Annotated in this window: 381 protein-coding genes, 4 tRNA genes, 1 pseudogene and 1 riboswitch (1 of these 387 only partly in view); of the genes and pseudogenes, 223 read left to right on the plus strand and 163 right to left on the minus strand. The window is 44.1% G+C overall.

Going from position 1 to position 422,114, the window contains the following annotated elements; translation table 11 throughout:
* The 5 genes from MJ612_RS15110 to MJ612_RS15130 all read right to left on the minus strand — a co-directional run.
* Positions 1 to 312, minus strand: the start of a protein-coding gene (locus tag MJ612_RS15110) for a PorP/SprF family type IX secretion system membrane protein (RefSeq protein WP_187033825.1). The gene continues 654 nt to the left of window position 1, outside the view; only the first 312 of its 966 coding nucleotides appear in the window; the start codon lies at positions 310 to 312; the stop codon falls past the left edge of the window.
* Between the two features lie 2 nt (positions 313 to 314).
* Positions 315 to 3,998, minus strand: a complete 3,684-nt coding sequence (locus tag MJ612_RS15115) for an Ig-like domain-containing protein (RefSeq protein ID WP_250419206.1) — start codon at positions 3,996 to 3,998, stop codon at positions 315 to 317.
* 319 nt (positions 3,999 to 4,317) lie between these two features.
* The gene (locus tag MJ612_RS15120) at positions 4,318 to 7,644 is read right to left on the minus strand and encodes an endonuclease (RefSeq protein WP_187033824.1); all 3,327 of its coding nucleotides are present in this window, start codon (positions 7,642 to 7,644) and stop codon (positions 4,318 to 4,320) included.
* Between the two features lie 272 nt (positions 7,645 to 7,916).
* Positions 7,917 to 8,102: a hypothetical protein gene (locus MJ612_RS15125; protein WP_187033823.1), complete on the minus strand. Its 186-nt coding sequence runs from the start codon at positions 8,100 to 8,102 to the stop codon at positions 7,917 to 7,919.
* 10 nt (positions 8,103 to 8,112) lie between these two features.
* Positions 8,113 to 8,484, minus strand: a complete 372-nt coding sequence (locus MJ612_RS15130) for a hypothetical protein (protein ID WP_187033822.1) — start codon at positions 8,482 to 8,484, stop codon at positions 8,113 to 8,115.
* A gap of 970 nt (positions 8,485 to 9,454) precedes the next feature.
* Between MJ612_RS15130 and MJ612_RS15135 the strand changes: the two genes are divergently transcribed.
* From MJ612_RS15135 to MJ612_RS15145, 3 genes are all read left to right on the plus strand, one after another.
* Positions 9,455 to 10,720 carry a site-specific integrase gene (locus MJ612_RS15135; protein ID WP_187033821.1) on the plus strand — a complete coding sequence of 422 codons (1,266 nt, stop codon included), beginning with the start codon at positions 9,455 to 9,457 and terminating at the stop codon, positions 10,718 to 10,720.
* A 282-nt stretch (positions 10,721 to 11,002) separates the two neighbouring features.
* The gene (locus tag MJ612_RS15140) at positions 11,003 to 11,287 is read left to right on the plus strand and encodes a helix-turn-helix domain-containing protein (protein WP_187033820.1); all 285 of its coding nucleotides are present in this window, start codon (positions 11,003 to 11,005) and stop codon (positions 11,285 to 11,287) included.
* Positions 11,288 to 11,311: 24 nt separating this feature from the next.
* Positions 11,312 to 12,814, plus strand: a complete 1,503-nt coding sequence (locus tag MJ612_RS15145; RefSeq protein ID WP_187033819.1) for a hypothetical protein — start codon at positions 11,312 to 11,314, stop codon at positions 12,812 to 12,814.
* Between the two features lie 145 nt (positions 12,815 to 12,959).
* On the opposite strand, the gene MJ612_RS15150 is transcribed toward MJ612_RS15145, so the two are convergent.
* Positions 12,960 to 13,694, minus strand: a complete 735-nt coding sequence (locus tag MJ612_RS15150; RefSeq protein WP_187033818.1) for a hypothetical protein — start codon at positions 13,692 to 13,694, stop codon at positions 12,960 to 12,962.
* A gap of 1 nt (position 13,695) precedes the next feature.
* Complete coding sequence (locus MJ612_RS15155) at positions 13,696 to 14,166, minus strand: Panacea domain-containing protein (protein ID WP_187033817.1); 471 nt, start codon at positions 14,164 to 14,166, stop codon at positions 13,696 to 13,698.
* Between the two features lie 100 nt (positions 14,167 to 14,266).
* Between MJ612_RS15155 and MJ612_RS15160 the strand changes: the two genes are divergently transcribed.
* Positions 14,267 to 14,929, plus strand: coding sequence for an SOS response-associated peptidase (locus tag MJ612_RS15160; RefSeq protein WP_187033816.1), 663 nt, complete (start codon positions 14,267 to 14,269; stop codon positions 14,927 to 14,929).
* Positions 14,930 to 15,047: 118 nt separating this feature from the next.
* On the opposite strand, the gene MJ612_RS15165 is transcribed toward MJ612_RS15160, so the two are convergent.
* The 3 genes from MJ612_RS15165 to MJ612_RS15175 form a co-directional block, all read right to left on the minus strand.
* Positions 15,048 to 15,245, minus strand: coding sequence for a hypothetical protein (locus tag MJ612_RS15165; protein WP_187033815.1), 198 nt, complete (start codon positions 15,243 to 15,245; stop codon positions 15,048 to 15,050).
* Positions 15,246 to 15,534: 289 nt separating this feature from the next.
* On the minus strand, positions 15,535 to 15,855 hold the full coding sequence (locus MJ612_RS15170; protein ID WP_187033814.1) for a hypothetical protein: 321 nt from the start codon (positions 15,853 to 15,855) through the stop codon (positions 15,535 to 15,537).
* A 14-nt stretch (positions 15,856 to 15,869) separates the two neighbouring features.
* The gene (locus tag MJ612_RS15175) at positions 15,870 to 17,003 is read right to left on the minus strand and encodes a recombinase family protein (RefSeq protein WP_187033813.1); all 1,134 of its coding nucleotides are present in this window, start codon (positions 17,001 to 17,003) and stop codon (positions 15,870 to 15,872) included.
* Positions 17,004 to 17,114: 111 nt separating this feature from the next.
* On the opposite strand from MJ612_RS15175, the gene MJ612_RS15180 reads away from it, so the two are divergent.
* Positions 17,115 to 17,255, plus strand: a complete 141-nt coding sequence (locus tag MJ612_RS15180) for a hypothetical protein (RefSeq protein WP_187033812.1) — start codon at positions 17,115 to 17,117, stop codon at positions 17,253 to 17,255.
* A 66-nt stretch (positions 17,256 to 17,321) separates the two neighbouring features.
* Here MJ612_RS15180 and MJ612_RS15185 read toward each other — a convergent pair whose 3' ends face one another.
* The 3 genes from MJ612_RS15185 to MJ612_RS15195 form a co-directional block, all read right to left on the minus strand.
* Positions 17,322 to 17,666, minus strand: coding sequence for a hypothetical protein (locus MJ612_RS15185; RefSeq protein ID WP_250419207.1), 345 nt, complete (start codon positions 17,664 to 17,666; stop codon positions 17,322 to 17,324).
* A gap of 608 nt (positions 17,667 to 18,274) precedes the next feature.
* Positions 18,275 to 18,347, minus strand: a tRNA-Met gene (locus tag MJ612_RS15190).
* A gap of 73 nt (positions 18,348 to 18,420) precedes the next feature.
* On the minus strand, positions 18,421 to 20,181 hold the full coding sequence (locus tag MJ612_RS15195) for a POTRA domain-containing protein (protein ID WP_187033810.1): 1,761 nt from the start codon (positions 20,179 to 20,181) through the stop codon (positions 18,421 to 18,423).
* A 157-nt stretch (positions 20,182 to 20,338) separates the two neighbouring features.
* Between MJ612_RS15195 and hemW the strand changes: the two genes are divergently transcribed.
* The 4 genes from hemW (at position 20,339) to ctlX (ending at position 23,770) form a co-directional block, all read left to right on the plus strand.
* Positions 20,339 to 21,466: a radical SAM family heme chaperone HemW gene (gene hemW / locus MJ612_RS15200; protein ID WP_187033809.1), complete on the plus strand. Its 1,128-nt coding sequence runs from the start codon at positions 20,339 to 20,341 to the stop codon at positions 21,464 to 21,466.
* A gap of 91 nt (positions 21,467 to 21,557) precedes the next feature.
* Entirely contained in the window at positions 21,558 to 21,977 is a 420-nt protein-coding gene (locus tag MJ612_RS15205) for a hypothetical protein (protein ID WP_187033808.1), read from the plus strand.
* Positions 21,978 to 22,051: 74 nt separating this feature from the next.
* Entirely contained in the window at positions 22,052 to 22,822 is a 771-nt protein-coding gene (locus MJ612_RS15210) for a cyclase family protein (RefSeq protein ID WP_187033807.1), read from the plus strand.
* 12 nt (positions 22,823 to 22,834) lie between these two features.
* Positions 22,835 to 23,770: a citrulline utilization hydrolase CtlX gene (gene ctlX, locus MJ612_RS15215; RefSeq protein ID WP_187033806.1), complete on the plus strand. Its 936-nt coding sequence runs from the start codon at positions 22,835 to 22,837 to the stop codon at positions 23,768 to 23,770.
* 63 nt (positions 23,771 to 23,833) lie between these two features.
* On the opposite strand, the gene metF is transcribed toward ctlX, so the two are convergent.
* From metF to rplU, 4 genes are all read right to left on the minus strand, one after another.
* Positions 23,834 to 24,790 carry a methylenetetrahydrofolate reductase [NAD(P)H] gene (gene metF, locus MJ612_RS15220; RefSeq protein ID WP_187033805.1) on the minus strand — a complete coding sequence of 319 codons (957 nt, stop codon included), beginning with the start codon at positions 24,788 to 24,790 and terminating at the stop codon, positions 23,834 to 23,836.
* 41 nt (positions 24,791 to 24,831) lie between these two features.
* Positions 24,832 to 28,545 (minus strand): methionine synthase, encoded by a 3,714-nt coding sequence (gene metH / locus MJ612_RS15225; RefSeq protein ID WP_187033804.1) that lies wholly within the window; start codon positions 28,543 to 28,545, stop codon positions 24,832 to 24,834.
* A 72-nt stretch (positions 28,546 to 28,617) separates the two neighbouring features.
* Positions 28,618 to 28,727: riboswitch (SAM riboswitch) on the minus strand.
* Between the two features lie 267 nt (positions 28,728 to 28,994).
* Entirely contained in the window at positions 28,995 to 29,264 is a 270-nt protein-coding gene (gene rpmA, locus MJ612_RS15230) for a 50S ribosomal protein L27 (protein ID WP_187033803.1), read from the minus strand.
* Positions 29,265 to 29,328: 64 nt separating this feature from the next.
* Entirely contained in the window at positions 29,329 to 29,637 is a 309-nt protein-coding gene (gene rplU / locus MJ612_RS15235) for a 50S ribosomal protein L21 (RefSeq protein ID WP_187033802.1), read from the minus strand.
* Positions 29,638 to 30,278: 641 nt separating this feature from the next.
* Here rplU and MJ612_RS15240 point away from each other — a divergent pair.
* Positions 30,279 to 31,238 carry a ribonucleoside-diphosphate reductase small subunit gene (locus tag MJ612_RS15240; RefSeq protein ID WP_187033801.1) on the plus strand — a complete coding sequence of 320 codons (960 nt, stop codon included), beginning with the start codon at positions 30,279 to 30,281 and terminating at the stop codon, positions 31,236 to 31,238.
* A 350-nt stretch (positions 31,239 to 31,588) separates the two neighbouring features.
* Entirely contained in the window at positions 31,589 to 33,967 is a 2,379-nt protein-coding gene (locus tag MJ612_RS15245; RefSeq protein ID WP_187033800.1) for a ribonucleoside-diphosphate reductase subunit alpha, read from the plus strand.
* Between the two features lie 98 nt (positions 33,968 to 34,065).
* Here the strand turns inward: MJ612_RS15245 and MJ612_RS15250 are convergent, their stop codons facing one another.
* From MJ612_RS15250 to MJ612_RS15270, 5 genes are all read right to left on the minus strand, one after another.
* Positions 34,066 to 34,680 carry a transposase gene (locus MJ612_RS15250; RefSeq protein WP_187033799.1) on the minus strand — a complete coding sequence of 205 codons (615 nt, stop codon included), beginning with the start codon at positions 34,678 to 34,680 and terminating at the stop codon, positions 34,066 to 34,068.
* Between the two features lie 122 nt (positions 34,681 to 34,802).
* Entirely contained in the window at positions 34,803 to 35,450 is a 648-nt protein-coding gene (locus MJ612_RS15255; RefSeq protein ID WP_187033798.1) for an OmpA family protein, read from the minus strand.
* Between the two features lie 156 nt (positions 35,451 to 35,606).
* Positions 35,607 to 35,975, minus strand: a complete 369-nt coding sequence (locus MJ612_RS15260; RefSeq protein ID WP_187033797.1) for a hypothetical protein — start codon at positions 35,973 to 35,975, stop codon at positions 35,607 to 35,609.
* Between the two features lie 223 nt (positions 35,976 to 36,198).
* Positions 36,199 to 36,636 (minus strand): hypothetical protein, encoded by a 438-nt coding sequence (locus MJ612_RS15265; protein WP_187033796.1) that lies wholly within the window; start codon positions 36,634 to 36,636, stop codon positions 36,199 to 36,201.
* A 260-nt stretch (positions 36,637 to 36,896) separates the two neighbouring features.
* Positions 36,897 to 38,615 (minus strand): T9SS type A sorting domain-containing protein, encoded by a 1,719-nt coding sequence (locus MJ612_RS15270; protein ID WP_187033795.1) that lies wholly within the window; start codon positions 38,613 to 38,615, stop codon positions 36,897 to 36,899.
* A gap of 535 nt (positions 38,616 to 39,150) precedes the next feature.
* Between MJ612_RS15270 and MJ612_RS15275 the strand changes: the two genes are divergently transcribed.
* Positions 39,151 to 39,537 carry an Hsp20/alpha crystallin family protein gene (locus tag MJ612_RS15275; protein WP_187033794.1) on the plus strand — a complete coding sequence of 129 codons (387 nt, stop codon included), beginning with the start codon at positions 39,151 to 39,153 and terminating at the stop codon, positions 39,535 to 39,537.
* Positions 39,538 to 39,592: 55 nt separating this feature from the next.
* Here the strand turns inward: MJ612_RS15275 and MJ612_RS15280 are convergent, their stop codons facing one another.
* From MJ612_RS15280 to MJ612_RS15290, 3 genes are all read right to left on the minus strand, one after another.
* Positions 39,593 to 39,850, minus strand: a complete 258-nt coding sequence (locus MJ612_RS15280; protein WP_187033793.1) for a hypothetical protein — start codon at positions 39,848 to 39,850, stop codon at positions 39,593 to 39,595.
* 249 nt (positions 39,851 to 40,099) lie between these two features.
* A complete protein-coding gene (locus MJ612_RS15285; protein WP_187033792.1) occupies positions 40,100 to 41,476 on the minus strand; it encodes a serine hydrolase in 1,377 nt (458 codons plus the stop codon).
* Between the two features lie 173 nt (positions 41,477 to 41,649).
* Entirely contained in the window at positions 41,650 to 41,871 is a 222-nt protein-coding gene (locus MJ612_RS15290; RefSeq protein ID WP_187033791.1) for a hypothetical protein, read from the minus strand.
* 214 nt (positions 41,872 to 42,085) lie between these two features.
* On the opposite strand from MJ612_RS15290, the gene MJ612_RS15295 reads away from it, so the two are divergent.
* The 6 genes from MJ612_RS15295 to MJ612_RS15320 all read left to right on the plus strand — a co-directional run bounded on the left by MJ612_RS15295 (position 42,086) and on the right by MJ612_RS15320 (position 45,277).
* The gene (locus MJ612_RS15295) at positions 42,086 to 42,514 is read left to right on the plus strand and encodes a GNAT family N-acetyltransferase (protein ID WP_187033790.1); all 429 of its coding nucleotides are present in this window, start codon (positions 42,086 to 42,088) and stop codon (positions 42,512 to 42,514) included.
* On the plus strand, positions 42,514 to 42,822 hold the full coding sequence (locus tag MJ612_RS15300) for a hypothetical protein (RefSeq protein WP_187033789.1): 309 nt from the start codon (positions 42,514 to 42,516) through the stop codon (positions 42,820 to 42,822). The genes MJ612_RS15295 and MJ612_RS15300 overlap by 1 nt, the downstream gene beginning before the upstream one ends.
* Positions 42,823 to 42,883: 61 nt before the next feature.
* Positions 42,884 to 43,609, plus strand: coding sequence for a hypothetical protein (locus MJ612_RS15305; protein ID WP_187033788.1), 726 nt, complete (start codon positions 42,884 to 42,886; stop codon positions 43,607 to 43,609).
* 45 nt (positions 43,610 to 43,654) lie between these two features.
* On the plus strand, positions 43,655 to 44,365 hold the full coding sequence (locus MJ612_RS15310) for an alpha/beta fold hydrolase (RefSeq protein ID WP_187033787.1): 711 nt from the start codon (positions 43,655 to 43,657) through the stop codon (positions 44,363 to 44,365).
* Positions 44,366 to 44,370: 5 nt separating this feature from the next.
* On the plus strand, positions 44,371 to 44,790 hold the full coding sequence (locus MJ612_RS15315) for a septal ring lytic transglycosylase RlpA family protein (protein ID WP_187033786.1): 420 nt from the start codon (positions 44,371 to 44,373) through the stop codon (positions 44,788 to 44,790).
* 130 nt (positions 44,791 to 44,920) lie between these two features.
* Positions 44,921 to 45,277, plus strand: a complete 357-nt coding sequence (locus MJ612_RS15320) for a hypothetical protein (RefSeq protein WP_187033785.1) — start codon at positions 44,921 to 44,923, stop codon at positions 45,275 to 45,277.
* Between the two features lie 14 nt (positions 45,278 to 45,291).
* Here MJ612_RS15320 and MJ612_RS15325 read toward each other — a convergent pair whose 3' ends face one another.
* From MJ612_RS15325 to MJ612_RS15355, 7 genes are all read right to left on the minus strand, one after another.
* Entirely contained in the window at positions 45,292 to 45,624 is a 333-nt protein-coding gene (locus MJ612_RS15325) for a DUF962 domain-containing protein (protein WP_187033784.1), read from the minus strand.
* Between the two features lie 68 nt (positions 45,625 to 45,692).
* Positions 45,693 to 46,445: a ZIP family metal transporter gene (locus MJ612_RS15330; protein ID WP_187033783.1), complete on the minus strand. Its 753-nt coding sequence runs from the start codon at positions 46,443 to 46,445 to the stop codon at positions 45,693 to 45,695.
* 9 nt (positions 46,446 to 46,454) lie between these two features.
* Complete coding sequence (locus MJ612_RS15335; RefSeq protein ID WP_187033782.1) at positions 46,455 to 47,192, minus strand: SAM-dependent methyltransferase; 738 nt, start codon at positions 47,190 to 47,192, stop codon at positions 46,455 to 46,457.
* Positions 47,193 to 47,365: 173 nt separating this feature from the next.
* Positions 47,366 to 47,692 (minus strand): hypothetical protein, encoded by a 327-nt coding sequence (locus MJ612_RS15340; protein WP_187033781.1) that lies wholly within the window; start codon positions 47,690 to 47,692, stop codon positions 47,366 to 47,368.
* Positions 47,693 to 47,802: 110 nt separating this feature from the next.
* Positions 47,803 to 48,390, minus strand: a complete 588-nt coding sequence (locus MJ612_RS15345) for a hypothetical protein (RefSeq protein ID WP_187033780.1) — start codon at positions 48,388 to 48,390, stop codon at positions 47,803 to 47,805.
* A gap of 72 nt (positions 48,391 to 48,462) precedes the next feature.
* A complete protein-coding gene (gene nadC / locus MJ612_RS15350) occupies positions 48,463 to 49,326 on the minus strand; it encodes a carboxylating nicotinate-nucleotide diphosphorylase (RefSeq protein WP_187033779.1) in 864 nt (287 codons plus the stop codon).
* A 64-nt stretch (positions 49,327 to 49,390) separates the two neighbouring features.
* Positions 49,391 to 49,792, minus strand: a complete 402-nt coding sequence (locus MJ612_RS15355; protein ID WP_187033778.1) for a DUF4783 domain-containing protein — start codon at positions 49,790 to 49,792, stop codon at positions 49,391 to 49,393.
* Between the two features lie 220 nt (positions 49,793 to 50,012).
* Here MJ612_RS15355 and gpmI point away from each other — a divergent pair, with 220 nt between their 5' ends.
* The 3 genes from gpmI (at position 50,013) to MJ612_RS15370 (ending at position 53,738) form a co-directional block, all read left to right on the plus strand.
* A complete protein-coding gene (gene gpmI / locus MJ612_RS15360) occupies positions 50,013 to 51,539 on the plus strand; it encodes a 2,3-bisphosphoglycerate-independent phosphoglycerate mutase (RefSeq protein WP_187033777.1) in 1,527 nt (508 codons plus the stop codon).
* Positions 51,540 to 51,543: 4 nt separating this feature from the next.
* Positions 51,544 to 52,119 carry a DENN domain-containing protein gene (locus MJ612_RS15365; RefSeq protein WP_187033776.1) on the plus strand — a complete coding sequence of 192 codons (576 nt, stop codon included), beginning with the start codon at positions 51,544 to 51,546 and terminating at the stop codon, positions 52,117 to 52,119.
* A gap of 104 nt (positions 52,120 to 52,223) precedes the next feature.
* Complete coding sequence (locus MJ612_RS15370) at positions 52,224 to 53,738, plus strand: M43 family zinc metalloprotease (protein WP_187033775.1); 1,515 nt, start codon at positions 52,224 to 52,226, stop codon at positions 53,736 to 53,738.
* 1 nt (position 53,739) lies between these two features.
* On the opposite strand, the gene MJ612_RS15375 is transcribed toward MJ612_RS15370, so the two are convergent.
* From MJ612_RS15375 to prfA, 3 genes are all read right to left on the minus strand, one after another.
* Positions 53,740 to 54,165: a secondary thiamine-phosphate synthase enzyme YjbQ gene (locus MJ612_RS15375; RefSeq protein WP_187033774.1), complete on the minus strand. Its 426-nt coding sequence runs from the start codon at positions 54,163 to 54,165 to the stop codon at positions 53,740 to 53,742.
* Between the two features lie 157 nt (positions 54,166 to 54,322).
* Positions 54,323 to 55,699 carry a right-handed parallel beta-helix repeat-containing protein gene (locus tag MJ612_RS15380; RefSeq protein WP_187033773.1) on the minus strand — a complete coding sequence of 459 codons (1,377 nt, stop codon included), beginning with the start codon at positions 55,697 to 55,699 and terminating at the stop codon, positions 54,323 to 54,325.
* Positions 55,700 to 55,895: 196 nt separating this feature from the next.
* On the minus strand, positions 55,896 to 56,972 hold the full coding sequence (gene prfA, locus MJ612_RS15385) for a peptide chain release factor 1 (protein ID WP_187033772.1): 1,077 nt from the start codon (positions 56,970 to 56,972) through the stop codon (positions 55,896 to 55,898).
* Positions 56,973 to 57,274: 302 nt separating this feature from the next.
* Between prfA and MJ612_RS15390 the strand changes: the two genes are divergently transcribed.
* Positions 57,275 to 57,595, plus strand: a complete 321-nt coding sequence (locus MJ612_RS15390; RefSeq protein WP_187033771.1) for a thioredoxin domain-containing protein — start codon at positions 57,275 to 57,277, stop codon at positions 57,593 to 57,595.
* Positions 57,596 to 57,600: 5 nt separating this feature from the next.
* On the plus strand, positions 57,601 to 57,843 hold the full coding sequence (locus MJ612_RS15395) for a DUF6952 family protein (RefSeq protein WP_187033770.1): 243 nt from the start codon (positions 57,601 to 57,603) through the stop codon (positions 57,841 to 57,843).
* Between the two features lie 54 nt (positions 57,844 to 57,897).
* Here the strand turns inward: MJ612_RS15395 and MJ612_RS15400 are convergent, their stop codons facing one another.
* From MJ612_RS15400 to rbfA, 8 genes are all read right to left on the minus strand, one after another.
* Positions 57,898 to 58,506, minus strand: a complete 609-nt coding sequence (locus MJ612_RS15400) for a TetR/AcrR family transcriptional regulator (RefSeq protein WP_187033769.1) — start codon at positions 58,504 to 58,506, stop codon at positions 57,898 to 57,900.
* 141 nt (positions 58,507 to 58,647) lie between these two features.
* The gene (locus MJ612_RS15405; protein WP_187033768.1) at positions 58,648 to 59,328 is read right to left on the minus strand and encodes a carotenoid biosynthesis protein; all 681 of its coding nucleotides are present in this window, start codon (positions 59,326 to 59,328) and stop codon (positions 58,648 to 58,650) included.
* Between the two features lie 5 nt (positions 59,329 to 59,333).
* Positions 59,334 to 60,809 carry a 1-hydroxycarotenoid 3,4-desaturase CrtD gene (crtD, locus tag MJ612_RS15410; RefSeq protein WP_187033767.1) on the minus strand — a complete coding sequence of 492 codons (1,476 nt, stop codon included), beginning with the start codon at positions 60,807 to 60,809 and terminating at the stop codon, positions 59,334 to 59,336.
* Between the two features lie 67 nt (positions 60,810 to 60,876).
* On the minus strand, positions 60,877 to 61,317 hold the full coding sequence (locus MJ612_RS15415) for an SRPBCC family protein (RefSeq protein WP_187033766.1): 441 nt from the start codon (positions 61,315 to 61,317) through the stop codon (positions 60,877 to 60,879).
* Between the two features lie 227 nt (positions 61,318 to 61,544).
* Complete coding sequence (locus MJ612_RS15420; protein ID WP_187033765.1) at positions 61,545 to 64,472, minus strand: DEAD/DEAH box helicase; 2,928 nt, start codon at positions 64,470 to 64,472, stop codon at positions 61,545 to 61,547.
* Between the two features lie 199 nt (positions 64,473 to 64,671).
* Positions 64,672 to 65,895 (minus strand): ABC transporter permease, encoded by a 1,224-nt coding sequence (locus MJ612_RS15425; protein WP_187033764.1) that lies wholly within the window; start codon positions 65,893 to 65,895, stop codon positions 64,672 to 64,674.
* Between the two features lie 108 nt (positions 65,896 to 66,003).
* Positions 66,004 to 66,813: a class I SAM-dependent methyltransferase gene (locus MJ612_RS15430; RefSeq protein WP_187033763.1), complete on the minus strand. Its 810-nt coding sequence runs from the start codon at positions 66,811 to 66,813 to the stop codon at positions 66,004 to 66,006.
* A gap of 20 nt (positions 66,814 to 66,833) precedes the next feature.
* Positions 66,834 to 67,238, minus strand: coding sequence for a 30S ribosome-binding factor RbfA (gene rbfA / locus MJ612_RS15435; RefSeq protein WP_187033762.1), 405 nt, complete (start codon positions 67,236 to 67,238; stop codon positions 66,834 to 66,836).
* A gap of 101 nt (positions 67,239 to 67,339) precedes the next feature.
* On the opposite strand from rbfA, the gene MJ612_RS15440 reads away from it, so the two are divergent.
* The gene (locus MJ612_RS15440) at positions 67,340 to 68,743 is read left to right on the plus strand and encodes a hypothetical protein (protein ID WP_187033761.1); all 1,404 of its coding nucleotides are present in this window, start codon (positions 67,340 to 67,342) and stop codon (positions 68,741 to 68,743) included.
* A 7-nt stretch (positions 68,744 to 68,750) separates the two neighbouring features.
* Here MJ612_RS15440 and rpiB read toward each other — a convergent pair whose 3' ends face one another.
* The 8 genes from rpiB to MJ612_RS15480 form a co-directional block, all read right to left on the minus strand.
* A complete protein-coding gene (gene rpiB, locus MJ612_RS15445) occupies positions 68,751 to 69,188 on the minus strand; it encodes a ribose 5-phosphate isomerase B (protein WP_187033760.1) in 438 nt (145 codons plus the stop codon).
* Positions 69,188 to 70,027 (minus strand): twin-arginine translocase subunit TatC, encoded by an 840-nt coding sequence (gene tatC / locus MJ612_RS15450; RefSeq protein ID WP_187033759.1) that lies wholly within the window; start codon positions 70,025 to 70,027, stop codon positions 69,188 to 69,190. The genes rpiB and tatC overlap by 1 nt, the downstream gene beginning before the upstream one ends.
* 17 nt (positions 70,028 to 70,044) lie before the next feature.
* On the minus strand, positions 70,045 to 71,343 hold the full coding sequence (gene glyA, locus MJ612_RS15455; protein ID WP_250419208.1) for a serine hydroxymethyltransferase: 1,299 nt from the start codon (positions 71,341 to 71,343) through the stop codon (positions 70,045 to 70,047).
* A 170-nt stretch (positions 71,344 to 71,513) separates the two neighbouring features.
* On the minus strand, positions 71,514 to 73,736 hold the full coding sequence (locus MJ612_RS15460) for an IPT/TIG domain-containing protein (RefSeq protein WP_250419209.1): 2,223 nt from the start codon (positions 73,734 to 73,736) through the stop codon (positions 71,514 to 71,516).
* A 497-nt stretch (positions 73,737 to 74,233) separates the two neighbouring features.
* Positions 74,234 to 74,929 (minus strand): metallophosphoesterase family protein, encoded by a 696-nt coding sequence (locus MJ612_RS15465; protein WP_187032477.1) that lies wholly within the window; start codon positions 74,927 to 74,929, stop codon positions 74,234 to 74,236.
* 91 nt (positions 74,930 to 75,020) lie between these two features.
* The gene (locus MJ612_RS15470; RefSeq protein WP_187032475.1) at positions 75,021 to 75,245 is read right to left on the minus strand and encodes a hypothetical protein; all 225 of its coding nucleotides are present in this window, start codon (positions 75,243 to 75,245) and stop codon (positions 75,021 to 75,023) included.
* A gap of 68 nt (positions 75,246 to 75,313) precedes the next feature.
* The gene (locus MJ612_RS15475; protein WP_187032473.1) at positions 75,314 to 75,625 is read right to left on the minus strand and encodes a hypothetical protein; all 312 of its coding nucleotides are present in this window, start codon (positions 75,623 to 75,625) and stop codon (positions 75,314 to 75,316) included.
* A gap of 80 nt (positions 75,626 to 75,705) precedes the next feature.
* Entirely contained in the window at positions 75,706 to 76,566 is an 861-nt protein-coding gene (locus MJ612_RS15480) for an SDR family oxidoreductase (protein WP_187032471.1), read from the minus strand.
* Between the two features lie 132 nt (positions 76,567 to 76,698).
* On the opposite strand from MJ612_RS15480, the gene MJ612_RS15485 reads away from it, so the two are divergent.
* From MJ612_RS15485 to MJ612_RS15510, 6 genes are all read left to right on the plus strand, one after another.
* Positions 76,699 to 76,953: a 4a-hydroxytetrahydrobiopterin dehydratase gene (locus MJ612_RS15485; RefSeq protein WP_187032469.1), complete on the plus strand. Its 255-nt coding sequence runs from the start codon at positions 76,699 to 76,701 to the stop codon at positions 76,951 to 76,953.
* 140 nt (positions 76,954 to 77,093) lie between these two features.
* Entirely contained in the window at positions 77,094 to 77,780 is a 687-nt protein-coding gene (rsmI, locus tag MJ612_RS15490) for a 16S rRNA (cytidine(1402)-2'-O)-methyltransferase (protein ID WP_187032467.1), read from the plus strand.
* Entirely contained in the window at positions 77,746 to 79,428 is a 1,683-nt protein-coding gene (gene lnt, locus MJ612_RS15495) for an apolipoprotein N-acyltransferase (RefSeq protein ID WP_250419210.1), read from the plus strand. Before rsmI ends, lnt begins: the two co-directional genes overlap by 35 nt.
* 39 nt (positions 79,429 to 79,467) lie before the next feature.
* Positions 79,468 to 80,271, plus strand: coding sequence for an inositol monophosphatase family protein (locus MJ612_RS15500; RefSeq protein ID WP_187032465.1), 804 nt, complete (start codon positions 79,468 to 79,470; stop codon positions 80,269 to 80,271).
* 33 nt (positions 80,272 to 80,304) lie between these two features.
* A complete protein-coding gene (locus MJ612_RS15505) occupies positions 80,305 to 80,496 on the plus strand; it encodes a FeoB-associated Cys-rich membrane protein (protein ID WP_187032463.1) in 192 nt (63 codons plus the stop codon).
* Between the two features lie 211 nt (positions 80,497 to 80,707).
* A complete protein-coding gene (locus MJ612_RS15510; RefSeq protein WP_187032461.1) occupies positions 80,708 to 81,046 on the plus strand; it encodes a hypothetical protein in 339 nt (112 codons plus the stop codon).
* A gap of 37 nt (positions 81,047 to 81,083) precedes the next feature.
* On the opposite strand, the gene MJ612_RS15515 is transcribed toward MJ612_RS15510, so the two are convergent.
* The 6 genes from MJ612_RS15515 to MJ612_RS15540 form a co-directional block, all read right to left on the minus strand.
* A complete protein-coding gene (locus tag MJ612_RS15515; RefSeq protein ID WP_187032459.1) occupies positions 81,084 to 82,034 on the minus strand; it encodes a mechanosensitive ion channel family protein in 951 nt (316 codons plus the stop codon).
* 37 nt (positions 82,035 to 82,071) lie between these two features.
* A complete protein-coding gene (locus tag MJ612_RS15520) occupies positions 82,072 to 83,094 on the minus strand; it encodes an SPASM domain-containing protein (RefSeq protein ID WP_187032457.1) in 1,023 nt (340 codons plus the stop codon).
* Positions 83,095 to 83,210: 116 nt separating this feature from the next.
* Positions 83,211 to 84,398 carry a baeRF7 domain-containing protein gene (locus MJ612_RS15525; RefSeq protein ID WP_187032455.1) on the minus strand — a complete coding sequence of 396 codons (1,188 nt, stop codon included), beginning with the start codon at positions 84,396 to 84,398 and terminating at the stop codon, positions 83,211 to 83,213.
* 208 nt (positions 84,399 to 84,606) lie between these two features.
* Positions 84,607 to 86,025 carry a TlpA disulfide reductase family protein gene (locus MJ612_RS15530; protein ID WP_187032453.1) on the minus strand — a complete coding sequence of 473 codons (1,419 nt, stop codon included), beginning with the start codon at positions 86,023 to 86,025 and terminating at the stop codon, positions 84,607 to 84,609.
* Positions 86,026 to 86,179: 154 nt separating this feature from the next.
* Positions 86,180 to 87,559, minus strand: coding sequence for a DNA repair protein RadA (gene radA, locus MJ612_RS15535; RefSeq protein WP_187032451.1), 1,380 nt, complete (start codon positions 87,557 to 87,559; stop codon positions 86,180 to 86,182).
* Between the two features lie 127 nt (positions 87,560 to 87,686).
* Positions 87,687 to 90,605 carry a CHASE domain-containing protein gene (locus MJ612_RS15540; RefSeq protein WP_187032448.1) on the minus strand — a complete coding sequence of 973 codons (2,919 nt, stop codon included), beginning with the start codon at positions 90,603 to 90,605 and terminating at the stop codon, positions 87,687 to 87,689.
* Positions 90,606 to 90,843: 238 nt separating this feature from the next.
* On the opposite strand from MJ612_RS15540, the gene MJ612_RS15545 reads away from it, so the two are divergent.
* The 6 genes from MJ612_RS15545 to MJ612_RS15570 all read left to right on the plus strand — a co-directional run bounded on the left by MJ612_RS15545 (position 90,844) and on the right by MJ612_RS15570 (position 97,207).
* Positions 90,844 to 91,326, plus strand: a complete 483-nt coding sequence (locus tag MJ612_RS15545) for an Mpo1 family 2-hydroxy fatty acid dioxygenase (RefSeq protein WP_187032446.1) — start codon at positions 90,844 to 90,846, stop codon at positions 91,324 to 91,326.
* 21 nt (positions 91,327 to 91,347) lie between these two features.
* Positions 91,348 to 92,067, plus strand: coding sequence for a hypothetical protein (locus MJ612_RS15550; protein ID WP_187032444.1), 720 nt, complete (start codon positions 91,348 to 91,350; stop codon positions 92,065 to 92,067).
* A gap of 648 nt (positions 92,068 to 92,715) precedes the next feature.
* The gene (locus MJ612_RS15555; RefSeq protein WP_187032442.1) at positions 92,716 to 93,765 is read left to right on the plus strand and encodes a hypothetical protein; all 1,050 of its coding nucleotides are present in this window, start codon (positions 92,716 to 92,718) and stop codon (positions 93,763 to 93,765) included.
* Between the two features lie 421 nt (positions 93,766 to 94,186).
* On the plus strand, positions 94,187 to 95,584 hold the full coding sequence (gene fumC, locus MJ612_RS15560) for a class II fumarate hydratase (protein WP_187032440.1): 1,398 nt from the start codon (positions 94,187 to 94,189) through the stop codon (positions 95,582 to 95,584).
* 117 nt (positions 95,585 to 95,701) lie between these two features.
* Complete coding sequence (locus MJ612_RS15565; protein ID WP_187032438.1) at positions 95,702 to 96,523, plus strand: TIR domain-containing protein; 822 nt, start codon at positions 95,702 to 95,704, stop codon at positions 96,521 to 96,523.
* A gap of 180 nt (positions 96,524 to 96,703) precedes the next feature.
* Entirely contained in the window at positions 96,704 to 97,207 is a 504-nt protein-coding gene (locus MJ612_RS15570) for a YkgJ family cysteine cluster protein (protein ID WP_187032436.1), read from the plus strand.
* 237 nt (positions 97,208 to 97,444) lie between these two features.
* Here MJ612_RS15570 and MJ612_RS15575 read toward each other — a convergent pair whose 3' ends face one another.
* Positions 97,445 to 98,308 carry an SDR family oxidoreductase gene (locus MJ612_RS15575; RefSeq protein ID WP_187032433.1) on the minus strand — a complete coding sequence of 288 codons (864 nt, stop codon included), beginning with the start codon at positions 98,306 to 98,308 and terminating at the stop codon, positions 97,445 to 97,447.
* 144 nt (positions 98,309 to 98,452) lie between these two features.
* Here MJ612_RS15575 and MJ612_RS15580 point away from each other — a divergent pair, with 144 nt between their 5' ends.
* From MJ612_RS15580 to MJ612_RS15615, 8 genes are all read left to right on the plus strand, one after another.
* Positions 98,453 to 98,938: a YdeI/OmpD-associated family protein gene (locus tag MJ612_RS15580; RefSeq protein ID WP_187032431.1), complete on the plus strand. Its 486-nt coding sequence runs from the start codon at positions 98,453 to 98,455 to the stop codon at positions 98,936 to 98,938.
* 99 nt (positions 98,939 to 99,037) lie between these two features.
* A complete protein-coding gene (locus MJ612_RS15585) occupies positions 99,038 to 99,814 on the plus strand; it encodes an SDR family NAD(P)-dependent oxidoreductase (protein WP_187032429.1) in 777 nt (258 codons plus the stop codon).
* A 108-nt stretch (positions 99,815 to 99,922) separates the two neighbouring features.
* Positions 99,923 to 100,324, plus strand: coding sequence for a methionine-R-sulfoxide reductase (locus MJ612_RS15590; protein WP_187032427.1), 402 nt, complete (start codon positions 99,923 to 99,925; stop codon positions 100,322 to 100,324).
* 7 nt (positions 100,325 to 100,331) lie between these two features.
* Entirely contained in the window at positions 100,332 to 100,637 is a 306-nt protein-coding gene (locus tag MJ612_RS15595) for a peptide-methionine (R)-S-oxide reductase (RefSeq protein ID WP_187032425.1), read from the plus strand.
* A 24-nt stretch (positions 100,638 to 100,661) separates the two neighbouring features.
* Positions 100,662 to 101,201 (plus strand): peptide-methionine (S)-S-oxide reductase MsrA, encoded by a 540-nt coding sequence (gene msrA / locus MJ612_RS15600; RefSeq protein ID WP_187032423.1) that lies wholly within the window; start codon positions 100,662 to 100,664, stop codon positions 101,199 to 101,201.
* A 42-nt stretch (positions 101,202 to 101,243) separates the two neighbouring features.
* The gene (locus MJ612_RS15605; protein WP_222619661.1) at positions 101,244 to 101,630 is read left to right on the plus strand and encodes a diacylglycerol kinase family protein; all 387 of its coding nucleotides are present in this window, start codon (positions 101,244 to 101,246) and stop codon (positions 101,628 to 101,630) included.
* A gap of 80 nt (positions 101,631 to 101,710) precedes the next feature.
* Positions 101,711 to 102,073: a DUF6970 domain-containing protein gene (locus MJ612_RS15610; protein ID WP_250419211.1), complete on the plus strand. Its 363-nt coding sequence runs from the start codon at positions 101,711 to 101,713 to the stop codon at positions 102,071 to 102,073.
* Positions 102,074 to 102,080: 7 nt separating this feature from the next.
* Complete coding sequence (locus MJ612_RS15615; protein WP_187032421.1) at positions 102,081 to 102,557, plus strand: DinB family protein; 477 nt, start codon at positions 102,081 to 102,083, stop codon at positions 102,555 to 102,557.
* A 116-nt stretch (positions 102,558 to 102,673) separates the two neighbouring features.
* Here MJ612_RS15615 and MJ612_RS15620 read toward each other — a convergent pair whose 3' ends face one another.
* On the minus strand, positions 102,674 to 103,471 hold the full coding sequence (locus MJ612_RS15620) for a DUF4382 domain-containing protein (protein ID WP_187032419.1): 798 nt from the start codon (positions 103,469 to 103,471) through the stop codon (positions 102,674 to 102,676).
* A gap of 253 nt (positions 103,472 to 103,724) precedes the next feature.
* Positions 103,725 to 106,754: an AsmA family protein gene (locus MJ612_RS15625; RefSeq protein ID WP_187032417.1), complete on the minus strand. Its 3,030-nt coding sequence runs from the start codon at positions 106,752 to 106,754 to the stop codon at positions 103,725 to 103,727.
* 134 nt (positions 106,755 to 106,888) lie between these two features.
* Here MJ612_RS15625 and MJ612_RS15630 point away from each other — a divergent pair, with 134 nt between their 5' ends.
* From MJ612_RS15630 to MJ612_RS15640, 3 genes are all read left to right on the plus strand, one after another.
* Positions 106,889 to 107,902 carry a PorP/SprF family type IX secretion system membrane protein gene (locus MJ612_RS15630; protein WP_187032415.1) on the plus strand — a complete coding sequence of 338 codons (1,014 nt, stop codon included), beginning with the start codon at positions 106,889 to 106,891 and terminating at the stop codon, positions 107,900 to 107,902.
* Between the two features lie 63 nt (positions 107,903 to 107,965).
* The gene (gldJ, locus tag MJ612_RS15635; protein WP_187032413.1) at positions 107,966 to 109,210 is read left to right on the plus strand and encodes a gliding motility lipoprotein GldJ; all 1,245 of its coding nucleotides are present in this window, start codon (positions 107,966 to 107,968) and stop codon (positions 109,208 to 109,210) included.
* A gap of 72 nt (positions 109,211 to 109,282) precedes the next feature.
* Complete coding sequence (locus MJ612_RS15640) at positions 109,283 to 109,762, plus strand: DUF4265 domain-containing protein (protein WP_187032411.1); 480 nt, start codon at positions 109,283 to 109,285, stop codon at positions 109,760 to 109,762.
* 259 nt (positions 109,763 to 110,021) lie between these two features.
* Here MJ612_RS15640 and MJ612_RS15645 read toward each other — a convergent pair whose 3' ends face one another.
* On the minus strand, positions 110,022 to 110,708 hold the full coding sequence (locus tag MJ612_RS15645) for a ComF family protein (RefSeq protein ID WP_250419212.1): 687 nt from the start codon (positions 110,706 to 110,708) through the stop codon (positions 110,022 to 110,024).
* Between the two features lie 89 nt (positions 110,709 to 110,797).
* On the opposite strand from MJ612_RS15645, the gene MJ612_RS15650 reads away from it, so the two are divergent.
* The 12 genes from MJ612_RS15650 (at position 110,798) to MJ612_RS15705 (ending at position 125,073) form a co-directional block, all read left to right on the plus strand.
* Positions 110,798 to 111,145, plus strand: coding sequence for a carboxymuconolactone decarboxylase family protein (locus MJ612_RS15650; RefSeq protein WP_187032409.1), 348 nt, complete (start codon positions 110,798 to 110,800; stop codon positions 111,143 to 111,145).
* Positions 111,146 to 111,223: 78 nt separating this feature from the next.
* The gene (locus MJ612_RS15655) at positions 111,224 to 111,574 is read left to right on the plus strand and encodes a hypothetical protein (protein WP_187032407.1); all 351 of its coding nucleotides are present in this window, start codon (positions 111,224 to 111,226) and stop codon (positions 111,572 to 111,574) included.
* A 101-nt stretch (positions 111,575 to 111,675) separates the two neighbouring features.
* On the plus strand, positions 111,676 to 112,437 hold the full coding sequence (locus MJ612_RS15660) for an exodeoxyribonuclease III (protein WP_187032405.1): 762 nt from the start codon (positions 111,676 to 111,678) through the stop codon (positions 112,435 to 112,437).
* Positions 112,438 to 112,587: 150 nt separating this feature from the next.
* The gene (locus MJ612_RS15665) at positions 112,588 to 115,899 is read left to right on the plus strand and encodes a DUF4175 family protein (RefSeq protein WP_187032403.1); all 3,312 of its coding nucleotides are present in this window, start codon (positions 112,588 to 112,590) and stop codon (positions 115,897 to 115,899) included.
* Between the two features lie 33 nt (positions 115,900 to 115,932).
* A complete protein-coding gene (locus MJ612_RS15670) occupies positions 115,933 to 116,358 on the plus strand; it encodes an ATP-binding protein (RefSeq protein WP_187032401.1) in 426 nt (141 codons plus the stop codon).
* On the plus strand, positions 116,342 to 116,770 hold the full coding sequence (gene ybeY / locus MJ612_RS15675) for an rRNA maturation RNase YbeY (RefSeq protein WP_187032399.1): 429 nt from the start codon (positions 116,342 to 116,344) through the stop codon (positions 116,768 to 116,770). Before MJ612_RS15670 ends, ybeY begins: the two co-directional genes overlap by 17 nt.
* A gap of 64 nt (positions 116,771 to 116,834) precedes the next feature.
* Complete coding sequence (gene mnmG / locus MJ612_RS15680) at positions 116,835 to 118,697, plus strand: tRNA uridine-5-carboxymethylaminomethyl(34) synthesis enzyme MnmG (RefSeq protein ID WP_187032397.1); 1,863 nt, start codon at positions 116,835 to 116,837, stop codon at positions 118,695 to 118,697.
* Positions 118,698 to 119,585, plus strand: coding sequence for a class I SAM-dependent methyltransferase (locus tag MJ612_RS15685; RefSeq protein WP_187032395.1), 888 nt, complete (start codon positions 118,698 to 118,700; stop codon positions 119,583 to 119,585).
* A 76-nt stretch (positions 119,586 to 119,661) separates the two neighbouring features.
* Entirely contained in the window at positions 119,662 to 121,275 is a 1,614-nt protein-coding gene (locus MJ612_RS15690; RefSeq protein WP_187032393.1) for an Ig-like domain-containing protein, read from the plus strand.
* Positions 121,276 to 121,979: 704 nt separating this feature from the next.
* Positions 121,980 to 124,046: a cation:proton antiporter gene (locus MJ612_RS15695; protein ID WP_187032391.1), complete on the plus strand. Its 2,067-nt coding sequence runs from the start codon at positions 121,980 to 121,982 to the stop codon at positions 124,044 to 124,046.
* Positions 124,024 to 124,542, plus strand: coding sequence for a DUF4385 domain-containing protein (locus tag MJ612_RS15700; RefSeq protein ID WP_187032389.1), 519 nt, complete (start codon positions 124,024 to 124,026; stop codon positions 124,540 to 124,542). Before MJ612_RS15695 ends, MJ612_RS15700 begins: the two co-directional genes overlap by 23 nt.
* A 72-nt stretch (positions 124,543 to 124,614) precedes the next feature.
* Positions 124,615 to 125,073 carry a hypothetical protein gene (locus MJ612_RS15705; protein ID WP_187032387.1) on the plus strand — a complete coding sequence of 153 codons (459 nt, stop codon included), beginning with the start codon at positions 124,615 to 124,617 and terminating at the stop codon, positions 125,071 to 125,073.
* A 78-nt stretch (positions 125,074 to 125,151) separates the two neighbouring features.
* Here the strand turns inward: MJ612_RS15705 and MJ612_RS15710 are convergent, their stop codons facing one another.
* On the minus strand, positions 125,152 to 126,288 hold the full coding sequence (locus MJ612_RS15710) for a hypothetical protein (protein WP_187032385.1): 1,137 nt from the start codon (positions 126,286 to 126,288) through the stop codon (positions 125,152 to 125,154).
* Positions 126,289 to 126,489: 201 nt separating this feature from the next.
* Between MJ612_RS15710 and MJ612_RS15715 the strand changes: the two genes are divergently transcribed.
* The 5 genes from MJ612_RS15715 to MJ612_RS15735 all read left to right on the plus strand — a co-directional run bounded on the left by MJ612_RS15715 (position 126,490) and on the right by MJ612_RS15735 (position 134,042).
* Positions 126,490 to 127,992, plus strand: coding sequence for a glycine--tRNA ligase (locus MJ612_RS15715; RefSeq protein WP_187032383.1), 1,503 nt, complete (start codon positions 126,490 to 126,492; stop codon positions 127,990 to 127,992).
* A gap of 257 nt (positions 127,993 to 128,249) precedes the next feature.
* Complete coding sequence (locus tag MJ612_RS15720; protein WP_187032381.1) at positions 128,250 to 129,362, plus strand: PQQ-dependent sugar dehydrogenase; 1,113 nt, start codon at positions 128,250 to 128,252, stop codon at positions 129,360 to 129,362.
* A 157-nt stretch (positions 129,363 to 129,519) separates the two neighbouring features.
* Positions 129,520 to 129,672 carry a hypothetical protein gene (locus MJ612_RS15725; RefSeq protein ID WP_187032379.1) on the plus strand — a complete coding sequence of 51 codons (153 nt, stop codon included), beginning with the start codon at positions 129,520 to 129,522 and terminating at the stop codon, positions 129,670 to 129,672.
* Between the two features lie 240 nt (positions 129,673 to 129,912).
* On the plus strand, positions 129,913 to 133,263 hold the full coding sequence (gene ileS, locus MJ612_RS15730; protein WP_187032377.1) for an isoleucine--tRNA ligase: 3,351 nt from the start codon (positions 129,913 to 129,915) through the stop codon (positions 133,261 to 133,263).
* A gap of 161 nt (positions 133,264 to 133,424) precedes the next feature.
* The gene (locus MJ612_RS15735; protein WP_187032375.1) at positions 133,425 to 134,042 is read left to right on the plus strand and encodes a lipoprotein signal peptidase; all 618 of its coding nucleotides are present in this window, start codon (positions 133,425 to 133,427) and stop codon (positions 134,040 to 134,042) included.
* Positions 134,043 to 134,095: 53 nt separating this feature from the next.
* Here the strand turns inward: MJ612_RS15735 and MJ612_RS15740 are convergent, their stop codons facing one another.
* Positions 134,096 to 134,815 (minus strand): hypothetical protein, encoded by a 720-nt coding sequence (locus tag MJ612_RS15740; RefSeq protein ID WP_187032373.1) that lies wholly within the window; start codon positions 134,813 to 134,815, stop codon positions 134,096 to 134,098.
* Between the two features lie 139 nt (positions 134,816 to 134,954).
* Between MJ612_RS15740 and MJ612_RS15745 the strand changes: the two genes are divergently transcribed.
* The 4 genes from MJ612_RS15745 (at position 134,955) to MJ612_RS15760 (ending at position 141,158) form a co-directional block, all read left to right on the plus strand.
* Complete coding sequence (locus tag MJ612_RS15745; RefSeq protein WP_187032371.1) at positions 134,955 to 135,719, plus strand: hypothetical protein; 765 nt, start codon at positions 134,955 to 134,957, stop codon at positions 135,717 to 135,719.
* A 51-nt stretch (positions 135,720 to 135,770) separates the two neighbouring features.
* Positions 135,771 to 137,600: an ABC transporter ATP-binding protein gene (locus MJ612_RS15750; RefSeq protein ID WP_187032369.1), complete on the plus strand. Its 1,830-nt coding sequence runs from the start codon at positions 135,771 to 135,773 to the stop codon at positions 137,598 to 137,600.
* A gap of 269 nt (positions 137,601 to 137,869) precedes the next feature.
* Entirely contained in the window at positions 137,870 to 140,176 is a 2,307-nt protein-coding gene (gene rnr / locus MJ612_RS15755; RefSeq protein WP_187032366.1) for a ribonuclease R, read from the plus strand.
* Between the two features lie 7 nt (positions 140,177 to 140,183).
* On the plus strand, positions 140,184 to 141,158 hold the full coding sequence (locus tag MJ612_RS15760; protein WP_187032364.1) for a polyprenyl synthetase family protein: 975 nt from the start codon (positions 140,184 to 140,186) through the stop codon (positions 141,156 to 141,158).
* 55 nt (positions 141,159 to 141,213) lie between these two features.
* Here MJ612_RS15760 and MJ612_RS15765 read toward each other — a convergent pair whose 3' ends face one another.
* The gene (locus tag MJ612_RS15765) at positions 141,214 to 141,888 is read right to left on the minus strand and encodes an HAD family hydrolase (RefSeq protein ID WP_187032362.1); all 675 of its coding nucleotides are present in this window, start codon (positions 141,886 to 141,888) and stop codon (positions 141,214 to 141,216) included.
* Between the two features lie 141 nt (positions 141,889 to 142,029).
* On the opposite strand from MJ612_RS15765, the gene MJ612_RS15770 reads away from it, so the two are divergent.
* The 4 genes from MJ612_RS15770 to MJ612_RS15785 all read left to right on the plus strand — a co-directional run bounded on the left by MJ612_RS15770 (position 142,030) and on the right by MJ612_RS15785 (position 144,566).
* The gene (locus MJ612_RS15770; protein WP_187032360.1) at positions 142,030 to 142,656 is read left to right on the plus strand and encodes a rhomboid family intramembrane serine protease; all 627 of its coding nucleotides are present in this window, start codon (positions 142,030 to 142,032) and stop codon (positions 142,654 to 142,656) included.
* Between the two features lie 85 nt (positions 142,657 to 142,741).
* Positions 142,742 to 143,212: a fasciclin domain-containing protein gene (locus tag MJ612_RS15775; protein WP_187032358.1), complete on the plus strand. Its 471-nt coding sequence runs from the start codon at positions 142,742 to 142,744 to the stop codon at positions 143,210 to 143,212.
* 3 nt (positions 143,213 to 143,215) lie between these two features.
* Entirely contained in the window at positions 143,216 to 144,079 is an 864-nt protein-coding gene (locus MJ612_RS15780; protein WP_187032356.1) for a glycerophosphodiester phosphodiesterase family protein, read from the plus strand.
* A 40-nt stretch (positions 144,080 to 144,119) separates the two neighbouring features.
* Positions 144,120 to 144,566, plus strand: coding sequence for a hypothetical protein (locus tag MJ612_RS15785; RefSeq protein WP_187032355.1), 447 nt, complete (start codon positions 144,120 to 144,122; stop codon positions 144,564 to 144,566).
* An 81-nt stretch (positions 144,567 to 144,647) separates the two neighbouring features.
* Here MJ612_RS15785 and MJ612_RS15790 read toward each other — a convergent pair whose 3' ends face one another.
* A complete protein-coding gene (locus tag MJ612_RS15790; protein WP_187032353.1) occupies positions 144,648 to 146,501 on the minus strand; it encodes an ABC transporter ATP-binding protein in 1,854 nt (617 codons plus the stop codon).
* A 122-nt stretch (positions 146,502 to 146,623) separates the two neighbouring features.
* Between MJ612_RS15790 and MJ612_RS15795 the strand changes: the two genes are divergently transcribed.
* Together MJ612_RS15795 and MJ612_RS15800 are read left to right on the plus strand one after the other, a co-directional pair.
* Positions 146,624 to 147,460 (plus strand): energy transducer TonB, encoded by an 837-nt coding sequence (locus tag MJ612_RS15795; protein WP_187032351.1) that lies wholly within the window; start codon positions 146,624 to 146,626, stop codon positions 147,458 to 147,460.
* Between the two features lie 12 nt (positions 147,461 to 147,472).
* Complete coding sequence (locus tag MJ612_RS15800; protein ID WP_187032349.1) at positions 147,473 to 147,985, plus strand: hypothetical protein; 513 nt, start codon at positions 147,473 to 147,475, stop codon at positions 147,983 to 147,985.
* A gap of 195 nt (positions 147,986 to 148,180) precedes the next feature.
* On the opposite strand, the gene MJ612_RS15805 is transcribed toward MJ612_RS15800, so the two are convergent.
* Positions 148,181 to 148,339 (minus strand): hypothetical protein, encoded by a 159-nt coding sequence (locus tag MJ612_RS15805; protein ID WP_187032347.1) that lies wholly within the window; start codon positions 148,337 to 148,339, stop codon positions 148,181 to 148,183.
* A 221-nt stretch (positions 148,340 to 148,560) separates the two neighbouring features.
* Here MJ612_RS15805 and MJ612_RS15810 point away from each other — a divergent pair, with 221 nt between their 5' ends.
* The 4 genes from MJ612_RS15810 (at position 148,561) to MJ612_RS15825 (ending at position 151,806) form a co-directional block, all read left to right on the plus strand.
* A complete protein-coding gene (locus tag MJ612_RS15810; protein ID WP_187032345.1) occupies positions 148,561 to 150,156 on the plus strand; it encodes a rhomboid family intramembrane serine protease in 1,596 nt (531 codons plus the stop codon).
* A gap of 28 nt (positions 150,157 to 150,184) precedes the next feature.
* Positions 150,185 to 150,382, plus strand: a complete 198-nt coding sequence (locus MJ612_RS15815) for a zinc ribbon domain-containing protein (RefSeq protein WP_187032343.1) — start codon at positions 150,185 to 150,187, stop codon at positions 150,380 to 150,382.
* 7 nt (positions 150,383 to 150,389) lie between these two features.
* Positions 150,390 to 150,761: a magnesium citrate secondary transporter gene (locus MJ612_RS15820; RefSeq protein ID WP_187032341.1), complete on the plus strand. Its 372-nt coding sequence runs from the start codon at positions 150,390 to 150,392 to the stop codon at positions 150,759 to 150,761.
* 322 nt (positions 150,762 to 151,083) lie between these two features.
* A complete protein-coding gene (locus tag MJ612_RS15825; protein ID WP_187032339.1) occupies positions 151,084 to 151,806 on the plus strand; it encodes a head GIN domain-containing protein in 723 nt (240 codons plus the stop codon).
* 123 nt (positions 151,807 to 151,929) lie between these two features.
* Here MJ612_RS15825 and MJ612_RS15830 read toward each other — a convergent pair whose 3' ends face one another.
* The 6 genes from MJ612_RS15830 to recF form a co-directional block, all read right to left on the minus strand.
* Entirely contained in the window at positions 151,930 to 153,309 is a 1,380-nt protein-coding gene (locus tag MJ612_RS15830) for a M28 family metallopeptidase (protein ID WP_187032337.1), read from the minus strand.
* Between the two features lie 64 nt (positions 153,310 to 153,373).
* Positions 153,374 to 153,928, minus strand: a complete 555-nt coding sequence (locus MJ612_RS15835) for an acyl-CoA thioesterase (RefSeq protein ID WP_187032334.1) — start codon at positions 153,926 to 153,928, stop codon at positions 153,374 to 153,376.
* A 51-nt stretch (positions 153,929 to 153,979) separates the two neighbouring features.
* Positions 153,980 to 154,303: a DUF721 domain-containing protein gene (locus MJ612_RS15840; protein WP_187032332.1), complete on the minus strand. Its 324-nt coding sequence runs from the start codon at positions 154,301 to 154,303 to the stop codon at positions 153,980 to 153,982.
* Positions 154,304 to 154,361: 58 nt separating this feature from the next.
* Positions 154,362 to 154,796 (minus strand): hypothetical protein, encoded by a 435-nt coding sequence (locus MJ612_RS15845; protein WP_187032330.1) that lies wholly within the window; start codon positions 154,794 to 154,796, stop codon positions 154,362 to 154,364.
* 59 nt (positions 154,797 to 154,855) lie between these two features.
* On the minus strand, positions 154,856 to 155,203 hold the full coding sequence (locus MJ612_RS15850) for a hypothetical protein (protein WP_187032327.1): 348 nt from the start codon (positions 155,201 to 155,203) through the stop codon (positions 154,856 to 154,858).
* Positions 155,204 to 155,205: 2 nt separating this feature from the next.
* Complete coding sequence (gene recF / locus MJ612_RS15855) at positions 155,206 to 156,318, minus strand: DNA replication/repair protein RecF (protein WP_187032325.1); 1,113 nt, start codon at positions 156,316 to 156,318, stop codon at positions 155,206 to 155,208.
* A gap of 129 nt (positions 156,319 to 156,447) precedes the next feature.
* Between recF and pdhA the strand changes: the two genes are divergently transcribed.
* The 14 genes from pdhA to recJ all read left to right on the plus strand — a co-directional run bounded on the left by pdhA (position 156,448) and on the right by recJ (position 172,677).
* Positions 156,448 to 157,491 carry a pyruvate dehydrogenase (acetyl-transferring) E1 component subunit alpha gene (gene pdhA / locus MJ612_RS15860; RefSeq protein WP_187032323.1) on the plus strand — a complete coding sequence of 348 codons (1,044 nt, stop codon included), beginning with the start codon at positions 156,448 to 156,450 and terminating at the stop codon, positions 157,489 to 157,491.
* Between the two features lie 115 nt (positions 157,492 to 157,606).
* On the plus strand, positions 157,607 to 158,320 hold the full coding sequence (locus MJ612_RS15865; RefSeq protein ID WP_187032321.1) for a tetratricopeptide repeat protein: 714 nt from the start codon (positions 157,607 to 157,609) through the stop codon (positions 158,318 to 158,320).
* A gap of 168 nt (positions 158,321 to 158,488) precedes the next feature.
* On the plus strand, positions 158,489 to 158,965 hold the full coding sequence (gene ribH / locus MJ612_RS15870; protein WP_187032319.1) for a 6,7-dimethyl-8-ribityllumazine synthase: 477 nt from the start codon (positions 158,489 to 158,491) through the stop codon (positions 158,963 to 158,965).
* A gap of 329 nt (positions 158,966 to 159,294) precedes the next feature.
* The gene (locus tag MJ612_RS15875; protein ID WP_187032317.1) at positions 159,295 to 159,684 is read left to right on the plus strand and encodes a TraR/DksA family transcriptional regulator; all 390 of its coding nucleotides are present in this window, start codon (positions 159,295 to 159,297) and stop codon (positions 159,682 to 159,684) included.
* A 12-nt stretch (positions 159,685 to 159,696) separates the two neighbouring features.
* The gene (scpB, locus tag MJ612_RS15880) at positions 159,697 to 160,257 is read left to right on the plus strand and encodes an SMC-Scp complex subunit ScpB (protein WP_187032316.1); all 561 of its coding nucleotides are present in this window, start codon (positions 159,697 to 159,699) and stop codon (positions 160,255 to 160,257) included.
* Positions 160,258 to 160,339: 82 nt separating this feature from the next.
* Positions 160,340 to 162,016 carry a pseudouridine synthase gene (locus MJ612_RS15885; RefSeq protein WP_187032314.1) on the plus strand — a complete coding sequence of 559 codons (1,677 nt, stop codon included), beginning with the start codon at positions 160,340 to 160,342 and terminating at the stop codon, positions 162,014 to 162,016.
* 6 nt (positions 162,017 to 162,022) lie between these two features.
* The gene (locus tag MJ612_RS15890) at positions 162,023 to 162,742 is read left to right on the plus strand and encodes a type III pantothenate kinase (RefSeq protein WP_187032312.1); all 720 of its coding nucleotides are present in this window, start codon (positions 162,023 to 162,025) and stop codon (positions 162,740 to 162,742) included.
* Positions 162,735 to 164,021 (plus strand): OmpP1/FadL family transporter, encoded by a 1,287-nt coding sequence (locus tag MJ612_RS15895; protein ID WP_187032310.1) that lies wholly within the window; start codon positions 162,735 to 162,737, stop codon positions 164,019 to 164,021. Before MJ612_RS15890 ends, MJ612_RS15895 begins: the two co-directional genes overlap by 8 nt.
* A gap of 136 nt (positions 164,022 to 164,157) precedes the next feature.
* Positions 164,158 to 164,697 carry an LPS export ABC transporter periplasmic protein LptC gene (gene lptC / locus MJ612_RS15900; RefSeq protein ID WP_222619660.1) on the plus strand — a complete coding sequence of 180 codons (540 nt, stop codon included), beginning with the start codon at positions 164,158 to 164,160 and terminating at the stop codon, positions 164,695 to 164,697.
* Entirely contained in the window at positions 164,697 to 164,870 is a 174-nt protein-coding gene (locus MJ612_RS15905; protein ID WP_187032308.1) for a hypothetical protein, read from the plus strand. Before lptC ends, MJ612_RS15905 begins: the two co-directional genes overlap by 1 nt.
* An 18-nt stretch (positions 164,871 to 164,888) precedes the next feature.
* Complete coding sequence (locus tag MJ612_RS15910; RefSeq protein ID WP_187032305.1) at positions 164,889 to 166,187, plus strand: hemolysin family protein; 1,299 nt, start codon at positions 164,889 to 164,891, stop codon at positions 166,185 to 166,187.
* A 77-nt stretch (positions 166,188 to 166,264) separates the two neighbouring features.
* Positions 166,265 to 168,373 carry a peptidylprolyl isomerase gene (locus tag MJ612_RS15915; RefSeq protein WP_187032303.1) on the plus strand — a complete coding sequence of 703 codons (2,109 nt, stop codon included), beginning with the start codon at positions 166,265 to 166,267 and terminating at the stop codon, positions 168,371 to 168,373.
* Positions 168,374 to 168,523: 150 nt separating this feature from the next.
* Positions 168,524 to 170,341, plus strand: a complete 1,818-nt coding sequence (locus MJ612_RS15920; RefSeq protein WP_187032301.1) for a tetratricopeptide repeat protein — start codon at positions 168,524 to 168,526, stop codon at positions 170,339 to 170,341.
* Positions 170,342 to 170,970: 629 nt separating this feature from the next.
* Positions 170,971 to 172,677, plus strand: coding sequence for a single-stranded-DNA-specific exonuclease RecJ (gene recJ, locus MJ612_RS15925; RefSeq protein ID WP_187032299.1), 1,707 nt, complete (start codon positions 170,971 to 170,973; stop codon positions 172,675 to 172,677).
* 57 nt (positions 172,678 to 172,734) lie between these two features.
* On the opposite strand, the gene MJ612_RS15930 is transcribed toward recJ, so the two are convergent.
* A complete protein-coding gene (locus tag MJ612_RS15930) occupies positions 172,735 to 173,556 on the minus strand; it encodes a glycoside hydrolase family 25 protein (protein WP_187032297.1) in 822 nt (273 codons plus the stop codon).
* Positions 173,557 to 173,749: 193 nt separating this feature from the next.
* Between MJ612_RS15930 and lptB the strand changes: the two genes are divergently transcribed.
* The 4 genes and pseudogenes from lptB to MJ612_RS15950 all read left to right on the plus strand — a co-directional run bounded on the left by lptB (position 173,750) and on the right by MJ612_RS15950 (position 177,016).
* Complete coding sequence (gene lptB / locus MJ612_RS15935; protein ID WP_187032295.1) at positions 173,750 to 174,481, plus strand: LPS export ABC transporter ATP-binding protein; 732 nt, start codon at positions 173,750 to 173,752, stop codon at positions 174,479 to 174,481.
* 165 nt (positions 174,482 to 174,646) lie between these two features.
* Positions 174,647 to 174,937: pseudogene (locus tag MJ612_RS15940) on the plus strand (four helix bundle protein); the annotation flags it as partial.
* Between the two features lie 72 nt (positions 174,938 to 175,009).
* Complete coding sequence (locus tag MJ612_RS15945) at positions 175,010 to 176,506, plus strand: GH3 auxin-responsive promoter family protein (protein WP_187032576.1); 1,497 nt, start codon at positions 175,010 to 175,012, stop codon at positions 176,504 to 176,506.
* A 30-nt stretch (positions 176,507 to 176,536) separates the two neighbouring features.
* Positions 176,537 to 177,016 carry a hypothetical protein gene (locus MJ612_RS15950; RefSeq protein ID WP_187032293.1) on the plus strand — a complete coding sequence of 160 codons (480 nt, stop codon included), beginning with the start codon at positions 176,537 to 176,539 and terminating at the stop codon, positions 177,014 to 177,016.
* A 143-nt stretch (positions 177,017 to 177,159) separates the two neighbouring features.
* On the opposite strand, the gene MJ612_RS15955 is transcribed toward MJ612_RS15950, so the two are convergent.
* The 3 genes from MJ612_RS15955 to gltX all read right to left on the minus strand — a co-directional run bounded on the left by MJ612_RS15955 (position 177,160) and on the right by gltX (position 180,072).
* Positions 177,160 to 177,927, minus strand: a complete 768-nt coding sequence (locus tag MJ612_RS15955; RefSeq protein WP_187032291.1) for a TIGR00266 family protein — start codon at positions 177,925 to 177,927, stop codon at positions 177,160 to 177,162.
* Positions 177,928 to 178,041: 114 nt separating this feature from the next.
* Positions 178,042 to 178,389, minus strand: coding sequence for a hypothetical protein (locus MJ612_RS15960; RefSeq protein WP_187032289.1), 348 nt, complete (start codon positions 178,387 to 178,389; stop codon positions 178,042 to 178,044).
* A 138-nt stretch (positions 178,390 to 178,527) separates the two neighbouring features.
* Positions 178,528 to 180,072: a glutamate--tRNA ligase gene (gltX, locus tag MJ612_RS15965; RefSeq protein WP_187032288.1), complete on the minus strand. Its 1,545-nt coding sequence runs from the start codon at positions 180,070 to 180,072 to the stop codon at positions 178,528 to 178,530.
* 176 nt (positions 180,073 to 180,248) lie between these two features.
* On the opposite strand from gltX, the gene MJ612_RS15970 reads away from it, so the two are divergent.
* Positions 180,249 to 181,268 carry a YihY/virulence factor BrkB family protein gene (locus MJ612_RS15970; protein WP_187032286.1) on the plus strand — a complete coding sequence of 340 codons (1,020 nt, stop codon included), beginning with the start codon at positions 180,249 to 180,251 and terminating at the stop codon, positions 181,266 to 181,268.
* A 99-nt stretch (positions 181,269 to 181,367) separates the two neighbouring features.
* On the opposite strand, the gene MJ612_RS15975 is transcribed toward MJ612_RS15970, so the two are convergent.
* Positions 181,368 to 181,748, minus strand: coding sequence for a RidA family protein (locus MJ612_RS15975; protein WP_187032284.1), 381 nt, complete (start codon positions 181,746 to 181,748; stop codon positions 181,368 to 181,370).
* A gap of 47 nt (positions 181,749 to 181,795) precedes the next feature.
* On the opposite strand from MJ612_RS15975, the gene MJ612_RS15980 reads away from it, so the two are divergent.
* On the plus strand, positions 181,796 to 182,479 hold the full coding sequence (locus MJ612_RS15980) for a 3-hydroxyacyl-CoA dehydrogenase family protein (RefSeq protein ID WP_187032282.1): 684 nt from the start codon (positions 181,796 to 181,798) through the stop codon (positions 182,477 to 182,479).
* An 82-nt stretch (positions 182,480 to 182,561) separates the two neighbouring features.
* On the opposite strand, the gene glmS is transcribed toward MJ612_RS15980, so the two are convergent.
* The 3 genes from glmS to MJ612_RS15995 all read right to left on the minus strand — a co-directional run bounded on the left by glmS (position 182,562) and on the right by MJ612_RS15995 (position 186,667).
* Entirely contained in the window at positions 182,562 to 184,397 is a 1,836-nt protein-coding gene (gene glmS, locus MJ612_RS15985; RefSeq protein ID WP_187032280.1) for a glutamine--fructose-6-phosphate transaminase (isomerizing), read from the minus strand.
* Positions 184,398 to 184,467: 70 nt separating this feature from the next.
* Positions 184,468 to 185,874, minus strand: a complete 1,407-nt coding sequence (locus tag MJ612_RS15990) for a DUF4270 family protein (RefSeq protein WP_187032278.1) — start codon at positions 185,872 to 185,874, stop codon at positions 184,468 to 184,470.
* Positions 185,858 to 186,667 carry a glycogen/starch synthase gene (locus MJ612_RS15995; RefSeq protein WP_187032276.1) on the minus strand — a complete coding sequence of 270 codons (810 nt, stop codon included), beginning with the start codon at positions 186,665 to 186,667 and terminating at the stop codon, positions 185,858 to 185,860. The genes MJ612_RS15990 and MJ612_RS15995 overlap by 17 nt, the downstream gene beginning before the upstream one ends.
* Before the next feature lie 133 nt (positions 186,668 to 186,800).
* Between MJ612_RS15995 and panC the strand changes: the two genes are divergently transcribed.
* From panC to MJ612_RS16030, 7 genes are all read left to right on the plus strand, one after another.
* Positions 186,801 to 187,655, plus strand: coding sequence for a pantoate--beta-alanine ligase (gene panC, locus MJ612_RS16000; protein WP_187032274.1), 855 nt, complete (start codon positions 186,801 to 186,803; stop codon positions 187,653 to 187,655).
* A 94-nt stretch (positions 187,656 to 187,749) separates the two neighbouring features.
* Positions 187,750 to 188,097, plus strand: a complete 348-nt coding sequence (gene panD / locus MJ612_RS16005; protein ID WP_187032272.1) for an aspartate 1-decarboxylase — start codon at positions 187,750 to 187,752, stop codon at positions 188,095 to 188,097.
* A gap of 9 nt (positions 188,098 to 188,106) precedes the next feature.
* Positions 188,107 to 189,153, plus strand: coding sequence for a lysylphosphatidylglycerol synthase transmembrane domain-containing protein (locus MJ612_RS16010; RefSeq protein WP_187032269.1), 1,047 nt, complete (start codon positions 188,107 to 188,109; stop codon positions 189,151 to 189,153).
* Positions 189,137 to 189,631 carry a D-glycero-beta-D-manno-heptose 1-phosphate adenylyltransferase gene (gene rfaE2 / locus MJ612_RS16015; RefSeq protein WP_187032267.1) on the plus strand — a complete coding sequence of 165 codons (495 nt, stop codon included), beginning with the start codon at positions 189,137 to 189,139 and terminating at the stop codon, positions 189,629 to 189,631. The genes MJ612_RS16010 and rfaE2 overlap by 17 nt, the downstream gene beginning before the upstream one ends.
* A gap of 17 nt (positions 189,632 to 189,648) precedes the next feature.
* Complete coding sequence (locus tag MJ612_RS16020) at positions 189,649 to 190,308, plus strand: zinc metallopeptidase (RefSeq protein WP_187032574.1); 660 nt, start codon at positions 189,649 to 189,651, stop codon at positions 190,306 to 190,308.
* Between the two features lie 201 nt (positions 190,309 to 190,509).
* The gene (locus tag MJ612_RS16025; RefSeq protein ID WP_187032265.1) at positions 190,510 to 191,649 is read left to right on the plus strand and encodes an acyl-CoA dehydrogenase; all 1,140 of its coding nucleotides are present in this window, start codon (positions 190,510 to 190,512) and stop codon (positions 191,647 to 191,649) included.
* A 160-nt stretch (positions 191,650 to 191,809) separates the two neighbouring features.
* The gene (locus MJ612_RS16030) at positions 191,810 to 192,733 is read left to right on the plus strand and encodes an AraC family transcriptional regulator (protein ID WP_187032263.1); all 924 of its coding nucleotides are present in this window, start codon (positions 191,810 to 191,812) and stop codon (positions 192,731 to 192,733) included.
* On the opposite strand, the gene MJ612_RS16035 is transcribed toward MJ612_RS16030, so the two are convergent.
* The 3 genes from MJ612_RS16035 to MJ612_RS16045 are packed head-to-tail and all read right to left on the minus strand — an operon-like array spanning position 192,716 to position 194,449.
* On the minus strand, positions 192,716 to 193,483 hold the full coding sequence (locus MJ612_RS16035) for a geranylgeranylglyceryl/heptaprenylglyceryl phosphate synthase (protein WP_187032261.1): 768 nt from the start codon (positions 193,481 to 193,483) through the stop codon (positions 192,716 to 192,718). The two genes, MJ612_RS16030 and MJ612_RS16035, sit on opposite strands and share 18 nt — an antisense overlap.
* Positions 193,473 to 194,072 (minus strand): hypothetical protein, encoded by a 600-nt coding sequence (locus MJ612_RS16040; protein WP_187032259.1) that lies wholly within the window; start codon positions 194,070 to 194,072, stop codon positions 193,473 to 193,475. Before MJ612_RS16040 ends, MJ612_RS16035 begins: the two co-directional genes overlap by 11 nt.
* Positions 194,069 to 194,449, minus strand: coding sequence for a phage holin family protein (locus tag MJ612_RS16045; RefSeq protein WP_187032257.1), 381 nt, complete (start codon positions 194,447 to 194,449; stop codon positions 194,069 to 194,071). The genes MJ612_RS16040 and MJ612_RS16045 overlap by 4 nt, the downstream gene beginning before the upstream one ends.
* A 152-nt stretch (positions 194,450 to 194,601) precedes the next feature.
* On the opposite strand from MJ612_RS16045, the gene MJ612_RS16050 reads away from it, so the two are divergent.
* Entirely contained in the window at positions 194,602 to 195,696 is a 1,095-nt protein-coding gene (locus tag MJ612_RS16050) for a DnaJ domain-containing protein (protein ID WP_187032255.1), read from the plus strand.
* A gap of 10 nt (positions 195,697 to 195,706) precedes the next feature.
* Here MJ612_RS16050 and MJ612_RS16055 read toward each other — a convergent pair whose 3' ends face one another.
* The 3 genes from MJ612_RS16055 to MJ612_RS16065 all read right to left on the minus strand — a co-directional run bounded on the left by MJ612_RS16055 (position 195,707) and on the right by MJ612_RS16065 (position 196,668).
* Complete coding sequence (locus MJ612_RS16055; RefSeq protein ID WP_187032253.1) at positions 195,707 to 196,219, minus strand: hypothetical protein; 513 nt, start codon at positions 196,217 to 196,219, stop codon at positions 195,707 to 195,709.
* Between the two features lie 12 nt (positions 196,220 to 196,231).
* A complete protein-coding gene (locus MJ612_RS16060) occupies positions 196,232 to 196,420 on the minus strand; it encodes a hypothetical protein (protein WP_187032251.1) in 189 nt (62 codons plus the stop codon).
* A gap of 175 nt (positions 196,421 to 196,595) precedes the next feature.
* Positions 196,596 to 196,668 (minus strand) — tRNA-Phe (locus MJ612_RS16065).
* Positions 196,669 to 196,836: 168 nt separating this feature from the next.
* On the opposite strand from MJ612_RS16065, the gene MJ612_RS16070 reads away from it, so the two are divergent.
* From MJ612_RS16070 to MJ612_RS16095, 6 genes are all read left to right on the plus strand, one after another.
* Positions 196,837 to 198,210, plus strand: coding sequence for a 4Fe-4S dicluster domain-containing protein (locus MJ612_RS16070; RefSeq protein ID WP_187032249.1), 1,374 nt, complete (start codon positions 196,837 to 196,839; stop codon positions 198,208 to 198,210).
* A 105-nt stretch (positions 198,211 to 198,315) separates the two neighbouring features.
* A complete protein-coding gene (locus MJ612_RS16075; RefSeq protein WP_250419214.1) occupies positions 198,316 to 199,134 on the plus strand; it encodes a (Fe-S)-binding protein in 819 nt (272 codons plus the stop codon).
* A gap of 98 nt (positions 199,135 to 199,232) precedes the next feature.
* The gene (locus MJ612_RS16080; protein ID WP_187032247.1) at positions 199,233 to 199,715 is read left to right on the plus strand and encodes a hypothetical protein; all 483 of its coding nucleotides are present in this window, start codon (positions 199,233 to 199,235) and stop codon (positions 199,713 to 199,715) included.
* A gap of 30 nt (positions 199,716 to 199,745) precedes the next feature.
* Positions 199,746 to 201,695: an OmpA family protein gene (locus MJ612_RS16085; RefSeq protein WP_187032245.1), complete on the plus strand. Its 1,950-nt coding sequence runs from the start codon at positions 199,746 to 199,748 to the stop codon at positions 201,693 to 201,695.
* Between the two features lie 121 nt (positions 201,696 to 201,816).
* The gene (locus tag MJ612_RS16090; RefSeq protein ID WP_187032243.1) at positions 201,817 to 202,986 is read left to right on the plus strand and encodes an AIR synthase related protein; all 1,170 of its coding nucleotides are present in this window, start codon (positions 201,817 to 201,819) and stop codon (positions 202,984 to 202,986) included.
* A gap of 198 nt (positions 202,987 to 203,184) precedes the next feature.
* Positions 203,185 to 203,922, plus strand: a complete 738-nt coding sequence (locus MJ612_RS16095; RefSeq protein ID WP_187032241.1) for a DUF4476 domain-containing protein — start codon at positions 203,185 to 203,187, stop codon at positions 203,920 to 203,922.
* 384 nt (positions 203,923 to 204,306) lie between these two features.
* Here MJ612_RS16095 and MJ612_RS16100 read toward each other — a convergent pair whose 3' ends face one another.
* Positions 204,307 to 204,807: a DUF4293 domain-containing protein gene (locus MJ612_RS16100; protein ID WP_187032239.1), complete on the minus strand. Its 501-nt coding sequence runs from the start codon at positions 204,805 to 204,807 to the stop codon at positions 204,307 to 204,309.
* Between the two features lie 62 nt (positions 204,808 to 204,869).
* On the opposite strand from MJ612_RS16100, the gene MJ612_RS16105 reads away from it, so the two are divergent.
* From MJ612_RS16105 to MJ612_RS16135, 7 genes are all read left to right on the plus strand, one after another.
* Positions 204,870 to 206,069 carry a thiolase family protein gene (locus tag MJ612_RS16105; protein WP_187032237.1) on the plus strand — a complete coding sequence of 400 codons (1,200 nt, stop codon included), beginning with the start codon at positions 204,870 to 204,872 and terminating at the stop codon, positions 206,067 to 206,069.
* A gap of 141 nt (positions 206,070 to 206,210) precedes the next feature.
* A complete protein-coding gene (locus tag MJ612_RS16110) occupies positions 206,211 to 206,633 on the plus strand; it encodes a hypothetical protein (RefSeq protein WP_187032235.1) in 423 nt (140 codons plus the stop codon).
* A 152-nt stretch (positions 206,634 to 206,785) separates the two neighbouring features.
* Positions 206,786 to 207,544 carry a tRNA pseudouridine(38-40) synthase TruA gene (gene truA / locus MJ612_RS16115; RefSeq protein ID WP_187032233.1) on the plus strand — a complete coding sequence of 253 codons (759 nt, stop codon included), beginning with the start codon at positions 206,786 to 206,788 and terminating at the stop codon, positions 207,542 to 207,544.
* Between the two features lie 378 nt (positions 207,545 to 207,922).
* Positions 207,923 to 210,031: a T9SS type A sorting domain-containing protein gene (locus tag MJ612_RS16120; protein ID WP_187032231.1), complete on the plus strand. Its 2,109-nt coding sequence runs from the start codon at positions 207,923 to 207,925 to the stop codon at positions 210,029 to 210,031.
* 140 nt (positions 210,032 to 210,171) lie between these two features.
* Complete coding sequence (locus tag MJ612_RS16125) at positions 210,172 to 211,941, plus strand: ABC transporter ATP-binding protein (RefSeq protein WP_187032229.1); 1,770 nt, start codon at positions 210,172 to 210,174, stop codon at positions 211,939 to 211,941.
* Complete coding sequence (locus MJ612_RS16130; RefSeq protein ID WP_187032227.1) at positions 211,938 to 212,459, plus strand: GyrI-like domain-containing protein; 522 nt, start codon at positions 211,938 to 211,940, stop codon at positions 212,457 to 212,459. The genes MJ612_RS16125 and MJ612_RS16130 overlap by 4 nt, the downstream gene beginning before the upstream one ends.
* A gap of 71 nt (positions 212,460 to 212,530) precedes the next feature.
* On the plus strand, positions 212,531 to 213,157 hold the full coding sequence (locus MJ612_RS16135; RefSeq protein ID WP_187032225.1) for a TetR/AcrR family transcriptional regulator: 627 nt from the start codon (positions 212,531 to 212,533) through the stop codon (positions 213,155 to 213,157).
* Between the two features lie 4 nt (positions 213,158 to 213,161).
* Here MJ612_RS16135 and MJ612_RS16140 read toward each other — a convergent pair whose 3' ends face one another.
* Together MJ612_RS16140 and MJ612_RS16145 are read right to left on the minus strand one after the other, a co-directional pair.
* On the minus strand, positions 213,162 to 213,578 hold the full coding sequence (locus MJ612_RS16140) for a hypothetical protein (protein ID WP_187032223.1): 417 nt from the start codon (positions 213,576 to 213,578) through the stop codon (positions 213,162 to 213,164).
* A 220-nt stretch (positions 213,579 to 213,798) separates the two neighbouring features.
* A complete protein-coding gene (locus MJ612_RS16145) occupies positions 213,799 to 215,583 on the minus strand; it encodes an ABC transporter ATP-binding protein (RefSeq protein ID WP_187032221.1) in 1,785 nt (594 codons plus the stop codon).
* 150 nt (positions 215,584 to 215,733) lie between these two features.
* On the opposite strand from MJ612_RS16145, the gene MJ612_RS16150 reads away from it, so the two are divergent.
* The 8 genes from MJ612_RS16150 to coaE all read left to right on the plus strand — a co-directional run bounded on the left by MJ612_RS16150 (position 215,734) and on the right by coaE (position 222,089).
* On the plus strand, positions 215,734 to 216,837 hold the full coding sequence (locus MJ612_RS16150) for a Glu/Leu/Phe/Val family dehydrogenase (RefSeq protein ID WP_187032219.1): 1,104 nt from the start codon (positions 215,734 to 215,736) through the stop codon (positions 216,835 to 216,837).
* A 188-nt stretch (positions 216,838 to 217,025) separates the two neighbouring features.
* Positions 217,026 to 218,207, plus strand: coding sequence for a transcription antitermination factor NusB (gene nusB / locus MJ612_RS16155; RefSeq protein WP_187032217.1), 1,182 nt, complete (start codon positions 217,026 to 217,028; stop codon positions 218,205 to 218,207).
* Positions 218,208 to 218,290: 83 nt separating this feature from the next.
* The gene (locus MJ612_RS16160) at positions 218,291 to 218,596 is read left to right on the plus strand and encodes a YtxH domain-containing protein (RefSeq protein ID WP_187032215.1); all 306 of its coding nucleotides are present in this window, start codon (positions 218,291 to 218,293) and stop codon (positions 218,594 to 218,596) included.
* Between the two features lie 2 nt (positions 218,597 to 218,598).
* Positions 218,599 to 219,597 (plus strand): isocitrate/isopropylmalate dehydrogenase family protein, encoded by a 999-nt coding sequence (locus tag MJ612_RS16165; protein ID WP_187032213.1) that lies wholly within the window; start codon positions 218,599 to 218,601, stop codon positions 219,595 to 219,597.
* 25 nt (positions 219,598 to 219,622) lie between these two features.
* Positions 219,623 to 220,168, plus strand: a complete 546-nt coding sequence (locus MJ612_RS16170) for a DUF1573 domain-containing protein (RefSeq protein ID WP_187032211.1) — start codon at positions 219,623 to 219,625, stop codon at positions 220,166 to 220,168.
* A gap of 24 nt (positions 220,169 to 220,192) precedes the next feature.
* Positions 220,193 to 220,510 carry a preprotein translocase subunit YajC gene (gene yajC, locus MJ612_RS16175; RefSeq protein WP_187032209.1) on the plus strand — a complete coding sequence of 106 codons (318 nt, stop codon included), beginning with the start codon at positions 220,193 to 220,195 and terminating at the stop codon, positions 220,508 to 220,510.
* Positions 220,511 to 220,555: 45 nt separating this feature from the next.
* Entirely contained in the window at positions 220,556 to 221,494 is a 939-nt protein-coding gene (locus tag MJ612_RS16180) for a YbbR-like domain-containing protein (protein ID WP_250419215.1), read from the plus strand.
* Position 221,495: 1 nt separating this feature from the next.
* Positions 221,496 to 222,089 carry a dephospho-CoA kinase gene (coaE, locus tag MJ612_RS16185; protein ID WP_187032204.1) on the plus strand — a complete coding sequence of 198 codons (594 nt, stop codon included), beginning with the start codon at positions 221,496 to 221,498 and terminating at the stop codon, positions 222,087 to 222,089.
* Positions 222,090 to 222,241: 152 nt separating this feature from the next.
* Here coaE and MJ612_RS16190 read toward each other — a convergent pair.
* Positions 222,242 to 222,316, minus strand: a tRNA-Val gene (locus MJ612_RS16190).
* Between the two features lie 226 nt (positions 222,317 to 222,542).
* Here MJ612_RS16190 and MJ612_RS16195 point away from each other — a divergent pair.
* Positions 222,543 to 225,017 (plus strand): AsmA-like C-terminal region-containing protein, encoded by a 2,475-nt coding sequence (locus tag MJ612_RS16195; RefSeq protein ID WP_250419216.1) that lies wholly within the window; start codon positions 222,543 to 222,545, stop codon positions 225,015 to 225,017.
* 453 nt (positions 225,018 to 225,470) lie between these two features.
* Here the strand turns inward: MJ612_RS16195 and MJ612_RS16200 are convergent, their stop codons facing one another.
* The 3 genes from MJ612_RS16200 to MJ612_RS16210 are packed head-to-tail and all read right to left on the minus strand — an operon-like array spanning position 225,471 to position 229,000.
* A complete protein-coding gene (locus tag MJ612_RS16200) occupies positions 225,471 to 226,643 on the minus strand; it encodes a mechanosensitive ion channel family protein (RefSeq protein WP_187032200.1) in 1,173 nt (390 codons plus the stop codon).
* 2 nt (positions 226,644 to 226,645) lie between these two features.
* Positions 226,646 to 227,872: a Glu/Leu/Phe/Val dehydrogenase dimerization domain-containing protein gene (locus MJ612_RS16205; protein ID WP_187032199.1), complete on the minus strand. Its 1,227-nt coding sequence runs from the start codon at positions 227,870 to 227,872 to the stop codon at positions 226,646 to 226,648.
* Between the two features lie 60 nt (positions 227,873 to 227,932).
* The gene (locus tag MJ612_RS16210; protein ID WP_187032197.1) at positions 227,933 to 229,000 is read right to left on the minus strand and encodes an anhydro-N-acetylmuramic acid kinase; all 1,068 of its coding nucleotides are present in this window, start codon (positions 228,998 to 229,000) and stop codon (positions 227,933 to 227,935) included.
* 119 nt (positions 229,001 to 229,119) lie between these two features.
* Between MJ612_RS16210 and MJ612_RS16215 the strand changes: the two genes are divergently transcribed.
* Complete coding sequence (locus tag MJ612_RS16215) at positions 229,120 to 229,428, plus strand: ArsR/SmtB family transcription factor (protein ID WP_162347343.1); 309 nt, start codon at positions 229,120 to 229,122, stop codon at positions 229,426 to 229,428.
* A 134-nt stretch (positions 229,429 to 229,562) separates the two neighbouring features.
* Here the strand turns inward: MJ612_RS16215 and hemA are convergent, their stop codons facing one another.
* A complete protein-coding gene (hemA, locus tag MJ612_RS16220) occupies positions 229,563 to 230,837 on the minus strand; it encodes a glutamyl-tRNA reductase (RefSeq protein ID WP_187032195.1) in 1,275 nt (424 codons plus the stop codon).
* A 114-nt stretch (positions 230,838 to 230,951) separates the two neighbouring features.
* On the opposite strand from hemA, the gene MJ612_RS16225 reads away from it, so the two are divergent.
* From MJ612_RS16225 to MJ612_RS16240, 4 genes are all read left to right on the plus strand, one after another.
* Entirely contained in the window at positions 230,952 to 232,133 is a 1,182-nt protein-coding gene (locus MJ612_RS16225) for a sensor histidine kinase (RefSeq protein WP_187032193.1), read from the plus strand.
* A gap of 105 nt (positions 232,134 to 232,238) precedes the next feature.
* Positions 232,239 to 233,165, plus strand: a complete 927-nt coding sequence (locus MJ612_RS16230) for a GNAT family N-acetyltransferase (protein WP_187032191.1) — start codon at positions 232,239 to 232,241, stop codon at positions 233,163 to 233,165.
* Between the two features lie 657 nt (positions 233,166 to 233,822).
* Positions 233,823 to 241,262: a T9SS type A sorting domain-containing protein gene (locus MJ612_RS16235; RefSeq protein WP_187032189.1), complete on the plus strand. Its 7,440-nt coding sequence runs from the start codon at positions 233,823 to 233,825 to the stop codon at positions 241,260 to 241,262.
* Between the two features lie 570 nt (positions 241,263 to 241,832).
* On the plus strand, positions 241,833 to 248,066 hold the full coding sequence (locus tag MJ612_RS16240) for a T9SS type A sorting domain-containing protein (protein ID WP_187032188.1): 6,234 nt from the start codon (positions 241,833 to 241,835) through the stop codon (positions 248,064 to 248,066).
* A gap of 66 nt (positions 248,067 to 248,132) precedes the next feature.
* Here MJ612_RS16240 and MJ612_RS16245 read toward each other — a convergent pair whose 3' ends face one another.
* Positions 248,133 to 249,143, minus strand: a complete 1,011-nt coding sequence (locus MJ612_RS16245; RefSeq protein ID WP_317233061.1) for a DMT family transporter — start codon at positions 249,141 to 249,143, stop codon at positions 248,133 to 248,135.
* Between the two features lie 416 nt (positions 249,144 to 249,559).
* A complete protein-coding gene (gene dusB / locus MJ612_RS16250; RefSeq protein WP_187032186.1) occupies positions 249,560 to 250,555 on the minus strand; it encodes a tRNA dihydrouridine synthase DusB in 996 nt (331 codons plus the stop codon).
* A 53-nt stretch (positions 250,556 to 250,608) separates the two neighbouring features.
* On the opposite strand from dusB, the gene MJ612_RS16255 reads away from it, so the two are divergent.
* The 4 genes from MJ612_RS16255 (at position 250,609) to MJ612_RS16270 (ending at position 254,638) form a co-directional block, all read left to right on the plus strand.
* On the plus strand, positions 250,609 to 251,571 hold the full coding sequence (locus tag MJ612_RS16255; protein WP_187032183.1) for a CPBP family intramembrane glutamic endopeptidase: 963 nt from the start codon (positions 250,609 to 250,611) through the stop codon (positions 251,569 to 251,571).
* Positions 251,572 to 251,629: 58 nt separating this feature from the next.
* Complete coding sequence (locus MJ612_RS16260; protein ID WP_187032181.1) at positions 251,630 to 252,457, plus strand: phosphatidate cytidylyltransferase; 828 nt, start codon at positions 251,630 to 251,632, stop codon at positions 252,455 to 252,457.
* Positions 252,458 to 252,556: 99 nt separating this feature from the next.
* Positions 252,557 to 253,831, plus strand: a complete 1,275-nt coding sequence (locus tag MJ612_RS16265; protein ID WP_187032179.1) for a Glu/Leu/Phe/Val family dehydrogenase — start codon at positions 252,557 to 252,559, stop codon at positions 253,829 to 253,831.
* A 123-nt stretch (positions 253,832 to 253,954) separates the two neighbouring features.
* Positions 253,955 to 254,638, plus strand: coding sequence for a phosphatidylserine decarboxylase family protein (locus tag MJ612_RS16270; protein WP_187032177.1), 684 nt, complete (start codon positions 253,955 to 253,957; stop codon positions 254,636 to 254,638).
* A gap of 136 nt (positions 254,639 to 254,774) precedes the next feature.
* On the opposite strand, the gene MJ612_RS16275 is transcribed toward MJ612_RS16270, so the two are convergent.
* The gene (locus MJ612_RS16275) at positions 254,775 to 255,257 is read right to left on the minus strand and encodes a GAF domain-containing protein (protein WP_187032175.1); all 483 of its coding nucleotides are present in this window, start codon (positions 255,255 to 255,257) and stop codon (positions 254,775 to 254,777) included.
* Between the two features lie 72 nt (positions 255,258 to 255,329).
* Positions 255,330 to 256,364, minus strand: a complete 1,035-nt coding sequence (gene ribD / locus MJ612_RS16280; protein WP_394802026.1) for a bifunctional diaminohydroxyphosphoribosylaminopyrimidine deaminase/5-amino-6-(5-phosphoribosylamino)uracil reductase RibD — start codon at positions 256,362 to 256,364, stop codon at positions 255,330 to 255,332.
* A 195-nt stretch (positions 256,365 to 256,559) separates the two neighbouring features.
* On the opposite strand from ribD, the gene prmC reads away from it, so the two are divergent.
* From prmC to MJ612_RS16310, 7 genes are all read left to right on the plus strand, one after another.
* Positions 256,560 to 257,414, plus strand: coding sequence for a peptide chain release factor N(5)-glutamine methyltransferase (prmC, locus tag MJ612_RS16285; RefSeq protein WP_187032171.1), 855 nt, complete (start codon positions 256,560 to 256,562; stop codon positions 257,412 to 257,414).
* An 80-nt stretch (positions 257,415 to 257,494) separates the two neighbouring features.
* Positions 257,495 to 258,529, plus strand: a complete 1,035-nt coding sequence (gene galE, locus MJ612_RS16290) for a UDP-glucose 4-epimerase GalE (RefSeq protein WP_187032169.1) — start codon at positions 257,495 to 257,497, stop codon at positions 258,527 to 258,529.
* 2 nt (positions 258,530 to 258,531) lie between these two features.
* Positions 258,532 to 259,581 carry a dTDP-glucose 4,6-dehydratase gene (gene rfbB / locus MJ612_RS16295; protein ID WP_187032167.1) on the plus strand — a complete coding sequence of 350 codons (1,050 nt, stop codon included), beginning with the start codon at positions 258,532 to 258,534 and terminating at the stop codon, positions 259,579 to 259,581.
* Between the two features lie 84 nt (positions 259,582 to 259,665).
* A complete protein-coding gene (gene rfbA, locus MJ612_RS16300) occupies positions 259,666 to 260,535 on the plus strand; it encodes a glucose-1-phosphate thymidylyltransferase RfbA (RefSeq protein ID WP_187032165.1) in 870 nt (289 codons plus the stop codon).
* Between the two features lie 147 nt (positions 260,536 to 260,682).
* A complete protein-coding gene (locus tag MJ612_RS16305) occupies positions 260,683 to 261,213 on the plus strand; it encodes a hypothetical protein (RefSeq protein WP_187032164.1) in 531 nt (176 codons plus the stop codon).
* Positions 261,214 to 261,291: 78 nt separating this feature from the next.
* Positions 261,292 to 261,567 (plus strand): DUF2071 domain-containing protein, encoded by a 276-nt coding sequence (locus MJ612_RS18425; RefSeq protein ID WP_317233059.1) that lies wholly within the window; start codon positions 261,292 to 261,294, stop codon positions 261,565 to 261,567.
* On the plus strand, positions 261,546 to 262,031 hold the full coding sequence (locus MJ612_RS16310; protein ID WP_317233060.1) for a DUF2071 domain-containing protein: 486 nt from the start codon (positions 261,546 to 261,548) through the stop codon (positions 262,029 to 262,031). Before MJ612_RS18425 ends, MJ612_RS16310 begins: the two co-directional genes overlap by 22 nt.
* A 58-nt stretch (positions 262,032 to 262,089) precedes the next feature.
* Here MJ612_RS16310 and chrA read toward each other — a convergent pair whose 3' ends face one another.
* Positions 262,090 to 263,259 carry a chromate efflux transporter gene (gene chrA, locus MJ612_RS16315; RefSeq protein WP_187032162.1) on the minus strand — a complete coding sequence of 390 codons (1,170 nt, stop codon included), beginning with the start codon at positions 263,257 to 263,259 and terminating at the stop codon, positions 262,090 to 262,092.
* 71 nt (positions 263,260 to 263,330) lie between these two features.
* Complete coding sequence (locus MJ612_RS16320) at positions 263,331 to 264,314, minus strand: isopenicillin N synthase family dioxygenase (RefSeq protein WP_187032160.1); 984 nt, start codon at positions 264,312 to 264,314, stop codon at positions 263,331 to 263,333.
* Between the two features lie 104 nt (positions 264,315 to 264,418).
* Between MJ612_RS16320 and MJ612_RS16325 the strand changes: the two genes are divergently transcribed.
* The gene (locus tag MJ612_RS16325; protein ID WP_187032158.1) at positions 264,419 to 265,258 is read left to right on the plus strand and encodes a hypothetical protein; all 840 of its coding nucleotides are present in this window, start codon (positions 264,419 to 264,421) and stop codon (positions 265,256 to 265,258) included.
* Positions 265,259 to 265,520: 262 nt separating this feature from the next.
* On the opposite strand, the gene floA is transcribed toward MJ612_RS16325, so the two are convergent.
* The 3 genes from floA to proS all read right to left on the minus strand — a co-directional run bounded on the left by floA (position 265,521) and on the right by proS (position 269,268).
* Positions 265,521 to 266,507 carry a flotillin-like protein FloA gene (gene floA / locus MJ612_RS16330; protein ID WP_187032156.1) on the minus strand — a complete coding sequence of 329 codons (987 nt, stop codon included), beginning with the start codon at positions 266,505 to 266,507 and terminating at the stop codon, positions 265,521 to 265,523.
* Positions 266,508 to 266,512: 5 nt separating this feature from the next.
* Positions 266,513 to 266,986 (minus strand): NfeD family protein, encoded by a 474-nt coding sequence (locus MJ612_RS16335; protein ID WP_187032154.1) that lies wholly within the window; start codon positions 266,984 to 266,986, stop codon positions 266,513 to 266,515.
* 803 nt (positions 266,987 to 267,789) lie between these two features.
* Entirely contained in the window at positions 267,790 to 269,268 is a 1,479-nt protein-coding gene (proS, locus tag MJ612_RS16340) for a proline--tRNA ligase (protein ID WP_187032152.1), read from the minus strand.
* 184 nt (positions 269,269 to 269,452) lie between these two features.
* Between proS and MJ612_RS16345 the strand changes: the two genes are divergently transcribed.
* Together MJ612_RS16345 and MJ612_RS16350 are read left to right on the plus strand one after the other, a co-directional pair.
* Positions 269,453 to 270,616, plus strand: coding sequence for a hypothetical protein (locus tag MJ612_RS16345; RefSeq protein ID WP_187032150.1), 1,164 nt, complete (start codon positions 269,453 to 269,455; stop codon positions 270,614 to 270,616).
* 28 nt (positions 270,617 to 270,644) lie between these two features.
* Positions 270,645 to 272,204, plus strand: coding sequence for an OmpP1/FadL family transporter (locus tag MJ612_RS16350; RefSeq protein WP_187032148.1), 1,560 nt, complete (start codon positions 270,645 to 270,647; stop codon positions 272,202 to 272,204).
* On the opposite strand, the gene MJ612_RS18365 is transcribed toward MJ612_RS16350, so the two are convergent.
* A complete protein-coding gene (locus MJ612_RS18365; RefSeq protein ID WP_255487982.1) occupies positions 272,201 to 272,329 on the minus strand; it encodes a hypothetical protein in 129 nt (42 codons plus the stop codon). The two genes, MJ612_RS16350 and MJ612_RS18365, sit on opposite strands and share 4 nt — an antisense overlap.
* Before the next feature lie 47 nt (positions 272,330 to 272,376).
* On the opposite strand from MJ612_RS18365, the gene MJ612_RS16355 reads away from it, so the two are divergent.
* From MJ612_RS16355 to MJ612_RS16365, 3 genes are all read left to right on the plus strand, one after another.
* Positions 272,377 to 274,611, plus strand: coding sequence for a S9 family peptidase (locus MJ612_RS16355; protein WP_187032146.1), 2,235 nt, complete (start codon positions 272,377 to 272,379; stop codon positions 274,609 to 274,611).
* Between the two features lie 63 nt (positions 274,612 to 274,674).
* Positions 274,675 to 275,415, plus strand: coding sequence for a class I SAM-dependent methyltransferase (locus MJ612_RS16360; protein WP_187032144.1), 741 nt, complete (start codon positions 274,675 to 274,677; stop codon positions 275,413 to 275,415).
* A gap of 95 nt (positions 275,416 to 275,510) precedes the next feature.
* The gene (locus MJ612_RS16365) at positions 275,511 to 276,302 is read left to right on the plus strand and encodes a YybH family protein (RefSeq protein WP_187032142.1); all 792 of its coding nucleotides are present in this window, start codon (positions 275,511 to 275,513) and stop codon (positions 276,300 to 276,302) included.
* Between the two features lie 5 nt (positions 276,303 to 276,307).
* Here the strand turns inward: MJ612_RS16365 and MJ612_RS16370 are convergent, their stop codons facing one another.
* The 3 genes from MJ612_RS16370 to MJ612_RS16380 all read right to left on the minus strand — a co-directional run bounded on the left by MJ612_RS16370 (position 276,308) and on the right by MJ612_RS16380 (position 279,941).
* Entirely contained in the window at positions 276,308 to 277,168 is an 861-nt protein-coding gene (locus MJ612_RS16370) for a RelA/SpoT domain-containing protein (protein WP_187032140.1), read from the minus strand.
* 198 nt (positions 277,169 to 277,366) lie between these two features.
* The gene (locus MJ612_RS16375) at positions 277,367 to 278,812 is read right to left on the minus strand and encodes an aldehyde dehydrogenase (RefSeq protein ID WP_187032138.1); all 1,446 of its coding nucleotides are present in this window, start codon (positions 278,810 to 278,812) and stop codon (positions 277,367 to 277,369) included.
* Between the two features lie 340 nt (positions 278,813 to 279,152).
* The gene (locus MJ612_RS16380; protein WP_187032136.1) at positions 279,153 to 279,941 is read right to left on the minus strand and encodes an SDR family oxidoreductase; all 789 of its coding nucleotides are present in this window, start codon (positions 279,939 to 279,941) and stop codon (positions 279,153 to 279,155) included.
* 119 nt (positions 279,942 to 280,060) lie between these two features.
* Between MJ612_RS16380 and MJ612_RS16385 the strand changes: the two genes are divergently transcribed.
* The gene (locus MJ612_RS16385) at positions 280,061 to 280,603 is read left to right on the plus strand and encodes a 3-hydroxyanthranilate 3,4-dioxygenase (protein ID WP_187032134.1); all 543 of its coding nucleotides are present in this window, start codon (positions 280,061 to 280,063) and stop codon (positions 280,601 to 280,603) included.
* 59 nt (positions 280,604 to 280,662) lie between these two features.
* Positions 280,663 to 281,196, plus strand: coding sequence for a GNAT family N-acetyltransferase (locus MJ612_RS16390; protein ID WP_187032132.1), 534 nt, complete (start codon positions 280,663 to 280,665; stop codon positions 281,194 to 281,196).
* 263 nt (positions 281,197 to 281,459) lie between these two features.
* Here the strand turns inward: MJ612_RS16390 and MJ612_RS16395 are convergent, their stop codons facing one another.
* The 4 genes from MJ612_RS16395 to kynU all read right to left on the minus strand — a co-directional run bounded on the left by MJ612_RS16395 (position 281,460) and on the right by kynU (position 286,316).
* Entirely contained in the window at positions 281,460 to 282,845 is a 1,386-nt protein-coding gene (locus MJ612_RS16395; RefSeq protein WP_187032130.1) for an FAD-dependent oxidoreductase, read from the minus strand.
* 86 nt (positions 282,846 to 282,931) lie between these two features.
* Positions 282,932 to 283,531 (minus strand): alpha-ketoglutarate-dependent dioxygenase AlkB family protein, encoded by a 600-nt coding sequence (locus MJ612_RS16400; protein WP_187032128.1) that lies wholly within the window; start codon positions 283,529 to 283,531, stop codon positions 282,932 to 282,934.
* A 2-nt stretch (positions 283,532 to 283,533) separates the two neighbouring features.
* Complete coding sequence (locus MJ612_RS16405) at positions 283,534 to 284,796, minus strand: cation:proton antiporter (RefSeq protein WP_187032125.1); 1,263 nt, start codon at positions 284,794 to 284,796, stop codon at positions 283,534 to 283,536.
* Between the two features lie 242 nt (positions 284,797 to 285,038).
* Positions 285,039 to 286,316, minus strand: a complete 1,278-nt coding sequence (kynU, locus tag MJ612_RS16410; RefSeq protein ID WP_187032123.1) for a kynureninase — start codon at positions 286,314 to 286,316, stop codon at positions 285,039 to 285,041.
* Positions 286,317 to 286,585: 269 nt separating this feature from the next.
* On the opposite strand from kynU, the gene MJ612_RS16415 reads away from it, so the two are divergent.
* Together MJ612_RS16415 and MJ612_RS16420 are read left to right on the plus strand one after the other, a co-directional pair.
* Positions 286,586 to 287,689 (plus strand): amidohydrolase family protein, encoded by a 1,104-nt coding sequence (locus MJ612_RS16415; protein WP_222619659.1) that lies wholly within the window; start codon positions 286,586 to 286,588, stop codon positions 287,687 to 287,689.
* Positions 287,690 to 287,866: 177 nt separating this feature from the next.
* Complete coding sequence (locus MJ612_RS16420; RefSeq protein ID WP_187032121.1) at positions 287,867 to 288,388, plus strand: DUF4168 domain-containing protein; 522 nt, start codon at positions 287,867 to 287,869, stop codon at positions 288,386 to 288,388.
* Positions 288,389 to 288,455: 67 nt separating this feature from the next.
* Here the strand turns inward: MJ612_RS16420 and MJ612_RS16425 are convergent, their stop codons facing one another.
* The 3 genes from MJ612_RS16425 to asnS all read right to left on the minus strand — a co-directional run bounded on the left by MJ612_RS16425 (position 288,456) and on the right by asnS (position 293,129).
* A complete protein-coding gene (locus MJ612_RS16425; protein WP_187032119.1) occupies positions 288,456 to 289,991 on the minus strand; it encodes a hypothetical protein in 1,536 nt (511 codons plus the stop codon).
* Positions 289,992 to 290,101: 110 nt separating this feature from the next.
* Positions 290,102 to 291,574: a hypothetical protein gene (locus tag MJ612_RS16430; protein ID WP_187032118.1), complete on the minus strand. Its 1,473-nt coding sequence runs from the start codon at positions 291,572 to 291,574 to the stop codon at positions 290,102 to 290,104.
* Positions 291,575 to 291,689: 115 nt separating this feature from the next.
* Entirely contained in the window at positions 291,690 to 293,129 is a 1,440-nt protein-coding gene (asnS, locus tag MJ612_RS16435; protein WP_187032116.1) for an asparagine--tRNA ligase, read from the minus strand.
* Positions 293,130 to 293,436: 307 nt separating this feature from the next.
* On the opposite strand from asnS, the gene rpoN reads away from it, so the two are divergent.
* The 4 genes from rpoN to MJ612_RS16455 all read left to right on the plus strand — a co-directional run bounded on the left by rpoN (position 293,437) and on the right by MJ612_RS16455 (position 297,394).
* On the plus strand, positions 293,437 to 294,891 hold the full coding sequence (rpoN, locus tag MJ612_RS16440; RefSeq protein ID WP_187032114.1) for an RNA polymerase factor sigma-54: 1,455 nt from the start codon (positions 293,437 to 293,439) through the stop codon (positions 294,889 to 294,891).
* Between the two features lie 121 nt (positions 294,892 to 295,012).
* Positions 295,013 to 295,633 carry a hypothetical protein gene (locus MJ612_RS16445; RefSeq protein WP_250419217.1) on the plus strand — a complete coding sequence of 207 codons (621 nt, stop codon included), beginning with the start codon at positions 295,013 to 295,015 and terminating at the stop codon, positions 295,631 to 295,633.
* Between the two features lie 74 nt (positions 295,634 to 295,707).
* Positions 295,708 to 296,490 (plus strand): enoyl-CoA hydratase-related protein, encoded by a 783-nt coding sequence (locus MJ612_RS16450; protein WP_187032112.1) that lies wholly within the window; start codon positions 295,708 to 295,710, stop codon positions 296,488 to 296,490.
* 181 nt (positions 296,491 to 296,671) lie between these two features.
* Positions 296,672 to 297,394, plus strand: coding sequence for a TapB family protein (locus MJ612_RS16455; RefSeq protein WP_187032110.1), 723 nt, complete (start codon positions 296,672 to 296,674; stop codon positions 297,392 to 297,394).
* A gap of 71 nt (positions 297,395 to 297,465) precedes the next feature.
* Here MJ612_RS16455 and MJ612_RS16460 read toward each other — a convergent pair whose 3' ends face one another.
* Both MJ612_RS16460 and MJ612_RS16465 read right to left on the minus strand, forming a co-directional pair.
* Positions 297,466 to 298,296, minus strand: coding sequence for a hypothetical protein (locus MJ612_RS16460; protein ID WP_187032108.1), 831 nt, complete (start codon positions 298,294 to 298,296; stop codon positions 297,466 to 297,468).
* Between the two features lie 87 nt (positions 298,297 to 298,383).
* The gene (locus tag MJ612_RS16465; protein ID WP_187032106.1) at positions 298,384 to 299,097 is read right to left on the minus strand and encodes an ABC transporter ATP-binding protein; all 714 of its coding nucleotides are present in this window, start codon (positions 299,095 to 299,097) and stop codon (positions 298,384 to 298,386) included.
* A 219-nt stretch (positions 299,098 to 299,316) separates the two neighbouring features.
* Here MJ612_RS16465 and MJ612_RS16470 point away from each other — a divergent pair, with 219 nt between their 5' ends.
* Together MJ612_RS16470 and MJ612_RS16475 are read left to right on the plus strand one after the other, a co-directional pair.
* Positions 299,317 to 299,904 carry a DUF4142 domain-containing protein gene (locus tag MJ612_RS16470; protein WP_187032104.1) on the plus strand — a complete coding sequence of 196 codons (588 nt, stop codon included), beginning with the start codon at positions 299,317 to 299,319 and terminating at the stop codon, positions 299,902 to 299,904.
* Between the two features lie 89 nt (positions 299,905 to 299,993).
* The gene (locus tag MJ612_RS16475) at positions 299,994 to 300,560 is read left to right on the plus strand and encodes a DUF4142 domain-containing protein (protein ID WP_187032102.1); all 567 of its coding nucleotides are present in this window, start codon (positions 299,994 to 299,996) and stop codon (positions 300,558 to 300,560) included.
* A 60-nt stretch (positions 300,561 to 300,620) separates the two neighbouring features.
* Here the strand turns inward: MJ612_RS16475 and uvrA are convergent, their stop codons facing one another.
* The 5 genes from uvrA to MJ612_RS16500 all read right to left on the minus strand — a co-directional run bounded on the left by uvrA (position 300,621) and on the right by MJ612_RS16500 (position 306,855).
* Complete coding sequence (uvrA, locus tag MJ612_RS16480; protein ID WP_187032100.1) at positions 300,621 to 303,518, minus strand: excinuclease ABC subunit UvrA; 2,898 nt, start codon at positions 303,516 to 303,518, stop codon at positions 300,621 to 300,623.
* A 130-nt stretch (positions 303,519 to 303,648) separates the two neighbouring features.
* Positions 303,649 to 304,038 carry a YidH family protein gene (locus MJ612_RS16485; RefSeq protein ID WP_250419218.1) on the minus strand — a complete coding sequence of 130 codons (390 nt, stop codon included), beginning with the start codon at positions 304,036 to 304,038 and terminating at the stop codon, positions 303,649 to 303,651.
* Positions 304,039 to 304,069: 31 nt separating this feature from the next.
* The gene (locus MJ612_RS16490) at positions 304,070 to 304,477 is read right to left on the minus strand and encodes a DUF202 domain-containing protein (protein ID WP_187032098.1); all 408 of its coding nucleotides are present in this window, start codon (positions 304,475 to 304,477) and stop codon (positions 304,070 to 304,072) included.
* A gap of 124 nt (positions 304,478 to 304,601) precedes the next feature.
* Positions 304,602 to 305,465 carry an LOG family protein gene (locus MJ612_RS16495; RefSeq protein WP_250419219.1) on the minus strand — a complete coding sequence of 288 codons (864 nt, stop codon included), beginning with the start codon at positions 305,463 to 305,465 and terminating at the stop codon, positions 304,602 to 304,604.
* A gap of 142 nt (positions 305,466 to 305,607) precedes the next feature.
* The gene (locus MJ612_RS16500) at positions 305,608 to 306,855 is read right to left on the minus strand and encodes an ABC transporter permease (RefSeq protein WP_187032096.1); all 1,248 of its coding nucleotides are present in this window, start codon (positions 306,853 to 306,855) and stop codon (positions 305,608 to 305,610) included.
* Between the two features lie 186 nt (positions 306,856 to 307,041).
* Here MJ612_RS16500 and queA point away from each other — a divergent pair, with 186 nt between their 5' ends.
* The 3 genes from queA to MJ612_RS16515 all read left to right on the plus strand — a co-directional run bounded on the left by queA (position 307,042) and on the right by MJ612_RS16515 (position 309,721).
* Positions 307,042 to 308,088, plus strand: a complete 1,047-nt coding sequence (queA, locus tag MJ612_RS16505) for a tRNA preQ1(34) S-adenosylmethionine ribosyltransferase-isomerase QueA (protein WP_187032094.1) — start codon at positions 307,042 to 307,044, stop codon at positions 308,086 to 308,088.
* A 209-nt stretch (positions 308,089 to 308,297) separates the two neighbouring features.
* Positions 308,298 to 308,939, plus strand: coding sequence for a CatB-related O-acetyltransferase (locus MJ612_RS16510; protein ID WP_187032092.1), 642 nt, complete (start codon positions 308,298 to 308,300; stop codon positions 308,937 to 308,939).
* Positions 308,940 to 309,037: 98 nt separating this feature from the next.
* Entirely contained in the window at positions 309,038 to 309,721 is a 684-nt protein-coding gene (locus tag MJ612_RS16515) for a 2-C-methyl-D-erythritol 4-phosphate cytidylyltransferase (protein WP_187032090.1), read from the plus strand.
* Here the strand turns inward: MJ612_RS16515 and MJ612_RS16520 are convergent.
* The 3 genes from MJ612_RS16520 to MJ612_RS16530 all read right to left on the minus strand — a co-directional run bounded on the left by MJ612_RS16520 (position 309,716) and on the right by MJ612_RS16530 (position 312,356).
* Entirely contained in the window at positions 309,716 to 310,441 is a 726-nt protein-coding gene (locus MJ612_RS16520) for an ABC transporter ATP-binding protein (RefSeq protein ID WP_187032088.1), read from the minus strand. The two genes, MJ612_RS16515 and MJ612_RS16520, sit on opposite strands and share 6 nt — an antisense overlap.
* 95 nt (positions 310,442 to 310,536) lie before the next feature.
* A complete protein-coding gene (locus tag MJ612_RS16525; protein WP_007652164.1) occupies positions 310,537 to 310,758 on the minus strand; it encodes a DUF2795 domain-containing protein in 222 nt (73 codons plus the stop codon).
* A gap of 278 nt (positions 310,759 to 311,036) precedes the next feature.
* Positions 311,037 to 312,356: a DUF349 domain-containing protein gene (locus MJ612_RS16530; protein WP_187032086.1), complete on the minus strand. Its 1,320-nt coding sequence runs from the start codon at positions 312,354 to 312,356 to the stop codon at positions 311,037 to 311,039.
* Positions 312,357 to 312,681: 325 nt separating this feature from the next.
* Between MJ612_RS16530 and ettA the strand changes: the two genes are divergently transcribed.
* Positions 312,682 to 314,352 (plus strand): energy-dependent translational throttle protein EttA, encoded by a 1,671-nt coding sequence (gene ettA / locus MJ612_RS16535; protein WP_187032084.1) that lies wholly within the window; start codon positions 312,682 to 312,684, stop codon positions 314,350 to 314,352.
* Positions 314,353 to 314,806: 454 nt separating this feature from the next.
* Here the strand turns inward: ettA and MJ612_RS16540 are convergent, their stop codons facing one another.
* Both MJ612_RS16540 and MJ612_RS16545 read right to left on the minus strand, forming a co-directional pair.
* Positions 314,807 to 316,378 (minus strand): serine hydrolase, encoded by a 1,572-nt coding sequence (locus MJ612_RS16540; protein ID WP_187032082.1) that lies wholly within the window; start codon positions 316,376 to 316,378, stop codon positions 314,807 to 314,809.
* A 730-nt stretch (positions 316,379 to 317,108) separates the two neighbouring features.
* Entirely contained in the window at positions 317,109 to 318,080 is a 972-nt protein-coding gene (locus MJ612_RS16545) for a zinc dependent phospholipase C family protein (RefSeq protein ID WP_187032080.1), read from the minus strand.
* Between the two features lie 108 nt (positions 318,081 to 318,188).
* Between MJ612_RS16545 and MJ612_RS16550 the strand changes: the two genes are divergently transcribed.
* The gene (locus MJ612_RS16550; RefSeq protein ID WP_187032078.1) at positions 318,189 to 319,064 is read left to right on the plus strand and encodes a tetratricopeptide repeat protein; all 876 of its coding nucleotides are present in this window, start codon (positions 318,189 to 318,191) and stop codon (positions 319,062 to 319,064) included.
* Positions 319,065 to 319,152: 88 nt separating this feature from the next.
* Here MJ612_RS16550 and def read toward each other — a convergent pair whose 3' ends face one another.
* The 8 genes from def to MJ612_RS16590 all read right to left on the minus strand — a co-directional run bounded on the left by def (position 319,153) and on the right by MJ612_RS16590 (position 327,223).
* The gene (gene def, locus MJ612_RS16555; protein ID WP_187032076.1) at positions 319,153 to 319,725 is read right to left on the minus strand and encodes a peptide deformylase; all 573 of its coding nucleotides are present in this window, start codon (positions 319,723 to 319,725) and stop codon (positions 319,153 to 319,155) included.
* Positions 319,722 to 320,141: a Holliday junction resolvase RuvX gene (gene ruvX, locus MJ612_RS16560; RefSeq protein ID WP_187032074.1), complete on the minus strand. Its 420-nt coding sequence runs from the start codon at positions 320,139 to 320,141 to the stop codon at positions 319,722 to 319,724. Before ruvX ends, def begins: the two co-directional genes overlap by 4 nt.
* Before the next feature lie 87 nt (positions 320,142 to 320,228).
* Positions 320,229 to 320,720 carry a DUF2231 domain-containing protein gene (locus MJ612_RS16565; protein ID WP_187032072.1) on the minus strand — a complete coding sequence of 164 codons (492 nt, stop codon included), beginning with the start codon at positions 320,718 to 320,720 and terminating at the stop codon, positions 320,229 to 320,231.
* A gap of 1 nt (position 320,721) precedes the next feature.
* Positions 320,722 to 321,039, minus strand: coding sequence for a hypothetical protein (locus MJ612_RS16570; RefSeq protein WP_187032071.1), 318 nt, complete (start codon positions 321,037 to 321,039; stop codon positions 320,722 to 320,724).
* A gap of 65 nt (positions 321,040 to 321,104) precedes the next feature.
* Positions 321,105 to 323,531: a TonB-dependent receptor gene (locus MJ612_RS16575; protein WP_250419220.1), complete on the minus strand. Its 2,427-nt coding sequence runs from the start codon at positions 323,529 to 323,531 to the stop codon at positions 321,105 to 321,107.
* Position 323,532: 1 nt separating this feature from the next.
* Complete coding sequence (locus MJ612_RS16580; RefSeq protein ID WP_187032069.1) at positions 323,533 to 324,906, minus strand: HTTM domain-containing protein; 1,374 nt, start codon at positions 324,904 to 324,906, stop codon at positions 323,533 to 323,535.
* A gap of 12 nt (positions 324,907 to 324,918) precedes the next feature.
* Positions 324,919 to 326,034 (minus strand): imelysin family protein, encoded by a 1,116-nt coding sequence (locus MJ612_RS16585; RefSeq protein WP_187032067.1) that lies wholly within the window; start codon positions 326,032 to 326,034, stop codon positions 324,919 to 324,921.
* A 91-nt stretch (positions 326,035 to 326,125) separates the two neighbouring features.
* On the minus strand, positions 326,126 to 327,223 hold the full coding sequence (locus MJ612_RS16590; RefSeq protein ID WP_187032065.1) for a DUF4856 domain-containing protein: 1,098 nt from the start codon (positions 327,221 to 327,223) through the stop codon (positions 326,126 to 326,128).
* Between the two features lie 260 nt (positions 327,224 to 327,483).
* Here MJ612_RS16590 and MJ612_RS16595 point away from each other — a divergent pair, with 260 nt between their 5' ends.
* From MJ612_RS16595 to MJ612_RS16615, 5 genes are all read left to right on the plus strand, one after another.
* Positions 327,484 to 329,145: a S41 family peptidase gene (locus tag MJ612_RS16595; RefSeq protein ID WP_187032063.1), complete on the plus strand. Its 1,662-nt coding sequence runs from the start codon at positions 327,484 to 327,486 to the stop codon at positions 329,143 to 329,145.
* A 71-nt stretch (positions 329,146 to 329,216) separates the two neighbouring features.
* Positions 329,217 to 330,419, plus strand: coding sequence for a homogentisate 1,2-dioxygenase (locus tag MJ612_RS16600; protein ID WP_187032061.1), 1,203 nt, complete (start codon positions 329,217 to 329,219; stop codon positions 330,417 to 330,419).
* 73 nt (positions 330,420 to 330,492) lie between these two features.
* Positions 330,493 to 331,023, plus strand: a complete 531-nt coding sequence (locus MJ612_RS16605; protein WP_187032059.1) for a hypothetical protein — start codon at positions 330,493 to 330,495, stop codon at positions 331,021 to 331,023.
* Between the two features lie 14 nt (positions 331,024 to 331,037).
* The gene (locus MJ612_RS16610; protein ID WP_187032057.1) at positions 331,038 to 331,415 is read left to right on the plus strand and encodes a co-chaperone GroES; all 378 of its coding nucleotides are present in this window, start codon (positions 331,038 to 331,040) and stop codon (positions 331,413 to 331,415) included.
* Positions 331,416 to 331,599: 184 nt separating this feature from the next.
* Complete coding sequence (locus tag MJ612_RS16615) at positions 331,600 to 334,152, plus strand: DUF5916 domain-containing protein (RefSeq protein ID WP_187032055.1); 2,553 nt, start codon at positions 331,600 to 331,602, stop codon at positions 334,150 to 334,152.
* A 135-nt stretch (positions 334,153 to 334,287) separates the two neighbouring features.
* On the opposite strand, the gene MJ612_RS16620 is transcribed toward MJ612_RS16615, so the two are convergent.
* The 4 genes from MJ612_RS16620 to MJ612_RS16635 form a co-directional block, all read right to left on the minus strand.
* Positions 334,288 to 338,061 (minus strand): S8 family serine peptidase, encoded by a 3,774-nt coding sequence (locus MJ612_RS16620; RefSeq protein WP_187032054.1) that lies wholly within the window; start codon positions 338,059 to 338,061, stop codon positions 334,288 to 334,290.
* 182 nt (positions 338,062 to 338,243) lie between these two features.
* The gene (gene hemB, locus MJ612_RS16625) at positions 338,244 to 339,218 is read right to left on the minus strand and encodes a porphobilinogen synthase (RefSeq protein ID WP_187032052.1); all 975 of its coding nucleotides are present in this window, start codon (positions 339,216 to 339,218) and stop codon (positions 338,244 to 338,246) included.
* A gap of 181 nt (positions 339,219 to 339,399) precedes the next feature.
* Complete coding sequence (rocD, locus tag MJ612_RS16630; protein WP_187032049.1) at positions 339,400 to 340,641, minus strand: ornithine--oxo-acid transaminase; 1,242 nt, start codon at positions 340,639 to 340,641, stop codon at positions 339,400 to 339,402.
* A gap of 119 nt (positions 340,642 to 340,760) precedes the next feature.
* Positions 340,761 to 341,069, minus strand: coding sequence for a hypothetical protein (locus MJ612_RS16635; RefSeq protein ID WP_187032047.1), 309 nt, complete (start codon positions 341,067 to 341,069; stop codon positions 340,761 to 340,763).
* Positions 341,070 to 341,233: 164 nt separating this feature from the next.
* Here MJ612_RS16635 and MJ612_RS16640 point away from each other — a divergent pair, with 164 nt between their 5' ends.
* The 10 genes from MJ612_RS16640 to rimO all read left to right on the plus strand — a co-directional run bounded on the left by MJ612_RS16640 (position 341,234) and on the right by rimO (position 348,087).
* The gene (locus MJ612_RS16640; protein WP_187032045.1) at positions 341,234 to 341,401 is read left to right on the plus strand and encodes a DUF5522 domain-containing protein; all 168 of its coding nucleotides are present in this window, start codon (positions 341,234 to 341,236) and stop codon (positions 341,399 to 341,401) included.
* Positions 341,402 to 341,411: 10 nt separating this feature from the next.
* The gene (locus MJ612_RS16645) at positions 341,412 to 342,302 is read left to right on the plus strand and encodes an arginase family protein (RefSeq protein WP_187032043.1); all 891 of its coding nucleotides are present in this window, start codon (positions 341,412 to 341,414) and stop codon (positions 342,300 to 342,302) included.
* 143 nt (positions 342,303 to 342,445) lie between these two features.
* Positions 342,446 to 342,685 carry a 50S ribosomal protein L28 gene (gene rpmB, locus MJ612_RS16650; protein WP_187032041.1) on the plus strand — a complete coding sequence of 80 codons (240 nt, stop codon included), beginning with the start codon at positions 342,446 to 342,448 and terminating at the stop codon, positions 342,683 to 342,685.
* Positions 342,685 to 344,094, plus strand: a complete 1,410-nt coding sequence (locus MJ612_RS16655) for an aminopeptidase P N-terminal domain-containing protein (RefSeq protein ID WP_187032039.1) — start codon at positions 342,685 to 342,687, stop codon at positions 344,092 to 344,094. The genes rpmB and MJ612_RS16655 overlap by 1 nt, the downstream gene beginning before the upstream one ends.
* A 20-nt stretch (positions 344,095 to 344,114) precedes the next feature.
* Positions 344,115 to 344,675, plus strand: coding sequence for a hypothetical protein (locus tag MJ612_RS16660; RefSeq protein WP_187032037.1), 561 nt, complete (start codon positions 344,115 to 344,117; stop codon positions 344,673 to 344,675).
* 158 nt (positions 344,676 to 344,833) lie between these two features.
* Positions 344,834 to 345,022, plus strand: coding sequence for a 50S ribosomal protein L33 (gene rpmG / locus MJ612_RS16665; protein WP_162346558.1), 189 nt, complete (start codon positions 344,834 to 344,836; stop codon positions 345,020 to 345,022).
* Between the two features lie 2 nt (positions 345,023 to 345,024).
* Complete coding sequence (locus tag MJ612_RS16670) at positions 345,025 to 345,177, plus strand: DUF4295 domain-containing protein (protein ID WP_162346559.1); 153 nt, start codon at positions 345,025 to 345,027, stop codon at positions 345,175 to 345,177.
* Between the two features lie 110 nt (positions 345,178 to 345,287).
* Positions 345,288 to 346,250 carry a signal recognition particle-docking protein FtsY gene (gene ftsY / locus MJ612_RS16675; RefSeq protein ID WP_187032035.1) on the plus strand — a complete coding sequence of 321 codons (963 nt, stop codon included), beginning with the start codon at positions 345,288 to 345,290 and terminating at the stop codon, positions 346,248 to 346,250.
* Positions 346,251 to 346,257: 7 nt separating this feature from the next.
* Positions 346,258 to 346,770, plus strand: coding sequence for a carboxypeptidase regulatory-like domain-containing protein (locus MJ612_RS16680; protein ID WP_250419221.1), 513 nt, complete (start codon positions 346,258 to 346,260; stop codon positions 346,768 to 346,770).
* A gap of 3 nt (positions 346,771 to 346,773) precedes the next feature.
* Entirely contained in the window at positions 346,774 to 348,087 is a 1,314-nt protein-coding gene (rimO, locus tag MJ612_RS16685; RefSeq protein ID WP_187032032.1) for a 30S ribosomal protein S12 methylthiotransferase RimO, read from the plus strand.
* A 118-nt stretch (positions 348,088 to 348,205) separates the two neighbouring features.
* Here rimO and MJ612_RS16690 read toward each other — a convergent pair whose 3' ends face one another.
* Entirely contained in the window at positions 348,206 to 348,586 is a 381-nt protein-coding gene (locus MJ612_RS16690) for a PH domain-containing protein (RefSeq protein WP_187032030.1), read from the minus strand.
* 241 nt (positions 348,587 to 348,827) lie between these two features.
* Here MJ612_RS16690 and bshC point away from each other — a divergent pair, with 241 nt between their 5' ends.
* Together bshC and MJ612_RS16700 are read left to right on the plus strand one after the other, a co-directional pair.
* Positions 348,828 to 350,390, plus strand: a complete 1,563-nt coding sequence (bshC, locus tag MJ612_RS16695) for a bacillithiol biosynthesis cysteine-adding enzyme BshC (protein WP_250419222.1) — start codon at positions 348,828 to 348,830, stop codon at positions 350,388 to 350,390.
* Entirely contained in the window at positions 350,390 to 350,962 is a 573-nt protein-coding gene (locus tag MJ612_RS16700) for a 5-formyltetrahydrofolate cyclo-ligase (protein ID WP_187032027.1), read from the plus strand. Before bshC ends, MJ612_RS16700 begins: the two co-directional genes overlap by 1 nt.
* A gap of 5 nt (positions 350,963 to 350,967) precedes the next feature.
* Here MJ612_RS16700 and MJ612_RS16705 read toward each other — a convergent pair whose 3' ends face one another.
* From MJ612_RS16705 to mnmD, 3 genes are all read right to left on the minus strand, one after another.
* The gene (locus MJ612_RS16705; RefSeq protein WP_187032024.1) at positions 350,968 to 352,002 is read right to left on the minus strand and encodes an endonuclease/exonuclease/phosphatase family protein; all 1,035 of its coding nucleotides are present in this window, start codon (positions 352,000 to 352,002) and stop codon (positions 350,968 to 350,970) included.
* 232 nt (positions 352,003 to 352,234) lie between these two features.
* Positions 352,235 to 352,576, minus strand: coding sequence for a hypothetical protein (locus tag MJ612_RS16710; RefSeq protein ID WP_222619658.1), 342 nt, complete (start codon positions 352,574 to 352,576; stop codon positions 352,235 to 352,237).
* A 151-nt stretch (positions 352,577 to 352,727) separates the two neighbouring features.
* A complete protein-coding gene (gene mnmD, locus MJ612_RS16715; RefSeq protein ID WP_187032022.1) occupies positions 352,728 to 353,405 on the minus strand; it encodes a tRNA (5-methylaminomethyl-2-thiouridine)(34)-methyltransferase MnmD in 678 nt (225 codons plus the stop codon).
* 219 nt (positions 353,406 to 353,624) lie between these two features.
* On the opposite strand from mnmD, the gene MJ612_RS16720 reads away from it, so the two are divergent.
* Together MJ612_RS16720 and rlmN are read left to right on the plus strand one after the other, a co-directional pair.
* Positions 353,625 to 354,053 (plus strand): acyl-CoA thioesterase, encoded by a 429-nt coding sequence (locus MJ612_RS16720; protein WP_187032020.1) that lies wholly within the window; start codon positions 353,625 to 353,627, stop codon positions 354,051 to 354,053.
* A 21-nt stretch (positions 354,054 to 354,074) separates the two neighbouring features.
* Positions 354,075 to 355,148 carry a 23S rRNA (adenine(2503)-C(2))-methyltransferase RlmN gene (rlmN, locus tag MJ612_RS16725; RefSeq protein ID WP_187032018.1) on the plus strand — a complete coding sequence of 358 codons (1,074 nt, stop codon included), beginning with the start codon at positions 354,075 to 354,077 and terminating at the stop codon, positions 355,146 to 355,148.
* A 62-nt stretch (positions 355,149 to 355,210) separates the two neighbouring features.
* Here the strand turns inward: rlmN and MJ612_RS16730 are convergent, their stop codons facing one another.
* The 3 genes from MJ612_RS16730 to MJ612_RS16740 form a co-directional block, all read right to left on the minus strand.
* The gene (locus MJ612_RS16730; RefSeq protein ID WP_187032017.1) at positions 355,211 to 356,173 is read right to left on the minus strand and encodes a YihY/virulence factor BrkB family protein; all 963 of its coding nucleotides are present in this window, start codon (positions 356,171 to 356,173) and stop codon (positions 355,211 to 355,213) included.
* Positions 356,174 to 356,348: 175 nt separating this feature from the next.
* Positions 356,349 to 357,791: a DUF4403 family protein gene (locus MJ612_RS16735; protein WP_187032015.1), complete on the minus strand. Its 1,443-nt coding sequence runs from the start codon at positions 357,789 to 357,791 to the stop codon at positions 356,349 to 356,351.
* A 703-nt stretch (positions 357,792 to 358,494) separates the two neighbouring features.
* Positions 358,495 to 359,469, minus strand: a complete 975-nt coding sequence (locus MJ612_RS16740; protein WP_187032013.1) for an NAD-dependent epimerase/dehydratase family protein — start codon at positions 359,467 to 359,469, stop codon at positions 358,495 to 358,497.
* Between the two features lie 345 nt (positions 359,470 to 359,814).
* On the opposite strand from MJ612_RS16740, the gene MJ612_RS16745 reads away from it, so the two are divergent.
* The 3 genes from MJ612_RS16745 to MJ612_RS16755 all read left to right on the plus strand — a co-directional run bounded on the left by MJ612_RS16745 (position 359,815) and on the right by MJ612_RS16755 (position 362,548).
* A complete protein-coding gene (locus tag MJ612_RS16745) occupies positions 359,815 to 360,975 on the plus strand; it encodes a hypothetical protein (RefSeq protein WP_187032011.1) in 1,161 nt (386 codons plus the stop codon).
* A gap of 58 nt (positions 360,976 to 361,033) precedes the next feature.
* Positions 361,034 to 362,230, plus strand: coding sequence for a glycine C-acetyltransferase (gene kbl, locus MJ612_RS16750; RefSeq protein WP_187032009.1), 1,197 nt, complete (start codon positions 361,034 to 361,036; stop codon positions 362,228 to 362,230).
* A 99-nt stretch (positions 362,231 to 362,329) separates the two neighbouring features.
* Positions 362,330 to 362,548 carry a PLDc N-terminal domain-containing protein gene (locus MJ612_RS16755; RefSeq protein WP_187032007.1) on the plus strand — a complete coding sequence of 73 codons (219 nt, stop codon included), beginning with the start codon at positions 362,330 to 362,332 and terminating at the stop codon, positions 362,546 to 362,548.
* A 69-nt stretch (positions 362,549 to 362,617) separates the two neighbouring features.
* On the opposite strand, the gene cdaA is transcribed toward MJ612_RS16755, so the two are convergent.
* Entirely contained in the window at positions 362,618 to 363,457 is an 840-nt protein-coding gene (cdaA, locus tag MJ612_RS16760) for a diadenylate cyclase CdaA (protein WP_187032005.1), read from the minus strand.
* Positions 363,454 to 364,311, minus strand: coding sequence for a dihydropteroate synthase (folP, locus tag MJ612_RS16765; protein WP_187032003.1), 858 nt, complete (start codon positions 364,309 to 364,311; stop codon positions 363,454 to 363,456). Before folP ends, cdaA begins: the two co-directional genes overlap by 4 nt.
* A gap of 44 nt (positions 364,312 to 364,355) precedes the next feature.
* Here folP and MJ612_RS16770 point away from each other — a divergent pair, with 44 nt between their 5' ends.
* The 8 genes from MJ612_RS16770 to MJ612_RS16805 all read left to right on the plus strand — a co-directional run bounded on the left by MJ612_RS16770 (position 364,356) and on the right by MJ612_RS16805 (position 372,528).
* Positions 364,356 to 364,910: a DUF1599 domain-containing protein gene (locus MJ612_RS16770; protein ID WP_187032001.1), complete on the plus strand. Its 555-nt coding sequence runs from the start codon at positions 364,356 to 364,358 to the stop codon at positions 364,908 to 364,910.
* 144 nt (positions 364,911 to 365,054) lie between these two features.
* Positions 365,055 to 365,627, plus strand: coding sequence for a hypothetical protein (locus MJ612_RS16775; protein WP_187031999.1), 573 nt, complete (start codon positions 365,055 to 365,057; stop codon positions 365,625 to 365,627).
* Between the two features lie 61 nt (positions 365,628 to 365,688).
* On the plus strand, positions 365,689 to 366,783 hold the full coding sequence (locus MJ612_RS16780; RefSeq protein WP_187031997.1) for a BT_3928 family protein: 1,095 nt from the start codon (positions 365,689 to 365,691) through the stop codon (positions 366,781 to 366,783).
* Between the two features lie 5 nt (positions 366,784 to 366,788).
* Entirely contained in the window at positions 366,789 to 367,496 is a 708-nt protein-coding gene (locus MJ612_RS16785) for an HNH endonuclease (protein WP_222619657.1), read from the plus strand.
* 11 nt (positions 367,497 to 367,507) lie between these two features.
* The gene (locus MJ612_RS16790; RefSeq protein WP_187031995.1) at positions 367,508 to 368,569 is read left to right on the plus strand and encodes an ABC transporter permease; all 1,062 of its coding nucleotides are present in this window, start codon (positions 367,508 to 367,510) and stop codon (positions 368,567 to 368,569) included.
* 88 nt (positions 368,570 to 368,657) lie between these two features.
* Entirely contained in the window at positions 368,658 to 369,164 is a 507-nt protein-coding gene (locus tag MJ612_RS16795) for a shikimate kinase (protein WP_187031993.1), read from the plus strand.
* 102 nt (positions 369,165 to 369,266) lie between these two features.
* Entirely contained in the window at positions 369,267 to 369,875 is a 609-nt protein-coding gene (locus MJ612_RS16800) for a sterol desaturase family protein (RefSeq protein ID WP_187031991.1), read from the plus strand.
* A gap of 316 nt (positions 369,876 to 370,191) precedes the next feature.
* On the plus strand, positions 370,192 to 372,528 hold the full coding sequence (locus MJ612_RS16805) for a T9SS type A sorting domain-containing protein (protein WP_187031989.1): 2,337 nt from the start codon (positions 370,192 to 370,194) through the stop codon (positions 372,526 to 372,528).
* A 32-nt stretch (positions 372,529 to 372,560) separates the two neighbouring features.
* Here MJ612_RS16805 and MJ612_RS16810 read toward each other — a convergent pair whose 3' ends face one another.
* Entirely contained in the window at positions 372,561 to 372,731 is a 171-nt protein-coding gene (locus tag MJ612_RS16810; RefSeq protein WP_187031987.1) for a hypothetical protein, read from the minus strand.
* Positions 372,732 to 373,251: 520 nt separating this feature from the next.
* On the opposite strand from MJ612_RS16810, the gene MJ612_RS16815 reads away from it, so the two are divergent.
* The 4 genes from MJ612_RS16815 to MJ612_RS16830 all read left to right on the plus strand — a co-directional run bounded on the left by MJ612_RS16815 (position 373,252) and on the right by MJ612_RS16830 (position 381,024).
* Positions 373,252 to 377,136, plus strand: coding sequence for an Ig-like domain-containing protein (locus tag MJ612_RS16815; RefSeq protein WP_187031986.1), 3,885 nt, complete (start codon positions 373,252 to 373,254; stop codon positions 377,134 to 377,136).
* Between the two features lie 367 nt (positions 377,137 to 377,503).
* Positions 377,504 to 378,802, plus strand: coding sequence for a site-specific integrase (locus MJ612_RS16820; RefSeq protein ID WP_187031984.1), 1,299 nt, complete (start codon positions 377,504 to 377,506; stop codon positions 378,800 to 378,802).
* A 296-nt stretch (positions 378,803 to 379,098) separates the two neighbouring features.
* Positions 379,099 to 379,356: a helix-turn-helix domain-containing protein gene (locus MJ612_RS16825; RefSeq protein WP_187031982.1), complete on the plus strand. Its 258-nt coding sequence runs from the start codon at positions 379,099 to 379,101 to the stop codon at positions 379,354 to 379,356.
* Positions 379,357 to 379,737: 381 nt separating this feature from the next.
* The gene (locus tag MJ612_RS16830; protein WP_187031980.1) at positions 379,738 to 381,024 is read left to right on the plus strand and encodes a DUF3987 domain-containing protein; all 1,287 of its coding nucleotides are present in this window, start codon (positions 379,738 to 379,740) and stop codon (positions 381,022 to 381,024) included.
* Between the two features lie 265 nt (positions 381,025 to 381,289).
* Here the strand turns inward: MJ612_RS16830 and MJ612_RS16835 are convergent, their stop codons facing one another.
* Positions 381,290 to 381,643, minus strand: coding sequence for a hypothetical protein (locus MJ612_RS16835; RefSeq protein WP_187031978.1), 354 nt, complete (start codon positions 381,641 to 381,643; stop codon positions 381,290 to 381,292).
* 180 nt (positions 381,644 to 381,823) lie between these two features.
* Complete coding sequence (locus MJ612_RS16840) at positions 381,824 to 382,240, minus strand: hypothetical protein (RefSeq protein ID WP_187031976.1); 417 nt, start codon at positions 382,238 to 382,240, stop codon at positions 381,824 to 381,826.
* A 219-nt stretch (positions 382,241 to 382,459) separates the two neighbouring features.
* On the opposite strand from MJ612_RS16840, the gene MJ612_RS16845 reads away from it, so the two are divergent.
* On the plus strand, positions 382,460 to 382,684 hold the full coding sequence (locus tag MJ612_RS16845) for a helix-turn-helix domain-containing protein (protein ID WP_187031974.1): 225 nt from the start codon (positions 382,460 to 382,462) through the stop codon (positions 382,682 to 382,684).
* Between the two features lie 81 nt (positions 382,685 to 382,765).
* On the opposite strand, the gene MJ612_RS16850 is transcribed toward MJ612_RS16845, so the two are convergent.
* The 4 genes from MJ612_RS16850 to MJ612_RS16865 form a co-directional block, all read right to left on the minus strand.
* Positions 382,766 to 383,074 (minus strand): hypothetical protein, encoded by a 309-nt coding sequence (locus MJ612_RS16850; protein ID WP_187031972.1) that lies wholly within the window; start codon positions 383,072 to 383,074, stop codon positions 382,766 to 382,768.
* Between the two features lie 73 nt (positions 383,075 to 383,147).
* The gene (locus tag MJ612_RS16855) at positions 383,148 to 383,546 is read right to left on the minus strand and encodes an NUDIX hydrolase (protein WP_187031970.1); all 399 of its coding nucleotides are present in this window, start codon (positions 383,544 to 383,546) and stop codon (positions 383,148 to 383,150) included.
* 62 nt (positions 383,547 to 383,608) lie between these two features.
* On the minus strand, positions 383,609 to 383,815 hold the full coding sequence (locus tag MJ612_RS16860; RefSeq protein ID WP_187031968.1) for a hypothetical protein: 207 nt from the start codon (positions 383,813 to 383,815) through the stop codon (positions 383,609 to 383,611).
* Between the two features lie 87 nt (positions 383,816 to 383,902).
* Positions 383,903 to 384,118 carry a hypothetical protein gene (locus MJ612_RS16865; protein ID WP_187031966.1) on the minus strand — a complete coding sequence of 72 codons (216 nt, stop codon included), beginning with the start codon at positions 384,116 to 384,118 and terminating at the stop codon, positions 383,903 to 383,905.
* Positions 384,119 to 384,204: 86 nt separating this feature from the next.
* Between MJ612_RS16865 and MJ612_RS16870 the strand changes: the two genes are divergently transcribed.
* The 7 genes from MJ612_RS16870 to MJ612_RS16900 all read left to right on the plus strand — a co-directional run bounded on the left by MJ612_RS16870 (position 384,205) and on the right by MJ612_RS16900 (position 395,350).
* Positions 384,205 to 384,597: a very short patch repair endonuclease gene (locus tag MJ612_RS16870; protein WP_250419228.1), complete on the plus strand. Its 393-nt coding sequence runs from the start codon at positions 384,205 to 384,207 to the stop codon at positions 384,595 to 384,597.
* Positions 384,578 to 386,209 carry a DNA cytosine methyltransferase gene (locus tag MJ612_RS16875; RefSeq protein WP_187031962.1) on the plus strand — a complete coding sequence of 544 codons (1,632 nt, stop codon included), beginning with the start codon at positions 384,578 to 384,580 and terminating at the stop codon, positions 386,207 to 386,209. The genes MJ612_RS16870 and MJ612_RS16875 overlap by 20 nt, the downstream gene beginning before the upstream one ends.
* A 207-nt stretch (positions 386,210 to 386,416) precedes the next feature.
* Complete coding sequence (locus tag MJ612_RS16880) at positions 386,417 to 387,886, plus strand: ATP-binding protein (RefSeq protein ID WP_187031960.1); 1,470 nt, start codon at positions 386,417 to 386,419, stop codon at positions 387,884 to 387,886.
* Positions 387,883 to 390,687: a Z1 domain-containing protein gene (locus MJ612_RS16885; protein ID WP_187031959.1), complete on the plus strand. Its 2,805-nt coding sequence runs from the start codon at positions 387,883 to 387,885 to the stop codon at positions 390,685 to 390,687. Before MJ612_RS16880 ends, MJ612_RS16885 begins: the two co-directional genes overlap by 4 nt.
* Positions 390,677 to 391,669: a PD-(D/E)XK motif protein gene (locus tag MJ612_RS16890; protein ID WP_187031957.1), complete on the plus strand. Its 993-nt coding sequence runs from the start codon at positions 390,677 to 390,679 to the stop codon at positions 391,667 to 391,669. Before MJ612_RS16885 ends, MJ612_RS16890 begins: the two co-directional genes overlap by 11 nt.
* 2 nt (positions 391,670 to 391,671) lie before the next feature.
* Positions 391,672 to 394,017 (plus strand): AIPR family protein, encoded by a 2,346-nt coding sequence (locus MJ612_RS16895; protein ID WP_187031955.1) that lies wholly within the window; start codon positions 391,672 to 391,674, stop codon positions 394,015 to 394,017.
* Positions 394,018 to 394,105: 88 nt separating this feature from the next.
* Positions 394,106 to 395,350, plus strand: coding sequence for a PD-(D/E)XK nuclease family protein (locus MJ612_RS16900; RefSeq protein ID WP_187031953.1), 1,245 nt, complete (start codon positions 394,106 to 394,108; stop codon positions 395,348 to 395,350).
* A gap of 190 nt (positions 395,351 to 395,540) precedes the next feature.
* Here MJ612_RS16900 and MJ612_RS16905 read toward each other — a convergent pair whose 3' ends face one another.
* Positions 395,541 to 396,818 (minus strand): Y-family DNA polymerase, encoded by a 1,278-nt coding sequence (locus MJ612_RS16905; RefSeq protein ID WP_187031951.1) that lies wholly within the window; start codon positions 396,816 to 396,818, stop codon positions 395,541 to 395,543.
* On the minus strand, positions 396,815 to 397,279 hold the full coding sequence (locus MJ612_RS16910) for a LexA family protein (RefSeq protein WP_187031949.1): 465 nt from the start codon (positions 397,277 to 397,279) through the stop codon (positions 396,815 to 396,817). Before MJ612_RS16910 ends, MJ612_RS16905 begins: the two co-directional genes overlap by 4 nt.
* Before the next feature lie 468 nt (positions 397,280 to 397,747).
* Here MJ612_RS16910 and MJ612_RS16915 point away from each other — a divergent pair, with 468 nt between their 5' ends.
* Positions 397,748 to 398,857 (plus strand): hypothetical protein, encoded by a 1,110-nt coding sequence (locus MJ612_RS16915; RefSeq protein WP_187031948.1) that lies wholly within the window; start codon positions 397,748 to 397,750, stop codon positions 398,855 to 398,857.
* Positions 398,858 to 398,911: 54 nt separating this feature from the next.
* Here MJ612_RS16915 and MJ612_RS16920 read toward each other — a convergent pair whose 3' ends face one another.
* Entirely contained in the window at positions 398,912 to 399,571 is a 660-nt protein-coding gene (locus tag MJ612_RS16920; protein WP_187031946.1) for an SOS response-associated peptidase, read from the minus strand.
* A gap of 124 nt (positions 399,572 to 399,695) precedes the next feature.
* Here MJ612_RS16920 and MJ612_RS16925 point away from each other — a divergent pair, with 124 nt between their 5' ends.
* Positions 399,696 to 400,547, plus strand: coding sequence for a DNA/RNA non-specific endonuclease (locus MJ612_RS16925; RefSeq protein WP_187031944.1), 852 nt, complete (start codon positions 399,696 to 399,698; stop codon positions 400,545 to 400,547).
* A gap of 116 nt (positions 400,548 to 400,663) precedes the next feature.
* Here MJ612_RS16925 and MJ612_RS16930 read toward each other — a convergent pair whose 3' ends face one another.
* The gene (locus tag MJ612_RS16930; RefSeq protein ID WP_187031942.1) at positions 400,664 to 401,668 is read right to left on the minus strand and encodes a DUF3871 family protein; all 1,005 of its coding nucleotides are present in this window, start codon (positions 401,666 to 401,668) and stop codon (positions 400,664 to 400,666) included.
* A gap of 221 nt (positions 401,669 to 401,889) precedes the next feature.
* On the opposite strand from MJ612_RS16930, the gene MJ612_RS16935 reads away from it, so the two are divergent.
* Positions 401,890 to 402,102, plus strand: a complete 213-nt coding sequence (locus MJ612_RS16935; protein ID WP_187031940.1) for a hypothetical protein — start codon at positions 401,890 to 401,892, stop codon at positions 402,100 to 402,102.
* A gap of 96 nt (positions 402,103 to 402,198) precedes the next feature.
* Here the strand turns inward: MJ612_RS16935 and MJ612_RS16940 are convergent, their stop codons facing one another.
* Complete coding sequence (locus tag MJ612_RS16940) at positions 402,199 to 402,540, minus strand: hypothetical protein (RefSeq protein WP_187031938.1); 342 nt, start codon at positions 402,538 to 402,540, stop codon at positions 402,199 to 402,201.
* 337 nt (positions 402,541 to 402,877) lie between these two features.
* On the opposite strand from MJ612_RS16940, the gene MJ612_RS16945 reads away from it, so the two are divergent.
* From MJ612_RS16945 to MJ612_RS16965, 5 genes are all read left to right on the plus strand, one after another.
* Entirely contained in the window at positions 402,878 to 403,162 is a 285-nt protein-coding gene (locus MJ612_RS16945) for a hypothetical protein (RefSeq protein WP_187031936.1), read from the plus strand.
* A gap of 344 nt (positions 403,163 to 403,506) precedes the next feature.
* The gene (locus tag MJ612_RS16950) at positions 403,507 to 404,157 is read left to right on the plus strand and encodes an SIMPL domain-containing protein (RefSeq protein WP_187031934.1); all 651 of its coding nucleotides are present in this window, start codon (positions 403,507 to 403,509) and stop codon (positions 404,155 to 404,157) included.
* 367 nt (positions 404,158 to 404,524) lie between these two features.
* On the plus strand, positions 404,525 to 406,135 hold the full coding sequence (locus MJ612_RS16955; protein WP_187031932.1) for a hypothetical protein: 1,611 nt from the start codon (positions 404,525 to 404,527) through the stop codon (positions 406,133 to 406,135).
* Between the two features lie 120 nt (positions 406,136 to 406,255).
* Positions 406,256 to 407,788 carry an AAA family ATPase gene (locus MJ612_RS16960; protein WP_187031930.1) on the plus strand — a complete coding sequence of 511 codons (1,533 nt, stop codon included), beginning with the start codon at positions 406,256 to 406,258 and terminating at the stop codon, positions 407,786 to 407,788.
* Positions 407,788 to 408,630 carry a hypothetical protein gene (locus MJ612_RS16965; protein WP_187031928.1) on the plus strand — a complete coding sequence of 281 codons (843 nt, stop codon included), beginning with the start codon at positions 407,788 to 407,790 and terminating at the stop codon, positions 408,628 to 408,630. Before MJ612_RS16960 ends, MJ612_RS16965 begins: the two co-directional genes overlap by 1 nt.
* 332 nt (positions 408,631 to 408,962) lie before the next feature.
* Here MJ612_RS16965 and MJ612_RS16970 read toward each other — a convergent pair.
* The 4 genes from MJ612_RS16970 to pheS all read right to left on the minus strand — a co-directional run bounded on the left by MJ612_RS16970 (position 408,963) and on the right by pheS (position 411,550).
* Positions 408,963 to 409,036, minus strand: a tRNA-Asn gene (locus tag MJ612_RS16970).
* A gap of 130 nt (positions 409,037 to 409,166) precedes the next feature.
* Positions 409,167 to 409,613 carry a Rieske (2Fe-2S) protein gene (locus MJ612_RS16975; RefSeq protein ID WP_250419224.1) on the minus strand — a complete coding sequence of 149 codons (447 nt, stop codon included), beginning with the start codon at positions 409,611 to 409,613 and terminating at the stop codon, positions 409,167 to 409,169.
* Positions 409,573 to 410,430, minus strand: a complete 858-nt coding sequence (locus tag MJ612_RS16980; protein WP_187031926.1) for a 3-hydroxyacyl-CoA dehydrogenase NAD-binding domain-containing protein — start codon at positions 410,428 to 410,430, stop codon at positions 409,573 to 409,575. The genes MJ612_RS16975 and MJ612_RS16980 overlap by 41 nt, the downstream gene beginning before the upstream one ends.
* 94 nt (positions 410,431 to 410,524) lie before the next feature.
* Positions 410,525 to 411,550: a phenylalanine--tRNA ligase subunit alpha gene (gene pheS, locus MJ612_RS16985; RefSeq protein WP_187031924.1), complete on the minus strand. Its 1,026-nt coding sequence runs from the start codon at positions 411,548 to 411,550 to the stop codon at positions 410,525 to 410,527.
* Between the two features lie 262 nt (positions 411,551 to 411,812).
* Between pheS and MJ612_RS16990 the strand changes: the two genes are divergently transcribed.
* The 8 genes from MJ612_RS16990 to MJ612_RS17025 all read left to right on the plus strand — a co-directional run bounded on the left by MJ612_RS16990 (position 411,813) and on the right by MJ612_RS17025 (position 421,680).
* Positions 411,813 to 412,622 carry a LiaF transmembrane domain-containing protein gene (locus tag MJ612_RS16990; protein ID WP_187031922.1) on the plus strand — a complete coding sequence of 270 codons (810 nt, stop codon included), beginning with the start codon at positions 411,813 to 411,815 and terminating at the stop codon, positions 412,620 to 412,622.
* 17 nt (positions 412,623 to 412,639) lie between these two features.
* The gene (locus tag MJ612_RS16995) at positions 412,640 to 413,680 is read left to right on the plus strand and encodes a sensor histidine kinase (protein ID WP_187031921.1); all 1,041 of its coding nucleotides are present in this window, start codon (positions 412,640 to 412,642) and stop codon (positions 413,678 to 413,680) included.
* On the plus strand, positions 413,658 to 414,401 hold the full coding sequence (locus tag MJ612_RS17000) for a LytR/AlgR family response regulator transcription factor (RefSeq protein WP_187031920.1): 744 nt from the start codon (positions 413,658 to 413,660) through the stop codon (positions 414,399 to 414,401). The genes MJ612_RS16995 and MJ612_RS17000 overlap by 23 nt, the downstream gene beginning before the upstream one ends.
* A gap of 247 nt (positions 414,402 to 414,648) precedes the next feature.
* Positions 414,649 to 415,290 carry a TetR/AcrR family transcriptional regulator gene (locus MJ612_RS17005; RefSeq protein WP_187031919.1) on the plus strand — a complete coding sequence of 214 codons (642 nt, stop codon included), beginning with the start codon at positions 414,649 to 414,651 and terminating at the stop codon, positions 415,288 to 415,290.
* 29 nt (positions 415,291 to 415,319) lie between these two features.
* Positions 415,320 to 416,789: a TolC family protein gene (locus MJ612_RS17010; protein WP_187031918.1), complete on the plus strand. Its 1,470-nt coding sequence runs from the start codon at positions 415,320 to 415,322 to the stop codon at positions 416,787 to 416,789.
* Positions 416,790 to 416,826: 37 nt separating this feature from the next.
* Complete coding sequence (locus MJ612_RS17015; RefSeq protein WP_187031917.1) at positions 416,827 to 417,981, plus strand: efflux RND transporter periplasmic adaptor subunit; 1,155 nt, start codon at positions 416,827 to 416,829, stop codon at positions 417,979 to 417,981.
* A gap of 19 nt (positions 417,982 to 418,000) precedes the next feature.
* A complete protein-coding gene (locus MJ612_RS17020; RefSeq protein ID WP_187031916.1) occupies positions 418,001 to 421,417 on the plus strand; it encodes an efflux RND transporter permease subunit in 3,417 nt (1,138 codons plus the stop codon).
* A gap of 8 nt (positions 421,418 to 421,425) precedes the next feature.
* Positions 421,426 to 421,680, plus strand: coding sequence for an acyl carrier protein (locus tag MJ612_RS17025; protein ID WP_187031915.1), 255 nt, complete (start codon positions 421,426 to 421,428; stop codon positions 421,678 to 421,680).
* The last annotated feature ends 434 nt before the right edge of the window (positions 421,681 to 422,114 follow it).

The following is a 422,114-nucleotide window of genomic DNA, read 5'->3' on the forward strand; positions in this document are numbered from 1 at the left end:
GGTTTTATCTGTATGAAAAACTGCACCTATACCATGATGCGCGAGTGCTCTGTGGTATTTTGTGCTTCCAAAACCTTTATTTAATGGCGTATGTGCCGTGAGGTAATAGGTAACCGGAGCACCATCCAATCCAACCCACTGCCGCCGGTTGCTTACCCGTATATCAGCATAATCTTCTATACCTGTAATAGCAGGGTTAAGTATAAAGTTGTTGAGCATGTACTGGCTATACTGTGGCCGCTGCTGCGAAAAAGCTGTTTGCGCACAAACCAACATTAAGAACATCAGCAGGTATATGGTTAGCTTTCTCATAATTAACGGATAATGGTAACGTTGCCCGAAATTGGTTTCTCAGCCCTGTTCAGGTAAATCATGTAATAGTAAGTTGCTACCGGCAGGTCTTCACCGTTCAGCGTTCCGTCCCAGGGCGTGCCGTAGCCATTAGACGTATAAACGATATTGCCCCAGCGGTTAAAGATCTCCACACGCACTTCCGGGTAATTCTCAATATTCTCGATCTCCCATACTTCGTTCACGTTATCACGGTTAGGCGTGAAGGCATTCGGTATTTTAATAGCAGGTATAACAGTTATAGTTACTTCATCGGTGGCGGAGCAACCCTCTTCTGTACTTACAGTTACCCTGTAGGTAGTTGTCTCATTTGGTTTTGCTACCGGGTTAGCTACATTCGGGTTGCTTAGGCTCTCGGCAGGCTCCCATACATAAATATCACCACCTGTAGCCCGAAGTTCCACTGTTCTGCCTTGTATAATAGTTACATCAGGACCTGCATCTGCAACAGGATCAACTATACTTACATTTACAGATGTCCGGGTTGCGCTGGAGCAACCATTTGTGTTAACTGCCTCTACATAGTAGGTTGTTGGCTGGGTTAAATTTGGTGTCTTGAAAACAGCCCCCTCAAATACCGGCTCGCCGCCTGTTGCATCTGTAAACCATTGGTAAATACTGCCAGTAGCACTTTGCACAGTTAGTGTCGCTGATCCGCCCGGGCAGGTGGTAGCATCACGCACAGTCAGTATTGGCGGAGATGGCCTTGGGTTTACAGTTACAAGTATAGGCTCTGAAGTTGTTTCACAACCCTGAGAGTCTACTATTCTCCTGAACCATGTATTTTGTGTAAGTGCCTGCGGCGTATAGTTGGGAGATGTATTTGTTCCGGCAGCCGACCCAAAACCACTGTCCGGGCCGGTAATGCTGCTCTGCCACAAATAAGTATAAGTACCATTGCCACCCGTAGGAACTGATCCGGTCAGGGTTTCAGGAACATCGCCAGCACAGATTGTTTGTGGCGCACTGATACTGTTATTGGCGACTCCCTGGTTAACCGTGATAAGTATAGCCTCACTTACATTAGCCTCACAACCTTCGGAAGTTACTGTCCGCCTGAACCAGGTGTTTACCTTCAGGTTGCCCGGTGTATAGCTTTGTCCGTTGTTGGTACCAGCAGCAGGAGAGAAGCCACCGGTAGCACTCGTAATACTGCTTTCCCATAAGTAGGTATAAGGTCCTGATCCACCTGTTGGGGCTGACCCTGTTAGTGGCTCCGGAGTGGTTCCGACGCAAATTGTCTGGGCGGCCGCAATTGTGTTATTATCCAGTTGAGGTACAAGATCGATCATTACCGGCTCCGAAATAACTACGCAGCCCGCCGATGTTACTACCCTTCTGAACCATGATGCCTGCGTAAGTACACCCGGGCTGTAATTCTCGCTGGTATTGTCGCCAGGCGCATCTACAAAGCCTGTACCCGGACCTTCGGTACTCACCTGCCACTTAAATTCGTAAATAGCCCCATCACCACCTGTAACACGCGACCCTACTAATGTTTCGGGTTGTTGCCCTTCGCAAATATCCTGAGACGCTGAAATAGTATTGTTCTGAATTTTAGGAACTGCATTTACCAGCACAGCATTACTTGTATCTGGGGAGCAACTGGCAACTGTTATTAACCTCCGGAACCAAGTGCGCTGGTTTAGTGGCTGTGGTGTATAGTTTATATCATTGTTTACACCTGCAGCCGGGGCAAAACCTGCATCTGGCCCAGATGTACTGCTCAGCCAGGTATAAATATAACCACCACCCGTACCACCTGTAGGAGTATTACCAGTTAGCGGAGCAGGTGCATCACCTTGGCAAAGGCTTTGATCGCCCTGAATGATATTGTTTGCCAACGGTGGCACTACAGTTACTTTTACAGGCACCCGCGCGCTCGGGCAATCATTATCGCCTATAGTTTCTACACTAAAGTCAGTAGTTTGGGTGATGCCTGTTGTCGTATAACTTGGGCCCGTGAGCAGCAGCGTACCTTGTGCATCATAAAAATTATAGTTACCGCCCGGGCCTGTAGGTGTTAAGGTTACAGAATCGCCGCTACATACTGTTACGTCCTGTATAGTAGGGGCTTCAGGTATAGGCAGTACTGTTACTTTTTGCACTGTGGTAAATAACCCGGAGAGCTCTGCCGATGAACCGCACTCGTTCTCGACGACGAGCGTGACCTCATGCTCCCCTTCTTCTGTAAATCGTATGGTCTGGTTTTGTCCGCTTAATGTACGTGTAGCTCCTGTAGGGCTGGTAACTGTCCAGACGGCACTCCTGATCTTGCCTAAGTTAGGATCTACAAATACGTTACCCGTACCCGGTATTACACCCGTAGTATACTTAAAATCGATTGGCCCACAGGAAACAGTATCCGGCGGGAGTTGCACCTGCGGGAAACCAACTATAACTGACTGGGAAGTGGTATCGTCGTCGCAGCCGTTGGCTACAATTAATTCTATCTGGTAAATACCACTCTCCGTGAAGAGCAACGATAACGTATCCTGGTCAAGGCCGCCATATTCTATCGTAAATCCTGTCTGGGGTTCTATCGACCATTTGTAGCTTAGGCCGCCACCCGTGGAGCTATCGCCAAGCGCAACTATAACCGGCAAACACGACGATGGTGTAGATGCTGGCTGCTTGTTATAGGTAAAATTGGCCTTGGGCTCTTTACTTACACTATAAGTAGTATCAAACACAAACTCGCAGCCATTACTAGCCACAGCCCTGATCGAGACTGGAAAATCACCTAACTTGGTATAAGGGTTTGGGTTTTTGATCGGGAATTCGTTTCGGGTATACTGTACGTCCGGTCCGCCATCGCCCCAGTTTACTATATAGGTTCTGATATCAGACAAGTATGGCTCTATAGTTTTGTTCTCAATGTGAGCAAATACCTTTATCTCATTATCCTCTACTGTGTCAGGCAAACAGGTCTGGAAACCAGAGGTATCCGCAAAAGCAGCTTCCGGCATTCTTCTTACTCTTACCTGCTGCGTAACCGTATCGGACTGGCACCCCTGCGCGCTGGTAGCAATTACTTTTACATTATAGTTGGCAATGTTTATACCTTTATCGGTATAGGTATGGCCTACGGAATCTCCTTTGGCAGTGCTTCCATCCCCGAATAACCATGTGTAAAAAATATCGGGTTGAGGTGCGTTTACCTGAAAGGCAAGTGGGGTACCGGCACATTGCGCAGTAGTAGGGGTTACTAAAAAGCTGGGATTGGCCGGCCTTGGAGACACAGTTATCTGGAAGGGAGCAGAAGTGGTAGTTTGACAGGTGGCCCCAGAGACCTGAACTGTATAATCTCCGTCTATACTTGCTGATATGGTAGCTCCGGTTGCCCCGGTTATAGGTGCCCCGTTTAAAAACCATTGCCACGCCGAAATCTGGTTTGATGATTCAGCCCGCAACGTAACAGACTCTCCCTGGCAAAGCGACGAGGATCCCTCTGCATCTATCGTTACCTGGCAAGAAGGTGTTGTTTGAGCAGCTGCAACGTGTGTAAGCAACATGCACAGTATCAGGAAAGGCCAGTAAATGTGCTTTAATAAAAGTAAGCGCATCAAGTCAGTTTTAAAGGGTGAACTACCAGCTACACCATTACTCTTGCTATAGTTAGCCACCGCCAGAGTATATTTCTCCAAGCAATAATTCGGCACATAGCAACAGGCTGGGCTACAGGATCTTCTGTTTGGTAGGGAAATCAGAAATTATAGCGTCAGTTAAGCTTAGTGCTGTACACTTGGCACCAGTTTTAGCTGCTGGCTACAGGTGTACAACCGCACCTACCTTTATTGGAAAAAACAATAAAAGGTTGCGCAACAGCTTTGATATTTACAAAACGTACTTAAAATCCGCCAAGTATGGATAAGCAGGTATAAAAAAACCAGGCGTACAGCATATAAACGCAAAAAGGCCCTGCAGGTTAGCTGCAGGGCCTTCGTTAAGTATAAATTATTGTGGTTATTTTGTCAGGAGCACTTTACGTACTACACGCACCTTTTTAGCCTGAAGCTGCACCAGGTAAAAGCCAGCCGGTAATCTGCTCAGATTTACTTCCATACTTTCCTGCATTACTGGCACTGAAGCACGATAAACCACGCTGCCTATCATGTTCGTAATAACTACTTCTGTGTGCTGTAATGGCTCTGCCGTGTAGATACTGAACTTGCCCGGAGCCGGGTTTGGCACCACTACTATGCCTGACGCAAGTTCGTCTTCGATAGCAGTAGGCTGCAAAACAGCCTGGAACACATCAGAAGAAACAGAATAACACGCTGAGCCATTATGTGCGCGTACCTTATAATTGCCACTCTCGGTTATAGTTATAGTTTTTTCAGTGGCATTAGCTACAACTTCACCGTCTTTAGTCCACTCGTAAACTGCACCAGCTATACTTGCTGTTAACTGATTCCCCTTTTGGGTAACAACCGGTTTATCCGGAACTGCATTAACTGTAACTGCCAGGGTAGCAGGCGCGCTTTGTCCACAGTTGTTTGCTACCGCTAAGCTTACTTCACCGGATGCATCCGTAACTCTTACACTGATCTGAGCAGTGCCTACCCCAGACAAGATGCTCCAGGTTGGCGGTACATTCCAACTGTAATCTGTAGCGTTAACCTGCCCGGTAGCAACGAAAGTAACTGTTTCGCCGGCGCAAATAGTAGCAGGGCCAGTTATAGTTGCTGCAGCCGGAGTGCCTACCGTTACTGTTACTTTGGTGCGGGCACTTGTAGCACCAGCTGCGTTAACAGCTTCTACATAATATAGGGTTGAAGCAGTAAGTGGTGATGTTGTAAAGGTCGCTCCGGTTGCCAGGGATGTAGTTCCGGTTTCAGCATCATACCATTTGTAAGTCATTTCAGCATCTGGGTTGGCTACTTGCAGCGTAGCTGACTCGCCAGCGCATATAGCTATACTTGCTGCTGTTGGTGGCGTAATGGCTTGCACAGTAACCGTTACATCATCTGTAGAAGTACAGCCATCTTTAGTTGCTGTAACCGTGTATACATAAGTACCCGGCGTTGTAAGCGTCAGCGTAGGGTTAGCTGCTGTAGCATCAGATAAGCCAGCAGCCGGAAACCAGCTGTAAGTATAACCTGTTTCCGCTACAGCGCCTATAGTTACCGATTGCCCTGAATAAATGGTTTTGTTTTCGCCGGCATGGCCTTCCAATACATTCTCATCACAATCTGTTGAAGTTGTAGCAGAATAAAGTGCCACATCTTCTATGTTCCATACTTCATTTGATGAATTGTTTTTGATACCAATCTTTGCTTTTACAGAAGTGGTACCGTTTGGTATAGTTACCCGAAGTATAGAAGGTGCCTTATCTACAGCCAATACGTTAGGCGAAGTTAGTTTCTCTGTAAAAACTTTCTCAGCGAGAGTGCCTGCTGCTGTAGTTATAGTTGCCGTACCATCCATGCCATAACGGATGTTATTATCGCTGGCATTTCCGGTAATTTTAATTTCTGGTGTAGCTGAAAAATCAGCGCCATTTAGCGCCACATATACTTCCAGGTAATCTCCGGTATCAAAACCATTGCCTGTTGTAACTGAAACAGAAGAGTTATAAAGCTCTAAGTATACATCCTGCTTGCCCGCCACATTTACATCAGCAAACATCACTTCTTTTGTGGCATTAGATACCTGCAAACTTGCTCCTGTTCTGACACGCTGACCATCCGGTAAACCAGTATTTGTTGTTGAATTACTAAAGCCTGATGTAACTACCCAGCCATCGTTGGCAGTTCCATTAAAATCCTGCATTACCAATACATTACCGTTACCTGTTGGTGGCGTATTAGCTGCTGTTGTAGTTACAGCTAAAGCTGGAGCTGTAGTCGCGTACTGGTTGCCATTGGAGCACATTTCGTATACCTGCACAAAGTATAAACTGCCTGTCTGTAAGCCTATAACTGTTACTTCGCTGCCGGTGCCGCTGTAAAGCAGTTTGCTTCCGTCGGTTAGTGTAGCTGCCGAAGTATAGCTTGCTGCTGCACCATTATAAACTGTACCAGCCTGCGGAACAAACGTTGGGGCTTCATCTTTACGGATCACTACAATTCTGCCATCGCCGGTGCCATTTGTCCAGGTCAGGTTAAAACCGGTTTGGGTAATGTTTGCTGAAGTTAAGCCTACTACAGCAGTTGGCACTCCTGCACAGGCATAATCCGGGGTAGTAGCTGATATAGCCGGTGCAGCTGTTGTATTGTAAGTATTACCTGTTGAGCAAGACTCAAATGCCTGCATGTAATATACTGTGTTAGCTTTAAGGCCAGTTATAGTTACGCTGCTACCACTGTTATAGTAAACGATACGCTGCCCGTTTCCCTGGTCAGTTGCTGCGCTGAAATCAGCATTGATACCACTGTAGGCACCGGATGGAGTAAAAGCTACAGGACTGGCTTCTTTTACAACTATAAGCCTTCTGTCTCCGGAGCCGTTTGTCCAGTTAAGCGTCAGGGATGTTGTAGTTCTCTGAGAAATAGAAAGGTTTGCTACCTGAGTAGCAGGAGAGCAGTTTACTGGTGTCAGGTTCCAGGCTTTTGCTACCAGTTCCGGGTAATCAATGTAGGGGTTAAGGTTACCCTGGGCAACTTCAACACGGCGGTTACGCTCACGTTCACGGTCGTCAACTGGGTCTTTAATATGCCATTGGTAAAGTGTATTAATATCTCCGATGCGGCTTATACTTCCGGCTTGCGAAGGATACATAGTGTAGAAGTAGAATACAGAGCGGGCCAAATTTCCTTTATGGTCTTCCCGGGGTTCGAACTGGGTGTTGGTGTCTTCACTGTATTCGTCGATGTTTGTTGTTGGAATTGTAGTTTGTGAGCTATTGCCACGTATCCATTTTGTGGTCTGGTTATCTGATATTTCAGCAAAAGGATCACTGCCACGGTCGCTGTTCCACTGGATTACTGTTGGGTACAGGTGATGAATATCTGATACCATAGGTTCGTTACTACTAAACCATGACTGCGGAATAGTGTGCTCGCAGTTTATATTAGCCATGGTCGTAGACGTATTCGTTTCGCTGTAGGGCTTACTTTCCTGATAGCCAGAATACACACAGCTAACGAGGCTGCTATAGTTATCAATGTAATTATACATCTTTCCGCGTGCGGTACTATAGCTTAATGTTCTGTGTTTGCTATCGTACCAGTTGGTGCGTAACCAGGTTTTTAATTCTTCGCCGGAGAGATTGGTAGGCGGGGCTGTTTGTGCCGCAAGTTGCAGCGTAGCAGACAGTAAAATACTGAAAGCGAGTAAAATTCTCTTCATGAAAAGTAACTGAGGTTGATGCCGCAAAGGTACTTTATTAAAGAAAATTTATTGCTGCGCAGACATGGTAAGATACAGCTAACTTTCTGTACCCTGCTAAGTTTTATCGTGATAATCAGCATTTTATACTTTGCCAGCACAAACTATAGCAACCCAAAAAACCCAACCCACTTCTGGATCAGGCTTCTCTTCAGGTAAACCCAAAGCTAGATTGACAGGACTCTCCCCTCAATGGGATCTAAGGCTTTAAAAGTGGATTCCTTGAAAACACTTCAGCTTTGCCCTGTTTCTGTTTTATGTTGCATCAGCTCGCGCTCATAGTATACCTGGTCTTTGCCCAGGGGCTGAGCAGGATCTGTACAATAGTAAATGCGTTTTGCATAACGCCTTACAGTCAAACTACGGGCAGGAGCCTCTTTGGCAAATACAGTTGCCCCTTCCGGATATTTATTTTCCATTAATATTGATTTAGTTAGCGTTTGACTTATTGGTTGCTTTGGCCGCTTTTTTTGCCTGGCTGTCTGCTTCAGTACGATTGCGTTGCGCTTTCGCTTCCATTCGGGCAGCACGTTTGGCCTGCTTGGCTGCATAAGATGCTTCCTTATCTATTCGCTTAGCTTCTTTGGCATTTGCAGCTGCAATTTTAGCGTCCGCTTTAGTATCTTTTTTTAAGTCTTTAGCATCACTCAGGCGGAGTTCGTCAGCTAATGCTTTTTCTTTAGCTACTTCCTGTGCCTGCTTTTGCTCTTCTTTGGTAGGTGCGTTCTGGGCGAAGGTATTTGTTATAGTTAATAAAAGGAAACTGGTCAACAGGGAGATGATAATGGTTTTATAGGTCATGATTAGCAGGAAAAGGTATATTCTATTATCCTACTTAAGTATACGGCATAATTAGTTAATAAAAGCATAAGTTATTGGTTATAAATAACTTATTTTAACAAACAAGCTAACCAGCACTGCAGAGGCATTTAATCAATAGATGTATTTTTAAAAATAGTAATATTTACCAGGCTTATCAGACTCTACAATATAGTATTTGTCATTTTGAACCTGAGTTAGAAATATATCTCAGCTTTTAGTTTACAAGACCTAGCAGCGTGCGCAGCTTCTGCTAGTGTCTGGGTTCTATAGTTGCTATTCTCTTCAACTTGAACCAAGCTATACTTTCGTAGTTACTCTTCATCCTGGGAGCTTTAATTACCTTTAGTTCTATAGCTAGCTTTGGTGCCCTCACGGCCGGGAGGCTTCGTCTTCGGGCATCGAGCGGTGCAAATCTCTTTTGCTCGTTCCTCGCAATGCCTTTTCGGCACCAGATATTTACAAGGCGCTCAACCCGAAGACTGTGATCTTTCTCATAGCTAACACTATCCTATACTATGAACCGATAAGCTTCGGGTTTGATCGTGGTTGTAGTTTCGTAGGGACAGGTCGCGACCTGCCCGCTCTTGGACTGTAACTATAGCTGCCTAATTTTTAGTACCGAACTGGGATACAGTGTACTACAGTTGGAAGTAAAACTGGCCACCGATTTGGTCACTTGTAAAGCAAAAAGGCTTGTAGAAGTTATCTACAAGCCTTTTTGTTCATTTTAGGTAGCGGGAACAGGACTTTTTTAATAAAACTTACTTTCCACTCATTACCCTTAATTACCTTTTCTTCAGCATTTTGCAGTCATCACAAAGAAAGCAAAAACAAAGAAGGAAAAGGTATGAAAGGATTTTTGGGCACCTTTTGGTCACCTATTTCTAGCTTCCAATCACAACTGTAGGTTTATCGTAAAAATATAATTTTAACTTTAAACCACATTAAAATGAAAACTCCAAAAGTAATTTTCTGGCTTAAGAAAAGTAAGAACGATGAAGGTTCTGCGCTAATCATGGTCAATTTCTCCTACAATGGGAACAGGCTTAAAATGTCTACAGGCCTAACCCTTAAAGCCTCATGCTGGAATGACGAAATGAAACTACCTAAAGTAAGTTTTGCGGACTACTCTCATTTCAAAGGCAAACTATATGAAATAGAAGAGAAAATTTTAAGCGTTTACAAAGAGTTTATTGACAAAGGCATTATACCAGAGCCTGACTCCATTAAAGGCCATGTTCAGGATAAGGGCAGCCTTATACATGAAACCGACATTAAAAGCATACATGCACTCTTCTCAGATTTTACAAATGAAAAGCGGCTTGAGGTCAAGGAGTTAACTGTAAAAAAGTATGTCACGCTACAAAAAGTGCTTTTAAAAGAATACGAAGACACCTATAAGTGTTCTCTTTGCTTTGACAACATGGACTCTTTATTTGAAAAACGGTTTAAGTATTTTTTAACCAGTGTGAAAGAGCAAACCAATAATACTGTAAGTAAATACATGGACTGCCTTAAGGTATTCCTAAAGTGGGCATACAAAAAAGGACTACATAAGAACCAGCATTTTACAGAATTTACTTCAAAGCGCTTTAAAACAAAAGTTATCTCGCTAACACCTGAAGAGTTTAAGAAAATCCTACACCTTAACCTTGCAGATAATCCGAAACTTCAACGTGTACGAGATTGGTTTTGCTTTCAGTGCTTGACAGGCCAACGGTTTTCAGACATTGCTAACCTTAAGTGGCAAAACATAGTGACTAACAGCGAAGGTAGGCCTGAATGGCACCTGTACCAAATCAAAGGCAATAAGCCTGAAGTTGTAGAGATTACATTAGTTGCACCTGCTGTTAACATACTTCAAAAAATGAAAACAAAAGAGAAGTCTGAACATGTTTTCCCAACTATTACCAACCAAAAATTTAACACATACATAAAAGACGTATGCAAACTGGCGGGCATTTGTGGGTTCATAAACTATGTTACTTATAGCGGCAAGAAAGCTGTGGATTTATCAGGGCCAAAGTATTCTTTCATATCAAGCCATACAGCCAGAAAAACTTTTGTAACTATCTCGCATATCCATGGCAACATGTCTAAAGAGTCAATAAGGGCTATTACAGGACATGCTAATGACAAAATGCTGAACTTCTACATTGGCGAAGACAACAAACATGTTGCTAAGGAAATGGATAGAGTTTGGGCTAACGTCTAAAAACTTCGACCAACGCTGTACGTATATTTTCCACTGTAAGGCAAACTGACACTTAAACTCAAAGTCAGATAGTAGGGCAACAGACTCTACGTGTCAAACTCCTTATGGCTGTTTATGCAGCCAGTTACTAATTCTTGGTAAGACAAACTATTGCTTAAACTCAAAGTTAGATAGCGGGAAACACCTGCGTGATAAGTGTCTTTAAGGTCAGCATATGACCAAGTAGTAAATTTTAGCTATTTAAAAATTAAAGACATGTTTGACAAAACTAACTTTGGGTCTATGACTCTCGCAGACTTTATACGTGCTGTACATTCCCACATTTTTCCAGTTATTGACAAGTACCTGAACGGCAAGTTAGCCGAAATCGCAAAGCACGATTGCGTACAAGCAGAAAAACCTCTTACAACGAAACAAGCTTGTAAACACTTAGACATTAGCAAACCTGCTCTTATGCAACTTGTAAGAGCAAAGACAATTCGCAGGTACAAAATAAAAGGCTTAAGGGGATACCGTTACTTCGCTTCCGAACTTAATATGGCGTTTGAAGAAGGCCAAAACTTTTAAATTTAAAAAGTAAGGAGGTAGAGAATGAAAGTGTTCATTCCAGCGGAGTTGGATGTGAATAAGTTAATACAACGGAAGCCACCTGTAGAGGTCAAGAACTTCAGTAAAGACAAGCTACTGTACATCGTTGGTTCGATAGCATACATGCAGACCTACAGGCATGACCTGAAAATAGGTGGGGAATACGTGCCTGTCAGTTCTGCCTACCTACAGAACGATGCGGGAATAAGAAACTACAACGCGTACCTGAAGTACCTTGTGGACGCGGGTGTGCTTAAAGCCATAAACTTTGTGCAGGGCCAGCACTCCACGCTGTACACGCTGCTTGCGCCGTACAACAGGAAGACAAAGGCGGTGACGCTCACAGACAAAAAGTTTATCAAGTCACTTGAAAGGGACACGCGCAAGGACGAGGCCATTAAACAATTTAAGAACCTGTGGAAATGGTTTGCACACGGCAACCTTAAAATTGACAGAGAAAAGGCCCTGGAGCATTTGCACAAAACATACCCGCTCAACATGACAGAAGAGCAAAAGTCTATTTTCCTGGGCGACGAATATTGGCCTGAAGAAGACCTGTCTGCGAAACATCACCGCATGGCGCGCATCATTGAAACCGTGCATGAGGGTGACCCTGAAAAACTCCCTTTCGTCGTTGACCAGACCGCAGGCAGGCTGCACACAGTCCTGACCAGCATGAACAGGGAGTTCAGGCGGTTTCTAACCTACGGCGGCAAACAATTAGCCAGCGTGGATGTGAAGTGCTGCCAACCATATCTGACGTTGCTTCTGTTTAATTCTAACTTCTACAAAGTCAAAACAAGGGGCTTGCCTGCGGAAGAGCAAAAAATTTTAAAGGACTTGTTTAATGACGTAGGCGCAGGACAAATTTCTATGTCTTCATTGTCTTGTTCTTCTCTCTTGGGTGAACTTGTACTGTCCCTTATGTCTCTCCAGAGCAATGAACACGTCTCTGTCTCTGTCTTTCCTAATATCTCTACTCTTTCTTCTTCTATTACTTTAGTAAAAGAGATACAGGAAGGTATAGAAAAGGGCCTTTATGAGGACGTAGGGCGGTATTTTCAAGATATTTTAGTGAAGGACTTTTACACAGAACTAAGCAACGCGTTCAACAGGGAATACGACGATAACACGACCCGTGAAGACATAAAGGAAATGTGGAGCATGGTTGCATTTGGCAAAATACGGGCGGCCAAGCACGCCTCTACACCTGACTTCTATAGGTTGTTTGCACAACGCTACCCAACTGTGCTGAAGTTATATGACACGATTAAAGCGGAGAAGCACCAGAACCTTGCATACCTCTTGCAACAGATAGAAGCGCACATCGTCCTGAAGGTTGCTAGTAAGCGCATCACAAAACTTAAGCCACGTGTGCCGCTTTTTTCCATTCACGACAGCCTTGTAACGACGGTAAGGCATGCGGAGTTTGTGCGGTCTGTTATGGAAGAAGCACTGCACAAGCTGGTAGGGTACAGGCCAAAATTAAAGGTGGAGTGGTGGTGAATTTTGGCTTTACATCAAAGGACTAAGCAGTCTACTTTAAGGCTATTAGAGACGTTATAGGACACGTTTGAGCATAAGACACAGGCGCATACATTAAGCGCTAAAAAGCGCATAAAATGACTTAAAATGACTTAAAATGGCCTTATTACTTGTCTTCCAACATAAGAAGGCCAGCTTCAATTATTTCACTTAATGTGTACTTCTTTTCAACTTTCTCCAAAATTTCAATAGTACTGTCTTCAAGAACAACGAAAACAGCATTAGACTCATTGGATTTAGAAGGAATGTTTTTAAGTCTTGCAGTAACAGAACATTTTTCATCCTTACATCGCGCTCTTCGAGCCCATTCAATATCCATTATCACAGAACTATATTCGCAACTTAAAGGAAAGCAGTCGTCAACTTTGTAGCCATACTTATTCCCCGCTGGCTGAATGTTATGTAGGGGGTCGAGTAGTACTATGTAAAATAGTGTGTCATCTTCATTCCAAAACCCAACTACTCTGCCAAACCCCTTTGATACCTGAAATTGAAACAAGGGGTATTCTACGTCATTTTCTAAGTATTCCTTCTTTAGCCATGTTAAATCAGAGCGCTGAATAGGAACATTACGATGTTCCCAATCAATGGGGTGGTATCTATAGTCTGATTTTAATTTTTTATCCTTAAAAAGTGCTTCCTTCTCCTTATTACACAAATCCTTCAATCGCTCAAGAAGAGATACAAACCAGTTATTTCTAACTCTGTCAACCCCAAAATACGGAATTTGATTGAAGTACTTAAAAGAAAAAGCCCAATTATCGGGCTTTTGAAGTTGTTGTGGTATTACAGGACGTTTCTCTTGTTGAGGAGTTAACCCAACTACAGGAGTTTTTGCCATTTTATTGTAGTCTTGCTCTATAATAGTCGCCCATTAACTCATTATTGATTACTATTTCACACCTTTGTGAAGGAGAATAGCCTTTTCTTGCATCTATCCAAGGCTCTTCTTGATGTGTCATATATTCTAATTGGGTACCTGAAAACTTCCCATAATTCTCTAAAATGACATCAACGTGTTTTCTTGACTCCTCGTCAATGTTCTGAAAACAGTTTTCATCTAGTAAATCAGCTAAATGAATTTCCGAATATAAGCCTTTTGAATCTTTGAATCTATCATAGATTTCACGGTTAACTGGACCATGAATCCATGCTTGAAAATCTCCTTCAAATAATTTTTCTTTATTAAAAGCTAAATGCCAAGCTTGTACATAATACAGCAACTTCTGTAACCTAAGATTGGTCAAAAAGTCTTCTCCTTCCGATTTTAATCGTAAGATAACATAATCACAAATCGTATTTATGTTGTACATATCTTGCTATTGCCTTAAAATATTGGATTTATCCGTTATTATTACAAATATAAGTACTATTTACGCGAATTTGTTCAAATTAGATGAAATAGTTTAAATAATGTGCGGCAGATACACAGTACAGCCAAGAGCAACTAAAGGCAAATCCAAGGCAGCAAAACTGATTGAAAAGCACCTGAAGGAAGCGCATTACAACGCGGCTCCAAGCCAAACCTTGCCCGTAATAACAGAACAGCAACAAGATAAGCTTCAGTTCTTCTCGTGGGGCTTACAGCCCTTCTGGGCGAAGGACGCAAAGGCTGTTAAACGCTCTATAAACGCCCGGGCAGAGACTCTGACAGAGAAACCTTCCTTTCGTAAGTTATTGCAGTCAAAGCGCTGTTTGGTGCCTGCTGACGGGTTCTTTGAATGGCAGGTAACAGGACATGATAAGCTGCCTTATCGAATCATGTTGAAGAACGAAGAACTGTTTACGTTCGCGGGGCTGTGGGACGAGTGGGCAGACAAGAGTACTGGTGAAGTACTGCACACGTTCACCATTATTACGACAGAGGCAAATGACGTGGTTAAGCCGATACATGACCGCATGCCTGTCATTTTATCGCCAGAAGCAGAAGAACTATGGCTGGACGAGAATGAGACGCAGGAAGAACTGTTGTCCTTACTGGTTCCGTTTAGGGCGCAAGACATGAAAGCTTATCCTGTATCTCCGCTTGTGAACTCGCCAATGAATAATGTTCCTGAAGTTTTAAACTCGCTTTAAACACCCTACAAAACCGTTTAAGCCGCCCTAAGACACTTTTGTACACATAATCCATTTCAATTAATGGACTGTAGTAAAGAGTGCTTAAAACGGCTTAAAATACTTTTTATAATTACTATTAACTACATGCTTTAATCAAAGCAGCAATCAATATAAAAGGGAGAATGATTTGCAAGATGGTAATAAAGATACTGAACCCTGCAGCGGCTCCCATTGCAGCGCCTTCCGCAGCATTATCTTTGCCACCCTTCCCCATACCATAGGCCATGCCAATAACCCCTCCTAAAATAATAAGCACTATAAGCCAAAAGAACATAATTATAAAAGTTTAGTTTTCATTATAAATATAATGAAATACTAATATTAAAATAAATTCATATCCTTTTTTTATGAAAAATAACCTATTGAATATTCAACCTGTATTTCTCTAAACATAATATTTTAATTCTTACAAGCTATTGTACCTCTCTTTTCCAATTCCACTTCAGCGTCCTTCTCCTGGGCAATTTCAATAATCTTATTCACGCTCCAGTAAAGCACCAGCAAAAAGCCGCCGTAGATGATGACGCGGACAAGGTTTTGTCGGAAGAACTTTTGGCGGGGTGTTAGTAGCCTGTTTTTTTGGAGAACCTACGTATTCCTTCTTCCATTTTGCCACCGTTGGCATAGTAGAAAGCGGCACAGGCTATGTTTACTTCCAGTAAAAACTCGTCGTAACTTTCGGCTTCGTCTAAATCGCTGTTCAGAAAATAGTTTGTCAGGCTTTGCCCATCTAGCTTATCCAAGTCATCTTTTGCCCAACGCTCCTTTGCCCACTCCAGCCACTTTGATTCTGGCAAGTGTTTTATTTGCGCGTCACACCACGCATTTGCCAACCGCTCCACTTCTCCTGTGGTTGGCTGGTTAAAATCATTAAATAGCTTCATGTAGGCAGGGCAAGTTAAAGTACTTTGGAAAGTATAAAAGGTGGCTGTTTCTTTTCAGGATTTCCTTTTGAAATATAGTTTAAGGTTGGGTCTAAGCTGGCTTCATGGTCTTTTTGCAGGTTGTACCTGTATTGTCTGTCAGCAAGATAAAAAAGCAGTCCAATGAAGTTTTGTGCGTCTGCCAGCACTTCGTTCTTGTTTCTGTCTTTGTAAAGCACAAAAGAATCTTTTACCTGCTCCAGTATAGCACCATCTTGGACTACTTGCTGGAAAAGAGCGGAAGTATAAGGCATTGGTTCGCCGTGGCTTGTGTTCTCTTCAAAGTATAGAAAGCCGTTGTCAACTCTGACTTTCATATTAATGGCCTTTATCTGAAGGTGATGCTCGTCGTCTGGATGATTTTTAAATTTAAAATTCATTTCCTGCGCCTTATCCTGCATTGCCCGCTTGTAGAGCATGTGCACGCTGCTAACGGTAAAGGGCTGGTCACGGGTGGTTTTGTATTCGGCTCTGTTAAGCAGGTCAACTATTTCCCTGAAAGTTTTACCGTCTTTGCGGTACATAAGGATAAGGTTAGCAGCCTGCCTGTTCTCCTTGCTGGCTGAAGCTTCATTACGGCGCGCCTTCACTGCTTTCTCCAGTGCGTGTGGCTGTGGGCGTGCTGGACTTCCAAGTCTGTGTCCTGCGGCTTTCTTTGCCGCCAGCGCTGCCTTAGTACGTTCGCTTATTTTCAGCAGTTCTTCTTCATGCAATGCAGTCTTCAGCTTAATAATAAGCGGTGAATCGTTGGGTGAATCTGCACACACGAAATCCAATTTGGAAGCCAGCAGGAAGTCCATAAGCAAACTATAGCGGGTTAGGCGAGAAGCTTCTTTTACTACCAGCGTGGCGTTATGCTTTAGGCAGAAATCAATAGCAGCCTGTAGTATGGGGCGCTTCCGTAACAGCTTAGCGGTAGTCAAGTTATTGCTGGTCGAAATGCGGTCTTTGCCTGCGCCACCAGAAACAACTTCCGTAAAGGTCTCTATTATTTCACCACCTAATAACAACACATAACTTTCTACAGCGAACTTCTGCGCGTCCAGTCCAAGTCCGCTCTGGTTCTGCTTCTCTGTACTTACCCTGTATAGTGCTACAAACTTTTTCATGTCACCTTCTTCGTATATTCAAAGGTAACTATGTTTGTTCAATTTCCAATACGTTCGTTGTAGAAACTGAACGAAACTAAACACTTCACTTAACAGCCGTATATTTCGGGCATGGAAAAGCCAGAGACATGGTACGAATGGGTAATGTACATCGTCATTGCTGTGCCGCTGGGCATTGCTCCTCTGGTGATTGCTGCATATCGTCAATTAAAAGAGCAGTATTTACGGGATAGGCGCAGGAGGCGCTGGTAAGAAGTGTAAATCTGGGGCTGGCCGTATTTATCCCTGTTTTCTTGAGCGGCAAGTTGCCAGTATGCTTTACCTTGGAAATATAAAGTATTCATCGTGCTCATCCATAAAATGAAAAGTTTTGTTTTTGACTAATTCCACATCCTTGCACAAGTTATGGTGCAGGTGGCGGATGATGTATGATTTTGTGCTTAGCTTATTCAGAAAGGAGCAAATTTCATCCAACCTGTTCACAAAATCTTCATCCCTGTCTGCTTCTGGAAATTCTATGTCCAAAAATTTTTCAATTTCTGAAAGTTGCGGAAAATCGGCTTTGTGTTTAGCGACGGTGCTCTGAAGCTTAGCTAATATTATATGGTACTGTTGTTGTATTTTGCTGTCGTTATACGAAGCGCTCGCGGTTTGGGAATTCATACCAACGGGGGATGTATCAACCCAAAGCAACGAATACAAGCTACGATACGAGCCGTTCTGGAATCAATCTGTGGAAATATACTTGCCGATTGTAAGAGTAGGATAGCTATTGGCAAGTTTGTTTTATGCAATATACGCATTTTAATCCGCTATCGCTGAAAATATTTGATAATCAGTATATTAATTATGGGGTCTTCAGTTTTAACCTTGTTTTTCTGGAGCGGTAGGCAGGCAGACGCACCTCAAGACTTTGGCTAAAAATTTAAATTTATAATCCGAAGGTGGCGAAAGAAAAGGGGTTCAGCCATGAACAATAGGCAAATAGCTTTAAAAACAGCTGTTTTGTAAAGCTGACACATGAAAATATCTTCATGTTTATCTGACACCACAACGTCTAAATCCGCGGATTTTCAGTTCTAAATCTGAACAATGGCAAGTTTAAACTTACGCGAATGGGTGGTGCAGAAATTTTTAGATTACGCCCTGATTGCATAACTTGAGCGCACCATACTACAGTTGGGAAAGGGAATTGGTCACCTATTTGGTCACCTGTAAAACAATAAAGGCTTGCAAGTTATTCACCTACAAGCCTTTATCTTAATCTGAGGTAGCGGGAACAGGACTCGAACCTGTGACCTTTGGGTTATGAGCCCAACGAGCTACCAACTGCTCCATCCCGCACTGTTATTGTGTTACAAAAGTAGTACATCAAAGTATACTTTGCAAGTTATTATACCTTAAAGGTCAAAAAAAGTTAAAATTTACTGGTTAAGCCGAAGTGTATTTTAGAGTATTTCAACGAAAGTGGCTGTTGCTCAGATCGTCCCACAGAATATACTAACTGAAAAATTCCGGCACCTGTACTAAAACTAATTCCGCTGCCCAGTCCTAATGGCCAGTCACTTGTTTCAGATTTTTCCAGGTTGCTTTGGTAATAGCCCTGATCATAGAAAAGCAACACGTATGAATCTGAGCCAGTGAACAAGCGGTACTCCAGTGTCCCGATAGCATACGTTGATGCATAAAAGGCATAATCATCGAAACCACGGATAGAAGTTAAGCCTCCGAGCCGGTACATGTCGTTCAGGAATATCTGGTCGTTTAAAAGCGTATTTCCTTCGAGCCTGGTCAGCAATGCACTGTTCTTACTTATCCGGAGGAAGTTTTCCAGCCGAAGCCCCACACTTAGCTGCGTGGTTTTCATATCCAGGGTGTCATAAAAGCTTTTCTCAAGCTCGGGGTTCCGCAAAAGGGTCTTTTTACCACCTGCCAGTTCAAATTCTATAAGACGGCCACGTCTCGGGAAGTAAAAGTCATCCAGGTTATTCCATAGGTAATTAAAACCATAGGTGGCGGTTTGGGCATCGCCTAGCTCCAGGTTCTGCAGGCTTTGGGTACTGGCATCGCCAAGTATACGCGAGTTCAGCCATTCACCATACACACTAAACTTGCCATATTTTAAGGTATAATACCCCAGTTGCAGTCGAGGCCGTATATTGATAAATGATGAATCCTGCTTAAGAAGATTAAAACGTGTACCTAACTCGAATGGTGTGCCAAATACGTTGGGGTGCAGGTACTCGCCGTTAAGTATAACTGAACCTTTGTTAACACGCCGCCATTGCAGTGCCACACTTTTACCGGTGCCTTTTATGTTCCGGATGTTCAGGTTGGCCTCACCGGTTATCAGAAGCTTATTACCTGTGCGCGTCGGGTCAGGCAGAAAACCAACTACTCCATCTATCTGGTTAGCTTGCCGGTCTTCCAAGAAATAATAAACACGCGCCTTATCACGGGCAAAGCGTACTTGCGGTGGCCTTGTTACCCGAATGTAAGGCAGTTGGGTAAGCATGCGCTGCGTAGCTTCTATCTGCTCCTGGTTATAAGGTTGCCCCGGGTGTAGTTGCAGGTAGCGCATCAGAAATTTAGGTTTAGTTTTGCTGCCGCCCATTACCTGCACTGAGTCGTAGGTAACTACAAAGGCTTTCTCCACCATCAGGGCAGCCTCTATTTTGTTATCCTTTATACTTATCGTATCCAGCCATACACTGGCAAAGGGGTAGCCGTTACGTTCGGCATAATCCAGAATTCGCTGCTGTAGCTTTACATACTCGGCAGGTTTAAATGGTGTGTTGCGGTAAAATTTCTCCCTAAAACCGGATTCTATCAGGATACCTTCGCTCAAGTTACCATTCCGCAGACTGGCATATTCAAAGCGCTGACCGATGTGTAGTTTCACGTGAAGCGTATCGTTGCGCAGGTATAAACTATCAGCAGAGGTAAGCAGGTAAGCATCCTGTTGCATCTGGTAGATCAGTGCTCTTACTTCTTTGCTTGCTTCTGCTGAGTCAGCATGGCTCGGCTGGAAAGTATAGTTACGTAACCTTGGAGCATCTTCCGGGGAGGTGTGTAGCTGAAGTATAACATTAGCCTGCGGCGCAGCCGTTTGTGTTTGAGCCTGCACAAGCGGCAGCCACAAAAGCAAACACAATACTACGGCAGCTATTTTATACATTTGTATTAGTAATTGTTGAATTGTTTGATGGCTAAATTGTTAATCAGTTAACGGTTGATAACTGGCTGATGCACATCCCTGCAAAGGTAACGGGTTCTGTTTTACAGATTTATAGTTCATCAACAATTTAACAACCCAGCAATTTAACAATTAAACTTTGGCCGGAATATACCTTCATATCCCTTTCTGCAAACAGGCTTGCCATTACTGCGATTTCCACTTCAGCACTTCTATGGGGCATAAAGCGGCAACTATAGATGCTATTGCCCGTGAGCTGAACCTGCGCCAGGATTACCTGCAGGGCCAACTTATAGAAACTATTTACTTTGGTGGCGGTACTCCATCGTTGCTTACGCAGCAGGAACTGGAGCTACTATTACAAACTATAAGATCGCTGTTTATAGTTTCGGATGATGCTGAAATTACGCTGGAAGCCAACCCTGACGACCTGAAACCGGCCAAGCTACAGGAATTAAAAGCTGCAGGTATAAACCGGTTAAGTATAGGTTTGCAGTCGTTTCATGAGCCGCACCTGCGCCTGATGAACCGTGCCCACAACGCCACTGAAAGTTTGCAATGCGTGAAAGATGCACAGGCAGCCGGCTTTAACAACATCACTGTAGACCTGATCTATGGCATTCCGGCACCGGACCACAGTATCTGGCTACAGGACCTGGAAACACTGTTCTCGCTAAATGTACAACACGTTTCCTGCTACGCCTTAACGATAGAACCAGATACCGCGCTGGGCCGCTGGAGCAAGAAAGGAAAGTTTACACCTTCTGAGGATGATTTTACCGCGCAGCAGTTCGAAATACTACTGGAGCAGATGGCGAAGCATGGCTTTGTGCAGTACGAGATATCCAACTTCTGTAAACCGGGCTACGAGTCGAAACACAACAGCAATTACTGGCGCGGTGTGCATTATTTAGGGGTAGGACCAAGTGCACACTCTTTTAACGGCAGCAGCAGGCAGTATAATGTAGCCAATAACCGAAAGTATACCGAGGCCATCAGCCAGGATATCATCCCAGCCGAAATAGAAGACCTAACCTTAGCCGACCAGGCCAACGACTACCTGCTTACAACACTGCGTACTATCTGGGGTTGCGACCTGGCTCAGATGCGCGACAAGTATAACTATGATGTACAGGCGGCCCATAAACTATACTTACAGGATCTGCAGCAGAAGGAGCTGGCAAGTATAAAAAACGATGTACTGTACCTGACTGATAAAGGAAAGCTGCTCGCCGACCAGATAACGTTGGATCTGTTTATTGAATAATTTCTTTTAATATTCGAGCATTTCTGTTTTAAGATACACTTTAGTTTTCAGCTTTCGTAAAGGTAAATTATTCTTATAATGCTTGTCCTAAATGCAAACCCTCCCCTTAGTAACAGTTTATGAATCAGATGGCTTAAGGATAGAAGCTGCCGATAGTCTTGCGTTGGTCAGGACGGAGTGGCTGCGCCCTTTAACAGGTGACCAATTTATGGCTGAAGCAATGGAGGCATATAAGCTTATTGTCAGCAGGAAAGCAGAGAAGGTACTTGTTAACTCGCAACAGGCCTCTATACTTGATCCCGAAACAAAAGACTGGCTCTCCAACACCTATTATAAATTATTCTCGCATTCATCTCTCAGGAAAATGGCCCGTGTAATGCCTGACAACCTGTTCAAGAAACTGGCGCTGGCATCAGTTGTAGCACGAGCAGACGCAGCAGGAGATATTTCTTACGATATTCAGGATTTTGCTTCAGAAGACGAAGCTGTTAGCTGGTTACTGGAGGAGTAAGCAGCTTATACTTTTGCTGCTACGAAGTATAGGTTTCCGAATTTTAGCTTATACTTGTTAAAAAGCCGCTAACTATGGAAGCCACCATCACCTACCACGACCAGGTTTATACTTTCAACCCACTGCAACCGCTGGATATTTCGATGCCACTGCACGACAGGCAGCCACAGCCGGAATGTTTCTGGGCAGAGCCGGTTCAGTTTGATGTAATTCGTGTTGGTGATTTTGTAGGGAGTGTGGCAGAAGGAGGCAGCACCAACTATAAGCGCGTACATGTAACGCCACACGGCAACGGTACCCACACCGAATGCTACGGCCATATTTCTGCAGATGAGAATGCCACCATCCACAACTGCCTGAAACGCTTTTTGTTTGTAGCCCAGCTGATAACTATAACGCCACAAAAGCAGGAAAACGGCGATGAAGTAGTGCTGCTGGAAGATGTACGGAAGCAACTGGAAGGTATAAAACAAGAAGCAGTTATACTTCGCACCCTGCCTAACACCAACGACAAACTTACCCGCCACTACTCCGGCACCAATCCGCCATACTTAGAGCACACCATAGGGCAATATTTAGCAGAGAAAGGCGTGCAACATTTATTGCTGGACCTACCATCTGTGGACCGTGAACTGGATGAAGGAAAACTGCTTTGCCACCACGCGTTCTGGCAATACCCGAAGAACACCCGCTGCGGCGCCACCATCACCGAACTTATTTATGTGCCTGACCATATTGCTGATGGTTTATACTTGCTGAACCTGCAGATTGCCAGCCTGCAACTCGATGCCAGCCCGAGCAAGCCTGTACTTTATAGTTTATCGCCGGTTTTCCCTGAGTTATAGTATACTTTAAGTATGAAGCAGACCACGGACACCATTTTGATGATCGAGCCGACAAACTTCTGCTATAACCCGGATGCTGCTGAAACTAACAAATTCCAGAAGCAGGCAGAAGGCTTAGCTCCAACAGAAGTACAGGAGAGGGCACTTCAGGAATTCAGGCAGATGGTGCAGCAGCTACAGCAGGCGGGCATTGAAGTAAATGTGATTCGCGATGTAGAAAGCTCCTGCACACCTGATTCTATTTTTCCGAATAACTGGTTCTCCACACACCAAACCGGCCAATTGGTAACCTACCCAATGGCTCCTGCTAACCGCCGTGGCGAGCGCAGACAAGACATTATTGACTTACTGATGCAAAAGTATGGCTACCGTGAGCATGTAAAACTAGAATATTTTGAAGAGTTACCTGAGCCAAAATTTCTGGAGGGCACCGGAAGTATGATCTTGGACAGGGTGAACAAAATTGCATACGCTGCTTTATCTCCCAGAACAGAACTTGAGCCACTACAGGAATTTTGCAACAGGCTGAAGTATAAACCGGTAACCTTCCGTGCTTATGGCCCGACGGGTGAACTCATTTACCACACTAATGTGATGATGTGCTTAGGCGATACGTTTGCTGTTATTGGGATGGATGTAGTAGATGCACAGGACCGGGAGAAGCTGCGTCAGCAACTTGAAAGTACCGGAAAAGAAATCATCGCACTTACCGCAAGCCAAACCCACCACCATTTTGCTGGGAACATGCTGCAACTGCGCAATAAACAAAATGAAACTATACTTGTGATGTCCGAAGCAGCTTATAATTCCCTTACAGATGAACAGCTAAGCAAACTTAGAAGACACAAAGACCACCTGCTATTCTTCCCGATACATTTAATTGAGCAGTGTGGCGGGGGTAGTGTGCGCTGCATGATTGCGGAAATCTATAAACCTGAACAAGTATAAACTCGAAAGCCGGAGCTTTAGCCCCGGCCTCAAGCAGTTTAGTTGTTTGTAAGGGTGTTGTTTTTAAAATAAAGCTTCGGCCACTTTGCGCACCGATTCTGACTTGCCCATAGAGTAGTAGTGCAGGCACGGCACACCAAATTCCATCAGTTCTTTCGATTGCTTGATAGCCCACTCTACGCCCACCTGAGCAGCCGCTTTGTTATCCGGGCAGGCCTCAATGGCATCGGCTAAATCGCAAGGTATTTCGATATGGAACAGGCTTGGCAGTAAGGTTAGCTGAGACTTCGTGGTCATCGGCTTTAAACCCGGAATAATCGGCACATTTATACCTTCTTCGCGGCAGCGGTTCACAAAGTCAAAATACTTCTGGTTGTCGAAAAACATCTGCGTTACGATGTATTCCGCGCCCAGTTCAATTTTCTTTTTCAACCAGCGCAAGTCCGACTTCAGGTTAGGTGCCTCGAAGTGCTTTTCAGGATATCCGGCCACGCCAATGCAGAAGTCTGTAGGGTTATGAAATGTCTGCTCATCATCCAAATAGCAACCGTTGTTCATATCTACCACCTGCCCGATAAGCTCTGACGCATAATTGTGCCCGCCAGGCTCCGGAAGAAAACGTTGCTCACTCTTTACACAATCACCGCGTAGCACCAATACATTGTCTATACCAAGAAAGTGCAGGTCTATCAGCGCATTCTCTGTTTCTTCTTTATTGAAGCCTCCGCAAATAAGGTGGGGCACTGTGTCTACTTTGTAATGATTTTGAATAGCCGCACATATGCCTACCGTACCAGGGCGCTTGCGTGTGGTGCGCTTCTCCAGTAATCCATTCTCGCGCTGTTTATATACATACTCTTCGCGATGGTAGGTCACGTCGATAAACGGCGGCTTAAACTCCATCAGCGGGTCTATGTGGCTGAACAGGGTTTTCATGTTCTCGCCCTTCAGCGGAGGCAGTATCTCAAAAGTGAACAGCGTTTTGCCGTTGGCATTTTTGAAGTGATCCGTTACTTTCATGTAAGGGTGTTTCTTATTTAGATATTATATCTCAGATTTAACTACACCGCCTGCTGCGCTACCGGCTTTGGCTCGTAGTTCAGGTTCGGGGATAGCCAGCGCTCCAGTTCCTCTTTGGCCATACCTTTGCGCTGTGCGATATCTGCTACCTGGTCTTCACCAATTTTACCCAACCCAAAGTACTTCGATTCCGGATGCGAGAAGTATAAACCGCTCACCGAGGCCGCCGGGTACATCGCTAGGTTTTCGGTAAGTATAACCCCAGAGGTTCTTTCAGCATCCAACAGGTTAAACAGTGTGATTTTTTCGGTATGGTCTGGGCAACCAGGATAGCCTGGTGCTGGACGTATGCCTTTATAGTTCTCTTTGATCAGGTCTTCGTTACTCAGATTTTCTTCCGGTGCATAACCCCAAAGTTCTTTCCTAACTTTAGCATGCATCAGTTCCGCAAAAGCTTCCGCTAAACGGTCGGCCAAAGCTTTTACCATGATGGATTTATAGTCATCATGCTCAGCTTCATATTTCTCTATCAACTTCTCGATACCAAAACCAGCCGACACCACAAATCCGCCGATGTAATCGGGCACGCCAGTTTCTTTCGGAGCCACAAAATCTGAGAAAGCCAGGTTTGGTACGTTAGCTCCTTTCTTGCCCTGCTGCCTCAACGTATGGAACTCCGTCAGCACGTTTCCACGTGAATCATCGGCATATACTTCAATCGTATCATCTGCTTCCACGTTGGCAGGGTAGAAACCAACTACAGCACGGGCTTCCAGTAATTGCTTATCCACAATCTCCTGCAGCATTGCCTGCGCATCGTTAAACAGTTTGGTTGCTTCTGTGCCCAAATCCGGATCTGTCAGGATTTTCGGGTATTGCCGCTTCAGCTCCCAGGTATGGAAGAAAGGTGTCCAGTCGATGTATGGCACGATCTCCGAAAGCGGGTAATTGGTGTATGTTTTGTTGCCGATAAAGCTTGGTTTAACAGGTTTCGTTGTATTCCAGTCTACTTTATACTTGTTGGCGCGGGCTTCTTCTATACTTGCAAAAGCACGGTCTTTGGTTCGGCCTAGGTGGTCTTCACGCAATTTCTCATACTCTGCTTTAATCTCGGCTATGTAAGCTTCACGCTCACTGCCCAACAGGCTGCTCACTACGGTTACACTTCTGGAGGCATCATGCACGTGTACTACGGGGCCACTATACTGCGGTGCAATTTTCACGGCAGTGTGTACTCTTGAAGTTGTAGCTCCACCAATTAACAAAGGAATCTTCATGCCGCGGCGTTCCATTTCCTGCGCTACGTATACCATTTCATCCAATGAAGGTGTGATAAGTCCACTCAAACCAAGGATATCTACCTTGTGCGCTTCAGCTTCGGACAAAATCTTATCCAGCTGCACCATCACGCCCAGGTCTATTACTTCGTAGTTGTTACAGGCCAGCACTACGCCCACAATGTTCTTGCCGATGTCGTGCACGTCGCCCTTCACAGTAGCCATAAGTATAGTACCTGCGGTTGATTTAGACGTATCGGAAGCCAGCTTCTCCTGCTCCATAAACGGCAACAGGTACGCCACCGACTTTTTCATTACACGTGCACTCTTTACTACCTGCGGCAGGAACATTTTACCAGCACCAAATAAATCACCAACAACGGTCATACCTGCCATCAGCGGCCCTTCAATCACATCCAGCGTTTTGGTTGCCTGCTGACGAGCGACTTCGGTGTCTTCTTCTATGTAGTCAACTATACCTTTTACCAAGGCATGCTTCAGGCGCTCTTCCACAGGGGCATCGCGCCAGGCATTATCGGCTCCGGCGGCTGTCTTGCCTTTGCCTTTTATAGTTTCCGCGTAAGTAACCAGCTTTTCAGTGGCATCCGGGTGGCGGTTAAAGATCACATCTTCGATCAGGTCGCGCAGCTCGGTTGGTATTTCACTGTACACACCCAGCATACCCGCATTCACAATACCCATGTCCATACCTGCCTGCACGGCATAGTATAGAAATACGGTGTGCATCGCTTCACGCACAATATCATTGCCCCGGAACGAGAACGACAAATTACTTACACCACCGCTTACCAGGGCATGCGGCAGGTTCGCTTTTATCCATTTTACAACCTCGATATAATCTACCGCATAGTTGTTATGCTCTTCTATACCTGTGGCAATCGCCAGGATGTTCGGGTCAAAAATAATGTCCTGTGGCGGGAAGCCAACTTCGTCTACCAGTATGCGGTAAGAGCGTTCGCAGATCTCTTTTCTGCGCTCCAACGTATCGGCCTGTCCCTGTTCGTCAAATGCCATCACCACTACAGCGGCACCATACTGGCGTACTTTACGAGCTAATTTCTTAAAGGCTTCTTCTCCTTCTTTTAAGCTGATAGAGTTAACGATAGATTTGCCCTGCACACATTTCAACCCGGCTTCTATCACGCTCCATTTCGAAGAGTCGATCATGATAGGCAGTTTGGCAATGTCAGGTTCGGAAGCGATCAGGTTCAGGAAGTTGGTCATGGCCTGCTCCGAATCGAGCATACCTTCGTCCATGTTCACGTCTATGATTTGTGCGCCACCTTCTACCTGCTGACGGGCAACTGCCAAAGCTTCTTCAAACTGTCCGTTAACTATAAGGCGTGCAAACATCTTGGAGCCAGTAACATTGGTACGTTCACCGACATTCACAAAAAGGCTTTCGGGGGTAATGGTAAGGGGCTCGAGGCCGCTGTAGCGTGGGAGTGGAGCTACCGGAGTGGGAGTGTGCGGTTTATACTTTCGCACCAAGTCTGCAATTACTTTGGTATGTACTGGCGTAGTGCCACAACAACCACCTAGTATATTTACTAATCCCTCTTTCAGGTATTCTTCTACAATTGCCCCCATTTGCTGGGCTGTTTCGTCGTAGCCGCCAAATGCATTTGGCAAACCGGCATTCGGGTAAGCGCTGATGTAACAGTCTGATATTCTTGATAACTCCTGGATGTGTGTTTTCAGCTGACGAGCACCTAATGCACAGTTAAAGCCCACGCTAAGTATAGGTGCATGTGAGATGGAGTTATAGAAGGCTTCTACAGTCTGTCCAGACAAGGTACGGCCGCTGGCATCGGTTATAGTTCCGGAAACCATGATCGGCAGTTCTTTGCCGCCATCATTTACAAATTGCTGTATCGCAAAAAGGGCAGCCTTACAGTTTAACGTATCAAAAACGGTTTCTACCAGCAGCAGATCAGAACCACCATCTACCAAACCACGCACCTGCTCATAGTATGCCTCAACCAATTGATCAAAGGTAATGGCACGGTAACCAGGGTTGTTTACATCCGGAGAAAGCGAAGCCGTACGGTTAGTCGGGCCAATGGCACCAGCTACAAAGCGTTTGTGCGAAGGATTCTTGGCTTGTATCTCATCTGCAGCTTCACGGGCTATCTTCGCAGATTCATAGTTAAGCTCATACACCAGGTGCTCCAGGTGATAGTCGGCCATGGCTATACTTGTTCCGCTGAACGTATTGGTCTCGATAATATCGGCACCAGCCTCTAGGTACTCTGTATGGATGGTCTTGATGATATCGGGCCTAGTAATAGAAAGCAGGTCGTTGTTTCCTTTCAGGTCGGAGGGGTGATCTTTAAAGCGCTCGCCGCGGAAATCAGCTTCCTGTAGCTGGTAACGCTGGATCATGGTGCCCATGGCGCCATCAAGCACAAGTACGCGCTCTTTAAGCTGCTGGTAGATCGGATGTGTTTTGGTCATGGCTGGTGTCTTTCTTCTCGTAAGTCTTCTGCATTGTCTTATCAAGAAGGACACCCTAAGGCAGGATATACTATCTTATCTTTTCCCGGCTAAAGTATAGCTGGGAAGGGAATTAGCACCAGGCTTGTACAAGGTTGCTAAGACGTCATAGGGCCCTATCCCTCAGTCTTTCTTGATAAGAAGTTGCAAGTTAATACACTTATCCGCAAAACGCGAATTTTTGTTGCATTAGAATATAACTATAATCACTAATACAACTGATGTGCTTCAAAACAGAAAAGGACACATTAAGTGTCCTTTTCCTAAAAGAGTTTGGTCGTTTCCGATTAATTACTCTTCTTAGTTTAGTATACGATCAGTAAAACGCTAAGTTTCTACATTTTACATTTAAACAAAATAAAAAAAGGGATGCCTTTCGACATCCCTTTTTAAATCTGCAAAGGTTCGTATTAAGCTTCTGCTACTACGTTAGGAATTACAGAAACGTAAGAACGGTTCTTAACGCTTTTCTTAAATTCTACTTTGCCATCAATAAGTGCGAACAAAGTGTGGTCTTTACCCATACCCACGTTCTTACCTGGGTGGTGTGCAGTACCTCTTTGTCTTACAATGATGTTACCAGCGATAATGTCCTGGCCACCATAAATCTTAACACCAAGTCGTTTTGAGTGCGACTCACGACCGTTGTTAGAACTACCAGCTCCTTTTTTGTGTGCCATTTTGTTTTACTATTTAATCAGGCCTTAGCCCGAAATGGTTCTACGATAAATTTCCTCTTACTGCTTATCCAATGCTCTCGATCAGAACTTTAGTATAGTCAGAACGATAACCTCTCGACTTTCTATACCCTTTTCTTCTCTTCTTCTTGAAAACACGGATTTTCTCGCCTCTAACGTTGCCAAGGATTTTACCAACCACTTTAACACCGCTTACGAATGGAGCACCTAAGGTAATGGTTCCGTTATCATCTGTAAGAAGAACATTGGCGAACTCAACGGCGTCACCTTCATTGCCGGAAAGCTTGTTAGCGTAGATGAACTTACCGCTCTCTACTTTGGTCTGTTGACCTGCGATTTCTACAATTGCGTACATCAGCTTCAATGTATGTTTAAAATTTAGTCTGCAAAAGTACGGTGCTTAATTTTAATTTGCAAACACTTATAACTTAAAATGTTCGCAGATTTCAACAGCACTTTCAGGCATTGTGGATAACCATGTTGATATACACGTGACATTTTTTTTGCACCTGTTAAAAACTGCCATAACAACAAACAAACTAGGTAGTTACAAGCAAAACAGGTTTTTCACCTTTTCCACAAAACAAATTTACAGGTGCGCAAAGCACATAGATTAAAACCAGAAACCTACACTTCTTTTTGTACTCTCGCTCTTCATATATGGCAAAACAGCATGTTTAAACACTATAAGCCGGCATTTCATTGCACTTAACAATTATTTAATATATAATTTACAATATATTAACTATCTAATATGACATATACATCATGTGTATAACGGTGTTAATTTCAGCATAACAATCACACCTACAACCACTTAATTATTTGTGCATAAATTGAACAACTTTACCCCCTACTTTCAAGTTCAATTCTCTATATTTGAAGTCACGATACTACCAGGTACCTGCCGGGAACCCGTCAAAAACAAAAGTAAACATGGGGTGTTTTCTAAGCTGATTAGCTTACCCCTTCAACCAATAAAACATTTAGTAGCTTATGGAGCCAATATTACAAGAAAACCCAAACCGCTTTGTACTGTTTCCGATTCAGCATGATGAGGTATGGCAGATGTATAAAAAGGCTGAAGCCAGCTTTTGGACTGCAGAAGAGATCGACCTTAGCCAGGACCTGAAAGACTGGGAAAACCTGAACGATGGCGAGCGTCACTTTATCAGCCACGTGCTTGCATTCTTTGCCGCATCAGATGGCATCGTGAATGAGAACCTGGCGATAAACTTTATGCAGGAAGTACAGCTACCGGAAGCGCGTTGTTTCTATGGTTTCCAGATCATGATGGAGAATATTCACTCCGAAACATACTCGCTCCTGATCGACACTTATATAAAGAAGCAGTCTGAAAAGGATTATCTCTTCAATGCGCTGGAGACCGTGCCATGTGTAAAGAAAAAAGGCGAGTGGGCACTCAAGTGGATCAACAGCGAGAACTTTGTTGAAAGACTGGTTGCCTTTGCAGCTGTAGAGGGTATTTTCTTCTCCGGTTCTTTCTGCTCTATTTTCTGGTTGAAAAAGCGTGGCTTAATGCCAGGCCTGACCTTCTCTAATGAGCTTATCTCCAGAGACGAAGGTTTGCATTGCGATTTTGCCTGCCTGCTTTACTCTATGCTGCAGAACAAGCTTTCTGAAGAGCGAATCCATACTATTATCAGGGATGCAGTAAGTATAGAGCAGGAATTTGTGACAGATGCGCTGCCGGTTGACCTGATCGGTATGAATGCAAAACTGATGAGCCAGTACATTGAGTTTGTGGCTGACAGACTACTAGTAGCACTTGGCTACAGCAAGATCTACAATGCTGCTAACCCATTCGACTTTATGGAAATGATCTCGCTGCAGGGCAAGACCAACTTCTTCGAGAAACGTGTAGGCGAATACCAGAAAGCAGGTGTACTAGGCGACAAAGACAAAAATGTTTTTTCGCTGGACGAAGACTTTTAATAATATCAGAAACTAACTATATTTAAGTGGCAAAGGAAATCAAAACTCCGGAAGCCGCTTAAATACTCTTACATACCTTACCGGACAGTGGCTGAAGTATAAACTAAACTGCAAACCTGTACCGGTACCTAAGCTGGCCCTGGGCCATCAAAGGGGAATCTCATCCCCACTATATAGTAAAAGCATTTGGCTTTACCTATAATCTATTGTACTACAACGGCTTATACCACACCGCGTATTAGCTGGCAGTATCTTATACTTTAAAAATTCGGCTTACTGCTTTGGCAGAAGCTTCCTGAAATATATCTGTTAAGAACCCGGGCTTTTTAATCCCGCTAATTGTATACACTATGTTAGTTGTTAAAAGAGACGGTCGCCGCGAATCCGTTAAATTCGACAAGATCACTGCACGCATCGAGAAGCTGTGCTATGGCTTACATGCTGATTATGTATCGCCGATTGAAGTTGCCAAGAAAGTAATTGATGGTATTTATGATGGCGTAACCACTGTTGAGCTGGACAACTTGGCTGCTGAAACAGCGGCATCGCTTACTACCAAGCACCCGGATTACGCGGTACTGGCAGCACGTATTGCTATCTCTAACCTGCACAAGGTTACCAGCAAGTCGTTCTCCAACACCATGAAGCGCCTGTATACTTACACCGACCCTAAAACCGGAGAGAATGCATCGCTGCTGGCGAAAGATGTGTATGAGATCATCCGTAAGCACGCCGCTACACTTGACTCTACAATCATTTACGACCGCGACTATAACTACGACTACTTCGGCTATAAAACACTGGAACGCTCTTACCTACTGCGTTTAGATGGTAAGATTGTAGAGCGCCCGCAGCACATGCTGATGCGTGTGGCCGTTGGTATACACAAAGATGACATTGAAGCTGCTATCGAGACATACAACCTGATGTCGGAGAAGTGGTTTACACATGCTACGCCTACCTTATTTAACGCCGGTACACCTAAGCCTCAGCTTTCTTCGTGCTTCCTGCTGGCCATGAAGGACGACAGCATACCAGGTATTTACGATACCCTGAAGCAGTGTGCGCAGATCTCACAAAGTGCCGGCGGTATTGGTCTGAGCATTCATAACATCCGTGCAACAGGTTCTTACATAAAAGGTACAAACGGTACATCCAACGGTATCATCCCGATGCTGAAGGTGTTTAATGATACGGCCCGCTACGTAGACCAGGGCGGTGGTAAGCGCAAAGGTGCTTTCGCTATTTACCTGGAGCCTTGGCATGCCGATATCTTTGATTTCCTGGAACTGAAGAAGAACCACGGTAAAGAAGAGAACCGTGCCAGAGATTTATTCTATGCCCTTTGGACACCAGACCTGTTTATGAAGCGTGTGGAAGAAAACGGTGACTGGAGCCTGTTCTGCCCGAACGAAGCACCTGGCCTTGCCGAGTGTTGGGGTAAAGACTTTGAGCGCCTGTACGAGAAGTATGAGCGTGAAGGCCGTGCCCGCAAAACGGTAAAAGCACAGGACCTATGGTTCCATATACTGGAGTCGCAGATAGAAACCGGTACCCCATACATGCTGTATAAAGATGCCGCTAACAGCAAGAGTAACCAGCAGAACCTGGGAACTATAAAAAGCTCGAACCTGTGCACCGAAATTATGGAGTACACCGACGAGAACGAAGTAGCTGTTTGTAACCTTGCATCGCTGGCCCTGCCGCGTTACGTGAAAGATAACGGCAACCATAAAGTATTCGACCACCAGAAGCTGTTTGATGTAACTTACCACGTTACGCTTAACCTGAACAAGGTAATTGACATTAACTATTACCCGGTAGAGGAAGCACGCAACTCTAACATGCGCCACAGACCTATTGGTTTGGGTGTGCAGGGTTTAGCAGATACATTCATCGCGCTGCGTATGCCATTCGAGAGCGAAGAAGCGAAGCGCCTGAACGAAGATATCTTCGAGACGATCTACTTTGCATCCATGACGGCTTCTAAAGACCTGGCTAAGAAACAAGGTGCTTACGAAACATTTAAAGGCTCTCCGTTATCGAAAGGCCAGTTCCAGTTCGATATGTGGGGTGTAACGCCTAAGTCGGGTCGCTGGGACTGGGAAGAACTGCGCAAGGAAGTTATGGAGCACGGCGTACGTAACTCGCTGTTGTTAGCACCTATGCCTACAGCTTCTACAGCACAGATTTTAGGTAACAACGAATCGTTTGAGCCTTATACTTCTAACATTTACCTGCGCCGCGTACTGAGTGGCGAGTTTATGGTGGTTAACAAGCACCTGCTGAAAGATCTGATTGCGCTTGGCCTGTGGAATGACAAAATGAAGCAGGATATTATTGCAGCTAACGGCTCGGTACAGGATATCCCGAACATCCCGCAGAACATTAAGGACTTGTATAAAACAGTGTGGGAGATCAGCCAGCGTACAGTAATTGATATGAGTGCCGACCGTGGTGCTTACATTTGCCAGAGCCAGTCGCTGAACCTGCACGTAATGAACGTGAACTTCGGTAAGCTGACTTCGATGCACTTCCATGCCTGGAAGCGTGGCCTGAAAACAGGTATGTATTACCTGCGCACCAAAGCCGCTGTTGATGCCATTAAGTTTACTGTAGAGAAACAAGCCGCCGAAACCCTATCGCCAGTTTACAACCAGGACCAGAACCGCAGCGACATGGCCTGCTCACTTGATAACCCGGACGCTTGCGAAGCTTGCGGGTCGTAAAGTATAAAGTATTGATAATAGGAAAGGGAGGCTGAATAGCTTCCCTTTTTGTTTTATAGTTCAGACGCTAGCAGGAGCTGCGCACGCTGCTAGGTCTTTTAGATCTCGTCTTCTTCAATAAGTGGAGTTATACTTGCAAAGTCGGCTGCATTTTCTTTATGAAACTTCGTGTACCAATCTCTATCACCAAACCACTCCAAAACTTCTTCACGCTGCAGGGCTGTTTTACTTTTAGAAAGAATACTATGATAAGATGAGTAGGGCCAATCATTAAAATCATCTATGAGGTTGTGATGCTGCGGATTAAAGTGGATATAATAGATTAGCCGAGTGAAATAAGATTCAGAAGTTACTTCTTTCCTACCAAACCGGTGCTGGAATAACTTCCCAATTCGCTCAAACCGGTTATTTATAGTTTTAGTATATGCATTAAGAAGATGTGCCAGTTGACGCTCAACACTTATATGCTTTGTTGAATCTTCAGTTAAACATTGTGGTTTCAAATGATCTTCACTTTTAATTCTTATTAAAAAGTGCACATGGTTAGGCAACAAGCAATAGGCAAAGGTATCAGCGTACGGGGCTGTATACTTCCGATAGAGTTGAAGAAATAGATGGTAATTATCGGAATGCCTGAATAACGTTTCTTTATTATTGCCACGGGTATAAATATGGTAGTACTTGCCAGATTCTAACGCTGCTAACTTTTGCATAAAACCTTATACGGTAAAGACCTAGCAGCGTGCGCAGCTCCTGCTAGCGTCTGAACTATAAAACAAAAAGCACCTGAGATCTCTCCCAAGTGCCTTTTTCAAATCTATACTTTATTAATTGCTTAGCTGTTACGCACGGCAATTTCTACGCGGCGGTTTTGCTGGCGGCCTGCAGCTGTTTCGTTAGATTTTACTGGTTTTGCTTCTCCAACCGGGTGAACCGAAATACGAGAGGCATCTATTTTGCCATTCTTCTGCAGCCAGTTCTTTACGGCTTCAGCACGGCGCTTCGCCAAGTCTTCGTTGTAACCGGCACTGCCTTTAGCATCGGTATAACCGTAAATACGGATATCGCCATCTTTGCTGCGCTGTGCTATAGATGAACTGATCTTCTGCAGGTTAGCCTCAGCGCCTTTCTTTATCTCAGCTTTATCAGTATCAAATAAGACATTCTCGCCCAGTGAGTAAACGCTATACTTGTCGTTGCCACGAACTTCTACGTCGCCATCTTTAAACTCAGGCCAGTTTACAGCTGGCATGTCTACGTCCATATCCAGGTCATTCCAGTCTGCGTCTCCGCTGGCATCCACATCTACTATGGTACCATCGGCTGCTGAGTCAGGTTCGTTTTCATTTTCGAAGGCAACCGCAGTATCAGCAGTTGCTTCTGTAGCTTCATCATGTGTAGCTTCGGTTTTCTTGTTCATGTCATCGCAGGCGCTCATAACGCTCACCAATAAGCATGTCATGTAAAGTACTGTTTTTCTCATAGTTGTTTAGTTTATTTAATTGCCATTTTAGTATGGTGCTTAACTCATACGACAAAAAGAAGCTTCAGGTAAAGGACGAGCAATAGATTGCCTTTACATACCATTTGAAGGATGCATGCTTGTGAAGAAGTATAGAGGAGGTTACTGATAGTATAATTAATCGCCTTCTGTGGCATCAATGGGTTTACTTACCCAGGCAAGAGCATCTGCCTCATTGTCGAAATCTTTAACAATCATGTTACCTAAATCTTCAGCCCGCTCTAGCAATTGCTCTACCGCCATTTTGTTAAATACATCAAAAGAAACAATTGTAGCATTGCGCCTTATCGTACTGGCAGCCAGCCTGGGGAAGACATAAGAGGCAAACCAGTCCTGATCCGCTTTCCGGATAGCTCGCAAGTTACGGTTATCACCAATCCATCGTAAAGGTTTATACTCTTCAATTACAAGCAGGCAAGCTTCTACTACCTCTCGGAACTCGTTACCACTGATAAAGCCTTTAGCGGCAGCTATACCTAATTGCAACTTGTCATCATAGGTTATAACTACAGCGTTATTTTGAAACAGGTCTGTATCATTGTACCATAGTATGTAAGCTTACAGTGTAGCTAAAGCAGGATGCAATCTGAGATTATACAAGGCTTTACGGGTAAACAAAAAGTGCAGTTAATTATTTAGGCGCAATAAATGCAAAGGCCACCCAAGTATAAAACCAGGTGGCCTAACTATAGCATGATTTGTATATTCTTTAAACTAAATTACTATCAGCAGGTTTTGAATCTTCAAAAGGTTGTTTCAGCCATTCCATCGCATCTTCCAGCCTATCGAAATCGCGGAATGCAATACTACCAAGCCCACCGCTTCGCTGGTACATGCTTTCTATTGCCATTTTATTGAACAGGTCTTCAGACACCAGATTGGCTATGCGGCGGACCGGGCTCTGCATTAGTTTAGGCACAAACTCATCTATTGTCCATTGCTGGTCCTGCTGCCGTATGGCTTTCATTTTTCTGCGGTCGGCAAGCCAGCGGGTTATATTGTGTTTATTTACAAAGTCAAGGCTATCCAGGCCCGCTTTGCGCAACTCTTCGCTTCTAAGGAAGCCTTTCCATTCTCCTACGCCAAGCTGAAGCTCTTCGTCGTAACTTACCCGCATGGCATCAGTTTCATAGTATAATTTAAGCATAGAACATCTTTTAATTATGCTGAGCCAAAACAGCACCGGGAAGAACACAAACTCCCAATACAATTTTTCTATTTTAAACGAAAAACAGCCCGCGTAAAAACAGCAAAGTATAAAATTCAACCTACGTAAGCTGCCTTTTTATACTTCAAAAAAATGCTGAAATCTGTATTGCTCCTGAAAAATGTAAAACAAAAAACCCGGACTAATATAATCCGGGCTTTCCATATAAGAATAGATTAGTTTCTAATGTATAACTACAACTACTGCTTCAGGAAGCGATATGTCTCACGCGCCTCACCATTACTTACGTTTACAAAGTACATTCCGGATTTCAGGTTTTGTACCGGCACCACCAGCTCATTACCTGTTACCTGCGTAAAATGGGTTATAGTTTTACCCGCTGCATCCAGAATCTGAACAGCAGTTTTGGCATCTACCTGAGCCAGTGCAATTGTTACTTTCTCTACAGCCATAGTTGGGAATACCTGGGCTAATGGTACATCTGTTTTTGCGGCCGTAAAGCTAACTTCTACCATTTTAGAGAATGAAACTTTGCCATCAAAATCAACCTGACGAAGGCGGTAGTAGTTAATGCCTGTTGCCGGTCTGTTATCAGAGAATGAGTAGGATAACTTTCTGCTGCTCGTGCCATTGCCGGCTACTTCCCCAATTTTGCTGAAGCGCTTTCCGTCCAGACTGCGCTCTATTTCAAATTTCTCGTTATCTTTTTCGGAAGCAGTGCTCCAGCTAAGTATAGCTGCGTTGTTTTGCTTGGCAGCTTTAAAATAAGCCAGTTCAACCGGAAGCGGCGCAATCTGTTGTTCTTTTTTCCAGGTCAGGTTATGTATAGCAATGCCCTGACGACCATTACCATTACGGATTGCTGAGCTGTTATGGTATTGTATAACTACTCTGGTAACAGCCTGTGCAAAAGTAATTGTTACATCTCCCTCGTTAGATGCATTATCGCTGGCAATAACCCCAGAAAGTGCAGCCGAGGCAAATTTGTTGTAAGAAGTAGTTTTTACTTTATTCTTTACAAGCGGCACCTGTGTACCATTGTTGTAGCCTGTAACGGTTATCTTATCTATAAACTGATCTGCTGCAATATCTATATCAAAAATAGTGAATGTCAGGTCTTCTACAGGTTTGTTTAAGTCTAGCTGCACTACTGACCCTGCCGTAGCAGATGCTCCTGTTTGCACCAGTGTAAGCGATTTTGTATTCGCTTTATAGGTTTTATCGTCAACTTTGGCAACCTCGTATGTAACGCCAGTGCTTAAAGCTGAAGACCAGCGCATTGTTACGCCATCTACAGTATAAGGAGTGGTAGAATTAGTACCTGATACAGCAAAAGGATTCTCATCTGCAGGGCGGTTTGTCCAGTCGAAAGTAGAGATTCCTGTTTCTGGCGTAGCTGTTATAGTTACATCATCGATAGCGTAGTAAGCAGCCTCGCTATTCGTATTGGAGTTGGAGATAGTTATTTTCCAGTAGATCCTAACTTCCGGCAAACCCATAGCAGCTGCAGGCAGTGCTATAGGAGCACCACTGTTAACTTTGTTCCAGCTGCCATTTATATTGTTTGTAGAAGTATAAAATGTAGTACGGGTAGCACCACCATTCACACTATACTGTAATTCTACAGGAGCATTTAACGGGAAGTTATTTTTGAAAGGATTCCTGAACTGGTTCCAGGTAATAGTTGCATTGCTATAGCTTAAAGTAGAAACTCTGATAGATAAGCTTTTAGCACCTGATGCCGAATTTACAGTTTTGACATAATTACCTTTCGAAGATTGGGCTACTGTACTCTGAACAGCACTGGCAATTTCCCAGGTACTAGCTGGTTCTACATAAATTCCGGCTACTGTTCCCGTACTTGTTTCATTAAAGTTCTCGTGATGAAGTAATACCTGGGCAGAAGCTCCGAAACTAAACACTAAAAAAGTAATAAGGGCAATGTAAATGTGTTTCATATAAACTATCGTCTGCCGGCCTATATGAAATAACTATGCCATCTGTACTTATTTGGCTGCCAAACCTGATGCCCACAAAAAAATAGTATGCATTGCATACAATACTTTAACACATAGCTCTGACAGACAGCATCTTACTGCCAAATATCTTTTAAAGAAATAATATACTGAATAGCTATACTTATAAGCCAATTCCTGATTCAGCAACTTCCATATTTCCATTTATGGGAAACATGACTAACTCTTGGGAAAAATTATGTTTTAAGAGCAACTCTAACTCAGCCGATATAGTTCAGGCATTTTACCTGAAATATTGGGTGTTATGACTAATAAATTAGAGTAAACCAATCCTGCTTCTGTTTGTTAAAAAAATTGAACTATATTGCTCCGCTTAACTGACATATTGGCTCTATCAAAAGCTGAAATAATATATAAATAAGCCATAATGACAAGCAGTTAGCAACCGGATAAGTACAGGATGTGTGGCACGTAGTTTGTATCAGTATTATAAGAAATAAGATTTGAGGAGAAGGATATGGATTTTATAAATAATAAAGAATTTCTGAAGAACATCGCACAACACCTGAACTTATTCAATACAATTTCGGGAGGTATAAGCGAGACACAGGTAACAGTTGATAAGTATAAAAAGGGAGCTGTTATTAAGGTTTGGGCTGCAGGTGTAACTCCGGAGTCTTTTAAAGTGCTGGTACATAATAATGAGTTAACTGTTTACTCTTTACTACACAGTACTGATAATCCTGATTTACATGTGCCTATGTTTAACCAGGTGTTTATGCTACCGCCACAGGTAAATATAAATGAGATTGAAGCTGTTTACCATAATGGTAAATTACAGATCAGGTTGCCTTACCATAGTGCAGCCATCAGACCAAAAGAGATTGAAATTAAGCAACTATAAAAAAGAAGGGCTACTGTTAAGTAGCCCTTCTTTTTTATAGTTGGCAGCTATTATCTTAAATAAACTTTGCTTTTATAATAGAGGTCATATAATCGTGCACTTCCACTGTCTCCTGATCATAAGGAAATGTATTATACTTATCGGCTGAGGTTTGTGCTACCCGGCAACCGTTATTGATCATCATGTAAATTAATTCACGCAGGCGGAATGGGTGGCCTGCTACATTTAGTATGCAAACTGCATCGCTTGTTTCCACGTGCAGGAACATGTGCTGCACATGGTTTACATCCGTCATTATCTCCTGATCAGACATAGGTACTCCTTTTAACTTTGGCTTCGGTTTTAAACTATAATCCTGTAAAAGCTAAAATAGTGCCATCTGGCTACGGCGTTTATCTTAAACAGCTAATTGCCATTAGTTTATATTTGCTAAAAATGTTTTAGGTAATAGCCTCCAAGTATAATTTGTGCTAAAGCTAAAGTATAATATTTCTGATACATGTATACACAAAAACCGCAGGAAGTATATTTCCTGCGGTTTTCTTAAGTTTTATGCTACATGTTAATTTATTCTTGCTGCCGGCATGGTTCTCCCACCATGGTGCATCAGCATTTTAGCTACTTTGCCTTCTGCATCTTTCTCAAAAGTGATCATGGCCGGAGCTACTTTTAGAAAGAACTTGTCTTCTGCTTCAGGAAAGATATGGAATATATCCTGGTTGGGCCCCTCGGTATAAAGCTGGCCCTCCTGCAATGTTATTTTAAATTTTACATTAGGAGCTACCTGATACTCCCCAACGTAAGCCGATAACTGAGCATCTGAAAGCTGTGCCAGGGTGTGCACAACAGGCACCTGGTATTTTCCGCCTTGCACAATAGCTACTACATCTTTAGAAATAGGGCCATTTACCTGCTGCGATTCATAATTGCTAAGTATAGTGATAGCTATTTCCTGTTCCGGGAATCTTATGAAGTTGGCTTTAAAACCATTTATTGCGCCGCTGTGGCTTATTCGCTGCTTTCCATCCACAGAATCTATCACCCAACCATAGCCATAATCTTTCATTACAGGTGTAAACATTTGCTTTTTAGAAGCATCGCTCAACAGCTTATTACTGTTTAAAGCAGCATCAAATTTTGCAAGATCGGCAGGGGTGCTGTACATGGCCCCTGCTGCATGGCACCAACTCATATTTATAGATTTAGCTAATTTACGGTCAACTCCATCATGGTTATACCCCAATGCCATACCTGCTACCGGCTTGCTAAACTCCATACCTGTTTCATGCATCTTCAGTGGCTTCAATATCTGCTGCGCCAGTACTTTCTCGTAAGGTTTGCCGGTTACTTTCTCTATCACTTGGCCTAGCACAACAAAGCCGGTGCTGCTATACTTCCATTTAGTACCAGGTTCAAACTCCAGCGGCTTGTCTTTTACTAGTGCAACTATATCGTGAGTAGTAGCTGGTTTAGTGTTCACATCTTTCCAGTAATTCACAAAATCAGGAAGGCCAGATGTGTTTGAGAGCAAGTGGTGCAAAGTTATTTTATCTCCATTCGGGAAATCAGGGATGTATTTACTTACCTTATCCTGTACATTCAGCTTACCCTGCTCCTGTAGCTGCATTACCAGCACCGCAGTAAAAGATTTTGTAATAGAACCCAGACGATACTTTACATCTGCTCCGTTAGGAATGTGTTTTTCGTAGTTGGCCATACCAAAGCCCTGGCTGTATACAGGTTTGCCTCTTTCCGTTACGACCACTACACCATTAAATGTGCCCTGTGCCAGGTGCGCACCCAGATACTCGTGCAACTTACCGGTTACATCTTTCTGCACCTGCCCATAGGCACTGCTTACACCAAATACTACTGCCAGTGCAATAGCAGTGGCCACCTGCTTTGCAATAGCCACTCTGTTTAAAATACTTTTTTTCATAGTTTTATTTTGCATGTGTCATCTTCTTATCTGATGAAGACGCTGCAAATATATAACACACTACTATGCGATGCAAGGTACTATAAAATTAAAGTGGCGGATGGATCAGATTTAGTTGTAGAAGCAAATATTTAAAAAGTAAACTGACTTATCAGAAATAAAAAACACCCGGTTTATGGCCGGGTGTTCATTAATCTAAAAGCTTCCGCTCTCGAAATTTTTTTCTCGAGTATAAGTGGCGGATCATCCTTTTTTGCTACTACTAGCGTAAATTTACTTTTACCGTCATGGTAATAGATAAGCGTAGTCAGATCTTCATAGCCGATGCTATAGATCTTCCTTTTATTTCCAATAAAATTATATTTATCTAATTCAATATTTCTCAATAATCTCATAACCCTACTATCGTCTGGTATTATTAACGGTTACCACACGCCTCATGGTTTCAAATTCTTAAGGAGATACAACGCTTTCCTCTGAATAATTATAGAACCAAGGCCTAAACACAGGTGATAAACATTATATTAGTAGGTTCAAATACAATTATATGAAAGAGGCAATAGTAACAACTGCCTTGATTTTAAGAACAATACAGTTACAAAATATCCGATGTCGGCCATAGCTATAAGAGAAATTACCACCCTTGATGAAATGCTGAAGCAGCACCCGCTCATTCAGCAACTTAACCCTACTATGGCCGCTGATAAGTATGCACAGCTGCTCCGGCAGATGCTGCCAAATGGCTATCGAATGGTAGGTGTGTTTGATGCTGCTGTTTGTGTCGGATTATCCGGCTTTTGGATTAATACTAAGCTGTATAGTGGCAAATATCTTGAAATTGATAATTTTATAGTTGATGCGGCTTACAGATCGCAACAATTGGGCAAGCGCTTAGCCGACTGGTTATATAATGAAGCTGAGAAGGAGGGATGCCAGACTATAATGCTTGATGCTTATACATCTAACCACGGAGCACATAAATTCTACTTCCGGGAAGGCTTTCATATCAAAAGCTATCACTTTTATAAATCATTATAATGGAGCGAGGCAGGTATAGTTTCTGGGTCTGGTTGTTATACTTTGTTTTGTTCGAAGTAATTGTATACCTGGGGTTAAGCTACCTGCTATCAGGCCTTGGCGAAAGCAACCAGTACCAGGAAGAGAATACGGTGGTGCCTAACTGGGTAAAAGCGGTGGTATTTATACTTTTATACTTGCTATGCATGCTAATAGCCGTAATGCTGGTAAGCAACTTTGTACCTAACAAACACCGGAACCAGCTAATGAAGTGGGTATACATGGCTTTGCTGGGCCTTCCTGTTATGCTGATCATTCTTTTTAATTGATATCAATACTATAGCCGTATATATTCGTTATTAGCTATAATTTTAACTTATGTTTTTAGTTATGGGAAAACAACTTTACTCACTACTTGTACTTTGCTTTATTTCTTGTATAGGTGCCACAGCTCAACCTACACCGCGATATTTTATAAAGCTTCAATCCGGAGAGGTAGTTACTGCCAATAAGATTCAACTCAAGTCGCCACTGTTCAAGTCTAACCATTTTCTGCTGGATGATTCGCTAAAGTATAGCCCGGCGGCAGTTAGTATTTACCAGAACGAAGACGGCTATTTTGCCCGTATAGAGGCAGGCAACAACTCCGAAGCATTTGCCAAGCGCATTATAGAAGGTCCACGTATCGATAAATACTACTCATCCCGTACCACCTATGACCATTATGGTTACTCACCCTATGGGTATGGCTATGGTTACGGGATGCCACGCACCAGCCGCAAGCGTATTTATTATTTCTCCAAAGATGACGGCCCTTTATACTTGTTCACCCACGAGAACCTGCAGGAAGCATTAAGTGATAATGCAGCCAGTGCTACGCTCTTACATAATTACAAACGCGATAAATACATAAACACAGGTATAACCGTGATAGGCACAGGTCTGATGGCTTTAGGTATTTTAAATTCGCAGCAAACTGAGGATGGTACGCTTAAGCTTTCGCCGGTACTTTATGCCGGTGCCGGGGTATTAGGAGCACAGTTTGTTTTTAACCTTTTCCGAAAGGACAAGTTAACCCAGGCTATTCAGGTATATAATTACCAGATCAAACAATAAAAACTACTATTTCACATTCTACCAGAAGCCATAACTATAAAACCAGTGGAAAACCTTTTACTGTTACATGGGGCCCTTGGAGCAGCATCTACGCTTGCGCCATTAAAGAAAGCTTTAGCCGGGGAGTACAATGTTTATACATTAGATTTCTCAGGGCATGGCGGACTTGAGCTACCAGAGCAAGGATATAGTATCGCGCTTTTTGCCCAAAATGTGCTGGAGTATATGCAGGAACACCAGTTAGAGCATGTTCATATTTTTGGGTATAGCATGGGTGGCTATGTAGCTTTATACCTGGCGCAGCAGCACCCGGACCGTGTTAAAAGTATATTTACCTTAGCTACCAAATTTGCCTGGTCAGAGGAAACCGCTGCAAAAGAAGTAAAGCTTCTGAACCCGGAAAAGATAAAGGAGAAGGTACCTAAATTTGCAACTATACTTGCTGAACGCCATACACCACAGAACTGGGAACAGGTGATGTATAAAACTGCAGATATGATGCAGCAACTGGGCAAGCAGCCCTCGCTTACACCTGAGGTGCTTTCCTATATACAGCAGCCCGTACAAGTTGCCGTAGGCGACCGGGATAACATGGTAACACTGGAAGAAACAATACAGGCTTACCGCAACCTGCCAAATGCCAGCTTACTTATACTTCCTGCAACTCATCATCCACTCGAAACTATACCTGTCAGCAGACTGCAACACGAAATAAATTTATTTACCACAAGTATAGCTACTTCTTTACCAGCTTAACTCTTATGCCATTCAGAATTACACGAGCCCAGCATTTTCTCTTCAGCATCTTAACTTTATTTATCAGCCTTAGCTTATTTTCCTGCGCAGGCAGCAAAGCTGATTTTGGTGAACGAGGATATACCGAGCAGGGTAAAGCATCTTATTACAGCCGTAAGCTGCAGGGTCGTAAAATGGCAAACGGCGAGCCTTACCGCCGGCACAAGCTTACTGCAGCTCATAAAACCTTACCTATGGGTACCAAGGTAAAAATCACCAACACAGCTACAAATAAGTCGGTAAAAGTAAAGATCACAGACCGCGGCCCTTTTGTGAGAGGCAGAATTGTTGACTTGTCAGAGTCGGCAGCTAAACGGGTTGGATTAATACAGGCTGGCGTTGCCCCCGTAACCATGAAGGTAATACGACCAGCAGCCAGAAACTAATTAATAGTATATTACATATACTTACCCTTATATTCTGATCGTTAGCAGTATAAAAATAATATTTCCCTAAAATATACAATCATAAGGTTGTAAAACAGATAATTAAATTTTACATTTGAGTGTGAAAAATGTGTGTCAGAAGGTTCGGTTATTTATACCAGTAGCAGCTGCAGCAGTGCTACTGTCTTTACCGTGCACACATGTTTCTGCAAACAATAATCATGGCGCTACCACAGCGCAGACTGTTGCTCCTTCAGAAGAAAATGGCACCACTGCCAAAACCACCACTGCCAAGCCCAAAACAAAGCCTGTAGCTGCTAAAACACGCGATAAATCGGTGTTGGATGCTGATGCTCTGGATAGCCCTTTATCTTATTTTAAAGAGGCTTTCACTCCTGAAGAGGATAATAACGGCCATGATGGCTCCCCAACTTTAACAAATACAGTAAAAGCACTGGTAGCTACGCTTCTCTCTACTATTATGTAGCCTTGGCTTTCGGCTCACTTCCGGCTTTTAAAGCCCTGTTTCCCACGGAGTATATCAAAAAATAGCTTAAAGTCTGATGCCAGGCTGTAGAACGGGTATTTAAATGTAGCAGGTTTGTTACGCTCGAAAAAGAAATGCCCTACCCACGCAAACCCGTACCCGATTACCGGCACAGCCAGCAACCATTTATACTTACCTGTAACCAACGCAACTATAACTACAACAAGCAGTAAGGCGGTACCTATAAAGTGTAATGCTCTTGAAGTGGTATGCTGATGCTCTGACAGATAATAAGGATAAAACTCGCGTAACGAAGTATAGCGTTTTGGTTCGGTTGTGCCTGCCATAGTATAATCAATTAGTAACTATACCAACTTACACAAATCGGTCTATACTTTCAACTATACTTATACTGTTAAATAAGGTCTGTGAGCAGGGCCAGTACTAAGCCAAGTAGTGTTGCTACAAGCTTGTTGCGATTAAAGCTATGTTCCGGGCTGGTCTCGAAAAGTATAGTTGTGGAAATATGCAGGAAGTTACCAGCTACAAGCCCTGTAAGTGCAGTATAAACCATGCCACCAGCTTGCTCATGCGAGAGCAGCGAATTGCTAACTAATATACCCAGCGGTGAGCCTACAGCAAATATCAGCAGCCAGCTTAATGCCTTCCTGAAATCCTTAACCCGGGACAACAATACAGACATGAGTGCAAAGGCCGCCGGCACATGATGCAAGGCTACGCCGAGTAATACGGAGTAAAAGCTGCCCTGGTGGTGCATATGCCCTACATCTCTGTAATCCTGGTCTACCAGTATACTTCCTTCTAAAAAGGAGTGCACAAACAGGGAGCCTAATAAAAGGAAAGGGATTGTATCGGCGTCATGATCGTGTGCATGTGTATGCATGTGCCCATGCTCCACTCCATGCGAGAAAAGCTCCAGTATCAGTTGCAGAAAAAAGCCTGCCAGTACCCAGTACCCTACCAAATGCGGCTCTTTATTGCTCAGCAGCACATCCGGCAACAGGTGCGTAATTGTAATTGTAAATAAGTAAGCTCCACTAAATGCAAGGGCCATTTTAAGCCACCGCACATTATTTGGCGGAAACAGCTTTACAAGAAACCCGGACAGCATTACCGTAAAGAACAAAACCAGAATGGCTATAAACATGCCCAGAGCTTATTTTTTGAGAACAAAAATCATACGTTCACTGCTTTCCAGTTTAAAAGGCTGCAGATCATAATCGCCGAATACTTCGGCCAGCCGTAGTTGCGCCATCCTGAAGTACTCCATAAAATCTTCTTGCCGCAAGGCGCGCACCCTTTCTTCAAAACAGTAATCTTCGCCTTTGTCTGAGAACCGGATGGTCTTTACAATAAACCCATTCTCTACACCTCTATGAATATGGAATTCAATACCCTGTACCTCTTTCTTTTCTTCAGCTACCAGGTTGGCAATGGTCAAGTCAGTATTCATAAAGTCGATCACCAGCTTACCGCCATACTTTAAGGATTTGGCTACAGCACACAAAGCAACTACATTCTCGGTTTCGTTTTCGAAATATCCGAAGCTGGTAAACAGGTTAAGTATAAAGTCAAATTCTTCCGGCAGGTATACTTCGCGCATGTCGTGCACGGCAAAGTGTAGCTGCTTGTTCTCGAACTGCTTTGCATAATCTATGCTTTGCGCCGACAGGTCTATACCCGTAACATCAAAACCTTTCTGGTTCAGGTATACCGAATGGCGGCCTTTACCACAGGCAAGGTCCAGTATCTTCTCGTGCGGCTTTGGGTGCAGATAGGTTAGCAACTTATCAATAAACTGCTGCGCTTCCTGCTCATCGCGGTTGTTATACAATATATGGTAGTAAGGAGAGTCGAACCAAGTACTGAACCACTCTTGTTCCTGTTGTTCCATCGCAGTTTATTCTGTTGGCAAATGAGTTGCAAATATAGGGCTAAATTATCAGACCATGGGTATACGCACAACTATAGGCAAAGTACACCGGGTCAGGCTATAGTTTAACAGGTATAAAAAAAGCCTGCCGTTCCTGAAAGCAGGAACGGCAGGCTTTTATCTGAATTGATAACTTATGGTTTTTTCGGACTTGGCTTTACAGCACCAGCTGCAGTGTTTGTCTCCCCGGCTTCACGCACGCTGTCACCTGGCTGTATCGTATTATCACCCTGGTCGTGGTTAGGCATTACTTCACCGTGTGTAGAAGCCCCATGAGCTGCATCACCACCTTCTGCAATATCTTTAACACCTGCATCAGATACATTAGATGTGCTGCGCGTGCCTGGTTCTACATAGTCTGTAGATACCTTTTCACCTGGTCTGTAATCCTTTGGAGTATCGCAGGAAGCCATAAACAAACCGCAAACTGCGGCAAAAACTGCTATTACGTTTTTATTCATTTTTGTATGTTTTTATACTTGATCTATAGATACGGCACCTGCAATTTTACAGGCAACATCTTATACTATAATTACTTACGGCAAATGGTTAAATCTGGCTTATTGTACTGTTAAGCCAGCAGGTTCTTGCGGCGCAGCAAACTTTCCATCAGCTTTACATCGTTAGCGCCTACAAATATACGGTAAGGTAAGTGCAAAAATACCGGTGCCTGAAATGTACGTGCCAACCATCCTTTCCAGCCGCCTGGTAACTGGCTGGCAGTAGGAGGCTGCAGCCATAACAGGAATGCATCATCACTACGTTCTGCCTTCTCAATCATATCCCACGTCATGGTCATTCCTTCGCGTTCGTTGCGCTTCATAATAATCTGGCGTGAATCAATGTCGTATGTCAGTTTCTCGAACAGCACATTCCCCTGTTCTACACGTGTTACACCCACAATCTGAGCTGAACGAAGTGCGATGAAAAGTAACGTAACTATAACCGCAGCCACTACCCACCACCACGAAAAGCTGAATACAGCAGGCAACATTAGCAGCACAAACGGAATTAAGGCATACCACCACTCGCGGCGCCATACTTTGCCAAGGGCTACCTTGGTAAACATATCTTTATCTAACTGGTACTTTTTTGTGCGTATTGTGCCTGGGGTAGGTCCCTGCGGGGCACGAAAGCCGCCTCTGTTTGGTTGTTGCATTCTTGTAATTTCAGATTTTGTTGCCCTGCTGTTTCTTCTGCTTCTGTCTCTGGCTGCAGGGCTGTGCCAAAATTATAGTTTATAAGCCTTCAGGCTCAGGTCCATACTTTTAATAGAGTGCGTTAAAGCTCCCACCGAGATGTAGTCAACTCCACATTCTGCTACTGAGCGTATGGTTGTTTCAGTTATACCTCCGGATGCTTCTGTCTCATATTTCCCACCGATCATAGCCACAGCCTCACGCATCATTTCCGGGGTCATGTTATCCAGCATTATTCTGTGGATGCTACCTGTCTCAAGTGCCTGTCTTACTTCATCCAGGTTGCGGGTCTCTACTTCTATGCGCAAGTCTTTGCCTTTTTCCTGCAGGTAACGCTGTGTGGCAAGTATAGCTTCTTTAATGCCGCCTGCATAATCCACATGGTTATCTTTCAGGATGATCATATCAAATAACCCGAACCTGTGGTTATGGCCGCCTCCAATCAAAACAGCCCATTTCTCCATAATCCGGAAGTTTGGTGTTGTTTTGCGGGTATCCAGGAGTTTGGCGTTGGTGCCTTTTATAAGGTCTGTTAAGTGGTGCGTGTAGGTAGCAATACCGCTCATGCGCTGCATGCAGTTAAGCACCAATCGCTCGGCAGTAAGTATACTTTGCGCTTTACCTTTCACGGTCAGGGCTACATCGCCATACGTTACAGCTGCGCCATCCTGCAACAGCACTTCTACCTGCAGGCTAGGGTCTACGGCGTTAAAGATATAACCGGCCAGCTCTACGCCCGCCAGTATGCCGTCTCCTTTTACCAGCAGGCGCGCCTGGTTCTGTGCATCCGCCGGAATAGAGGCCAACGATGAATGGTCGCCATCGCCGATATCTTCGGCAAGTGCCATCGCGATAAAATCGCTTATACTTTTTTCGGTCAGGTATATAGGTCTCACAGTGCAAAAATAAAAAAAGGCTCGGGATTAACCCCGAGCCTTGCTAAAAATATACGCTTTAAGCTTAATCTTTTATAAAATTCATGGATTGTATCTTCGAATCTTTCATACGTACCAGCACGGTATAGCTTCCAGCTTTAGAAGTATAGGTACCAATAGCATATTGCTGGCCTTTGTCAGACGAGCCCTGGTGGCTGTACGTAAAGTCTACAGGAGCATTTTTGCTGAAAAAGTTCTTCATCACAAACTCAGCCTGCGTGTTACTATAACTGGTAGCTTCTTTACCGTTTAAGGTAAGTTCCACCACACCGCTAAAGTTGCGCGACAAGTCCTTAGAAGACCCTGCTTTCATCGCTGACTTTACACCATCCATCACGCCGCCTTGTGCCACAGCCTGCCCCGCAGACATGAACACGACCATCATCAGCAAAGAGAATACTGCAGCAAACTGTTTTAAATTTTTCATAATGTTGTTTGTAACCTTGCACACTTAATAGCTAAAACTATGCCAACAAATGCACAATATTTCAGGCAATAAAGATAGCAGTTATTAAGCTATATATAAAATCAGCATACTCTGATACAATAAAACCGAAACTATAATCTACTTCTCTGGTATTGCATACACAGTGTAGTTATGCACTTATACTAAACAGCCATTGTAAGATTATGCCTATATTTGCAATATGAACAAGCAGGTACTTTTAGTGATCCTGGATGGGTGGGGAATAGCCACGAACCCAGCGGTTTCAGCCATACACAAAGCACACACTCCTTTTTACGATTCTATCATCAGAAAGTATCCTCATGCCTATTTACAGGCATCTGGTGAGGCCGTAGGATTGCCGGAAGGGCAGATGGGTAACTCCGAAGTTGGCCATATGAATCTTGGTGCCGGCCGCGTCGTGTACCAGGACCTGGTGCTAATCAATAAAACAATAGCCGAGCACAAGCTAAGCAAAATGCCTGCCTTGGCTAATGCCTATAAGTATGCTAAAGAAAACAAGAAGCCTGTTCACCTGATCGGTTTAGTTTCTGATGGCGGTGTGCATTCGCATATCGAGCATCTAAAAGCACTTTGCACCGCAGCTTTTGATGAAGGATTGCAGCAAGTATATATCCATGCATTTACTGATGGCCGCGACACTGATCCGAAAGGCGGTGTAAAGTATATGAATGAGCTGAGCGAGCACATATACCGCACTACCGGAACTATAGCTTCTGTAATTGGCCGTTATTATGCAATGGACCGCGACAACCGTTGGGAGCGTGTAAAGCTGGCTTATGACCTGATGGTGAAAGGTGAAGGTACCTCTTCTTCTAATGTGATCGCTTCTATACTTGAGTCTTATAATGCCGGTGTTACCGATGAGTTTATAAAGCCTATAGTTCGTGTAGACAGCAACGGGGAGCCTGTGGCAACTATAAAAGATGGTGATGTCGTGATCTGCTTCAACTTCAGAACAGACCGTGGCCGTGAAATTACCCAGGCGCTTACACAGCGCGATTTCCCGGAGCAGAACCTGCACAAGCTGAACCTGCACTACGTAACCATGACCAACTACGACGATACATTTGAGAATGTAACGCCGATATTTGATAAAGATAACCTGAACAACACGCTGGGCGAAGTGCTGGAGAAAGCCGGCAGAACACAGATTCGCATTGCTGAGACTGAGAAATACCCGCACGTTACGTTCTTTTTTTCAGGGGGCCGCGAAACCGAGTTTAAAGGTGAGCGCCGATTGCTTTGTCCATCTCCTAAAGTAGCCACTTACGACCTGAAGCCGGAAATGAGTGCTTATGACCTGCGCGATGCCTTAGTGCCGGAACTGCAACAGAAGAGCGCCGATTTTGTGTGCCTCAACTTCGCCAACCCGGACATGGTGGGCCATACCGGTGTTTTCGAAGCTGCCGTAAAAGCCTGCGAAGTGGTAGATGAGTGTGCTGCTGCCGTGGTAACTACAGCCCTCGAAAACGGGTATGATACCATTGTGATTGCAGACCATGGCAACGCCGATTGCATGATTAACGAAGATGGCTCGCCAAATACCGCGCATACAACTAACCTGGTGCCATGCATTTTAGTAAGTAATACTTTTGCCGGTGAACTGAACGATGGTAAGCTGGGTGATATTGCACCAACTATACTTGAGCTGATGGGTATATCACAACCAGCTGAAATGACTGGTAAATCACTGATAAAACATTAAAACTGTGAGAAACTATAGTTTAGCCTTAGTAAGTAGTATGTTACTGGCGCTGGCAGCCTGCGAACAGCCTGTACCCCGTAGCAGCTCTACCGACGATGGCTACTATAACCTGACAGCTTATGTACAGCAGGAAAAGCAGCGCCTGCAGACCGAACAGCCTGCTGTACTTAAATCAGTGCAAACAGAAAATGAGCCCGCTGAAACGATACAGACAGATAGGCTTGATTGGGAAGAAGAGCTTACTGTGTTTGAAGAAGCTGATATAAGTAAACCCACCCTGCGGGAGTACTATACCAGGGAAGAACAAGCCTTACCCGATGGTGGCAAAATCATTAAGTTTGTAAAGAAGGAAGATGCTGAAGCTCCTGTAATGTATCTATACCTGCAGTTAAGCCCTGAGCAAAAGATACAACGCCTGGAAGCTACCCTGCTGGACCAGAACCTGCTCTTTTTTTCTAAACGAAAAGCTATACTTGATGCCAACGCGGAAACTGGCAAGTTAGAGAGCTATAGTGTAAATGGTGTTCAGAAATTGATCTTCGGAGACTCTTTACATTACACTATACAGGCCAACCTGTAGCACATAAACTTCCATTAAAAACGCATACACTAATTTAAAATTTGCACTTTACCCTCTTTTATTTGTAATACGTAAGCTATTTTATACTTCTACTCACAGCTTTTATGCGTTTTACTACTCCTTTGTGGCTCTTGCTGCTGCTGTGTTTGGCTATGCCAGGCTATAGCCAGGTTGCGCCTGCCAGTAAACCTAAAGGCAGAACCTGCGCAACAGACCAGTATCAGGAACTACTGGAACAAGAACAACCGGGAATAAAACTGCAACAGCAAAAGGCAAAGGAAGCTGCACTGCAATACATTAATCGTCAGTCAGAAGGAAAAGCGCTGCGCAAGGCAACAACTATCACTATACCTGTTGTTTTTCATGTGCTGTACAATACTCCGGAGCAGAACATTTCAGATGAACAGATCTACTCGCAGTTGGCCGTATTGAACGCAGATTTCAGGAGGACCAATGAAGACAAAATAAATACCCCCAGCCATTTCGCCGCTTTGGCAGGAGACGCAAATATAGAGTTCTGCCTGGCCTCTACAGACCCAAATGGCGAACTGTCGAACGGTATTACGCGCACCCAAACAGCTACAACCAGTTTTAGTGTGAGCAACAGCCGGATAAAACGCAGTGCCAATGGTGGCGCGGATGCCTGGGACCGAGACCAGTACCTTAATATTTGGGTAGGTAATATCGGAGATAACATTTTAGGCTGGGCTACTTTCCCAGGAGTTATGACATCTCCTCAGAACGATGGAGTTGTACTACACTACCAGACAGTAGGCGCTGCTCCCTATAACACTACCAACTGGCAATATAACAGAGGCCGCACAGCAACCCACGAAATAGGTCATTGGCTCGGGTTACAACATATTTGGGGAGAAGCGAGTGCATCCTGCAACGACTCTGATGATATAGAAGACACCCCGAATCAGTATAAACCCAATTATGAGTGTCCGAGTGGAATAATGCTTTCCTGTGGCAATGGCCCGTATGGCGATATGTGGCAAAACTACATGGATTATAGCGATGATGCCTGCATGAACCTGTTTACGAACGGCCAGATTGCTTACATGACTGCTGTCCTTAACTCCTCCAGAAGTAAACTATTGATATCCGTAGCATGTACCGGCGGCTTACGGGCTGATTTTGAAACAGCTACAGACACTTTAATACAGGCAGGAGAAACAGTCGCGTTTAAAGACAAGTCGGTGGGGGTAAAGCCTACATCATGGCTATGGGAATTTGAAGGCGGTACACCGGCACTATCTACAGAGCGTAACCCTATTGTTACTTACAAAGCCCCGGGCAAGTATAAGGTAAAGCTTACAATTGCTAACAGCGAGATGAGCAGCACCGAAACAAAAAGCCAGTTTGTTGAGGTTACTTCAAATGAGCTAGTAGTTTATCCGATACCGGCCTCTGATTATATCCTGCTGGAGCAGCCTGCTCATGTAGAGCTAAAACATGTAGAATTAATAGACAGAGTAGGCAAGGTTATGTTAAGCCAGGAAGTAAGCACCCGTAAAGCAGAATTAAACACACAGGGCCTGCCCGCTGGTATATACTTCCTGCGAATCAGTGGCTCTACAGGAGTGGAAACTAAAAAGATAACGATACTCCGGTAAACTAGCTGTTACTTCCCGTTAAGGTCACTACTATCCAGCGTTTAGATGTATGGTTGCGGTGCTCGCACAGGTAAATTCCCTGCCAGGTACCTAAATTAAACTTACCGTTTGTGATAGGCACTGTTACAGAACTGCCAAGTATAGCTGCTTTTAAGTGTGCAGGCATATCATCGGGTCCTTCTGTAGTATGCCGGTAATAGGGAGCATTCTCTGGTACCATCTTATTAAAGTGGCTTTCAAAATCCTGTCGCACAGTGGGGTCTGCATCTTCGTTTATAGTTAAACTGGCTGAAGTATGCTTTATAAAAATGTGCGCTATTCCTACTTTAATATCTTCCAGTTCCGGCAACTGCGACTCGATCAGGTCTGTGATCAAATGAAAACCCCGTTGTACAGCCGGCAATCGTATTTCTTTCTGATACCACATATTTAATTTCGAATTTTGATTGAGTGAATAACTGAATAAGGACCTAAATTAAAATGTACTATAATTGCTCATTCCTGAGATACAGTTTTGAGGATGCTAAATAAAAAGTATACTTCACATCTTTTCATTCACTCATTCAAAATCCAGTTATTCAAAATTAATCTATCACACGTTCGTAGGCGCCTATGTCCGGGGTGGTGGAGTGGCGGTTGGTTCCGGTAAGGTCTTTGGTTATAGTTTGTAATACCTTGGCCGCATTACTCGCCGGAGATAGTGTATCTAACCTGAAGTTATACTTGGCTGCTTCCTTAAACTTTGGTTCTAGGTTAAATATGTTGCCGTTACCGCCAAGCTGATCTTTATACTTTGCGGTGCGCAGCAGGTTGTTAGCTACTTCTATTCTTGCGCCATCTTTTACATCTAACAACAGTTCATCTTCAGCACTAAAATCATCTGAGTAAACTATAGAATTGATCAGGAGCAGGCTCGTGGGTTTGTCTTTAATTTCCGTATCCGGAATGTAATCTGTAACTACAAAGGCCGGTGTTTCGCGGGAAAGTGTGCTGTTATAGTTTACAATAGTAGAGTATAGCACTTCATAATTACCTCCACCAAGCCCCCCGAAGCCAAATTGCCCGCAGTTGTAGATCAGCGAATTAACAACCTGCACATCCGAAGTAAACGCAATAATCCCATCCAGGAAAGCATGTGCTATTACACAACCTTCTACCAGGGTACCTGCCTTGCCGGGGTTACCTATGCGTAGCCCATAGGTTGTATTAAATACATCTGCATACTTTATACTATTGTTGCTGCTCTTGGTCAGTATCCGGATACCTTCCCACTGCCCCGGTGCACGCACGTATTCCGGCTCTCGACGGTACCCACTGAATACCACCCGCTCCTCAGGAGTACCATTTACCTGCAGCGACCCATTTACCAACAACACACCCTTACTACCTGCTACTATGCGTGCGCCCTTTTCTATTGTTAGTGTAGCGCCTTCCTGTACTAAAATAGTGTCCATTAGCACGTGGGGCAGGTCGTTTGTCCAGGTGGTGGTGCCAATCGTTTCTTTGCGATGAAAAACAGCATTCTGGCCATAAGCTACCAGTTTTACACTTTGCCGCTGCCCGTTTGTATCAAAAAGTATGGAGTCAGCCACCAGGAAAGGCAGGCTCGCATCATTCGGGTTGATGTTCACCTTTACTAAAATATACAGGCTGTCTTTGCCGCGCAGTTCCAGGTTGTTGCGAACTATACTTTCCTGGCCGTTAATGATGAGGTTGTAAGGAGAGGCCTCGGCGCCAGCCAGAGTGATGTTACTGATACGAACTGCCTTTTTATTGGGATTATATACTTTCAGGCGTTTGGTTACACTGCCTTGTGTCACAAATACGGTATCAAACAACACCGTGTCCTGCGAGAAAGAAAGTATGGCGCCCCTGTCAGTAGTTACTATTTCATCCTTCGGCTCACAACTAAGTAGCGAGAGCAGGCAGAGCAGGGGCAGTATGGCGAGCAGGTATCTCAAAGTATAATGTTGGTTATTCGTTGTTCGCTTCTGAAAGTATAGGTTGTAGAGCACCCTTATACTTATCTGGTCTTCAACGGTTCAGCAACTTAACCATTAAAACACCCAACAATTTAGCAATAAAAAAGAAAAAGGATGCAGTAGCGGCTATACTTGCTTCTGCATCCTTTTTAATAACTCTTATCTGTTACAGATATTATTCTGCTGTAGCGCCTTCTTTCAGTCGTTCAGCGTTTTCTGCAATTCGCAGTTCTTCTACAAAGTCATCGATGCCGCCATCCATTACGTTTGGCAAGTTATAAACTGTATAACCAATACGGTGATCGGTAACACGGCCTTGTGGGTAGTTGTAGGTACGGATCTTATCTGAACGATCGCCGCCGCCTACCATGCTTTTACGCTGAGCACCTTCGGCTTCGTTTTTCTTAGCTAGTTCTACTTCATAAATACGTGAGCGAAGTACTGCCAACGCTTTGTCAAAGTTCTTAAGCTGCGATTTCTGGTCCTGGCACTGGGCTACAATACCGGTTGGAAGGTGTGTTAAACGAACCGCCGAGTATGTTGTGTTTACCGACTGACCACCCGGACCTGAAGAACAGAAAAGATCTTTACGGATATCGTTCATGTCGATCTCCACATCAAATTCTTCTGCCTCTGGCAACACCACCACCGATGCCACCGAAGTATGGATACGGCCTTGCGTTTCGGTAGCCGGTACACGCTGCACACGGTGCACACCAGATTCGAACTTCAGTTTGCCATATACATCGTCGCCGGTGATACCAACTATAATTTCTTTATAACCACCCGAAGTACCTTCTGTAGCATCCATCAACTCCATTTTCCAGCCCTGCTTTTCAGCAAAACGGCTGTACATGCGGTAAAGGTCACCGGCAAAGATAGAAGCTTCGTCGCCACCCGCACCCGCACGGATTTCCATGATAATATCCTTACTATCGTTAGGGTCTTTTGGTATCAGAAGTTCTTTCAGAGTATCTTCCATCTGATCGCGCTGCGGCAACAGGGTATCTAGCTCTTCTTTAGCCATCTCCCGGAAGTCCTCATCCTTTTCAGTAGCAATTACCTGCTTTGCATTATCAATATTGCTCAGAATGTTCAGATACTTCTTATATTCAACTACAATCTTGTCAAGGTCTTTATACTCTTTGTTCAGCGCCTTGAACCTCTTCATGTCGCTGGCCACATCCGGCTGAATAAGCAACTGGCTTACCTCTTCAAAACGCTGGTTTATGGCTTCTAATTTATCTAACATTGTGCTTCTCTGGTTTTAGGCTGCAAAGATACAAAATTGGCATATAGATTTTATTATCCATTTTGCCACCTAAGTATAAATCTGCTGCCATAATTTGTTCTAAGCTATAACTTTAAACCTGCACGTATAGTTTCAGAAGCTCTTAAACCAAATAATGAATGCTACATTATAGACAAAAACTATTAAGGGATAAATTAAATCTATTGAAACTATTATAAGAGTATCACCTGAAACATTTACTTTTGGCAGGAGTTAATAACTAGTGACATTCCTCTGATCAATTAAAATTCAAAAGAAGAAATATGGCTGTAATAGTAGCAACTGACAACGATTTTACTCAAGTACTGAACTCAAACCAGAAAGTGGTAGTGAAATACTTCGCTGATTGGTGTGGCAGCTGCCGCCTGTTTTCGCCTAAGTTTAAGCGTATGTCTGATGACGAAGCTTTTGCAAGTATAGCTTTTGTGGATGTGAACGCTGAAACAAGCCCGGAAGCACGTAAGCTAGCCAGCGTAACCAACCTGCCATTTTTCGCCATCTTTAAAAACGGACAATTGGTTGACACTGTAGCTGCCAGCAAAGAAGAAGCTGTTCGCGAACTGATTCACAAACTAGATGCTTAATAACCATGAAAATACCTGCGATTAAAAAACTGGTAGAAACCTATAAACTAGACGAACTGGTTGCTGCTGAGGCTGCCATTGTAGATGAACAGCCTTTAGCAATTGAAGTGGAAGGCGACGACGAAGGCGAGCAGCTAACGCACGTATTAGCCGCCGTCTGGATACTGAATGAAATGAATGATAATGGCGCTGACTTTAAAACTGCTTTGCGCGCTTATACCCAAAAAGTGCGGGTTTCTATCAGTTAGCTATACTTTATACCTCTAACACAAAGGCCCGGACAGTTAGCCCGGGCCTTTGTGTTATAAGTTATTTTTAGAAAAGTATTCTTCAGCCATTTTGCCTCCCATATCGGTACAGATGCCGCGCACATAGTATAAATAAATACTCCGGAATACTTCTGCCAGGTCATACTTGTCCGGAGGGAAAACCATAGGGTTGATCATCATAAAGAATTGCTCCAGTAAAATCTTGGTAACCAGTTGCAGGTTTATATCCCTGCGGAAGTAACCTTCCAATATACCTCTGTTCAGAATTTCGGCATTTACCTGCTGGTTGTTTCTGCTTAGGTTATCCATACTTGCCTGCCACGCTTCCGGGTAAAGCTGCATATCAGAAATAAAAACAGGATTGATATCCTTCATTTTTGTTATACCATCCACCAGCAACATCATAATCTCTTCAACTGGGTTTTTAGCTTTGGATAACATTTCCTGCTGTTCCAGCTTCTGCTTTTCAATATCAAACCGGACAACCTGCAATACCATATCCTGCTTGTTTGCAAAAAGCTCCTGATAGGTTGCTTGCCTGATATCCAGCCTCCGGATAATATCGGCTTCGGAATTGGCCTCTATTCCTTCACGTTTAAAAAGTTGCAGGATTTCTTCCAGTATAGTTTCTAAAAAAGTCATTGTTTATTACTGTAGCAGGTATAAGCTTTATCAATGAAGCTATACTTACGTAAATCGAGAGTTTATTGATTAATTGGTCGGTCAGGTAAAAGTATAGATACTTTACAGTAACTACAAATGACTTTAAGGTGAGGAAGGAGTTTAAATAAGAAAGTATAACCCTAGAAAAAAAAGCAACTGTACCAGGTATACTACTGGTGCCAGCCTGTTATGCTTATAAATAGCAGTAAAATGGAAATATAGCTGCATCAGGAAAGCCAGCAACAGCCAACCTATATAATTAGAGAACGGAATTACATTGCCCTGCCAGTTCCAGAAATCAAAGTGCATGGCTACCGGCTCCAGAAAAAAATCGAGCAGCACCATTAGGGCAGAGCTAATTAAAGCCTTAGCCCACGGGTTTACGTTGAATTTAGCGGCTATAGTTCCGGTGCTGTACGTTAGCATCAACCAGTTTAACCCTATTAACAAAGGCACCTCCCACAGTTTTATACCTAAAGCCGCGCCATACCTGTACTGCCCAAACAGCAAGCCTGTGTGCACACCTATTACTTCTGCCAAAAACCCGGTTACAGCTATAACTGTTGCAAACAGTATAAAATGCGCATTCCAGTTCCGGTGCAGACTAAAAAGCAGCATATTGGTAAGCAGCAGGTTTAATGGTGTAAGCTCCTGAAAGTACATAGGCCGCCCACTGAATAACAAACCCCAGAAACCTACTGCATGAAAGATAATAAGCACGGCCAGGGCAACCCAGAAACCTAACCTTTTAGCAGGTCTGGCTGGTGTAAGTGTAGCGCTATCAGTTATACTTTTAATCATCAGGTTTATTTATACTTTGGTGCCGGAGCCAGATCTGCCACAATTTTAGCCGAAAGCAGACAAAGCGGAATGCCACCGCCCGGGTGTACACTTCCTCCGCAAAAGTATAGACTGTTAAGCTTGTTACTAAAGTTCGGGTGACGAAGGAAGGCTGCTAACCTGTTATTGGAGCTACTGCCATACAGTGCCCCTGCAAACGACGATGTACGACTTTCTATAGTTAATGGGTCCAGCACCTGTTCCTGTTCAATTAGTGGCTCCAGGTCTATGTGCAACATCTGGCTGAGCTTGCGCAAAACTGTTTCACGTGTAACGGCTGTCAGTTCCTCCCATTTCTGCCCCTGGTGGTGCGGCACGTTCACCATCACAAACCAGTTCTCGCTGCCGGCAGGTGCATCTTCAGGTTCCAGCTTAGAAGTAATATTAACATAAACAGTTGGGTCCTGACTTATAGTTTTGTGTTTAAAGATATGCTCGAACTCGGTTTTATAGTTGCCGCTGAAGAATATGTTATGCAGGTGCAGCTGCGGAAATTCTTTATTAATGCCCCAGTAATAGATCAGGGCTGAGCTGGAACGTGGTTGCTGTAATGTTCTTTCCGGTGCCGGTTGGTCAGGTAACAACCTGCGATATGTAGGTACAACATCCATATTACTGACTACCACATCTGCAGTATACTTCCCGGTAGTAGTTCGCACGCCGGTTACTTTATTATTGGTAACAAAAATCTGCTCTACCTTCTCGTTATACCTGAACTGCACACCCAGCTCTTCGGCCAGTTTTACCAGGCTTGCTGCTATACTATAAATGCCTCCTTTCGGGTAAAAAGCGCCAATGCCGTGTTCTAAATGTGGTATGATATTAAGCGTGGCCGGTGCCTGATAAGGATCAGATCCATTGTAGGTAGCAAACCTGTCGAGCAGCTGCACAAACCGATGATCAGAAAAAAGGCTTTTGTTAGCATCGTGCATAGTGGTTGTTAGTCCTAAATCAGGCAAACACTGCAGCGATTTCAGCACATCGGTGCTCAGGTAAGTATTTAGTTTGTGAAGCGACTTGTGCAGAAATGTATCGGCGGTGCCTTTATAAAGACGCGCACTTTTGTTAAGCGCTTCTATTACCGCTTGCTGTGATACTCCTAGTTGTGTCTCGGCTTCCCTGGCAAACTGTTCCGGATCAGCATAAGCTTTTAATTGAGCACCATCCGGCCAGAAGTAATGTGTAATCAGATCTAAACGGGTATAGGTAAAATAATCTTCAGGGTTTCGATCAGCAAGTATAAACAGCTCATCTACCAGGTGCGGCAGTGTAAACAGCGATGGCCCAGCATCAAACCTATAGTTACCCAGCCAGAACTCATGCATTTTACCACCAAAGCTTTCATTGGCCTCAAACACAGTAACCTCATAGCCTTTTACGGCCAGCCTTATACTTGCTGCAATGCCGCCAATACCGGCTCCTATAATTGCTGCGCTTGCCATACTGTAAGTTACTTATTTCTGTGTTTCTGTGCACTAACTGACAGTGCCCTGCAAAGGTTTTAGGAGTTTATACTTTACCAAATATTTTATGGTAAATGGGCTTGCGCATGCTAAACTGTGCTACCATAAGCGGGTAAAGCAGCAGGTCGAGCAACCTGTTTCCGGTGCTGTATGTAATGATGTCGTGGATAGTTGCCCCGGTGCTGTTACTTGTTACTAAATGTTGGTGACGCCATACTTTAAGCGGGGGAGGGAGGACCTGGCCTTCATCTGTAAAATAAGCATCTTTATCAGTTATACTTCTGTCGGTGATCAGGCTTTTCCAACGGAAAGATTTTATACCTGTTTGTAATTCTACTTCAACTATATCGCCTGGTTCAGATCCATCAAACCTGATCAGGTTAAGTTTAGGATAGGGCGGAGCCAGCTTCCGGAACAACTGCTCATCAAAAGCATCAAACACCTGCTTAAAGTTTTGCCTGACGTTGGTTTTAAGATGAAGTCGCACTTTTAATTGTTACCTGTTAGTTGCTGATTGTTTTTCCTAGTGTCATTTCGAGTGTAGCGAGAAATCCAATACAGCTTAAAATAGGTTTCTCACAAGGTTCGGGATGACAAGAAGGCTTTATGTAAAGAATAACTAACAGCAACTTCAAAAGTTATACTTGCTTACAAAAACAAACGCCGCTACAATTATACTTGCAACGGCGTTTTATACTTTGTCTCGCTTGTACTCTAGCTCAACAGGTTATCTATATCTTCCTTGGTCAAGCTCTTGATCACATTTTCGTCGGTACTGATAAGGTCGTTTACCAGTTGCAGTTTCCGGCTTTGCAGCGCCAGTATCTTTTCTTCAACAGAGTCTTTGGTAATAAACTTATAGGTAAAGACCGTATTCTGCTGCCCGATGCGATGTGCTCTGTCTACGGCCTGTGCTTCTACGGCCGGGTTCCACCAAGGGTCAAGTATAAACACATAATCGGCAGCCGTTAAGTTTAACCCTACGCCACCAGCCTTAAGCGAGATCAGGAAAACTTTTATACTTTCATCTTTCTGGAAAAGCTCTACCTGCTCCTGTCGGTTTTTAGTATTGCCATCCAGATATGCATACGTAATGTCACGCTCGTTTAAAGCAGTTCGCACAATTTCCAGGTGCCTCACAAACTGGCTAAATATTAACACCTTATGCCCTTTGCCTACTACGTTCTTGGTCATGCGCAGCACCTCTTTAATCTTGCCTGATTCCCCTTCATAGTTCGGGTCAGCCATAAGTGGGTGGTTAGCGATCTGGCGCAGCTTCATCAAACCCTGCAACAGCATAAACTGGGTATTAGCCGGCCCGTTCTCTTCCAAGTTCTTAAGAATCTTGTTTCGGTAGTACGACTTTGTTTCCTCGTAGGCATGTTCCTGCTCTTCCGTCATTTTACAGAAGGTGGTATGCTCTATTTTCTCAGGAAGTTCTTTAGCGACCTGCGATTTGTGCCTGCGAAGTATAAATGGTTTAATGAGCGCGTGCAGCTTACGCGTTTTCTGTTCATCCTTCTCCTTTTCGATCGGCTTCAGGAATTCCTTCTTAAAGAAGTGTTGGTTACCAAGCAATCCAGGGTTAATGAACGACATCTGTGACCACAGATCCATTGTGCTGTTCTCTACAGGAGTACCGGTAAGTATAAGCCTGTGCTTCGACTTAAGTGCCCTTACTGCTTTAGAAGTTGTAGAATCCGGGTTTTTGATCGCCTGCGACTCGTCCAGAATAATGTAATCGAAGTAATACTGTTTCAGCAATTCCGCATCCAGGCGCACAATACCATACGATGTCAGCACCACATCATACTCCTGGAAAAGAGAAATATCTTTGTTGCGATATGTGCCGGTATAGCTTAATATGCGCAGGTTTGGTGTAAATTTCTGTGCTTCGGCAAGCCAGTTATAAATAAGCGAAGTAGGCATTACCAGCAACGAAGCCGAATCAGCTGCATGTTCTTTACGGTGCTGCAGCATTGCCAGTGTTTGCACGGTTTTACCCAGACCCATATCATCTGCCAGACATCCGCCAAATTTATAGTTCTGCACAAAATGCAGCCAGTTGTATCCCGCCTTCTGATAAGGCCGCAGCTCACCTTTAAAACCTGATGGTAACGGATGGTCTTCTATTGTTTCGAACTCCCGAAGCTTCTCCAGCTTGCGGCTCATGGTTACGGTTGCCAGGTTGCCGTTATACAAGTCATTTACCAGTGCCATGTGGTGCTTGCGCAGCGTCAGGCGCTCGTCACCTTCCGAGAAAGCAAATAACTCTATGTACTGTGTAAACCATTCATCCGGTATTACTGCAATCTGCCCGTTGGGCAGCATAAACTCGTTGTTCCTTGTAAGAATGTGATGCTTTAACTTGATAAACGGAATGCTGAACTCGCCAAACCTGACTGTACCATGTATATCAAACCAGTCGTTGCCTTCCGTTATACCTACTTCCACGGCTACATCACCAATAAAGTAGTTCTTCCCGCTCTTATCTGATTGTTTTATAGTATAGCCTTTCTCTTCGAGCGCTGTAATGTTTGCTCCCAACCAGGCAAAGGCAGCGCTTTTCTCCAACACAGCCTTACCATTCTTCATTTCCAGGCCGCGGTTGTTAAGCTCTTTACAAAGCTCTTTTTCCCGTGCCGTATCGCGCAGCAGCCTATGAAAAATATAGTTCTCTGAAGCCTTCTCCAGGCTTACACTTATTTTCTTGTTTTCACCGGCCTGCACTTCCTGCTCACCATATTTGTAGCCAAGCTCAAATAATATTTTATCCGGCTCGCGGTCAGCTTTCCCATCAGGCTGCGAAACAGAAAGAAGCTCAGACACCTGGGCCGCTTTTATAGTTGAAAAGGTCAGTTGTGGTTCCGGGCTATACTTCTCTTTCCTGATTTCGAAGGCAGTAGCATATACATCGAAAGACTCTATTAAAGGCACCACAAATTTGCTGAAGTAGTTTTCTTCAATAGTGCGTGGTATGGCAATAAAGCGCTTGTTCAGGAAGGGCTGTAGTTTTTTACCATCTATCGGCTTCTCAAAACTATAGATCACGTTATTCAGCAGTAGCCAGGCCGGCTCATAGCAGATAAGCGCAGCATTTTTAAACATGAACTCCAGCTTCTGGCCGGCATATTTTATAGTTGGGAAGTAGTGTGTGCTGCCGTCTTCGTGACGGTGGAAATGAAACAGAACAGAAGCTTTTTCAGGTGCAATGGAGATTTTGCGCCAGGTTGGCTCTCCATCTTTGCCCATAATAAAAGTCTGTTTACCGCGCAGCAGTTCCAGTATCTTGCCCATGCGCCCCTGTATGTAATGAATTATACTTTCCTGTAAGGCTTTGTCTCCCTTTTCAGGGTCGTATACTTTCAGGAAGAAATCGACAGGGGTCATCTTTTTCGGCGAGAAACGCTTTAGCACCGCATCCTGCTGAATCTGATCGATCAGCGGCATCAGCTTAAAGTCATCTGCATCAAGGCGGGAGCCAAACTCGTCTGCGTTTTTAGCAGAAATATTCTGGTGCTGCAGTGTAAGCTGCCCACGCGAGTTTACCTGCACTACAAAAGATTCGAACAGGTAACCGAGGTACTCATGTTCTAAAAGGGAATAAACTACCTGAAAAGGCTGGGTGGTAAAAACTTTCATTCCAGATTCAGTTTCGGACTACGAATGTACCCATCTTTCAGGTCAGAACCTATTAAAATCGGGCTTTTCGCAAGTATGCATGCATAATTTCAGCCAATAACCTGCAGGTAGCGGTTAATGTTTTATAACATCACGTGTATTATAAAAAGAGCAGCTGTGGCTGGAAGAAAGAAAAGAACGAGTGAGTATAAAAAGAAGATTAGATATTCTCGGTCACGGACATGGCTGCTGCTTTACGAGCCGGCCTGATAGAAACCAGAAGTGTAATCAGCACGATGGCTGCACCCGTAAATATAAAGTCCTGTATCTCCATTTTAATAGGGTAAGCCTCTACCAGCGAAGTCGCCATTCCCATCGAGATAACACCGAATGTCTGCTGCAGATTGCAGATCAGCATCCCCATCGATAAGCCATAAGCTGCCCCGATAAATGCCACCAACGCACCTTCAAAAAGGAAAATATTACGAATAGTAGTAGCTGTCGCTCCCATTGAGGCAAGTATGGCAATGTCCTTCTTCTTATCGATCACGAGCATCGAAAGGGAGAAGAAGATGTTGAGCGATGCAATGAAAAGTATAAACGCAAACGTCACAAATACAAACAGTTTCTCTACCTTAACAGCTCTCAGCAAACTGGTATGCTGTTCGTCGCTGTTCTGTATTCTGAACTTCTCACCTAATAGTTCCTGCAGAGATTGTTTTACTTGTTCTATGCGATAGCCTTCATCTACTTTAATTTCCAGGGCAGTGCGTTTACGACCGTACTCCAGCAACTCTGCAGCATAATTTAACGGCACAAACACATAGGCATCATCGTACTGCCGCTCTATGGCAAATACCCCGCCCGGAAGTATAGGCATGCTGTTGAAAGCACCTTCGGGATTCATGGGATTAAACTTTGTATTGCGCGGATACAGAAACTGCATCGGAACAAACTGGTTGCCCGGCTTTATAGATAACTGGTATTGCACCCCACGGCCCACCAGCGCATAATAAGTATCGTTTTGTATCAGGTGATGATGGCCTTCTACTACCGAGGTATCGATCTCGTTCTGCTGGAAGAAGTTTTCACTTACACCTTTTACTTTAACTACCATCTGGCGGTCGTTGTAACGGAGCAGGGCATTATCTTCTATCACTTCTGACACTACAGCCACGCCCGGCATACGCCTGATGCGGTTCATGAACTCGGTGTCTGTCTCAAAAGCCTTACCTTCTACAACCGTAATTTTAAGATCGGGGTCAAAACTGGAGTATATTTTCCGGATAAGGTCTTCCAGGCCATTAAAAACTGATAACACTATAATGAGCGCCATAGAGCCCACAGCTACGCCTATCATCGCAATATTGGAAATAATGCTGATGATGTTCCGCTTCTTTTTAGAGAAAAAGTAGCGTTTCGCTATGAGAAAAGGGACGTTCAAATTTTCGTTGTTCGTGTATTGTTTTTAGTGTTTCGGATCTCCAGCCAAACTATAGTTGCTTAAGAAAATGAATTCGTAATTCGTAATTCGTAATTCGTAATTCTATACTTACTTCCAGGCTTTCACGATCAGACCAGTACCGGATGCATGTCTGTTATTTACATCCAGCCAGTTAAGTATAAGGCTGAACGGGAACGTAACAAGATAATAAAACGGCAGCAGGATAAAGAACACTTTTGACGTGTTCAGCATCAGCATCGGGTACTTCATCGATAACCTCCAGGAGATTTGCCCTGGCTTGCCATACGAGTACCGAGCTTCCATTTTACTGAATCCGGCTGAGCGTAGCTTATCCTGAATTTCATTTATATTGTAGCCATCGCGTACGTGTTCCTCAATAAAAGAGGTTTCATCATCGCCGTGCACATCAGAGCCGCCCTGGTCAGAAGGAGTTGAAATCACCAGCATACCACCCGGACGAAGCGATGCATAAAAATTCTTGAACACATCTACATCTTCCAGAATATGCTCCATCACATCCACTGAAAGTATAAGGTCGTAGCTTTCGGGCTGACGGAAATGAACCAGGTCTGCAATTTTAAACAGCACGTTATGGCGACCAAGTGCACGCATAAACTGGTTATTGTCTGATACCTGTTCTTCCTTTACATCTACGGCAAGTATATTCCACTTCGGGCTCATACTGGATAAATGGTAGGTATACTGGCCAAAACCGGCACCGGCATCTAATATATTCTGCTCTTGGTTGCGACGGTTACCAGCCCACTGACGCAGTTCTTTGTGCACATGCCATGTACGCAGCAGCAGTAAATCTAACAGGTTAAAAAATACACGACGCAGGAAAGGAGTTTTGTTGAAAACATCTCCTAAAACCCGCTTTATAGGGTCGTATTGCATAAGGGTGAAGCGAAAAATTGCTATTTGTTGTCGATATCTTCGATATAATCGTCGGTGTCGTAGTCCTTGTCTTCTGGCGGGATTTCAATACCATCAAATAATTTGTCGATGTGTGCAGCATATTCAGCACTGTCATCGAGGTAAAACACTAACTCAGGAATAATTCTTACCTGACTTTTAATGCGTTGTGCTAGATGGTGGCGAATTGTTTTAGTGTTCACGCGCAGTTCCTGCAGCAGCTCTTCCTTATTTGGTGCCAGCATTACGCTCAGGTAAATGCGGGCCATGCCAAGGTCCGGCGAAACACGAACTGTGCTTACAGAGATATAAGCGCCACCAAAAAGGTGTGTAGTTTCTCTCTGAAAAACTTCCGCCAGTTCTTTCTGTATCAGGCGTGAGAATTTCTGTTGTCTTTTACTTTCCATACGAAGATGCAAATATCATATTAATTTCGCATTTTTACCCCAAAAGCGCCTTATTCATTTCAGGTGCATTGGTTTATAGTTCTCTCTAACTCTCTCTTTCCTTGGTTAGTTACTTTAAAAGCGTACGGCTCTCCCGTTTACTTTCGCTGATTTTTCTTTTCCTGGCTATACAGTTACCATTGTACCTGTTCCTTACATCTGGTACAGTACAGGAACTTTTATACATGCTGATAGGGGAGCGAATGGCAGATGGCTATGTAATGTATGCAGAGATTTATGATAACACTGCTCCGCTGAGCGCACTGATATACTGGCTTATTGATCTGATAGCAGGCCGTTCCGTGTTTACTTATCGTATTGTAGCCCTCACTTTGGTGTTGGTGCAGGCACTTACTTTTAACTTTATACTTAACCGGCACCAGGTCTTTGCCACCCGAAGTTACATACCTGCTCTTTTATATCTTATAATTGGCAGCATCACTTATGAGTTTGGTATGCTTACCCCATTACTCATTGGTCATACCTTCGTTATACTTTCGCTGCCTTACTTTCTGACTATATCCAGAGAAGGAATAGAGAATAACAGGTTGTTTGTGGGTGGTTTTATACTTGGACTTGCTGCGCTATGCTATTTGCCACTCAGTTTATACTTGCTGGTTGGCATATTTGCCGTGCTGCTGTTTGCATCCAACACCTTCAGAAGTGTACTGCTCATGCTCTGCGGATTTGTTTTCCCGTACGCAATGCTGCTTACTTTCTATTTCTACACCGGCACTTTAAATGAGTTTACAGAGCTACACCTGTTCCGCCCGTGGCAGTTTAAGGTAACTTTTGCCTTACCACCTGCTGACTTGGCTAAGCTTATGCTGCTGCCATTGGTCGTACTTTCCTTCGCGGTTATGTCAAGTTTATCTTTACCGCAGCGCTTGGTGTTTCAGGTTAAGTTTCAGCAGGTGATGTGGGTCTGGCTATTAGTAAGTGTTTTACTTATTATTTCCCGTGATGAGATATCGGCCAATACATTTATACTTCTGTTACCCGCTATTGCTTATTTTGGGGAATACCTGTTTACCATACAGGTTAAGAAATGGATATTAAGTGTGAGCTTCGTGTTGTTGCTTATTGGCACATTACTGATCCGTTACCGCGACCTATTGGGCATCAGCACATTGCTTCAATTATCAGATTCTCAACTTATTTCTGGTGCAGATTTACCTAATAGCCCCAGAAATGAAACAGTGTTAGTATTAGGAGATGATACCCGATATTACCTACAGAATAAACCTGCCACACCTTACCTGAACTGGGAACTGGCTCAAGGCCATTTTGGTAGGCTAAATGAATATGAAGCTGTTTTTAAGATATACCAGAACTTTAAAACAGAGAAACCGGCTTATATCATAGATAAAGCTGGCCTCATGAAGGAATTAAAGTACAAGCTTCCTGAAGCTTTCGGTAACTATAAGCCTACCGGAGAGCAGTATACTTACCAGTTAAAACAATAATTGCCGACTAGCAGTCGGCAATCTTGTTAACTCTTTTTTGGTGGCGGCCACCTTCAAACTCTGTAGTTAAAAATACTTTTACCATTTCCTCGGCATCCTTCTCTGATACAAATCGGGCTGGTATACAAAGCACATTCGCATCATTATGCTCTCTGGAGAGTTTTGCAAGCTCGGGTAACCAGCAAAGGGCCGCTCTTATCTGAGGGTATTTATTAGCAGTCATGGCTACTCCGTTTCCGCTTCCACAGATAAGCACACCAAAGTCTGCTTCTTTTTTTACTACTGCTTTTGCCAAGGGGTGCACATGGTCCGGGTAATCAACCGACTCCTCTGAACCTGGACCGAAATCCTGCACTTCATGCCCCAGATCAATCAGTAGCTTTATCAAGGCTTTTTTGTATGTATAACCGGCATGGTCGCCGCCAATTGCTATGTTGTAACTCATCAGATCGTATTATTTTGATTAAGTTTCTTTAGGTCACTTTTCCGGATGTACCGGGATACCATTATACTAGCTTCGTATAGCAACATCAATGGAGCTGATATAAGCAGTTGACTTATCACATCCGGAGGTGTAATGATTGCACCAACAACTAATATTACGATAACTGCGTGTCTGCGGTATAGCTTCATCACTTCCGGAGAAAGTAAGCCTGCCTTTGTAAAGAAGTATACTATCACAGGCATCTGAAACATGAAGGCACAGGAAAGGCACAGTGTGGTTAGCGTTGATATGTAAGAGTTCAGGTCGAACTCGTTAACTATAGAAGGATCTACCTGATAACCTGCCAAAAAGTTAATTGACATTGGAGATACCACATAGTACCCAAACAACAAACCAAGTATAAACAGCAACGACACGAAAAACACTGCTCCTCTGGAGCTCTTCCGTTCCTGATCATACAAGCCCGGACTCACGAAGCGCCATATTTCCCAGAATGCATAAGGAAACGCACATGCTAGCCCCAGCACCACCGATACCAGCATGTGCATTGAGAATTGCCCGCTCATTTGCCGGCTTTGTATCGTAAACCCAAGTTTATCAATACAAAAAGCTTCTAAACCTAATGCATTGCCCAAGTCGCACATTACCCTGTAGCTAAGGAAATCTGTGCGGGCAGGGGCTAGTATTATGTCATGAAAAACAAAGCTCTTAGCTAAAAAAGCAATAACTGAAAATATAAAGATAGAGGCGACCGCTCGTATAAGATGCCATCTCAACTCTTCGAGATGGTCCACAAAGGACATCTCTTTCGGTTCCTCATCCAGGTATTTTTGATCCATTAATTAGAATCCCGTAATTAATAAGCAAACAGTGGGTACTGCTGCATCCAAGTGTTAATTTCAGTGCGTACAGTTGTGATCTTAGAATCATTATCATGGTTCATTAACACATCATCAATCAACTCTACAATACGCGCCATATCATTCTCTTTTAGGCCACGTGTAGTGATAGCTGCTGTACCAACACGCATACCTGATGTTACGAACGGAGACTTGTCATCGAACGGCACCATGTTCTTGTTGATCGTAATATCAGCTTTAACCAATGTGTTCTCTGCTAACTTTCCTGTTAAGCCCTTAGAACGCAGGTCGATCAGCATCATATGGTTATCTGTACCACCAGAAATGATATTATAGCCACGCTCCACAAAAGCCTTCGCCATAGCCTGTGCATTTTGCTGCACCTGCTTCACATAACCGAAGTAGTCATCAGATAGTGCCTCGAAATAGGCAACAGCTTTAGCCGCAATTACATGCTCCAAAGGTCCGCCTTGCGTTCCCGGGAAAACCGCGCCATCCAGTACCGATGACATCATTCGGGTTTCGCCTTTTGGTGTTTTCAGACCAAACGGGTTTTCGAAGTCTTTCCCCATCATGATCATACCACCACGCGGACCACGTAAGGTTTTATGTGTAGTAGTAGTAACAATATGGCAATGCTCAAATGGGTTGTTCAACAATCCTTTCGCGATCAGACCAGAAGGGTGCGAAATATCTGCCATCAATAAAGCGCCTACTTCATCGGCTGCCGCACGAAGCTTTTTATAATCCCAGTCACGGCTGTAAGCAGAAGCACCGCAGATAATTAATTTAGGACGCTCACGTCTTGCAGTCTCTACTACTTTGTCAAAGTCAATTAAACCGGTTTCCTGCTCCACCCCATAAAAAGATGGCTTATATAATTTACCTGAGAAGTTAACTGGTGAACCATGGGTAAGGTGCCCACCGTGAGAAAGGTCAAAACCTAAAATCTTATCGCCTGGCTGAAGCACTGCCAGCATAACTGCCGCATTTGCCTGTGCACCAGAATGTGGTTGTACGTTTACCCACTCCGCGCCAAATAATTCTTTTGCTCTGTCAATGGCTAATTGCTCTGCCTGATCTACTATTTCGCAACCACCATAATAGCGTTTGCCCGGTAAGCCTTCGGCATATTTATTAGTCATTTCACTGCCCATAGCGCGCATTACCTGCTCCGAAACAAAATTTTCAGAGGCAATTAGTTCTATGCCATGCATTTGGCGGGCTTTTTCTTTGGCAATAAGGTCAAATATAGCTGTGTCTTTCTGCATCGTGTTAGGTGGAATTATAATCATCCAAAATTAAAGCATGCCCCGCAATAAACCAATGTTTACGAAGTTTATATACGCCAATCAGGGATTGATCAGATTTCGCTACTCATATATTAATTCTGTTGATCTTGCTAAAAGCAAAAATGCCAGGAGCTATTGATAGCCCCTGGCATTTCAATTCATATAAATTTTACTTACTTCTTCTCTATTCTTACCGATTCGCGTTTACCATCATGTTCAACTGTAACTATGTAAACACCAGCCATCAGGTTGCTATACTTTGATAATTGTAAAGCATTCTCTCCAACATGAACATCTACTTGTTCAAAATATACTTGCTTACCTGTTATAGATGTGACACGCAAAGTAGCTTTTCCGTTTGCACTAGCTGAGAAATATGCTTTAGAATCCACCTCTAATGGGTTTGGTGCTACAACCAATGGTTTCATTGCCAAGGATGGCTTCACCTCTATAATTCTGCTATAAGATGATGCTCCATTTAAGTCCACCTGCTTTAGTCTGTAATACTCTGTTTGCCCATTACCACTATAATAGTGAGAGTAGGTATAATCGGTTGTTGTTGAGCTATTTTCTACTTTACTCTTAACCATAGAAATCTTTCTAAAATTACTCAAAGAACCGGCAGACATTTCTACTTCAAAGTGAGAGTTATCCTTTTCAGATGCAGTGCTCCACTTTAAAACAACCAGATCATCTTTTACATTTGCTGTAAATGATTTTAACTCTACAGGCATTGGTGTGACTACTCTCAAATTCAAAGACTTCGATATCGAACCTTGAGCATGTGTTATCACATCAGGAGTATCTCCAGAAGTTACTGGAGTATATTTAACAAATATAGTAGTAGCATTTAGCCTGTTACTGCTAACATTGTTCAACGCTAATGACTTTGCAAAGCCCGAACCAGCAGTGGTAGAAATTGTAAAAGGACTTGCAGCATCTAGAATGATGTTAACGGCTTGTCCATTAGTAAGACCTAACCCACTAACCTGGTATTCTTTAACTTGACTACTACCTACAGAACCGGTATTGAATACGAGTTCGGTAGATGTGATATTGATAGCTCCCCCTTCAACAGTAAATATACCAGAACTATAGGCTTGGCCATGATTTGACAATACCCGCACTGAACCAGAAGAAGCTGTTGAAGGTATAAGCATCTTAATTTGAGTATCACTGGCAGAAATAAAACTTGATGCTGGTACCCAGCCATTTCCAACATATATATGGGTAGCAACACTCAAATTTGTACCAGTGATGGTAACTTCTGTGCCTACAGGACCTGAAGAAGGGGAAAAAGAAGTAATAGTAGGGGAACCAACTACAGTAAATGTACTGGAGTAAAACTGTCCATAAGGTGAAGTAACTCTAAGCGAAGCTGTTGAAGCCGTAGAAGGCACAATCACTTTTATTTGAGTATCACTGGCAGAAATAAAACTAGAGGCAGCAATCCAGCCACTGCCGATGTTAACATGAGCAACGGAATTTAAATTTGTACCGATAATTGTGACTTCTGTGCCTACAGGACCTGAAGAAGGGGAAAAAGAAGTAATAGTAGGGGAACCAACTACAGTAAATGTACTGGAGTAAAACTGTCCATAAGGTGAAGTAACTCTAAGCGAAGCTGTTGAAGCCGTAGAAGGCACAATCACTTTTATTTGAGTATCACTGGCAGAAATAAAACTAGAGGCAGCAATCCAGCCACTGCCGATGTTAACATGAGCAACGGAATTTAAATTTGTACCGATAATTGTGACTTCTGTGCCTACAGGACCTGAAGAAGGGGAAAAAGAAGTAATAGCAGGAGCATTGACTACTGTATAGCCAGTAGAGCTACTGGCAGCACCTTGGTTAGAACTGACACGGATGGCACCATTTGATGCTAACGATGGTACTGTAACTTTTATCTCTGTATCGCTTACTTTTGTAAAGCTTGTTGTAGAACCGCTGCCTATACTAATAGCTGTTACTGTTGAAAAGTTTGTACCGATAATTGTGACTTCTGTGCCTACAGGACCTGAAGAAGGGGAAAAAGAAGTAATAGCAGGAGCATTGACTACTGTATAGCCAGTAGAGCTACTGGCAGCACCTTGGTTAGAACTGACACGGATGGCACCATTTGATGCTAACGATGGTACTTTGATCCTAATTTCTGAGTCAGAAACAATAGTAAACTCATAAGTTGCCCCATTCCCTATACTAACAGTATGAGCTTCAGTAAAACCAGAACCATTAATAGTTACTTCTGTGCCTACCGGACCTGTGGTGGGGGAGAAAGAATTAATAACAGGTACGCCTTGTGCCTGAGCACTTATTCCTATTAAAAATATTAATACAAACTTTGTAAGCAGCGTTCTTATAAGCCAGTTATAAGGGTGAGCGTAGAAACGTGCCATAGTTAAAAATAAGTAGCAAGATTAAATACCTGTAAGTTAGCGCCTTGAGCACAAGGAATCAGTTGCAAAATAAGATAATTAATTTCTTTCCACCGCAATTCTTTATAACTATTTTTTTATACAATCTAAAGCAAACCCACCAAAGTATAATTGTAAATATATATTATCCATAATATAGCCAAGGAATTATAAAGACCAGTTTACTAATTCATAACCTATTGTATTTAAGCACTTTAAATACATAAAAAATATGCTTCAAAACTATCAGTTGATTTCAAAAGGAGAGCAATAAAAAATATTTAACCCAACATGAAACATAAAAAGTACAAAAAAATAAGCCGCTTATGTTTTTGAATATATAATTGTAGATTTAAAAGTTTATGCAATCTCAGAAATACCCACTTTTAAGTATGGCATGTTAGGTTTACCATAAAATTTCTTAAAATAACGCTATTCTGAAGGTTTAACCGATAACATAACAATGTTAGCTATCACAACTAACTTTTTCGGGCGACAGGATAAGGCCGATCTTCATTTGGTTGGATAAATAGCTCCTGAGAATCCAGATCTAATGTGACGAGGTTTCCATAACTGGCGTTCTTATAATATACGCAACCTGCGTCTAAATTCAGCTCATAATCGTTATGAGCTACAGATTTTTTAATACTATGTAGAGCTAGTGGGGTATGCCCATGTACTAATCGCTTATTATTTAATTTGGCAGGATCTGCTTTGTAGCCCCGAATATTAAGCATGGCTTCTTTATCTTTAAAAATATTTGCTTGTTTAAAATCGAAGCCAGCATGAACGAGAAAGATGTCGGGTAACTCCAGGTAATAAGGAAGGTTATTGAGGAAGGAAATATATTTAGAGGGTAAATGCTCAAAATCGCGTATCCCAAAACTTTCTAATACTAATTCTTTTTCTGTAGCAGTGAGATTTAATGCTGCTTCGCCCTTCGTAGCAGCTTTCAAAAGCATTTGGTCATGGTTGCCGCGCAGGCACTGTACGTTATAATGCTGTTTCTGCAGATGAACTATAAAATCAATTACACCTTTGCTGTCCGGGCCTTTATTAACCACATCGCCCAAAATGTATAGTTCATCATGCTTCTGCAGTTTCAACTGACCCCACACCATTGCCTTTAGCGTTTGTGCACAACCATGAATATCAGTAAGAACGTAGCGGGCCATTTAATAAAGGGATGAAAAGTATAGCAAAGGTATTTATAAAAATAGCACCTGTTTTGGCAGGTGCTATTTTTATCTTTAAAGTTATACTTCGTTAGTACTTTCCTTTATCCAGATCAGGTTTATTGGTACCTCGGTTATCGTTATTTTTAAGAACGTTACCTGTCGATGCTGGATTTTCTTCTGCACCTTCTGTGTACTTGTTCTTTAACTTATCATTTATCTGGCCAATTGGTTTTGCTCCGGCTTTACTCTGGCCGGTACCTGTTGGGTTACCTTTGCTTTCACCGCCTGGTTGGGTGTGCTTATATGATGGCATCTTTCCTCCTTCTTTAAATTTAAAAACTCCTGCCGCTACTGCAGCAAGTATAAACTATAACCTGCGTATCAGGTTCCTCTTCCTTCATCTTCAGTGCGCATGTTATCCGGTGGTGGTGTTCCATCGTCGGCAAAATCGTTAACGCCGGTAGCAGATGGGCCTTCGGAGGCTGTATCGCTACCAAAACCTTCTTTGCCGTCGCGGTTACCAAAACCTCCGCGCTGATGTTCGTTCTTCGGTGGATCTGCACCAGGTATAATATGTCCTGCACGCATTTCCAGTTCGCTGGTATCATCTTCTATCACCCGCACAGGTCGGTTGTGCCCGATGTCTCCTTTTTGCGAGTTCTTGTTATCGTTATTTTCCTTATTATCAGCCATATTTGTTAAAATTATGAGTCTTTGCCGTCAGGCAACAATACCCTTTTTACTCCTTTTTTATACTTATGGTTGAGTAAAAGCTACGAACCAACCTGCTCGCCGCCATTTACATGTATTACCTGTCCTGTTATGTAAGAGCCATCTTCAGAAGCAAGCAAGACGTAGGCAGGAGCAACTTCAGAAGGTTGGCCAGGACGTTTCAGTGGCACATTTTGCCCGAATTCTTTTACCTCTTTTGCATCGAAAGAGGCAGGTATAAGAGGTGTCCAGATCGGGCCTGGTGCCACTCCGTTTACACGAATTTTTTTCTCAGCAAGGTTAGCTGACAAAGATCTTGTGAAGGCTGTAATAGCACCTTTAGTGGATGCATAGTCCATGAGGTGGTGGCTACCACGGTAAGAGGTTACAGAAGTAGAGTTTATGATAGCACTGCCTTCCTTCATATGTTCCAGAGCAGCTTTGGTGATATAGAACATCGAGAAGATGTTAGTCTGAAAGGTACGCTGCAGCTGGTCTTTTGAAATATCTTTCAAATCGCTTTGCTCATGTTGCTCTGCAGCATTATTTACCAGAATATCCAGTTTACCCAGTTTTTTTACTGTTTGCTCCACAGCCTTCTGGCAAAATTTCTCATTACCGATGTCCCCGGAAATTAACACACACCTTCTTCCTTCTTTCTCAATAAGCTCTTTTGTTTCATCTGCATCTCTGTCCTCATTCAGATAAACTATAGCTACATCGGCTCCTTCGCGGGCAAAGTGAACGGCAACAGCCCGGCCAATTCCGCTGTCGCCGCCGGTAATAAGTGCTACTTTGTCTTTTAATTTGTCGCTGCCTTTATAGTTATCCCGGATAAACTCGGGTTGAGGGGTCATTTTATGTTCTTTGCCAGGCTGAGATTTCTGCTTCTGTGCCGGCAGTTTCTTCGGTTTGTTTTCCATAGTTTTAGTAGCTTTAAGTAAGTATAGCTGCAACCAATTTAATTTTAAGCTATACGCCAGCTATTTTTATCACGTTGCCACATTACCATTAACCAGCTTTATAAAGTATAAGCAGATACAACTCTAGAAACTATGTGGAAAGAAGAAGACAATAAATTACGCCGCAGTCTTACTTTTAAAGATTTCAGGCAGGCCATGGATTTTATGCAAAAGGTTGCCACTGTAGCCGAGGAAATGGATCATCACCCGTGGTGGAGCAATGTGTACAATAAAATAGAAATTGAGCTGACCACGCATGATGCAGGAAACACTGTAACCAAACGTGACCTGAAACTGGCCCAGCGTATTGATGAAATTTACGACCAGATGACTGCATCTGAAGAATAGTTATTGCTGTGTTTTATTTTTATGAACACATTAACTATGGCTTTGTGTTGTGGAAAAGCGCTACAGGTATAGAGCATATGCCATCTATAGCGGCATTATCTGTTAGCAATCAACACGCAATTTTATAGTATCTTTACAGCATGCAGGAACCTGAAAAAACAAACCTATACCTGGTGCCTACGCCCATTGGTAACCTGGAAGATATAACGTTGCGTGCCATTAGAATACTGAAGGAAGTGGATGTGATCTTGGCAGAAGATACCCGTACCAGCGGTAAACTCTTACAGCATCTGGGCATCGAAAAGCGTATGCACAGCCACCACCTGCACAACGAGCACAAGGCTACTGCGCATATTATAGATCGCCTGAAAGCCGGAGAAGTGATGGCCCTGATATCGGATGCAGGAACGCCGGGCATTTCTGATCCTGGGTTTTTCCTGGTACGTGAATGTTTGAAAAACGACCTGAAGGTGGAATGTCTGCCTGGTGCTACTGCGTTTGTACCGGCACTGGTTAAATCAGGCTTCAGTACCGACAGGTTTACGTTTGAAGGATTTTTGCCTATAAAAAAAGGACGCCAGACACGCCTGCAAAGCCTGGTCGAAGAAGAACGTACCATGATCTTTTATGAGTCGCCGCACCGCCTGCTTAAAACGCTGACACAGTTTAAAGAATATTTTGGCGGCGAGCGCATGGCATCCGTTTCACGTGAAATATCTAAAATGTTCGAAGAGACGATTAATGGTACGCTCGACGAACTGATACAAATCTTTACAACCAAAGCAATTAAAGGTGAATTCGTCATTGTTGTACAGGGTAGTAAATAGCCCTTTTATACTTCCGTTTCTGGCCCTGCTGACCGGGCTTATACTTTGGCTGGGATGGCCCACAAAGCCACTGGCCTTTTTCCTGTTCTTCGGGTTTGTGCCGCTGCTGTATATGGAGCAGTACATCGTGCAAAGCCAGAAGTATAAATCGCCAGGCTATACTTTCTTTAAGTGGTCTTACCTGGCCATGCTGCTCTGGAATTTGTTTACTACCTGGTGGGTAATGCATTCTACATTGCCGGGCGGTATTGTAGCCGTGCTGCTTAACTCCCTGCTGATGTGTATTCCACTAACGGCATATTACTTTACCCGCAAATACCTGGGAAATGCAATCGGCTATACTTCTTTTATAGTTTACTGGGTAGCTTTTGAGCAGTTCCACCTGAACTGGGATCTGTCGTGGCCTTGGCTTACGCTGGGTAACGGTTTTGCAACGCTTAACCAGTGGGTGCAGTGGTATGAATATACCGGCTTTTTAGGGGGTTCGGTGTGGATATTGTTTGTAAACCTGCTTATTTTCCTGGTTATCCGGACTTATCCGCAGCAGCACGTCGAGCTTAAAAAACTATGGTTGCCGTTAGTGCTGATTATTGTTCCTATACTTATCTCTTATGGGATACTGGCTACTTACGAAGAAAAAGGTACGCCAACTGAAGTAGTGGTGGTACAGCCAAACATAGACCCTTATAGAGAGAAGTTCTCAGGGCACGACAACTTTATACCTTACGAAGAGCAACAGCAGCGCCTGATAAGCTTATCAGAGCAGAAGATAACACCAAATACACGTTTTGTTGTATGGCCTGAAACTGCCTTGCGCCAGGACAATGGCTATTGGGAAGAGCAGCTGCATAACTACCAGTCTATACTTGATCTGAAAGAATTTACGCAGCGCCACCCGCACCTTGAGTTGGTAACAGGCCTAGACAGCTATACTTTTTATGGCGATAATAAAGATGCCAGCCCTACTATCCGCCACTTGGAAGGCTTTGGCTATTACGATTCGTTTAACACGGCCATGCACATTAACCGCAGCAGCGAGATTGACCTATACCATAAATCGAAGCTGGTACCTGGTGTAGAGAAACTTCCTTACCCGCATCTGTTTAAGTTTTTAGGGCCATTGGCAATAGACCTGGGAGGAACAGTAGGTAGCCAGGGAAGCCAGGAAACACGCGATGTATTTAAACATTCTCAAAATGCAACTCTTGGTGCTGCACCGGTTATCTGTTACGAATCTATTTATGGAGAATATGTATCAGAATATGTGCGTAATGGGGCCAGCCTAATCTTTGTGATCACGAACGACGGCTGGTGGAGCGACTCGCCGGGCTATAAGCAACATTTACAATATGCCACGCTACGCGCTATCGAAACCCGTAGAAGCATAGCCAGAGCGGCCAACACTGGTATATCAGCCTTCATTAACCAGAAAGGCGAGATAACAGCAAAGTCAGGTTGGTGGGTGCAGGCATCACTTTCGCAAACTATACTTGCCAATACAGCTCTAACATTTTATACCAGCACCGGCGAATATATCGGCAACTCGGCTTTGTGGCTCTCCCTGTTGCTTTTTGTGGTAGCTATAGCCGCAGCAGTGCTTAACAGAAAAAAACAAAAGCCTGAAGTTAAAGTAGCGACTCGCGCTTAACCTGCGTAAGTATAAGCTTTGCCAACAAACACAAAAACTATGAACCTGCAGCAGCTTTGCAACAACGTAACTATAATTGCCCGTAGCGCCGGCGCCTTTATCAAACAGGAAGTTTCAGATTTCGACCGCTCCAAAGTTGAGATGAAGGGCTTTAACAACCTAGTATCCTATGTAGATAAACAGGCTGAAGAGAAACTGGTAAACGACCTGCGTAAACTATTGCCTGAAGCGGGCTTTATAACCGAAGAAGAAACAGCAACCGAACGCGGCGACAGGTATAACTGGATCATAGACCCACTGGACGGCACCACCAACTTTACACACGGCCTGCACCACTTTGCAGTAAGTATAGGCCTGATGGAAAACGATGAAATGGTGCTGGGTGTGATTTATGCCCCGATGATGGATGAATGCTTTTATGCTACCAAAGGCAATGGTGCTTACCTGAACGACAAACAAATTAAGGTGTCTGATGCAGAAGGTCTGAAAGATTCGCTGATTGCAACCGGATTTCCTTACTATGACTTTGGGCTTACGCAGCAATACCTGCAGGTTTTAGGGGGCTTTATGGCTGTATCGCATGGCGTGCGTAGGATAGGGTCTGCTGCTCTGGATCTTGCGTATGTAGCTGCCGGTAGGTTTGAAGGCTTTTTTGAGTACAACCTGAATGCCTGGGATGTAGCCGCCGGTGTAGTTATAGTGCAGGAAGCAGGCGGTAAATTATCTAAATTTACGGCTGGTGGCGATTATGTTTTCGGAAGAGAAATAGTAGCCAGCAACGGGAACATACACAACGAAATGCTACAGACCATTGCCCAGCACTGGAAACAACCAGTTTCGTAAACTTTTTATACTTGCTTATAGTTGTAACAGCACATGATACAGCAAATCATCATCCTCATTCTGTTTATAATTGCCGCAGCGTACCTTGTGCGTTTGTTGTACCGCACATTCAGTAGCAAAGCCGATGGCTGCGCAAAGGGCTGCGGCGCCTGCGGTGGCATCGATTTCAAGAAAATAGAGCAGGAGATGGAAAAGCGAAAGCAGGCTACATTACCCAACATATAAATACCTAACGCAACTATAAAATTACAAAAGGCGCTACCCGACAGGTGGCGCCTTTCTTTTTTTACAATTCATCTGTCTTTATACCTGGCTCCGGCATCTTCAGCAAGCAAAAATTCCCTCCCCTCACAAAACATAAGCTACTTTTTGCGTATAGTTCTATAACCAATCAGCAATACATAGAAAGGATCAGATCATTTAAACTAAAGATATCATGCAAGATAAAGTAGAAGAAAGATCTCTGGTAAATGTACTTAACCGCCTGCGCAGGGATGGGTATAAGTATGATTTTAAAGTATCCGGAGAAGGAAGACTATGCACCATGGAAAACAAGGATGAGTTTACTCCAGATCAGGTGCGCATTGTAGACTTTTATCGTTTTGAAGGGGAAAGCGACCCTGATGATATGTCGATACTTTATGCAATAGAAACCAACAGCGGGCTGAAAGGCACCATCTCTAACTCGTATGGTCCTTATGCCGATACGGGTGTAGACAGCTTCCTGAAGCAGGTAGAAGACTTAGGAAAGAACCTTGATAAAAGAGACAAATAACAAAGAAAGCCGGTTACTACTAACCGGCTTTTTATATTCACTCATTTTCGGCAACTCCATTTCCGGAATCTCTAGTTTGGTTATCTTTTCTGATTGCAACTTTAATAGCCCCTAAATGATCCGATAATCTTTCGCCACGCTTAATGTTGAAATCAAGTGTGCGAACCGGGAACGGAATGATAACTCCTTGTGCATCAAATGCCTTTTTAATTCGAATTATGGCATCGCTTTTGGCACTCACGTAATCAAACTGCCGGGAATAAGTTACCCAGAAACGAGCTTTAAAGTTAATTGAGCTTTCATCAAACTCATCATACACCACTTCTATGTCACGGGTTTTTACCCGGTTCTTTACATCCTGAAGGGCTTCGATAACAATTTGCTGTACCTGCTCCAAGTCTTCGCCATACGATATGCCCACATCCAGATCAACGCGTCGGATGCCGTGATAAGAATAATTGGTAACCGGGTTCTCGAACACCATTTTGTTTGGCAACATTACCAACTCTCCGGTCACTTTGCGGATATTTATAGTTCTGAGCGAGATGCGTTCAATTACGCCGAAGTAATCATTTGTTTCGATCATATCGCCTACTCCAAAAGGCTTTTGTACCGCTATAATAGTACCTGATATAAAGTTCGCAGCGATATCCTGAAAGGCAAAACCAAGTGCCAGACCTACTATACCCACACCGGCAAGCAACGACACTACCACATTATCCAGCTTAAGCACACTAAGCACCAGCAGGAAACCCACCATCAGGATGGCCAGGTACAGCAAAGTAGAGATTAAGTTATTAAGCGCTGGACTATGCGAGAAGCGAGCAATTACTCTATCTAACCCATTGCGGATTAAACGGGCTACAAAAAAGGTGATGATCAGGATTATAAGGGCGAGGAACAGGTTAGGCAACATCAGCACCAGGTGCCTTCCCCATTGTTCCAGCTTATTGAGCAGTAGCTCTAAAGCTTTATCAATGTCGTTCATAAAGTAGAGGTATTTGACCAGAAAACTAACCTGGTATTTAAGCCCATACTCTAGTTCCTTCAGTACAGTTGCGGCACATGTCAACTTCTGCCCTGGAGCGCAACACAGCCTGCCTGAACCTGCTATACTTTTCGCTGCGCCAAACCTGTGTAAATTGTCCTTCTTTCAGGTCTCCTAATTGGTATTCGGCATCTTTATCGAAGCAGCAGGGCACTACCAGTCCATCCCAGGTAATTACACAGGAGTGCCACATTTTCCAGCAGTGATTAAGCAGTTTGTTTTTGATGCTGTAGCTGCCGTTGCCGTTGTTTTTATACCTCGAGTAATAGTCTATAGTTGGTATAAGAGGAGAGCCTTGTTGGTAATCGTAAATTTGCGCGGTTTTGAACACTACTTCATCTACACCCAGATCTTTCGCAAGGACTTTTACATCTTCCAGCTGATGTTCGTTTGGACGCACCACCAGGTACTGGAACATAATATGCGGCGTTTTAGACTTCAGTTCCTTTTTCCATTTCACCACATTACGCGTGCCCTCCAGCACTTTATCCAGTTTACCACCTACGCGGTAAGCGGCGTAGGTTTCCTGGGTAGTGCCGTCAATCGAAACTATAAGCCTGTCCAGCCCCGATTCTACCGTCTTACGGGCGGTATCGTCGTCTAAATAATGTGCATTGGTAGAGGTGGCAGTATAAATCCCTTTTTTGCTGGCATAGCTCACCATCTCCAGAAACTGTTTGTGCAAGTATGGCTCCCCTTGAAAGTAAAAGATCAGGTATAAAAGTTTGCTGTGCAGTTGATCTATAATGTGGCGGTAAAGCGTTTCGTTAAGCATACCGGTGGGGCGTGTAAAGGACCGCAGGCCGCTGGGGCACTCAGGGCATCGCAGATTACAGGAGGTAGTTGGCTCAAGAGATATACTTACCGGCATACCCCAATGCACCGCTTTACCTGTAATTTTCGAATATAAATAGCTGCTTACCACCTGCACCGCATTAAACGTACGCTTCCATGTCATCTTCGACAAAAAGTTAAAACCGTCTGTGAGATGTACTTTCATATAGCGTAGTAGTGCGTAAGGTATAACGGCTGCAATTACCGGAAAAAGTTAAGGGGCAACCATGTTGGCTGCCCCTAAGTTATAGTTTAAGACTTTAAAAGTCTAATTTATACTTGTTAGTACCTGAACAAGGCCTTCACATTGGCACTGCCTTCTGTTCCTTCGCTTAAGCCATTGTAGCTGCTTACAAACACTCTACCACCCTGAGCCAGGGTTTTAGTTGCTGCCAGGTTAATCAGGTCATCATCCCCGCGATGGTATTCATCGTGTATTACAGCCACTGCATTTTTAGAATCATACTTACCCCACACAGGTTGACCCGGCGCAATAAATAAGGTTTCTACACGGCCATGTACTGCCTCTGCGGCAACGGTAGCAATGTCTTCAGAAGTAACCCCTGTTCCTGCTACGTTCTCATAGCGGGTAAGTGAATCGGTATGGCTTTGCTGCATCAGTGGTTTTACAACTGCCAGAGCTTTCTCGAGTAGGCCATTGCCATTTGTAGCATCAGCATTCTCATTGATATGCACATTCTCCGGTACTATATTTTTATACTTGCTGTGTGCTTTATAGATGCTGCAATAGTGATCTACACCTGCCAATACCAGCGGAACATGCTCATCGTGCAGTATTTGCTGCAGGCCATTATCTACTTCAATCATAAATTCGCGCACGCGCTCATGTTCTTCATCGCCTTTGCTGGACCCCGGCCCGTGTACAATGTTAGAGCCATTAACTGTAGTTGTTGCGTGTCTGAAATCCTGGTCGTGGCCTTTTACATCAAATTTAAGGGCTTTGGTCATAGTTTCCGGCACAAAAGAAGTGATATCAACTGGTCTCATCTTCTCCATAGTTGCTTCATAAAAACCGATCTTCTCACGGTTCAGGCAAAGTATAAAGAAGCGTCCATTCTGGCTAAGCAATGGAATAATTGGTGTAAAGTAGAATTGATCCAGTACATATACTACATCCGGCATGGTAACCGGTAATACATAATGCGCAGAGAAACCTTTGGTAATGAATACAGCTAAACCTTCGGCTTGGTGGCGCCAGAAGTTACCATCTGCCAACAGGTCCTCTGCAGGTTTCAGGTAGCTTTCAATTTCTGCTTCAGGCACATCATGTCGGGCTAATAAAGCTTTGGCTTCTCTTATTTTGTTTTTAAAAAGTATCTGGTCGTTTCCGTTCAGGGTTTCGTGACCGGAGCGATGTGTAGGTATAAAAATAGAGATGCACAGCGCATTCTTTGTGTTATTCTGCACATTAAGTAATTTCTCAATGTCTTTTTTGTGGATTAATGCCATATGCTTTGCCTTTTAAGTATTGTTTTCTGTAATAATTCGATTCAATAAAAACACCTCTAACTCTATTGAGGTGTGGAATTTAATTACGCAGTAGCAACGGCAACGGTTATTTTGAACAATAATATTGGTTTTTGAATAGTGCAAAAACAAAACCGCCCGGCACCAAAAGTACCGGGCGGTAAATTATCATAAAAGGTTAGAGATCGGATTACTTAGTACTGGCCTGCCCCTGGTTCAGGTGGCGCAGTATATCATTGGCTGCTTCACGGTCGTTTGGACGACGGGCTTTTACAGTTAAAAAACGGCCTTCTTCATCAATAAGAAAATAAGCAGGCACTTCTTTCAGATCATATCTCTTTACCAGTTCGGCATCCATACCTTTCAGGTATAGGTGAGTACCCAGCAATTGCTTTGTAGTTACTGTTTTACGCCATTTTTCTTCATCGTCATCCAGCCCCACATTTAAGAACACTATATTTTCGTTCTGTAGCTGTTTGGTAAGTGCCTGCAAATGCGGCAGCTCGATCATACATAAGCCACAGCCTGCCTGCCAGAAGTTAAGGTATACCAATTTGCCTTTAAAATCGCTTAGAGCAACTTCAGAGCCATCTATACTTTTCAGCTTAAAGTCAGGGGCAAGGCTGCCAAGTGCATTTTTGCTATTTTCTTTCAGGTATTTCTCCAGGTAAGCTACAACTTCAGGCTGCTTGCTGCTTACCTTATAGTCTTTCAGCATCTCTTCGCTATACCCAATATGGCCTTTCTGAATAGATTGTTTCAGGATATTTGCCTGGGCCAGCAGACGAGCATTGCCTTGCAGTTTTTCGGCAGCTATAGTATAGTTCTTTTTATAGTATAGCTTATCCGTTTCGGCTAGTCCGGCAGCTTTGGTATAGTGTGCAGTATAGTTTTGCAGGAATGAAATATAAGCCGGACTAATAGCTAACCCTTTTTGCACATCCAGCTGGTCCAGGAAAGTATAAAATGCGGCAGAAGGTGCTACATAGTTTCTGGTTTCTCCTACACGCTGGCGCAGCGCCGGGTAAGTTACTTTATCATTGGCATAGCCATACTCTATTTCTGACAGGGCAAATACTTTGAATTTTTCTGATACGGGACTCTTACTACTATACTTCTCCAGGTTCTTGAGCTGGTCTTTTTTGCGGTAATCCAGAAACTCGGTAAACCCCTTTTCATTCAACTTAATGTTGTCAGGCAACACCTGGTAATCTTCCACCTCATCAAATCGGCGGGTATACTGCGCCAGGTAGTTGTTCTCATTAGCGCCCTTGCCTTCAAACTTTATTGTCTTCAGGAATTTATCTCCGTTAAAGCTCAGGTTTAAAGTATAGCCAGGCTCCAAGTACACCGGCACCACTTCGTTGTCATGCACCAGCTCAGCAAGCGTAGTTTCCGTAACCGGTATTTCCAATTTAAATGTGTTGCCGGTTAGTTCTACTGTTATTTCTTTCTCTTCAGGGATGAGCGGGTTAGGGTAGGTGATAACGGTGATTTCGTCAGAGAGTGGATTTGTGATTTTACCTGTAATAATGGCTTTGCCTTGCCCAAACGTATAGTTTACCAGCAGCATAGCAGCAAGCAACAGCAGTAATTGGATTCGCTTCATTTTAAAGTTGTAAAAGTAAATGTTCAGCTACTTAAGCCCGTTTTATGGATTTATGTAGCTGAACACCAATTTACTAGCTATAAATTCCGAAGCAAATAAAATTATTACGGATGAACCTGTAAGCTATACTTGCTCCTTTACTTTTACCATTAGTTTATCCAAATAACTCCCCAAAAACATCTTCCAGCTTACTGAACGCATGTACCCTGATGTTAAACTTGCTGAAGTCGAGACCTTTCTTGTTATACTTGGAGATGAAGATATCAGTAAAGCCCAGCTTTTCGGCTTCACTTATACGGTTCTCTACGCGGTTTACGGCACGAATCTCACCCCCTAAGCCAACTTCTGCAGCAAAACAGGTAGTGCTGGGTATAGGCATATCCTCAAAAGACGAAAGTATAGAAGCACAAACCGCTAAGTCCAGGGCAGGGTCTTCTACTTTAAGGCCGCCGGCAATGTTCAGGAACACGTCCTGTGCACCTAGCCGGTAACCACCTCGTTTCTCGAGCACGGCCAGCAGCATGTTCAGGCGCTTAGCATCAAAACCGGTGCTGGTGCGTTGCGGCGTGCCATAGGTAGCCGGGCTTACCAGACTCTGCACCTCAATTAAAAGAGGTCGGTTACCTTCCAGTGTAGCGCCAATGCCAATGCCACTAAAAGCATCCTCGCGCTGCGATATCAGGATCTCCGAAGGGTTGCTTACTTCGCGCAGGCCGGCGCCCATCATCTCGTAAATACCTAGTTCGGAAGTTGACCCAAAGCGGTTTTTAGTAGTGCGAAGTATACGGTAGGTCATGTGGCGGTCGCCTTCAAACTGCAGTACGGTATCTACCATGTGCTCCAGAATTTTCGGACCTGCCAGGCTACCTTCTTTGGTTATATGCCCGATCAGGAACACCGGTGTCCCACTCTCTTTGGCAAACTTTAAGAGCTCTGCGGTACACTCGCGTACCTGGCTTACACTGCCCGCACCAGCTTCAATAAACGACGAATGTAAGGTCTGAATCGAATCGACGATAAGTACCTGTGGCTGCAGCTGTTCTATTTGCTTAAAGATATTCTGGGTACCTGTTTCGGTAAGTATAAAGCAGTCGGAAGTTGGTGCGCCAATACGCTCTGCACGCATTTTTATCTGCTGCTCGCTTTCTTCGCCGCTCACATACAACACCCGCAGGTTACGCAAGCTCAATGCTATCTGCAGCATCAAAGTTGATTTGCCTATACCTGGTTCGCCACCGATCAATACCATAGAGCCCGGTACAATACCGCCGCCCAGCACCCGGTTCAGTTCCTGGTCGGTGGTGTTAATGCGTTGCTGCTCCTGGAAGGTAATATCGGCAATAGGCTTGGGTTTGCTGGCCACCTGGCCTGAGCTGCTACCCACTTTCCAGATGCTGGTAGGAGTAAGCTCTTCGCGCTGTACTACTTCTTCCACATAGGTGTTCCACTCGCCGCAGGCCGGGCATTTACCAATCCATTTTGCTGATTGGGCGCCACAGTTCTGGCAGAAGTAAGATGTTTTTATTTTAGCCATGTAAGGGTGATTCTCGTTGTTTTTATAGTTGACAGATGAGACAAATTTCCCATCAGATCATAACAACTTCCAGGTATAAAACGGTCAATAAAACAAGCTTAAAAATAAGGTTTTTCAGGTGAGGAAACTATACTTCGGCCTCTACGGGAACCTCTTTAAAGTATACCCGGAAGGTAGTTCCTTTGCCTTGTTCGCTTTCCACGTTTATTCTGCCGCCGTTGTTCTCTATAATGCGCTTTACAATGTATAAACCTATACCGGTACCCTCCACGTGCGTGTGCAGGCGCTTAAACATGTTAAACAATTTATGCTGCTGCTCCTTCTTTATACCTAGCCCGTTATCAGCAACTTCCAGCACTATATACTTGTCTTCATGATAGGTCTGCACTTTTATTTTCGGGCTGCGGTCCGGTGACCTATACTTTACTGCATTGGATACCAGGTTATACATAATGCTGCGCAAATTCTTACGGGCATAAAGTATGGCGTCAACCTCAAAGTTGGTTTCTATACTTGTTCCTGTTTCAGCTACCAGTCCGTTAATATCAGTAAGCACGTCGGTAAGTATCTGTTCAAACCTGAGAGGCTCTACCTTTGACTGCAGTTCTTTCTGTACTTTGGTTATCTCTGCCAGATCGGCTATGGTTTCCTTCAGTTTGTTGATGGAGTTACCCACCATATCCAGCACCTTTTCATCCTCAGCATCCAGTTTACCCTGTAATATATCACGCAGCAACGTTACCAGCCCTTCTATGTTCGCTATCGGCGATTTAAGGTCGTGGGAAGCAGTATATACAAAATTATCCAGGTCGTTATTAATGCGGAGCAGTTCTATATTTTTCTCGCTCAGCTCATCGTTTGCCGATAAAAGTTTGGTTCGTGCAGTTACCAGTTCTGTTACTTCTATAGCAAATAGCAGCACCGCTTCAATACCGCCGTTTATATCTTTCAGAGGCTGATATACCAGGTTAAAATATGCTTGTATAGGTCCGCCATTGGTAGTTGGCGTTATGGTTACTGCTACCTCATTGCCTACATAGGTTTTGCCGGTAGCAAATACCTCTGCAATTTTTTCAAAGAATCCGTCGCCTTCTCTGTCGGAGTGTGCTTCGTAAATAGTTTTGCCAACTAATGGCCGGTTACCATACAGGCTGCGGTAAAGTGGGTTTGCCAGCACATACTGCATATCTGGTGCACGTACCAACCCTACAAGCGCCGGCACTTCCAGAAACAGTTTCTGAAGCAGTTCTGCATTCTGCTTTACCCTGCGCTCGGCTTCTTTTATTTCTGTTATATCCAGTATGGAGCTGATGTGGCCCATAAACTCGCCGTTTCCACCAAAGCGAGGCGTGCTGGTTGTTATTACCCAGCGATAATTGCCGTCATGGCGCAGCATCCGCAGCTCCATCCTGAAGCTTCGTTTTTCTTCAAGGGCTTCGTTATACTTCTGGTATGCATATTCTTTATCATCAGGGTGCAGGTAGTTTATCCATTGCTGGCTCAGCGTATCTTTAAAAGATCTGCCTGTAAATTCAAGCCACTGCCTGTTCACATACATAAACTGCCCTGTTTCGTCGGTAATAGCGATAATTACAGGGGCATTGTCTGCCATAGCCCGGAAGCGTGCTTCACTTTCGATAATTGCTTGCTGGGTCCGCTTTTCATCGGTTATATCGCGTACCTCGATAATAGTATAGCTAACTACATTATCGTCCAGAATAGGCTGCACCGCGCACGACACATTAAAGAAGGTACCGTCTTTCCGCACAAATACCTCTTCCAGGGCGCGTATAGACTGTTTCTGCTTCAGGGCAACACCTATCGGACAATCCTGCATCAGGAAGGGTGTTCCGTCCGGATGCTTGTGGTGGATCATGTAGTGCAGGGGTTTCTGCTGCATCTCCTCAAAAGTATATCCGGTCATCTCTTCGGCTGCCGGGTTCATAAAAGTACAGTAGCCCTGCGGGTCAAGTATAAACAGGGCAGCGGTAGCGTTATCTGTTATGGTTTGCTTCAATCGGTTTGAGCGCCGCGTACTGGACAGCGACCAGATAATGAAGAACATCAGGAAACTGATAATGCTGCCGCCCAGAAGTATAAAATAGGGAAGGCCGGCATCTGAGGTTTGCAGAAAGGCAGGCTTAGCCGTGCTGTGCACGCGCCAGGTATGGTTGGCTACGGTTATTGTATTAGTTTTGCTTAGCCTTCTGCCATTATCATTATAATGTAATACAGAATCGGTGCTGTATAACAACGACTCCTTATCCATGGTAGTGCCATCGTATACTTCTATATCAATATCGTTGTAGTTATCGCCCAGCGCAAACGACATAAAATCTTTGGCACGGAAAGGACTATAAATGAATCCTTTTATCAGATACTGCCGGTCCTGGATAGATTCCGGGTCTAGATTATTTCGGTAAATGGGGAGGTAGATCAGGAAACCAGCCTGTTCATCTTTACCTGTTTCCTGCACAAGCCGCACTTTACCAGACATGGCAGGCTGCTTGGTATCGCGGGCAATACGCATTGCCGACTGGCGGACAGGTTCGCTGAACATGTCAAACCCAAAGGCACGCAAATTACGCCCTGTAAATGGCTCCAGGTAAATAATCGAACTATAAATCGGGCGCTCGCCTTCGGGCTTGATCTTATAGTCTTTAAACCCTTCTTTTCTGATCTGCCTTATGTGGTTCTCTACCTCGTCTGGCCTTAGAAAGTGCGTATAGCCAAGTCCCTGTATACCCGGGTAATTCTCTGATAGGTTCAGGCTCTCGTAATACGTGCGCCACGCTTTGCGCTCTACTGTATCGGAGGCAATGAAAAGAGCTTTCCCGCCTATTAGTATCTGGATATAATCGTTAAGTCGCCGGTTTAAATCCTGAGTAGCAAAATTTGCGCGCAGTTCAAATAACTTTTCACTTCGCTCTGTGGCTTTCTTCTTTGTTTCGGAGTACAAAAACAAGGTTACCAGAAAAATAAGCAGAAAGGAGGAGACTGCTATAATGTGATCCTGAATAAAAGAAGCAACCTTAGCTAGCCTCATAAGCTGGGGATTTATCCTATAATCGGTGCAATAGTACTATAAATATACTTTTACCTAATGTCTAACTTAATATCGAAGGTGCACTTTAGTCAAATATACAAAAAAACGCTTATTCCCCAAGTTAACCCTTCCTTACCTGTTTATGACTTTTTTGAGTATTACGTTTTATTTCAATAGCTTGTGATTTAGGTGCAAAAACTTTAATTTAATTATCAGTTGTAACCTATAAGCTACCTCTATGAAACCTATTCAGCATTGGTTTGACGAATACGGCCAGAGCCATCAGAACCATACAAACAAGCTTATCCACTGGGTGTGTGTGCCGCTTATCTTCTTCAGCATCATCGGCTTGTTTGCAAGCATACCCAGTGAGCCACTTAAAGTACTTTTTCCGGAGGCATTGCGTCCGTTTATCCATTTCGGAACAGTAGTTATACTTCTGGGGTTGCTCTTTTACCTGCGCTTGTCTGCTACTATGTTTTTGGGCATGGCTATAGTTTGCGCTATTGTGCTTTGGCTGGTATACTTGGTAGACACCCGTTTAGAGACTCCGTTATGGCTGGTGTGCCTGGTTATTTTTGTATTAGCCTGGATCGGGCAATTCTATGGGCACAAAGTAGAAGGCAAGAAACCATCTTTTCTGAAAGACCTGCAATTTTTATTGATTGGCCCTGCCTGGTTACTTGGTTTTATTTACCGGAAATTAGGCATACCCTATTAACTTTGCAGAAAATACCCAATTATGCTTGAGATAGTACGAAGCCTGTTGATCAGCTTCTTTGCGGTAGCCATACTACTACCAATAATACGTTTTGCCATGCGTCGGATGCTGGCCGCCTCAAAAGAGAATGCCCTTACTCCAGACGAAGTAAAGTTTATGCAAAAGCAGGAATGGAAACTAACCTGGGCTTACTTTTTCTTTGCCTGTGTGCTGGCTGTATTCAGTGCCGGTGTGTTAGCCATGGTTTCAAGTATAATTCACGCTTCCTCTAATGGCTGGTTGCACCTGCTTACCCCCAATTTTCGTGCGCTGTTTGCTCCCGGTTTATTACTTGGCTTAACCCTGGCTGTGCTGCCACTAAAACTGGCGCAGCCAACACTTATCAGCCACGATTATGCTTTATATAAAAGTTACCTGAGGCAAACAGAAGGCTTACACTCTATTAAAATTTATCGTATTCTGTTTCTAGTAATGCTGCTCCTATCAGGTATACTTGTCTGGTTTGCCTTGCAATGGCATGTTACCATCAGCGCCGAACAGGTGAAGGTAACCAACTTGCTGTCAGAAGAGCGAACCTATGCCATGTCTGAGATAGATAAGATTGAGTATCTGGGCAGTGAAGGAGAGTACCTGATCACGTTCAACGATAACACGAACATCAATACCACTTATCTGAAGCCAGTGCAACTGGAGATGATCGCTTTGCTTGCCGAGAAGTCCGGGAAAAGGGTGATAAGATAGGACTGTTTTTTTCATATAGTTATCCCAAGCGCAGCCGAGAGATCTTAACTGGTCCTATAGTTGAAGCCTTACCTGACCTGAACCAAGTTTTACTTTTATAGCTACCTCCAATCCTGGGAGCTCTATTTATCTATCGTTTCATCTCAAGCTTTGGTGCCCTCAAGGCCGGGAGGCCTTGAGGGCATCGCGCTGCTGATTTGAAGCTGCTCTCGTACCTCGAGCTGCCTGACGGCACCGCAACAAATCAAAGGCGCTCAACCCAAAGACTGAAATCTTTCGATAGTATCTGCCTCAGTAAATTGAGAAGTATAGTTTCTTAGCTTTTCTCGTGGTTATAGTTACGTAGGAACAGGTCGAGACCTGTCCACTCGACAGGCTGTACCTATAAAAATATAGCTTCTACTAAAACAGTAAAGGTATTGTCCCCTTGAGGGGACTACAGGGGTGTAAAAGCAGCAACTATAGAACTATAACTTTAAAAGAAGTAGCAGAAAAACTCCCCGCCTTAGACAAGGAGGGGCTGGGGCTGGTTGGATCAACGGCAACTATAAAATCTATAAACCAACCCAACTACTAACCTACCTCAAAATCTTTCCTTCTTAAAAATCTTAGTCCTTATCTTTGCACCCGGATTTCAGGAAGTATAAAATGAAGTATAATTTACTGATAGTGATGCTGCTATGGAGTATGGTAACCATAGCACAGAAGAAAGCGATAACCGTAACTGAGCAAAGTATAAGCATACCTGCGACAGGGCAGCAGCATGTGCTGTATTATGGTTTCCAGAAAGGCGATGTAGCCGTTATTGCTATTGACCCCGAGAAAGCCGGCGAAACTATAAAGCTTGAAGTGCAGGAGTTTACTTCGGGAGCCACTGTTTACAATGCACAAAGTATAAAAATGGTTAAAGACCTGAAACTGACCGTGCCTCAAAAACTGGTATACAAATTTATACTTACATCCGCATCCGATAAAGCTATACCTGCCCGGTTAAGTATAAAACGCCTGCCCGAGAAAGAAGAAACCCGCCATTTTAACTCCAACATTACCTGGCAAACTATCGCTGATACTACTTGGGCTATTACCAATGAGAAGGTGTTGGTAAAAGGCGAACTAACCCCTGTTACTCTGGTTGATAAAACTTTTAGAGTGGCATCTATGGCTAACCTGAACCCAAGCCGCGTGTCGGTGCCGTTTAAATTGCCTGCAAACACGGTGCATTGGGTTTACTGGGTAGGCGTGGGGCAGCAGTCGGTGGAGGAACTGAAGAATATGACCAAGCTTGTTACCAAAGGTGCTTCTGTAATTGCCTCCTCAACTGTAAGTCCGGTGGTTGGTTTTGGATTAGGTTTATTACCGAGTTTGCCACAGGTAAACGCCAGCGGCAACATCGACTATTACTTTATGAACAAGGCGTCTGCAGATAAGTTTGTGGCTGATGAAGATGGCTGGAAACCTTATTCTTTTGCACAGGGCACCGGCATTATTTCCGACTACAAAAAAGTATCACTCTCCGAAACACCAAAAACCCCAGATGGCACACTTTACGCCACTTTCCGGAACAGCAACACCGTTACCGGCCTGGATATTACACTAAAGATTGTAGCCTTTGAGCAGGAAAAGAAGTATGTAACCAGGCAGGTGCGCAAGCCCTTAAAAGTAGAGCAGAAACAAGTACCGGTCTTTGGGGAGCAATAATTATAGTTCTGAGTCCCGAGTTAAGAACCTTTATACCTGCCGCAAGTTTAGCTTTAGCGTAACTTGTGGTTGTACATAGTGAGAAGTTTAAAACTTCTCTGCTTTGCAAAAGCAAGTATAGCTATGGCCGTAACTATGGAATTGTAGTGTATATTTTGATTCAGGCTCTTAACCAAGTATGGGTTCGGGTAAAGTATATTCTTCTGCTCACGCAGAAAGCAAGTTGCAAACTTGCAGCATACGCAGCCACAAGTTACGCTAAAGCTAAACTTGCGGTAGGAGCTGACATCAAACCCAATAAAGTATAACTCGGGACTTAGAACTCCTGAAATAACTCGTAACTCAGCACTCGAGACTCTGAACTCTTTTTATTAGTTTTGCCGCCGACAATTTTGATCCTTTAAACCTAAGTATAAACGATATGCAAATTCGCGTAGAGAAAGACACGATGGGCCCTGTAGAGGTGCCTGCAGACAAATACTGGGGCGCCCAGACACAGCGCTCAAAAGAGAACTTCACCATCGGTGGTCAGCTGATGCCGAAGGAAGTGATCGAGGCTTTTGCTATACTTAAAAAATCGGCTGCATTTGCTAACGCTGAGCTGGGTGTATTAGCGCAGGACAAAGCCGAAATAATTGGTAAAGTATGCGACGAAATTCTGGAAGGCAAGTTGGCTGACGAGTTTCCGCTGGTAGTATGGCAGACAGGTTCGGGCACGCAGTCTAACATGAACGTGAACGAGGTGGTTGCTAACCGTGCACACGTACTATTGGGCGGCAACCTGATGGATGAGAAAAAGAAGATCCACCCGAACGACGACGTAAACAAGTCGCAGTCTTCGAACGATACGTTCCCGACAGCGATGCACATTGCCGCTTACAAAAAAGTGGTGGAGCATACCTTGCCATTGGTTAAAAAACTTCGCGATACGCTTAACAGCAAAGCAGAAGCTTACATGGATGTAGTGAAGATCGGACGTACGCACCTGATGGACGCTACGCCGCTTACACTTGGTCAGGAGCTTTCTGGTTATGTAGCTCAGCTGGACTATGGCATGAAGGCGCTTCGCAACACACTAGAGCACCTGAGTACGCTTGCTCTTGGCGGTTCTGCAGTAGGTACAGGCCTTAACACACCGGCTGGTTACGATGTATTGGTTGCCGAGAAGATCTCTCAGTTTGCGGGTCATCAATTCATCACGGCTCCAAACAAATTCGAGGCACTTGCTGCACACGATGCTATCGTAGAAACTTCCGGTGCGCTTAAGCAACTGGCTGTATCGCTGATGAAGATCGCCAACGACATCCGTTTACTGGCTTCTGGTCCGCGTTCTGGTATCGCTGAGATCCTGATCCCGGAGAACGAGCCAGGTTCATCTATCATGCCAGGTAAAGTAAACCCTACACAGGCTGAAGCCATGACAATGGTTTGCGCGCAGGTAATTGGTAACGACGTGGCTATTTCGGTGGGTGGCATGAGCGGCCATTTCGAGCTGAACGTGTTTAAGCCGGTGATGATCTACAACCTGCTGATGAGCGCCCAGCTGATCGGCGACGCCTGCGACTCTTTCGATAAGCATTGCGCGGTAGGTATCGAGCCAAACACAGCCCGCATTAAAGAGAACCTAGAGAACTCGCTGATGCTGGTAACTGCTCTTAACCCGCACATCGGTTACGACAACGCAGCTAAGATTGCCAAAAAAGCGCACAAAGAAGGCACCACCCTTCGCCAGGCAGCTATTGCCCTTGAACTGCTAACCAACGAACAGTACGACGAGTGGGTACGCCCAGAAGATATGATCGGCAGCTTGAAGAAGTAAGATTATACTTTAACAGATAAAGGAAAAGCAGCTCCGGAAGGGGCTGCTTTTTTGTTTTATTCTACTTTGTGTAGCTTTTACTATATTTAGACTTCTATTCAATTAGAAAATAAACTGATGGAAAGAAAGCCAAGGATATTTATTGGATGTTCAACAGAGAGCTTAAATATAGCTGATGCTATCAATGAAAATCTCGATCATTCATGCGAAGTTACTATATGGAGAAACGGAACATTTAGGGTATCAAATAATGCAATAGACTCTTTAATTGAAAAGGCTTCTTCTGTTGACTTTGCAGTCTTTATTTTCTCTCCTGACGATATAGCCACTATTAGAAATACTGAAGAGAAAGTCGTTAGAGATAACGTGATTTTTGAACTTGGCTTATTTATTGGTACCATAAGCAAACAAAGGTGCTTTATAGTTAAACCAAGAGGTGTTGATCTGCACTTCCCAACAGATTTGCTTGGAGTAACAACCGCGGATTATGAACCAAACCGATCAGATGGGGACATTACTTCTGCATTAAATTACGCCTGTACTTTAATCAAAAAAGAGATAGACAGATTAGGTCTATTTAGAGGTGTCGGAACTTATACTTCTAATGTTTCAAGCTTACAGGTACAAAATGAAGAGTTAACAGATATTGATTTTCGTGTTTTAGCTGCATTGATGTCCACTGCTACTAACTCACCAAATGGCTTGGCTTTATGGGAAATAAAGAATGTCCTAAAAAACCAAACACCAAAGGTTGATACTTCATCTATAAAACTTGAGAGGCTAGGTTATCTAGAAAAAGAGAATGATGTAGATCATAATGGATGGGATTACTATGCCTACAAAATCTCTCAAGATGGTTTGGAGATAATTCTTGGTAATGAGCAAAAGCTATATAGCCTATATGAGCCAACAACAGAAGATAACGACCTTCCATTTTGACTCCCCCGCTAATGAGAGCTTGTAGCTCGTACTCTACTATACTCAAAAGATTAGTACGATTTGCAAGATCGCGCCAGCAAAAGGGGACTAAAAGGAGTCGTGTTACGTTTATATAATCACTAGCTGTAATTTAAGCTACCTCCAAACAGCACATGAAAGAAGTGTTTAAATTCAGTAAGTATGATTGATTCAACCAATATTTGTTTGGCTTGTGGGTTGTGTTGCGATGGCACCCTGATTGGCTTTGTACAGCTTAGCCACGAAGAGTTGCCTGCAATAAGGGAATTAATGGAAATTGAGGAAGCAAGTAGTGATGGGGTTTTTATTCAGCCCTGCAAAAAATATTGTGATGGCTGCACTATCTATTCCGACAGACCGAAACAATGCGCCAGCTACAATTGCGAACTTCTGGAATCTGTACTACGAAAGGAACTGGATTATACTTCGGCTATCGAAATAGTCGATGTGGCTAAACAGAGAAAGAGCGCTATTGAAGAAAAGTTAGCGCTACTACCAATCAAGCTACAATCCCAATCATTCTACTTTAAAATGGCTGAGCTGAAAAAGCTGTATCAGAATAACCAGCATGAGTTAGCATCAACACAGGACTTCAAAGATCTTATAGCGGACATTAAACAACTTGATGATCTGCTGTCAAAGGAATTTGGTGTCACAGTATTTTAAAACAAAGATTATTGTCTGATTAACAAAATCTTATACAATCACTTGTGTCCCACATCCCGAAAGTTTAACAACAGTCCAGCTTGTGGTTATACTTCTCAGCCAGTTTGTAACTGGCGTTTGTCGCAACCATACTTCCACAACCTAAAACCAGCTGCTATACATTAGCCCAACTATAAACAACAAAAGCTACCGAAGTAGCTTTTGTAATCCTTTAGTAACTATAGCAAAAGTATAAACCTATCCCGCGTTCGCAGTTCCTTTCAGCGCCTCTGCCACCGTCTCTTTCATGGGTGTAGTGGGATGCCCGATAAGTGCGGAAAGTTGGCGGCTATCGTCGGACAAAACACCATTTGATGCGGCCACATCCCAGCCGGCAATCGCCTGTGCTAAGAATTCGGGCAAACCAAAACTGGTAAGGGCAGCAGCATAATCGGCTTCTGGCAGGTTTCTATAGGGAATGTTTTTCCCTGTTTGCCTGGAGATTTCTGCAGCCAGGTCATTGAGCGTAAAAGCTTCGTCTCCGGCCAGTTCATACACTTTACCCTCATGGCCTTCTCCGGTTAAAACAGCAACTGCCGCATCAGCATAGTCAGCACGCGCTGCTCCAGATATTTTGCCTTCGCCTGCACTACCTATAAAAGCACCACCAGCCACCGCACCCGGAATAGAGCCGGTATAGTTTTCGGTGTACCAGCCGTTTCGCAGGAACGTGTAAGGAATACCTGAATTCTTGATCTCTGTTTCCGTGGCACGGTGTTCTTCTGCCAAACTGATCGATGACGTATCTGCCCGAAGTATACTGGTGTACACAATCCGTTTTACGCCGGCTTTTTTAGCAGCTTCTATTACGTTATGGTGCTGGGCAGCACGCCTTCCTACTTCACTTCCCGAGATCAGCAGTAAGGTATCTATTCCTTCTATGGCACGGTTTAGTGTTTCCGGCTTTTCGTAATCAGCTTCACGGGCTTCTATACCAAGGTCAGCTGCCTTCTCCGGCGATCGCACAAGTGCCACCAGGTTGTCAGTGGGTACTTTGTCTTTCAGTTTGCTTACTACCAGGCGGCCTAATTGCCCTGTGGCTCCGGTAATTCCTATTTTCATAATTTTACTGCGTTTAGTTTCCCGATCTATTCACTACGAAAGTTCTCACAACTGGTAGAGCTAAAGGAATGATTATAAGCAAAGTATGGCTTGATTATAGGGAAACACAACATACAAGCTAGTGTAATTCTTGTAAATTTGTGTATGGCCACCGATCAACCACTTATCAACAAAATGTACCTGCTGGAGAAGTTTCCCGGCAAAGGCGGCTGGACATATGCAGCCCTCCCGGAGATAGCACCAGATAAACATGCGCATTTCGGTTGGGTAAGGGTAAGAGGCACTATAGATAGCTACGAGATAAAGGGTTACCACCTGATGCCGATGGGAAACGGACAGCTTTTTCTGCCTGTACGGGCCGAGATCCGTAAGAAGGTAAAGAAGCAGGCAGGCGATTGGGTGCAGGTTATACTTTACGCCGACAACACCCCACAGGAAGTGCCCGAAGAACTGCTGCTTTGCCTACAGGACGAGCCCGCTGCCTACGAGAAGTTTTTAACTTGCACTGATGGCGAACAGAAGGCATTTGTTGACTGGATCTATAGTGCTAAGACCGACGAAACCAAGGTAGAGCGCATCGTGCAAACTATAAACAAACTGCTCAGTAACCAGAAGCTGCACGAGAAGTAATAACCGCCATTCCCGAACCATCAGGTAAAACAGGCAGTATGTATCTATTACTTTCAGCACATACCCATCTGAGAGCATGTATATACTAAACCACTACCTATGGACAGACTTAAAGGGAAAGTTGCTTTGATAACTGGTGCAGATTCAGGTATCGGCAAGGCTACAGCCATTGAATACGCCAGACAAGGAGCCGATATTATTATCTGTTACCATTCTGATAAAGAAGGCGCTGAAAAAACGCTTGCAGAGGTAGAAAAACAAAAAAGGAAAGGATTTATACTTCAGGTAGATATCAGTGAGGAACAGAAGGTGGAACAGCTGTTCGAGCAGGCGCTGAAGGAGTTTAAAACGATTGATATTCTGGTGAATAATGCTGCTGTAAATGGCTCAGGCATTAATGTAGCCGATATGAGCACAGAAGTTTTCGACAAAACCATACGCACTAATCTTTACGGTACCTTTTTCTGCTCCAGGGCCTTCATAAAGCACCGCAAACAGCAGGGCGGCAAAGGCAAGATCATTAATGTATCGTCGGTGCACGAAGAAATAGTATCGGCGGGCACAGCAGACTATTGCGCCTCTAAAGCGGCTGTCCGCAACCTTACCCGCACTTTGGCCCTGGAGCTAGCAGAAGATGGCATTAATGTAAATAACATTTGCCCCGGCATGATCCTGACTCCCATGAACCAGGAAGCTATAGATAATAAAGAGGTACGTAAGGAAGCTGAACAGAACATCCCTCTGAAAAGAGCAGGTAAACCGGAAGAGATTGCAAAAGTGGCTGTTTTCCTGGCTTCGGAAGATGCAAATTATGTTACCGGCTCCAGCTATTTTATGGATGGCGGACTTTCGCAGAACATGGGGCAGGGAGCCTAGTACAAGTTGCGTTTGCAGATGAAACCAGCTATACTATCATCTCAAACCTTACAGTGCGATATTTGTTTATGCAACACAGAGTTGACTATACTATAAAGTATTAACTACATGAAAATAGCGAAAGACCCATCAGAGTATAACAAGCTTACCCCGGAAGAAGAACGTATTATAGTACATAAAGGCACCGAGTACCCGGGAACAGGCAAGTATAATAACTTTAAAGGCGAAGGCGTATACTTGTGTCGCCGTTGCAACGCACCGCTTTATACTTCGAAGTATAAGTTTGAGTCGCATTGCGGCTGGCCGAGCTTTGACGACGAGATAACCGGGGCCGTAAAACGTGTACCAGACCCGGACGGCCATCGTACCGAAATTGTTTGTACCAACTGCGGCGCACATCTGGGCCATGTGTTCGAGGGTGAGTACCTTACTCCAAAAAACATCCGCCACTGTGTAAACTCATTATCCTTAAAGTTTGTGGCTGTAGAAGACCTGGAGAAGGAAGTATAACCTGCGCATGTTCAGGCACAGGGGCAAGGTACAGGAAAACAAACAGGAGAGCGGCATTTATACTTGTTCCAACTGCGGGCAAGTGCTGTTTGAAGCTAAGTATAAATTCAGTGTCGGTTCAGGCTTTCCAAGCTTTTGGGATCAGGTAGGGGAGCATGTACAACAAAGCCCATTGGATACTTATGGGCGAGAAAGGATACAGCTCTTGTGCAGCCAATGCAAACAGCACCTCGGTCATTTGTTTGAGGATGCCCGTACACTAAGCCATGTGCGCTACTGTATAAATGCAGATGCGCTGAAGTATAAAATATAGATTACCAAAGTAGAAGACAAATAAATGGAAATAGCAACGTTCGGTAATGGATGCTTCTGGTGCACGGAGGCGGTTTTTCAACAGTTACAAGGTGTGGAAAAAGTAGAGTCGGGGTATGCGGGCGGCCATGTGGAAAACCCAACCTATAAACAGGTTTGCACTGCCACTACAGGCCACGCAGAGGTGCTACAGATAACTTTTGATCCACAACAAATAAGTTACGAAGAGCTGCTGCGCGTCTTCTGGGAGACCCATGACCCAACCACTTTAAACCGCCAGGGCAACGATGTCGGACCACAATATCGCTCGGTTATTTTCTATCACAACGAAGAACAAAAGCAGCTTGCCGAAAAGTATAAATTAGCCCTGGATGAATCCGGCGCTTTCGATGACCCTATTGTTACCGCCATTGAGCCGCTTACCAATTATTATCCTGCAGAAGACTACCACCAGAATTACTTTATCAACAACGGAAGCCAGCCTTATTGTGCTTTTGTAGTACGCCCGAAAGTAGAGAAGTTCCGGAAAGTGTTTAAAGACAAGCTGAAGCCGGAGTTTAGTTAATAGTGTTTTGTGTTTAGTGTTTCGATAAAATTCATAATTCCATTGGATAGCTACTTCAAGAAACGCTACAACAGCTTTAAGTTTGCCATAAAGGGTATAAACTCGGCTGTGCGTTCGGAGCCGCACATGCGCCTGCATATACTGGCTGCCATTGGGGTTATACTTCTTGGCATCATATTCAGGGTAACGAAGGTAGAGTGGTGCCTGCTGGCCGGAAGTATAGGCTTGGTCATAACTGCTGAGATCTTTAACACCTCCATTGAAACGCTAACAAACCTGGTATCGCCGCAACATAACCCGTTGGCCGGTAAAACCAAAGACCTGGCAGCCGCAGCCGTACTGGTAGCAGCCATAACCGCCGCTATAGTTGGCCTCATCATTTTTGTGCCTTACGTGCAGGACCTGATTAACACCTATCAGACTGATTAAGCACCCTTGCTATACTTTATCCGTACCTCTTTCATCATCATTTAAAATAATTACCTTTGCAGCCGCTTAAAAAAACGGAAATGTATAAAATACTAACCTACATTTTTATAGTTAGCCTGTTTTGTGTGGCTGTATCCTGCAAATCAACTAATGCGCCGGAGGGTCCACAGGCACCCTGGTTAACTGACCTTATACAGCAACTGGAACAAGACGCTCCGGCCAACCCTCCCGCTAAAATTTACCGTTATACCTATAACAACCAGGAAGTATACTACCTGACAGGCCGCTGCTGCGACATACCTTCTAAACTGTTTGATAAGGATGGTGCCCAGCTTTGCGAGCCGGATGGTGGTATAACCGGAAGGGGAGATGGTCGCTGCCCTGATTTTGCAGAAAAGCGCACAAACGAAACTTTAATTTGGGAAGATAAACGAGAAAGATAAATTAGAAATGACAGGAAACGACGTACTGAAGAACTTATCAGAATATAACATCTGGGCAAACCAGACCATGCTGGATGTTTTCAGCAGCTTGCCAAGCGTACCAAACAATGCAGCCCGCTTAATGAGCCACGCACTTAACGCACAGGCCATCTGGATAACACGTATTACCGGCACACAAAGCCCCGTAAAAGTATGGCAGGAGCACAACTTGGAGCAATTAAAGGAGCTGCACAAAAATGCCTCTTATAAAATTGCCGAACTGGTTGCCAACGCCGACGAAGCCGAGTTTAACCGCCTGATAGATTATACCAACAGCCAGGGTAACAAGTATAGCACCCGTGTTTTAGATATTTTAACACATGCCTTCAACCATGCCACCTACCACCGTGCCCAGGTTGCCACTGATCTGCGCAAAAACGGCCACACACCGCCAAACACCGATTATGTTACCTACGTGCGTGAGCTGATGGGCCAGGTATACTAAGTATAAACTCAGAAGTATAAACAAATAAAAAGGAGCTCCAGAAAGAGCTCCTTTTTACATGGGGGTTCACAAATTAATTCATTTAAAAACTTCCGGACTCAACCGGAGAAGTTTCTTTATTCAGGCAGCTGTACTGTGCCTAAGTCTTTAATAGCGTTCTGTGATACTACTACATCTGTTACTGTTGTATCATGTGCAGCACCTTCAGTGTAGAACTTAACAGTGTAAGAACCAGCCGGCACACCTTTGATCAGGAAGTCACCAGCTTCGTTGGCAAAGCCACCTAGTGTATCGTTAGCAGAAGAGATTACATAAATACCTGGCTTATACTCAGCAGGAGTTACTTTACCTCTGATACCACCAGCCACAGCCTGTGAAATCACACGAATTACAGGTTTCAGGTTATAACCGCCGTTGCCTTTAGCTACTACCGAACGGGCAGCATCAAAGTCAAGCAGCATTACATAAGTTACATCAGATTCTAAAGTAGCATTCACGTCAAGTTTCACACCTGATGTCTGTCCGCTTGGTGTTTTCAGGTCGATTACTTCACCGCTCTTAAGCTTTACTGTGTTCTCGTCGCCAAGTATAAGTCTGATCTGGGAGATGTTGCCTGCAGGCAGTTCAGCGCTGGCAAGCAAAGTATCTTGGCCATTTGCAAAGTCAAGCAGGTTATAGATACCAGGGTTGATTTCATCTAGTGTTATCCAGCCTTCTTCGCTGTCAGTGTCTTCAGTATGCACCTGCACAGATTCGATTTCGATGTTTACTTCTTCATAATCGCCAGGCGCATCCGTCATACGAACCTGCAGTTGCGATGTGCCACTGCCTTCATTCTCTGATTCGCTGTCGCATGAGCTAAAGCCGAAAATAAGGCCACCTAATAAGAAAGGGATAATCAGTTTTCTTTTCATAATTATTGTATTTAAAAGTTATAGCTCAAATATCTGATACAAAGATGAAGACAACATGAAGATTTAAAATTGTCTGTCTTTTTATAGTTGAGCTTGTTACGTTCTGTAATGCCTTGTGGCATTTGTAGGGATAGAACGCAGATAACAGCAGGAAATTACGTATGCCTATATATGAAAGATGCCTGAAATAGGCATTTCAGGCATCTTTCTTTAAATACAACAATTTTATATTATAGTACTTCTATAAATTGCATTATTTTGCACCAGCTTTCGTAGTATCAGCTGGAGTAGGAGCAGGCTTAACAGCTGGCTTTGTTTTCGGTTTCAGAAAATCGGAGATCTTATCGGTAGCCTGTTTCTTAATATTGAGCTCGGCTTCTTTACGTTTCTTTTCCAGTTCCAGGCGCGCTTTCTGCTCAGCTTCCAGTTTTCTTCTGTTCAGCTCGTTCCGGATGCTGTCTTCTGCCTGTGCCTTACGCTGATCCAGTTTAAGTTTAGCATCGTTCAGTTTGCTCTGCACTGCTTCTTTTACAAGAGTAGATGCCTGCTCTTTTACGCTGCCACCAGCTAAGCTCACACGAGGATCGGCCAGCGTACCACCAACTTTCAGGTTCAGGGTTACACGCTCAGCAGCTTTTAACTGAGTGCCGCCGATCATACCAGCTAAACGGGAGTTCAGTTCTTTACCTACTTTTCCGGTTGGCACATTCAGGGCAGTTACATAATCTATTTGTCCGTTCACGTTGTTGCTACCACCTACAGTCATCTGCACGTCGCCTACTTTCATGTCAAATGGTTTGATCACCAGACTACCATCAATTATCTGCGCATCGATCATCTTGTTCTCAACTACAAAGTTTTTCAGTTGCTCCAGGTGCGTCAGGGTACTTATCTGCTGAACAATCTTCACATCGCGTACAGCTGCTTTCAATACTTTTATCACACCTGCACCATCCATCGTTTTAAACACAGGTGTCATGTCAGGTGCCATCTCACCAGCAAAATTAAACTTGGTGTTAAAGGTACCATCCAGCAGACCAGCAATTGGCGCTATGGCTTTTATAGTATTAAAGGCATTAAAAGCCTGTCGGAAGTTCAGGTTCTGTACATCAAGCGCCATATCAAACAGGGGCTTCGAAATATCCGATGTATTGTAAGTACCGCTGGTGGCAAATGTAGCGCCAAGGGTGTTAAAGGTTACCTTATCCAATTTTGCTACCTTATCTTTCACCAGCACGCGGCCCTGCATGTTGTTTAGCTTCAGGTTATCATAAAGCACCTGTTTAGCATCTACATTTAAGGTAATGTCTAAGTTTGCCGGTACTTCTACTACACCTTCTTCCTGGGCATTTGCTACTGGTTCACCGGTTTCTTCTACCATCCACTCATTCACGTTAAAATTATTAGAGCTCAGGTTAAAGTTTCCGCGCAGGCTCTGGTTATCAGCCAGAGCATAGCCTAGATAATTTGAGATGCTACCGTTTGCCTGTATATCACTCTTGCCTAACTGGCCATTCAGGTTCTTGATCTCAATGCGCTCGTTATTGAACACGGCATTGGCTTTGCTGATCTTTATACCTTGCGGCATATCAGTGCTTACAAAGTTCAGGTTGCTGATGGCCATAGTTCCGTTTGCCGAAATGTTGTTATACTTCTCAGCTTCCACATCGCTCATTTTGCCTTTAGCCGCCACGTTGGCATTTATTCTACCCGATACGGTCATACCTTCCTGCGGGAATATCTTGGTCAGTTTGGTCAGATCAAGTATACCTTTAATATCGAAATCGAAGGCCGGTTGATCTATACCTGCAATAAGTGCTCTGCCGGAAAGAGGCTCGCCGTCTAAGGTCATGTTAAAGCGCTCCACGTTTATGCGGGTATCGTCGGTATTACCAGTTTTATTCAGGATGTTAGCTACCATGTTCAGGTTCTGGATAGGTGCAGGAAAATCCTTGGACTTGATATAGCCGTTGGTCAGGCGCATATCGGCATCAATAACAGGCATGCTCTTTTCAGAATAAACTCCTTTGGCATCAGCATCAACCTTTAATAAACCACGTAGCGCCATACCTTCTATCGGGTATACTTTGGTCATTTCGGTCAGGTCTATATTTGCCTTTATATTGCCATCTACCTTCATCGGCTCCAAACCTTCAATCAACACTTTGGCATCTACTGGGTTCTTCCCTAAGTCGAGATGCAGTTGGCGCACATTAACTACCATGTTATTTGGGTTGCCATCTTTGTTATCGATGCGCATATCCACGTTAATGTTTCGGGCAGCCTGTGGCAGGTCAGGGTATTTGAAAAAACCATTGATGATCTTCAGTTCTGTACCATAGCCCGGCATCAGGGTATCGATCATGCGACCTTTAAAATAACCGTCGAAGCTTAGCTTGCCTTCCGTTTTGATATCCTTGAACTGCTCTGTATACATACCCGGCACTACCGACAGCACATTTCTGAAATCAGTCTCCGTAGCTTTAAAGGTCAGGTCGAAGTCTATAGCTTCTTCAGGCATAAGTATAGTTCCGGCAAACTGGAACGGCAGCTCGTTCAGCTGAATTTTGTTATCCTTGAAAGTATAGAGTGCCTTGTTCAGGTCCATAGCCATCGTTACATCGGCATCCAGTTTTCCGTTCTCTATATAGTTTACGCCATCATAGGTCATGGTAAAGCGGTCCGATGTGGTCTGCGACTTCATATCGAACACATCTTTGGCAAAGTCGCCGGAGCCGATGTGGTTTACATTATAGGCAGCCATACCAAAAGGGATACTCAGGTCATCGTAAAAAAGGGTAGCGTTGTTTACATCCCATTTTTTAATGCCCATTTTAAAATCGCTGGCAGCAGTATCGGCAGGAGTTTCAGCTATGCTGTCTGGTATCATAATATCCCAGTTTGCTTTGCCGCTTTTTAAAACTATTAGCCTGATCTTAGGCTGATCCATAGTAATAGAGTTTATCTCCAGTTCGTCGCCGGCAATTACACTCATCAGGTCAAGGCCCATTCTAAAGGCAGGCACCTGCGCCAATGTATCGGTAGCAAAAGAGTCTATGCCAACTATAGCCAGGTTCTCTACACCCAGCGACACATCCGGGAAGTCACGGAACAGCGAAAGGCTTACATCATCGGTCTGGTAAAGCACTTTTGCATTAATATTCTTTGCTATCTCTTTGTCGAGGGTCTGTTTGATTTTATCTTTGAACAGAACAGGTACCAGTGCTGCTACTGCCAGCAGTACCGCCAGAAAGACAAAGAAGCCAATTACTACTTTTTTCATATAGGAATAAGTAAGGGTATCTTGTTATAAATGCGTATCCTGCAAAGGTATAGCCAAAACTATGCAAAAGTTTAAAGGCAAAGTATAGTAAGCATTAATTTTTCGGTTTAGCTTGTTCTGATGCACGTTAAAACATGTTTTTAAAAAAATGGATCTTATATGTTATTGCCTTTCTGTGGTGCTTTGTAGCAACCGCACAGGATGTACACTACTCACAGCAGTACGCTAACCGTTTATACCTGAATCCTGCCTTTGCCGGCTTAAATCATGACTGGAGTGTAAGTATAAGCCACCGTACACAATGGCCTGCACTTAACGGGGCTTTCCTTACCAACCAGGTAGCTGCTGATTTATTGCTTCCAAATACAAAAAGTGCAATTAGTTTACTACTGCTTCAGGACAAGGCCGGTATCGGTGGATTACAAAAACTGGCTGCTTCTGCCGGGTACGCTTACCACACTCCCTTAACTGATCGTATAGCCTTATCCGCAGGTTTACAGGCCACAGTTGCTTCCTTAAGTATAAACTTTGATAATCTTGTTTTTGGCGACCAGTTAAGCGATAACGGGCAGGTGGCTGTAACTACAGCAGAAGCAAATACCTTTGAGCCAACACAATACATAAGCTTTGCTACAGGCGCACTGCTTTATACAAACCAGCTATGGCTGGGCCTCACGGCTGCACACTTAAATAAACCTGCTTATGGCTTCGGAGAAAAAACTTCGCTCCCGATGCGTTTTACGGTAAACACTGGCTACAAATTTTACGTTAGCAGCTACCAAACCAACGGAGGCGAGGCAGAGTTTAGCATAACCCCGACAGCTACTTTTACACATCAGAAAAATTTTAATTGGCTGAGTGCCGGTTTATACACTAATTATACTCCTGTTTCGTTAGGTTTATTATACAAAGGAGTACCGGTAACAGGCGATCAGAACCAGGAACAGGCACTTGCCGTAATAGCAGGGCTGCAACTAAATCAGGTAAAAGTCGGGTTCAGCCACGATGTAGGAATAAGCGATTTTAGCCGCCAAAGTGGTGGTGCTACCGAAATTTCTATTGTTTTTGAACGACTTGGTACTGATAAAGTGTTTCGAAGCCGCTCCCGGTCAAAAATAAGCCGACGCATTATTTGTCCGGAAATCTAATTTTATTTATAATTGCACATTAAACTACGTTACAAGAACCTTATCTTAATTGGGTGCTATTTTATGAAATTTGCTAAGTATTTATCGGCTGTGGTTATGGGAGGCTTGCTTCTCACTGCCTGCAATAGAGGAGGACAGCCTACCAGCACAAACCCGGGAGACTACAGCTCCGCCACAGGTATAGAGTATGGCGAAGACGAAAAGGCTTTTGCTGTGGAGGATTACGCTGATATTCAGGGCGGTCCGGGATTGATTTTTATTGAAGGTGGCCGTACTGTATTAGGTTCTATGGAAGAGGATGTTGCCATGACGCGCGATAATATTGAGCGTACGGTAACAGTTGCTTCTTTCTATATGGATGAAACTGAGGTCGCAAACATTCACTGGCTGGAGTATCTGCACTACATTAAGCAGGACTCAGTTCCGGAAGTATACCAGGCAGCTCTGCCAGATACTACTGTTTGGTCTCGTCAGCTTTCTTTCAACGATCCTTATGTAACGTACTACCTGCGTTATCCTGGTTTCCGTTTCTTCCCGGTGGTGGGTGTAAGCTGGTTACAGGCTAATAACTACGCTATCTGGCGTACAGCTAAGGTAAACGAAAACCTTGCTAAAGAAGCTACTGGCGGCGGTGGCGGCAAAAGAGGCCTTTTCGGAAGAAAGAAAGGTGCTGAAGAAGCTCCTGCCGAAGGCGAAAAACCATCTATCGAGTCTGGTTATGTGCTTCCGAACTATCGTCTCCCAACAGAGGCAGAGTGGGAATATGCAGCTCAGGCGATGATTGGTACACAGTACTCTGAAGACGAGAACCAGAACAACCGCAGACTTTACCCTTGGGATGGCCACCAAATACGTAACCCGTATGGCAAGCAGATGGGTAAGTTTATGGCTAACTTTAAGCGTGGCCGTGGTGACTATGCAGGTATCGCAGGTGCCCTGAACGACGGTGCGATGATCACAGACTATATTTACAGCTACCCGCCAAACGACTTCGGTTTATATAACATGGCCGGTAACGTAAACGAGTGGGTACAAGATGTGTATCGTCCGCTTTCTTTTGAAGATGTGGAAGACCTGAACCCATTCCGTAGAGATGGTTATCTGGATGAGAAAGAAAATTATGCTAACACTGATGTTAGAGATTTCCACTCGCTGATCAACGATGAGGTTCGCGTTTACAAAGGCGGTTCCTGGAAAGATGTTGCTTACTGGTTATCTCCTGGTACTCGTCGTTTCATGACGCAGGATTCATCAACAGCAACTATTGGTTTCCGTTGTGCCATGATCAACGCTGGCTCAAACCATTAAGAAGTAAATAACCTAACTATAATTTTAAAGCCCGGACCAAACATCCGGGCTTTATACTTTATATACCTCCCTATGAAAGAAGAAACAACCGAACACGTACAGATCATCTTTAAAAGCTACAGCGATTTATTTGAGCAGGAGATAGAAGAACCGCTTTGGGCGTTTGTGCTGGACAAAGAAAACCGCCTTTACCAGATCGACAGTATTCCGTTTTATACTTCGCTTATAGCCTCAAACGATATTGTGTTCGCAGATATAGACCCGGCAACCAAACAGCTGGTTTACCAGAAAACGGTAAGCTACGGAGGCCACTCTACTGTACAGGTTGTGATGAATGATGAAAGTATAGTTATGGACGATATCCGTGATATCTTCAGTAATATGCGTTGCGTGTCAGAAGTAGTAAATGACGACTTCTTTGTGCTGGACATTCCGGATGATGTAGACTATAAGCAGGTAAAAACCGAACTGGACAGACTGGAAGCGGAAGAGAAAATAGAATATGCTGAGCCGAGCTTATCTGATGTGCATCGTAAGCAAACAGAAGGTTAACCTGTAAACTATTGTCTTACACTTCCTATGAAGATCAACCGCGTGCAGGTAAAGCTATTAGTCTGGATCATAATCAATATAGCTTTAATTGCAACGTACTACTGGCACAAAAAAACGATACAGTGTGAGCCGTGTTTACCCAACATTTACTGCCCACCTTGCCAGACCAGTTACATGGCAGACTTCCCGACTACTATTTCTATAGTTAATGCAGGTTGCTTACTTCTCTGGATTGCGGATAAAACTATAAGATCGACTATCAGGCGGCGGCTATAGTGGCTATACTTACTTCGGTAGCGCCGGCTGCTAATAACGTAATGGCACAGGCTTCCAGTGTGGCTCCTGTTGTCAGCACATCATCAACTATAAGTACACGCCTGCCTTTTACCTGTTCCGGCTTAGTTACTTCAAAGACCTGCTCCACGTTTTGCCAGCGGCTCAGGCGGTTCTTTTGCGTCTGCGTGGTAGTGTTTATTGTTCGTTTAAGTACATCTGCTTTTGCCGGCACGCCCATAGCTGCTCCTATACCTTTGGCAAACCACTCCGACTGATTATATCCACGCTTTCGCTGTTTCTGTTTATGCAGCGGCACCGGAACTATAAGGTCTATTTGGTCATGATATTGGTACTCCTGAAGTATACTGCCGTACCGTAGTCCTAAATGCTCTCCTAATTCCTTTGCACCTTTATACTTTAGCTGGTGTAATAACCGCTGCACACTGCCTTTAGAGTTAAAATATAAATAAGAGAAAGCAAACCTGACCGGCACTTTACCCCAGAACCTGCGCTGTAAGGGGTTATGCTCTGTAGTCCCATGTTCATGAAAATCAGTGTAAGGAAGTTTTATATTACACTCAGTGCAGATATAACGCTCACCATGCGCCAAAGCTCCGTTGCAGGAGAAACAACTTTCCGGGAAAAATAACGACAGCAGGTCCTGAAACATAGTATAGACTTAGTGGTTAAGGTATTGTTATTTTTTTGCCGTAATTTTATATCTACAGTAAAGCTATTTCAGCTAATCAATTCACAACAATGAGCCAATTAGAAGAATTTAACGAATATCGCTCGCGTATGAACGAGCGCATCATGTCTTACGACAATAAAGTGATCAAACGCTTCTTTAATTTAGATACCAACACATACGCAGAAGGAGCCCTTGATGTAAAAACAAAAGAAATGCTGGGCCTGGTTGCCTCTATGGTTTTGCGCTGCGACGACTGCATTAAGTACCACTTAGGTAAAAGCTTTGAAGAAGGCGTAACCGACGAAGAAGTGTTTGAAGTATTTTCAATTGCTAACCTGGTAGGTGGTTCCATTGTGATCCCGCACTTCAGAAGGGCAGTAGAGTACTGGGAAGAATTGAAAGCGCAGAAGTCTTAATTTCTGATTGTTAATTGTTGATTGCTGTTCTAAACTATTATCGGGGTCAACAATTAATAACCGACAATCAACAAACACATGATAGAAGAATCAGATAATTTAGAACATAGATGGACGCAGTTGCGGGCTTTCCTGATGAAGCAATTCGGGAAGAAGCCTGACTTGAACGCTATACTTTTCCTGATCGGTATACAAGAACTCGGCAAAGGCATTACAGAATTTACAAAAGAAGAAAAGCAGGACCTGATGCACATTGCCACCTGTAAAGTATTCAGCCTGTCGGGTTACTATAAATTAGAGAAAGTAGATGAAGAAGGCTGGCCACATTATAAAGCACTTAAACCTTTACCTTTTGCCAATCTCAAAGAGCAGGAGAAAATGCTGAAGTGGCATATTCTGGAGTACTTTAATCAGCTGGATCAAGTATAAATTTTATTACGACACACGTACTTCGTATCACGTATCACGACTTCTAGTAAAAAAATTATCTGTCGTGCTACCTGATACGTGCTTCGTGATACGCTAACACAATGAAAATAATTACTTACAACGTTAACGGCATTCGCGCTGCGCTTAGCAAAGGATTTCAGGATTGGGTAAAGGCAGCTAACCCGGATGTGTTGTGCCTGCAGGAGATAAAGGCCTGCGAAGAAAAATTTGACCGCGCTGTATTTGAAGACCTGGGTTATAACGTGTACCTGCATCCGGCTGTTAAAAAAGGCTATAGTGGTGTGGCTATACTTTCTAAAAAAAAGCCTAACCATGTAGAAGTGGGTTGTGGCATTTCGTGCTACGACAACGAAGGCCGTGTAATCCGTGCTGATTATGATAACTATTCAGTGATGAGTGTGTATATGCCTTCCGGCTCAAGCGGGGAGGAGCGCCAGGGATTCAAATTCCAGTGGATGGATGACTTTTTTGGTTACATCGGCGACCTTAAGCAAACGTTGCCTGGCCTTGTAATAAGCGGCGACTATAATATCTGTCATCAACCAATTGATATTCATAACCCAAAGTCAAATGCGAACAGCTCAGGTTTTTTGCCTGAAGAACGTAACTGGCTAAGTAAGTTTATCGATAGCGGCTTCACTGATTCGTTCAGGCACTTTAACAAAGAACCGCACAACTACACCTGGTGGAGCTATCGTGCTGGCGCTCGTAATAAAAATCTGGGCTGGCGTATAGACTATAACATGACAACCAACAACCTGAGCGATAGGCTAAAACGAGCAGCTATACTTACCGAAGCCAAACACTCTGACCATTGCCCCGTGCTACTGGAAATAGAGTAGGTGCCATATACGAAAGCACCCGATTTTATAGTTATATTTAAGAGCACCTGATAATCAAGGGTATATTTTCATATACAGGTTATTAGGTGCTCTTACTTTATGTATAGCTGTAACCGCACATTTCCTTTAGCGTTATAGTATCAAACACCTATGAAACAACCGGATGCACTTACCCAACTGATGCATCAGCTGCAGGAGTTCAAGAAGAAGTTCTATCTGAACCTGCTGCTGCGGGGCAGCTTATTTGCTGTAGGTCTGTTACTTTCTATCTACATCATTTATAGTTTACTGGAGTATGTCTTCTATTTCCCGCAGGCAGTACGGGCTATACTTCTTTTTTCTTTTATAGGTATTATAATTTATGCTTTTGTTCGCTGGATAGCTTTGCCAGTAGCTGCCCTGGCTAATTTAAGCAGACTATTATCTGATGAACAGGCTGCTTTACGCGTAGGTAGCTTTTATCCCGAAATAAAAGATAAATTACTGAATGCCATCCAGTTAAATAACTTAGACAGAACAAATGAACTGATTGCAGCAAGTATAAACCAGCGTACGGGTCAGTTATTACAATTCCGGTTTAAAGATGCAGTAACTTATAAAGATAACAAGCCAATACTGAAGTATGTGGCTTTGCCGGCAGTTATCGCGTTGCTTATAGCCATGGTTTACCCGGCTATTTTTGTTCAGGGTACAGAGCGTATCATTAATTACAAAAAATTCTATGCACCGGTTGCTCCTTTTACCTTCAAGGTGCAGAACAATGAATTACAGACCTTTCGTGGTGAAGACTTTACACTGAAAGTAGCCATAGAAGGAGAGGCCATACCTAAAGAAGTATATATTAACTATAACGGCCGGCGGCAATTACTACAACAAGCAGCTGATAATACCTATACTTATACTTTTAAGCAGCCACTCAAAAGTATAGATTTTGAATTGGAAGGCTCCGGCTTTATGTCGGATACATATACTTTGGAACTGCTTTCCCGCCCTAACCTAAAAGACTTTGAGTTACAGGTACAATATCCTGCCTACTTCAACCGTAAACCTGAAGTAATTGAGAATACTGGAAGTGCCACTGTACCCGAGGGCAGCACGCTCACGTGGAACTTTAAAGCTTCTGAAACGGAAAGTATAAGCCTCTCTTTCGACAACCCTGATCAGAAATTAGCCACTCAAAAAGATGAGGATAGTTTCTCTGCCAGTAAAAAAATAAATGAGAGCCAGAACTATAGCATCCAGCTCAAGAACAAGTATAGCTCCAACAAAGAAGACATTAAATATCAGATCACGGCCATTGCTGATAAACATCCTCAGATCACCTTGGAGCAGTTTCAGGATACAGCCCTTTATTCTTTCCTGGTGTTGGGAGGCGATGTTTCCGACGATTATGGTTTATCTCGTTTGGCAATTCACTACCGTGTAAGTAACCAAAACAATTCTAAAGCAGGATATAAAAGTATAGCATTGCCGCTTTCTCCCCGCCAGGCTAGCCAAGCCTATTATTACCAATGGAATACTGCTGCTTTAAATATGCAGCCCGGCGAAAAACTGGAGTACTTTGTACAGGTTTGGGATAACGATGGCTTGCACGGACCTAAAAATGCGCGCACCCGCACCTTCGAATTAAAAGTACCGAGTAAACGAGATTTGGAGAAAGAGCTGAACAGCAATGCACAATCAGTAGGCAGCCAGATCAGTAAATCACTGGAAAGAGCCAATAAACTCCAGGAGGAGCTCTCGAAATCCGAAGAGAAATTAAAGACCAAACGTGACTTGAACTGGCAGGATAAAAAACAGCTTGAAAACTTAGTAGAAAAGAAGAAACAACTGGAACAGGACCTGGCAGCCATGAAGGAAATGTTTGATGAGTTGAACAAGAAGCAGAACATGCTGAGCGAGCAGGACAAGCAATTGGCCGATAAAGCTCAGGAACTGCAGAAACTCATGAACGACCTGCTCGATCCGGAAACAAAGAAGCTTTATGAAGAACTGGAAAAGTTACTACAGCAGAAACAAGCCAATGACCCTGAACTTCAGAAGCTGCTAAGCAAACTCGATAACCGGGAGAAGAACCTGGAGCGTGAACTGGAGCGGGCACTTGAACTTTTTAAGCAATTGCAGTTTGAGCAAAAGCTGGATAACATCTCTGAAAAGCTGGAGGAAATGGCCCAGGACCAGGAAAAATTAGCTGATAAAACTGCTCAGAAACAAGAAGACAACAAGCAACTGCAACAGGAGCAGAAAGAGCTTCAGGAGCAATTTGAAGAAGTGAGAAAACAAATGGATGAGCTGAAAGAACTGAACGATAAAATGGAGAACCCTAACCCAATGGATGAGCAGCAGCAGGAGCAGGGCGAACAGCAGATCGAGCAGAACATGGAGCAAAGCCAGCAACAGCTACAGAAACAGCAAAACAAAAAAGCCAGCGAAAGTCAGCAGAAAGCAGGGCAGCAAATGAAGCAGATGGCTCAGCAGATGGATCAGATGATGAACACCATGAGCATGGCCGGCATGCAACAGAACCTTGACAACCTTAGAGATATTTTGGAGAACCTGATCAAGTTATCTTTTGACCAGGAAGCTGTAATGAAATCCTTCAGAAGTGTGAACCAAAGTGATCCGCGCTTTATAGCTTTATCTCAGGAGCAGCTCAACTTACGCGACAACGCTAAGGTAATTGAAGATAGTTTGTACGCACTTGCCAAAAAGGTATTCCAGATTCAGTCCTTTGTTACCCGCGAAGTAGCATCCATGAACCAAAGTATGGATAATAGTATGCAGGAGCTACGCGATAGGAATGTAGGCAAAGCCACAGCTCAGCAGCAACTTGCTATGACAAGTATGAACAACCTGGCGCTAATGCTGAACGATGCTTTAAAGCAAATGCAACAAGCTATGCAGAACATGCAAGGCAATATGGCCGGAAAACAGAAGGGAAATCAGAAAAAACCAGGTGGTTTAGGCGAAATGCAGGACGCTTTAAATAAAAAAATAGAAGAATTGAAAAAAGGTGGCAAATCAGGTAAGGCACTGTCTGAAGAATTAGCTAAATTAGCTGCTGAGCAGGAGGCTCTCCGAAATGCCCTTCGTGAAATGGAGAAGCAAGGCACCAAACCTGGTGAAAATGGCAAACAGGGCGATCTCGGAAATATTAGCAAGATGATGGAACAAAGCGAAACTGATCTCGTTAATAAACGTTTGACCGAGCAAACGATTATGCGGCAGCGCGAGATCCTAACCCGGTTACTTGAAGCTGAAAGGTCGATGAAGGAGCGGGAGCTTGATAATAAGAGGGAAGCCAAGACGGCACATAATATTGCACGCAAACTTCCTCCGTCGTTTGAGAAGTACCTGAAAGCAAAAGAAAAACAAACTGAATTACTTAAAACGATACCGCCTGCATTGTCTCCGTACTATAAGCAAAAGGTAAATGAGTATTTTCAGAATACGAAATTTTAATAGCACCAAATAGTTTACATACTTAAGATTAATATGAATCAAGTTAAAATTCAGATTCCTTCCTTAATCGAAAACATCCGGGTAATAGAAAGTTTTATAGACAACTCAAAGGAAGAATTCGAGTTTGAAGATGATATCTATGGTAACATTATGGTTGCCGTGACAGAATCTGTAAATAACGCCATCCGGCATGGCAACAAGTTCGATAAAGACAAGAGCGTTTATCTTACCCTTATGGTAGAGCAAAACCAGCTCCTGTTTGAGGTAGAAGACGAAGGTCCTGGTTTTGATTACGAGAACCTGCCAGATCCTACTGCTCCTGAAAACCTGGAGAACCCTGGTGGTCGTGGTATTTTCCTGATGCGCAACCTATGCGATGAAGTAAACTTCCTTGATGCTGGTAAAAAAGTTCAACTGAAATTTAACATCGAAACACATCAGAATGGATCATCCAATTGAGTTTTATAGCGAAGACATTGCGTTTTCGTTATCGAACCCGGAGCAAGTTTCTGATTGGATTGCATCTATAATTGAGCAGCATGATTTTGAGCTGGCTGGTCTGACCTACATTTTCTGTTCTGATGAGTACCTGCACCAGATCAATGTAGAGTATTTAGATCACGACACGCTTACTGACATTATCACCTTTGACAATGCTGATGAAGAAGGCACTGTGGAAGGTGATATTTTTGTTAGCATAGACCGCGTTCGAGATAACGCCCAAACTTTAGGAATACCTTTCGAAGACGAACTTCACCGCGTCCTCATTCATGGCGTATTGCACCTGTTAGGTTTTAAAGATAAGACCGAAGAGCAGGAAGCAGTTATGCGCAAACAAGAAGATTCTTGCTTATCTTTGCGAAAATTTTAATCGCAAAAGGAATTACCAATCTCTTGTAGATGTTTCACGTGAAACATCTCTAAATTCAGAATACATGTTTCCAGAATACGATATTATAGTTGTAGGAGCGGGCCACGCAGGTTGCGAGGCCGCTGCTGCTGCTGCCAAAATGGGATCCAAGGTGTTATTGGCAACCATGAACATGAACACAATTGCACAAATGTCGTGCAACCCGGCTATGGGTGGCGTGGCCAAAGGGCAGATTGTTCGTGAAGTTGATGCCTTAGGTGGTATGAGTGGTATCATCACAGACCAAACCATGATCCAGTTCAGAATGCTGAACAAATCAAAAGGTCCGGCCATGTGGAGCCCGCGCGCACAAAGTGATCGCATGCGTTTTGCCGAGGCATGGCGCCTGACATTAGAGCAAACTGAGAACGTTGACTTTTGGCAGGAGATGGTTACAGGTATAGAAGTAGAGCAGGGGAGAGCTGTTGGTATACGAACTAGCCTGGGGATAACTATACGTGGAAAGGCCGTAGTTTTAACAAATGGCACATTTCTGAATGGTATTATCCACATCGGTGAGCGCCAGTTAGGTGGCGGTAGAGCAGCAGAGAAATCAGCGAAAGGACTGACCGAACAGTTAGTAGAACTAGGATTTGAAGCTGGCCGCATGAAGACCGGAACACCACCGCGAGTGGATGGCCGCTCCCTGGACTATAGCCGAATGGAAGAACAGTTTGGAGATGAGAACCCATCTAAATTTTCCTATACCGAAACAACTCCTTTAGAAAGCCAACGCAGCTGCTATATTACTTATACTAACTCTGAAGTACACGAGATTCTGAAGACCGGATTTGAAAAGTCTCCGATGTTCCAGGGACGTATTCAGGGATTAGGTCCGCGTTACTGCCCAAGTATAGAGGATAAGATTAACCGCTTTGCTGACCGTGACCGTCACCAGATATTTGTGGAGCCGGAAGGATGGAGCACTGTAGAAGTGTATGTAAATGGTTTCTCCAGCTCGTTGCCAGAAGATGTACAATTAAAAGCGCTACGTAAGATCGTAGGTTTTGAAAATGCAAAAATGTTCCGTCCGGGTTATGCAATTGAATATGACTTCTTCCCGCCAACACAGCTGAACCTGACACTGGAAACTAAACTGGTAGAGAACTTATACTTTGCCGGCCAGATAAACGGAACAACCGGTTATGAAGAAGCAGCATGCCAGGGATTGATGGCAGGTATAAATGCACATAACAAGATCAACAACAAAGAGCCGTTTATACTTAAGCGATATGAAGCATACATTGGCGTATTGATAGATGACTTGGTAAATAAAGGTACCGAAGAGCCATACCGTATGTTCACATCCAGAGCTGAGCACCGCATATTGCTTCGCCAGGATAACGCGGATATTCGCTTAACGAAACTTGGTTATGAGCTCGGATTGGCTGATGAAAGCAGATTAAAAGCTGTGGAAAAGAAGATAGAAGAAACAGCAGAAATCATCGCTTACTTAAATAATAAGCCGATCGAACCAGGAGATATCAACAGCATGTTGGAAGATTTGGGCTCAGCACCAATAGTAGAAAAACAGCGTGCCGGCCAGTTGATCAAGCGTCCAAATATAGAGATACAACATATAGCTGCAGCAGTGCCAGCAGTTAAAGAATATTTGAGTAAGTTTAAAGCTGATAGTATAGAGCAGGCCGAAATTGCCGTTAAGTATGAAAGCTACATTGAGAAAGAGCATACCATGGCAGCTAAGATGGGCGAACTCGAAAACTATATTATAAAAGACAGAATCAACTACCGTAACATACCGGCATTGTCAGCAGAAGCGAGAGAGAAACTATTAAAGGTGCAGCCAGAAACGATAGGCCAGGCATCCAGAATTAGTGGCGTATCTCCGGCTGATATTTCGGTACTGATGGTATACCTAGGAAAATAGATGAGCTACGAAAGACTGGAGCAGTGCCCGATCTGCAGCAAAGAAGAATTCAAAAACTTTTTAGTAGTAACAGACAATTCAGTTTCGAAGGAAAGCTTTGTGATTGTAGAATGTGAAAACTGCACGTTTAAGTTTACCAATCCACGGCCGGATATTGAAAGTATAGGGAGCTATTATGAGTCTGAAGATTATATCTCGCATAGCAATACCAAAACCGGAATTATAAACAAGGCATACCATGTAGTACGTTCTATTACTACCAAGCAGAAAGTAGAGCTTATAAACCGGTATGCCCCTGGTAAGGGAACCATACTTGATTATGGTTGCGGAACTGGGGTATTTCTGACGGCCTGTAAAAAAGACGGCTGGAAAGTGAGAGGGGTAGAGCCAAGTGATAAAGCTAGAGAGTTAGCGTCAGAATCGGTAGGAACAACTATAGCTACTAATATAGAAGAACTTCCGGAAGAGAAATATAATGTGATTACGCTGTGGCATGTGCTGGAGCATATCCATACGCTGAACGACACTGTAAACAAGCTGATCTCACACCTGGCAGAAGATGGCGTGTTGATTATAGCGGTTCCGAACGCAGACTCGCATGATGCAAAGCAGTACAAAGAAAACTGGGCAGCTTACGATGTTCCGAGACACTTGTACCATTTTACGCAGCCCACCATGAAGCGCTTCCTGAAGAAACATAAGATGCAATTGGAGGAAGTGCTGCCCATGAAGTTTGACGCCTACTATGTAAGCATGCTCAGCGAAAAACATAAAGAAGGCAAAACCAAAATGATCAGCAGCGTACTGAATGGTTATAAGTCTAATAGCTATGCAGAGAAAAATGGCAACGATTATTCAAGCCTGATCTTTGTTGCGAAACGTAAATAAGTATAAAAAGCACAGGACATATACCGTGGAAAAGGCAAGCGAAAGTTTGCCTCTTTTCATTTTAAAGGCTTATTCTATGAAAATTATCAACACAGCTTTAATAGCCGCAACACTACTAACCTTGGCGTCTTGCGCCAGTGTAAGCAGTCCGGAAGGAGGCGATAAAGACACGACTCCACCAACATTAGTAAGCAGCAACCCAAAAGACCAGCAACTGAACGTTAGCACTAGAACAATAAGCCTGGAATTTGACGAGGACGTGCAGCCGAACAATCTGCAGAAAGAATTACTTATTACTCCTTTTACTGAAAACAAGTATAGGATCAGAACGGATGAGAAGGTTATCGAATTAAATTTTGATACCCCACTTCAGGATAGCACAACTTATACTTTAAACTTCAGGAAAGGTATAGCGGATATAACGGAGAAGAATGTAGTAGAAAATTTAAGATTATCTTTTAGTACAGGCTCCTACATAGATTCGAGTAGAGTAGAAGGGCAAGTGGTAAACCTGATGACGCAACAGCCAGAAAAAGATGTTATAGTTGCGCTTTACCCTGCTGAAGATACAACAAACATCCGGAAAAGCAGACCCTACTATCAAACCCAGACAAACTCCAGCGGCCAGTTTGATTTCAAAAATCTGAGAGAAGGTAACTACAGGATCTACGCGCTTGCAGACAAAAACAACAACAGCCTGTATGATAACGAAGCAGAAAGAATAGCCTTTATAGGTAAACCCATTTCAGTAAAACCGGATTCGCAGCAGGTAACATTAGAAACTTTTACTATCGATACTAAGAAGCCCATCGCACTGCAACGACAGAAATTTGTAGATAGGTTTACAGTAACGTATAGTGAAGGAGTAGAAAGAATAACCGCCCTCACTTTAACGACTAAAGATACGATCCTCTATAAATCAACCCCGGATGGTAAGAATATAGAATTGTTCAAAAACCAGAAATTTACTGGTGGAAAAGTTTTGGTTGCAGCTGTGGATTCTGCCGGAAATAGTACACTGGATACACTACAGGTAGATTTCGGCCCGGATTATACACAGCGCCTGCAGGGAGCTAACCTTAAAGTTATAAACACACAAAATGGAGGGCAAACTTACAGGCCAGGTCAAAAAGCAACGATAGAATTACAAACACAGGTAAGAATAACAGGCACTACGCCAGTAACTATACAGGCAGACACAACAACAAGTATAACCCTAAAATACCCTGAGCAATTAACCTTAGATAAAACTGCAACTGAAATCAGTTTTACAATTCCACAGCTTAAGAACCGGCAGCAATCTTACATGATCCTGCTTGACAGTACACAGATTGTTCCGCTACAAGGTAAACCGTTAAAGTTCGCTCAAATACCGATTACAATAGGAGAGGCACAAGGTACCGGAAGTTTAAAAGGAAGTATAACTACAACGCAGAAATCCTTTATTGTTCAGTTGCTGGATGGAAAGTATAATGTAGTGAAGGAACAGAAAAACGTAAAAAACTTTCAGTTCAGAGATCTGCCACCCGGGATATACCTGATCCGGATACTGGTGGATGAAAACAACAACGGTAAATGGGATAGAGGCACCGGCACATTTGACAAAGAACCCGAAAGAGTATACATACACCCAGACCAGGTAGAAATAAGAGCAAACTGGGAACTGGAGGACATAAAAGTACAGCTGTAATAAAAAAGGAGATTCGAAAGGGTCTCCTTTTTTTATGCCTATAACTAAGACTGAAATCATTAAAAAAATAATGTTCCGCACATGCCAGAGAACCTTACAGATATACGCATCAGCTATTGTTCCACTACTTAGAAAAACCTCATAAAAGGCAACTGTAAAGCAAAAACGGAAAACAAAAAGATGAAATCAGAAGTTCGTAATAGAAATCCACAGATTGGTGTGGTATAACTGTGGATAAAAGTGGGTAAAGTATTGAAAACAAAATTAGGCTGGGAGTCATAGAACAAAAAAACATGTGTTCCACGGTAAAAAGTGGAAACAGGTTTATAAAAACACAACAAAAAGTGAGTTTTCCACGCGTGGAACAAGTGTGTAAAAAGTAATTCACAGAAAAAACAGAAAAGTGGAAAAGCGAATTAAGCATCTGAAGCAGAAAAAGATGAACAGATAATAAATGTGGAACATCTGTGGAAGAATTATAAAGCAGTAAACAAGTTGTTAGTACACTCCGTGAAACATAAAACTTATACACTTATAAACAGCCCTAATGATGAAAGAAGAAAGGATTTAAAAATTTAATTTATTTAAAATAATTAGAGAGTTGAATGTGTGGAAAGGTGTGGAACAGGGAGAAAAAAGGCTGAAAAAAATTTAAAAGGATATCTTTAGAAAGAGAAATACAAAAGAGAACCAAAACAAGACAAATGAAATTACTGCTGAAACTGACACCACCTTTCGAAGATCCTGTGATTGTTTTTGGGATGGTGTTACTTATAATACTGGTGGCACCGATTATACTTAACAGGTTAAAGATTCCAGGTATAGTAGGTATAATACTGGCGGGTGTTATAGTAGGGCCAAACGGTTTCAATTTATTGGAACGAGATGCCAGTATAGTTTTACTAGGCACAGTCGGCTTACTCTACATTATGTTCCTGGCCGGGCTCGAAATTGACATGATCGATTTCAAGAAAAACAAAAACAGAAGCCTGGTATTTGGTGCCTTAACCTTCCTCATCCCGATCACGACAGGTACACTGGTCTTTTACTTTATACTGGATTATGAAATATTACCGGCTATACTTCTATCCAGTATGTTCTCGTCACATACACTTATTGCATATCCTATAGCCAGCAAGTTAGGTATCAGCAAGAACGAAGCAGTAACTATAACTATAGGTGGTACCATTATTACAGATACAGCTGTGTTGTTGGTTTTGGCAGTGGTGGCGGGCTCATCCAAGGGCAATCTCGATTACTTTTATTGGATAAAACTGGCCTTCTCTTTATCCATTTTCGCAAGTATAGTCATGTTTGTATTCCCCTACATTGCCCGCTGGTTTTTCAGGCATATAGAAGGAGAGAAAGGTGCACAGTTCATATTTGTACTGGCAATGGTTTTCGCTGCTGCTTTCCTGGCTGAACTGGCAGGAGTAGAGGCAATCATCGGAGCGTTTTTAGCAGGGCTGGCTTTAAATACACTGATACCGCATACATCAGCGCTCATGAACAGGATAGAGTTTGTAGGCAATAACATCTTCATTCCGTTCTTCCTGATAAGTGTAGGGATGATTGTAGATCTGAGTGTACTGTTCAGAGGGCCGGAAGCCCTGATCATTGCAGGCACCATTGTGGTAGTAGCGGTTGTGACAAAATTCCTGGCAGCATGGGCTACGCAAAGAATATTTAATTATACAAGAACACAGCGTAACCTGATATTTGGTTTGAGCAGCGCACACGCAGCAGCTACACTGGCTGTAATACTGGTTGGGTTTAACTTGGGTATCATAAATGAAGATGCTTTAAACGGAACAATCGTTCTTATACTTGTTACTTGTTTGGTAAGCTCTTTTGTAACAGAAAAGACCGGTAAAAAATTGGCCATTATCGAAAGCAGGAAAAAACCAAACCTCAGCGAAAAGCCAGACCGCATACTGGTACCAATCGCCAATCCGCAAAACATAGAGAAACTGATCGACTTATCGGTAATGCTTAAAAACCCAGAATACCACGAGCCGATTTACCCGCTGGCAGTTGTGATAGACAATGAGCATGCTGAAGAAGAGATCTTCAAAAAGAATAAAATGTTGCAGGAAGCCATTACACACGCCTCGGCTACAGACAATGACGTGCAACTGGTTTCCAAAATAGATATAAATGTAGCGAGTGGCATTTTACGAGCTATAAAAGAGCTGATGATAACCGAAGTTATACTTGGCTGGAATGCTAAGATAACTACCCGTGATAGAATTTTCGGAACAGTACTGGATAACCTACTGGATAACACAGAGCAGATGATTCTGGTAAGTAAGATAGTTCAACCCCTGAATACAACCCAGCGCATAATTGTGATTGTGCCTTTGAATACTGAATTAGAAAGAGGGTACCTGCGATGGCTGAGGTCTGTACAAAAATTATCAGTACAACTGGGGGCAAAGATCATATTCAGAGGCAGACGCAGAACCTTGAACAAAATAAGGCAGACGTTGAGCAACACCAAACCGGCCGTAGAAGCTCAGTTCGAACCGTTGACTGATTTTAAAGAACTGGAGGAGATGCGAACACAATTGCAGATAGATGACATGATCGTGGTGATATCAGCAAGAGAAGGAACAATTTCTTACAACAGCCGCATGGACCAGGTGCCAAGGCTGCTTTCCAGAAACTATAAAGACAACAGCTTTATTATACTTTACCCGGAGCAAAACCCTATGCAATACCTGGATAACAGCTACACAAGTATAAGTTATGGCAGCGAAGCAAACCGATAACAAAGCCTTTAACTATACCCTCGATTTCGATAAGACAGATTTCAGGAAGAACCCGGAACTATACCGTGTGGGTAAAGGCGAACAAGGGGTGTTGCTGGTAGAACCTTATAAATCTGAGATATTGCCCCACTGGCGCATTAAAACGCCTGAGATAGCACGTGAGTCGTCGGAGAAGATCTATACTTTGTTTGAAGCATACCTGGAACAGGAAGATTTTGTTGGCGCTGATATGGCACGTAAATTTCTGCAGATGGGCTATACCCGCTCACGGCGCTATGCCAACCATAAATCCGGAAAGAAGTATAAAGGCCCTGTACCTGACGATAAAAAAGGACAAAGCGGGGCACATGGCAGAGATGAACTGCCCAGGGAAATAGATCCTGTTAAAGCAGAGTCGGCAGCAATTTTTAAAGCAAAGTGGGACCAGGCAAAACAAAATCCTGAGTATTTGCGGTTAAAAGAAGCATTTCAGACAACTATAGCAGGAATAAAATAATTAGCTGTAACCGAAATATCTCTGAAAGAGTAATTCACATATCTTTGTAACAAAAGAAACACATCAAAAGAAATGATCAATAAAGACATCAGGTTAGGTAAGGGACTTGGTAAGATCAAGTTCGGCCTGACAAGGGACGAAGTAGAAGAACTAATCGGCGAACCGGAAGAAGTAGAAGAATCGGATGAGGAGGATGAGTTTGAGCACGAAGCCTGGAACTACTGGGAAGATGGCTATTCGTTATACTTTGATAAGGAAGACGATTACCGCCTGAGCTGCATTGAAACAGCAAACCGTGAAGTACAACTGTGGGATGAGCGTATCTTTGAATTAAGCCAGGACCAGTTAAAAGCTCTATTTGCAGATCATGGAATTACAAATCCTGAGGAAGAAGAGATGGAAGGCGGCGAAACCCGCATCTCTTACGATAAGGAAATGATTGATCTATACTTTGACGAAGACCAGCTGATTGCTGTTAACTTCGGAGTATTCATCGATGACAACCTGGAAGTAAAGTGGCCTGAAAAATAAGCTTAAGCTAAAGTATAAAACACAAAAAAGGCGCTGCAAAATCTGCAGCGCCTTTTTTGTTGAAGTATAGCTTAATTCCTATTTGAATAAGAAGCTCTTAACCTCCTCCTGCATAACCGGGTTAATGGCTACAGCAAGAATCAGAGAAATGATCAGACCTATAGTTACTGAAAGAACATCCTTGCCAATCAGCCTGAAAGTTTTAGCAAATTTTTCACCACTGTCATGGGCACGAAGGCGCATACCCAGCTCACGACCGGCCAGTAAGCCAACAAACACCCAGGTAGTACTCATCGGGATGTTGTTTACTTCTTTAAAGTAGTAAAGTATAAGCGAGTATACAAGGTCAATGATAGTGGCGCTTCTTACATCACGTACTTCCGATTTCTCGTTGATTACATTCTGTATCTTATCACCTTTCTTATAGAACAGGAAGCCCAGACCTAAGAAAATAAATAAAGTAAAAGCCAGGAACTCGTACACATTTAGCTGGCGCGGCAGGTATACTGCTATATTTGCCAGATCCTGAGCAAGCCAGGTATACCATAAAAAGCCACTAATCAGCCATTGCGCCCAAACCCAGAAGGCATGTGCTTCGCCTTTTATAAAACGCTTAATTAATTTAGAAAGGGTGAGGTAAATAATAAGGGCTGAGATAAATGCCAGAAAGTAACCAGCAATACTTTTGTTGAACATACTTACTACAGTGCCACCAGTGGCCGAGAACACACTGAGCAACATAAACGTGGTAGAAACCGGAATACGGAACCTTGTAAGCAGCAACAGGATAATTGGAGAAGCTAATTGTAAGTACACAAAGCTGGTAGGTGTTTTATCCAGGCCGGGAGTGGCTAAGCGCTCATATGATACATCACCGTCGAAAGCAACCCAGCTATAGGTAACACAACCAACAAATATAAGGCCCATGAACAGCCACTGCCAGTACCACGGCTTGTCTTCGTTAGAGCCAATAAAAGTACCTATTGTTTGAATACTATCGTTGGCAATAGCAGAGTAACCTGCAAAAGCAAAACCAACCCACATAGCAATACTTGGGTAAGGATATACCGCGCCAGCTGCAATAAGTGAGAAAGCAATAAAGTATAAGAATTTTTTCTCCTTCTGAAGAACAACATCAAAGAGAGTATACCTTTTGGTAAACTTATGAGGATGGGCTTCTAAAACGTGTTTAGGATGTTTCTTGGTCTTAGGCATTTGAGTGTCTAAAAGTGATAAATTAAAAAGCCGCGCAAGTTAAGACTAAATGCTAAAAACCTGACTATCTTGTCTTATGAAATTGCATGATAGGAGCTTGGCTAAATGAGGTTGAATTATTAACATTTAACTTCAGTGAACTATAAATTTCTGTGAAACACGTATGGCATAATCCATCCTGAATAAGCTATCTTTGCATTTATGGCGACACAAGAGAAAACTACTGTAGAAAATACCCAATTAAAAGATATTATCTCGCATGCAAAGGAGTACGGTTTTGTATTTCCATCTAGCGAGATCTACGACGGCTTACAGGCTGTTTACGACTACGGCCAGATGGGCGTGGAGCTGAAGAACAACATCAAACAGCTTTGGTGGAAATGCATGACCCAACTTAACGAGAACGTGGTTGGCCTGGATGCAGCCATCTTTATGCACCCGCTTACCTGGAAGGCATCTGGTCACATCGACAGCTTTAACGACCCGATGATCGATAACAAAGACTCGAAAAAGCGTTACCGCGCCGATGTGCTGATTGAAGAAAAAGCTGCCGCTTTAGAGAACGAAGGCAAGATTGAAGAGTCTGGTGCTTTGTTAGCAGAGATGGGAAGGCTGTTAGAAGCTGAAGACCTGGATGGCGTACGTGAGCTTATAGTTCGTGAAGGTATAAAATGCCCGATTTCCGGCACTACCAACTGGACTGAAGTGCGTCAGTTTAATTTGATGTTCTCTACACAGGTAGGTTCTGTAGCCGAAGATTCAAGCACCATTTACTTAAGACCAGAAACCGCACAAGGTATATTCGTTAACTTCCTGAACGTGCAGAAAACCGGCCGCATGAAAGTACCTTTTGGTATTGCGCAGATCGGTAAGGCGTTCCGTAACGAGATCGTGGCACGTCAGTTTATCTTCCGTATGCGCGAGTTCGAGCAGATGGAAATGCAGTTCTTTGTACGTCCTGGCACAGAGATGGAATGGTACGAGAAATGGAAAGCAGCCCGCAAACTATGGCACGAAGCGATTGGTATTCCGGCAGAGAACCTGCGCTACCACGACCACGAAAAACTGGCTCACTACGCTAATGCTGCGGTTGACATTGAGTATAAATTCCCGTTCGGATTTAAAGAAGTAGAAGGTATACACTCGCGTACTGATTTCGACCTTACCCAGCACCAGGAGCTGAGTCGTAAGAAAATGCAGTACTTCGATAACGACCTGAACGAAGCTGGCAAACCATACGGTAACTACATTCCTTACGTGATCGAGACATCGGCTGGTGCTGACCGCCTGTTCCTGATGACGCTTTGCAATGCTTACCAGGAAGAAGAGATTACCGAAGGCGAGGCTACTAAAACACGTACCTTCCTGAAGTTGCACCCGGCTCTTTCTCCGGTTAAGGCAGCTATACTTCCGCTGACCAAAAAAGATGGCCTGCCAGAAAAAGCTACCGAGATCTTCAACTCACTGAAGTTTGACTTCAACATGATTTATGAAGAGCGCGACAGCATTGGTAAGCGTTACACCCGCCAGGATTTGATTGGTACACCGTTCTGTATTGCCGTAGACCACCAGACACTGGAAGACAACACCGTTACCGTTCGTGACCGCGACAGCCGCGAGCAGGTGCGTATGCCAATCTCTGAACTTAGAAACTACATTGATAAAGCCGTTAGCTTCCGTAGCATTCTGGAGAAACTGGCCTAAGTATAAAGTATAAATTAAGCTTAGAAGGCAGTTTGGGAAACTAGGCTGCCTTTTTTGTTGCCCAAAACTGCTGTGGAAAAATTTTCTGAAATCAGTTTATACTTCACCGTAAAGCATTTTTAATATAGTTTATCCTTTAATTTTAGATTCATTTATACTTCTGGTACATCGTATTTTAAAAATAAAGAACTCTCCGTGCCTAACCTTTTAAAAATACTGAAGTTAGAATGGTTGTTTGATCTTAACAGAATACGATTATGCTTAAATGTTTTCAATCACTCTTATTACTAAGTTTATTATTTCAGTTTAGCTGCAAAGACGAAGACAACAACGAAGAACAACCAGATCCTGAGCTACCGGAGGCTGTACTGCAGGACAAGGTAGTTACAGAAGGATTAACTTACCCATGGGAATTGGTATGGGGAGCAGATAATGCTATCTGGATGACGGAACGTGGTGGAAAAGTTAGTCGCATTAACCCTGAAACAGGCGCTGTTACGTTAGTTGCAACTATAGATGATGCAGAATCGAGGGGAGAAGGCGGTTTGTTAGGAATGGCGCTGCACCCAAATTTTACATCTACTCCCGAAGTCTTCGTGGTTTATAATTATGTAACAGGAGGTGAATACTCTGAAAAGGTAGTAAAGTACAGGTATAACGGTACTGCTCTCACTGATCCACAAGTAATTTTTGATGGTATAGGTGCTTTAGGTCATCATAACGGCAGCCGTTTAGTGATTAGCACTGATTTAAAGCTATATATTACTACTGGCGATGCAGGTAGCGAATCGTGGGCACAAAGGCTGGATTCGCCAAACGGAAAAGTATTGCGCATAAACCTGGATGGTTCTGTACCTGCTGATAACCCAATTAGTGGCAGCCCGATCTGGAGTTTTGGTCACCGTAATGCGCAAGGATTAGTTTTAGTAAATGGTAAACTATACAGCAGCGAACATGGCCCGGAAAAAGACGATGAAATCAACATCATTCAGAAAGGCAGGAATCATGGCTGGCCAAATGTAAACGGCTTCTGCGATGAAGAAAGTGAACAAAATTTCTGCGAAGAGAACGATGTGGTAGAGCCATTAAAAGCCTACACGCCAACTATAGCCGTTAGCGGCATGGATTACTATAACAACGGGCAGATTCCGCAATGGAAGAATTCACTGTTAGTAGCCACATTGAAGGATCAGACGCTATACCAGTTTAAACTAAACGATTCTGGTGATGAAATAACAGAAACAAACGAGTTCTACAGAAGCAAGTATGGCCGCCTGCGAGATATTTTGGTAGCACCAAACGGCAAAGTTTACCTCTGTACCAGTAACGGCTCAAATGATAAAATCATAGAAATTAGCCGCTCTAACTAACCGTTGAAAATTAGACCATTTTCTGCTTATACTTTCCAATTTGGTGATTTTTAAGGTAGTTTTTCAACTTTAGTTTCTGCTGCGTTTCACAGGGAACATAAACATAGATTAGATTCAGTTGTTAACTATAAACTGAAATCAACTAAACTATAGAGCTATGGCAAACGCATCAAAAACGAACAGCAGCAAATCCTCAGATAAAGACCCGTGCTGGAAAGGCTACGAACAGGTAGGTATGAAAAGTAAGGACGGCAAACAGGTGCCGAATTGTGTTCCTGAAAACAAGTCTTCTTCAAAAAAGAAAAGCTAACTTAAGTAAACTATAAAGTATAAAGCCCCGCTTAAAACGGGGCTTTTTTGTTGAAGCACTTTTATGCCACTGCTGTTGTTAGCTATAACAGGTGCCGGTAAGCATTTTGAGTTTATAAGAATGAGCAAAATTGCCTAACTTTACCGGCTTAGTATCAAAACTATAAAGTATGGCCTCAAAACCTATAGTTTATAGTTTTGGAAACTGTGAATTCGTGAGATAAAGATAAACCTGAAAACGGTGAAGTATAACGAGTATAAAAATCTGAATTACGCCAAGCTTGGCGAAGACGTACTGGCTTTCTGGAAAGAGCACAACATCTTCCAGAAGTCGGTTGCGACGCGTGAGGGCAATGATAACTTCGTGTTTTACGAAGGCCCGCCATCTGCAAATGGTACGCCGGGTATTCACCACGTAATGGCCCGCGCAGTTAAGGATATTTTCTGCCGCTACAAAACACTGAAAGGCTACCAGGTAAACCGCAAAGGCGGCTGGGACACACACGGCCTTCCGGTAGAACTGCAGGTTGAAAAAGAACTGGGTATTACCAAAGAAGATATCGGTAAGAAGATAACGGTAGAAGAGTACAACCAGCGCTGCCGCGAAACGGTCATGCGTTTCAAAGATCAGTGGGATGATCTGACCGAGAAAATGGGTTACTGGGTAGACCTGGACAATCCATATATTACCTTCGAGAACGAATACATCGAATCTTGCTGGGCACTGCTGAAGCGTTTGTACGATAAAGGCTACCTATACAAAGGGTATACCATCCAACCATATTCGCCGGGTGCTGGTACAGGTCTTAGTTCGCACGAGCTGAACCAGCCGGGTTGTTACCAAATGGTAAAAGACACCACCATTGTAGCACAATTCGAGATCAAGAAGATCACCCGAAACATGTTCCTTTTCGAGAACGAGGAGGAGCCGGTATACTTCCTTGCCTGGACGACCACGCCTTGGACGCTTCCGGCTAACACGGCGCTGGCTGTTGGGAAAGGCATAAAGTATGTGAAGGTGAAAACCTACAACCTGTATACTTATGCGCCTATCTCGGTTATACTTGCCAAAGACCTGGTAAGCCGTTACTTCAACGACAAAGCCAAAGACCTTGCCCTGGCAGACTATAACCCGGGTGATAAACTGGTGCCGTTCAAAGTGGTGGAAGAGTTTGTTGGAGCCGATTTAGCAGGAGTGGAGTATCACCAGCTGATGCCTTACGTGCAGCCGGATAAGCCAGCTTTCAGAGTAGTGGTTGGTGATTTCGTGACTACCGAGGATGGTACAGGTATCGTGCATATCTCGCCAACATTCGGTGCCGACGACTTTAGAGTTGCCGCTCAGAACGACATACCGGCCCTGCTGGTAACCGATGAGAATGGCAAACCTATGCCGCTGGTTGATAAGCAGGGTCGCTTCGTGAAAGAGGTAACCGATTTTGCCGGCATGTACGTGAAGAACTACGATGGTCAGGATGAGTCTGCTGCTGACTATAAGCCAACCGACGTTAAAATTGCCATCAAATTAAAAGAAGAAGGCAAAGCTTTCAAAGTAGAGAAATACGAGCACACGTACCCGCACTGCTGGAGAACTGATAAGCCGGTACTTTACTATCCGCTGGATAGTTGGTTCATCAAAACAACTGCAGTTAAGGAAAGAATGATCGAGCTGAACAAGACGATCAACTGGAAACCGGAATCTACGGGTACAGGCCGTTTTGGTAACTGGCTCGAGAACCTGGTAGACTGGAACCTGTCGCGTTCGCGCTACTGGGGTACGCCACTACCTATCTGGAGAACCGAAGATGGTGAAGAAGAGATCTGCATTGGCTCTATACATGAGCTAACTGAGCAGATAGACCGTGCTGTTGATAGAGGCTTTATGGATGCGGCCGTTGAGATAAACGACCTGCACCGCCCTTACGTGGATAACATCGTGTTGGTAAGCCCATCAGGTAAAGCAATGTACAGAGAGCCAGACCTTATCGACGTTTGGTTCGACTCTGGCGCGATGCCTTATGCACAGTGGCACTACCCGCTTGAGAACAAAGATATATTCGAGCAGAACTTCCCGGCAGATTATATTGCAGAAGGTGTTGACCAGACCCGTGGCTGGTTCTTTACGCTGCATGCGCTGGCTGTAATGTTGGAGGATAGCGTGGCTTACAAGAACGTAATCGCAAACGGACTGGTGCTGGATAAGAACGGAAACAAGATGAGCAAGCGCTTAGGCAACGCTATCGACCCGTTTGACATGATCGGTACCTATGGCCCGGATGCCGTGCGTTGGTACATGATCGCGAATGCGCCACCTTGGGATAACCTGAAATTCAATGCAGATGGTGTAGTGGAGACACAGCGCCGTTTCTTCGGAACGCTGCAGAACACGTACTCTTTCTTCGCGCTGTACGCGAACCTGGATAACTTCACTTATGCCGAAGCCGATGTGCCGTTGGAGCGCAGAACAGAAAGCGATCGCTGGATTATCTCGAAACTGAACACGCTGGTGCAGGACGTAGACGCGTACTTCAACGACTACGACCCAACTAAAGCTGCCCGCGCAATTCAGGATTTCGTGACCGATGACCTGAGTAACTGGTACGTGCGCCTGAACCGCAAACGTTTCTGGAAAGGTGAGTACAACGAAGATAAGATAGCCGCTTACCAGACACTTTATACTTGTTTGGAAACTATAGCTAAACTTGCTTCGCCTATAGCGCCGTTCTATACCGAGCAATTGTTCCGAGATCTGAACAGCGTGAGCGGTAAAAACAAGGTAGAGTCAGTGCACCTGGCTTACTATCCTGAAGTAAGTTTAACAGCTATAGATAAAGACCTGGAAGAGCGCATGGCGCTGGCACAGTCGGTATCATCGCTGGTACACTCGCTGCGCAAGAAACATATGATCAAAGTTCGTCAGCCGTTGCAGCGTATACTTATACCTGTACTTAGCGAGCACACGCGCCACCAGATCCAGGCAGTTGAAGACCTGATCATGAGTGAAGTGAACGTGAAGCATATTGAGTACATCGATGATACTTCCGGCATTTTGGTGAAGAAGATCAAGCCTAACTTCAAGAAGCTGGGTCAGGTGTTCGGTCCGAAAATGAAACTGGTAGCTGCTGCCGTACAGCAAATGAACCAAGAAGACATCGCCAAACTGGAACGTGAAGGTGGTTTTGAAGTACTGATCGGGGACGATGAAACGGCCGTGCTGACGCCGGATGATGTGGAGATCTCTTCGGAAGACATACCAGGTTGGTTAGTAGCCAGCGAAGGTAAACTGACAGTTGCCCTGGATGTAACTATAACCGAAGAACTGAAGCAGGAAGGTATAGCCCGCGACCTGGTTAACCGTATCCAGAACCTGCGCAAGGACACCAACCTGGAAGTTCAGGACAAGATCCATATCCAGATGCAGCCATCGGCAGAGGAAGTGAACGCAGCCGTTGAGAACTTCAGAGACTACATCTGTGCTGAAACACAGGCGTTGAGCCTTGCTATAGTAGATGGCCTGGCTGACGGTACGTTGCTGGAAATGGACGAGTACCAGATCTACTTGCAGATCAGAACAGAAGCTGTAACCGTTTAAACTATAGTAGAAAGCACCAGTTGGCTCTAAGCTGATTGGTGCTTTTACCTTTATTATAAGTATACTTGCAGCTCTGAGAGCAAATAAGTGAAGGTATAAAACATGTCTAACATCTAATATCTTTATACTTGGGTCTCTAAAAAGCTGCTTACCTAACACACATGAAATACTGGAAATTTTACCTGCTCAGCCTACTTGTAATCCTGATTGACCAGGCCGTAAAGCTGATCGTGCATTACAACATGGAAATGGGCCTGCCAGGCGAGATCCACGTTATCGGCGACTTTTTTAAACTGCACTATACCCTAAACCCGGGTATGGCTTTTGGCGTGGAATTGGGCTCTGAATACGGTAAACTTATACTTACACTGTTCCGCCTGGTAGCCATGTTTGGTATCGGGTATTACTTATACTATCTGGTTAAGCATAATGCTCCGCAAGGCCTTATATGGTGCATTGCCCTTATTCTTGGCGGTGCTATTGGTAACCTGGTTGACAGTACGTTCTATGGTGTGTGGTTTGATAATGCCCTGTATGGCTCCTCTACACCATGGTTTCATGGGCAGGTAATCGATATGTTCTACTTGGATATCTGGGAAGGCATTATCCCGCACTGGGTTCCTATAATAGGGGGTAAGCCCATGTCGTTGTGGCCGATCTTTAACATAGCCGATGCCGCTATCTTTATCGGTGTACTCATGATCCTGTTCAACCAGAAGCGCTTTTTTGGGGAGCACCACGAGCAGGAGCACAAAACTGTGCAACAGCAAGGTTTGTAAGCTAGAGTATAAACTATAAAAAAGGGGCTGTTCCATGTGGAGCAGCCCCTTTTTTATAGTTCTACCTCGACGGCATGTGTCAAATCTAATGGGGATAGCAAAATAACCTTATCAAAAGAATGTTCAAAAGGAGGTAAAGAGTTTAGTTGCTGCAAATCATAGCTTGTCAATCCATAGCTTATATAATCAACTAGAATAAGCCACCAAGAATCAAACTTTTCAAGCTGGGGATTAACTTTAGTTTGTTTCTCATTAATTATGACTTCTAAATTTTTATAGATATTTGAAACAACTCCACCACCTGAATCAGCATCAACAATAGCACCTAAATGATAAGCACTTTCAAGTACTGTTGATGCTGGTAACATTTCTAGCTTTAAATTCTTGAAATAAAGTGTTTTTGAAGTATCCAAGCTATCTAGATGATCATCTAAAGCCTGCTTTAGTTTTCGAAGGAGGTTTTTATTTGGGTTAATAGGTCTCCTGAAGTTAATCATTACAAAAGCTGACTTATCAAAGTCAATCTTATTATAAGATTTAAGCAGAGAATTGATTTTAGGAATTAGGTTAAAATCTACTTGTTCAAGAGGTTCTGTTTTAGCACTTGTTATATAATGCTGATTCAACCTACGAACTTCAATACCTATAGAACCTCTAATAGAAAAGTCAGGAGGGATATTTCTATTATTCCCCTGTTTATTGGGCTCGTATTGAATTTCTTCATAAGCCTTGTAGGTAAGATAATTGAAGACTATTTCTTCCTCTCTATTCATAGTTCAATAGTGTCTTTCTACTATAGCTAACACTCTATAAAATTAATCTAAAATAAGCAGGTGCATTGTCTAAATCACATAACTTCCACTTATATTTCGTGCATTTTTGTCAGTAATTATACTTTCAACCTTATACTAAATGAAATTAAGTAAACTTTTAGCCGCTACTGTTTTATCTGTAAGCCTGTATTCCTGTGGTTGCGAAGACGTGAACCTGGGCAATATGGAATTCACAGATGAGCTAACACCCTTCCTGCCTGTCGAGTTAACAAATGGCAAGAGCTATTACGCGACGATAGATAATGCCAAACTGCAGATGAATTACCAGACCTCAGACGGATTTAATGACGTTACACTACCTGCAGGAAGAATAAATTATTCGGGTAAATTTGACCTCAACTCTTGCAACGAATATTATACAGCCAAGGAAAAGGTTTATATGGTTCAGGTCGGGCCCAACAAGGAGTTAAGCTTTATACAAGTCTTTAGAAAGGATGCAAGCAAAGACCGGATAAACGATATTGATGATAAGAATGATGTTGGGGATATAATTGAGTTTTTTACAGAGTACAAAAATATATTTCCGGAACCAATTCCAGACCGTGGAACTATGATCGGTAGTTATACGACAAGTCGGACATTTTACTTTAAAGATGCCAACGCTACAACAATTGAAAGGGGAAACTATATGCAGGAATTCTTACCCACTGTAACTCTTAATGGGGTAGAACACAAAAATGTTTACCACGTGTACATAAAAGAGCCGCATTTCGAGAGCTATGAGCCAAGCGATAACGGGAAATATCCGCTGGATTATGTACAGGGCCTGTATATTAAAGAAGGCATAGGTGTGATTAATTTTTATACTTATAGAGGCAAGCAGATAGATATAACAATAGAATAGCTAATACGCTAAAAACTCTTATTTTTACCTGAAGCTATAACCCGATTTACCTTGACTACGCCAAAACCTATACTTAAAGTAACTGACCTGGAAACTGTTTTCTCCACGCACCGCGGCACTACCAAAGCTGTGGACAAGGTATCGTTTGAGGTATACCCTGGCGAAACAGTAGCTATAGTTGGGGAGTCAGGTTCAGGTAAGTCGGTAACGTCGCTCTCGGTAATGCGGCTTATCAATACACCACCGGGTAGAATAGCAGGAGGTACCGCTATTTTCCAGTCAGAGAAGTTCGGGGAAGTAGACTTGTTTCAGTTGCCGGAAAAGCAGATGCAGCAGATCCGTGGGAATGATATTTCGATGATCTTCCAGGAGCCGATGTCGTCGCTGAACCCGGTTTATACCTGTGGAAAACAAGTAGCGGAAGTGTTGCTGCTACACAGGGATATTTCAGAAAAAGAAGCCAAGGAACGAACTATAGCCCTTTTTGAGAAAGCTAAGCTTCCGCGACCAGAGAAAATTTACGACGCTTATCCACATGAAATTTCAGGTGGGCAGAAGCAGCGTGTAATGATTGCCATGGCCATGGCCTGTGAGCCCAGCATACTAATAGCCGATGAGCCAACCACTGCCCTGGATGTAACGGTGCAGGCACGCATGCTGCAGTTGATCGATGAGCTACGTGTAAAAGAAAACACAGCCGTTCTGTTCATTACCCACGACTTAGGTGTAGTGGCCGAAATTGCCGATCGCATATTGGTGATGTATAAAGGCAAAGTGGTAGAGCAGGGTAATGTGCTGGATATCTTTACCAATCCGCAGCACCCTTATACCAAAGGCTTACTCGCCTGCCGACCAAAGTTATCTGCCAAGCCACAGTCTATACTTCCAACAGTTTCGGATTTCATGCTGGAAGACGAGTTTGGTAACATCATCGAGCGAAAGAAAGAAGTTGTGGAGCCATCGCTGGTTGATGTAGTGAATAGCTATGTTGGCACCGTTACCGATATAAAACACCAGCAGGAAAATAAGCAGAAGCCACCCTTACTAAAGGTAGAGAACCTGAAAGTATACTTCCCGATAAAGAAAGGCTTCTTTGGCCGTACCACAGATTATGTAAAAGCTGTGGATGGGGTTAGCTTTAATGTAAAACCCGGCGAAACAATTGGTTTGGTAGGAGAATCGGGTTGTGGTAAAACTACATTGGGTCGGGCCTTGCTTCGTTTAGTTGAGCCAACCGAAGGAAGCATAATCTTCAACGGGCGCGACATTGCCCAGCTTAGCTCGGAAGAGCTTCGCAAAAGCCGCCGTGATTTCCAGATGATCTTCCAGGATCCGTACGCCTCTTTGAACCCGATGCATACAGTGGGCGAAGCCATTATGGAGCCAATGCGTGTGCATAAACTATACGCCAGCGACAAGGAACGCAAAGCTAAAACAATGGAACTGCTTGATAAGGTAGGACTTACGGCAGAGCACTTTCAGCGTTATCCACATGAGTTTTCTGGTGGGCAGCGGCAGCGTATAAGTATAGCCAGGGCATTGGCCTTACAGCCAAAATGTATTATCTGTGATGAATCCGTATCAGCACTGGATGTATCGGTGCAGGCGCAGGTGCTTAATTTGCTGAATCAGCTGAAGCACGAATTCCAGATGACCTACATCTTCATCACCCACGATCTGTCGGTGGCCAAATATATGTCGGACCGCATTCTGGTGATGAGCAAAGGCCAGATCGTGGAAAGTGGAACGCCGCAGCAATTATACCTGAATCCACAGCAGGAATATACCCGCACCCTTATCAGCGCCATCCCGAAAGGCGAGCCGGAAGATATCATCAGAGCGCAGGAGAAACGCGACCTAATGAAAGCGGGACAGTTATAGTTTAAAACATAACGATTTCTTAATAGCTTATTGAAAGCCTGAAGCCAGGCTTATAGCAAACATTTTATACTTTCCATCAGCACGCAAACTACCTTATTTCCTTTCTTGATATCCATTATATAGCGTTTTCTATATAAAATAACCTATAATTGTAATCAGACTTTAGCCAAAGCGCTTTTTATGGCGTATAGTATCAAAACTATTTAAGTTAAAGTTTGTAAATACATTGGAGTTACGCTAATGGAGCAATATTCCCACCAATTTGATACATGAGAGGTAATAGAGACAACACAGGCGGCAGAGGTAAAGGCCGCAGCGACAAAGGTGGCTCCCGCCGTGGCGAGTCATCAGCAAGAAAAGACGGGGCACCCCGCAACGAATCATCGTCGAGAAAAGAATCAACAGGTGGCGGCAGCCGCAGATCAGGTGACAGAAGAGAGTCATCGGGTCGCAGAGACGGTGGCCGCGACAGATCAGCAAAAGGCATGGTGCTGGAGCTGTTCTCTAAAAATCCGGATACAGAATTTACGCTACGCCAGATATACCGCCGCTTAGGTGTAGTAGATAAAAAAGGCCGTGAACTGGTAAGCGACATGCTTGCCGTGCTTCAGCGCGAAAGCCGCATTCTGGTAGACGATGACAGGTATACGCTTAACCTGAAGGTAGAAATTATTACCGGCAGGGTAGATATGGCCAATAACAAGTACGCTTATATTGTATCGGAACAGACCGAAGACGATGTGCGCGTATTTAGAGAGCACCTGAACTATGCCATGGACGGCGACCTGGTAAAAGTAGAAGTGCTGCCAACCTACGAAGGCGGACGAGCCGAAGGTATAGTGGTAGAAATTCTGGAACGCCGCCGCGAAGAACTGGTAGGTATTATACAACTGTCGAAGAATTTCGGCTTTGTTGTGCCGGATTTCAAGAAGCTATACTTTGATATTTTCGTGGGTGAGCGTGGGCTGAACGGGGCTAATAACGGAGACAAGGTACTGGTTAAAATTACTGAATGGCCCGATAAACCTGGCAAGAACCCAACCGGCGAAGTAACACGCGTGTTTGGTCCGGCTGGGGAGCACGAAGCCGAGATCCATTCCATTATGGCCGAATTTGGCTTGCCTTTCGAGTTCCCGGAGTCGGTAGAAGAAGAAGCGGAAAGTATATCCGACAAGATCACACAGGAAGAAATTAACAAGCGTCGTGACTTCAGGGATGTAACCACTTTTACCATTGACCCTGTTGATGCCAAAGACTTTGATGATGCCTTATCGATACAGAAGCTGGATAATGGTAACTGGGAGATAGGCGTGCATATTGCCGATGTGACCCATTACGTGCACCCAAAAACAGTACTGGAAAAAGAAGCTTTCCACAGAGCCACGTCGGTTTACCTTGTGGATAGAACAGTGCCAATGTTGCCTGAACGCCTCTCAAACGGGCTTTGCTCACTCAGACCAAACGAAGAGAAGCTGACTTTCTCAGCTGTTTTTGAGCTCGATGATGAAGGTAAAGTATACAGCGAATGGTTTGGCCGTACAGTCATTTACTCAGACCGCCGCTTTACTTACGAGGAAGCACAGGAGCGCATTGAGACCGGCGAAGGCGACTTTGTAGAAGAGATACTTACCCTGAACAGTATCGCCAAAAAGCTGCAGGCGAAACGCTTTAAGAACGGAGCCATCAGTTTCGAAACGATAGAGGTTAAGTTTAAGCTTGATGATAATGGCAAGCCGCTTTACATTTATGTAAAAGAGCGTAAAGATGCCCATAAGCTGATCGAAGAATTTATGCTGCTGGCAAACAAAAAGGTAGCTGAGTTTGTGTATAACCAGGGCAAAGGCAAAAAGCGCCCAACTATGGTTTACCGTACGCACGGCGCCCCTGACCCGGATAAGCTAAGCACTTTCTCTCTATTTGCCCGCAAGTTTGGTTATAAGGTAGATGTGGAAGGCGACATTTCGGAAGAACTGAATAACCTGACCGAAGAACTGGAAGGCAAACCAGAGCAAAGCGTATTGCAGAACCTGGCCATACGTACCATGGCAAAAGCCAAGTATAGCACCGAGCCCGAAGGTCACTTTGGACTGGCTTTCGCACATTACTCGCACTTTACCTCACCAATTCGCCGCTACCCCGATATGATGGCGCACCGCCTGTTGCAGCATTATCTGGATGGCGGCCCGTCGGTAGAGAAGGAAGAATATGAAGCGCGTTGCCAGCACTCTTCTGAAATGGAAAAACGTGCTGCCGATGCCGAACGTGCCTCTATCAAGTATAAACAGGTTGAGTTTATGAAAGACACGATCGGCAACCAATACAAAGGGATAGTGTCTGGTGTTACAGAATGGGGTATATTTGTGGAGATCGAAGAGAACAAGTGTGAGGGTATGGTACGTTTGTCGAGTTTGAACGACGACTACTATGAACTGGATGCAAACAACTACCGCATTATTGGTCGCCAAAGCAAGCGTATTATTTCGTTTGGCGATGAAGTGATGGTAGAAGTAATAAGCGCCAACCTGAACGACCGTACCATCGATCTGGAACTGGTAGAAACACTTAAAACACATTAAGCACCCTGTGGATATCAACATCCTGTCTGAAAAGATAAATCATACTTTAAGTACGATTCGCTACGGCGAGCAACCAGCAGAACTATACGAACCTATCCGTTACATTATGGCATTGGGCGGCAAACGCATCCGTCCGATGCTGGTGCTTTTATCGGCTAAAATGTTTGCTGATGATATCGAGAAGGCGCTTTTGCCTGCTGCAGGGGTAGAGGTTTTCCACAACTTCACGCTCATGCACGACGACATCATGGACAAAGCGCCGTTGCGCCGTGGCCAGCAAACCGTGCACGAAAAATGGAATGCCAACATTGCTATACTTAGCGGCGATGTAATGCTGGTGCGTGCCTACGAACTTATGATGCAGGTAGAGCCGGATAAGCTGGCAAAGGTGCTGGCACTGTTCAGTAAAACGGCTTCTGAAGTATGCGAAGGCCAGCAACTGGACATGAACTTTGAGCAGCGCACACAGGTAAGTATTCAGGAGTATATCCAGATGATCACGCTGAAAACGGCGGTGTTGCTTGGCTTTAGTTTGGAGCTTGGAGCTATACTGCAGGGCGCACCTGATGCAGACGCTGAGCACTTAAAAGCTTTTGGCGATAACATTGGCATTGCTTTTCAGCTACGCGACGACCTGTTGGATGTGTATGGCGATAAAGATAAGTTCGGGAAACAAGTTGGTGGGGATATCCTGTCCGATAAAAAGACCTTCCTGATGCTGACGGCGCTGGAGCAGGCTAATAAAACCCAACTGGAAACTATAAAAAGCTGGCGCAACATTACGCAGGACCATACCGCCGAAGCCAAAGTACAGGCCATTACCAGAGTATACGATGAGCTCAATATCCGTCAACAGACGGAGCAGCAGATAGATCTATACTTTAAAGAAGCCCTGCGCCACTTGGATGCCATTGCCTTACCTGATGAGCGAAAAGCTACCATTCGCGGATTGGCTCTGCAGCTAATGGAGCGGGATAGCTAAGATTTATACTTTAAAAAGCCCTCTGCTTAACCCAAAGCAGAGGGCTTTTGCTTTATCAGGACGTAAAAGATCCGTTGCGGTGAATCTTCTCGAAATCTTCAATACCCAATGTATGGAAGCTCTCTGTTATAAGATCTGCTAGTGTCAGGTCCTGGTTACCCGAATGCTCTGATTTGTAGCCAATGCATTTCATGCCGGCAGCTTTGGCACCTCTCACACCGTTGTGGCTGTCTTCTACAACTATAAACTGTTCGGCTGGCACACCATAACGTTGTGCTACTTCCAGAAAAATATCCGGAGCAGGCTTCCCGTCTGTCACGTCCTCGCTACTCACAATGTGGTCAAAATAATGCCGGAAGTTAAGCTTCTCCAGTACTAAGCAAATGATGTTACGGGGAGAGGAAGAAGCTACCGACAATTTATATCCATCAGACTTCAGAGCAGCCAATAAGGCATCGACAGCTGGAATACAATGGATCTGGCGGGTCTGCAGTTCACTGAACTTTACGTCCTTTTCTATCTTCAGAAGTTCTTCTATAGTATGTGGCAGATTGTATTCCTGCTTCAGGGTTTCCCATACTTTGCGGGGAGCCATGCCCACAAAAGTTTCGTGTAGGGTAACAGGAACAACAATGTTAAGCTGCTTGAAAAGAGTCCTCTCCAGTTCCATATGAATCGGCTCGCTGTCTACCAGCACGCCATCCATATCAAAGATCACATATTTATGCATAAGGTTAGTTAACAGTACAAGTGCCAACTCAGAACGGCACATCTTTAAAAATGATATAAAACAAGATTGTACCTGACGCGTTTCAATTTACTCTTTTATCTTTGTTACAATTCCTAAAACAGAACATCGTAATTACCTCATATGAGCGTTACCCTTATATTAATCATCATCACTGTCGGGATTTCATGGTATGCGTTCAGCAAACACGACCTGATGGAAAAGTGGATATTTTACCCGTACACTGTAAACCGGGATAATTCATGGTATCGCTTTCTTACGTCAGGATTTCTTCACGCTGATTTTTCGCACCTGTTCTTTAACATGTTTACGCTATACTTCTTCGGGAGCAATGTAGAATATACTTTTAAATCAGGTTTTGGCGAGGTTCCGGGCATCCTGATCTTTCTGCTGATCTATATTGGTGGTATTATAGTTTCTGATATTCCTACTTACATTAAGCACCGCCACGACCCGGGTTACAGAGCTTTAGGAGCATCGGGTGGGGTAGCTGCGGTAGTTTTCTCAAGCATCTTGTTCTATCCTACACAGGACATCTGCTTATATGCTATACTTTGTATTCCTGGCTTTATACTTGGTATCCTATACCTCATGTATTCTTACTTTTCAGGCAAACGCATGGGTGATAACATTAATCACGATGCACACTTTTATGGTGCCTTGTATGGCTTCATCATAAGTTTAGCTATCGTGCCACAGGCTGGCCCCCTGTTTATTGAACAGATTGCCACCTGGAAGTTATTCGGGTAGGTATGTAGTAGATCGGTTTGCTTAACCCAATCTTACTTTAATCCGGAATGCACGTATAAGTGTTTGAAAACAAACGCTTATACATATGCGCCCCTCTAACTTTTCATTCTTATTCACCCTGTTTGCCTTTCTGTTTACAAATATAAACTTACAGGCTCAGGACCTGGCCTCCGCCGAAACAGCCCGCACTACCATGATCGAACACATCATGAAAGGCAGGCCTGTATTAGTAAACCTGTTGACTACGGCTGGCCTGGTACCGGCACTTTCCGGCGATTCGCCTTACACTTTGTTTGCTCCCCCTGAGTCAGAACTGAAAGCTTTACAAAACGAACCTGCCGATAGAATACGAATGGTAATGGCCGGCCATATTGTAAAAGGAAAGTATAATGAAAAAGACCTGAAAGACGGCGCCAAACTGGAAGCTCTGAACGGTGAAACCATAACCATTTGCCACAAGAAAAGCACTTTGGTAAACGGAGTAAGCATTGCAAAACCCGACACTGAACTTAAGAACGGGGTTATTCACGGGATAAGCAGCACATTAGCGTATTAACCTTTGGCTACAGAACCGAAGTACATTCAGGTGCATGGGCATAGGGGGTGCCGTGGCTTATTACCAGAGAATACCATACCTGCCTTTTTAAGAGCAGCAGCGCTAGGTGTAGACGCGCTTGAACTGGATGTAGTAATAACCGGAGATGCGCAGGTGCTGGTGTCGCATGAGCCTTGGTTTGCCTCAGAATACTGCCTGAAACCTGATGGCTCAGGTATAACGCCAGCTGAAGAGACCGAACTTAATATTTTCAGACTTCCTTACTCAGCTATAAAACAATACGACTGCGGGTCAAAACCACATCCACGCTTTCCAGATCAGCAAAATAAGCCTGCTTATAAACCGTTGTTAACCGATGTAATAGATTCTGTAACTACTTTCTGCCAGGAGCGAAGCATAAAGTGTCCTTACTTTAACATCGAGATCAAATCAACTGTACCAAGTGATAACCTGTTTCACCCGGAGCCGGAAGTGTTTACAGAGTTGCTACTTGATGTGCTGGCAAAGTATAACCTTACAGATAAAGTGATGGTGCAGTCGTTTGATGTGCGCCCATTGCAGGTGCTGCACCGGCTCAAAACAAATGTAAAGCTTGGCCTGTTAACGGAAGATGATACCCCGGCAGAAAAACGTTTGGAGCAGCTTGGTTTTATACCGTATGCCTATAATCCAAACTATAGCTTAGTGTCACCTGACCTGATAAAGCTGCTGCATGCAAAAAGTATAAAATGCTTTGTCTGGACCGTAAACGGTGAAGATATAGTGCAAAAGATGCTGGCCTTCGGAGTGGATGGCATTATTACAGATTATCCTGAGATGGTGCTTAATCAAGTAAAAAGCTCCTACATCTCAACAAAAACTTCATAAAGTATAAAGCTTCAGTTTATATTTTCCGTACAACATCAAAATGTACAGCACCAACCCTCATAGCAACGCCATGGATTCTCAGGAGCATATTGCTCAAAATACTTGCTATGCCCTTGTTGTAGATAAAGCTAAAAATCGCATCTACTTTACCATACATGGCTATTGGAAAAACAAGGAAGCAGTACCTGCCTTTCTGGATGATTGGAAGAGATCTGTGGCCTTAACACAATCGGGCTTCACCATCCTGACCGATATGAGCACTATGATAACGCACCCGCAGGAACTAGCAGAACTACACCTGATAGCTCAGAAAATGGTGATTGATGCTGGTGTTAGAAATGTAGCCAATGTGCTGCCTTCCGATAAAATAGCTAACCTGCAAGCAAACTCGTTTACAACAAACTCTTCGTTGCCTTACCGTAACTTCAGCTCTATTGAAGAAGCAGAAACCTGGCTAAACCAGCTTTCAGCACCCTCTCTTAACTAGCTTTATGTTCCACGTGGAGTGGCTCAGATTGCTAATTGTTAATTAATGATTGTCTCTACCTGGACCTCCAGCAATCAACGATTAAAGATAGCCTTTCGCCTGTAGTTTAAACAACTCAGCATACTTTCCATTTTGCGCCAGTAATTCTTCATGAGAGCCTAACTCTTTTAGCTGTCCTTGCTCCAAAAATAAAATTCTGTCAGCCATACGTACCGTAGAAAAGCGGTGGGAGATAAGTACAGCCGTTTTGCCTTCTATCAGTTCCGAAAACCGTAAGAAAACTTCGTGTTCGGCACGGGCATCCAGGGCAGAGGTTGGCTCATCAAGTATAAGCAGCTGCGCATCGCGCATATAAGCACGCGCCAGCGCTACTTTCTGCCACTCGCCACCTGATAGCTCCACACCTTTGTTAAAGCGCTTACCGAGCACCTGATCGTACTTATCGGGCAGGCGCTGGATTACCGGGTCGGCCAGGCTTTTTTGTGCCGAACCTTGTATGCGTTCTTTGTCGCGGATGTTGCTGATCTGGCCAATGGCAATGTTGTCGGAAGCCGACATCTGGAAGCGCACATAATCCTGGAAAATTATACCCACCTGGTGACGCAGGTCGTTCAGGTCATACTCGCGCAAGTCTACACCATCTAAAAGTATACGGCCCTCAGTAGGCTCATACAATCTTGCCAACAGCTTTACGAGGGTAGTTTTTCCGGCACCGTTCTCACCTACCAATGCCAGTTTTTCGCCGGCCCGCAAATGGAAACTCAGGTTACGTACTGCCCAACGCTCACTGTTCTGGTACTTAAAGCCAACACCCTCAAACGTAAAGCCATGCTGTATAGGTCGCGGTACTGGCAAAGGGTTAGTGGGTGGCGTAATCTGCGGCCGCAGCTCCAGGAAATCAAACAGATCCTGTAAGTATAAGGCACTCTCGGCAATCTGGGAGAAACGCGTCATGATACCTTGTAGCAGCCCACGCATATTACTGAACGAACCCGCCAGAAAGGTAAGGCTACCTACTGTTATGGCACCTGTTACGGTTTGGGCAAGTATAAAAATGTAAGCACCATAATAAGCGAGCGTACCTAAAGCTGAAAGTATACTTCCCCACACGGCTCGTTTAATGATCAGGCTTTTGTTGAGCAGGTAATATTTGTCTGAAAGTAGTTTAAAGCGTTCGGCCAGGAAACCGGAAAGGTTAAAGGTTTTGATCTCTTTGGCTGTCTCGTCGGAAGCACCGATGTAACGGAGGTAATCCAGTTCGCGGCGTTCGGGAGTCCAGGAGCGGGATAGGGAATAAGTACGCTCATTAAAGTGCGTTTCGCCGAGAAAAGAAGGAATTACCGCAATCAGAAGTATAAGGATAAGCCATGGGTTAAATGCCACCAAACCAACTGCCAGAAAGCCAATCGTAACTATATCCTGCAACTGCGACAGCACCTGCGACATCAGTACCACACGCGTTACAGTTTGCCGGCGGGCGCGCTCCAGCTTGTCGTAAAAAGTGGCATCTTCAAATTGGGTCAGGTCCAAGGTAGCTGCGTGCTCTATAAGCGCTATCGAAGTTTTGTTGGAGAACAGGTCGCCCAGCAAACTATCCAGTAACGTAATGCCCCGGTTTATCAGGTCCGAAAGTATAGCAAGGCCCAGTTCTGCAGCTACCAACATCCATAAATAAGAAAGATCGCGGTCGCCGGTCACATCAATCAGCCGGATCACTTCATCTATGATCAGCTTACCTATGTATAGCATTGAGAGCGGCAAAGCTGATTTTATAAGGCGCAGCACCAGGTTACCAATGGTCATGGCAGGGCTGGTCTCCCAGATCAGCCTGAAAAACTTGGGCAGGTTCTTAAGCGCGCCTACCTGTTCTTTAAATGTCTTTTTATCGTCAGCCGCCTTGGGTGCAGCGGCAGGTCTGTCTCTAAATAGCTTCATTTGTACTAATTACCAACTACAGCCAATTATGTTTACACAAAAGCCTGGTAACAAGAATAAACAATAATTTTAAAGCATAGGGTTTATGCTATTTATTTCAATAGCTTCTGTATTTTTAGAGGATGAAAACAATCTATACTTTACTAACTGCCACGCTTGTACTTGTTGTGGCTCATTATGCTTCGGCTCAGACTAAAACAGTTGACTACTATAACAAGAGAGGTATTAAGCTATCATCTGCTGAGGGGGCATATTACTTTGAGCATACTGAAGCAAATAGCACTGGTGGGGGAACCCGAACACGCTTCCTGAAACAAGACAGCACAAAGGTGTCTCTTTTTACTTACAGCAGTTTTAAAGGAGACAGTACCAAAGCAATTTTAGATGGCACCTATAGCCTATGGCACAACAACGGTAAACTATCTGAAAAGGGAAACCATAAGAACAATAAATTTGATGGTAAAGTGAGTACGTGGTTTGAGAACGGGCAACTATCTTATGAGAAATTTTATGTTAACGGTAAGTTACAGGATACGCTCAAAGGCTATTATGAAGATGGCACAGTCAGGAGGGTAGAAGTATATAAGGAAGGTGAAATGGTGGAAGGCAACGTGTTCTCAAAAGAAGGAGCAGATCTGCCTTACTTTCCAGCAATGGTAATGCCTGAATTTCCCGGAGGTGAGCAGGCCATGATGGCATATATTTCTCAAAACATAAAGTATCCGAAGAAAGCAATAAGAAATGATATAAGCGGTTTAGTGGTGGTCTCTTTTATAGTTGAGAAAGATGGCTACATAAAAACACCTGAAGTTATAAGAAGTGTAAGTAATGATTTGGATGCGGAGGCGATTCGTGTTATACAAGCTATGCCTCGCTGGAAACCTGGGTTAAATGAAAATAATCCCGTTCCTGTTCGTTTTAATTTGCCTGTACGTTTTGCTTTTGGGGATGAACGATAATCAAAATAAACTATGAAAAGACTACTCCTCACCCTTATACTTGGCACTGCTGTAACTATAGTTGCACAGGCGCAGGCTAAACTTACATCCGCCGAAACTGCAACTATAGAAGCGCTGACAGAAACCGGCTTAAAGATTATTTCCGGGCCGAAAGGGCAGAAGCGGGATATGGAGAAGTTTAAAGCACTGTTTTTACCGAATGCGCAAATGGGTGGTGTGTTCTTTAAAGGCGACAGCAGCTTTGTAAGAATAACTACAGTAGAGAAATTTGCCGAACGTAACGGACCCGCTTATGAAGAACTGGGTTTTTACGAGAATGTGCTGGGCCTTCGTGTAGAGCGGTTTGGTAACCTGGCTACCGCTTTCCAGACGTATGAAACGCGCTATGGGAAAGATGGTAAAGTAGAAGCACGTGGTGTAAACACCTACCAATTGGTATATGACAAAGGCCGCTGGTGGATCGCCAGCCTGTTGTTTACCCCGGAAACCAACAAGCAGAAAATACCTGCAAAGTACCTGAAGTAAAGTATAAACCCTATAAAATGAGAAAAGCCCCGTCAAAATGACTGGGGCCTTCTCTCACCTTAAAACAAACTAAACTAATCTAACTTTAACTAACCTTATCTTTATCCCCGAAGGGCATTTTTCTAATTCTAAATAGTGGCTGCAACAAAAAATAAATTATCGCCCACGAAAAAAATCATTGAGTAATTTGGAACTCTAATTTTTTATTCCAATATTAGCTTTCCAATCAACTATCTCTCTCAATTCGGGTGCAAAATTATGTGTACTGTTTTCTAAAAGCAAGAAAACAGGTGTAATTTTTTTTGATTTTTTTAAAAAGCCCATTTCCGCTGTTTTAAGCCACTTTTTGCTCAATTATTTATCCTTCTTCAGTATCCGGATCAGAGTAATTAGTAGAAGATTCCGGTGTCCTGCTCAAACACATTGCCCTTATTTCTGATTCCAGCTGCGGGTAAAATTTTTTAAAGGCATTATAACACAACCTGTACAACTGGTTATAACAAAGTAAGGCTACGGCTTTGTGTATTTTGTGCTTGCTGTTGCCTTGCTTATCTTTAGCAGATAACAAATACCAGATGGAAAATAGGTACACTGCCGAGGTAGCTATACTTGGCACAGAAGAGCTGTTAGGCCTGCTGCAGGCCCGTGAGGAATATGAGCCGGAAATTATACTTGCTGTAATAGCGGAACTGCAAATCCGGCAAGTACAGGTACCTGATCTGGAAGAACTAAAAGAGCAAACGCAGGCAGCCTATAAAAACAGTTTGGAGCTGGAAAACCAATCACAAAGTTCTTCTGGTAAAACGAGTGATATGTTTCAGGTATTTGTGCCACAGCGCGGGTATTTTGTTACGCCTGTTCTGCTTAATCTTAACCTGCTGGTATTTGTAGTTATGTTGCTGCTGGGTTTAAACTTTATGAACCCGGAGGCAGGTCAGCTTTTTGCAATAGGTGGCAACTACGGACCTTATACTTTATCAGGGCAATGGTGGCGCTTGTTTACCAGCACTTTTCTACACGGTGGTATCATACACCTGCTTTTAAATATGATGGCACTGGTGAGTGTAGGCCGGCAGCTGGAACAAATGATTGGCCGCACTCCCTTCCTGGTATCCTACATACTTTGTGGGCTAGCCGGTAGCTTGTTAAGTGTGTGGTGGGATGGCACAAGAGTCAGTGTTGGAGCATCGGGGGCTATATTCGGTATGTTTGGTTTGCTGCTGTTGCTGATGGCGCTGGAGCGTAAACTAACCTGGAAAGAGAAGAAAGCAATGCTGGGAAACCTGGTGCTGGTAATAGGTATAAACTTAGGCTACGGCATGAAAGGCGGTATCGATAATGCAGCACACGCCGGGGGCCTGATAGCAGGAAGCATACTTGGCGCTGTTCTGATGCTTCGCTCCAATCGTGTTATCTCAGCAAATTATAGTTTAGTTGGTACCTCCGCGATGGCAGGTGCCGGGTTAGTGCTACTCTCTATACTTTATACAGTTATTCCGTTTACCGGGCAAAAGCGTTACCTGTACACCATGGATCAGGTAGCACAAAAAGAAGCCGTGGCCATGCAAACGCTTCAGAAACTTTCAGAAGCAGGAGAAGAAGCCAAAGCAGCAGTATTTGCGCCGCAACTGGAAACAGGCGTAAAACTATGGGATGAAAGCGAAACATTACTGGAAGCCATAGACGATGTGGAAGGAACTGGGAAAGACCGGGTGCTGGTAATGTTGGATTACGTGCGTCTGCGCAAAATATCGTTCCAGATGCTGCACGACGATCTGAAACAGAACCGCCCGCTGCTAAACCCGAAACAACAGCAGGTATTAGAGGCAATTAATGATTATGCAACTACTTTACAGCAAGGCAAAGAAAGCGAAGAAATAGCCAACAGAAACCAGGTTATTGATGTTGACATGCCGGAGGTAATACTGAAAGGAGACGAATCTGAAAGTCCTGAAGGCAACCTGAGTAATGATTATGGCCAAATGAAAGTACTTGTAGTGATTGATGGTATAAAAGTAGGATATAAAACGGCTGATGAAGAACCTGCGCAGTTAGCAGGTTTAGATGAAACCAAAATAGAAAACATAACAGTTTTAAAAGGAAAGCAGGCCAGAGATGCTTACGGAGAAGAAGGGGCCAATGGAGTAATTGAGATCACGACCAAGCAATAAAACCACAGCCTGCTATTAACCCAAACTATTGACAGATACAACACCAGATATTATTGCCTGCCCAAGCTGTGGCGCTAAATTACCTGCCGGAACAAAAGTATGTCCGGTATGTGGTAATGCTATATCCACCCGGAAATGGTACAGACTTAAAGGACTTAATCCTGCCGAAATTTTTCTGATGATACTGGGCGCGCTGATGCTGCTGATAGGGCTGGTGGCTGTGTAGGTAAATTATGAGAACCTTTGCTCATTCGTTGTTTATACTTTGCCTGGTGCTATTCTGCCTGAACCAGCTGCTCGAGTGGCAACACCTCTACATTACGCCCCTGTACCAATACCTGGATGATATACTGTGCATGCCACTGGTGCTGACAATAACGCTGGCAACAGAACGATTATACTTCAACAACTATAGCTTTGTGCTGCCGCTAAGGTATATATTAGGTGCTGTGCTGTTATTTAGTATTTGCTTTGAAGTACTGCTGCCCCGGCTTTCCATAGTTTATACTTCTGATGTACTGGATGTACTTTCCTATACTTTAGGAGCAGTTGTATTTCATCTCGCAATTAATAAGCCGTTAGAACCTGCCGCTATTCACAGCTGAAACACTCATCCACTAAGATTTAAGAAAAGCCTGCAAATTATTTTAGGTGAAATAAGCTCCTGCTTTATACTTCATAATAACCTTGACTTCTAAAAGTAAAAGATGGTTAATTGTTGTATTTCAGTGAGTTATGGAACTGTGGATTAGTATAGGCTGCCGCTGTAGAACCTGGATTAACCGTGATATACTATAGCTGGTATATTTTATTTTTAAATTTTTTCCGCAGTAAAGCAACCTTAGCACTTTTGCTGCATCTATTAGGCATAGCAGATAAAAACCAATACTGCATTATAACCTTATCTAAAACCAACAAAATAAAACTATGAAGAACCTTACATCTTACTCGTTTACACTCGTTACGCTAATATTATCTTTCCTGCTGGTGAGTGGCACTACTTTTGCGCAACAAATTAAAGGTAACGGTAACCTGCAAACTCAATCCCGAAAAGTAGCTGATTTCAGCGGTATAAAAGTAAGCGGCGGATTTTATGTAGAAGTACAGCAGGGAAGCAAAGAGGAGCTGCGCATAGAAGCAGAAGAAAACCTGATGGACAACATCAAATCTGAAGTGAAGGATGGTGTGCTGCATATTTACAGCGAAGGAAATATAAATTCCAAGAAGGGAATGAAAGCTTATGTTACTGTAAACGAACTGAATAAAATAAACATAAGCGGTGGCGTGAAAGTGGTAGGCAAATCTACTTTTAAGGCCAGCACTTTTGACCTGGATATGAGCGGCGGCTCTAATGTAACATTGGCTATAGATGCTAAAAAACTGGATGCCGATATGAGTGGCGCCAGCAAAGTAGACCTTACAGGCCGTGCCGATGATGTAGCTTTTGATATGTCTGGAGCATCGGATGTTGATGCACGTGAGCTAAAAGCCAAGCGTGTAAAAGTGGGTGCCAGCGGTGCCAGCAATGTAAAAGTTAATGCTTCTGAAACTTTAAGTATAAATGCATCTGGTGCGTCGCATGTATCTTATGCAGGATCGCCTAAAATTGAGGCTGAAAGTACAGCAGCAAGCAAAATTTCTAAACTGTAAGAGAATACAATTTATATACCCTGAAAAGAGCAGCCTGCTATGGCTGCTTTTTTTATGGGCAGTAAACAAAAAAGCCCTGCACTACTATAGCGCAGGACTTTTGTAAAGTTATACTTTAAAAGTTTAACGGGCTGGCACAGGTATAACCGGTAAGCTGGTGTGGCCTTCTGCATCTGTAGCCTGTACCGAGAAAAAGTAATTGTCTTTAGAGTAAGGCAGCGTAACGCTGGTTTCCTTTACAAAGAATTTCTTTTCCCAAGTAGGGCTGCTGGTTTCGCGCATCAGTACATAGTAACCGGCTGGCTTTTTACCTGCTTTAGGCGCTTCCCATTTCAGGTCGGTTTTGTTGGTGAGGTTTGAGGTAAGCACATTCACTTTTTCGGGTGCGGCCGGTGCCCAGCCTAGGTTAGCCATCGTTGCCAGATTTACAGCCGTGTTCTTGCGCAGGTATTCAAAATCCATGTACTCCACTAAGTCGCCGTACTGCTTGCCATTCTCTTTGCGGAGATCCTGGTGCTGGTGGTCAAAGTCTTCGTTCATTTCGCTCATACGCACCGCTGCATAACCCTGCTGGTTAAATGGCGTGTGGTCGCCGCCACGCAGAAAGCGGTCCGGGCGGTATTCCAGTATAACCTGCAGCTGATCTACATAATTCTCGCCGGTGGTTTTCATGTAGCGGGCCAGGTTGCGGCTTGGGCCATCATTCTCAGAACCCAACGTGCGGCGCAGGCGGGCCTGTTCTTCGGTTTCGTTAGCCGGAGTAGCTTCGCTAAAAACACGTACGCGGGTGTTATCATGTAAACCTGTTTCAGCAGAGTAGGAGTTACCCACTATGTCGTTGTTAAGTACGGCAACAATGTTCCAGTTCTCTTTTTTGGCGCGCTCTGCTAAGTGCCTGGAGCCGTAAAGCCCCTGTTCCTCGCCCTGGAAAGCCACAAACACCAGCGTAGCCGGAAACTCTTTTACAGCCATAATACGGGCCATTTCCATAACTATAGCTACACCAGAGGCATCGTCGTTGGCACCCGGTGCTTTGCTTTTGGCATCCATCACATCAGTAACACGCGAATCGAGGTGGCCGCTAACTAAAATTACACGGTTGTCGGTTGGGTCAGCGCCTTTAAGTATAGCCATCACGTTTGCCATTTCCACGTCCTGAGGTATGCGGCGGCCATCAGCTTTTACGGTGTAGCGGTCCATTTCCACGGTCATGCGGCCACCAGAGGCTTTGGCGTACTTCTCAAATTCTGATTTTACCCACTCGCGGGCAGCACCTATACCTACTTTTTTACTGGTGGTAGTGCTTAGTGAGTGGCGTGTTTCAAAAGTTACCATTTTCTCTACCAGCGACTTCAGGTTGTTTGCTGATACAGCATTCACCATTTCGGTTATGTCCTGGTCGTGGGTAGCTGGTGCCTGGGCAAGGGTAGCAGAGGAGGTTGTAAAGTATAAACCGGCCGCAGCGAGCAGGCCGGCAAATCGGGTAAAAGTTTTAGGTTGCATTAGGTGTAAGGTAAGTGAGCTTTAAATATAAGCACGCCTTAGCACAAATGCCAGCAAGTATAACTTAGTAAGCCAGTTTGCAGCGCTCGTCTTTTAGCAGGTATAGTTCCTGCTCCACGGCAAGTATAGATTTCGCCTCCGTAAATTCAGACTGGTAGCGCTGAGCCAGTTCGCGACGTTTTATGGCTTCCAGGAAGCGGCGGGTATCGTCATGGGTTTCCAGTAAAAGGCCGGGTACCTGGGTAGGTTTGTTGTTTTCGTCTTTGGCTACCATGGTAAAGTAAGAGGTGTTAGTATGCTTCACTAAGCCAGTTTTCACGTTCTCGGCAATCACTTTTATACCTACCATCAGCGAGGTGTTGCCCACATAGTTTACCGAAGCCAGCAGCGATACCAGTTCCTGAACCTCCACGGGTTGCAGAAAATTTACGCCCTCGACCGACACTGTTACACAGTAATTACCTGCATGCTTGGCTGCACAGGCATAGGCTACCTTATCCATCAACGAAAGCAGAATACCACCATGTATCTTACCGCCAAAGTTGGCATAGCTCGGAATCATGAGCTCGGTAAGCGTAGTGCGGGAGTAGGAGACAGGCCGGTAATCTGGTTGGGTCATAGGTTATACTTTGACCCAAGTATACGGCAGCTATACTTTGTTTGGCTGAAACTATAAAAACACCACTTCCTTCACCACCTCGTGGCCAGCGGCGCGGTTTAGTAGTTCTACTACTTTGCTTTTGCTCATGTTAAGTTCGTGCTTTAGCGGGGCAGAGGTTAAGCGAACAAAAAGTTTACTGTCTCTGAAGTATAGTTCCTGCGTTTTTAGGGCTATTGGTTTACCCATAATCTCTTCCCAGCGTTGCACCAGGTTTACTTCATTCAGTTTACCCTCAAGGCGGTAAGCCTGCAAAAGCCCTTTTATACTTTCGCCTATAGTTTGTGTGCCGGCTTTTCGCTTCGCAATCTCTTCCTTCTTCTTGTAGTAGCGCACGGTTGGTTAATTATGAATTAGTAATTATGAATTATGAATGGGTGGTTAAGCGAATAAACTATAAACCGGCAACTGCTTTCAAATAGTTGAACTCCCATTTTGAATAAGGGAGAGTATAAATCTTCTCTTTATATTGAGTTTCTATCTCTACAACACCAAAGCTCATTTTAACCTTCGTGATATCATCTAAATTAATAGAGATTTTCTTCGTGGTTGCTAAGTTTATAACTACTAATTTCCTTTCAGCTTCTGCTAGGTAGACTTCTTTTAATTTATAATACCGTAATATTTTAGCCATGAAAAAATGAACAAAAGCTATTACTGCATAAGGCAAAAAGAGAAAGTATAGTTTAGAAGATATGGAAATATACAACCAGACTGAACCAACAAAGATGTGAGCAATAATGAGTAATGTAGGAAAGTATACCATCCATAACTTCAAGTTGCTTTTTGAAATCTTCATCAAATTTGACGTTTCAGCAAGATATCCCATAATTTAACAAACAACGATTATGCGATCAAAATTAACTATGATCTACAGTTCAAATTGATCTAATTAAATAATTTAAGCCAGATGATTTGCCACCATTTCTTAATGGCTGGTTTTCTATAAAGCTCAATTATTTCTGGCTTAAGATTTTCGGGTTCTCCTAACTCAAAAGATACACCCAATTGCTGCTCTATATACTTCAGTCTGGCTTCTTCACATTTAATCTCACCCTCCACCCAGTTATCCCAACCAAATAATATCTCTTCGTTATTTTTCTTAAGTATCAGAAAACCAAAATCAATACCCGCATCGATACCATCATATTTATAAGAAACCTTCCAATTCTCCTTGATAAGGAATTCAATAATTGAGTCCCATAAATTCGTTTCGATGTTTACAGCTATAACCATAGCTACAATTCTCCAATAACCTTTACAATCCCATCTTTCACATCAAATCTTCGGATACTTTCGGAGAGGCCTTCGAGTATTTTGTCGGTGCGGTCTAGGTGGGTGTCTGTTAAAAAGATCTGGCCGAAAGTATGGGCGGCTACCATTTGCATGAGCTTGGTAATACGCTTTTCGTCAAGGCGGTCGAAGATGTCATCTAAAAGGAGCAGGGGTTTGTGGTGCTGGCGTTCGGCCATTACTTCAAAGTGGGCCAGTTTCAGGGCAATAACATAGCTTTTCTGCTGTCCCTGCGAGCCAAAATGCTTCACCGGGTTGCCATCCATCAGAAACACGAAATCATCTTTATGTGGGCCTATAGTTGTGCGTTGCAGTGCCATATCCCTACGCTCGTTCTGTAACAGCTGGTGTGCAAAATCAGAACCTAACAGCTGGCTTTTATAGGTTAGGGTAACGGTTTCGGAACTGTCGGAGATGTGGCGGTAATGCTTCTGGAACACGGGCACGAACATTTCTAAGAACTTTTCGCGCTCCTGCGCCAATTGCTGACCCAGCGGTACAAGCTGCTCATTCAGGATGTGCAGGTAATCGCGGTCGTAGTAGTTGCGCTCAGCAAACTGCTTTAACAGCGAATTGCGTTGCTTCAGAATATAATTGTATTGTATAAGTTGCTCCAGGTAAGTATGGTCCAGTTGCGAGATCAGGCTATCAAAATACTTGCGGCGCTCTTCGCTACCTTCACGAATCAGGTCAGTATCGTAAGGCGAGATCAGCACCACGGGGAAACGGCCGATATGCTCGCTCATCTTCTCATACACCACCTTGTTGTGCGTTACAGTCTTTTTCTGGCCTTGCTTTAAGCTTACCTGCACGGTGTGCTTGTCACCGTCAATCTTAAAGCGGCCTTTCACCATAAAAAACTCTTCGCCCTGTTTTATACTTTGGGCATCGGAGCTATTAAAGGCACTTTTGGTAAGTGAGAGGTAATGTATGGCATCCAGCAGGTTGGTTTTGCCGCTTCCGTTATCGCCAATAAAGCAATTTATATGCTCCGAGAAAGCCAGCGTGGCATCGTCGTAGTTCTTGAAAAACAGCAGACTTAGATTTTCGAGGAGCATTCAGTTTATAATTGATTTCTTTTTCCTTAATTTCGCAGCTAAACCCGTTCCGGGCCTTGTCGCCCAACATGCAAGGTAGTTTTTATACCTGAGCATGCAACGGATAAAACCCAGATTAGATATTTACCCATGGCTACGAAAGAAAAGGCAAAAGCGAAGTCGACGAAAGCAAAGGTACAGGCTGAGCCAAAGTTTTCAAAGGAAACATATATGTGGTGGTTCGAGAACATGAAACTCATCCGCCGCTTCGAAGAAAAAACAGGCCAGTTATATGGTCAGCAAAAAATTAAAGGTTTCTGCCACCTGTACATTGGCCAGGAAGCTTGTGTGGCTGGTGCCGTAACTGCACTTACCAAAGACGATAAGTGGATAACTGCTTACCGCGACCACGCACACCCGCTTGCTTTAGGCACTGACCCGGGCGCTGTAATGGCCGAAATGTATGCTAAAGTTACCGGTTGCTCTAAGGGCAAAGGTGGCTCTATGCACATGTTCGATAAGAGCGTGAACTTTGTTGGTGGCCACGGTATAGTTGGCGGCCAGGTGCCACTAGGTGCTGGTCTGGCATTTGCCGAGAAGTATAACAAAACAGGCAACCTGTGCATTTGCTACATGGGTGATGGTGCAGTGCGTCAGGGTGCTTTCCACGAAGCGCTTAATATGGCCATGAGCTGGAAACTGCCTGTAATTTTCGTGATCGAGAACAATGGTTACGCCATGGGTACTTCGGTATCGCGTACATCAAACGTACAGGATCTTTACAAACTGGGCTCAGCATACGATATGCCTTCGTTCCCGGTAGATGCCATGAGCGTGGAGAACGTGCATACTGCCGTAGCTGAAGCTGCTGAGCGTGCCCGTGCCGGCGAAGGACCAACCCTGCTGGAGTTCAGAACTTACCGCTACAAAGGTCACTCCATGTCTGACCCTGCCAAGTACAGAACCAAAGAAGAGCTGGAAGACTACAAAGGCCGCGACTCGATAGAAGCAGTAGCTGCAACTATACTTAGCAATGGTTGGGCTACCGAAGAGGACCTGCTGCAGATTGATGAAAAAATAAAGCAGAGAGTAATGGATGCCGTGAAATTTGCCGAAGAATCTCCGTTCCCGGACCCATCTGAATTATACACAGATATTTACGTGGAGCCGGACTACCCTTACGTAATGGACTAAAATAATTTAGAATTAGGAATTAAAAATTATAAATTTGGTGTTCCGAAAATACAGGGCATAGATTAAAATCCAATTTTTAATTCCTACTTTTGAATTTCTAATTCAATTAATACCAATGGCAAAAGAAACAGTAAACAATCACAGCGAGTTTGAAGAGCTGGTTGAGAATCCGGATGCGTTAGCAGAGCGTTTATCGCACACGGATGATTTCGTAAAGAAAAACAAGTCAATTCTGCTTGGTGTGTTTGCCGCCATTGCCGCTATAGTTGTAGCAGGCTTTTTATACTATAACCACCGCACTACCCAGAACCAGGAAGCGCAGGAAGCGATGTTCCAGGCAACCTATTACTTCGAAGCTGACTCATTGAGCAAGGCCCTGAACGGCGATGGCCAGTACAAAGGCTTTGTAGCAATAGCTGACGAGTATAGCGGAACTGATGCTGGTAATCTGGCGAATTTCTATGCTGGTGTGGCCCTTTTAAAAGAAGGTAAATTTGCAGAAGCGCAGAATCACCTGGAAGAGTTTGAGTCTGAAGACTACCTGCTGCAGGCACGTGCTTATAGTTTAATTGGCGATGCATTATTAGAACAAGGCAAAAACAAGGAAGCTGCTGACCAGTACATGAAGGCTGCTAACCACAATGCCAATCCATTCTTTTCGCCACAGTACATTATGAAAGCTGGTATCGCCTACGAAGCCGATAACAACTTTAAAGCAGCTGCGGAAGCTTACGATAAGATTGTAACAGACTACGTAACAGCAGCTGAACTGAACGATGCTAAAAAATACAAGGCTCGTGCTGAAGCATTAGCCGGAGGCGCTAAATAATTTACGCCTAAGTATAAACTATAAAAGCGCTTTTGTCTTGAGTTATAAGGCAAAAGCGCTTCTTTTTTTAAGCTGCTCAAGTATAAGCTTTGTCTGATTTAAGTATAGCTGCACTTGGCTGGCAAAGATCGATTAACGAATAACGAGTAACGAACAACGAATTAAAGTATGGCAACAGCTTTAAAGAACCTGAACGAGTATAACACCGCCTCTTTCGCGGATATGTCTGATAAAAAATTTGGCATTGTAGTAGCAGAGTGGCACAAAGACATTACTGATGCCCTGAGCAATGGCGCAATTGAAACGCTGCTGAAGCACGGTGCACAAAAAGAGAATATCTTCCGCAATACAGTGCCAGGTAGCTTCGAACTCACCTTAGGAGCGCAGTTCCTGGCGCAGCACGAAGAAATTGATGCCGTAATCTGTATCGGTGTTGTAATAAAAGGCGATACCAAACACGACGATTACATAAACCATGCAGTAGCAAACGGCCTTACCAATGTGTCCTTAAAGTATAACAAGCCGGTTGCTTTCGGTTTAGTAACTACCAACAACCTGGAGCAGGCCCTGGACAGAGCCGGCGGCAAGCACGGCAACAAAGGTGTAGAGGCAGCGGCGGCAGTCATCCATATGCTCAGCTTTTAGTTACTAAACTGATACACAGTAAATTGGATTGATTTTTGTAAATTAATTCAGAAAGTACCGGAAAGCTGAAGTATAAGCTGCAAAAGCTTGTACTATAATCCGGAAAGAGCTGATAATGTGCATGAAAAAATATTAAATAAGGTAGGATAGGTAGTAAAGAATAAATATTACTACTATTTTTGCACGAATTTTACCTGAAATCGCTTTATACTAAAAGTGAGCAGGCCGAAAATTAAGCTAAATCTATAAACTATAATGCCTGTTGTTAAACAATTAAACATCAGGCAACTATAAAAACCGAACCCAAGCAAGTATACATAAACGATACAATGAATACGAACGAAGAAAAACAGCGGTACTCCAGAGAAGAATTAATGGAGTTTGAGAACATCATCCTTGAGAAGCTGACCAATGCCAAAAAGGAAGTAGCGTTTATCAAGGAAACCCTTAGCCGCCGTAACGATACAGGTACTGATAACACTGCATCTCCGACAAAAGTATTGGAAGATGGCGCTGATACTGCAGAAAAGGAAAGCTTAAACCAGCTGGCATCCCGCCAGATGAAGTTTATCCAGCAGCTGGAGAATGCTCTTATCCGCATTAAGAACGGTACCTATGGTGTTTGCATCGTAACAGGTAAACTTATACCTAAAGAGAGACTTCGTGCCGTACCGCACACACAACATACTATTGAAGCTAAATTACAGCGTAACGACTAGTACTTTTACTCCTTGAATATCCTGCAGTACCACATACAAGCACTGGTTTTCTGTGCGCAATCTCCTATCAGTATAGAGGAAATTCAGCGTTGCCTTACGGAGGCGCTGCAATTGGAAGTGCTGGTAAGCGATGTGCTGGAAAGTATAGAAGCTATAAATGAGCAGCTGAACGATACCGGTTTTGCCTTCCAGATCTACGCGATAGGGGGTGGTTACCAGTTTCTGACAAAGCCGGAGTACCAGGAAACGGTAAGTGTTTACCTGAAACAGAAATCAAAGAAAAAATTGTCAGCGTCTGCACTCGAGACGCTGGCAATTATTGCCTATAAGCAGCCTATTACCCGCAGTGCCCTGGAGCAGATCCGCGGCGTAGGTTGCGATTATGCCGTCCAGAAACTACTGGAGAAAGACCTTATTGAGATTAAAGGAAAAGCTGATACCATCGGAAGGCCGGTACTTTACGGTACTTCGCAGAAGTTTATGGACTACTTCGGTATCAACCACATAAAAGACCTCCCACAGCTAAAAGATTTCGCTACGGAAGAGAACACAATCGGCGAAGTAGCAGATTAGCGAACCCACACTAGAGCATTACAAATTCAATTATACTGCACAAAGGTACAGTAGCGATACTGCATCGAGTAACACAACAACAATGGCAAGAGATAACGAAAGACCTGCACGAGATAACGACGGAGCAGGGCGAAGAAATAACAGATTCTCGTCTGATAGACCTAACAACGACCGCGGCGAAAAGAAGATCTTTAACAGAAGAGATAAAAATGAAAGCGGCGAACGCCGTTCGTTTGGTTCTGACAGAAGAGAGGGCGGTGAAAGAAGATCGTTTGGTGAGCGCCGTGAAGGTGGCGAAAAACGTAGCTTTAACAGAGACGACCGCAGAGACAACAGAGAAGGTGGAGAGCGCCGTTCTTTCAGCAACGACAGACGTGATGATAGAAGAGGCAGCGAAGACCGTTCTTTTAATAGAGATCGCAGAGAAAGCGGCGAAAGAAGATCTTTTAACTCGGATCGTCCGAACAGAGCTGAACGTCGTTCTTTTGATTCTGAAAACAGAGAAGGCGGAGAGCGTAAATCGTTTGGTGCAGATCGCAACGAACGTACAGAGCGCCGTTCATTCAATTCAGACCGTGGAGAGCGTAAGTCTTACGGCGACAGAAGAGAAGGTGGCGAGAAAAGAACTTTCGGTGAAAAACGTGAAGGTGGTGAACGCCGCAGCTTTAACTCAGACAGACGAGATGATCGTCGTGGAGATAGAGAAGAAGGCAGAGAACGCCGCTCGTTTGGCAACGAGCGCCGCGAAGGTGGAGAAAGAAGACCTTTCAATGCTGATCGTGAAAACAGAGGAGAGCGTCGCTCATTTGACTCAGATAAAAGAAATAACCGCGAAGAAAGACCTTTCAGAAGAGAAGAGCGTGGCTTTGATGCTGGCAAAAGATCTTTTAAATCAGACAGAGGTGGTAAGTTTGAAGGCAGAGGCCGCAAAACCAGCTTCTCGAACAGAGAAGAACTGGGTGAGCCGGAAACTCCGACTTACAACACCAAGCATTACGAGAACAACCCGCGCATCAAGAAAAGCAACCGCAAAGAAGAAAAGGAAAACGACGGAACAATACGTCTGAACCGCTACATTGCGAATGCCGGTATATGCTCTCGTCGCGAAGCAGATACGCTGATCGAATCAGGCGAGATAAAAGTAAACGGCCAGGTAGTAACTGAAATGGGTTATAAAGTTAATCCTGAGGATACTATACAATATGGTAAGAAGATATTAAACCGTGAGAAACTGGTATATGTGCTGTTGAACAAGCCAAAGGACTTCCTGACTACTACAGATGACCCGGAAGGCAGAAAAACAGTAATGAGCCTGGTAGAAAAAGCATCGAAAGAACGCATTTTCCCGGTTGGCCGCTTAGACCGTAACACAACTGGTTTGCTGCTGTTTACCAACGATGGCGAACTGGCACAAAAGCTGACCCACCCTTCTAACGGTGTAAAGAAAATATACCAGGTAGAGCTGGATAAGCCGATATCTAAAGAAGATTTCCTGAAAGTGGCGGAAGGCGTAGAGCTGGAAGACGGTAAAGCTGAAGTAGATGATGTTGCCCTGATTGGGGATACAAATAAGTTCTTGGGTTTAGAGATACACATCGGGCGTAACCGTATTGTGCGTCGTATTTTTGAACACTTAGGCTACGAAGTAGTATCGCTGGACAGAGTACAGTATGCAGGCCTTACTAAAAAAGACCTGCCACGCGGCAACTGGCGTTACCTTTCAGAAAAAGAGCTTATCCGTCTGAAATACTTTATGTAAGAATCTATGCAGAGCATCGCGGTAGACGTAGGCAACACCGGCACCAAGTATGGCATCTTTAATGGCGGCGCCTTAATAAAGCAAGGCTGTTTTCAAGGAGTGGACAACATTCCGGATGAGATAACAAACCATACTTTTGAGAATGCCATAGTTGCCAGCGTAGCCGCTGATACTGCTGCTTATAAAACAAGGCTGTCTGTAACCGGTAACTTAATAGAGTTATCGGCACAGACAGCCTTGCCTGTTTTAAACAAGTATAAAACGCCTCATACACTGGGAGTCGACAGAATTGCCGCTGCTGTGGGAGCTAACTATTTTTTTCCGGGGCGTAATTGTTTGGTGTTTGATGCCGGTACAGCTATAACCCATGAGTTTATAACCAGCGACGGAAGTTACATGGGAGGTGGAATTGCACCAGGCTTACGGATGAAATTAAAAGCGCTGCATACTTTTACAGAACGGCTTCCGTTAGTAGACCAAATTCCTGAAAGCTTTCCACTTACCGGGCAAACCACCAACGAGTCGATTTTAAGCGGTGTTTTAACAGGCACTGTAGCAGAACTAAACGGGCTTATTCAATTATATTCTGAAAAAACACCGGATTTAGTGGTTATACTTTGCGGTGGAGATGCAGGATTTTTTGAAAGTAAATTAAAAGGACGCATCTTTGTAATTCCTGAATTAGTCTTGATCGGGCTTCATAGAATTTTGACATATAATGTATAAAACACTTCGCGCCCTGGTTTGCGCTGCCGTACTTTGTTTTTCGTATGGTGCACAAGCACAGAACATTGCCAATACACCTTATTCCCGCTATGGTTTAGGCGAATATAACTATAACACGGGTAACATCCGGAATGCCGGTATGGCCAATGCGGGTATAAGCGCTGCTAACAGCTATCAGATAAATACAGCCAACCCTGCGTTACTTTATTACAACAACACAACCGCTTTTGAGATTGGCATAACAGGTGAGCTGAAGAAACTGGAAAGTGCAACACAATCGCAGACAGATGGTAATGCAAATCTGGCAGCACTATCGCTTTCAGTTCCTGTTTCAAAACGCTGGACATCGGCTTTAAGCCTGCGGCCATATACAAACGTGCAGTACGAAGTTGTTTCTACATCTGAACTGACACCAACTGCAGATCTTACTAAAAGATTTAAAGGTGAAGGCGGGATCACAGAGCTATACTTTGGACACGGTATTAGAATAACATCAGGCTTAACTATAGGAGCAAGTGCCTCTTACCTGTTTGGAAATATCTTATCTGAAGAATCCACTTCCATAACTGATCCGGATCTGTCGGGTTTAGAGAATCAGGAAGTAGTATATAGCGAGAAAACAAAGTATAACGACTTGTTATTTAGAGCAGGCGCTAACTACCGCCATCAGTTTAGCGATAAACTTTTTATAAGCGGAGGTGCCGTTTATAGTTTCAAAGCGACATTAGATGCAGAGCGTAGCGCATCAAATGAGCGCCGCACAAATACCGGTTCTGTGATAGATAATAACCTGTATGCCGACAGCGCTAATAGTTCAGTAGATATCCCATCAAGCTTTAGTGCAGGTATAAGTGTAGATAACGGTTCTAACTTAACATTTGCTGCTGATCTTTATACGCAGAAGTGGTCAGGCTTCAGAAACTTTAATGGCGAGCAGGAACTGGTAGATAGCTACCGTGCCAGTGTAGGTGCTGAGTATACGCCGGATCCGAATTCAGTAGGAAATTATTTTGAGCGTGTAACGTACCGTGCAGGTTTATACTATGGCAATTCGCCTTACGAGGTTAATAACGAGCAGATAAAAGACAAAGGCTTTACAGTTGGCGCAACTATGCCATTAGGCCGCTCCACTGTTTATGATCTTTACCAGCTTAACACATCGCTTGGGTATGGCTCACGTGGCACTACCGACAACGGTTTGATAAAAGAAAATTACCTCCAGTTTAACATTGGCGTAACTATAAACAGCCGCTGGTTCATCAAACGCAGACTAGAATAACCTGATTTAGGGGAAGTATAACTATAGCAGAAGGCCGTTGAAAAGCGGCCTTTCTTGTATTATAGGCCTTTGTAAATTTGTTAAGATACAGAATCGTACAAAATTTGCTAAATTCACAGAAACCATAGTTCCTGAAATGAAGATAAAAAGTTGGATACAAGTAGTGTTGGCGACCATAGCTATAGTTGGTTTTAGCTGCCAGGAAGAACTGAAAGACCCGGATAAGGAAATAAAGTATAATGGCCCTATTATAGAGAATAAGGATGTTTTTACGCTGTTCAGTGACTCTGCCAAGCTTATGATCCGGATGAAAGCGCCCGTGCAGCAGGAGTTTGAAGGCGGTGATGGTGTTTTTCCGAAAGGCTTTGATGTAGAATTCTTTCAGAGGGAGGGAGCAGTAACGTCTACTATGAGTGCCAACTATGGTAAACAGGATAAAGGCCGTGAGCTATACTTTGCTCAAGGTAATGTTGTGGTGCGTAACCTGCAGAAGGGGGAGATGTTAGAAACCGAAGAACTTACCTGGGACAGGCGCCGCCGAAAGATCTTTACAGACAAGTTTGTAAAGATCACAACACCAAACAGAGTAGTAACCGGCCAGGGTCTTCGGTCAGATCAGAATTTCGAGAACTATACTATACAAAAGATCACAGGTGTGTTTGACCTGGAAGAGTAATGAACCAAAAACTATCAAATACCATTTTATTATCACTGGCGTTTGTGGCCATTGTTATAGGCATCCATAGAAGTATAGAAGAAAAAGATATTGCTGGTAACTACTGGATATTCATGATCGCGTTGGTGCTGTTTATAGTTTACAGACATCGGAAGAAGAATACAAAAGCCTGACGCCAGGGCTAATACATCATGATAGAACCCAATCATATTTTATTTTTAATTATTGGTCTGCTGCTGTCTGCCTTCTTTTCAGGTATAGAGATCGCTTTTATGTCGGCTAACAGGTTGCAGATCGAGCTCAGCGAAAAGAATGGCGTGCTGTCGGGGCGTATACTCTGGCACCTGCTCCAACATCCGTCGCGGTTGATGGGCACTGCCCTGATTGGTAATACGCTGGCGCTGGTGCTGTATGGTTTTGCCATTGCGGGGTTATTACATACTGTTCTGTCTAATCTGTTCCCGAACCAGGTTCAGTTCGATCTGCTTATACTTTTAATACAAGTGGTGGTAGCCTCGGTAGTAGTGCTCTTAACAGCTGAATTTCTGCCACGCAGCCTTTTTGTTATTAACCCGAACAGGATGCTGCAGGTGCTGGCAATGCCAATCCTGTTGTTTTATTACCTGCTTTACCCGGTGGTATTTGTTATAGTTGCCCTTAGCAAGGTTGTAGCCGAAAAGATTTTTAAGGTTGAATTTCTTGATCAGAAGCCGGTTTTTGGGTTTACAGACCTTAATGCTTACATCAAAAACCGCCTGTACCACCCGGAGCAGGAAAATGCTCCCGAGGTAGATGCTGAGATATTTCATAATGCGCTGGATTTTAAGAACGTTAAAGTTCGGGAGTGCATGGTGCCTCGTACCGAGATAGAAGCTGTGGAAGTAGAAGATTCTGTTGAAATGTTGCGGCAGGCTTTTATCGAAACAGGCCATTCCAAAATACTGGTATACCGGGATAACATTGATAACATTATTGGGTATTGCCACCAGCTGGATATGTTTAAGCAGCCAAAGGACATAGCCGATATACTTTCGGCGGTAAGCTTAGTGCCTGAAAGTATGCTGGCAAGCGAGTTGTTTGTGCGGTTTGTAGCAGAACACAGAAGCGTAGCCGTAGTGCTGGATGAGTTTGGCGGAACAGCAGGTATAGTTACCGTGGAAGATGTAATAGAAGAGATTTTCGGGGAGATAGAAGATGAGTACGACCTGGATGATACGCTGGAACAGGTGTATCCTGAGCAAGGTATATATGTGCTAAGCGCCCGCCTGGAAGTAGATTACCTGAATGATAAGTATGAACTTGGCCTGCCGGAAGGCGATTATGAAACCTTGGGTGGGTTTATTTTTTCGGAAGTTGGGGAAATTCCATCTCCGGGCGATGTAATAGAATACCCGCCATTCAACATCAGGATCCTGTCGATGGATGAGAACCGGATTAATACAGTAAGGCTGGTAAAAACATCAGATAATCAGGCAGAACCGGAACGTTAAACAGAATTGCATAAAATTTTGAATTTTAGCGCGATTAACCTTATTTTGCACAATCCTTTTTATAAGTTAAACAGATAATGGCATTAATTAACAAGATTAGAGAGAAGTCTGGTTGGGCGGTAGGCGCCATTGCCATTGGGCTTGGCATATTTGTAGTAGGCGGCGACCTGCTTGGGCCAAACTCAAGGCTTCTTGGAAACGACGCCAACGAGATTGGTGAAATAGCTGGTGAAACAATTGAATACCAGGAGTTTGATGAGATCTTCCAGCAAATGAAGACCAATTACGAAAATCAGTCAGGTAGAGCCGCTAACGAAGGCGAACTTGCTATGATGCGCGAGCAGGCCTGGAACCAGCTGATCTTTAAAATTGCCTTAGAAAAAGAATACGAGCGTTTAGGTATAGAAGTATCGGAAGAAGAGCTGGCAGACATGGTACAGGGTAACAACATACACCCGGCCGTTAAGCAGGCTTTCACTAATCCGCAAACTGGCGAGTTCGATCGTGCACAGGTTGTTCAGTATCTGCAGAACATGGACCAGATGGGCCCTGAAGCAAGACCAATGTGGGCTAACTTTGAGCAGGGTGTAATTTCTGACCGTATCCGTACAAAGTATAACAGCCTGCTGAGCAAGTCTGTTTATGTTACTACTGCTGAAGCAAAGAACTTCTTTAATGCACAGAATGCGGTAGCTTCAGTTAAAGTATTGTATGTACCATACTTTACTATCTCTGATTCTGCAGTTAAAGTTACCGATGCACAGCTACAGGATTTCTATAACCGTAACAAAGAACTGTACAAAGTAGAAGATGGTCGTAACATTGAGTTTGTAACAGTACCGGTTGCCGCTTCTCAGGAAGATAATAAATCGTATGAGGAAGAGATGGCATCTGCGGCAAAGCAGTTTGCTACAGCTACTAACGATTCTGCCTTTGTAAATGCAAATTCAGATGTGCCATATAATGGTACTTACCTAACGCCAGGCGAGCTTCCGGAGCAATTACGTTCTGTAACACTGGAAGAAGGTAAAGTATACGGCCCATACACTACACCAGAAAACTACTCACTTTATAAAGTACTGGATGTAAAAGATGGTGGTAAGAGTGCTGCAAAAGCAAGCCACATTCTTATAAAGCCAGAAAACGATACACCTGAAGCAAAAGCTGCTGCTAAAACAAAAGCTACAGATGTATTGAACCAGATCAAAAAAGGTGCTGACTTTGCACAGATGGCTGCACAGCATGGAACAGATGGTACTGCTTCTGTTGGCGGTGATTTAGGTTGGTTCCAGTCAGGCCAGATGGTACCGGCATTCGAGAAAGCAGTATTTGGTGCTTCTTCAGCTGGTTTATTGCCTGAGCTTGTAGAAACAGATTATGGTTACCATATTGTAAAGATCACAGCTCCTAAAACAAGCCGTTCTTACAAGATCGCTGCGATTGAGCGTGCTATAGAGCCAAGCGAAACTACCCGTGATGCAGCTTATGCCGTTGCAGATGAGCTTTCTGGTACAAGCGGTAACCTGGAAGAGTTCCGTGCGAACGTAGCCAAGAATAAAGCGCTGGTGAAGCAGGAAGTAAAGGAGATTGGTAAGAACAACATTATTGCCGGTAACCTTTCTAATGCTCGTGAACTGGTACGCTGGACATATGCCAAAGACACTGAAGTTGGTGATGTATCTCCTGTTTTTGAGATTGATGACCAATTTGTGGTAGCTGTACTTACTGGCAAGCGCGAAAAAGGCTATGCTAAAGTAGAAGACATCAAAGATGAACTGACTGCAGCTGTTCGTAACGAACTGAAAGGTAAGCAGATCATTGAGAAGATACAGAAAACGAAAGGCAACGTAGACCAAATGGCTGCTGCTTATGGTCCGGATGCAATGGTTAGAACAGCCGACGATGTGACGTTTGCTGCCGGCACTATACCTGGTATCGGCCTGGAGCCTGTTGCGGTTGGTAAAACATTTGGCTTAAAGCCGGGTGGCCGTACCGCTCCTTTTGAAGGTAATGGTGGTGTAATTGTAGTAGAACTTGCTAATGTTACAAAAGCTCCGGAAGTTAAAGATCTTTCTGGTGTAAAGCAGCAGTTAGTAAATATGCGTTCTGCTAACACTGAGAGCCAAGCTTTCGAAGCTATCAAAGAGAAGGCAAACATTACAGACAACCGTGTTAGATTCTTCTAAGCCACGTTGCTGAAGTATAAGAAGAGCCACTCCCATCAGAGTGGCTCTTTTGTTTTATTGGATTACCTAAGTATAAAACTTAACTTATAACCAGCGAAGCAAGTAACTCCATATATCAAGTTCTGGCAAATTCTCGTTTTAAGTACATCTATGGCTCTATTCAAAAAAACATACTTGTTGCTGGCACTGTGCTTTATACTTGTTGCTACTATTGCGCAGGGGCAGACACAGGACCTGGAGCTGGCGCGGGAGTACTTCAGCAAAGGTGATTACCAGAAAGCAGGTGCGCTGTATGAGAAGCTAATAGAAAACAGGCGTTTGTTTTCGCTGGCATACCCTGATTACCTGAAGACCTTGCTGGCACTGCGAAACTATAAAGAAGCCGAAAAGCTGGTTAAGAGAACTATAAAGCAAAACCCGGGCAACTATAACTATGAGGTAGACTTAGGTATAGTTTACCAGGCAGCCGGCGATAAGTCAGCAGCAGAAAAGCACTTCAATAAGATCATCTCCCAGATGAACCAGGAAACCACCATAGCTGTTGCCAGTGCTTTTATACAGAATGAACAATACGATTATGCCGAAAAAGCTTACCTGCGCGGGCGTGAGCTGAGTAAAAATCCTTTAGAAAATAACAGACCTTTGATAGCGCTCTATACTTACCGCCAGAAAAACGAAGCGCTTATACCGGAAGTACTGAACCTGCTGCAGGAAAATGAATCAGAATTAGGATACGTGCAGAATATGTTGCAGAACAGCCTGCGCGACGATAAAGCCCTGGATGCACTGGAGAAAGAACTGATAATGCGGGTGCAACAGTACCCGGATAAATTATCCTATAACGAGCTACTGATATGGCTTTACGTGCAGCGGCTTGATTTTTATGGTGCTTTAATGCAGGCCCGGGCCGTGGATAAGCGTACCCGTAGCGGTGGAGCCAGAGTAATGGAGCTGGGTAACATCAGCGCCAGGAACAAAGACTATAAAAGTGCCATCGAAGCCTTTGAATATATAGTTAAGGAGTACCCGGACGGGCCTTACTACCTGGTGGCAAGGCAACGGCTGATAAATGCCCGCGAAGAACAGGTACAGAATACATTTCCGGTTGATAAGGAGAAGATACGTGCCTTGACCGCTGATTATGATGCATTACTTACAGAAGTAGGCCGTAGCGCTGCCACTGTTGAAGTATTGCAACATATGGCTAACCTGTATGCTTTTTACCTCGATGATAAAGCCAAAGCTATTGAACTGTTGCAGGAAGCTATTGCTATGCCTCGTGCCAATGCCAACCTGGTAGCAGAAAGCAAACTTACGCTGGGAGATATCTATCTGCTAAAAGGGGAGCCTTGGGAAGCAACTTTACTTTACTCGCAGGTCGAGAAATCGCATAAGGATACACCAATCGGGTATGATGCAAAGCTGCGGAATGCACGGTTAAGTTATTTTAAAGGTGATTTTGAGCTGGCACAGGCACACCTAGATATCTTAAAGTTAGCAACAAGCCGTGAAATAGCGAACGATGCCATGGACCTGAGCCTACTGATTACGGATAATACCGGTTTGGATACATCAACTACGGCTATGGAAGAATATGCAGCTATAGAGTTGCTCGTGTTCCAGAACAAACTGCAGCAGGCACTTACAAGCTTAGATGGTATGCTGAAAAAATATCCCGGCCATAGTTTAACGGATGAAATATATTTCCAGAAAGCTGGTATACAGGAGCGCATAGGCAATTTTACAGAAGCAGTGGCTAGTTTGCAGCATATTGTTGGTAATCCACAATATGATATTCTCAGCGATGATGCCCTGTTTAAGATGGCCTACATTTACGAAGAGAACCTGAAAGACACGGGTAAAGCGCAGCAACTATACAACGACCTGCTCGCCAAACACCAAGGCAGTATTTATGTTGCCGAGGCCCGTAAACGCTTCCGGAAGTTACGGGGTGATACAGTAAATTAAAGTATAGTAGAGGTTAATTGATAGTTTGCACCTTACCTTAAAAGATAAGATAAGAGCATCTTTAGACTTCGTAGCGTGCGCAGTTCCTGTAATATAATTTTATAGATACAGGTATAGAAAGAATAAGTCACGACTGCCCCAATGAAATGGTATTGCTGAAAAACAAAGAACCTATACGTCTCTATCTACCTATAAACTTAACTACCGAAAGATGGGCCTCTCTGTCATGAGGGCACCAAAGCTGGAAATGAATCGATGAGTAAGTATAGCTCCCAGGATGAAGAGTGACTGTGAAAGTATAGCTTGGGTTGAGCAAGTATAGCCTTAACTATAGGACACATAAAATCTTTCGGCTGCGCTCGGGATGACAGATAAAACTACAGATTAACTAAAGAAAATGAACAGGATAAGTATAAAGAGGAGAAAGAACCCATACATGATCAGGTCTAGGGAGTAATCTTTATACTTATTAAAAATATCTCTGAATCGTTTCACTGTTGTTGCTGTTGTACTAATACAAAATTACAGATTTTCGGGCGAAGATGGCTATAGCGCCTGCCAGGTGAAACTTAAAACCTGTTTTAATTAGTTACCTTTGCGCCTGAACTGATAGTAAGGTCAAGAGCATTATGGAGAAAAGGTGGGTATACAAGCAGCAAGTATCTGAGGAGATAACAAATAACCTGGCAGAAAGCCTGAAGGTAAGCCCTACCATTGCAGGTATACTTTGCCAGCGCGGTATCTGTACTTTCGAAGAAGCCAAAGCTTTTTTCCGTCCTTTGCTATCAGATCTGCATGACCCTTTCCTGATGAAGGACATGCACTTGGCTGTAAACCGCTTAACAGAAGCCCTTCATCGTTCCGAAAAAATATTGGTTTATGGCGATTATGACGTAGATGGTACCACCTCGGTAGCGCTTATGTATGGTTTTCTGCGTCATTACACCCACCAGATCGAGTTTTACATCCCGGACAGGTATAAAGAAGGCTATGGTGTGTCTACGGCAGGTATAGAATATGCTGCAGAAAACGGCTTCGGACTGATCATCAGCCTGGACTGTGGCATTAAGTCTGCAGATAAGGTAGCTTATGCGGCTAGCTTAGGTATAGATTTCATTATCTGCGACCACCACTTACCAGACGCAGACATACCACAGGCAGTTGCTGTACTGGATCCTAAGCAAATAGATTGCCTGTATCCTTATAAAGACTTATCAGGTTGCGGAGTTGGCTTTAAACTGTTGCAGGCGTTTTGCCTGCAAAATGGGGTAGAGCTGGAGGAGCTGTTTAACTTCTTGGACCTTGTGGTGGTAAGTATAGCTGCCGATATAGTCCCGATAACAGGTGAGAACAGGATATTAGCTTACTATGGGTTGCGCCTGCTAAATGGTCCGCGACCCATGCGCCCGGGCCTGGATGCTTTGAAAGAGTTAGCAGGTATAACCGGTGAAATGGATATTACGAGCATTGTATTTGGTTTTTCGCCACGAATAAATGCAGCCGGTCGTATGGGCGATGCTAAGAATTCTGTCAGAATGCTTTTAGCTCAGACCAAGGATGAAGCCTTCAGGATGGCTGACATCATAAACGAATCAAATAAAGAGCGCCGCAGCAAGGACAGCAACATTACCAAAGAAGCACTGCAGATGATCGAAGAAGATGATTTTCTTCGCAATGCAAACTCTACGGTATTGTTTAAAGAAAGCTGGCATAAAGGGGTAATAGGTATAGTTGCCTCCCGCTGCATCGAAAAATACTACAGACCAACAATTATACTTACCGAATCTAATGGCAAGGCTTCGGGCTCAGCACGTTCAGTGCACGGCTTTAATGTACACAGCGCCATAGAAAGCTGTTCAGACTTATTAGATCAGTATGGTGGCCATATGTATGCTGCCGGCTTAACATTACCTGTAGAGAATATACCAGCCTTTAGAGAACGTTTTGAACAGTTTGTAGCCAATGCCATTACCGAAGAGCAAAAGCAGCCACAGATAGAAATAGATGCCAGAATTAACTTTGGGCAGATAACACGAAACTTCTTTGGCATTATAAAGCAGATGGAGCCTTTTGGCCCGGGCAATATGCGTCCTGTGTTTGTTTCTGAATGTGTGTATGATACCGGAAATCTGCGTGTAGTAGGCGATACACACCTGAAACTGCGCCTTACCCAAGATGGCTATACTGCATTTGATGCCATTGCCTTCGGTTTTGGAGACTATTATGCCCATATCTCCAAAGGTATTCCGTTTGATGTATGTTATACAATAGAAGAGAACAACTACAGAGGCAACATCACCACACAGCTCCAGGTAAAAGACATCCGCTTTAAATAAAAAAGCAGCCTATACTTGCTGTAAGGGCTGCTCTCTTAATATTATACTTGCTATACTTTACGGCTGAGGGTACTTATGTTTTAACTGCTGCAGCGGGCTGATCTGTTCGGTTGCCGTTGCATATTCCGGTATGCAGAGCTCTGACAGTTTATCCATATTGCCAGCAAAGAAGTTAATATCCACTGCTGAGTTTATACCTGAAACAGAGCCACTATCAGTATATTGCCAGAACATCCAGCTATCTGTATGATGTACCTCTGGTTTAACTGGGCTATAACGCGCAATCCAGAAATGATAATCTGAAAAGTGTCCTTGCAACCAGCGGCGGTAATAGTTCTGGCTTGTATAGATAATCGGTTTTACACCATAATGCTTTGTAACAGCTTCCAGCCACGTTTTTATACTTGTGCGCAGTTGCTCTCCGGTCATTCTTGGGTCAGAAATTTCTACATCCAACACGGGAGGCAGGTCACCGGGTGCTAACGTAACAGTACTGGTAAACAACGTAATCTGATCCTGAACCGGAGCTTCAGGCTTAAAGAAATGGTAAGCACCACGCTTAATTCCATGACGCTTTGTTTCTTCCCAGTTACGGGCAAAGAAAGGATCTAATCTGAAATCGCCCTGGGTAGCTTTAACGAAGGCAAACGTAACACCAGATTCTTTCACCTGCATCCAGTCTACCTCTTTCTGCCACCTCGATACATCAATACCCTTAAGTGTAGCGTTGTTGTTATTCTTGGTCTCGCCACTGTTTTCAATGGATGCAGAGACTGTATTTTCTGCAATAGCTGTATTGTAACCCGTTATAGAAGAGTACCATAACAGGCTAGTAAGTGCAGCGTGTTTACTAAAAGATAGGAGTAAAGAAAGCATCATAAAAGGGTATTTGGCTAAAAGTATTTTAATTTATACAACTATCTCCTGACATACAAGCTGATGCAGTAACTTTTATACAGATTGTTAATAAAGTCAAATTGTATAAAAGCAGGAGTTCGGCTTACCAACACCATAACTATAACGAAAAGTTGCAACCTTGCAGTATGATGTCATAATTCCGTAACTTAGCCAAATGATACTCAGAGCTGAACACTTGTTTAAAAAGTATAAATCGCGCAACGTTGTAAACGACGTAAGTGTGGAAGTGAACCAGGGTGAGATTGTAGGATTACTGGGCCCAAATGGTGCCGGTAAAACAACATCTTTTTATATGATTGTGGGCCTGGTTAAGCCAAATGCTGGCAAAATTTACTTGGATACCGAAGATATTACAGCTTTGCCGATGTACCAGCGCGCGAAGCGGGGTGTTGGCTACCTGGCACAGGAGGCATCTGTTTTCCGTCAGCTTACAGTAGAAGAAAATATTATGGCTGTGCTGGAAATGACAAACAAGACAAAGGAAGAGCAGCACCAGAAAGTAGAAGAGCTACTGGAAGAATTTTCGCTGACGCATGTGCGCAAAAATAAAGGTATAGTGCTTTCCGGGGGGGAACGCCGCCGTACCGAAATTGCGCGTGCCTTGGCCGTTGATCCTAAATTTGTACTACTGGATGAGCCTTTCGCTGGAGTAGATCCAATTGCTGTGGAAGAAATTCAAAGTATAGTTGCCAAGCTCAAGAGCAAAAACATTGGCATCCTTATAACTGACCACAACGTAAACGAGACCCTCTCTATCACAGACCGCGCTTACTTACTATTTGAAGGTAAAATTCTAAAGTCTGGTACAGCCGAAGAACTAGCCGCAGACGAACAGGTACGCCGCGTATACCTCGGCAAGCACTTTGAACTGAAACGGAAAGTCTGATCAGTTAACAATTAGCAGTAATCAGTTACCAGATAATAAAACCTTTGCCTGTTAGTTCCGATATGTGTAGTTCATTAGATCGGAGGAATGAACGGCAATAATTTGTATAATAAGTGTTACGCTTTTGCAATTAGGATCATAAGGGCGTAGCAGCACCTTACTTCTGAGAAGAGAGAATTTATTCTTTCAAAGCAGTTACTGCGTAGCGGGACATCAATAGGAGCTAACGTAGCAGAAGCAAACGGTGGAATCTCTACAGCAGACTTTTCCTCTAAAATTTCCTTGGCTTACAAAGAGAGTTTAGAAACAAAATATTGGCTAAATTTACTTAGAGACACAGGTTATTTAGATAACCCAGTTGCTGAAAGTATAATTAAGAATGCTGATGAGCTGAGTAGAATAATGTTTTCAATTCTAAAGTCTACAAGAATAAATCCAAACAGTGGAGGTTTATAAAACTGATCACTGTTTATTGTTAACTGATAACTGAAATTTGTGGAAATAATTAACTCAATTGTGACGTGGGTAATGAAGAAGCGGATCCATGATATAGATCTGTTCCGGAAATACCCGCATGAGGTGCAGAACGAGCTTTTTCAGAACCTGATCAATACCGCAAAAGGTACGGAATGGGGCAAGAAGTATGGCTACGGCGATGGAATTTCTGTACGGGAGTTTCAGGAGCGGGTGCCGGTTTGTACTTACGAAGAGCTGTACCCATACATTGAGCGTGTTATTAAAGGGGAGCAAAACCTGCTTTGGCCAACTAAGATCGAGTGGTTTGCCAAATCATCAGGTACAACCAATGCCCGAAGCAAGTATATTCCTGTAAGCCCTGAGTCGTTGGAAGATTGCCATTACAAGGGTGGAAAGGATATGCTTTCTATTTATGTTAATCTATACCCGGAGACGAAGCTTTTTACCGGTAAAGGCCTTTCGATAGGGGGCAGCCACCGGCCAAGCGAACTTAACTCGAAAGTTTCGTGTGGTGACGTATCAGCGGTAATTATGCAGAACCTGCCTATCTGGGCAGAAGCCATGCGTACACCGCCCTTAAAAGTTGCCCTGATGGACAAGTGGGAGGAGAAGATCGAGAAGATGGTAGAGCTGACCGTGCAGGAAAACGTGACAAGCATGAGCGGCGTACCAACCTGGACCTACGTACTACTAAAGCGCATACTGGAAGTAACCGGTAAGAGCAACATTTTAGAAGTATGGCCAAACCTGGAGCTGTTTACGCACGGTGCAGTAGCTTTTGGGCCATACCGTCAGCTGTTTAAAGAGTTGATCCCTTCTGATAAAATGAATTACTTGGAAGTATACAATGCTTCTGAAGGCTTTTTCGGGATACAGGACCAGGCAGGAACCGAAGACGAAATGCTGCTGATGCTGGACTATGGTGTATTCTATGAGTTTATACCTATGGACCAGTTTGAAGAAGAGAATCCCAAGACACTAACTTTAGATCAGGTAGAATTAGGAAAGAATTACGCTTTGGTTATCTCTACAAATGCTGGTTTGTGGCGCTATAAAATCGGAGATACTGTACGTTTTACAAACCTTAGCCCGTACCGCATTAAGATATCAGGCCGTACCAAGCACTTTATAAATGCCTTCGGCGAGGAAGTTATAGTTGAGAATGCTGAAGCTGCCATTACCAAAGCTTGCGATGTAACAGGAGCCGTTATCACCAATTTTACTGCTGCACCAATTTATATGGAAAGTGGCAAACGAGGCGGGCACGAGTGGTTGATAGAATTTGAAAAATTACCAGATAACCTTAAACAATTCTCATACGTATTGGACGATACACTGCGCGAAGTTAACTCCGATTATGATGCCAAACGGCAGAATAACATTGCCTTACAGGAGCCTATCGTGCATGCTGCACCACAAGGTACATTTATAAACTGGCTTCGCGAAAAAGGTAAGCTGGGCGGGCAAAACAAAATACCTCGCCTAAGCAATTCGCGCGAGTACCTGGAAGAAATAATGCTGGTAAATAATCTTAAACCTGAGAGTTGACCACTTTAACGCCTAAAACAGAAGAGCAGGATGAGTTTAGCAAACTTTTTAACAGACTTAAATGAATCGTTTAAGAAAAAAGAAGCAGAAAAACGAAGCCGGGAAGAAGCTCTTAGGCGTGAAGAAAAACAGAAGAAAGACTTTCTGAGAGAGTTTAATGAGATCTATGCTCAAAGCGTAGTCAGGAAGATAAAGAAGGTCGAAAAAAACCTTAAAAAAGAGTTTAAGATAAAGTATAAAGATCCGCCTGAACACTTTAGCCGTGAAGTTGTAGAAGGCAACATTACTTTTTACCCCAAATTTAACTCTGGTGTATACGAAGCTAAGATCGTGGTGCAGGGACAGTACAAGGCCCGCGAATTAACTATAACCGGAAGTGCAGTATACAGATTAAACGCTCATCACAAAGGCACCAACATAGTGTATAAAGATGCCATTGAACGGTTTGATCCTTCGCAAATAGAAAATTACTTAACACAGGTGCTGCGGCATTATTTTATAGAAGGGTAAAAGAACAGCATTCATAAAATTAAAGGCTATACTTAGACGGGTACAACCAGTTAAGTATAGCCTTTCTTATAAGAAAGGTCATACCTATAAATATGACCTTATTTAGCAATTCTTAGTTTCTGATCAAGAACACAGCAACTTGCCTATTCCAGGAAGCTGCTTAAAATGCTGCCTTCTTTTCTGGCGTTTTCACCTTGTGGCATCAGTGCCTGTATCAGTTTCTTCACCGGCATAGACTGTATCCAAACACGGCCTGTACCACGCAGGGTAGCTAAAAACAAGCCTTCTCCACCAAATATCATCGACTTTAAACCGCCAGCACGCTGCACACTAAAGTCTATACCTTCTTCAAATGCCACCACACAACCTGTATCTACCCGTAGTGTCTCGTTATTTAGCTGTTTCTCTACTACAGTACCGCCTGCATGTATAAAGGCCATACCATCGCCCTGCATACGCTGAAGTATAAATCCTTCGCCACCAAAAAAGCCTGCTCCCAGGCGCTGATTAAAGTGTATGCTAAGCTTTGTACCTAAGGCAGCCGCCAGGAAAGCATCTTTCTGCGTAATAAGGGTGCTGTTGCGGATTGTTCTTAAATCAATAGGAAGTATAGTGCCTGGATATGGAGCCGAAAATGCTACATGGCTTTTGCCGTGGCCCATGTGCGTAAAGTGCGTCATAAACAACGATTCGCCGGTTATCATACGTGTGCCTGCTGATACAAGCTTGCCTAAAAAGCCCTGGCTTGGGTTAGAACCGTCGCCCATTTTTGTTTGGAACTCTACGCCTTCTTCCATGTAAACCATAGCGCCGGCTTCGGCTATTACTGTTTCCTGTGGGTCCAGCTCTATCTCCAGCACCTGTATGTCGTTGCCATAGATCTTGTAGTCAATTTCGTGGGAGTTTCTCATAGTATTACTTCAGATTTGTTGGTTATAGTAGCAATATAAGAAAATAGCACAAATTGATGGGCAACTACAGTTTATACTTCCTGCCATACTTAGTAAAAGAAGTATAAACTATAGTTAATCTTCTTCGTCGTCTTCGTCTTTTAGTTTAGGCTTTACAGGCAGGTCATCTTCCTCATCCGATACGGAGCTGGTGCCGCGTACAAAATCCTCTTCTGTTTCTTCTACCTCTTCGCCTTCCTCAATGTGGTACTCTTCTTCCTCTTCGCGCTTAGCTTTCTCGGCTGCGTCTCGCTTCATCAGTTTCTTATCATCCACGTTCTTGTTCAGGAACTCATTTATCTTATCAATACTATAGTTTGAGATGATCTCACCGTGCTCGTTTACCTTTATTTCGAAGCCTTCCAGGTCTTTATGCACCTTCGATTTCTTTTTACTTTTATCGGGTTTTTTATTTCTGGCCATGATATTTATCTTTTAAACTCTAAGTTGTATAAGTATAAAAAGGTAAATAGTTGCGGATGATGCGTGTGGGGCTATAGTTTGAGGCAATAAAAAAGGCTGACCCGATAAAGGATCAGCCTTACTTTATTCTGTACTTGCTTACTCGGCAGTAGTGTATTGGCTAAGTTTTGCAATGGCGGTTTCGATGCGATTTATCGTTTCTTCACGGCCAATTATTTCGATGATCTGCATCAGGTCAGGACCAGCTTCGGCACCAGTTACAGCAAGGCGTAGCGCCTGCATTACCTGCCCGATCTTCATGCCATGGCGCTCTAGTATAGTGGTAAGCAGTTCCTTTACTGTATCAGCATTGAAATCAGCTAATGAAGGAAGCTCATTTTTAAAGTCTTCGAACACCGCCACTGACTGTGCATTCCACTTCTTGGAAGCTACTTTCTCGCTATACTCTTCAGGAGCTACAAAGAAATATGCTGCTTCTTTCCAGAAATCCTGTGGGAAGCTTACACGCTCTTTCATCAGTCCGGCTACTTTTTCAGCCTTCTCCGGAGTGCACGAAATGTTATGCTCTTCAAGGGCTTTTAATAAGAAACCAGCAAGTTCTGCATCTGGCTTGGCACGCAGGTACTGCTCGTTAAACCAACGGGCCTTCTGAATATCGAAGCGTGTACCTGATTTACCGATACGCTCTACTGTAAATTCGTTTGCCAGTTCTTCCATCGAGAAGATTTCCTGCTGCGTGCCCGGGTTCCAGCCAAGGAAAGCCAGGAAGTTAACGAAAGCATCCGGTAAATAACCAGCCTCGCGGTAACCAGAAGAAATCTCACCTGTAAACGGATCCTGCCAACGCAGCGGGAATACAGGGAAGCCCAGCTTATCGCCATCACGCTTGCTTAGCTTTCCATTTCCATCCGGCTTTAAGAGCAGTGGTAAGTGAGCAAACTCAGGCATGGTATCTTCCCAACCCAGGTAGCGGTACAGCAACACGTGCAGCGGCGCAGATGGCAACCACTCTTCCCCACGAATTACGTGTGTGATCTTCATCAGGTGGTCGTCGACAATGTTAGCCAGGTGGTACGTAGGCATACCATCTGATTTCATCAGAACTTTATCATCGATAGAAGAAGAATGTACCATTACCCAACCACGGATAAGGTCTTTCAAGCGAATCTCTTCTTTGCGCGGTACTTTTAAACGAATTACATAAGGCGCGCCAGATTCCAGAAGCTTTTTAACTTCGTCTTCGGGCATGGTAAGGGAGTTACGCATGGTAGCACGCGTAATGGCATTGTACTGGGGCGTAGCTACTTTGGCAGCTTTCAGGCGCTCGCGCATTGCCTCCAGCTCTTCGGCAGTATCAAATGCATAGTAAGCATGGCCATCGTTTACCAGTTGCAGGGCATACTGCATGTACATCGGCTTGCGCTCCGACTGGCGGTATGGTGCATAAGGGCCACCGTTCCATGGGCTTTCATCCAGTTCTATGCCGCACCACTCCAGCGACTCACGGATATAGTCTTCAGCACCCGGAACAAAACGATTCTGGTCTGTATCCTCGATGCGCAATATCATTTTACCGCCTGTTTTGCGGGCCAGCAGGTAATTGTAAAGGGCCGTGCGAACACCGCCTATATGAAGTGGCCCGGTAGGGCTTGGTGCAAAGCGTACTCTTACTTCTCTTTCCATGTATGGTCGTCTTCTTGTAATCTTCTAATTCGGGCGCAATTTACAAAATAAAGTATGTAAACGTAAGTATAACCGGCACCTTCATTTGATGTTATACTTTATACGTGGGGTGGCAAGTATAAACAATATCAGGTATTTGCGTATCAGGTTCGTATACAGCTTAAAAGGCAGCCCGGATGGTACGTACGCGACTTAACATGATTTGGTGCCTGCTACAGGAAACCTGGTTGGAGTTCCTGGATAATAATTCATTTCAGAAAGGTGCCGCGCTGGCTTACTACACCATTTTTGCGTTGCCACCCATGCTTATCATCATCATCAGTGCCAGCAGTTATTTTCTGGAAGAGCAGGCCGTTTCGGGGGAGATATACTTTAGAATTAAAGAGCTGATAGGTTCGGAAGGAGCCTATGCCGTGCAGAAGATGGTGGAAAATGTAAACGCCTTTGCCAATTTAAACCTGGCAGCCATAATTGGTGGCGGCGCATTGTTTATTGCAGCCACAGGCTTGTTTGTGTCGTTGCAGGATTCGCTGAACGAGATATGGTATGTGAAGCCCAAGCCCAAGCGCGGCTACCTCAAACTGGTACTCGACCGTTTCTTGTCTTTCGGAATGATTCTGGCGATTGCTATTTTACTTTTGCTGTCGTTGCTGGCCAATACGGTGCTGGTTATAGTTGGTGATTTTCTGACTGCTCGTTTATCGGGGTGGGTAGTATACATTCTGCACCTGGCTAACCTGATGTCGAGCTTGGTAATGATGACCTTTTTGTTTGCCTGCATCTATAAGTTCTTGCCGGATGCCAAGATTAAGTGGCGGGATGTATGGGTTGGGGCAGTAGTAACCGCTATACTGTTCTCCTTGTTCAGGGGTTTGATCGGGTTTTACTTGGGTAAGAATGATGTGGCATCTGTTTACGGGGCAGCAGGCTCTGTAGTACTTATACTTACGTGGGTGTTCTTTACATCCCAGATCATCTTCTTTGGAGCAGTTTTCACATTTGTTTACTCTCGTAAGTATGGCCATAATATTTACCCGGCTACTTATGCCGTCCGGGTCATTCGCCAGGAAATAGAAGTTGGCAACTCAGCTGTGAACGCAGAACCGGGTAAACATGCCCAGGAAGTATATGGGGAAGAAGAAGTTATAACTACCCAGCCGGATGAGGGTGAATTAGAACAGGGAGCGAATATTTAAGTTTAGGAGTTAGCGAGTTAAAGAAGGATGAAAGGACAAAAGACTCAGCAGTTTAACTCCTTTGTCTTTTATCCTTCATCAAGATATCTTTGAAGAGCTCTATTTAACCGCAATACACGAAATCTCTACGTTCACATCTTTTGGTAAACGACTCACTTCTACAGTTTCGCGGGCTGGAGGGTTGCTGGTAAAGTAGCTGCCGTACGTTTCGTTTATCTTACCAAAGTTGTTTAGGTCTTTCACAAAAATGCTGCACTTTACCACGTTACTGAAATCCATACCAGCTTCTGAAAGTATAAACTGCAGGTTTTTCATAACCATGTGCGTTTCTTCTTCTATGCTGCTGTTTACCAGTTCGCCGGTTTGCTGGTTCAACGGAATCTGACCCGAAACATAAAGTACGCCGTTAGCCATAGTTGCCTGGCTATAAGGCCCGATAGGAGCCGGCGCGTTCTGTGAGTTAACAATGGTATGTGCCATTCTGAATTAGTTTAAATGTTTATCTTTACCATCAAAAGTACAGAAATATGCACATACTTGTTTTGGCTGGCCCAGAAATGGCCAATGAGTTCAGACAAAAATTTCAGGAAGATGATAATGGCATCCGCTATACTTTCCTGCAAAGCCATAATATAATTGATGCGCAACTGGAGCCTTCTGATGTAGTGTTTGATTTTCTGCTGCACGAGCAACCTGAGCGGTTAAGTATGTATGCTCCCAGCCAAGTTGTTTTCTGCAATGCGGCAACTATACAATTGGCTGCACTTGTAAAAGCTTCCGGCGTCGAAAGACCATGTACTTTGATAGGGTTTAATGGACTGCCTTCTCTTTTCAATAGACCTGTGCTGGAGGTAAGTCTACTGCATAAAGGATGTGAGTCTCGCCTTATAGAAGTTTGCAACGAGTTAGAAACAGATTTCCTGATCGTGGATGATCGTGTGGGTTTGGTTACTCCTCGTATACTTTGCATGATCATTAATGAGGCTTGTTATACCTTGCAGGAACAAACAGCAGGTATAGAAGATATTGATCTGGGAATGAAGCTAGGTACAAATTATCCTAAAGGCCCTTTTGAGTGGGCAAACCAGATAGGTATAGCTAACGTGTATAATGTGCTGCAGGCAGTTTATGAAGATACCAAAGAGGAGCGTTATAAAATATGCCCGCTGCTCAAGACGAAGTATCTGAAAGGGGAAATGTTTGAAGTATAAAGTATAGCAGCAATTATAAAGTATAAGCAATAAAAAAGGAGACCTGATTGAGTCTCCTTTTCTGTTTTATAGTTAGTAGCAATTACTCTACAGTTACTGATTTTGCCAGGTTACGTGGCTGGTCTACGTTGCAACCACGCATTACTGCAATATGGTAAGACAACAACTGCAGCGGAACTACAGAAAGCAATGGCATCAGGTGCTCGCTTGTTTCCGGAATTTCGATAACATGGTCTGCCATAGCAGGTATAGTTGTATCGCCTTCAGTTACGATAGCAATTACTTTACCTTTACGAGCTTTCACTTCCTGCACGTTCGATACAATCTTCTCATAAGAGCTGTCTTTCGTTGCAATAACAACTACAGGCATCTGCTCATCAATCAAAGCAATCGGGCCGTGCTTCATTTCGGCAGCTGGGTAACCTTCAGCGTGTATGTAAGAAATCTCCTTCAGCTTAAGCGCGCCTTCCAGGGCAACCGGGAAGTTATAGCCACGACCTAAGTATAAGAAGTTGGTCGCATCCTTATAAATTTCAGAGATTTCCTCGATCTGCTTATCCAGTTTAAGCGTCTGCTCTACTTTCGCAGGTATCTGCTCCAGTTCAGCAATCAGTTGGTGCAGTTTTGTGGTTTCTATAGTTCCGCGCTTGCTGCCGATGATCATAGCAATAAGGGTAAGAACTGTAACCTGCGCTGTAAACGCTTTTGTAGAGGCAACACCAATCTCAGGGCCTGCGTGTGTATAAGCACCTGCATCAGTAGCACGTGCAATAGATGAGCCTACCACGTTACAGATACCGAAAATAGTAGCACCTTTAGATTTGGCCAGTTCAATCGCTGCCAGCGTATCGGCTGTTTCACCAGACTGTGATATGGCAATTACAATGTCATTCTCACTAACGATCGGGTTACGGTAACGGAACTCTGAAGCGTATTCAACTTCAACAGGTATGCGTGCCAGGTCCTCTATCAGGTATTCAGCTACCAGACCTGCATGCCACGAGGTACCGCAGGCAACTATAAGTATACGGTTAGCATTTGCGAACTTATTCTCATACTCACGGATACCGCCCATCATCAGGTGGTTCCTCTCTGCGATCATACGGCCACGCATGCTGTCAAGAATTGAACGAGGCTGCTCAAAAATCTCTTTCAGCATAAAGTGTTCGTAGCCACCTTTTTCAATAGACTCCAGGGCTAGTTCCAGGCGCTGAATATAAGGTGTCTGTTGCACATCTTCTTTTGTGCGGATATCTAACTGGCCATCTTTGACAACAGCAATTTCATAATCATTCAGGTAGATTACATCGTTGGTATACTCGATGATCGGAGTAGCATCAGAAGCAAAGAAGTATTCACCTTCACCAACACCAACTACCAACGGACTACCTTTACGAGCAGCTACAATATGATTCGGGTCATCTTTAGACAATACAACTATAGCATAAGCACCTACTACTTCGTGTAGTGCCAAACGCACAGCTTCAACTAAAGAGCAACCAGTAGTGGTACGAATGTCTTCAATTAAATTAATGAAAACTTCAGAGTCGGTATCTGATTGGAAAGTATGGCCTTTTTCTAATAACAGTGTCTTAAGAGCTGCATAGTTCTCAATAATACCATTATGAATGATCGCAATTTTACCTGATGTAGAATAGTGTGGGTGGGCATTTACATCGTTCGGTTCGCCGTGGGTAGCCCAGCGGGTGTGGCCCATCCCGATGGTACCATGTACATTTTTATCGGCTATAAAGGCTTCAAGCTCACTAACCTTACCCTTCTTTTTGTAAACATTAAGGCTGCCGTTCATCAGTGCTATACCTGCACTGTCGTATCCTCTGTACTCCAGGCGCTTAAGGCCTTTAATAATAATTGGGCAAGCTTCTCTGTGCCCTACGTATGCTACAATTCCGCACATAAGTCTGTTGTGTAAAAACTATAATAGGTACCCGCAAAGGTACCTATTAAAAATATTATAATAATAGAATCTAGTCTACTTTTGTAAAGTATACGCGTAGCTTCACGCCTTTCTCAACAGTGTTGCTAAGTATAGCTCTGTAAGGAATAATTTCTTTTGATATTGCTACCGTTCCAGAACCTGCATTTGTAAACTTAGCTGGTGCAATCAACAAGCCATCGTTTGGTTTTTTACCAAGTAAGATAGCCTGTACATAGCTGGTTATATTTACTGTATACTGTTTTTTATCTGCATCAAAAAGGAGCTGAGCAGGATACCTGGTGCTATTCAGTGCATACGCTGCATCAAATGGAACAACCCGTGTCTCACCATTGCTATTCTTCAAAATGCGATTACTGCTATTTGTTTCATACAGAGCCAGGGCTTTCGGTGCAGCTAACTTTGTATCTGATGCTGTTTTGATAGGTATAACCAGTTCTGCTCTGTTAATAACAATATTGCCATGCTTTTCCTTAAGCTTAGCAAGGTGAGGTATAGTTAGCTTCGTTAAAAGCTGAGTACCGGACTGAATGTAACTTTCATCACCAGTTTCTGAAGATTCAAGTAAAACGTTTTTACCTAATCCTTCTAAAGCTGTTCCACTACGATCAGCTGTTATATTAGAGAAATCTCTCGTAGTAGCGCTGCCAAAGAAAAATGTATGTGATTTACGAACCGAATCAGCCCCTGTTCCACTTCCATTTCTGAAGTATAAAGTGAGCTTTGAATTATTAGAACCAAGGTTCAGGCCTAAAAGGAATTTAGGGTCGCCTGTTGGTACAAACGCAAAGCCTTTTAAAAACTGTGCAAAATTTGCCTGATTTTTAAGATTTGTAGTGCCAGATTGGTTTAGCAGATTTTGAGCAAACTCTTGATCAAGTACTATTGATGGACGTGAATAATGCTCACCAATAATCTTACCTGTTGTATCCTTTACCTCTACGATCTCAGGTTTAAAAGTAACGCTACCTAATACTTTAGGATCATAAGCAAGCGATGAGTTTGTAAAGTAAGATGCCTTCTCTTGGAAAGACTCAGTAAGTTCATGCACTTCAAATGTTATAGGTTCACCAATATCACCATAAAAAGTAGAGTCATAATCCAGCGTAAGCACAAGCTTGTCTAATAGCCTGGGCTTATTCTTATCTCCAAAAACAACGTCTGTACCACTTAAAGCCACTTCAGTAAAAGTTGTTCCCTTTACATTACCTAATACAGCATCCCAATACCCGCCAAGTATAGCTCTATCCTGGTTAAAGGCAAGTATAGAATCGGGCTGAGAAACAGTGCCTGTATTTATAGTTAATGTATCAGTATAAGTAGTTCCGGCAAGATTTTCATCTTGTAGGTCTATACCAATATCAGATGGGTCTTCGCAGGAAGCAAGTGTAGCAAGGGAAAAGAAGAATAGGGCAAATCTTCTAACGGCTGAGTTCATTATACAGGTTATAGTATGAATCTAAAAGAGTATCGTCGGCGCTAACTGTGCTGATGTTCTTCGCAGTAAAATCGCTGAACAAGGCATTGATATTCTCGCTAAAATCTTCGTTTGTTTTAATTACTGAATCAGCATACTCCATACCTATTTTCAGGAAGCTGTCAATGTCGGCAGACTTCAGGTGGTCCAGCATGCTGTCATCAATATCCAGCATCTTTACTTTTTCTGCCAAGTCGCCTGCAAACTTATGTGTATAGTTGTGGTTATATACCGTAAACATCGACTTAGAATCTTTAAAAATCGGATCTTTTTTATAGGTTGTTTTCAGGTACATTGGTATCAAGCCGGTCATCCAGTCGTTGCAGTGTACAATGTCTGGTTGCCAGCCTAATTTTTTCACCGTTTCAAGCACACCCTTACAGAAGAAGATGGCACGCTCGTCGTTATCCTGGTGAAAGTTATTGTTCTTGTCAACGAAAACGGACTTTCTGTGGAAATAGTCTTCGTTGTCGATAAAATATACCTGTAATTTAGCATTCGGAATAGAAGCCACCTTAATAACCAGTGGTTTTTCATCATCGCCAACAGCGATGTTTATACCTGACAGGCGAACAACCTCATGTAAACGGTTCTTGCGTTCGTTAATTATACCGAACCTTGGTACAAATATGCGGATCTCCATACCTCTTTCCTGCATGGCCTGTGGTAGCGTGTTCAGAAACTCTGCTACTTTTGTGGTCTGAAGGAAGGGAAGAATCTCGGTGGCGGCGTACAGGATTCGCAATTTTGACATGAGTTTGTAATTAAAAATTAATAAGCAACAGTATTGGGACGTGCAAAATTAGTATTTTTTATTCTAATTTTCAATTTTATCTGCTGTGACTTACTTTTGCCGGCTTTTATAGTTTTAAACTGAAACACAACATATGCAAGTAATTACGCAGGTAAACACACTTCGGGAAACAATGCAGGCACTACGTTGCAGTGGCAAGAGCATAGGCTTTGTGCCAACTATGGGCGCCCTGCACGAAGGACACCTGCAACTGCTGCGCGCATCTGTAAAAGATAATGACATTACTGTTTGCAGCATTTTTGTAAATCCGACACAGTTTAACAATGCCGAGGACTTTAAACTATACCCACGCACACTGGAGGAAGACATAGTACAGCTGCAAACAACTGGCTGCGATTATCTTTTTGCACCAACTCCCGATGATGTATATCCACAACACACTATGTTACAGTTTAGTTTCGGAAAGCTGGAGCAGGTAATGGAAGGGGAGCACCGGCCGGGGCATTTTAACGGAGTGGCAACGATAGTGGGCAAATTATTCCATATGGTGCAGCCGCATAAAGCTTATTTCGGGCAGAAAGATTTACAGCAGGTAGCTATAGTTCGCCAGCTTATATTTGGGTTAGGTTTTAACGTGGAACTGGTGTGTCATCCTACTGTGCGTGAGGCTAATGGGCTGGCTATGTCCTCGCGGAACAAAAGGTTAAATAAAGAACAGCTTGTTACAGCAGTTAGTTTGTACGAGGCGCTCCAGTTAGCCAAGTCTCAGCTAAAGTATAAATCTCAGGAAAGTATAAAAGAAGCCGTAGCAGACTATCTGCGCCAGAAGCCGGAAGTAACCCTGGAGTATTTCGAAATAGCTAACCCGCTTACGCTGCAGCCCATAGAAAGTATAGCCGATGCCCGGGAGGTAGCTTTATGCATCGCTGCCCATGTTGGCCCGGTACGCCTGATCGATAACTTGGTAGTGAATCTTAGCGAAGTATAAATTGTTTGAACAAGAGCAGTATATAGCGGGTTTATACTTTCATAGTTTATCTGCCACATATTGCCTAACTTTGCGCTTTATTTAGTTACAAACCATGTATATTGAGGTTTTAAAATCTAAGATCCACCGCTGTAGGGTAACACAGGCCGAGCTCCATTATGTTGGTAGTATCACAATTGATGAAGACCTGATGGATGCTGCTAATGTGGTGGAGAATGAAAAAGTTACTATTGTAAACATCAATAACGGCGAGCGTTTTGAAACCTATGTAATTAAGGGCGAACGCGGAACCGGAACTGTTTGTTTAAATGGCCCGGCTGCACGCAAAGTACAGGTAGGCGATATTGTGATTGTAATCTCTTACTGCAGCATCCCGTTCGCGGATGCGAAAGCACACAAGCCAACATTGGTTTTCCCGGATCAGCATAACCGCCTGGTATAACGCCTCTGCATGAAAAAGCTGCTCTCTTTTCTCAAGTATACGCTACTGCTTGGTGTCTCTGCATTCCTGATGTGGTACGCTTTAAAGGAGCTTGATTTTGAGAAATTGTGGGCAGAACTGCAAAACGCGGACTATGGTTGGGTAGCGCTCTCGTTAGTTATGGGAGTTGTGGCCTATCTTAGCCGGGCCTATCGCTGGCAGATGCAGATAAAACCAACCGGTTACCAACCATCCCTGCACAATACTTATAATGCCATGATGGTGGGTTACATTGCCAACCTGGTGCTGCCACGCATGGGGGAAGTAGTGCGTTGCAGTATGTTGCGCCGCTCTGATGGGTTACCGGTAAACAAAGGGTTTGGTACCGTAATAGCCGAACGGTTCGTAGATATGCTCATGCTGTTGATTGCTCTGAGCTTAACCTTACTAATAGAATTCAGGCAGATCAAAGACTTCTTTTGGGAGCTGCTTTCCAGCAAGTATAGCAACTTAGAGCAAACTGTAAACCAATTGTACTGGCTGGCTGTAATTATGCTAGGGCTAAGTATAGTTCTGTTTGTAGTTGCCTACCGCTACCTGAATAAACTACGGGAGAATGTTTACTTCCAAAAGGGAGAGCAGTTTATGAGGGGCATGTTGCAAGGCGTGCTCAGTATAACCAAACTCGATAACCAGGCTGCATTCTGGGGGCATACAGTTTTTGTATGGCTGATGTACTATGGCTCGAGCTTAGTCGTTTTTTATGCGTTGCCTGGTACGAGTCATCTGAGTTATGGAGCTGCTCTTTCTGTGTTAGTAGTTGGTAGTCTAGGTATGGCTGCCCCGGTGCAGGGTGGGGTAGGTGTATATCATTTACTGGTACAGGCTACGTTGTTACTTTACGGTGTACCTAAAGAAGCTGGCATGGCTTACGCGCTGCTGGCACATACTTCTCAAACGCTTTTGGTAGTTATAATGGGAGTGCTTAGTTTTATAGCAGGTATGTTGCGGAAGCCGTCGGCAGAAGCAGTGCTTCCTGAAACTAAAGCAATGGCAAACCATGAATTCAACCGATAAGATTTTTTCTCTTCCACAACTTCTTGATCAAGTACAGGCATGGCGCAGCCAGGGGCAGAAGATCGTTTTTACAAACGGCTGCTTTGATCTGCTGCATCTGGGCCATGTAGATTACCTGGAAAAAGCACGACAACTTGGCGACAAATTAGTACTTGGCCTTAATGCAGACCGATCAATTAGCAGTATAAAAGGCCCAAACCGCCCGTTACAGGACGAAATGTCACGCGCGAGGGTAATGGCATCGCTTTTGTTTGTGGATGCAGTAGTGCTCTTTGATAGTGATACTCCTTTAGAACTTATTAAAGCTGTTAAGCCGGATATTCTGGTGAAAGGGGATGACTATAGTATAGAGCAGATTGTAGGGCATGACGTGGTGCAACAGGCTGGAGGCGAAGTGAAAACAGTTCCGCTTGTTACTGGTTATTCCACTACAAACATCGTAAAGAAGATAGAAAACCAATTAAACGAAAATAGATAACCATGATCTGGATAATAATGATTTCCATTATGCTTGCAAGCTGGCTTGTAAGCTGGAGATTAAAAAGCAAGTTTAAGCAATACTCTCAGACACCACTAAGCTCTGGTATGAGTGGCCGCGAAGTGGCAGAACAAATGCTGGCTGATAACGGCATTACTGATGTGCGTGTTATTTCGGTAGCGGGCCGCCTGACAGACCATTACAACCCAACTGATAAAACAGTAAACCTGAGCGAGTATGTGTATGATGCCCGTAGCGCAGCAGCAGCGGCAGTAGCAGCCCACGAATGCGGACACGCCGTGCAGCACGCCAAAGCTTATAGTTTCCTGAAATTCCGTTCGGCTATGGTGCCTGCGCTAAGTATAGCCTCACGTTACATGCAGTGGATCCTGCTGATCGGTATTTTAATGTTGCAGTCTACACCTATTCCGTTGGCAATTGGCGTGGCTTTGTTTGGCCTTACTACGTTATTTAGTTTTATAACACTGCCTGTAGAGTTTGATGCCAGTAAGAGAGCCCTGGCCTGGATCAGTACAAACAATATTGTAACGAAGCAGGAATATGGTATGGCAAAAGACGCACTTAAATGGGCTGCCTTAACCTATGTGGTAGCTGCCCTTGGTTCGCTGGCAACTTTATTATATTATGCATCATTATTAGCAGGTCGTCGCGATTAATTTATAAAATGTACGTATATAATTAAAAACGCCACCCTCTATATAGCGAGCGGTGGCGTTTTTAATTTATTCTGTTATACTTCCGTGGTCCGGTATGTAGCAGTAAACAATTATTCACCGTCAGGTTAATATTATATTGTTGTATTTTATAGTTTTGCACCCGAAAAGTTATCGTTTTATCATAGTCAATACATACATTATATGAACTTTCAGTTAACAGAAGAACACCTGGCTGTGCAGGAAGCTGCCCGCGAATTTGCCCAGACAGAATTATTACCTGGTGTAATTGAGCGCGATGAGCACCAGAAATTTCCGGCAGAGCAAATCAAGAAAATGGGTGAGCTTGGCTTCCTTGGTATGATGGTAGACCCGAAGTACGGCGGCGGCGGTATGGACACCATCTCTTATGTACTGGCTATGGAAGAGATCTCTAAAGTAGATGCTTCTGCTTCTGTTGTAATGTCTGTTAACAACTCGCTTGTTTGCTGGGGCCTTGAGAAGTATGGTAACGAAGAGCAAAAGCAGAAATACCTGACGCGTCTTGCTACAGGTGAGATCATCGGAGCATTCTGTTTATCAGAGCCGGAAGCTGGTTCTGATGCTACTTCACAGCGTACTACAGCCATTGATATGGGCGACCACTACCTGCTGAACGGAACAAAGAACTGGATCACGAACGGTAGTACTGCATCGGTATACCTAGTAATCGCTCAGACAGACGTGGCCAAAGGTCACCGTGGTATCAATGCGCTTATTGTTGAGCGTGGCATGGAAGGCTTCGAGATTGGTCCGAAAGAAAATAAATTAGGTATCCGTGGCTCTGATACACATTCTTTGATGTTTACAGACGTTAAGGTGCCAAAAGAAAACCGCATAGGTGAAGATGGCTTCGGCTTTAAGTTCGCTATGTCTACGCTGGCAGGTGGCCGTATTGGTATTGCTTCGCAGGCATTAGGTATAGCATCAGGTGCTTACGAGCTGGCAGTTAAATATTCGAAAGAGCGCAAGGCATTTGGTGTAGAGATCGCGAAGCACCAGGCTATCCAGTTTAAGCTGGCTGATATGGCTACAAATATCGAGGCTGCACGTCTGCTTTGCTTACAGGCTGCTTACGATAAAGACTCTCATGCTGACTATGGTAAGTCTGGCGCTATGGCAAAACTTTTTGCATCAAAAGTGGCGATGGATACAACTATAGAAGCAGTTCAGGTGCATGGTGGTTACGGTTTCGTGAAAGAGTACCATGTGGAGCGTTTAATGCGCGATGCAAAAATTACACAGATATACGAAGGCACTTCTGAGATACAGAAAATAGTAATTTCGAGAGAACTGCTAAAGTAGAATTGCCTGTAAAAATGTGTTTCTGTGCAGCTTAGGCTATTTATAGGTTTTCTCGAATTAAAATTTAATTTTTAAATTTAATTTGAATTTTATAAAGATTAGTCTTAGCTTTAAGCCATAATTAACGGGTTTATAGTATAAAAAGTTAGTTGGTTACACAATGGAAGATTACAATAAAATTATTGAATCGCTTGGGGTGCGGTTCATTAAGGCTAAGAATCTGGTGTTGCAGCAACCATTTACGGTTCGCAACTACTATGATGTTGGCAACAACCTGATACTGCTCCACAAGGGGAGTATAATTTACGGCGATGAGGAGCAACAGGTAGAAGAAGGGGAGCTGCTGTTTATTCCGGGAGGCCGAAGCACGCGTGTAAGGTATGGCTCTGGTGAAGGTAAGGTAATCTCTAACGACGACCTGATCACTAACAAAGAGAAATTCTTTAAGAACAACAGCGACCTTGACCTGATTGGTGATGCGGAAGAAAGCCACAGCTTTGTGAGCTTCGAAGCAAAAGTGTTCGATTCAGTTAACTTCTTTGCATCCCTGGATGTGCCTGCGTTCCTGATCTCAGGAAACAACAAGCTGGCTAACCTGGTGATCAAAGTGGTAGAAGAGAGCATGCAGGACCTGCCAGGTAAAGAACGTTTGATCAATATCTACACTGAAAACATCGTAGTAGAGATCGTGCGTCACATACTTCGTAACAGAATGTTTGTGGAGCAGCTGGCAACCAACAGCACGTACTTTAAAGATCCACGCCTCATAGATCTGTTCAACTACATTAAGGAGAACTTAGGTGGCGATTTATCAAACAAGGTGCTTTCTAACGTTGCGAACGTATCTGAGGATTATGTAGGGCAGTACTTCAAAATGCTGACAGGTATAAACCCTCAGGATTACATCGAGTACCAGCGTATGGAGCGTGCCGTGTTCTTACTTAGAACTACTAAGAAGAGCATCCGTGAGATCGGTAAAGAAGTTGGTTACAAAGATACCGCTTACTTCTGCCGTCGCTTTAAGATGATGTTCGGTATTCCTGCCGGTAAGATGCGTCGTCGCGAATCAGCGATGAATATCTAAGGCAGGATTATAAGAATTAACTACTGAAGAAACCTCGGCCAGAAAGCCGGGGTTTTTTTCTATATGGTTACCAACCACAATTACATCCGCACCTGCTTCTAAAGCTGCCTTTGCTTTTTCTACAGTATTAATGCCACCGCCAACTATAACCGGCACATCTACAGCCTCGCGTACAGCAGAAATCATTTCAGCGCTTATTGGTTTTGCTGCGCCGCTGCCACCATCCAGGTAAATATACTTTAGCCCAAGCAATTCGCCGGCCATAGCGGTGCAGGTGGCAATGGCAGGCTTATCGTAAGGTATAGGTGTGGTGCCGCTCATGTAAGATGCCGTAGTCTGTCGGCCACAATCTACAAGCATATAACCTGTAGGATAAACCTGTAACTGGCTTGCTTTAAGTATAGGTGAGGAAAGTACGTGCTGGCCGATCAGGAATTCAGGGTTGCGGCCTGAAATAAGAGAAAGCAACAGTATGCCATCTGCCTGTTTATCGATGTGCAAACTGTTGCTTGGGAAAAGTATAACCGGAATCTGGCTATGCTGTTTTATTAACTGTATGATACTTGCCTGGTTATCTGTGGTAATCAGGCTGCCACCCACAAAGAAAAAATCGACGTGGCTGGCTTCGCTCATGTGCAGCAGTTGCAGACATCTTGCCTCATCCAGGTTATCCGGGTCTAGCAAAACGGCAAAATGTTTTCTGCCTGTACTTTTGGGCTGCTGCTTTTCGCGAAAGTTATTAAATGGCATGCTTTTCTGAGGCGCTTTGTACAACTGGGTCTGCCTGAGTGGCAGGAACAGCTTTTTCTGCAATATCGTTATTTTCAGGTTGAGATTGCATGCGCTCTGCTGCCTTTTTAGCCACATAAGCTACCAGTAGTGCAACGCCCTCCATTGCTAGTGTGCGTGCATACTCCGATTTAATAAGTTTCTGTACTAAGCCTGGCCCGTTTCTCTGTTTCTTTTGCTGCCTTTTGGTCTCTTTTTTACCATAAGCCGGAGCTACAATTTGCTCAGCATTAAAATCTGTAACAGTGGTATGGGTTATAGGGTCATAGTCAGGTATGGGGTGCGATACAGGTATAGTTCCGGTAGCGGCCTGTTTGCCTTTTTTAGCTTTAGCTACTGTACGGGCTTTTTTTTTACTACCAGTAAACATACGCTTCAGTAAATAACCAGCCAGAATTACGCCGCCGGCCATAGCTACTTTTTTGCCTATTTCCTGCCCCTGGCTTTTGATCTGTTCTACATCGCCCATCAAAGCATTTTTATACTCTTCCTTCTGACGCTCCAGGAACTCGCGCTGGCTATCGAACAATGGATTGTTAAGGTCGCTCATATAGATTTTTCTCTTTTATCTGTCTTGTAAATTGTATTGTCAAATGTTTTATCAGCTACGCCCTGGAACATCTTTTTATCTAAGCCAACTACAAGTATAACCAACAGCACAACATAAAATAAGGCAATGATACCGAAGCCCCAAAACGTACTGTCGAGGAGGTGGTTTAACAGCAGGCCCAGGAAAATATTTACAAAAATAAGGCACATAAAACCTACTAAACCCAATAGTACGCCATGTACAATTCCTACAAACGAAGACTTTATCTTCTCTTGAACCTCTAATCGTATAATATCAATACGCGTATCGATATATCCCATCAGGTTCTCGATAATATGCGTATTTTTTTCTTTTGTGCCGTTGTCTTGCATAGCCATAGTTTTTAGCATTTTTTTGTTGCTTACCCTGTATACGCAGGTGTATTCAAATATTTACGTAAAGTATAATTACATTGCTACCTAATATACATTTATGTCGGAAAAGTGTTGTAGTTACCTTTAATAGGAGTTAGTTTTTTAGCAAAGTTATCTTGGACCAAACCTTTTATACCGTACTTGGCATTAGCCCGGCTGCCACGCAGCAGGAGGTGAAGCATGCGTATAAAAAACTGGCTGTTAAATACCACCCTGATAAAAACCCCGGTAACAAACAAGCTGAAGATAAATTCAAGCTGATAAATACGGCCTATCAGACTTTATCTAACCCCGGCAAACGAGCCCGCTACGACCTTAAACTGCAGTACCTGCGCGAGCGGCAACGTGTGGTGCAGCAATACCAGCCATACTATAACGAGCGGTACCGCTATACCCGAGAGCCGGCGCCTGTGTCGGAGCGTTATTACCGCACCATCCGCACACAAGAGCGCAAGTTCTCGCGCAAAGACCTGTACATTACCATTGCTTTTGTAAGTGGTATCCTGCTTTTTAGTTTGCTGCTGAAAGTGGTGATGGACCATATAGCAGGAGAAGACAAGTATAAAACAGCTTTAAGTTATATAAAAGATGGAAAGTACAGTAGTGCACACCGCCTGCTTTCGGATGCGATAGATTTTAAGCCGCAACACGCTGCTGCTTACAAAGAAAGGGGGCGGCTGGAGCTAAACGTGTTTGAAGATTATGAAGCCGCTCTCGAAGATTTTAACCAGGTGATAGCACTTGATAAAAAGCCATCGGCAGAAGTATATTTTATGCGGGGAGTCAGCAAGCAGCATTTATCGAGTTACCTGCAAGCCGAAACAGACCTGAATCAGGCTATACAATTAAACCAGAAACTATGGGATGCTTACCTGGCACGCGGTGAAGTGCGCCTCTTTTATCTGCAGAAGTATAAACCGGCTCTAAGCGACCTGTCTACCTACCTGCGGTATGGTACTGCCAAAGACAAACGTATAGCTGCGCTTACGTATCGTGGGTTTGGGTACTATAAAATCGAAGCCTGGAAGCTATCGGAGCATGACTACCGGCGTGCGCTGGCAATGGATAAGGAAAACGGGCGCGTACATTATTTAATGGGCCGTACAAAGATAGAGCTGCAGGAGCCAGATTCGGCATGCTTCTACTTTAACAAAGCTTATGAGTTAGGTTATTCAGCTGCGCTGCTGGAGTTGCGGGCTAATTGTTATTAGCTATAGTTTTTTATTCTTCAAGCTGAGGCTGGTAATATTTTACAATCTTGTTTACTCTTGGCTGAATAAACCAAATAGTAAAAGGCCAGAAAATAAAGCCTATAGCAAGAGGCAGATACTCTCCAAAATCAACATTTCTGTTAAGCTCTATATATTTAAGTAGCCGGGCGGGAAAAGCAATGGTATAAAAAGCAGCATAAATCAAGTAAAAAATAGGTAGTGCCTTCCAGCCTGTAACATGTAAGCTATTATTGCTCAGCAGAATAGTAGCCGCAACTATAGCTGCGGCATAAATAAAACCATTAACCATAAACAGGTTATAGTTAAGAGAAATGCCTTTGGGAAGAAAATCGTAAAGGTAGTGTCCGTAAACCATCAGAATAGCTAAGTTTAGCAAAAGGCCGATTAGCGACACAGCTTTATTCAACTCATCATGCTCCTCTATTTCAAAGTTTCCAATCAGCATGATAAACATCAGTCTTAGAAAGACTTGCCAGTGCTTTAAGTATAAAAGGTGCTTCATAGCTGATCAATTCTATAGTTTGTTCGCTGTTAACACCTGCTTATACTTGCGTTTATAGCGCCTGTGCTGGTACCAGAAAAAGATAGTGATAGCCGGATGAAGTATAACAAATAAGATCACATTCAGCTGCTGGTAAGTAATGCCTAACACATTTGCGCCGACCTGCATCAGCTTCACACAAATCCAGAAAATTGTATCCATAGTTTATAAACAGGTATAACTGCATCTAAAAACTAAAAGCTATAGTATAGATGCAGTAACAAGATAGGAAAAAAGATAAAGCGTAGAATAAAGGACAAACTATAGTTGGGCAACTATAAAACTGAGAAGCTATAAAAACAAAAAACCCTTGCCATTTCTGACAAGGGTTTTGCTGTGGTGATGATTGGAATCGAACCAACGACACAAGGATTTTCAGTCCTTTGCTCTACCAACTGAGCTACATCACCAGCTCTGTTGTGTCACCCTTTTCCGTAAGGGTATGCAAAAGTAGCAACTAACTTTTAAGTAGCAAACATTCCGGCTAAAAAAATTTTAAAAAAGGCCTATATATGCGTTTGTTCTTATTAAACTACTATCTTTATCTATAAATTGGTATGTATAACGAATAAATTACCGTGATAGGAATTTCAAACATTATCTTCCTGATTGTGGCAGCCATAGGCATTGGCCTGTTTGTTTGGCAGATCCGCAAAATCCGTAAAAACGTGCTCATGGGCCGCGACCTTGTATTAGAGGACAACCCATCGGAGCGTATCAATAAAACATTGCTGGTAGCTTTCGGGCAGCAGAAAATGTTTAAGCGCATGTTGCCGGCTATACTTCACTTGTTTGTGTATGTAGGTTTCCTGGTGATCAACATTGAGGTGCTGGAGATCCTGATAGATGGTATCTTTGGTACGCACCGCGTGTTGGGCTTTATGGGGCCAGTTTATGACGGCCTGATGGCAGTGAACGAGATACTGGCTGCATTGGTAATTATTGCCTGCGTGATGTTCTTATGGAGACGTAATGTAACACGCGTGCCGCGCCTGGCAACTGGTGTAGAAATGCGTGCATGGCCCAGAATGGATGCAAACGTTATCCTGATCACGGAGATCGTGCTGATGTTTGCGCTGTTTGCCTTTAACATAGCCGACCTGAAACTGGCAGAACTGAATGGACAGGAGTTGGCTGGCGCTTTTCCGGTAAGCCAACTGTTTGTAAATGCTTTTGGCTCTGATGCCGGTACGCTGGCAACTATAGCTTCAGTGGGTTGGTGGATACACATCATTGGTATTTTGGCTTTTATGAACTACCTGCCAAGCTCCAAGCACTTTCACATCATCATGGCTTTCCCGAACGTGTACTACTCTAAGTTGGTGCCAAAAGGCAAATTTACAACCAACCCGGCTATCACCCACGAAATTAAAGCCATGCTAGACCCAAGCTACCAGCCACCGGCACCGGAAGTAGATGCGGAAGGCAACCCGGTAATGCAGCGCTTTGGTGCAAAAGACGTGGAAGACCTGACCTGGAAGCAACTGATGGACGCTTATACTTGTACGGAGTGTGGTCGCTGTACTTCTGTGTGCCCGGCTAACATTACAGGCAAGTTGCTTTCACCGCGTAAGATTGTGATGGATACCCGCGACCGTATGGAAGAAAAAGGGGAGCACCCGGCTATCTTCAGGCCAAACCATTACAAAGAGATGGGCGTGGAGCGTGTAGAGACAACAGAAGAAAAGACCCTGTTGCGTGGTTATATTACACCGGAAGAGCTATGGGCTTGTACTACCTGCAACGCCTGCGTAGAGTCCTGCCCGGTTAATATAGACCAGCTTTCTACGATCATGGACCTGCGCCGCTACCTGGTGCTGGAAGAGTCTGCTGCGCCGGCTTCGCTTAATGCCATGTTCACCAACATCGAGAACAACGGTGCTCCTTGGGCATTTCCGGCATCCGACCGCTTTAACTGGGCCGACGAACTATACTTACCAAGCAAAAACTAGACAAAAGAAATTTTAGATAAAGAAAATAAGTCATTGGATGCAGGAATAGATTATCAATTTCTTTGTCTTTTGTCAAATTGTCCTTTTTCGTTTACAAATACTCAGATGGAAGTAAATAAAAAGTTAATAAAAGTACCTACCATGGCCGAAATGGCTGCTAATGGCCAGGAGCCGGAAGTGCTGTTTTGGGTAGGTTGTGCCGGTTCTTTTGATGACCGCTACAAAAGAGTAACACGTGCCTTTGTGCAGATACTGGAGCACGTAGGTATAAAGTATGCCGTGTTGGGTACTGAAGAAAGCTGTACCGGAGAGCCAGCCAAGCGTGCAGGTAACGAGTTCCTGTTTCAGATGCAGGCGCTTACCAATATCGAGGTACTGAATGCTTACAACATTAAAAAAATTGTAACAGCTTGCCCGCATTGTTTTAATACTATAAAGAATGAGTATCCTGACCTGGGCGGTAACTATGAAGTAATTCACCACTCTACGTTCTTACAACAGCTGATCAACGAAGGCAAGGTACACGTGCAGGGTGGCGAAGCTTTTAAAGGCCAGCGCATTACCTACCACGATTCTTGTTACTTAGGCAGAGCCAACGACATTTATGAAGCCCCACGCGACGTACTCGCTGCCCTGGATGCCGATTTGGTAGAAATGAAACGAGTGCGTGCTAATGGTTTATGCTGTGGTGCCGGTGGTGCTCAGATGTTTAAAGAGCCGGAGCCAGGCAGAAAAGATATCAACGTAGAGCGTACCGAAGAAGCTTTGGCAACGTTAGGTAAAGGTAAAGGCGTAATTGCAACAGCCTGCCCGTTCTGTATGGTAATGATGAGCGACGGTGTGAAAAACAAGGAGCAGGAAGAAAACGTAAAAGTTTTCGATATAGCTGAGCTGATCGCCCAGGCCGAAGGACTTACTAAATAATATCTTATTGTTGATTGCTTACTGTTAATTGTGACCTTAATTTATAGTTAAGCCATTATTAACCAACAACAATCAGCAACTAACAATCAACAATTACAATGTATATTCCGTTTGACGAACTGCCGTCTCAGGCCCGTATCTGGATTTACCAGGCAAGCAGACCTTTGACAGAGGCAGAACAAGCAGAAATAAAGCCGTTGCTGCTGGCCTTTGTAACAGACTGGAGCAGCCACGGTTCTGATTTACAAGCATCAGCAGAGCTGTTGCATGGTCGTTTTTTAGTTCTTGCCAACAATGAGAGCGCTAAAGCTGCCAGTGGTTGCTCTATCGATAAGTCAGTAAATTTTGTGCGGGAACTGGAGCAGCGGTTTAATGTATCCTTTTTCGACCGTACACAACTGGCTTTCCTGAAAGAGGGAGAAGTGGAGTTGGTAAACATGAGCGACCTGAAAGGGAAAGTAGCTTCCGGAGATATTAGTAAAGACACTTTATACTTTGATACTTTGGTTACCAATTACGGCGACCTGCAGGCTGAGTGGCCACGCCCGGCACAACAAAGCTGGCTTTCACGTTACTTTTAGAGATCTGCCCAACACATAAGATATAAGCACATGCACCAGATGCCATACGCTAACCAAATATTCAAAAGCCTGAAGCACATTTGCTTACTGGCTTTTATAGCTTTATTTATAAACGCATGTGGGGCCTCGCAATATTTGGGTAAAGGTGATAAGCGGTTTGAGATGGAGCAATATGATAAAGCCATCGAATATTATAAGCAAGCGCTTAAAAGCTCTAAAAGCCCAGGCGAAGTAAATTTTAAGATTGCAGAGTCATACCGCCTGTCAAACAGATTGGCAGAGGCGGAGCCATACTATAAAGCAGCATTGGATGGCGGCTATCGCAAAGAAGAAGCGTTTTACTACTATGGCATGACGCTAAAAGCGAATGGTAAGTACGAAGAGGCGCTTAACCAGCTACAGGATTATGTAAGTATAGGCACCAACTCCAGGTTAAAAGGTTTGGCTGCACGTGAGGTAGAGAACTTCGGACAGTTAAGCGACATTATGCGTGGGCGCCAGGCTTACGAAGTACAAAACCTGCAGGCCCTGAACACGGAAGCATCTGAATTCGGACCTTATATCCTGAACAACGATCTGGTTTTCTCATCTACACGGGGTCCCGGAAAAGCTTACATGGGCAATGGCGAAGGCTTTATAGATATCTATGCCACAACACTAACTGACTCGGTAGGGGAAATGGGTGGAGCTGTCCGGAAATTCGAGAATGTGAACATTGAAGGCTTACATGATGCCCTGGCGACTTTTGCTAACGAAGGCCGCACGATGGTGTTTGCCAGAGGCAACGAGGGTAAAAAGAAAGGCCGCCAGAACGTAGATCTATTTGTAACTTATTTCCGCTCAAACGCCTGGACCGAACCTAAACTATTAACTATAAACGATGCCCGCGCCTGGGATTCATCGCCGGCATTCTCACCGGATGGTAAAACATTATACTTCTCTTCTGACAGAAAAGGCGGTTTAGGCGGCAACGATATCTATAGAGTTGAGCTAGACGAAAATAATAGATTTGGTTCTCCTGAAAATTTAGGGCCAGACATAAACACGCCTGGCAACGAAAGCTTTGTGCATGTATCGCCGGATGGCACTTTATACATTGCTTCTGATGGCTTACCGGGTTTAGGTAACCTGGATTTATTTAGAGTAGATAATGGCAAGCCTGTGAATATGGGCACACCGGTAAACTCTCCTGGAGACGATTTCAGTATATATTTTCAGAGTACTACACGCGGTTTCTTCTCATCTAACCGCGAAGGCGGAAAAGGGGGAGACGATCTTTATAGTTTGGTTAAATCGCAGCGCAAGCTGGTTAATTTCTATGTAGATGGTACGGTATACCTACGCCGTGAGAAAGACAAAAAGCAAACTATAGTTCCGAACCAACTGGTAGTACTGCAAAACGATAAAGGCCAGAAAATAAAAGAAACTACTTCTGATGCCGAAGGCAAGTTCTCTTTTAGCCTTGATACTGCTTCTACTTACTCATTGGTTTCTGAAAAAGCCGGTTTCTTTACAGCACGCACACGCGTTACAACAGTTGGCAAAATACCTGCACAGGATAAGTTACTGGAAGATGTAAATGATATTCGCTTAACGGCCACACTGGTGCTGAATGAGATTGTGAAAGAGAAAGCGATTGTGCTGGAAAATATTTTCTATGACTTTGATAAAGCTGACATCAGGCCGGATGCTGCCATTGAGCTGGATAAGCTGGTAGAAGTATTAAATGACAATCCGAACATTTCAATAGAGCTAAGCTCTCATACCGACGTTCGTGGTTCAGATGTTTACAACCAGGATCTGTCGCAACGCCGGGCCGAGTCTGCTGTGGAATACATTATTTCTAAAGGTATAGACCGCTCACGCATTACTGCAAAAGGCTATGGCGAAAGCAGGCTGGTAGTTAAAAATGCTAAAACAGATGCAGAACATCAGCGAAACAGACGTACAGAATTTAAAGTGGTGCGTATAAAAGAGTAATCAGTGTAGCGCTACAGATAAAAGAGCAGCATAAGTTTATACTTGCGCTGCTCTTTTTATTTACATCTGCTGCTACAATCCCGGCTGCTTTGTTAAATTTGTAGGCAAATCATCCCGAACTATGGAAAACAGATATTTGCGCCGTGGCGTGTCGGCTTCCAAAGAAGATGTGCACAACGCCATCAAAAACATCGACAAAGGCATTTTCCCAAAAGCTTTTTGCAAGATCATCCCAGATATACTTACCGGTGACCCCGACTACTGCAACATTATGCACGCCGACGGAGCTGGTACCAAATCATCGTTAGCATACCTGTACTGGAAAGAGACCGGCGACCTGAGCGTCTGGAAAGGCATTGCCCAGGATGCAGTGATCATGAATACCGACGACCTGCTTTGCGTTGGCGCTACCGATAATATACTGCTTTCGTCAACTATAGGGCGTAACAAAAATTTGGTGCCTGGTGAGGTTATTGCAGCTGTAATAAACGGTACCGAAGAAGTACTGGAGATGCTCCGGGATAACGGTATTGGTATTTACAGCACCGGCGGCGAAACAGCTGATGTGGGCGATTTGGTACGTACCATTATAGTAGACAGCACCGTAACCGCCCGCATGCGCCGTGACGAAGTGATCAGTAACCATACCATACAGCCCGGCGATGTAATTGTAGGCTTTGCATCTTACGGCCAGGCTACTTATGAAACAGAATATAATGGCGGCATGGGCAGCAACGGCCTTACTTCGGCACGCCACGATGTATTCCATAGTTACCTGGCAAACTCATATCCTGAAAGTTACGATCCTGAACTGCCTGCTGACTTGGTATACTCCGGTAATAAGCGCCTGACGGATGTAGACAAAGAAACAGGAATGGAAATAGGTAAGCTGGTATTATCTCCAACGCGTACCTATGCGCCTATAGTAAAAGCTATACTTGAGCAACACCGCCAGCACATACATGGTATGGTGCATTGTAGCGGCGGCGCCCAGACCAAAGTGCTGCACTTTACCGATAAGGTACACATCATAAAAGATAACCTTTTCCCTACGCCGCCATTGTTCCGCATTATACAGGAGCAAAGCCACACCGACTGGAAAGAGATGTACAAAGTATTTAATATGGGACACCGCCTGGAGATATACTTACCTGAGCAATATGCCCAGGAACTGATCGATATTTCCAGATCGTTTAATGTAGATGCACAGATAATTGGCCGCGTGGAAGCAAGTAAAATCAACGAACTAACTATAAAAAGCGCCCACGGCGAATTTTACTACGAAGGATAAGTATAACATAACAGAAGTATAAAAAAGCCGCAGGTACAATATCTGCGGCTTTTTTATTGGCTGGCGTAGTGGTTATTGCGCAGATAGTAAGCTAGTTGTAATTTCTGGGAACTATAAATCCAAACTATAACAGCAAAAGCCTATATAACTGGCACAGAAATTGGATATGGCAAAGTATAGCGATTAAACTATACTACCATGAGAAAGCTTCTACTTCCGCTCCTGCTTGTGCTACTGGCGATGCCGGTATTGGTACAAGCTTCTGTGTTAACTTTTCGTGCCCCGGCTGGCGAGCCTTTTTACCTGAAACTGAACGGTAAGTTGGTTAACCATAAAGCATCAAATTTTGTGCGGATAGACCACCTGCGCCCGGGTAAGCATTACGTGGAAGTAAAAGTACGTAGTCGTTACCGCGACTACCACCTAGGCACCAAAGTATATGCTCGGCAAGGTTATGAAACAAATTATGGTGTAGATATAAATCCGCACAAAGGCAAAATCAAACTAAGAATATTAAGTGAAGTACCGTTGTTGCCGCCGCCGCCGCCGGTTGTGGTTCCACGTGTACCATATCCGCCAGCAGAACCCTACAGGCCTGCGCCGCCCCGCTACAATGACGACCACTATGACCGCGACCGTTGCGATTACCTGATGAGCCGCGAAGAAGTGGATAAGTTAGCTGATGCGATGAAGAACCGAAGCTTTGAGAGCACAAAACTAACGATAGCCCGCGAAGCCTTGCGTAATAGCAGCATCCTGGCTGAAGACCTGAAGTATATTCTGCAGCAGTTCGACTATGAAAGCACAAGGGTGGAGTTTGCAAAGTATGCTTATGAGTATGTGTGTGACCGTGACCGCTTCTACTATGTGTACGATGTCCTCAAATTCGACAGCAGTGTGCGAGAGCTTGAAGAGTATACCAGCCGGAGACGGTAGTTAGAAAGTAATATACCTCACAGTGTCTCTGAGACCTATGGCGTCTTACTAACGAAAGTATAAATGAGAGTGTTAAAGTGTTAAGTTAAATAGTTAAACAGATTGTTTGTGAAGTAAAAAAGCCGCTCCCGTAAATGGAGAGCGGCTTTTTCTTTTAATTACTATAGCGCGAGCGTCCTTGCTCGTGTTTGGTATTATCTGGCCTCTGGCCACAGTTAATTTAAAAGGGCCAGGGGCTCAGCCATAGTTAGTCACGAGTGTGGACGCTCGCGCCATGGGTTGATCTTAAATTTAATAAAGCCGCCCCATTATCTGGAAGCGGCTTTTATACTTCGGAGCAAACTATAAATTCACTCTCAATTCTTTAACTCACTAACTCTTAAACTACCTAAGTCTGTCCACAGACCTCACCAAGTCTTCGTCGCGTTTAATGAAGCGGTTCGCCAGTGCGTTCAACAATAAGGCCAGCATCGGCATGTAAAAACCAGCCTCATAAGAGCCATTATCGTTACCTTCAATCATTTCAGCGCCAACATAAGCAGCATAGTAAAACGAGGTTCCGAAAAGTGCAGCCAGAATCAAAGTGTTTAATAGGCCCAGCTTCATCTGGTTCAGACGGCTACGGAACTGGAAGATTTCTACCAACGCAATTACAGCAGCAGCAATAGCCAGCAAGCCAATCGCGATAGTGCCTTTAGACGGTATGTTGCCGGCAGCTGTGGCCTCGCCGTCAGCGTTCAATACCTTTGATTTTAGCTCCCAGGCAGTAAGCACTACAGTTTCGCCGGTTGCAGCATCTGTTTTAGACCACAGCGGTAAAAACAGCATCGAAATAACTGCCAGTACCAGCAGAAACAGAAATACAGTTTGAATTCTTTGTATCATGTAATCGTTAATTTAACTTGCAAGAAGTTGCAAAATTAGACAAAGACCTGAGAAACTAAAATATGAATACTGCTTACATAGTAGATATAGTACGAACCCCTGTCGGAAAGTTTGGCGGAAGCCTGAGCACAGTGCGCCCTGACGACATGGCTGCCTTTATTTTAAAGGAACTGATGGCCCGAAACCTACAAGTAGCACCAGAACTGATAGAAGACGTAGTGCTGGGTGCTGCCAACCAGGCCGGTGAAGACAACCGAAATGTAGCCCGAATGGCGCTGCTGCTGGCTGGCTTGCCCCTAGAGATAGGTGGTGTTACTGTTAACCGCTTGTGTGCTTCTGGTTTGCAGTCTATAATAGATGCAAGCCGTGCCGTTAAAAGCGGAGATGGCGATGTGTATCTGGCCGGTGGCGTAGAAAGCATGACCCGCGCGCCCTTTGTAATGGCCAAAGCCGAAACTGCCTTCAGCAGAACTCCTGAAATTTACGACACAACCATAGGCTGGCGCTTTACTAACCCAACCTTATCTAAACTGCACCACCCGTTTGCCATGGGAGAAACTGCTGAGAATGTAGCCGAGCGCGAAGGTGTTTCACGTGAAGCACAGGATGAGTTTGCCCACAGCTCGCAGCTAAAGTATAAAGCGGCCCACGAAGCCGGTAAGTTTAAAGATGAAATTATACCTGTACCGGTTCCACAGCGCAAAGCCGACCCAATCATTTTCGACACCGATGAACATCCGCGTTTATCAAGTGTAGAGAAGCTGGCTCAATTGGCGCCTGCCTTTAAAAAAGGTGGTAGCGTAACGGCCGGTAACTCATCGGGTATAAACGATGGTGCAGCTGCCTCGCTTATAGTTAGCGAAGAGACTGTAAAACGTTTAGGCCTTACGCCAATGGCGCGTGTGGTAAGTGTAGGTATAGCTGGTGTAGATCCCGCACATATGGGTATGGGCCCTGTGCCAGCAACTTTAAAAGCACTTAAAAGAGCAGGCTTAACTATTAACGACATTGGTCTGGCCGAGATTAACGAAGCGTTTGCCTCGCAAGCTCTGCCTTGTATGCATCAGCTAGGTATAGATCCGGCTATCGTGAACGTTAATGGTGGTTCTATTGCTATTGGTCACCCGCTGGGGGCAAGTGGCACGCGTATTTCAGCGACCTTGCTGCACGAAATGAAGCGCCGCGAAAATGTACGTTACGGTCTGGCTACCATGTGTGTGGGTGTGGGGCAGGGGGCAGCTATCATCTACGAGAAAGTATAAAATAAAAAAATACAACAATAAAAACCCCGTTTCTGGTAGCAGGAGCGGGGTTTTTGCTTTTTATGCATTGCAAACGGAACTATAACCGATGAAGTTGGCACTCCCTTTGTAGATAGTAAACAAACATGTAAACACTAGCTTATGAAAAAGGTATTGACATTTGTATTGGTTGCGATGCTGATGATAGTTGGCCAGGCAGCCATGGCGCAGGGTAATGGTCACGGCAAAGGAAAGGGCAACGGAAGACCTTCTTTTGTAGATGAAAAACACCGCGCCCACGCTGAGTGGAAGCGCGAAAAAGCCTACGCTAAGAGCCATAAGAAATCTGACAAGTACTACGATGATGATTGCGACAGACATCATGACCACGATGATGACGATGATCGTGACCATAGAAGAGACGACGACAGAAGAGTAGCGGACAGAAATTATCCTTGGGAAAGAACACCGGAGCAACGCAGAACTGAAGAAAGACGCCGTACCGAGGAGCAAAGACGTGAGGATGGAAACCGCAATCCAAGAACTGTCCGTGATGTGATCCTGAAAAGAACAGGTGGCAATTAATAAACTATAGAAACTGCTTTAGCTGATTAAACAATTCAGCAATTAAAATACCTAACAGTGTCCCGGAGCCAGGCTATACTTTGTGTAGCCTGGCTTTTTTTATGGTTTATACTTTGTTGTGCACCTTCAAAAGGAAATTCTAACTTTGCCACATGCGGTATTTTTTAGAGATAGCTTACGATGGCACGCGTTTCCATGGATGGCAGGTACAGCCTAATGCAATTTCGGTGCAGGAAGTGCTGGACGATAGCCTGAGCAAGATATTACGTGAGAAGATAAGCAGCACAGGCAGCGGCCGCACCGATACCGGCGTACACGCCAGCCAGCAGTTTATTCATTTCGATTCAGCCCAGCACCTCGATCCGCAGCAGGTAGTTTACCGCCTCAACCGCCTCCTGCCTGAAGATATCTCAGCGTACAATTTATACTTAGTTCCCGACGAAGCGCATGCCCGCTATGATGCCTTTGCCCGCACCTATCATTACCACATCACGCTTACTAAAAATCCCTTTAAGCGCTACTACGCCTGGTACCACAACAAGCCTTTGGATGTAGAGAGGATGAACGAAGCAGCAGCTATACTTCTGAAGTATGAGGATTTCACCACTTTCAGTAAAGTGAAAGGCGATACTAAGCATTACCGCTGCAACATGTACGAAGCCGTTTGGCAGCAGCAGGGAGACGAACTGAAATTTACCATCAGGGCGAACAGGTTTTTGAGGGGGATGGTAAGGCTTATAGTTGGTGCATTGGTAGATGTAGGGAGAGGAAAGCTGACGGTAGCCCAGTTCGAGCAGATAATAGCCAGCCAGGACAGGAGCCAAGCCAGCGGCGCAGCGCCATCCGAAGGTTTATACTTAGCCAGAGTAGAATACCCGGAGCACTTATTGCAGCGAATCAACCCAACATAAACTATAGTATTTCCAGGTAGTTAATCAAAGTTTATCGATAGCTGTATTTGTTATTTAACAAGTCTATAGCCCATAATATCATATATAAATAAAAGCCGCAACTGCTATAGTTGCGGCTTTTGCATTTCCATACTTAATGTTTCTTAAATAAATATAATATTTTTAATATAAAGTTGAAACCAAGGATTTGAATTCACGTTTGGGTATATAAGTAAAATTATATGTAGAAGTGTGTAGGTAAACTTAAAAGCTAATACGGGAGCAATTTGCTAGAGTATACAACGGCTAAAGTAAAATTTTTTCAATTAAGTAGACCAGCTGCAACTATTGCATTTTTTACTACCGCGACCTTATGCCTAAACCCTAATTGCCAAATATATGCTGGCACCTTTACACCCTGAAAATGCTATCCGTATTCTCAAATCGCTTGTGCGCCTGGTAAGCTCCAATCATGGCGCGGGCAAAGGCTTTCTGATAGCCATACTTATACTTACAGCCACTGTTGCGCAGGCATCGCATTTCCGGTATGGCAATGTGAGCTGGCGCTGGGTCAGTGGTAATACTGTTGAATTTAAGATTAGTCAGTCGTGGCGCTACACGGCCTTTTATGCGGAGCAGGGGCAAACGGTAAATCCCGGAGATTTTAATTTTGGAGATGGTACAGTAGCTGCTATTCCGTTGCAGGTAACAGCCATAAACAAAGCAGACGATTGGATGTATGGTGAAGCGATTATTACCAAAACTTATACTTCAACGGGCAACTATAATGCTCATTTTACCGGCTGCTGCCGTGTTAGTTATCTTAAAAACAATGCAGATGGCAGTTGGAATATACAAACTACAGTAACAATCGGGAATGGCAACAGCGCCCCGGTAACTACATTGCCTGCCATCGTTAATTTACCGCACAATAAACCAGATGCCACTTTCCAGATGCCGGTAACAGATCCGGATAGTGATGCGCTTACTTTTAGCCTGGCTACGCAAAGCGAAATGGGAGGAGGCACCAATCCTGAAGGGTTAGCTGTAAATGCTACAACCGGGATAATCTCTTTCAGCACGGCAGGCAAAGCACCCGGCGACATGTATAACGCAGCCATCACCATTACCGACAGTCGCGGCGCTAAAGTAACTACAGACTTTATGATCAGCATTACAGAGCAATCTACGCCACCCGCTTTCGATTATAGTCTAACACCAGCTAATCAAACTGTTTTCCAGGTAGCACCCGGCCAGCAGGTAAGGTTTTCAGTAAAAGCCCACGATACAGATCCTGAAGATAAAGTTACACTACAGGCAACAGGTATTCCTGCCGGAGCAGCGCTTAATCCAGCATTACCTGTTACCTCTAATCCAGTGCAGAGCTCGTTCACCTGGACTCCAACAGCAGCCAACTTGGGTACATATGTTATCAATTTCATAGCCCAGGACCTGAAAGGTGTACAAACAACTTCATCGGTTACAATACAGGTAAGCTATAAACCAGTTTTTGATGTGCCGCCTACACCAGCAGCCAATAGCTATACTTTCACCAGCCCCGGGCAATCCACAAATTTTACCCTACAAGCCTCAGATCCGGATACAAACGACAAGGTAAAAATTATAGAGATAACAGGACTGCCGGCAGGTATAGGCAATTTGCCCACAGAGGCTGCTAATCCAGTAAAAACGCAGCTAAGCTGGTCGCCAAAAACCGAGAATTGGGGAATAAACACCGTTACTGTAAAAGCCCGCGACACCCATAATGATGAGGTGAGCCATAGTTTTAAAATTGTAGTAAACACACCACCTGTTTTTATATCGCAGGCCAAACAAACACCAGTTGCAGCAGGATACGACTATACTTATGAAATTATAGTGCAGGATGATGACCTGCCTTACGGAGACAGACTGGAAATAATAACTGATGAATTGCCTGGGTGGCTGATATTAGAAGATAAAGGAAATGGCAAAGCTATACTTCGCGGAACGCCGCAACTGAAGGACGTAGGAGAATACACTATAAACATGGTAGCTGAAGACAAATGGCACCACAACGGCGGACTGGCAGAGCAACAGTTTATACTTACAGTTACAGACCCTCGCTGTGGTGAGAATAGTGAGAAAGTACTTATCTGCCATGGGGGCCAAAGCATTTGTGTGCCTGCGAGCACGGTTCAAGAACACCTGGCACATGGCTGTTACATTGGCTCCTGCAACCCAACTATACCGAACGAGACCTTAACTGAAGATATTCGGCTGATAGCTTACCCAAACCCATTTAACAAAATAACAACTATCGAATTTAGCTTGCCGGTGGCCGGAAAGTTTAAACTGGAGCTGTTAGATGCCAAAGGTTTTCTGGTTGATGGGCTGCTGCAAAGCGAAGGTGCTAAAGGCCAGTATTTTGTATATGAAGCCGGTGGTGATAAGCTAAGACCTGGTATATACATTATTCGCCTGATAACCGCTACACAGGTGCAGCACGTAAAGGTGGTAAAGCAATAAGCGCTTCGCCATACATACCGTTGCAAAATAGGGGCTATGCTTTAGTCCGTTAAAAACACTTACCTTTGCGTCTGGTTAAGTATAAGTGCCTGCAAGGGCACAAGCGAAGCCTTCGTTTATACTTAAAACAGAACATAGCTTTGGAAGATAAACCAAAAAATACAGGCAAGGTATTCGATGCAGATGTGCTGAAGCGGCTCTTTGAGTTCGTGAAGCCCTACGTGCGTATTTTCTACTTCATTATTTTCCTGACTTTTGCCTCGGCTATACTTGCCGCTGTCCGACCATTCCTGATACAGTATACCGTAGACAACGAAATTCTGCAGAACGACTGGCAGGGCCTGAACAAGATGTTCGTGATACTGGGTGTGCTGCTGGTAGTGCATGCTATAGTTCAATATTTACATACTTACTTTGCCGGCTGGCTGGGGCAGCACGTGGTTCGCGACATCCGGGTTAAACTATACCGCCACATCCTGGACCTCCGCCTGAAGTTTTTTGACCGCACACCAATCGGTACGCTGGTTACCCGAAACGTATCGGATGTGGAAACGCTTTCGGATGTGTTCAGCGAAGGTTTGGCCGCCATGATCGGCGATATCCTGCAGCTGGTATTTATACTTGGCTTCATGTTCTACATCGATTGGGAACTGGCGCTGGTCAGCCTTTCTACCTTCCCAATCATGCTCATCAGTACCTACATCTTTAAAGAGAGGATAAAGGACACGTTCCAGGAAGTACGTACAGCTGTGGCGCGCCTAAATTCTTTTGTGCAGGAGCATATAACCGGCATGAGCATCGTGCAGATCTTCAACAACGAGAAGCGCGAAATGGACAAGTTCCGGGAGATAAACAAAGAACATACCCGCGCCAACATCCGGTCTGTTTTATACTATAGTGTTTACTTTCCGGTAGCAGAGATCATTGGTGCGGCTGGCTTGGGGTTGCTGGTTTGGTATGGTGCACATGGTGTTATTGATGATGATACTTCGCTGGGTACGCTGATGGCGTTTATACTTTACATCCAGATGTTTTTCCGGCCGATACGCATGATAGCTGACCGCTTTAACACACTACAGTTGGGGGTGGTAAGTACCGAGCGTTTGATGCGCCTTTTAGATAGCAAAGAAATGATAGCCGACAACGGCAACTATGCGCCGGAAAGAATAAAGGGCAATGTGAAGTTTGAGAATGTGTGGTTTGCTTATAACGAAGAAGAATGGGTGCTGCGCGATATCTCGTTCAATGTAAAAGCCGGCGAAACCGTAGCATTTGTTGGTGCAACCGGAGCCGGTAAAACATCTATCATCAATCTGCTCAACCGTTTCTACGAGATCAACAAAGGCCATATTATTATTGACGGACACGATGTAAAAGAATATGACCTGAGCGTGCTGCGCCACCACATTGGGGTAGTGCTACAGGATGTATTTTTATTCTCCGGAAGTATAGCCGACAATATTAGCCTGGGCAACAAAGCCATTACGGAAGAACAGATGTGGCGCGCCGCCGACTTAGTGGGTGCCCGTAAATTCATAGAACGACTGCCCGGTGGACTGCATTACCAGGTAATGGAGCGCGGAGCCACCTTATCCGTAGGTCAGCGCCAGCTTATCTCATTTGTGCGGGCCATGGTGTATAACCCGGAGATCATTATTTTAGACGAGGCCACCTCCAGCGTTGATTCCGAAACCGAAGAACTGATACAGTACGCCATCGAGCAGCTGATGCAGGGGCGTACCTCTATAGTTATTGCCCACCGCCTGAGCACTATTCAGAAAGCAGATAAAATTATAGTGCTGGATAGGGGCGAGATAAAAGAAGTGGGCAACCACGAAGAGCTGCTGCGGCACAACGGCTATTATGCCCAACTGTACCAGATGCAGTATAAGAACATGATCAATATATGAGCAAGAAATTTGTAGTGGCTATGGCCATTATTGTAGCTATTGGCGTGGGTATTTATGCCTACCTTGGCGGCTTTAGCACCCCGACCGTAACTGTAACTACATCTGAGCCACTTATACTTGCAGGTCAACCATTTACAGGTACTGTAAAAGACGAAGCTTTTGGCAATGCCTTCCGACGTGCTGCCCAACTCCGAGATACTAAAGAGCTGGAAGGTTTACTAGGGAACGTGTATTATAACAACCCTGAGAGCAAAAGTGATTCTATAAAAGCTTTCATTGGTATAGTTATCCAGGATTCGACAGCCAGGTTGCCGGAAGGATATGAGTTGCTGCATGTGCCGGGAGGCAGAAAAGTAGTACGTGGCGAAGTAGAAGCACATTATATGGTTGGGCCGGGCAAGCTATATTCTTCTTTATTTGATTACGCCGAAGAAGAGAAACTGAAGCTGGAAAGCTTTTACGTAGAATGGTTTCCGTCGGACCGCAAAGGCGTGGTAGAAGTGCCGGTAAAGCAATAGCCTTCAGCTTGTAAGTATAGAATTAAACCTTATATTTGATAAGGTCGCAACCACTACGATAGCAGAACACATTGGGCAAAAAAGCAGAAGCAAAACGGGAGCTGATTCTGGAAGCAGCAAAAAACGTATTCGGGAAGTTGGGCTACAGCAAAGCCACCCTCGATGATATTGCTCATGCTATTGGCCTTAAAAAACCAACCTTATATTATTACTACAAAAGCAAGGAAGTATTGTTTATAGAAGCTTTCTCGCAGGAATGGAAAGACAGCCTTTACCGTATCCGCAAGATCGCTGAGCAGGAACCTGATCCACACAAGCAACTGCTGTTATACATCCAGTCATCATTGCGTTACTACCAGGAGATCGTAACACAGCATACCATATCCATTAAGGTGCTGATAGAAACGCGCAGCCTTTTTCAAAAGCTTTTTGCAGAATCCAGGGCAAAGGAAACAAATTACTATGCTACTGTTATAAAAGAAGGAATAGAAAAAGGCGTGTTTATACCTTGCGAAGCCGAGCGTGTAGGCTACTCCATGATGGTGGTAAAAGACCTGATACAGTTCGATGAGTTTGAAAGATCCTATTACCAGCAGCTGCCAAGTATAAACTTCCAGAAAATAGAACAGGACGTACTATTTACCATTTCGCTTATCCTGAACGGTATCAGCAGTAAGCAGGCAGAGCGCCAACAGTAGCAGCCTATTCAGATGCTTTCGTTTTAAGCTCATTTAGTTTGGCCATAAGAGCGTCTACATCGGCATGGTGACCTTTGGCAACTTCAGCGGCGTCCAGCTCGATCAGCATGTTCTTCATCTGTTGCAGGTAAGCAGCTTTGTCTTTCTTCAGGCAGTTTTTCGGGTGGTCGTGGCAATTGCCATTTTCGTCCTTCGGCTTAAACATGCTGCCTTCGCCATAAATCAGCCACTGTGGGTTCAAATCGGGGAAGTGCTTTACAATGGTTACCAGCTCATCCAGCACAATGTTGCAGCCGTTTAAGATGTTGTTCAGCGTTGTTTCATCGCTGCCTGTCATTGCTTTCAGATCTTCCATCTCCAACTCGTTCAGGTGCGTGTAAAATCTGAATCTCTTCCCGATTTGCTGTAAGTCAATAGCCATATATAGAGCGTTTTATAGTTTCATAGAATAACCTATACGTAACTATAACAGAATCTGCTCTAAAAAATTCCTGCAATCTGCTCTAATTATAGTTATACAACTCTAGGGTATTGGGTTAATCGTCAGATTCTCAATTGCTTGTATGCTTTGTTATGGTCTCTGCTTATGGCTTAAGTATAGGCTCAGATCTAAGTATATTTAGTTAAATAAAGTATAGCCTTTACTCCAGTTCTTCGGTCTGCAGCTGGCGCTCATACAGCTCTTTATACAAACCTTTTTGCCTGATCAGCTCATCGTGCGTACCATGTTGCACAATCTCCCCATCATCCAACACCAGAATTCTATCCGCTAGTTTTACCGACGAAACCCTGTGCGAAATGATAATGGATGTACGGTTAGCCATAATGCGGCGCAGGCTGTTAAGTATAGCGTTCTCTGTTTTGGTATCTACCGCCGATAGCGAATCATCCAGAATAAGTATACTTGGCTCCCGCACCAGCGCACGGGCTATAGACACACGCTGTTTCTGCCCGCCCGATAAGGTAATGCCGCGTTCGCCCAGCTTTGTCTCAAACTGCTCCGGAAAGCGAATTATGTTCTCATACACGTCGGCATCTTTAGCGGCCTGTACCATCTGCTCCTCGGTTATACCTGGCAGGCCAAAGCCAATGTTGTTGCGGATAGAATCTGAGAACAGGAACACATCCTGTGGTACATACCCGATCTGGCTGCGCAGGCTTTCCAGGTTATAGTCGCGTACATCCACACCGTCTATCAGAATGCGGCCACCGGTTACATCATACATGCGCGGCAGCAGGGTAGCCACTGTACTTTTACCGGAACCGGTGTTGCCAATAATGGCCAGTGTTTCGCCGTGTTTAATATTGAAGGATACATTCTTCAATGCATGAATATTGGTGTCCGGGTAAACAAAATCTACATGCTCGAAACGGATGTCGCCGATGATCTCTTTGCTGATATTTTTACGGGAAACAATGTCGGTTTTGGTATGCAGAAACTCGTTAATACGCGCCTGTGATGCTGCTGCCCGTTGCACTAAGCTTGCCGTCCAGCCCAGTGAGGTTACTGGCCAGGTCAACATGTTTACGTAGATGATAAATTCGGCAATGTTACCTGTGGTTATAGTTCCGTTTATTACTTCCTGTCCGCCAATGTAAATGGTAATAATTGTGCTCAGGCCAACCAGGAAAAGTATAAGCGGGAAGAACAGCGAGTTTACAAAGTTCAGGTCCAGCGATTTGTCTTTGTACACATTGCTGGCCGTGGTAAAATTGGCATGAGAGTCATCCTCCCGCACAAATGATTTTAGTACCCTGATTCCTGAAAAAGCTTCCTGCACAAATGTGGTGATGCCCGAAAGGCTTTTCTGTATCTCATCAGATTTACGCTCGATAATGTTGTTTACATAGTAAATGCTGATAGCAAGTATAGGCAATGGTATTAAAGTATACATGGTCAGCTTCACGTTTACCGACAGCATATAAGGTATAACCATTACAAAAAGCACCACCAGGTTCAGGCCATACATAATAGCCGGGCCCAGGTACATGCGCACGCGGCTCACATCTTCTGATATGCGCGACATCAGGTCGCCGGTGTTGTTCCGGCGGTAAAAGCTAAGCGGCAGGCTCTGGTAGTGTTCGTAAATTTCGTTCTTCAGGTCATTCTCTATCAGGCGGCTCATTACAATTATAGTTTGCCGCATAAAAAACAGGAACACCCCCCGAAGCAAAGCCATCACCAGTATAACCACACCATAAACCAAAATACTTTTGGCGAAAATATCATATACCATGCCCTGCTGCTCCATTCCTTCGTAAAGGTTATGCAGGTTAATACCTTCTTTAATCAGGTTAAAAGCGTAGCGTACAACCTGGGCGGGCAGTATCTGGAAAAAGTTGGAAATAATGATAAAAACCAAACCCCACAAGAGGCGGAATTTATACTTGAGCAGGTATTTATTTAAATAGCGTAACGATTTCACAGTAAGTTATTAAAGCCTAAGAGCTTTTACGATGAGTTGCAAAGTACAAATTGAATTAATCAAAAAAAGAATTAATTTTGCAGCGCGAAAAGGGGGTGAATACTGCGTTCTTCAGCACAAAGATAGAATAACACTAAACCAATTTCATAAATGGTCGAAATTAAAGAAGTAGAACTGAAGAAAGATACATCATCTATCTTTGGTCAGATTTCAGAATACAATCACGAGAAAGTTGTTTTCTGCCATGACCACGATACTGGCCTGAAGGCTATCATCGGTATCCACAACACGGTACTTGGCCCGGCTCTGGGTGGTACGCGTATGTGGTCGTATGCTTCTGATGCAGAAGCGCTTGATGATGTGCTGCGCCTGTCTAGAGGTATGACTTACAAGGCAGCTATCTCTGGTCTTAACCTGGGTGGTGGTAAAGCAGTAATCATTGGCGATGCCAAAAAAGATAAATCTGAAGCGTTAATGCGCCGTTATGGCCGTTTTGTTAAGAACCTGAACGGTGCTTACATTACTGCTGAAGACGTAGGAACTACTACGAAAGATATGGAGTACATCAAGATGGAAACAGATCACGTAGCTGGTTTGCCTGAGTCTATGGGCGGTAGCGGCGACCCATCTCCTGTAACTGCTTACGGTACTTATATGGGTATGAAAGCAGCTGCTAAAAAAGCATTCGGTTCTGACTCTTTAGAAGGTAAGAAAATATCTGTACAGGGTGTTGGCCACGTAGGTGGTTACCTGGTAGAGCTGCTTGCCAAAGAAAATGCCCAGATCTTCATCACTGATATCTACGAAGACCGCCTACGCGAAATCTCTAACAAGTATGGCGCTAAAGTAGTAAGCATGGATGAAATCTATGATCTTGACGTGGATATCTACTCGCCATGTGCGCTTGGTGCAACTATAAACGATAACACGATTGACAGACTGAAGTGCCAGGTAATTGCAGGCTGCGCTAACAACCAGCTGCGCGATGAGAACGTGCATGGTCCTGCTCTTGTACAGAAAGGTATTGTGTACGCTCCTGACTTCCTGATTAATGCGGGTGGTCTGATCAACGTATACTCTGAGCTTATCGGTTACAACCGCGAGAGCGCTTATGCGCAGACAGAGCGTATCTATGGTTACACGTTGGATATCTTTGAACTTGCTGAGAAAGAAGGTATACACAACCAGCTGGCAGCTATGAAAATGGCTGAGAAGCGTATCAACAGCATCAGCAAAATAAAGTCTAAATACTAAGAGTTATAAACTCTGATATAAGTATAAATTAAAGTAAAAGTGCTGCAGTAACTGTGGCACTTTTACTTTAAACCTACCTTACCAAATTGTGTTATAGGCTGCTTGCATTGCAGTATGCGTATAGCGAAAAATTGTGCTCCGGCACACCTAGAAATTAAATTTTACAAAACGTTCTTTATACAATTATTATGCTTAACCGCAGAACACTACGAATTAAAGCCATGCAGGCAATTTATGCATATATGCAGGCCGAAGGTTCTGATTATCTGCTGGCGCTGGACCAGATAGGAGAAGATTTTGCACCAGATCTTAACGCGATGGAAGTGCAGGACAGAAAACTGCTCGAAGGAAGAAAGCAGATCGCGACGCTGCTGTTTAAAGAGTGGTACGATAAACGCCAGTTCGAAGCAGAAGATGCAGAAAAAGAGATAGTGGATGCGGTAAACAGGGCTATAGTTACCTACCAGAACCTCACCAAAAAAGATCTGCGGTATTACCACAACCAGATGCTGAATGCAGTAGAGCTTATCTACGACCATTACCTGGCCAACCTGCAGCTACTAAATGTACTGACAGACCTTGTGCAGGAAGAGGAGGAGAAAAGAAGCAAGCGCTTTACAGAAGCTAAAGGTCCGGATGTGAAGCAATTCCTGCGCAACCAACTGGTGCAGCGCATCCTGAACAACAAATCATATCAGCAAAATATCATCCGTCGCAACATAAGCTGGGGCTCCGATGTAAGTGAGATAGCACAGGTTTATAAGACGGTGCTGAAGCAGGATGAAGTGTTCCTGGCATACCTGCAAAACCCGTCTCCGTCGCTTTCAGACGACTTTGAGCTGGTGAAACATATTTATAAAAACATTATCTTTAAAGAAAAAACTTTACAATCTTTGTTTGAAGAGCAGGATCTGAACTGGGTCGAAAACAAAGCCATTGTGAAGAGCCTAGTAAACAAAACCCTTAAAATGTTTGGCGAAGAAGCCGAAGGAAACGCAGAAGACGTGAAGCTGCTGGACCTGTCGCCGAACTGGGAAGATGATAAGGCCTTTTTTGAGGAGCTCTATGAGCAAACCTTACAGGAAGACGAGAAGTATGAAGCGATGATTGCTGAAAGCGTGCAGAACTGGGATGTAGAGCGCGTGGCACTTCTGGATAAGATCATACTTAAGATGGCGCTTAGCGAAATGTACATTTTCCGAAGCATACCTGTTAAGGTTACTATCAATGAATACATCGAAATCTCTAAGCTGTATAGCACACCTAAGAGCAAGCAGTTCATAAATGGTGTGCTGGATAAAATGGCACAGGAGCTCGTTAACAAAGGCGAAATACGTAAATCAGGCCGCGGACTTATTGATAACAAATAAGTTTTATACCTGGGTTACCATTAGCCGGTAATCATCGTAAGGAGAGTAAATAAATAGATTCCGATATATTAGCATATACAACTATGGGTAAAAAAACAACCGCCTTACTGGCTTTTGCATCAGGCGCCGCAGTAGGTGCTGCAGCGGGCATTTTGTTCGCTCCTGAAAAAGGCCAGGAAACACGCAGCTGGCTTAGCTACCGTTTAGAGAAATACCGCGACACACTTTCTGACTTGCTGGAACAGTTGGTAGCCAAAGGCGACAACATGCCATCGAGTGCAAGAACTGAAGGCCAGCGCGTAATTCAGGATGCGAAAGACAAAGCAGAAAAGCTGCTGGGCGATGTAGACTCACTGATCAACGAAATTAATAGCCGGAAAGAAATATAAGCATGAGACAGATCACACTTATACCTGGCGACGGAATAGGTCCGGAAATTACAGAGGCTGTTAAAGCAATCTTTGCTGCTTCTAACGTACCTGTAACCTGGGAAGAAGAAAACGCCGGTCAAACTACTTTTGATGCCATCGGGGAGCTGATTCCAGCAACACTGATTGCTTCTTTAGAAAAAAACAGAGTTGCATTGAAAGGCCCTATCACTACACCTGTAGGTAAAGGCTTTAAAAGTATAAATGTGCAGCTGCGCCAGAAATTTGATTTATACTCTAACGTAAGGCCGGCTAAAACCACAAAAGGCCTAATAACTAAGTTCGAGAATGTAAACTCTGTACTGTTCCGCGAGAACACCGAAGGTTTATACTCTGGCCTGGAGATGTTTGATGAGCGCCTGCAAATATCTGACTCGGTAGCCCGCATTACACGTTTAGGTTGCGAAAAGATCATTAAAGCTGCATTTGCTTACGCTGATAAACACGGCTGTAAAAAAGTAACGGCAGTTCATAAAGCCAACATCCTGAAAGGCGCAGGTGCTTTGTTCCTGGGTATCTTCAACGATGTTGCAAAGCAATACCCGCACATACAGGCTGATGACAAGATCATCGACAATATGTGTATGCAGCTGGTTGTAAAACCGGAGCAATTTGACGTTATTGTAACAACTAACCTGTTTGGTGATATACTTTCAGACCTGTGTGCTGGTTTGGTAGGCGGTTTAGGTGTAGTAGCAGGTGCCAACATCGGCGACGACATGGCGATTTTTGAAGCAGTGCACGGCTCAGCTCCTGATATTGCTGGTAAAGGTATAGCTAACCCTACTGCCTTGCTGCGTTCTGCTATCATGATGCTGCACCATATAGACCTGAAAGATGAAGCTTACAAAATAGAAGCAGCGCTGGACGCTACATTAGCTAACAAAGAAGAGTGCACCGGCGACCTTGGTGGTAAAGCCGGCACAATGGAATTCGCACAAAACATTATATCGAAACTATAATTTTAAAATCAGACGTTATAACAGTATGAAAAAGAACCTGATTTATACTTTTGCAATGGCAGTGGCACTTATGGCTACCAGCTGCAACCAGGAAAACACTGCTGATACAGCAACTGCAACGGATGCAACTGCTGCACCAGCAACTGAAACAACAGTAGATAACCCTAACATTGCTACTACTGAGCAGGCAGCTGCTACACCAGCTAACCCAAATGCACCTGTAATTACATTTAAAGAAACTGTATACGACTTTGGTACAGTAAAACAAGGTGAAGTAGTAAACCATACTTTTACTTTTACCAACACAGGTAAAGAGCCTCTTATCATTGAGAATGCTTCGGCATCCTGCGGTTGTACTGTACCTGAGTGGACAAAAACTCCAATTGCTCCGGGCGAGACAGGCGAAGTGAAAGTGCAGTTTAACAGTACTGGTAAAGCAGGCCAGCAGTCTCCGATGGTTACCATCCGTGCTAACACTGATCCAAACATTACACAGGTATCGCTTAAAGGTACAGTAGAGGCAAGCAGCATACCTACAGCAGGTGCTGAGGGTCCGGTAAAAAGAAACTAATACAACTATCCTTAAAACACAATAATGCAGACCATACTTTTACAGGCCGGACAAGACGGAGGTATATTACCTCAGTTATTAATGTTTGGCGCTATCATCCTTGTATTTTACTTTTTCATGATCCGTCCGCAGCAGAAAAAAGCTAAGGACCAGAAGAAGTTTCGTGATGAGTTAAGCAAGGGAATGTCTGTTGTAACTATAGGTGGTCTACATGGTAAGTTAGTTGCCATGGATGACGATACAGTTGTAGTAGAAGTAGATAAAGGTGTTCGCCTGACATTCGAAAAATCGGCTATCTCTATGGAGGCCACAGCAAAGGTAAATCAGCAACCAAACAGCTAGAGACCATTGCCTTTTGAAGCAGCCAAAAATATAGTATTATGGTTTTTGAAGCCATTCAGGCCACAAACAAAGCAGTACTGGCGAGTAGTACTGCTTTGTTTTGTGGCGGCTTCTACCTTCTGGCTGCTAAATGCATTAAATAAGAGTTACTCCACTCAAACCACTTATCCTGTAAAGTTCATCTACAACGATCAGCAGCTGGTGCCGGTTAAGCCCCTGCCTGAAGAAGTGATTGTGAATGTTACAGCCAAAGGATGGAAACTACTGCGTAAAGCGCTTCGCCTGGAAGTGCAGCCGGCAGAGATTTACATCCGAAACCTTCCCCGCAACAATTACTTATTAGGTTCTGCCTTGCGCCCTGCATTAGTTAATGCCATGGATGGGTTGCAGCTTAACTTTGTGGTTACTGATACCTTGTACTACGACTTTGATGCAAAAGTAAGCCGTACGATTCCGTTGATGCTGGACCCCAAACAAAAAATAGCCGCAGAAGGCTACGAGGTAAACCGGCCAATTAACCTGTCGCCAGACTCTATCACTTTCACAGGACCATCGTCTTTGGTTGATAGCATGCCTAGTCCTTTTTTGTTGCAGTCACCTAACACCGGCCTGACTGCTTCTGCTAAAATGGATGTGCCGATCACGTATAAGAACCAGAATCTGGTAAAGGCAAATATTGAAGAAACAGAGGCAACTATAAATGTAAAAAGCCTGGTGCAGGAAGAGCGCCAGCTAGTACCCGAACTGGTTAACATACCCAAAGGCAGCAAAGTAGATGTGCAGACTTCGGCATTATTGGTACGGTATCAGTTGTTCGAAGACTCAGCAGCATTATTAAATCGGGAATCATTTAAAGCTATACTTAACCTTGATAACTATAACCCGACAGATTCTACTGTTGTGCCGGAGCTTGTGCAAAAGCCTGTAGGGGTACGCAATGTTTTGCTGCTGCCTCAGCGTGTAAAAGTGACTTTGAGTAAGTAGTATGCTTAAAATAGGTATAACCGGAGGTATAGGCGTAGGCAAAACAGTGGTATGCCGAATGTTTGCTATACTTGGTGTACCAGTTTATGATGCAGACACCCGCGCAAAATGGGTGATGCGTTATGATGAAGCTTTAAAGCAGGAGCTGACAGATGCTTTCGGTCCTGAAACCTATACACAGGAAGGTGAGCTGAACAGAACTTATCTTGCAAAAACAGCCTTTCACGATCCACAAAAGCTTGCACTGCTAAATAGTCTGGTGCACCCGCATGTAGGCAATGACTTTGAACACTGGGTAGAGGCACAAAGCTCGGCTCCTTATGTGATCAAAGAAGCAGCACTAATGTATGAGTCTGAGTCGTGGCGGCAAATGGATGAGATTATAGTTGTATCCGCGCCTTTGGAAGTACGGATTAAACGTGTGTTACAACGCGACCCGCACCGTACGCAACACGACATAGAAGCCATAATAGGGAAGCAGCTGAAAGAAGAAGACAAAAAAGCACGTGCGCAGCACATCATCTATAACGATGATCAGCAGCTTGTAATCCCGCAGGTGCTGAAACTACACGAACTGTTTATTTCGAAGAAGTAAAACTCCTATACTTCAAAGCAACCAAGAACTATACTAGAGCTTATTCTCAATCGTTTAAAATACAGGTTGTTGCAGCCGGTAAAGTAAAGGGTATTGTAAGTATTAGAAAAGTATAGACATAAAAAAAGGACAACTTTTTGAGTTGTCCTGTGTGGGGCGTACTGGATTCGAACCAGTGACCCCCTGCTTGTAAGGCAGGTGCTCTGAACCAGCTGAGCTAACACCCCGTTTTGTGTTTCTGAAGACCTGTTGTCCCCGTTTGATGATGCAAATATGGGGGTTATTTCTGACACTGCAAAACATTTCGAAAAAATTTCTTAATTTTTTTTCAGAGCTCCTGTACCTATTGCTCGCCTGTAATTACTGATGTACCTTTATCTTTTGTAAGATGCTTAAAATCTGATAATTCTCTTGAAGCGAAAAGGTCTTGTTAAAAAAGTGCTATTTTATACTGTGGCTGCGGTGGTAGCTGTGGTAACTATAGCCTTTGCCTTAGTTTACACTTATCAGGATAAAATAATTGCGCTATTTGTAACCGAGGCCAACAAACATATCAAAACGAAAGTGGAAGTCGGGACAATTTCGCTTTCGCTATTGGATAAATTTCCACAGGTGGCTGTCTCGCTGGATAAGGTGAATGTGGTGGAGGCCGTGCCGGAGAGTGCGGAGCCACTAGCTAAGCTGAGTAAGTTATACTTTACCTTCAGTATCTGGGATGTATTGCGTGGTAAGTATAACGTGAATGAATTATACCTGGAGGATGGGGCGATCTTTGTAAAAGTGCTGAAAGACGGCAGCGTAAACTATGAGATCATTAAAACGGATACTACCGCTACTGCTAACAACGACTTCGCTTTTAACCTGGAGCAGATAGAGCTGAACCGCGTTGCCATCCATTATACCGACCTGAAGCTAAACCAGGCATATGAGGTAGATGCGCATCAACTACAGGCAGCTTTAGCCATAGACCCTGAAGCAATAGGTATAGAAGCCAAGGGAGATGCTACTATCAATACTATAAAGCTAAGTAGTGGGGAATATTTTAAAGGAAAGCGGGTAACGCTAAACGCCGCCCTGGCTATAGATAGAATTAACAAAAGTATAACGCTGGATCCATCGGTTGTTAATGTTGAAAATGCAGCTTATGAAGTAGCCGGGCGTATAAACTTTGCAGAAACTACTGAACTGGACCTGAAACTGAACGGTAAAAATACCAGCATCCAGTCATTGCTCTCGTTGTTGCCGCAGCACATTACAAAAGAGTTTAACCAGTACCGGTCTGATGGTGATGTTTACTTTAGTGGCTCTGTTAAAGGCAAAATATCTGCTAAGCATAACCCGGAGATCACGTTCAGCTTCGGATGCCGCAATGCTACTTTTTATCATCCTGATGTTAAACAGCGACTGGAGAAATTAAGCTTTGAAGGCAGCTTTACAAATGGTACAAACCAGAATGCATCTACTTCGGCGCTGGTGTTAAAGAACCTGAAAGGTTCACTTAATAACAGGACCTTTACGGGTAATGTATCTTACAAGAACTTTAAAAACCCTACAGTAGCTTTTGATGCCCGCGGAATGGTAGATGTTGCATATGTGCTTGGGCTGTTGCAACTGAAGCAAGTGCGCAGTGGCAGTGGGCTGGCCGATGTACAGATAGCATTTTCTGGTAACTTTAATGAGTTTAAGGAAAGACCTGGCAACAGTACCTTACACACTTCCGGGGATATAACACTGCACAATGTAAGCCTGCACTTGGCTGACCTGCCATTACCGATTACCGGCATGTATGGCAACTTTATGTTTAAGCGCAACGATGTAGCAGTATCTAATTTTAAAGGGAAGCTGGGAGAGTCGGATTTTGCGCTGAATGGAATGTTTAATAACGTGATGGCCTGGCTGCTGTTAAAAAACCAACGATTGCTGGTTGATGCTGACTTTAGCAGTTACAACCTGAATTTTGACCAGCTGCTACGCGAAGAACTAAATACACCAGCCAGCGCCCGGGAAAGCAATTCTGGTTACCGCCTGGAAGTATCGCCGGATATCGCTTTTAACCTGGAAGCTTCTGTTCGTAAAATGAAGTTCCGTAGGTTTAAGGGAGAAAACATTAAAGGGGCTGTGACACTGCGCAACCAGGTTATTACTACACCTAACATCTCTTTTAATGCCATGGGGGGAAACTTTGCAGTAAGGGGAAGTATAGATGCACGGCAACGCAACCATATCAAGGTAAGTACAGCGAGTAAGATCAACCACATGAGCGTAGACAGTTTGTTTTACGTGTTTGAGAACTTTAATCAGGATTTTATACTTGACCGCCACTTAAGAGGGAGTCTGACGGCTAATATCATTTCGGATGTATATCTGGATAACCAGCTTAACCCTAAGACAAACCTGCTTGAAGCTGAGATAGAAGCCACAGTACGCAATGGACAGCTCATTAACTTCGCACCAATGCAAAAGATGTCGACGTTTGTGAAGCGCTCGGAGCTGGCAAATATGCGTTTTTCGGAACTGCATAATAACTTCTACATCCAGCAACGCACTATCTATATACCTGAGATGGATATCCGTACCAACCTGTCGCCGCTGCCTTCTGTTTCGATATCGGGAATGCATACTTTTGACCAGGACATGGATTATAAGATTAAGATGCCCCTGTTTCAGAAGCGCCGCCCAGACAAAGATGCTGTGTTTGGGGTAGTAGCCGAGGATACTGATGCCGGAAATAGTATGCTATTTCTGACCCTGAAAGGCAAAGAGAACAATTTTAAACTGGCTTACGACGACGAACGTGTACGAGCTAAAATAAAAGATGACCTGAAACAGGAAGGCCAGGAAATAAAGCAGATATTGAAAGGCAAGAAACCTGTAAAAAAAGAAAAGACAGTAGAACTGGAAGAAGGAGAATACTTCGATTTTAATTAATTCACCACAGGCTTTCCCTGGCCCGGCAACTTATACTTTCCTGAATATTCCTTTTACCTTGCACTTAAGCATTGATTGGTAACACAAGCTGCTCGAAAAGTTGCAGTTAGCTACTCTGTAAAAGCTCCTAATATTACTAAAACAAGATAGTCATATATTGTAAAAATAGAATTATTCGTTTGCACTAATTTTAGGTGTGTTTACTGTGGTATAAGATGGGTATAACGAAAAAATTATAAAAAAATTGTAACTAAGCCTTGATAGGTGCGTTAAGTAAATCAAAACTACAATTTTTGGACGATTGTGGTTTTATAGGGATAAGGTTTTATTTAAAGATAGGCTCCAGTATAGGTTTATTGAACTATGGAGTTTATACTGTCTGCTGTAACACAGACAAAATAAGATATAAGGGTGAAAAAAAAGCCGGAGCTTCTCCGGCTTTTTTATTTGTATCTACTCAAAATCTGATGGGTTGCTCCCGTCATGTATAGGATGGGGAGCAGGTTTAGAATTAAGTGAAGGCTGTTGGAAATATACTGTCTGAGAAGGATAAGCAAACTCCGCCCCGTGGCGCTCCACAATCTCTACTACCTTATAAATAATTTCCTCCTTTATATTCACATACTCGTTCCAGTCCATCGACTCTACAAAGTATAGCACCATAATATTTTTGGAACTGGCACCAAGCGTCTGAAATCGGACTACGCCATCCTGGTTAGTGTTCGGGTGGTTGTCAATAAAATGTTGTAGCTCCGTAACGATAGCTCTAATTTGTGCAGAAGTAGTATCATAAGTTAGTGTCAAATCGAAGCTTACTCTTCTGAAGGTGCGTAAAGTCAGGTTGTTGAGTGGCTTGTCGATCATGCTTTTGTTTGGCACTGTAACAAAAGATTTTTCCAGCGTACGGATACGTGTACTTCTGAAACCAATCTTCTCTATAGTTCCGGTAATGCCACCTACTTCCACCAGGTCGCCTACAACAAAAGGGTGGTCCAGGAAAATGGTGAAAGAAGCTAAAAGGTTCTCCAGGCTCTCCTTAGCGGCAAAAGCTATGGCCAGACCGCCCACTCCGAGGCCTGCTACCAAACCTGCAACGTTTACACCGAATACAGCACCCAACATTACCAGGAAAGCAAATATCACTACCATCACTTTAGCGAAATCCTTAAAGAAAGGAACAAGCTGATCATCCATTTTGGAAGCAGTTCGCTCGGTGCGGTGCTGGAAAATAAGCCCAACAAAATCTACAAAGCGCAAAATTACCCAAGTAAGCGCCACAATCACAAACACCTGGTAAGTGCGGAACATGAATGTTTTCAGAAACGGATCACCTTTTCGGATCTCACTAGGATCCATGGGGTAATTAAGCACCTGGAATGCAAAGTATAAAAACACCAGGAAAAGCAGTACCTCAAGGGGCTGTATCAATAAACGTCTGAACTCCGGCAGGTTATCTTCTCGTGAGAAACGCTTTACCAGCTTGTACAGAACAGTAGACAGCAGCTTGGATAGCAGCGTTTTAAAGATAAAGCCAAACAGCAGGATGCCGGCAAACCACAGGTAATTTGCTATGCTATTACCCAGGAACTCGTATTTTAATATTTCTCTCCAGGAAGTGTAATCCATAGTTACAGAAGCTGGCTTAATGCAATTTCAAAAGATGTTTTAGCTATTTCTGTGTGAGAAGTGCTTTTTGCGTACGTTTTCTCAAGTGCGCGGGCTATTGTATTAGAAATATCTGAGAAAATAGCTTCATCAGTAATTTCTACTTCGCTTTCCATCAGGTAAGCAAATACACGCGCCATGCCGCAATTGGCAATAAAGTCAGGTATAACGGCTATACTCTGGTCAGCAAATTCGCCGGTAGCACCAAAGAAAATTTCCGGGTCCTGGAAAGGTACATTGGCACCAGAAGAGATAACTTCCAGTCCACTGCTGATCATTTGCTGTAACTGTTCTTTTGTAACCAGACGCGATGCGGCTGCAGGTATAAATATTTCAGCATTTACAGACCAGATCTTGTTGTTTACTTCTTCGAAAGACAGCATGTTCTCGGCACGTAAGGCATTGCCCTGACGTGTAAAGAATAGTTCTCTAATCTCTTCGAAAGTATAGCCATCCGGGTTGATAAGACCGCCTGCTCTGTCGATGATACCAACTATTTTTACGCCTTTAGCTGCCAGATAATAAGCTGCAGCAGCGCCCACGTTACCCCAGCCTTGTATAATGGCACGCTTGCCTTCAAACTGCCCACCCCAGATGTTGTAATAATGACGAACTGCTTCTGCCACACCGTATCCTGTAATCATATCAGCTACGGTATACTTTCGTGAAGCAGACGGTGTGTAAGTGGGGTCTTCTATAACTTTGATAACACCCTGGCGCAGCTGACCGATCTTATTTATTTTTTGCGGTTCTGTCGCATGAAAATGCCCGTTCACGATACCTTCCTGCGGGTGCCACAAGCCATAATCTTCTGTAATAGGAATTACTTCGTGTATCTCATCTACATTAAGGTCGCCGCCAGTGCCATAGTAATTTTTAAGCAACGGGAATACCGCTTTATACCATCGCTCTAAAACACCACGTTTGCGTGGGTCAGCAGGGTCGAAGTTTATACCTGATTTGGCACCACCTATAGCCGGACCTGATACTGTAAACTTAACTTCCATAGTCTTAGCCAGCGATTCTACTTCACGTTTATCTAGGCCTTTGCGCATTCGAGTACCACCACCGGCAGCACCACCACGAAGTGAGTTTATCACTACCCAGCCTTCAGCTTCGGTTTCAGCATCTTTCCATTCAAAAACTATTTCTGGTCTTTTATTCTCGAATTTCGCGAGCAGGTCTTTCATGTTAATCTATGTTAATTGAGTTGTGGTGCAAAGGTACAAAATAAGTATAGAGCGCGCAGGTTAACCCCAATAAATGGCTCCACCCACACTATCATGGCTGGCTCCTGTCACTGTTTTCAGGCTATTGTTTTCGGTGCGCCAGCGTAATACTCCCAGAAAAGCAAACACCAAGGCCTCCTTGAACGAAACAATCTCAGGGGCGGGTACTTCTATGCTATAGTTAGTTCCGGCATAATGCTGCAGCAACTCTATCAGGTAAGTGTTATAAGCCCCGCCACCAGTAGCCAATAAGCGTTGCTTCTGATTAGACGGATGAAGAGAACCTGCAATTTGCTGTGCGATATGATGACAGGTGGTATGTAGTTTATCAGGTATAGTTGCTGTGCTTTCTGTCAGGGTTTTTAAGCTGTTTTCTAAAACCCACTCTTTGCCTAACGATTTAGGGTAAGGCTGTGTAAAGTATAAAGGAGCATTAAGCTGTTCCAGGAGTTTAGTATCCAGTTTGCCGGAACGGGCAAGGTTGCCATCTTCATCGTAGGCTAACCCAGCTTCGTTGGCAAGTACGTTGAGCAGCATATTGCAGGCCGATATATCATAAGCGATGCGCTGCCCGTTATGGTTAAAAGAGATATTGGAAATGCCGCCCAGGTTCAGGCAATAGTCATAATCAGAAAAAAGTAGTTCGTCGCCGATAGGTACCAGCGGAGCACCTTGACCGCCTAAAGCAATATCAAGTGTTCTGAAATCACAGACTACGGGCAGCTTTGCATGAGCAGCCAGGTAAGCACCACTACCTATTTGTAGTGATATGTGTTTTTCAGGTTGATGAAAGATGGTATGGCCATGCGAAGAAATAAAATCCGGGCTCAGGTTATGCCGAAGTATAAATTGCTGTACCTGTTCTCCCATATATCTGCCAAAGGCATGGTCTAATGCTATTAGCTCTTGTGCTCCGGCTGTTTCGGCACCACGGAGAGAGTCAATCCAATGTGCATTATAAGCTAAAGTTTCAGCATTAAGTATATTATATATCCAATTTTTGTTTTTATACGTAAGTCTACAATATGCAATATCAAGGCCGTCTAGCGATGTGCCTGACATTAAGCCGATCACGTGATAAGTATTCATGTGGCGAAGTTAGAAAAATGCTGGCAAACACTTCAGCCAAATAACGTAAGCCTCGTATATATCTTATTATGAATAGGATAGTAAAATAATGTAGAAACTGTTAGGTATAATTATTAATTATGAAAAGTTTGTTATCCCGAATTGAATCAAAGAAGATAGATAAGGCGGCTGCCATGCTTAAAGTATTGGCACACCCTAAAAGGTTGGCTATAGTAGACCTGTTGGGAAAGGAGGAGAAAATGACTGTAACTGAGATATATAAGTATCTGAACCTCCCACAAGCTATTGCCAGCCAGCACCTGATCACCTTAAAAGATAAAGGTGTGCTCTCATCATTTAAAGTTGGTACAAAGATCTATTACTCGCTTTCGATCCCTAAACTTATAGATGTGATTGACTGCCTGGAAGAATGTTGTATTGATATTTAATACGACGAAAGGCAGAAATCTTTACTGTTAAAAAAGGCCAAAGGCTTCCGTTCTTTGCTCTCTTATGAGCTAACGGGGGCCTTTGGCCTTTTTATTCACTAAAAAAAACAAGCTATTTACTTATTAATATAGTCTTATAGTTCTATCTCTTCCGATTGATTTTCGAGGTTAAACAGGTCGTTCAGAACATCAATCAGAGTTTCGGCTTCGCCGCGTTTACAGGCTGCCTTAAGCTGTAGCACCGGCAGTTTTATAATTTTCTGCATCATAGACTTGGTAATATTGTCTATGTGCTTAGCTTCATCAGGGCCGAGCTTTTTAACATAGCGTGCTATTTCTTCCTGGCGGATAGCTTCCAGCGCGTTCTTCAGCTTATTTATAGTTGGCGATACTACCATCTCTTTCGACCAGTCGTTGAACTGCTCAATAGATTCTGCAATGATCGCTTTAACTTTAGGTATGGAATTGATACGCTGCTGCAGTGCTTCAGAAGCTTTGTTCTGAATAGTATCTATATTATAGAGTAATACACCAGGAATAGTCTCCACATCAGATTCTACACTACGCGGCACAGACAGATCGATAAAGAACTTGAACGAAAGGATGTCCAGGCGCTTGATCATTTCTTTGGTGAAGAATGGTGTCTCGCGGGCTACAGAAGAGATGATCACATCTGCATCTTTTAATCCCTGCACGATATCTTCAAAAGGTAACACTTGCATGTTGCACTCTTCTGCCAGTTGCTGTGCTTTAGCAAGTGTGCGGTTGGTAATTTTAACATCCGTAAAGCTGCTGTCTTTCAGGTTACGGCAAACATCGGCACCAATCTCACCTAAACCAACAACCAATATCTTCGGGTCAACTATATCGGCGGTCAGTTCTTCAATCAGCTCTATGGCAGCGTATGAAGTAGAAGCAGCACCATCGCGGAAGGCAGTTTCCTGCACTACGCGCTTATTGGTAAAGAAAATAGTGTGCATCAGGCGGTGCAGGAACGGGCCGGCAGTTTCGTTGTCAGCTGCCCACTGATATGCCTGTTTTGCCTGATTTGAAATCTGCATATCACCTACCACCTGCGACTCCAGTCCCATCGACACATCGAAGAGGTGCTGCACGGCATCATTGTGCTCGTTCAGGATGGTAAAGTAATCGAAATACTGCGAGATGTTGCTGATACCTTTGGTGATGCCAAGTAATTTCACGATTTCCTGGCTGAAGTCGGTGTCAGCATTGTAATATACTTCGGTACGGTTGCAGGTAGAAAGTACCAGTATATCAGTTGCCTGAATAAAATTCTTAAGCGTCTGAAGGAATTGCCTGCACGATGTTTCATCTAAGGCAATCAGTTCCCTGATATCCAGCGGTGCTTTCTTATAGGATAGGCTGATTGCTTTAAAATTCTGTAGCATAATGGCTGTAGAAATACTAAAGTGCAAATTTACAGTATGATTTATCAAAAATAAAACTTACTTGCCCTTATTAATTAATTTATACTAAATTCAAATAATTTTCGTGTTCCCAACATGATACCCATCTATTCTCAGAAAAACCGGATAAAGTTTATAGTTGTAATAATTGCGCTCATAATAGGGGCTGCAACTATAACCTATACCAATATTCTGGTTAGTAAGTTATCGGAGCGGGAGCAGGAACTGGTGCAGCTTTATGCCAAAGGCCTGCGCTATATGATCAATGCCCCATCTGACGACAATATCGTGTTTATTGAAGAAGAAATTCTTTCAGCTAACACTACAGTGCCCGTTATACTTACCGATGAAAATGAAAACATACTGGATTCTAAGAACATCGATTTTCCTGAAAACATTGCAGATGACCCTGAAAAAGTAAATGAATTACTGCAGCGGCAGATCGAGAAAATGAAAGCGCAGCATGAGCCTATAGTTGTGCCCTGGGCTGAGGGCTCCGTAAACTATGTGTTCTACAAAGACTCTGATTTGCTTTCTCAGCTGCGTTACTACCCCTATGTACAGTTGATGGTTATTGCATGCTTTGCACTAATGGCTTACTTTGCTTTTAGCTACTCCCGTAAGGCAGAGCAAAACAGGGTTTGGGTAGGCTTGGCTAAAGAAACTGCTCACCAGTTAGGCACGCCACTCTCGTCGTTGATGGCCTGGTACGAGTACATGAAGGTAAGCCCAAAGTTTGAGAACGAGCCTATAGTTGCCGAACTCTGGAAGGATATCAGGAGGCTGGAAGTAATAACTGAACGCTTCTCTAATATTGGTTCCGTGCCACTACTGCGCGACGAAAACATACTGCAGGTTACCCAAAACGCTATCAATTATCTACAGAACCGAATTTCGCGCAAAGTAGAGATGCAGGTAGTAACTACATTCTCGCCTGATATTACAGCTAAAGTAAATGTGTCTCTATTTGATTGGGTGATTGAGAACATTTGTAAGAACGCTGTTGATGCCATGGAAGGTAAAGGAAGTATAACGCTGAAGTTGATCTTGCTTGGTAAAAGCAACATTGCCTTAGATATTACAGATAACGGAAAAGGGATCCCAAAAAGTAAAGTAGATTCTGTGTTTCTGCCAGGTTATACTACCAAAAAACGTGGATGGGGACTGGGACTGGCGCTGGCCAAACGCATTATAGATAATTATCACCAAGGCAGGCTTTATGTAAAATGGTCTGAAGTAGGCAAAGGCACTACCTTCCGGATAGTGTTGAACCGTTGATGTATAGTTGGAAAGTTTAAGATATGTCTAACGCCTGAAGTTACCCAAAAACTATAGTTCAGACATAACTCATTATAATCAGAAAAACTCCTTAATCACTGATCAGTGGAAGTAATAAAGTACAGCGATAAGTATAAGACGGCTTGGGATGCTTTTGTAACAACTTCCAAGAACGGTACTTTTCTGCTTTACCGCGATTACTTAAAGTACCATGCCAACCGCTTTATAGATCACTCACTCTTATTTTATAGTAAAGGGAAGTTGATTGCACTGTTGCCTGCTAATGTGGTAGGCAGAGAGGTGCAGTCGCATGGTGGACTCTCTTATGGTGGAATTGTTAGCGGAGCCAGTATGAAGGCACAGCTAATGCTGGAGGTGTTTGATGCTATGGTTCTATACTTTCGGGAGCAGGGATTTGAAAGTATAACTTATAAAACTATACCTTATATCTATCATCAATTACCATCCGGAGAAGACCTTTATGCTCTTTTTAGGCACAAAGCTATACTTTATCGCCGTGACCTTAATACCGTAATACAATTGGGTAACAAATTACCCTACGCTAAACTTCGGCAACGGAAAATTAAACAGCAAAAAAACATAGTACTTGGTCAGAGCTCAGATTTTGATCAGTTTATAGGAATGATGGGTGAATTGCTGCAGCTGAAGTATAATACATTGCCCGCTCATACAGCTACAGAAGTAGAGCTGTTAGCCAAACGTTTTCCCGATAACATCAAACTACACACAGCAACCCAGGGCGAGACAATATTAGCAGGTATTCTTATATACGAAACAGCTACTGTAGCGCATTGCCAGTACATAGGAGCAACAACAGAAGGACTCGCCATTGGAGCACTAGATGCTCTTACAGATTTTTTGATCACTCATATCTACTCCTATAAAGCATACTTCAGCTTTGGAATCTCAACAGAGCAACAAGGGAAGTATTTAAATAAGCACTTAATACAAAATAAAGAAAGCTATGGTGGCCGTGCTGTAGTACATGACTTTTATCAAATTAACCTTTAGTGATAAGTTACCAGTTTAGTTATAGTGTTTAAGCAAGTAAGCTAAAGCTATTAGTCTGAATATTTATCCCTCAAATTCAACGACCTCTAAAATATAAGGCTTCAAGAATTATTGCCTTTTGTCGCAATAAATTAAGATAGTAAGGTGGAATAGTATGCAAGCATACTATACTAATTTTCTGTCTTGTTTCTGTGCAATATATTGGTATTCCTATATATCATGTAAGAATTATTTTTTAAGAAAAAGGCATTTACGGTGTTTTTAAAAGAAAGTTATATAAATATTCGAAGGAGCTAGCACATTAAATACTCTGAGGGTAAATGAATATTGTGAATTAAAAAGAAACAGCTTTCAATAGATTTAGCAGGGTTGTGTACAACGAAAACCTTGAATAACTTCTATAATGAAAGCAATCAGATAGTTGATAAAGTTAAAATTATAATCAAAATATTTACTTTCTGATTAAAAATAAAGAAAATTAGTAATGAAGGTTAACAATACTTAAAAGACTAGAATTTGGACTGCTTGTGTGAGGTAACTATGAAAAATTCAATCGCGCTCCTGTAAACTACCTCTCCATTAAAGCTTTTAAATCTACTAAATGTATTGTTAGCTGGGTTAATCAAACTATAGTTATTTACTCTGTTACAATTGCTTATGAGAATTTTTACCCTCTCGTTTAAATCCCTACACTGGCTTTTATTCTTTGGTTTACAGTTTTTATTTACTGCGCAAACATTTGCCCAGACGTATTGGAAAGGAACTGCGAGTTCTGATTGGGGAGTAGGTAGTAACTGGAGCACAGGAATAGCACCAGGGCCATCTGACGAAGTAATAATTGGGTCAACACACTTTACTGGAAGTTACCAGCCGATTATGAATGAAACTGCTGTTGTTACAGTTAGACGGCTTACCTTAAGTAACGAAAGTGGTAAAAACGCAAAGTTGCTCATTACCAATAACTATAACTTGGTAATAACTGAATTGCTTACCATTGGCCTTGGAACTACTCTAGAGAATGAAGGCTCTGATATGGTTGTACAGGGTAGTATAATAAATAATGGAACTTACTTAGAATCGGAGTTTATTAAGAATAATGGTCGTAAAGGGCGTTTCTACCCAAGTTTGGAAATGTCGGGTACAGGAACCATTAGTGGCGATGTGCCAATGACAATTAGCCACTTGAAAATTACTGGTGCCATTACACTGGCACAGAATCTATTTATCCGGACCCGAAACATTACTGTCAGTGGGCAGAATACACAACCTACCTCTGATCTTATTATAGTAGGAACATTTGATCCGGGCACTAAGATAGTGCGATTTGTAGGTAAAGGAACAAGTGAAACTACACCGTCAGATGGTACAAATTCGCTTACTGTTGAGGGAGGTGGTACACTTAAGGTAATGGCTTCTACTTATGCCGAAAACTACTCCATACAACCAACCACCATATATACAACAAGTACAGTAGAGTATGGGTCTACCATAATAGATCAAGATATTTTACCGAGAGCTTATGGTATACTTAAAATAAGTGGTAAAGATCGTACAAAGAAGCTGATAGGTACTACTACTGTTGCAAATACTGATGCTGCCACACAACTGATAGTAGAATCGGGCGTCCTTGATCTTCAAGCATTTACACTGAGCCGTACCAGTGGTAGTACAGCCGTAGTTGGTGGTACATTAACTGTTGCTAACGGTGCAAAGCTCAGAATTGGAGGTACAGGTACCTTTCCGACAGGTTATTTAACTGTCAATTTAGGGCCTACCAGCACAGTTGATTATTATGGCTCTGCCCAAACAGTAGGCACCCAAACATATGGACATTTAATATTAAGTGGTACGGGTATTAAAACAATGCCTGTCAGTACAACTACTGCCTTAACGGTTGCAGGTGACTTTAGTAGTATGGGTACAGTGAGCTATACAGCAGGCAGCGCTATTACTGTACTTGGTAACGTTGATATTGGGTCAGGTACAACGTTTGGTGGAAGCTCGCAAACTGTAACTGTAGGTGGTCACTGGATTAATAACGGTACCTACACACCTGGAACAAGTAAAGTTATAATGAATGGTGCCGGTATGGAGATCCGTCGCACAAGTAGTGGATCGGTTTCTTTCTATGACCTGAATGTAACAACAGGCCAGATATCAACGGCAACAGGAGTTGATGTAGAGGTATTTAGCAACCTGGCTACCAGCGGGGCGGGTAAATTTACAAGCACCTCTAACCTTACTATGTCAGGTACAGGTAGTATTTCAGGGGAAGGCATTACCTTACAAAACCTGAATGGTAATGGAACAACCACAACTGCGGCCATACTTACTGTAAACGGCAACATTACAGTTAATAGTGGGAAAAGCCTTGTAGCTACGGGTGGTGTGATCAATATGATGGGTAGTGGTGTTACAATTAATAATAGCGGCACATTGCAGTTCTTTAGTCTACGTGTACTGGGTACTGCCACAACTACCTCCAACTTTAATGTATTTAGTAACTTAAGTGGCACAGGTATGCTAACTGCTACAGCTGGTACTATCTCATTTGTAGAGAGTTCTACTTTCGGTGGAGCACATATGCTTTATGATGTTGTTGTATCTAGTGGGAAAACGCTTACTCCAAATGCTAACTCTATTCTTGGTATAGCTAATACGCTAACAACAACAGGTGCTATATTTAATGTGTCGGCCAATGCACCAAACACAGTTATATTTAATAAGGTGGGCGACCAGAATGTTTCGGCTCGCGAATACTATAACCTGACTGTAGAGAATACAGGTACAAAAACAGCGACTGGCAACCTGGTTGTATTAGGTGACCTTACTCTCAAAGCTGCATTTTCAGCAGGCAGCCATACACACAGCGTACGAGGTACATTCGATAACCAGACTGGTGCAGGATTTGCTGCCGGCACAGGTACTATAAAATTTGATGGATCTGGGAACAGTATAGTGAAGGGTAACAACACTGTTTTCAATATTCTTGAAGTAAATAAATCTATCAACTCAAGTTACCTCCAGCTATCCAACAGCATTCAAGCCAAAGATCTTATTGTAGGAACTACAACTGTCGCAGCCGGTGAGATCAGAACAGGAACAAATGTGTTAACTGTTACAGGTTCAAGAACTGGTATGGGTTGGGTGTATGGTACTATAAACAGGCAACATGCGTTTGCCGCAAACACAGCCTATGTTTTTGCAGGTCCATATAATACTATCACCTTACCCAATACTGCAGGTATAACATCTATTGCTGTAACGAATACCTCTGGTGTAATCAATAGCTTTACAAACGGAAGTGCTATAAACCGACGCTATGATGTGAGCATTACCGGAGGTAGTAACTATGCTGGTACGATGCAGTTGCAGTATAACGATGCTGAACTAAATGGTAACAGCGAAGCGGAGATACAACTCTTTAAGGCTGCTTCTGCTGCAGGTCCATGGGAAGCTGCTAATTCTACAGGACGAAGTGATTTACAGAACTGGGTTACAAACAATGCGCTTACTGATGTGAGAGGTAGCTGGACCTTATCTGCAAGTTCTGGCATTTTACGTTGGGTAGGTGCAACCAGCACAGATTGGGCTACAGCGTCTAATTGGTATTCGGGGAATAATCCTGCAACTGAAGCACCAGGTGCTGGTGACATTGTGCAGTTTGGTGGCTCCGGTGTAGTAAACCAACCAACTCTTACAACTACCACAACTATTAAAGCTATCCAGTTTCTTGACAATGGCTCATCAATTACATTAACTCTAGGACAGGGTTCGGACTTGACTGTAAGTGGTAATATTGTAGCTAATGGTAGCGGCAGCACCTCACTAACACATTCTATAAACCTTAATAGTGCTGTAGCCAAACTTAAAGTTAATGGATCACTTACACTTTCTGGAGGTACTAACAATAATATAACGCTCAATAGTGGAGCCGGATCAGTAGCAGTGTCAGGTAACATTGAGCATGATAATAGTAGTGCTGTTGTGCTTGGAGCAGGCGCTCTTAACATAGGAGGCGACTATAACTATATAGCCGGTACGTTTACAGCAGGTGTAGAGAGTAATGTGAATTACAACGGTACAGGTTCACAAATAATAGCACCACATAACTATCACCACCTAACTATAGGTAAGGCATCAGGGGTTGCTACTCTTAACGCAGGTGCTGTAATAATAAACGGTAATTTTAATTTATCTGGTGCGGCTGCAGTTGCGCTTTCTGTTTCTAACCTTACCATAAATGGGAATGTAAACCTAAATAATGGTTCTTTGGATGCGGGTGCTTCAACTATAAGTGTAGCTGGCAACTGGACAAGAACCTTAGGCACATTTACGCCTGCTACAAGTACTGTTAAATTTACTGGTACTACAGATGCTTCTATAGGTGTAGTTGGAGGTTCAGAAACAGACTATACTTTTAATAAGCTTATATTCGAAAAAACAGGATCGGCTGTATTTACAGTAAATAAAAACTTAAGGGTTAATGCCGATCTGGATATTACGAGTGGGACTGTTAACCTTGGCTTACTAACTGTAGTCAGAACAGCGCCTGGAGGTAATTTTACAATGGGTAGTACGGGGGTACTTCTTCTCGATAACTCAAACTTCCCTGCAAACTTCAGTAATGTTTCCTTAAGCACAGCAAGTCATGTAAAGTATCAAGGCACCATAACTCAAAACATTGCGGCTGTTACTTATGGTAATCTTACATTAGATAACGGTGCAACTATTAGTAAAAATTTACTGGCAGCCACTACTGTTAATGGCAACATAACCATTACAGACGATGCAACTCTTAATGGAGTGGGTCAGACTTTAACATTAAAAGGTGATTTTAGTCTTGCAACAGGAGGACAGTTTATTGCAGGCGCTACTTACAATCAGGGAACGCTGGTGCTTTCACCTATTGAAGCTAATACGAAAACAGCTAAATATTTGAGGGGTGTAATAGTTACTAATAATATGCTCTTAGAGCCATTCGCAGATTATACTTTATCAAATGATGTTAGTACAAATAGCTTAACTGTAAAGGGCCATTTTAATAACCAAGGAAGTATAAATGGAACTACTTTAAAAGCTACTTTTGAAAGTGATTTCATTAACACTGGAGTACTGAAAAGTAGTGGTGTAGCTGCCTTTACGGGTAGTCGCCAGCAAACAATTCAATTACTAGCTCCTATCCAAGGTTATTTAACTAATCCTACAACAAAGGGTCCTGTTCCACCAACAGTTGAATTTAACGGAACAGTTTCTCCTGTTCTGAATTCAACCGCAGATCCTGTGTTTGGAAGTGTATTGATAACTAATACTGGAGGAGTGAGAACAAGTGTTAACTGGACGATATATGGTGAACTGAAAGTGGCAGGTGGTGCTTTTCACGGGGGCAGCTATACGCATAATATTCATACAGCAATAACTAACGCAGGTGTTATCACAAGTTCTGGGCTAATTAATTTTGAGCCTCTGCCTATGGGACAGATGAGTGATGGTGTTGCAATGCAACTTTTCCCATTTTACATGGGGGCTGATTCGACATATTTTCAAAGTACCGGAACATTAAGAATTGGAGGAGGATTGCCAATAACATTAGCTGGTGTAATACCTGCAAAATTGAATAATGTCATTTTTGCGAACACACATGCTTATGGCGTAAGAACCTATTTGTATGGAGCAAGTCCAGTAGTACTTTCTTCTAAAATCCCGCCAATTACGGGGACAAAATGGAGAATTGGTGGGAATTTGAGGGTAGAACCAAATTCATCATTTACTCCAGGTCCAGGTACTAGCTACATTATCGGTGGTAATGTTACAAACAGTGGAACTATAAACGGATCTAATAGTGACTTTACACTGACTAACTCTATTGGCCAGGCTAATTCACCTAAAACACCAGCTATCATCAGTGGTATAGGAACCACAACTGTAGGCAACTTAACTATAGAAACAGGAGCTGCCGTAGAAATTAACAACTTAGTAACAGTACAAAAAGACTTTATTTATAAAGGTGCCAACCTGCAGGTAAACGAAGGTACTTTACGCTTTGCAGGTGCAAATAATGGTGTGATTACTTCTACTTCAGGCATAGTAAGTATTGGTAACATGGAAGTAGCTAAAGATGCTACCGCTAAGCTTACATTACAAGCTGAAATACTAGATATTTATAATCTGCAGGTACTCGGCGGAACATTAGACCTTGCAGATAAGAATGTATCAAAACCTGCAGTGCTTGCCGGAGATGTGAGCCAGGCAGAGATTAAAGTAGCTGACAATGCTTTCCTTAAAATAGGAGGTATTGGCACAACGGCACAGCTGCAAATGGATAGATACACCTTTACAGAAAATAGTATGGTAGAGTATTATAATCCGTCAACAACGCCGTCTGCTTCACATAAGCAGGTAGTGTTGAGTGAGCAGTATGGTAACCTGAAGTTATCAAACCTTAGCACGAAAGAGTTCGCTACAGGGCATGCTAAAATTGCAGGTGAACTTACTATAGGAGCAGAAACTGTTGTAGTAACTCCTGAAACGATAGAATATAATGGTTCGGGTGCTCAAACTGTGGCTGCTTTAAATTATAAGAACCTAACATTAAGCAATGCTGGTGTTAAAACTCTGGCAGCAGATATAACTGGTGTAGCAAATGCATTAACCAAGGCTGGCGCTGCAGAGTTTAACGCAATTACTAATGCAACTACTGTGAATTATAATGGGGCTACAGCTCAAGCTGTACTTCCAGCTAACTACTATAATCTGGACCTAAGTAATACGGGCGCAAAATCATTCTCTAACATAACTGGCGTGGGGAATGCATTTACAGTAGCAGATGGCACTTCTGTTGACTTAACAACAGCAGAATCAACTATAGACTTTAACGGTAGCGGTGCACAAGTTATACCAGGTCGTCTTGAATACAGCAGCCTGGTAGTATCAGGTGGCAATTCTAAGACTCTAGCAGCAGATGCCAGTATAGCAAAGGAACTTAAGCTAACAAAGGGTACTATAGACACAGGGAGCAATATATTTACCTTAGCTCCTACTGCTACAATTTCTGAAACTGAAGGAAACTCAGTAATAGGGACTGTTCAGACAACACGCAACATGACGACCGCTACAGAAATATTTGGCGGATTAGGTATAGAAATAACCGCAGCAGTGGCACCTGGCGATATAACTGTTATAAGAGAGACAGGTAAACCTATTATATCTGATATTACTGGCAATAGTAGTATAACTCGTAACTTTAGATTCACTACTCCAGCTTCAGAAACAGGTACTGATTCAGAAACAGGCGCTCAGGGAGTAGCTAATACAGACTTAAATGCTACTGTTGTATTTAAATACTACAAAAGTGAACTGAATGGATTAGAGGAAGGTACACTTAGACTACACAACCTAGTAAACGGGCTAAAAGGGGAAGAATGGATAAAACATTCAACGGCAGCCCCAGACCTGAGAACACAGTCATTAACTTCTACTGGCATAAACAGTTTAACCCGCATGACACTGGTAAGTACAGTAAAACCATTTCCAGTGGAGTTATTATCCTTTACAGCAGTTAAAAAAGGAAGCGATGTTGTACTTAAGTGGGCTACAGCTACTGAGCAAAACAACAAAGGGTTTGAGGTACAGGTCTCTGCAGATGGCTATACTTACCAAACTATTGGATTTGTAAAGAGCAATGTTGGTTCATCAGCAACAACGCAAGAGTATAGCTTTACGGACAACCGCAATGGTAAAAATGGTATGCAATACTATCGTCTGAAGCAAATAGACCTGGATGGTACGTCTAAGATCTATGGCCCAAGAACAGTTAGCTTTGAATTACTGGCTAATGCTGCCCAGCAGGCTTTAGTTTATCCGAATCCTTTTAAAGAAAACTTAGCTATGAGTTTAAGTTCTCCAATTACTGGTGAGGCCAAAGTAAAGCTATATACAACTACCGGTAAACTATTGAAAGAAGTACAGGTACAAGTACAGGCTGGTTTTAATGATCAGGTATTACCAATAGCTCAGTTTGCACAGGAGCCAGGCCTATACTTGTTGCTAATTGAATTGGATGGAAAGCAACAAACTATAAAACTGATAAAAGAGTAGGTTATAATATTCATAATAAAAAAGGCTCCTCAAAGGGAGCCTTTTTTATTGCATAAACTTTAAAAGTTAAGGTTTTAATAGCCTTGCCTTATACAAGTATGTATTGAAAATGTCTCTTCCATCACACTTCTTAAAAGCAACCCAGCTTTAAGCATCCTTAATTATCTATAAGTCATTTATATCTAAAATTAAAAAAATAAAACAGGATTTTATAATGATGGATTTCTCATTATGCTAAGCAGGAGCATATGGGTTTGCAATCAGTATATAATTTCGTATTTAAGTGCAACTTAATTTGAATAATATAAGTTAATTTATATATATTTATTACATAGTATAAAAGCCGGAATAAAGAGTTAATTAAGGTGTGAAATTGATACTTGATTATATTATAAAATCCTGCGCTCCTCCACAACCCACTATAACAACACCACTTGTTTGGCCTATTGAATTGATTTAAACTACTGAGTCAGTTCAATTATTTAATCAAATAATTATCATATGCTTTAAAGGGTACTGCAATTAGTACAACTAGAGATTTTACGCTTACAATTTAACCTAAAGCTGCTTATGGGAATTTCTACTCTTACTAACAAACTTGTTTATCCTAAAATTTGCCTGATTTTATTTTTATGGATTGGTATCCAAGTAAGTGCTTCAGCACAAACTACTACAAGCTGGACAGGAGCTGGAACCGATTGGGCAACGGCTAGTAACTGGACTGCAGGTGTACCGAATGCAACCACACATGTTATAATAGGGGATGCAAACTTCACAGGTAATAAACAGCCTAAAATAGATCAGGCTGCTCTTGCCGAATGTCTTTCGCTAACAGTAGGCGGAGTAAAGGCAGCAGATTTAGTTGTATCAAACGACAAAGGCTTTACTGTACACGGGAATGTAATAATAGCCTCGAACGGGAGAATAGAAAATGAAGGTACTTACTTTACTATAAAAGGTAATTGGACTAACAACGGTACTTTTACTGATAATCTGTATATAAAAGGCAACTCTCCAAATGCACGAAGTACCCAATACCCTACCATGGAATTTACTGGTGCAAATGCACGAATTGGTGGTACGGGCTTAAACAGTTTCAATAAACTTGTACTTACAGGTTCAACAATTCTGGATGCTGGTATAACTATGATTGCCCGCTCGAATACCAGTGGCAACGTTACTGTGCAACCGCAGCTGCATGTAAACAGCAGCTTAGATCCTCAAACAAACCTGGTAACTGTGCCGAATGTTGCGGGAGCCGAACTTATAGTTGGGCCTACTGCAACGCTGTATGTAAAAGGAGCTACATATTTCAGTAACTATAGCAGGTCGCCAACAACAATGTATACAACCAGTACTATAAACTATGCTGGTGGCGACCAAACAATAGAGAGTGCTCTTGTGTATGGAGTGCTTCGGGTAAGTGGCACAGGCACGAAAAGATTAAATGGAAACACTCGTGTTTTCGGAGCACAAGACACAGGCCTTCATATTGATGCGGGAGTACTTGACTTGGAGTCATATACGTTGGATAAAGACAATAGCCCAGGAGCTTCGCTAAGTATAGTTTCAGGAGCAACTCTACGCATAGGAGGTACCAACACTTTTCCGGCTAACTATGGAACAAATACACTGGATGCAAACAGTACGGTAGAGTATTATGGCACAAACCAAACTGTTGCTAACGTGTCGTACGGTCATTTGCTGCTAAGTACTTCCGGAATAAAAACAATGCCTGCAACTGCTATGACAGTGAAAGGCAACCTGACTAGTAGCGGAACAGTGTCTTATACAGCAGGAGCACCCGTAAATGTGGCAGGTAATGTTACCATCGGAACCGGTACTACATTTAATGGCGGAAGTGCTATTCACACGATTGGAGGCAACTGGGCAGCGAACGGTACTTTTACTGGCAACGCAAGCACTGTGTTAATGACAGGCAGCAATAAAATCATCTCAAGTACGGCAGGTGCAACAGAGTTTTTCAACTTAACCCTAAACGGGACGGGGATAACTATTACAGTACCGGCATTAACGATCCGTGGGGATCTGAACGCACCAGGTGGTTTAGCACAAGTTGCAGATGGCAACATTACTATGACAAATACTGTGAGTAAAAGTATTAGCGGTGCTAATCTCAACTTCCAGAACCTGACTATAGATGGTATAGTAACTACAGCTGCCAACCCAACCCTGAATGGTAACTTTACTGTAAACGCGGGCAAGACTTTTACAGCCAGTGCAGGTACAGTAACGATGGCTGGCCTAAACAAAAGCATAGCAGGTAGCGGCTCTAAAACATTTTTTAACTTAACTATCGCAAACGCTACCTCTACAGCAGCCTCCTTTACAGTAAATGCAGCGTTGAGTGGGTCCAGTTCATTAACGGCTAGTGCAGGTACAGCTACTTTTGGTAGTACATCTACTTTCGCAAATACCCACTATTTAAATGATGTGGCCATTACAGGTACAAGTATGCGCATGCTGGCGAACGCTAACCTATATGTAGCAGGAACAATGAGCAAAGGCGCTAGTTCGGTTTTTGATGTTACCACGGCTACGCCTAATACAGTTTATTATAACGGCTTAAATCCACAGCCATTGCTTGCCACTACCTATCATCATTTAGTGCTAACTAATACCGGAGCCAAAACAGCAGGTGGTGCTATAACTGTAAACGGAAATTCAACTATAGATGCGGGTGCTACACTTAATGCAGGCAGCTTTAACCATAACTTATATGGCAACTGGGTGAACAATGGTAGTTTCAACCATAATAATGGTACAGTAACTTTTACCGGAGGGGCCAACACGAGTATAACAGGCGCTACATTTTTTAACAACCTGGCACTTAACAAAACAAGTATGGGCAATGCGGTAACATTGCTGACGGATGCGACTGCCAACACGCTGCAGATGACCAACGGGATTATGCAGACAGGTGCCAACAAGATAATCATACTTAACACCCGTAGCGGTAATGGTTGGGTTATAGGTACAGTAAACAGGCAACATGTTTTTAATGATGGCGAAGCTTATGCGTTTAACTCTCCTTTCTCTCAGCTCTCATTTGCAAGCCCTGCAGGTATAACTGATGTAAGCATAACTGTAGCCGAAGAATCGATAGCTGGTTTTACAACAGGGGCAGCCATTAACAGGAAGTATACGATTGCCATACCTGCAGGTACTTATACAAATGGTACACTACAGCTACAATACAACGACACAGACCTGAACGGTAACAACGAAGCAGGGCTACAACTATACCGTTATGAAAGCGGCATTGGCAGATGGCTTACCAGAGGCCGCAGCGCATTAAGTTCAACTGATAACTGGGTAAGAAGAAACTCCTTTACCAATCTGCAGGGCGTCTGGACGATGTCAGCTAATCCGAATATATACAGATGGGTGGGCGGTACAAGTATAGCATGGGAGCTTCCGGCAAACTGGGAGAATATTACAGATGGATTTATCGTAACCGCAGATGTTGCACCACTCAGTAATGATGAAGTTATACTTAGTGAAGTAGTTCCGGTTAATCAGCCAACTATAAACTCAGATGTAACTGTTAGCAAAATAACCTACAAAAGCATTGCACCAACTAACCTGACTGTAGGGAGTGGTTCTTTAACTGTAACAGGCAACATGGCAACAGCTGGCGCTGGCACAGGAATACAACACACACTTGCGGCAGGTTCACAAACCATAAACATTGGCGGAAACCTGGTTCTGAACGATGGAAGCGCAGGCAACAGCCTATCAGTTATCAGTACTTCTGGTACAGTTAACGTTACAGGTAGCATACAGCACCGTGAAACCGGAAGTATAGAACTAGGGACGGGCAACCTAAACATAAGCGGAGATTATATTTATGTAGCCGGAAACTTCGCAGCCGGAACTGGTACTGTAACCTATAATGGCACTGGTGCACAAGTAGTAGCCGGTTTACCTTATCATCATTTAACAGTTAGTAAAACAGCAGGCACTGCAACCTACACAGCCGCTGCCACACAAAGTATAACCGGTAATTTGTCTGTTAATAATGCCGGAACCCTGGCACTGGCTGTACCAACACTGAATGTGGCAGGTAATGTAAGTATAACGGCAGGCCAGTTACAAGCCAACGCAGCAACTATAGATCTAAAAGGTAACTGGAGCACAGCAGGCACAGCATCGTTTACAGCAGGTACAAGCACTGTTATTTTCTCAGGAAGCACAGATCAGACCGTATCAGCTACCAACTTTAATAACCTGACCAAAACAGCTGCCAACACCCTGACTACTACAGGCATCTCAACTATAAATGGCTCGCTGGATGTGCAGGCTGGAACATTGCTTTTAAATGGCCACACCCTAAACCGAAGCAGCGCCGGCGGAACCTTTACGTTAGCAAACGATGCCACACTGAGAATCAATAATGCATCAACCTTTCCGGCAAACTTTGCTGCCAATACATTAGGCCTTACAAGTACTGTAATTTACTCTGGTGGTAATGCGGCAATTGCACCTGTAACCTATGGTTATTTAACCCTTCAGGATGGTGCGAACAGGGCTTTGCAGGGGGCAACACGTGCAGCCAACCTGATGACTGTTGCCAGCGGAGCTACGCTAGCCAATAACAACAATACCCTGACACTGGATAATAATCTGGTTAACGATGGCACTATAAACGCACCTGCTACAAACCTGGTATTTACAGCCGCAACTGCCAGCCTCGGTGGTTCCGGAACTACAACAATCAAGGACTTAACAGTTAATGCAGGTGCCGGTCTAACTATAAGCAAAAACATTACACTAAACGGTAACTTAACCAACAACGGTACAGGCATTAATGCTTCAGCAAACCAGGTAGAATTTACAGGGGCGGCAGCGGCAACTATAACTTCAGCCACTCCACTAACTATTAATCAGCTGCTGATCAGAAAATCGAATCCATCTAATACTGTTACCCTGAGTGCTGATATAACTGATCTGCAAAGTATAAATGTGGCTTCTGGTACGTTTGATGCAACAAATAAAACCCTTACTAAAAAAGCTGTTGCCGGTACTACGCTAACGGTAGCAAATGCGGCAACCATGAAGGTAGGCGGTACAAGCACGCTTCCTGTTTTAGATAGTTATACGTTAGACCCAGGCAGTACTATAGTTTACAATGGCAGTAACCAAAGTATAAAAAGTGTGCAGTACGGTCACCTGGATCTGCAGAACTTCGGAACGGCAATTTTCGAGGCAGGTATTGCTCAGATAGCAGGTAACTTTACAAAAGGCAACGAGGCAACTGTAATTACGCCTGCAACAATAGAGTATAATGGCACAGCTGCACAATCTATAGTCGCACTTGATTATAACAACCTTATTTTAAGCAGTACAGGAGCTAAAACATTTGCGGCAGGCAACCATAGAATAGCAGAAGCTTTAACTAAGCCAGGGTCAGGTGCAGTAAACGCCCGTGCATTTGCTACAACAGTGCATTATACCAAAGCCGGCGATCAGGATGTGCTACCGTTAAACTATAATAACCTTACCCTGAGCGGAAGCGGTGCAAAGAAATTTACAGGCACTACAGGTATAAATGGAGCATTTACTTTAGGCGGCACAGCCACTGCAGACCTGGCAACAAACGAAAATACCATTGTATTTGATGGTGCTACGCAAACTGTACCTGCCCTGAACTATAAAAACCTAAGTATAGCTGCTGCCGGAGCAAAAACACTGGCAGGAAGTATAAATGTGGAAAAAGCCCTGGCACTAACAGCAGGAGAGTTAAGAACAGGCTCAGGCAACAACATTATACTTGATGCTATAAACGGCTCTATCTCTGAAACTGCAACTGGCTATGTGACCGGCACTGTAGAAATTACCCGTAATCTTTCTTCCGGGTTAGCTCAAACTTTCGGTGGAATCGGTCTGACAGTAACACCTGCAACCGGTACCCCGGGCGCTACAAAAGTAACCCGTGTTACAGGCACAGGAGTTGGCAATGGCAAAAGTATAATCCGTAGTTTTAAGGTAGTGCCGCAGGATACAACCCAAGACCTGAATGCAACTATAGCTTTATCTTACCTGGATCATGAACTTAATGGCTTGGCAGAGTCTGATCTGGCGGTATATTTTTCCCCAACAGGTGGTAACGACTGGAAACTTCAGTCTGCAAGCGCTGCTCCTAATGAATCCGGTAATTCTGTAAGTCTGGCTGGTGTGCAGCGCATGGCTTACTTTACGCTTGGTGGGCGCAATACACCACTGCCTGTAGAGCTGGTATACTTTAAAGCACATAAGTCCGGAACAAATGCAGTGCTGGAGTGGAAAACAGCCATGGAGCAGAATAACAGTGGCTTCGAAGTACAAGCATCCGTAGACGGTTATACTTACCAGAAGGTCCGGTTTATAAAAAGCCAGGCAGGTACATCTGCAACAGCACAAACTTATACTTATACTGATAACCGGAATGGTAAAAGCGGGATAGTCTATTATCGCCTGAAACAAATCGACCTGAACGGCACAGCCAAGATTTACAGCCCACAAACAGTGAACTTCGGAGCAGTAACCCAATCAACTATAACAGCCTATCCTAACCCATTTGTATCAGAAGTGAAGGTGGCAATAGAAGTAGTTACGGCCGGGAAGGCAACTTTAACGCTTTATTCAACAGCCGGTAAAGTGTTGATGCAACACGAAGAACAATTGGCTGAAGGCGCATCGGAACTACAGTTGAACCTGGACGAGAACCTGCCACGCGGATTATACCTGCTGATAATAGAGCAGAGTGGCAAAGCAGAAACGCTGAAACTGATAAAAAATTAAACCTGATAAGTTTCTAAAGCAAAAGGCTCCTGTTTTACGGGAGCCTTTTGCTTTATAGGGCTGTATTTATTTCGCCCTGTTAACTATAAATACGCCAACCAATATAATTACCATGCCTACATAATGCCACAGGTGTATGGTTTCGCCATCCAGCACGCCCCACATAAGTGCCACTATAGGTATAAGGTACGTAGAGGAGCTGGCAAAAAGTGTGGTAGAGATATGAATGAGTTTATTGAAAAGTACCAACCCAACTGCCGTACTAAATACCGCAAGTATAGCAATATACATCAGCGCTTCCCAGGCACCGGGCGTGTGCTGTAGTTTGTTAAGCGCATCCGTAGTAAGCAGGTAAACAAGCGCCATCGGGCCCACCGTAAGCAGCGCCAAACTCGACATTACAAATGGTTTTAACCCCTGCAGTTTGTGCTTGATGATGTTTACACTGCCACCGTAGCAGATACAGGCCAGCACAATGTATAAACCATACATGGTGTTCTCCATGTTAGTATTCTCACCACCCGAAAAAATAAGTACCGACGTACCTGCAATACCGATAATGATGCCCAGCATACGCATCCAGGTGATGGCCTGATGAAAGAAAACAGCCCCAACCAGCAACGTGAAAAGTGCGGTAAGCGAGTTTAGCACACCGGCAAGTCCACTGGCCAGGCGGGTTTCGGCGTAAGCGAACAGGAAAGCCGGAATCAGATTGCCCAATAAACCACTGCCCAGCAAAAACTTCCAGTGGCGCGGCTCTGCCTGCCGAATGTGTTTTATAGCAAAAGGCAGTAGCGTAAGGCAGGCAATGGTAATGCGCCAAGCCCCCAGCTCATCCGAAGTATAAACTACAAGACCTTTTTTGATGAGTATAAACGAAGTACCCCAGATAAGGGCAAGTATAATTACCAGGAACCAAGCCAGCGCCGGCGTTCCCGTTTTTTGCTGTTCAGAAGTTGTTACTGTTTTGATAGCCGTAAAGTATAAAAGGTAAGGAGCGCAAAAGTAGAGGATTTTATAGTTAGAAAGAGGAAAAGTTAGTGAGTTTATGAGTTTGAGAGTTAGAGAGGGAAGAATTAAAGAAGTTAAGCAGCAACTATAAAACTATAGCTCATGAATAAGCAAAGGCCAAAAGTCCCCCTTTGAAGGGGGTGAAGGGGGATGTTAAACATAAACTATAAAAACATAACTGTTCCTGCGGTAAAGGCAGTAAAGCTCCCCTCCTTAAGCAAGGAGGGGTAGGGGTGGTTTGGCAACTATAAAACTATGGCAACCGCCTTTGCCTTGCTTGTCCCTGCCGGGCCAGTTGAGTCAGGAGACTCAACACCATAGTAAGACACGAGTCTGGAGACTCGCGCCAGCGGAGAACTATAGAATCCTGTTACTCCCTTAATTCCCCATTAATCTGTGGTTCAGACAAACAAAAAGCGCCCGCTGCAAAAGCAACAGGCGCTTGTCAAAATAACTCTTAAAATCTCTAACTTCTAAGCTCCCTAACTCTCTAACTCCACATAGCTCATCGTCTGTGCAATCTCGTCCAGGGTGTCGTAAATTTCCTGAATATCTTCTGACTGCACTAAGCGCATGCGGAGTGGTTTAAAGTGCGGTAACCCACGGAAATAGTTGGTATAGTGGCGGCGCATTTCAAAAATGCCCAGTTTGTCGCCTTTCCATTCCAGCGAATGCGTGAAGTGCTGACGGCAAACCTCTACGCGCTCTTCCAGTGTTGGTCCTGCCAGCATTTCGCCGGTTGCCATGTAGTGCTTTATCTCGTTAAAGATCCACGGGTAACCTATACTTGCCCTCCCGATCATAATACCATCTACGCCATACTTGTTGCGGTACTCTAGGGCCTTCTGCGGAGAGTCGATATCACCGTTGCCGAAGATCGGGATCTTCATGCGTGGGTTGTTCTTCACTTCTGCAATTAATGTCCAGTCGGCTTCACCTTTATACATTTGCACACGGGTACGGCCGTGTATACTTAGTGCCTGAATACCGATATCCTGTAAGCGCTCGGCAGTTTCTACGATATACTTGGTGTCTTCGTCCCAGCCGAGGCGGGTTTTAACGGTAACCGGAAGATTGGTTGCTTTCACAATTTCCTCGGTCATTTTCACCATTTTAGGTACATCGCGCAGCAGGGCAGCACCCGCACCTTTACAGGCCACGTTCTTTACAGGGCAACCATAGTTTATATCAATCAGGTCAGGCCCAGCCTGCGACGAAACGATAGCCGCCTCGCGCATCGACTCAATATCAGAGCCAAATATCTGGATACCAATGGGACGTTCGTAGTCAAAAATGTCGAGTTTCTGCACACTTTTAGCTGCGTCGCGTATCAAACCCTCAGAGGAAATAAACTCAGTGTACATCAGGTCGGCCCCGTTGGCTTTGCACACTTTTCGGAAAGGCGGATCGCTCACGTCTTCCATAGGTGCCAGCAGCAGCGGAAACTCGCCCAGTTCTATGTTCGCTATCTTTACCAAAGCAAAATTTAATTATTCGCGTAAATTTACACCAATTTAACCTAAACTCCTGTATGAAAGGTTTCATCCCGAAAGAGACACACCCGTTTTATGTACTGCTGTTGCTTATAGCGTTTATGATAGGCGGCTATTTTGTAGGTAGCTTTATATTCGCCATACTGGCCAGTGCGGTATTTAATATTGGTATAATGGAAATGCCGGAAATAGCCACAGACCCGGCCTCGCACCCGAACGGGCGTAACATTATGCTGATGCTTCAGGGGGTGATACAATTCCTTTCTTTTGTGGTGGCGCCTTTGTTTCTGCTGCGCGTGTTAAAGTATAAAATAGACCCGTACCTGAACTGGAAGATGCCGGTGGCACCGCTGCTGGTATTGCTGGCTGGTGTGCTGATGATCGTGATAATGCCGGCCAACTCTATCATTATTCACTGGAATGCAGATATGCACTTCCCGGATTTCTTACGGGAGTTTGAGCAATGGGCACGTGCTAAAGAAGACGAGCTGGCTGAGCTTACCAAAATGATAGCCAATTTTGATTCTGTACCGAAGCTGTTGGTGGGTTTATTGGTAATTGCCGTTATACCTGCCATTGGCGAGGAGCTTGTGTTTAGGGGCATACTGCAAAAGCAACTGCACCGCTGGACAGGTAACCCACACGTAGCTATCTGGATTGCCGGACTGGTGTTTGCTGCCATACACGTACAGTTTTTCGGGTTTGTGCCGCGCGCTATACTTGGGGCTTTATTCGGATATTTATACTTCTGGTCGGGCAGGATAAGCGTACCTATAGTGGCCCACTTCTTTAACAATGGCTTTACCGTATTTATGTTATACTTACAGCAAACCGGGGCCGCCGATATTGATGTAGAATCTACAGATCCGATGGAGTGGTACAGCATATTGATTTCGGTTATACTTAGCGCTGGCCTGCTGTATTACCTGTACAACGAATTCAGAAAAGTGCCTCCGCGTACCGAAGCTATACCTGAAACTGCTGTGGATTCTGTTGTATAGATATCCTACAATATAGATAATTTCATACCTTTATTGCTCCAACAGCATCCTCTACTACATGAGCAAAGATATTTCGAGCCTAAGTAATTTACAGCAGCGCATTATTGTAGGGGTGTTGGGTGCAGCTATGTTTATAGGTGGCATACTGGCAAGCGAGTGGACCTACTTTCTGCTGTTTCTGGGGCTAACTATACTTGGTTTGCTCGAGTTTTACAGGCTGGTAGGCCCGCAGGGTATAAAGCCGAATAAACCCGTTGGCGTCATACTTGGCGTGTTCCTTTATACTTCCGTTTTTCTGATTGAGAAAGAGATCATCTTACCTGAGTGGTTATACCTGGCCTTGCCGATCCTGAGCCTTGTATTGGTATTGGAATTATACCGCAAACAGGAGCAGCCTTTCACAAACATTGCTTTTACACTTTTAGGCGTTTTATACATTGCTTTGCCTTTCGCGTTGCTGCACAAACTGGGGTATCTGCTGGGTGAGTACAGCTGGGAACCTATACTTGGCCTGATGCTGCTGATTTGGGCATCAGACACAGGAGCCTACATAGCGGGTAAATCTTTTGGGAAGCATAAGCTTTTTCCGCGTATATCGCCGGGCAAGACCTGGGAAGGCTGGGTAGGAGGTATGTTACTTACACTGAGTGTGGCCTATGGCTTATCTATAAACCTTACAGAGTTGGGACTTGCAGAATGGCTGGGTATAGGTGTTATCGTATCGGTTTTCGGGGTACTTGGCGACCTTACAGAATCGTTGCTGAAACGTAGCCTGGATGTAAAAGACTCTGGTGCTTTGCTGCCCGGCCATGGCGGCATCCTCGACCGTTTCGACAGCCTGATCATGGTTATTCCCTTTATTGTAGCCTTTCTTCAGATTTTATAATTTTTTGTTGCCTGTATAGTAGGCGGTTGTATGCATAAATTATATACCTTTGCCGCCGAAAATCTTAATCACTGAGTTAAATCATTAAGGATTAAAATCATGTTATACAAAGAGCCAGCACCGATCAAGGATAGGGAGAACCCTTTCGAATCGATGATGTCACGCTTCAATATTGCTGCTGAAGTATTGGGGTTGGATGAAGAGACATATAACGTATTGAAGTCGCCTACCCGCCAGGTGATCGTGAACGTGCCTGTAACTATGGATGATGGTAAGGTACGCGTGTTTGAAGGTTACCGTGTGGTGCACTCAACTATACTTGGTCCTTCTAAAGGTGGTATCCGCTTCGCTCCGGATGTATTTTTGGATGAGGTAAAGGCCCTTGCTGCCTGGATGACGTGGAAATGTGCTGTGGTTGATATTCCTTATGGCGGTGCCAAAGGCGGTATCATCTGCGACCCTTATACTATGTCGGCTGGTGAGATAGAGCGTTTAACAAGAGCATATACACAGTCTTTAGTTGATATTTTTGGCCCTGACCAGGATATACCTGCCCCGGATATGGGTACAGGTCCGCGCGAAATGGCCTGGTTAATGGACGAATATTCTAAAACAAAAGGCTCTACAGTACATGCTGTGGTAACTGGTAAGCCGCTTGTATTAGGTGGTTCATTGGGCCGTGTTGAGGCTACCGGCCGTGGTGTTATGGTTTCGGCTATGGCGGCTATGGATAAGCTGGGCATGGACCCTGCAAAATCTACTGCTGTAGTACAAGGTTTTGGTAACGTAGGCTCATGGGCTGCCAAGCTAATGGCTGAGCGTGGCGTTAAAATTCTTGGTATCAGCGACGTGAGCGGCGCTTACTGGAACGACAACGGTATCGATATTGAGGATGCTATCAACTATAAGAACGCACATAATGGCCGCTTAGAAGGTTACAAAGGTGCTGAGCAGATGGATCCGGAAGAATTACTGACTGCTAAAGTTGATGTGATTGTGCCGGCTGCTGTGGAGGATGTGATCACTATTAAGAATGTTGAAAAGATCCAGGCACGCCTTATAGTGGAAGGTGCTAACGGACCTACTTCTTACAAAGCTGATAAGATCATCAACGAAAAGGGCATTATGGTGGTGCCGGACATCCTGGCTAACTCAGGTGGTGTAACTGTATCTTACTTTGAGTGGGTGCAGAACCGTATGGGCTTTAAATGGACGCTGGACCGCGTAAATGAGCGTGCTGAGCGCATCATGAACGAGTCGTTTGAGCGTGTGTATGCTGCATCTCAGAAGTATAACGTACCAATGCGTATTGCAGCCTACATCGTAGCTATTGACAAAGTAGCCATGACATACAAATACCGTGGTGGCTTCTAACAGAAGTTTTTATTTAAAATAAGCGAAAGTTTATATAATTTTGATGCAGATAATAGCCCATCTACGAAACTGGATGGGCTATTATAACTTTTAAAGTAGCTGCAGTAATTACACAACACACAAATGAAAATTCATAAAGAAGGGCGAAAGATTCTGTTTTTTACATTGCTAGGCTTAGTGGCAATAAACCTGTTGCTCTATAACTTCAACGCCGAAAACAATACCTTCAATAAGATTTTCTCTGGTGTTTCTGTAGTTCTTTTCCTGCTTATACTTCAGTTTTTCCGTAGCCCATACCGCACGCTGCTGCTGCACGACGACCTGCTTATTGCCCCTGCCGATGGTAAAGTAGTGGTAATTGAGGAAGTAGAAGAGCCGGAATACTTTAAAGATAAACGCAAGCAAATCTCTATCTTCATGTCGCCGATAAACGTGCACGTTACGCGTAACCCTATTTCCGGTGTCGTGAAGTATTTCAAATACCATCCGGGTAACTACTTCGTAGCCTGGCACCCAAAGTCAAGTACACAAAACGAGCGTACTACTGTAGTTGTAGAATCTACAGCCGGACCTGAGGTACTTTTCCGCCAGATTGCCGGAGCTATGGCTCGCCGTATAGTTTGGTATGTAAAAGAAGGAGATGAAGTAAGCCAGGGCGAGGAGTTTGGCTTTATTAAATTCGGCTCGCGCGTAGACGTGTTTGTACCACTGGATACGGAGATTAAAGTACAGCTTGGCCAGAAAACAAAAGGTGGCGAAACTGTAATTGCCCAGCTTAAAACACCACCGCCAACAATTTTTGGGTAAACTTTAGATACTAGATTCTAATAGTTAGATATTAGAAAAAGGCCGCTGCAAGTATAAACTGCAGCGGCCTTTTTGATTGTCTGAAACAGGAGTTGAGTTAGATAAAAGTCTAATGTCTTGAGTCTAACGTTTATACTTAATACCAGCTTTCTACCAGCTTCATCAGTTGCTCTAGGTACTTCTGGTCTACTTCATCAAAGTCGTTTAGTTTGTCGCTGTCTACATCCAGTACCAGTTTTACTTCACCGTCTTTAATGGCAGGCAAAACTATTTCTGATTTGGAATCGGAGCTGCAGGCAATATGCCCCGGGAAGGCCTCTACATCAGGTACAAGTATAGTTTGCTGTTGGGTATAGCAGGCACCGCAAACACCTTTGTGGTAAGGTATACGCGTGCAAGCTACCGGCCCCTGAAACGGACCAAGTACCAGCTGTCCTTCTTTGTTAAAGTATACACCCACCCAGAAAAAGCCGAGTCCCTGCTTCAAGGCAGCTACAAGATTGGAGATGTTGGCAATTAAATCTGTTTCGCCAGTTACCAAGGCTTCTATCTGTGGCAGCAGGCTTCTATATTTTTCTTCTTTTGTAAGGTTCTGGTCTACTATAAGCGATTCGGCCATAGGTGTTTAATTTTGAATATTTGATTTTTAAATGACTAAATAAAATAGCAATTGTTGATTGCTTATTGATAATTATTTACTGTTTTCGTAGTGCAACAACACATCTGTTCCTAATGTTTGCTGCTCTATTAAACTTCCGTGAGTCATAGCAGGGGCTTTGATACCATCAACTATAGTTTTGGCAGTGTTCTTAAGTATAAAAGCTTCATCCCACAGGTTTTCTTTTAGCAAGCTTTCCAGTAGGTAAGTACCACCTTCCACTAGCACAGAAATGACGTTGCGTTTGTAAAGATCGTGCATAATCTGTGGCAAAAGTGGTTCATTATCCTGTAGCTGCACAAAGCATAGGTTCTCCTGCTCTTCCTGTTTTTTGTAAGTATAAACTATGGTTGGCTGGCTTTTATCGAACAGGTTTATACTTTCGGGTAGTTGCAGCTGGCGGTCTATTACAATGCGTAATGGGTTATTGCCGCTCCAGTGGCGGGTGTTCAGGTGTGGGTTGTCGTGCAGGGCGGTGCGGGTGCCAACGATAATAGCCTGCTCTTCGGCACGCAGCTTATGCACGAACCGTTTAGCCAACGCACCACTTATTTGTACTTGTTCGCATCCTGTACCGGCCACAAAGCCATCAGCAGTCTCGGCCCATTTAAGTATAATATAAGGCCGCTTTAAAGTATGGCTGGTAAAGAAGCGCTTGTTCAGTTTCAGGCCCTCCTGTTCCAGCAAACAGGTTTCAACTTTTATGCCTGCATCAAGTAGTTTTTGTACGCCTCGGCCAGCCACCAGCGGGTTAGGGTCCAGGTTACAGACTACTACATCACGCACACCGCTCTCAATTAACAGATCGGCGCAGGGTGGTGTTTTACCGAAGTGGGAGCAGGGCTCCAAGGTTACATAAACACGACTTTCTGGGAGTAAACTTTTATCCTGTACACTGGCAATGGCGTTTACTTCGGCATGTGGTCCACCATATTGTTGGTGCCAGCCTTCGCCAATTATTTGCCCGTTATATACTATCACGCAGCCTACCATCGGGTTAGGCGAAGTATAGCCATTACCCAACCGGGCTAATTCTAGCGCGCGCCGCATGTATAGTTGATCTTTCAAGTTAGAAAGTTAAAAAGTTAGAAGTTCAGAAAGTTTAAGGAGAAGTAAGAGAAGTCAGGGAACACGATCATCATGTTAAAGAGTTCTGTTTGGCCTTAGCCGCACTCCTGCACCACCACTTTTTTAACCTTTTAACTTTCTAACTCCAAAAGAATTACCTTTGCAAAGATACCGAAATCAATAGAAAGTATAACCGTGGCCACCGTTCAGCAGACTGCACAACAGCTAAAAGCACAATTAATAACGATATATCCTGAGCAGGAAGCAGGTGCTATAGCGCAGGAAGTGCTGGAGTATGTGTTGGCGCAAAACCGTGTGCAGCTGAGCCTGAACCAACAACAGGAAATTACTTCTGATCAGCAACAGGAGTTAAAAACTATAGTTAACCGCCTGCTGACACACGAGCCCTTGCAATATGTGCTGGGCGTAGCACACTTTTATGGCCTGGAGCTACAAGTAAATCAAAACGTGCTCATACCGCGCCCGGAAACCGAAGAACTGGTAGACCTGGTAATAAGAGAGAACCGAGGGAAGAAACATCTTAGGGTGCTGGATATTTGTACCGGAAGTGGTTGTATACCTGTAGCATTGGCAGCTAACCTGCAAACAGAAGTGGTTTATGGGCTGGAAGTATCTGAAGAGGCTCTGAACGTTGCAAAAGCCAACGCGGCAAAATATAATCTGCCTGTAAACTGGCTGCACCAGGATATTTTTGAAGATGTACAAAGTATAGGTTTGCACTCTCTGGACGTTATTACCAGCAATCCGCCTTATGTGCTGGAGGAGGAACAGCAACTGATGCGCGCGAACGTGCTGGAATACGAACCTCACTTAGCTTTATTTGTGCCTGATACCGATCCTTTAAAGTTTTACAAACGCATAGCTATAGTTGGTGCTGATCTGCTTAAGACAGGGGGCAGCCTATATTTTGAGATTAATGAACGCTACGGACAAGAAACCTGTGACGTACTGTTGCAGGCTGGCTATCAGAGCGCAGCTGTAATAAAAGATCTGTTCGGCAAAGACCGTATAGTACGCGCTGTTAGATGATTAGGTATAATCTTGTAACTTTACAAAGAATAACTTAGCATAAGTATAAACTTCAGTTTAAGAGCTGATAAAGTATAAATATGAACAAGATTTTAGTAACAGGCGGAGCCGGCTACATTGGGTCGCATACAGTGGTGGAGCTGCAGCAGGCAGGATACGAGCCGGTTATAGTTGATAATTTCTCGAACTCCGAAGAACGCTCCCTTGAAGGTATAACTGCTATACTTGGAAAAGAAGTAAAATGCTACCGCACCGATTGCGCTGATATAGTTGCCCTACGCGAAATATTTGAGCAGGAGCAAAATATAGCTGGGGTTATTCATTTTGCCGCCTATAAAGCAGTAGGAGAATCGGTGGCTGAGCCGCTGAAGTACTACCAGAATAATGTGGGCTCGTTGCTGGTGTTGCTGCAGGTAATGCAGGAGTTCGGTGTACAGAAGCTGGTTTTCTCGTCGTCATGCACGGTGTATGGCATTCCGGAGCAGTTGCCGGTTACAGAGCAAACTCCGGTTCAGAAAGCTAATTCGCCTTACGGTAACACCAAAAAGGTTTGTGAAGAGATTCTGACGGACCTGGCAAATAGTGGAAACAGCAACATGCAAAGTATAGCTCTACGTTACTTTAACCCTATTGGTGCGCACCCGTCTGCTTTAATAGGTGAATTACCGCTTGGTGTACCAAATAATTTAGTGCCTTTTATAACACAAACCGCTGCAGGTATACGCGAACAGCTCACTATTTTCGGAGATGATTATGACACACCGGATGGCACCTGCATCCGGGATTATGTGCACGTAGTAGACCTGGCTAAAGCACATGTAGTGGCCATTGAGCGCCTGCTTCAGAACAAGGCTGAAAGTATTGAATTATTTAACGTAGGCACAGGGCAAGGTAATACTGTGCTGGAAGCCATACATGCATTTGAGCGCGCCTCTGGGGTAAAAGTAAACTATAAAATTGGTCCACGCCGCGCAGGTGATATACCTAAAATATATGCCGATGTAACCAAGGCCACCGAAGTTTTAGGATTTAGAACCAACAGCACTCTTGATGAAGCCATGAAGAGCGCCTGGGACTGGCAAATGCATTTACAGAACACAACAGCTAACGTATAGCAATGAAGATATTAATAACAGGCGGAGCAGGCTTTATCGGCTCGCATGTGGTACGGTTGTTTGTTACCAAATACCCGCAGTACCAGATCTACAACCTCGATAAACTTACTTATGCCGGCAACCTGGCAAACCTGACGGATATTGAGGATAAGGAGAACTACACGTTTCTGAAAGGTGATATTGTAAACGCCGATTACCTGGAAGAGATATTCTCTAACTATAAGTTTGACGCCGTTATTCATTTAGCGGCTGAGTCGCATGTAGACCGCTCTATTGCCGACCCGCTGGCATTTGTGCAGACCAACGTGATCGGTACGGTAAACCTGCTGAACACAGCTAAAAAGCACTGGGCAGATGATTTAAGCAAGCACTTGTTCTACCACATCTCGACCGATGAAGTATATGGTTCACTAGGCGAAGACGGCTTGTTCTCGGAAGAAACACCGTACGATCCACGTTCGCCTTACTCGGCCTCCAAAGCAAGTTCCGATCATTTTGTGCGTGCCTGGTACCATACCTATGGCTTGCCCATCAAGATATCGAACTGCTCGAACAACTATGGCCCGAACCACTTCCCCGAGAAGCTGATTCCGCTGGCCATCAACAACATTAAAAACGAGCGCCCGGTGCCCGTGTATGGCAAAGGCGAGAACGTGCGCGACTGGCTCTACGTGCTGGACCATGCCCGTGCCATAGATGTGATCTTCCATGAAGGCAGAGTAGGCGATACTTATAACATTGGCGGCATTAACGAGTGGAAGAATATTGATTTGATAGAGTTGCTGTGCGATGTGATGGATGAGAAACTGGGAAGGGAAAAAGGCCATAGCAGAAAGCTGATCACGTTTGTAAAAGACCGTGCCGGCCACGACCTGCGCTATGCCATCGACTCCAGCAAACTAGTAAACGAACTGGGCTGGAAGCCATCGGTTACCTTTGAAGAGGGCCTGAGCAAAACCGTAGACTGGTACCTGGCAAACACTGATTGGTTGGAGAATGTAACGTCAGGCAACTACCAAAGCTATTACGAACAGCAATACACACACCGGTAGTTAATTACGAATTAATAATTACCAATTTGTGGTTGCTGATTCCGTGAACGAAACACAAAACACGAAAAACGAAATACGGTCCTGATGAAAGGAATTATACTTGCCGGTGGCTCTGGCACGCGTTTGCATCCCTTAACCCTGGCTGTTAGCAAGCAGCTGATGCCGGTGTACGACAAGCCGATGATCTATTACCCGCTCTCTACACTGATGCTGGCCGGTATCCGGGAGATCCTGATCATTTCCACACCACACGACCTGCCAATGTTTGAGCGTCTCCTGGGCGATGGTTCGCAGATAGGGTGTAAGTTCAGCTATGCCGTGCAGGAAGTACCCAACGGGCTGGCGCAGGCCTTTGTGATAGGTGAGGAGTTTATCGGCAAGGACAAGGTGGCGTTAGTGCTGGGCGATAACATCTTTTATGGTTCGGGCATGAGCAAGCTGCTGCAGGCCAACAACAACCCGGAGGGTGGGGTGGTATACGCTTATCACGTGCACGACCCGGAGCGTTATGGCGTAGTAGAGTTTGATGCAGATAACAATGCGGTGTCGATTGAAGAAAAGCCTGCCAATCCAAAAAGCAGCTACGCGGTGCCGGGTTTATACTTCTATGATAATGACGTAGTAAGTATAGCTAAACATCTGGAGCCAAGTGCCCGCGGCGAGTATGAGATAACAGACGTGAACAAAGAATATCTGCGCCGCGGTAAACTGAAAGTAGGCATTCTGAACCGGGGTACCGCCTGGCTCGATACAGGAACGATTCAGTCGCTGATGCAGGCAGCTACTTTTGTGCAGGTGATTGAAGAGCGGCAGGGGCTGAAGATCGGATGTATAGAAGAGGTGGCCTGGCGTATGGGATACATTACAGCAGAACAGCTATGTAATGTGGCTGAACCATTGCGCAAAAGCGGCTACGGCGACTACCTGCTCCGCATACTCAAAGAAAAACGATAAACTATAGAAAGGCTTCCTGATTGATGGCCTTTTTTGTGGGTTATAGTTTGGCACCATAGCAGTTGGATAGACTATAGCCTTATTCAGTTTATCTGTTATATTTGGTTGTATAAGCGAAATAATTTCGCTTAGCTGCTAGTTCAAAGTATGAAAAAGTTTCTCGAACGATACCATGAAAGATTCTCAATAGAGATTAGCCAGCCTAAGTCTAGGGTAATGGAGACTATCTCACGAGAAAAAGATAAGAAGAGAGACTTTATAAGCATGCTTGGGATTGGTGTTGTTGACTACAAAGAAGTAAAAGTTACTGGTGTTGATTCGGTGGAGATAGCTGTGACGCCAAAAATGTTTAATCCTTACAGAGGCGCAGGCAAAATAAGGATAGCTTCTTCAGAAGGTAATATAGTTTTGAACACAGTAGCGCAAGGTGAAATTATACCCTATACAGCAGGCTATCTGTTATTCGTATTTATTGCATTTACTTTCCTGTTGTTCTTGGCTTTGTTTACAATTGTAACCGAAAGTAGTACTTATGGGATAGGTATTTTAGTGGTTGCTTGGCTTGTACTTCCATCAACTTTATACTTGTTGCCATTCGGGCACAGAAAAAAGCTAAGGGAGTACAGAGACTCTTTTTTAGCTGACTTAACAGCAAATAGGAAAAATAGCATCCACTAACCTTGCACATAAGTCACGCGCATGCTATGCATTGCTCGCCTTATGTACTAACCGTTACAGTTATTTTAAAGAAATAAAATGAGTTTTTTAAAAGCTGAATGGCGGAAGTTAGCCATAGCAAACTACGAAGTAGACAGTTCATTGCTGGCGGCATACCTTCCCTATGGTACTGAGTTGGATTTGTGGAACGGTAAGTGCTACGTGAGTTTAGTTGGTTTTATGTTTATTAACACCAAGCTACTCAACTTCAAAATTCCTTTTCATATAAACTTCGAAGAGGTTAATCTTCGGTTCTACGTTAAAAGGTTGGAAATAATGTATGGAAGCGGGGAGTGGTATTCATTAAGGAGATAGTCCCAAAACCTGCTTTGACATTTGTTGCGAACATAGTCTACAAAGAGAACTATGAAACGCTACCTATGAAACACACTTGGAGTGAGGCAGAAGGTGAAAGGCTGATTGAATACAACTGGAGAAAAGGTTCTGATTGGCACACCTTTAGTGTAAAGGCGAAAGAACAAGCAACAGAGATACAACCCGGAAGCGAAACCGAATTCATAACAGAGCATTATTGGGGGTACGCAAAAGTCAGCGATTCTAAAACAAATGAATATGAAGTAACTCACCCAAGATGGGATGTATATGATGTGCTGGACTATACAATAGATGTAGATTTCGGAGATGTTTATGGAGCAGAATTCAGTTTCTTAAACGAACGAGCACCTGTTTCAGTGATGCTTGCAGAGGGTTCAGAAATAACAGTTGAAAACAAGAAAAAGATAAAAAAGCGCCCTGCAGCAAAAGCTATAGCTCATTAAAGCTTTGCATCACCTAGCCAGTTACTTATCAAGTCTGTTAAATTAAATTAAATCCCAATTACAACACAAACCCTAGCAACAACCCGGTAAGTATAAGCAAAGGCGCAGGTATACGCGTGAATAGCAGGAGCGCGAAAGTGGCTACAACTATACCAAAGTTAAGCAGTGTGTTATCAATAGGGTGGTAGAGCATAATGGCGGCGGCTACTACCATGCCGGAGCTTACAGCACTTATACCTTCCAGCGAGGCACGTACTACTCTATACTTTTTAAGCCCATCCCAGAAACGGATAACAAAGAAGATAAGGAATGTGCCCGGTAGAAAAATACCTACTGTGGCTACAAAAGAACCTAAAAGCTGACCAGGTATGCCATGCTCGCGCATGGCCAGATTACCAATAAAAGAAGTAATAGAAAAAGTAGGGCCCGGAAGCGCTTGTGCAATAGCGTATCCCGATAGAAACTCATCTGTAGTCAGATAGCCTTTAAACTGCACAAATTCTGTGTACATAAGCGGGATGAGTACCTGCCCACCACCAAAAATCATACTACCGTTACGGTAAAAGTTCTCGAATAACCTGACAGGTAATAAAGAGGTAACACCACCCAGCGCAGCTGCAAGTATAAACACCCCCACATAAAGTATAAAGTTGGCCCATTCTATATTCAGGCGCTTGTCTTTCTCTTCGGGGTGCTGCCGGAAACGTAGCGCTGTAACGGCGCCACCGGCAATAAGCAGCAGCGGGTACACCCACGGCGACCTGAAGAAATAAGATAGCACAGCAGCAATCACCATTAGTGTAATGGCCACTTTGGTATTCACTACCTTTACACTGATCTTCCAGGCGGCAAAGGCGACAAAGCCAACCGCCATGGGTTGTATGATCCGGAGGAAGTGAAGAGAGATGTTTTGCTCCTGCAGGTAAGAAATAACAATAGCTGCAATAGCCATAATAATAGCTGCCGGTGCAATCCAGACGAGCAAGGTAAGGTAAGCCAGACTGGGGCCGCCTATTTTAAAACCAATTGCTGTTATAGTTTGGGTAGATGTTGGGCCGGGTAATATCTGGCAAAGCGCATTCAGCTCTATCAGTTCCTGATCAGTGAGATAGCGGCGTTTTTCTACCAGCAATTTAAACATCATGGCTATATGTGCCTGCGGCCCCCCAAATGCGGTAAGGGCGAGCATTAAAACGTCTTTCAGGAAGATGTAGTAGCGCAGGCTCATAAGTGGTAAAAATAAAAAAAGAGAGACAGCTTATAACTATCTCTCTTTTAAATATTTCAAAATATTTATACTTAAACTTTCTTAAGGCCAAGCTCTACCAGGCGCTCGTTCAGGTATTCGCCTGCTGTAGCATCCGGGTAAGCTTTCGGGTTCTGCTCATCTATGCAGCTCTCCAGGCAAGTCAGGTCCATCTCAGAACGAGGGTGCATAAAGAACGGAATAGAGAAACGAGACGTGTTCATTAACTCGCGTGGCGGGTTAACTACACGGTGTATGGTAGACTTCAGTTTATTGTTTGTAAGTCTTGCTAACATATCACCTACGTTAACGATAACCTGCTCTGGTAGCGCTGTGATCGGAATCCAGTGCCCATCGCGGCGAAGTACCTGCAAGCCATCTGCGCTGGCACCCATCAGCAACGTGATCAGGTTAATGTCGCCGTGCTCTGCTGCACGCACAGCATCAGCCGGTACGCTGTCCGGGTTCTCGATTGGGAAGTAATGGATTGGGCGCAGAATACTGTTACCGAACTTTATTTTTTCGTCAAAATAGTTTTCGTCAAGGCCAAGGTGCAGGGCAATAGCACGTAATACTTCTTTACCGGCTGCTTCCAGTTTACGGTAAGCCTCTAAGGTTACTTCTTTAAACTCAGGCACCTCCACCGGGAAAATGTTCTCAGGGTATTCAGCTTTAATAGGATCGCTGTCCGGGATATCACTTAGCTCCTGGCCAACATGGTAAAACTCTTTTAAGTCGCCAGTGTTAAAGCCTTTTGCTTTCTCTTTAAACTTGCCAACATAGCCACGCTGCCCGGCTAATTCTGGCTCTTCGTACTTCTGCTTTATATCATCAGGCAAAGCAAAGAATTTTTTAGTAGCAGCATACAGCCTCTCGGTCAGCTCGTCGCTGAGGCCATGGTTACGCAGGGCAATAAATCCGATATTCTGGTACGCATCACCCAATTTCTTCACGAATCGAGCCCTTCTTTCAGCGTCACCTGACGTAAAATCCGCTAAGTCCAAAGACGGAATTTCGTCGAACAAAATTTCACTCATATTATTTTGCTGTATACTTTTTTGTGTTGTTCACGTACCTCGCAATATACGAAAAAAAATAAAATCACTAACTTAGCTGAATTGCTAAACCAAATCCCTAACTAATGAAAAAGATCTACTTTAGCCTGGCAGCCGCCCTGCTGCTTGGTTTTTCTGCGTGCGACACGGCACGTCAGACGCAGGATGCTGAGAACCAAAGCCCTGTTGTTACAACTACTACAACCGGTCCTACGCCTGCAGGCGCTGTTATGAGCAAGAACGGCTTGCGTGTTTATGCTTTCGACGATTCACAACAATACCCAGAGTCACAGCTACGTCTTAATACACCGCCTCCCGGAGGTTTGGTAGATGCTGGTCCGGTAGAATTTAACTATAGCTTATCTAATTACCAGCTTACCCGCATGACGCCACACTCTAATGCAGAGCATATGGCTAATTCGGAGCAGGGGCAGCATATTCATAACATAGTTGATAATGAACCATATACGGCGCATTACGAAACCACGTTTACCAAAGATATTAAGGAAGGTGACCATGTTATCCTTTCGTTCCTGTCGAGATCTTACCACGAGAGCCTGAAGCATAAAGGTGCTTACGATCTGCGTGTAATCACTGCCGGCAGACCAGCTGAGCGTTTGCAGTTTGATGTAAAAGCTCCGCATATGTTCTATAGCCGTCCGAAAGGCGAATATGTAGGTAAGGATACCGAAAAAGTTATGCTGGACTTTTACTTGGTAAATACTGAACTGAGCGCTACCGGTAACAAGGTACGTGCAACTATAAACGGTACTGAGTTTATGCTGGATCGCTGGTTGCCATACATTATAGAAGGCCTGCCAATGGGTGAAACAACTATAAAGCTGGAACTGGTAGATAATAATGGTACTGTAGTACCTGGCCCATACAATACAGTTGAGCGTAAAATCACACTGAAAGAAGCATAAGAAGTATAAACTTCTGATAAAGAAGAAGGCCGATGCTGTAATATGCACCGGCCTTCTCTTTTTATACTTGGTTTATAGTTTGTGCTCTTAAGACCTCCGAGCGTTTTAAACCTCGGAGCGTCTATACCAATTATCCTTTGCTTCGTAGCAAGACGCTCGCAGGAGCTAAAGCACGCTGCGAGGTCAGAGAAGGTAGGAAAAGGATAACAAAAAAGCCGGAACATAACTGCTCCGGCCTTCTCTCTTGTAGCTATATATAAATTTATTCTCTTGGCTTGGTTGGCCCGCTCTGGCCTGGATGGGCAATAGAGTTGCGCATATCAGTATCAGACTGTATGTTCTGCATTTTATAGTAGTCCATGATGCCTAAGTTACCGCTACGGAAAGCGGCTGATATAGCCTGTGGTATTTCTACTTCGGCAGCAATTACAGAAGCCCGTGCTTCCTGCGCTTTAGCCTTCATTTCCTGCTCCACGGCTACGGCCATTGCGCGGCGCTCTTCAGCTTTAGCTTCTGCTACTTTCAGGTCGGCGTTGGCTTGGTCTATTTGTAGCTTGGCACCAATGTTCTCTCCTACGTCTACGTCTGCAATGTCAATAGAAAGAATCTCGTAAGCAGTGCCGGCATCTAGGCCTTTCTGCAACACTAGTTTCGAGATCATGTCCGGGTTCTCCAATACAGCTTTATGCGAGATAGACGAGCCAATGGAAGTAACAATACCCTCACCCACGCGGGCAAGTATAGTTTCTTCGCCGGCACCACCTACTAACTGCATAATATTAGCGCGCACCGTTACTCTTGCTTTGGCAATTAGTTGTATACCATCCTGGGCAACGGCTGCTACGTTTGGTGTATTAATAACTTTAGGATTTACCGACGTGGTTACAGCTTCAAAAACGTTACGGCCAGCCAAATCTATAGCGGTTGCCTGCTTAAACGATAACGGAATGTTGGCCTTGTCAGCAGAAATTAGTGCTTTGATAACAGTAGGTACATTGCCACCTGCCAGGTAGTGTGTTTCCAGTTCTGAAGTTGTAACAGCTATACCTGCCTTGGTCGCGTTTATCATGGAATTAACGATAAGACTTGGCGGTACTTTACGAATGCGCATAAATACCAGCTCCAGAAGGCCTACACGCACGTTCGAGAATTGTGCTGTGATCCATAGGCTGATCGGAACAAAGTATAAAAAGATCATAAGCAGGATTAAGGCTCCTGCAATCAGAAAAATAACGGATAGGTTTTCCATTTGGCTTAACTTACTGCTTCAACTATAATTTTATGCTGGCTTAATTTAATAATGCGCACGGTTGTATTAGGATCAACAAACTCGCCATTTGTCTGTACTTCGTGATGCTCGTCGTTAAAAAGTGCGGTTCCCTGTGGGCGCAATGCAGATATGGTTACGCCTGTTTCGCCGACCTGCAGGTTGTGCTGGTAATCTTCGTTTACACGGCTATCAATAGTTTCTTTCAGGGCAAACCTGCTCCACGCATCCGACCGGAAACTATAAAAGAATGCCAATCCTGCTACCAACACTGATAACCCAAGTATAAGATGACCAACAGAAGTGCCTAGTGCTGCATACCCGATCCAGATGCCGATTCCTGCCAACACAAAGCCAAGTATACCGATCAGGGTGGTGCCAGGTATAAATACCAATTCCACTATGATCAGGATGAGCCCGATCACGATCAGAAGTATAACAGTTACCCAGTCTAGTAGCATAGCAGGAGGCTTATTAGGTAAATATAGTTATTTATAGATGTATTTGCTAATTGTTGTTGTTGATTCGGTTAATAGTATTTACGGATTTTAGGGTGTATATGTGAGCCAGACATTTCAAGCGTTAGAGATGGATCTTATATGACCTATAGTTGAGATTTATACTTCTTGCAAGTGAGCTATACTTTCAATTACACTTTCATCCTGGGAGCTTTACTCACCTACAGTTGTCATGGTTAGCTTTGGTGCGCTCACGGCCGCGGGGCCTCGTCTTTGCGTTTCGCGCTGCTTTCGCTTCCTTTGCTCCTAACGTCGCCATGCCTCAACGGCACCGGAACCTCTCGAGGCGCTCCACCCAAAGACTGAGATCAGTTCGATAGTATCTGCTGCTATTATACTTTACCTTAATAAGCTCTTAGTTTTTCCTTCTGAATATTTCCTTAGGAACAAGTCGAGACCTGTCCGCTCACAGGCTATAATTATACTTGGAGATATAGCAGTAGCAAAACTGTCCCCTTGAGGGGACTACAGGGGTGTAAAACAGTAACTATAAAACAATAACTTGAGCTATAGCATTGTCAGAAACGACCTCAGATCGTCTAATTTGCTTCGTAGCCAGATACGCTCAGGAGCTGCACACGCTACGTGGTCTATAGTAATTGTATCAATCCTCTAATCCTAAAAATCCCAATTCAGGCTAAAAGCCGGGAAGGGTAAAACAAAAGCGCCACTTCCCGCTGAGAGAAGTGGCGCTTTATCTATAGTTACTCTTGCCGATCCAACAATCAGCAATAAACAATCAACAATTAATAAGCCTTTGCAAAATATACGCGGCGCTTGCTTGGCTTGCCGGTCAGCATATCCACACCATCCTCTTCAGGGGTGTTTAGCGCGATGCAGCGTATAGTTGCTTTGGTTTCTTCTTTAATGCGCTCTTCTGTTTCCGGAGTGCCATCCCAGTGTGCTAACACAAAACCACCTTTGTTCTCTAGTACATCTTTAAACTGTTCGTAGCTATCTACTTTAGTAGTGTGTTCTTCGCGGTAAGTCAGGGCTCTGTTATAGATGTTCTCCTGAATTTCGTCCAGCAACGCAGGAATATAAGTTGCCAAGCTGTCGAATTGCTGCGAGCTTTTCTCTTTGGTGTCGCGGCGGGCAACTTCGGCAGTGCCGTTTTCCAGATCGCGGGCTCCTATAGCAATACGTACAGGCACCCCTTTCAATTCCCACTCAGCAAATTTAAACCCTGGGCGCTCGGTGTCGCGGTCATCAAACTTCACGCTGATACCTTTTGCTTCCAGTTCTTTCTTCAGTTGTAACACCTTCTCACTGATCAGTGCCAGTTGCTCTTCTCCTTTATAGATCGGAACAATAACAACCTGAATTGGTGCGAGCTTTGGAGGTAACACAAGCCCTTCGTCATCAGAATGCGCCATTACCAGGGCACCCATTAAACGGGTACTAACACCCCATGACGTTCCCCATACGTGCTCCAACCCACCATCTTTGGTAGCGAATTTTACATCAAACGCTTTGGCAAAATTCTGACCTAAGAAGTGAGATGTGCCAGCTTGCAAAGCTTTACCATCCTGCATCATACCTTCAATACAATATGTTTCCAGGGCACCGGCAAAACGCTCGTTCGGAGTTTTAACCCCACGTATGACCGGTAGGGCAATATATTGCTCGGCAAAGGTGGCGTATACTTCCAGCATCTGCTCTGTTTCAGCAATAGCTTCTTCGGCTGTCGCGTGCGCTGTGTGGCCTTCCTGCCATAAAAACTCGGCAGTTCTCAAAAACAGGCGCGTACGCATTTCCCAGCGCACCACGTTTGCCCACTGGTTTATAAGTAATGGCAGGTCGCGGTAGCTTTGTATCCAGCCTTTATAGGTGTTCCAGATAACAGCCTCAGACGTAGGACGAACTATAAGCTCTTCTTCCAGTTTGGCATTTGGGTCTACACGCAGTTTTCCTGGCTTATCAGGGTCGGTTTGCAGGCGGTAATGGGTTACTACAGCACACTCTTTTGCAAAGCCTTCTGCGTTCTGCTCTTCAGCCTCAAACAAGCTCTTGGGCACAAACAGCGGGAAGTATGCATTCTGGTGGCCTGTGGCCTTAAACATATCATCCAACTGGCGCTGCATCTTCTCCCAGATAGCATATCCGTAAGGCTTGATAACCATACAACCACGCACCGCAGAGTTCTCGGCAAGCCCTGCTTTTTTCACCAGTTCGTTATACCATAAGGAGTAATCTTCGCTTCTTTTTGGTAGCCCTTTGCTCATTTTAAAAATTATTTATTGTATATCCTTAATTAAAGATGTTTTTGGAATAATAATTGCTTCCGAACTACTTGTAGTTTAGACATCAATATCGCCCAAAATTACGTTAATATATTGTACTATTGATAAGGTTTTGCGCCATTGTGTTTATATCTTTGATATAGAAGAAGTTTTACACCAGAAGGCCATGAAAAATTTTACTATTTTAACTATAGCATCGGCGCTATCCTTGCTTTTAGCTGGCTGCAGCGGCTCCAATGGAATGCAGTCTTCGGAGTACGATGATATGTACTATAGCACTGCAGATAAGACTGAATATGTGCAACCTGTTGAGGAAGCTTATGCGCAGGCCGAAGAAGCAGAGCAGCAGCCTGAAACCACCACTGAAGAAGGTGTTCTGAACCCGGAATATTCTGAAAGAAGCAGCACCAATACAGATAACTATTACGGAGACGAATATTATGATGGGCGCGAATATGACCCACGTGATAACTGGTACCGCCCGAACTACTCATTTGTAGACCCTTCGTGGGCGTATAATAATTACCCTGTTTACAACAGCTATAGTAGTTACAGAAGCTATCGCCACCGCTATGCAGATCCGTTTTACGATCCATTCTACTACGATCCGTTTTATTACGACCCATTTGCTTACAGGCCTTTCTATGGAAGTGGTTTAACAATAGCTATTAGCTATAACTATGGATGGGGCGGATACTATGGGCGTTATAATCCATACTGTTATCGCCCATACTATAGCAACTACTACGGTGGCTACAACCACTACTATGGTGGATACTACGGCCATAATTATGTTTATGATTACCCTCGCTATGTTCAGCCTTACAAAGTACAGTATGGTCCGCGTGGCGAGCGTGGTGGTGTAGTAACAGATGGTGTACAGCGTGACGGTCGTGCGGAGCGTGGCCTTTCAACGGAGGGCAATGAGCAGCGTGCAACACAGAGGCGGCCTGGCAGAACTACCGATCGTGCGGGAATGCCAACAACAGAAGACTCTAAAGAAGTAATCACTGGTCAACCATCGCGCGAGAATTACCGACCACGTAGTGGCGAAGCAAGACCTGTCCGTGGCCGAATAGAAAGAACGCAGGAAGATCAGCAGCGTGAACAACCTGTTAACCGCCCGGCAGCAACGGAAACACGCCCTAGGCGTGAATACCGCCAGGAGCAACGCAGCACCGAAACAAGAGAAAGCGCACCACGCCGTGAGACTACCCGTTCTTACGAACAGCGCGAAACCCGACGATCTGAGCCGGCTCCGAGCAGAAGCAGCAGCAGTGGTAGCAGCAGCGAAAGTAAGAGCAGCGGACGACCGCCGAGGGGTAATTAATCCTATTCAGTAAAAGAACCACATGAGAATGAATAAGCTATTTTCTGCCAGCCTGGCGCTACTGCTGGGCTGGAGCGGAACCGCTTTGGCTCAGAACGAGGAAGACGCATTGCGCTACACCCGTTTCGGTCTGCAGGGTTCAGCACGTATACAAGGTATAGGCGGTGCACAAACCGCACTTGGCGCTGATATTTCAACGATGGCTACTAACCCGGCCGGGCTGGGTATGTTCCGGAGGTCAGAAGGTAACTTTAGCCTGGGCTTTACCAATAACAGCACATCTTCCCTTTTTATGGGAAATACTACGCCGGATGAGCGCACAACTTTTAATATACCGCAGGGTGGGGTTGTGTTCAGTAACCGTAAAGACGACAGCGATGGCAGCGACTGGCGCGGAACAGCCTTTGGGGTAAGTATAACCAGACTCAACAACTTTAATAACCAGACTACCTACAACGGAACTGTTCAGCCACCTAACACTATAGTGGATTACTTTGCAGAACAGGCAAACTTAAACGGCCGAACTGAAGCTGATCTGGATGCTGAGTTTGGAGATTATGTTTCGCTGGAGGGCTTAGCTTACGGTACTTACCTGATCAATTTTAAAGACATATATGGTAACACTGTTGCGGATGCCCAGCCACTGTACAGTGAAGGCGATATAACCCAGATAGAGGAACTGGAGCGCAGAGGATCTCAGAACCAGATTGACCTGGCTTTTGGTACCAGCTTCCGTGATAAAATATACTTAGGCGCATCATTCGGTATCGTAACTTCTAATTTTACGCAGGAGCGCATTTTCCGGGAGTCAGGATATTTTATTGAAAGACTTGAGCAAGTGGATGAAGACACTGATGAAATAGTTTCAGATGGTAATTATAGCTTGGAATTGCGCGATGAATTTAACACAGAAGGAGCGGGCGTTAACTTGAAAATCGGCGTTATAGTTAGGCCGATCGATGCCATTCGATTTGGTGTAAGTATACAGACACCAACAGCTTACAACTTTATAGAAACTTATGACCGCTCTCTGTACTCAACCCTTAATACAACAGAAAATGGCCTTGATAACTATAGCGCCACTGAGTTGCCGGGTGAGTTCTCTTACCAGTTAACCACACCATTCCGCGCAAATACTGGTTTGGCTGTGTTCCTAGGCAAGTATGGCTTTATAACCGCTGATGCAGAATTTGTAGACTATAGTAATATGCGCTTCTCAGAAGACGAGGATGACAGCGGGTTTGGTAGTTACTTTAGCGGTATAAACAGCCGTATCAGCGAAACTTATAAATCAGCGATGAACTATAGAATCGGAGCTGAAGGCCGTTATGAAGTGTTCAGGTTGCGCGCAGGTTATGCTATTTCCGAAAGCCCTTATAAGAACAGTGCTTTTGATGCCAAAGTGAATATATTTACACTCGGTGCCGGTGTGCGCCTGCAAAAGTATTATGCTGATATAGCTTATGCCCATACAACCGGTAATAGCTTATATTCACCTTATACTTTCAGCAACGGCGAAGGTAACCCGGTAGTAGATATAGAGAATAAGCAGTCGAATGTAATGTTCACTGTTGGCATGAACTTCTAACTTAACTTTACTTCCAGTTTAAAAAGCGTTAGTCTCCTGGGCTGGCGCTTTTTGCTTTTATAGGTTATAGTTATACTTTGAGCAGCTATAGGTATGGTTTTGGCTATAACGTATGGCAGAACCATAATAATCCTATAAATTAGGGGAGCTAAACTAACAATTAACGAATCACATGTATATCAAACTCAGATCAAACCTTTTGGCTGCTTTGCTGCTTTGCTTTGCCTTTGTGGCGCAGGCGCAGCAGAAAAAAGACATTACCTTGGAGGATATCTACCGCAAAGGTACCTTCAGAGCCCAGTCGGTGTATGGTGTAAACTGGATGAAAGATGGCCAGTACTACAGTTCTACCGTAGCTGATGATCAGAACAAAGTAACAGACATTGTAAAGTATGATGTAACTACGGGCAAACCGGTAAGCACCATCATAGAAGGCGAAAACCTGAAACCTGCCGGCAGCAGCACACCTATCCAGTTCGATGGTTATACTTTCTCTTCAGATGAGAAGAAAGTGTTGTTCTCTACAGATACAGAGCAGATTTACCGCCGTTCTTCCAAAGCAGAGTTCTACATCTACGATATTGCTTCTAAAAAACTAACTAAGCTTAGCGATGGCGGCAAGCAGCTATATGCTACATTCTCGCCCGATGCGCAGCGCGTGGCTTTTGCCCGCGAAGGCAACATGTTCGTGACAGACCTGAGCAACATGAAGGAGACGCAGATCACGACAGATGGCAAGTATAATTCCATCATTAACGGGTATGCGGACTGGGTGTACGAAGAAGAGTTCTCGTTTGCACAGGGCTTCCATTGGTCGCCGGATGGTAAGAAGATAGCTTTCTATACTTTTGATGAGACCAACGTGCCGGAGTTTAACATGCAGATGTGGGGCGAGCTTTACCCGCAGGATTACAAGTTTAAATACCCAAAACCAGGCGAGGCTAACTCAAAAGTAAAAGTATCGGTGTATGATGTGGCCAGCGGCAAAACGGTTAAGATGGACACTGGCAACGAAGAAGATATCTACATTCCGCGCATCAAGTGGACGAACAACCCGAACCTGTTGTCTATTCAGCGCATGAACCGCCTGCAGAACACACTGGAGATTCTGCATGCCAACGCTACAACCGGTAAAGCCGATGTGGTTCTGAAAGAAACAGACAAAGCGTACATTGATATTACAGACGACCTGACTTACCTGAAAGATGGTAAGAACTTCATCCATACATCGGAGAAAGATGGTTTTAACCACCTGTACCTGTACAACATGAAGGGCAAACTGGTGCGCCAGATCACGAAAGGCAACTGGGAAGTAAGCAGCTATGTAGGCTTCGACGAGAAGAACGACCGTTTATACTTCATGTCTACGGAAGTATCGCCACTTGACCGCCACCTGTACAGCATCAGCAGCAAAGGCAAAAACAAAAAGCGCCTGACAACTGAAGCCGGCACGCACAACATCAACATGAGCGCCGACTTTAAGTATTACCTGGATTATGCTTCTGCTGCAAACGTGCCAACTACAGTAAGCCTGCACACTGCTAAAGATGGCAAGCAAATAAAAATGCTGGAAGACAACGCGAAGCTGAAAAACACACTGGCGCAGTATGATATTGCCAAGCAGGAGTTCTTTAAAATGAAGACTACTGACGGTACAGAGTTGAACGGCTACATGATCAAGCCAACAGATTTTGATCCGAAGAAGAAATACCCTGTACTGATGTTTGTGTACGGTGGCCCGGGTTCTCAGACAGTAACTAACAGCTGGGGTGGTGCAAATTACCTGTGGTTCCAGGTGCTGGCCAATAAAGGTATAATTGTGGTGAGCGTGGATAACCGTGGTACCGGTGCCCGTGGTGCCGAATTTAAGAAAGTGACTTATGCTAACCTTGGCAAGTATGAGATAGAAGACCAGATTGAAGCTGCTAAGTGGCTGGGCAACCAGTCTTATGTAGATAAGAACAGAATCGGTATCTGGGGCCATAGCTTTGGTGGCTACATGACGCTGCTTGGCCTTACAAAAGGCAATGGTGTATTTGCTGCAGGTATAGCTGTTGCACCAGTAACTAACTGGAGATACTATGATACCATTTACACAGAACGTTTCCTGAAAAAGCCACAGGATAATGCCGCAGGATATGATGATAACTCGCCCTTATTCTTTGCTGACAAACTGCAGGGTGAGCTATTGCTGATACACGGTACCGGCGACGATAACGTACACTTCCAGAATGCGGTAGCCATGCAGGATGCATTAATAAGCGCTAACAAACAGTTCGAAAGCTTCTATTACCCTAACCGTAACCACGGCGTGGGTGGTGGTATTACATCGCTGCATCGCTTTAACATGATGACCAACTTCCTGGAGCGCAAGCTTATAAAACAGCCTGCTGAGCAGAACCAGTAATCAGATAAAAGTTTAAATTTGAAAAGCCTCTCTATTTTAGGGAGGCTCTTCTGTTTTAAATTGATGGACGCACGATACGAAGAGAAATATCACACCCTGGAAGAGCAGCACTGGTGGTTCAGGGCGCGGCGTCACATGGTTTATACATTGGTGCAGGAGCTGAACCTGCCACCTGATGCGGCTATACTTGAAGTCGGCTGCTCTGCTGGTCCCTTGCTGCTACAACTACAGCAAGCCGGCTACACCAATTTAACAGGTATAGATGTAAGCAAAAAGGCTATTGCTTTAGGGCAGCAGCGCGGCCTGAAAGGTATAAGTGTAATGGATGGCGCCAAAATTACATTCCCGGATGCTGCTTTTGATTTAGTAATTACTTCAGATGTGCTGGAGCATATTGCAGATGATGCCAAAGCCATACAGGAGTGGGCGCGGGTGTTAAAGTCAGGTGGTAAAATGATCGTGTTTGTACCGGCTTTTCAGCATTTATGGAGCGGCCACGATGTGGTGAACCATCACTTCAGGCGTTATACTAAAACACAATTGAAAGCTATAGTTGCACAGGCTGGCTTACAGGTAAATCGGGCATCGTACTGGAACTTCAGTTTATACTTCCCGACATGGGTGGTACGCAGGCTGCAGAATAGTATAGCATCAGAAAATAGCCCTCACGAGGATAACCTGCAGCAAGTACCGGGTATCGTTAATGGCGTACTAACAACCCTTGTAAAGCTGGAAAACAAAGTGTTGAAAAAGATGGACCTGCCGATAGGGGTAAGTACGTTTGTGTTGGCAGAGAAAGTATAACTGCACCATATTTAAGTAGTTACAAGTATAAAAGTAAAAGCTGATGTGCTATATTTATACTTTATTTTAGCTACCTTCTAATTATCCCTGAAACTATGAAATTACTTTTCCTGCTGGCGCTGCCTCTTCTGTTTGGCGCATTCCAGGCTGCCAACACCACCCGCGACAAAGCGTTGGAAGAGCTGGCCAATGCCGAGCGTAACTTTGCCGCCACTTCTGTTAAAAAAGGATTCCACCAGGCGTTTGTTGAAAACATGGCTGATGATGGAATTGTGTTTGCACCAACGCCAACTAATGGTAAAAAACTGCACGCTGAGGCCCCTGAAAGCAACGCTGTACTTAAATGGTATCCTGCCTATGCTGATATTTCCAAGTCGCTGGACTGGGGTTATACTACAGGGCCTTACCAGTTTAAAGCCAATCCCGAAGCTAAAAAACCTGTAGGCGCCGGTTTTTATTTATCAGTCTGGAAGAAGCAACCTGACGGGAAGTGGAAAGTAGCTGTAGATATGGGGAATAATTTCTCCCCGGAACTGCTTAAAGAAGAAGCCTACCAGCCAACTGCAGCTATAAAAGGCGAAGCAGCTAAAGGTACAAAAGAAGACCTGTTGGCGAAAGACGTACAAAAAGTACAGCCGTATACTTCAGAAACATTGATCTATCGTTTCGGGCAGTATCCGGTAAAGTATAAAGACCTGGCGGCCAAACCTGCATCTGATATAACTTACATTAATATGGGGTATGATATTTCTCCGGCTGCAGACATGGCTTATACTTATGGCAGCTATAAGCAGGGAGAAACAGCAGGCCATTACCTGAAAGTATGGAAAATGCTAAACAGTGAATGGAAACTGGTTGCACATAATCTGGTTCCGGATAAGAAATAGGAGCGTTAACTTCCCGTCAGTTTAGCCAGGCAAGCATATAAATATTGTTTTTCCTGCTCTTCAACTGGTAACATGTCTATATGGCTATGGAGCTGAGACACAGTTACCCTAGGTTCTGCTTTTGCGTTGTACATATACGTATGCAGATCATCAGCCAATGCCTGAATCTGTGTAGCCACCTCATCGGCAGTACTTGTGAAATGGTTTAACAGCCAAAGCAACCTGTGCAGTAATTCGTTCGGTTTATGGTCGGGGTAGCGAATGCGATGGTCCACTTCGCTCCAGCCCTCTTCGAACAATGTTTTAACCTGAACCTCCACAAAATATTGTTGCCGGGCCGGCTTTACTTTAATAATGTAGTGCTGTGCCTTATAACCCCTATCGTTTACAAAAACTCTGTAGTTGCGGGAAGAGAATTTTTTAGCCTCTAAAAGGCCGTTTCTTCTTACATATGCATAAGGTTCTCTTTTCAGCTCCCAGATCTGCTGTATGTAATTACCTATTTCGTGACAGGTTTCTTTGTACAGGTGCAGTATTCGTACGCCTACCAGGTCGTTTATAAATTCAAGGTAATTGCTAGTGTTTAAGTGGCGGTCAGGATACTCTTTCTTTTTCCGGATGATCTTTTTCAGCAGATGTAGCGGCTCTTTTACCCTGTAACGCACGGCATGCACATCTTTCTGCCGCATTACGGTGTTAGCTACCAACATGGCAATGTCTTGCAGCTCTTCTCCACGCCTGATGTAATCGTTGTAAATATCTTCCAGCTCGTTAGCAATTAAGCCCTTTTCATACAGGCTTCCTTCACTTTCGCATAGCTTTGAAAGTATAACAGGAAATGTCGCTATCTGTAAATGACCAGCCATTTTTTACTTCGGAACATACCAGCTATACTTAAAGTACGCTTCTCAGTCAAAAAAAGGCTTAATCTATACCTGCAAACTATTGGCGTTGGCTACTTTTTACAACCAGCTGCGCGTTTACCTGAAGTTGTAAGCAAGCACAATATATTTAAAGTATAAGATAGATCAGCTTATATCTCTGACGCTTGCACTCTTGTCCGCCTACAACTTTACGCAAACATTCTGCGGCTCTGTAAAGAAGCGGAGTACTTCAAAACCACCTTCACGGCCAACGCCGGAGTTTTTCATGCCGCCAAAAGGAGTTCGTAAATCACGCAGGAGCCAAGTGTTTATCCAGATGATGCCGCTGTGCACCTGGTGTGCTACCCGGTGAGCACGTTGCAGGTTGTTTGTCCAGATGGTGGCAGAAAGCCCGTAGTCGGTGCAGTTGGCGTATTGTATAACTTCTTCTTCTGTATCGAAAGGAGTGAGGGTGACGACCGGGCCAAAAATCTCTTCGGTGTTGGTGCGACAGTTGTAAGGCAAACCTTCGATTATAGTTGGGGCAATAAACCAGCCATTTGCACAGCGGCCATCTACCTGCACCCGCTGCCCTCCGGTAAGTATAGTTCCGCCTTCCTGTTTAGCCAGTTCTATGTAAGAAAGCACCTTCTGCATGTGTTGTTCCGATACCACAGCACCCAGTTTAGAGCCTTCTTCCATCGGGTCGCCTACGGTCATGACTTTTACTTTCCCTACAAAAGCATCCCTGAACTTCTCATACAATGGCCGTTCTATAAAAATGCGGGAACCACACAGGCAGATTTGCCCCTGGTTGGCAAACGACGAATGTATGGAAGTGTGCAGCGCGTTGTTAAAGTCGCAGTCAGCAAAAATAATGTTCGGGTTCTTACCACCTAGTTCCAGAGACAGCTTTTTGAACATCGGAGCAGCCGTAGCCGCTATTGTTCGTCCGGTAGTGGTGCCGCCTGTAAAAGAGATAACCGGTACTTTGGGATGAGCCGTCATGGCAGCGCCTACTTTATGCCCGTAGCCATGCACAATGTTCAGTACGCCGGCCGGTAAACCTGCTTCTATACAAATCTCCGATAACAGGAAAGCCGTCATGGGGGTAACTTCCGAAGGCTTGGCAACTACACAGTTCCCGGCAGCCAGGGCAGGGGCTATTTTCCAAGTAAATAAGTATAAAGGCAGGTTCCAGGGTGATATGCAGCCAACCACCCCATGCGGATGGCGCACGGTATAGTTAATAGCATCGGTACCTTCCATGTAATGTGCTTCCGAAGCAAAATGCTGTATAGCAGTGCCATAAAAACGCATGTTGCTGCTTGCCCGCGGAATATCTACAGACATGGCCAGTTTAAGCGGTTTACCATTATCAATAGATTCTGCTTCGGCTAGCCGGCACATGTTCTGGTCTATCAGGTCAGCTATCTTTATCAGAATGCGGCCGCGTTTCTCAGCAGGTGTCTTAGACCACGCCGTAAAAGCCGCTAACGCCGCCTGCACTGCCTGCTCCACGTCCTGCTCATCAGAGTCTGGTATAAGAGAGTATACTTCTCCAATAGCCGGATTATAGTTGTCGATATACTGCCCTGCCACAGGCATTACCAGCTGTCCGTTTATGTAATTATGTATGTGCTGCACTGCGGTAGAATTAATAATGAATAAGTAACAATAAGTAATTTAGCGCCTAAACTTCTCTATTATAACTCGAAGCTTTCTTAATAGTGTTTTTCTAAAAGGTTCGGCCAAAATGTACACAACTGCAAGTGGAACGAAGAACCTGACTGACATTGGATAATCCACAAGTATATCATAATACTTGCTGGCATACATCAAAGCGACTACTAGATTAAGACATATCAGATTGAATAAATAATCTTCTAATCTAAATTTATAAAATCTGGATAGGCTCAACAGAGCCGCTGTAAAGCCTATATTTAGAAAGACGATTACAAAGAGCTTGATCATTTCACTTGCTCACTTACAAACACCCCGTTCTACCACCATCTACCGGCACGTTAATACCGTTAATATACGCAGCGGCAGGTGTCGCTAAAAATGCGGCAGCGGCAGCAACTTCTTCAGGTTCGGCAAAACGGCGGGCTGGTATCTCAGCCATCATTTCACTTTCTATAGCGTCAACTGCTGCTTCTGTTTTCTTTGCTTTATTTTCGATGATGGATTCCAGACGGCCGGTGCGGGTAGCGCCTGGCAACACATTATTTACAGTAATTCCGAATTGCCCCAGCTCATTGGCCATAGTTTTAGCCCAGCTGGCAACTGCTCCGCGGATAGTATTAGAAACTCCAAGCCCATGCAAGGGTTGTTTTACTGAGGTACTGATGATGTTGATGATACGACCATACTTTGCTTCTTTCATCCCCGGGATAACTGCTTTTGCCAACAAGTGGTTGGCTACCAGGTGCTGGTTAAAAGCACTTACAAACTCATCAGATATGGCTTCGGTAATAGGGCCACCTGCCGGGCCGCCTGTGTTATTCACAAGTATATGTACTATTGGCTGCTGGCTCAGGTAACCCTGCACTTGGATGTTCAGATTATAAGGGTCAGAGAAATCAGCTACAATGTAATCGTGCTGTTGCCCCTGGCTAGTATCCAGGTCCTGTAGTGCAGTTTGTAATTTGTCTTCGTTGCGTGCAGCTAAAGTAATATTTGCACCAAGCTGTGCCAGCTCAATAGCTATGGCTTTCCCGATGCCTTGCGTGCTGCCGCAAACTATAGCTCGTTTGTTCTGTAGGTTTAGGTTCATAGGATAAATGTACGGAAAAGCCTTTGAACTTGCACAGCATCGTGGTTATGTAACAACAGTGCTACCATTTCTGTTAGCTTTTGCGTACCTTCCATGTATCAACCTAACAAAACAAAACTATGGCCATACAACGACCTTTCAACTTTAAGCAGTGGATTGATGAGCATCGGCACCTGCTTAAGCCGCCGGTAGGTAACCAGCAGGTATACAAAGCCAACGATGATTTTATTGTAATGGTAGTAGGTGGCCCGAATGCCCGCAAGGATTACCACTACGATGAGAGCGAAGAGTTCTTTTACCAGGTAGAAGGCGATATTGTGCTCAAGATCATAGAAGATGGTAAACCTGTAGATATCCCGATTCGGGAAGGTGAGATCTTTCTGTTGCCGCCACGCGTGCCACATTCGCCACAGCGCCCGGCTAATACGGTAGGCCTGGTAATTGAGCGTTACCGCCGCGAAGGGGAGAAGGATGGCTTTATGTGGTTCTGTGAGAACTGCGGCAACAAGCTACACGAAGACTTTACCGAAGTAACCGATATTGTAAAACAGCTGCCTGAAATTATGGGCAACTTCTGGAATAACGAGCAGTTGCGCACCTGCAGCAAGTGTGGAGAGGTATTGCAGCCACCGGTTAAACCAGTAGAGCAAGCCGCCAAGTAAAATATACTTCAACTATAAAGAAAGCCTCCTGCGACGTAGGGGGCTTATCTGTTTCTGCCATGAGCCAAAACCTAGAGACAGCCAGACTGCAGCTACGCCCTGTACGGCCATCCGATGCTGATTTTATACTTAAAGGATTATCTGACACACGTGTAACAACATACTATGCCGTACATTATGATACTCCTGAAGCCGTGCAGGAGCAAATGCAGTTTTACGACAACCTGCAGCAGACCGGCACCGGCATCTGGTGGGTGTTCTCATTAAGGGGAGCAACCGATTTGATTGGCGCCTGTGGCTATAGCAGCTTAGAAACTGAAAATCGTAAAGCAGAGATCGGATTTTGGTTGCTGCCGGAGCACTGGGGCAAGGGTTACATTCCTGAAGCTGCCAAGGCTATTTTAAAGTATGGTTTCGAAAGTATGAATCTGCATCGCATTGAGGCTATAGTAGAAGGCGGCAACGCGCAGTCGGAGAAGGTGCTGCAAAAGCTTGGCTTTACACGCGAAGGAAGGCTTCGTGACCGCGAAATAAAGAACGGACACTTCATAGACCTTGTGCATTATAGTTTACTGGAGACGGATGAAGTATAGGTTGATTGTTGATTATCAGTTGCTGATTGTTTGAGCCAGGATTTTGAAGAATAGTTGCTGGCGCGAGTCTCCAGACTTGTGACTTATTATGGTGTTGCATCTCCTGATGTAACTGGCCCGGCAGGGATAGTCATGACAAAGGCGATGGCTATAGTTCTATAGCAGTCCAACCATCCCCCCAACCCCTCCTTATCCAAGGCGGGGAGCTTCTTGTCGCAGCTATAGTTACTGTTTACTGATAACAGATAATTGTTAACTGTCAATTATACTTCCTGTTGCTGATAAGCTTTCAGCTTTTCTTTTTGCACAAGCTGTTCTTCCAGTAGCTGCTGCACTTCGGATTTATTGTAATCTTCCAACGTATCGATATGCTTCATGATCTTGCCCATGATCTTGTCCTGTTGCCGGCCCGTTTCGAGGGCATAGGAGTAAGGCAGATCAGAGAAAGTAACCATGCCGTAAAGCGGAAGCCATTTATCAGGATACTGCTCACTGATCTTGCTCTCTACCTTCTTGCGTAATAAGAACCGTGCATCAGCTACTGCATCGCGCATTTCTATAAAGTTCATCACAGCAAGATCTGCAATGGCATCGGCGTCTGGTTTACGTTTGCGTTCAAATTCCTTAAACAGTTTTTCCCAGTTGCCATCAAAGCTGTCCAGCATCTTATCGAGTACGGTTATATCTTCGAAGCCGGCGTTCATGCCTTGCCCATAAAAAGGTACTACAGCATGGCAGGCATCCCCGATCAGCAACACTTTGTCTTCATAACTCCACGGGAAACATTTTATAGTTACCAGAGAGCCGGTCGGGTTGCAGAAATATTCCTGTGCCAGGTCAGGCATCAAGGCTACTGCATCCGGGAACACCTCCAGGAAAAAGTTTAGCAGATCAGTATCGTTTTTAATGGCAGCAAAAGAGCGCTCGCCTTCGTAGGGGAAAAATAAAGTACAGGTAAAGCTACCATCTATGTTTGGCAACGCGATCATCATATAGTTGCCGCGAGGCCAGATGTGCAGTGCATTTTTTTCCAGTAGCCAACCCCCATCTTCAGCAGCAGGTATGGTTAGTTCTTTGTAGCCGTACTCCAGGTAGCTTTGCTGATAATTGAAGCGCTCGGTTTTTTGTAAAGCATTACGAACCATCGAAAAAGCCCCATCAGCCCCAAAGATTAATTCAGGTTGTATTACCTCGTCAGTATCAGAGTGGTGGTTGTGCAGGTATACTTCGTTGGTACGAAGGTTAACATCCTGCACCTGCATGTTAAAGTGGTAGTTTATATCCGGGTTTGGCTCCGACAGGTTCATGAGCGCCATGTTCAGGCCGGCACGTGAAACCGAATAAATAGCCTGCCCCTCTTTACCATAAGGTTGGTAAGTTAATTGCCCGTTTTCGCTATGCATCATGCGGCCATACATAGGTATAGCTACTTTGCGCACATCTTCTTCTATGCCAATACCTCGCAACGCCCGCCAGCCTCTATCGCTGAGGGCAAGGTTTATAGATCTCCCACCATCAAGAGTGCTAACACGCATATCAGGGCGGCGCTCGTACAAATCGATTTTGTAACCGCGTTTAGCCAGGTATAACGATAGCAATGAGCCAACCAAACCGGCTCCTATAATGGCGATGTTCTTTTTCTCGGTCATAAAGTAAAGTATAGGGCACTACTACTTTGCTGTAAAGTAACGGTTTACTTTGAATTTTCACAATGATTATTGCAGGCGTTACCTGTTCAGCCTACAATGGTACGAAAAGTAAGGTTGATGCGGCTACCTGTTTGCTGTGCAGTTTTAGGGATAGCGTGCTGCCAGTTATGTTGTGTAGGGCCCTGCATTAACAACAGGCTACCGTGTTTTATAAGTAAGTATAAATTCTTCTGTGCTTTGTCGTGCCTGTGCCGGAAACCAAACCTGCGTTCTGCCCCGAAGCTTACCGAGGCAATATTGGGTTCAGGACCAAGTTCTGGTTCATCGTCGGAGTGCCAGCCCATGCTGTTTTGGCCGGTTTGGTAATGGTTTAAAAGCACGCTGTTATACTTGTGGCCAGTTGCAGCTTCTACTTGTTCTTTTATCTGTAGCAGTACCGGTAGCCATGGCTGGGGTTTATTGTTCAGGCCGGAGTAAGTATAGCTTTTATCGCCGTACCAGGCAGTGAGCCGGGGCAGAAGTATCTCCTTGCCAAACATCTTTATCTTTTCCTGCTTCCAGTTTACCTGCTCCATTAATTGCTTAAAGTATAAATCGCTGGTTTCTGTAGTAAAAAAGGATGCTGCATACCATACATTGGCATCAGGTAAAGGTATCTTGGTAAGATTCTTATCCAGGTGTGGCATCTTCAGGTGATCTTTTTCGTTTCACCTGCTATTTCCTTTTTCTCCCTGGTCCAGTCGAGATGTCTCATAATGTGAGTAGCAGTTACTCCATGAAGTATAATAGAGACCATTACAATAAATCCTACAATAGACCAAAGCGTATCTGCATCTACAAAATCAACTTTATCTAAAGCAAATGATAAGTAAAAGAAGGAGCCGATACCCCGGATGCCGAAAAAGCTTATAGCCAGCTTTTCATGAAGCGACACTTTTACGCCTATCATCCCGATAAGGGCAGACACAGGCCGGATTATAAACAGAAACGCAATACCAATAAACACTCCGTTCCAGGTAAGATGATCCAGCAGGCCCCGCACCAGGCTACCGCCAAACACGATCAGCAGCATCACCATCATAATATGCTCTACCTGTGCTACAAAATCGTGCATCTCGGTGTGGTACTTGTCTTCTGCTTCAAAGCTGCTCATGGTTATGGCTGTAATAAATACAGCCAGGAAACCATACCCGTGTGCCAGTTCTGTTATGCCATAAGACACCAAGGTTGCTGATAATGCCAGAAACCCATCGGTTGCTCTTGGGAAGCTGGATTTGCGAGGCAGCTTAAAGATAAGATAGGCTAACCCCCGGCCGATAAGGAAGCCAATACCAGCGCCAGCAATAACACGGTATAGCAGATCACGAATTACCCAGTCAAACAGCCAGTCGCCGGAGGTGCCAGCTGCAACAGCTATTACTACCGCAAGCCATGTAAACGGAAAAGCCATTCCATCGTTTAGTCCTGCCTCAGCGGTAAGCGAAAATCGTACATCATCTTCTTCGGGATCGTCTGGGGGGCCAACCTGTACCTGCTCCGCCAATACCGGGTCGGTAGGTGCCAGTACTGCTCCCAGTAATATAGCTGCGGCAGGCGCCAGCCCTAAAATTCCCCAGCCCATTAGGCTAAGTCCGGCAATACAAAGCAGCATGGTTATACTTACCAACCGGAAAGGTATCTGCCAGTTTTTAAAATTGAATTTGCGCCTGATCTTCAGGCCGGTGCCCATCAGTGAAATAATAACAACCAGTTCTGTTAGGTGCACTACATAATCTTCCTGCCAGAGCGGGCTGGGAGAAGGCAGTTCGAAAGGGAAGAGGTAGAGTATAGCGCCTACTGCCACAAACACAATGGGATAAGATATAAATGTTTTGCGCAGCAAAGCCGGGACCCACGCCATGGAAAGTGCCGCTAATCCGATGATGGTGAGTATAAGAATATATGGGTCCATGTAAAGCTGCCTGGTACTGTTTGTGGTTATTACGTAGCGGCTTATACGGTATTATACTTAGTTAGCTACGGGTTTAGAACCAGAATTTTACGATTGAAGCGGGTGCAGGAGCTTTTGCAAAGAACTATAGCTTCGTTTTAAAGATGTGCTTAAAGCAGTAAGGCAGCTATAAAAGCAGAAAACCTGGCTTACCTATACTTTGGCAAACCAGGTTTTATACTTATACTTTTATCTGCTACATTTTATTGGTGATCTTCCAGGCATTCGTGCAGAATCTCAGAGAAGCGGTAAACTTCTTCAAAGCTGTTATAAAGCGGGGTAGGAGCTACGCGTATTACATTTGGTTCGCGGTAGTCAACTATAATGCCGGCTTCCATCAGTTTGCTAAACAGTTCACGGGCGTTCTTTTTTACAAGTATAGATATCTGGCAGCCACGAGCCTTCGGGTCGGTTGGCGTGATCATCTCCAGCACATCTTTGCCCACATGCACATCGTTGATGAGGTACTCCAGGTAACCAGTTAGCTTTTCGCTTTTCGCGCGCATGTTCTCCATTCCGGCCGCATCAAAAAGCTCTAAAGAAGCACGGTGTACAGCCAATGGTAAGATCTGGGCGTTACTGACCTGCCAGCCTGCGGCACCGGGCATAGGTATAAAGCCTTTCTTCATCTGGAAACGAGCACTGGCATCGTGGCCCCACCAACCTGCAAAGCGTGGCAGGTCGGGGTTATTACCGTGTCGCTCGTGCACAAATACACCTGATGTACCGCCCGGGCCCGAGTTCAGGTATTTATAAGTACACCACACCGCAAAGTCTACATCCCAGTCGTGTAGTTTTACAGGTACGTTACCGGCAGCGTGTGCCAGGTCAAATCCAACTATAGCACCTGCTTCGTGGCCTGCTTTGGTAATAGCTTCCATATCAAAAACCTGGCCGGTATAGTAGTTAATGCCGCCCATCATTACCAGTGCAAGCTCATCGGCATTGTCTTTTATACTTTGCAGGATATCTTCGGTGCGCAGCGTGTGTTCACCTTCTCTCGGATACAGCTCAATTACTGCTTCGTCGGGGTTATAGCCATGAAAGCGGGTTTGAGTTTCCAGTGCGTATTGGTCTGAAGGGAATGCTCCGGCTTCGGTAATAATCTTAAAACGCTTGCCTTCCGGTCTGTAAAACGATACCAGCATCAGGTGCAGGTTAACAGTAAGCTGGTTCATAACCACTACTTCGCTCTCTTTAGCACCAACCACACGTGCAGCACCGCCAGCTAAAAGTTCGTGATAATTAAACCAAGGCTCTTCGCCTTTAAAATGCCCTTCTACGGCCAGGTTTGCCCATTTATACATTTCGTTATCGATGTACATCTGAGCCGACTTTGGCTGCAGCCCAAGTGAGTTGCCACAGAAGTAAATAGCATCTTTGCCATTAACCTGCGGAAAGTAAAATTTATCTCTGAAGTGATATAGTGGGTCGTTCTGGTCTTGCTCCTGCGCAAAGGCTAGGGTATTCTGATAGTTCATTGTTAATGCAGATCGTTTATAGTTTGTGCCACCAATTTAGCGGGAGTTCGTAAAGGTCTGCGAATATACTAATTTGTGTTGGTTTGCTCTTGAGGTATACTACGCAATGGCAGCTATACTTATATGCTATAGATCAGGCAGGTATAAAATCGGCAGTTTAAGCTAAGCTTTCGAGCCCTGAGCTGCGTATTTAAAGTATAAATGCTTATATTGTTGGATTGCCTGACAGTGCCGAATGGTTTATTCCGGCTTTTCGCCCTTTTTACATCATGCATAAACATACGCCTACATCTCCTGTACTTACCGATTCTGGTCTGCTGAAGATCGATATACATACGCACATTTTGCCTGCAACCTGGCCTAACCTGCGTGAACGGTACGGGTATGGCGGCTTTATTCGTTTAGAGCACCACAAGCCCTGCTGTGCCCGCATGATGATGGATGATAAGTTCTTCCGGGAGATACAGGACAATTGCTGGGACCCGAAGGTGCGCATGCACGAGTGCAGCCAGCATAAAGTAGGTGTTCAAGTGCTGAGCACAGTGCCGGTAATGTTTAACTACTGGGCCAAACCCGAACATACCTATGACCTGAGCAAACTACTGAACGACCATATTGCCGGTGTAGTAGCCGATTACCCTGACCGTTTTATTGGTTTAGGTACAGTACCGATGCAGGACACTGACCTGGCTATAAAGGAGCTGGAGCGTTGCGTAAAGGAGCTGGGTATGCCAGGTATACAGATTGGGACGAATGTGAATGGCTGCAACCTGGATGAACCAAAGCTGTTCCCGATCTTTGAAGCTGCCCAGGACTTAGGCGCTGCCATTTTTGTACACCCCTGGGATATGCTGGGCAAAGACCGCACAAGCAAATACTGGATGCCGTGGCTGGTGGGAATGCCCGCTGAAACTACTGTGGCGATCTGTTCTATGATCTTCGGAGGCGTGTTGGAGCGCCTGCCTAAATTACGGGTAGCCTTTGCACATGGCGGAGGTTCTTTTCCGTCAACTATAGGCCGTATTGCCCATGGCTTCGAAGTCCGCCCGGACCTTTGTGCCATCGATAACAATGTAAACCCACGCGAGTACTTGGGTAAGTTCTATTTTGATTCGCTGGTGCACGACCCTTTGATGCTGGAATACCTGGTGAACCTGGTTGGTGCCAACTGCATTGCGCTGGGTACCGATTATCCTTTCCCCTTGGGTGAGCTGGAGCCCGGCAAGCTGATAGAATCCATGCCTTACGACCTGGCAACTATAGAACGTATGTTGAGCGGCACCGCCCTGGAGTGGCTTAACCTGAAGAAGGAGCAGTTTGTGAAAATGCCTGTTCTTAAGTCTGCTTCTACACTGGAAGGGGAGGAAGTATAGCTCAGCCTTGAAAAGGGTTATACTTGGGCATATGTCTAAAGGTGAGTCAGTAGCATGCTTCTTACACGTTAAAATTGCACTGTTTTTAAACTAAACTGCTGAAAAGAAGTATAGTATAGGTTATGACTGCTTAGCAGCCTAGTTCAATACATTCACTTTTAACCAATCCAGAAACTTATGAACATCTTACATAATAAAATTAAAGGGTTTACTGTAGCTATACTTGTAGTAGGGGCCAGTGCATTTGCAAATACAGCTCTTGCACAGAAAAAGCAACAACAGCAAAAGCCAGTACAGCCTGCCACAGAGCAAACCACACCATCAACAGGAATTACCGATGCTGACCTAAAACAGTTTGCCGATGCTAATAACCGCCTGATGGTCGTACAACAGGAAGGAGAGAAAGCAATGCTGGCTATATTGGCTGAAGAAAAGCTAAGTGTTGAGAAATTCAGCGAGATGGCTAAAGCGCATCAGCAGCAGAAATTAGGAGAAGTAAAAGCTACACCAGCAGAGCTAGAGGCTTTTAATAAGTCTGCGCAACGCATGATGGCACTGCAGCCAACCATGGAGCAGGATATGGAAAAAGCCATCGTGAAAGACGGCATGACCATAGAAAAGTATGAACAGATAATGGTAGCGTTTAAGCAAGACCCAGCTATACAGGCAAAAGTGCAGACACTTATGGGCCAGAAATAGAAAATATAAAATAAGAAAGGGCTGCCCCATTATGGGGCAGCCCTTTCTTATTTTATCTGGGTCTTATTTAGTTATTGGCCGCAAATTCCATAATGCGGAAGGTTTTGGTTTTGCGGTCGTAGTAGCCGTAGTGCAGCTTGTTACCGTAGCGGTATACCGTTTTATAGTCCGGCTCCGATTTCAGCTCCTGCTCATACTTGTCTAGTTTATCCTGAAGCACTTCTTTTTTACCGTTAGAAGTTTTGGTTAAGGTATTATTATTTAATACAGCTCTAAAGTAAGTGCTGATACCTGGGCCAGACGAACGGCTACTGCCCTTCCCGTACGGGTCATAAAAGTAGCGGCTATAATATGGCGAGTTCAGATAATAACTAGGTATATTATAAGCAGGTACCCAACGTCCCGGTATCATCATCAGTCCACGGGAAGTGCGGTAGTACTGGTCCGGCGTACGTACCAGCCGGTTCATATCCGATGAGTTGCTTCTATCAGCTGGCGGATCATAAGAGCCTATCGTGAGCTGTATGGTGCTATCAGTAAAAGCATTTACAGTGATGGCAGGTAGCCCTTCAGCCAGTTTTTTCATCACTTTGGATGTTTGCTCTACAGTATCCACATCAGATTTGAACAGGCCGCCCACGCCACGCTGATATACCGGCGTAGATTTAATGGCAATTTCATCTTCTCCTTTAAAACTATAGGTCTTAACAGCTTTCAGGTCATCAAAATTGTAGGCTGTAAGGTTCAGGTTTTCGCGGTCCAGCTGTAAACGGAATAAGGTGTTCTGGAACAGGAAAGAGTTAAAAGCGGGCCCATTGCGTTGCTCAAGTGCAGGAAGTGTACGGTAGCTTGTTTTACCGCTTTCCCAGTCGAGGGCAAGTATTTCGGTTGTAGCCTGCTTTTTAAATTCTTTCAGGGGTTGCCCGTCAAAGATCATGTAAATGTCGCCATTGCGGGTATATATCTTACTGCGATGGTGGCCTGCTGTTACAGTTTGCTCCATATCCGGGTGCACATACACAAGGTCCATCAGGCGGGAATCACGAACGCGGGTCTGAGGCAGGCTCGGCTCAAATACTTTATAGTCCATTTTTGCCAGTCCTTCCGGCGAGTCGCTGCTACGGTATAAATGCAGGTGATCTTTGTTGTCGGTATAGAGCATGTAAAAATGGTCATCGTCTCCGAAGCCACCCACAAAATCAGTGTTACGCTCTTTTTCCAGTTCTACATCCGGTAAGCTTTTAAACGCACCACTCTTACGGTTAATAGCAAACGGGCGCACATACTCACGGCGGCCATTTACATACCGGCTGTAAAAAATAAAATCAGTATCAGTTACACGGGTTCCTAATACTTGCGGATCGCGGTTCCAGCGGTAAGGTATTTCATGCTGAGCTAGTACAGCTCCAGTGGGGGATACAAGTGTGAAATGCAGTTCATTGTTCTGGAAGAAGTATAAACAAACATTTCCGTTATCATCAGCTACTGATACCAGGTCTTCTGGTTGGCGTAGAGGGAGCTCCAGGTTTGCGAACTCGCGCTGGGCACTCGCCATTTGCGCAAAGCCTGCAAACAAGAGCAGGGTTAGGATTAATTTATACATAGATTTTAATATACGATTTGTACCGTATAACTAGCAAATTTCCAGCCAGAAGTGTGGGAACTGCAGCAGCAAAATCAGGAAATTTAAACAACGTATAATTAGGGTTGATTTTAGTAATTTTTAGAGAATGCCGCTATGTTTAAAAGTTTTGTTTCCTTATCTAAATAGCCAAAGTAGGCTTTGCCTTGGTAAGTATAAACTACAGCTCCTGCCGGTCTTACTTTTTGAGTATATAACAGTCTTTCGTAATCACTCATTTTTTCCTGAATGCTTTTGCGAAGGTTATCCGGCGCAGTCTCAAAATTGTCTGAAGAAAGTATACTCTGGAAATAAGTGCTAACCCCAACTCCCTCAGTCATTGTAATACTTGTTCCTTGCAGAGCTGCACCAAGGAGTATTAAGGGCAAAGCAGCCGGACCACCAAAAACAGCAGCTCTTCTTGTTGCGGCTCCACCTATTGTGGCGGCTCTACTTTCCTGCACATGATAAGTACCCATCATCAGTTGTAGTTTACCAAAAGTTAATGTATCAACAGCAATAGCAGGTATGCCGTGTTCAAATTTGCTGAAGAGCTTCTTGGTTGTTTTTATTGATTTAGCTTGTGGAGACCAAGAGTCAGGAGTACCAATTTTAATAGCATCATTAACCATAATGCCAATAGAATCTTGCTGTGAGTAGGAGTAATGCTTTAAAAGTTTATTTGCTGCTAAGTCGTGTACTTCCAATTGTATTGCCAGATTAGAAACAACAAACCTGTAAATTTTATTCTGATGCAAGTATGAATTAAATATGAGCCCTCTGCCAATTGTCAGATAAGGAAGTTGCTGGAAAGTAGCTTTATCTTGTTTTAAGTCTAGTGTTAATATTTCTGTTGTTCTCGAATATTTCGGAGCATCCGGGTTATCAAACATATCGAATGTGATCATCAATTTATCAGGAGATGCATAAATTTTACTAAAAGCAGAATTAGAGTACATGTTCTGATCGACCCCTGGTAACATTAATTGCAGATCCCCGCGCTTTACTAAGCGGCCATACATTTGTTTGTCGCCAAAGCTATTTAAAGAATAAGTTCTGACCTCAGGCGTATGCTCGTCTTTAAAAATGCTTACGTATAAAATATTTGCTTTTCTGTTTAAGAAAAGCGCATAAAAACGGCCATTAGCTGAAAAGGCTGTGGTAAGTATGCTATTTTTATCAGGAACTGCTACCACAGAATTTAGCATTATTACCTGTCCTGTCTGGCGATCAACCTTATAAGGTTGGACAGTACCTGGTGCATTTGGTGTCTCGTCGAAGTAAATAAACCTATCGGGCAGGCCTATCATTCCTAAAATGGTTGAGCCATTTGCAAAATTGTAAGGATAGTTTCCTGTAGACACTTTCTTGCCTTGATCATCAAGAATCAAAAAATCAGTACCTAAATGACCAAACGCAACTATACATACATCTCCTGCCTGGTTTGTTTCTGCAGTTAAATGATTGATATTATTTACAGGGAAGCTTACACTGGAGAAAGGGGTTTGGGCAAGGGCAGATGATGTGAGAAATAAAGCAATAAGAAGCGTGTAAAGTCTGGTCATAGCTGTGTTTATAGTTAAGTAATCAAATATAAGAAAATCCGTATTTCCTGTGTTACAAAAACAAAAAAGCCCGGCTAAAGTATAGCCGGGCTCTCCTGCAATGTATAAATTGTAATTAAAACTCTGCGTTCTGCGGTGTTCTTGGGAAAGGAATTACGTCGCGGATGTTACCCATGCCGGTTACGAACTGCACCATACGCTCAAAGCCAAGACCGAAACCTGCGTGCGGACAGCCACCGAAACGGCGCGTATCCAGATACCACCAAAGCGCTTCTTCTTCAATGCCTACGCCTTTCATGCGCTCTACCAGTATATCTAGGCGTTCTTCACGCTGCGAACCACCTACAATCTCGCCAATGCCCGGCGCAAGTATATCCATCGCAGCGACCGTTTTACCATCGTCGTTCAGGCGCATGTAGAAGGCTTTAATATCCTTAGGATAATCAGTAACGATAACCGGTTTTTTGAAGTGCTTCTCTACCAGGTAGCGCTCGTGCTCACTCTGCAGGTCAATGCCCCACTTCACATCGTACTGGAATTTCTTCTTCTTGTAATGGTTCGAGTTCAGCAGTATGTCAATCGCTTCGGTGTAAGTTACGCGCTCAAAGTCGTTATTTACTACAAACTCCAGCTTCTCCAGCAAGGTCATTTCCTGGCGCTCGTTCTGTGGCTTGGCTTTATCTTCTTCTGTCAAACGCTGACCTAAAAACTCAATGTCTTCGCGGTTATTCTCCAGCGCGTAACGGATAATATACTTGATAAATTCTTCAGCCAGGTCGGCGTTCATTTTCAGGTCATAGAAAGCCATTTCCGGCTCAATCATCCAGAACTCTGCTAAGTGGCGTGTTGTGTTTGAGTTTTCCGCACGGAACGTTGGTCCGAAAGTATAAATATCACTGAACGCCATTGCCGCCAATTCGCCTTCCAACTGCCCTGATACCGTTAGGTTAGTAGCTCTGCCAAAGAAGTCTTCAGCATAGTTTACTTCACCGTTCTCAGTGCGCGGCGGGTTAACCGGATCCAGTGTGGTTACACGGAACATCTCACCTGCACCTTCAGCATCCGAAGCCGTGATGATAGGCGTGTGCATGTATACAAAACCCTTCTCGTTAAAGAACCTGTGCACGGCAAAAGCCAATGAGTTACGAACTCTGAATACTGCGCCAAATGTATTGGTACGGAAACGCAGGTGCGCAATCTCACGCAAAAACTCCAGCGAGTGTGCTTTTTTCTGTAACGGGTATGTTTCCGGATCAGCTTTGCCCAGTACTTCTATAGTTTTAGCCTGTACTTCAAACGCCTGTCCTTTGCCCTGCGATGCTACCAGCTCGCCGGTAATAGAAACGGCAGCGCCGGTTGTAACATCTTTCAGTTGCTCTTCACTGAAATTATTGGCATCGGCTACAACCTGAATATTATTTATAGTAGAGCCGTCGTTAACGGCAATAAAGTTCACGTACTTATTTCCGCGCTTGGTGCGCACCCAGCCTTTCAGCAGAACATCTTTGCCCGCTTCGGCGCCTGTCAGCAGGTCTTTTACTTTTGTGCGTTGCATGTAACGTTGCGTTTATGTAATTTAAATGTAGCCTGATATAAAGGTATAAAGAATGATCGGATTTTGAGCAGCACGATAAATTTAGCTAGGCTTATAGTGCTGCACTTTATACCTGGTACTCGTTATACTTTTAAGAGTGCAAAGGTAAGGCAGAAAGTATAAAAAGCGATAAACCGGTTGATGCTCTGAGCTATACTTGGTAAAAAATCCGCTAAACAAACGAATTTTCAACCTTTTGTTGATAATGCGAGTAAAATTATTCTAAATTTGAAATACGGGCAACCGTTACAGAAACCAACTCTAAACCATGCAGCGTCTCGACTTAAGACAACTTTTACAGCAGAAGCTATCGCCGCAGCAGATACAATTTATCAAGCTGCTGCAGATACCTACGGCTGAGCTGGAGATGCGCATTAAAGAAGAACTGGAAGTAAACCCTGCCCTGGAAGAAGGCAACGACGAGCCTGCCGAAGACCTCTATAGCGAGTCTGAAAGCGACGATTACGGTGATACCGACGATGATTACGGCAAAGACGATATCGACCTGAACGATTACCTGCACGACGATGAAATAAGCGGTTACAAAATGCAGGGCGACCGTGGCGGCGAAGATGAAGACGACCGTGAAATGCCAATTGCCGTGGCATCTACGCTAACCGATCAGTTACTGGACCAGCTTGGCTTTTTAGACCTTGATGATAAGCAGCACACGATTGGCATGCAGCTGATCGGGAGTATAGATAACGATGGTTACATACGCCGCGAGCTGAGCTCTATCGCCAATGACCTGGCTTTTTCGCAGAACATAGATGCCAGCGAAGAAGAGATCGAAGAAGTGCTGCACATGATCCAGACCTTCGACCCAGCCGGTATTGCTGCCCGCGACCTGCCGGAGTGTTTGCTGCTGCAACTGCATCGCCGCGACCAGGACGAAACAACTATACTTGCCGAACGCATTTTAGAAGATGCCTTTGATGAGTTTACCAAAAAGCATTACCAAAAGATACAGAGCAAATTTGGTGTATCAGAAGATGCACTGAAGAAAGCTGTAGATATAATTACCAAGCTGAACCCGAAACCAGGTGGCGCCGGCGCTGGCATGACGCGTATCCAGTATATCATCCCGGATTTTATACTTACCAACAACAACGGCCAGCTGGAGCTTTCGCTTAACTCGCGGAATGCCCCAGACCTGCGTATCAGCCGTTCTTATGCTGATATGTTCGATGCCTATGAGAAATCAGACAAAAAGGATAAGAAGCTGAAGGAGACAGTGGCTTTTGTGAAGCAGAAACTGGATGCAGCCAAGTGGTTTATAGATGCCATCCGCCAGCGCCAGAACACCTTGCTGCGCACCATGGAGTCTATCATAAAGTACCAGCACGATTTCTTTCTGGAAGGAGATGAGAGCTTGTTGAGGCCCATGATCCTGAAAGACATTGCCGAAGATATTGGCATGGACATAAGTACCGTTAGCCGTGTAGCCAACAGCAAAGCCGTACAGACCGAGTTTGGTATTTACCCGCTCAAGTATTTCTTCTCAGAAGGTATAGCCACCGACTCCGGCGAAGACGCCAGCAGCCGCGAAGTAAAGCACATCCTGAAAGAGATTATTGAGGGCGAAAGCAAGCGCAAGCCACTCTCTGACGAGAAGATAGAGCAGATACTGAACGAGAAAGGCTACAACATTGCCCGCCGTACTGTTGCCAAATACCGTGAGCAACTGAATATACCTGTGGCCCGCCTCCGCAAAGAACTATAACTTTAGAAGTATGAATGCTGAATTATAAATTATGATTTACAGCAAAGTATAAATGTGTAAGTATAGTAGCAAGTATAAATTTCAAGATCAATTCGACATTCATAATTCATAATTAAATACCGTGAACCGTTCTCTTGCCAGGTTTTTGTCGGTAGTGCTACACCCGCTGCTGCTGCCAACTTACCTGTTTGCTTTTATACTTTACTACCTGCCTGCGCCTGCACTTTCGCTGCCCATGCAAAGCCGCTGGATTGTGCTGGGCATGATCTTTTTTACCACGTTTATAATTCCCGGTTTAGGTGCCTATGCTATGGTGCGTGCCGGCCAACTAGACTCTATGGAGATGGAGCGCCGGGAACAGCGCCGCCTGCCGTTGCTATTTACGGGTTTGTGTTATGGCATCACCACCTACCTGTTGTACCGCGAACCTGCTTTCGATGAGATTTTCTATTTTATCATGGTGATCATTACGGCCTCGGTATTGCTAACCTATAGTATCTCCCTGTTCTGGAAAGTGAGTGCACATAGTGTAGGTGTTGGTGGAGCTTTAGGCTTGCTGGTACTGCTAAGCAAATTAATTCCTGATGTACCAATGCTGCTACCCTTATCTGCAAGTATTGTTTTAACAGGCGCAGTACTATCAGCCCGTCTAGCGCTACACGCACATACACCTTACGAAGTGTACACCGGTTTCGGAAGCGGCTTTCTGCTGGCACTAATGGCTGGTATGTTTGCGCTGTAGCAGGCTGTACCTGCTTTGCACTTACCCTCATATACATTACCTTTGGCTAAGAACAAAATAAACCTACTGAACCTATGACTTACGAATGTTTACTATATGAAGTGCAGAACGGCGTGGCAACTATAACGCTTAACCGACCTGATGTTTTTAATGCCTTTAACGATCAGCAAAGCTATGATCTGCAGGATGCCCTGAAGCAGGTAACCCGCGACGATAATGTGCGTGTGGTAGTGCTGACTGGTGCCGGAAAAGCCTTCTGCTCAGGACAAGACCTGAAAGCAATTGCCAATACCGATAAGCGAGATCTGTCGGAGTCGTTGGAGAAGCGTTACAACCCGATCATACGTGCGATGCGCAATTTGCCTAAGCCGATCATCTGTAAACTGAATGGCGTTGCTGCCGGTGCCGGATGCTCTCTAGCGTTGGCCTGTGATATGGTAGTGGCCTCTACAGCTGCAAGTATGATAGAGGTATTTGTAAATGTAGGCCTGGTGCTGGATTCAGGTTCTTCGTTTTTCCTGCCGCGCGTAGTGGGTTCGCTTAAAGCTTTTGAGCTGAGCACATTGGGTTCGAAGGTATCTGCTGAAGAAGCATTACAGTTAGGTATGGTAAACCAGGTGGTGGCGCCTGAAGAATTAGATGGGGCTGTTGCTGCGTTGGCTGCCCGCTATGCTGTAGCGCCAACAAAAGCCATTGGTCTGATGAAGAAGATGCTGAACAAGTCTTTCAATTCCTCTTTAGATGAGATGCTGGATTACGAAGCTTATTGTCAGAAGATTGCAGGTAACTCTGCCGATTATAAAGAGGGCGTAACAGCCTTTAATGAAAAGCGCAAGCCAGAGTTTAAAGGAGCTTAAGTATAAAATCTATAAAAGCTGATATATTGAAGCCAGAGCATTGCTCTGGCTTTTTTTATACTTGCTATTCAGGTCATCTGTACTTATTACCCGTACCTATAGGTGAGTAAAGGTAATCTCTATACTTCCTGATTCTGGTTGAATTGAGCCTTGTTTCTCTATAATTGAAATGTGTAATTCTATGGGTAAGAAAGCAATATGTTTTTTGATGGTTCTGATGGCAACTATAGTTTCAGTGCCTTTGTGCGTACTGGCCCAGGATTGTGCAGGCTATTATCTGTTTGTGAACAAAGCAGAATATGAACTGATACACTATGATAAAAAGGATAAATTAACTGGCAGGGTATATCATAAAATCACGTCCGTAAACAGCAGCCCGACCAAAACAGAAGCTACCATACATAGCAAGCGGCACGGCGAAGAAGGCAATCTTACTACAGAAGGAGATTATACTGTTTACTGTCAGGAGGGGAGTGTTTTCATAGACATTGGTATAATGGTAAATCCTGATTTGTTGGAGGCTCACCAGAACGCAGATATAAAAATACAGGGCGACCAGCTAGAATATCCTTCAACATTAGCAGTAGGGCAAACCCTTAAAGATGGTTCATCTACGATTGATGTGCTGGATAAGAAAAACGGACAAATATTATCTTCCATAGTGGTAACTATAACTGGCCGCACAGTTAGTGAGAAGGAAAGTATAAACGTACCTGCAGGAGCCTATAATGCTTACAAGATCAAACAGGATATGGAAATCCGCACCAGAACAGATATGAACAAGCAAGTTACCCGCCTCCAGATAGTTGAATATTTTGCACCTGGCATAGGGATGGTGCGCTCCGAATCTTACAAAAACGGGAAGCTAATTGCTTATAGTGTATTAAGTAAAGCAAACAAGTAACAACTGAAAGTGTAAACCATAAAAAAGCCTGCTACATACTATAGCAGGCTTTTTATACTTAATAAATAGCTTTAGCGCAATTCTATTCTTCTGGAGCGGTTGTTAATAGTTAACTCAGCAATTTTATCGCAAGGCTCACCCCCGATCGGATCATAATCAAGCACCATCGTATGCCCATTTTCGGTTGTGGTGCGTACAAGGCCCGCCACAAAATTTCGCACACAGGTCTGTGCCATCACAAGTTTAAGTGGCTGCTCAATTTCAGTATTAAATTTTATACCTCTTCTGTTCAGGCCAGTTGATCTGCCTGTTATCTGGTAAATATCGTCCGTTAATAAACGAGTATCAGTTCCAGCAATTCGCTCTACAACACGTACAGCGCTCCATTCCAGGTTGCCTTTTGGAGTCACAATTCTTGCATCACGTACTACTACATTCATTTCATTAGCATTAACATAGGTCTTGGTTTTAGTGCCCGTAAAATGCATGTCGTTTACATAGTAGTCTTGCAAGGTTATAGTTACGCTGGAGCCTGCTGTGTGGCGCTGGCCTTCGAAAACAGCTACAATTTTACCTCGTCTGCTCCTGCCGTCGCGGCAAACACAATTGGTAGTTCCAAAATCAATGGTAAGCGTCCGGGTTTCTGCATTAAAGGTGCGGGTGGCGCAGGCAGGAAAGGCTTCTGAAGTGGCTGCAACACGACCATTTAAAAGAGCCTCTTCATTACCGGCTTCTTCTACAAAGTCCCCCATTGTATTAAATTCCATTTCAGCCAGTGTTTCGGATTCCACAGTTTCCGTATCTACTGTTTCAATCTCATCTTCAGTTTTCTGGCAGGCAGTAAAAGACAATAAGGCAGCCGTAGCTACTAGTGGTAAGATTTTCACAAGTTGTTTTTTCATAATCATTTCAGATGGAGAGTGTATGCCAGTTAGAGCAATGCAACCTGCAATAGTTTAACGCTATATAGAAAAAATATTGCTTAGGCTCTAAAATGAGTAGCCAACTGAGAATTTTAACTGGCCAAGCGGTGTGGCAGCAATGTAAGAACTTTCATCGCTTGCTAGTTCATGCCCGATAATATGCTCTGGTAATAACTCATCGGCACTGGTAGCTCTTGCATACTTTACACGACCACCTAAAGATCCGGCAAGCTCTAACGTAAAGTGCTGACCTAACAGGAATTGCCCTCCCAGCTGGTAGCTCAGGTCTAAGGAATTTTGGTATAAACGACCAACAAAACGGTAGTCTGGTGATGATGGATCCTGTTCAGGTAGCTCAAAAACGTTTTCCTCAAAAACCATAAAACGGTAGCCAAAAACCGGTCCCCAGAACAAGCCAAAAGGAGCAGTTCGTTTTTTTGTGTTATAGTAGCGCTGGCTCATATGTATGGCAACTCCCATTACATTTTTTGCTTCATAATCTTCCCAATCATCGGTTTCGCCTTTCAGGTAGCTTTTATAGATGTACCCGATGCCATACTCGTTTGCCACACGTTCGGTGCGAAGCTTTTCAAACGAAAAGTATATTTCACCAATCTGTAGCGGGTGCACTTTTATAATGCGATCATGTGCTGTATCTATTTCACTTATTTCCGGAGTGTCTATGTCCTGTTCCTCGTCCTGCGCCTGAGCAACGCCGGCAGTAAGCATAAATATTACAAATAAGCAGGTTTTAATGCGAGTTGAGAGTTCTTTTTTCATACACTGAGTAAGAAGTATAAATAATATCGTTAACAGAAAAATAATTTCCCAGCCATTACAAAAAGTATAATCTGGTGCTGGCCGGAATTGGCTAAGCTGCTATTGTAACGGGAGTTAACATAAACCAGTTTATACATATCTACAATATAACTCCGTGATAATTAGGGCGTATAAAAAATGTTACTAATTATATTTAGTTACTTAACCTACTATAAAACTATGAAAAAAATTGCATCAACAGGTTTAATCGCTTGTGCTTTATTATTTAGCTTAAGCTGTAACCAGAAACAGGAACCAGTAGAAGAGGCCCAGGAAGCAAATGAAGAGGTTGCCGAAGGCACTGAAATGGAAGATGAAATGACAGACATGTCCGACTTTATGACCAAAGCAGCAAGCGGTGGTATGATGGAGGTGGAACTGGGTAAAATGGCTCAGGAGAAAGGGCAGCACAAAGACGTAAAAAGCTTTGGGCAAATGATGGTAACCGACCATACCAAAGCTAATACTGAATTAAAAGCACTGGCTGGTACCAAAAACATTACACTGCCAGATAGCATGAGCAAAGACCACATGGATCATGTAAGTGAACTTCGCCAGAAAACAGGCGCTGAGTTTGACAAAGCTTATATGGACATGATGGTATCTGACCATGAAGAAGATGTGCAGTTGTTTGAGGATGCAGCACAAAACCTGCAGGATCCGGAAGCGAAATCTTTTGCAAGTAAAACTGTACCTGTGCTGCGTAAGCACCTCGACCGTGCGAAACAGGTAAAAGACATGGTTGATAAACAGCAAAGCAACCAATAACCCCGGCTAAGACCTACTTAGTAAAACATATGAAAGCATCTGTAAGTACCTATACTTTACAGATGCTTTTTGTTTTTAACCAAACGACTATGAAACGATATTTACCTTTATGCCTGATGTTTGCTATGGTGTTGTGCCTGCACACAGGTTGCAATTCTAACGATAGCATTAGGGCAGCCGCTGACCAGAGTGTAACTCAGTTTGAACAGGCCGGGCAGAAAAATATGGAGAACGATGCCCTGTTTGTAGCAGAAGCTGCCAGCGCTAATATGTTGCAACTACAGCTGAGCCAGGAAGCAATTGCACGAGGTGTTAGCCCTGAAGTAAAAACGATGTCTCAGGAAATGGAGGAGGCCCATGAACAAATGCTGACCGAGCTGCAGGACCTTGGAAGTAAGGCTAATTTTGTGCTGCCACAAACCTTGGGTAATGCACACAAAGATGTACTTGAAGAAGTTACCGCTAAAGAAGGAATAGCTTTTGACCTGGCCTATATCAGGGAGATAAGGCACCTGCACGACAAGCTCCTGGAACGTTACGAAGATATGGCGGAAAGTGGTGTATCGATGGACGTAAAACAATACGCATCGCGGCAGTTACCACTTATCAGGCAGCACCTGCAGGAGGCCGAAGCCCTTGAAAAGAAGATACAATAAACAGCAAAGCCGCAACTATAAAGTATAGCTGCGGCTTTGTTTTATACTTTTAGTTATACTTTATTCCTGCCCGTCTTCGCGGTAGTGGCTGGTTGCCAGTTCCTCTTTCAGGAAGCGGGAAGTATAGCCTTTCTTTACTTTGGCTACTTCTTCCGGTGTACCGGCAGCAACTATAGTTCCGCCACCTTCGCCACCTTCCGGACCAATATCAATGATATGATCCGCAATTTTAATCAGGTCGAGGTTGTGCTCTATAATAAGTACCGTGTTGCCTTTGTTGGTCAGCTTATGCAGTACTTCTGATAAGTGCTCGATGTCCTGGAAGTGTAGTCCGGTTGTCGGTTCATCCAGGATATAAAGTGTCTGTCCGGTATCTTTTTTCGATAACTCAGTTGCCAGCTTTACACGTTGCGCCTCACCGCCTGATAGTGTGGTAGCCTGTTGACCAAGTGTAATGTAGCCTAAACCAACTTCATTCAACGTCTGAATTTTACGCAGGATACGCGGCTGGCTCTCGAAGAAATCCACGGCCTGCTCTACGGTCATGTCCAGTACGTCGGTTATACTTTTGCCTTTAAAGCGTACTTCTAGGGTCTCGCGGTTATAGCGCTTTCCTTTACACACTTCGCATGGCACATACACATCCGGGAGGAAATTCATTTCTATGGTTCGCATACCTGCACCTTCACAAGCTTCGCAACGGCCACCCTTTACGTTAAACGAGAATCGACCCGGCGAATAACCCCTGATCTTAGCTTCCGGCAGCTGTGCAAATAAACTTCTGATGTCAGTAAACACGCCGGTATAAGTAGCAGGGTTAGAGCGTGGCGTACGGCCAATCGGCGACTGATCCACTTCAATTACCTTATCTATCTTATCCAGCCCTTCTATCTTTTTATAAGGTAACGGCTCGCGCTTAGCCCTGAAAAAGTGGGTATTGAGTATAGGATAAAGCGTGTCGTGTATCAAAGATGATTTACCTGAACCCGATACGCCCGTTACGCAGATCATTTTACCTAGTGGCAACTCCAGTGTTACGTTTTTCAGGTTATGGCCGGTAGCTCCTATCAGCTTTAATGTTTCGCCGTTGCCTGGCCGCTTGGTGCGTGGCACGGCGATGCCGCGTCGGTTACTCAGGAAGTCAGCGGTTGTCGTGCCGGCGTTCATCATTTCTTCCGGAGTGCCAGCTGTTACCACCTGCCCACCGTGTATACCTGCGCCGGGGCCAATATCCACCACGTAATCTGCCTGCAGGATCATATCTTTGTCGTGCTCTACAACTATAATAGAGTTACCCAGGTCACGCAGGTCTTTCAGGGCATTTATCAGGCGTTCGTTGTCGCGCTGGTGCAGGCCTATACTTGGCTCATCCATAATGTATAAAACACCCACCAACTGCGTACCAATCTGCGTTGCCAAACGGATTCGCTGACTTTCGCCACCAGATAATGTTTTAACAGGGCGATGCAGGCTCAGGTAATCCAGGCCTACATCCAGCAAAAAGCCGATACGCTTGCGGATTTCTTTCAGTAGTTCGCGGGCAATTACGTTCTGGCGCTCGCTCAGGCGTTCTTCAAGCCCCTCGAACCAGGCAGCCAGTTTGTTTATATCTAATACCGAAAGCTCACCAATATTCTTGTTATCGATCTTGAAGTGTAGCGATTCTTTCTTTAGTCGGTGGCCGTTACACTCCGGGCAAGTATTGGTCTGGGTAAAATCTTCTACCCACGAGCGTATACTTTCCGAATCAGACTCCATTTGCCCTTTCAGGAAGTTGATGATTCCTTCGAACTCCACTACATAGTTACCTTTCTTGGTATTCACTTCCAAGTCTTCTTCCAAACCATAAAGCAATACCTTCATTACATCCTCAGGCAAATCCTTCAGCGGTGTAGATACCGACACTTTAAAGTGCTTGAACAATGCTTCTATCTGCTTAAAAATCCAGATGTCGCGGTACTCGCCAAGTGGGGCAATGCCACCACGGCGTATACTTAAGCTTTTGTCAGGTATAACTGATTCTTCTGTAATTTCCTGTATCTCTCCTAAGCCATTACAAACCGGGCAGGCACCATAAGGGGAGTTAAACGAGAAGGAGTTCGGAGCCGGATCGTCGTAGGCAATGCCAGTGGCCGGGTCCATGAGGTGGCGCGAGAAGAAGTGCGTTTTGTCGGCATCTGCATCAAGTATAAGCACCGTACCTTTGCCATGCGTCAGCGCATTTTGTATAGAGCTCGACAAACGGAAACGATCTTCTTCCTTTACTACGATCTTATCGATTACGATCTCGATATCGTGAATTTTATAGCGGTCTACCTGCATCTTCGGCGCTATCTCCAGCATCTCACCATCTACGCGAGCACGGATAAAGCCCATTTTGCGGATCTGCTGGAAAAGCTCGCGGTAATGACCCTTACGGCCTTTTACCACCGGTGCCAGCACAACTATACGCTTGCCATCAAAGTTTTCCAGAATATGATTTACGATCTGGTCGTCGCTCTGGCGCACCATTTTTTCGCCGGTTACATAACTAAAGGCCTCTGCGGTACGTGCCCATAACAGACGCATAAAGTCGTAGATCTCTGTGATAGTACCAACAGTAGAGCGCGGGTTGCGGCTGGTAGTTTTTTGTTCAATGGAAATTACCGGCGATAAACCCTCGATCTTGTCTACATCAGGGCGCTCCAGGCCACCCATAAACGAGCGGGCGTAGGCCGAGAAAGTTTCCATGTAGCGGCGCTGCCCTTCGGCATAAATAGTATCGAAGGCTAACGACGATTTGCCCGAACCACTGATGCCTGTGAAGACCACTAGTTTGTAGCGCGGCAGGGTTATAGAAATGTTTTTGAGATTGTGTTCGCGGGCGCCATATACTTCAATTTGCTGCGTTTCGCCGTTATGCGAGAAGGCTGCTGAAGCTACGCCGGTATCTGTAGTTTGCTTTTGTTCTAAAGCCATTCAGGATGCGTTGATTTTAAATAGCAAAGGTATAAAATTGCCAGCGCTTTACGACAGTAAAACTCCAACCCTTCTTAACAGAAAAGAAGGGCAATTGGTTTAGCATTTGCTAAGTTTCCTGCTTTATACTTCAGTCCACGTTGCCGTAGCGGGAGGCTTCTTTTTCGTGGATGGCGGCGTGGTGGTGACTGGTCTCTGTAAAATCTTCGCGCTGCCTTTTTATCAGTTTCTGTTTCTGAAAGTACCTGTAGAAACTATAGGCAGATAATATTACTCCGACAAACATAAGCGCAACCCCGGCAGTTTCCATATAAACGTTACCGGAGAACTTAACAGCCGCAATACCACCGGCAATAATAGTGATAGCCGTGCGAAGATAAGCCATTAATGTTCGTTCATTAGCAAAAATAGTACGCTGAACAGCCATCTGGTTCCGAACCTCAGTGTTCTTTTTCTCTTGGATCTTCAGCTTTTTCTTTAGCTTTTTGATCGTTTCTTTATCCGGATCGGGTAGCATCATGGCTTGGCAGGTATAATTTAATAACTATAAGCTAAACTATAGGATTAGGTGTGTTGGTATCTGGCTCTGCTTTTTCCTGGGCGGCTACTTCGGCATGTACCGGGCTGGTTGGTGCATACACCCGTGTATGGTGCTGTATTCTTTCCTGCTTTTTACAATACCTGCGATACCCCACAAAGCCAATAACTAAGCCTATAGGTATAAACATTGCTCCAAATCCTTTGTACAACGGGTCTTCAAAAAACTTTATGAAAGATAAACCAGCCAGCACCAGTGCCATGGCTGTACGGCTATAGGCAAGTAGCGTACGTTCGTTGGCGAGTTTAGTGCGCTCCATGGCTAGCTGGTCCCGTACTTCCACGTTCTGCTTTTCCTGTACTTTCAGGTCTTTTTTCAGCTTCTTACGCTCTCTGCGGCTTAGTATACTTCTCCAGTTCATACTGAAAGTATACGACAGCAACTATACAGGGGATAATAGCTATTGTTGCAGACTGCAAACAAACAAAAAGCCCGCTGTGTTGGCAGCGGGCTCTTGATAAATATAAAGTATAGTTGTTTCTCTCTTAGAAGTTTGGAGAAAGCAGGTATTTGTTGTAGAAGTCGTCGATCACTTTCACAGCTTCCGATGGATCGTCTACAATGTGTACCAGGTCAAGGTCTTCAGCGCTGATATTGCTTTCAACATGCAGCATCACATCTTCTACCCATTTCATTAAGCCTTCCCAGTAAGAGCGGCCAACCAACACAATAGGGAAAGCCCCGATTTTCTTTGTCTGGATAAGCGTGATCGCTTCAAATAGCTCATCTAGTGTACCAAAGCCACCAGGCATCACTATAAAACCCTGCGCATACTTCACAAACATTACTTTGCGAACAAAGAAGTAATCGAAGTTGATGATCTTATCAGAGTCTATGTAGATGTTATTGAACTGCTCAAATGGCAACTGAATGTTCAGACCTACCGATTTACCACCCTCAGAGTGAGCACCTTTGTTACCAGCCTCCATAATGCCCGGGCCACCACCAGTAATTACGCCATAACCATGGCGTACCAGTTTGGCAGCAATTTCTTCGGCCATTATATAGTATTTGTTGTCTGGCTTGGTACGTGCCGACCCGAAAATAGAAACGCATGGTCCGATCTTGGCCAGTTTCTCGAAACCATCCACGAACTCAGCCATTACTTTAAATATCTGCCACGAGTCTGCAATTTTAATCTCGTTCCAGTCTTTGTCTACAAACGCTTTACGGATACGGATATCTTCTTCAGAAGCAGGTGGGGCCAATACCTCGCCTGACTCACGCAGGTCGGTAATGGATTTTGCTTTGTTATCGTTTACATCGGGCTTTAAAATGGTTTGCCCGCTACCAGTGTTTAGCGACTCGTCGTGTAACTTCGTCTTGCTTGTCTTTCTAAGCTTTGTCATAGTAATTAAATCATCTACATCTGCAGGGCAACTTTACCCTGTGGCGCTTTTATAACCTGCGCCTTTCAACATCAAAAATATTTAAACCGCCAAAATACAGGCAGTGAGGTGAACACTGCAAAATGGCGGCGTGTAAATTACTTTATTTAGAGCGGATTGCAATAACCGGATCAAGATTAGATGCCAGTACAGCCGGAATTATACCTGAGAGCATACCAATCACGGCGGATACGCCAAGGCCAAGTATAATGTTGCCAACAGATAAACTAATCTTCATCATGTCCTGAGGAATTATAGTAATAAGGAACACCAGGAATATACCAATGGCACCACCTAACACACTGAGGAACACTGCCTCGAACAGAAACTGGAAAAGGATAAAATAGTTTTTAGCGCCCAGAGATTTTTGTATCCCGATAATGTTGGTCCGCTCTTTTACTGACACAAACATGATGTTGGCTATACCAAACCCGCCAACCAGAATAGCAAAGCCGCCAATTACCCAACCTGCAAGGCCAATCACATCAAAAAAACCTGTTACAGCCTGTGTAGCCATCTCAGGGCGGTTTATGGCGAAGCTGTCGTCATCCTGTGGGCGCAAGCCCCGAATGTTTCTCATCATGCCCCGTGCTTCGTATTCCAGTTCCTGCAGGCCTTCGTCGTCTTCGCGCCCTTTTAAAGCTATAGTTGTTCCTACTCCATCCGGGCCGGTATCATACATCTTACTGAATGCCCCAAACGGAATAATGCCCATCTGGTCAAAATTAGGCATCCCAAACATGTTCTCACCCTGTTTTTCAACAACTCCAATTATTCTGAAACGCTGGCCACCCACCTTTAGCTCCTGGCCAATTGCCCCTCCGTATGGGAAAAGCGCTTCAGCAATCTCTTTACCTATTACAACTACATTGCGCGATGCATCCACCTCCTGTGGTACAAAGTAGCGGCCTTCTTCAATCGGAATCTCGCTAACCTTGCTGTACTCATAGGTCACGCCCATCAGTATTCCATCAGAGAAGCTATTGCTACGGTACTTGTAGGTGCTGCCGCCTTTATCTGCAAAAATAGCGACCCCGGCATCGTTTACCATGTTACGGTCCATTTGCTTGAACTCGCGCATGGTTGGCTCTGGTCGCTGAAAATATTTCCACCAGGGATAGCTGCCTCCAAAGCTCCAGGGCCACTTCTGCACATACAACACTTTATCGCCGATAAAACTCATGCTGTCGCGCACGTTTCGCTCCAGAGAGTCTACCAGCGTAAAAACTGATATAATTGCGAAAATACCTATGGTTACACCCAGCAACGATAGCAACGTGCGCAGCATATTAGAGCGTAAAGCCTGCCATGCAAAACGAAAGCTTTCTACTATCAGGCGCAGGTATATCATTTAGTTTTTATATCAGTTGAAGTAATTTTTTTAAAAGTAAGAATAATTCGGTCAAACTAAGTAAATTTGCGGCTCGTTTTTTTGTTTATTGCCGGGTTAATTTTCCGAACTCCTGAAGGTCGCAATACTGTTACAGTAACAAAGCCTTTTTACCATTTGGAATCCAAATACCGTAATATTTGATCTATGAAATTATCTGAATTTAAGTTCGATCTGCCGGAAGAACTCCTGGCTACACACCCAACTGAAAACCGCGACGAATCGCGCATGATGGTGTTGCACCGCGACACAGGCAAGATTGAGCACCGCATCTTTAAGGATATCCTGGAGTATTTCGATGACGGCGACGTAATGGTAGTAAATGATACCAAAGTGTTTCCGGCCCGCCTTTATGGTAACAAAGAGAAAACTGGTGCCAAGATAGAAGTTTTCCTCCTTCGTGAGCTGAACAAGGATATTCACCTGTGGGACGTGCTGGTTGATCCGGCCCGAAAGATCCGTGTGGGTAACAAGTTATACTTTGGTGAAAGCGACCTGGTAGCCGAAGTTATCGACAACACTACTTCCCGTGGCCGTACCATTAAGTTCTTGTTTGATGGTACTGACGAAGAATTTTACAAAACTATAAACGACTTAGGTGAAACGCCGCTGCCGCGCTACATTAAGCGCGAAGCTGAGCCGGAAGATCGTGAGCGTTACCAGACAGTGTATGCCAAAAACGTAGGTGCTGTAGCTGCGCCAACTGCCGGCCTGCACTTTACAAGAGAAGTACTGAAGCGCCTTGAGATTAAAGGTGTGGATGTTGCTCCGCTTACATTGCACGTTGGTTTAGGTACATTCCGCCCTGTAGATGTGGAAGACCTGACCAAGCACAAAATGGATTCTGAGAACTTTATGGTACCTCAGGAAACAGCTGAGATGGTAAACAAGGCATTGGATAACAAGAAGAGAGTTTGTGCTATTGGTACAACAACGATGCGTGCATTGGAATCTTCTGTATCTGCGAACAACCGCCTGAAGCCAAACGAAGGCTGGACTGACCGTTTCATTTTCCCTCCATACGATTTCAAGATTGCGAATGCACTGGTAACTAACTTCCATATGCCGGAATCTACGCTGCTGATGATGACAGCTGCTTTTGGTGGATATGACCTGGTAATGAAAGCGTACGAGGAAGCTGTAAAAGAGAAATATCGTTTCTTTAGCTACGGCGACGTAATGCTGATCCTGTAAGTATAAAGTATAAACTACTTGTTAAATTATAGAAGCCCCAGCCATACAGGTTGGGGCTTTTGTTATTAATTGCTGATTGTTAAATTGTTGAATGGTTAAATTGTTGGATCAGGATTATAAGATTAGCAGGATTTCTGAATGAATTCTCAAAATCTCTAACTTTATAACTCATATACTTTCAAACTCTTTAACTCCCAAACTACAAGACTATGGCCGGACCTAACCCAGATACTACCTTTCCACTACCGCACCACCACAGACTGGTTTTTCTTAAAAACATCATTCAAAGCCCTAACATTATAGTTGGTGATTATACTTACTATGATGACCTGGAAGATCCGCACAATTTTGAGAAGAATGTGTTGTACCATTTCGATTTTATAGGTGACAAACTGGTTATCGGAAAATTCTGTGCTATTGGTTCGGGCGCAACGTTTATTATGAACGGTGGCAATCACGAGACAAAACCGGTTTCTACCTATCCTTTTGCTATTTTCGGGAATGATTGGGAGAAAATTACAGAAGGTGTGGACCTGAAGGATAAATACCCATCAAAAGGAGACACCAGGATTGGCAATGATGTATGGGTAGGGTATAAAGCTGTAATAATGCCGGGTGTGAAGATAGGAGATGGGGCAGTAATAGCAACTAAAGCTGTTGTAACCAAAGATGTACCACCTTACAGCATTGTAGCAGGCAATCCCGCAGAGGTTGTAAAAATGCGTTTCCCGGAAGATACTGTAGCAAAACTGCAGCGAATAGCCTGGTGGAACTGGGATGCAGAAAAGATAACCCGAAACCTGCACCTTATAAACTCTGATGATGTGGATGCGCTTTCCGCATGCCAATAATAACCTGCCTGCAACAAAACTTTCTAATTCTAACTTCTCTAACTCGTCCTTCCCAAACTCTTTATCTCCCAAACTATAAATCTTTCTAACTTTGCTGTATGGCGCAACAATTACCTGAATACGCAATTATAGTTGCCGGCGGCTCCGGAAGCCGGATGCAGCAAGATTTACCTAAGCAGTTTATACCTGTGGCTGGTAAACCGATCCTGATGCATACGATTGAGCAGTTCTACAACTATAACCCGCAGGTAAGGCTGATCGTGGTGCTGCCGAAAGAACAGTTGACTACATGGAAAGAGCTGTGCCAGAAGTATAATTTCAAGCATTTTCATATGACGGTGCCAGGCGGTACTACGCGTTTTGGTTCTGTAAAGAATGGGTTAGGTGCCGTAATGGGAGATGGGTTAGTAGCCGTGCATGACGGTGTTCGCCCTTTTGTAGATACTGCAACTATAAAAGCCGCTTTTGAGATGGCAGCTGTTAAAGGAAGCGCCGTAGTAGCTGTCTCTCCCAAAGATTCGATTCGTGAATTAACAGCCGAAGGTAGTATAGCTGTACCACGTGCCAACTATAAACTGGTACAAACGCCACAGGTATTTCAGGCTTCCATTCTTAAAAAAGCTTACGAGCAACCTGAACAGGATTACTTTACCGATGATGCGTCGGTAGTAGAAAGTATAGGAGAGAAGATAACCTTAGTAGAGGGTAATTACAGGAACATAAAAATCACAACACCTGAAGACCTTATACTTGCCGAAGCGTTTGCAAAGGAGCAACTATAGTATTACTGGCCTGCCTGCTTCAAGGAATGCCTGATTCTCCAGTACAGTTTCTCTGGATATGACCTCAAGTATAGGTTCCGGTTTAGATAAGTTAAGCAGATAACCCTCCATCGGGATGAGGTTATGGAGGTCGTGGGTGATGCACAGTACAGTTTTGCTGCTTTCCTGTACCCAACTTTGCAATAGCTGAAATACCTTGTTTTTATAGTACACATCCAGCTGCTGGGTAGGCTCATCCAGCAGGTTTATACCTGCATCCTGCAATATTAGCTGCGCCAGCCAGACCAGTTGCTGCTCACCTCCTGATAAAGTTGTGAAATCGTGATCCTGAAGGTGTGTTAATTGCAGTTGTGCCAGTACGTTTGCAGCTATGTCGTAATCCTGGGAGCTATAATGCTCAAAGAACCGCTTCTTCCGGAACATACCCATCACAACTAAATCCAGTACTTTAATGGAGAAAGAAACGGTATTGCGTTGCGGCAGATAGGAGAGTACCCCTTTCTGGGTAGCGTGTGGTAACGTTTTCAGGTCGTGGCCCTGCACCAGTAGTTGGCCCTGGTAAGCTACCTTCTGCTGAAAAGTTTTAAAAAAAGTAGTTTTACCTGCGCCGTTATGACCAATAATGGCTACAAACGATGGGGCAGGTATAGAAAAAGAAAGGTTGCGGATCAGAGTACGTGACTCATAACCCGCAACCAAATTTTTTACTTCAATGATCAAGCTTTGCTTAATTATGAATTATAAATTATGAGTTATAAATTATAAGTGGCTGTGTAGGCCATTCATAGTTCCTAATTCTTAATTCGTAATTAATGTTAGTACTCGTCTTCGTTGAACATGAAGTCTTCCTTGGTAGGATAGTCAGGCCAGATCTCTTCGATGTTCTCGTAAGGCTGTCCGTCATCCTCAAGGGCCTGTAGGTTTTCAACTACCTCCATAGGTGCTCCTGAGCGGATAGAGTAATCAATTAACTCATCTTTAGTTGCAGGCCAGGGTGCGTCCTCCAGGTATGATGCTAATTCAAGTGTCCAGTACATAGTATGTGTTCTCCTTAACTAATTGTTGGCTATTTTCAAATTGGTTTGCAAAAGTATAAATAAATATAAAAACAAAAATTTATACTTTAAAAAATTGCTTTTTTATTTGTTTTTAACAACACAACGCAAAAGATAAGCAAATGTTCATATCAAAGCGTTAATTTTTTAGATATACGCATAAATCTATAACAAAAGCTGTACTACGGCCTTTTTGGCAGAGTGTTAAAATAAAAAAGCCTGCACGCGGCAGGCTTTTCAAGTATAAATCCGGAAGCAGGTTAAGCGTTGTTGCTATAGGCTCCCAGTTGCTCTTTAAATCCTTCTATCAGTTCCTGTTTGGTGTTGATCTTACGCTTAAAGTTACGGATCTTACCCTGCAGCATGCTTCTGAAAGTATCGTTGCTTGGCGAGTCGCTGAGTTTGTCCAAGTTTTGCTCCAGTACTTCCAGTTCGTTTCTGTCTGATTTTATAAAGTCCTTTAACGCATTGATCCGAGCATGTAAACCTTCCGTTTCGTTCAGCTTTTCGTTATTTGCCTGCTGGCGTTTACGGATGTAGTGCTCCAGGCTGCTGGTTTCAAATATTTTGTCGCAGGCTTTTATAAACTGCTCCCATACTATATCTGATACAGCCGGGCTTACCGGTCCTACTTTTTTCCACTCGGCCTGCAACTCTTTGGCTCGTCTTACAGCATCGTTCAGGTTGTGCTGCTGCAACAGGCCATTGGCTTCATCCACCAACTGCTTTTTCTTCTCGTAGTTGGTTTCATAAAACTGGTCGCGCGAAGCGTTCTTTTCATTGTTGATCTTAACCTTCAGGCGCTCAAAGAAATGGTTGTGTGCCCTACGGAAATCTGTCCAGAGCTTACTGGTAACTTTGCGCGGCAGGCTGCTGTCAATATCTTTCCACTGGTTTTGTAGTTGCTTCAGCTTAGCTGTTGTGTTTTCCCAGTCGTCAGAATTTTGTAACGCTATCGATTGCCTGATCAAGTCTCTATACTTATCATAAGCATAGTTCTGCATACGCTTCTTATCCTCAAAGAAATTCTTTTTACGCTCAAAAAAAGCCTCGATAGGTGCCTTAAAGCGTTCTTCTATTTCTTCGGTCAGTTCTTTATCTACAGGGCCGGTTTTAATCCAGGTAGAACGTAGTTCTTTCAGCTTGTCAGAAGCTTCTTTCCACTCAATGCTATCCTGTAATGCTTCAGCTTCCTGAATCAGGCCTATTTTAATAGCCAGGTTTTTCTCCCGATTTTGCTTTATAGTTTCGTTTATATCTTCCTCAGCTTTGCTCAGGATATGATACATAGCTTCGAAGTCGCCGAGGGCATCGTAATTACCTATCTGCTCCTTCATATGCAGCACTTTCATCAGGAAAGAGCCTTTATTTTCAGAAGACGCAATACGCTCCAGTAATGAATTCACTTTCTCTCGAAACATTTCAAAGCGTTTCGCAAAGTAAATAAGCGATTCATTTTCAGATTCTTTTACATCACCTACCTGTCGGGCAGAATAATTCATGAAGGGTTGTAACCACACCTGCTGGTCCTGAATAAAGCCGTATTTCTGGGCTTCTTTCAATAGATCGTTGTTTTCCATTTTGACTGGATCGGGTTATGCGTCAAAAAAATAGGGTAAGCGCAACTTTTAAAACTAACTTTAGCATACGCAGCTTTAACTTTGGCGTTTTATTGATGTAGCCATACTACACAAATACGCACAAAGTTTGCCGATAAAGCTTGTTGCAAAGCAAGTATAAGTATACTTAACCAAACAGTATTTTACAAGTTTAACGATTTCGTAGCAATATTCTGAAGGGTATATGCATGAAAATTTACGATATTTGTAATTAATTGATAAACTAAAAAGTTAGCAGAGCCCTGCTTTGCCACTTTCCCAAAGTATAACCTGACAGAACGATAGCATGAGCAACGAAACGATCATTTTCTCGATGGCTGGGGTAAGCAAAGTTTACCCTCCCCAGAAACAAGTACTAAAAAACATTTACCTGTCTTTTTTCTATGGCGCTAAAATTGGCGTACTGGGCCTTAACGGTTCTGGTAAGTCAAGCTTGCTGAAGATTATTGCAGGTGTAGATAAGCAGATACAAGGTGAAGTAGTCTGGAGCCCGGGATACTCAGTAGGTTACCTGGAGCAGGAGCCGCAGCTCGACCCTACCAAAACGGTGCGCCAGGTAGTGGAAGAAGGCGTAGCTGAAGTGGTGGCTTTGCTGAAGGAGTTCGACGAGATCAACATGAAGTTCGCCGAAGAGATGACCGACGATGAGATGAATAAACTCATCGAGCGTCAGGGCGTGGTGCAGGAGAAACTGGATCACCACAACGCCTGGGAGCTTGATAACCGCCTGGAGCGCGCCATGGATGCGTTGAGAACGCCACCGGAAGATGCCATTATTGGGAACCTGTCGGGTGGTGAGAAGCGCCGCGTTGCCCTTTGCCGCCTACTACTACAAGAGCCGGATGTATTGTTACTCGATGAGCCTACCAACCACCTGGATGCCGAATCTGTGGATTGGCTGGAGCAGCACCTGCAGCAGTATAAAGGAACTGTAATTGCCGTAACCCACGACCGTTACTTCCTGGACAACGTGGCAGGCTGGATTCTGGAACTGGACCGTGGCGAAGGTATTCCGTGGAAAGGTAACTATAGCAGCTGGCTGGAGCAGAAAGCTAGCCGTCTGGCTAAAGAAGAGAAGACAGAAAGCAAGCGCCAGAAAACATTACAGCGCGAGCTGGAGTGGGTACGTATGGCTCCGAAAGCCCGTCATGCCAAGTCTAAAGCCCGTATCAGCCAGTATGATAAGTTAGCCGGCGAAGATGCCAAGCAGAAAGAAGAAAAGCTGGAACTGTTTATACCGGACGGCCCACGTTTGGGTGCCCAGGTAGTGGAAGCACATCATGTAAGCAAAGCTTTTGGCGATAAGCTACTTTTCGAAGACCTTAGCTTTTCGCTTCCGCAAGGTGGTATAGTTGGTATCATTGGACCGAACGGTGCCGGTAAAACTACTTTGTTTAAGCTTATAACTGGCCAGGAAAAACCAGATGCAGGTGATTTTACAGTTGGTTCTACTGTGCAGATCTCTTACGTAGACCAGGAGCACGCGCAGCTGGACCCGAACAAATCTGTGTTTGAAGTAATATCAGGTGGAACTGAGCACATGATGATGGCCGGCCGTCAGGTTAACTCCCGTGCTTATGTAAGTAAGTTCAACTTCTCGGGTGGCGATCAGGAAAAGAAAGTAGACAAGTTATCGGGTGGTGAGCGTAACCGTGTGCACCTGGCTATGACGCTGAAAGAAGGTGGTAACTTGCTATTACTCGATGAGCCTACCAACGATCTGGACGTGAACGCGATCCGTGCGCTGGAAGATGCCCTGGAGAACTTTGCAGGTTGCGCCGTTATTATCTCTCACGATCGTTGGTTCCTGGACCGTATCTGTACACACATCTTGGCCTTTGAAGGTGATTCGCAGGTGTACTGGTTTGAGGGTAACTACAGCGAGTACGAAGAGAACAAGAAGAAGCGTATGGGTGATATTGAGCCGAAGCGAATCCGTTATAAAAAGCTGGTTTAATAAATATCTGATTTTATATATAAAAAGCCGCTGCAGTAGTTGCAGCGGCTTTTTGTTTATAGGTAGAAGTATAATTTAAATTACCTTTGAAAGGATAGAGAATTGGTAAGGATTATGCGTAAAAAACCTTCAATGAAATTGTACTAAAATAATTATATTTTGTTACTTTTTGTGTTCTTTTATCTTGTGTTAACAAATTGATAACAAGGCTCGTAGCCATTAATATACAGAAAGCCAAAGGGATAAATTAGTTGTTCAACAAATTAAGCTTATCCTAATTATGAAAAATGTTTACCACAATGATGATGAGTTAGCTTACTGGATTATTGCAGGATACTTCGCAGTTGTTGGAGTAGTTGCAATGCTGGTATCTTAAGTTAATTGTTCCGTATGGAAACATAGAAGCCGCACCTTTAGATGCGGCTTCTATGTTTTATAAGTATGTAAGTTCGGGTTATTTTACTCTTACAAATTTCAGTTCATCAAAGTGGAAGTCTGGATTGTTTGCATCCAGGCGCATCTGGCTTATAGTGCCGTCCTCACCAATTAAAAACCTTACCCGGGTTGGGGTTAGCAGCGCAAAATCGTTTTTCCAGTCCAGGTCGAAGATGTCGTGCTGCCAATGGTTAAGGGTACCGCTCAGAGCAGGTGCCGGAGCCAGCTGAAGATCCAGTTTCCCATCTTTTAAAGTAACAGTAGCGTTGCCATAAAGCTCACTGTAGTAAGTGCCGGTATAAGCCGTCAGGTCCATTGTAGCCTTTGTTTTACGCTTCTTCTCTTTCGGGGCTTTTGCCTGTGCTTCGGCTTGTTGTTTTTTAGCTTTTGCCATCATGTCCAACGAAACCTGGCTCCAGTCTTTGCCATTCTGCACACCAAAAAACTGGTCTAAGGTATAGTTTGCCAGCGGCGACATAATGCTGCTCATGCTGTTGGTTAGAATAACAATGCCCAGGTTCTCTTCCGGTACCAGTACGGTGCGGCTGTTCATGCCTTCGTGGCCACCACCATGGTATACTTGTTTGCGTCCTTCGTAATCGCTTACGAACCAACCTAAGCCGGCTGCAGTAAAGTGTGTGGACGGCATATACTCTTCAGCACCTTTTGATACAGGCATAGGGTTGTGTGCCTGCCACATATGGCGGCTGGCATTTTCGCTGAAGATCTTTTTCCCTTTGTAGGTGCCGCGGTTCAGGTGTAAACGCATCCATTGGGCCTGCTGCGTAACACTGGTAAATATACCAGCAGCTGGGTTCCAGTTATCCCAGGCAGTAAGTGTGGTGGCAACAGGCTTCTCATCTTTATCAAACCCATGTGGCGATGCTACATTCTGCACCCCTTTCAGATCGTTTACGGAAGTATAAGAGCGGTTCATGCCCAGCGGCTGGAAGAATGTTTCTTTAATGTAGTTCTCCCATGTTTTTCCAGACACCTTCTCGATCACTTCTCCGGCTGTAATAAACATCAGGTTAGAGTAACCATAACCATCCCGGAAACCATATTCAGGCTCCAAATACTGCATTCTCCGGATGATATCTTCGCGGCTATAAGTAGTGTTATACCAAAGCAAATCGCCGCTAAATGTTTTCAGGCCTACACGGTGGCTCAGCAGGTCTTCGATAGTCAGATTTTCGGTAACATAAGGAGAGTACATCTTTAAGTAAGGTAGGTACTTGTTTACCTTATCTGTCCATTTTATTTTACCGGCATCAACCAACGTAGCCAGTGCCGCCGAAGTATAAGCTTTAGAGTTAGAGGCAATTCCAAATAATGTATTTGCATCTACTTGTCCGCCTGTTTTGTTATTAAGTACACCGTAACCTTTTGCAAATATTACAGAGTCGTTTTTAACAATGGCAATGGCCATACCCGGCACATCCCAGTCTTTCAGGGCTTTCTGATAATAAGCATCGAGTTTGGTTATAGTTGCAGCCGTAGTCGCTTTCTGGGCAAATGCTGGTTGAAATAATAAGCACAGCATCAGGCATAGCAAAGTATAGCTGATGCGTGAAGTATAGATTTTGTTCATGAAGTTAGTGTTTTAAGGTGCGGCAATATAGGGATTTTTAGAGTTGCAGGAAAATGAGGGTTATGAGTAATATTTAAAGATAGCTATCCTTTCATAGCTATCTTTAATCCTGGGAGCTCTATCCACCTACCGTTTCATCTATAGCTATGGTGCCCTCACGGCCGGGAGGCCCCCTCTTTGGGCATCGCGCGGTTGCTTTCTTGCTATCCTCCTACGTCGGATTGCCCTTCAGGCACCGCAACAAATCAAAGGCGCTCAACCCAAAGACTGATATCTTTCTCATAGCAACCTCTATTCTATACTTTGAACTTGCTCGCTTCGAGATTGATCGTGATAATATTTTCGTAAGGACAGGTCAAGACCTGTCCGATCTTGGTCTGTAACTATAAACCTATAGCTTCAGCAATAGCAATAGCAGGATTGTCCCCTTGAGGGGACTACAGGGGTGTCGAATCAGCAACTATAAAACTATATCTCCAACTATAGTAGTAGCAAAAAGGCTCCCCGCCTTAGACAAGGAGGGGTTGGAGTGGTTGGATCACAGCAACTATAAACTACAAATTCCAAACATTAGCTGCTGCTCAAAAGACCTCCGAGCGTTTGCAAAACCTCGGAGTGTCTCAAGGATCAGCCGCTTTATAGCAAAGACGCTCGTAGGAGCTGCGCACGCTACGAGCGTCTGTTAAAACTTCTTCAATTTAATAAATGAGGATAGCTGGGAAGGAGTAGATCAGTTACCTTCTTCCCTCGGCTTATGCGGTCCTGTTTCATACTCCTTTTTCTCCATCTCCAGGCGGTGGAGTTCTTCCGGAGTTAGTGTGTTGGCAAGTGTGCCCAAACTGGGTTGGCCAGCATCTACCCAGGCAGTGTACCAGTAGTTGGCAACGGCTTGCACAGCCAATCGCATTTGGCGCTCTACCTGCCCGTTTAACTTTTTGCTGTAAGCTTCTGAAAACTCGCGGGAATACACGCGGGTGGTCAGGTTGTTGCGCACTTCAAAACTATACTTCTTTTCTTCGTCGAACTCCCGGGTTAGCTGCCGCTCAAAGTATAGAACTGAATCTAAGGCTGTATGTGCACTGGCAACCAGATCCCACGCTTTAAGCTGAGGTTGCTCCAGGTATTGGGCCGGCCCAACAAAAAAGTCATAGTTATCAGAGAACAGTTCGGGCAACCGCGATTCCCAAAAGGCATGTATGCCACGCTGGTTTGTTAGTTGCCCATTATAGTTGCTGGTGGTGTGTAGCGGCACGCAGGCATCGGCAATGTAGTGGCCAATGTCAGCAGAGAGGCGCAGGATCTTATCCAGGTTTCTTTCTTTGAAAGCCTGCGTTAGCTGGTACTTCATAAAGTTGATATGCCACGGTACAATACCATAAGCCAGTAGGGTGTCTTCTGTAAACTGCTCCACAGCCGGCTGCCAGAAACGTGGCAGTTTGTACAAGGCGCTGTCTCCGTATTCGTCTAGGTCGATGTAATGGCGGGGTGCTTCATCTTTTACAGCATAGCGGCGTTTGTCGGGGTTAACGGCATTCTCTGTAATGTAGCGGATGTGCTTTTTGTAGAAACCGACCATTTCGGGTGGCAGGGCAAACACGGCCAGCCTGTTTATGCGCTGGTGCGCATAAAAGCCCCAACTATAGCCATGCAAAGGCAGCAACAATGCATAAAGTACAAGTATAGCTTTTATAGTTGTGGACATACCTGCGGTGTACGGAATCTAAGAAGATATTGATATTAACTATACTTTATATTAATTATCTGCTATATTTATGTAAATTTCTTTAAAAAATATAGATTTAATCCAAGCATGAAACACTTAATACTTCTAACTATTGGGGTTTTCTTAACAATGAATCTTCAGGCACAGAAGCTTTCGGAGAAAGTAATGCAAAAAGCCTGCGATTGTGTTAATAATCTTAAGACTTATCAGCAACTTCAGGATAGTTTGCAAAACTGTACTGTAGAAGCGATGGCTTTTGTAATGAAAAATGGCACGTCTGAAGAGCGGGAGACACTAAGTAAGGTTGAAGGTATAACCGGTATATTCAAAGATGTGAAAGAAGCGCTGCCGTCTTATTGCGATAATGTAAGAAAATTGATGGTAGAAGAGAAGGTAAGAGAATATTATAGATTATCATTAAACAAGAATGCTAACAAGTATTATGAAGAAGGTAACGAGCTTCTAGAGAAAGGTGATTTTACGGGAGCCAGAAAGGAATACGAGAAGGCTGTTAAAATTGATAAAAACTTTGTGTACGCTCTTGATCATATTGCCATTTCGTACCGGCGAGAAAAGAATTTTGAGCTAGCAATAAAGTATTATAAGAAGTCCTTAGATGTATTTCCGGAGGGGAACTTAGCTCACTTGAACCTTGCAGTTGTTTATAGTTTACTTGAGGACTACGACAACGCTTTAAAGCATTATCAAGAATTAGTTTATCTATATCAGGATGATCCGGAGGGGTATTTTGGAGCTGGAAAGATTTTGTTTATACAGACAAAATATGAACAGGCGCTAGAAAATCTGTTTACGGCATATTTGTTGTATAAAAAAACAAACTCAAATTACCTCAAAGACAGTGAGAGTTTAATAAGTATGGTCTACACTGATTTGAAAAATAAAGGCAAATTAGACATCTTTACTCAAAAGGCTCAGCAGTATAATGTTTCTATAAGTGAGTAGTTTTTCAATTTAATATGGTTACCTAAAACCAAAAACGGCCTGCTATAAAACTACAGCAGGCCGTTCTTTATACTTCTAAACTATAAACCTAGCGACGTTTATCGGCAGCCGGGAACTTCATTTTATAGTCGGCGTCTACTTCGCCTTTTGAGATCTTGGTCAGCTTATTTTTGATCAGGCGTTTTTTCAGGCCGTTCAGGTGGTCCGTGAACAGGATGCCTTCGATGTGGTCGTACTCGTGCTGGATAACACGGGCAGTCATGCCATCATAGGTATCGGTATGCTCGTTCCATTCTTCATCCTGGTACCGGATAACGATGCGTTCCGGGCGGTAAACGGTTTCGCGAACACCCGGTATACTTAAACAACCTTCTTCAAAGCCCCATTCTTCGCCATCTTCTTCAATAATTTCAGCATTGATAAATGCTTTCTTAACGCCTTTGCCTTCGTCTTCATCGTCCATCATCGGCTCCGAGTCAATCACAAAAAGGCGGATGCTTTTACCGATCTGGGGTGCTGCCAGGCCAACGCCGTGTGCATGGTACATGGTAGTATACATGTCTTCTACCAGCTCTTTCAGGTTCGGGTAGTCCTGTGGGGTTATGTCTTCTGCTTCCTTTTTAAGTACAGGGTCGCCGTAGGCTACAATTGGGTAAATCATAATATGTTTTTGCTCTCTAAATACGATTGTAAAATGATGGCTGCGCTCACACGGTCTACAGTGCCTTTGTCTTGTCGGTCTTTCTTTTTAAGTCCGCCGGCCAGCATTGCAGCCTGTGCCATTTTAGATGTAAAGCGCTCGTCTACGGTATGCACTGGTATGCCCGGAAACTCCTTTTGCAGGGTGCGCATAAACCCGACCACATGCTGCGTTGCATCCGAGTCTTCGCCGGAAAGGCGGCGCGGCATGCCCAGCACAATAGCTTCTACAGGTTCGCGCTGCACGTAAGCCTTCAGGTAAGCCAGCACATCTTTGGAGTGTACGGTATCCAGCGGGTTAGCTGCAATCTGTAACACATCCGTAACGGCGAGCCCTACGCGTTTTGTTCCGTAATCAATTCCCAGTATCCTGCCCATAGTTTGCTTTTGCGCTACAAAGGTAGGGATTTAAATTGTTGGTTGATACTAGTTGCTGGTTTAGGCTGAGCAGAGGGAAAAATAGACTTAAAAGCCAGCACAATCGGAAGCGGGCATGTTAACACCACCAGCCTGGTTGTAAACAACCTGTGCACCTAGGTGGCCGGCATAAGTAAGGTAACCAGCACCTATTACCATAAGCACAACTACCAACAAGCGCAGCAGCTTAGGCCATAGTTTAAGGATGTTAACATTAATAAGTATGTTGAGCATTGCAGCGGCAGAAAAAAGATAGGCTACATTAAAGGCAGCAATTTCATGGTCTTTGAGCACGGTTGGGTCGCAGATTTTGCGCGATACAGTTGCATCGGCCATGTCGCCGGTGTAAATAGCTACCCAGGCAGATAAAGCACCCAGGTAAAGTAAATAAGAGCCAGCCTTTTGCCAGAAAAATTTCTGATCGCCACGTGTAACCCCTGCTATACTTATGGCTATAGTTGCCAGCAGCAGGATAGCAATCGGGAAGTGTACGCTCAGCGGATGCCAGATCTCTGTCCGCCAAAAGGTTGGCTCGTTCATGTTATTCCAGTATTCTTACAGCTACAGGGTCAAGGCGCTGACCGGTTTTTTCTACCTCTACTTCTACTTTGCCACCTTCTTTCAACTCTGCAAAAGGCACTGTCTCACCATTCTTTGTCAGGGTTGTAGTCTCTGTAAAGTATAACTCCAGTAGTTTGTTGTCGTCAGTCTTAACATATATCTCGTTTTTCTCAGGCTCTACTTCGTGCAGCGTGCCCTGGTAAGTGCCAGACTCTACAACATCAGTTTTCTGTTCACAGCTATAAAAGAAAGGTGCCACAGCTACCAGCGCCGGGAGAAGCATTTTCGTGATTTTCATGGTTTAAAAGTTAGTGTTTAAGTATAATATGTATGGTTGATTTAGTAAGTATAGCCTTTTATAGGTTATAGTTTGAACTGCAGTGTTACGTAATAATTACGGGCATCGGAAGGTATAATACCAGGCCCGGGATATCCGGTAGCACGGCGCGTAAAGTAACGGTTATCGGTCAGGTTATTGATACCGGATTCTAATGTGAAGCGCTTGTAAGTATAGCTGCCTGATAGATCCATTACCCAGTAAGCCGGAATTTTGCCTACTACGGCTGTTGGTTCCTCAATACTGTTATCAGCATCAGTATACTGACTGGAAGTATAAGCATATTGGTACGCCAGTTTAAAGTTGTTGCGTTTAAATGACAGCCCTGCTTTGGCGATAAGCGAAGGCGCCATTTCCACAACGTTGCCATCTACTGTACTTAAAGGGCTGTTGTAGATAGTATGCACATACGTTATGTTAGAGAAAGCTGAAAGGCTGGTTGGGTGATCGGCTCCATAGTATAGTTTCAGCAGGTCTGCCTCGGCAAAGGTTTCAATGCCATTGTGGTACGAATCGCCGGCATTGGTGCGGATGCGCTCTATTACATTGTTTTCGTTTGCCCTGCCTATAGTTGTGATACGATCTTTATATGCGATATGGAACAGGCTGGCATCGTAGTTCAAAACCCCGCTTATATTGCCCCTAAAACCCAGATCAGAACTATAGCCGCTCTCATCCTGCATGTCCTGGTCAACTACCTGGTTCGGGTTAATTATGCGCATGTCGTTAAAGTTAATGGCGCGGTAGTTCTGCGAAAAGTTACCGTATACTTCCATCTGCTCGCCTGGCTTGTAGCTCATACCCAGGCCCATCAAAAATATGTTCCGCGAGCTGCTGCGGTCTTCCGGTATAATCTGGTCGTAAATTATAGTTCCTGCATTGTTACGCTCTACATGGCGGTAGCTGCCGTCGGCATTGGTGTTTATCCACTCATACCGTACACCCGGGGTTATACTTAGCTTTGGTGTGATGTTAAAGATGTTCTCGGCAAACACAGCAATGTTGCGGCTCAGGTAATCGTAGCTGGAGGTGTTTGGCCCGCCGTTGTCGGAGTAAAATCTGAAATCGGCATCTGCAGCCAGCGAGCCATCGCCCTGTTTCTGGTCTGTAAAGCCACGGTAGTAGCGCGTACCAACTAACAGCGTTGAGAAGGAATTGCCCAGGTCGTAGCGGTGAATCAGGCGCGTTTCGTTACCTATGTTCCGGAACTTGTCCTGCAGCAAAGTGCGTGGCATGGTAAGGTCGTCGGGGCGGTTTATTTTGCCCATAAAGCCCAGGGCATCACGCTGTGCCAGCAAGCCAAAGTTGCGTACATTCAGTTTGGTGCGTTCGCTGAGGCGGTAGTCCAGGGTCAGGGCCATCAGGTTCCATTTCACTTTAAACCAGTTACGGTCTCGTTTTGATTGCCGGGCATCCTGTTCGAACTCACTATCCGTTAGGCCACCCGGCTGCTGTGCCAGGTAATCCATAAAGGTATAGTCAAAGCCTATTTCCAGTTTCTGGTTTGGTTTATAGTGTATAGAGCTGAAGGCCGTGTGGGCATCAAAGCCGGAGTTCTCGCGCCAGCCGTCGCCACGCTTATACTGGTAAAAACCATAGTAATGAAACTTGCCTTTGCTGCCACCAACGCTGTTAAAGGAGTTAAACAAGCCCCATGAGCCTGTGGTCTGGCGGGTGGTGAGTTCAAAAGGTTTGTCTTCTGGCCCTTCCTTCATTACAAAGTTCAGCATGCCGCCAAACTGTGTGCCGTATTGCAACGATGCTGCACCGCGTACTACTTCAATTCTGTCCAGGGCTTCGGTTGGTGGGGTGTAGTAGCTTTCCGGGTAACCTAAGGCATCAGCACTTATGTCGTAACCATTCTGGCGGGTGTTAAAGTTAGAAGTACGGTTTGGGCTCAGGCCACGACCGCCAATGCCTAACTGCAGACCGGCACCATCGCTTTCCCAGATGTTTAGGCCCGCTACTTTGGCAAATACCTGGCGGCTGTTGTTAACGGCTTTGTTGGCTGTGATGTCGCTGAGCACCACTACCTCGCTCTTCTTGGCTTCGTAAATGGCTGTGCCCTCCACAGAGTTTAAGCGGGTAATGCCGAATGTCGCCTCCCGCTTCGATGTCACATTTACCTCGCGCAACTGGCCTTCCATCGGCTTCAGCTCAAAGCTTAGTACAGCCGTTCCGTTCTCAACGGTTACCTGTTTTGTAACAGAGCTCAGGCCTTCGGTATAAGCTGTGAGGGTATAAGTGCCCGGGCGGGAAACTTCTATGCTATAGTTGCCGCTGGCATCAGAAGTATAAACAGTACCTGAATTAACCAGCAGAACTTCTGCTTTTTGCACAGGCTTAGTGGTGTTGGCGTGGGTAATTTTACCTGTAATATACAAGGATTGCGCCAGCGCCAGGTGCAGGCTGCAAAGTATAAACAGGAGGGTAAGTGTAAAGCGTAGCATCATGTTATTTTTGCCCTACAGCCTGTTGTGGCGGGGCAACTTCATCAAAAGGTAAAATCCAGGTTTTAGGTAAAAAGCTGTCCTCTTCGGCGGCCAGATTTTTGGTCGGGTCGATGAAAAGACGGCTGTCGCGGCCATTCATAGTTACATATACTTCTGCACGAACCTCCGGTGCCGGTATGCCTTTCTGCTTATAATCGTCGCGGATGATGTGGGCAAACTGCAGGAGCATGTCGGGTTGGGTAGCTACCATTTTCTCCTGGTTTGGGGTAAGGTAATCGCGGTTGTTTATTTCAGACTCGTTGCCGGTTCGTGGGTCGCGCACATAAAAAAAAGCAGTGCCGGCTTTCTCCATCAGCATTACCCGCCACGAAAAACGGTAGCCCTGTTCTGTCCAGAAAAGTTTATCAGGATATAGCATAAAACGCCATGGCACCAGCACCTGCAGCACAAAGTAAAAGGCCAGCAAATTTAAAACTATAGACTGAGATTTTATAGTTGCTACCCTATAGTTTTGCGGCAACTGTACGCTGGTTATACTTCTGAAAAAGGCAAGAATACGCTCATGAAAAGCAGGAGAGAAGAAAATCAGTGTGCTCACCATCATAATATAAGGGAACATACCGATCTGGAACAGCACAGCCGTCAGCACATGGAAAACTATAACGGTAGCATAGGCCAGCAGCCTGCTCTTGCGCCAACTCAAAAAGAACGGAATAGTAAGGTCATAAAAAGCGCCAAACCAGCTGAAAACATAGGCTACCCAAACATAGTCGAAGAGTGGACCAATGAGTGGCAGGTGCGTGTGAGCCGGTAACCACACGCGCAGCGGCATGGCCTCCAGCAGCCAGTCTGGGTTAAGCTTGGCTACACCGGCGTAAAAGTATACCAGCCCCAGTTGCAGCTGAAAAATAAGTATAGTCCAGCGCGGCACATGGCTTGCCCACAGGCCAGGCTTGCGCAGCACATCCAGCGAAAAATGGCGGTGCGCCGGCACCAGTATCATCAGGAAGGCAACTATACTTACAAAGTAATAATGATTCAGGTAGTTAGTCTTATCTATCAGCTCTACATAGGTAAAGCTTAGGAAGAACAGTGCCGCAGCCCACCTGTAAAACAGCCCCAGCATAATACCCAAGGCTGATAGCGCCATTACGCAAAACAAAATATACATCCCGGTTTCACCGAGCGGTTTTACCCATTCAAAGCCATAAAACGGGAAGTATACTTTAGGCATTACATACAGCTCTGTTACCCAGCCTTTTAGTATAAAGCGCACAATGCTGGCCAGCATCATTCCGCCGAAAATTATACGGAACATTGCCAGCGGCGCAGCAGACATAGGAGTAGTAAGGAAAGGACGGAGCTTTAGCAACATGTTCAGAGGCTGTTAATCACCGTCGTTATCGGTGTAAGAGATGGTAACTCCCAGTTTAGAAGGCATATCTGTTTTGGTAAGCACGATCAGCTTCTGCAGCTCATCATACACCTTGTTTACTGCCGCCTGGTTGGTTGTAACTGCGTCCTTTATCGGTGCATTTACAGCTTCTGCTGCTGCAATGGCAAGGTTAAACTGCTGCTCTATAGCATCCGACAACAGCATATTATCTTTCTTAGCATTTACATGGTTCAGGTAGTCATCCAGCCCAATCCCGTTCGTGCCGTCTGCCGACATGCCCAGGAAGATAGCCTTCTCTGCTCTCAGGTTTTGTAGCAACAGCTCCAGTGAGGTGCCGCTATAGTAGGCTTCTGCTTCTGTAGGACGTGCTGTGCCGGCTGTAAACTTACCAGCAGGTATACCTAATTTGTAACGCTTGGTGATATCGATATCGGAGTTAAGCTGGTTTACCAGGTTACCTATGGCACTGCCTACTGCCGTACCTTCTGATTGCTTAAAGGTGGTGCTATAATTTTGGGTGGTCCAGGCGTTGTAGGTGTTTTGTGCGTGCTGCACCACCAGGTTGGTTATATCCTGCAGGTACTTTTTGCGGTTAGCGACATTTGTTGCCGTTGTATATTGTGCTACAACGTCTGCTTCTGTTGCCTGGCCATACAGCAGGTAATCCAGGGCCGGAAAACCTTTTGCAACTAAGTTGGCTGAAGCCTGCAGATCATAAGTGCCTGCTGTAATGTTGCTTTCTATCTGGGTGGCACTGGTCGGGAACACATTCAGGTTTGAGCGCAGCATTTGCTCATCGGCTGGGCCAAACTCATATGGACTTAGCTCCTGCCAGGTAAGGTATGCCTGCTGGTACTTCTGGCGTGCTGTGTTTAGCGTGGCCGCAGTTGGTGCAGCAACAAAGGCATCTACAGCAGCTTTCATCTCGTTGGTAACTACTGTAAAGCGCTGGTACCCGGGTACAATCAGATTGTCGGCATAGTTGGTGAGCATAGCTTTGCGGTCAAAGTCAGAGCCCGTATTGTCGTCTCCGTTATCTGAGCTGCAGCTTGTTAAAGTAACCAAACCTGCCAGCACTGCTAACACATAAATTTTTGCCTTCTTCATAATATGCTTATATGGTAAAAGCAGCAGCTATAACATTATGTAATGCTATAGCTGCTGCTGTAAAATTACTTAAACTAAACTTCTGCAGTTGCTATAGTTGCCCTTTAATCGCATCCATGCTGTAGGCTGCGCTCAGGATATCGATTGCTGCTACAATGTCAGCGCTTGTTGTGTTGTACAGGTTAGTACCAATTTTAGCCATTACCTGCTCATACTGTGCATCTGTCAATTTTCTGTCAGTTTTATACTTCAGGCCCATTACGAAACCGATAGCCTCAGACAGGTAGTGACTCTTTTTAGCCTGATCAGTAATGTTAGTGCGGGCAGCGTTCAGCTCATGTATAGCCGATGCAGCTACTAAACGTTCCCACTCACTGCGCAGGGTGGCAGCAGCAGCATTTTTACCAGCCATATCATTTGCCGAGATAGCCGCACGACCTTTTAGAAAGGCATCCATCATGGTCTTGTTGCTGTTCAAAGCTGCATTTACCTGGTTGCTATAGTTAGCCCAGAACTTAAGACCAGTTGTGTTTGTCGGGAAATCGGTAGGGGCGCCAAAGTAACCGAAGGCTTCATCCCAGTGGTGCTCCATTTTGGTTCCCTCGCCTGGCGTTACAGTTGTATTGTCTATAGTTGAGCCAATTTTAAGGTCGGTCAGGTAGCCCTCTACTGCCTGGTTATAAAATACAGCTCCCATTAATCCTTTAGCTATCACCTGGGCGTACTCAACACCATTAGCATCTACTAAATACTTCTTGTTATCAGAAGTAGTAAGTATACCGGCTGTTCCGTTAGAGGCTGCAGCACCCGCCGATTGGCTGGCAGTAGCTACGGCATTAAAAAATCCTTCAAAAGTAGTTTGTGCTGTTGCTATGGTCTTATCTTTCAGTTGCTTTCCGGAAGTGTTTAGGCTGGCATCAGCAAAAGGTGCATTGGCATTTGCATACATGTTGCGCATTACCTGTGCATCCAGTACAGCACCATTGTTACCTGTTTTTATATAAGCATCCAGTTCGCTTAGCATACCAAGGCGAGCAGTCTGGCCACTGTAGTTTACATTCTGGAAGTTATATGTGGTAGGTACCTCGTAAGAAACAGCGTCGTCGCCATCTTCGGAGCAGGAGGTAAATAGTACGCTGGCAGCAATGGCAGCTAAAGCAACAGTTCTATATTTGAAGAAGTTAAGCATAAAATAGTGAGGAGTTTTATTTAGAATTATTTTAAATAATGATGCAAAGCTAAAACTGATCTGTATATTAGGCAAGTGTTATTTAGAATAATTTTAAATAAGTTTGTAAGGTTTCGATAACAACAGGTGAATGAAAGCTGCATGATGCAACCCTGTTAAATTTGTATTTGTATAGATAAGGAGCCCTTCTGTATATTTAAAGCAATTGGTATATCCGGCTCGCTATTTGAACCGGTAATGCAGATACATAAAGTATAACTATGAATAAGATAGAACATGGCGAAGACAGGAACAGCATCCGGAATACGCCTATTCAGATAAAGTTGCCGCTATTTATTGCCCTTGCCCTGGTGGCAGGCGTACTGATTGGTGCAAACACTTTCTCTCCATCCACAACTAATCCGCAGGACACAGCCAAAAGCTATTTGAAGTTTCGTGACATACTGAGCTACATAGACCGCGACTATGTGGATACTGTAAACATTGAGGAGCTTGCTAATTATGGCATAACCAAAATGCTGGAAAAACTTGACCCGCATACGGCCTATATTCCTGCAGATGAAATGGCGATGGCTCGTTCTTACCTGGAAGGCGATTTTGAAGGAATAGGAGTGGAGTTCAATATTTTTAAGGATACTATTTATGTGATCACACCACTGAGTGGCGGACCATCAGAAGCAGCGGGTATACTTGCGGGCGATAAGATCATAAAAGTAAATAATGAGACAGTAGCTGGTATTGGCATTACCAATGAAGGTGTGTTTAAAAAACTACGTGGCGAAAAGGGCTCTAAGGTAAACCTAAGTATACAGCGGGGCAACAACCCTAAACTTTTACCTTTTACTATACAGCGCGATAAGATTCCGACTGTTTCGGTTGATGTAAGCTATATGGTAAACGATAAAACGGGTTATATAAAAGTAAGTCGTTTCTCGGCTAACACATTCGAAGAATTTAAGCAGGCACTTGCCGGGCTTAAAAAGAAAGGTATGAACCAGCTTATACTTGATCTTCGTGGTAACCCGGGAGGTTACATGGATCATGCTACCCGAATGGCTGATGAGTTCCTGGCTGGTAATAAGTTACTTGTGTACACCGATGGTAAAGGTACCCGTTATGACTCTAAGAGTTTTGCACGTACCAAAGGAGAATTTGAAAATGGCTCTCTGATTATACTTCTGGATGAAGGCAGCGCCTCGGCTTCGGAGATTGTGGCTGGTGCCATTCAGGACAACGACCGCGGACTTATAGTCGGCCGCCGTTCATTTGGGAAAGGTCTTGTACAAATGCCTATCCCATTAAATGACGGATCAGAGCTGCGCCTTACTATTTCGAGATATTATACACCAAGCGGGCGCTCTATTCAGAAGGCTTATACAAACGGTGCAGAAGATTATGAGAAGGACATGCTTCGTCGTCTGGAGCGGGGCGAATACTTCCATCAGGATAGCAGCCTGTTTGTAGATTCGCTTAAGTTTAAGACATCGAAAGGGCGTGTGGTTTACGGAGGTGGTGGTATTATGCCAGATGTTTTTGTGCCACGCGATACAACAGAATTCTCAGCATACCTGAGCCAGCTTTACAACAAAAATGTGATGCGCGAGTACGCTTTGTCCTACTATAAAAACAACCAGAAACAACTGGAGAAGATGAGCTTTGCGCAGTATAAAAAGTCATTTCAGGTAACAGATAAGATGTTGCAGGACCTGGTAACACTTGCTGGTAAAAGCGACGTGACATACAAGGCAGAAGAGTTTAATCGTTCTAAAAGCCTGATCCGTAACAACCTGAAAGCTTTTATTGCCCGCAGCGTGTTTGGTAACAATGGTTTCTTCCCGGTATTGCACGAAGCAGATGACGAGTTTCAAACGGCCCTGAAGCAATTCGGGCGGGCACAGAAGCTGGCAAAAGGCGGTGTATAAGCGCACCACCCGGAATATTTGTACATTTGTAAAGATTACACCAGTTTTAACTATAAACATAGCTTTAACGCATGCCATTTTATTATAAACTGGGAGAGATCCCTCATAAAAGACATACACAGTTCCGGCAGCCGGACGGCAGTTTATACGCCGAGCAGCTGGTGGGTACGCATGGTTTCAGCGGTGTTTCATCGTTGCTGTACCACATTAATCCGCCTACCAAAATAAGCCGCATAGAGGAGCCGGTGCCTTTTAAACCAAAAGTAGCCGAAGGTATAAAACTGGCACCACACCACCTGCGCACGCTAAACCTGGAAACTACAGGTACCGACTATCTGGATGCCCGTAAAACCGTACTGCTCAACAACGATGTGGATATCAGTATCTGCAACCCGAGCGAGCGGGAAATGAACTACTACTATAAAAATGCAGCCAGCGATGAAGTAGTGTTTGTGCACGATGGTAGCGGTGATCTGCTCACCCAGATGGGCCGTATCCCGTTCAAGACCGGCGATTACCTGGTAATTCCGCGCACGGTTATCCATAAGTTCAGGTTCGATGAGGGGCAGGTGAGATTGCTGATCATAGAAAGCCACAGCCCGATAGAAACGCCACGTCGTTATCGAAACCACTTTGGGCAATTACTGGAGCACTCGCCATTCTGTGAGCGCGACATGCGCCCGCCGATAGAACTGATAACTGAAACCGGAAAAGGGGAGTACCGTGTGCAGATCAAAAAAGAAGGATACCTGCACCAGTATTACTATGAGTTCAGTCCGTTTGATGCTGTTGGCTGGGATGGCTACTTCTTCCCGTATGCCTTCTCCATCTATGACTTTGAACCGATAACAGGCCGTATACATCAGCCACCTCCCGTACACCAGACCTTCGAGGCGCATAACTTCGTGATCTGTTCGTTTGTGCCTAGGCTGTTCGATTACCACCCGTTATCTATACCTGCGCCATACAACCACTCTAACGTAGACTCTGACGAGGTGCTATACTATGTGGAAGGTAATTTTATGAGCCGCAAGGGTGTAGACAGGGCTTCGTTTACTATACACCCTGGTGGTATACCGCATGGTCCGCACCCAGGCACAGTTGAGGCAAGTATAGGCAAAAAGGAAACGAACGAGTATGCCGTGATGATCGATACTTTTAAGCCGCTGCACCTGACCGAGTATGCCGTAGATCTGATGGACAAGAACTACCCAATGAGCTGGAACGAAAACCACGACACCAACGGCCCGCGCCCGGCTGATATGATGGATTAACTGATTTATACTTTGAGCCGGAGCTACAGCGAATAACTATAGCTCCGGTTATTTTTTACGTTTACCCTTTACCATGAAAAAGTTTTTTACCGCAGCCATGCTGCTTGTTTTATTTGCCACAGTAGTAGCTTGTGATTCAATTGACGACCTGCTTACGTTTTACATCAACGAAGAAGAAACCATAGTTGTAGAGTCTAACTTCCCGATTGGCTTAGTTGCTTTTGCACCTATAACTGTGCCTACCAACTCTGAAGAGACCTTTAAAAATAACAAGACCCGTGCAGAACTGGTTAAAGAAGTAACTCTGAACAAGCTCACCTTAACTATAGCTGATACCGCAAAAAGTGCTGATTTTGATTTTCTGGAAAGTATAGAAATCTATATCCAGGCGGACGGGCTGGATGAAGTACGCATTGCTTACCTGGAAGAGGTACCATTGGATGTAAAAACGCTGAACATGAACCTGACCAATGCCAAGCTGGACGAATTCCTGAAGAAAGATAGCTATACCATCCGTACAGCTGCCGTGCTGCGCAATACCGTTGTTAGCGATGTAAATATAAATGCAGCCATGCGCTTTAAGGTAACTGCCGACCCTATTTAATGCATGCTTTATCCATGAGAATTTCAGAGAAGAACAAACTGGAGAAGATCATTATAGTAGGAGACCGCGTTCTTATAAAGCCAAAGTCATCGCGGGAGCAGACCAAAAGCGGTTTATACTTACCACCTGGCGTACAGGAAAAAGAAAAAGTACAGGAAGGCTACATCATGCGTGTTGGCCCTGGCTACCCTATACCTGCCGACTATAGTTTTGAGGAAGAGTCCTGGGAAGAAGATAAGGAAGATGTGCGCTATATTCCGCTGCAGGCAAAAGAAGGCGACCTGGCTATTTACCTGCAGCGCGACGCAATAGAGATAAACTATATGGGTGAAAAATATTTTATAGTACCGCAGTCTGCTGTACTGATGCTGGTGCGGGAAGAAGACCTGTAGTTTATACGTTACCCAACATATTTTAAAGCCATACAGCAATGTGTGGCTTTTTTATTTTAATAATTCTCTTTGCTCAAGCAACCATTTTACATTTCATTACATCTTTATCTCATTAAGACTATACTTGCCTTCCGGAATAATTTACCTTTGCATATTGATATAAATTGTACGCGCTAATACTACTATGAAAAAACGTTCACAAGCAGCTTTACTTAAAGTTTTCTGCTGCATCTTGCTTAGTTTACCAAGCTTTTATGCTGTGGGTCAGTCAGCTAAAAAGTCTCAACCTACCATTACCAAAAAAGAACTTGCGGCACTTCGCGTAACAGCTTCTCCTAAAATAGATGGGGTGCTGGATGAACCCGAATGGCAGCAGGCCCAGATCGCCACTGATTTTATCCAGAACAGGCCAACACCCGGGCCAAAAGAGAAGCATAAAACCGAAGTACGGATCATGTATGATGATGCTGCCATTTATGTGGGTGCCATCATGAATGATGTATCCCAGGACAGCATCTTAAAACAGCTAGGCAAACGCGATGATTTAGGTAATACAGACTTTTTTGGCGTTTTTCTGGACACGTATAACGACCAGTTAAATGGCTTTGGCTTTTTTATAACGCCGGCAGGTGTGCAGCTAGATGCCCGGTACTCTACCAACGGAGAAGACTGGAGCTGGAATGCTGTATGGGAAAGTAATGCCAGTTTACAAGGTACCAGCTGGGTAGCCGAATTTAAAATACCTTATTCCGCGCTACGCTTTAGCAGTAAGCCTGAGCAGCTATGGGGGATTAACTTTATGCGTAACCGCCAGTCTACGCGCCAAGGCTATTTCTGGAACCACGTAGACCCAGCAATAGACGGTTTTGCAAACCAATGGGGCAAACTTATAGGCCTTAAAAATATAGAAGCTCCGCTACGCTTGTCTTTTACACCCTATATCTCGGCATACGCCGAAACAATACCCCAGATTAAAGAAGGCAGCAACGACGATGTAAACTATAACACCGACTATAATTTTGGCGGCGGCATGGATGTGAAGTATGGAATTAATGATGCCTTTACCTTAGACATGACCCTGATACCCGATTTCAGCCAGGTACAGTCTGATAACCAGGTGCTGAACCTGTCGCCATTTGAAGTACAGTTTAATGAAAACCGGCCATTCTTTATGGAAGGTACAGAGCTGTTCAATAAGGGGAACTTCTTTTATTCACGCAGAATAGGTGGCGCTCCTATAAACATGCTTAACAGTGACGAAGAGGAGAAACTTGGCAACAGGATTATCGACAACCCTCTAGAAACAAAGATGCTGAACGGTACCAAAGTATCGGGGCGTACAGAGTCAGGATTGGGTATAGGAGTGTTTAACGCGATAGTAGGTAGGCAGTTTGCCACTGTAGAAAATAGTGAAGGCACCAGGTTTAAAAAAGAAACGCAGCCACTTACTAACTACAATGTTTTTGTTTTAGATCAGTCGCTCAAGAACAACTCTTACGTGACCCTGATCAATAACAATGTAATGCGTCAGGGCAGCACATACGATGCAAACCTAACAGGTTTGCTCTTTAAGTTTGCAGATAAGAAAAATATGTATGCCATAGATGGTAAAGCAGCTTTGAGTCAGAAGTATTTATCTGATAGTACTGCGCTCGGCCATACTTATAGGGTAGGGTTAAGTAAAATGAGCGGCAATTTTCAGGTTTACGCATCACATACACTTATCTCTGATACTTATGATCCTAATGACTTAGGTATTCTGTTTGTGAACAACTCTATGGAAGAGAACCTGCAGTTCAACTACAACATTTATCAGCCTTTCTGGAAGTTCCTGAACATGTATACCAACATTGGGGCGATTTATGCTCGCAGGTATGAGCCGGACGCCTTCCAGAACTTTGTAATCTATGGTAACCTGAATACTACTACAAAGAATTTCATGAGCTTAGGTATGTTCTTTAATGTAGAGCCTGTTATAACTTACGACTTTTTTGAGCCGCGTGTGAATGGATGGTATTATACTTTCCCGACCAACAATAATATTGGCGGTTATATCTCTTCTGACTACCGCAAAAAGCTTGCTGTCGATGTTAGTGGTAATTACCGGTGGTTTGATGAAAACAACAGGCATAACATTAACTTCTCTATTTCGCCCCGCTATAGAGTTAACGACAAGTTAATGTTTGTTTACAGCTATGACCGCAACTTGCGTTTTGATGATATGGGCTTTGCCAGAACGTTTATACAGGGCGAGGAAGATGATCCTAACAAAGAACGTGTGATAATATTTGGTTTGCGCGATGTAAATGCAACCACCAGTACACTTACCAGCAGCTATAGTTTCAATAATAAAATGTCGGTTTCGTTGCGCGCGCGCCACTACTGGTCTAAGGCCGAGTATTCTAAGTTTTACCGTTTGGCAACCGACGGTAGTCTTACCCCAGATAGCTACCCGAATGGCTATGATGATCAGTTTAAAGGCAGTAACCATAACAGGAACTTCAATGCCTTTAATATAGATATGATCTACTCGTGGTGGTTTGCCCCGGGCAGCGAGATAAGCATAGCCTGGAAAAACGCTATCATGGAGGATCAGAGCAGTGTGGTGCCTCGTTACCTGGATAACTTTACCAATACTATATCTTCGCCGCAGAATAACAGCCTATCTATTAAAGTGCTTTATTATATTGATTACCTGACTTTAAAGAATAAGCTTGCTAAAAATAAGAAGGCATGAAATTAAGAGTTAGAGCGTGTGCTTATACTTGGTTACAACTTCAACTATAGCTTAAACTAATATTGCAGTTGCTGTGCACCATTAACAAAAAAGGCTCTGAGATTATCAGAGCCTTTTTTGTTAAGTTATAATTGCTTAGCGTTGTAGCACAAGCTTCTGCACAAAAGTTTCATCATTATAATGAATTCGCATAAAGTATACACCACTGGCATTGGCTGATAAATCGATGTCGCCCTCATACATGCCGTTATGCTTCTCTACTAAACCTGTTTTAAGTGGCTTGCCAAGGATATCATACACTTCATACCTGATTACATCAGTTGGGACAAGTTCTGCAGCAAGTATGAATATGCCAGAGCTTGGGTTACGGGCAATAATGACTTTACCATTCAGTTCTGCTGCGCCTGGTTTATAAACAAAATTATAAACTTCAGATGTTTTTGAAACGCAGCCATCTACTGTAGCTATCAGGCTGTATTTACCACTCTCAGTTGGTGTATAGTTTTGATCTGTAGCACCTGGTATAGGGCTACCATTTAAAAACCACTGATTTCCAGTTGCTGCATTTGATGTAAGAACTTCGCCATTACGTGTAATAACAGCTTGGTCTATAGCGTTTTTACCTTTTACCTGTACTTCTATACGTTCACTTTTACAGCCAAGAGCCTTCACCTTAAGATCGTAGAAGTAGTAGTAATAAGTATTGGATTCAGTTGATGCAGAGTTTCCAGTTATCTCAAAAACATTTGGTACGCCCATAGGGTATGGAACATTTGCTTTGTTGTTTCTGAACAGTGTCGCACCAGTTGTACTTTCAAAATCAACTGCAATTGTATAGTTTCCTGCGGCTGGTAATTTTAATCCTAAATAATAAACCTCACCCTGGTCAGCAGGATCGTTAGGAAGAGGGCCTGGTCCAGGTGTTGATCGTGTAGGCGTAGCATCTATTGTTCTGATAGATACGGCTGCATCATTCTCATCGAATACTGTAAATGTAATTTTGCCTGCGTTTCCAATATAAAGCCTGGCACTCTCAAGAACTACCGGAGCATAAGCTTTAACATAGACATCAGGGTCGAATTGGTTGTAGTCTCCATAGCTTAAATCAGATTTCTTGGTATAGCCTACACTTACATTCAGATCATTAATACCTGCATACATAGTAGTTCCTACTTTATCAGCCGGGAATTGGAATTGATTTCCTATAGCCACCGGATTGGTATCTGTAGCAGAGTTATACCAGTAAATTGAACCGTTACCTGTTCCGGTAAAAGAGTAGTTCGGGTCATTTCCGCAACGCTGAATAGAGACCTGTGGAGCACTTTCAGTACCAGGTACAGTCAGGATAAATGCTTTTTGGTTATTTGAAGGAATTACATCTCCCTGTAATCCTGCTTCTGCAATAAGCTCATAAGTCGCGCCTGCTTCAGTTGAGAATGCCGGCAACGTTAGTTCTCCCTCTCGTGATGGATTAATTGAACCTTTATAAACTGTATTCAACTGAGTTACTTCTGTTCCATTTTTACGCACAGCAACTTTAACAGGAATATTGCTCTGTATTGTTGAGCCATTGTTACGAAGCCTTACACTTACAATTTGGCTTGGCGTTGCACATATAACTTCATCAATGGTGCTGATACTTAAGGCAGCAATGTCTTTAGCCGGTTTATTAAGCTGGACCAGATAATCTTGTGTTTCGCCATTACTATATGTGCCACATGATGCTATAGTAGTAGCATCTGTAGTTTCTGATAATACAACACGCATACGAACTTTATAACCTATTGTAATATTTGTAGGAGCAGTAACAGCGGCATTTATAGTAGTATTATCATCTATTACTGATGATACGGCAGCTTCTTCACCGGCATCAGTAAAGCTGCCATTGGCATTCCAGTCGATAAATACCTTTGCAATCTTAGCTGCATTGGTAGTGCAGGTGCCTGGCTTAATCTGGATATTTCTGGTTTGGCCGGCTTCTATCGAGAATATCGCTTCTGTATTGTTGCTATAAGTCGTGCATCCAGGTGTACCTGCCGGAGAAATGGTAGTGCCGTCTATTGCTACACTTTCTATTCTGGAACCTTGTTCTGATGTTGGAGCCGAAGTACAATAAATTGCGCCACCAACACCACTTGCAAGTATAGAGTATGCCTGTGGCCCTTTGGATAAAGTGCCTTTGTGGCGTACACTTATCTTGTATGTTTCACCGGGGGCCGGGTTTGCGATAAGAATTTGCTCTACATTGTCCAGTATGTTATCTCCGGGAGTTGCGGCAGCTGTTGGAGCTGCTGGATTTAATGTCCATGGCTGATAGGTAGTGCCATCATGAAAAATTCTTACATCTAAGTCGTTTACCAACCGAGGTGCTCGGTTATTAAGCGCAATTGTTGCCAGTTCAATTGGAGTTGCCTCTGGGTCAGTCCAAGCAATTGTTACTACCAGTGGTCCTGTTCCTGAAGCAACAACATCTAGGTTATAGGTTTCGCCCTGCTGTAACTGACGTTCTTCTATCAAATGTTTGTAAAGTGGTGTGCCAGCACGTTTTGAATCAGTTATGGTCATAGCAGCGCGTCCCACATTCAATAATCCCCAACCATGTATATAGTCAGGACCAGCTGCAATACCTGCCTCATCGGCTGTATGTATCACGAGGCCTTTAAGTGTCGCAGAACGCATCACACTGCCGTTCATGGTATTGGCATAATGTTCTTGTAGCAATAGTAATGAACCTGATACATTAGGGGCTGCCATTGATGTACCACTCATTACACCATACGCATTATTGCTTGTACCTAGAGAAGATAGCAGGTTTACGCCATTACCCACAATGTCTGGTTTTATACGGCCATCGTCAGTAGGACCCCAACTGCTAAAGGAAGAGATTTTTACATCAGAAGTCTGCTGGTAACCATTAGAGATAGGCTCTACTGCACCTACAGTAAGTACATTTTTAGCAGTTCCATAGGTAGAAATAATATCGTAACCATTATTGTTGCTTATATTGCCTCTTGCAGCTATCAGCTCAAAAGATCCGGTTCTTGAACGGCGGAAATATGGTTGTCCTGGTGCCGGGCCGTTTTCGCTGCGGTTGTTGCCAGACGATTTTACCATCAGATAATAGGGTGCATCATATGCTATTTTATCCCATTGCGCTGCACTGTTATCATAATAACCAAACTTGTAGTCTTCAAAGGTGCTAATATCCGGATTACCCCACCATTCCCAGTACGGATCAGTAGTGCCACCTTTACGATCAGGATTATAGCGCCAACCGCTTATAGAGCCATAAGAATGATTAGAAACTAATAAATTCTTGGCTGCGGCGGCCATCTCAGACACGTCATTACTAAAATCATATGCATATAATTTTTTTGTCTGATACGCCATGCCTTTTGCCAACAAGTTTACTCCTGATGCTGCCATAGTTCCGGCTACGTGTGTAGCATGGTCGCTAACTGTAGTTGCTCCGTCCTGCTGTACCACACGGCTATTTAGCTCCTGATGAGAAGTGCGTACACGGCCACCATCCCAGATAGCTAATTTATCGCCTACTGCGCTACTTGCTCCGCTAAGTGCAAGCCCAAGTGATCCGCCTACCCATACCTGATCAGTGCCTACTGTGGCAGCCGCACGTGAGTTGTTATCAGTAATATAGTAAATAGGCATTCCTTTAGAGTCAATGCCTTGTAAGGAGATGTGACGACCGTCAGAAGATGTTTTCTCAATAACCCAGCCATGTTTTTTTGCCAACTCCAGAGCTTTAGCCCTGTTTGCTTTATAGTCTTTTGCTGCGGCTACTGAAAATCTTTCTAACTCAAGCTTGTTAGTTGGTGCTGTACGCTGTGCAATTGCCGTGGTGGTCGTAACTAAGGTTAGAGCTGTGATCCAAAGGCTCAATCTTCTCATAAAAGGGTAAAAGTTGTAGTCATAATTGCTTTCAAGTTACTACTTAAGCTTCAGATTGCCAAAGTCGTTCCCATCAAAATATAATTTTCATTCAATGTTGTAACGCTGATTTTGAGCCAGGTATAAAAACAAAAAGCACCAGCGTTAGCCGGTGCTTTTATGAAGTCTATACTTGTATGATCTTACCTCCTGATGTACTGTGCGTACTCTTTAGCAAAGTAAGTTAATATGATATCGGCGCCGGCACGTTTTATACTTGTCAGCACTTCAACCATGGCTTTTTCACCATCTATCCAGCCATTTTGAGCTGCTGCTTTTACCATGGCATATTCACCACTGATATTATAAGCTGCAATTGGCAGATAGGAGTTGTCGCGAAGTGATTTGATGATGTCCAGGTAAGCCAGGGCTGGTTTTACCATCAGAAAGTCAGCACCTTCCTGTGTGTCCAGTTCTGCTTCTAATAAAGCTTCTCGGCTGTTGGCAAAGTTCATCTGGTAAGTTTTCTTGTCACCTTTCTTAGGGGCGGAGTCCAGTGCGTCGCGGAACGGACCGTAGAACGAGCTGGCATACTTTGCGGTGTAGCTCATAATGCCAACCTTATGATAGCCTGCTTCGTCCAGCACACGTCTGATGTGGCCAACTCTGCCATCCATCATATCTGAAGGGCCAACTATATCGGAACCCGCTTGGGCTTGTACCAACGCCATCTTGCCTAAAACTTCTAAGGTTTCATCATTCAGGATCTCGCCATTCTCCACGATTCCATCATGACCATCAGAACTATAAGGGTCCAGGGCAACATCAGTCATCAGCACTACATCCGGGAAATTTCTCTTGATCTCACGGATCGCTTTCGGGAACAAGCCTTCCGGGTTATGGCTTTCCGTGGCCATTTTATCTTTCAGCTGTTCTGGTATACTTGCAAATGGGGCAAAAGCTTTTACACCTAACTCCACACAGCTGTTCACTTCTTCTAAAAGGGTGTCGATAGAGAAGCGGTTGATGCCAGGCATAGAGCTTATCTCTACTTTTTTGCTCTGGCCTTCTATTATAAATAACGGATAAATGAAGTCATTCAGGGTTAGCGTGGTTTCAGCCACCATGTTCCGGATAACTTCGCTTTGACGGTTACGTCTTGGTCTTCTTGTTATCATATCTATATTAAATAAATATAAAAAGCTTGTAAATCAATGTGCTGTAAAGGTACGGCTTGTAGCCCGGAATAGAAATGATTTATACTGTTTATTGCTGTTGCCAAACAAACCATAGTATCTTAAAAGTATAAAAGCGACACTATTGCGCCGCTTTTATACTTTATAGTTTAATTTATACTTGCTAAAACTGCATCAGCACTGATTCGATGATATCGCAGCACTCGTGCAGTTGCTCTTCGGTAATAACCAACGGCGGTGCAAAACGAATAATGTCACCGTGAGTAGGCTTGGCCAGCAGACCTCTCTCCATCAATAGCACACAAACATCCCAGGCAGTACGTCCGTCAACAGTTGGCTCAATTATAATGGCATTCAATAAGCCACGGCCACGTACAGTAGTTACCAATTCAGGGCGCTCCATTTTTATCTGGTTCATACGCTCCCGGAAGATGTGGCCCAGTTTCAGTGCATTATCGGTCAGTTGCTCGTCTTTAATAACATCCAGTGCTGCCATTGCTACGGCTGCGGCCAATGGATTACCACCAAAAGTAGATCCATGCTCACCAGGTTGTATACAAAGCATTATATCATCGTTGGCAAGCACGCATGAAACTGGCAGCACGCCACCTGATAACGCTTTGCCAAGTATAAGAATGTCAGCCTTGACGTCGTCGTAATAACTGGCGAGTAGCTTTCCGGTACGGCCTATGCCTGTTTGTATTTCATCGGTGATCATGAGCACGTTATACTCTTTGCAGAGAGCGTGGCACTTAGCAAGGTAACCTTCGTCTGGCACCATTACGCCAGCTTCACCTTGTATGGGCTCAACCAAGAAACCGCATACGTTCGGGTTCTCTTTCAGGGCCAGTTCCAGCGCATTAGCATCATTATAAGGTACAACTTTATAGCCCGGCATGTATGGCCCGAAACCTTTTGTAGAATCAGGGTCGGTGGAGAAGGAGATGATACCGGTAGTTCGACCATGGAAGTTATGCTCTACAACAATAATCTCGGCACTGTTTGGGGCTAATCCCTTTTTGGTATATCCCCATTTGCGGGCAAGTTTAATGGCGGTCTCTACGGCTTCAGCGCCGGAGTTCATGTATAGTGCTTTGTCGTAGCCAAAATACTCGCAGATGTACTTTTCAGCTATGCCAAGTTTGTCGTTATAAAAAGCTCTTGAAGTTAGTGTAAGCTGTTGTGCCTGCTCGGTAAGAGCATTGATAATGCGCGGGTGGCAGTGGCCCTGATTCACAGCGCTGTATGCTGACAGGAAATCGTAGTAGTGTTTGCCTTCTACATCCCAAAGGTGTACGCCTTCGCCACGAGTAAGTACAACGGGTAGCGGATGGTAATTATGGGCGCCATACTTGTGCTCAATGTCTATGGCTTCCTGGCTCGATGAAATGGTCTGTGTGTTCATAGTTTTAACGTAAGCTCTAAGTTGGGCGCAGGTATACCTATGCCGTTATACTTTTACACAAAATATAATTTATAGTTGTAAATGTAATAAAACACGACCTGAATAAAAATTATAAACGCTTACGCCCGTCGTGCCAGTTGCATACAGCGGCTAAGTATAGCCTCAAATTCCGCAGGGTCATAAGCAGCATAGGTATCTGTCATTAAGCCTAAATCATTTGTATGGGTTCTGAAGCCAAAGATTTCGCACTGCCCGGAAGTGTTTTGGGCCTTAACGCGGTGCCGCTCCAGTAAGGTAAGCTGCTCAGGTAAGAAAGGAGTGGAGAGTTCGGAGCAAAATATCTGGTGTTGCTGTATGCTGAAGGTGTTTACAAAACCACGGGCACGCATATCTATAATAGCATCTGTAAGCGTCTGGTAGGTAGGCATAGGCAGGTATTTTAATTAAAAGAATAAACCCTAAGCTATGGGGCAACAGCCGAAGCGCATAGAAGAATAACGCCTTTGGCAGGTAAAGCAGTGTTGCTATTGTGTAATTTTGGCTAACGTATCTTATTTCAGGATATTTGTAGCTGATATACAGGTAGAAGAAGATGCAACCGCTAATAGAAGGAGAAGATTATTATTTAAATGAGCAGGGACTAATGGTATTTACAGCTAAGTACCACCTGAAACGCGGCTACTGTTGTGAGAGCGGGTGCCGGCACTGCCCATATGGTTTCCGGAAGAAGCAGCGAGAAGCAAATCAGAGCAAGGATTAACTATAAAACTATGATACAGCTTATTGGCATACCTTCTTTTGCTGGTGCCCTTTACCCCGGAACCGATGAAACACCGGCTGCGCTGCGCAAACAAGGTATACAGGCTTTGCTGGAACAAAATGGCTTGCCTGTTTCTAATTGGGGCGATGTAGTGTTGCCATCTTACCTACCGCGCCATGACATAGCGCCCGTGCGTAACTGGCCTGCTCCGCATATGGTATGGGAAGCTATAATTAAACAGGGGAGTAGTTGGTTTGCGCCTGAAAAGTTTAACCTGCTATTGGGTGGTGATTGCAGTATAATAGTGGGTGTAGCAGATTACCTGGCTAAACTGTATGGAGAAAAGCTATACTTGTTGATTATAGATGCGCATGTAGATGTAGTTAAACCTGAACCTGAATTATGTGTAGGCGCAGCAGCCATGGGCTTATGGTTTTTAACTAACGAGAACCTGTTGTGGCAAAAGCCTGTAAGTGTAGATGCCGGGCAGATAAAAGTACTAGGTTGCCAGAATCCGCCTGCTGAAACATATGGCATCACAACTATAACCCTGCAGCAACTGCGCCAAAATATAAAAAATGTTTCTGAAGCTATACTTGCCAGCATCCCAGAGGATGGTAGGGTTCTTATCCATTTTGATGTGGATGTTATTGGTAAAGCAGAAATGCCCGCTGCCTATGCACCCAGCGAAACAGGTTTAACTATAGCTGAGGCTCATGAATTATTAACTTATCTTGTTGCAGATCCCCGAACTATAGGCATGGAAGTGACTGAATTTTCCGCATTAAAAGATACCGATGGTAGCAACGCTCGGAGCTTAGTCAGGCTACTTGCAGATACACTAAGCAAAGGCTTAAGTACGCGAAAATTGCAACCAGAACAAGAAGCTATACTTAAGTAGTAGTGCTGACAGATTGATAAATTAATGTGGCTTAATGGCGGAGTAAGGGCAATTGTATAAAAATATTCGCTATGTTTTTGAAATTGTGTATCATTTTACTGATATTTGCACCCCTATTGAAATAATTTAGAAGATAATACAAGATGGCACGAGTTTGCGACCTAACCGGTAAAAGACCTCAAGTAGGAAATAACGTATCACACGCTAACAATAAAACGAAGCGTAGATTCTATCCAAACCTTCAGAAGAAGCGTTTTTACATCCCTGAAGAAGATGCTTGGATTACACTTAAAGTTTCTACTTCAGCTTTAAGAACGATCAACAAGAATGGTATCACTGCTGTTCTTAAGAAAGCAGTAGAGCAAGGCTATATCCTGTACTAATGGCCGCCATCCGGCTATGCGTGCTGCTTGTTTGGGCAACTATAACAGCTGCCACGGCACAGTCGCGTGTATCCCCGGACAAGCCATCTGATACTTTAGATAAAGAATTTCACCGGCAACGGAGAGAGCAGCTGCGTAAGCAACTACCTGCTCGCTCCGTTGCTGTTTTTTTTGCCGCCCCTGTTCGTAACCGTTCCAACGATGTAGATCACTACTATCATCAGGATCCGGATTTTTATTACCTGACCGGCTATACCGAGCCAAATGCAGTACTTATAGTTTATGCCGAGCCGCAAACTATAAATGGCAAGCAGGTAAAGGAATTGCTGTTTGTGCAGCCCAATAATGCACAAGCCGAGTTATGGAATGGCAAACGCCTGGGCGTAGAAGGATCTGCTGCTACATTAGGTATAACTACTCAACCTAACACAGCTTTTAAATCTTATTTAGATAAAGCAGACCTGCAACAGGTATACATTAAACCTTTGCCTACCGATGTGCGCGACGACGAACGCGATAATGCCGACCTTTATAGTTTAGTAGAGCAGTTCAGGGCAAAGAATGTAAAGGCTGATGAAAAGGCGCTGGAAATTGTAATGGGGCAGATGCGTGAGGAGAAAACTCCGGAAGAGATTAATCTTTTGCGTAAAGCTGTCACCATCTCGGCTCTTGGCCAGATAGAAGTGATGAAGGCAATGCAGCCCAATATGTCGGAGCTGGAAGTGCAAGGTTTACACGAGTTTGTGCATAATAAGTATGGCGCACATCATGTCGGTTATCCGTCTATAGTTGGTGCCGGTAACAATGGTTGTGTACTGCATTATATTGAGAGCGGCAAACCAAGTATAAGTAACAACGAACTGGTGCTGATGGATGTGGGAGCCGAATACAAAGGCTACACCGCCGATGTTACCCGCACAATACCTGCCAATGGTAAATTCTCTCCTGAACAAAAAGCTATTTACGAACTGGTTTTAAAAGCGCAAGACGCTGGTATTGAACAGTGTAAAGTTGGCAATGATTTCTCGGCGCCCGGCCAGGCAGCACAGGAAGTTATTGCAGAAGGGCTCGTGAAATTAGGTATTATTAAAAATAAATCTGAAGCGCGCCGTTACTTCCCGCATGGTACCTCTCATTACATTGGCCTCGATGTGCACGATGCCGGTACTTACGGGCCGTTTAAAGCCAATTCGGTTATTACCGTAGAGCCGGGTATTTACATACCTGATGGCAGCCCTTGCGATAAAAAGTGGTGGGGGATAGGTATACGCATCGAAGACGATATTCTGATCACGGATAAAGGCTGGGAAAACCTGTCTAAACTTGCCCCCCGCACCGTAGCTGATATTGAAAAAGCCATGGCGCAACCAAGTGCGCTGGATGACTTCAAACTTCCGGAGATCAAGTAGAAAATAACCTACAGCCAAAGATGGGATACATAATCGCTTACTTTGTTCTGTTTGCTACTATTTTCTTTTTCGCTTATAGATGGGAATGGAAGAATAACAGAGAAGGTGTAAAAAGTGCATTCCGACTCATTTTATTCCTTATGGGGCTCATCGCTCTAAATTATGCTTTTGCCTTATTTCAAAACCTGACACTTGATCCAGCCAAGTATAGCCATCCGTTTAATGCCAAACGGCAAGCTGTTGGATTGATGGAGTTACCTAAGTCCTGGAAACCAGAAAAGGAAGTGTTTGGAAGTTGGACCGAATATTTAAATACTTTAGGTACAACCTACAGGCAATCATTTATTCCAGCAGATACAATTTCAATCCAGCAAATACATCACGCTAAGTCTGTGGAAGTGATAGATGGCGAAATCGTTACTGAAACAGACTGGTTCAAAAGCAATGCGAGAAGCATGTACTTGATTTATAATTTCAAAGAAGAGAATCATAGTGCTTACTATACCAGCGGCAATAAAGCAAGAGATTTAAGTCGGCAAGAAGCTGTTGATACCCTTAAAGTATGGGGCGTGATAAGGTGAAAGAATGAGTTTGAAAGCTCTTTTGGAGTGATTTCAGGATTGAAATAATCTTGTTTGTCTTACCCAAAGCTGAACTTTGCAATAAAATTTATAGTTTGTTTGTAGTTAAGAATTTAAGATTCTATATTTGCAGTCCCAAATAAAAAATTACAAGAGAGATGGCTAAAAAAGCAAAAGGTAATAGAATCCAGGTTATTATGGAGTGCACAGAGCATAAAAATTCTGGCATGCCTGGAACTTCAAGGTACATCACTACCAAAAACAGAAAGAATACTGCTGAGCGTTTAGAGCTTAAGAAGTATAACCCGGTGTTGAAAAAAGTAACTGTACATAAAGAAATTAAATAACCATGGCTAAGAAGGTAGTTGCAACCCTAAAGACCGCCACAGGTAAAGACTGGGCAAAAGTGATCAAAGCCGTTAAGTCGCCAAAAACTGGTGCTTATAGCTTTAAAGAAGAAATGGTTCCTGTTGACAAAGTGCAGGAAGTTCTTGCAAAGTAATACAAGCCTACTCTACTATTATAGATAGATAACACGAAGAAGTCCCTGCATTGGGACTTTTTTAGTATATTACCGTTTCACCGCTAAAGCTTACCCAACAACAACGCAGCATGGGAATTTTTGACTTTTTCAGCAAAGAGAAAAAACAGGAATCGCTGGACAAAGGGCTGGAGAAAACCAAAGACAGCTTTTTTGGACAACTGAGCAAAGCCGTTATCGGTAAATCTACAGTTGATGTAGAAGTACTGGACGAGCTGGAAGAAATCCTGGTGCATGCCGATGTGGGCGTTGAAACCACTGTAAAGATCATCGACCGCATTGAGAAACGTGTAGCCCGCGATAAATATGTAAATACATCGGAGCTGGACCGTATTCTGCGCGAAGAAATTGCTGCCCTGCTGGAAGAAAACAAAGCCGGCGACGGAGCAAACTTTGATCTGCCGGCAGGTATAAAACCATATGTAATTATGGTAGTAGGTGTGAACGGTGTAGGTAAAACTACAACGATTGGCAAGCTAGCTGCACAATTCCATAAAGCCGGTAAAAAAGTAGTGCTGGGCGCTGCCGATACCTTCCGTGCCGCTGCCGTTGATCAGTTGATCATCTGGGGCGAGCGTGTGGGCGTACCTGTTATATCGCATGGTATGAACACTGACCCTGCTTCTGTGGCTTACGATGCTGTGAAGAAGGGAGTGGAAATTGGTGCTGATGTAGTGATCATAGACACCGCTGGCCGACTGCACAATAAGGTTGGCTTGATGAACGAGCTTTCGAAGATCAAGCGTGTGATGCAGAAAATAACAGAAGATACCCCGCACGAAGTGTTGCTGGTATTGGATGGCAGCACAGGGCAAAATGCATTACTGCAGGCTCGCGAGTTTACCAAAGCCACAGACGTTACAGCACTTGCCATTACAAAGTTAGATGGCACGGCAAAAGGCGGCGTAGTGATCGGTATTTCGGATGAGTTTAAGATCCCAGTCAAGTATATTGGCGTGGGTGAGAAAATTGAAGACCTGCAATTGTTTGATAAGCAGCAGTTTGTGGAGTCGTTCTTCTCGCGTAAGAAGTAAGTATAGTATGAAGAGTTTTCTGTTTTCGGCGCTGCTATTGCTGGCAGCCTGTTGCGGTAGCAAGCAGGGCAAGGCAACTACAGGCTCAGAAACAGAAACTATAACTTTAGCTACGCAGGTGCAGCAAAGCCAGGCAGCTATAAAGCAAGGTATAACTAGCCGCGTTTTATGGGAATCCGGCAACCAGATGCCTTCGCCTGATGCACCGCCAACCGAAAGCAAACGTGGTGTGCAACGTACGGTTTATGTCTACGAGCTCACCAATGCAAACCAGGTTACCACACAAAACGGTGTATTTCACACCAACATTCAAACTAATTTAGTAGCTCAGGTTGTTACAGATGCTAACGGATTCTTTTCTGTTAGCCTGAAGCCCGGCAAGTATAGCCTTTTCACGAAAGAAGAGAAGGGCTTATACGCCAACCTTTTTGACGGTGAGAATAACATTTTCCCGGTTGAAGTGAAGGAAGGGCAGGTTACAACTATAGAGTTTCTGATAAATTATCAAGCAAGTTATTAATACGTGAAAGTAAGAAGCTTAAAGAAGGATAAGGTAAACGTGATCACCTTGGGTTGTTCTAAAAACCTGGTAGATTCGGAAGTGTTGATGGGGCAGCTGCGTGCCAATGAGTTTGATGTGGCGCACGAGTCTGACAAAGATGATTCGAACATCATTATCGTTAACACCTGCGGCTTTATAGACAATGCCAAGCAGGAATCTATAGATACTATTCTGCGCTACGCCGATGCCAAAGAAGCCGGCCAGATAGACAAACTATACGTTACAGGTTGCCTTTCGCAGCGCTATAAAGACTCGTTGGAAGCCGAAATTCCGCAGGTAGATGCCTACTTTGGAACACTGGAATTGCCGCGATTGCTTAAGACACTGGAAGCAGACTATAAGCACGAGCTGATTGGTGAACGTTTACTGACTACGCCATCACATTACGCATACTTTAAGATTGCTGAAGGCTGTAACCGTCCTTGCTCTTTCTGTGCGATACCACTAATGCGTGGCAAGCACGTGGACCGCCCGATTGAAGACCTAGTGAAGGAAGCAAAGCGCCTGGCAGGTATGGGTACAAAAGAACTTATACTTATCGCCCAGGACCTGACTTATTACGGTTTGCAGCAATACGGTGAGCGTAAGCTGGCTGACCTGCTAAGAAATCTTTCGGATGTGGAAGGTATCGAATGGATCAGGATGCAGTATGCCTACCCGTCGCAGTTCCCGATGGAAGTGTTTGATGTGATGGCGGAGCGCGACAATATCTGCAAATATCTGGATATGCCGTTGCAGCACATCTCGGATAACATGCTGAAGACGATGCGCCGCGGTATCAGCAAGCGCAGAACGATAGAACTGGTAGATTCTATCCGTCAGCGCGTGCCGGACATTGCTTTAAGAACAACGCTTATCGCAGGTCACCCAGGCGAAACAGACCAGGATTTCCAGGAACTGTATGACTGGGTAGAAGAAACCCGTTTCGACAGACTGGGCATTTTTGCTTACTCACACGAAGACAACACGCACTCTTATACTTTAGAAGACAATGTGCCGGACGAAGTGAAGCAGGAGCGTGCAGACGCTATCATGGAACTACAACAAGGCATTTCTGTAGAGCTGAACGAGGAGAAAGTAGGCAAAACTTATAAAGTGCTGTTTGATAGAAAAGAAAGCGGTTATTTTGTAGGCCGTACACAATACGACTCTCCGGAAGTAGACAACGAAGTACTGGTACCAGCAGATAGCAACTATGTAAGACTTGGTGACTTCGCAAATGTGAAGATCACAGATTCTTCGGACTTTGACCTTTACGGCGAAGTGGTTAGTTAGATATTAGATTTAAGATATTAGAATTTAGACTAACAAATTCGGCCCGGTAGAAATTCTACCGGGCCGAATTGCTTTTATGAATATCCAATTTTACGGAATTGAGTCTAACATCTAATGTCTACTTCAAGACATACTTGCTCAGTACCTTGTAGGCTTCGTTTATATTATCTCCTTTCCGGAAATCCTGCTTTATAGTTGGCGTAGACTCGCCAGTCAGCCAGATCTTAAGCTCCGCGTCAAAATCCATCATGCCAGCTGTTTCTTTCGAAAACATTTTAATGCTGCTGTACGGAATGGATTGATAATCTACTTTAGAGCCGGTTAAGCCTTGCTTGTTCACAACAATAAGGCGCTTGTTAGTAAATACCAGCATGTCGCGGATAAGTTTGTAGGCTTTTTCAATCTGTTCATTGTCCAGCAAAATAGGCTGAAACTCGGCACTTAATTTTTCGATTGATACTTCGGATGCATGACCCATCAGGCCGCTAAGTAAACCCATAGTTTTATAGTTTATAGTTTGGTGTACAGAAAGATAAGAGTTATACTTTATACTTGAAAGAGCCAGATTTGAAACTACGTTTACACCATCTGATTTGCTTTCTGTCGTATCATCTGTAAATCAAAAAATAAAAACCGTACTTTGTAGCGTGGCTGGCAAAGTATAAACAGCCAAAACCCAAACCCGATTAAGCTGTTATAGTTGCTATAAAAATACGTCGCCGCCGATGGAAGTAACCACTATGAAGATCACAAAAATGGATTATGCCGCAACCGGCGCCTTCTCCCAGACTATAACCGACTACCTTGCGCAAAACGAAAAGCTCAAACCGTTTTATAACCGTTTTCCGGGTATAAATGTGTTTGAAGCCCAGCTACAGGAGAAAGAGTTTAGTTCAGAGCAGCGGCAGGTGTTGCATAAGGCACTGCAGGAGCAGTATAGTTCTGTTTCGGAGATCAATCCGAAAGTGCAGCAGAACATTGATCTGTTGTTACAGCCCAATACCTTTACCATTACTACCGGCCACCAGCTAAACATCTTTACCGGTCCATTATACTTTGTGTATAAGATCATTACAGGCATAAATACCTGTAAGCAACTGCAGGCAGCTTACCCGGACTATAACTTTGTGCCGGTTTACTGGATGGCCACCGAAGACCACGATTTTGCCGAGATCAACCACTTTAATTTGTTCGGGAAAGGCTACAAATGGCAGACAGAGCAGACAGGCGCTGTAGGCAGATTCTCAACTGAGGGCTTGGACCAGTTGCTGGACGAAATGCCTGAAAAATTTGCTGTGTTTGAGGAGGCTTACCGCAATAGCAAAACCCTGACCGATGCCACCCGTGCTATAACCCATAGTTTGTTTGCCGATTATGGTTTGGTAAGTATAGATGGGGATCAGGCTGAACTGAAAAAAGCACTAACGCCGGTTATCGAAAAAGAGCTGACTGAAAACCTTTCGCATAAACTGGTTTCTGAAACAAGCGCGCAACTGGAAGAACTGGGTTATAAACCACAGGTATATTCGCGCGAGATCAACTTGTTTTACCTGAAAGATGGACTGCGTGAGCGCATTGTGCAGGAAGACGGCAAGTATAAAGTACTGAATACCGATATCAGCTTCACACAGGAAGAAATACTACAACTAGCAAAAGAGCATCCGGAGCAGTTCAGTCCAAATGTTATACTTCGGCCACTGTACGAAGAGCTTATACTTCCGAATCTGGCTTATATTGGTGGTGGGGCAGAAGTGGTGTACTGGTTCCAGCTGAAAAAAGTGTTTGAAGCTTATAAAGTAGCTTTCCCGGTGCTGATGCTGCGCAACTCGGCTATGTACATTAACCGCGGCAATGCCAGCCGGATGCATAAACTTGGGCTCTCAGCTGAACAAATGTTCAAGCCATTCTTAGATCTGAAGAAATACTTGTCGAGCCAGCTGCACGAGGAAGAAATTACCCTGAAAGCGCAGCAGAAAACGGTGGAAGATGCCTTTAAGGAAGTGGAAAAGCTGGCCAAAAGTATAGACCCGACGCTGGTTAAAGCTGTAGCCGCCGAAGAGCAAAAGGCATACAATGCCCTGCAAATACTGGAAAAGAAACTATCCAAAGCCCGTGACAGTAAGCATGAGCAAACCTTTAAGCAACTCGAGAACCTGAAGGAGAAGTTGTTCCCGGGCGGTAGCCTGCAGGAGCGCCACGACAACCTGCTTAGCTATCAAGCCAATAACCCCGATTTTATACCTGCGTTGGTGGATGCCTTCGATCCGTTTGATTTGAAATTTACGATACTGGAAGAAGAGTAATGCTGAAAGCGGAACTACGGAAACTGATGCTGCAACAGCGTAGGGCATTGCCAGCTGAGGAAGTGCAGCGCCGCAGCAAAAGTATAGCCGATCAGTTTTTTGCTAATTTCAGTTTGCAGGCCGGGCAAACAGTGCATGTATTTCTGCCTATTGTTAAGAACAACGAAGTAAACACCTGGCCAATAATCGAGCGGTTACGATTGGAGCATCCCGAAGTGCGCGTAGCCGTACCCGTGACTGATGTGGAGCAGAATATACTTACCCACCACCACCTCACCGACGAAGCTATACTTATAGAAAACCCCTGGGGCATACCGGAGCCGCAAAACGCACAGCACATACTTGCCCCTGAAGTAGATATCGTGCTTATACCTTTGCTGGCATTTGATAAAGCAGGTCACCGCGTTGGGTATGGCAAAGGCTTCTACGACCGCTTCCTGGCCGACTGCCGTCTGGATGTGCTGAAAGTAGGTTTATCGCAGGAGCCGCCTGTAGAAAGTATAACCGACCCTAACCCATTTGATGTGCCGCTAGATGCCGTGGTGATGCCTAATGGTGTTTGGTGGAAGTAACTGATCTATTCGGACTTTCCTTCACGTTTGTCTTCTGCAGCTTCTTCCTTTCCTTCTTCAATTAATTCACCCGCTTCTTCCTGGGTTTGCTTGTCGGCTTCAGGCTCTTCTTGCTCATACTTGTTTTCCGGGGCAAAGCTTAGCCTGATAAATATCGGGAAGTGATCGGAGTCGATGTCAGGCAATCTTTTCATGCTCTCAACCTTAAAATGCGTGGAGTGGAAAACATGGTCCAGGGGCCAGCGCAGAATGGGGTAATTGGCATTAAAGGTGTTATAAAATCCTCTTCCAAGTCGGGGGTCCAGCAGTCCGCTTACCTCTTGGAAAAGCTCTGTGGTACGAGACCAGGCCACATCATTAAAATCGCCGGCTACTATAACCGGGTACTTAGAATTGGCAATGTCGCGGGCAATCATCACTATTTCAGCATCCCGTTTTTCAGAGGTGGCATCTTCGGTTGGTACAGGTGGTTTGGGATGCACCACATGCAACTCCACCCATGTGCCATTACGCAGCTTCACAAAGGTTTTAATAGATGGAATATCTTTATCGAGGAGGTAACTTACTTTTTGCTGGCGCAGCGGCAACTTACTATAAAGGTGCATGCCATACGTGTTTTCAAGCGGGATCTCTACGCGGTGTGGGTACTGTTTCGTGACATTTGCCAAACCCTGCTGCCATGCCAAATCTGATTCTAACAGCAAGACAATATCAGGCTCTTGCTTTTGTATAAGTGCGGCAAGCTTGCTATGCTCTTTGTTGTCCATAAACACATTCGAGACCAGCAAACTAATGTTGGTGTCTTCAGGTGTGTTTTCAGCAGCATCTTTAACCTCTTTGGGCGCCAGAAAAGTATAGGGGTAAATATTAACGGCCTGGTAAATGATAGCAATAGAGAGCGCTGCCAACAGAAACTTATCGCGTTTGCGCTCTTTGGGTGCCAGCCAAATGTAAAGTATAAAGCTAAAAACAGCCAGTGCAAAAAGCTGCAGACGAGGATAATCAAACACACGTACGTACCACTCCTGTGAGTGTAGCAAAGGTAAAAAGGTGGCGAGAATAGAAAACGTGGCCAAGGCTTGTAGTGTAATAACTAAAGCTGGTCGTCTGATAAGAGCAGGTGGTTTAGGTGCAGCTGACAAAGTATAGTTTAAACAGTATATGTGCTGCAGTACGCAATAGCGTTAACGAAGTTAAGATTGCAGCTTTGCAGAAAACATAACGCCCTGCTGATATTTACCAACAGGGCGTTTATACTTGCAGCCGGGGCTGTTATTTCTTCTTCTTGCCTTTGTTCAGGCTTTTCAGGTGCTGTACCGGTCCAAACTCAGCCTGCTCTATTGTTCTGCCGCCGATATAGATCTTGCGCAGCTGCACTTCTACAGGAGCCATTGTTTTGGTCATGTCCGAAGACACTACTTTGCTATAGAACTCTTTTGCTTTAACAGATGCGCCACGCTCAAAAGCATGTTTCTGCTCGTTTTTGCTAACCGGCATACCTGGTATAACCTGGTAAGTAGTGCAAACTACTTCGTATTTAGACTGGAAAGGCTTTACTACGCCACGACCAATTGCCTTTATCGGGCTTATTGCTTTTGTAAATAACTTCTTCATTTATGAACTATAGGGTAAAGGTTTTTTCATGCTATGCAAAATAATACAATATCCCGAAAGTTAAAGTTCACTGGCTAAATAAAAGTATGAATCCAATACAGATATAGGTATAGTTATACTTTAGGGGCAGGTTAATGTGCTGATTTACAGGCTATAGTACAGGCCTGATGCCGCGTGTCATCTCGCGTTTGCCGGGAGGGCCGGGCAATGCTTCTACTATAAATCCGGCCGCTTTCAGGTTACGTTTAAAAGCTCCTTTGGCGCAATAGGTTACCAGTATACCACCCGGGCGGGTAGCGTTGTATAGTTTGGCAAATACTTCTTCGGTCCAGAGCTCAGGTTGCTTTTCCGGGGCAAAGGCATCAAAATACACTACATCGTAGTAAGCTTCCGGCGGACAGAACTCTTCCAGTGTTTCGTGTATTTTTTGCAGCGTAAAGTACGGACTCAGGTCTACAGGCTCGTTCCAGGGAGCGGCATGCATCTTTTTAAAATTATCGAGTAGCTCCGGGTTCAAAATGAATTGCTCAAAATGCAGTTGCTCCACTACATCCATCGTTAAGGGATACTTCTCCAGGGTGTCGTACTGTACAAAGGCTTTCTGGGCAAGTGCAAAAGGCAACGTAAGTATGGCATTAAGGCCGGTACCGAACCCAATTTCAAGTATCTTTACGTCGCGCTTCTGTTCCAGGGCATACTCCAGTCCGTGCTTTATAAACACATGCTGCGACTCCTGCAACGCGCCGTGCACCGAATGGTAATGCTCGTTCAGATCAGGAACATACAGGGTGTTAGAGCCATCTTTGGTCTGGCGTATCTCGAGGTGCATGATTTTTATGGGTAAGCTACAAATGTAAACATATCCGCTAACTGTGTGCAAGTATTAATGATTAATTAGGAATGAATAATGACTAAAATATTTTGAATGTCTGAACCAAAGATAAATAATGAATTCTGGAATTAAGTGTGATTAAAATTCCTGTTCATCATTTCGCTCACACTTCATCTACGGTTCAGACAAACAACCAATAGCAACCAGCAATAAACTATGGCCCGCATAAAAGTAACTATACCACCCCACAAACATTTTACGGCAACTATACCGGTGCGCATAACCGACCTCAACTATGGTAACCACCTTGGCAACGATGCTTTGCTGTCTATTTTGCACGAGGCCCGCATGCAACTGCTTGGCCACTTTGGCTGGAGCGAACTGCAGATTGGCGGAGCAAGTATGATAATGGCCGACGTGGCGATAGAGTATAAAGGCGAAGGCTTTTACGGTGATATCTTAACCATAGCTCTGGCTTTCGACGACATCAGCAAGTATGGCTTTGATATAACTTACCATGTTACCAACCAGCTTGGCAAAGAAGTAGCGCGTGCTAAAACGGGTATGTTGTGCTTTAATTACCAGGAGCGGAAACTAATGGCACTTCCCGATGAAGTAAAGGCAAAAATTGAAACTAAAGCCTGAGTATTTTTGTAATTTTGTGGTATGAATTTGATCGCAGATATACCTGTTTTAAATAAAAAAGACATCCGTAAGCTAACGCTGGACGGCCTGAAAGCCTGGTTGGTGGAAAATGGTGAGAAGCCTTTCCGTGCCAAGCAGATCTATGAGTGGCTCTGGAAGCACTCTATTCAGTCGTTTGCGGAGATGAACAACGTTAGCCTTGCCCTGCGCGAAAAACTGGAGCAGCACTTTGCCATTAACGCCGTGCAGGTTGCTACCGAGCAGCTGAGCAACGACGGAACTATAAAATCTGCGTTTAAACTATACGACAGCAACATTGTAGAAGGCGTACTGATACCGCATGACGAGCGCAAAACGGCCTGCGTTAGTAGCCAGGTGGGTTGCTCGCTTACCTGCAAGTTCTGCGCTACCGGCTACATGGACCGCGTGCGTAACCTCGATGCCGCTGAAATTTACGACCAGGTAGTACGCATAAACGAGCAAAGCCTTCGCCAGTATGGTCAGCCGCTTACCAACATTGTATACATGGGTATGGGCGAACCAATGCTGAATTATGCCAACGTAATGCAAAGTATAGAGCGCATTACGGCACACGATGGCCTGGGTATGGCTGCGCGCCGCATTACGGTAAGCACAGCCGGTATTGCCAAAATGATCAAGAAAATGGCGGATGATGGTGTGAAAGCAAACCTTGCCTTGTCGTTGCACGCGGCAAACGACGAGAAGCGCAACCAGATTATGCCGATAAACGAAACCAACTCTTTGGAAGCGCTGAAAGATGCCCTGAAGCATTATCACCAGGTAACAGGCCGTAAGGTAACGTATGAGTATATCGTGTTTGATAACTTTAACGATACCCTGCAGGATGCCGAAGAACTGCTTCGTTTCTCGAAGATCATCCCTTGCAAGATCAACCTGATAGAGTATAACCCGATTGCCAATGCTGATTTTGTGAACACAGATGATGACCGCCTGCAGAACTTTATTTATTACCTGGCAGACCGTGGAGTGCAGGTAAACGTGCGCCGCAGCCGTGGTAAAGACATTGATGCTGCCTGCGGACAGCTGGCCGTGAAAGAGCAACAAACTACTTAAGTATACACACTACGCAACTATAAACTAAAAACGCCTGCTGTACTCAGCAGGCGTTTTTAGTTTTATGGGTTCTTGTTGTGTCTTCCTTCAGATTTGGGCCTTCCGCTCTGGGTATCATCTTTATCAGATGTTTCTTCTACCTCCCGCACAAACACGGCATGTACTTTTGGACGGATACGTTGGCCATATTTCTTAGCATACTGTTGGGTAAACTCAGCCCCGAAGAACACGATCATAGATGAATAATAGATCCAGACAAGTATAATGATGATAGAACCTGCCGCACCATAAGCTGAGCCCGGATCTGAAGTGCTGATGTACCAGCTAATCAGGAATTTACCTAGCCCAAATAGCAGTGCCGTTACCACTGCGCCAATAAATGTGTCTTTCCAGCGGATAATACCATCGGGTAGGTACTTAAAAATGAGAGCAAAAAGTAACGAAATAAGACCTACTGAAATTACAAAATCTATAATTCGGATAACCCATGCCCCAAGCCCCGGCAGCAAACTGGAAATAAACTCACTAAGCATTGCTATAGCCGTACTCATCACCAGCGAGATCAGCATAAGCAGGGCAATGCTCAGAATAATGCCAAACGAAGACAGCCTTTCTTTAACCATCCGTAGTATGCCATTCTCCGGCTTCACTTTCAGGTTCCAGACGCTGTTTAACGATTGCTGCAGTGTTACAAAAAAGGTAGTTCCGGCAAACACTAAGGTACCTATACCTACCCAAAGTGCCCAACCGGTCCCGCTGACCGATGCATTTTTAATGATGGTTTGTACTTCTGCTGCAGCCTGTGGCCCGGTGGCGGATGAAATCTGCTTAGATAGCTCGCCTGATACTGCCGCTTCTCCGAAAAAAAAGCCGGCTGCCTTAATGATAATAATGAGAAGTGGTGGAATAGAAAAGATGGCGTTAAATGCGAGTGCCGCTGCCAATCGCAACGACTCATTATCCAGGAATTCTGAAACTGATGCTTTCAGCAGGGAAAAAGTATCTTTAAGTGCGAATGCAGCCATATTATTTGTGCAATTTGTTTAGGTTACTGATTACGTTCTGCAAAACAGGATAGTTTGACTTTGCCCGTTACCGGCTGATGATATAAGTATAAGTACTAGTTGAAAGAGGTATAAAAACAAAAGGACTGCTAAAACTTAGCAGTCCTTTTGTTAGATCCGGTTTCTATGCCTTAATCTATAGTTTGTCTATGGTAGCAGTTAGGTTACCCTTTGCATTTATCACGGTGCGTATGGCAGTTGGTGTTAAATAAATGTTGTCCGGTTCTATAGCCTGTATCTTTCCTTTCAGCATCACCGATTCGTGCACACGGCCCTGTTTATCCAAAGCTTGCTGCAATGTTTTGTGCGCGTCTGTTAGCTGGTCTTTAACAGGGATGTTTACCTGCTGCTGAATCATATCCTTAAACTTATTCTTGGCTAACCAGCTGGCTGTGCTTAGTAGTTTATCCTTCGTCTCTAAAGTATAATCTACATCACGCACTTTTATAGATGAAGTAGCCGCATCGTAATATGGTGTGCCGCGCAAGTATACTTTACCTACAATCTTTTTAGTGAACAGGCCCGCTTTTGTTTTACCATCCACGTCCAGCATCAGCACCAACTGATCACCGCCCGGCGTTATACTTGCATCTTTTACAGTAAGCTGGCTTTTATCATCATCAAACTTATAGGTCTGGTTAGCTACTTGCTGTTGCAGCATTTTACTAGCGTGTGTGTAAGGTATATCAGCAGTTAACCCTACCTGAATGTTATCCGTCAGCTTATTGTCGAATACCAGTTTAGGTAGCGCTTTATTGGTTTTAACAGCAGGCTTACCATCGGTAGTTACATTTATGTAAGAAGTTATACCAATGCGCATAGCCAATGTGCCGTTGCGGGCCTGAAGCGGCGTAACACGCACATCCTGCGGCAATACTTGTAGCCAGGCATTCATGTCGTCGTTTACTTTAACGGGCTCCTGTAGCATTGTCCAGGCCTGTTGCACATATTTCTTAACATCTACCTGTTTCTGTAGTTCTGCATCAAGCTGTTTGGTTAGCGTTGCCATTTGTTTACGAAGCGCCGGCTCCACAAAGCGTGCCAACCCAATCTTTAGCGGGCCTAATTCTATCACAGGCTTAGTATTTCCCCATTCGAAGTCGCCGGTAGTGGTGGTTTTTAACTTATAATCTTCTGTAAGACCAATCTTACTTTCCGTATTGATAACCATATCAAACCTGGTGTCTTCGGTCTTGTCGATAGCCGGGCAAAGTTTGCAAGGGTCCCATTTCCAGCGCCCTTTTGCGTAGATATTCAGTGGTACACTAAAGTATATTTTATCTTTATCTGCCCTGATGCTCATGCGGCCATTCTTGCTAACAGTAACCGCTACGTCGTCATCGTCCAAGTTAGTATCCTTGTAAAGTACTCCTGCAAACTGACGATTCAGCATCTCTTCTAAGGTCGCAACCTGAACGCTTACAGGTATGGTTATAGAAGAAAGCCTTGGTTGGTATACTGGAGCTGCAGCTGCCGTAGCTTCTGGAGCTGCAGTCTGTAGTTTTGACGTGCTGGTGCAGCCTGTTAAGTATAGTATTGCTGATAGCAACAGCGCAGATATAAGGGATGTGTATCTCACAAGTTTATAGAGTTTTCTGAAATTACGGCGCAAGTTAGCACAGATTTAGTTTATGTAACAGAGGGGAGGTAGGAAGAGTGCCGGCGAGGGCTTTCTTTGCTGTCATCCCGAGCGAAACCGAAGGATCCCATTTATCCTAAAGATTACATTTGTACTGATTTGAACTAAGCAATACTTCCATAGTCAATTTCAATCCTGAGAGCTTTATTCACCTACAGTTGTCATAGCTGGCTTTGGTGCGCTCATGGCCGCGGGGCCCCGTCTTCGGGTATCGCGCTGCTGATTTGAAGCTCCCCTCGTACCTCGGGTTGCCTTCGGCACCGCGACAAATCAAAGGCGCTCAACCCAAAGACTGATATGGTCCGATAGCTAAGCTATAGTTAATTTGAGTTCTATAGTTTTATAGCTTTTCTTGTGGTTGTATTTCCGTAGGGACAGGTCACGACCTGTCCGCCCATGGTCTATAACTATAAAACCAAAGCTCGAACTATAGCAATGGCAGAAAGTCCCCCTTTGAAGGGGGCGAAGGGGGATGTTTAACGCCAACTATAAAATCAACCCAGATATCTCAAGCTGTTCGAGATGACAGAAAAAAGTAACAGAAGCTCCCTCTCCTGTTTTTAGGAGAGGGATGGGGTGAGGTAAAACAAAAAAGGCGACACATCGCTGCATCGCCTTTTTCTAAAACTATAGTTCTGCAAACCTATACAGCCTGCTCTTGCTTCATCTTTTTCAAATTCAGCAGCATATCCGCAGTCATCGCATCCAGGTCGTAAGCTGGTTTCCAGTTCCAGTCCTGTTGTGCGGCGCTGTCGTCTATGCTTTGTGGCCACGAGTCGGCTATTTGCTGGCGCGAGTCTGGCTTGTAGCTGATCTCAAATTCCGGGATATGTTTCTGGATTGACTCAGCGATCTCTTTTGGTGAGAAGCTCATGGCGCTCAGGTTATACGAGCTGCGAACTTTTACTTGCTCTGCCGGGGCATGCATCAAGTCCAATGTAGCTTTCAGGGCATCTGGCATGTACATCATCGGCAGGTAGGTGTTCTCGCTCAGGAAGCATTCGTAGCTGGCGCTTTCCAAGGCCTGGTGGTAAATATCAACGGCGTAATCTGTTGTACCACCACCTGGTAATGCTTTGTAACCAATAAGGCCAGGGTAACGCAGGCTGCGCACATCCAGGCCATACTTCTCGAAATAATATTCGCACCAGCGCTCACCAGCCTGTTTACTGATACCATACACCGTGTTAGGGTCCATGATCGTGTGCTGCGGCGTGTTCTGGCGTGGGGTGTTCGGTCCGAAAACAGCAATAGAGCTCGGCCAGTATACCTTCTCTACTTTATGCTCCAGGGCCAGGTCCAGCACATTAAACAGGCCGTCCATGTTCAGCTTCCATGCAAATTTCGGATTTTTCTCGCCGGTTGCTGACAGCACCGCTGCCAGGTGGTAGATCTGCTTGAATTTATATTTTGCTGCCAGTTCGCCCATTGCTTTTGGGTCCAGCACATCTATTTTCTCGAAAGGGCCTGAATCGCGCAGGTCGACATTTTTAGGTGCTGCAATATCTGCCGCCACTACATTGCTTCCGCCATACATATTACGCAGTTCCATGGTTAGTTCTGAGCCAAGCTGGCCACTCGAACCTATTACCAATACCGTATCACTTGTGTTTGCCATAATTACGCTAAATCGTTTGCACAAAGTAACCTATTTCAATGCAATCCTGAAAGTATAACTTATAAGAAACACAGGTGCTTGTATGATTTGGATAGGAGAAAGTTGCTTAAATACAAAAAGAGAGTGCCTGCGTATTGCAAGCGCTCTCTAAAACCAAACTAATCTAACACTTATTACACACCTTGTAACAAAGGTAACTAACTGGTTGCAGCCCCGGAACAGCATGCCGCAGACTTAAAGATTAAATAACATTAGCCTGAAAAGCAGCCTGGATGTTACTGGCTTGTGCAACGGATTTGCCTATATTTGTAAGAATTAGCCTGTGTTTTACAAGACGGCCTGTACATGACGTTTGAAGAATACCTTGTAAAGAAACGCATTAATAAAGCTGCATTTGTGGCTGGCGACCCTGCGCGGTTTGCTGCCTGGGAAGACATGTATACCCAGATGCACCCGAACAGCTTTTATATTGCCGTAAAAATGGTGATAAATGATGTGCGGTTAAGGTATCATTTAGCGGAAAAAGATGTGCCAAAAGCTGCTCCGGCAACTGCTGCACCACGCCCGGTTATGCGTCGTGCCGCTCCGGCTGCAGAAGCAACACAACCTGCTGTTCCACAGGAAACATTAGAAGCCACACCAACTCCAAAGCCGCGGCCAGTAGTTAAGCACCCAACTATAACCAAGCCAACTATAGCCGAAGGCGAAACTATAAATCCGGAAGAAACTAAACCTGCTGAGCCAGCTAAGCCAAGGCCGGTAATCAAGCGACCAATTATAGCTAAACCTGCAGCTACTGCAGAGGGCGAAACTCCGGTTTCAGAAAGTAAGCCTGCAACAGAAGGTACCACGCCAACCAGACCACGGCCGGTAATTAAGCGTCCTGCCGCTTTACAGAAACCTGCTACAGAAGGAACAGAAGCTACCAAAGCTTCAGAGCCAACTATAGTTCCGGAAGCCGAAACGCCTAAACCACCAGCGCGCCCAAGACCTGTTATAAAAAGACCGACTGCCCTGCAAAAGCCAACAGAAGAAAAACCTGCGGATGTAGAAGGTCCATCAACAGAGATAACTAACGGAACTATAAAGCCAGCAGAAACTATAGTTTCAGGAGAGGCGGAAACGCCAAAACCTGCCCGGCCACGACCGGTAATGAAACGACCTGTAGCTCTGCAGCAGCCACTTGTAGCAGAAGAAGCTAAACCTGAAGCTGAAAAGTCGGAAGAGCAGCCAACTATAAACGCTGCCGAAGAACCTGTTCCTGCGCCAAAGCCACCAAGGCCGCGACCTGTAATTAAAAGGCCAACGCCTGCTACAGAGTCAACTATAAGCGAAGCGAAACCGGAAGAACCAACGCAGCCAACTATAGCTGAGGCAAAAGCTGAGCAGCCTGAACCGGAGGTACCAACAGACGAAACTATAAAACCAAAGCCGCCACGTCCGCGCCCTATTATCCGGAGGCCACCGCCTAAACCAGATGAGACCGGCGACGCAACCGGCGTATAACTATAGTTTATAACTTATCCAGAACTAAAAACGAACAACGATAAACGAATAACGAAATATGTACGAAACCTTAAAACCTGACCTGGAACAACAGCTGGAAGAAATAAAGGCTGCCGGACTATATAAGCAAGAGCGCATTATTACTACGCCACAGGGCGCCGACATTGATACCACACAGATGCACCATGTGCTTAACTTCTGCGCCAACAACTACCTGGGCTTATCGGCTCACCCAAAGGTAATTGAAGCTGCCAAGGAAGCTATTGATACACATGGCTACGGCATGAGCTCAGTGCGTTTTATCTGCGGTACCCAGGATATTCATAAAGAGCTGGAGCGTAAGTTATCTGAGTTCTTAGGCACTGAAGATACAATCCTTTACGCCGCCGCTTTCGATGCGAATGGTGGTGTGTTTGAGCCTTTGTTTGATGCCGATTCAGCTATTATTTCGGATGCGCTGAACCATGCTTCAATTATAGATGGCGTGCGTTTGTGTAAGGCACAGCGTTTCCGTTATAACCACAACGACATGGCCGACCTGGAAGCAAAGCTGCAGGAGGCTGTAAATGCCAATACAAAACACCGCATTATAGTTACCGACGGTTCATTCTCGATGGACGGTACAGTTGCACAGCTGGATAAGATCGTAGCACTGGCTGACAAGTATAAAGCGCTGATCATGGTAGATGATTCGCATTCTACTGGCTTTATGGGTAAGACCGGCCGTGGCGTGCACGAGTACCACAACGTAATGGATAAAGTGGACATCATTACAGGTACGCTGGGCAAAGCACTGGGTGGTGCCATGGGTGGTTTCACATCCGGTAAAAAAGAGATTATTGAGATGCTGCGCCAGCGTTCGCGTCCTTACCTGTTCTCTAACTCACTGGCTCCGTCTATAGTGGGCGCTTCTATTGCCGTATTGGATATGCTGAGCTCAACCACTGAACTGCGCGATAAGCTGGAGTGGAACACCAAATATTTCCGTGAGCAGATAACAGCAGCCGGTTTCGATATTAAGCCAGGCGATCACCCGATTGTACCGGTTATGTTGTACGATGCACCGCTGGCACAGGAATTTGCAGCCCGTATGCTGGACAGAGGTATTTATGTGATCGGTTTCTACTACCCGGTTGTACCAAAAGGCCAGGCCCGTATCCGTGTGCAGCTGTCTGCCGTGCACGACAGAGTACATATCGATAAATGTATTGCCGCCTTTACCGAAGTAGGCAGAGAGCTTGGTGTGATCAAGTAAGATTATCCCTCGTGAATAATAAAAAGGCCACTCTTATAACAGGAGTGGCTTTTTTCTTGTTGAGTTTTAGTAACTTGATGTTTAAACTATAAATCTGGAATGGAATTGATCTCGTTTGGCAGCAGCAACTTTACCTATAGTTTGATAATCACGCTGATGATTATCTATTATGCAGGAGCGTTGGTGTCGCTTATTCACCTGATTTTTAAAACAGATTACGATCTGAAAGAGCGCCTGCTCTGGATGCTGGTGCTATGGCTTATACCTATACTTGGATTAATATTCTACTGGGTAAGCTGGCGGAAACGTAAAGTATAAACTTAGTACTGGCGCTGGTATCTAACCGGTGTCGCAAAGTGTGCGCGAGTCTCCAGACTCGCTGGGAAATCAGGCAGCACTCACCGATTTTTCGGATGGGCTTATAGTTGCACGTTGGTCCGTATCGAACAGGAACTGGTTAAGCTTTACGCGCAGGTCAGCAGAAGATAAGTTACGGAAAGCTTCGCCGTTTCGCACCAAGGCAATCTGCCCGGTCTCTTCCGAAACTACCAAAACTATACTGTCTGTGATCTCCGTTAAACCGATAGCTGCACGGTGCCTCAGACCCATAGAAGCCGGAATCTCCTGGTTCTCAGAAACCGGAAGTATACAGCGCGCCGCTTTTATTCGATTGCTTGCTATAATTACGGCACCATCGTGTAGCGGGCTGTTCTTGTTAAAGATCGACATCAGCAAACGCTTCGAGATAACGGCATCAATCAAATCCCCTGACTCGGCATAGTATTTCAACTCAGAGCTTTTTGCAAATACAATAAGGGCACCCGTATTTTTAGCGGCCAGTGATTTTGCAGCTTCTATAAAAGGCGTTAAGCTCAGTTTTTCTGTTTGCTCGCGGCGCCACGGAAATCCCCAGAAACGGTCGTGGTTAAAGGCGGTGGTTTTACCTATTAATAACAGGAAACGGCGGATCTCAGGCTGGAACAGGATAATGGCAGCAAGCACACCCACCCCCATAAACTGCCCAAGTATAATACTGAGCAACTCCATGCCGGCGGCACGCACCACCAGGTATAGCAGGTAAATAGAGAGCAGGCCTAAAAAGATCTTGAGCGCCACACTACCGGTAAGCAGCTTGTATAGTTGGTATAGCAGCGCCGTTACGAGCAGAATGTCGATGATGTCGAGAAACTCGATCTCTAAAAACCCTATTGTGAATAAGAATGTCAAAGTGTTGTTTTCTTGTATAGTTCTATTGCCTGCTTAGTTTCTTTTACGTCGTGTACACGCAAAATATTGGCTCCCTTCATCAGGGCAATGGTATTTACAACTATCGTTCCGGTTAAGGCATCAGCCTGGTCAATGCCCAGTGTTTTGTAAACCATCGATTTACGCGACATGCCCGCAAGTATAGGTAAGCCCAATATACGCAAATCTTCCAGACGGTTCAGTAACTCGAAGTTATGTTCTGTAGTTTTTGCAAAGCCAAAACCGGGGTCAAGTATAATATCGTTAACGCCGAGGCGGGTAAGCTTAGCCACCTGTTGCTGCAGCTCGTCCAGCACTTCTATCGTCACATCGCTATAGTTGGCCATAGTTTGCATGGTTTGCGGTGTGCCGCGCATGTGCATCAGTATGTACGGAACCTGCAGTCGGGCCACGGTCTCAAACATCTTTTCATCCAAAGTGCCACCTGCCACGTCGTTTATGATAGCTGCGCCTGCGTTTATACTTGCTTCGGCCACATCAGCCCTGAATGTATCCACTGAAAGTAAAACATCCGGAAACTCCCGAACTATAGATTCGATGGCAGGTATAAGCCTGTCATGTTCTTCCTGAGACGAAATATCTGCTGCGCCGGGACGCGTGGAATAACCACCAATATCGAGTATGTCGGCCCCTTCAGCCAGCATAACGCGGGCACGTTCAATGGCTTCTTCGGTGGAGCTCAGGCGGCTGCCGGGGTAAAAAGAATCGGGGGTAACATTCAGGATGCCCATCACCAGCGGCGTGTCCAGGGAGAGGAGCTTTCCGCGACAGTTAAGTGTGGTTTTTTTCTTAAAAAGCGTATCTTTCGATTCCAATGTAGGCACCTTGGTCTATTGATTTTAAAATTAAAGCTAAAAAGTTGATTAGTCAAACACTCCAGGAATATAATCAGGTAGTACAGCGCTGCAAAGACACTTTTGTGAAGAAAACAAAAGATTATGGCACGGCTTGGCGCGTGCTGCGACTGCCTTCTATTACCGATCAGATCTTTATTAAGGCGCAACGCATCCGCTCTATTCAGGAGAAGGGCAAGCAGCTGGTGGAAGACGACATCCGCGACGAGTTTGTAGGCATTATTAACTACTGCGTAATTGCCCTGATGCAGCTTAGTTTGCCAGCCGATGCCGAACAGACGTTGCCAGCCGAAGAAGTAGAGCGCCAGTATACGCACCACATCGAAGAGAACATAAAGCTGCTGACGGCCAAGAACCACGATTACGGCGAAGCCTGGCGCGACATGCGTGTAAGCTCCATCACCGACATTATCCTGATGAAACTATACCGCACCAAGCAGATAGAAGACAACGAAGGCCAGACGCTGATCTCGGAAGGTGTGGAAGCCAACTACCGCGACATGATCAACTACGCCGTTTTTGCGCTGATAAAGCTGGGTTTTGCGGAGAAGGTGCAGTAAGTTATAGTTTATAAATTTGGCTATAGTTGTAACATTCTTTAGTGTCATCCCGAGCGCAGCCGAGGGATCTTATACTGCACAATAGGTGGGCACATAAGATGTCTCGACTGCGCTCGACATGACAGGTTGATTAAATTACAAGAAATGAAATACTTTATAGTTATTGCTGTAGCTCTACTTTGTATGACTTCTTGTAGTAACTCAAAGAGCTATAGTATTGATGGTATAGAGTATACTGTAACTCCTGTTGATAGCTCTTTAAATTTATTGGTTGAGACCAATGAATTTTCTGGCGTTATATTTAATGAGAAGACAAAGCCATACCGTGATATCTTCTCATTTAGGATGTTGGTTAGACCAACTAAAGAAGAAAAAATTACGGCTTTTACACCGTCTCTTGAAGAAATCATCAAAGCCGAGAGAATTCTAAAAAGATGTGTTGAAGTCGATAAGATTGGTGCTGACAGTATGGAAATATCGGATGGCTCAATTCAAGAATTATCTAACTATAGCAGGCAGTATTTTGGAGCAGTTAATGAAAAAGGTCAAAAGCTTATTTGGATTAACTGTTTTGCAAAACAGAGTGCCTTTATTAATCCTACTTGGAAAATAGAAGAAGTTTCTGTAGATGATGGTGGAGACTGGTTCTTTAATATAATTACAAATATTGATACAGATGAATGTTACGGTTTCTTTAGAAACTCAATTGGTGGTTAACTCCACAACTATAAACTTATTAACTTTCTAAACCTCTAACTTTCTAACTGAAAGCAGAACCATGAAATACATCACCAAATTCTTCTGGCTCTTTGTGGGCGTGCTGTTCATCTTTTCAGGGTTGATCAAGATAAACGACCCGGTAGGCACTGCCATTAAACTGGAAGAGTATTTCGAAGTTTTCTCGACAGACATTGCGCCGTTCTTTAAATCGCTGGAGCCGGCCGCGCTGTTTCTGTCTATTTTCCTGAGTGCACTGGAGATTGTGCTGGGCGTGGCGCTGCTCGTGCGCTGGAAACTGAAAGAAGTGTTGTGGCTACTGTTGGCCATGATCGTGTTCTTCACTTTCCTGACGTTCTATTCAGCCTATTTTAACAAAGTAACCGACTGCGGCTGCTTCGGCGATGCTATAAAGCTTACGCCTTGGGAATCGTTTACCAAAGATGTGGTGCTGCTGGTGATGATCATCGTGCTGCTGATGACCCAGCGTTACCTGCAACCGTTTATCAGCCAGAAGGTGGGCGCAGCTATAACCGCGCTTACAGCTATACTATCGGTGGGCATTGGCTGGTACGCTTACGAAAACCTGCCTTACATCGACTTCCGCGCTTACAAGATTGGTAACAACATCCCAACACTCATGAAGCCATCGGCACCGCTGAAGTATAAGTATGTGATGACGAAAGGCGGCGAAGAACAGGAGTTTACAGAATACCCAACTGACACCACCTGGGCCTTTAAAGAAATGGTAGCTGTTAATCCGGAAGATGGCCCTAAGATTACAGATTTCAACGTTTGGAACGATGAAGGCGACCATACGCAGGAGGTATTGACCGGTACTAAACTGGTTATAGTGGTGCAAAACGTAGCCAAAGCCGGCACCGAAAATTTTGATAAGATAAATGCGCTGGTTGCAGCAGCAGAGAAGCAGGGCATTACACCTATAGTTATTACCAGCAGTGGAGCACAGGAGTTTGAAGCATTCCGACACGAAGTAAATCTGGCAGCCCCATATTTTTTTGGCGATGGTACAGTGCTTAAAACCATTATCCGCTCAAACCCGGGTATATGGCTTCTGAAAGACGGCACCACCAAAGGCCTGTGGCACCACAACAATACGCCAACTATTGAGGAAGTGAAGCAGTTGTTACAATAGGATATATGCAGCAGATTCAAGCGGGAGATATTATCTCTTATACACAAATGTGCCTTTCGGAAGGTCATTCTTTGCAACGGGGAATGAATTTCCAAATTGGTGGCAGGGTAAGCGTTATCCTAATGTCTGTGCGTAAAGGTGCTCCTTATGCGGATAGGTTGGAAGACGATGGAGAAGTTTTAATTTATGAAGGACATGATGTCCCTAAAAATGAAGCTGCATATCCAAAGTTAGTTGATCAGCTAATGGAAACTCCAAAAGGTACTCCAACTCAAAACGGGAAATTCTTTAAGGCCGCCCATGATTTTAAAGATGGTGGAGCAGAACCTGAACTGGTGAAGGTATACGAGAAAATTAAAGATGGCATTTGGGTTTATAATGGTGTCTTTGAGCTAATTGATGCCTGGGAAGAAATAGGTGATAACAGAAGTGTTTTCAAGTTTAAGCTAAGAGTAACTGATAGGACTGCATCACAAAAAACTGAAAGAGCTGAAGAGCTTAAAGATTTAAATCATAATAGAATGATCCCTACTTCAGTTAAACTAGATGTTTGGAAGCGTGATAAAGGTAAATGTGTTGAGTGTGGTAGCAGTGATAACCTTCATTTTGACCATATTTTACCCTTCTCAAAAGGTGGCACATCTCTTAAAACAGATAATATCCAATTGCTTTGTGCAAGACATAATTTGCAAAAAAGCGATAAAATAGTTTAAAGCAATTATACATGAAATTTCTAGGATTTATACTTAGCCGACTGGGGCACGGCCTGCTGATCATGCTGGGTGTGTTGGTGGTGGTATTTTTCCTGTTCAACGTGCTGCCTGGCGACCCGGTGGCGATGCTGGCTGGCCAACGCTCCGACCTAAGCACGCGCGAAGCCATTACCAAAGACTTGGGTCTGGATAAACCATTACCGGCGCAGCTGCTATACTATATAAATGATGTGTCTCCGCTATCGGTGCACGAAGACACCGAAGCTAACCAGGAGAAGTATGAATACAGCAAACTGGCAGATTTCGGCGAAGATGCTATAGTTTGGAAGACGCCTTACCTGCGCCGCTCGTTCCAGAGCAATAAATCTGTAACCGATATCCTGTTAGACCATTTTACAGGCACCTTATGGTTGGCTGTGGCGGCCATGCTTATTGCGACGGTGTTTGGTATACTTTTCGGGGTGCTGGCTTCACTCAGGCCGCATAGTACCTTAGATCATACCTTAATAACCACATCTGTGCTGGGTATTTCGGTACCCTCGTTTGTGGCGGCTATACTTATTGCTATTACCTTCGGCTTTTACTGGAGCGACTGGACCGGCCTGAGCCTGACCGGGCAACTATACGAGATCGATCCTTTTGAAGGAAAAGAGCTGAAACTTCGCAATTTGTTGCTTCCGGCTTTTGCGTTAGGTATTCGCCCGTTGGCGGTTATAGTTCAGCTTACGCGCAGCTCCATGCTCGATGTCATGTCGCAGGACTATATTCGTACGGCACGTGCCAAAGGACTGAACCGAAGCAAAGTCATCGTTAACCATGCGCTCAAAAATGCACTTAACCCCGTAGTTACCGCTGCTTCGGGTTGGATGGCTTCGCTCATGGCCGGTGCCTTCTTTATCGAGTACATCTTTAACTGGAAAGGTTTAGGCTCGGTAACAATACAGGCTGTGCAGAATCTCGACTTTCCGCTGGTAATGGGAGCCACGCTGTTTGTAGCTTTCCTGTTCGTGCTCATCAACATCTTCGTAGACCTGCTCTACGCCGCCTTAGACCCAAGGGTAAAACTTGACTAACGCTTCGCTAATTATGAATGATTTTTATACTTCTGCATTATCCGATCAATTCATAATTTCTAATTCATAATTTCTAATTCTAAAGAAGATGCTGATCTTTTTACTCGGTATGATGGGCAGTGGCAAGTCCACGTTAGGGAAGGAGCTGGCTGAGAAACTGGGCTATACTTTCCTGGACCTGGATGCGGTTATCGAGGAGAGAGAGCAACGAACTATAGCACAAATCTTTGAACAGGAAGGGCAGGAGCGATTCCGGGAACTGGAGCATGAAGCGTTGCAAAGTATAATTGCGAACTATAGTCAGGCTATAGTTGCTACAGGCGGCGGCACACCCTGCTTTTTCGATAACATGGCACTTATGAATGCAGCCGGAGAAACCATCTTCCTGGACGTGCCACCTGAAATTTTAGCTGAAAGACTCTCACAGTCAGACCTTAACCTGCGCCCTTTACTGACGGGCAAAACACAATCCGAACTAATCTCGTTCTTAGGCAAAACATTAGCAGAACGTCGCCAGTTTTATGTGCAGGCAAAGCACCTAGTTGCAGCGCCAACGTATACTAGTAATGCATTGCTGGCGTTGCTTCGGCTATAAGTATAGCTTCCTGATACCCTGTTTTTGTTCTATCCCCGACGAAGCAACATTCAATTTTAGTTAGTTTGGCGGCCTGAAAGAACTAAAGCGTAACTATAAACTATGAAACCTAATCACAAAGGACGAGCTCAGATCTTCCAGAACCCTGTTTTGGAGCGGCTCACCAGAACGCACATTGCCCTCCCGATTTTTATCTTTATAGCTATTTCGGTAGGCTTGATTTACTACGGGCTGACGTACGGCTTTATAGACGTGCTGGAAGCCATTGGCCTTTTTTTCCTGGGTTGGTTTATTTTCAGTCTAATGGAATACTCGGCACATCGCTTTATCTTTCACATGGATACCGATACGCCGGTAAAAGCCAGAATTCAGTATACTTTCCATGGCAACCACCACGAGTACCCAAAAGACAAAGAGCGCCTGGCTATGCCACCAATTGTTAGTGTGCTGATCGCCTCGTTCCTGTTCTTTGTGTTTAAGCTGATATTCGGGCAGTTGGTGTTCGGAATTGTAGCCGGCGTATTGTTTGGGTATGCCATGTATCTGTTAGTGCATTATGCTGTGCACGCCTATGCTCCGCCTAAAAACTTCCTGAAAACGCTCTGGATCCATCACAGCATCCATCATTATAAAGATCCTGAAGTAGCCTACGGTGTATCGTCTCCGCTATGGGATTACCTTTTAGGTACGATGCCGAAAAGGGCTAAATAACTTTTAATAGAATTCTAACTAAAGTATAGCAGGGAAGTCAATGACTTCCCTTTTCTGTTTCTTTTAAAAAATAATAGGAGGATTTTTTATATAGGAGAATTTCAATGTTTTAACATGTAAGTTGTTCAGGTACAGTTTAAAGGGTTGCACTTAACCAATAATATTTAATTTTATGACAAGCTGATCGGTAGCTAAATGACTGTATAACAGGGTAGTAAGTTGTGGGCGTTATATGATATATGAAAAGATGTACATATCTTAGCATTACTATTTAAGTAACATCGGTTACACATTCATGTGATTGAAATACCCTAAAATGAAGAAGCAAGTAGCTTACAAATTAGTACTCATTCTCTTTTTCATAATAAGTGGTTTAGTTGTAGTGCCTGTAGGCGCACAAGTCAGTATTCCGCCAATGGTAGCCCAAGGGTATCAGCTTAAACACCACTACTCTCAAGATTTTAACACATTACCGGCTTCCGGCAGCAGCTCCTGGGCAAATGGCACTTCTTTGCCTGGTTGGTACGCTGTTCAGAAAAACGGAGAATTTAAAACCTCCATTATTGCTAACAATGGTGATACAAGGGGCTTTGCTTTGTACAGCTTCGGAAGTGTTGCTGCCACCGATCGTGCCTTAGGCGGGCATGGCGCAGAAGGTTGGCAAGGCTATTATTATGCACTTCGGTTCAAGAACGACTCTGGCAGAACTATAAAACATATTAATGTAAGTTTCGCCATAGAGCAATGGTACTGGACCAAAACGGCATCTTCCCCTTTTAGCTTTTCCTATAAAACAGGAGCTTCGGTTACAAACCCTGCAGATGCTACTGGCTGGACAACAGTTACTAACCTGGCAGGAAGTATAAAAGCAGCATCTGCTACCGCCAATGCAAAGCCATTATCCGGAAATGATGCAGCAAACAGAATACAACTTCAGGATCTTATACTTCAGGTAAATCTGGCACCAGGCGATGAGCTGATGCTGCGCTGGGAGCAACAGGATGCCGTATATGAATCAAACAATAAAGGTGAGTATCCATCAATTGCACTTGATGATGTACAGGTGGAGTTTGTTCAGAATGATGTATTCTATGCGATAGGTAAAGTGCTTAGTAACATTTCTAACTGGACAACAGACGGGACAACAGCGGGTCGCACACCAACTAATTTTACTGATGTTGAGCAACTGTTTGTTGTAAACACGGCTGGTAGCTATAAATTAAGTAAAGGTCTTGCTATATCCGGCGTAAACTCAAAGCTTATACTTGGGCAGGGCACTGATATTACAACCCTAACGGTACCCAATAAATATGCCCTTAAAGGCTCTGTAGACATAGCTGATAATGCCACACTGATTTTAAATCATGCATCTGTAGCGCCAACCTTTGGCAGTCTTGCCTCAAACAGTACCGTAGTTTACACCGATAGTACTTCTGCCCCGATTGGCGGCACTTATGGAAACCTGCGGATAACTGGCGGAAGGCAAAAAACCATAGATACAAACCTGCTGGTAAAAGGTAAACTTTGGCTGGATGAAACGAGCATCATGCTCCGCAACAGCGTGCTTACCTTAGATAATGGCGCAACCCTGGAAGCTGTAGGAGATGCTGCTCTTATTAAAATGAATGCAGGTGCAAGTATAAAACAGTATGTGCAGGGTGGCGGCAGCAACTTTTTGCCAATTGCCTCTGAAACTGGGTATGCACCCGTTAAAGTAGCACTGCCAGCTGGTAATACACCGCGTTATGTCAGTATAAATGTAACAGATGGGATATATGTACGCTACGATGCTAATCAGCAGGGAGTAGGTGAACCGGTACGAACTGAAGTGGTAAATAAGGTTTGGAATATCAGCCAGGAGGGGGCTACTACTCCGGATGCCACTGTTACATTTTACTGGAATGTCGCTGACGAGCTGCCGAATTTTGATCGGAACCTGGCAGAACTGGCGTATTATAATGCTGCGAAAGAAGCCTGGGAAGCAGCGGGTGCATCAAGCACAACCGGTGCGCGCGTTGCAGCTACCACTCCAGCTAATTATATGGGGCAAACCAATGTAAGAAGTGGTATGTATGCTGTTTGGCAACCTCCACGCGGCCCATTGCCAGTAGAGCTAACAACATTTACAGCAAACTATAAAAACGGGTTTACCACCCTGAACTGGAGCACGGCATCAGAGTACAATAGCAGTTACTTTGTAATCGAAACAAGTACGGATGGGAAACATTTCAGCAAAGTAGGGGAGGTAAAAGCGGCAGGTTTCAGTACGGTTAATAAAGATTACACTTTCACGCATCAGCCAACAGGTAACGGTATTATTTACTATAGATTAGCAGAATATGCTGTAAATGGTACGAAGTCCTATTCTAAAATAGTGGAAATAAATGCCAGGCAAACAGGTGCTGTAAGGATAGACATGTTCCCAAATCCAAGTAAGGGAAAGCTATACCTGGCATCTGCAACTATAACCGGCATTGTAAATGTAGTACTTTGCGATATTACAGGTAAGGCCATACTTACCCAACAAGTAGCTCTGGAGGCTGGTCAGCCATCAGAGATAAATCTGAAGCATTTGATGGAGGGTATATACCTGGTGCAGGTGCATAGTAGTGCCGGACGGCAGGTAATGAGGTTGCTGCATTCCCCCAATTAAATAAATCAAAAAGGAGCCTTTTGGCTCCTTTTTTATCTTCTGAATCTTCTGAATATCCAGGCAATCAGAAGTATAACTATAACAATAACAACGAGAGCAGTCCACATGCCTGCTTCAAAAATGTCTCCGACCAGTTCGCAACTGCTCAGTGTAAAAGCCATTAATATTAACAGCGTTGCTAAATATGTTCTTAAGTTGTTCATAGTTGTATCGTTTATGTCGGATGATGAGCCAGTATAGTGGTGCTATCTGAAGCCCATCATATGAAAATATACCTATCAGTAAATACTGTATTGTGGCGCAAAAGGTTGAGCGTCATTCGCCTCAGGTGGTGAAACAGCAACCATCAGAGGTCCCTCAATGGTATACATCTGCAACTATAGAAAAAATAGTGCTTACCGAGGCTACTATGCTTGTTTATAGTGTTTTAACTATATAAATTGTGTACGTAATATTTCAAGATAATATTTGCTTTAGCCTGCATTATCAATTCCTAAGCCCTCCTTTGGGGACAGAAGCAATAAGTTAGTAGTGTTGGAGCGAGAGAAGAAGTGATTTGTTTCTGTTTTATTATATACATTTTTTATGCAACAACTTTACTCCAAGGCCTCAGTCGGCCTTAGAACAAGCTTACCACATTCTGTTGAAACAGGAAGCGCAAAGCTTGGCTTACCCAACAGCAGAAAATCTGTTAAAGCAATTTCGCTACTTCTTTTCTTTGCTTTGTTTTTTTCGCTTAGGCTAGGTTACGGGCAGAGTACCTACTCCTGGCAACCAGTGGGCAAGGCAGGCATTTCTGTTGGTGCTGCCACTCATACTTCTATTGTCTTAGATGCCCAGGGCGTACCTCACATTGCTTTTTATGGTGATGCAGGTACTGGTATTGGTACACGTGGTATGGTTATGAAATACGATGGTACAAACTGGGTAGCAGTTGATATTTTCGGCTTTTCAGATGGTGTCATCAACTCAACATCATTGGCAATTGATGCCAACAGTAAACCATACATCGCTTACCAGGACTCAGATGCCGGTAAAAATAAAGCAGTAGTAAAAACCATTAGAGATGGTCGTTTCAGGCTGGTTCGTTATGATGGCTTATTCCCTAATGAAGGGACTGGTGCTTCTGCAGCAGGCGATAACCCTTCGATAGCGCTGGATAAAAGCGGGGTGCCTTATGTAGCTATCCAGGACGAACTAAATGGCAACAGGCTTACCGTGTACAAATTTATAGGTAATAGCTGGGTTATGGTTGGGGCGGCTGGCTTTTCTGCAGGTGTAGCCTACAATCCATCACTTAAATTAAATGCTAATAATGTGCCTTATGTTGCTTACCAGGATGGAGGCAGTGCAGGCAAAGTTACAGTTATGAAGTATAACGGCACTGACTGGGAAAATGTAGGTACTGCCGGCCTTTCTGATGATGTAGCTACTGAGCCTTCGCTTGCACTTGGTAGCAACGGCATGCCTTACGTGGCTTATTCTGAAGGTAGTGATAAAATGGCTACTGTCAAGAAGTTTAACGGATCGGCCTGGGAAGGAGTAGGAGCTACAAAGTTCTCTGTTAGCGGTGCCCTCACCATTTCACTAGCTTTAGATGCTGCTGGAGTTCCTTATGTGGCCTACCGCGACTTTGGGAATGGCAACGAAGCTACTTTAATGAAATTTAACGGCACTACTTGGGATGCAGTAGGCACAAGTGCTTCAGCAGGTGCGGCGTATTATACTTCTTTAACTATAGATGCTTATGGCACGCCCTATGTAGCTTTCCAGGATGGGGAAAATGGTAACAAAGCTACTGTTATGAAGTTTGTGCCAGCAGCACCTGCTATTACTGTGCAACCGGTTTCTAAAAGTGTTACAGCAGATGCCGGTGTTAACTTTTTGGTAGAGGCTACAGGCGAGGGCACGGTACGTTACCAGTGGCAGGTTAGCCAGGATGGCGGCTCCACTTATTTAAATATACAAGATGGCTTAGGTTATACAGGAGCAGCAACACCAACACTGGCTATTTCCAAAGCATCTATTTACATGAATGGCTACCAGTACCGCGTGCTGGTTAATAATGGCGCTGTTACTGTATCCAATGCATCAATTCTAACAGTAAATATGAAGGGTTATGGAAACACAAGTATATGGCAGGTAGTAGGCAAGCGTGGGTTTTCCCCGGGTTCTGTGCAGTACTCAAAAGTAGCTGTTGATGCTAGTGGCACACCATATGTTGCATTCGCAGATGCATCCCAGGGTGGTAGAGCTACGGTAATGAGATACAATGGTACAAACTGGGAACTGGTTGGTAGCGCAGGATTTTCAGGAGGAATGACACAGTACCTGATAACTAGCCAGTTGAGCTTAGCGATTGATGCCAATGGTACACCTTACATAGCCTACACTGATGGCAGTAAAAACGATAAAGCCACGGTTATGAAGTTTGACGGTACCCAGTGGGTTACTGTGGGTACGGCAGGCTTCACTCCTTGGGTAGCTACTAATCCGGTGTTAGTTATAGATGCTAATGGCACCCCTTATATAGCATTTGATGAAAGCGGTACTACGGTTATGAAGTTTAATGGCACGGCCTGGGTAACAGTAGGCAGTAATAAATTCTCTGCTAACGGGGCTGTATCAGACCTGGATATAGCTCTGGATGCTACCGGTATGCCTAATGTAGTGTTTTCAGAATATGGCAATAATGGCAGCAGGGGTAAAGTAATGAGATTTGACGGTACTAACTGGCTGACTATAGGTGAAGGAAACTTCTCAGCGGGTAAGGCGGGATATACTTCACTGGAACTAGATGCTATGGGCAGCCCTTATGTTGCTTTTGTTGATGCAACTAACGGAGATAAGGCTACTGTATTGAAGTTTGACGGTACAAATTGGGTAACAGTAGGAGCTGCCAGCATACCTGATAGCAAGGTTGCCTTCACAAACCTGAAACTAAACGCTGCTGGTGTTCCTTACCTCTCTTATAGTAACATATATGACAATAATTTTAGCCGGACTAGTGTTATCCAATTTAACGGTACATCGTGGGAATTGGTCGGTGATGCAGCTATATTAAATAATTCTGTAAGTGATTTTAATATAAGTGGTGCAGGTATACCATACGTTGTTTATTATGATGGTGACAATAGTGGGAAAGCTACAGTTCTAAGCTTTTCTCCGAATGCTATGCCTACCGACATTGCACTTGTAACCTCAATAATAAACGAGAACGTGGGCAACTATACCATAGTTAGTGGTTTTACTACAACTGATGCCGATGCCAATGACACGCACACTTATACTTTGGTTTCCGGTGAGGGGTCTGAAGACAATGGCAACTTTACAATCAGTAACAATTCTCTAATGATCTTGCTGTCGCCGGACTACGAAATCAAGAGCTCTTACAAAATCAGGGTAAGAACCAGCGACGGGAAGCTTAATGGTTCTTTTGAAAAAGCTTTAGTGCTGCAGGTAAATGACCTGGATGAGATTGCTCCTGCTAACTATACAGTAGCCTTTAACCAAGACTTGATCACCTATAATAATAAGAGTGCTGCCTCTGTAACTGTAACAGGTGCAGAAGTAGGAGCTACTTATAACTATTCTATAACCAGCTCTGGAGGAGGAACTCTGGTAACAGGTACCGGCGAAGTAACAGCTGCTACCTTTAATGTTAATGATATCGACGTTACTCCTTTAGCAGATGGTGAGTTAACTATAGCGCTAAAACTGACGGATACAGCTAAGAATACAGGGGCTGATGCCACAGCACAAACGAAGAAGAATACCCGCTACGTAATTGGCGCCGCCCGACCATCGTATGTGAAGGTGCCTTACCTGACTACATTTGCCCAGTTAGGTAGCAGCTTACCAGCTACCGTAGAGGCTACGTATCTGGATGGTAGAAAAGAACCTCTTCCTGTTACCTGGGATGGTGCTACTTATAAGGGCACTGAAGCCGGCGTTTACGAGCTTATTGGAACGCTAACTTTAGCTGAAGGAACTATAAACCCGGATAATGTAACTACTTACATTATAGTAGAAGTGGAGCAAAGTAAAGCGCCTACTGCTATTGCGTTAAGCAAAAATGCACTGGAAGAGAACAATGTAATAGGTACCGTTATAGGTGTGTTATCAACCACAGACCCTGATGCTGGTGATACACATACTTTTAAACTGGTAGATGGCGATGGAGATACAGACAATGCGCTCTTCACGATTGAAGGTAATGAGCTGAAGGCAGCACAGGTATTTGATTTTGAAACGAAGAGTAGCTTTAGTATTCGTATTCAGACAAAGGACAGCGGTGGCTTAACTCATGAAACAGCTAAAGTTATCACAGTAAATGATGTGTACGAAGCACCTACAGGTATAGCAGATGAGCATTATACAGGATTGAAAGTTTATCCTAACCCAGCCAGCCAGTACCTGGTCGTAAGTTCAGATAAAGTTATCGAATCTGTCAGCTTAGTGAACAGCCAGGGCAGAGTGGTACTTAAAAGTGCAAACAGAAGCGTGCAGGTGCAGCTAAATACTGAATCTTATACGCCTGGGGTATACACAGTACTTGTTGCCTCGCAAGGCAAAATCTATAGTCGCCGTATAGTTATAGTTAGATAACTATAAATTATAGTCGACTCTCTTTAACAGAAGGGTATGTTCGGGGTGATACAATCTCCCGGGCATACCTTTTCTGTTTTAGAACAGCTATAGTTTGAGTATACAGACTTCGGGAATGATGAATAGAAAGGTATAAAAACAAAAAAGCCACTCATTGCTGAGTGGCTTTTGCTCCCCCTCCTGGGCTCGAACCAGGGACCCCCTGATTAACAGTCACAGGTGTGATTTGTCACTTATTATCAGATGCTTTTCTATTTGCTGATAAACAGGCTTTTACAGAAAGAGGTTTGACATGTTTTTTCCTTTATTAATAGGTCTTATCATGATTTGTATGCAAATTGTATGCAAATATTAGCAGTAAAATTGCATGCAGGACGCATCCACCAATATAATTATCGATACCAGAAGGGCGCTGAAAGACGGAACTTTTCCTGTAAAACTGCGTGTCACATACCAGCGGAAGCAGAAGTACTACCCCACAGGCATTAACCTGACCATTGAGGATTTCGAGAAGATGAACTCCAGCCGTCCCGGACGGGAGTTCAAGGGTGTCAAGCTGAAGCTCGAGGCACAGGAACAGGAAGCTGCTCAAATTATCTCCAAGCTCCAAAGCTTCTCATTTGAGGATTTTGAGAAACGCATCCAGCGGGACGGACTGCCCAACGAAGTGTTTTCCGCATTTGACGAAGCCATCGCGAGATTCCGAAAGGCAGGGAGATCAGCCACGGCTGATAACTACATGAGTGCGCGCAATTCGCTCCGGGGATTTGTCAGCGGTAAGGCTTATGCATCGCGGAAGGGAAAGACGAAAACAGAAATAAAGGCACTGCTGCAGGAAGAGGAAGAGAACACGCTTCCGCTGCCTTTTTCCCGCGTCACGCCCGGCTTTCTTGAGAATTATGAGGAATGGATGTCACGTGAAGGACGCTCCGCTACCACCGTGGGTATCTATCTGCGTCCGCTCCGTGCGTTGTTCAACGAAGCCATTGCTTCCGGCGATGTGTCACAAGAGCAATATCCTTTTGGGAAACGAAAGTACCAGATCCCTGCCGGGGTGAATGTGAAGAAAGCGCTTGGGCTAGGGGACATACAGAAGATCTTTGATTATGTTCCTGTAACGGAGAGTGAGGCAAGGGGAAGGGACATGTGGATGTTCTCTTACTTGTGCAGCGGGATGAACGTAAAGGATATGGCAAGGCTCAAATATAGTCAGCTGACTGATGGCTCCATTACTTTCATCCGCTCTAAAACAACGCGTTCCACCCGGCATAGGCAAAAGTCTATCACAGTGCCGCTGATGCCGGACGCGGTAGAAATCATTGCCAGATGGGGGAAAAAGCCGGTTGTCCCTGAGTCTTATATCTTTCCTGTCCTTACCGCAGGCTTATCCCCAGAGGAGGAATTGGCCAAAGTGAAGCAGGCGACCAAGACCATCAACAAATACATCAAGCGGATAGCTGCCGCGCTAGGAATTGAAAAGGATGTTACCACCTACACGGCCAGGCATTCCTTCTCTACGGTGCTGAAACGTTCAGGTGTGTCTACCGCGTTTATCTCCGAGGCGCTGGGGCACTCCAGCGAAAAGACCACCCAGCATTATCTCGACAGCTTTGAAGATGAAACAAAGCGTCAGCACCTGACAAATCTGACTGCTTTTAAGAAGTGACCAGCAGGATCATATCCTCCCGGAGTAGCGGTTCTGCGGTTGACTTCTCCAGAGCAGAAGTTGCCATATAGCTTGCTGTTGAAGCATTTGCGGTTTGATTCATGTATTTAGTTGTAATCACCAAGTTACGGATAGAGGTGGCTGGTGCTAGACTGGTATGCTTACGGTTTAAAAATTGATTTATTATATTTGCAGCACATTCGGGCAAATACTAATAAACCGCTACGTGTTTGCCGCCAAACCTTCAATAAGTAACGAGCAGGTAAAAAGCAGAAAGGATTTTGCCTTTAATACTAATGCTTAATTTCAATGAAGTGCTCGAAAAGCTCAACCGTCTTGAGCAGATGCTTGCCACTCAAACCGCCCAGACTAAACCTGTACTGAATTTCAAAGATGCCTGTGAATACATGGGCGTCAGCAGCAGCTTTCTTTACAAGCTGACAGGCTCAAGGGCCATCCCGCACTTCTGTCCCAACGGCAAGATGCTGTTTTTCAAAAGAGAAGATCTGGATGCCTGGATGCTGCGCAATCCGCAGAGCATAAGAAAAACTTGAAGTGCGTTATGGTCTGGACTTCCGCAGAAACAAGGGTTTGAAAAATATTTCCAAATCCCGGAAACGATTACGCAGGAAACTTCCTTATTGTCCGTGTAGCGATACTTGTTTCGATGTACAGGCAAAATATCCACTGCTAACTGGATTTGCCGCCCACCTAAAAAGTAAAAGCAGAGAGTACCTTTTTTTAGAATTTTCATCAAATTAAAATGAAAATCAACAACAACCTCAAAGGAAAGCAACAAACTATCAAGCTATCCCTTTATGACAAAAATTTTAAGAATACATGCCTGATCCCGGGCGGGCGCACAGCATCAAAAACGGGAAACATTATTGAGAACGAATCTCTGATCAGATTCAGCCAGAAAGGAGGTATCAGCCATGTCTAGGTCCTTCTTTAAAAAGCTTAACCAGGAAGCACAGTTGAACAAGCTGCCTTTTATTCCATCGGAACTTTACAGCCAGCTTCCTTCCCTTCTTCAACAAGGAATCGGAAGGTTTGAGGCGGAGAGAGAAAAAGATGTATACTTTATAGGTGCACTCACTGTGCTGAGCGGATGTCTTCAGGGAGTGCATGGTATATATGATCAGAAAAAGGTATTCCCGAACCTGTATAGCTTCATATCGGCACCGGCAGCCAGCGGGAAAGGGGTAATGGCTTATGCCAAAATATTGGGAAAGGCTTGGGCGAAACACCTGAATAGCGGGTCTGACAAAGACGGAAAACAAAAGCATTTCTTCCTGCCTGCAAACTCCAGCTCTGCCGCTATCGTGGACAATCTGAACCACACAGGCGGAATAGGTGTGATTTTCGAAACTGAAGCTGATACTTTGGCGAATTCCTTCAAGAACGACTGGGGGAACTTTAGTGATGCGCTCAGGAACGGGTTTCATCATGAGCCCATCACTTCCTGTCGCAAAGGAGAGAGCGGGTTTGTGGCCATCGATACTCCGCGCATTTCTGTCGGGATTTCAGGCACACCTGGACAGCTGCTTTCCATCTTTCCATCTGCGGAGAACGGACTCTATAGCAGATTTACGAATTATACATTTCCTTATACACCGGAATGGCGCGATGTGTCACCAAAGGAAGGTGGGGTCAGCCATACAGATTTCTTTAATGAGCAATCCGAGAAAGTGCTGGAAATGGTGTTGTTTTCGATTGCTAACCCCAGTGAATTTACTTTAAGTAAAGCGCAATGGAAGACGTTTAATGACTATTTCAGAAGGCAGCAGGCGGACACCTTCAGAAGGTTAGGGCTTGGAGCGGTGTGCATCACAAGACGGCTTGCGCTGATGATCTACAGGATTGCCATGATCATCTCGGCGGTACGCAGGTTTGAAAGCAAGAGTACAGACGCTCCTCTTGCCTGCAACGAGCAGGACTTTAATATAGCCATGTCTTTGGCCGGTATTCTGCACAGGCACTCCGAATACATTTATTCCCTGCTACCGAATACAGAATATACTTCAGAAGATGTTGCCATGCGTAACTTCTACGATGGCCTGCCACCGGAATTCTCAAGGGCGGAAGCCATAGAGGTGGCCAAGGGGTTAAAGCTTAGTACTAGGTGCGGTGACGGCTATCTGAAAGTACTTACGGAAGAAGGTATCTTTGAAAAGGAAAAACAAGGGAATTATAGAAAGATAGAACTAATTACCGCCTGATCCCCGGCAAACTATGCAAAGCTGCAAAACGGCATGGGAGAAACCTGTTGCAGTTTCGTACGTTTTGCAGGGCTAGCTGAATAAAAACTACAGGGCAGGAGTATGGTCTCACATACTCTTGCCCTTTTATTTTCTGCCTTATACCCTTTAACAGGGTTATCAAAGCACCTTCTGATTTAAATATCTTTCCGAGACTAACAGGGCACAAGCTGTCTTTCAGCTTTTGCAGCTTTGCATGTTTTGCAAGGTGCCGTTCAATCATACCCTAACCCGGGCTCCATACCATGTCGTATTTCCAGTAGTATGCCTTGCCCTCTTTGTCAAAGAACCACAAGTACGTATGAGTGGTTGTCATTCTGCCACCCCGTACTACGGCACTCTTCACGTCTTCAAACTTCACAATTTCCCCTCCTTCTCCGTCAGGAACAACAGCAGCCGGCATGCCCCATGTCATGAGCAGGTCTTTTTTGGTAAAACCCAAGAACTGGTTCATCATCAGATCCATCTCATCCTGCCCTCCTTGCCTGGAGTTTTTAGATTTGTTTTCATACTGCTGGGCAAAGGCGGAGCAGGACAACAGCATGAACAGGGCTGTCAGGTATAGGTAGCGCTTTGTCATAATGTTATTTATTGAATGTTTCACCGCGTATAAGCGTTTGATTGTTTTATCCTGCTTGGCTTAAGTTGTCGCCTATAATCCTATTGTTACGATAACAGTATAGAGCTCGCTTTTACCTGCGGGATCGTTCTTTATATCCTTCGATGTCCGCATATTGGCTCCAATTGACATATTTGTTCATTATAGGATAGGGTCATGAATTATTACAAGGAATTTGTCTTTTTCAATTTCCAGCGTCATTTTAGTTTTCATGTCTTTCGTAATCCAGACATTATCACCCTGATGGTAGTCCTCCTCATTTAATTTGATGATCATTGCCGAAAGGTTTTCTTTAGGCATAATCCGGATAAAGCGAACGCATACGTCCTCAGCCATTATAAAATAGAGAAGGAAGAAAGGATCTTCAATGTGTCTGTACCCCAGCCTTACACTGTTGTTGCCCGTAACCTCTTCATTTCTGAACTCCCATTTATCCCCATAATAGTTTGCCATGTTTGACCTTATTTCCCTGCTGGAGGATCCGATCATGTTCTGGGCTGTGACATCAGAAAGTATAAAGCAGCAAAAGAAAAGGAGTAAAATAAGTTTTTTCATCATTGTCAGGTTTTAGATACAGAAATAGATTATAAGACCTCTTGACTTGGGAGTTGCAGGAGCCAGACCATTAATTTAAAGCTGGAGCCAAGCAAATCAGATGGTTATCATGACCTATATAGGACAAGTGTTTAAAACTACATATATAATTTTATATGTACAATTTATGGTGTATAAGCATATGGTGTAACACTAGGAGTGTATAAGTCTCAACTTTCGCATATGAAAAGCGAAGAAGAGCTGCTAAAGGCAATCGGGGACAGGCTAAAGGAAGTCAGGGTGCAGAAGGGGTATACTAGCTACGAGGACTTTGCTTTGGAACATGGTTTGGGCAGGATGCAGTACTGGCGTATGGAAAAAGGCGTGAACCTTACCATGAAGTCCCTGATCCGGGTGCTGACTATACACGAAATGTCGTTACAGGAGTTTTTTTCAAAAGGATTCTGATCAGCAGAACCAATTTTTAGCTGCATGAGGCAGCATTAGTTGACTTTCTAACTAAGAATTAAGCTGTGAAGGGTTGAACAGCTACTCAATTCCAAAAAATGTGTCCTGTGGAGGGTAAATGGTCAGGCGAATCAGGTTGGTATCAACTACCTCAGCAGATGTTCTGGAGAACCTGATCTTAGCTTTTTCGAGCACTTCAGCAGCTATATACTGCTTTTTATTCACAAAGGTATAGCCAGCTTCCCTAGCATCAGGATTTATGCCTTTAAATTCAATGTCAATGACTACATGGCTCCCATCACTGACTTCCAGCCCGGCGAACTTCAGGTTCTCCATCCTGTTGACAATTTTAATAATCTTTTCAGGGTTAATGTAATAAGTTTGCTCCATTTTCAAAGGGTATGATTTTTCCTTAATCATTTTCAGCCATCTGGCCAGTTCTTTAATCCGGTCAGTCAGCAAATCATTGTATCTGCTTTCTTTCCTTCAGCCAGTCGAAAATGAGCTGATCCACGGGAGAAACAAGGCTCCTATCCCTGTAGGTCAGCCAGATTACTTCTTCTATTTCTCCTGAAGGACTGATCGTTCCCTTGTAACTACTTTTATAACATGTCATCTTTACCTGAATGCCTTCTGCATGGCTGTCTGCCTGTGCCTGAAACACACCTGCAAATCTTACAGTATCTTCGATCAGCTCTATGTTCAGTTCTTCCTTGATCTCTCTTGCAAGCGCCTCCATATCGCTCTCTCCGGATTCACGCTTTCCTCCAGGTATATAATACTTTGTCCTACCTCTGCTTCTGGTACTGAGTATCTTTTCATCCTTTATCTCCAGCCAGGCCAGCTTATCTATAACCTTCATTTCTTATTGTTATAACAGCACTCAGAGTCTGCGTAAGCTCGCTGAAGCTTAGTAAAACCTTTCTATCTGGTTCTTGTAACAGTGTGATTCCCATAGGTAACATCAAACTGCTCCCCGACTTCCAAGACTGCTATTGCTTCAATCTCTTCAGGGTCGTAACCATTATCATCTGAAAAGAAATCTTCAGATACTTCTTCGGTTTTAGGCTCGTAGGAGTTCATGGCATGCTCGTCCCACGCACCCCATTTGCATAAAAATATTTTACTCATACTTATGATCTGGTTAAAAATGAATATGGAATCCGGTAAACGGTATTACTTTATTGATTACTATTATATAAGTTGTAAGTAACATCTTTAAAAGTTGTCGTCAAAATACTCTTCCCCATTGATAAAGAACCTGAGCTGCTGGCCTCTGACAGTCATTTTAAAAGTAGCACAGGCCATAACATAGGCACTTCTTACAGAAGTGGTTTCTATCGTCAGCTTCTCATATTCAAATGGAGAAATCTCGCCGGTCAGAGGATTGGAGCCTGGTTCCCTGATAATCTCAACTTTGTATTCGTTGATCATCGTTCTTCGTTAAAGACACTAAATTAGTCAATTTAGATTCAGAACCTATGGCAGATGTACATTCTAAGGCTACAAGAAGCTATAACATGTCCAGGATCAAAGGCAAGGATACTAAACCGGAAATGGTAGTGCGGAAGTTTCTCCATGCAAAAGGATTACGGTACAGGCTTCATGATAAAAAGCTTCCTGGTAAACCGGATGTTGTTCTGCCCAAATATAAAACCATAGTCAACATACATGGCTGCTTCTGGCACGGGCATGAAGGCTGCAGATACTATGTTATTCCCAAAACCCGTACGGAATGGTGGCAGCATAAAATTAACAGGAACAGGGAACTGGATCAGCAAAATCTTTCCAAATTAATCCAGGAAGGATGGAAAGTTTTAACGATATTTGAATGTGAGTTAAAGCCGAAAGTTAGGGCTGGTACTTTGGATCGTCTATTAGAACAAATCAGGTTTGAAAATTCCGGTAATTGATATTTTCGCAGGTCCAGGCGGGCTTGGTGAAGGGTTTAGTGCGTTATTAAATGCTGAAGGTACAAGGGCATTCGACATAGCCTTGTCAGTGGAGAAGGAAGAAGCTGCACATCAGACATTAACCTTAAGAAGTTTCTTCAGGCAGTTTGAGCCTGGTACTGTCCCTGAAGATTATTATAGTTTCGTTAAAGGTGAAATCACTATACAGGAGCTCTACAGGAGATGGCCGCAGCAGGCTTCCCTGGCAAAAGAGGAGGCATGGCTGGCTACACTTGGGGATGGCGAAGATGCTGTGCCTTTTGAAGAAGTAGACTCCAGAATCAAAAACGCGTTAAAAGGGCATAAAAACTGGCTTCTGATTGGGGGGCCTCCGTGTCAGGCCTACTCCATTGTGGGGCGTTCCAGAAGAAAAGACAGCATACTGGATGAAGAGAAGGATGTCCGGGTAGGGCTTTACCGGCAGTACCTGAGGATTCTGGCTGTACATAACCCTGCTGTTTTTGTGATGGAGAATGTAAAAGGGTTGCTTTCAGCAAAAACGAAGGAAAGCTCTGTTTTTACCAAAATTCTTAATGATCTGTCAGATCCGGTAAAAATCTTCCCGCAAACCGGCACGGCTTCCCCTGACTCATCTGTATGCCCGGGGTACCGGATATATTCTCTGGTGGAGGAGCCGGCAAGCTATGATCTGAACTACAACCCTGTTTATAATCAGAAAAATTTTGTCATTCAGGCTGAAAAATACGGTATACCCCAAACCAGACACCGGGTTATTCTTTTAGGGGTCAGAAAGGACATTAACTTTTACCCCGGAACTCTGAAGAAGGTGGATGAAGTGGCAATAGCGCAGGTTCTGCATGATCTGCCCGGTTTACGAAGTGGCTTGTCAAAGCAAAAGGATAACCTTGAGGCTTGGAGAACAGCCATCAGTGGTGTGAATCTGGAATCAGTATTTCCAAATGCAGAAAGTTGTCTAATTGATGAAATTAAGTATCAGGTAAAGAAAATCAGGGAAGCTGTTGCCGAAACCGGTACAGAATTTCTTCTTTGTGACAAAGCTGAGATCGGATATGAAAAAGAATGGTTCACTGACTCCAGGATTGGGGGAGTATGCAACCATTCAGCCAGAGGGCATATGAACAGTGACCTACTGAGATACCTGTTTGTCTCCAGTTTTGCCAGAGTATACCAGAGATCACCTAAGCTGGAGGATTTTCCTGTTGAGTTGCTTCCGGCGCATAAGAATGTAAAGGAGGGTATTGACGATAAAAAGTTTGCAGACAGATTCCGGGTACAGCTCTGGGATAAACCATCCAAGACAATTACCAGTCATATCTCCAAAGATGGCCATTACTATATTCATCCTGATCCGGTACAGTGCAGAAGCCTGACTGTGCGGGAAGCCGCGCGCATTCAGACTTTTCCAGATAATTATTTTTTCTGCGGTCCGAGAACTTCTCAGTTTATACAGGTCGGCAATGCGGTTCCGCCACTGCTTGCGAATAAAATTGCACGCCTTGTTTTGCCTGTTTTCAGTAAGCTGGAGAATGAGACAGCACTAAGCACCGGTTCAGATCCGGCAGTTACTTTAAGGGAAACGGTTGGAGTATAGCACGCTACACCCTTGGCGTAAAACATAGGGATAATAAAATTTTTGTTAGTATCCACTTTAAACTCATAATTTTTATATATTAGCAGAGCCTAGGACTTGAAGACATGCGGGTAGTACTGTTATAGCCCTACAGGCGCTTTTGGCTGCATTAATGCAAGCCAGTAGCTTGTCTTAAGCCGTAACACAGAACAAACTTACATTTCTTCAATGCTTGATTATTCTCAGATTGAGACAACACCTGCGGAGCCTGAAGCAGGGTCGATGATAGAGACCTTTCGTGCGATTGGTTACAATCTCGAAACAGCTATTGCCGATATCATCGACAACTCTATTTCTGCCGGCGCTAAAAATGTCTGGATAGATTTTGAATGGAAAGGTACTTCTACCTGGATTGCGATCAGGGATGATGGCAGCGGTATGAACAGTGAGGAGTTAATCAGGGCAATGCGCCCGGGCTCCAGAAACCCGAATGAAACACGTAGCATTCATGATCTTGGCCGTTTCGGCCTAGGACTTAAAACAGCGTCCTTTTCTCAGTGCAGGAATTTGTGCGTTATTTCTAAAAAGAAGGACTCTTGCCCTGTTTACTGGACTTGGGATTTAGATTTCGTAAACCGCTCTGGAAAATGGAATTTAATTAAGTACCTGCCGGATCCATTGTTCGAACTTCAGTTAAAGGATCAGGAATCAGGTACAATTGTTCTGTGGAATGATATTGACAGACTGGTAGCAGGGCTGACCGAAGATAATAAGGCTTCTTTAGAAAAGTTTCTAAACAGGATGGATCAGGTTAAATATCACCTGGCCATGACCTTTCACCGCTATATCGGAAATAATAAAATCAGGCTTTGGTTCCAGGGCCGCGAAGTAAAGGCATGGGATCCTTTTCTGATAAATGAGTCTGCGACACAAAAATTTCCTGAAGAGCCCCTTCAGGGAGCTAAAGTAAAGCTCCGGGGGTATGTACTTCCTCATAAATCCAAACTAACGGAAATCAGTTTTAAAGAAGCAGAAGGCCCTAATGGCTGGAACGCTCATCAGGGCTTTTATATCTACCGGAATGAGCGTCTTCTCCTGGCAGGTGACTGGCTGGGGATGTTCCGGAAGGAAGAGCATTTTAAGTTAGCCAGAATCATGATAGACCTGCCAAACAACCTGGATGAAGACTGGCAGATTGATATCAAAAAGTCTGTGGCAAGACCTCCGTTAAATTTGAGGGAACTGCTGAAAGCTTACGCCAGCAAAGTGCGATCTCAGGCTGTAGAGGTGTACCGTCATAAGGGCAAAGTGCTGCAACGCAAGTATGCTTCATTAGAGTTTCATGCGGTCTGGCTTGAAAAAGTCAGGCATGGCAAGAGGTTTTATCACATCAACCGGGATCATCCCCTTATCAAAGATCTCATGCAGCACCCGCAGGTTAATCCGGCAGCTGTTAATGATATTTTAAGACTTGTGGAAGAAACTGTTCCGGTGCCTCTTATTACTATCAAGGAAAGTGAGCATCCGGAGCAGCAGGGGCAGCCATACGAAAACACAGACATTAAGCCATTGATAAGAAAGGCAGGCGAATTATATAGTATCCTGACCACGCAGGGCAAGCCCAGAGAAGAGGCTATCGCAGTTTTACTGACAATCGAACCATTTAACCTATATCCGGAATACATTCAGACGCTATGATTAAGGAAGCTACACAGATTGCCATAAAATTACTCAACCAGCGGGGGTTTATCACACATGCTCCGCAGGCAGATATAGACAACGCTGTTAGGGATGCTGTTAAAATTTTCTCAGGTGTTGATGTAAATACCCTGACCAAAAGTATTGAGGAAAAATTCTACATCTGGCAGGATGACTTTACATCAATCGACCGGAAAAAAACACCCTGGCTTCTGGATAAGAAAGCAGGTATCACTTGGTCTTTCTGGAACAGGTATGAAGAATATCTGAGAGAAGAAAAAAACATTCCTGCAAATGTAATAGGGCAGGTGCATAAATTAACAGATGCAACACTGGATAAACTGTTTGATCCGACAAAGAACAGGCCTATGGATAAACGAGGGCTGGTTGTCGGGCAGGTACAGTCAGGTAAAACATCTAATTATACGGGCCTGATCTGTAAAGCAGCTGATGCCGGTTTTAAGTTTATAATTGTACTGGCCGGTATACACAATAACCTGAGAAGTCAGACCCAGCTTCGTCTGGATGAGGGTTTTCTTGGATTTGACACGCAGCATCAGCGGGCATTTAACCAGAATAACCTTTGGATAGGCGTAGGACAGATAAATCAGGGGATAGTAGCACATTCTCTTACTTCCAGTCAGGAAAAAGGGGACTTTACTGCCGGAGCAGCAAATTCGCTGGGACTTAACTTCAATACAAATGAACCTATCGTCGTTGTAGTTAAAAAAAACACCAAAGTCCTTGAGCGGCTTCTGCAGTGGTTAAACGCACAGTCCATTGAGCTGGAAGATGGTACAAAAGTCATCCGGAACAAATCTCTTCTGCTTATTGATGATGAGGCTGATAATGCGTCTATCAATACTAACCGGGATAACGATCCTTCAACAAGAATCAATGGTCTCATCCGTAATATCCTTCGCCTTTTTGAGCGTAGCGGCTATGTCGGGTATACGGCTACTCCGTTTGCCAATATTTTTATTCCTATTACTGAGGATGACCTTTTTCCAAGAGATTTTATTATCAATCTTCCTGCGCCTTCCAATTATATTGGTCCGGATAAGGTATTTGGCTTCCGCCCGGTAGAAGATGATGAAGTTTCCAATTCGGTGTTACCTGTAGTAAACAGGATAAGTGACTACTTTTCATTTCTGCCAGACCGGCACAAGAAGTCGGATCTTCCTGACTGGCGTAGCAAGGAAGATGTTCCGGAAGATATCATAGAAGACTTTTATAACAGGGTTCCTGATTCTCTGGTAGAAGCAATCAAGTCTTTTATCATCACCTGTAGTATCAGGCGACTACGCGGACAGGCCATGGCTCATAATTCTATGTTGGTCCATATCTCCAGATTTCAAAACTGGCAGAAACTCATCGCAAGAATTACAGAAAAGGTTTTTGACTTCTACCGCAAAGGAATAGAAATGAATATTCCCAGCGTGATTGAAGAGTTAAGAGCAACGTTTGAAATAGATAATGCAGAACAGAAGTCTTTTAAAACCAGATCTGAACAGATACTGAGCACAGAACTTAGCTCAGTAGACCCTTTCATACAGGTGCATGCGTGGGAAGACGTTCTGGAGCATTTGCATGAAGCAGCAACTAAAATTGTTGTAAGAGAAATCAACGGGGGATCAGCAGATACATTAAACTATTTTGATCACCCTAACGGACTTTCTGTAATTGCAATTGGCGGAGATAAACTTTCCCGTGGGTTAACGCTGGAAGGACTCTCAGTGAGCTATTATCTGCGTGCTTCCAGAATGTACGATACTCTGATGCAAATGGGGCGCTGGTTCGGCTACAGGCCAGGCTACGTGGATTTATGCCGTCTTTATACAAGCAGAGAGCTAAATGAGTGGTTCTGCCATATTACCCTTGCCTCGGAAGAGCTGCGCAATGAGTTCGATTACATGTCAGATGTAGCCGGAAGCACACCTGAAAAATTCGCCCTTAAGGTACGTACACACCCCGGAGTACTTCAGATATCGGCTTCCAACAAAATAAGAAGAGCTGTAACAGTAGATATATCATGGGCAGGACGTCTTGTGGAATCGTATGAATTTCAGAAAGACCCTGACGTTATTAACTCGAACCTGAAAGCAGCAGAAGCCTTTATTGGGTTATTACCAAGCAACCCTATAACTAAAGGAAGTAATTCACTCTGGTATGATGTAGATGCGCAGAAGATAAAGTCTCTTCTACAGAAATTTAAATTGTCCGAGAACCTGAAAGCCGCAGATCCGGTAAACCTGCTTCGCTTCATTGATGCTCAGTTGTCAAACGGGGAACTAACCAACTGGCGAGTTGCACTAATGTCAAAAAACAAAGCTGACAAGATGCATACTATAAATAAGGAAGGATTTAGATTAGATGTGGGGCTGTACTCTAGGAAACAGGATGACAGAATCAACTCTGTTGATACATATTACATCATGCGATCCCACATTATAAGCCCTAATCATGAGTTTATCGACTTATCTGAAACAGAAAAGGCATTAGCGATGGAAAGAACTATTCAGTTCTGGCGAGAAAAAGGAAGAAAGGGTGAACCTACTTACATTAGCGGGGAAATAGTAAGAAATGAATTCCGTGACCCACGGAACCCATTGCTGCTTCTATATTTCCTGGATCCGAAAGAAGCGGGTCTGGCTCCAGATTCAGATCCGATAGTTGGCTATGCTATCAGCTTTCCCGGTAGCAGGTTCAATGCTTATGTAAACTATGCCATCCATGAGCAGCTGCTTCCTTTATTTAACATAGATGATAATTTCGAGGAGATGCAGTACGATGAGGATTAATCAACTTTGGGCCGAGCTGGCAAAAGTCAGCAGCTTTACTTCAGGGCTCATGATGAGAAGATATTCCAGTACGGTTCTCCCGGATGTATATGTCGGATTAAGGGCTCCGGAAAAGCACAGATGTCTGGTGATCAAACTTTCTCATGCTTATACGCCGGATACAAAGCCTTTTAATAATCTGAAAGATATCTCATTTGAAATCGTACCAGATGAGCAGAGTCAGGGTAAAAATATGTTGCTTATCCTGTTGCTGAATAACGAACACAGGGATGTTTTTTCTACATTATGTGAAGACTTGATTCAGGAAATCCGCAATGTCGGGGAGGAACGGGCCTTGGTAAGGAAACTTACGAACAGGTATGAGAAGTGGAAAGCTCTTTTTGATAAGGCTAAGTCCACCGGATTAAACGCAGAACAGCAGCAGGGATTATATGGGGAGCTCTTCTTTCTCCGCAAATGGATTAGCTATGCCCCAGACAGACAGAAATGCATCCGAGCATGGCTGGGGCCTGAAAAAGCAGTCAGAGATTTTCAGGATGGAAGCTGGGCAGTAGAAGTTAAAACAACAAGAGGGAATAACCATCAGCTGATTACCATAAACAGTGAAAGGCAGCTTGATACAACGGGGCTGGATCAACTGTACCTGTTTCATCTTTCTCTTGATGTGAGACAGTCTTCCGGGGAAAGTCTGAATGATATGGTTGAATCTGTTGCAGCTGCATTAAGGGATGATGTAATAGCCTATCATCTTTTTCAGGTCAAGCTACTGGAAGCTGGATACTTTGCAGTACATCAGCCATTATATTCATCAACAGGTTACCATATCCGGGAAGATAACATCTACCACATAAGGGATGAATTTCCGAGAATAGAAGAACATGATATAAGAAAAGGAGTCGGTGGAGTGAAATACACTATTTCGATATCAGACCACACGTCCTATATAGCAGATGAGAATTTAGTAATACAGCACCTGAACTAGCTATGTCAACAAACCTTGAACATCTGGAATTAGCCAAATTTTACAGAAATATCCAGCAGGAAATCAGATCTGCCCAGCTGTCAGAAGAAGAAGGAGGTTCTTCAGAACAGCTATTCACTGAGATTGCTGTAATGCTGCTGGCTGATGCCGGGGAAACAGAGAATGCACGTATTTCCTATGATGAAAAGGTGCTCAAGACCGGGGTACAACACAAGATAAATGCATATGCTTTATCCGATAATTATGAAACATTAGACCTTTTTATTACAATATATAACGGAACAGATGATATCTCAAGGGTTCTCAAGGACGAGATAGAAAAAGCAGGCAGAAGGATTACCGGCTTTTTCAAGAATGCAGTATATAAAGACTATGTTAATGAAATTGAGGAAGCTTCTGAAATCTTTGATCTGGCTCATACCCTGAGTGACTCAAAGGAACTGAAGGAGGGGCTGGTGCGTGTAAATGCTTTCATTTTAACAGATGGTGTCTGTTCCAGTGACAATTTACCCGGTCACAGCATTGATAGGCATCCGATCTACTACAGGATAATAGACTTAAATTATCTGTATAACATTTCTGAGAAATCCCACATGCCGATTGAAATCAACTTCAAGGAAGACGGATTTCATGTTCCCTGTATTTATTCTCCTTCTGACAATGCAGAATACCAATCCTACCTAGCCATTATCTCCGGTTCTGCCCTGGTTAATATATATGAGAGGTTTGGTTCCCGGCTGCTGGAACAGAATGTAAGATCTTTTCTCCAGTTTACCGGCAAAATCAATAAGGGTATCCGCAAAACAATTATGACTGAGCCTCATATGTTTCTGGCTTTCAATAATGGTCTGGCTGCTACAGCCGAGGAGATTCAGCTGGAGCCGCTGCCGGATGGAACCGGGAGTGCAGTTGCATGGGTAAAAGATCTGCAGATCGTAAACGGTGGTCAGACAACAGCCTCTATATACCATACCTGGAAAAAGGATAAAGCTGATGTATCCGGAATATTTGTGCAGCTAAAGCTGAATGTTGTCAAGAACAAGGAGAAATTCAGCTCAGTTGTTGCGCGCATTGCAGAGTATGCCAATACGCAGAATAAGATTTCAGCTTCCGATCTAAGCTCTAATGGTGTCAATCACGTCCTGCTGGAAAAACTGTCACGTACGATATGGGCTCCCCCTGTCTTGGGTAAATCCCAGCAGACGCGCTGGTTTTATGACAGGGCGAGAGGGCAATATAAAACAGCTATGCTCAAAGAAGGCTTCACGCAGGCAAAAAGAAGAGCATTTGAACTTAAGAATCCAAAGTCGCAGGTCCTTACAAAGGAGGATCTTGCCAAGTACATCAATACTTATCAGGAAGTATACGATGGTAAAAAGCTGGTAATAGGACCACATTTTGTAGTCCGGGGTAATCAGAAGAACTATGTGCAGTTCATGCATCATAACTTCAGCTCAACTCCGGATAATATATACTTTGAGGATGCAGTAGCAAAAGCCATATTATTCCGGGCTGCCGAGAAAGTGTACGGGGTCAAACCTAACGCAATCGGGGATATGCGCTATATCACTGTTCCCTATACCATTGCCTGGCTTGGCTACAGGCTGAATTATAAACTGGATCTCTACAAGATTTGGAAAGCACAGGATATCAGTACAGGACTGCGGGACAAGCTGCGGGAAATCATGCTGCATGTGGAGAGCTATATAAAAGTACATGCTCCGGGTTCCCTATACGGTGAATGGGCTAAAAAAGAAGACTGCTGGAATGCGATCAGACGGCAGGATTTTGCTATTTCCTTTGACAGTATCAGGGATGAGCTGGAAGTCAGAGGGCAGGGAGTTAACCGGACAAGAATATCCAACGAGGATGTGGTCTCTGCTGAGATCAAAGCCATGCAGGACAGGTTACAGTCGGTGCATCCCAAGACCTGGGAAAAGATTGAGGAATGGGGCAGAGCTACCGGAAAACTATCTCCTTACCAGCGCACCATGGCCAGAGCGATTGGTACCAACTTCAGCAGAAACAGGAAGCTCAGTGAGATAGAGTTCAGTAACGGACAGCAGATACTTGACTTTGCCATTGAAGAGGCATCAGAAATCTTTTTTGATATGGAAGAGTATTTTGAAGCTGATACAGTAAATGTACCTGCGGTAAAACCTGAGATAACCTTAGAGCTGATAAAAGCAATTGTGAAATGGGATAAGAGAAGCAAAAAGCTGAAAGACTTTGAATACCGTTTCATGGCAGATCTTGCAGAAGCCAAAAAGCCTTTAACAGAATATCACATGAGTTTGGCCCTGAAAAACTATGAGAAGGCAAAAAGATGTGGCTTTCAGGAAGATTAACATTTAAAAGGTACTGGTAGCACTTTGATTTGATGCTGGGGTGCTATATAAGAAATACTAATCTATTCAGGAGACATATCCTATAAAAATGGAAATAGCGGAACAGAAAACTACCCCAGTTTTTGTAAAACTGATGCCTTTATCTGATTTACAGGCTTTAATCAACAGTCATCTGAAAAAACTGAGGAATCTTGTTTCGAATGATAAGCTTTTAAAGCTGGCTTATAAATACACTGTTTTTCAGAAGAAGGAAATTGATATCGGGTTAAATATATTCCAGCTGATTTCCAGTACTTACTATAAAGAAAATTTTCACAGCGACATTCTGCATGCCATATTAGACCCGGATGGCCGGCATAAGGAAGGTGCAATGTTCCTGCATACTTTTATTGATTTCATTAATGAACACTCCATGAGGGTATCTGTAAGAAGAGAAGAGTATCAGAATGCTGTAGTTGAAAGAGAAACAGGAAGGATTGACATATCAATTAAAGATGTAAGCAGTAAGAAAGCAATAATCATCGAAAACAAAATCAATGATGCCGTTGATATGGAAAGGCAAATACCAAGGTATGTTGAGCATTTAAACCGCCGTGGCTTTGAAGTTGATTTAATTGTTTACATCGTTCTGAATGGCAATAAACAACCCAATACACATGACTGGAGCCAGCAAGAAAGAGACAGCATACTTCCTAAGGTATTCCCGGTTTCAGCTTATAATGAAACACCTGGAGATTTTTATAATGGGTGGCTGACCAAATGTGAAAAGCAAACTCAAAACATAGATACACTCTTTTTATTAAGACAGTACAACAATCTAATTGCACACTTAGGAGGAAAAAATATGAACAAGCCCTTAATGGAAGAATTTCTGCAGGATATGTTAGTTGAAGACAAATACAATGCAGCTATCTCATTAAATGCAATGCTGCAAGACCTGATCCAATACAGAAGAGATAAAATAATAGATGAATTCAGATTTAGCTATTTGCCATTTACCCGGATAAGAGACTGGAATAACTATGCTGTTATAGAAAATTACTTTTATAAGGAAAGTAATTTTGCCTTAGATGTTATAGTTGAGCAAGACAGGTACCGGGCTCAGTTTTTTGATAGAAACTATGATAAAAATAAAGCACCTTTATCTCAAACTAATCCAGCAACAGCAGTGCTGGAAAAGCTTAATATATTAAGTGATTTTGCCGTAGCCGGCGACAGATGGGAAAAACATTTTCTCTTTCCTTCGCAAGAAAAGGAGTTATATGAATTTATAGCTGCTTTTATTTCCCAACTTAAGAAATACAATGAATTGCCCGTACTAACTGAGCAATGAAAATATTGTAAAAGTTAGTGAACAATATCCGTTTCTAAACTAATAAGTTCATAAAGGATAAGACGGTCCAACTAAGCTACATATAACACGTCGTTGGCAGGTTATTACTTCAGGTTAAAGCTGGATCTCATGCTGAACCAGTATTTCTTAGACCACACAGACAAGAGAAAGAGCTAATCAGAAGGTAAAACTACTTTTGGCTGTACACTATTGGTAACTCAGTTATCCTGGTAGTGTAGCAGGGCGATTTGTAATCAGATTTTAGAATCCAACTCTTGTCGATGCCTTGTACTGCCACCTGCACCTTGCTTCTGCCAAACCTGTCAGTCAAGGTATCCATCACCTTCATTAGACTGGTATGCTTGTCTCTGTCTACAGTGTCAAGCAGATCAAATTGTATTTGATGTTCAGGCACGATCTCCGTTACGATCACCCCACTCTTCTTGTACCAGTAGTGTGGTTTAAAGATCGCTTTGAGCGCTATTGTAGCATAATGGATTAGTTCTATGTCTGAGTTAGTGGCTACAGGCATACAAATGGTCTTGCTGTTGTAGTATTGTCTGTCGTTTTCAGAGAAAGGGTTGGTCTGAACAAATACAGTTACCACCTTGGCACAGCTCCTTTGATTTCTGAGTTTCCTGGCACACTTGGCTGCATAGCTGGCTGTAGCTTCGAGTACATCATCAAAAGAGGTTAGCTTCTTGCCAAAGCTCCTGGAGGTGCAGATTCCCTTTTTAGGTGGTGCAACTTCATCCAGCTCCAAGCACGATTCACCACGTAGTTCCCTATGTAGTCTGACACCAACCACAGTCATATGCTTTCTGATCCAGTTCTCAGATGCGTTGATAAAGTCAAGGGCAGTATCGATCTTGTGATTCTTGAGGAACTTCGCATACTGCCTTCCAATACCCCAGACATCTTCGATCTTGGTTGCTTCCAGTGCTCTCTCAATGTGGTATGGTTCTGTCAAAACCAACACCCCATTGGCTTTAGCAGACTTCTTGGCCAGCTTATTAGCGACCTTGGCCAAGGCCTTTGTAGGAGCTACTCCCAAGCTGACAGGAATGCCAGTCCATTGTGTTACAGTACGCTTTATCTCCCAGGCATAACTAAACAAGTCCACATCGTAAAAGTCACCCAAGTCCAGGAAGCATTCATCAATAGAATATACTTCCACGTTAGGCGTAAATAGCGATAAGGTCTGCATCACCCTGTCTGACATATCTCCATATAGCACATAGTTGGATGAAAAGGCATGCAATTGCTGGTGCTCTACCATGTTTCTGATCTTGAAAAATGGCTCACCCATTTCAATACCTATGGCTTTAGCTTCATTGCTTCTGGCAATCACGCACCCATCGTTGTTGCTCAGCACCACTACAGGCTTACCATTCAGGGAGGGATCAAAAACACGCTCGCAAGAAGCATAGAAGTTGTTGCAGTCGCAGAGGGCAAATAGACTTGTCATAGCTTCACAGGCTTGTGCAGTACCCATACTACAACACCCCAGACACGCATATCCATTTCCTCTGTTACTTCGATTGGTTTATAGGCAGGGTTTGCAGGATATAGAAATGCTTTACCATTTACCTTCCTGAAGGTCTTTACTGTGAATTCGCCATCTAAAAAGCAAACAACAGGCAGGCCATCTGCTGCCTTCAGTGACCTGTCAATTACCAGAATGTCCCCATCATGAATGTTAGCATCCTGCATGGAGTTACCCTTTACACGCATCATAAAGGTAGATGTAGGATTTTGTACCAGGTATTTGCTCAGGTCAATTCTGTCTTCCAGATAATCGTCAGCTGGAGATGGGAAACCTGCTGAAATATAGGAAGCATATATAGGAACTTTAAGATGGTCTAGAAAATCGAAGTCAAATAACTCCAAGATTTGGGAAGAAATAGAGATAACTTTGGCATTGCTCATTACAATGTATATTATATTGGATGACTAATATAATTGGCAAATACGGGTAAAATAACGATTTATGCTAAAATTATTAGTTTTATTTGTGCGCAATTTTCCCATTCGCATTTTCTATCGGAGTTATAGGGACAGAATAGGGTCATAATTAATAAAGGGCAGCGTCGCATAAACTATTCTTTTAATAGCAATACAAATTGAATTGAACAAGACTAACACATATACTGCATGAAGCCTTTTAATGAATTAATCACGCCGCCAAAAGTTCTTCCACCAAAATATTGACCGACTCATCATCTATGGCGGCTTTCTGCTGGTGCTTTACTGGAGCGTAAATAAGGTCATTGAAATTGCCAAAGAGTAGAGCGTAAGGGAGGGATTTAATATATTTTAAACTATATATTAATTTGGTAATTTTGGAACATTACAAAAAGTTAGAAATTTTTTTATTTAAGCCGCGAAAACACTGTTATGAGTAAGAGAGTTATTTTTTCATGGATTTTACTTGTTGTTGCTTTATGGCTCTCTGTGGGAATCATTCTCTTTCCAGATTGGTACTATGCGTTTTTCTTTGAGGGTTTTTTTTGGGATTTTGATTTCTGGTTAGGTGGGGTTAGGGATATATTGCGTTATTTAATAAATAATCCAGTAATTATTCTTTTTTTAATTGTAGTCTATTTTATTATCCAAAGGAAAGTATTAAAATTTCAAATTCCACAGCTGAATTTCTTTACAGGTCTGAAATCAGGTAGTCTGATAGTTATTATGTCTGTAATTGTAGGGCTATTAATTTTTTGGATTCCGTCTAATAGTAGCTTTGAATATTATAATATAGGATATATTGAAGATTCATCAAATAAAGTAAATGCTTCAACTCCACTTGATTTTATTTACATAAATAAAAATAGAGTCGGTAATTTATTTGAGCAAATTAAACCTGATCTGGTACTGAAAGAAAAACAGCTTGAGAACCAATTAGGTGAGGAAAAAAATATTGCCAATGGTGATAATCCTATTTTAAATGCAAGTTATTCAGAAACGAATCAAGCTAAGCAAACTGAAACCTATTCTGCTTCAGAAATATCTGACCCCAAAAAGGTAAAAGCACTTTTAGAGCACTTTGAGACAATTAATGCTATCAGGTTCTATCAAAAATTAGAACTAACAGCCGAAGATGTAAAAAAATTAGAAACATTTAATAATCTTTCACAGCAATTTCAAATCTCATATGATAAATTGGCTTATGCTAAAGCATATGATAAAATTGTTGGTGAAACAATTAGTAAAGAGCGCTCTAATATGAAAAGTTTAACAGGACAAGTTTTAATCCAAGGAGACTTTTTGATTAATATATCGCAAGATAAATTATTATTAAAGCATAACTATTTTCACTTAGATGAAAATAACAGGATTTCATTCAGGGTTAGTACATTGAACCGAAATGATGATATGTCAAGAACCTTAAATGATTTAGAACAGAATAACAAAGCCATGAGTCTAACAGTTTTTGGAAAGGTTATTAGAGCTGAATCTATTGATAAAGTAACAGACATTTATATTGATCCATACGCAATTTGGTAGTTCTAAAAGGTTAATAATTAAACTAGATTACAATTTTTGACATTTTAAAACTTCTTATAACGAGTTCAACACTTCTGGTACATTGTTCAGGGGAGAGTTTACTAAAGAGGATATTGTGTAAGCTTTCATTTCATCAGCTTTGTAAGGCTTTAATAGCGATAACAAGTCCTCCTGCGTTTCATGCTCGTTCAGCCATAACTGTTCAGCTTCTGGTGATAGCATCACTGGCATACGATCATGGATAGGCTTCACCAACTCGTTAGCTTCTGTTGTAATGATAGTATAGGTATGCAATAACTCGCCTGTGCTTTTATCCAGCCACTCATCCCATAAACCTGCGAATGAAAACAGTTCTTCGTTCTTCAGCAGGATTCTGTAAGGCACCTTTCCCTGTTCAGTAACCTGCCATTCGTAAAAACCATCAGCTGGCACCAGGCATCGCTTTGATTTGAGCAGGTTTCTAAAGGAAGGCTTGTCAGTCAGGGTTTCAGCCCTAGCATTGATAGAACGTTTGACTGCTTTAGCATCCTTCGCCCAGAAGGGCTGCAGGCCCCAGGAAAAGAACTGTATTTCGTTGGGGTGGTCATTAGTTACTACAGGCAGCTTTTGAGATGGGGCAGCGTTGTAGTTAGCCTCCTTTACGTGGTTTTCGAGGAGCTTGGAAACACGTGATTTACCCTTCGCTTTTGGAATAACTGAATATCTTCCACACATGGTGCTGAGCTGGTTGTTACAATCCTTCTACGAGCTTAAAACCAAAGTAAGTCATGATATACAAATCATAAACAAGATCTGCTTTGTTACGTGTATAAACTGATATAATCTTAATAAGCATATCATGTCAAGAAGAAATCTCCTCTACCCATTCTTCATAGCCCTGTTCCTGCTAAGTTGTAAGGAAACAGAAGTAGCTCCACAGCAGTCATCATCTCTTGATGGTACGCATTTGCTGCTAGGCAATCCAAATGGTGCGACAAGTGATGCTATTAACTTTAATAATTACCTGATAGAAAGACCACAATATACGCTGTCTTACAGTCGCGACAGGGGAACACCTAACTGGGTAAGCTGGTATGTGGGTATGGAATGGTTAGGTACAGCAGACAGGCAGGATGATTTCAGAGCTGACCAGAATCTGCCTGCAGATTGGTACAAGGTAGCTGCTACCAGTTATACAGGTAGTGGCTTTGATCGTGGCCATAATACACCCTCTGCAGATAGAACCAAGACTGTAGAAGATAACTCTGCCACCTTCCTGATGACCAACATGATTCCACAAGCCCCTAACCATAATCGTCAGACCTGGGCTAATCTGGAAGATTATACTCGTAATTTAGTTGATGATGGCATGGAAGTGTATGTGATGATGGGAAGCTATGGAAGCGGTGGCACAGGCAGCAATGGGTTGGCGCAGACGATAGACCAGGGCAGGGTGACAGTGCCTAACCGCATCTGGAAAGTACTGGTCATACTTCCTGAAGGGGCGAATGATCTGAGCAGAATTAATTCAACAACCAGGGTGATTGCAGTGGATACGCCGAACAACAACTCCATCAGCTCTGACTGGGGAGCCTATCGAACCACTGTTGATGCGATAGAGACTGCCACAGGGTATAACCTGCTTTCCAACGTAGCCAGGGATATACAGGAGGTTCTGGAGAGACAGACTGACCGAGGCCCGACAAGGTAAATCACCATCTATGCTCTAAATATTGCCTTTCAACAAAGTAAATAAGGTAAAGGAGAGGTAGCTTTCAGATGTACCACCACTCCATTACCATATAATAACTCAAAGGCTTCATTCGATCAGCTGATGTACCAGCTGGAGGCATTGCCTTGTATAGCTCCCTGTATCTGGGATGCGAAGTCCAGCGCATTGACAGAGCGGTCGAGGAATTGGTCGATGTAAGTAGACTTATTGGCTCCGGTCAACAGGTTGTAGAGCTTCCACAGGCTGATGTCTCTGTCTTCCTGCTTGCAGAAGCTGGGGTCCCTGTAATAGTCCCGGCAGACAGCGGTCAGCTGGGAGTCTCCATATAATAGAGGAGGGATCTGCTTCTTCCCCTCAGCCGGAAGGTGCTGGTACATCCTGCAGCGCCCCAGCAGCTGTGCAAACTGCTGTTCTGTGATAGAACACTCTGTCAAACTTTGCATCTGTTTCAGGTGCTGGTGCTGGTCGTACGAGCTGAGGAGGCTGTAAATGCCAACATAAAGCTGATCCACATGGCTTGCCTTGAAATCAGCCAGATAGCCATCTGTTCTGACGCACAGGTTGGTGCATACCAGGTTGTTGAAGCCGATGAACACTTTGAAGTGCTCAGCAGCGCCCTTCTTGTTGTAGAGGTTATCCAGGTTGTAAGCCTTTACGCCTCCAATGGTCAGGGTTAGCTGGTTGCCGTCTATGGAGTTAACGATGGATGGGATCTCCAGGAGAAACATCATGCGCTCGTAGTATAACGTTCTCTCCCAGTCCTGCAGCTGGTCTGCGGGCTTGTCCTTCGCCTCCGGAATTCTTCCTTTGATGGGGTGGCTGCACCTGATCTGAGGAGCCTTGATTCGCTCGCCGCTGAAGATGGCCGAGGCTGCTGCCTGTGTCGTGCGGATGAAGTCAGCCTGGCTGATCAGCGGCTCGTTGTCCTTCACATAGACAGGAATGATATGCTCCTGCTGCAGCTCAGGCAGAACAACTTCTACGGTGTTGGCCTCTATAAAAGCAGAAGAGACGGAAGGGGTTGCTTTTGCCTCCTTGCTGCTGCTAACTGTAAGCCTGGGCTCTGATTGGGGTGTAACCCTGATAAGCGAATGTCTCATGATGTATTAAGTTTGTTTTTGATTTAATCTGATTGTAATGCTGCTGAGGGATAGAAGCCTTGTATGGCTGCTACCCCTTTCCATCTTGCTGCAGCGAATGGTGGCGGCTACGTTCTTTCAGTAGTTTTTTAGCTGGCAGGAGAAACTATCTCACAGAACAATGCCTAAGAAATTCAGCATAACTCCTGACTTCACCCTCACTTAACCGCCTTGGCTACGAAATGCGTCGGCGGCCTGTAGCTGAAGTTGTGGTGCGGGTACAGTTTGCCCTGAATAGAGTACAGGATGGTGCCTGTATTCCAGCTCAGCACCTTGTCCACCTGTTTTCTTTCTCCTTTTCCGATGCTGCGGATAGCCTTGATGCAGACCACCTGAAAGGGGCAGTAAGCCCGTTGCAGCCTGAACGGCGACAGAAACAGGCAGCTGTCAGATAACTCGCTTGGCTCCGCGCGCAGCAGGTATTTGGCAATCATGTTTGTAGCCGGTAAGTGGAAAATAAACAGGGCAGCCTCCTGGCTACCCCTCGCTGCTTACGCTGCTGTTTTCAGCTGAAAGACTTCTTGTTCCATTGTCCTTTCGATCGGGTCATAGTAGTAGGAATAAGCCAGCGAGATGATCTCGTCCGTGCCTGGTATGTGGTAGTCGTACGGATCGCATGCCACCTTCTCAATGTTGCCGGGCAGCGTTCTGCCGATCAGTCCCTGGCACATGGGGTCGTTGAAAGTGCAGGGAATGGTGCAGGTCTTGGCCGTAGCATAGAACCTGCCGGATTGCTTGGATTGGATCAACTCTACATCTCCCTGTAAAAGCAGGACATTGAACTCTCTGCCGTCCTCGGACGTGCGTTTTTTGAAGCCAGTAATGGTTACCATCGTCTATTTATTTGATGTGAAACAAAACAACGGGGGGACCTCCGCCCGCCGGATTGGGTGGGGGGCTTACTACAGGGAGGTCAGCGTTTTAACGTCCGCAAAAAATAAAAAATAGTTTAACGCTATCTTATATTATGTCAGCCCTTTGCGGAGAGAAGTCGAAACCGGAATTTGCTGCACCTTTTGGTAAGCGCTTGAAAACAGTTTCAAACAAAGGGGGAATAATTTTCTGCGACTAGGTGTTATGTGGTAAGAATGATATTGACACTTCATTGATCAGTAATGAAATGTTAACGATTCATCAGATTGCCTTTAAAAAATATTGTCTAATTAACCTATGGCAGAACATTACATTGATGTAACCAGCAACCAATTACTACTTACCTATTACAACTATGACAGATATTTACCTTATCCTCCTATCTCTATAAGAAGTTTGGGAAAACTCGAGGGCGAAGATTCGTTTTATATCATGCGTATGTTAAGACAGCCTTGGGCGACTAAGGAACTACTATACGAGTTAGCAAGCCATATCAAGCAATTGAAGCCTAAGAATAGTATTAACTGGGAGTCAACATTTGCCAAGATCGACTCATACTTTGATCAGGAAGGCCGGAGTTAAAAGAGGGCAATTTCTACTTCTGTCCCATAAGGCAGACACTTCATATGCTACATAAAGGTTACTGGTATCTTGCTCCCTTCAAATGTTCAAGATACCGGGAACTTTCATTCTCAAACTTGTGGGGCGCTATATTGTGAAACCTGCTTAACGCTATCTTATATAATGTTATCCCTCTTGTGACTTCTTCATTGCTTGTGATTTGATGATGATTAGAGGCTCGTCACAAAAAGTCTTACAATCAGAAAGACCTAAATTAGTTTACATTTACATAAATATCTTTCTGATAAAAGTATCCTGTCAAGTTTATATAAATTCTCCTATATTTAGTTTTCTTACAGAGCATAATGAAAAGAAAACTTCAGATTACAGGCAAAGGGATGCTCGCTGTGGCGCCCGATATTATCATCCTCTCCTTTATTGCTTCCTCTCAGGAATGGGAGTATGAAAAGACTGTTTCTGCCCTGAATGAGAAGGTGGAAGAGCTGCGCGTGATCCTAGAGCAGGAAGGCATTGAGCGGGCAAATCTGAAGACCAAAGACTTCAGTATCCGGAAAGAGACAGTTTGGGACAAGAAGGCCGAGAAATACGAGTTCAACGGTTTTAAAGCCTCTCACAACTTGGAGTTGGAGCTGCCGCTTGAAAAAGCTCTTATCAATAGCTTATTAAGCCAAATCGCAAATCGGTTAGACAACTTGGACTTCAGCATCTCGTTCGGGGTGAAAGACGCTTCCGCTCACCAGCAGCAGCTCATTTTGCAGGCTATCGCCAAGGCCAAAGAAAACGCCTCGTTAATCGCAGAGGCTACGGGAGTAACATTGATGGAAATCATAGACATTGACTACTCTTACCGGGAGCTGACTATCCGCTCCCAGCGTTATGACTATCCCGTCTATGAGGCAGATATGCTCATGACCACAGCCGATGCAGCCCCTGATTTTGAGCCGGATGACATAGATGTTGCCGAAACGGTGACTATTACCTGGAGAATAGAGTAGATGATCACAGATCAGGAGACCAACTTCGCTTACTTCAGTAGCTACATCAAAAAGTGCCACACAAGAGAGTGTATTGCAATAGTGGGTCTCTTGAAAATAGCTACGTCTTTAATGAATTGTCAAAACACTAGGGGAATCTAGTAGCGGGATTATATTCTCCATTCAATTTGAAAAGCACTACATTGTTAAGTTTCTTAACAGGTAATTCTACTTATAGGCTTGTCAAAATTTACTGAATGTTTCCAAAGTTGCTGGACCGGTAGATTACCAGCTATATTGTCTAGCATCCATTTAGAATGTGCTAGCTAAACTACTTAAATAGATGTATATCTGATATAAAATGACGATTAGTCTTTCACCCACAGCGATGGCACATCCTCCGTTTTTTACTAAGCATGATTTTAATTCTTTTGCTAAATTAGCTGATGTCGCTTATGACAAAAACAACCCTTCCCATGTAGAAGCAAGCAAGCAATTGAAAGCAGGGGTATGGGCGAAGACGGGTTATTGGGCCTCGGAAATACAGAAGCGACTGCCGAATTATGAGGCTTCTATTAAGATGACTTGGCATCAGCGAAACAACGCAGCTGGGCAGAAAGGCATAAAATTTAGGCCCTACACATGGGCGCGCATTACTGTTAGGGATGCAGCGATCAGGGATGTATACTTTACAGTCGGCTTAAACCCTATCGACAGAATATTGATCCTGAAGCTGGACTTTCAGAGAGAGGGAACCACTATGTTGTCGAATACTCAAAGAAGCATATGCTATCAGCACCTTTACCTGCCAGATAAAAGCAGACGCTATTCCAACCCTGTGCCTGAAAGTGCCTTAAGCTCCTACGATTGGGATAGGCTTGTGGCGGAAGCAGTGGCGTTTATCCAGAGTCATGAGCAGGAATATCTTGACTTGCTTAAACTTCTAAGCATAACTAATGAAAGGCGTATTGCGCGCGTGGCATGGAATACAAAAGGTTGGATGAGGCCATCGGGAGAAAGGGGGAAGAGTAAGGATAAAGATTCCCATGAGTACCAGCAGGGCTTTGGTCATGAGGAATGGTTGTTTGATGTGAGCAAGCTGATTGAAGGTCATCACTACGCGTTTCTGGAACCTGTGAGAAGCCAGCATGCAGCCTTTGACGGCAGAACTTTCGACGTAATGCTTTACTCCATAGATGGGGAGACAGGAGGGCGGTACTGGGTTGGAGAGATTAATAACATGGAAGTCATTTCCCATGATCAGGCGGTAAAAGTAGTGAATGTTTACAAGTCCAACGGCTGGTACAATGAAATGCAGAATCAAATTAAACCCATAGAGAAGCAGCCCAAGAGCCTTTCTAAGTGGAACAATATTGACCTGTTCAACATTCGCTTCAAGCCTGAGAGCCTTACCGTCTACCCAGACCTCATTGAGATATCCGAGAATGATAATAGTATTAAATCAGAAAGGTATATTTTCCTGAAGGGAGATGAGGATTTCAGTCAACCGGCAGAGGTTAAAGGATTCGCTTTCGTTCCTCCTGATGCTAAGGCCAACGGCTCCGGTAATGGCTACAGTACCTGGTACACCCGCCAGGCAAAGTCAATAGAAATTGAGCTGTTTCATAAGAAGATCAGTGATCAGCTTTGCAAGCTTCTGCGACAAAAGTACGGTAAAGGGAATGTGCACCCTGAGCATCCGTCAGGCATAGGCAGCAACAGGATTGATATAGTAGTGAAAGAGGGCAGCGAGTGCATCTTTTACGAAATCAAGACCCATAACGCCCTGCGCGTGTGCATACGGGAAGGGTTCGGGCAAATTATGGAGTACTCATATTATGCTGATAGCAACAACGCTAAGGAATTGATCATTGTGTCTCACCATGCAGCAGATGCAAATGTTGCTACCTATCTGCAGCACTTGCGCGCCCGATTTGATATCCCCTTGTACTACCAGCATTTTGATTTAGAATCAAATATTTTGTCAAACAAAATCTAGCTGATCATATTTGCAGGAAGGGGATAAATTATCGCAAATATTTGCATGCCTAATACAGTTAAGTTCATTTTGTTCGATTAGTATTATAAACATTCAGCACTATAGCCGTCATCTAAGCACATGGTTTTTAAAATTATAGGGAAATACAGCAAACCACCACTCAATGTAAAGTCAACGGCATACTTGGTGCGGGATGATTGGAACGATTACGCTTTCTATACTTTATTCAAGCTGCAATATGTTGATGAATCCTTGGGCTTGCATCATATTGGATCCGTAAAAATAGGCTATATAGGCCAAGAGGAAGGGGGTGATGCTAGACGGCTTTCTATTGGGCACTCATTCGATGCACTAGATGATTCTCATTTTTCATTAGGCCAGTCTGATACTTATTATGTAAATCTTAACAGCTTAGGTTCAGAGATTAGGGATGATGTATTAAAAGGATTAAATGATATTGCAAAAGATTCCAACTTATTCAATAGAGTATTTGATGAGCGGGTTACAAGAATATCTCTTTTTAGGAGTGTCAGCCCTACTTCTGTCACTGGACAATTTAGGAGGCTGTCCAATGGAGGAGCTAGATTAACAGATTACAATTTTAAATTCATTGCTCCTAAGATTAAGCAGGGAGCTTCTAGTTTCTCATTATCATTCAGCGTGAAGCCTGAGTCAGTTCCTCCCACTAACATTCATGTATTAATAGGACGAAATGGAGTAGGTAAAACTCACTTAATAAATAATATGATTGATGCTTTGATCGAAGAAGACCGATCAACCAAAAAGTTCGGTGAGTTCAAGTGGACATTAGCTGACATAGAGAGTCACATGTTTGCGAATCTAATTTCTGTTTCTTTTAGCGCATTTGATAAAACAGAGCCTAAGCCGGAGAAAAAAGATAAAGGAGAGGGTATTCAATATTCATATATCGGACTTAAACAAGTCAGGACTGATGGAGATGAGCAGCCAGGCCCTAAGAGCAACGCAATGTTATATGACGAGCTAGTTGAAAGTTTAGATTACTGCAAACGGAGCTCAAAAAAGGATAGATGGAAAAAGTGCATTGAAATGTTGGAGTCTGATCCGAATTTCAAAGAAGCTGAGATCAAGTCCTTGATTGACATAGAAGGTGTGGCTGACTTTAAAAAAGGTGTAGCCAAAATCTTTGAGAGATTAAGTTCTGGCCATAAAGTAGTTTTACTGACAATTACCCGATTAATAGAAAAGCTGCAAGAAAAAAGTTTAGTGATCTTAGATGAACCTGAAGCTCACTTACACCCACCATTGTTATCCGCTTTCATCAGAACTCTTTCTGAGCTGTTAATCGATTGTAATGCGGTTGCAATCATTGCAACACACTCTCCTGTTATATTGCAAGAAGTGCCTAGAAGTTGTGCGTGGAAACTAAGAAGAACTGGTGCAGAAGCAATCAATGAGAGATTAAGCCTTGAAACGTTTGGGGAAAATGTGGGAACACTAACAAATGAAGTATTTGGGCTAGAGGTGACAGAGTCTGGCTTTTATAAAATTATAGATAGAGTTGCGAAGGATCATGAGAGCTATAATGAGGCTCTAAATTATTTTAATGGTCAACTAGGGATGGAGGCTAGAGCAATATTGATGTCTTATTTTGCGAATAGCATTAATAATTAATGAAGAGACTAGATAAACCAGCCGACAATGCTGAGGATGTTTTCTTAACATGTGTCAACATTATTAGGAAAAGAGACTTAAAAACACGATTGTTAGCTTGTAAAGATTTGATCACAGAAGCTGCAGATGAATTTACATCAAAAATTGCGAATGGGGAGGCACACAAGATCAAGGAAGAGACTATTGTCAATGGGAACGTAACAGCTAAAGAGCTAGAAAAAGTCTATACATACAGGTTTGCTAGAAAAGACACTCCCGGAAGGTTGATTTATGATAAATTGATTACCGCTCCAAAATTTGGTGTTTGCCCATTGTGTTCCCATCGTTTGGTTGAAACACTAGACCATTATTTGCCCAAATCAAAGTTTCCAAGACTAGCTGTCGTGCCACTTAATCTAATTCCTTCTTGCACAGATTGTAATAAGTCAAAGTTGGCCATTTCCCCAAAGGATTCAGACGAAGAAACATTGCACCCATATTATGATGACATAGAGAACGATATATGGCTAGTTGCTTCTGTTGAACATACATCTCCACCGGTAGTTAAATATCGTGTAGAGCCAAATCCTTCATGGCCTGCCTTACTTGGAAGCAGGGTTAAGCACCACTTTTCTTCTTTATATCTTGATAGACTGTATTCTACTCAGGCTGCAGTTCAACTTGCAGGCATTGTATACAGGTTAGATAAAATTTTTAAATCAGCAGGAGCAGCAGGTGTAAAACTACATTTAGAAGAAGAAGCTTTAAGCAGATTTTATGCAGATAAGAACTCTTGGCAAACAGCTATGTACAAAGCATTAGCGGAAGATGCATGGTTTTGTAATGGAGGGTTCAGAATTTAAGGTATAATAGAAAGTTTAACATTTTATATTAGATACCTTAATATATCTAGCTTTTCTGACTTTTAGGCACGTTGAACATGCTCTTGTTTAAGCCTACAAATGAACTTTATATCTTTTTATTTATCTGTTACTATTGGCTTGTTATGTAATAGCGAAGCTATATTCTAAGCTGTATTGCATAAAGTTTTAGTAATTCATCTTATATATAAACAAAGTTGGGTGAGCTAATGCTATAGAGTCATTAATGTTTTTTTCAAAAGATTGTATGCAAATTGTATGCAAATAAAAAAAGCCACTTAACGATTTTACTCGCAAGTGGCTGATTTTAAGGGCTCCCCCTCCTGGGCTCGAACCAGGGACCCCCTGATTAACAGTCAGGTGCTCTAACCGACTGAGCTAAGGAGGAATTTATGTCCAGTGGCGGCTTCTACCGCCGAATGATGATGCAATATTACAGCCTCTTTGGCGATTATGCAAGTACTGTCCAGAAAAAATCTTTTAACTTTTTGTAAGATTCTGAAACTCAAAGAAAAAAATTAATTGGTAATGTATAGAATGTTGTTGACAAGCGAAGTTTTATACTGCAGCAGGCCATAAACTGCCGGACCGGCTGTTACATTTCCCTGGAAATTGAACTGGGAGCCACAGCAAGTATGTGTCAGGAACAGGTTTGATTGATCAACACTTACCACACCGCAGCTGGCATCAGGGTCATACGGGCAGGCCCGCTCAAATGCATAGTATGAGCTGGCCGTTTGGCGTACAACTATAATACCCCGGTAACCTGATTGTATATAGGCATAACCGCCGTCCTGGCGAAGCATAGGGTATTGCAGGCTGTTAACACTTATCTGTTCGTTTACCGGCACATTAGGTATGCCCGGGCCTACATTGTCGTCGGAGCAGGCAGTAAGTATACCTATGGCCAGTAGCGCAAGTATCTTATTTATAGTTGTAAAAGCCTTTACCAGATTTACGGCCATGGTGCCCGGCATCCACTTTTTGTTGCTGTATGCGGCTTGGTCTGAATTTAGGGTCATAATGGAAAGCCTCAAACATAGAGGACGTTACTGAAAAATTGGTATCTACGCCGATCAGGTCCATCAGTTCGAACGGGCCCATTTTAAAACCGCTGGCCTGCATCAGTTTATCAATGGTTTCTACATCGGCTACGCCTTCTTCCAATAGCTTTAGAGCTTCTACGTAATAATGGCGCGCTACACGGTTAACGATAAAGCCCGGCGAATCTTGCGCCATAACCGGTGTTTTCTCCAGTTTCAGGGCCAGTTGTTTTATAGTTAAAGCTACTTCCGGGTTTGTTGCTGCCCCCGAAATAACTTCTACCAGCTTCATGATATGAGCCGGGTTAAAGAAGTGCATGCCCACTACGCGTTCCGGGTTTGGTACGCCTGCCGCAATCCGGGTTATCGGAATAGACGAGGTGTTGGAAGCAAGTATAGTTTCGTCAGAGTTAATATCGGCTAGTTCTTTAAAAATACTCTGCTTTACTTCCAGGCGCTCTACCACCGCTTCTATGATCACATCACAGATCAGATCAAGGGTGTTGCCGGTAAAAGAAAGGTTGGCAAGAGTTGCGTCCTTTTCAGCTACAGTCAGCTTGCCACGTTCAATGCCTTTATCAAGATTTATAGTTGTGGTTTGCTGTGCCTTACTAAGCACCTGCACGTTTATATCGAAAAGTATAGTTTTGTAGCCTGCCTGCGCACATATCTGCGCAATGCCCTGGCCCATAGTGCCGGCTCCAACTATACCTATTGTCTTTATATTTTCGAATTTCATAGTCCTGGAATTGCTTATAAAACGAAGAGTGAATGCTCTGCTATACTTGTACGGCAAAACATTCACTCATTCAATTATTCAGTCATTCAAAATTTTAGATAACTCCTTCAAACTGGCGAAGGAAGCGCACATCGTTCTCCGTGAACAGGCGCAGGTCTCTTATCTGGTACTTCAGCATAGTTATACGCTCAATGCCCATACCAAACGCAAACCCAGAGTATACTTTCGAGTCGATGCCGCAGTTTTCCAGCACGGCAGGGTCTACCATACCCGAACCACCGATCTCAACCCAACCGGTTTGCTTACAGATGTTACAGCCGTCGCCTTTACAGATCAGGCACGAAATGTCGATCTCGGCGCTTGGCTCCGTGAACGGGAAGAACGACGGACGGAAACGTACTTTGGTGTCCTGGCCGAAAAGCTCCTTGGCAAAGTAGTAAAGCGTTTCTTTCAGGTCTTTAAAGCTCACGCCTTTGTTAACATACAAGCCTTCTACCTGGTGGAACACCATGTGCGCACGGGCAGAAATAGCCTCGTTGCGGTACACACGACCCGGCATAATGCTGCGTAGCGGCGGCTGATTGTTCTCCATCAGGCGCACCTGCACAGTAGAGGTATGTGTGCGTAAAAGGCGGTTCTTGTCTTCACTCAAAAAGAAAGTATCCTGCATTTCACGCGCAGGGTGGTTTTCCGGGAAGTTAAGGGCTGTAAAGTTGTGGAAGTCGTCTTCAATTTCCGGTCCTTCGGCAACGTTAAACCCGATACGCTCAAAAATACGCACGATTTCGCGGCGCACCAATGATAGCGGATGGCGGGTACCCAGCGTATTAGGTATAGTTGGTAAGGTGAAATCAAAGCCAGTATTGGTAGTGTTTTCCGTAACGTTGGAAAGTTGCTCCTGTGCCTGGTCGAAACGCTCCTGGGCACGGTTCTTTAATTGGTTTAACTGTTGGCCCACTTCGCGGCGCTGCTCCGGCGCAACCGTTTTTAAATCATCAAAAAGGGCTGCAATCTGGCCTTTACGACCTATATATGTAATTCTGAACTGCTCCAACTCGGCTGTATTACCAAGCGGGGCTGCTTCTATCTCCTGTGCTACTCTTTGTATGTTTTCAACCATAGTATGCAAAGATAATAATTTGCAGGGTTTAACATCAATCCAAAGTATAGCTTACGCTACTCAAAGTTGGGCAGGTATAATTTTCAGATTCAAAATAATATAGCACCTTTACTATACTTTAGAGAAGCGCTGAGCATAAGTTTGCTTCTGTTTACCGACACAATCAGGTTACTTACCGACTTTTTGCCTTTGCTTGCCTACTTAATATGGCCGTCTGATGTTGATTAAAGTAGATTTGATCAAAAATTAAAACAATACTGCTATGGAAAATCAAAATTTAAACACAAAACAAAATTACAAAGGCTGGAAGGATCCCGGCGACAACAGAAGTGGTAGAGTAATGGGTGGCCTGGTGCTGGTGCTGATTGGCGTAGTGCTTCTGGCTTATAAAATGAATGCACTCTTTTTGCCGCATTGGGTATTTTCGTGGCAGATGCTCCTGATCGTTATCGGTTTGTTTATCGGGTTCAGGCATTCGTTCCGCAAGCCAGGCTGGATCGTGCTGGTTATTATAGGTACTGTTTTCCTGATAGATGATTTTATACCTGAAATTGCATTCAGAAACTACTTCTGGCCTATTCTGATCATCGGTATCGGGTTATGGGTAATCCTGAAGCCTAAAGGTGGTTATACCCGCCATTACAGGCCGACAGCACCAACTATACCGCCTATCAACATGCCTGCAGGTGCACCTACAGAAAGGACTTTTTCAGAAAGTGCGCAGGCTACTTCGGATGATTATGTGAACTCCACAGCCATATTTGGTGGTGTAAAGCGAAATATACTTTCTAAAAATTTCAAGGGTGGCGAAATTGTGAGCGTATTTGGCGGCAATGAGCTAAACCTGACGCAGGCAGACATTCATCATCCGGTTGTGCTGGATACCACACAAATATTTGGGGGAACATCCCTGATTATACCACCGCATTGGGAAGTAAGAAATGAAGTGGTGGCTATACTTGGTGGTGTATCGGATAAGCGTGTAATGTTGCCGGGCGGCTATGACCCCAATAAGGTACTTGTAATTAAAGGTACTGCGCTGTTCGGCGGGCTTGATATTAAGAGCTACTAAACCCTGCTCTGCTGTAAATGGCTCCGATGCGTGTAATATGGCTATACCTGGCGTGGGCGGCATTTTGGTCGGGGGTGCTGGTGCTGGTACTGTTGCCGGCAAACTATAACCTCACCCTGACCTTTAAAGATGCTTTGCTCTACAATGCACTGCTAACTATAGCCGGTTATGCTGCGGGTACTGGTTTGCGTTACTATCAGCCAACACTGCGGCAGGGAGTATTGCTGCTGGCCTGGAGTTTAGGATTAGCCGGCATCTGTACGCTGGTTTATAGTTTCCTGATAACAAAGCTGGTACGCAATGAGCTATACTTAACATTTGTGGCAGATTCGTTGCCGATGCGTGTGGTATTTGGCTGGTTGCTCTTGTTGCTATTGTTGCTGTTAAACTGGTTTTGGTACTACACCAAAGAGCAGCGCCTGCTGGAAGAGCGCAAAGCCAACACCGAAAAACTGGCCCGCGAAGCAGAGCTTTATACTTTAAGACAGCAGTTGCAGCCACACTTCCTGTTCAATAGTCTTAATTCTATCAGTGCATTGGTGGTGGCAAAGCCGCAGGAGGCCAGAACCATGGTGCAGCAGCTTTCTGACTTTTTAAGAGGTACTCTCCGGAAAGAGAACCAGCAACAGGTAACGCTTACTGATGAACTAAGGCAACTGGAGTTATACCTGGCTATTGAAAAGGTGCGATTCGGGCACCGGTTAAAAACTGTAGTAGCTGTTGAAGATGAAGCAAAGTCTCTGCAATTACCGGCTTTGCTGCTTCAGCCGCTTGTAGAAAATGCCATTAAATTCGGCCTTTATGGTACCACCGGCGAAACTGCTATAAGTATAGCCGCTAGCCGCAGCAATGCGGGTTTAGTTATACAAATTCAAAATCCTTTTGCTGCTGATACCATGCAGGCGCAGGAAGGAACAGGCTTTGGGTTGAGCTCGGTGCAGCGCAGGCTATACTTGCTTTATGCCCGCCACGACCTGGTGCAAACGCAGCAGCTTGAGAACCAGTTTATCACAACCGTACATATCCCTCAGAACTATGATCAAGTGCCTAATTATTGATGACGAACCGCTGGCCCGAAGTATAGTTGCCGAATACCTGCAGCATCACCCGGAGATAACTATAGCCCAGGAGTGTGGCGACGGTTTTGAAGGTATAAAAGCCATAAAACAGCACCAGCCCGAACTAATCTTTTTGGACATACAGATGCCCAAGATAAACGGGTTTGAGATGCTGGAACTGGTAGAGCAGGCGCCCGGTGTGATATTTACCACCGCTTTTGATAACTATGCCCTGAAAGCGTTTGAAGCCAATGCCGTGGATTACCTGCTGAAGCCTTTTACACAGGAACGGTTTGATACAGCTCTTAGAAAATGGCAGGAAAAACGAAGTATAGAATCTGCTGAAAAACCAACTATAAACCTGAACGAAGTGCCCGACAAACAGCCCGAAGAGCGCGTGCGCATTGTGGTGAAAGCTGGTAACGATATCCGGATTATACCAGTGCAGGATGTGCTATACCTGGAGGCGTATGACGATTATGTAAAGATCCATACCAAAGATGGTCTTTTCCTGAAAAAGAAGACGATGGGCTATTACGAACAGGCACTTGACCCGGCTCAGTTTGTTCGTGTGCATCGCTCTTTTATGATCCCGTTTTCCCAGCTCACCCGCATAGAACCCTTAGAGAAAGACAGCCACGTTGCCTTGCTGAAAAACGGCGTACGCATACCATTGAGCAAGAGCGGCTATACCCGGTTAAGAACTGTACTCGGACTGTAAATTTTTTTTTGTAGTAATCTTTTGTGTTGCAACATTGACCAGGTGCAGAGCCTGCCTTGCTGTTCCTATAGTTTATGCAGGTGTTAGTCTATGTAACACAGCGGTTTGTCAGAAACAGGAGCTGAAACAGCCAAACATAGCTTTTTGCAATTTAGCTGGAAATGAGAATTTTATGCTCTTTTTGCTAAACAAAATACCCCTCTGGAAACTTTGGATATAAAAAACGTTTCCATAGTTTTGTGCCGCTATGAGTACCGCCGAATTAGAAGAAAAAACAAACGCCAAGACCAAAATCTCCTGTACTGCTTTCCAGTTGTTTTGCCAGCGTGGTATTAAAAGTGTGTCGATGGATGACATTGCCCAGTTTCTGAGCATGTCTAAAAAAACGATCTACAAGTGGTTCGAGAACAAGAACGAACTTGTGGTGGCCTCTACGGGAGCTTACCTGCAGGATATGCAGGAACGTTGCGAGGTACACTTTAAGAGTGCCGGCAACGCCATCGAAGAACTTTTCAACATCATGGGCATGACGCGCGAGCTTTTCAACCAGTTTCACCCTTCCATCTTCCACGATCTGCAGAAATACCACCCCGAAGCTTTTAAACTATGGATGCAGCACCGCGACGATTACATGTTTGTGAAGATAAAAGAGAACCTGGAGCGCGGCATAAAAGAAGGCTTGTACAGAAAAGATCTGGATGTGGAAGTGATGGCAAAAGTGCGCCTGGTGCAGGTAGAGCTGCCTTTTAACCCGGTATTGTTCCCACCGCATAAATACGACCTGAAGCGTGTGCAGATGGCAACTCTGGAGCACTACATGTTAGGCCTTGCTACCCTGAAGGGACACAAGCTGATAAACGAGCTTAAACACATTAAAGAAGAAGAATAACCTATACCTACTATCTACCAGAATAGAACATGAAAAAAGGAGTAAAACTGATAGCTGTGATTTTGGCACTGTTGGCGTTTACCGGGGTGCAGGCCCAGGAAGCGCAGCAGTTTAGCCTTCAGCAAAGTATAGAATATGCCCTGAAGAACCGCGTAAATCTGAAGGCTTACCGAAATGAAGAAGATATTGCCAAAGCAAGGGTAGGTGAGATCAGGTCTATTGGCCTGCCACAGATAGATGTTGCAGCCGAGGTAGGCAACAACTTTGTTAGGCAGAAAACACTTTTCGATCCCGAATTATTTGGAGGAGGGCCTGCATTGGAACCCTTTGTTATTACACCGGAACAGATAGCATCCGGGGAACCTATTACGTTAACTCCTACCTACTCACAACCAGGGCCTCGTACTGAAGGATTGATAGCTGTTTCTTTTGTGCAGCCTTACGCTGGCAGTGCAGTGATCGCAGGAAGCCAGTTATTGTTCGATGGCTCTTACCTGATCGGGTTAAAGGCAGCTAAAACTTATACAGAGCTCTCCCGGAAAAGCACTATACAAAGCGAGATTGAGGTGGCAGAGCTGGTGAGCAAAGCCTACTATAGTGTGCTGGTGAGCCGCGAGCGCATAGAACTGCTGAACCAAAACCTGGCTCGCCTGGATACGCTGCTGAAGCAAACACAGGTGATGTTTGAGAATGGTGTCGCCGAAAAGCTGGATGTGGATCGTCTGCGTGTATCGGTGAACAATTTGGTTGTGCAGAAGCAAAGAACAGAACGCCTCTTGGAGCTAAGTGTGAATCAGCTAAAATTCCAGATGGGCATGGATCACAAAGAACAGCTTGTGCTAACAGATAAGCTAAGTGAAGTAGAAGTGGATCTGGCTAAGACCATCGGCAAAGATAGTTTTAACTATAGCAACCGCATCGAATACTCAATGCTGGAGACACAGCGCGACCTGGCCATGCTGGACCTGCGTAACAAACGGTCCGGTTATCTGCCGAAGCTTTACCTGACTGCCCGCTACGGATATAACGGGGTAGGTTCCAGCCTTTCGGATGTGCTGAATGTGCGAGCCGGTTATGACAATACAACCGATAGAAATTATTTCGATTTTGGGTACGTAGGCGTGCAGTTGACGGTGCCTGTTTTTGACGGTCTGCGCAAGAGTTACCAGATACAGCAATCCAAGCTGGCACTTGAAAATACAAAGCTGGGTTTCGATTTTCTGGAGCAAAGTATAGACCTGGAATTAGATCAGGCTTCTGCGGAGCTTACCAGCTCGCTGGAGTTAATGAGGTCGCAGCGCGAGAACATGGAGCTCGCCCAGGAAATTGCACGTGTTGCCAAAATTAAATACCAGGAAGGGGTAGGATCTAACCTGGAGGTTGTAACCGCCGAAACCGACCTGCGTGAGGCACAGACCAATTACTACGCTGCTATGTTCGATGCCCTGATCTCGAAAGTGAATCTTGATAAAGCTACCGGTACCCTGTTAACTAAATAAAACTATCGAAAAAAGAATACCTAATCGACCAACTACTATGAGAAGATTACTTGGAATAACATCTTTTGCCCTGCTTTTGGGCCTTGCATCATGCGGCAACGGCGACGACAAAGAGGCGCAGCTGGCAGACCTGAAAAAGCAGAAGCAAGAGATCGAAAATAAAATTACAGCACTGGAGAAAGAGCTGAAATCGGAAGGTAAAGGTGCAGCTTCTGAGAGAAGAACAGTTCCGGTAACTGTTACTGCAGCCCAGCAGGATACATTCCGACATTACTTGGAAGTGCAGGGCCAGGTAGATTTTGACCAGGACGTGCATGTAAGTGCCAAGGTGCCGGGTGTGCTTACAAGTGTGCGTGTGCAGCGCGGCGACCGTGTGTCGAAAGGGCAGACCATGGCTACGATAGATGCCCAGGTGCTGGAGCAGAATATTGCAGAAGTAAGAACACGACTGGACCTTGCCCGCATTGCCTTCGAAAAGCAGCAGAACCTCTGGAACCAGAAAATAGGAACAGAGATGCAATACCTGACTGCTAAGAATAACAAAGAGTCGCTTGAACGCAGCCTGGCTACTCTGCAGCAGCAGCGCGATCAGTATAACATAAAAGCTCCTATTAGCGGGGTTGTGGATGAAGTTATACCTAATGCCGGGGAAGCAGTAGCACCGGGTGTTGGCGTAATAAGAGTGGTGAACATGGCGGGTGGTAAGATAGTAGCAGAAGTATCGGAGGCTTACCTGAGCAAGATTAATAAAGGAGACAAGGCTATAGTACACTTCCCGGATCTGAAAAAGGAAGTAGAAACAATGGTGGATGTGGTTGGTAATTTTATTAATCCTGCGAACCGCACCTTTACTGTAGAGCTAAAGCTGAAAGATACGAAGGCTGTTGAGTTGCGCCCTAACCTGGTGGCTGTAGTGCGCATCCAGGATTATGAAAATGAGAATACCATTGTAGTACCGGTAAACCTGGTACAGAAAGATGAAAAGTCGGAGTTTGTGTATGTGGTGAAGAAGGACGGCAATGGTTATGTGGCAACGAGGCAGGAGATAAAAGTTGGCCAAACATACAAAGGGCAGGCAGAAGTACTTAGCGGACTTACTCCCAACCACCAGATCATAACAGCCGGTTATCAGAACCTGAACGAAGGACAGCCTGTGGTGTTTGAACAAGCTAACAGCTTAGGCAAGAAGTAAACCCTACAACCCTGAAACTATGAAACAGTTCAAGCCGACCAATTGGTCTATCGATAACAAAACCAGTATCTATATTATCACGCTCATCATCTCGATCTGGGGTATCTTCTCTTACATCAATATTCAGAAAGAGAACTTCCCGGACATTGTGGTGCCGACCGTGTTTGTGAGCACCATTTATGCCGGTACCTCGCCATCTGACATGGAGAACTTGGTAACGCGCCCGATTGAGAAAGAAATAAAAGCTATTTCAGGGGTTAAAAAGGTAACATCAAACTCTATCCAGGATTTCTCGATGGTAGTGGTAGAGTTTAATACCGACGAGGATGTACCGGAAGCCAAACAGAAAGTAAAAGATGCTGTAGATAAAGCCCGCCCGGACCTGCCCCAGGATTTAACACAGGAGCCGAATGTGCAGGATGTTAACTTCTCTGAGTTCCCGATCATGCAGGTTAACATCTCCGGCAACTATAGCCTGGACCAACTGAAGAACTATGCAGAAGACATCCAGGACCGTATTGAATCGCTGTCTGAAATAACCCGTGTAGATATGGCCGGCGCTTTGGATAAAGAAGTGCAGGTGGATGTAGACATGTATAAGGCACAGGTAGCACAGGTTACATTCAATGATATAGAAAGTGCCATATTCCGTGAAAACCTGACTTTATCGGGTGGTAACGTAACGGTAGGCGAAATGAAGCGCTCGGTGCGTGTGGTAGGCCAGTATGTAGATCCTGCTCTTATCGGTGATATTGTGGTGAAGTCGATGGCTGGAGGAAACATACAGCTTAAAGAAATTGCCACAGTAAGAGAAGGGTTTGAGGAGCAGGAAAGTTTTGCCCGCCTGGATAATGCCCCGGTGATTACATTAAACGTGATCAAGCGAAGCGGTGAAAACCTGATCGAGGCATCTAATAAAATAGATGACCTGCTAGCTGAGATGCAGGGCTCTGTATTGCCGGAAGACTTGAAAGTAACTGTTACCGGCGAGCAGGCTACGCAAACCAAACATACACTAAACGACCTGATCAACACGATCATCATCGGGTTTGTGCTGGTTACACTGATCCTTATGTTCTTTATGGGTACTACTAACGCTATTTTCGTTGGTTTGTCGGTGCCTATCTCTATGTTCGTGGCCTTCCTGCTGTTCGACTCGTCCGGCGTGTCACTGAACATGATCGTGCTGTTTGCATTCCTGCTGGCGTTAGGTATAGTGGTAGATGATGCCATTGTGGTAATAGAGAATACGCACCGCATTTTCCATACTTCAAACCTTGGGATTGTGAAGTCGGCGAAGGTAGCTGCCGGCGAAGTATTCGTGCCGGTGCTGGCGGGTACACTCACAACTATAGCTCCTTTCTTTCCGCTGCTTTTCTGGCCGGGTATAGTTGGGGAGTTTATGTTTTATCTGCCTATAACGCTTATCGTTACGTTGCTTGCATCGTTGTTTGTAGCTTTTATCATCAACCCGGTATTTGCCGTGTCCTTCATGAAGAAAGAGGACGCAGCTCCAACAACTACCAAAACAAATAAGCGCTTCCTGATGATAATGGCGGCTGCTGTGGTGCTAGCTATAGTGCTATACATTGCCGGCTCTTTTGGTTTGGCAAACCTTATCATGCTTGGAGTTATACTTGTAGCCCTGAACAGGTTTGTGTTTACCGGCATGATCTATAGGTTCCAGCATAATACGTTGCCGAAGTTTATGAGCAAGTATGAGCAGCTGCTGCGCTGGATGCTGACCGGTAAGCGTCCGGTGTATGTGTTTGCAGGTATCTTTGCTTTACTTTTCCTGTCGGTAGCGCTGGTGGCAGTTCGTTCGCCTAAGGTGGTGTTCTTCCCTGAAAGCGACCCGAACTTTGTATATACTTATATACAAATGCCGGTTGGTACAGATCAGGCCGTAACGGATTCGGTTACCAAAGTAGTAGAGAAGCGCATTTACAGGGTAATCGGTGAAAACAACCCGGATGTAGAATCGGTGATCTCAAACGTAGCTATCGGGGCCGGGGACCAGAACGACCGCAGCGTAACAGCCCAGTCGCATAAAGGTAAAGTAACTGTAGCCTTTGTGGAATTTATGGACCGCACCGGAGAAAAAACCTCCGGAGAATACCTGAATGAGATCCGTGAAGTTGTGAAAGGTATACCTGGTGCTGAAATAACAGTGGACAAAGAACAGAACGGTCCACCGGTGGGCAAACCCATCAGCATCGAGATTTCCGGAGAAGAGTTTCCCGAGCTGATAGCCCTCTCTAAAAACGTTGAGCAATACATAAACAATCAGCAGATAGGAGGTATAGAAGGTCTGAAATCTGATCTGGAAGACAGTAAACCAGAGATTGTTTTCAACATAGACCGCGAACGAGCCAACCGCGAAGGTTTAAGCACCGGGCAGATAGGTTCTGAGATACGGACGGCCATTTTCGGTAAGGAAGCATCTAAATTTAAGCTTGACGAAGATGAGTATCCGATACAGGTACGTTACGCTGAGCCTTACCGCGAAAATATAGATGCCTTGCTTGGTATGCGCATTACTTATCGCGATATGAACTCCGGACAAGTGCGCCAGATTCCTCTTTCTTCGGTAGCAACTATAGATTATACGACTACTTACGGCGGTATAAAACGCAAAAACCTGAAACGTGTAGTTACCCTGGAGTCTAACGTGCTGGCAGGTTATAACGCCAATGAGGTAGTGCAGCAGATAGAGCAGTCGCTGCAGAATTTCCAGACACCGGAAGGCTACGAAGTACGCATGGGCGGTCAGCAGGAAGAGCAACAGGAAACATTTGAGTTTTTGAGTGTAGCCTTTATAGCTGCTTTCTTCCTCATCTTCCTGATCCTTGTTACGCAGTTCAACTCTGTTTCAAAGCCATTCATTATACTTTCGGAAGTGTTGTTTAGCATTATCGGGGTGTTGCTGGGCTTCTCTATTTTTAAAATGGATGTGTCTATTGTAATGACAGGTGTTGGTATAGTTGCGCTGGCAGGTATAGTTGTGAAAAATGGTATCCTTATTGTGGAGTTTACCGACCTGTTGCTTGATGAAGGGAAAGAGCTGAAAGAAGCGCTGGTAGAAGCTGGTAAAACCCGCCTTAACCCGGTAATACTGACCGCTACGGCCACTATACTTGGTCTGGTGCCATTGGCGTTAGGTATAAACCTTAACTTCTATACGTTGTTTACAGAGTTCGAACCCCACTTCTTTATGGGTGGTAATAGCGCTGCCTTCTGGGGCCCGCTTGCCTGGACAATTATTTTCGGACTTGGCTTTGCAACTATAGTTACACTGCTGATTGTGCCGGTAATGTACCTGCTGAACGAGAAATTAAAAGACAGGCTGATCGGTAAAAAGAAACGTGCCGCAGCTTTTAAATTAAAACAGGATGAAGTGCCTGTGAATGGAAAAGTTAGAGAATACACTTATTGATAGTACCCATGCTTACAACAAATAAAGCTATTGAGCAGGAGGTTATCCGCATCATTAGCAGAACAACAAAAGTTAAACCATCCCGCTTGCAAACCGACGTGAGCCTTGAACAAAAGCTCGGTTTCGATACGCTTGATGTAGTGGATATTATACTTGCGCTGGAGAAAAAGTACCATATCGTTATTCCGGATGAAGTGCCCATAAACACGGTAGGTGATTTTGTAACGTATGTTGCTGATCATTCTCAACAAGCTGCAGCATAAAACTTTTACATTTTAAACTATAAAAGGCGGGATTACTCCCGCCTTTTATAGTTTAACTCAATTCCTTTCTAGCTTCTGGAAAGATTATAGTTTTCCATTTGTCATTTCGGACCATAGCGAGAAATCTATCTAAGCTTATAGTTGAGGCCTTCTCCAACTTGAACCAAGCTATCCTTTTATAGTTACCTCTAATCCTGAGAGCTCAACTTGCCCATCTTTCTATAGCTGACTTTGGTGTGCTCACGGCCGCGGGCCCCCGTCTTTGGGCATCGCGCTGCTGATTTGAAGCTGCCCTCGCTGTGCTCAAGTTGCCTGCGGCACCGCAACAAATCAAAGGCGCTCCACCCAAAGACTGAAAGCTTTCGATAGCAGCTACTATAGTGAATTGGAGATGCTATAGTTATATAGCCTTTTCCGTGGCTATAGTTCCAAGA

The sequence above is a fragment of the Pontibacter deserti genome, assembly GCF_023630255.1.
GTDB classification, from domain to species: Bacteria; Bacteroidota; Bacteroidia; order Cytophagales; family Hymenobacteraceae; genus Pontibacter; species Pontibacter deserti.

What these genes read in the sequence shown, in the direction of transcription:
- MJ612_RS16165 (WP_187032213.1), top strand. Translation starts at nt 218,599, where the DNA reads ATGAGACAGATCACACTTATACCTGGCGACGGAATAGGTCCGGAAATT.
- MJ612_RS15305 (WP_187033788.1), top strand. Translation starts at nt 42,884, where the DNA reads ATGGGAAAACAACTTTACTCACTACTTGTACTTTGCTTTATTTCTTGT.
- MJ612_RS15950 (WP_187032293.1), top strand. Translation starts at nt 176,537, where the DNA reads ATGAGTTTAGCAAACTTTTTAACAGACTTAAATGAATCGTTTAAGAAA.
- MJ612_RS15770 (WP_187032360.1), top strand. Translation starts at nt 142,030, where the DNA reads ATGAGCGTTACCCTTATATTAATCATCATCACTGTCGGGATTTCATGG.
- hemA (WP_187032195.1), bottom strand. Translation starts at nt 230,837, where the DNA reads ATGCTACAGAATTTTAAAGCAATCAGCCTATCCTATAAGAAAGCACCG.
- MJ612_RS15625 (WP_187032417.1), bottom strand. Translation starts at nt 106,754, where the DNA reads ATGAAAAAAGTAGTAATTGGCTTCTTTGTCTTTCTGGCGGTACTGCTG.
- MJ612_RS16775 (WP_187031999.1), top strand. Translation starts at nt 365,055, where the DNA reads ATGAAATACTTTATAGTTATTGCTGTAGCTCTACTTTGTATGACTTCT.
- MJ612_RS16420 (WP_187032121.1), top strand. Translation starts at nt 287,867, where the DNA reads ATGAACATCTTACATAATAAAATTAAAGGGTTTACTGTAGCTATACTT.
- MJ612_RS16160 (WP_187032215.1), top strand. Translation starts at nt 218,291, where the DNA reads ATGGGTAAAAAAACAACCGCCTTACTGGCTTTTGCATCAGGCGCCGCA.
- MJ612_RS16255 (WP_187032183.1), top strand. Translation starts at nt 250,609, where the DNA reads ATGAAAGGTTTCATCCCGAAAGAGACACACCCGTTTTATGTACTGCTG.
- MJ612_RS15430 (WP_187033763.1), bottom strand. Translation starts at nt 66,813, where the DNA reads ATGCAATACGACCCTATAAAGCGGGTTTTAGGAGATGTTTTCAACAAA.
- MJ612_RS15145 (WP_187033819.1), top strand. Translation starts at nt 11,312, where the DNA reads ATGAAAGTGTTCATTCCAGCGGAGTTGGATGTGAATAAGTTAATACAA.
- MJ612_RS16710 (WP_222619658.1), bottom strand. Translation starts at nt 352,576, where the DNA reads ATGAAGAAGTTATTTACAAAAGCAATAAGCCCGATAAAGGCAATTGGT.
- MJ612_RS15650 (WP_187032409.1), top strand. Translation starts at nt 110,798, where the DNA reads ATGAGCCAATTAGAAGAATTTAACGAATATCGCTCGCGTATGAACGAG.
- MJ612_RS15300 (WP_187033789.1), top strand. Translation starts at nt 42,514, where the DNA reads ATGGAGCGAGGCAGGTATAGTTTCTGGGTCTGGTTGTTATACTTTGTT.
- MJ612_RS15525 (WP_187032455.1), bottom strand. Translation starts at nt 84,398, where the DNA reads ATGGCATTAATCCACAAAAAAGACATTGAGAAATTACTTAATGTGCAG.
- MJ612_RS16525 (WP_007652164.1), bottom strand. Translation starts at nt 310,758, where the DNA reads ATGTACTGGACACTTGAATTAGCATCATACCTGGAGGACGCACCCTGG.
- MJ612_RS15340 (WP_187033781.1), bottom strand. Translation starts at nt 47,692, where the DNA reads ATGAATAAAAACGTAATAGCAGTTTTTGCCGCAGTTTGCGGTTTGTTT.
- MJ612_RS16885 (WP_187031959.1), top strand. Translation starts at nt 387,883, where the DNA reads ATGATTAAGGAAGCTACACAGATTGCCATAAAATTACTCAACCAGCGG.
- MJ612_RS16045 (WP_187032257.1), bottom strand. Translation starts at nt 194,449, where the DNA reads ATGGCTATGCAAGACAACGGCACAAAAGAAAAAAATACGCATATTATC.
- MJ612_RS16960 (WP_187031930.1), top strand. Translation starts at nt 406,256, where the DNA reads ATGGTTTTTAAAATTATAGGGAAATACAGCAAACCACCACTCAATGTA.
- MJ612_RS15670 (WP_187032401.1), top strand. Translation starts at nt 115,933, where the DNA reads ATGAATCAAGTTAAAATTCAGATTCCTTCCTTAATCGAAAACATCCGG.
- MJ612_RS15545 (WP_187032446.1), top strand. Translation starts at nt 90,844, where the DNA reads ATGAAACCTATTCAGCATTGGTTTGACGAATACGGCCAGAGCCATCAG.
- MJ612_RS16900 (WP_187031953.1), top strand. Translation starts at nt 394,106, where the DNA reads ATGGAAATAGCGGAACAGAAAACTACCCCAGTTTTTGTAAAACTGATG.
- MJ612_RS15655 (WP_187032407.1), top strand. Translation starts at nt 111,224, where the DNA reads ATGATAGAAGAATCAGATAATTTAGAACATAGATGGACGCAGTTGCGG.
- MJ612_RS17015 (WP_187031917.1), top strand. Translation starts at nt 416,827, where the DNA reads ATGAGAAGATTACTTGGAATAACATCTTTTGCCCTGCTTTTGGGCCTT.
- MJ612_RS16860 (WP_187031968.1), bottom strand. Translation starts at nt 383,815, where the DNA reads ATGAGTAAAATATTTTTATGCAAATGGGGTGCGTGGGACGAGCATGCC.
- MJ612_RS16940 (WP_187031938.1), bottom strand. Translation starts at nt 402,540, where the DNA reads ATGGTAACCATTACTGGCTTCAAAAAACGCACGTCCGAGGACGGCAGA.
- MJ612_RS15995 (WP_187032276.1), bottom strand. Translation starts at nt 186,667, where the DNA reads ATGTCAAAATTGCGAATCCTGTACGCCGCCACCGAGATTCTTCCCTTC.
- MJ612_RS15325 (WP_187033784.1), bottom strand. Translation starts at nt 45,624, where the DNA reads ATGGCAGGCACAACCGAACCAAAACGCTATACTTCGTTACGCGAGTTT.
- rpmA (WP_187033803.1), bottom strand. Translation starts at nt 29,264, where the DNA reads ATGGCACACAAAAAAGGAGCTGGTAGTTCTAACAACGGTCGTGAGTCG.
- MJ612_RS16510 (WP_187032092.1), top strand. Translation starts at nt 308,298, where the DNA reads ATGGCCGGACCTAACCCAGATACTACCTTTCCACTACCGCACCACCAC.
- MJ612_RS16035 (WP_187032261.1), bottom strand. Translation starts at nt 193,483, where the DNA reads ATGCCATTTAATAACTTTCGCGAAAAGCAGCAGCCCAAAAGTACAGGC.
- MJ612_RS16515 (WP_187032090.1), top strand. Translation starts at nt 309,038, where the DNA reads ATGGCGCAACAATTACCTGAATACGCAATTATAGTTGCCGGCGGCTCC.
- MJ612_RS16170 (WP_187032211.1), top strand. Translation starts at nt 219,623, where the DNA reads ATGAAAAAGAACCTGATTTATACTTTTGCAATGGCAGTGGCACTTATG.
- MJ612_RS15285 (WP_187033792.1), bottom strand. Translation starts at nt 41,476, where the DNA reads ATGAAAAAAAGTATTTTAAACAGAGTGGCTATTGCAAAGCAGGTGGCC.
- MJ612_RS15195 (WP_187033810.1), bottom strand. Translation starts at nt 20,181, where the DNA reads ATGTATAAAATAGCTGCCGTAGTATTGTGTTTGCTTTTGTGGCTGCCG.
- rbfA (WP_187033762.1), bottom strand. Translation starts at nt 67,238, where the DNA reads ATGGAAAGTAAAAGACAACAGAAATTCTCACGCCTGATACAGAAAGAA.
- MJ612_RS15745 (WP_187032371.1), top strand. Translation starts at nt 134,955, where the DNA reads ATGAAATTAAGTAAACTTTTAGCCGCTACTGTTTTATCTGTAAGCCTG.
- rpoN (WP_187032114.1), top strand. Translation starts at nt 293,437, where the DNA reads ATGCAGCGTCTCGACTTAAGACAACTTTTACAGCAGAAGCTATCGCCG.
- MJ612_RS16730 (WP_187032017.1), bottom strand. Translation starts at nt 356,173, where the DNA reads ATGGCTGCATTCGCACTTAAAGATACTTTTTCCCTGCTGAAAGCATCA.
- MJ612_RS15475 (WP_187032473.1), bottom strand. Translation starts at nt 75,625, where the DNA reads ATGGCTGATAATAAGGAAAATAACGATAACAAGAACTCGCAAAAAGGA.
- MJ612_RS16910 (WP_187031949.1), bottom strand. Translation starts at nt 397,279, where the DNA reads ATGAGCAATGCCAAAGTTATCTCTATTTCTTCCCAAATCTTGGAGTTA.
- MJ612_RS16020 (WP_187032574.1), top strand. Translation starts at nt 189,649, where the DNA reads ATGATTTCCATTATGCTTGCAAGCTGGCTTGTAAGCTGGAGATTAAAA.
- MJ612_RS15975 (WP_187032284.1), bottom strand. Translation starts at nt 181,748, where the DNA reads ATGGCACATACCATTGTTAACTCACAGAACGCGCCGGCTCCTATCGGG.
- MJ612_RS16270 (WP_187032177.1), top strand. Translation starts at nt 253,955, where the DNA reads ATGAAAATTCATAAAGAAGGGCGAAAGATTCTGTTTTTTACATTGCTA.
- rplU (WP_187033802.1), bottom strand. Translation starts at nt 29,637, where the DNA reads ATGTACGCAATTGTAGAAATCGCAGGTCAACAGACCAAAGTAGAGAGC.
- MJ612_RS16210 (WP_187032197.1), bottom strand. Translation starts at nt 229,000, where the DNA reads ATGAATACTTATCACGTGATCGGCTTAATGTCAGGCACATCGCTAGAC.
- MJ612_RS16610 (WP_187032057.1), top strand. Translation starts at nt 331,038, where the DNA reads ATGAGAATTTCAGAGAAGAACAAACTGGAGAAGATCATTATAGTAGGA.
- metF (WP_187033805.1), bottom strand. Translation starts at nt 24,790, where the DNA reads ATGAAAGTAACGGATCACTTCAAAAATGCCAACGGCAAAACGCTGTTC.
- MJ612_RS15685 (WP_187032395.1), top strand. Translation starts at nt 118,698, where the DNA reads ATGAGCTACGAAAGACTGGAGCAGTGCCCGATCTGCAGCAAAGAAGAA.
- MJ612_RS16415 (WP_222619659.1), top strand. Translation starts at nt 286,586, where the DNA reads ATGCATAAACATACGCCTACATCTCCTGTACTTACCGATTCTGGTCTG.
- MJ612_RS16690 (WP_187032030.1), bottom strand. Translation starts at nt 348,586, where the DNA reads ATGGGTTTACTTAGCGGCCTGATGGGTCATGCATCCGAAGTATCAATC.
- MJ612_RS16325 (WP_187032158.1), top strand. Translation starts at nt 264,419, where the DNA reads ATGAAAAAGATCTACTTTAGCCTGGCAGCCGCCCTGCTGCTTGGTTTT.
- rpmB (WP_187032041.1), top strand. Translation starts at nt 342,446, where the DNA reads ATGGCACGAGTTTGCGACCTAACCGGTAAAAGACCTCAAGTAGGAAAT.
- MJ612_RS15955 (WP_187032291.1), bottom strand. Translation starts at nt 177,927, where the DNA reads ATGAGAAACTCCCACGAAATTGACTACAAGATCTATGGCAACGACATA.
- MJ612_RS16660 (WP_187032037.1), top strand. Translation starts at nt 344,115, where the DNA reads ATGGGATACATAATCGCTTACTTTGTTCTGTTTGCTACTATTTTCTTT.
- MJ612_RS16370 (WP_187032140.1), bottom strand. Translation starts at nt 277,168, where the DNA reads ATGGCTGGTCATTTACAGATAGCGACATTTCCTGTTATACTTTCAAAG.
- MJ612_RS16990 (WP_187031922.1), top strand. Translation starts at nt 411,813, where the DNA reads ATGGAAAATCAAAATTTAAACACAAAACAAAATTACAAAGGCTGGAAG.
- rnr (WP_187032366.1), top strand. Translation starts at nt 137,870, where the DNA reads ATGAGAGGTAATAGAGACAACACAGGCGGCAGAGGTAAAGGCCGCAGC.
- MJ612_RS16380 (WP_187032136.1), bottom strand. Translation starts at nt 279,941, where the DNA reads ATGAACCTAAACCTACAGAACAAACGAGCTATAGTTTGCGGCAGCACG.
- MJ612_RS15405 (WP_187033768.1), bottom strand. Translation starts at nt 59,328, where the DNA reads ATGATTAAAAGTATAACTGATAGCGCTACACTTACACCAGCCAGACCT.
- metH (WP_187033804.1), bottom strand. Translation starts at nt 28,545, where the DNA reads ATGACCAAAACACATCCGATCTACCAGCAGCTTAAAGAGCGCGTACTT.
- galE (WP_187032169.1), top strand. Translation starts at nt 257,495, where the DNA reads ATGAACAAGATTTTAGTAACAGGCGGAGCCGGCTACATTGGGTCGCAT.
- MJ612_RS16635 (WP_187032047.1), bottom strand. Translation starts at nt 341,069, where the DNA reads ATGCCTACCTACCAGACGCTTACAGATGCTATTATAGATATGCGTGCC.
- pdhA (WP_187032323.1), top strand. Translation starts at nt 156,448, where the DNA reads ATGGCTACGAAAGAAAAGGCAAAAGCGAAGTCGACGAAAGCAAAGGTA.
- yajC (WP_187032209.1), top strand. Translation starts at nt 220,193, where the DNA reads ATGCAGACCATACTTTTACAGGCCGGACAAGACGGAGGTATATTACCT.
- gltX (WP_187032288.1), bottom strand. Translation starts at nt 180,072, where the DNA reads ATGGAAAGAGAAGTAAGAGTACGCTTTGCACCAAGCCCTACCGGGCCA.
- MJ612_RS15500 (WP_187032465.1), top strand. Translation starts at nt 79,468, where the DNA reads ATGAACCTGCAGCAGCTTTGCAACAACGTAACTATAATTGCCCGTAGC.
- MJ612_RS15640 (WP_187032411.1), top strand. Translation starts at nt 109,283, where the DNA reads ATGAAAGAAGAAACAACCGAACACGTACAGATCATCTTTAAAAGCTAC.
- ruvX (WP_187032074.1), bottom strand. Translation starts at nt 320,141, where the DNA reads ATGGGCAGGATACTGGGAATTGATTACGGAACAAAACGCGTAGGGCTC.
- rfbA (WP_187032165.1), top strand. Translation starts at nt 259,666, where the DNA reads ATGAAAGGAATTATACTTGCCGGTGGCTCTGGCACGCGTTTGCATCCC.
- MJ612_RS15420 (WP_187033765.1), bottom strand. Translation starts at nt 64,472, where the DNA reads ATGAAAGTTTTTACCACCCAGCCTTTTCAGGTAGTTTATTCCCTTTTA.
- MJ612_RS15825 (WP_187032339.1), top strand. Translation starts at nt 151,084, where the DNA reads ATGAAGAACCTTACATCTTACTCGTTTACACTCGTTACGCTAATATTA.
- ettA (WP_187032084.1), top strand. Translation starts at nt 312,682, where the DNA reads ATGAGCAACGAAACGATCATTTTCTCGATGGCTGGGGTAAGCAAAGTT.
- MJ612_RS16470 (WP_187032104.1), top strand. Translation starts at nt 299,317, where the DNA reads ATGAAAAAAATTGCATCAACAGGTTTAATCGCTTGTGCTTTATTATTT.
- MJ612_RS16085 (WP_187032245.1), top strand. Translation starts at nt 199,746, where the DNA reads ATGCACCAGATGCCATACGCTAACCAAATATTCAAAAGCCTGAAGCAC.
- MJ612_RS16430 (WP_187032118.1), bottom strand. Translation starts at nt 291,574, where the DNA reads ATGACCAGACTTTACACGCTTCTTATTGCTTTATTTCTCACATCATCT.
- MJ612_RS16740 (WP_187032013.1), bottom strand. Translation starts at nt 359,469, where the DNA reads ATGGCAAACACAAGTGATACGGTATTGGTAATAGGTTCGAGTGGCCAG.
- MJ612_RS15540 (WP_187032448.1), bottom strand. Translation starts at nt 90,605, where the DNA reads ATGAGGCTAGCTAAGGTTGCTTCTTTTATTCAGGATCACATTATAGCA.
- MJ612_RS15930 (WP_187032297.1), bottom strand. Translation starts at nt 173,556, where the DNA reads ATGATGCTTTCTTTACTCCTATCTTTTAGTAAACACGCTGCACTTACT.
- kbl (WP_187032009.1), top strand. Translation starts at nt 361,034, where the DNA reads ATGTACGAAACCTTAAAACCTGACCTGGAACAACAGCTGGAAGAAATA.
- MJ612_RS15720 (WP_187032381.1), top strand. Translation starts at nt 128,250, where the DNA reads ATGCTTAAATGTTTTCAATCACTCTTATTACTAAGTTTATTATTTCAG.
- MJ612_RS15835 (WP_187032334.1), bottom strand. Translation starts at nt 153,928, where the DNA reads ATGACCCAACCAGATTACCGGCCTGTCTCCTACTCCCGCACTACGCTT.
- MJ612_RS15355 (WP_187033778.1), bottom strand. Translation starts at nt 49,792, where the DNA reads ATGAAAAATTTAAAACAGTTTGCTGCAGTATTCTCTTTGCTGATGATG.
- MJ612_RS15295 (WP_187033790.1), top strand. Translation starts at nt 42,086, where the DNA reads ATGTCGGCCATAGCTATAAGAGAAATTACCACCCTTGATGAAATGCTG.
- MJ612_RS15375 (WP_187033774.1), bottom strand. Translation starts at nt 54,165, where the DNA reads ATGTGGTATCAGAAAGAAATACGATTGCCGGCTGTACAACGGGGTTTT.
- mnmD (WP_187032022.1), bottom strand. Translation starts at nt 353,405, where the DNA reads ATGCACCTCGAGATACGCCAGACCAAAGATGGCTCTAACACCCTGTAT.
- MJ612_RS16980 (WP_187031926.1), bottom strand. Translation starts at nt 410,430, where the DNA reads ATGAAATTCGAAAATATAAAGACAATAGGTATAGTTGGAGCCGGCACT.
- MJ612_RS16265 (WP_187032179.1), top strand. Translation starts at nt 252,557, where the DNA reads ATGTTATACAAAGAGCCAGCACCGATCAAGGATAGGGAGAACCCTTTC.
- MJ612_RS15590 (WP_187032427.1), top strand. Translation starts at nt 99,923, where the DNA reads ATGAAAATAGCGAAAGACCCATCAGAGTATAACAAGCTTACCCCGGAA.
- tatC (WP_187033759.1), bottom strand. Translation starts at nt 70,027, where the DNA reads ATGGATCAAAAATACCTGGATGAGGAACCGAAAGAGATGTCCTTTGTG.
- MJ612_RS15740 (WP_187032373.1), bottom strand. Translation starts at nt 134,815, where the DNA reads ATGAATAGAGAGGAAGAAATAGTCTTCAATTATCTTACCTACAAGGCT.
- MJ612_RS16545 (WP_187032080.1), bottom strand. Translation starts at nt 318,080, where the DNA reads ATGTCCACAACTATAAAAGCTATACTTGTACTTTATGCATTGTTGCTG.
- MJ612_RS16965 (WP_187031928.1), top strand. Translation starts at nt 407,788, where the DNA reads ATGAAGAGACTAGATAAACCAGCCGACAATGCTGAGGATGTTTTCTTA.
- def (WP_187032076.1), bottom strand. Translation starts at nt 319,725, where the DNA reads ATGATTTACCCAATTGTAGCCTACGGCGACCCTGTACTTAAAAAGGAA.
- MJ612_RS16490 (WP_187032098.1), bottom strand. Translation starts at nt 304,477, where the DNA reads ATGAACTGGAGAAGTATACTAAGCCGCAGAGAGCGTAAGAAGCTGAAA.
- MJ612_RS16950 (WP_187031934.1), top strand. Translation starts at nt 403,507, where the DNA reads ATGAAAAGAAAACTTCAGATTACAGGCAAAGGGATGCTCGCTGTGGCG.
- MJ612_RS15905 (WP_187032308.1), top strand. Translation starts at nt 164,697, where the DNA reads ATGAACCAAAAACTATCAAATACCATTTTATTATCACTGGCGTTTGTG.
- MJ612_RS15575 (WP_187032433.1), bottom strand. Translation starts at nt 98,308, where the DNA reads ATGAAAATAGGAATTACCGGAGCCACAGGGCAATTAGGCCGCCTGGTA.
- MJ612_RS16110 (WP_187032235.1), top strand. Translation starts at nt 206,211, where the DNA reads ATGAAAAAGGTATTGACATTTGTATTGGTTGCGATGCTGATGATAGTT.
- MJ612_RS15345 (WP_187033780.1), bottom strand. Translation starts at nt 48,390, where the DNA reads ATGCAACAACCAAACAGAGGCGGCTTTCGTGCCCCGCAGGGACCTACC.
- MJ612_RS15690 (WP_187032393.1), top strand. Translation starts at nt 119,662, where the DNA reads ATGAAAATTATCAACACAGCTTTAATAGCCGCAACACTACTAACCTTG.
- MJ612_RS16620 (WP_187032054.1), bottom strand. Translation starts at nt 338,061, where the DNA reads ATGAGAAGATTGAGCCTTTGGATCACAGCTCTAACCTTAGTTACGACC.
- MJ612_RS15795 (WP_187032351.1), top strand. Translation starts at nt 146,624, where the DNA reads ATGAAAACAATCTATACTTTACTAACTGCCACGCTTGTACTTGTTGTG.
- MJ612_RS16225 (WP_187032193.1), top strand. Translation starts at nt 230,952, where the DNA reads ATGATACCCATCTATTCTCAGAAAAACCGGATAAAGTTTATAGTTGTA.
- MJ612_RS16565 (WP_187032072.1), bottom strand. Translation starts at nt 320,720, where the DNA reads ATGAACGAGCCAACCTTTTGGCGGACAGAGATCTGGCATCCGCTGAGC.
- MJ612_RS16790 (WP_187031995.1), top strand. Translation starts at nt 367,508, where the DNA reads ATGAAATTTCTAGGATTTATACTTAGCCGACTGGGGCACGGCCTGCTG.
- MJ612_RS15710 (WP_187032385.1), bottom strand. Translation starts at nt 126,288, where the DNA reads ATGCCTAAGACCAAGAAACATCCTAAACACGTTTTAGAAGCCCATCCT.
- MJ612_RS16100 (WP_187032239.1), bottom strand. Translation starts at nt 204,807, where the DNA reads ATGATACAAAGAATTCAAACTGTATTTCTGTTTCTGCTGGTACTGGCA.
- MJ612_RS17010 (WP_187031918.1), top strand. Translation starts at nt 415,320, where the DNA reads ATGAAAAAAGGAGTAAAACTGATAGCTGTGATTTTGGCACTGTTGGCG.
- glyA (WP_250419208.1), bottom strand. Translation starts at nt 71,343, where the DNA reads ATGATTATAATTCCACCTAACACGATGCAGAAAGACACAGCTATATTT.
- MJ612_RS15255 (WP_187033798.1), bottom strand. Translation starts at nt 35,450, where the DNA reads ATGAGAAAAACAGTACTTTACATGACATGCTTATTGGTGAGCGTTATG.
- MJ612_RS15875 (WP_187032317.1), top strand. Translation starts at nt 159,295, where the DNA reads ATGAATACGAACGAAGAAAAACAGCGGTACTCCAGAGAAGAATTAATG.
- fumC (WP_187032440.1), top strand. Translation starts at nt 94,187, where the DNA reads ATGCAAATTCGCGTAGAGAAAGACACGATGGGCCCTGTAGAGGTGCCT.
- MJ612_RS16355 (WP_187032146.1), top strand. Translation starts at nt 272,377, where the DNA reads ATGTATATCAAACTCAGATCAAACCTTTTGGCTGCTTTGCTGCTTTGC.
- MJ612_RS16550 (WP_187032078.1), top strand. Translation starts at nt 318,189, where the DNA reads ATGAAACACTTAATACTTCTAACTATTGGGGTTTTCTTAACAATGAAT.
- MJ612_RS16680 (WP_250419221.1), top strand. Translation starts at nt 346,258, where the DNA reads ATGAAGAGTTTTCTGTTTTCGGCGCTGCTATTGCTGGCAGCCTGTTGC.
- MJ612_RS16040 (WP_187032259.1), bottom strand. Translation starts at nt 194,072, where the DNA reads ATGAGCGACCTTAACAATCCATTGTTCGATAGCCAGCGCGAGTTCCTG.
- MJ612_RS16825 (WP_187031982.1), top strand. Translation starts at nt 379,099, where the DNA reads ATGCTTAATTTCAATGAAGTGCTCGAAAAGCTCAACCGTCTTGAGCAG.
- MJ612_RS15615 (WP_187032421.1), top strand. Translation starts at nt 102,081, where the DNA reads ATGACAGGAAACGACGTACTGAAGAACTTATCAGAATATAACATCTGG.
- MJ612_RS16995 (WP_187031921.1), top strand. Translation starts at nt 412,640, where the DNA reads ATGGCTCCGATGCGTGTAATATGGCTATACCTGGCGTGGGCGGCATTT.
- MJ612_RS15330 (WP_187033783.1), bottom strand. Translation starts at nt 46,445, where the DNA reads ATGTTTATAGCCATTCTGGTTTTGTTCTTTACGGTAATGCTGTCCGGG.
- MJ612_RS15400 (WP_187033769.1), bottom strand. Translation starts at nt 58,506, where the DNA reads ATGACTTTTTTAGAAACTATACTGGAAGAAATCCTGCAACTTTTTAAA.
- MJ612_RS16835 (WP_187031978.1), bottom strand. Translation starts at nt 381,643, where the DNA reads ATGACAAAGCGCTACCTATACCTGACAGCCCTGTTCATGCTGTTGTCC.
- MJ612_RS15170 (WP_187033814.1), bottom strand. Translation starts at nt 15,855, where the DNA reads ATGAAGCTATTTAATGATTTTAACCAGCCAACCACAGGAGAAGTGGAG.
- MJ612_RS15265 (WP_187033796.1), bottom strand. Translation starts at nt 36,636, where the DNA reads ATGCTTAAATTATACTATGAAACTGATGCCATGCGGGTAAGTTACGAC.
- bshC (WP_250419222.1), top strand. Translation starts at nt 348,828, where the DNA reads ATGAAGATCACAAAAATGGATTATGCCGCAACCGGCGCCTTCTCCCAG.
- recJ (WP_187032299.1), top strand. Translation starts at nt 170,971, where the DNA reads ATGGAGAAAAGGTGGGTATACAAGCAGCAAGTATCTGAGGAGATAACA.
- ribH (WP_187032319.1), top strand. Translation starts at nt 158,489, where the DNA reads ATGGCAACAGCTTTAAAGAACCTGAACGAGTATAACACCGCCTCTTTC.
- MJ612_RS15850 (WP_187032327.1), bottom strand. Translation starts at nt 155,203, where the DNA reads ATGGTTATAGCTGTAAACATCGAAACGAATTTATGGGACTCAATTATT.
- prfA (WP_187033772.1), bottom strand. Translation starts at nt 56,972, where the DNA reads ATGTTAGATAAATTAGAAGCCATAAACCAGCGTTTTGAAGAGGTAAGC.
- MJ612_RS18425 (WP_317233059.1), top strand. Translation starts at nt 261,292, where the DNA reads ATGAGTTTTTTAAAAGCTGAATGGCGGAAGTTAGCCATAGCAAACTAC.
- MJ612_RS15775 (WP_187032358.1), top strand. Translation starts at nt 142,742, where the DNA reads ATGCGCCCCTCTAACTTTTCATTCTTATTCACCCTGTTTGCCTTTCTG.
- MJ612_RS17005 (WP_187031919.1), top strand. Translation starts at nt 414,649, where the DNA reads ATGAGTACCGCCGAATTAGAAGAAAAAACAAACGCCAAGACCAAAATC.
- MJ612_RS16645 (WP_187032043.1), top strand. Translation starts at nt 341,412, where the DNA reads ATGATACAGCTTATTGGCATACCTTCTTTTGCTGGTGCCCTTTACCCC.
- MJ612_RS15280 (WP_187033793.1), bottom strand. Translation starts at nt 39,850, where the DNA reads ATGTCTGATCAGGAGATAATGACGGATGTAAACCATGTGCAGCACATG.
- lptB (WP_187032295.1), top strand. Translation starts at nt 173,750, where the DNA reads ATGATACTCAGAGCTGAACACTTGTTTAAAAAGTATAAATCGCGCAAC.
- rpiB (WP_187033760.1), bottom strand. Translation starts at nt 69,188, where the DNA reads ATGAGTTACAACATAGCAATTGGCGGCGACCATGCCGGTTATACATAC.
- MJ612_RS16810 (WP_187031987.1), bottom strand. Translation starts at nt 372,731, where the DNA reads ATGAACAACTTAAGAACATATTTAGCAACGCTGTTAATATTAATGGCT.
- MJ612_RS16780 (WP_187031997.1), top strand. Translation starts at nt 365,689, where the DNA reads ATGAAATACATCACCAAATTCTTCTGGCTCTTTGTGGGCGTGCTGTTC.
- MJ612_RS16425 (WP_187032119.1), bottom strand. Translation starts at nt 289,991, where the DNA reads ATGTATAAATTAATCCTAACCCTGCTCTTGTTTGCAGGCTTTGCGCAA.
- MJ612_RS15585 (WP_187032429.1), top strand. Translation starts at nt 99,038, where the DNA reads ATGGACAGACTTAAAGGGAAAGTTGCTTTGATAACTGGTGCAGATTCA.
- MJ612_RS15205 (WP_187033808.1), top strand. Translation starts at nt 21,558, where the DNA reads ATGCAAACCCTCCCCTTAGTAACAGTTTATGAATCAGATGGCTTAAGG.
- MJ612_RS16905 (WP_187031951.1), bottom strand. Translation starts at nt 396,818, where the DNA reads ATGACAAGTCTATTTGCCCTCTGCGACTGCAACAACTTCTATGCTTCT.
- MJ612_RS16030 (WP_187032263.1), top strand. Translation starts at nt 191,810, where the DNA reads ATGGAAGATTACAATAAAATTATTGAATCGCTTGGGGTGCGGTTCATT.
- MJ612_RS15370 (WP_187033775.1), top strand. Translation starts at nt 52,224, where the DNA reads ATGCGTTTTACTACTCCTTTGTGGCTCTTGCTGCTGCTGTGTTTGGCT.
- MJ612_RS15120 (WP_187033824.1), bottom strand. Translation starts at nt 7,644, where the DNA reads ATGAAGAGAATTTTACTCGCTTTCAGTATTTTACTGTCTGCTACGCTG.
- MJ612_RS16360 (WP_187032144.1), top strand. Translation starts at nt 274,675, where the DNA reads ATGGACGCACGATACGAAGAGAAATATCACACCCTGGAAGAGCAGCAC.
- MJ612_RS16090 (WP_187032243.1), top strand. Translation starts at nt 201,817, where the DNA reads ATGGAAAACAGATATTTGCGCCGTGGCGTGTCGGCTTCCAAAGAAGAT.
- MJ612_RS16540 (WP_187032082.1), bottom strand. Translation starts at nt 316,378, where the DNA reads ATGAACAAAATCTATACTTCACGCATCAGCTATACTTTGCTATGCCTG.
- MJ612_RS16895 (WP_187031955.1), top strand. Translation starts at nt 391,672, where the DNA reads ATGTCAACAAACCTTGAACATCTGGAATTAGCCAAATTTTACAGAAAT.
- MJ612_RS15895 (WP_187032310.1), top strand. Translation starts at nt 162,735, where the DNA reads ATGTATAAAACACTTCGCGCCCTGGTTTGCGCTGCCGTACTTTGTTTT.
- MJ612_RS15620 (WP_187032419.1), bottom strand. Translation starts at nt 103,471, where the DNA reads ATGAAAAGAAAACTGATTATCCCTTTCTTATTAGGTGGCCTTATTTTC.
- MJ612_RS15555 (WP_187032442.1), top strand. Translation starts at nt 92,716, where the DNA reads ATGAAGTATAATTTACTGATAGTGATGCTGCTATGGAGTATGGTAACC.
- MJ612_RS16475 (WP_187032102.1), top strand. Translation starts at nt 299,994, where the DNA reads ATGAAACGATATTTACCTTTATGCCTGATGTTTGCTATGGTGTTGTGC.
- MJ612_RS16930 (WP_187031942.1), bottom strand. Translation starts at nt 401,668, where the DNA reads ATGAGACATTCGCTTATCAGGGTTACACCCCAATCAGAGCCCAGGCTT.
- MJ612_RS15565 (WP_187032438.1), top strand. Translation starts at nt 95,702, where the DNA reads ATGGAAAGAAAGCCAAGGATATTTATTGGATGTTCAACAGAGAGCTTA.
- MJ612_RS15845 (WP_187032330.1), bottom strand. Translation starts at nt 154,796, where the DNA reads ATGGGATATCTTGCTGAAACGTCAAATTTGATGAAGATTTCAAAAAGC.
- MJ612_RS16500 (WP_187032096.1), bottom strand. Translation starts at nt 306,855, where the DNA reads ATGATATACCTGCGCCTGATAGTAGAAAGCTTTCGTTTTGCATGGCAG.
- MJ612_RS15465 (WP_187032477.1), bottom strand. Translation starts at nt 74,929, where the DNA reads ATGGCCCGCTACGTTCTTACTGATATTCATGGTTGTGCACAAACGCTA.
- MJ612_RS15705 (WP_187032387.1), top strand. Translation starts at nt 124,615, where the DNA reads ATGATCAATAAAGACATCAGGTTAGGTAAGGGACTTGGTAAGATCAAG.
- MJ612_RS16590 (WP_187032065.1), bottom strand. Translation starts at nt 327,223, where the DNA reads ATGCTTAACTTCTTCAAATATAGAACTGTTGCTTTAGCTGCCATTGCT.
- MJ612_RS17025 (WP_187031915.1), top strand. Translation starts at nt 421,426, where the DNA reads ATGCTTACAACAAATAAAGCTATTGAGCAGGAGGTTATCCGCATCATT.
- MJ612_RS16915 (WP_187031948.1), top strand. Translation starts at nt 397,748, where the DNA reads ATGAGTAAGAGAGTTATTTTTTCATGGATTTTACTTGTTGTTGCTTTA.
- MJ612_RS16400 (WP_187032128.1), bottom strand. Translation starts at nt 283,531, where the DNA reads ATGCCACACCTGGATAAGAATCTTACCAAGATACCTTTACCTGATGCC.
- MJ612_RS15830 (WP_187032337.1), bottom strand. Translation starts at nt 153,309, where the DNA reads ATGCAACCTAAAACTTTTACCCGATTTGCCGGCCTGCTCGCTGCGGCC.
- MJ612_RS15135 (WP_187033821.1), top strand. Translation starts at nt 9,455, where the DNA reads ATGAAAACTCCAAAAGTAATTTTCTGGCTTAAGAAAAGTAAGAACGAT.
- MJ612_RS16150 (WP_187032219.1), top strand. Translation starts at nt 215,734, where the DNA reads ATGGTCGAAATTAAAGAAGTAGAACTGAAGAAAGATACATCATCTATC.
- MJ612_RS16890 (WP_187031957.1), top strand. Translation starts at nt 390,677, where the DNA reads ATGAGGATTAATCAACTTTGGGCCGAGCTGGCAAAAGTCAGCAGCTTT.
- MJ612_RS16080 (WP_187032247.1), top strand. Translation starts at nt 199,233, where the DNA reads ATGTATATTCCGTTTGACGAACTGCCGTCTCAGGCCCGTATCTGGATT.
- MJ612_RS15865 (WP_187032321.1), top strand. Translation starts at nt 157,607, where the DNA reads ATGGCAAAAGAAACAGTAAACAATCACAGCGAGTTTGAAGAGCTGGTT.
- MJ612_RS16925 (WP_187031944.1), top strand. Translation starts at nt 399,696, where the DNA reads ATGTCAAGAAGAAATCTCCTCTACCCATTCTTCATAGCCCTGTTCCTG.
- MJ612_RS16385 (WP_187032134.1), top strand. Translation starts at nt 280,061, where the DNA reads ATGGCCATACAACGACCTTTCAACTTTAAGCAGTGGATTGATGAGCAT.
- MJ612_RS15395 (WP_187033770.1), top strand. Translation starts at nt 57,601, where the DNA reads ATGAAAATACCTGCGATTAAAAAACTGGTAGAAACCTATAAACTAGAC.
- MJ612_RS16850 (WP_187031972.1), bottom strand. Translation starts at nt 383,074, where the DNA reads ATGGAGCAAACTTATTACATTAACCCTGAAAAGATTATTAAAATTGTC.
- MJ612_RS16350 (WP_187032148.1), top strand. Translation starts at nt 270,645, where the DNA reads ATGAATAAGCTATTTTCTGCCAGCCTGGCGCTACTGCTGGGCTGGAGC.
- MJ612_RS15725 (WP_187032379.1), top strand. Translation starts at nt 129,520, where the DNA reads ATGGCAAACGCATCAAAAACGAACAGCAGCAAATCCTCAGATAAAGAC.
- MJ612_RS15665 (WP_187032403.1), top strand. Translation starts at nt 112,588, where the DNA reads ATGAAACAACCGGATGCACTTACCCAACTGATGCATCAGCTGCAGGAG.
- MJ612_RS16570 (WP_187032071.1), bottom strand. Translation starts at nt 321,039, where the DNA reads ATGAAAATCACGAAAATGCTTCTCCCGGCGCTGGTAGCTGTGGCACCT.
- MJ612_RS16840 (WP_187031976.1), bottom strand. Translation starts at nt 382,240, where the DNA reads ATGATGAAAAAACTTATTTTACTCCTTTTCTTTTGCTGCTTTATACTT.
- rlmN (WP_187032018.1), top strand. Translation starts at nt 354,075, where the DNA reads ATGAATTTGATCGCAGATATACCTGTTTTAAATAAAAAAGACATCCGT.
- MJ612_RS16595 (WP_187032063.1), top strand. Translation starts at nt 327,484, where the DNA reads ATGAATAAGATAGAACATGGCGAAGACAGGAACAGCATCCGGAATACG.
- MJ612_RS15610 (WP_250419211.1), top strand. Translation starts at nt 101,711, where the DNA reads ATGTATAAAATACTAACCTACATTTTTATAGTTAGCCTGTTTTGTGTG.
- MJ612_RS15175 (WP_187033813.1), bottom strand. Translation starts at nt 17,003, where the DNA reads ATGAAAAAGTTTGTAGCACTATACAGGGTAAGTACAGAGAAGCAGAAC.
- MJ612_RS15270 (WP_187033795.1), bottom strand. Translation starts at nt 38,615, where the DNA reads ATGAAACACATTTACATTGCCCTTATTACTTTTTTAGTGTTTAGTTTC.
- rocD (WP_187032049.1), bottom strand. Translation starts at nt 340,641, where the DNA reads ATGAACACACAGACCATTTCATCGAGCCAGGAAGCCATAGACATTGAG.
- MJ612_RS15140 (WP_187033820.1), top strand. Translation starts at nt 11,003, where the DNA reads ATGACTCTCGCAGACTTTATACGTGCTGTACATTCCCACATTTTTCCA.
- radA (WP_187032451.1), bottom strand. Translation starts at nt 87,559, where the DNA reads ATGGCTAAAATAAAAACATCTTACTTCTGCCAGAACTGTGGCGCCCAA.
- MJ612_RS15765 (WP_187032362.1), bottom strand. Translation starts at nt 141,888, where the DNA reads ATGCATAAATATGTGATCTTTGATATGGATGGCGTGCTGGTAGACAGC.
- MJ612_RS15920 (WP_187032301.1), top strand. Translation starts at nt 168,524, where the DNA reads ATGGCTCTATTCAAAAAAACATACTTGTTGCTGGCACTGTGCTTTATA.
- MJ612_RS15645 (WP_250419212.1), bottom strand. Translation starts at nt 110,708, where the DNA reads ATGTTTCAGGACCTGCTGTCGTTATTTTTCCCGGAAAGTTGTTTCTCC.
- rfbB (WP_187032167.1), top strand. Translation starts at nt 258,532, where the DNA reads ATGAAGATATTAATAACAGGCGGAGCAGGCTTTATCGGCTCGCATGTG.
- MJ612_RS15510 (WP_187032461.1), top strand. Translation starts at nt 80,708, where the DNA reads ATGCAAGATAAAGTAGAAGAAAGATCTCTGGTAAATGTACTTAACCGC.
- MJ612_RS16600 (WP_187032061.1), top strand. Translation starts at nt 329,217, where the DNA reads ATGCCATTTTATTATAAACTGGGAGAGATCCCTCATAAAAGACATACA.
- MJ612_RS15485 (WP_187032469.1), top strand. Translation starts at nt 76,699, where the DNA reads ATGTGGAAAGAAGAAGACAATAAATTACGCCGCAGTCTTACTTTTAAA.
- MJ612_RS16140 (WP_187032223.1), bottom strand. Translation starts at nt 213,578, where the DNA reads ATGGCTATTGACTTACAGCAAATCGGGAAGAGATTCAGATTTTACACG.
- MJ612_RS16235 (WP_187032189.1), top strand. Translation starts at nt 233,823, where the DNA reads ATGAGAATTTTTACCCTCTCGTTTAAATCCCTACACTGGCTTTTATTC.
- MJ612_RS16530 (WP_187032086.1), bottom strand. Translation starts at nt 312,356, where the DNA reads ATGGAAAACAACGATCTATTGAAAGAAGCCCAGAAATACGGCTTTATT.
- MJ612_RS16105 (WP_187032237.1), top strand. Translation starts at nt 204,870, where the DNA reads ATGAATACTGCTTACATAGTAGATATAGTACGAACCCCTGTCGGAAAG.
- mnmG (WP_187032397.1), top strand. Translation starts at nt 116,835, where the DNA reads ATGTTTCCAGAATACGATATTATAGTTGTAGGAGCGGGCCACGCAGGT.
- MJ612_RS16215 (WP_162347343.1), top strand. Translation starts at nt 229,120, where the DNA reads ATGAAAAGTTTGTTATCCCGAATTGAATCAAAGAAGATAGATAAGGCG.
- MJ612_RS15335 (WP_187033782.1), bottom strand. Translation starts at nt 47,192, where the DNA reads ATGGAACAACAGGAACAAGAGTGGTTCAGTACTTGGTTCGACTCTCCT.
- MJ612_RS16865 (WP_187031966.1), bottom strand. Translation starts at nt 384,118, where the DNA reads ATGATCAACGAATACAAAGTTGAGATTATCAGGGAACCAGGCTCCAAT.
- asnS (WP_187032116.1), bottom strand. Translation starts at nt 293,129, where the DNA reads ATGCAACGCACAAAAGTAAAAGACCTGCTGACAGGCGCCGAAGCGGGC.
- MJ612_RS16120 (WP_187032231.1), top strand. Translation starts at nt 207,923, where the DNA reads ATGCTGGCACCTTTACACCCTGAAAATGCTATCCGTATTCTCAAATCG.
- MJ612_RS15275 (WP_187033794.1), top strand. Translation starts at nt 39,151, where the DNA reads ATGGATTTTATAAATAATAAAGAATTTCTGAAGAACATCGCACAACAC.
- MJ612_RS15150 (WP_187033818.1), bottom strand. Translation starts at nt 13,694, where the DNA reads ATGGCAAAAACTCCTGTAGTTGGGTTAACTCCTCAACAAGAGAAACGT.
- MJ612_RS15820 (WP_187032341.1), top strand. Translation starts at nt 150,390, where the DNA reads ATGAGAACCTTTGCTCATTCGTTGTTTATACTTTGCCTGGTGCTATTC.
- MJ612_RS16920 (WP_187031946.1), bottom strand. Translation starts at nt 399,571, where the DNA reads ATGTGTGGAAGATATTCAGTTATTCCAAAAGCGAAGGGTAAATCACGT.
- MJ612_RS15910 (WP_187032305.1), top strand. Translation starts at nt 164,889, where the DNA reads ATGATAGAACCCAATCATATTTTATTTTTAATTATTGGTCTGCTGCTG.
- MJ612_RS16345 (WP_187032150.1), top strand. Translation starts at nt 269,453, where the DNA reads ATGAAAAATTTTACTATTTTAACTATAGCATCGGCGCTATCCTTGCTT.
- MJ612_RS16745 (WP_187032011.1), top strand. Translation starts at nt 359,815, where the DNA reads ATGACGTTTGAAGAATACCTTGTAAAGAAACGCATTAATAAAGCTGCA.
- MJ612_RS15515 (WP_187032459.1), bottom strand. Translation starts at nt 82,034, where the DNA reads ATGAACGACATTGATAAAGCTTTAGAGCTACTGCTCAATAAGCTGGAA.
- MJ612_RS16200 (WP_187032200.1), bottom strand. Translation starts at nt 226,643, where the DNA reads ATGGATTACACTTCCTGGAGAGAAATATTAAAATACGAGTTCCTGGGT.
- MJ612_RS15800 (WP_187032349.1), top strand. Translation starts at nt 147,473, where the DNA reads ATGAAAAGACTACTCCTCACCCTTATACTTGGCACTGCTGTAACTATA.
- MJ612_RS16450 (WP_187032112.1), top strand. Translation starts at nt 295,708, where the DNA reads ATGACTTACGAATGTTTACTATATGAAGTGCAGAACGGCGTGGCAACT.
- MJ612_RS16320 (WP_187032160.1), bottom strand. Translation starts at nt 264,314, where the DNA reads ATGAGTGAAATTTTGTTCGACGAAATTCCGTCTTTGGACTTAGCGGAT.
- MJ612_RS16395 (WP_187032130.1), bottom strand. Translation starts at nt 282,845, where the DNA reads ATGACCGAGAAAAAGAACATCGCCATTATAGGAGCCGGTTTGGTTGGC.
- crtD (WP_187033767.1), bottom strand. Translation starts at nt 60,809, where the DNA reads ATGGCAAGCGCAGCAATTATAGGAGCCGGTATTGGCGGCATTGCAGCA.
- MJ612_RS15390 (WP_187033771.1), top strand. Translation starts at nt 57,275, where the DNA reads ATGGCTGTAATAGTAGCAACTGACAACGATTTTACTCAAGTACTGAAC.
- gldJ (WP_187032413.1), top strand. Translation starts at nt 107,966, where the DNA reads ATGAAATTTGCTAAGTATTTATCGGCTGTGGTTATGGGAGGCTTGCTT.
- rpmG (WP_162346558.1), top strand. Translation starts at nt 344,834, where the DNA reads ATGGCTAAAAAAGCAAAAGGTAATAGAATCCAGGTTATTATGGAGTGC.
- MJ612_RS15130 (WP_187033822.1), bottom strand. Translation starts at nt 8,484, where the DNA reads ATGACCTATAAAACCATTATCATCTCCCTGTTGACCAGTTTCCTTTTA.
- MJ612_RS16455 (WP_187032110.1), top strand. Translation starts at nt 296,672, where the DNA reads ATGGGTAAGAAAGCAATATGTTTTTTGATGGTTCTGATGGCAACTATA.
- MJ612_RS16305 (WP_187032164.1), top strand. Translation starts at nt 260,683, where the DNA reads ATGAAAAAGTTTCTCGAACGATACCATGAAAGATTCTCAATAGAGATT.
- MJ612_RS16945 (WP_187031936.1), top strand. Translation starts at nt 402,878, where the DNA reads ATGGCAGAACATTACATTGATGTAACCAGCAACCAATTACTACTTACC.
- ybeY (WP_187032399.1), top strand. Translation starts at nt 116,342, where the DNA reads ATGGATCATCCAATTGAGTTTTATAGCGAAGACATTGCGTTTTCGTTA.
- MJ612_RS15970 (WP_187032286.1), top strand. Translation starts at nt 180,249, where the DNA reads ATGGTACGTACGCGACTTAACATGATTTGGTGCCTGCTACAGGAAACC.
- MJ612_RS16010 (WP_187032269.1), top strand. Translation starts at nt 188,107, where the DNA reads ATGAAAAAGCTGCTCTCTTTTCTCAAGTATACGCTACTGCTTGGTGTC.
- lptC (WP_222619660.1), top strand. Translation starts at nt 164,158, where the DNA reads ATGAAGATAAAAAGTTGGATACAAGTAGTGTTGGCGACCATAGCTATA.
- MJ612_RS15580 (WP_187032431.1), top strand. Translation starts at nt 98,453, where the DNA reads ATGGCCACCGATCAACCACTTATCAACAAAATGTACCTGCTGGAGAAG.
- MJ612_RS16495 (WP_250419219.1), bottom strand. Translation starts at nt 305,465, where the DNA reads ATGACAAAGCTTAGAAAGACAAGCAAGACGAAGTTACACGACGAGTCG.
- MJ612_RS16870 (WP_250419228.1), top strand. Translation starts at nt 384,205, where the DNA reads ATGTCCAGGATCAAAGGCAAGGATACTAAACCGGAAATGGTAGTGCGG.
- MJ612_RS15715 (WP_187032383.1), top strand. Translation starts at nt 126,490, where the DNA reads ATGGCGACACAAGAGAAAACTACTGTAGAAAATACCCAATTAAAAGAT.
- MJ612_RS18365 (WP_255487982.1), bottom strand. Translation starts at nt 272,329, where the DNA reads ATGGTTCTGCCATACGTTATAGCCAAAACCATACCTATAGCTGCTCAA.
- MJ612_RS16975 (WP_250419224.1), bottom strand. Translation starts at nt 409,613, where the DNA reads ATGGCCGTAAATCTGGTAAAGGCTTTTACAACTATAAATAAGATACTT.
- MJ612_RS15240 (WP_187033801.1), top strand. Translation starts at nt 30,279, where the DNA reads ATGGAGCCAATATTACAAGAAAACCCAAACCGCTTTGTACTGTTTCCG.
- MJ612_RS16855 (WP_187031970.1), bottom strand. Translation starts at nt 383,546, where the DNA reads ATGAAGGTTATAGATAAGCTGGCCTGGCTGGAGATAAAGGATGAAAAG.
- MJ612_RS16755 (WP_187032007.1), top strand. Translation starts at nt 362,330, where the DNA reads ATGGAATTGATCTCGTTTGGCAGCAGCAACTTTACCTATAGTTTGATA.
- MJ612_RS15890 (WP_187032312.1), top strand. Translation starts at nt 162,023, where the DNA reads ATGCAGAGCATCGCGGTAGACGTAGGCAACACCGGCACCAAGTATGGC.
- MJ612_RS16460 (WP_187032108.1), bottom strand. Translation starts at nt 298,296, where the DNA reads ATGAAAAAACAACTTGTGAAAATCTTACCACTAGTAGCTACGGCTGCC.
- truA (WP_187032233.1), top strand. Translation starts at nt 206,786, where the DNA reads ATGCGGTATTTTTTAGAGATAGCTTACGATGGCACGCGTTTCCATGGA.
- MJ612_RS16640 (WP_187032045.1), top strand. Translation starts at nt 341,234, where the DNA reads ATGCAACCGCTAATAGAAGGAGAAGATTATTATTTAAATGAGCAGGGA.
- MJ612_RS16485 (WP_250419218.1), bottom strand. Translation starts at nt 304,038, where the DNA reads ATGATGCTACCCGATCCGGATAAAGAAACGATCAAAAAGCTAAAGAAA.
- MJ612_RS16465 (WP_187032106.1), bottom strand. Translation starts at nt 299,097, where the DNA reads ATGAAAAAAGAACTCTCAACTCGCATTAAAACCTGCTTATTTGTAATA.
- MJ612_RS15945 (WP_187032576.1), top strand. Translation starts at nt 175,010, where the DNA reads ATGAAGAAGCGGATCCATGATATAGATCTGTTCCGGAAATACCCGCAT.
- MJ612_RS15915 (WP_187032303.1), top strand. Translation starts at nt 166,265, where the DNA reads ATGGCATTAATTAACAAGATTAGAGAGAAGTCTGGTTGGGCGGTAGGC.
- MJ612_RS16605 (WP_187032059.1), top strand. Translation starts at nt 330,493, where the DNA reads ATGAAAAAGTTTTTTACCGCAGCCATGCTGCTTGTTTTATTTGCCACA.
- MJ612_RS17000 (WP_187031920.1), top strand. Translation starts at nt 413,658, where the DNA reads ATGATCAAGTGCCTAATTATTGATGACGAACCGCTGGCCCGAAGTATA.
- MJ612_RS16700 (WP_187032027.1), top strand. Translation starts at nt 350,390, where the DNA reads ATGCTGAAAGCGGAACTACGGAAACTGATGCTGCAACAGCGTAGGGCA.
- floA (WP_187032156.1), bottom strand. Translation starts at nt 266,507, where the DNA reads ATGGAAAACCTATCCGTTATTTTTCTGATTGCAGGAGCCTTAATCCTG.
- hemB (WP_187032052.1), bottom strand. Translation starts at nt 339,218, where the DNA reads ATGATAACAAGAAGACCAAGACGTAACCGTCAAAGCGAAGTTATCCGG.
- MJ612_RS15315 (WP_187033786.1), top strand. Translation starts at nt 44,371, where the DNA reads ATGCCATTCAGAATTACACGAGCCCAGCATTTTCTCTTCAGCATCTTA.
- MJ612_RS16365 (WP_187032142.1), top strand. Translation starts at nt 275,511, where the DNA reads ATGAAATTACTTTTCCTGCTGGCGCTGCCTCTTCTGTTTGGCGCATTC.
- MJ612_RS15960 (WP_187032289.1), bottom strand. Translation starts at nt 178,389, where the DNA reads ATGGCCAGAAATAAAAAACCCGATAAAAGTAAAAAGAAATCGAAGGTG.
- MJ612_RS15180 (WP_187033812.1), top strand. Translation starts at nt 17,115, where the DNA reads ATGGAAAAGCCAGAGACATGGTACGAATGGGTAATGTACATCGTCATT.
- gpmI (WP_187033777.1), top strand. Translation starts at nt 50,013, where the DNA reads ATGAACAAGCAGGTACTTTTAGTGATCCTGGATGGGTGGGGAATAGCC.
- MJ612_RS15980 (WP_187032282.1), top strand. Translation starts at nt 181,796, where the DNA reads ATGCACATACTTGTTTTGGCTGGCCCAGAAATGGCCAATGAGTTCAGA.
- MJ612_RS16785 (WP_222619657.1), top strand. Translation starts at nt 366,789, where the DNA reads ATGCAGCAGATTCAAGCGGGAGATATTATCTCTTATACACAAATGTGC.
- MJ612_RS16390 (WP_187032132.1), top strand. Translation starts at nt 280,663, where the DNA reads ATGAGCCAAAACCTAGAGACAGCCAGACTGCAGCTACGCCCTGTACGG.
- MJ612_RS16075 (WP_250419214.1), top strand. Translation starts at nt 198,316, where the DNA reads ATGGAAGTAAATAAAAAGTTAATAAAAGTACCTACCATGGCCGAAATG.
- MJ612_RS16205 (WP_187032199.1), bottom strand. Translation starts at nt 227,872, where the DNA reads ATGAAAGACCTGCTCGCGAAATTCGAGAATAAAAGACCAGAAATAGTT.
- nusB (WP_187032217.1), top strand. Translation starts at nt 217,026, where the DNA reads ATGCTTAACCGCAGAACACTACGAATTAAAGCCATGCAGGCAATTTAT.
- MJ612_RS16955 (WP_187031932.1), top strand. Translation starts at nt 404,525, where the DNA reads ATGGCACATCCTCCGTTTTTTACTAAGCATGATTTTAATTCTTTTGCT.
- MJ612_RS15550 (WP_187032444.1), top strand. Translation starts at nt 91,348, where the DNA reads ATGCTTGAGATAGTACGAAGCCTGTTGATCAGCTTCTTTGCGGTAGCC.
- proS (WP_187032152.1), bottom strand. Translation starts at nt 269,268, where the DNA reads ATGAGCAAAGGGCTACCAAAAAGAAGCGAAGATTACTCCTTATGGTAT.
- MJ612_RS15695 (WP_187032391.1), top strand. Translation starts at nt 121,980, where the DNA reads ATGAAATTACTGCTGAAACTGACACCACCTTTCGAAGATCCTGTGATT.
- MJ612_RS16025 (WP_187032265.1), top strand. Translation starts at nt 190,510, where the DNA reads ATGAACTTTCAGTTAACAGAAGAACACCTGGCTGTGCAGGAAGCTGCC.
- recF (WP_187032325.1), bottom strand. Translation starts at nt 156,318, where the DNA reads ATGCTCCTCGAAAATCTAAGTCTGCTGTTTTTCAAGAACTACGACGAT.
- MJ612_RS15125 (WP_187033823.1), bottom strand. Translation starts at nt 8,102, where the DNA reads ATGGAAAATAAATATCCGGAAGGGGCAACTGTATTTGCCAAAGAGGCT.
- MJ612_RS16845 (WP_187031974.1), top strand. Translation starts at nt 382,460, where the DNA reads ATGAAAAGCGAAGAAGAGCTGCTAAAGGCAATCGGGGACAGGCTAAAG.
- MJ612_RS16820 (WP_187031984.1), top strand. Translation starts at nt 377,504, where the DNA reads ATGCAGGACGCATCCACCAATATAATTATCGATACCAGAAGGGCGCTG.
- MJ612_RS16095 (WP_187032241.1), top strand. Translation starts at nt 203,185, where the DNA reads ATGAGAAAGCTTCTACTTCCGCTCCTGCTTGTGCTACTGGCGATGCCG.
- MJ612_RS15520 (WP_187032457.1), bottom strand. Translation starts at nt 83,094, where the DNA reads ATGAAAGTACATCTCACAGACGGTTTTAACTTTTTGTCGAAGATGACA.
- MJ612_RS17020 (WP_187031916.1), top strand. Translation starts at nt 418,001, where the DNA reads ATGAAACAGTTCAAGCCGACCAATTGGTCTATCGATAACAAAACCAGT.
- coaE (WP_187032204.1), top strand. Translation starts at nt 221,496, where the DNA reads ATGCTTAAAATAGGTATAACCGGAGGTATAGGCGTAGGCAAAACAGTG.
- rfaE2 (WP_187032267.1), top strand. Translation starts at nt 189,137, where the DNA reads ATGAATTCAACCGATAAGATTTTTTCTCTTCCACAACTTCTTGATCAA.
- MJ612_RS15250 (WP_187033799.1), bottom strand. Translation starts at nt 34,680, where the DNA reads ATGCAAAAGTTAGCAGCGTTAGAATCTGGCAAGTACTACCATATTTAT.
- MJ612_RS16335 (WP_187032154.1), bottom strand. Translation starts at nt 266,986, where the DNA reads ATGCTACTAGACTGGGTAACTGTTATACTTCTGATCGTGATCGGGCTC.
- MJ612_RS15990 (WP_187032278.1), bottom strand. Translation starts at nt 185,874, where the DNA reads ATGAACTCAGCCGTTAGAAGATTTGCCCTATTCTTCTTTTCCCTTGCT.
- MJ612_RS16800 (WP_187031991.1), top strand. Translation starts at nt 369,267, where the DNA reads ATGAAACCTAATCACAAAGGACGAGCTCAGATCTTCCAGAACCCTGTT.
- MJ612_RS15480 (WP_187032471.1), bottom strand. Translation starts at nt 76,566, where the DNA reads ATGGAAAACAAACCGAAGAAACTGCCGGCACAGAAGCAGAAATCTCAG.
- kynU (WP_187032123.1), bottom strand. Translation starts at nt 286,316, where the DNA reads ATGAACTATCAGAATACCCTAGCCTTTGCGCAGGAGCAAGACCAGAAC.
- MJ612_RS16575 (WP_250419220.1), bottom strand. Translation starts at nt 323,531, where the DNA reads ATGATGCTACGCTTTACACTTACCCTCCTGTTTATACTTTGCAGCCTG.
- MJ612_RS15735 (WP_187032375.1), top strand. Translation starts at nt 133,425, where the DNA reads ATGAAATACTGGAAATTTTACCTGCTCAGCCTACTTGTAATCCTGATT.
- ftsY (WP_187032035.1), top strand. Translation starts at nt 345,288, where the DNA reads ATGGGAATTTTTGACTTTTTCAGCAAAGAGAAAAAACAGGAATCGCTG.
- queA (WP_187032094.1), top strand. Translation starts at nt 307,042, where the DNA reads ATGAAATTATCTGAATTTAAGTTCGATCTGCCGGAAGAACTCCTGGCT.
- ctlX (WP_187033806.1), top strand. Translation starts at nt 22,835, where the DNA reads ATGAAGCAGACCACGGACACCATTTTGATGATCGAGCCGACAAACTTC.
- MJ612_RS16585 (WP_187032067.1), bottom strand. Translation starts at nt 326,034, where the DNA reads ATGAAGAAGGCAAAAATTTATGTGTTAGCAGTGCTGGCAGGTTTGGTT.
- MJ612_RS15210 (WP_187033807.1), top strand. Translation starts at nt 22,052, where the DNA reads ATGGAAGCCACCATCACCTACCACGACCAGGTTTATACTTTCAACCCA.
- pheS (WP_187031924.1), bottom strand. Translation starts at nt 411,550, where the DNA reads ATGGTTGAAAACATACAAAGAGTAGCACAGGAGATAGAAGCAGCCCCG.
- panD (WP_187032272.1), top strand. Translation starts at nt 187,750, where the DNA reads ATGTATATTGAGGTTTTAAAATCTAAGATCCACCGCTGTAGGGTAACA.
- MJ612_RS16580 (WP_187032069.1), bottom strand. Translation starts at nt 324,906, where the DNA reads ATGTTGCTAAAGCTCCGTCCTTTCCTTACTACTCCTATGTCTGCTGCG.
- uvrA (WP_187032100.1), bottom strand. Translation starts at nt 303,518, where the DNA reads ATGGCTTTAGAACAAAAGCAAACTACAGATACCGGCGTAGCTTCAGCA.
- panC (WP_187032274.1), top strand. Translation starts at nt 186,801, where the DNA reads ATGCAAGTAATTACGCAGGTAAACACACTTCGGGAAACAATGCAGGCA.
- MJ612_RS15290 (WP_187033791.1), bottom strand. Translation starts at nt 41,871, where the DNA reads ATGAGATTATTGAGAAATATTGAATTAGATAAATATAATTTTATTGGA.
- MJ612_RS15570 (WP_187032436.1), top strand. Translation starts at nt 96,704, where the DNA reads ATGATTGATTCAACCAATATTTGTTTGGCTTGTGGGTTGTGTTGCGAT.
- MJ612_RS16935 (WP_187031940.1), top strand. Translation starts at nt 401,890, where the DNA reads ATGCGTCGGCGGCCTGTAGCTGAAGTTGTGGTGCGGGTACAGTTTGCC.
- MJ612_RS16275 (WP_187032175.1), bottom strand. Translation starts at nt 255,257, where the DNA reads ATGGCCGAATCGCTTATAGTAGACCAGAACCTTACAAAAGAAGAAAAA.
- rsmI (WP_187032467.1), top strand. Translation starts at nt 77,094, where the DNA reads ATGCAGGAACCTGAAAAAACAAACCTATACCTGGTGCCTACGCCCATT.
- MJ612_RS16830 (WP_187031980.1), top strand. Translation starts at nt 379,738, where the DNA reads ATGTCTAGGTCCTTCTTTAAAAAGCTTAACCAGGAAGCACAGTTGAAC.
- MJ612_RS16720 (WP_187032020.1), top strand. Translation starts at nt 353,625, where the DNA reads ATGGCCCGCATAAAAGTAACTATACCACCCCACAAACATTTTACGGCA.
- MJ612_RS15155 (WP_187033817.1), bottom strand. Translation starts at nt 14,166, where the DNA reads ATGTACAACATAAATACGATTTGTGATTATGTTATCTTACGATTAAAA.
- MJ612_RS15245 (WP_187033800.1), top strand. Translation starts at nt 31,589, where the DNA reads ATGTTAGTTGTTAAAAGAGACGGTCGCCGCGAATCCGTTAAATTCGAC.
- MJ612_RS16240 (WP_187032188.1), top strand. Translation starts at nt 241,833, where the DNA reads ATGGGAATTTCTACTCTTACTAACAAACTTGTTTATCCTAAAATTTGC.
- MJ612_RS16880 (WP_187031960.1), top strand. Translation starts at nt 386,417, where the DNA reads ATGCTTGATTATTCTCAGATTGAGACAACACCTGCGGAGCCTGAAGCA.
- chrA (WP_187032162.1), bottom strand. Translation starts at nt 263,259, where the DNA reads ATGAGCCTGCGCTACTACATCTTCCTGAAAGACGTTTTAATGCTCGCC.
- MJ612_RS15530 (WP_187032453.1), bottom strand. Translation starts at nt 86,025, where the DNA reads ATGAAGCGAATCCAATTACTGCTGTTGCTTGCTGCTATGCTGCTGGTA.
- MJ612_RS15185 (WP_250419207.1), bottom strand. Translation starts at nt 17,666, where the DNA reads ATGAATTCCCAAACCGCGAGCGCTTCGTATAACGACAGCAAAATACAA.
- MJ612_RS15630 (WP_187032415.1), top strand. Translation starts at nt 106,889, where the DNA reads ATGTTTTTAAAAAAATGGATCTTATATGTTATTGCCTTTCTGTGGTGC.
- MJ612_RS16260 (WP_187032181.1), top strand. Translation starts at nt 251,630, where the DNA reads ATGAGCAAAGATATTTCGAGCCTAAGTAATTTACAGCAGCGCATTATT.
- MJ612_RS16405 (WP_187032125.1), bottom strand. Translation starts at nt 284,796, where the DNA reads ATGGACCCATATATTCTTATACTCACCATCATCGGATTAGCGGCACTT.
- MJ612_RS15700 (WP_187032389.1), top strand. Translation starts at nt 124,024, where the DNA reads ATGGCAGCGAAGCAAACCGATAACAAAGCCTTTAACTATACCCTCGAT.
- MJ612_RS16670 (WP_162346559.1), top strand. Translation starts at nt 345,025, where the DNA reads ATGGCTAAGAAGGTAGTTGCAACCCTAAAGACCGCCACAGGTAAAGAC.
- MJ612_RS15505 (WP_187032463.1), top strand. Translation starts at nt 80,305, where the DNA reads ATGATACAGCAAATCATCATCCTCATTCTGTTTATAATTGCCGCAGCG.
- MJ612_RS15165 (WP_187033815.1), bottom strand. Translation starts at nt 15,245, where the DNA reads ATGTTCTTTTGGCTTATAGTGCTTATTATTTTAGGAGGGGTTATTGGC.
- MJ612_RS16655 (WP_187032039.1), top strand. Translation starts at nt 342,685, where the DNA reads ATGGCCGCCATCCGGCTATGCGTGCTGCTTGTTTGGGCAACTATAACA.
- MJ612_RS16130 (WP_187032227.1), top strand. Translation starts at nt 211,938, where the DNA reads ATGAGCAAGAAATTTGTAGTGGCTATGGCCATTATTGTAGCTATTGGC.
- glmS (WP_187032280.1), bottom strand. Translation starts at nt 184,397, where the DNA reads ATGTGCGGAATTGTAGCATACGTAGGGCACAGAGAAGCTTGCCCAATT.
- MJ612_RS15160 (WP_187033816.1), top strand. Translation starts at nt 14,267, where the DNA reads ATGTGCGGCAGATACACAGTACAGCCAAGAGCAACTAAAGGCAAATCC.
- MJ612_RS16615 (WP_187032055.1), top strand. Translation starts at nt 331,600, where the DNA reads ATGAAAAAACGTTCACAAGCAGCTTTACTTAAAGTTTTCTGCTGCATC.
- MJ612_RS15460 (WP_250419209.1), bottom strand. Translation starts at nt 73,736, where the DNA reads ATGGCACGTTTCTACGCTCACCCTTATAACTGGCTTATAAGAACGCTG.
- MJ612_RS16060 (WP_187032251.1), bottom strand. Translation starts at nt 196,420, where the DNA reads ATGGATACAATTTTCTGGATTTGTGTGAAGCTGATGCAGGTCGGCGCA.
- MJ612_RS15885 (WP_187032314.1), top strand. Translation starts at nt 160,340, where the DNA reads ATGGCAAGAGATAACGAAAGACCTGCACGAGATAACGACGGAGCAGGG.
- MJ612_RS15810 (WP_187032345.1), top strand. Translation starts at nt 148,561, where the DNA reads ATGGAAAATAGGTACACTGCCGAGGTAGCTATACTTGGCACAGAAGAG.
- MJ612_RS16055 (WP_187032253.1), bottom strand. Translation starts at nt 196,219, where the DNA reads ATGAAGCACCTTTTATACTTAAAGCACTGGCAAGTCTTTCTAAGACTG.
- msrA (WP_187032423.1), top strand. Translation starts at nt 100,662, where the DNA reads ATGGAAATAGCAACGTTCGGTAATGGATGCTTCTGGTGCACGGAGGCG.
- MJ612_RS15660 (WP_187032405.1), top strand. Translation starts at nt 111,676, where the DNA reads ATGAAAATAATTACTTACAACGTTAACGGCATTCGCGCTGCGCTTAGC.
- MJ612_RS16795 (WP_187031993.1), top strand. Translation starts at nt 368,658, where the DNA reads ATGCTGATCTTTTTACTCGGTATGATGGGCAGTGGCAAGTCCACGTTA.
- MJ612_RS15595 (WP_187032425.1), top strand. Translation starts at nt 100,332, where the DNA reads ATGTTCAGGCACAGGGGCAAGGTACAGGAAAACAAACAGGAGAGCGGC.
- MJ612_RS15785 (WP_187032355.1), top strand. Translation starts at nt 144,120, where the DNA reads ATGTACAGCACCAACCCTCATAGCAACGCCATGGATTCTCAGGAGCAT.
- MJ612_RS16805 (WP_187031989.1), top strand. Translation starts at nt 370,192, where the DNA reads ATGAAGAAGCAAGTAGCTTACAAATTAGTACTCATTCTCTTTTTCATA.
- MJ612_RS15470 (WP_187032475.1), bottom strand. Translation starts at nt 75,245, where the DNA reads ATGCCATCATATAAGCACACCCAACCAGGCGGTGAAAGCAAAGGTAAC.
- MJ612_RS15790 (WP_187032353.1), bottom strand. Translation starts at nt 146,501, where the DNA reads ATGAAGCTATTTAGAGACAGACCTGCCGCTGCACCCAAGGCGGCTGAC.